The sequence below is a fragment of the Flagellimonas sp. genome (genome assembly GCF_965215805.1).
Lineage (GTDB): Bacteria > Bacteroidota > Bacteroidia > Flavobacteriales > Flavobacteriaceae > Flagellimonas.
The window spans coordinates 1,564,504-2,025,876 of record NZ_OZ244124.1 but is presented as its reverse complement, the minus strand read 5'-3'; the positions used below and the strand labels follow the sequence as shown (position 1 = coordinate 2,025,876).

The following is a 461,373-nucleotide window of genomic DNA, read 5'->3' as shown; positions in this document are numbered from 1 at the left end:
GGAGAAGATATCCATGCCTCCACGGCTTCCAGAGTTTTCAATGTCCCTATTGAAGAGGTAACCCGGGAACAGCGGGGCAATGCCAAAACTGTCAACTTCGGAATCATTTATGGGGTTTCGGCATTTGGCTTAAGCAATCAAACAGATCTCAGCCGAACCGAAGCCAAAGAGCTTATTGAGACCTATTACAAAACCTATCCGAAACTTCGGAATTACATGGGAGACCAGGTGGACTTTGCTCGCGACAACGGCTATGTCCAAACCGTGTTGGGGCGACGAAGGTATTTGAAGGACATCAACGCGGGGAACCAAGTAGTAAGGGGGGCAGCGGAACGAAACGCAGTGAACGCACCCATTCAAGGGAGCGCCGCCGACATCATCAAAATTGCCATGATCAACATCCACAAAAAACTCACCGAAGGTGGGTTTAAAACCAAGATGTTATTACAGGTTCACGATGAATTGGTTTTTGATGCCTATAACCCTGAGCTGGAAGAAGTCAAAAAATTAATCAAAACCGAAATGGAAAATGCCTATGAACTGGCCGTTCCGCTTGACGTAGAAATGGGTCTTGGGGACAACTGGCTGGAGGCGCATTAATCCAATATTTAACATGTCAAGAATCCCACAGATTGCATTATTCGTTCTAGTCACCTTTTGCTTGGTTCCAGAACTTAAAGCCCAACAGTCCGTTAAAAAACCCAACATTATCTATTTTCTGGCTGATGACTTGGGCTATGGTGAAGTTGGCGTTTATGGACAGGAAAAAATCAAAACCCCGCATATTGATGCCTTGGCCAAAGAGGGCATGCTTTTTACGCAGCACTATTCCGGAGCACCCGTATGTGCTCCTGCCCGTTACATTTTGATGACCGGCAAACATGCGGGCCATGCATACATCCGAGGAAATGATGAATGGCGGGAACGAGGAGAGGTTTGGGATTACAAAAAAGCGTTTACCAATATCAAACTGGAAGGACAACGTCCCATTCCCGGAAACACGATTACCTTGGCCAAAAAACTAAAAGAGGCTGATTATGTCACCGGGGTGTTTGGCAAATGGGGGCTTGGAGCTCCTGAAACTGAAGGGGTTCCCACCAAACAGGGGTTTGATTCCTTTTATGGATACAACTGCCAAAGACAGGCACACAACCTTTATCCCAGCCATTTATGGGAAAATGAGACAAAAGTTTATTTAAACAACGAACTTATTGCTCCCCATGCCAAGCTGGATGCTTCTGCAGACCCCAAGGACGAATCCAATTATGAAATGTATTATCAAACAGATTATGCCCCTGAATTGATCCACAAAAAGGCACTTTCATTTATAGAGCAGAACCAGGACAACAATTTCTTTCTTTATTACGCTTCTCCCCTTCCCCATCTACCTTTACAGATTCCGAAAAAATACGCTGCTCCGTACAGAGAGCAGATTGGCGATGAAGAGCCATATGTTGGGAATAAAGGCTATTTCCCCAATCCCTATCCTCGGGCAAGCTATGCGGCCATGATTACTATGTTGGACCAGCAGTTGGGAGAACTGGTTGCCAAACTGAAGGAATTAGGACTCTACGAAAACACTTTAATTATGTTTTGCAGCGACAACGGCCCTACCTATACAGGAGGTGCTGATTTTGAGTATTTCGAAAGCTCAAAACCTTTTACCAATGGCGAGGGAAGAACCAAAGGCCACGTCTATGAAGGGGGTATCCGTGTTCCGTTTGTGGCCAGCTGGCCTGGGCAGATCAAGGCAGGGAGTGTGTCCGATCATATTTCCGTTTTCTATGATGTACTGCCCACACTTTGCGACATAGTGGATGTTCCACTTCCCCAAAATGTGGATGGAGTTAGTTTTAAACCAACGCTCTTGGGTTCCAAACAGCAAGAACATGATTTTCTTTATTGGGAATTTCCTAGCTACAAAGGGCAGCAAGCTGTTAGAATGGGCAAATGGAAAGCCGTTCGGAAAAACATTTTTGAAGGCAATCTTAAAATAGAGCTCTATGATTTGGAGCACGACTTGAAAGAAGCAAACGATTTAGCGGACCAATATCCAGAGGTTGTGGAAAAAATAGCACGAATCATGGAACAGGAACATGAGCCAGCGGTTAATGATCGCTTTAAGTTCGCAGAACTGGGTGATAAATAAGCTCTAACCTGTCTCAAACTGTGTAGCAAGGTATTTAATTCATAAATCCATACAATTATGGAATCCAAAGCATTGGCAAAAGAGTGGTTTCGACTTTGGGAAACAGGTGAGTTTGAGGATTTACCTATTTCCGATGATTTTGAACACACCAGTCCCTATGGGATCATTGAGGGAAAAACGGCATATCTGGATTTGGTAAAGGCCAACAAGGACAAATTCTTGGGGCATACGTTTGAAATTCATGACATGATTTCGAATTCAAACAAAGTATGTATCCGATACACGGCCATAAAAGAAGCATTTAGGTTAGAGGTCACGGAGTGGCATTATACCAGGAACAACCTTATCTCTGAGATAGTGGCCTACTATAATATTGAGGGCGAGATCAACGAGGACAGAAAACTATCCATGCCTAAGTGAATTCAGCTGAAGAAACAAAGCCACCTTAACTACACCTCGTTGGAGTAGTAATTGTAACCAATCTGCACCAGAACCTTTAGGAAAATTTCAAAGTCCTCATTGTCCAAATCCTTGATTGCCAGTTTACGAAGGTTTACTGCATGGGGCAACACCAATTTAATGACCTTCTTTCCCTTTCTGGTGAGTTCCAATTTGAAGCGTTTTTGATCCCCATCAAATCGGGTTTTACTTATCCAACCTTTTTTCTCCAGTTTTCCAATGACTCTTGAGGTTGTAGCACGATTTCGAAAGTTGGAACGTACAATATCCCTTTGGGAAGCCGTCTTGCCCAATTCGGATATGCGGTGTAGGATTACCCACTGCTCAATGGTCAAATCCACTCCAAGTTCCTCGAACTTCTTGAGATAAGCCTCCTGAATCCTTCTCAGAACCAAGTCCAAATGAAGCCCAATACCCGATATTTCATCAATTTGATTCAGCATTCACTACGTATGTTTTCGTCCATCACCTTTTTGAAAATCACCTTACTAATGTATCCATTTTCACCCATCAGGTAAAACCCTTGTCAATTTTAACAAAAATTATGCTTCCAATCCCAAAAGATCAATTCAAATTTCATATTTTTGTTGCATTAACAACAATTTTTATCTCACATCAAAATATAACACCTATGGAAACTACTGCAATCCCTAAAATTCATGACTCTGCTCAGGATTTTATGCCTATCAACGGCACCGATTACATTGAACTTTATGTGGGCAATTCCAAACAAGCGGCCCATTTCTACAAGACCGCTTTTGGTTTTCAGTCATATGCCTATGCAGGTTTGGAAACGGGACTTACCGATCGCGAAAGTTATGTGGTAATCCAAGACAAGATTCGCTTGGTGCTTACCTCTCCCCTTAAAAGCGGAACAGATATCGGTAGACATATTGATCAACACGGAGATGGCATCAAGGTGGTTGCCCTATGGGTAGATGATGCCACTTATGCCTACAACACGGCCATGGAAAGAGGGGCCAAGTCGTATATGGAACCAGAAGTGATGGAAGATGAAACGGGCAAGATCGTACGCTCCGGAATCTACACTTACGGGGAGACCGTCCATATTTTTGTGGAGCGGAAGGATTACGAAGGCACTTTTATGCCCGGATACAAGAAATGGGAAACCCCTGACTACAATCCAGAACCCACTGGCTTAAAATTTGTTGACCATATGGTGGGCAATGTAGGATGGAACAAAATGGACTATTGGGTAGAGTTCTATGAAAAAGTAATGGGCTTTGTGAATATTCTATCCTTTGACGACAACGATATTTCCACAGAATATACTGCCTTGATGAGCAAGGTAATGAGCAACGGCAATGGACGCATCAAGTTCCCCATCAACGAGCCTGCCGAGGGTAAAAAGAAATCCCAAGTTGAGGAATACCTTGATTTTTATGAGGGCGAAGGCGTGCAGCATATTGCGGTGGCCACAGACGATATTATTACCACAGTACGTCAATTGAGAAGCCGCGGGGTCGAATTTCTTCGCGTCCCTGACACTTACTACGATGCCGTTACCGATCGCGTGGGAAAAATTGATGAGGACATTGCTCCGCTAAAAGAACTTGGCATCCTAGTAGATCGCGATGATGAGGGGTATTTGCTACAGATTTTTACCCGTCCTGTGGAGCCAAGACCTACCATGTTCTTCGAAATCATCCAAAGAAAGGGTGCACAATCGTTTGGAAAAGGTAACTTTAAGGCACTGTTCGAAGCCATTGAACGCGAACAAGAAGTAAGAGGTACTTTGCATTAATTAGGTTAAGAGTGCTGAGTTATGGGTTAAGGTACATAGTTGTTTACTTAAGCTCATAACTCGTTACTCCCAACTCAAAATTAAAATCCATGCCGATTTATCACAAACTTGGAAGAATTCCACAGAAAAGGCATACCCAATTCACCAAGCCGGACGGAAGTCTTTATTATGAGCAATTGTTTGGCACCATTGGTTTTGATGGGATGTCTTCCTTAATCTATCATGAGCATAGGCCTACACAGGTATCTGCCATTGGTGATTCTATTGATGTAAATCCAAAAATAGCCGTGAGCCACAACATTGCTTCCCGTAAACTAATTGGGTTCGATGTAAAGCCAAAAGATGATTTTTTGGATGCTCGGGAACCACTTTTGGTCAACAGCGACGTTCATATTGGATTGGCAGCTCCAAAAAAATCCCTCACCGAGTATTTCTATAAAAACTCGGATGCAGATGAAATGCTGTTTATCCACAAAGGCACTGGAACTTTGCGAACGTTTTTGGGCAATATTCCATTCGAATATGGGGACTACCTGATCATTCCCAGAGGGATGATCTATCAAATAGAATTTGATTCAGAAGACAACCGCATTTTATATGCCGAATCCTTCCACCCTATTTACACCCCAAAAAGGTATCGTAACTGGTTTGGACAACTATTGGAGCATTCCCCTTTCTGCGAACGGGATTATAAACTACCACAGGACCTGGAAACCTATGATGAAAAAGGTGAGTTTGTCATCAAGGTAAAAAAACAGGGCATGCTGCACAGTTTGGTATACAACACCCACCCTTTTGATGTAGTGGGCTGGGATGGATATAATTTCCCCTATGGGTTTTCCATTCACAATTTTGAGCCTATTACGGGGCGCGTGCACCAACCGCCACCTGTGCACCAAACTTTTGAAACAGGAGCCTTTGTCATCTGCTCGTTCTGTCCGCGATTGTACGACTATCACCCAAAAGCCATTCCAGCACCTTATAATCATTCCAACATAGACTCCGATGAAGTGCTGTACTATGTGGATGGGGATTTTATGAGTAGAACAGGGATTGGACCAGGATATATTTCCTTGCACCCAGCTGGAATTCCACATGGACCACATCCTGGCACCTATGAAGCTAGTATTGGCAAAAAGGGCACGGAAGAGCTTGCCGTGATGATAGATACTTTTAAACCACTACAAGTCACCGAGAATGCACTTAAGATTGACGATGGCAGTTATTACAAATCTTGGGTGGAGTAATTATCCTCCATTATCATTCCTGCGAAGGCAGGAATCCATAATTAATGATTAACAGATAGATTCCCGTTTTCACGGGAATGACATAAAAAGTAAAATGATCATCAACATACCTGAAAATTCAGATTTTTCAATACACAACCTACCCTTCGGAGTGTTTTCCACCGAAGATAGAAGCCCTAGAGCAGGAATTGCCATTGGCGAACACATTTTAGATTTGGCCGCGGTCGCTGAACTGGATGTTTTCGAGTTTAATACCGCAGTTCTAGAAAAGGACACCTTGAACGATTTCATCGCTTTGGGAAAATCGATCACCAAAAAAGTTAGGATTGATATTCAACATTGGTTAAAAGATGAAGGTTCCATTTTAGCTGGAAAACCAGAGCTTTTTGTCCTCCAGTCCGAAGCTCAAATGCATATGCCGGTTTACATTGGGGACTATACGGATTTCTATTCCAGCATTGAACACGCCACCAACGTGGGCATGATGTTCCGTGATCCAGAAAATGCACTTTTGCCCAATTGGAAGCACATACCCGTGGGATACCATGGTAGGGCATCTTCCATTATTTTAAGCGGCGAACCTATCCACAGGCCTAAAGGTCAAGTTTTGCCAAAGGATGCTTCGACTCCCGTGTTCCAGGCATCAGCTCGCTTGGATTTTGAGCTGGAAATGGCCTTTATCACAGGTAAAAACACAGCTCTGGGCGAGACTGTTTCCACCGCAGAGGCCGAGGACTACATATTTGGCATGGTGCTTTTCAACGATTGGTCGGCCAGGGATATTCAAAAGTGGGAGTATGTTCCCCTAGGGCCATTTTTGGCCAAGAATTTTGCCTCATCCATTTCACCTTGGATCGTGACCATGGAGGCTTTGGAGCCCTTCCGCGTTGCTGGACCTGTTCAGGAGCCCAAGGTACAGTCATATCTGGAGTTTGACGGCAACAAAAACTACGATATCAACTTGGAAGTAGCCCTTCAGCCTGATGGAACGGAAGAACAGACCATTTGCAATTCCAATTACAAATACATGTATTGGAACATGGCACAGCAATTGGCTCACCATACGGTGAACGGCTGTAACATCAATGTTGGGGACTTGTACGGTTCTGGCACTATCTCAGGGAAAGATGAAAATTCCTATGGATCTATGCTGGAACTGGCCTGGATGGGGACCAAACCCCTTCAAATGAAGGATGGTACCGAACGCAAGTTTGTGCAGGACGGTGATACCGTGATCATGCGTGGGTTTGCCAAAAAAGATGAAGTTCGTGTTGGCTTTGGAGAGGTTTCCACCAAGGTGCTTCCAGCAAAATAGATTTATCTTAGCACTACATAAATCCAATCCATGTCCAGCATAAAGACCATTGATCCCAATTCCATTTCCCAACCTGAATTGCATTCGTACTTACTTACCGCCGTAGCCCCAAGGCCAATCGGGTTTGTAAGCACCATTGATTCAGATGGAAATGTGAATTTAAGTCCATTCAGCTTTTTCAATGTTTTTAGCTCCAATCCCCCAATCATGATATTTTCTCCAGCCAGGGGTAGGAACAACATGCCCAAGCATTCGCTTCAAAATGTTCAGGAAGTTCCGGAGGCAGTCATCAATATTGTGGATTTTCCAATTGTGGAGCAAATGTCCCTCTCCAGCACGGCCTATGATAAGGACGTCAATGAATTTGTCAAATCCGGATTGACCCAAGTGCCCAGCGAAAAAGTAAAACCTCCAAGAGTGGGGGAATCTCCGGTTTCGTTTGAGTGCACAATAGATCGAATCATTGAATTGGGTGATGGCCAGGGAGCTGGCAACCTCATCATGGCGAAGGTTGAATTGATACATATTCAGGATCAATTTTTGGATGAGGAGGGCAAACTGGATCCCTTAAAATTGGACTTGGTAGGAAGAATGGGCGGAAGTTGGTATACCCGAGCCAGCAACGCTTCACTTTTTGAAATTCCCAAACCCATTAGAACCAAAGGTATGGGTGTGGACGGTTTGCCTTCGGGAATCAGAAACAGTTCTGTTTTAACGGGTAACAATTTAGGGAGGCTGGGCAATTTGGAACAATTACCCACTGCGAATGAAGTTGACAAGGTGGGCAAAGATGACGAAATCCGAATGATGCAAAAGAAATTGAATGGAAATCCACAGAAATTGAAAAAAGAACTGCACTGGTTATCACAACGTATTTTGATGGAAGAACAAACAGAAAAGGCATTGGCGGTTCTAATGTATGCTGAAAAACTTGAAGCATGAGCAAAGGAATCGAGTCCATTTTTAAACCGTATCTGCAGCCCAAAAAAGCTTACGAAGGTGGAAAAGGCATTCCTCCTTCCAAGGACAAAAAAATTTACAAGCTTTCTTCCAACGAGAATCCGTTGGGACAATCTCCCAAAGCAACGGAGGCTCTGCTCAAGGCTGCACAAAATGTACATATTTACCCCGATCAAACGGATATAAGACTGCGGGAAGCCTTGGTAAAGGATTTTGACCACCAACTGGATGCAGATCAGTTCATCTGCGGCAACAGCGGTTCCGAGATTATCGATATGATCTTAAGGGCATTTATCAATGAGGGGGATGAAGTTATTTTTTCCAATCCCTGTTTTCTGCCCTATTCCGTTTTTTCTAGATGGTATGGTGCCGTGCAGGTAGATATCCCACTTTTGGAACCCGATTACACTTTAGATCTTGGAGGTATTTTAAATGCCATTGGCCCAAAAACAAAAATTGTCTTTTTGACCAGCCCCAATAACCCTACGGGCACCTATATTCCCAGGTCGGTTCTTGATGACTTTTTCCATCGAATCCCAAATAACATTTTAGTGGTTTTTGATGAGGTCTACCGACATTTTGCTGACGCCTCGGATTATGTAACCGCTTTACCATATGTTCAAAAGGGTTTGAACATCATTGGCATCAACAGTTTTTCCAAGACCTATGGACTGGCCGGGCAGCGTATTGGCTATGGATATACCACCGAAAAAATTGCAAAATACCTTAGGCAGATTCACAAACCCTTTCTGTTGCCACTTACTTCCCTTGAGGCGGGTATTGGCGCATTGGAAGACCGGGATTTCATCCAAAAGACAGTGGAAACAGTTCACGAGGGCCGTAAATTTCTTTCCGAAGCTTTTGATCAACTCGGTATTGTTTACTGGCCTTCCCAAGCCAACTTTTTTCTGATAGACCCTCCATTACCTGAATTCGAGTTTACCGAGATTTTGATGGAGCAAGGTATAATGGTTAGACCTGTATCACAGTTTGGTGCACCTGGAAAAGTTAGGATTACAATAGGTGATCAAGAGGCCAATGAAGCTCTGGTCAACGCATTGCAAAAAATAAAGCCCCAAGGATAAACCAAGGGACCTTTTATATCTGCTTAAAAGTTTCTTACTCTTCTACTACTTGTTTGATAAAGACAGCCTCTGCACCATCATAGTTGTTTTCATCCACATCAGCGCCATCTATGATCAAGGTATTTTCATCCTCCATGACAATGGTAATGGTTCTTTCCTCCATGGCTTCATCGGTTAAGGTAAGTTGATCGTCTTCCAGCGCCCAAGTTGCTGCTTCTTCATCCACCTCAACAGGACAAGGAATCTCCAATCCACCGACTCCCGCATTAATAGACAAGTGATCTACCTTGCTTTCAGAAACAGAAGATCCGTCATCGTTAAAGGTCAAAGTGATAAGGTCACATTCGTTTTCTGTCAAGTACTCCAAAATTTGTTTGGCAAAATTCAACTGATCATCATTCAGGGTTTCATCAAAACGCAAGTCGGACAAAAGCCATTCACCAACCAGATTATCATAGGAGACTACATTTTCACCGTTATCATCCATGGTATCATCCGTATCGGAATCATCATTGATATCATCAGAGTCATCATCCGTTCCTTCTCCGGAATCATCGTCTGAACCTTGTTCCATATTGGGATCCAAATCGGCATCATCCGTACTGTCGGTAGAGCAGGAAAACACCAAGGCCAATGCCAAGAAAAGTAAAAGGTAAGTTCTTTTCATTGTATTTAGTTTGTGGGGTTTACATTGCTGATAACGCAAAATCCAACTAAATAGTACTGAAAAACCCTATGGAATCAGAGTACAAACCTATACGTTGCCTTTAACAAAAAGATGTTTTGCGGTTTCTGACCAAAGATATTGTCTCCCAAACTCGGTAACAGGCCCGCAGTTGGATCTCCATTTTGTGATACATCTTGGGACCAGACCAGAAATATCTCAGAACCTGGGATATATTCCCATCTGACCACAAGGTTGGAGCGGAATTGCACAAAAGAAAAATCGGGGTCATCAAAGGTAAAATCCACATCCCCGTCCAAATCATCATCCACCGAGAACACATCCTCTGAAAAGCTTATTTGTTCTGGGGCGTAAGCCGTGAATCGGTCTTCAAAGGTCTTGGCTCCAGCATTGGAGATATGCTTAAAGTTGGAATAGCGACCTCTGGAAATAAAGGGTTGCCCCCAATATTGAATGGTCAAATTAGGACTGATGTTATAATTTAAACGTAGGGACATGCTCAAAGTACGCTGATTGACCTCCCCGTTCAGGTATCGAGGCGAGCCATTGACTTCGTCAAAATTGTCAATATACTGGAGTTTGTTATGGTTGATGCTCAATGAAGGGAAGGCCGAAACACGCAGCGCATTGATGGGTTGATAGGCAAAGCCCGCCTCTATCAAATAGAACTTCAAGGAGTTGTCCACTGTCTTTGTCCCTCTGTGAAAAGCACTAAAGCGAAGCTTTTTTCTATTGTCCGTGTTAATACTGTTCCAGAAACTTATCCAAGGGGATGATCTTAGTCTTGGGCCGCCACGTAAGGCAAAATTATCATACTCAATGGGCGCATAATTGAACCCGACATTGGTGAACCAATTGTTTTTCCAATTTTGCCAACTGTTGGTATTGAACTGCAAGTAATTGTGGTTCCCTCCAAAATCCCAAGCTGTCCAATGGTTATAATTGATGCCCACCCTTCTGAAAGTACTATCAGGTTTAAGGGTCTGGTATCCAATCCAAGTGTAGTGCCTGATATCATCGGATTGCCGCTGAAATCCAAGGTCATTTATTTCCAATTCAGGAGATCGCCAGGTACCTCCGGATTCAAACTTCCAGTGGCCATTTCCAACTTTACCTATTTGAACATTCCCACCAGTTCCAGACAATGAAGTTCTTTCAGTGTCCAACTCCACATGATCTGCCCCTACTCGTTGAAACAAATGTGTTATGGATTCCTGTGTGTTTTGTATGGCTTCCTGACTTCCTTTTACATGGCTGAATATGACATTCCCTTCCACATACCAATCCCGATTGGCCCACTGATGCTTAAAATCCAATCCCCCCGAAAAGGCAGATTTATGCAGAAAATCAAGCGCTTGGTTAAGATTATCCCTATTTGTGGCAGTAAATATCCCTCCGATATAGGAGTTTCTGTCATTAAAATCCTTTTGCAATCGGCCTACAAAGTAATTGGTAAGCGGTTCTACCATTTCCCTACGTTCATCTCCATTTTCATTTCTGATGGCAGCATATCGCTTTGCCGTAACGCTTTCCAGAACCCCTATGGCCCAACCATCTTTGGTTTTACCACTGAATTTTGCAGCCCCAATAATGGGTGTTTTATCAGGTTGGTTCACAAATTCATTATCCCCGGCATCCACAGAGCCTTGGGGGCTTCTGCCTATCCTCCGTGAATAAAAAAGGTTATCAAATCCAAAGGTGTTCCCTGCCTCCGATTCCGAAAGCCTGAAATCGAATATGTTTTTGTTCTCCACAAAAAATGGCCGCTGCTCCCTAAAGAAAATTTGGAATCCGTCCAAGGCAATGGCAGATGGGTCGGCCTCTACCTGCCCAAAGTCGGGATTTACCGTTACATCCATGGTCAAGTCATTGGTCACTCCAATCTTGGCATCCAAACCAAGGGTAAAATCGCTTTCGTTTCCATCCCTAAAGGGATTCCCATCCTCCGCCTCATAGGTTTCGCCGCTGGTAACGGTGTAGGGTTGGATTTCCAACTGTTTTTGAGGCTCAATATTCTTTAATCCATGTAATTCACCAAACTCACTGACCCAACCTGGCTGGTCGATGGGTTTTCGCTGCCAAACTGACCGTTCTTCCGCCCTAAATATTCTTCGTGTGGATTGCAGCCCCCAAACTTGGTTTTCGGAAGAACCAAACTTAAGTTGGCTCAATGGGATTTTGAACTCAGCAGTCCAACCTTCTTCATCAATATTGGTTTTGGTATACCAGATGGGGTTCCAACTTTCATCCCAATTATTGCCATTGTTAGAAACAAACTCGTCCCCCTTAACCCCAGATACACTTGTGGTAAATGAGAACGCGGTGCGCTTATCGTGGTAACTATCAATATTGAATTCGATAAAATCGCCTTCAAAACCATCCCTTCGGGACATTCGTTTTACAATTTTATCTGGTTCAGAATCATAGCAGCGCACACCTATATATAGGTTCTTGTTGTCATATACAATTTTGAACTTTGTCTGATGGGTTGGTGGCGTATTTTCATCGGGTTGCAATTCAATATAATCTCCAGCCCATTCCACGAGGTTCCAAACGGAATCATCCAAACGACCGTCTATGGCAGGAGGCTGTTCTCCTCCTATGGATGTGGTAACATAAATCTTCTTGGGAACTACTGCTGTTGAGTCCTGTGCTTTTAGATGAAAACCAAGGAAAAGCAAAGGCACTAGGATGATTAGTCTGGACACTTTGGATGTTTTTTGATTGATTTGCTACCTTAAAGACCAGCAAATTTTGGAACAGTTACAGTAGGCTTCAACATTTGCTTAATTTTAACAGAAGAATGGGGTAGATTTGACCCTTCCAAAGCAAGCTTTTCTTCATCGAAACAAAAAGTCAAAAATATTCCCAATCAACCATTTGTAATTCAATCTAATAATTGTACATTTGCAGCCCGTAATTCGGGATAGGTTTTTAAATCACTAATATTCTAGAAGTGGACACATTAAGTTATAAGACTATTTCTGCCAATAAATCTACCGTTGACAAGCAATGGTTATTGGTTGATGCTGAGGGAGAGACATTAGGTAGATTGTCATCTGTAGTAGCCAAGTTGCTAAGAGGAAAACACAAGCCAAACTTTACCCCCCATGTAGATTGTGGCGATAACATCGTTGTTATCAATGCTGAAAAAATTAACTTGAGCGGAAACAAATGGGCCGACAAAGAGTATCAAAGATACACTGGATACCCAGGAGGACAGCGTTCCACTACTGCACAAGAAATATTGGAAAAGCATCCTGAAAGACTTATTGAAAAATCTGTTAAGGGAATGTTGCCCAAAAACAGATTGGGAGCTGATTTGTTCAGAAACCTTAAAGTATATGCCGGTGCAGAGCACGGTCAAGAAGCACAAAAGCCAAAAGCAATAAACTTAAACGACTACAAATAATGGAAGTGGTTCATAAGATTGGTAGAAGAAAAACTGCTGTAGCAAGAGTATATGTTTCTGAAGGAAAAGGAAACATCACCATAAACAAAAAGGAATTAAAGGATTACTTTACCACTGCTCCATTGCAATACAAGGTAAAACAACCTTTTGCCTTGACCGAAACTGAAGACACTTATGATGTTAAGGTAAATGTTTACGGTGGAGGAATCACTGGACAGGCGGAAGCTGTTCGTTTGGCATTGTCCAGAGCTTTGTGCGAAATAAATGAAGAGAACAGAACCGTTCTTAAGCCCGAAGGTTTGTTGACCAGGGATCCAAGAATGGTGGAAAGAAAGAAATTCGGTCAGAAGAAAGCCCGTAAGAAATTCCAGTTCTCCAAACGTTAGGATTTTCGGTGCATTTGCACCACATATTATAAGTTCATTGAAAACCCTGATGCATTTCAGGGTTATATTTTTAACCAAGTTGTCGTTGTTCCAAAAAGGAAAAAACGAACTTTTTGGAATTTAGTTTAGCATCTAAATGGACTGGGCGCGCAGTTTTGCAACCACCAATCCATTGCTACTACAACGGAACGTAAACTAAGTACAAAAAAATGGCAAGTAACGTCGAAGTTAAAGACTTATTGGAAGCAGGTGTGCACTTTGGACACCTAACCAGAAAGTGGAACCCAAACATGTCTCCTTACATCTATATGGAGCGTAACGGGATTCACGTGATCAATCTCTACAAAACAGTAGCGAAACTTGATGAGGCCAACGAAGCCCTCAAGAAAATTGCTGCTTCCGGTAGAAAAATTCTTTTTGTAGCCACAAAAAAACAAGCAAAGGATATTGTCGCAGACAAAGTATCCAAAATCAACATGCCCTACATCACCGAAAGATGGCCTGGTGGTATGTTGACCAATTTCGTAACCATCCGTAAGGCGGTTAAGAAAATGGCGGCCATTGACCGAATGAAAAAAGACGGAACGTTCAACACGCTTTCCAAAAAAGAAAGATTGCAAGTAGACCGTCTAAGAGCAAAATTGGAAAAAAACTTGGGCTCCATTGCTGATATGACCCGATTGCCAGGTGCCATTTTCATCGTGGATACCATGAGAGAGCACATTGCAGTTAAAGAGGCCCAAAAGTTGAACATCCCAATCTTTGCGATAGTGGATACCAACTCAGACCCAAGACCAATTGACTATGTAATTCCTGCCAATGATGATGCTGGAAAATCCATAGAAGTGATCATGGGACAGGTAACGGAAGCTGTTGCCCAAGGTCTGGCAGAACGCAAAAACGACAAAGAGGAAAAAGAAGCACCTGCCAAGGAAGCGCCAGCTAAAGAGGAAGCTCCAGCTAAAGCAGAGAAAGTAGCTGAGCCAGTGAAAGAGGAAAAACCTGCTGTTGAGGCTAAAAAAGAAGAGCCTAAAGTAGAGAAAGTTGCCAAAGAGGAAACCAAGGAGGAGCCAAAACCAGCTAAAGCCAAAGCAGCTAAAGCTGATGACTTGACCAAAATTGAAGGTGCCGGGCCCAAAGCAGCAGAAGCCCTTGTAAATAGCGGAATCGACACCTATGCAAAATTGGCGAAAGCGGATCCTGAGAAAATCAAGGAGATTCTAACGGAGGCCAGCTCAAGAATGGCACATTTGGATCCAACTTCTTGGCCAAAACAAGCTCAAATGGCTGCTGATGACAAGTGGGATGAGCTTAAGGAATGGCAAGAGAACGCCAAAGGAGGCGTAGAATAATCAATTGATAACATTAGCCTAAAACAAAACACTGCCAACAGTGTTTATTTTACATAAATTTTAAAAAAAGAAAAAATGGCAAAGATTACCGCCGCAGAAGTAAATAAACTAAGAAAGACCACCGGAGCTGGGATGATGGATTGCAAGAACGCTTTGGTTGAAGCTGATGGTGATTTTGATAAAGCAATTGAAATCCTTCGTAAAAAAGGACAAAAAGTAGCTGCCAAAAGAGCAGACAGAGATTCCGCTGAAGGAGCTGCTATCGCAAAAGTAAATGCAGATAGCTCTACTGGTGTGATCATCTCCTTGAACTGCGAGACAGATTTTGTGGCCAAAAACGAAACCTTTGTTACCCTTGCCAACGATCTAGCCGATCTAGCCCTTGGTTTTGACAACAAAGATGCCTTCTTGGCCGCTCCTTTTAACGGGATGACCGTTGCTGAAAAATTGACTGAGCAAACTGGTGTGATCGGTGAGAAAATCGAAATTGGAAGCTTTGAGAAATTGGATGCCCCATTCGTTGGATCCTACATCCACGCTGGTAACAAAATTGCTACTTTGGTAGGTTTGTCCGCATCTGTTGACGGTGCCGCAGCAGCTGCCAAAGATGTTGCCATGCAAGCCGCAGCGATGAACCCTGTTGCCCTTAACGAGGAAGGTGTAGATCAATCCGTTATTGACAAGGAAATTGAGATTGCCAAAGATCAATTGCGTCAAGAAGGGAAGCCTGAAGCTATGTTGGAAAACATTGCCAAAGGAAAATTGAAGCGTTTCTTCAAAGACAACACTTTGGTTAACCAAGCCTTTATCAAGGACAGCAAACAAAGCGTAGCACAATATGTAAAATCTGTTGACTCCGATTTGGAGGTAACCGGATTCCAAAGAGTAGCTTTAGGATAAACATCCTAAACCCATAAAAGAAAAACGCTCCCAATTGGGAGCGTTTTTTGTTTGTGCACTGGGCTATCTTATTTCGATTTTATCAAAATATCCCCATTAAAGGTTTTGAACAGCATTTCAGGGCCTCCTCCATTTATGGTACCCCTTACCCATTGTTCAATCTTTACTTTATACGTTCCAGAAGAAGAATTCTGGTTCACCTCAGGTTGGTTGGCAGTGACCTTCATATCAAAATCCGTATAAATATCCCCCATATCCGTTTTAGCCTTCACGTTGGCCTTAAGACTGCTGGGAAAGGTAATATCCAAATCTCCATTTAGGCTACTAAAAGCCATATTGGCATCTTGGGTAATGCTCTGAAAATCCACCTTAACATCCCCGTTTACCGTATCAGCGGTGGCAGAACCACTGACACTTTCCAAGACAATTTCCCCATTGACATTGGTTATTTCCATTTCACCGCTGATTCCTTTCACGCTAATATCACCATCATTGACCGTGGAGAGTTTAACCGAAAATGCCTTTGGCACCTTTACATGAAGGTGGGTTGCCTTGTTCCATTGCTCGTTGATCACATGCACCACATTATCTTTTTCTTCGGCACCAATGTTCAATGATGAACTATTGATTCTTTTCAAGCCATTCTTTTCCCTGTGCCCATCATCATGGTCATGCTCCCCTCCAAAAGAAGCCTTGATCACCACTTCTTTACCGTCATAAGCTTCAACAGTAATGGAACCCGATATTTGGTCAATAACCAATTTTCCAGGGTTTTGTGGATTGCTCAATGGCACAGAGAACAAATCAATACTCTTTTCTTGTGCTCTACCCTCAACCATACATATGGCAATGGCCAGAATTACTAATGCTTTTATATTTTTCATGACTTATATTTTTTTGATGAATACGTTTCCATTTAAAGTTTCAAAATCGTGATCTACCAGCCCAGAGCCTATTTGCACCACGGGTTTGGCCTCGAATCTGTATTTGGGCTTATCTCCCTTTTCCGTGGTCTTATCCGTTTTCATGAACTGCTTGTTCACATCAAAATCGGTATATAGCTCCCCATTCATGCTTTTAAATGAGATGGAGGCGGACAATGCCTTTTGATACTTAATGGTTATATCCCCATTTAAGGAATAATATGTTGAGGCATTCTTGGGGTTGGCGGCATAGGATATGTTAACATCCCCGTTAATACAATGAACTTTTGTAGTTCCAGTAATATCCGTAAGGGTAATACCTCCGTTGATATTCTCTGCACTTACAACATCTCCCCGTGTGTTCTTAACGGTCACCTCTCCATCATTGACGGTACTTACATTGACATGAATTTTGTTGGGCACTTTTATTTTAAAATTCAAGATATGTCCATAAGAAGGTTCATCGTGGTTGTTGCACCAATTGAATCTTAAGTTTTCCCCATCAAAATCCGCATAGGGAGCATCTGGATATAGAATTATTTGATTGGCCTTTTCAATAATCCCAAGATTCAACTCTTGCTTTCCTAAGTCCAAATCTGCTTGGTTTTTTGCTGAAATGATTTTCTCCACTTCCACAACAACTTGGGTGCCATTATAACCTTCAACAGTAATATCCCCAAAGACATTCTTTACAATCAGGCTATGATCGGATTGGTTGGAAAAGGCAATTTCCTTCTTGATCATTTCCCTAAACTCCTTCTTTTGGGCATGTAACCCGGGCAAGGCCACCAAAAGGCTCAGACTTGCCATAAAAATTAATTGTTTCATCATTTTTTAATTTGACTGTTCGTGATTTGATTATGCCACAAGGGCGATTGATAAATAAACTAGATTATTGATTCTATTGAATTTTTGATTTTCTTCTGCACCGTTGTATCCAACTTTCTTTCTTGGAGCAATTGCCTAAAAGGTTCAATGGATGCTTTCTCCTGTAGGGCCACCATTAAGTTGGCCAGGGTAATCTGAAGAATTGGTGATTCCTGATTGGGGATGGACTGCACCAACCCTTGGCGCACGATCGGATGGTCAACATAATTGGTCAGGGATTCTATGGCTGCCAAGCGAACATTTACGTTGGAATCCTGGTTAAGGGTTTGAAGCAATGCCTTGATCACAATCTCATCAGCATCTTCAAATTTGTTGGCTTCGCTTACCCCTTGCAACCGCTGATTGGCAGAAGGTTGTTCCAATAAGGTCAAGACCAATTTTTGCCTAACACTTTCTGTTTCCTCATTGACCACAACATTGTCAACAGGAATCTCGTCACCCTCCGAATTCAAAAAATACCCCATTGCTATTCCCAGACCCAAAAGAAAAAGTCCAAATACCCATTGTGCCTTAGGGAATGGCCAAAGCCAAAGGGGAAACTTTTTGTTTGCCATTTTTTGGTTCTGCTTGTCCATTTCTTTGGAAAGCATGTCAAAAAAAGCAGTATCCATGGCTTCGGATGGTTCGGGTGTTTTTAGATTTCCAACCATATCCCAAGTATCCATCAGCGCTTGCATTTCTGATTGTAACCCTGGGGAATCTTGCAACAGTTTTTCAAACTCCTTCATCTCGTCTTCATGCATACTGCCTGACAGATAATCCATCATTTGTATTTTCAATTGTTCCTTATCCATGTCTTTAAACCGTTTCTAGTTGTAAAAAAATATTCCTTAACTCTTTCAAGGCCCTATGCACCCTTACCTTGGCTGCACCTTCGGAACATCCAATGGTTTCTCCAATTTCCTTGAATTTCATTTCCCTGTATTTACTAAGCACCAACAGTTCCCTTTTTTCATCCGGCAGTTGCGCCATAGCCCTTTTTATTTGATAGGCCTTATCCTCCATATCCACCTTATCCGAAAACGTATCAGTTACAACATGGACATCCTCGGGATTGGTACCCACTGCTATTTTGTTTTTCGCAGCTTTTTTGTGGTAATCATAATTGACATTCCTCGCCATTCTGAACATCCAAGCTGCAAACGACCCATTTCCGGCATACGAACTTCTGTATTTGAGCATGCGTACGAATACATTCTGAACCAAATCCTCACTAACTGATGGATTGTTGCCCAAGTTGTAAAAGAACCCAAAGAGCCTTTTTTTATGTCGCTCATACAGCAAACCCAACTTGTCCAAATCCCCGGATTTTACTTTGAGCATGAGCATGTCGTCGGTTAGGTTTTGCAATTTGATGGTGTTTTTTTGGCTTGTTGAATGATATACTGCCCATTTTTTAGATGGTTACAGAATCTATGATTTTTTTTGTTCAATTTGATGGAAAACCATCCTTAGTTCCACCAATTCCCATAAATATTTTTGATTATTTTTGTCCGGACTTCAAGATATCCTCAATGCAATACAAAAGAGTTTTACTAAAACTTAGTGGAGAAGCCCTAATGGGCGAACAACAATATGGAATAGATGCGAAACGGCTTGCAGAATATGCGGAAGATATAAAGGCCGTTGTGGAAAAAGGCATTGAGGTTGCCATTGTCATTGGTGGTGGCAATATATTCAGAGGTCTGTCGGGCGCAAGCCAAGGCATGGATCGTGTTCAAGGTGATCATATGGGCATGCTGGCAACGGTAATCAATGGTCTGGCCTTACAAAGTGCCCTGGAATTGCAGGGCGTGGAAACCCGATTGCAATCTGCAATCAAAATCAACGAGGTAGCGGAACCGTTTATCAGACGTAGGGCCATGCGTCATTTGGAAAAAGGAAGAGTGGTTATTTTTGGAGGTGGAACTGGAAATCCATATTTCACCACAGATTCTGCCGCGGTACTTAGAGCCATTGAAATAAAGGCCGATGTAATTCTCAAAGGCACCCGTGTAGATGGCATCTACACTTCAGATCCGGAGAAAGACAAAACCGCTACCAAATTTGATTCCATTTCCTTTAATGATGTCCTTTCCAAAGGATTGAAAGTAATGGACACCACCGCCTTTACACTAAGCCAAGAAAACGAGCTGCCCATTGTGGTCTTTGATATGAACACAAGAGGCAACCTTATGCGAATAGTCTCTGGGGAAAACATTGGAACCGTGGTCAATATCTAAAATTGGTACGAGCTTTGATGCCAGAAGTAAAAATTTAGGATTATGAACGAAGAAGTAACTTTTATTCTAGACACTACCAAGGAAAGCATGGAAGGGAGCATTTCCCATTTGGAAAAGGCCTTGGTTAAAATCCGTGCGGGTAAAGCCAGCCCTGTAATGCTTTCAACCGTTATGGTGGAATATTACGGCTCGCCCACGCCACTTTCCCAGGTCTCGAACATCAATACTCCAGATGCACGTACCATATCCGTACAACCTTGGGAAAAGTCACTTCTTCAAGAAATAGAAACCGCCATTATGAATGCCAACCTTGGCTTTAATCCCATGAACAATGGCGAGATGGTCATCATTAATGTCCCGCCTTTGACTGAGGAGCGTAGGATTCAATTGGTGAAACAGGCTAAATCAGAAGCTGAAGATGCCAAAGTGAGCATTAGAAACGCTAGGCAAGATGCCAACAAGGAGCTCAAGAAGCTTGAAATCTCAGAAGATTTGTTGAGCAATGCGGAGGTCGATGTTCAGGATCTAACCGACACTTTCAGCAAAAAAGTGGATGATATCCTTTCTGTCAAAGAGACGGAAATCATGAAGGTTTAGCCCCCAGAAACAACCCTTGGTTATCTTTAGGAACACAAACAATCATTTTCTACCTTTGCGCCCAATAAAAATCGTATGGTAGCAAAGCTTACAAGAGGATTTTGGCCCACGGTCGCACGTCTAATTCTGCGCAATAGAATTTTGATCCTTCTTGGAGTTGCCGCCTTTACGGTCTTCTTGGCCATGCAGTGGAAGAACATGCAGTTCTCCAATACGGAAGCCAACATTCTACCTGATGACCACCCAGCCACTGTACAATACAATGCCTTCAAGAGCATTTTTGGGGAAGAAGGCAATGCCATAGTACTGGCCATTAGGGATTCCGCCTTGTTTACCCCCAGTAACTTCAATCGGTGGAACAAATTGAGCAAACAATTGGATGCTTTCCCCGAGATTGATTACGTTATTTCCACTGATAATCTCAAAGTTCTAAAGAAGGACAATGAACAGCAGGTGTTTGTTATGGAGCCCCTGATTCAGGAAGTGCCCCAGACCGAGGAGGAAATAAATGCCATAAGAACCCATCTTTTCAAGGAACTTCCTTTCTACGACAATCTAATCTATAACGCTGAAAGTGAAACCATCCAAACCATCATATACTTGGATAAGGATATTATGAACACTGCCGTTCGGAATGAATTTATCCTGAATGATTTGGGTGATTTGGTCAAGATTTTTGAAGAAGAAACCAACTTGGACGTCCGTGTTTCCGGAATGCCATATATCCGTACCTGGAATACCAAATCCATTGTGGATGAGATTGGCATCTTTATCGTGGCCGCCCTTCTCGTAACATCCCTTATTTTCTTTTTCTTCTTTAGGAGTTTTAGGGCAACTTTTATCTCCATGTTTGTGGTAATTATTGGTGTGATGTGGGCCTTCGGAATCTTGGGCCTTTTCCAATATGAAATAACCATACTTACAGCGCTTATTCCGCCGTTGATCATTGTGATTGGAATTCCCAATTGCATCTTCTTGATCAACAAATACCAGCAAGAGGTCAAAAAACATGGGAATCAGGCCCTATCGCTACAAAGGGTCATTTCCAAAATTGGGAATGCCACTTTGATGACCAATATCACCACAGCTTCCGGATTTGCCACTTTTATCATTCTTGACAGCGATCTGCTAAAGGAGTTTGGCATTGTAGCTTCCATCAATATTGTTGGGATTTTCATCCTTTCGCTATTGATTATCCCAATTCTGTACAGTTTTATGCCGCTTCCCAAGACCAAGCACTTAAAACACTTGAACAAAAAGTGGATTGATATGTTCGTAAACTGGATGGAACATATCGTTAGAAATCATCGTATTGGTGTCTACATTACCTCTGTCATTGTGTTGGTATTGAGTATTATCGGCATATACCAAATTGAAATTACGGGGAGTCGAATTGAAGATCTGCCCAAAAACACCCACTACTTTAAGGACATCCGCTTTTTTGAGGAAGAGTTTGATGGTATCATGCCCATGGAAATAGTGGTGGACACCAAGCGAAAAAACGGGGTTACCAAACCAGCCACGCTAAGACGTATGGATCAATTGGGAACCGTTATTGAGGAGATACCCGAATTGTCTAAGCCAGTGTCCGTGGTCAACCTGGTAAAATATTCCAAGCAGGCCTTTTACAACGGTATCCCTAAATATTATCAGCTCCCTACCTCCCAGGAAAACACCTTTATCATGGATGTGGTGAGGAAATCGTCAAGCGACGGTGACCTACTTGAAAGTTTTGTGGACAGCACTGGACAGACCGCAAGGTTGACCACTTATATGCGTGATGTGAAAATTGACCGCATGGAGGAAATCGAGAAGGATGTGCAGGAATCCATCACCAAGTTCTTTCCTTCGGAACGATTTAATGTATACATGACAGGAAAGGCCTTGTTGTTCCTTAAAGGAACAAGATACCTAGTCAAGAATTTACTATTATCACTGGCGCTGGCCATTGGACTTATTTCATTGTTTATGGCCTATTTGTTCCGTTCGTTCCGAATGATTGTCATTTCATTGGTGCCCAACTTACTCCCGCTGGTCATTACCGCTGGGGTTATGGGTTATCTAGGCGTGCCCATCAAACCTTCCACCATTTTGGTATTTAGCATCGCATTTGGAATTTCGGTGGACGATACCATCCACTTCTTGGCCAAATACCGACAGGAACTGGCCACCCATAAATGGCATATCAAAAGGTCTGTATATGCTGCCTTACGTGAAACTGGGGTAAGTATGTTCTATACCTCTATTGTCTTGTTCTTTGGGTTTTCCGTATTCATTATTTCAAGCTTTGGAGGCACCAAGGCCCTGGGAGGATTGGTATCCGCCACTTTGCTCTTTGCCATGCTCGCCAACTTGATTTTGCTTCCTTCCCTACTCCTATCATTGGAACGAAGCATTGCCAACAAACAAGTACTCAAAAAACCACAGATAGATATCCTTCCGCAGGAAGAAGTCAATATCAAGGACAAATAGCCAAAAGGACTGTTTTAATTGCAGTTTACGTGTTATCCTTTTTGACCAAAAAGCTATCTTTACCGCTTAATTTACCATAGATTATAATGAAGTCTTATTCTGTAAAAGAACTGCTTGCAAAGCAACCGATTGGAGAAAGTGTAGAAGTGAACGGATGGGTAAAAACCTTTAGGAGTAACCGATTTGTAGCTCTGAATGATGGATCTACGATTCACAACCTTCAATGTGTTGTTGACTTTGAAAATTTTGATGAGGAATTGCTCAAGCAGATATCTACAGGTGCTGCCTTAAAGGTAACTGGCACCCTTGTTGAAAGCCAAGGAAGGGGTCAGAGTGTTGAAATCCAGGCAACAGACGTCTTTGTCCATGGTACTGCAGACCCGGAGACATATCCAATTCAACCTAAAAAGCATTCTTTGGAATTTCTACGGGAGAAAGCGCATTTAAGGGTACGCACCAATACGTTTTCTGCGGTAATGCGGGTACGATCGGCCTTGGCTTTTGCCGTTCACCAATACTTCCAGCAGAATGGCTTCTATTATATGCATCCCCCAATAATTACAGGCTCTGATGCCGAGGGAGCTGGGGAAATGTTCAGGGTAAGTACCTTGGAACCACAAAACACTCCCTTAACAGAAGACGGTGCCGTTGATTATTCCCAAGACTTCTTTGGAAAGGAGACCAACTTGACCGTTTCCGGACAGTTGGAAGCAGAAACCTACGCCATGGGATTGGGCAAGGTGTACACCTTTGGCCCCACGTTTAGGGCGGAAAACTCCAATACGTCCAGACACTTGGCAGAGTTCTGGATGATAGAACCGGAAATGGCTTTCTATGACCTGGACGCCAACATGGACTTGGCAGAGGATTTTATTCAATCCATCCTTAAATATGTATTGGAGAACTGCAAGGATGACCTGGAGTTTTTGGAAAAGCGTCTTTTGGATGAAGAAAAATCCAAACCCCAAAACGAAAGGTCGGAGATGGCGCTTATCGAAAAGCTTAAGTTTATTGTGGATAACAACTTTAAACGTGTAAGTTATACGGAAGCCATCGACATTTTAAGGAACAGCAAGCCCAACAAGAAAAAGAAATTCCAGTTTCCCATTAACGAGTGGGGTGCCGATCTTCAGAGCGAACATGAGCGGTTCTTGGTGGAAAAACACTTTAAGTGCCCTGTAATCCTGTTTGATTATCCAGCCAATATCAAAGCGTTCTATATGCGATTGAACGAAGATGGCAAAACAGTCCGGGCCATGGATGTTTTGTTTCCTGGGATTGGAGAAATTGTGGGGGGTTCACAAAGAGAGGAACGCTTGGAAGTACTCCAACAAAAAATCAAAGCGCTTGATATTGATGAGAAGGAATTGTGGTGGTACCTTGATCTTAGACGATTTGGAACCGCTGTCCACAGTGGATTTGGGCTTGGGTTTGAACGCATGGTCCAATTTGCCACGGGAATGGGAAATATCCGCGATGTCATCCCCTACCCCAGGTTCCCTCAAAATGCGGAATTTTAATAGGATTGCGTAATTTTATCAGAAAGCAATACGGTAGTTTTTTATGCTAAAACAACATCTTCAATTCAAGCTTTCCCAGAAACTGTCCCCGCAGCAGATTCAGCTTATGAAGTTGATTCAATTGCCCACTCAGGCCTTTGAACAACGATTAAAGCAAGAATTGGAGGAAAACCCTGCCTTGGAGAGCGGAAAAGAGGAAAAGGAAGGCATGGATGATGCGTATGAGGATGCCTTTGACGATTCAGCCGACAGCGAAACCATATCCGCTGACGAAATCAATATAGACGACTATCTCAGTGATGATGAGATTCCCGATTATAGGACTCAGACCAGCAACTATAGTGCGGATGACGACGAAAAGAGCATACCCTATGCTTCGGGCATTTCGTTTAACCAATATCTGATCAACCAACTCAACACCATTTATTTGGATGACCAGGAATGGGCCATTGCCGAGTTTTTGGTGGGAAGCGTGGATGAAAGTGGTTATATCCGCAGACCTCTTTCTGATATTATGGATGATTTGGCCTTTACCCAGAACATTTATGTGGAGGAAACCGACATTGAAGCAGTCCTAAGAACCGTCCAGGAATTGGATCCCCCTGGTGTGGGAGCACGGTCATTGGGAGAGTGCTTGATCATCCAGCTCAAAAGAAAGGAAAGAACCCCGGCAGTGGAATTGGCCATAACCATTTTGGAAAAATCCTTTGACCAGTTTACAAAGAAACACTATTCCAAACTACTGCAAAAGCATCATATTGGCGAGGAGGAGCTCAAAGAAGCCATTGCGGAAATCGAGAAGTTGAATCCAAAACCTGGTGGCTCCTATGCCGGTAGCACTCGAATCATTGAACATATTGTTCCTGATTTTTCCATCAAAATTGTTGAAGGAGAATTGGAGCTGACCTTGAACGGTAGAAATGCACCCGAGCTGCACGTTAGCCGTGATTACAGCAATATGCTGGAGGGCTACAAAAATTCCAAGGAAAAATCCAAGGCCCAGAAAGATACCGTGCTTTTTATTAAGCAAAAGCTGGATGCGGCCAAGTGGTTTATTGATGCGATCAAACAAAGGCAGCAAACCTTGTATGTTACCATGAGCTCCATTATGAATTACCAACGGGATTATTTCCTAAGTGGGGACGAGCGTAAATTGCGCCCGATGATTCTCAAGGACATTGCAGATCAAATTGGAATGGATGTTTCCACGGTTTCAAGAGTTGCAAACAGTAAATATGTTGACACTCCCTATGGCACCAAACTAATAAAGGAATATTTCTCAGAAGCCATGAAAAATGAGCAGGGAGAAGATGTTTCCACCAAGGAAATCAAAAAAATATTGGAAACCGTCATTGGTGAGGAAGAAAAGAAAAAGCCGTTAACTGACGATAAATTAGCCAAAATACTAAAGGAAAGAGGGTATCCCATAGCAAGGAGAACTGTCGCCAAATACCGAGAGCAGCTAGGAATACCTGTGGCGAGGTTAAGAAAGCAAATCTAATGCATCATTTCCTCAACATTATCTCATACATTTTTCACCCTTTATTTGTCCCCATAGGAGGAACATTGCTCTTCTTCAGGTTAACCCCATACAGTACCTTAGAGGTGCAAAGCGGTAACATTCTTCCCATTTTTATTCTAACAGTAATTATCCCGATTATTTTCTTTCTTATCCTGAAAAATCTAGGGGTCATTAAGTCCATTTTTCTGCCCACCCTCCAAGAACGCAAATATCCCTTATATATCAGCTGTGTGCTACTTCTTATGATTTTGTACAAGGTAATCCCCAACAACTATGTGAATGAGCTTTTCTTCTTTTTCACTGGTTTGTTGACCGCAACGGGGGCTGCCCTGATATTACTGTTTCTCAAATTCAAGACCAGCATGCATTTACTGGGTATGGGAAGCTTGTTGATGTTCATGATTGGACTCAGCATCCACTTTGAACAAAACATCACCCTTGGAATAAGTTTGTTTACCCTGTTGACGGGGCTTGTTGCAACTTCCAGACTATATCTCAAAGCCCACAATAAAGCCGAATTGTTGATAGGATTTGTTGTTGGAGTGGGATCCCAACTGCTTATATTAAAGTACTGGCTATAAAATGTAAAAAATCAAGCCGATACGCAGCACACGCATATCTATGGGTTCCCCGCCTTCAATTTGGGTTCCATCTCCCAGCAAGGGATTAAGGGCATAATAGGCATGAATATTCCAAGTATTATAACCAAAACTCAAGGTCAATCCGTAATGCAGTTTTTCGATATCGCCATTCGAAAATCCCTCAGCCCCTGTTTCATCCATGACCAACCTTGACCTTCCAGAAAAGACATAGCCCAACCTGCCTCCTGCATAAATTCTCCAAAACTTATATTCCTCTGCAGTTGACGTGCGCCATCTTATTTCCAACGGAACTTCAACAGTATGGGTTTCCAATTTGCTTCGAACTATGTCGTCCGTACTCACCACTTCATAAGTGATGGCATCCCCAACTTGGGTAGCTTTAATATTGGTATAGTAGGAATTGACAGCATATCCCAATCCAAGTCCCAATCCAACATTTCTTCTGCGTGATAGTGGAATATCTTTGATAAATCCCGTCTGTAGATTGTACGAAAGACTTCTTTGAACCACATCCGTTGGCCTATCCAGTAAAAAATTAAATCCCAAACCAACATAGAACTGATCTTCCAAGTATCTGTCATCCACCGGTTGCGGAGTTTGGGCGGAAATTCCCTGGATGGCAAACCAGCCCAAAAGCAATGTCATTAAAGAAGTCCAATTCCTCATAGGTAAAAGCAGTAAAAACAATCCAAAATACACATTTGGATTGTTTTTTAGCAAAAATTATCGGGCTTATTGTCCAGAAAGACTGTTGCCCTTGTAAGTGGTATAATTCACCTTTAGCAAATTTACTTTTCGCAGTTCTTCCTTGATATCGGAAACGATGCCCATACCCACCTTTTTGTCCACTTTTAAGGAAACCGTCACCAGATTTCTTATCGCATCCGGTTTTTTGGCAAGCTCCGAAAGCACATAAGGGGCAACCTCGTTCACATTGGCCAATCTTTTGTCCAATTGAATTTTAGGTTCTGTACCCAAAACCTTGGCCAAATCCTCGGTGGGCTTCCCAACATATATCTCAATGACCCGATCCTTTTTTTCCAATTTTTTGACTTGATCTGCCTTTGGAAGTTCATTATCCACCAACATTGGATAATCCTTGATGGTAGTCACCGTCATAAAAAAGAAGAGGAGCATAAATACAATATCCGGTAAGGATGCGGTTGAAATTGCCGGCATTCCTTTTTTGCTTTTTTTAAAATTTCCCATGATCTTTCTTATTTAATTTGATTGGTCTGTGCTTCGGACAACTGCATGGGAAACAAGTCCCTAATTGCCAAAATATGCTCCTTCAACTCCCTTTTGATTTCAGATGGGGTCTCAACATCGAAATAACGTTTCTCCATTTCCACAAAATCCATGTTGAACAAACGTTGGGACTCCCTATTCCTCAATTCGTTGTATGCCGCTGTCAATTCATTTTGCACGGTAACATAAGTACCATAGGTAGCCTCCCTATCACTGTTCAAAGAAATAATAGCTTCCTTGGGATGGTCTGAAGAATTTGGATTTCGGGCTCCCATGCAATAGTTGCAATGGTTTTTATCTCCCTGGATCTCTCCACCATTGTCCAGAAATGCAATTGCTGCATTTCGAAGGTCTTTGAGTTGCATTACCTTGCTTTCCACCATAAGTTCATCATTCTTGTTCAGAACAATCCTGAACACGTTTCGCTCATTAAATGTAATTGGTGGTGTTGGTTCTTTTGAAGGTAACTTTCTATCCAGTCCCATATCGGTTTGGATAGTCGCCGTGACCAAGAAAAAGATAAGTAACAGAAAGGCAATATCTGCCATAGATCCGGCATTCACTTCCGGAATTTCGTTGTTTCTAGCCATAATGAAAATATTTAGTTGGACGTAATGATTAATTAACCCGAATGGGCTATCCAAATCATCACAACAACTATTCCAAAACACTGGAGACCAACACTATCCGGAAGATTTAAAGAAAGTGCATAAAAAAACGCTCCAAATCAAAAACTTGGAGCGTTTTCCACTAAATCTAAGTTATTGTCTACTGCAGATTGTTGAAAGCATTACCTTCATAAGTCGTATAGTTGACCTTAAGGGCATTTACTTCTCTCAATTGTTGTTTAATATCGGCAATAAGACCCATATTGGCATTCTTATCCACCTTCAATGCGGTAGTCAATACATTTTGTAATTCTTGTGGTTTTTTGGCACGCTCTGCCAAAATATAAGATCCAACCTCATCTACATTTGCAAACTTATCGTTCAACTGGATTTTTGGCTCAGTACCAAAAACCTTTTGATATTCTTGCGTAGGCTTCCCTACATAAATATAGATAACTCGGTCTTTTTTCTCCAACTTCTTGATTTCAGTTGCATTTGGAAGCGTATTTTCCACCAACAAAGAACTATCTTTCATCGTAGTTACTGTCATAAAAAAGAACAGTAGCATAAATACGATGTCTGGCAACGATGCGGTTGATACCGCAGGCAAATCGCCATCTTTCTTTTTTGCAAACTTTGCCATACGTTAATTTCTTTAGTTACTTGTTGTTTCAGCTTCCGATAGTTTCTGTGGAAACATATCTTGAATCCTCTTTACATCATCCTTCAGTTTTTCCAACTGGGACGCTGACAATAAATCTTTGTTTTTAGGATCCAAATATTCGGCTTCCATTTCAACAAAAGATCTACCAAAGATTCTTTCGGCTTCTCTGTTTCTAAGGTCGTTGTAAGCTCCTACCAACTCATTCTGAACTGTGATATAGGTACTGTATTTGGTTTCCCTATCGTTCTTCAGAGAGATAATCGCTTTGGATGGGTTATCCGATGAAGCAGGATCTTTACGTCCCTTGCAGTAATTGCAGGAACCATCCGCTCCATTTTCAAGAAAGTCCATAGCGGCCTTTCTCAAACCTTTCAGGTCCATCAACTCATCCTCAACCAGCAATTGTCCATTTTTATTGATGTTAACCGTAAAAATGTTCTTTTGCTTGATTACCACATCCTCCTCTGGCGGTTCCATTGGTGGCAACATACGATCTAATCCTGCATCTGTTTCAATGGTCGTGGTAACCAGGAAAAAGATAAGCAATAGGAAAGCGATGTCTGCCATAGAACCGGCATTCACTTCTGGTGCTCCTTTTCTTCTAGGCATAACTTTGAGTTTTTACTTAACAAACATTTTTTTCAACCCTGGAAAAACCATTAGAGCTACGGCTACGGCAGTTAGGATAAAGAAAACATTCAATCCCATGCCTATGTTTTTTACCGTTCCTTCTGTTGTGTCAATGTTTGGATTGCCAGCAAACGAGTCTGCTACCACTTTAGCTTCTTCAGAAGAAGAAAGTCCGTAAGAAATGGCTACCACAATGGCCAAACCTCCAAGCGCAAACAAGGTCTTTTTTAAGCTTCCCGGTGTAGAGAGCAATTTTTTCAACCCAAAAAACACGGAGGCCACAACAGCTATTGCCAATAATATGTACATGATAACGAACATAAAGTTCATTGATCCGCTATTAATGGCGTCTGGGTCATCAGCGGATGGTAGAGAGAACCAAAGTACGGCTGCTACCAACCCGATGACAATCAATACTATTTTAATTATTTTATTCATGATTCCCGATAGTTTAAATTTCGTAATTACTTTTTATGTGCTGCCAACATATCTATTAAAGATATGGAGGAGTCTTCCATGTCATTTACGATACTATCGATTTTTGCAATGATATAGTTGTAGAAAATTTGAAGGATAATCGCAGTGATCAAACCAAATACGGTTGTCAATAACGCCACCTGAATATCACCAGCAATCAAAGAGGCACTCAAGTTACCTACAGCTGCAATTTTCTGGAAGGCCGCGATCATACCAATTACCGTTCCCATGAACCCAAGCATGGGCGCAATAGCGATAAACAATGATAGCCAAGAAACGTTTTTCTCCAATTGACCCATTTGAACCCCACCGTAAGCCACAACAGCTTTTTCAGCGGATTCCAAACCTTCACCAGCTCTATCCAAACCTTGGTAGAAAATGGAAGCAACAGGTCCTTTGGTGTTTCTGCAGACCTCTTTAGCAGCTTCAACACCACCGGAAGCCAAAGCGTCTTCCACTTGTTGCTTAAGTTTGGCAGAATTGGTACTGGCCAAATTCAAATAAATTATTCTCTCAATGGCAACCGCCAATCCCAAGATTAAACATAAAAGTACGATTCCCATGAAAGCAGGACCCCCTTGGATAAACTGTTCTTTCAAAACCTGGGTGAAACCTTTGCTGGCTTCGGCCGCGGCTTCATCTTGAAACATAGCTGCAGATGCAGATGTAGTTCCCATAACAAACATTCCGGCAGCAGCCAGAGTAAAGGATAATTTTTTCATTTTTCTAAAACTTAAATTTAGTTAGTTAATAATGTTAAAGATATAAAAATTTTAATACCAAAAAATTTTAATACCTAGCAGAGAGGAAGGGATTCGAACCCTCGATACACTTTTGGTGTATACACACTTTCCAGGCGTGCGCCTTCGACCACTCGGCCACCTCTCTAATTAATCTCAGTATAGGCCGAGCAATAAACGAAAAAATAATTATTTAACGAAATTTAAGGAGTTAATTTTAGTGCATTTCGCCGCGCTGGGAAGTCTCGAAAATAATGCCCGACGACCTCCTAGGTAATTCAAAAAGAGTATCTTAAAAACTATTAAATATGTTTATGCAAATTCGAAAAAAATCTTTCTGCATTCCGTTTGTTTTTCCCCCAGGCATATAACTGGAACGGAAATACACATTTCGATTTAAATACTACTCTGCTCCCCTCCGCGCTCCTTTGAATGACCACCTTTACTATTTCTGACCATGAAAACAGGCTCGGTACCACAAGCGCAGTAAAACTGCACCCAGTACTCTCGGCTTTAATAAAGTAAAAATGTGATTCCTGCATGGACACCCTCACCTTCTCCACAAAATCTTCTGGCGCATTAGTTATAATTCTTACCTCCTTGTAATAATCAGCAATTGTACTATCTTTTTTTACAATCAATTTATAGGCCACGACCAAAAAAGGTATTCCTAACAATAGTATTGGCCACAGAACACTTGCTTTCATCAAACCAAACAATCAAATGCAGTTTAAACCACTGTTTTGAAGAGCGTAAATAGCAAAGGAGTATCCTACCGCACCAAGGCCTCCCCAAATTGTGCCAAATGCATCAGCCAGGTATTGCTGCGCAGCAGGTTCACAATCCCCCTTGGATATTGGAATTCTTATTGACTTACCCTGCCAAAGTTCTTTTGAAGCAACAAGCGTAACTTTAAACTTAGCTATCTGCTCTCTTTCAATAAAAGAGAGATCATGTTCCATTTCAAATGAATCCACAATCTTTAGAATCTCTTTGTAAGAGTAGCTACCATGAAGTATATCTAAAAAAAGAGCCCCTATTCTTTTAGAAGTTTTAAGCTTAAAAAGTCTTTCTGTAATCCGATAATAATCAAATTCTGGGTTTTTGTCCTCGAAACTCCCGAAAACCTCATCTATATTTTCCAACGTCTCCCTGTAGTCCTGTTCGTTGATCAACGTTGGATTCTTTCCATCGACTGTCTCCTTAATTTGGATGATCAATTCTCTAAAGTTGATTGAATTTCCCTTTAGCGAATGGCTTTTGTCTTTATCAACTACTTCCAAAAAAACAGACAACACCTCATTATGATACTCGCCATAATTTTCCAAATCAATGGCATCTGATACTTTTATTTCTCTATTGGCTTCCTTTAAATTCGTGTTGGGTTCCGTAGCATTGTATTCGCTACAGGAAATCGATAATAAAATAAAAAAAGTCCCTGTCAAAAAGGACTTTCTGAAACTTACAAACAACTTCATAATACTAGCTTAAGTAGATTAATAATAGATTTAAAAAAGAATTATGTGAAAAGGAAGGGTGAGGTAAGTTCCAATTTATAATTTGCCTAAATCCTAAGACCAAACACAATTATAAACCTCTTCTGAGAATAGAGGTTGAGATTCAAATGTAAGAAAAATAATTTAATCTTGAAGCGTTACTTTTACACCATTTCACCACGTAGCGAAGTCTCAAAAATTGTCTTGAAAAGCTTATTGGAAACTTTATTTCCCAACAAGTACATCGCCTTGGTAATTGCCGCCTCCGTCGTAATATCCTTTCCACTAATCAATTGCATCTGCTTGAGCTTTTCACTGGACTCATAAAGCCCCATGGCAACACTTCCTCCAGAACACTGGGTTACATTAATTATATGTAGCCCTTTACGAACGGCTTTTCCAACTTCAGACAAAAACCAATCGTCCATTGGGGCATTTCCAGCACCATAGGTTTCCAGAATCAAGACTTTTAATCCCGATACTTGCAAAGCTGATTTTAGCACTTCTTGATTCAATCCCGGAAAAAGTTTAAGCACCATGACATTGTCATCCAAAGTCTTGTGCACTTGTAAGGGTTTGGATTTTGAAGGCCGTTTCAACAAATAGGAATGATGCACATTAAGGTGTACCCCGGATTCTACCAAGGGCGGATGATTTAGCGAAGCGAATGCCTCAAAATGCTCTGCATTGATTTTGGTTGTCCTATTGGCCCTGTACAACTTATATTCAAAGTACAGCCCCACCTCCTGAATGACGGGTTTGCCCTTCTTCTGTAAGGCAGCAATCTGAATGGAGGTAATCAAATTTTCCTTGGCATCCGTACGCAAATCCCCAATGGGTAACTGCGACCCGGTAAAGATGACAGGTTTGGCCAAATTCTCCAACATAAAACTTAGGGCCGATGCTGAATAGCTCATGGTGTCACTCCCATGCAGCACCACAAAACCGTCATAGGCTTTGTAGTTTTCCTCAATCATAGTAGCAATGGTTCCCCAGTATTTGGGATTCATATTTGAAGAATCAATGGGATCCTCCAATGAAAGTCCTTGAATTTCACAATCCAGTTGGTTCAGTTCAGGAATGTTGTTGACCAGCTCTTCAAAATTGAACGCTTTTAGAGCTCCAGTTTCATAATCCTTGACCATTCCAATGGTACCTCCCGTATAGATCAACAAAATGTTTGTCTTCATTTCTTCAGATTAAATTCCAAAAACCTGTTTTGAATTTTCCGTGGTGATGTTGGCAATCGCTTCTTTGTCCATGCCATAGATCTCAGATAACTTTTCCAACACCTTAATTATATAGGAACTCTCATTTCGCTTTCCCCTAAATGGCACTGGTGCTAGATAAGGGGAGTCCGTTTCAAGAACAATATGCTCCAGGTCCACTTCATTCAAGAATTGATCTATTTTTCCATTTTTGAAGGTTGCCACCCCTCCTATTCCCAATTTCATATTGAACGATATAGCTCGGCGCGCCTGCTCCAAGGTTCCGGTAAAGCAATGGAATATCCCAAACAGATCTTCGCTTTTTTCCTGCTCCAATACTTCAAATATCTCATCAAAGGACTCCCTGGAATGGATCACAATGGGAAGTTGGTATTTCTTCGCCAATCCAATCTGATGGACAAAAGCTTCTTGCTGCTGCTTTAAAAAGGATTTATCCCAATACAAATCAATACCGATTTCCCCCACCGCATAGAACTTTCTTTTGGCCAACATCTCCTCCACATGCTGCAATTCTTCCCTGAAATTTTCCTTCACATGGGTAGGATGCAATCCCATCATCAAAAAAACATTGTTGGGAAAGTCAGATTCCAAATCCAACATGGATTGGGTATAGGTGGAATCAATTGCTGGGATGAAGAATCGTTCCACTCCCAAATTCATAGCTGATTGTATGATTTGGGCCCGATCTTCATCAAAGGCTTCGCTATACAAATGGGTATGTGTATCTGTTATAACCATAAAGCAAAAATAGGTTTATCTTTAATAAAAATTGTGGATGAAAACCCTCAAAAAATTCTTGAAATCCAAAAATTATGCGCGGATACCCTTAGTGTTGACCGCCACCAATCATTTTGAAATTTCAGCTATGATCAATGGGGTCTCAGGTCGATTCATTCTGGACACGGGTGCCTCCAATACCTGTGTGGGCATGGATAAAATAGACTACTTCAAAATGATTTCTGAAGTATCTGATATCAAGGCCGCAGGAGCGGGTGCAACCGAGATGGAAACTTTGGTCTCTGCAAAAAATAAGATTCAGATTGGCTCTTGGTCCAAGAAAAAACAGAAAATCGTGCTGTTCGATTTAGTCCATGTCAATCAGGCCTTAACCTCACATAACTCCCTACCTGTTGATGGTATTATAGGGGCGGATATCCTTAAAAAAGGAAAGGCTGTTATCGACTATGATAAAAGGTGCTTATTTTTGAAAACGTCTTGATCAATTACCTGAAAACCTTCATCGTATTGGTTATTGGTTATTGGTTAAACGTAAAAAATGGCCAAAGGTGAGAGAATTAATGCAATTTTTCCATTTTCAAATTCAAGCATTTTCACATTTTTAGCTTGCAGTAGACCTTAGAAAGCTACCTTCTCAAAAAGAGTGTCCGAAACACAATCGAACCTAACCTATAACTCCAGAGCCTTCTTTACATTGCCGTCCATCAGTAATTCTTCAGGACTCTCCAATGCTTCCTTCACGGCAACCAAGAATCCTACGGATTCTTTTCCATCAATGATTCTATGGTCATAAGACAAAGCCACATACATAATAGGTGCTATGACTACCTGTCCATCCTTGGCAATAGGTCTTTCCACAATGTTGTGCATTCCAAGTATGGCACTTTGCGGAGGGTTAATGATAGGTGTGGACAACATGGAGCCAAACACCCCTCCGTTTGTTATGGTAAAGGTACCACCGGTCATTTCGTCCACAGTAATTTCACCTTCCCTTGCCCTGATCGCCAATCTTTTTACCTCTGATTCAACGCCTCTAAAAGTCAGATTCTCTGCATTTCGAATTACGGGCACCATAAGTCCTTTGGGCCCAGACACCGCTATACTGATATCACAAAAATCAAAAGACAACATTTCTTTGCCATCGATCATGGAATTTACCGCGGGATACATTTCCAAAGCACGGACTACGGCCTTTGTGAAGAAAGACATAAACCCAAGGCTTACCCCGTGTTTTTCTTTAAAGGTTTCCTTGTATTCTTTTCGTAGCGCAAAAATGGGAGACATATCCACTTCGTTGAAGGTGGTCAACATGGCCGTTTCATTCTTGGCAGAAACCAATCGTTCGGCCACTTTTCTTCGTAGCATTGAAAGTTTGGAACGGGACTCTCCTCTGTTTCCACCTGTTGGAGTTCCCATGGATGGAACTGCTTTTACAGCATCATCTTTGGTGATTCGTCCATCCCTTCCTGTTCCAGAAACGGAGGCAGCATCAATTCCCTTCTCATCCAAGATTTTCTTCGCCGCAGGAGAAGGTGTTCCAGAAGCATAGGTTTCCTTTTTCGCTTCAGCCGCTTTTGGGGCTTCCACTTTTGCTGGTTCTTCCTTAGGTTCGGATTTGGCCTCTGCCGCAGGAGCTGCATCTCCCTCGGGCTTGGTGGCACTTGTATCAATCAAACATACCACCTCACCTACGGCAACGGCATCACCTTCTTCAGCCTTTAAAGTTATGATTCCACTTTCTTCCGCTGGAAGTTCCAAAGTAGCTTTATCCGAATCGACCTCGGCAATGGCCTGATCTTTTTCCACATAATCCCCATCTTGCACCAACCACTCTGCTATTTCTACCTCGGTTATGGATTCCCCTGGCGAGGGAACTTTCATTTCTAAAACCATGTTATTTTAGTTTATGCTTTTTAATTATCGTCTAACCATATTATCCTTGGTCTTGTCAAAGACATACTCCAAGACCTGTGCATGTCTTCTTTGGGACCGTACTGCACTACCTGCAGCCGGAGCTCCATAAAATCTTCGCGAAGCCACCCTAAAGGTTTTGGCTTCTTCAAAATGCATCAACAAATGCCCCCAAGCCCCCATATTCCTGGGTTCTTCCTGGGCCCACACCACATCATTCGCATTCTTATATTTCTTTAGCACACTTCGCATTTCCGTGGAAGGAAGCGGGAACAATTGTTCCAATCTTACCAAGGCCACATCGTCTCGTTGCAATTCTTCTTTTTTGTCGAGCAAATCATAGTAGAATTTCCCCGTACAGAAAACCAGGGTTTTCACCTTGGATGCAGATGCATGTGCATCATCAATTAGCGGTTGGAAACTTCCCTTGGCCATTTCTTCCTTGGTGGATAAAACCTTTGGATGTCTCAACAAACTTTTCGGCGTAAAGACTACCAAGGGTTTTCTAAACCCAGCCTTCATTTGTCTTCGCAGCAAATGGAACATATTGGCTGGGGTTGTAACGTCCGCTACATACATATTGTCCTTGGCACAAAGCTGAAGGTACCTTTCCATTCTTGCCGAAGAGTGCTCCGCACCCTGACCTTCATATCCATGGGGCAGCAATAGCACCAACCCGTTCTGCAATTTCCATTTATCCTCCGCGGAAGACAGGTATTGATCAATAATGATTTGTGCTCCATTACTGAAATCCCCAAACTGCGCTTCCCAAATGGTCAAGGTTTTTGGACTTGCCATGGCGTAGCCATAATCAAATCCCATTACCGCATATTCTGATAGTAGGGAGTTGTAGATATGGAATTTCCCATTTTGGTTTGCTCCCAATTCATTGAGCAAGGTAACTTCCTCTTCATGCATTTCGGTCTTGATAACGGCATGTCTGTGGGAGAAGGTTCCGCGTTCCACATCCTGACCGGTCATACGCACATCATAGCCCTCCTCTATCAAAGATCCATAGGCCAAAAGTTCGCCCATGGCCCAATCCAGTTGGTTGTCTTCGAAATACATTTTGTTCCGGGCACCTACCAATCGTTCCAACTTTCGCAGGAATTTCTTCCCTTCAGGCAACGCTGTGATACTTTTGGCAATGGCATCAAGTTTTTTCTGTGGATATGAGGTTTTGATATCCCCCAACATGGCATCCTCCGTTACCTGTCCAAAACCTTCCCACTCATCTTGCATGAAAGGCGTAATCACAGTCTTTTCCACCTTACGGGAATCCAATAAATCCTCTTCCAGATTTTTCTTGTATTCGGCTTCCAAGCCTTTGACATAATCCTTGTCAATGATTCCTTCCGCAATCAATTTTTCCGCATAGATATCCCGTGGATTTTTGTGCTTGGAAATGGACTTGTACAATAAAGGCTGGGTAAACTTGGGTTCGTCCCCTTCATTGTGCCCGTACTTTCTGTATCCCAACAAATCCAAGAAAATATCGCGTTTGTAACGCATTCTATATTCCAGTGCAAAAGTAGCCGCGTGCACTACTGCCTCTGCGTCATCGGCATTTATGTGCAATACCGGGGACAAAGTCACTTTGCCCACGTCCGTACAATAGGTAGACGATCGCGCGTCCAAATAATTGGTGGTAAATCCTATTTGGTTATTTACCACAATGTGAATGGTTCCCCCGGTATGGTAGCCATCCAAGCGGGCCATTTGTATAATTTCATAAACCACTCCCTGTCCTGCAAATGCGGCATCGCCATGCACTAAAATTGGCAGTACCTCAGATACATTTTCTTGGTGATTTCGATCTTGTTTTGCCCTTGCAATCCCCTCAACAATTCCGTTTACCGTTTCTAGGTGCGAAGGGTTTGGGGCAATATTCATATTGACCACTTTTCCCGAGTCCGTTTCCCGTCTGGACGTCCATCCCAGATGGTATTTTACGTCCCCATCAAAGATGGTCTCTTCGTAATCCTTACCATCAAATTCGCTAAAGATATCCTTAGGCGATTTACCAAAAATATTGGTCAGCACATTCAATCGGCCACGGTGGGCCATTCCCATTACAAATTGCTTTACCCCTGCATCCGCCGCCTTTTCTATTATAACATCCAAAGCGGGAATCAAAGACTCCCCTCCTTCTAAGGAAAAGCGTTTTTGCCCTACATATTTGGTGTGCAAGAATCCTTCAAACGAAACGGCCTCGTTAAGTTTTCTTAGGATGTTTTTCTTTTGTTCCGGAGAAAAATTGGGATGGTTATCATTTACGTTCAACCAATCCTGTATCCACTGAATCCGTTCCGGGGTTCGGATATACATATACTCCACCCCGATGGCATCACAATAAATCCGCTCTAGGTGGGCTACTATATTTTTAAGACTGCTTGGCCCTATTCCAATAATCTTACCTGCGTCAAAAACAGTATCCAAATCGGCATCAGAAAGATCAAAATTGGAAAGTTCCAATGATGGCTCATACTTCCTTCGCTCCCTCACTGGATTGGTCTGGGTAAACAAATGCCCTCTGGAACGGTACCCGTTGATCAGCTTGATTACCTGAAACTCCTTTTGCAAGGATTGTGGAAGGGCCACTTCCTCTCCATTGGGAGTAATCACCATTCCATTGGAGGAGGTCAGATCCAATTCATCCAAGGAGCTTTCCAATCCAAAATCAAAACCTTGGAAAAAAGCCCTCCAACTGGGTTCAAGACTATCTGGGCTTGTTAGATATTTATCGTATAGCTCCGCAAAAAATGAGGTGTGCGCAGCATTTAAAAAGGAATATTTATCCATTGATAGTTTCTAGCAAAAGCTATGCAAAAATTTAGTCAAAAATACAACAAATACCATAGGTACATCAACAAACTTAACCTAATTTGACAAAATCCATCTAGGAGTTATATTTATGTCTGAACCAAACTTTCTGCCACTCCCTTTTAAGGATCAAAAAGCAAACTACAGAAGAGGCATCCACAGCATCCAGAACTGTTAATTTTTTGATTTCCCTTTCAGGAATATCCACCACATAAAGCAAGTTTAAATAGTTCTGGAATTTTTCCAAAATCAGAAAATAGATTTTCTCATGCAATAGGGACTTTAAGTCTTTTGCATCAATGTCCTTGGCAAAGTCCAAAGGGGCACTGGCCAACGCAAAGTCTTTTTTCAATTGCAAAAGCAAATCCCCATAAAGACCCTCCTTTTTCGCCTCTTGCAAAACCTCCAAGCTGTTGTTGTATTGGGGAAGCATGCGATATATACGCTTGGAGAATGAAAAAGGTTTATAGCGACTTATGAACTTGACCTTCTTTCATAACAAAGGCCACATCCATGAGGGTTTCCACATTGTCTTTTGGGTTATCATTCACAGCGATGATATCCGCCAAAAAACCCTCTTTTAGTTGACCGAGACTATCTCCCATTCCCAACAATTCCGCGTTGGTTACCGTTGCGGATTTAATGGCATCCATAATCGGCATTCCCGCTTCGGCCATGTAGATAAATTCCCTCGCATTTTCACCATGGGGGAACACGCCTGCATCCGTACCAAAGGCTATAGGGACACCTTTTTTAACTGCTCTTTGGAACATCCCTTGAATTTTTGGACCTATTTCGCTGGCTTTTTTAGCCACTACGGCTGGAAAATAGCCCTGAATCTTAGCTTTTTCGGTCACCTGTTTGCCCGCTGTGATCGTGGGAACCAAGAAGGCATTGTGCTTCACCATCAAGTCCATGGTTTCATCGCTCATCAAGGTTCCATGCTCAATGGTCTTGATTCCACCCAAAACAGCCCTTTGCATTCCCTCATCCCCATGGGCATGGGCAGCAGTCAACATTCCGTAGTCTTTGGCAGTCTCCGTGATCGCTTTGATTTCTTCTATGGTAAATTGTGGATTCTGTCCACTTTTGGCTACGCTCAGCACACCTCCTGTTGCCGTAATTTTAATAACATCAGCCCCATCTTTGTATCGTTGCCTTACCGCCTTCTTTCCGTCCTCTGGCGAATTCACCACTCCTTCCTTAGGGCCTGGGTCACCCATGAGTTCTTTTTTCATACCATTGGTAGGGTCCGCATGACCACCTGTCGTACCGATGGCCTTTCCTGCCGTAAATATCCTTGGCCCTACAACGGAACCTTTGGCAATGGCTTTGCGCAAAGCAATATTTACGCCACTGCCTCCCAAATCCCTGACTGTGGTAAAACCAGCCATTAGGGTATTCTTGGCATAAACCGTGGATTGAAAGGCCACATCAGCTTCGTTCAGGGTAAACCGTTGGATATAGGATTGGGGACTGGATTGCCCTTCAATATGTACATGCATATCAATAAAACCGGGCATCACTGTCTTATCCTTTAAATCGATAACGATATCCTCCGCACCGCCAGCCTGATACCCATTTTGAATGGATTTAATGGATTTACCAGAAACCACTATGGTTTTCTCCGAAAGTGTTTTGCCCGATTGGACGTCCACAATTTTACCACAATGAAGATAGGTGTCTTGTGCCATTAGGATTGAACCCACAAGCAATGCTGGAAGTAATAGAAAGTTTTTCATATCTGAGTTAGCTAAAAGATTATCCTTTAAATGTAAGCATTGATTCCGTTAAAGCCATGGAACCTTGTCCAGTTGAGCCAAAAAAAGCCCGTCATGTGACGGGCTTTTTAATTTTCTTTGTTACAGGTATCAACCTCTTACCTTGCGCTCCCAATCCCAAGCCGATTTCATGGAATCATCTAAAGTAGATCCCGCTTTCCAGCCCAAAACTTCGTTTGCATTGGTAGTATCGGCATAGGCTTTGATCACATCGCCAGGTCGTCTATCCACTATCCTGTAGTTCAATTTTTCACCGGAAACACGTTCAAAACTGTGAATAACCTCTAAGACTGAACTTCCAGTGCCGGTCCCAAGATTAAATACCTCGTAGTTTCCTTCATTTTTTTGATTCAATAACCTTTGCAACGCCACAACGTGAGCTTTTGCTACATCTACTACATGGATGTAATCCCGGATACAGGTTCCATCTTCTGTGGGATAGTCATCTCCAAAAACAGAAAGTTGTTCCCTTAGCCCTACCGCAGTCTGGGTGATAAAGGGCACCAAATTTTGTGGCACTCCTAGGGGCAGTTCCCCTATTTCCACAGAAGGATGCGCCCCAATTGGATTAAAATATCGTAGTGCAATGGCCGCCAACTGCGGGCTAATTTTACAGGTATCCCGAATAATTTCCTCGCCAATTTGTTTGGTATTTCCATACGGGGATTCCGCAGGTTTTACCGGGGCGTCCTCGGTAATGGGCAATTCGTCCGCCTGTCCATAAACCGTACAGGAAGAACTAAAAATGAAATTGGCTTTGTCCATTTTTGTGAGTTCTTGAAGCATGTACACCAAAACCCCTAGGTTGTTTTCATAATACAGGAGCGGTTTATCCACACTCTCACCCACCGCTTTTGACGCGGCAAAATGAATAACCCCTTCCAAGTCCCCATGCCTTTTAAAGAAATCCTGAACATCGGATTTATCCCGGAGGTCAAATTTTTCAAAAATGGGCCGTATTCCGGTAATGGCTTCTATACCATCCAGAACATCTTCAGATGAATTGGATAAATTATCAATGATGACCACCTCAAAACCTTCATTCTGAAGTTCAACAACGGTATGGGACCCTATAAATCCAAGCCCCCCTGTTACAAGTATTTTCATGGTTGATTGTTTACAAAATCCAAGACCAAGTTGGTGATAAAGGCAATTTGTTCATCATCCAATTCCGTATGCATTGGAAGGGAAATGACTTCTTTCACCAATTGGTTGGTGACTGGAAAATCCGCCTCATCATAACGATCATCAGCATAGGCTTTCTGCAGATGGAGCGGAACTGGATAGTACACCCCACATGGAACGCCGTTATCATTCAAATGTTGCACCAAATTATCTCTTTTTTCGTTCAAAATACGAAGTGTATACTGATGAAAAACATGGCAATCACAATCATCACAAATACCTTCACAATTCCGTACCATTTTTGGGATTACAATGTTTGGCTGTCCTTCAAAGGCCTGATTGTACTTTTGGGCAGCTTCCCTTCTTTTTTTGTTGTAGTCGTCCAATTTAGGAAGTTTGGCCTTCAGCACCGCGGCCTGCAAGGAATCCAAACGGGAGTTCACCCCCACAACATCATGGTAATATCTTCTGTACATTCCATGGTTGACCATCCCCCGAATCGTGTGTGCCAAATCATCATCATTGGTGAAAATGGCCCCGCCATCGCCGTAGCAACCCAAGTTTTTGGATGGAAAAAAGGAGGTTGAGGCCACATGCCCCATGGTTCCCGCCTTTTTCTTGGTTCCGTCATCAAAGGAATAGCTGGCCCCAATGGCTTGCGCATTGTCCTCGATCACAAAAAGGTTGTGCTTTTCTGCCAAAGCCATAATGGCGTCCATATTGGCGCATTGCCCAAAAAGGTGTACGGGCACAATGGCCTTGGTTTTGGGAGTAATGGCTCTTTCGATGGCTTTGGGGTCAATGTTGAACGTGTCCGGTTCCACATCAACAAGAACAGGGGTTAAATTGAGCAGGGCAATAACCTCCACGGTAGCCGCAAAGGTAAAATCAGCAGTGATAACCTCATCCCCAGGTTGCAAGCCCAATCCCATCATGCAAATCTGCAAGGCATCGGTTCCGTTGGCACAGGGAATCACATGTTTTACCTCTAAATAATCTTCCAGTTCCTTTTGAAAGGAATGAACGTAAGGACCATTAATAAATGCTGAGGATTCCAGGACTTCGGTGATGGAAGAATTCACCTCTTTTTTTATCCCTTCGTATTGACCTTTCAGGTCAACCATCTGTATTTTCTTCATCAAGATAAATTGAGTTACAAAATTAAGAAATTAAGATGCCATAATGGCCTATTGATGAAAGAATGTAATTTAGCGGAAAATGAATCTCTTGCACCTCATTTACGACCTATTGCTAAGGCTGACCTGGTGGAGCCTTCACCTTGTAGCCCTGTTTAGCACAAAAATGAAATTGTTTGTTACGGGCCGAAAAAAATCCAAAAACATCATTAAGTCACTGAACGAGAACAATGACAAATGGATTTGGATGCATGTAGCCTCCTTGGGAGAGTATGAGCAAGGGGTTCCCATCTTAAAACAAATCCGACTTACATATCCTTCCCATAAATTGGTGCTCACATTTTTTTCACCCTCGGGGTATGAGGTAAAAAAGAACAGTTCTCTCGCCGACCTCATCCTGTATCTACCCATGGATACACTTTCCAATGCCAAACAATTTCTAGATAGCCTAAATCCAGATCTCGCCATTTTTATCAAATATGAGATTTGGCCCAATTATCTCAGGGAGTTGAAGCAAAGAAATATTCCAACCCTGTTGGTTTCTGCGATTTTCTCCAAAAGACAAATCTTTTTTAAGCCTTGGGGCGGTTTTATGCGAAAGAGCCTCCATGCATTTACCCATTTTTTTGTTCAGAACGAAAATTCCAAAGTGCTCTTGGAATCCCTGGGGCACCAAAATGTTGTGGTAAGTGGGGACACTCGTTTTGATCGCGTCTCAGAAATACTTGCACAGCATAACCAATTGGATTTTATGGATGGCTTTAAGCAAGACCGTCTGTGCTTTGTTGCGGGCAGTACTTGGCCTGAAGATGAGCAAATATTGACAGCATATATCAATGCCTCTTCGCACCAAGTTAAATTTGTGTTGGCCCCACATACCATAAAGCCAGCCCATATAGATAAAATCAAGGAATCCCTTAGCAAAGCAGTGATCCGCTATTCAGAAATAAAGGCGGGTGATGATCTAAGCAACTATAACGTGCTCATTGTTGACACCATTGGTTTATTGACCAAAATTTATAGCTATGCGGATGTGGCCTATGTGGGAGGTGCCTTTGCAACAGGACTGCACAACACCTTGGAACCCGCCGTTTATGGCATACCCGTAATCATTGGTCCCGATTATAGCGGATTCAAGGAGGCTGAGGACTTGGTTGATAAAAAAGGAATCTGCGTAGTGCAGAATGGGTTGGAATTCCAATCACTTCTAGATCAACTGGTGCTGGATGAAAGTTATAGAAAGCAAACTGGCGAAATCAATTCCTTATATATCAAACAAAATGTGGGCGCTACGTCCAAAGTTATGGAGTTGATTAAAAGCATTCTTTAATTTTTTCCTAGTTTTAAAAAAATCCAACCAATATGAACAACCGAGTTTTTAGAATTTCCCTTACCGCTGCCCTTGCGGGTTTTTTATTTGGTTTTGATACCGTAGTAATCAGTGGGGCCAACTTGCCAATCAAAGAACTTTGGGACACAAGCCCACTTTTCCATGGCACCTTTATTATGAGCATGGCCCTTTGGGGAACTGTGCTTGGCGCTCTACTTGGAGGTATCCCCACAAAAAATTTGGGCAGAAAAAGAACCCTGTTCTGGGTAGGAGTGCTCTTTTTTGTTTCCGCAGTGGGATGTGCCATGGCCCCGGAACCTTATTTGTTCTCTTTCTTTCGTTTTGTTGGTGGCGTTGGGGTTGGGGTTTCATCAGTTGCCGCGCCAATTTACATTTCTGAGATTACCACCAGCAGCAATAGGGGAAAATTGGGTGGTTTGTACCAATTCTGGCTTGTCTTTGGGATTTTGGTGGCTTTTATTTCAAACTGGGCCCTCAAAGGTTTTGATGGAGCCAACGACTGGCGGTGGATGTTGGGCATTGAAGCACTGCCCGCCTTGCTATACACCCTAATGGTACTAAAGATCCCGAACAGCCCAAGGTGGTTGATCTCGCAAAAAGGAGATTCCGAAGCCGCACTGGAGGTATTCAAGAGCATTTATTCTTCAGAAGAAGCTGAAAAACAAATCCAAGAGATAAAATCAAATCTAGACCTAACGACCTCCAATGAAGGTCTTTTCCAAAAAAAATACTCCAAAATTCTGTGGTTGGGATTTTTGATAGCTTTTTTCAACCAGTTGTCAGGGATCAATTTTGTGTTGTACTACGCTCCTGAAATATTGGAACAGGCAGGTTTGGGAGGCAAGGAATCGCTCTTCAATTCCATTGCCATTGGCATAGTCAACCTGGTGTTTACCATTATAGGTGTACGGCTACTGGATAAGCTGGGCCGCCGCCAATTGATCATTATAGGGTCTTTGGGCTACATTTTTAGTTTGATCATGGTGGGCATTTGTTTTCAACAGCAACTTTCCCCATCGTTCACCATCCTATTCATTTGTTTGTTCGTAGCTTCCCACGCCATAGGTCAAGGGGCTGTGATATGGGTGTTTATTTCCGAAATCTTTCCAAACCGGGTCAGAGCTTTTGGACAGTCATGGGGAACAAGTACGCATTGGGTCTTTGCTGCACTGATCACGTTGGTAACACCTATCTTTCTTGACGACCAAGAAGGCTACATGAAGGATTCAGTTTGGTATATTTATTACTTTTTTGCCGGCATGATGGTACTGCAACTCCTATGGGCCATCTTTAAGATGCCGGAAACCAAAGGAGTGTCCTTGGAGGAATTAGGTAGGAAGTTGAGCGGTAAATCCAATTAAGACAGGATTGTACCGCACATGCTTAAAAGCTGACATTTAGTCGAATATAGCGTGGACATTTGCAAAACATCTGTGAATAATTCCGTACATTGAAAGGAAATTACACTACTATGACTGATGAAATCTCTTTTGGCAACAAAATGCTGGTTGGCTTTTTACGGCTTATGGTATTTGTCCTTGTAATCATTTTGATCGCCATCCCTGTTTGCATCCTTTTGGACTTTTTAGGGCTTTTGGGATAAAAAAAAGCGGCAGATGGTTGGTCTACCGCATTGTTAAGCTCTTGAAATCACCTAGAATATCACATCCTCTTCCTGCATGGCGGTGGTCATTAGCCTGATGTATGTGTCAATGGTTTTGTTCACCTTGCTGGGTTCGGTTACCTCAAAGTCTCCCTTCCAAATTAGTTCTCGTTCCTTATCCACACAGATACAGTAGAGCGCTGTTTCGATATGGTACAAATTGAAGGTCTCGTAGTACTCGGGATCATAATACATATCCTGATGTCCAAGATAATCCGTACTAAAGCGGGTATATAGGTTATTGAACTTGTTCATACGCTCCCTAAAGGTCCGTCTGTTTTCCGTTCCCACAACTTTGGTGAAAAGAATGGCATCAAAGCCCTTGTCCAACAATTGCTGTTCTACTTCGGAAAGTTCTTCCTCCGACTTTTCGGAAGAGGTAAACTCCACATCAAAAAGATCTATACTGCGCAAGGCTTCCACTCCCGTTTGTTCCAATCTTTCTGTCAATTGGGTCTCAAACTCAATGCGCACCTCATCGTCCTGACTCATCCCCACCACCAGAACTTTATAGGCATCAAACAAGACAATATCGGGATTCTTCCAGGTTCCCACCAATTGGGTGGAAGCACAACCGGTCATTAGAATCAATGATAATAAAATCAATTTTGGTTTCATCGTCTTAATTTTTGTGGTTCACTTTGCGGTACTTCAGGAATTACCTGTCAATGTCTAATAAAGACCCCTTGTCTTTTTTCCAATTGCCTTTTTAAATCGTCCACGGTCTCGGCCATGGATTTCTCAAAATCATGAGATTTGGACTTGGCAAACAATCGGGGCCCGGGAGCACTCAATTCAATCTCACAAATATTATCTTCCCCAGCTTTGTCATGTTCAATTTTGAACAGTACGTTGGCCTTGATAACCCAACTGTACTTTTTCCCAAGACGCTCTAATTTCTTCAACAATAATTTGTTCAAGGACTCACTGGACTTCATTTTCTGATATTGAATGTTGACTACCATAATGCTAATTTTTAAAATCAGTATAAAGCTAGCTACAGGATAATCTTGAAAAAATGACAATTGTCAGGAATGGATAGCATAAGATTTGCTATCTGTATGTCCAAAGACAGGTAAAGTATGATGTTTGTCTTTGTATGGGCCTATTTTAGCAGGAAAGGTTGGCCCGTACTCTGTAATACCGAAAACCAAAATTCGCTTTCCAGATCTATTTTCTTGCGTTTTTTGGTGACTTCCTTAATAGGGATGTACACAAACTTGTTATTTACCTTGCACGCTACAAATTTGGTCTTCCCGGCCATGGCTCCATGTACGGCATGGTATGCCAAACGGCTACAGTATACACTATCGCTGGAATTGGCTGGAGCACTTCTAACGATATAACTGGGATCAATGTACTTGATGGTCACTGGAATATCTGTGAAATACTCCTTGATTTTATCCTTTAGAAAAACCCCAATGTCCGCATGCTTTACATTTCCTGATGCATCCTTGACCCTATTCTTATCCGTAAAAAGTTGTTGACCCGCACCTTCGGCCACCACAATAACTGCGTGCTTTTTTCTTTCTAGGCGTTTTCGTAAAACCCCCAGAAATCCCAATTCCCCTTCCAGTTGAAAGTCCATCTCCGGAATCAACACAAAATTTACCACAGGCATGGCCAAAGCTGCAGATGCGGCAATAAAACCACTATCCCGCCCCATGAGTTTAACTATGGAAATGCCATTATATGCTCCCGCAGCTTCATTGTGTGCGTCCCTGATGATGGGACTGGCCACGTCAAATGCCGTTTCAAATCCGAAGGACTCGTCAATCAGATCAATATCATTGTCAATGGTTTTTGGAATTCCCACTACGCTGATACTGGCGCCTCTTTTTTTGATTTCCTCACCAATGGCATCCACCCCTTTAAGGGTACCATCCCCTCCAATGGCAAACAGCATATTGATGTTGTTGGACTCCAAGGTATCCACCATTACGGACACATCTTGTCCACCTCTGGAAGAACCTAAAAAGGTGCCCCCAAACTGATGAATGTCCTTAACTTTTTCCGGTGTGAGTTCCACAAATCCGTGACCCATTTCAGGATTTAGGCCTTCATAGCCGTAGGGTATCCCCACAATGCGTTTGATTCCATAGAAGTAATGTAGGGCCATGACCACCCCACGAATCACATTGTTGATTCCCGGACAGAGACCTCCGCAGGTTACTATGGCCGCCGTGGTTTCCTTGGGATCAAAAAAGATACTTTGTCTGGGGCCCGCCTTTTCCAAACAATTGGGCTCCTCTCCGGTAGAAAGGCAATGGGCGTATTGATCCATGGAAATATCAAAGACCAACCGATCCGATTCGCTGACGAAATTAAAGATATGATCTCCCCTGACAGTACTTAGCTGCAGGGGAGATTTATAATTTGGTGCTCCAAGATGTTCTATTTGAAATCTATTTGTTTCGCTCACACTGTTTTTTATTAAAAATGATGATCCAAGCTATGGTGTGAATCAATCAAGGGGCCTCCATTAAGGATTTCCTCTGATGCTTCACTAGCAAATTTATCAAAGTTAATATGAAACGAATGCGCCAACTGAATGGATTTGCTCACGTAAGCTCCTTTTTGCAGCCAGGTGTTCATCGGATCCAATATTTCCGTAGGAACCCCAGGGCAATATTTAGGCATGTGTAATCCAAATACAGGGTGGGCATCAAACTCAACTTCATCCAATTTTCCTTCCAAAATGGCCGAAATCATGGCTCGGGTATATTTCAGTTTAATTCGGGATCCCACACCGTAAGGACCTCCACTCCATCCCGTGTTGATCAACCAAACGTTTACCCCGGCTTCCTTCATTTTTTTGCTCAACATTTCAGCATAAACCGCTGGGTGCAAAGGCATAAACGGTTCACCAAAACAAGCAGAGAAAGAAGGTACAGGTTCATTGATACCAGCCTCGGTCCCAGCCACCTTGGCGGTATAACCGGAAATAAAGTGGTATGCGGCCTGGCCAGGGCTCAACTTGGACACTGGAGGCAATACACCAAAGGCATCACAAGTCAAGAAGAATATGTTTTTTGGATTGCCGGCATAGGAAGGGGTCTGGATATTGTCAATATGATCAATAGGATAGCTCACCCTGGTGTTTTGGGTAATGCTGCTATCAAAGTAATCCACTTCCTTGGTTCCTTCCTTAAAAACTACATTTTCCAGAAGTGCTCCAGGACGAATCGCCCTGTAAATGTCCGGCTCTTTTTCCTCCGTTAAATCGATGACCTTCGCATAACAGCCTCCTTCAAAATTGAAAATCGTGTTATCCTCTGTCCAGCCATGCTCGTCATCACCGATCAGTTTTCGGTCTGGATCGGCAGAAAGTGTGGTTTTCCCAGTTCCTGAAAGTCCAAAGTAAATGGCTGTATCCCCATCTTTTCCAACATTGGCGGAACAGTGCATGGGCAATACATTTCTATCTACAGGAAGAATTAGATTCAAGGCCGTAAAAACACCTTTCTTCATCTCTCCCGGGTATTCAGAACCTCCAACAAGGGCAATTTTTCTGGTGTAGTTCAAAATAGAAAAGTTCCCTGCAATGATTCCAAACTCATTTGGGTTTGGACACTCATAGCCCGGTGCACATAGCACAAGCCAATCCTCTTCAAAACCTTCCAATTCTGCTTCGTTCAATCTCAAGAACATGTTCTTGATAAAGTAATTGGACCAAGGAAATTCTGTAATGGTGCGCACATTGGTGCGGTATTTTGGATCGGCACATACCGCTCCATCCCGAACATAGATTTCTTTATCGGAAAGGTAATTTACCACCTCATCGTAAAGCTTGTCAAAATTTTCAGGAGAAATGGGTTTGTTGATTCGGCCCCACCAAATCCTGTCCTTGGTGTACTCATCCTTTACCAAAAAACGGTCTTTTGGAGATCGTCCGGTAAACTTTCCCGTGTTGATGGACAGGGTGCCATTTTCAGACTCCACACCCATTCCTTTTTCCACAGTGATCTTTTGTAAGGTTTCAGCACTTAAATTCCAATGTGCCGTAGCGTTCTGTAAGCCATATTTGCTTAAATCTTTGGTTGTTTCCATGACTTCGTCCATAATTTCTGTTTTAAGGTTAAAAGTTCCATATCAAAGGAACCAGTACTAGTGTTGCTATAAAGAATAGGAGCAGCAGTGGCCCTCCTACTTTCACGTAATCTGTAAACTTGTATCCCCCGGAAGACAGCACCATTGCATTGGTGGTGGTCCCTACAGGAGTTAAAAATGCCGTGGAGGCGCTTATGGCCACAGCAATCATAAAAGGCTTGGGAGAAACCCCCAAGGTGGTTGACGCCATTATGGCTATAGGTGCCATCAAGACTGCAGTTGCCGAGTTATTGATGGTTTGGCTAAAGGTGGTGGTCAATAAAAATATGCCTGCCAATAATGCCGTAGGATGTATACTCCCCAGCAAATCAACCAAACTATTTGCGGCCATTTGGGCCACCCCTGTTTTCTGCAAAGCCAATCCCATGGGAATCATTGCGGCAATCATTACCACACTGGTCCAGCTAATACCTTTATAGGCCTTAGCTATGGGAACACAGCCCGTCAACATCATTATTCCAGCACAGGCTAGGGCTGCAATGGCACCGGGCAATATTTTAAACACCAAAAGGGCAATCATCAATACCAAGGTTCCCAGTGCGATATAACTTTTGGGCGTTATCACGTCCACATTTTTGGACAGGGCTTCCGGGCTTCCCGAAATGACCAAGTTGTCATACATGGAAGTCAAAGTCTCCATGTTTTCCCAGGGCCCTCGAATTACAAATGCATCCCCAGCTTCAATCTTAATTTTTCCACTTAGTGGCCTGCTGTTTCTGGAGGCAGCCAAGAGTTGAACCCCTGCTTGACTTAGATAATGCCCAAGTGGGAGGGTCTTGCCCACAAAAACGGACTTGGGGGTGATGATCATCTCTGCCATTCCAACTTCTTGGTTGATCAGCTCCTTTTTAAGCAAATCTTTTTCAGGTTTCCATGGAATTACCCCCAAACTAAATTTCAGTACCAGCTTATCCACATCCTCGGCTTCTCCCTTCACCGTGATGATGTCATGGTACCTCATCTCTGTCTGGGGGTCTGGTAATTCCACAAATTGATGTATGCCTTGCAGCGGATGGGGGTGCCTTCGTTTTAATCGCATGAGGGAGACATTATGGGCTTCTTCAAAATCCCAATCCCCAACCTTGGAGTTAATCAGTGGAGACATGGACCTAATACGCAGTCGGTATAGGTTATCCCCAATACTGTAGTTCTCAATCCATTTATGCATCTCCTCATCCAATGCCATAGGTCTATTCTTGGTTCTATGACTGGGCAACAATCTGTAACCCACATATCTGAAATAGAGAATGGATATCAAAAGCAGCGGAAGGCCGATCAATCCAAACTCAAAAAATGAAAATCCTTCCAATCCGTTTTCCACCAGGGCATTGCTGGCAATAATATTTGGAGGTGTCCCAGTAAGGGTAAGCAAGCCTCCCGTATTGGAGCCAAATGCCACTGGCATCAATAATTTGGATGGCAGTGTTCCTGCATTCCAGGCTGCGGTTACCGTTACCGGCAGCAAGGCAGCAACAGTTCCTGTGTTGCTTACAAATCCCGACAATAAACTGGATCCCAGGGTTACAATGACCAGCAGTTTGGGAACGCTGCTTTTGGCCCATTTTACAAATCGCTGTCCGGCCACGGCCGTCCATCCTGTTCTTGAAAGTCCTTCTCCAATAATGAACAAGGCCGCAATCATGATCACTGTTGAATTGCTGAACCCAGACAAGGTTTCTTGAATGTCCAGGATACCTAACAAATACAGGGACAACATGGACATTAGGGCCACCACATCCGGTGGAAACTTTCCCCAAACAAACAGAATGATCGTAATACCCAATACTACCAATAGTGTGATCATCGCTTCTATTTTGGGACAATCATCAATCCAAGGTCAAAACAGGAATCTCGGAGTGAAGGGTCAACAACTTTGTCAATCTACCTTCTGATGGGGTGCTCATTTGGGTATGGTTTCTGGGCAGAATTGCCAAAAGATCAATATTCTTTTTGTTGATGTATTCCAAAATGCCCTCTTCCACATCCTGGTTTTTACTAAAGGCGTGTTCTTCGTAAAAATGCTCCAAATAATACTCCAAAAGGTTCTCCGTGCTGTCTACAATGGATTCTTCTGCATATACCGATTCCCTGTAAATGGTCAAGGCATGTACTCTTGAGTCAAAAGTTCTTGCTACATCCAAAAGGGTCTTCAATACTTCCTTATCATCAATTTCTTCACGGCCCATCACCAGAGCAATATCTTTTGGCTCTCTGATCGGAGTTCCGAAGGGAACCGAGATTACCGGGCAATTGGCTTCCAAAACCAAACGTGAGGTGTTGGTTATGGCCTCATCCGTCACCTTGTCCCCCATGGTTCCCATCAATATTAGATCGGAGCCATTGGTATTATGCCACTCCAAGATGGATTCAATAAGATTACCCGTAACGGTACTAAATGAAGGTGGTGTTTTGATTTTGGCATTAAAGGATTTCACAACCTGACCAAAATCCAATTTCAGGGTTTTTTCCTGACCTTCCGTTATCGGCATGGCCGAAACATATAAGGCTTGAAGTTCTATATTGCGCGTTGGCCCAACAAAAACAGTGGCATATTCCAATGCATTTATGGAAGCCTCTGAGAAATCGAACGGGATTAAAATTTTCTGAATACTCATACCTATAAAATTTAAATGACTTAAAATCTTTGATTCAAAATTAGAATGCGCCACTCACCTAAAACATGACAGAAATCAGGTTTGGACTTTTATTACGTTAAGGCTACGTTAACCCGCATTTTTTGATCAAGTATTACCAGATTTTCACATAATCCATATTGAGGCTGAAATTCATCGGGAACTGACAAGTATCATATTTTGGGCTAGTTCAAAAACCCACCTTTGCACTGCAATCTCCTAAGCCAACTCCATGAGGTTTATCCGCCTTTTATACCTCCTTTCTTGTATTCTTTTCCAAAGTGTGCTTAGCTCTCAAACTTTTGATGAGCATGGTTCGGGTTCTTGGCTGGAATTTTCCGGAACTAATAAGATAGATGAGAAATGGAGTATTCCCCTGGCGGGAATTTTAAGGCATCACGAGCCATTTGAAGTTTATGATTTCTCTTTTATTAGGACAGGAGTTTCCTATCATATGAGCAATTCCATCATTCTTACAGGAGGTGTAGCCTATGTTAATTCCAAATCGTATTTGGATTCCGGTGAAGCATCCTTGACCTTCCAATATTGGTTATACGAGGAATTTACTTGGAAGAATAGATTCAGTCTGAATTCCTTGTCGCATAGATGGAGGCTTGAAAACAGGTGGATCCATAATCATGGCCAAACCCATTTTAATAATAGGTTTCGCTACCGATTGCAGTTCCAAAGACCCATTTACGGAAAGACCTTTGTAAAATCGTCCAACGAGGTTTTTGTAAATCTGGATGGGGTCTTTTTTAACCAAAATAGATTGTATATCGGTATAGGGAGGGAGTTATCCCCAGACTTGAAGATTGAATTAGGCTATTTGAAAAATCATTTTCAAACTTCACACCACAACGCTATTCTTATGGGGATTACTTTCGCCACGGATTTTACCCGTCAAGATTTGGTTGAAATTAAAAAATAACCAGAAACACCCCCTCTCAATTATCATATTTATAATTATTATGACTATTATCATGTTTTTTGACAAAGTAGCTGTCTAATTTTATTTCAGTTAAATACGTTAAGTCATGAAACCTAAAAAGAACCCTAATGCAGATATTGGCCGCAATAGTAGCCTTTATTTTATGATAGGTTTGACCTCGGTTTTGTTTGTAACATGGCAATCATTTGAGGTCAAGACCTACGACAAGGAAACGAACGTTTCGGAAGTGGTTCAAGTGATGGACGATCTTAAGGAAGATGTCCCCATTACCGAAATGGTTCGTACAACAACGCCACCCCCTCCACCATCAGCTCCTGATGTAATTGAAATTGTGGAAGACGTTGAAGACATTGAGGAAACCCTGATTGAAAGTACAGAAAGTAACCAGGATGCCTTTATTGAGGATGTGGTCATAGCCATCGAAGATGTCAACGTTGGCGAAGTGGAGGAAGAAGAAATTATCCCATTTGCCTTGATAGAACATGTACCTGTTTTCCCTGGTTGCGAAAACTTAAGCACCGAGGAAGAGCGTAAAGCGTGTTTTAACCAAAAGGTACAGGAGCATGTTAGAAATACCTTCCAATATCCCAAAACGGCGCTTGAAATGGGAATAACTGGGAAAGTATTTGTGCAGTTCGTGATTGATTCCAACGGTCGGGTTGCCCATATAAAACAACGGGGGCCGGATAGGTTATTGGAACAGGAAGCTGTAAGGATCATATCTGCTCTTCCACAGGTTAAGCCGGGTATACAAAGAGGCAAGCCCACCAAGGTTACCTACGCTATTCCGATTACTTTTAAAATGTTATAGACACCTAACTTGAAAAACTCCTGTTTAAAACAGGAGTTTTTTTTTAGTACCACCCTGAACCTTTATACTCCAAATTTCTAGATGCCATTTCCCTACTTTTCACCACCAAATGGGTCCTGTCCAATTGGCGGGTGCGGTATCCCAATAAATGGAAAAAGGACTTGGCCAAAAACTTGGCAATACGTTGATCTACCAACAGACCATCTTTTTGCTTGGAACTCCATTGGATTCCTGGAAGGCAAACCAACAAGTGATCCATTTTGAACTTCCTCAATCCCTTGGAAATCAATAGTAACACCAGAGGTATGGATTTAATATAATAGAATCCTTCACTGCCCAACTTTTGGTATAAGGGCATAAAAATCTGTCGTTTCCGCTGGGTCATGATCTTGTTGCCATTGTCCATGGCAATAGCAGTTCCCCTAGGAATCTTTTGGAAATTCTTGAACCCAGGCCGCATCTCAAATCCACCACTGTGTTGGATTTCATGCTGGTAATAAATCTCATAAAACTTGCTTGAAACCATACTGGAGTCGGCTATCTCCATCCTCAATTTTGCCAGCTCCGCTGGAGCATATGCAACCAGCTCGGTAATTCCTAAAGTATAGTGGATAAAATGGGTACAATTCCGAATGGAAACAACATCGTCATGTTGACCGCTTTCATATCCAAGGGATACATAACCCAACTCATTGATATAGCTTAACAAAGCGCCTACCAAATACTCCTCTATCCCCAAAATAGTGGGCAAGGGATATTGGGAAGCAAATTTTCGGTTGAGCAAACTGTCATTCAAGACCATAAAGGGTGAGGTGTCACTGGAGGTGGTATGCAGATCAATAAAATAAAAAGGTGGTTGATTTTGCTCAAGAATTGCTTGCAACAGCTTATAAAGCTCAATCATTTCCTGTTCATCCTTGGAAATCCCATCATCATTTTGAAGTGTTTGCTGTAGGTTTTCCGTTGTCCAAATCCGGTTCAGGTCCTTTTCCACAAAACGCGCCTGTTGCTCCAAGGCTTGCAGATTACCCGCTATGGCGTAGAGTTGTCCACGAATTGGCGTTTGACGAAGTTTCAGTTCACGGATTACATGCTTTAAGGCAAAAACTCCTGCTGGTTCATTACCATGTATGCCTGCAAAAAAGACCAAAGTGGGACCGTCTTCATCCCCTTTTAAATGTCCGATTATGCGGTCAACTTCCAAGGTTTCCTGTAGCGCATTACTGTATACTTTGGCCATAGTTATAAATCAACCTTGCTTATGATTCCAACAAGATGGGAGCCCACACAAACAGGCAAGCTTCCTATTTGATACTCCTCCATTAGTTTTTTGGCGGTTTCTATTTTGGTGCGTGGCTGCACCGTGACCACTTTATGTATCATAAAATCTGAAACAAGGGCATTGTTTTCCTCTTTGTCGTGTTCCAACTCGGCAATATGGCTCCAGGTCAAAAGTCCCGAAAGTTCCCCACGACTATTTTCCACGGGAATGTGATGAATATTGTTCCATTGCATGATGGATACGGCCAAATTGGCGTAATCATTCTCATAAAGTTTGATAAGTCGCGTAGACATGATCTGTCCTACCCAGAGATAGGGCTCTGCCGCCGATTGCTTCTCATTGATCATGGCCCATTCATGAACGGGCATGTTTTTCTTTTGATTTTCATGCATGGCCTCGGTCAACTTGACCAAAACCGAATCCAGCTTCATTTCCTTTCGTAATCTCCTAAAATTCTTCACTTGCCATTCTGCTCCGGTTCCCATTTTTGTGCGGTTTTCAATCACCCCAAGTAGGCGTTCCACATCTTTGGAATCCACTCCATAATCCAATAAGCCTTTTTTTGCGATGGGAAGAAACTCCTTTACTATCAGCTTTTTTAAGGTCACGGTTTTTCCCAACCAGGAAAGCACTGTTTGCCTTCCTGTTATCGCAGATTTGATAAAATTGTGCTTGGCCTCTTTAAAGTCCATAATGGCGGACATGTTATCATACTTCTTGGGCCTTCCAACCATTAATCCTACCCAAAAGGCAAAATTGGCCATCTCGTCCATAACTGAAGGACCTGATGGAATATATCGGTTTTCAATCCGTAAATGGGGTTTTCCATTGCCCACCCCATAGCACGGCCTGTTCCAACGGTATACTGTTCCATTAAATAGATTGAGGGCTTCAAGTTTGGGAATGGCCCCATTTTCCAAAAGCTCCAAAGAATTTTGTTCGATGGGTTTGGTCAACAGGATTCGATGGGTAGAGATATCTTCCTTAAAAATCTCAGCCACGGATTCCTCCTGCCAATGATTTCCAAAACCTACCCTGGCCACTTGTTCCTTTAGGGCGTAAGACCACTTTCGGGTGTCCAAACTTTGTTGGAACAAAGCAATTCTGGTTTCTTTCCATAACTCCCTTCCCATCAATAAAGGAGAATTGCTGCACACACCCAATACAGGTCCTGCAATAGCCTGGGCCCAATTATAGCTTGGGATAAAATCCTTTTGGGGAATTTGGAGGTGCAGTTGAAAACTGGTATTGCAAGCCTCAAACAGCACAGAATCATGACGCAAGGTCAGTTCGTCCACGCCCCTAATTTTTAAGGCAAAATGATCCCCCCTACATTGGGTCAATACCTCGTTCAATTTATGATATCTCGGAATTGGGGTCATAAAATCTATCCCCAGTTCATTTTTACTGATGGTGGGTAAAATCCCCGTTAAGACGATCTTAATTCCCAGTTTCTCTGCTTTGGATTTCGCTCTTTCCAGCAAATTGGTCAATTGGGACTCCACTCTGGAGAAGCAATTGTCTTTGAGTACAAAAGGATCCAGATTGATCTCCAAATTGTAATTGGCGAGTTCCGTTGTAAAATGACCGTCATTGATCGCATCCAAAAGTCGAATGGACTCCCCGGAAGGGCGATAATCTTCATCGACCAAACACAACTCTTGCTCCGCACCAATACGGACCACATCACTCTCTATAAGATTATTGCCCAAGATTTGTTCCAAGGCCTTGAGGTCATCCAACAAATGCTTTACAAAAGCTTTGCGCTCTTCTTGATCAAACTTGCTATCTGGAATACGTTCACCCATTTAAAGTAAAATGTCTTTGATCGGTACGGTATAAAACTACAATCCCAGCTACTGTTAAAACATGATACTTGTCAGTCCCATTTGGTTTCTTACTGATATTTATCATGTTTTTTGAGCATGCCCAGGGGTAATTTTGAACTATAAATACTAAACCCCTATGTGTCATCTAGTCCAAAAATATAATGTCCCTGGCCCAAGGTATACGAGCTATCCAACGGTACCTTACTGGGACATAGAATCCTTCTCCGGAAAGCAATGGAAAAATAGCGTTCTGAGAGCGTACAAAGAATCTGAGGAAGAAGGAATAAGTCTATATATTCACCTTCCTTATTGTGAGAGCATGTGCACTTTTTGTGGCTGTCATAAACGGATTACCAAAAGGCATGAAGTAGAACTTCCGTATATACAATCCGTTCTCAAGGAATGGCAATTATACTGTGATATATTGGGTTCCAAGCCTATCATCAAAGAAATTCATCTGGGTGGAGGCACCCCAACTTTTTTCTCCCCTGAACACTTAAAGATGTTGGTCAAGGGAATTCTACGGTTGGGAAGTAAGGCGGAACATCCAGAATTTAGTTTTGAAGGACATCCAAATAATACAACCAAAGCACACTTACAGGCTCTTTTTGATGTGGGGTTTAGAAGAGTCTGTTTAGGTGTGCAAGACTACAATTTAACGGTGCAAAAAGCCATCAACAGGATTCAACCTTTTGAGAATGTGAAGAAGGTTACCGAATGGGCCCGAGAAATTGGATACACTTCTGTTGGGCACGATATTATATACGGCTTACCATTTCAAACGCTGAAGGATGTTAAGCAGACCGTGACCATGACCAATGCACTGAAACCAGACCGTATTGCTTTCTATAGTTATGCCCATGTTCCTTGGATGAAGGGCAACGGGCAACGCGGATACAAGGAAAGTGACCTTCCTACTTCGGAAGTAAAAAAACAGCAGTACGAGCTTGGCAAAAATATGTTGACCGAATTCGGGTATAAAGATGTGGGAATGGACCACTTTGCATTGCCTACAGACAGTTTATTCCAAGCGATGGAAAATGGCACGCTCCACAGGAACTTTATGGGCTACACCCCGTCCAAAACCCAACTGATGATTGGGCTGGGGGTCTCCAGTATTAGCGATAGCTGGTATGGATTTGCCCAAAACGTGAAGAGCATTGAAGAATACCAACATCTGGTAACCCATGGGGTAATTCCCATTTTTAGGGGCCATGTGTTGAACGAGGAAGACGAAATTATACGAAGACATATCCTAAATCTCATGTGCCAGTTTGAGACCGCTTGGGAACTGGGAGAAACACAAACCATAGATTTTGAAAGAATCATTGAGAACCTTACCGAATTGGAGTTGGACGGATTGGTGGATATTGGAACCAACCAGATAAAAGTAACTCCTAAAGGAAGACCATTTATTCGGAATATCAGTATGGCCTTTGACTTAAAACTACATCGCAAAAAGCCAGAGACCCGACTGTTTTCCATGACCGTTTAACCATTAAAATAAAATCAGATGAAAAGTATTATTGTACCTGTAGATTTTTCGAAGCAAAGCGAACAAGCTCTAAAAGTAGCGGCCGGTCTTGCCAAAACACATGGATCTGAACTTTTGGTACTCCATATGTTGGAACTCTCACCAGCTATCATGGCCGATTCTGGATATGTGTCCCAAGAACAAATTGTTCATCTGATCAAAATTGGTGAAAAACGCTTTAATGACTTTTTGGACAAACCTTATTTAAAAGGTGTCAACATCATACCCGTAATTAAGCACTATAAAGTATTTAGTGAGATAAGTGACGTTGCCGAGAAGCACAATGCTGAGCTTATAGTTATGGGATCACATGGAACGGATGGTTTACAAGAAATCTTTTTTGGTTCCAATACCGAACGTGTGGTCAGAACTTCGGATATACCCGTTTTGGTCATAAAAGGGGATATTGAAAAATTTAGGCCTGAACGATTTGTCTTTGCCTGCGATTTTAAGGAGGAAAGTGTTCCTGCCCTCCAAAAAGCAATGGAAATGGCCAAACTCTTAAAATCCCAACTGTATCCGGTGTATATCAATACCCCTGGAGATGAATTCTTGAGTACGGAAGATGCTTATAACCGGGTATCCAAATTCCTGAATCTAGCAAAGGTTGGACTGGAGGTTCAAATTTACAATGACTATACTGTAGAAAAAGGGGTATTAAATTATAGTGAGTCAGTAGCCGCTGACCTCATAGGAATACCAACCCATGGTAGAAAAGGATTGTCCCACTTCTTTATGGGAAGTATAGGTGAAAATATTGCCAATCATTCCAATACGGCTGTTGTAACCTTTAAAATTTGATTGATTGGTATTTGATTGGGTTTTACATGATGGAAAAAGGGGAGTTTTTAACTCCCCTTTTTTTATTCTATATGTTTTAAAGCCAGCTACTGATGGAACCTTTCATAAGCCGCTGCTTCCAACGCTTCCCTATGATCAGGATGCGCAATGGAAGTCAAAGCCTTTGCCCTTTGTTGTAGATTTTTTCCATAAAGATTGACCACACCATATTCCGTGGCCACATAATGAACGTGTGCCCTGGTAGTGGTGACACCCGCGCCTTCCCTTAGAAAAGGCACAATCTTGGAAACACCCTTTTTGGTCGCTGCAGACATGGCAAAAATGGGCTTACCTCCTTCTGAAAGGGAAGCCCCTCGGATGAAATCCATCTGGCCACCAACCCCTGAAAACTGGTAGCTTCCAATGGTATCCGCACAGACCTGACCGGTAAGGTCAATTTCGATGGCGCTGTTTATGGCCGTCACCTTGGGGTTACGTCGAATTCTTGCCGTATCGTTCGTATAACCCGAATCCCTAAAATCACAAATGGGGTTATCATCAATGAAGTCATATAACTTTCGGGAACCCACGGCAAAGCAGCTAACAATTTTGCCCCGTTTTACGGCCTTGTCCTCCCCGGTTATTACCCCTTGCTCAATCAAGGGCAGTACCCCATCAGAAAACATCTCGGTATGGATGCCCAGACGTTTGTGGTTTTTTAGGTTGTCCAAAACCGCATTGGGGATGTTGCCAATACCCATTTGGAGGGTGGCTCCATCTTCTATCAAGGAAGCCACATTGGCCCCAATTTCATGCTCCAAATCCGAAATTATTCCTGGATTGTGTTCATGGATGGGTCGATTTACCTCAATGGCGAATTCAATTTCATCAATATGCACAATTCCCGTTCCATGCGTGCGCGGCACATACGGGTTGATCTGTGCTATGATTTTCTTTGCGGTCCTTACAGCAGGTAAGGCCACATCCACAGAAACACCCAGGGAACAATATCCATGTTTGTCCGGTTGGGAAACCTGCACAATGGCAACATCCAAAGGCAAAATATTGCGTTTGAACAACCAAGGTATCTCACTTAAAAAAATCGGGATATAACCCGCATTTGGGGTGTTCACACTTTTTCGAACATTCCCACCCACAAAACAGGAATTAAGATGGAAGGAATTGCAATAAGGTTCTTCCGTGTATTGAGCGCTTCCCTCTGTATGAATGGATACAATCTCCACGTTCTCAACCTCTTTATGGCGTTCACAAAGGGCGTCCACAAGTTCATTTGGGGTCATAGCCGCACCTTGAACAAAAACACGATCTCCTGATTTTATTAAGCCAACGGCTTCTTCTGCTGATGTTATTTTCACTTATTTTTTATTTCTAAGGTTGATGACATTCTATACTTGTTGATTCCATGTGGGCATTCATGGGTTTTGGGGAGACATAGGGAATTCCCAGTCCCATTCCCCTGATAATGAAAAGTGCCCCGATCAATACCACAAAAACCGGAATCAATCTGCGAATTTTGGATTTCATGGGAGTGCTTAAAATAGAACTTGAATATGCCGCCGTGGTCATTAAGGGTATGGTTCCCACCCCAAACAACATCATGTACAGTCCACCCTGCCATGCGTTGCCCAAAGCTATGGCGCCCAATAAGGCCATATACACCAATCCGCAAGGTAGGAACCCATTCAAAAAGCCAATGGTTAAAAAAGCATCTGGGGTCTTTTTTTGAAGTTCCTTACCCAATTTCGATTTTATTTTTCCCAAAAGGGTATAAATAGGTCTGGACAGTTTGTGGGCATCAAAAATCTTAGTGGGTACCAAGACCAAAAGAATCATCAAAACGCCCATTCCTATGGATAGTTTTTGCTGCATCCCAAAAAGGGAAAGTCCCTTGCCCAAAAATCCAAACAGCACCCCAATACTGGCATAAGCCAGTAATCTTCCCGAATGATATATAAAAAGCTGGCCTATTTTTTTGGTATTGCTTTCCCTATCCAACGGCAGCATAAAGGCAATGGGGCCACACATGCCCAAGCAGTGCAAGCTTCCCAAAAATCCCAATGCCAACGCCGATACCAACATGATCTAATAGGTCAATTTTTCTTTGTGCAAAAAGGTATTACCTTCATACGACCATTTTATGGCTATATCCCAGCGACCGCCCACCAAGCTATTGTCAGGTATGAGCAAATGTGTATTGGACAAACTTAAAGGAAAGTCAATATCCAAATGCTTGTTGGACGGTCTGTAAAGGGACACAGTGCCTTTAATTTTTTTATAGTCGAACTTTTCCGGGAAGCTAATTTTTAAACCTTCCCCAGTTTTTTCAATTTTCAATTGGGCGTTCATTTTGGCCGCGGAGTTGGATGCATCAATCTCTTTCTGATAGGCCAGTTCCTGTTTGTAATAATCATCAGTAACCAAATCGTGGTTGGCCCTATCATCTGTGCTCATCCGAACCACGAAATATAGAATAAAGGCAATGAATGCCACAAAACTCAATACGATTCCTGTTCCCCAATTGATTTTCATTTTTCTCGCTTTTAACCTTATGCCTAATTATAACTTCTTGGCGCCAAAAATTGAGCTACCGTGGTTTCTATAAGTTTATCCCCACTATAAACCCCTATTTTGAGCTTGTCTTTGTCCCCTGTCAATGCCGATGCATTGATCTCTATAAACAATGTTCCCTCTGCAAGCTCCTCGGCAGGGACCACAAATTGATCTTGGGAGACCATTTTTATTTCGCCTTTATGGGACAATAATTTAAAACTAACATTCTCAACATCCTTGGTGGTCTTATTGACCAACTTATAGGTATATACATTGCTGATGATGTTGTTTTCCTTTCTTTCATACAACTGCCCAGGCAGTCTGAGGACATTGGCCTCCAACTCATTTCTAAGGAACAGCATTCCGATCAAGATTCCGGTCAAGATGAACAAAACGGCCGTATAACCCTTCATTCTGGAGGTGAACTTGAACTTTTCCTTTTTGTTGATTTCATCCTCGCTCGCATACCGAATCAAGCCTTTGGGTTTGTTGATGCTTTCCATGATATGGTCACACTCATCAATACAAGCCGTACAGTTCACGCATTCCAGTTGGGTCCCATTTCTGATATCAATTCCAGTTGGGCATACATTCACACACTGAAAACAATCTATACAATCGCCGTGACCCAAGGCATCACGATTCTCATTCTTTCGGAATTTTTTGCGTCCTGCTTCTCCTTCTCCCCGCTTATGATCATAGGCCACAATAATGGATTTATCATCCAACAGAACACCTTGAAGTCTTCCATAAGGGCAGGCTATAATACATACCTGTTCCCTGAACCAGGCAAAAACGAAATAGAAAACTCCCGTAAAAATGAGCAAGGGCACCATGGTTCCCAAATGCGCCATTGGTCCATCCGTGATATAAGCAATCAATTTATCGCTCCCAATCAAATAGGCCAGAAATACATTGGCTATCAAAAAGGAAATGACAAAAAAGATGAACCATTTTAAAGAACGTTTCCAGATTTTTTTTGCATTCCATGGAGCTTTCTCCAAGCGGGTCTGGGCACCCCTATCTCCATCAATCCAGTATTCAATCCTACGGAAGACCATCTCCATAAAAATGGTCTGGGGGCATATCCATCCGCAAAAAATCCGACCATAAGCCACCGTAAAAAGGGCAATAAATATGACCCCAATGATCATGGAGATTACCACCAAATGAAAATCCTGTGGCCAGAATGGAAATCCAAAAATATTGAACCTCCGATCTAGTACATTGAACAACAGAAACTGGTGTCCCTGTATTTTGATGAAAGGAGAGGCAAACAAAAACAGCAATAGACCGTAGCTCACATATTTGCGATAATCATAAAAACGGCCACTCGGTTTTTTGGGATAGATCCATGCCCTTTTTCCTTCTTTGGTAATGGTTCCTATGGAATCCCTGAAATTTTCTTCCATTGCAATTTTGGTTATACCCCTTTGTCCTTAGGACATCTCCCCTTAAAAGACGAGTTTAGTATTCAACTATTCATTCATGGCTACATCCGTGGAATCCGAAACCTGCTCATTTGGAGCTTCTTCGGTTTCTACAGGTGCCAGAGCATCCGGATCTATCCAGATATCCCCTTCCGGAGCCTTGGGATTGGCCGGTGTGGTTCCGCCCATAGTCAATACATAACTGGCTACCTGGGCCATTTCAGCTGGCTTTAAGCTTTGCTTCCATGCCACCATTCCTTTACCATCACGACCACCTTCGGATATGGTGTTGAAGACATTTTTGATACCTCCACCCAAAATCCAGTATTCGTCCGTAAGGTTGGGTCCAATACCTCCTCCTCCATCAGCCATGTGGCATACCACACAGTTGTCTGTGAATATTTGCTTTCCAGCACTCAAATCAGCAGCGTCGGATAGAAATTCCACCGTATTGACATCCACCAAATCCTTTGCTGTTTTCTTGTATTCCTCAATGGCAATTTTGGCAGCAGCCACTTCCTGTTCGTACTCCATGGCCTGGTCGTAGTCGCCAATGATGTGGAAGCGAACCAAATACACAACACTAAAAATAATGGTGGCGTAAAACAAATATACCCACCAAGGAGGCAAAACATTGTCCAATTCACGGATGCCGTCGTAATTGTGGTCCATGATAATTTCACTTTCCCTTTCAATCTCACGGCTCTTGGTCAAACGTTTGTATATATTTTTGGCCCATGTCCATTCCGTCTTTTTGTTTTTGGAAGCCAAGTAATTGGCCTTCGCTTCTTCGGAAAGGGTTTGGAACATTACATTTTCAATGGACTTCAATATTAGCTCAATCGCAATCAAAATCATCAGGACCAACAACAGGAAAAACTGAGTGATCGGATATTCGATAATTGCGGGCTTGTCTCCTGAATCTATGAAGTATTCCATCAATCCGAAGATTAGAAAGAAGATTACTGGAATACGGATCCACCACGGTGTTCTTGTGCTCATAATATTATAGTTTGTTAGGTTGATCGTTATCTAAAGGCAATTCGCCCATCTCTTTGATATGTTCCTTGGTAGCGGTAAACACCCACCAAAACAAGGCAACAAAGAACACAAAGAAGATCATTAGCGATATCATGGGATAACTGGCTACCCCGTCTATGGTTTCCATGTGGTTTTTTACGAATTTCAACATAGCTTTTATAGATTTTTAGATGCTAGATGTCAGATGTCAGACGTAGGTCATTACTTGACAAGCATCCTGATTCTTTATTCTTTGTTCTGTGATAACAGTTCTTCAGTGTCTTGCATCTTTATGTCTGTGCCCAATCGCTGCAGATAGGCAATCAGAGCCACAATTTCACGATCTCGCATCTCTACAAAATCCTCTCCGTTGTCCGCCGCGTACTGCTTATCAGCTTCATAAGTTTTGGCAAATTCCGGGTCGGTGTAGAGATTTTTTTCAATGGCTTCGGCCTGCTCCGCCATGGATTGAGGTGCATTGGCTATATCCTCTTCCGTATACGGAACTCCAAGTTTGACCATGACCTCCATCTTGCTCTGCACTTGGCTTCGATCATGTTCATTTCTTACCAACCATTGATACGCTGGCATTATAGACCCTGATGAAGTACTTTGTGGATCGTACATATGGTTCAAATGCCAGTTGTCTGAGTATTTTCCTCCTATCCGAAGCAAATCGGGTCCAGTACGCTTACTACCCCATAAGAATGGGTGGTCGTAAACAAATTCCCCAGCCTTGGCATATTCACCGTAACGCTCCACTTCGCTTCTAAAAGGTCTGATCATTTGGGAGTGACATCCCACACAGCCTTCGCGGATATAGAGATCACGTCCTTCCAATTCCAAAGGGGTATATGGTTTTACACTGGTTATGGTCGGGATGTTGGATTTCACCAAAATTGTTGGTACAATTTGTATGATTCCCCCTATCAATATGGCAATTGTGGCCAAAATGGTCAACTGTACGGGTCTTCTTTCCAACCAGTTGTGGAAGGTTTCGCCAGCCACACGTCTTTTGGAAACCCTTGCCAAGGCAGGTGCTTCGGCCAATTCGTCTTCAACGCTGCTTCCTTTTCTTATGGTTACGACCACGTTGTATATCATGATCAACATACCCACAATAAACATGGTTCCCCCAATAGCTCTCATCCAGTACATGGGGATAATCTGGGTAACGGTCTCCAAGAAGTTACCGTATACCAAGCTACCATCCGGGTTAAATTCTTTCCACATCAAGGCTTGGGTAAACCCAGCCACATACATGGGCAATGCATATAGGATGATTCCCAAGGTGCCAATCCAGAAATGGAGATTGGCCAAGCCCTTGGAATGCAAGGTGGTCTTGAACATTTTGGGAACCAACCAATAGATCATCCCGAAGGTCAAGAATCCGTTCCAGGCCAAGGCCCCTACGTGTACATGGGCAATGATCCAATCACTAAAGTGGGCGATGGCATTTACGTTTTTCAAGGACAGCATGGGTCCTTCAAAAGTGGCCATACCGTAACCCGTGATGGCTACCACCATGAATTTCAGGGTGGCATCACTTCTTACTTTATCCCATACACCACGGAGGGTCAACAATCCATTGATCATACCACCCCAAGAAGGTGCAATCAGCATCACGGAGAAAACCACCCCAAGATTCTGTGCCCAATCAGGCAACGAGGAGTACAACAAGTGGTGCGGACCAGCCCAGATATAGATGAAAATCAAGGACCAAAAGTGAACGATGGAAAGCCTATAGGAATAAATAGGCCTGTTCGCTGCCTTTGGAACAAAATAATACATCAGCCCCAAGAAAGGCGTGGTCAGGAAGAATGCTACCGCATTATGTCCATACCACCACTGCACCAAGGCATCCTGAACCCCAGCATAAACCGAGTAGCTTTTTAAGGCGGACACGGGCAACTCCAAGCTATTGAAGATATGCAATACCGCTACCGTTACAAAAGTGGCCAGATAAAACCAAATAGCCACATACAAGTGACGCTGTCTACGCTTTAGGATGGTGGCAATCAAGTTCCAACCAAAGACTACCCAGATGACCGCAATGGCCAAATCTATGGGCCACTCAAGTTCTGCATATTCCTTGGAGGTGGTGTACCCCAATGGTAGTGTTATGGCTGCTGCCACAATGATCAATTGCCATCCCCAGAAGTTGATGTTACTCAGCGCATCACTGAACATTCTGGCTTTTAACAGCCGCTGGGTGGAATAATACACCCCGGCAAAAATGGCGTTCCCCACAAAAGCGAAAATTACCGCGTTGGTATGCAGGGGACGAATACGTCCAAAGCTCAACCATGAAATGCCGTCGGTGATGTTAGGGAACAAAAACATAAATGCCAGCAGGAGGCCCACCAACATTCCAACAACACCCCATAACATGGTGGCGTATAAAAACTTTTGTACGATTTTGTTGTCGTAATGAAATTGTTGTATTTCCATATTTATTGGTTTGTTCTTTTAGTTTGTGTGATTTCTGCTTTGTCTTTATCCAAATCGGATTCTTGATCCAAAAGTTCGTCTTCAAAAAGCATTCGGACAGAGGGAGTGTAGGCGTCATCGTACTGCCCACTCCTGACGGACAATACAAATGCGGCAAAGAAGACCAGCGCAACCGTAATGCTAATGGCCAACAACACATAAATAACACTCATACCTACCTGAATTTGGCTGTAAAACTACTGTCAGGCCCATTGGCAAAAAATGACATATATCAGTTTTTACAGCGATTTATATATTTCTTTTTTTTGGGCTTGCCGCCATAGCGTAACAAGCGCCGCAACTATGATCAAGTTCTTTCCAATATATTGTCCCAAAAGGGTCGGAATCCAAGGGGGATTTTGAAAAGAATCCATAGGAAACAGCAATAATGGAGTAAAGGTCAATATCATATGAACCATGGTGATGATCACTGCGCCCTTTCTCCACAGATTGAATACCAACAGAATGCCAATGGACACTTCCCAAAATGCCAATAAATTGATGGCAATACCATCTGAAAGTTGTCCAAACGTCAATTGATGAATGGTGTTCTTTGCCAAATCTTCGGCAGGACTCGTATCTGGAAAGAATTTTAAGGTCCCAAACCACAAATACACAATTCCAATACTGATAGCCAATACATTTGGCCCTATTCGCTCCCTTAGTTGGTTAATAAGTTTCTTGCTCATGACTTAGTTAGTTGGTTGGTTTAGTTTCCGTCCCAGAGCATTGGTCATTAAGGTAGTGAACAAAACAATGCTAATGGAACTCAAGGGCATTAAAATAGCAGCAATAACAGGTTGTAATTGACCTGTTACGGCAAAATAAAGCCCCACCACGTTATAGCAGAGGGACAGTACAAAGCTCATTTTAATCACTTGAATGGATTTTTTTGAAAGCTCCATAAAAGTGGACAGCTTGTTAAATTGGGAAGCGTCCAAAATCCCGTCACAGGCTGGTGAAAACACATTGATATCTTCCGAGACCGCAATGCCCACATCGCTTTGGGCCAAGGCCCCGGCATCATTGAGTCCGTCCCCCACCATCAATACTTTATGTTCTTTCTGTAGATGCTCTATATGCTGTAGCTTATCTTCAGGTTTCTGGTTAAAGTGCATCTGGGTCCTTACGGGAAGTATTTTTTGCAGCTGTTTGCGCTCCCCATCGTTATCACCCGATAAAACTCCTATTTGCATGGAACTCCCTAGTGACTGAAACACCTTGGAAACACCATCACGGTAACTGTTCTTGAAAACGAAACGCCCTTTAAAATCGTCATCCGTGCTTACGTAAACGGCCGTATCCGCTGTGGTGTGAACGGAATCCCTGCCCACGTAGCCCGCAGACCCAATTTTGATGGAATGTTGGTTGGCCCTACCTTCAATCCCCTTGCCCGTATGTTCTTGGAACTCATCCAACGTCATAATCGCGTTGGATTGCAAAATCCCATATAATGACCGACTCAACGGATGGTTGGATGCTCTCAGCGTGGTCTTGAGCAAAGCGATTTCTTCCGAGCTAAGTTCAACACCCTCATATAAGATGGCATCTTTTTTTGTTGTGGTAAGTGTTCCGGTTTTATCAAAAATAGCCGTATCAATCTTTGCCAAGCGCTCTATTACGTTGGTATTTTTCAGATACAATTTTTGCCGCCCAAATATGCGCAACATATTCCCCAAGGTAAAGGGGGCCGCCAAGGCAATGGCGCAAGGACAGGCAATAATCAGTACCGCGGTAAAAACGTTTAGTGCCATGCTAGGCTCGTATATCAACCAAAACAGGGTTGCTAAAGTGGCAATGGTCAATACACCTGCAGTAAACCGTTTCCCTATACTATCCGTTAAGGTTTGGAAGGCACTCGCCTTATCTTTGGAGAACACCGAATTGCCCCAAAGCTGGGTCAGATAGCTTTGGGATACGGATTTGAGCACCTCCACTTCCAAAAGTCCTGAGAGTTGCTTCCCCCCTGCAAAGAGTTTTTCTCCTGATTCCTTGAACACCGCTTGGGATTCCCCTGTTACAAAACTATAGTCAATTTGTGCAGATCCCTTCATCAAAATGCAATCCACGGGAATGATCTCATTGCTTCTGATCAAGAGCCTATCCCCCACCTTAACTTTATAGATTTGGATATTTTCTTCAGATTTGTCCTGATTCAGACGGGTAACGGCTATTGGAAAATAGGACTTATAGTCCCTCTCAAAAGAAAGAAAGGAGTAGGTTCTTTGTTGAAAGAATTTACCAAGGAGCAAAAAGAAAATCAATCCGGTCAGGCTATCAAAAAAACCGGAACCCAAATCAAAAATGATATCTACCGTACTTCTCAAGAACAAAGTGAGAACACCCAGGGCAATAGGCACATCAATGTTCAAAAGTTTGGAGCGCAAGCCCTTGTAGGCCGATATAAAATAATCTTGCGAAGCATAAAACACTACAGGTAAGGAAAAGGCAAACATCAACCAACGAAATACAGGTTTGTACTGCTCCAGCCAGAATTCCTCAACTTCAAAGTATTCAGGAAAAGACAAAAGCATCACATTGCCAAAGGCAAAACCTGCCACCCCCAACTTGTAGATCAAGGAACGGTCTTTCTTCTTTTCCTTTTTATCATACTCGTCCAGGGAAATATAAGGTTCATAACCAATGCTGCTCAGCATCAGCACCAAACCTTTTAGGGAAAACTCTTGTGAGGAATACGTAACTCGTAGCGTTTTCTTGGGAAAATCCACCTGGGAATTGGTGATAGCGGGATGAAGTCTATTTAAATTCTCCAGCACCCAAATACAGGAACTGCAATGAATGGACGGAATGCTCAGATTGATCACTTGGATGGCTTCCTCATTGAACTCCAACAGCTTTTCCACGATCTCTTGATTATCCAGAAAATCGTACTTGCTCCTTACTTCCTTTGGAGTGTTCCCAGCCTTGGCCTCAATTTCGTAGAAGTTGGAAAGGCCGTTTGAAGTAAAAATTTCATACACTGTTTTACAACCATGACAGCAGAAATCCCTCTCATCAAAACGCACCTTGTCCCTGCCACAGTCATCACCGCAATGATAACATGTCATATTTGCCATTTACATTTGCTTTACCTTTTGCAAATTTGGGACGCTAGTCTTATTAAAAATATGACATTTATCAGTTCTTGATCAATTGTTTAGCAGTAATTTTGTGCTATCAGGTAAAGCATCATAATATGGAAAGCAGGTGTGAAAATTGCATCATCAGACAGTTCAACGCGCTTAGGGCCATGAGCAAAGAGGAGTTGAAGAAAGTTTCCGATACCAAAACCACCAAAAAAATCAAGAAGGGCGAACCCTTATTTGAGGAAGGTGATAAACTCAATGGTGTTTTTTGCGTTCGAGATGGAGTATCCAAACTTTCCAAACTCAGCGCCAACGGAAAGGATCAAATTGTGAAATTGGCTACCAAAGGTGAGGTGATTGGACAACGATCCGTAATTGCCGAGGAAACCACCAATCTTTCTGCTGTTGCTGTCAACGATATGGAAGTTTGCTTTATCCCCAAGGAGAGCATTACACACACCCTACACAAAAACCCTGATTTTACCCTGGAAGTGCTCCGACACATGGCCCACGACTTAAAAGAGGCTGATGATGTAATCGTGAACATGTCCCAAAAAACAGTGAAGCAGCGTATTGCCGAAGCCTTTCTATACTTGAAAAACAATTTTGGTGAGGATGAAGAAGGATTTTTGGCCTTAACCCTTTCTCGAGAAGATATTTCCAATGTAGTTGGCACCGCCACGGAATCGGCCATCCGAATTATCTCCGAATTCAAGAAAAAAGGGTTGATCCACACCTCAGGTAAAAGAATCGGCATTAAGAACGAACGCAAGCTCGTAGAGCTTGTAGAAGGCTTCTAGACTACCCTTATTCCAAAAACTGACAATTGTCATAGTATCCCTTTTGGCGTTACGGTAATTTTACGCTATCGTTATTTTTATCCGAATGCAGAAAATATTAATACCCACAGATTTTTCAGATAATGCATGGAATGCCATTGATTATGCCATGCAATTGTTCAGAAACAGGAACTGCACCTTTTATCTACTGAATACCTACACCCCGGTTATTCCAAGTGGCCGATTCATGGCCAAAATGGTCAATGGGGTACGCATTGTGGATGCGGTTAGGGACGCTTCGGAAGAAGGGCTGCAAAAGACCGTGGATCGGATAAAGAGCAAATACCGAAATTCCAAACACAGCTTTGAGACCATTTCTTCCTTTAACCTGTTGACTGAGGAAATCAAGGATTTGGTGGATACCTTTGGGATACAATTGATCATAACCGGTACCAAAGGAGCCTCTGGTATAGAGGAGGTGTTTATGGGGAGCAATACGGTGCGCATCATCAAGAGCACCAAAAAATGTCCAGTTTTAGCCATTCCCCAACATTTTGATTTTATCACACCCACCGAAATAGCTTTTGCCACGGATTTTAACCGATTTTATTCCACCTCGGAACTGAATCCTTTGCTGGAATTAGCCCAAATGTTCCAGGCCACCATCCGAATCGTTCACGTGCAATACGGCATTAAGGCACTTTCAGAGCTACAGCAATTTAATCTGAACATGCTGCGCAGATATTTGAATGGAATGGAACATTATGTGCATACGGTTTCGGAACTGAACTCCGTATCCAAGACCCTGGAGCTATTCTCGCAGGAACTTAACATTCACCTGCTGGCCATGCTCAATTACCAACATAGCTACTTGGAGCAAATGACCCGCGAGCCCATTGTTAAGCGCACCGCTTTCCATACGCAGACCCCATTATTGGTTATACCTGAGCTAGGTATGGAGGGAATTGCCAAGGACAATCCGCGAAAGATGGATGAAGTTGTTGAAAATTAGGAATCACAAGTTTCATTTATTGTTGGAATAGACTTTCATCCGTTACATTGATTCCTTCCAGGTTTTCCAAAAAGTATGTGGCCAGGATTTTGTAAAGTTCCAAATGGTCTTCCACCCCATCCCAATTCCATTGGTCTGTAATTTCATCTTGCGGGGTGTGGATTCCCCCAAACTGAATGGGTTTGGCCTGTCCTCCACCCTTTAACTGGTTCCCTATCCATAAAGTAAGCGCAGGAATACCTTCTCGTAAGAACGAGACCGTATCAAATCTGGTGTTCATGCCATCCACCCAATCCGGACTGTTGTAATACCAACCATGGTGCTTCAGAACAGTTTCGATTTGATTTACAAAGTTCACGCCCTGTCTGGGAAAAATGTAGTAATCCTCCCGAGGCCCACTAACGTTAAACCCGTCAATGTTTAGACAGATGATGGTGTCCTCTTTGGAAAAAAGTGGGTTTTCCACATAATATTTGCTTCCGTGCATCCCCAATTCCTCCCCTGCGGTGGCCACAAAGACCAAATTGTATGTTGGCGGATCTGCCTTTTTGAAGCTGTTGGCCAATTCAATTAATGCTGCAACACCTACGGCATTGTCCAACGCACCATTGCATATGGAATCCAATTGACCCTCCTTTTTCTGGATGCCCAAAGCATCATAATGTGCCATAAAAACTATGGACTTGGTGCTTGGTTTTGCTGCTTGGATGTAACCCACCACATTGGATTCCTTTTCTTCAAGCCCTGGAAAAGGGAACTTTTGAAGGTAGCGACCTTCATAGGGCGCTTGCAACCCAATTTGCCCAAATTGTTGGGAGATATAGGCGGCGGCCTTTTGAATTCCCTTACTTCCAGTACCACGGCCCTCCAGCTCATCCGATGCCAAATAGGTGGTATGTTCCTTTACCCTATCCTGAACTTGGGCTGTGGTTACTACTGGCAGCCATAGCAGCACTAGAATTTTAACTAAGTTTTGGGGAAAATTGATCATAATTTCCAGATTTTGTCCCCTTAAAGACCAAGGATTTGCAGATAGGTTACATCCACATTCCAAAATCATCAAAAAACACAATCAAATGAAGCATAAAACATTTTTTACCATGGCCCTTTTTGCCCTAAGTATAGGCTACCTCGGCGCCCAAACTCCACAGGATTCCTTGGAAATCAAACAAGCGGCTTTGGACTATATCGAGTCACAACACCAAGTAAAACCTGAACAGTTTGAACGTTCCGCTCACCCCAGAATGGTAAAACGCACCTTTTGGACGGACAAATTCGCCAAAAAAGAGTACTTGCGGGAAACCTTCACCGATGCCATGGTTCTACTGGCGGAAACCTATAACCAAAATGGCGACAAATTTCCAGAAAATCCCAAGAAAGAGGTGGTGATCCTGGATGTGTTTGACAAAACGGCCTCGGTAAAACTCATTGCTGATGACTGGATTGATTATATGCACATTGTTAAGCTCAATGGCAAATGGCAGATCGTAAACGTACTTTGGCAGTTTAAGGACTCCAGCTTGCATTAAAAGGAGCTCCATTGTAATTCAATGCAGCAAATTCTTTTGCTAACTTGCTCCTGTGGATCACTATAAATTACAAATCAAACAAGTATTTGGACGGTATCATCCCATTTCGGAGGTATCTTTTGAGGCTCTTTACTCCCTAGGGGAATATCAGGAATTGAAGAAGGGTACCCGCCTTTTGGATATTGGTAAAACATCGCGACATATCCATATTTTATTGGAAGGGTACATTGTTTCCCATTATCTAAGTCCAGATGGTGTTGAATACCACAAAAATATTTTTCTGGAAGGAGATTTTGTAGGTTCCACGGTTTCTGCATTGAAAAAAGAGCCCTCCCATTTTGCGCTCACCGTCATCGAAGACAGTTTGGTCTTCACTTTTGAACATGCCCAATATCAATCCCTGATCAAACAACATACAGACTTAAAGGACTTTTACATTGCCTATCTGGAAAAAAACTGGGTGGTGGACAAAGAGCAGCGAGAAATTGAAATTGTGATGAAGGAGGCCTCGGAACGCTATGCAGACTTTATAACCATGTATCCTCGCATTGAAGAGCGGGTTCCCCTGCATTATATCGCTTCGCACTTGGGCATTACTCCCACCCAATTGAGCAGAATCCGAAAAAAATTCAAAGAAAAAGACCCTCCTCAACATATGTAAAGGAAAAGCATCTTTTTTCACCTCAACTTTGCTGCATGAAACTTATAGGATTATACATGTTGGCATTGTTGGGAGGCGTATTTTTGGCCGTTCAGGCGGGGTTCAGTTCCCAGTTGGGGTCTCTTTTAAAGCAACCTGTACTTGCGGTTATCTTCACTTCTTTGACCAGTGCCCTTCTAGGAGTATTGTTTGTCCTTTTTTGGGGCAAACCCTCTTTCCAAATGTTTTCCATTCCTGAAATTCCATGGTATTTATGGTGGATCGGAGGGCTATTTAGCATGGCAGGTATCAGCCTATATTTCTATGCAATCCCAAAAGTGGGGATTTCCAAGATCATTGCTTTGGGCTTATGTGGACAACTGCTTTTTTCCTTGATTGCAGGGAACTTTGGTTGGCTCAACTTACCGATTGAACCCATAACCCCTAAACGTCTTATTGGTGCCCTGGCCATGACCCTAGGTATTCTTTTAATCAATACAAAATGAAAAAAATTACGACAAACATTCAGAATTTAACCGGACTTTGGAAACTGGCAGGAGAACAGTTCCAAGGCTATAAACAGGAAGGGCAAATTTCCAGGTCCTTTATTCCCGAATCGGAATGGCCCAATAAAATTTGGACGGAAGCTCCCTTGACCGAAAACCTTATCGCTCTGCTCAAGGATACCTTGGAACAACATCCCGAATTGACCTTCTCCTATTTTAATCCAGATGCAACGAACAATCCCCTATTGACCCAACACAATTTTGAACTCCAGTTTAACCAAACAGGGATGAGCATGCCTTTAAAGTCCAAGTTTTCAACCCAAAAAAAATTGGATTTTAAACGGGTGGAGACTGCTGTACAAGCTGCCCTATGGAGTACGGCCTTTATGTCGGCCTTTGGTTATGATTTTGGTGCCAGAACGTTGGAAAAGACCCTGGACAAAGTTCCTTACTATCTGGTTTACCACAATAAGGAATTGGTAGGTACTATCATTGTATACAAGACTGGGAAAATTGCCGGAGTGCACGCCCTGGGCATTATCCCTGAAAAGCGAAAACAGGGGTACGCTACCGAAATCATGTACAACATTCTGAACAAAGCCATCGAAGATGGCTCGGAACGGGCTACGCTACAGGCTTCGGACATGGCCAAAAACATGTACTTGAAAATGGGCTTCACTGTGGATTTTTTAATGCAGAACTATAAACTAAAAAAAGATTGAAAATGGAATTTATAAATCATCAAAATTGGCGCTACGCCACCAAAAAATTCAATCCCAACAGAAAGGTATCCCAAAGGGATTTGGAACTGTTGAAAGAGGCCATCCAACTTTCGGTTTCCTCCTATGGGCTGCAACCCTATAAGGTGCTGATCATTGAAGACCAATCGCTGCGTGAACAACTTCGAAGCGTGTCTTGGAACCAATCGCAAATCACGGATGCTTCGCATTTGTTTGTCTTTTGCAATGAGGACCAAGTGGATCCAGAAGGTATAGATGGCTTTATTAAACTCACAGCCAACACAAGAGGTTTGGGTGTAGCCCAGCTCTCGGGCTATGGGGATTTTATGAAGGCCAAACTGGGAGAGAAATCCAAAGAAGACCAGTTCCATTGGTCCAAGAATCAGACCTATATTGCCATGGCCAATTTGTTGGCCGCTTGTGCCGAACTGGGCATTGATGCTTGCCCCATGGAAGGTTTTGAAGCGGACCAATACAACGCTATTTTGGGACTGGACCAAAAAGGCCTGAACGCATCCGTGGTAGTGCCCGTTGGTTATAGAAGTCTGGACGACGACTCGCAACACCTGGCCAAGGTGCGAAAACCCGTTGACCAACTTTTTGAATATAAATGAATCGATTTTTCCTATGGTTTAGGAGCAACATGTGTAAGGAAAAGGGCTAACTTGAGGGTTGTAGAACTATTGACCACATGACCTCTCAAACCAAAGTTATCGCCATATCCATAAGTAGCATTCTATTATTGTCCTATCTTATTTGGACGGGTTTATCACCCAAAAGTCCCGAATTTGACACTTTGGTGTGGTCCGATGAATTTGAGGGCGAGGGTCCCATTGATACCGATAAATGGTTTCATCAGACCCAATTGCCTCCAGGCGGTAGTTGGTGGGGCGGAATCATCCAACATTACACAGATCGGGAGGCCAATACTTATCAAAAAGACGGACATCTGTATTTGATGGCCAAAAAAGAAACCTTTGAAGATCAGGGCGAGACCAAAGAGTATACCTCGGCCCGGCTGAATTCCAAGTTTGCCTTTACCTACGGGAAGGTAGAAGTGAGGGCGAAAGTCCCTAAAGGTGTGGGCACCTGGCCGGCCATTTGGATGCTGAACAAGAACATCAACGAGGCAGGCGCCTATTGGGAAAAACAAGGATTTGGAACCACTAATTGGCCCCATTGTGGCGAAATTGATATTATGGAGCACTGGGGCAAGAACCAGGATTTTGTGCAAAGTGCGGTGCACAACGGATCAAGTTTTGGCCATACGGTGGAAAATTTGGGAGGACAACACATAGCGTCAGCTTCCGACCAATTTCATGTGTATGTGCTGGAGTGGACGGATGAAAAAATGACCTTCAGTGTGGATGGGAAGGTGCACTACACCTATAACCCAGCCGTGAAAAATGGGGATACCTGGCCCTATGATATGGACTATTACATTTTGTTCAATATTGCCATAGAACCTGATATTGACCCCAACTTTACCGAAAGTCCCATGGTGGTGGATTATATTCGGATTTACCAATAATAAAATTACAGGGAACTGAGTTACAGTTTTGCTTCCAATTATTAATGCTGAATTTTTAATTCTGAATGGTAATGGTTACGACTTCCGAAAATCACACAAATAAGAAAGTTGTTAACCTGACCAAGAAGCATATCATTATTACCGCCTTTTGGGACAACAGACAAGACCCTAGGAAACTTTGGGAAATATTGCGAAAACCCTCCTGACATAGGGCTGTCATCCCCTGCCATTACTTTCGTCCCACAAAAAGTAAACAAGATGAAAATTACCAAAATTATGGCCTTGACAGGCCTTTGCATGGCATTACAGTTGGTGTCATGTACCACCAAAGCGCAATCGTCCAAAACCGCTAAGGCAGCTATGACAAACACCAAGGTACAGGTGCCCAATCCCAGCAAGTATGTTTCAAGTCCTGTGCGTAACCGTATTAAGCTAAACTTGAACGCCAGCCTCCCCGAAGTTTGGGAAATGGTGGGCAAACCAGAACATATGCCCCACTATAGCGCGGGATTGGAAAAGGTGGATGCTCTATACACCGCTGGCAAATGCACCAAGTTTACCAGCCATTTTGTGCCCATGCAAGGGCAGACCGAAGGTCTGAAACACACCGAAAAGGTGGTCTGGTACGAAAACCAGCTGGGGTACATCTCCCGATCGGAAGAACCCAACAACTATGGGTACACGGAAGGCTTGGCCCTGGTACAGGTTTCCAAAACCGAGCAGGGAACCCTGTTTTCTTGGGACATCCATTACAATGCCCCAGATGATGCCACCCTGCACATGAACATTGAGGCCTACCAGATGGCCTTGGACAACATTGCCGCCAATCTGATAAAAAAGTTTGGGGGCCAGGTGGTGGAAAGCTATGCCTTTAAAAAATAGCCTTTGCACTAGTTGGGTAAAGGGAGGCCACGCCTCCCTTTTTTTTAACCTTTTTGAAAGGTATCCTCGATCAGGTCCCAAAGTACCTTAACTTGGTAGAGGGCGCGTTTTTCTTCCCCGTCCAAGATTTCCTCGGAGTGGTAGACCACAATATCGTGCACCAATTTTAGGGCCTTTACCCTGTCTGGGCCATCCAATGGGCTTACATACTCCAGGAGTGCTAGTTGTGCTGGGGAGGGTTGGGAAAATGGGGTTACGCCTTTGGGCGCAAGTGCCGCATTGCAAAGCGGGCAATGGTTTTGTTCATTCTGATTTGCCATAGGTTATGTGTTTTGGTTACGTGACCAAACTGGCGTTGCTTATGCTCAGAATGCGTTGACGTGCTAAATATACGTTATTAAATAAAATGGTGGGAAATATCTGAATATAGGGGAAGGATTTTAGGGTAAATGGGGTAAATTGGGGAGGTAAACCAGTTAGCTACAAGTAAAACATAATGAACATAGATGAACTTGCAATAAAAGAACAGAGTCTTTATTCAAGTGTGACAGAGCTTGAGGGCACTATTGAAGAAAAGTCCGATAAAGTTGTCTATTTCGGAATTTCTAAAGAGTATCGAGAAATCCATTATGAATATGCAAGATTAGCAAAGAACGATTTAGAAGCACTTAAGCGTGGATTATTTCTTATTTGGCACTCAATGTCTGAACCAACTTGGCTGACAGGAATAGGAGAACTTGAAAAGGAATCTGAAGAAAGAATAATCAAAATTCTCGATAGAAGACTTAAAAGAGGAATAACTGACTATGAACTCGATTGGATGTTGGATTACTATTCAGGTTGGGATCACGTTTTTGAACGATTTAAAGATTTCGAAAACTTTCAGAATAGATTAAAAAGTGAATCAAAGACCGAATTCCCTGATGAAATAGACAGAGAGCAAATGAAGCAAAGAGGTCAAATGGGACTCTATTGGAATTCACTAACAATATTTAATAAAGAAACCAGTAGCTAACAAGGTGTATAGTGCATACCCTCTGGGATACGTGCCATACACAGCACGTTGGAACATATTTAACCAAAACATAAAATTTGAGTGAATTAAGAAAGCTTATAGACCAAATCACCGAATTCGGTATCAATCCAAAAGTAGAATTGGCCGAGAAAATTGATGTGTTGAGAGAACTTTTGGTCGGAATCTACTCTGAATATTTAAAAGTGGAATTTGAATTTGACCAAACGGACTATGACGACGAGCCTGATTTTGACTACCATGAGCTAAAAGAAAACGTCACATCAAATTTCCCAGATTTTGGGTGGTATATTATGGTGTTGGACTTAAATAAGATGGAACCGAATGTGGAAATCGGAATTGGAGATGCAATAGATGACCTAACAGACATTATCAAAGACTTGTTAGTTGTGAAATGGAAAATGGACAACACAAGTCAAATGGATGCTCTTTGGGAATTTGAGCTTTCTATGCGAACTCATTCGGAACAACATCTAATTGATCTTTTAAAGTTCATAAAAGAAAAAGAATAAAAATGTTGCCTAACCACCGTAATAATTCATCTGGATTAATTTGTTGTGGGCAGAGACATAACCAAGTCTATCCCAGCCCATAAATAGCTTAAAATGCAAAAAAGATTTTTATTACTACTGTCATTCCTAATCTTGTTGGGTTGTTCCGATCAACCCAAACAGGGTGGAGACCCATCAAAAATATTGGAAACAGCGTATAGCAAAAGTGAATTGAGCGTACCTTATTTAACCTTTAGCAAGGGATATGAGAGTTTGAATTCAGAACTGATAAGTAGTGCCTATACCACAGATGCCATTTTAATAAATGTTTACAATGATTCCGAACCTGAATCTTATAAAAGCAGAAAAAATATCGGAGCCTTTTTTGCGGAGAATTTGGAACGAGCAAAAAACGAAAATGTAGCCCTTAAAATCATTTTTAAAATTTCAAAACGAAAGGTACTAAAAGAGACGGTACTGGATAATGGCTTCTACAAACTGGAATTGGTTGGACGGAACCAAGTCACCACTGAGCGATATGGCAAATTTTCCATTGTGTTAAAAAAGGAGTCGAATGATTGGAAGTTTTTTGTAGATACAAATGCATCATCCACTAAAGAAGAATATCAAAATGCAAAATCAATTTGAAAAAATAACAGCCAGAAAACCAGCAGTTTTAAACTGGTGGTAGCATTGGGGCGGTAAATGAGTTGAGTTTAATTAGATAATTGAATGAGAAAATTAATTTACATTTTTCTTTTGACTAATGTTATTTCAAGCTGTGATTCAGAATCTTGTAGAATTGACTTTAAAAAGAATTCCGACTTATTTCATAGAGCAGTGAAAGAGATTCACTCTTTAAACCTGATGATGAGCAGTAACGAACCTTATTATAGAGTCGTCAAATCATTTACTGAATCAACAAGTCCGATTGAGACTAATATTTTTGACCAAATTGAGTTTATAGAATGTCACGAAGACGGAACAATAATTTTTCAAGCACCAAACTGTGATAAAGAATCTGACTTTCGAGATATAATATATTTTGTTGCTTATTTACCGTTGGGCGAAACTCATATTGAAAGGAAAAGGAATATCGGAAAATTAATAAAATTGGAAGAGCATTGGTTTTTAGGAACGCATAATTCAACATTGGCCGATTAAAAACTACCTATGACAATGGCTATAATTCATCCAGTCGATAAAAGTATGGCGGAAGGATAGCCAAGACAGTTGACAACGATTTAAACAAAACATAGATGAAAAGAATTCTGATAGTCTTAATTATTTTTATTTCTACTAATGTTTTTAGTCAAAAGAACATGTTAGATACACTTACTATTGATTCTGCAACAAAAATTATTGGAAGATACCCACAATACGATAAAACAAAGACTTATGAAAAATATAATTTCATCATAGAAGATTCATTAGAAATATCAAACTTTATCAAAAAAATTAATCTCGGAGACGAAGTTCTTAATTCAAGTGAAAGACCATCTTTTAGAATAACAATCGTGAAAGATTTTAAAGAGGAAGGAACTTGGACTATTAATCCAACACAAAAAAGTGTTATGACCCACGATGGTCATACTTACAAGTTTGATATTGGTCAGATAACAGAATTGAATAAAAAATTTCCTTTTAAATATAACTACGAGAAAATTGTATTTAAAAGTCCAGAAGAATATCTGGCATACCTGACTGAACAAAAAAAGAATCCAAATTTTCTTTTTGACTATAAACCACAATTTAAATATGAAGGTAGTTTTGAGATAGAATTTAAAAAATCAAATAAATTTTCAAGTCCTAAAGCAATAAGTGAGTTTTTATATCCTTACATAGATAAAATAGTCGATAGAAGTAAATATAGAGTGAGTTATATTCTTAATAAAAAGAATATGAAAAACAACGGTAAGTCCTACACGATGACAATTACAGGACCAAAGAAAATATATCAAAATTTAGAGCTCAAAAAACTCAAAAACGAAAATTGGGAACCAACAGTTGAAGACGGTTGGTTCTTTTATCGTGAATAAAAACAGTTGCTAACAATGGCTATAAGTAATTGCTAACCATGCAACCATTACCAGCCAAAACAGCCGTCAATCACTCATAAAAAATGAAACCAAAAAAACTTTTTATACTAATTCCAATTGCTACCTTGATCATCATGTTCGCTTCCTGCGATAAAAAACCCTATGTGCTTACCGAGGGTTATATGTATGTTCAAAAAGAAGAACGGCGGAACGATGCCACCGAATGGGAACTGGTATGGGAAGACAACTTTGACCTGGACACCTTGGATACCGATACCTGGAGCCGTATAGGTCTTTTTACCTCTTCAAAATGGAAAGTGCCGGTGGAGGAATGGAGGGAAGTGACCAACTGTTTCCGATATATTACAGCCACAGACCCAAGGGTGGTTACTCTTGGCGATAGCAATATCCACCTTAAGGGCATCATTAATCCCGATTCCCTTACGGGAGATCCTCGTCCCTACCTAACTGGGGGAATCTATTCTTGGGAGAAATTTGCCTTTCAGTATGGGCGAATAGAAATCAAGGCCAAACTGGATCAGGCCTATGGTATGTGGCCTGCCATATGGATGCTGTCCGAAAAGGAAATATACCCAGACCAACATAACGGGGAAATGGACATTATGGAAACCCTAAACCATGATGACTTTGCGTACCAGACCACACATAACCATTATACCATTACGCTAAAACAGGAGGAGCCAAAAAAGTTCGCCACGGCCAAAATAGATACCACAGGTTACAACATCTACAGCGTAAGCTGGTATCCTGATAAGTTGGTTTATGCCGTTAATGAGGTAACGTCCTACGAATATCCCAAGGTTGCTGGGGCAGGAACCTACCAATGGCCGTTTGATCAACCATTTTATCTTCTCATTGACCAGCAAATGGAACACGAATGGCCCGGTATGATCACACATCCGGAGGAACTCCCCATCAGTATGACAGTGGATTGGGTACGATTATATCAATAAAGGAAATACCACAAAATGGAATTCATCAAACGTTCTTCACTAGCACAATCTGAAAAAGTTCAGCTTATGGCCTTGTGGAACAATGAATATCCAGAAAAACTAGCCTACAAATCAATGGCAGCATTTGACACCTACCTTGAAAATCTAAAGGATCCATCCCATATACTTTTAATTGATGAAGACAAAAAAATAAAAGGCTGGTATTTTGACTTTATACGTGATAACGAGAAATGGTTTGCCATAATTTTGGACTCCCAAATCCATGGAAAAGGGATTGGCTCCAAAATGCTGGAGCTTGCCAAAGAAAAAGAGAACGAATTAAATGGTTGGGTCATAGACCATAGCACGGATAAAAAGAAAAATGGCGAAATTTATAGCTCTCCTTTGCCTTTTTATCTTAAAAATGGGTTTAAAAAAATAACAGGCAACCGATTGGAATTGGATAAAATATCCGCCGTAAAAATAAAATGGGCCAAATAGAATAAGTTGCCAACAATGGTCATTTTTAGTCTCCACGAAAAATATTGGGGAGATAGCATGGCAGGGACCACTGATCGCAACCAGAACACACTACTTCGAATAATTTTCAACAACAAAATCGCCCCAATCTGCAATGGATTGGATTATGGGAATTAAAGTTTTACCAAAATCGGTTAAAGAATATTCCACCTTTAACGGTGGCTTTGAAGTGTAAACTTTACGCTTAATCAATCCGTCTTCCTCCAAAGCTTTTAATTGTAGGCTCAATGTTCTTTCGGTTACGGTAGGCATTGATTTTCTTAATTCATTATATCTTAATTTATTGTTCATTAAATGAAAAAGAATGACTGTTTTCCATTTGCCACCAATGATTCCCATCGTTAAACTTGTGCAACAAGGATAGTCATTCCCCCTGAATTTGAGCATTTTACGTTCTGCTGTTTCCATGAATTTTATACTATCATTTTTGACCGTTATTGCAAAGGTATAATACTATATTTAGTTTTGCAACTATACTTATTATAGCATCTGGCAAACAAAGAAAATGAAGTACTAAAAAGTCCCGCTGGATATTAAAACGGTAAGCGAAACGGAATTGGACAGCATCAAGAAATCCATAAGAAAGGCTGCCCTTAAAGATTAAAAAAGAATGTGGATTCTTTCCACCCTTAGTCTCGTGTTTGTACTTTTAGTGTTGCTTGGTCTGTTTTGGCTGCTGCAATAAACAAACCCTGGCCACACAAAATCCAAAAAATAAAAGCCCTTTCTTCCGAACACAATATCTTGGAAGAAAAACAACCAAAGACCTAAATTTCCTCTATGGAACTCAGCACCCAACGATTACAACTAATTCCCCTATCAGGGGAGGACACCAAGATTTTTCATGAAACCAATATCAATCCCCATGTAAAAAAGTATTTATGGGACAATGAAGAGATCCCGGCCGCGGTTTCCGAAGGGATCATCCAAGAAGTGGGCGCCAAATTTGAGAAAGAAAAATGGGGCCTTTGGAAAATACTGGATGCTTCTAGCCAAACTTATATGGGCTACATCGGGTTCTGGTTCTTTTTTGAAGAAGCACTTCCCCAATTGGTGTATGCACTACTACCGGAATTTACAGGCAAGGGCTATGCAACGGAAGCCTCACAGGAAATTATCCGATATGCCTTTGAGGACTTGCAGTTTGATTATATCAAAGCTTCCATGGACACCCCCAATCAAGACTCCGTTAAAGTTTGCCATAGACTGCAAATGCAATTGGTGGAGGATAAAGAGATAGAAGGTAAGCCCACGCTTTTTTATAAATTGGACAACAACCGTTAGCTGTGGATGTACCCTTCTTTGATCAAACAGATTTAGTGGGTCAATGAAAATGTAATCCTATAATTAAGAACATTATGAAACGCCGATTTTTTTTCAATAAAGTTTCTGTTGGCTTTTTAGGGCTTGGACTTGCCACCAGTTCGTTTACAAAATCAACCAAAAAGAAAGGCAAGAAGGCCAAGGTATGCGCTACCGTAGACCAGGAAGAGGTGTTCTTTTACGCCAATGTAATTCATGAGTCGGTTAGGGTGGTCCATATAGCCGATACCCATTTGTTCAAAGATGACGAAAGGGGAATGCCATTTCAGGAGTACAGCAATCGAATGGCAAGGGCCTATAATCAAACCACACATTTTAAAACAGGGGCAAAAACGCATCCGGAGGAAGCTTTTGAACGAACACTGGAGTTTGCAAAAGAGGTGAATGCCGATGTAATCACCTTGGTGGGGGATCTATTTAGTTTTCCTTCCGAAGCTGCAATAGAGTGGGTACTATCCAAATTGAAAGAAACCGGAATTCCGTACATCTACATTGCCGGTAACCACGATTGGCATTATGAAGGTATGCAAGGCACTCTGGAGACTTTGCGGGATAGGTGGATCGAAAAACGGTTAAAACCATTGTACCAAGGCAACCATCCGTTGATGGCGGCTTATGATATTAAGGGCATACGTTTCTTGGCCATTGATAATTCCACCTATCAAATTAATGAGGAGCAATTGGCCTTCTTTAACGAACAAGTTGCTAGTGGCATTCCACTGGTTCTCCTGGTTCATATTCCACTATATGCACCTGGAAAGAGCATTTGGTTTGGCTGCGGAAATCCGAATTGGGGCGCTGCCACGGATAGCAATCATGAACTGGAGAGGCGTCCCAAATGGCCAGCAAGTGGACACACCCAAACAACAATTAGTTTTCATAAACAGGTTTTTAATGCCCCAAACCTACTAGGGATTTTTGCAGGACATATCCATAGAAATTCTATTGAAATGGTTAAAGGGAAACCTCAAATAGTGTCTGATGACAACGCTAGTGGGGGCTATTTGGACATCAGCTTTTTACCCATGGATCAAAAAGATAAAAAACTGATCTTATAAGTGTTGATGCATATCAAATGAGCAACTAAGAATTGGCGGTAGATTGTGGAATCAATTGAATAGCTAAATCTCTAACAAGATGGTAAAATTTATAACTTATTTATTATTAGCGTTGATTTCCGGGAACTGTTTGGGACAAGAACCCAAAAAATCGGAAACTATAAAAGTAAATGGTATTGAAATCCACTATGAAGTTTACGGTAGCGGGGAACCCCTTTTACTATTGCACGGTTGGACACAATCTTCAAAGTTTTGGTCCGATTACATTTCAAGCTATGCCGAGCATTTTGAAGTGTATGCCCTGGATCTTCGCGGTCATGGCAAATCATCCCAAATCACTTCCGATTTTACTATAAAAAAGGCTTCCGAGGACGTTTTGGCACTTTTGGATGCGCTGAAACTGCAAAAAGTTCATGCCATTGGGTTGAGCTATGGAGGGTTGACACTTTTGGAAATGGCCAATGCCAGACCGGATAAATTGGCATCCATGATTTTGGTTGGGGCATCCCATAATTTTGACGGACGTAAAAACAATCCGAATAACGCATTCTCCTATGAAAACCTGCCACCTGCATTCATTGAAGAACTGAATAAGACCCATTTCCGAGGGGAAAATCAGATTAGGGCTTTGTTTGACTCCAATCTCAATTACAACATAGCATTGAGCGAAGAAGCATTGCAAGCAATCAACATCCGTACGCTGGTTGTTCAGGGAGATCGTGACAAAATTCTAGGCTTAGAACCGGCCATAGCTTTGTATCAAAACTTGCCTCAGTCCCAACTGTGGGTCGTTCCAAATACAGGACATATTGCCATTAACGGTACCTATCAGCAAGATTTTATAAAGAAGAGCCTTCAATTTCTTACCCAAGCTGAAAAAAAAGCCGTCGAGCCAAAGATTCCAGAGTTTCAGAACTTGTTCGATGCCAAAAACGAAACCGAAATAGCCTGCTACCGGATACCTGCATTGATTACCGCACCCAACGGGGATTTGATCGCCGCCATTGACGAAAGAGTGCCGTCTTGTGGCGATTTGAAATGGAGCAAGGATATCAATATTGTTATCCGTCGCAGTGTTGACAATGGTGACTCTTGGACGGAAATAGAAAGGGTGGTTGATTATCCCGAGGGTCAATCCGCGTCGGATCCATCCATGATCATGGACAAAGCGACCGGTACAATTTTCATGTTCTTCAATTTTATGGATCTGGACAAAGAAAAGGACATATACTATTTAAAGTACATCAAGAGTGCCGATAATGGTAAAACCTGGAGCCGTCCCATAGACATTACTTCGCAAATCACAAAACGGGAATGGCATCACGATTTTAAGTTTATCACATCTGGCCGCGGTATTCAAACCCGTGATGGTAAACTCTTGCATACTTTGGTGAACTTGGAAAAAGGCCTTTATCTATTTGGAAGTGACGACCATGGAAAGAGTTGGTATTTGATGGACAATCCAATATCCCCTGGAGACGAATCCAAGGTAATGGAACTGGTTGATGGTAGCTGGATGATCAATAGCCGAGTTAATGGCCTAGGTACAAGGTTTGTCCATACTTCGACTAACGAAGGGAAAACCTGGACCTCTGTGCCAGACGAGACCTTGGTGGATCCAGGTTGTAATGCAAGTATCGTAAGATATAGTTCCAAAAAGGATGGAGGCGACAAAAAACGGCTGTTGTTTGCCCATGCTAACAATAAGGATGAGCGTAAAAATCTGACGGTACACATCAGTTATGATGAAGGAAAAAGTTGGTCCAAAGGGAAAACCATTTATGCCGGTGGTTCGGCCTATTCCTCCATGACCGTTTTGGACAATGGGGATATTGGCCTATTCTTTGAAAAGGACGACTATTCGGAAAATGTCTTTACTCGTTTCACCTTGTCTTGGCTGACAGATGGGGAGGATAGTAATTAATACATCCCAACCAAAATGTAGCATATTTCTTAAAATGCAAGGATTGCCCTAATCCTCAACATAGCCAAGTTTAGTACCTTTAGACAGAAACACCTTAAATGAAGTTGCTGCACACATTTCTCTTACTTTTGCCCTTTTCTGTTTGGGGTCAATCCATAGCAACTGATTCGTTGGATGCGTATATATCCAAACTGGTTTCTGATCAGGAGTATAATATTCCAGGGCTGGCCATCGGTGTGATACACAAAGATTCGGTTGTTTTTAAAAAGGGGTATGGTCTTACAAGTTTGGAGCAGGGTCATCCCATCAATACCCAAACTGTTTTTCCTATTCTTTCCTGTACCAAAGCGTTCACCGCGACAGGAATAGGAATACTTGTCGACGAGGGAAAATTGAATTGGAACGATAAAGTAATAGAGCATTTACCAGACTTTGAACTCAGTGACCCTTGGATCACAAAGGAAATTATGATAAGCGACCTGTTGGCCCATAGGTCAGGGTTAAGAGCATTTGATGGGGATTTGCTATGGTACGGCTCCAACCACACAACACAAGAAGTCATTGAAAAAATAAGGCATTATCCCATTAAAGGTTCATTCCGACTCGATTTTAATTACAACAATGTCATGTATTTGGTGGCGGGAAAAATTATAGAGCAAGTAAGCGGAATGCCTTGGGAGGAGTTTATGCAAACCAAAATCTTTGATGTGCTTGGAATGCAAGGCAGTTCTGCCAAGTTCTCAGAATTGACCAAAAGTCCAAAATACGTCCGACCTCATATTGCGAATAAACCCATTATTCCAGTGAGTTTGGACAACGCCGTAGCAGCGGGGGGTATTAATTCCTCCATTGATGATATGTTGTTGTGGATTCAAATGTGTCTTAATAAGGGGACATTAAACAAGAAACAAGTACTCTCCCGAAATAACTTTGAGACGATGACAAGTCCAAAAATACCTTTGGACAATCGAGGTTCTGGAAGCTATGGGTTTGGATGGTATATAGATTATGAGGATTCAAAAAAGGTGCTCTACCATGGAGGTGGAATGCCAGGGTACAAGTCCATTGTGGCCCTATATCCCGAAGAAAAAATCGGCATCGTAGTTCTGACAAATAAGATTACCATGATCAATGAGGGGTTGATGAATATGATTTCCAGTTATATCATAAATCCAGAACTTACGGATTGGTCGCAAAATAGAAAGTACTTCACTTACTTTAGTTATTCTTGGGATAGAGAGGAGAACATTCAAATTTCTCCCAATATTCCAAGTAGCTTTGCTAAATATTGCGGGGTGTTTGAAGACAAAGTCTATGGGCAGGCCCAAGTCAAAATGGTGAACTCAGATGCCATCTTGGAGTTAGTGCCCAGTAAGGACAAGCTGTCTGGAAGGCTTTTTTTCTTGGACAACCAAAGGTTAAGGTAAAATTCAAGGATACATTTTTACCTTCAGGAGAAGTGGTGTTTGAAATGGATAAAAATCAAAATATTATGGGGTTTAAGTTGGTGGTTCCTAATGATGATTTCAATTTTGATAATTTGCACTTTAGGAAAAAGGAGCAAGTCAATCCACATAAATGACTTAAAAGGCTGTACCATTGGAAGGCAATTATCTTTAAGTTGGTTATTGTACCTTTAAAACCAAGCTTAGTCATAAAGTTGAGCGGCTATATACTCCGAAATCTTTGATACATGAATAATGACAGCTCTACTTGGTTGGATTATATAAAAAACAAGATTCAACGAAGAATTCAGAAAATTCGATTGCTATTTGGCGGTATCTATTTCTCTCTTTTCACCAAGACCTACAAAAATGCCGGGGTAGTACTCCATATTCCTTTTGACCTTACTGATTTTAAATTCCGAGGCCGCTTCGCCTTGGATTTATATGAGGAAGAGGAAGCCAAATATCTTTCAAAATACCTGTCGCCCAACGCCAAAGTATTGGAATTGGGTTCCTGTTTGGGATACGTTTCTTGCCTCGTCAACAATATTCTTGCTGAAAAAGACCAACATGTGGCTCTTGAGGCCAATCCCAATCTAATTCCCTGGATAGAAAAAAATAGGGAAGCCAATGATTGTCATTTTCATTTGGAAAATTCCATCGTCTCCCCTACCGAGAGCAATATCTTTTACATCCATAAGCTTATTGTGGGTGGAAGCACCAAACGGGAAACTCCGGTAAAAACCGAAATCAAGGGCCTTACCATTACTGACCTCAAGGAAAAGTACAACATCGACTTTGACACCTTGGTCATGGATATTGAAGGTGGGGAATTGAGTTTGCTCCGCAATTTTAAACAGGAGATTTCAGCCTTTAAGCATATCTTTTTTGAGATCCATCCTTTTGCTGGAATCCTAACGGAAGAAGAAGCCCAGGAATGTGAGGAAATTTTAAAAGAAATTGGCTTTAATCTGAAGATTCGGGATGGGCATTATCAGATTTGGGAAAAATAATCTGCATTGAGCTTTTATTACCCAAGGTGTTCTAAGATAACATGACGCTCTTTCGGCTTGAAAACCAAGCTGTTTCTGCATTTTTTTTGAAAGTCTTTGACAGGATGCTGTGCAGGATAGTTATATTTATATATTTTTGTGTAATCGATTACATTATCATTATTTTGGTGTTATCCTAAAAGCATATGCAATACATAGTTTGTGAAAAACCTGGCCAATTTGCCCTAAAGGAAAAAGGCGTACCTGTACGGAAGAAAAACGAAGCCCTGCTTAAGATTAAAAGTGTTGGGATTTGCGGTACCGATCTGCATGCATATGCCGGGAATCAGGCATTTTTTACCTATCCAAGAATATTGGGACATGAACTATGTGCAGAGGTGCTGGAAATTGGCGTGAATTCCAAGAACATAAAAGTTGGCGATACAGTTGGGGTAATGCCCTATCTCAGTTGCGGAAAGTGCATTGCCTGTATTAATGGCAAGAGCAACTGCTGTACCAGCATTAATGTTTTGGGAGTGCATACCGATGGCGGAATGCAGGAACAAATTGTTGTTCCTTCAGATATTCTTCTACCAGTTGGGGGTTTAACAGATGACGAAGTAACTATCATTGAACCCCTGGCCATTGCCGCACATGCCCTAAGACGGGCACAGATTAGAAGCGGCGAAACCATCGCAGTCATGGGATGTGGCCCTATAGGTATTGGAATTCTAAAGCAGGCGCAGATCATGGGTGCAAAAGTGATTGCAATGGATATTAATGAAGGGCGGCTGCAATACGTAAAGAACACCATTGGCTGCGATTACACCATCAATGCCTCCCAATATCCCTTGGCAAAAATTGAGGCCATCACAAATGGAAATCTATGCACCGCAGTTTTTGATGCAACAGGTGCCAAATTCCCCTTGGAAAAAGGGCCGGAGTATATGGCCCACGGAGGAAGGTTTGTCCTCGTGGGATTATCCAAAGGGGACCTTACCTACAATCATCCCAAGATTCATGCTAAGGAAGCTACCATTATGTGTAGCCGTAATGCCACCTTGGAGGATTTTAAGCAAGTAATCAACATTATGAACCAATTCCCTACGGCATCTTTCATAACCCATAAAGTTCCATATACTGAGATGATAGCCAACTTTGACCATTGGCTAGACCCCAAATATGGCACCATTAAAGCTGTGGTGCATTTTAACAATGAATGATTTTCAATTAGGAATAGAAGGACATTTCAAATAGAATAAAAATTATGGCAAAAGATTATGTGCAGATTGACCCACGTGACAACATTGTTGTCGCCATAAATGACCTGCCCCATGGAATGTCCATAAACTTGGATGGTAGTACCACCGTACTCCAGGAAAACATCAAGAGCAAACATAAGTTTGCCTCACAGGATTTTAATGTGGGGGATGAGATCCATATGTACGGAGTGCTGATTGGAAAAGCAGTTGTTCCCATCAAGGCTGGGGAGGCCATAACAACACAAAATGTGGTACACGCTTCAGCCAAATATGGAACTCCAACAAAGAAAGTCGCATGGAGCCCACCAGATGTTTCCAAGTTTAAACAACGGTCTTTCCTGGGATATCCAAGAACGGATGGGAGCTATGGTACGGCCAATTATTGGTTAGTTATTCCCTTGACTTTTTGCGAAAACCGTAATGTTGACATTTTGGAGGCCGCTTTGCTAGAAAAACTGGGCTATCAGACCAAACAAGATTATAGTGTAGATACGGATGCTTTAATCTCGAAGTACAAAAAAGGGGCAACTACCCAAGAAATTCTGGATACTCCTGTTGTTTTATCCAAGGAAGAAGCATCAAAAAACAGATTATTCCCCCATGTGGATGGGGTTAAGTTTTTGAGACACGATGGCGGTTGTGGGGGAACCCGTGAAGATGCCCAGGTACTTTGCAACCTGCTTGCCGGTTATATCAGCAACCCCAACGTTGCAGGCGCAACCGTGCTGAGTTTGGGATGCCAAAATGCCCAGATCGAGATGCTGCAAAAAGCCATTGCGGCCATAAACCCCAAAGGCACAAAACCAGTCTCCTATTTGGAACAACAACAAAGCAAAAGTGAACGTGATTTTATTGCAGAAGCCGTTAAATTGACTTTTGTTGGACTTATGGAAGCCAACAAAATAGAACGTGAGCCAGCTCCCTTGAGCCAAATAACCCTCGGTTTGGAATGTGGTGGTTCGGATGGATTCTCAGGCATATCTGCCAACCCCGCTCTAGGCTATGCATCGGATTTGTTGACCGCTTTAGGCGGCTCCCCAGTCCTCGCCGAATTCCCAGAATTGAACGGGGTTGAGCAAAATCTTATAGATCGATGTCAAAATGAAAAGGATGCTAAAAAATTTGCGTCCCTAATGAAAGCGTATTCGGAATCTGCCATCGCCGTAGGTTCTGGTTTTGAAAGCAATCCTTCCCCAGGAAACATCAAGGATGGCCTTATTACAGATGCGATGAAATCTGCAGGAGCAGCCAAAAAAGGCGGAACCTCTCCTGTAGTAGAAGTCTTGGATTATGCGGAAAAAATTACCAAACCAGGATTAAATCTGCTCTGCACCCCCGGAAACGATGTGGAAAGTACAACAGGCCTTGCCGGGTCTGGATGCAATATAATTGTGTTTACGACGGGCTTGGGAACACCAACGGGAAACCCAGTTGCTCCCGTTCTAAAGCTTTCCAGCAATACCAAGCTGTACCAAAAAATGAACGACATAATTGACATGAATGCCGGAACGGTAATTACCGGCGAAGACACTATTGAATCCATGGGAGAGAAAATATTGGATTACATAATCCAAGTGGCCAGCGGCTTGGTTGAAGCTAAATCGGTACTAAAAGGCCACAATGATTTCATCCCTTGGAAAAGAGGGATTTCTTTATAAGAAACATTCATGAAACAACTAAATAGAAACACGGTATCCGTACCAACCTATACCGAAAGAGTGCTGCAATTTGGAGAAGGCAACTTTTTAAGGGCCTTTGCCAATTGGATGCTGCATGAGATGAACAAAAAATCCGATTTTGATGCTGGCGTAGTTGTGGTGCAACCTATTCAACAAGGATTGGTCCATCTGTTAGACCAACAAGATGGTTTATATACACTTTACCTCAACGGGATTAAAAACGGAAAAGTCTTAAGCGAGCATAAGATCATTGACTGCATACAAAGGAGCATAGATCCATACCTGGACTTCCAGGGGTATTTGGCCAATGCCGAAAATCCAGATTTACGATTCATCATATCCAATACTACAGAAGCTGGAATCTCATTCGACCCCAATGATCAGTTGGAAGATACCCCACAAAACAGTTTTCCAGGGAAGTTAACCGCCTTACTGTTTAAGCGATTTGAAACTTTCAATGGGGATGCGGAAAAAGGTTTGATCGTGATTCCCTGCGAACTCATTGATAGGAACGGGGACAATCTTAAGCGCATAGTCCATAAATATGCAGAGCAATGGGAACTGGGTTCAGATTTTAAAGTTTGGATTGACGATCATTGTGTTTTCTGCAACACCCTTGTAGATCGAATTGTGCCTGGGTATCCCAAAGACAGAATGGAAACCATTACCCAAGAACTGGGGTATACGGACAATTTGGTCGTGGAAGGTGAACAATTTCATCTGTGGGTCATTGAAGGGCCTGAATTTCTCGAAAACCTCATTCCAGCAAAGGAAAGCGGATTGAATATTGTTTTTACGGACAACATGGAACCTTATCGAACCCGAAAAGTGAGAATTCTGAACGGAGCACACACCAGCTTGGTTCCAGTGGGCTATTTATACGGGATTGAGCATGTCAGGGAATCAGTGGAGGATCCCGTGGTCGGGAATTTTTTGCAAACGGTCATTTTCGAGTGCATATACCCCACGTTGGATTTACCACAAGATGAAGTGCAGCAGTTTGCCAATGATGTACTTGATCGATTTAGAAATCCGTATTTGCAACATGCCCTGATCAGCATTTCACTCAATTCCATTTCTAAATTTAAAACAAGGGTGTTGCCTTCGCTCTTGGAATACATCAAGAGAAAACGAGAACTGCCCCTCCCCTTATTGTTTTCGCTTGCTTCCCTGATGGCCTTTTACAAAGGAGAAAGGGACGGGGAACCAATTCCATTGAGGGACGACCCAAAAATTCTCGAATTTTTCAAGCACCATTGGGCTTCGGACAATTTGGAAAACATTGTTCAAAATACGCTCTCCAAGCAAGAGTTTTGGGGACAGGACTTAACCCAAATACAAGGTGTTCAAGAGACGGTGTCAAGCTATTTAAAAAGTATCATCAATAACAGTATGAAGGACGCCTTGGCCAACTTCCTGCGTATTCAAAAACCAGTCAAATCATGAAACTAGCATTACCAAAAATCCTGGTTCTTACCATTTTACTATCAATCACATCCTGCAAGGAAGTAGCAAATGAGAGCCACTCTTCTGAACCAGAGATGCCAAAAACCCAAGAAAGTTATAGTGAAGATTGGTCCTCCTTAGGTGGTCATAACGAGGCTCCTGACTGGTTTAAGGAAGCCAAATTGGGGATTTATTTCCATTGGGGGCTTTATTCCGTTCCTGCATTTGACAACGAGTGGTATCCCAGACATATGCATTTCGAGGATCACCCTGTGTACAAGTATCATTTGGAAAACTATGGTCACCCTTCAGAATTCGGCTATCACGATTTTGCCCCACTCTTCAAGGCAGAAAAGTTTGACGCGGATAAATGGGCACAGTTGTTTGTGGATGCGGGTGCCAAGTTTGCGGGACCTGTTGCGGAACACCATGATGGCTACGCCATGTGGAACAGTAAAATCACCCCTTGGAATACCATGGACACAGGACCCAATAGGGACATAACGGGAGAATTGGAGAAATCAATCAAGGGCAAGGGACTGAAATTTATAACCGCTTTTCATCATGCCAAAAACCTGCAGCGGGCCACCGCCATTGGACAAGATATTAGCATAAGCCATTTCCCATATTTTGAAGGCATGCCGCCCACATCAAGTGACCCAGACCTACAATTAATGTATGGAAATATAGCGCATGAGAAATGGTACAAAGAGATTTGGTTAGGAAAATTAAAGGAGGTCATTGATAACTATAGCCCTGATATTGTCTGGTTTGATTATGTGCTTGGCGACATTCCGGAAGCGTATAGAAAGGACTTTGCTGCCTACTACCTAAACGAGGCCCATAAAAAAGACCAAGAAGCCGTAATTGTAAGAAAACAGCACGATCTACCGCTGAACATGAGCGTTGAAGATCTTGAGCAATCTAGAAAGAACACCATAGGAACCAAAACATGGATGACGGATGCCACCATAAGCGATGGCAGCTGGTGTTATACCAAAGATCTTGGTGTCAAAAGATCCCAGGATATCCTTCATATGCTCATAGACATTGTCAGTAAAAATGGTGTGCTCCTTTTGAACATCTCCCCCAAAGCCGATGGCACCATTCCAAACAATCAGGTGGAAGGCCTCCTGGAAATGGGAGATTGGTTAAAAAAATATGGAGAAGCAATTTATAGTACGGAAGCTTGGTACACCTTTGGCGAAGGACCTACTAAAGAACCCACGGGCCATTTTGAAAATCATGATCTCTTTCACAAAATAAAATACTCCAGCGAAGATATTCGGTACACTACCAAGGATTATACTATTTACGCCATCGTAATGGGAGCGACCACCCCTGACCAGCAAATCATGTTGGAATCTTTTGCCAAAGAAAAAATTCTCGATGTACCCGCCATAGAATCTGTGACCGTGTTGGGGAGTGATAGCAAGATTGCATGGGAACAATCGGAAAATGGGCTTTTCCTGACAATGCCCTCGACTACAATCGACGATATGGCAACAGTAATTAAAATAACCATATCCCAGTAATAGGATTAAAATCACAGCTGTCATTTAAGAGGGCGAATTGAGTCGAATTCCCCTATTTAATTGGGCTTTAATTTGGATTTGTCCAACACCGCTGCACCAATCTTGTAATTGATGGTCACCCTAGTGCCCTCTCCAGGAATGGAGTTTATAAATAACCGTCCATTGATATAGCTGATACGCTCTTTCATAAAGAAGACCCCCATGCCTCCTTCACTATTCTTTTTCGCCACCTTATCCAAAACCGAGGGATCAAACCCCTTCCCATCATCGTCAATGACCACACTCAAAAGTCCATCAACATAGTTGATGGTTACCAGGATATAATTGGCCTCCGCATATTTAATGGCATTATTGACCGCCTCCTGGGTCACCCGATAGATATTTGTTTCGGCCAGGGAATCAAAGCGGATGTTCTGCTCCGTTTTGTTCTCGTATAAAATATTTTTTCCTGTGAGCTTGCTCAATTCCACGGTCATTTTTTGAAGTGCCGGGAAGATTCCATGATCCTCCAATTCCGGTGGGGTTAGGTTGAAAGTGGCTGTTCGCACCCCCTTGATCAAATCGGAAGCCAGTGTTTTTAAATAGGCAATTTTCTCTTTGCTTTTTTCCTTCTGATTCAGGTTAATGGATTCAATGTTAAACTTTAATGCGGTCAACATTTGACCAATTCCGTCATGTATGTCCTTCGCTATCCGCTTTCGTTCCTCTTCCTGTCCCTCCACAATTTGACTGGCCTGCATCTGTTTTTGTTGCATCCGCTCCTCATAGTTCTGTTTGGTGAGTTCCTCAATCTTTAATTGGTTCCTTTTCCGTTCCGTAATGTCCGAACACAGAATCAAGACGCTTTGCTCCAAACTGGACTGGTGCATTGGGATTATTGACATGTCCAACCATAAAAATGTACCCTTTTTGGTTTTGATTTCAATTTCCTCGGTTCGGATGCTTTTGCGTTTACTGGTTAAAATTTCCCGTAGGTATTGTTGCTGTCCTTCATCTTCGGTCAAGATTTCCGCCAAGGGAAGCTTCACCTGGGTTTCAGTGCGTTCCAACAACCCCAAAAACTTTTTACTGATGAAAACCACAGTTCCGTCCCTCCGTGTACTGGCAAAAAGCGCCGCATTATCAATCACAAAATTGAGCTCTTGCAATTGCTGTAGGGAACGTTCCTTTTCTGCAAATAGGCGTTTGACTTCTGAAGCTGTATTGTCGGATTTTATCTGACTCCGAATCAATTTTGAAATGGTTTCCCGTATCTGAATGGAAAGTGGTCGAAAGATAAAAACCACCTCTAAAAACAAAATCAACAAGGAAACTGCAAGCAGCGCATATTCCTTTAATTTGAGCTTTTGCAGTTTTTCTTTGCTTTGGGCATCATACTCATTTACAATAGCGTCCATTTTGCCCAAAAAGACTTGCTCGTTACTCAAAAGTACCTGTAATTGCCCATCATAGGATGGTGAAATAAGATTAAGATTCCCACTTTCCCCCAGTATGTTTTCAGCAGCTGTGACCATAGCTTCATGATGGGGATTCAAATCCTCAAAAAGTTTCAGAATAATCTCATTGCTTTCCTTTGGTAGCCCAATACTGTCATTGCCATTTTGGAGTCCGTCATGAGACGTTTTCCAAACGAAAAGTGTATGCTCCAAATCATTTCGGATGCTTTGATATTCAGTCTCATTGCCGCTGGCATTCTTCAAAAGCATGGCCTCCTTAACCAATTTTTGACTGAATGCTCTCTGCCGTCCCGCCACGTTTATAACCCGCGAATCGTTTAATTGGGAATTTAGGTGCTGCTGAATCAGAATTTGCGCCACGATAATAGTCAAGGCTATGGTTGCCAAAGCCAACAAGTACCACTTTCTGACCCTTAAAAAAGTAGCAGTGTCCAGCGCTTGTTGTTGCTTTTGGTTTTCCATGTCCGAAGGTATGAATCTGTTTTTGGCGATTAGCCAGATACCGCTTTAGTTACCAATGCGTGTGCTGTTTTGGAAAACGGCAATTGAAGGGCCGCTTGTTGGCCTTTTTCAGACATTTTTCGCCAGGTTTTTTGCAGGATGTCCACCAGTTTTGCTTCCTCATGCTTTTCTGCAAAAGGCTCAAAATAGTGTTTGAGGAATACCAAACACACTACATCTTCAAGCGTTTGGGTTTCCTCATTTCTTTTTAGCTGTTTCTTCAGAAGTAAAAATTCAACTTGTCCGATGGTCTCCTGATCATAACCTACCTCTTCCAAGATTTCTTTTGCCTTGGCTGCATGGAATTTCTTTAATTCCTGCCGCCATCTCAAATATCCTGCACGGTTCATTTCGTATTGATCTCGAGGAATTTCCCATCGGCAAATATGTTGGCATCGGGCTGTAAGCTGCAATGCCTCAGAGGCATCTGGTGCAAAGGTAGTCAGGGTCTCTGTCATTCTAAGTGCATAAAGCACTTCCTTGGGGTAGGTTTCTCCCCTGGCTATTTCCGTATTGGGGTCATGGCTGTTCGCCTCATCAAAAAGCCGAAAGGCTTCCTCCAATTTCTCTGTATTTCCCATGTATGCCCTTTATATTTCATTCGGAGAAACCAATATACACAAAGTTCTCCTCAATCTTGATGGGATAGGTGGCAATGGCATTCAGATTGCCATTAAGATGCTCTCCAGTTTTCAACGAAAAAGTGTTTTTATGCAAGGGGCAGGCTACTTTAGGTTGTTCCCCTTCCACGCCCACCATTCCCCGGGACAATACCATCTCCATTTTATGGGGACATAGGTTTTGGCAGGCATACCATTCCCCTTTCCGGGTAAAATTGAACACCGCTATCTGCTTGTCCTTATATTTTACGCAGGCACCCCCATTTTTTGGGAATTTCGATGTTTCGGCTGCTTTGAACCAAACGGTTACTTCCTCAAGTTTGGTTGCCTCGTATGTACTCAATTCTGATATCATAATTCAATAATTTGCAGTTGTCCAAAAGGAAATATACTCCTAAAACTAGGTCCAGGCTTTGGGCATTTTCTGTCCTCGCATGGGTACATATTCAATATTACTGTCCTCTTCTTCCGAATTCACAAAATGGGTATACCGTGAACGAATTTCTGGTGTTTCCACCGCCTCTTTCCACTCGCATTTGTAGGTGTCGGCATAGTGCTGCATTTCCATATCCAACTCTTCCACAATACCCAAAGCGTCGTTAATGACCACGTTTTTCAGATAGGTAATTCCCCCTTCCAATTTTTCCAACCAGGCCGCGGTTCGGGTTAACGGTGGAGCAGTTTTGATATAGAACATTAAGAAGCGGTCCACATATTTAACGGCAGTTTCCTTGTCCACTTTTTCCGCCAACAATTCAGCGTGTTTTGGATTTGCGCCTCCATTCCCGCAGACGTAAACGTTCCATCCGCCTTCGACCGCGATAAATCCAAAATCCTTACATCTGGCCTCGGCACATTCCCGTATACATCCTGAGACCCCTCCTTTCATCTTATGGGGAGAGCGGATTCCCTTATAGCGGTTTTCAATTTCTATGGCGAAGCTGACACTTTCATCCATACCATATCGGCACCAAGTGGAACCCACACAACTTTTTACGGTTCGAAGGGCTTTCCCGTAGGCGTGTCCACTCTCAAAACCTTCCTTGATCAATTCCTCCCAAATCAAAGGAAGTTCATGCAACTGGGCACCGAACATATCGATCCGTTGTCCTCCTGTGATTTTGGTGTACAGGTCATATTTCATTCCGATACGCCCGAGGGCCATAAGCTGTTGTGGCGTAATTTCCCCGCCTGCTACCCGCGGAACTACCGAGTATGTGCCATTGCGCTGGATATTGGCCAAATAACGATCATTGGAATCTTGAATGGTTTCTTGCCTATTGGCCGTCTCATTATATACGCTGGCAAAAATGGCTGCAATTGCTGGCTTACACACTTCGCAACCATCTCCATGGCCCACCGTATCAAGAAGCTCATCATAATCTTGAATGTTCCGAAGTTTTACAATATCATAGAGCTCTTGTCTGGAATAATCAAAGTGCTCACAAATACGAACCTTTACGGTTTTACCCAGGGCTTTCAAGCTCTCAGTTACCAAATCCGCCACCATGGGCTTGCAACCTCCACAACCTGTAGTGGCTTTTGTAGCTTTTGCCACACTTTTGACACTTTCATGTCCGCCTTCGGTAACGGCACAACAAATACCTCCCTTGGTAACGGACTCGCAGGAACAAACCACGGCCTCATCCGGTAGATCCATCACGTTGCCCATCACGGCTTCTTCTCCCCCCCGGGCTCCCAAAATCAAATCCTCCGGGTTTTCGGGCAAAGGCATTTCATTTTGTTGGAGCTGGAGGAGCATATTGTAATCCGAAGCATCGCCTACCAAAATACCCCCCAACAGTTTTTTCCCATCTTTGGAAACATTGATTCGCTTATAAAGTCCTTGAAGTTTGTTTTCAAAGACAATGGCATGTGCCTCTTCTTCGGTTGTAAAAGGATTCCCAAAACTGGCCACATCAACTCCAATCAGTTTCAATTTGGTGGACATGTCAATGTGCTCCGCCATAAAGGTTTCACCTCCCACAATCTGGTCCACAGCCACCTGAGCCATTTCATAACCAGGAGCTACCAAACCATAGATCATTTCCTTATACAGCGCCACTTCCCCTATAGCAAAAATATTGGGGTCCGAAGTACGCATGGTATTATCCACCACAATTCCGCCTCGTACGCCTGTCTTCAAATCGCAGGTTTTGGCAAGTTCATCACGGGGTCTAATCCCCGCCGAAATAATAAGCATATCGACATTCAACAAGTCTCCTTCGGAGAATTCCATACCTTGGATACTGCCATTGCCCAAAATTTGCTGCGTTGCTTTGTTCAAATGTACTCTAATACCCAATTCGTTCATTTTGGATTCCAGGGCTTTGCTTCCCTCGTCATCCAATTGTCTAGGCATTAATCTTGGAGCAAACTCAACCACATGGGGCTCAAGTCCCATATCCTTAACAGCTTTTGCCGCCTCCAGTCCTAAAAGACCTCCACCAAGAACCGCCGCTTTACTTCCTTTGATCCCAGCGGCATAGTTCATGGTCTCTTCCAAATCCTCAATGGTTCGGTATACAAAAACCCCTTTTTTATCCACCCCTTTAATTGGCGGCACAAAAGGAACAGACCCAGTGGCCAATACCAGATAATCATAAGTGAACATACTGTTGCTCAAGGTCGTCACGGTTTTGGTTTCCCTGTCAATATCCACAACGCGTTCATTGGTGTAGAGTTCTATATCATGTTCCTCATACCAAGATCTCGGGGCCAAGGTCAATTGTTCGGCATCCCCATTTTCAAAAAACTCGCTGAGGTGGACACGATCATAGGCCACTCTAGGTTCCTCTCCGAAAACAATGAGTTTAAAATCCTTGCTATCCTCATGAGCTACAAACTTCTCACAAAACTTGTATCCCACCATTCCGTTTCCAATGACCAATATGCTTTTCATGTTTGTTTGCTTCAATTAAAATGGAATACAATATTACGTATTATTACGTATTTATCTGATTGATATTTGAGAATAATTACGTATTCTTGTTGTCAAATTGATAAAAGTACCCACTTCATAATCACAATGACACAATACACAAATACCCCAATAATTTCCCTAGTCGGCGCGGGGCCTGGAGCCAAAGACCTCATAACCATTAGGGGTTTGAGAGCCATACGCAAAGCCGATGCCATTTTGTATGATGCCCTTATCGATAAGAGCTTGCTGGATGAGGCTCCACCCAACATTCCGAAAATATACGTAGGAAAACGTTGCGGAAAACACTATGCAAAACAGGAAGAAATAAATCGACTGCTGGTCGATTATGCACTTAATTATGGTCATGTGGTTCGCTTAAAGGGGGGCGACCCATTTGTTTTTGGAAGGGCTTCTGAAGAAATCGCCCATGTGGAATCCTTTGGCATTCCAGTAAGCGTGATCCCAGGAGTTTCCAGTGCCATTGCAGTCCCAGCCAATCAAGGCATTCCATTGACCCAGAGAGGAACGGCCAGTAGTTTTTGGGTGATGACCGCTACAAAAAGGGATGGTTCTTTTTCCGAGGATTTGATTTTGGCCTCCAAATCTTCCGCCACCATGGTCATCCTTATGGGAGTTCGGAAATTCCTTGCCATTGCCAATGAAATCAGCAAATACAGAGGGGGTTTGACCCCAGTAGCCCTTATTCAAAACGGCACATTGCATCACGAAAGTTGCTCCGTTGGTACCCTTGCCAATGCAGAATCCCTTGTTAAATCCGTAGATATTTCGCAACCTGGTATTATAGTGGTCGGACATGTGGTTTCTGAGCACCCCTCCTTTTTTGAAGACGAAATTCAACGTGTCTTGCACTCCGCCATCTAGTATCTATATATTAAGGAATATATATTCTCCTTTCCCATCCTCCCGCGTATTTGAATGCATCCTGAAATTTCAAATTCAATAATTACGGGTCGCTTTTTTTGACAACTTCCAATTTTTGGAATCCAGGAATTTCCATCCGTATAAAAATACCCCATCTACGTAATATTTAATAAAAAACTAAGTATTAATACGTAAATAATACAGTAAGTTTGTTTCAAGAATTAAGTAACACAATTTAAAACATACGTATTATGAAGTCAATCACAGTAAAAGCGCTTAGCACATTTCTCTTGCTGGCCGTTATGGCCTGCGGAGGAAAGGCTGAGAAGAAATCTAACGAAACTGCCCAAGCCGACATTCCGGCCAACACATTGGAGATAGAAAAGCCCCAATTGACTTTTGGGTTTATCAAGCTGACAGATATGGCCCCACTAGCCATTGCCAAAGAAAAAGGATTTTTTGAGGATGAAGGCCTGTTTGTCTCCGTGGAGGCCCAATCAAACTGGAAAAATGTATTGGACAGGGTCATCGATGGCCAATTGGACGGGTCGCATATGTTGTCAGGTCAACCCATAGCAGCAGGCGCTGGCTTTGGCAGGCAAGCTGAGTTGGTAACCCCCTTTTCCATGGATTTGAATGGAAATGGCATCACCGTTTCCAATGATGTTTGGTCCAAGATGAAACCAAACGTTCCCAAAAGCGCTGATGGAAAACCCGAGCACCCTATTAAGGCAGATGCATTAAAACCAGTGATTTCAGAATATAAAAACAGTGGGAAGCCCTTCAAAATGGGAATGGTATTTCCCGTTTCCACACACAATTACGAAATCCGTTATTGGTTGGCGGCAGCTGGCATCCACCCAGGTATGTATACTGCCGATAATGTACAAGGGCAAATTGATGCGGAAGTTCTACTTTCCGTTACCCCTCCCCCACAAATGCCAGCCACTTTGGAAGCTGGAACCATTTATGGCTATTGCGTTGGGGAGCCATGGAACCAACAAGCGGTTTTTAAAGGCATTGGTGTTCCGGTAACCACCAACTACGACATCTGGAAAAACAATCCCGAAAAAGTATTTGTGATGACAAAGAAATTTGTGGAAGAGAATCCAAATACGGCTGTCGCCGTCACAAAAGCCCTCATTCGCGCAGGAAAATGGCTGGACGTACCTGAAAATCGAGCCGAAGCCGTAAAAATTCTTTCTATGCCACAATATGTAGGTGCTGACGAAGTGGTTTTGGCTAATTCCATGACTGGGACCTTTGAATTTGAAAAAGGTGACAAACGTTCCATGCCAGACTTCAACGTATTCTATAAGTACAATGCCACCTATCCCTTCTATTCTGACGGCATCTGGTTTTTGACCCAAATGCGAAGATGGGGCCAGATTCCTGAAGCGAAGCCAGCAGCTTGGTATGAGGAAACCATTAAGGACATCTACAGACCCGACATCTGGAAACAAGCAGCCGAACTCTTGGTTACCGAAGGCCATATTCCAGCTTCTGATATACCAGCCACTGATGGATACAAACCAGCCACTGCCGATTTCATTGATGGCAATACCTATGACGCAAAAGACCCTATAGGCTACATCAACAGTTTTGAGATTGGAAACAAGGACGATTCCTCGCTATAAAAAACGGCAAAATTTACAACTATGAAGCAAAGTGTGACCGTAAGCAAAACCCAGGAAATGAAATTGGCCAGCGCTGCAAAAGCGGTGCTGTCCAAATTCAAGATCAAGACCCCCAAGTTCGAGGTGAAGACGATTTTGAAAAAGGTGATTGTGCCCCTAGCCTCCATCCTATTATTTATAGGGCTGTGGCATATGGGTGCCAAGGCCCTGTTCAACGTGGAGGCCGATTTCAAGATTCAAAAAGCATTGACCGATCAAGGCCAGGAAGCTGCAGACGCCATGGCTGCATGTATCGCCTCTGGGGATATCAGCTGCCAACCCAACACCCTACCATCCCCGGCACAGGTTTGGGAATCGTTTAATACGTTAATAGCCGATCACAAAGTGATCAGCGCAGATAAATTGGCATTCAAGGAAAAAACAGCAGCTTTAAATGAAAAGCGTATTGCTGAAGGAAAAGAACCGATTACCTATACAGGTAGGCCTTCATTTGTAGATCAAATCTTTACCAGTTTGAAAACTGTTTTTGCCGGATTTGTGTTGGCATTCCTGATTGCCGTTCCCATAGGCATCGTAATCGGCTTAAGTGAGACGCTACGCAACTCCTTTAACTGGTTGATTCAGGTATTCAAGCCTGTATCCCCCGTGGTGTGGCTGCTTTTGGTATTTATGATCGTAAAAACCATGACGAAAGACTCCAATTCGGATAGTGCTTTTATCATCTCCTTTATTAGTGTTGGGCTCTGCGCCATGTGGGCCACTTTAGTAAATACAGCGATGGGGGTTTCATCCGTGGACAAGGATTACATCAACGTAGCCAAGGTGCTAAAATTGGGCCCCTTACAAAAGGTATTCAAAGTGATTTTACCCTCTTCCCTGCCGTTGATTTTTACCGGATTACGCATAACCCTTTCCGTGGCATGGATGGTATTGATAGCCATTGAACTGCTGGCACAAAGTCCAGGCCTGGGATCCTTTGTTTGGGAAGAATTCCAGAACGGCGCCAACGATTCCAATTCCAAGATAATCGTAGCGATGTTCATTATCGGTATCATTGGTTTCCTATTGGATCGTATCATGTTGACCATTCAGAATATGGTATCCTTCAATAAAAATGCAACCGCTTAACCCATGAAGTTATGGCCTATTTGGAACTAAAAAATGTGAACAAAACCTACGGGGAAGGAAAAAATGCCACTGCGGTGTTGACCGATATCAACCTGACCATCGAAGAAGGAGAGTTTGTGGCCATTGTAGGGTTTACAGGAAGTGGTAAAACGACTTTGGTGAATCTCATCAACGGCTTGTTGAAACCAACCAGCGGTCAAGTGCTTTTTAAAGGAGCACCGGTGATGGACACCAGTCATGAGCGCGGGGTGATTTTTCAAAATTATTCGCTTTTACCTTGGTTGAGTGTGGGGCAAAATGTGGCCATGGCCGTAAAAGAAGCGTTTCCCAACGAGAAAAAGGAATTTATCAAAGAGCGCGTAGCGCGGTATGTGGAAATGGTAAACCTGTCTCCCGCTATCAATAAAAGACCAAAGGAATTGTCCGGAGGTATGCGGCAACGGGTAGCCGTTGCTCGAGCCTTGGCCATGAATCCTGAGATGATCATTATGGATGAACCTTTAGGTGCTTTGGATGCTTTAACGCGGGGCAATCTTCAAGATGAAATCCTAAAAATTTGGAGTAAGGACAAACGTACCGCCTTGCTCATCACCAACGATGTGGATGAGGGCATTTATATGGCGGACCGCATCATTCCTTTGCGCCCAGGGCCAAAAGCGACCTTAGGGCCCGAATTCAAAATTAACATTGATCGCCCAAGGGATAAAACCGAATTGAATGACAATCCGATCTATAAAAAAACCCGCAACGCCATTATTGAATATTTGATGGGGATTGGGGAAGAACGAAAGGCAACAGCGAAAGAAATCTATGAATTGCCCGAGCTGGCTCCCAAAAGCTTTGTGGCATAAAAACAATGAGTATGGTAGTTGAAGAAATCAAGGCAAAAGAATCTCACGAAAACGGCATTGCATTTCCCTCGGATAAAATCATGCTGGACTTGATGGACCTGAAAAAAGTCTATCCCACGCCAAAAGGAGACTCTGTGGTATTGGAACATCTCAATCTCCAGATTCTCAAAGAAGAGTTTGTAACCATTATAGGCCATTCCGGGTGTGGAAAAACCACAATGCTCTCGATGATTGCGGGGCTCAATCCAATATCAGGCGGTAATATTGCGGTTTTGGGAAATCCCATTAAAGGACCAGGTCCAGACAGGGGCGTCATCTTTCAGGCACCTAGTTTGATGCCTTGGATGACCGCATTGCAAAATGTACTGCTAGGTGTTAATCGGGTTTTTCCCCATGCCACCAAAGCACAGCGCAAGGAAATCGCAAAATACTACCTACATAAAGTAGGACTCAATGGAGCTTTTAATAAGAAGGCCAACGAACTTTCACAGGGAATGCAGCAACGCGTTGGTATCGCACGTGCCTTTGCCATAAAACCCAAAGTACTGTTGTTGGATGAACCCTTTGGCATGTTGGATTCACTGACCAGGGGTGAGCTCCAGGATATTCTTATCGAAATCTGGAACAAGGAAAAAATTACTGCAGTTATGATTACGCACGATGTTGACGAAGCCATTTTTTTGGCCGATCGCGTGGTAATGATGACCAGTGGCCCTAGGGCCAAAATTGGGGATGTTCTCAACATAGATTTTGAGCGCCCCAGAACTCGAAAAGCGGTATTGGAGCATGAAGATTACTACAAATACCGCAAACACTTAATTGATTTTTTAGAACACTAAATCGAATAACCCGCTAAAACTTAAAACTATGAAAAGAGGTTACATTGCATTTATCCTAGTTATCCTATCGATTCAATTTGTTACAGCTCAATTCACGCTGGACGGACAATTCAGACCCCGGGCCGAATATAGAAACGGATTCCAGACTTTAATCCCTGATGCCGCTGACGCGGGTTTTGCCATAAACACCCGTTCCAGATTGAACGCAGCTTATACCACGGAAACCTTTAAGGTTTTTCTAAGCCTGCAAGATGTGTCTGTATGGGGTGAAAATGCACAGATCATTCCAGTAGATTCCAATGATTCATTTTCCATTTTTGAAGCCTGGGCTTCTTTGAAATTAGGTGGTGATTGGTCCACAAAGCTGGGTCGGCAGGTTATATCCTATGACGACCAGCGTTTCTTTGGAGGTTTGGACTGGGCGCAGCAGGGCCGTAATCACGACTTGGCCAAATTGAGCTACAAAGGTGAAAAGTTTGTATTTGATCTAGGTTTGGCATTCAATCAAGATTTGGACGGAAATGGAGGGCCATTGTTCGGTTTCCAAAATCAGGGCACAGCCTATCCCGCCAACAACCCTTTTCAGTACAAAACCATGCAATTTGTTTATCTAAGACAACAGTGGGAGCATTTCTCAGGGAGTTTCTTGGCCGTTAATACGGGATTTCAAAATTTTGATGATGCAGATGTAGCTGATGGCGTGAATAACACCTTTACTTTGGGCACACACCTCAACTATAAAAAAGGAAGTTTTGGTGCGGCTGCAAACGCTTTTATACAAGGAGGGAAGTTTTTCACAGGACTGGATATCATTGGTGCATACCTTTTAGGTCTTGACCTAAGCTACAAGGCGAGCAGCACAGTTGGTCTGGGATTGGGTGTTGAGCTCATAAGCGGGGACGACACCTCCACAGCGGGCGAAACAGAGGCATTTTTGCCCACTTTCGGAACCAATCACAAGTTCAATGGATTCATGGATTACTTCTACGTTGGAAACCATGTGAATTCTGTAGGACTGTTTGATATCCACGCCAGCGCCAACTTCAAGCTGGGCGAAAAATCGAGTTTGTTGGCCAAGGTTCTCAATTTTTCAGGTGATCAAGACCTTCCCAGTGGGGAAACTGCCCTCGGTACGGAAATCGACTTGGTATTTTCCCAACAGTTTAAAGGCTACGCACTAAAAATTGGGTATTCCCATTTGTTTCCTGCTGATGGAATGTATGAGCTTAAAGGGGTGGCCGAAGCGGACGCAGCTGATTCCCAAAATTGGGCATGGGCCATGCTGATCATCAAACCAAAACTCTTTAGCACAGAAAAAAAAGAAAAATAATACAAATACGAACACTTTGCTTCGAAGGGGTTGTTCCAATGGAATTGGGGCAGCCCTTCGCTTGGTTTAAGGGGTTGATTTTCATGGATGTTTCCTTATCTCGAAATCATGTATTTTTGTGACATGGGGGATACCGTACTTCAAAACACCATTAGCATTGTTTTGGCTGATGACCATTTACTGGTTCGTGATGGGATCAGAGCATTGTTGGAGGAGGAATCCAATCTGGAGGTCATCGGAGAAGTGTCCAATGGATTTGAAGCTCTTGAAATGGTGAAGAGTCATACCCCAGATGTGCTTATTATTGATATCCGTATGCCTCAAATGGGCGGAATCGAAGCCGTGGAACAGCTAAACGCAACCATGGCAACAAAGACCAAGTGCATTATTTTATCCATGCATGATTCCGAAGAGTACATCCTAAAATCAGTTCAGGCTGGAGCAGCAGGTTACTTGCTCAAGGATACGGATAAAAATGAATTTATTAAGGCCATACATACCGTGCATGAAGGGGGCAAGTACTTTAGTGGGGATATCTCAAATGTCCTTGTAAACAACCTACTTCATCCCAATTCCCCAGAAAAAAGTCAATCCAAAAAAAGTAAAGAGACTCCCTTTGATTTAACCAACAAAGAGTTAAAAGTGTTGCAGCTGGTTCTGCAGGGATTTACCAATAAAGAGATCTCAGAGAAACTTCAGAACAGCAAGCGCACCATTGAGACGCATCGGTTTAACCTTATGAAAAAAATGGAGGTCAAGAACTTGATAGACCTATCCAAAAAGGCCGCAAAATACAACTTGGTTTAGATTCCAATTCCTCAGTTTTCCCTTCCAATTATTATTGAATTCTGGATTAACCAGCCTCACTTTTATGGTTTTGTTACTACGTATTTATACGTAAATATCTAATTTGCTATGGTCAAAAAACAACATAAGATTTTTGGTTTTCCATGCAAGCGAAAGAGTCCCATAACACGATATGTTCCTACTGCGGAGTGGGTTGTGGCATTACGGTAACCAAGGATGCAAAAGGGACCTTATCGGTTGAAGGCAACGAGGCCTATCCCGTTAACAAAGGGATGCTTTGTTCAAAGGGAAAGAACCTTAACTACGTGGCACAGGATACTAGCGATCGTATTCTGCACCCCCAAATGCGATGGAGCAGAAACCATCCCCTACAGCAGATTACTTGGGGCACCGCATTCAAAAGAGCCGCCGCAGTGTTCAGGAGCATCATTGCCAAACATGGCCCAGATAGTGTTGGGTTTTATGTGTCCGGACAGTGCCTTACTGAGGAATACTACCTGGCCAACAAACTGACCAAAGGTTTTATAGGGACCAACAATATAGATACCAATTCACGCCTTTGTATGAGTTCTGCCGTGGTTGGCTACAAAAAAACGGTCGGTGAAGATGCCGTTCCCATTGCTTATGCGGACATAGAGCTTGCAGACTGTTTTTTGATTGCAGGAGCTAACCCAGCTTGGTGCCATCCCATATTGTTCAGAAGGTTGGAAAAACACAAGGAAGAGAATCCCAACGTGAAAATCATTGTGGTAGATCCTCGAAAAACACAGACTTGTGCATTAGCGGACCTCCATCTACAAATCCTTCCAGGTACCGATGTCATCCTTTTCAATGCCATAGCCCGATGGTTGATTGAAAAAAGGAAAGTCAATACAGCATTTATCAAAAAGTACACATCCAATTTTGAGGCTTGCAAGCAAAAGGCTTTTGAATTGAGCCTGAATGATGCAGCTAAAAAATGTGACATCCCTGTTGATAATATCAAAAAGGCGGCTAAACTCATAGCCAATGCCAAAGGTTTCATCACCATGTGGACTATGGGGCTCAATCAAAGTGTCATAGGAGTGGATAAAAATGTGTCCTTGCTCAATCTTTCATTATTGACCGGACATATTGGAAAACCAGGTTCCGGTCCTTTTTCACTCACAGGGCAGCCCAATGCCATGGGTGGTCGGGAAGTGGGTGGCATGGCCAGTCTTTTGGCAGCGCATCGGGATTTGGGCAATGAAAAGCACCGACAGGAGGTGCAAGAATTTTGGGGTGGGAAGCCCATCAAAAAAGAACCTGGCCTTACGGCCACTGAAATGTTCAATGCGCTTGAAAATGGCTCCTTAAAGGCCATTTGGGTCATCTGCACAAACCCTGTGGTGAGCATGCCCAATGCCCATAAAGTGGAGGAAGCGCTCAAAAAAGCCAACTTCGTTGTGGTTCAGGATATTTCCCATAATTCTGAAACCACAAAATATGCCGATTTACTGTTGCCTGCGGCGGGATGGCTGGAAAAGGAAGGCACCATGACCAATTCGGAGCGCCGTATCAGCTATTTACCCCAAGTCATAGACCCCCCAGGCGAAGCCCTACCAGATACTGAAATTCTATGGCGGTTTGGTCAGGAAATGGGATATCCAGGTTTCGATTACGCTAATGCAAGCGAAGTATATGACGAATACTGCCTAATGACGAAGGGAACCAATATTGATATTTCCGGACTTTCCTATGAAAGGCTCAAAACGGAAGGTAGTTTTCAATGGCCCGTACCGCATAAGACCCATAAGGGCACACCAAGGTTGTTTGACAATCATGAATACTACACTGCAAACCAAAAGGCGCATTTTAATGCCCCAAGACATCTTTTCAACCAGTCCGAACAGACGAACGTTGAATTTCCTCTGATCTTGAATACAGGCAGGGTCCGTGACCAATGGCATACCAGAACCAAGACTGGCAAGGTAAAGCGCCTACTCACCCATATCCCAACACCGTATCTTGAAATGAATAAGGTTGATGCGTATCTATTGGGATTAAAAGAAGACGATATTGCCGTGGTTAAAAGCCGAAGGGGGAGCGTGCAGGTTAAGGTGAAAGTTAATTTCGACATTCGGGAAAAGGTGGTCTTTCTACCCATGCATTGGGGCAAAATTCTCAACAGCGATTTCAGCAGGGCCAACAACCTCACCAACGACCTTGTTGATCCCATTTCAAAGGAACCTGATTTCAAATACTGCGCCGTTAGGGTGGAGAAGTATGAAAAACCAAAGCAAAAGATAGTCGTTATTGGAGCTGGAGCGGCGGCCTATCGATTTATACAGTCTTACCGGGAAAAGAACACCGTGGACGAGGTCCATGTTTTCTCCAAGGAAGCCTACCCCTTTTACAATCGGGTTTTGTTGCCTGAATATGTTAATGAGGAATTGGAATGGGAGGCCTTACAAAAATTAAAACAGGGGGAATTGGATAAACTCCGCGTCCAACTTTATCCCAGCAATGGCATATCCAAGATTGAAACGAAACAAAAACAGGTGTGGGACGAACTAGGAAACCAGCACGAATATGATCTGTTAGTGATGGCTACAGGTAGTAGGGCCTTTGTGCCCAGTGAAGTGCGGATGGACTTGCCTGGGAGATTTACCATGCGGGAACGCAATGATGCGGATAAGCTTAAACGCTATTTAATGGAAACGGGATTACCTGCTGCTGAACAGCATGTGGTCATTGTTGGTGGCGGACTACTGGGATTGGAGCTGGCGGCATCCCTAAAAAAGATTGACATCAATATCAGTATCATCCAACGCGCACCGCGACTTATGGAGCGTCAGTTGGATCCTGTGGCCAGTCGATTATTGGCAGAAGATGTCAACGAGCGTGGGATCAACCTCTATTTTGACAATGAAGTCAGTACGGTTTTTGAAGATGCCTCTGGCAACCATGCTTTACTGGTGAATCTCAAAACGGGCAGAACCATAAACTGCAATGCCATCGTTTATGCCATTGGAACGCGCCCCAACATAGAACTGGCGAAGCAGGCCCGGTTGGAAACCCGTAGGGGTGTATTGGTGGATGCATATCTGAAGACAAGCCATCCCGATGTTTTTGCCCTGGGCGAAATTGCCGAATTTGAGAACTCTCTTTTTGGAATCACCTCAGCTGCAGAGCAACAGGCAGATATAGCAGCCAATTACATTTTAGGGGATTTGGGAAGTATCTATACGGGATCTGTACTGATGAATATCCTAAAGTTTGAAAACCTTGACCTGTGCAGTATTGGCATGGTCAATACACCTACCAACGATGACACTTTTGAAGAAATCATTCTAATGGATGTTCGCAAGCGCTTCTACAAAAAATGTATTGTTAAAGATGACACCCTTAAAGGGGCCATTTTAATGGGGGATAAAAATGAATTTGCCGAATTCAAGAGATTGATTGAAGAGGAAATTGAGCTTTCCGAAAAACGGGATGAACTTTTAAGAGGTGCACCGAACACCAGCCCATTAAAGGGAAAGTTGGTTTGCTCGTGCAGTCAAGTAGGTGAAGGAAATATTCAAGAAGCGATTCGCAATGGTTGTACTGAATTCACAAAACTCTGCACCGAAACTGGGGCAGGTCTTGGTTGCGGTAGCTGTAAACCGGAAGTAAAAGCTTTAATGGAGGATGAATTACAAACTGTAAGTTGAGCCTATGAACGACGATTTACACCGCATATTGATCAAAGGAGGTGTTACTTCTCCAGGAGAACTTAAGGATAGCATTGCCATGTTGGAGGCAGCCGGGCTAAGTGAGGTGCATTTTGGTTCGCGCCAAGACCTCCTATTTCCATTGGATGCCAGGGATGAGACCACCATAGAAAGTGTCTCCAAATACAATACGGATGTTATAGGCCACCGAAGCTATCAGAACATTGTTTCCTCCTACGTTTCTGCGGATATTTTTGAAATGACCTATTGGCTTAAGGGTTCCACTTATCTCTATATTTTGGAGGCCTTTGATTATTTACCCAAGCTCAAAATCAATATAACGGACCCAAAGCAACGTTTGGTGCCCCTATTTAGCGGAAATCTCAATTTCATTGCTTCCGAACAGGAAGATTATTGGTATTTGCACCTTAATCTCCCTGGTTGGACCGATGTTGATTTCTATCCCGTATTGATTTACAGTTGGGATATCGTGACCGTTTCAAAAGCTATAGAAAAGATGTATGTCCAAGCGGAAGATGTCACCTCACTTTTTGACTTGTTGAGCAACAGCCTGGAGACCAATAACAAAACGGTTCAGAAAAAACTGGATGCGCCCTACCTCACCTTTCCCTATTACGAAGGGATGAATCGCATGGGACTGGACCAATATTGGTTAGGCTTGTACTGGCGAAACAATAGATACGATTTGAAGTTTTTAAAGGATTTTTGCGGATTTTGTCTTGATAATAGCATTGGTAAAATCTGTATCACCCCCTGGAAATCCTTTATTGTTAAGGGCATCAAGCAAAAACATCGGCCAGAACTGGAGCGTTTCATTGGCCAACGGGGAATCAATGTTCGCCATTCCCAATTGGAAATGAACTGGCATTTGCCCGTTGATGACCAGGAAGCTTTTGAGCTTAAAAAGTTCTTGGTGCGCAATTTTGACGAGAACGACATCAGCACCTATGGTCTTACCTTCGGTATAAGCAATGATGTGGGTAAGCGATCACACTTTGCTTCTGTGATCATTGAAAAAAACCAATCCCCCTCCATTATTAAGGATTTCAAAGTGAGGCCCACTTACAACGTATTGCATTTCAAGAATTTTGACCCCAATACGTTGACCTATGTCTCCTATGCGCAAGATGTTGACAAGCTGGAACTGCCTGGCCTTTTGATGGAACTCAGCAAAAAATACTTCGGGCAGCTGGGAAGTTCCCGAGAATCTTCACAAGACACGGAAAGACCAACCATTAATGAACTAACCGTTTATCAGTGCTCTTCCTGCTTAACCATTTACGATGAGGCAATGGGAGATGAAAAAAATGGAATTGCCGTGGGCACTTCTTTTGAAAAACTTCCTGATTCCTATGTATGTCCAGTTTGCGAGTCCAATAAAGCCAATTTCCAACCATCTACCATACAGGTAGAACAAACATATGGTCAGACCTAATTTTGAATGTTTTGAGCGCATTTTCAATGGTTCACTAGACCAAGACGCCTTTGGATTTGGGGATAAGTTCTAGGCAATTATGGCTTTGCATGGCCCAAGGTCGTATCTTATGACGGTATTATGTATGCTAAAGGCATGTTCTTAACTGAAAAATTTCGGTAGCCATGAAGACCAAATCCCTGGTTTGCATTTTAATCTGGTCCCTAGGCACATTCTTGTTATGCGGACAGGATTCCTCGGAAATAGAAAAGGATACCCTGGAAAGAAGAAACCTTTCCAGTAATCAGCCATCACTGGTCAAAAAAATGATTATCCCGATGGCACTAACGGGAACAGCTTTGCTAATTAACAAAAGCACCTATGAAAAAGAACTTCAACCTAGAGTAAATAAAAACCTATCCACGAATATTGATGACTATACCAGGTTTGCTCCAATTGCAGCAATGTACTTGGCCGATGGTTTGGGTGTACAAGCTGAAAACCATTGGTTTGACCAGACAAAAAATGCAGCATTCTCCTTACTGCTTACCCAACTCATTACTACAGGGTTAAAAGTCAATATAGATAAGGAACGTCCAAATGGGGCCAACAATGAAGCCCTTCCTTCTGGGCATACTTCTTTGGCTTTTGCAAGTGCCACGGTATTCTATGAAGAATTTAAAAACACGGAGCCGCTACTGGCCTATTCCGGATATACGTTTGCATTGGCCACAGCTTATCTTCGGATGGCCAAGAACAAACATTGGTTCTCGGATGTTATATTGGGTTCGGCCGTTGGAATGGCAGTTACCAGGCTCGTATATCATTTTGACCATCTTTTTGCTTGGAACCCCTTTATGAAATCGGAAAAATTTGTACTCACCCCCAGCTTCGGTAATGGAAGAAGCGGTTTCTACTTGGCGGTGAGGTTTTGATATCAATCCACAAACCCTATTCATATGCTAAAATTGTTGAAATGATGCACGTAATTTGCATCCAATGGATTTGGGAAAAGTTGGTAAATAAAAAAGCTCTCAAAATTTTGAGGCAAGGCATAAAAAAACCCCACTATAAAATAGAGAGGTTGTTTCGTGCGGGTGAAGGGAGTCGAACCCCCACGCCTCGCGGCACTAGATCCTAAGTCTAGCGTGTCTACCAATTCCACCACACCCGCAAAAGGAGTGCAAATATAAATCAATTTTCCGATTAGTAAATACTCTCTTTTTAAAAACTTGTTTTTTGTACATTTAGTACCCTTATAAAATGCTAAATGGAACAAATAAAAAACTACATTGAAACCCATAAAGACCGCTTCATAAGTGAATTGGTCGAACTACTTAAAATTCCCTCAATAAGCGCTGATACCGCTTTTTCCCAAGATGTTTTGGAGACCGCCAAAGTTGTGGAAAAATCCTTGATTGAAGCGGGTTGCGACCAAACCGAAATTTGTGACACCAAAGGATACCCTGTGGTTTATGGGGAAAAAATAATAGATCCAAATCTCCCCACCGTGCTGGTCTATGGCCATTACGATGTGCAACCTCCAGATCCACTGGAACTTTGGACCTCTCCCCCGTTTGAGCCGGTCATAAAGAAAACCGAATTGCACCCTGAGGGGGCAATTTTTGCAAGGGGAGCTTGCGATGATAAAGGTCAGATGTACATGCATGTAAAGGCCGTGGAATTTATGATCAAAAACGACCAATTGCCCTGCAATGTCAAGTTTATGATTGAGGGTGAAGAAGAGGTGGGAAGCGATAGCTTGGCCGACTTTTTGGAATCCAACAGAGAAAAACTGTCCAATGACATCATTCTTATTTCAGATACGGGCATGATGGCCAATGATGTTCCCTCCATCACCACGGGTCTACGCGGATTGAGTTATGTAGAGGTAGAGGTCACTGGCCCAAATCGGGATTTGCACTCCGGTATTTATGGGGGAGCCGTGCCCAACCCCATTAATGTGCTGAACAAAATGATAGCATCCTTGCACGATGAAAACAACCATATTACCATTCCCGGATTTTATGACAAGGTGGAAGAAGTATCAGCCGAAGAACGTGCAGAAATGGCCAAAGCTCCTTTTAGTTTGGATGCCTACAAACAAGCTTTGGACATTGCCGATGTGCATGGGGAAAAGGGCTATACCACTTCGGAACGTTATTCCATCCGTCCCACCTTGGATGTGAACGGTATTTGGGGTGGATACACAGGTGAAGGAGCCAAAACTGTGATTGCCAGTAAAGCCTACGCCAAAATATCCATGCGCTTGGTCCCAGATCAAGATCCAGATGAAATTACGGAACTGTTTACCAAACACTTTGAATCCATTGCCCCTGCAAGTGTGAAAGTTAAGGTTACGCCCCACCACGGTGGTCTTGCCTATGTGACAAAGACCGATAGTATTGGATATAAGGCCGCGGCCAAAGCATACGAAACCACTTTTGGCAAGACTCCCATACCCGAGCGTACTGGGGGCAGCATTCCCATTGTAGCTCTTTTTGAGCAGGTTTTGGAAAGCAAAACCATTTTAATGGGCTTTGGTTTGGACAGTGATGCCATTCATTCCCCCAATGAGCATTTTGGAGTTTGGAATTACTTAAAAGGGATTGAGACCATCCCCTATTTTTACAAATACTATACAGAACTTATGTCAACCTAAGATTTGGTCGCATATTTCATAACAAGCAAGGGGCAACTTAAAAAGTTGCCCCTTGTTGAACTACAACCAACCTAGGGTAATTGAGAATACCCATTTCTTGTTTTCCAAAGGAAATATTTCTCAAAAAGTACTTTGGAAAAATCATACAGTACATTGGGAATCATTATTGCAAAATTTCTGGGTTTAAAAAGATGATCGCTGATAATGATCACTTCCTTTTTCCCAGCATCCATTACACAGATTCCTGGAATTTTTCCCCAAGCTTTTTTCTTTAGTTTGGTTTTACCTTGGGTTACCCTTATAATATTTTCAGCCACAATCTTTCCCGTTTCATCTGATGGATACCCTGTTTTGGGTCCAGAGAAAGGAACCTTGCCCGGTTTAAAAGGAAGTTTTACATCCACCGCAATCCCTGCGGCCCAAATATTGGAAAATTTAGGGTGACGGTAATCCTCACCAACAGGTAAATATCCTGTTTGGGTAGGTTCAAGCTCTGGTGAGTTTTGGACAAAATCAACCCCTATAAAAGGTGGCATAAGCATGGTAAAGCTACTATTGATCGTTTCCCCAGAGGTTAAGGTGACCGAATCCTTCGAAACCTCTTTAATCCCTACCTCTGTCCTGTAATGAATATGGAATATTTTCATAAAGGTTTTCAGCATGGTTTCTCCCCCCGTCATTCCATCTATTCCAAAATGTCCCAAAAAAGTTTCTGGCGTAACCCAATACAAGTCCACTTTTTTCCTGATTTTCTGCTCCCGTAACCACTTTTCAATATTAAAGAGGAATTCATAAGCCGCTCCCATACATCCTGCATTCTGCGTTGCCCCAATAACTACCGGCCCTGGGTTCTTCTTGAATTCCTCAAGTGCCTTTCGGGTTTTCATTGCTCCATTGGGAGTACCTATGTAATGTGCATACTCGCCAACTCCCGGAGCCACATCGTACTTGACCTTTGGTCCAGTGGCAATCACCAAATGATCATAGGTAAAATCACCCTTGGTCGTCATCACCGTTTGCAATTGTGGATCTACCTTTAATGCCTCGGCTTGGATAAACTCTACTCCTTTTTTCCTAAGAATAGAATCTTTCCTAAAGGATATATCCCTTATCTCCCTTCTACCAAAAGGTACCCAAATCAGTGATGGTATAAACAAAAACAGCGGGGATTTGTCAATTACCATTACCCTGTGGTCCTTTTTTCCCTTTCTTTTGATTTCCAAAGCGGCGGTCATACCTGCGAAGTTTCCGCCAATTACTACCGTTGTTTTCATGACCTCTGTTTTAGTACCCCAAAATTACCTTGTTCCCCCACCAAATACAGTAACACAAGTCACACAACATCAAATTTTAGAGGTAATGGCTAACAGCAAGTCATTCAGGTTCAACAGATAATGAATGATAAGCGTATTTTACCCTTTATTTTCACTTAGAAAATAGTTTTGAATCTGCATTCCATGTGATTTGTGTAACAAATTGTTCAAAACTGCGTTCTAATTACATCGCTTTTAAATTTCAAAAGGCCAAATTCCTTCCAAACCAACCTTCCGTGGGAGTATTTGACCCAAAAGCGGTATGCAGTCAAGTACAAACCTAAACGAGCACTATCATGTTACAAGGCTTTTTTATTTTCTGTTCAGGAGCGGACACCCAAATTTTAGAAACTTGTTCCAATGGGGAACGCAATAAGTATGCTGGCATTGGAGCCACAGTATTCTTTACCGCTGTGATGGCCTTTATTGCCAGTGGCTATGCACTTTATACTGTTTTCGACAACATTTACACAGCCATTTTCTTTGGATTTATATGGGGTCTGCTGATTTTCAATTTGGACCGATACATTGTGTCCACCATCAAGAAGAGAGACAGCTTTAGAAGTGAATTGCTCCAAGCCACACCCCGAATTATTTTGGCCATGATCATTGCGGTGGTGATTTCCAAACCGCTTGAAATGAAAATTTTTGAAAAGGAAATCAATCAGGTTTTATTAGAGGAGAAAAACGCCATGACTTTGGCCAATCAAGAACAAATTGCTTTGCAATACACTCCGAAAGTGGAGGCGCTCAATCAAGAAATTGGGACCCTAAAAGCGGAAATAGCCGCCAAAGAAGCGGAAACCAATACCCTGTATGACATCTATATTTCCGAAGCCGAAGGTACAGCGGGAACCAAATTGCTGGGCAAAGGTCCAGTATACAAGGAAAAACGGGAAAAACATGATGCCTATTTGGCGGAATTGGTCCAACTTAAAGAAACCAATGGACAAAAAATTCAGGCTTTGGAAAGCCAAATTGCAAGCTTGGGTGTGGACTACAACACTGCAGTAACCGACTCACAACCCATCATTGATGGTTTTGACGGGCTCATGGCGCGAATCAATGCCCTTGGAAAACTTCCATGGTTTCCATCCTTCTTCATCTTTTTATTGTTCCTGGCCATAGAAACCGCCCCCATAATTGCCAAACTACTGGCTCCCAAGGGTGAATATGACTATAAGTTTGAAGAACAGGAAAGTGTAGTGGCCACCTGGGTAACCCAAAAAGTGGCACAACGCAAGTTGTTATTTTCAACAGACGGTGAGCTTAACCAAAAAATCTATGAGGACATCAAAGGAGAAGAAGAGTTGTATCGTTACAAAAAGGAAAAGGCGGAGGAATTACTTCGCTTGCAAGCGGATGCCTTCCATAATGTACAAGTCAAGGGACTCTAGATTCATATTGGACCTAACCGTCGATTTGAATTGAAACAGTTAGATATTTATCTTGGAATATGCCTTTAAGGCAACTGAAAGGCTATCCCTCCAGTGCGGAATTTGCAAGCCAAAGGTTGTTTTGATCTTGGATTTATCCAACACACTGAATTTGGGTCTTTCTGCGGGTGTAGGATATTCTTCAGAACGAATGGGTTTTAAATCCACATCAATCTTGTACCCGTCAAAAATAGCTTTGGCAAAATCGTACCAACTGGCCACCCCTTCATTACTATAATTGTACACGCCATACTCTATACTATGGGCGTTGATGATATGAAGCACAACTTCTGCCAAATCCAAGGCATAGGTAGGTGTGCCCACTTGATCATATACAACCGAAAGTTCATCCCGATCTGTTCCCAACCGAATCATGGTCTTCATAAAATTATGGCCAAATTCTGAGTACAGCCAAGAAGTTCGGAGAATAAAATGCTCTTCCAAATTATTGATAATGGCCCGCTCCCCTTTGTACTTGGTATCGCCATAAAACCCAATGGGTCGGGCAATATCTTCTTCTAAGTACGGGGTTGTCATAAAGCCGTCAAACACAAAATCTGTGGAAATATGAATAAGTACTGTATTACTTTCATTGCAATTGAGGGCCAGATTTCTAGCTCCGCTGACGTTTACCCGATAGGCCAATTCTTTTTCCGCCTCGGCTTTATCCACATTGGTAAATGCTGCACAGTTAATGCAATACGCATAGTCTGACGAAATCAGCTCTTCGTTTACCGCATCAAAATCAGTGATATCCAGCTCGGACGAGGACTTGAACACAAAGTCCAAACCTTGTACTTTGCCTTCGTCTACCAATGCCTTAAAAGTGCTTCCTAATTGTCCGGATGCGCCTGTGACCAATATTTTCATAGTTTACTTTTCATTTAATGTGGAACCGCTTCCTTGAAAACTGGGAGAACCTTGTCTTTATCCGATATGATCAAATCCTCTTTGTTCAAAATCCAGTCAATATTAAAGGTTGGATCGTTATAGATGATACCCCCTTCCGACTCGGCATTATAGAAATTATCGCATTTATAAGAGAATTTGGCCGTGTCACTTAAAGTTACAAAACCATGCGCACATCCTCTGGGAATAAACATTTGTTTTTTGTTTTGGGAGGAAAGCAAAGTGGAGACCACCTTGCCAAAAGTTTTGGAGTTGGGTCTTATATCAACGGCTACATCCAGTACCTCACCTTCAAGTACACGGACCAGTTTGGCCTGTGCATGCTCCCCTTTCTGAAAGTGGAGTCCACGGAGCACCCCTTTCACCGAAAAGGACTCATTGTCCTGCACAAAATAGGGTTTGGCGCCTGTCAACAATTCAAACTTCTCCTGATTATAACTTTCCAAAAAGTAGCCTCTTTTGTCTTCAAAGACCTTGGGCTCTATGATAAAACAACCTTCTATTTTGGTTTGATGTACTTCCATGGGCTAGGCTAAAACTTCCAATAATTTGGCACTGTAACCGCTCTTTAAAAAAGGCTCGGTTAATTTCTTAAACTGACTTTTGGTAATGAAGCCCATCTTATAGGCCGAGGATTCTATGGCGCCAATTTTTAGTCCTTGTCTTTCCTCAATGACTTGCACAAACTGCGAGGCCTGCATCAAGGACTTGAAGGTACCTGTGTCTAACCAGGCCGTTCCGCGGTCCATTATGCTTACTTTAAGTTTACCTCTTCTCAGATATTCTTGGTTGATGTCGGTTATTTCCAATTCACCTCGAGCACTGGGCTCAATGTTCTTGGCTATTTCCACCACATCATTATCATAAAAGTAAATGCCAGGAACCGCATAATTCGATTTTGGCTCTTTAGGTTTTTCCTCTATCGAAATTACATTGCCTTCCTCATCAAACTCTACTACCCCATACCTTTCAGGATCGTTCACGTGGTACGCATAGATAATACCTCCATCTGGGTCGTTATTGGATTGCAACAGGGTTTCCAATCCGGTTCCATAGAAGATGTTGTCGCCCAAAATCAGGGCCACTTTGTCGTCCCCAATAAACTTTTCCCCAATGATAAAGGCTTCAGCCAAACCGTTGGGCTCATCCTGAACGGCATACTCAAATTTACAGCCATATTTTCTCCCATCGCCCAACAAACGCTGGAACATAGGTAAGTCATGGGGAGTGGAAATAATCAATATTTCCCAAATTCCCGACTCGATCAGCGTGGAAAGCGGATAGTAGATCATGGGTTTGTCATAGATGGGCATCAGCTGTTTGCTCACCGCCAAGGTAATGGGGTGCAAACGAGTTCCTGAGCCACCTGCTAATATTATTCCTTTCATGTCTTCGGGGTTAATTGTCCTAAGCCAGACTTTTTGTTTTGTTTTGGATAAACTTGTTTAAATACCAATCTATGGTTTTGTCTATACCACTTTCAAAATTTTCATCTGCCTTCCATTTTAGGTTGTTTTCTATTTTGGAAGCATCAATGGCATATCTAAAATCATGACCTGCCCTATCCTTAACATAGGTAATCAATTCCTTGTAAGAAGTTCCATCGGCCTTAGGATGTTTTTGATCCAACAATTGGCAAACGGTCTGGGCAATGTATAAATTGTTCCGTTCATTCCGTCCACCAATGTTGTACGTTTCCCCAGAAACACCATTTTCATAAGCCAGGGCAATTCCTTTACAATGATCCAGCACGTACAACCAGTCCCTAATGTTGGAGCCATCGCCATAAATGGGAACGGCCTCACCAGATAATGCTTTTCTTATGATGGTAGGAATTAATTTCTCATCGTGTTGTTTGGGCCCATAATTGTTGGAACAATTGGTGGTCACCACGTTCATACCATAGGTATGATGGTAGCTTCTGACAATGAAATCGGAAGAAGCTTTTGACGCACTATATGGACTGTTGGGTGCATACGGAGTAGTCTCCATAAACAAACCTTCCTTGCCCAAAGTACCATATACCTCATCAGTGGATACATGGTGAAATCTTGAATTCTTATAGGCTTCCTTATAAACCCCTGGACTTACCATCCAACGATTTTTGGCAACATCAATCAGATTAAATGTCCCCAAAATATTGGTTTGCATAAAAGCATCCGGGTTGGAAATGGAATTGTCCACATGGGATTCCGCAGCAAAATGGATTACCCCTGTTATATCATATTTTTCAAAAATCTCCTCAATGAGTTTTCGGTCACAGATGTCCCCTTTAACAAAGGTATATCGGTCATGGCCTTCCACTTCCTTAAGATTGTCCAAGTTTCCTGCATACGTTAGGAGGTCTATATTGACCAAATGGATATCGGGATTTGCTTCCAAGAAATAGGGGACAAAGTTGGAACCGATAAATCCTGCCCCTCCGGTTACCAAGATATGAGTCATGAAGATTTTATTTAATTACTTGTTTTGTAAATATAATCCTACTTTTTAACCGCGTTCAATTTATGTTGTGAACAGCCGGTTTTTGTTGGTGGAACACTTTAATATAGGTTTAAACGCCATTTGAACCTATTTATGGGTCTTATTCTATGGGCTTTGAAAGGTATTCCTATCAATCCTAAAATCTTTTTCCTACTTTCGTATAGGTCTTTATATCTTAAATGGAAAACCAAGTTACGGAAAAACCCTATATCCTTGCCGTTGACGACGAACAGTTGAACCTGGAACTGCTTCGGTTTATCTTAGAGCGATACAACTTTGAGTTTGAAGGCACTAGTGACGATGACTATTTCTTTGAACTTTTAGAGACCCGAAAACCAGATCTCATTCTTCTTGATGTGATCATGCCACGTATTGAAGGCTTTGAACTCTGCGAAAAGGTAAAGGAGTTTGAAACGTATCGTGATATTCCCATTATTTTTCTCACGGGCAAAGTCAATGTGAAGGACAAAATCAAAGGTTTTGAAGTTGGAGGGGTGGATTATGTAACCAAACCTTTTAATGAACAGGAACTGGTAGCCCGAATACAAACCCACGTAGAACTGGTTCGCGCCAAAAACCAAATTGAAAAGCAAGCCAAAAACCTGCAGCAATCCAATGATTTGAAGGATCGAATGTTTTCCATTATAGGTCATGATCTAAGATCTCCCTTGAGTGCAGCAAAATTGAAAATGGATTTTATCATGCGAGGTATTATTGACCCCAAAGCCGATAATTTTCTGGATGAAACGGTTTACGATCTTCTCAAGACCATGGATGAGGCCTTGAACTTGCTTCAAAATTTATTGGGTTGGGCCAAATCTGAAAGTGACCAAATCCAAATGATTCCTGAAAAATTGGATCTTAATGATCTAGGGGAGCAAACTTTTAGGCTTCTCAAACTGGGTAGTGATCACAAGCATATTGAAATGCAGAACAATATTCCTGCAGAGACTTTTGCCTTCGCGGACAACAACATGATCAAGACCGTATTGCGAAATATTGTGTCCAATGCGATTAAGTTTACCCCTGTGGATGGTCTCATCAAGTTAAATGGTAAAACCAGCAAAGACAACATTGTTATTGAGATTGTTGATAATGGAAATGGCATCCCCAAGGAGGATATCAAGAAAATTCTGAATCCCAACGAACACTTTAGCAAACTGGGAACCGAGAAAGAACCTGGCACTGGATTAGGTCTTATTCTTTGTCAGAACTTTGTTCAGAAAAATGGAGGTGCCCTAAAGATCAAAAGTGAAGTGGGCAAAGGCAGTACTTTTTATTTTGATTTACCCATCTATTCGGAACAAGATTAAGCTACAACTTCAGACTGCACACCTCGTTTTGCACGTTCCCATTTCACAGACTGATTTCCCTTCAAGTATCTTCCAAAGCCTAAAAACACGGAAAGGTTCATGACAAAAAAGTAGTACGGGATAAAAAGAACCTTCAATCGAATTTGTCGGTTTTCCAAAAACCAGCCCAACAAGGCGGCTGCATAAAACAATACTTGTCCCCAGAACAGCAAGCTGAACAAACCAAAGTCAAACAAGCCTTCGTGTTGGGCTAGCATGAAGTTCATGGGTATAATCAGCAACAACAACAATGGGGTCAACGTCCAACGTAAAACACGATGGGAAATGTATTGGAAAGATAAGGTTCCATACTTGAAGAAATTCAGCAATGGACGCAACCTCACCACGGATTGAATTCCGCCTGCTGATATCCGAATTTTTCGTTTTAATTCTTCCTTTACATTGGCCGAAGCGGTTTCAATGGCATAGGCCTCTGGATTGTATTGGATGGTATAACCGGACATGGCCACCCGTAAGGAAATCATAAAATCGTCCAGCAGCGTATCTTTTTCAACTTCCTGCCAAAGGTCTGTGCGAATAGCAAACAATTCCCCTGCGGCCCCAACTACGGAGTACAATTCCGCATCCCATTTTTTAAGCTGGGATTCGTATTTCCAATACATTCCCTCTCCAGCACCGGCCGCATTATCCGATTCCTTGGCATAGATTCGTTTTTCTCCTGAAACACAACCTACTTTAGGGTTACGGAACAAACGCACAATCTCCTTGATGGAATTCTTCCCTAAATCCGTATTTGCATCGGAAAAAATAATAATAGGGGTTTTCACAAAGTGCATTCCCCGGTTCATGGCAGCAATTTTTCCAGCTCTTTCATCTTTATGGTATACCTCAACTCCATCGTACTTGCGAAGCAGTTCCGGTGTACCATCATCCGAACCATCGGTTACCCAGATTTGTGTCACTTTATCCTGTGGATAATCCAAACTCTTGGAGTTTTTCACCTTTTGATCTAGAAAATCCTTTTCATTGAAGGCGGTTATAAACAACGTGACCTCAGGTTGATAACCCTCGTTTCCAGTAAAAGGTTTACCCAAACCCAATAAACGCCTAAGTTTTATTATGGCAAACAACAAAATGCCGTATCCCAAATAGGAATAGAAAATTATAAATAATGAAATCCAGAATACTACTTTTAAAACCTCCATTACTTTTCTTTTATTTCAGGATTTGCTCCTGAATGTTATTAAGTCATTCCCTTAGTCTTTTGTTCATTTTGTCTTGATACAAAACGAACCAAAAAATCAAGATGATTTCAAGGAAATTTTTGTTCCCTTGTCACAAAACCGTTGATAGATTTTTCGCTACATGCTTTTTTTCGCCCAAGCGAAACGCACTTCCGCTCCATCTCCAACTATTTCTGTGAAATCCCTTTGTTGCATTTTCCCATTGTTATACAGCAACCAAACTTTTTTTAGCAACTTTTTCCCATTCCCCTGTGCCGTGATTATAGCTCTTTACCACTCTGGCCGGATTACCTACGGCTACTGAATAAGGCGGAATATCCTTGGTAACCACACTCCCACCTGCTATAATGCAATGCTTCCCTATGGTCACTCCAGCCACTACCACACAATTGGCCCCAATCCAGGTTTCCTCCTCTACAACAATGGTTGCGGTGGATACCCCTTGGGCATGTATGGGTTGGGTCACATCCTCGTAGTTGTGGTTTAGTCCCGATAAGACTATGTTTTGTGCCAATCGCACATCGTCACCAATGGTTACAGGACCAATAATGGTATTGCCCAAACCAATTCGGGTACGATTTCCAATTTTTACTGCTCCCACACCATTATTGATAGTAGAAAAATCCTCAATGGTGGAATTGGACCCCAGCTCAAAAGTATTCCACGGAAGAACATCCATTCGGGTTCTTCTGCATATTGTGGCACCCTTCCCCTTTTTATGATAAAAGGGATTGACAAACCACCGTACCCAACGTCTGGGCCTAGCCTGATTTTTGGGAACCAACATCCAGTGTACCAATCCTTTGATCTTTGCACTGTTCTTTATTTTGTCTTTTAGTCCCATAACACCTGTTTTAAGCTGATTTTTTTATGGCCTCATAAATGGCCTTCACATTGTTTTCCCAAGTATGACTTTGGGCAAAAGCAATTCGTTTGTTCCGCAGTTCTTCGCTGTTTTCTTCCAAAGCTTTTTCAGCCAGTTGGATATATTCTTCTTTGGTACTTCCCAAGTACACATGCTCTTGGAACATTTCCATAGCCTTGGTCTTGGTGGCCAAAGTGGGCTTCCCCATGGCCAAATACTCATCAATTTTCCTTGGATAGTTTCCAATGGTCCAATCGTTGACCACCTGGGGATTCATGGCAATATCAAAACCCTTTACATAGGCTGGAAGCTCGGAAGCATCTTTACTCCCGAGAAAGAACACATTATCTAGTTGGTGCAAATCAGAATTTTTAAAATCTTCATCTTCGGGACCTACCAAAACGATACTCCATTCCTTTTTGGTCTTGGCCATATACTCCAGTAGTTCAATGTCCAAACGCATACTGGTCAAATACCCAACATAACCCAAAACGGGTCCTGGAATATCTTTGAATTCCTTGGGAATTTCTATGGTATTGTCTTCATCATTGAACAAGGAAACATCACAACCCTGCCCCACCATATAGCTGTTCGCGTTATACTTGGCTCCATATTCAGCATACAACGTAGAGTTGTTTACCACGGTATCCGCAAGTTCAATAACCTGGGGTTCAATGCGCTCCCCATGCCTTCTCCAATAGGGTACCTTTATCAGGTAATCCCGCATGTAATAGGTATAGCTCTGTGGTTTCAAAAGTTTTTTAAGGTGCAATCCCAAAAACATGGAGCTATCATTGAATAGCAACACATTTTGGAATTTTAGTTGCTCCATCGCCTCCAAAATATCATTGGAAAAAAGCCTGGCATTTCTCTTGTTGAGTTTTTTAAACAGGAAATGGGAGGGAATCCAGTTGATGGATTCCGTCAAGGATTTAGGATATAGGTTCCAAAGATTATCCGAAATGGGAACCAAGCCCGTGTCTTCACCTTTGGCGATCCGCAACCTTTTTTGGACTTTTTCCGAATTTCTATCCCTTCTTAGGGTAGCTCGATCCAAAGGTGGATTCACATAGAGTACCCTATTGTGTTTTGCAAATTCAGTTGCAATGTTTTTACAATTGCTTCCAATTTCAATATCCCAGGCCTGAATACCTACCACAATGATGTCCTGTCCTTTGATCATTTTAATTTTTGTTAAGTTCCCCATATACCTCCTCGTACAATTTGAGCACATTCTTGGCCATGGTATCCCAGGAAAATTCCTTGGCTCTTTCAATTCCCTTTTCAGACAGCAATTTGGCTAGCATCTTGTCCTCCACCAAGCGCCTCATGGCTTCGGTGATTTCCAAAGGTCGCGTTGGGTCCACAATCAATGCAGCTTCATCTCCCGCTACTTCGGGCATGGATGACGTATTGGATGTGATTACCGGAACACCACAGGCCATCCCCTCCAAAATGGGAATCCCAAAGCTTTCGCGAAGCGAAGGATACAGGAAAATGATCGCCTGATTGATTAATGCGGGTAAATCAGAATTTGGAACATATCCAGTAAGATGAATGAGCTCCCTTATTTCGGCAGCGTCAATGGCATTCAACAGTTTTTGCAGTTCTTCCTCATCATAATCCAGCATTACCAAACGGTATTTGTTTGGATAGATCTTGTTGAAATCTGAAAAGGCCTTCAGTACCCCTTTAGTATTCTTTTTTGGGTCGGTATTTCCCAAAAAGAAAAAGAAATTATTCGGTAGTTGATATTGTTCTTTTATCCGGTTCAATCGTACCGGATTGGCCACTTTTTTAAAGTGCGCCCCTACTCCGTTATATATGGCTGTTAATCTATCGTCCTTAAACCCAAAGTGTTTTTTGATACGCTCTTTCTCGTAATTGGATACGGTTATGACCTTCCTACTTCTTCGAATGACAGGTGGCACAAAATATCTACGGTACATATTGCCCAATCTTTGGTACCATGTACCTTCTTTGTTGAACAGGCTAATGCTCTCCAGATAGATAATATCGTGAAGTGTGGTTATCAACGGTACGCTTGAAAAAAGAGGTCCTGTATTACTCGTGCAATGCAGCACGTCACAGCCTTCTTTTTTGGCTGCCCTTGGCAAAACCAGTTGTTCCCATCCTGGATACCCCCACCTGGATTCCAATTCCACAATCTTGAAATTATCGGCCTTGGGAATACAACCATCATCAAAATCGGGTCTAACAAAAATCACGTATTCATTGATCGGGTCAATGTCCTGTAAGCTCTTGATCAATTCCAAGGCCACCATGTCCATTCCGTGCTTCTTTTTCCTAAAAAGTCGCTGTCCTTCTATTCCGATTTTCATCTCTGATTATTGGGGGTTAATGGTTCCATGCTGGGTATGGATAAACTTTTTATTGGCCCCTTTGAGTTTGAAAAGCGAAAGGAACATTAAGAAAAATGCTTTGGGTAAGGTGAGCACGGCCCGCAATGTGCTCGCACTGTAGTATTTTTTAGGTATGGCAAAAACAAATGCCAACATGGTAAGTCCAAAACTTATATACCAATACATGGCCGGCACCACCAATAGGTTATTGGGTAAAACCAGATTGATCACGAGGTAAAGTCCACTGAACATGGTCACCAATCCCAACAATAAAACTCTGGGAGGCGATACCATCTGATACACCTTATCAAAGAAATCGATGTTCCCTTTGGTAAAAAGTTCCCTTAGACCAGGAACAAAATATCTGCCAAAGTATATAAACTGGGCAGACAGCCAACGTTTCCTTTGGTTGGCAAACACCTCCGATTTTTGAACTTTTTCGTCCAAAACCAGGGCATCGTTCAAATATTCGATCTTGGTTCGGTTCTTCAGCAATTTCAACTCCAATTCCTTGTCAAATCCACCTACGGCATTTACATGGGCCATGGTATGCTTGAAGAAATAGTAGTCAAACGCCATTCCTGATCCAATCAAGGCCGATGAAAGCCCCAATACCCGATGTCCTTTTCTAAAGATGTGGTTATTGACTTCTTCACTGATGGCGTCCAAAATGGCAAAAGAGGTATTGGTGTTTTTGGCAATTCGATGTCCTTGAACAACCCTATACCCTTGATTGAATGCCTCATTGACTTTAGCAATGAAATCCCGTTCCATAATATTGTCCGCATCCAAGATCAAGGCCACATGATATTCATCACCAATAACCTCCATGGCTTTGTTCAGTGCCTTGGACTTGGTACTTTTCTCAAAGGAGACCTCAACCAATCTAATGGGAAGCTTTTTTAGTTCTTCCAAGGTCGACGCCTGAAATGAATCGGCAATGACCACCACCTCATAGAGATGGGAAGGATAGGATTGCTCCAGGGCCTTTTGGGCCACTTCCACAATTACACTGTCCTCTTTGTACCCGGGAATCAGCACCGCAAATTTTCGCTGTTTTACGGATAAGGTATCACGGGTTTTGGCCTTAAAAAGTCCAGCCACTGAAAAAACAACGACATATATGGATGCAAATCCAAAATATCCCAACAACAGGATTTCCAAACCGTTGATTATGATTTTTAGTACATCCATTGGGTTCTTTTATCCGGCTACCAATTCCTTTATCGACTGCTCTTTTAGCAGATTGTCAAAATACTCGATGGTTTTACCAAGACCTTCACGAAGATCAACAGACGGGCTCCAATCAGTTAACTTTTCTTGAGCCAGTGAAATATCCGGCTTGCGTTGCATTGGGTCATCCGAAGGTAACGGCAGATGTACAATCTTGGATTTAGATCCTGTAATGTCGATTATATTCTCAGCCAATTCCAACATGGTAAATTCACCTGGATTGCCAATATTGATTGGCCCGATAAAATCGTCTTCCGTACCCATCATCTTAATCATCCCGTCAACTAAATCGCTTACATATTGAAAGCTTCGTGTCTGGGTTCCGTCTCCAAAAACCGTGATGTCCTTACCTTGCAAGGCCTGCATGATAAAATTGGATACCACCCTACCATCATCCGGCTCCATGCGGGGTCCGTAGGTATTAAAAATCCGAACGATCTTCACCAAAACGTCATTGGAATTGTGGTAGTTCACAAATAGGGATTCGGCACATCGTTTCCCTTCGTCATAACAGGAACGGATTCCTATTGGGTTCACATGCCCCCAATATCCTTCAGGTTGTGGATGCAGTTCTGGATCCCCATAAACCTCACTGGTTGATGCTTGCAATATTTTGGCTTTGATCCGTTTGGCCAATCCCAACATATTTATCGCCCCCAAAACAGATGTCTTAATTGTTTTGATGGGATTATGTTGGTAATGCACTGGTGATGCCGGACAAGCCAAATTGTAGATTTCATCCACTTCCAAAAAGTAGGGAAGGGTAACATCATGACGGACCACCTCAAAATAGGGGTTGTCCATTAAATGTACGATCTTGCTTTTTCTTCCTGTGAAGTAATTGTCCATGCTAATGACCTCGTTTCCTTCGTTCAAAAGCCTTTCACAGAGATGGGAACCTACAAAACCTGCTCCCCCGGTTACTAATATTCGTTTCATCTTGCCCCTTTTTAAATTTTTACGGTCTCTTCCTTATCGCTTACAACGGCATCCCTACCAATACTGTAATAGGTAAAGTCCAGTTCTTCCATTTCCTCGGGATCGTAGACGTTACGGCCATCAAAAATGGTCTTGTTGATCATCAGTTTTTCCAAGATCCTAAAGTTGGGCATCCTGAATTCTGACCATTCCGTTACCACAATCAATGCATCTGCATCAATGATGGCATCGTACTCGTCTTTGGCATATTCAATCTTGTTGCCCAAAATGCGTTCAGCTTCCTCCATGGCCACAGGGTCATACGCCCTAATGTTGGCGCCCAACGCTTTTAACTCGTCAATGATTACCAAGGAAGGTGCTTCTCTCATATCATCGGTTTTTGGCTTAAAGGCCAATCCCCAAAGACCAAACTGTTTTCCTTTTAGGTTTTTCCCAAAATGTCGCTTGATTTTCTCTATCAACACGGATTTCTGTCTGTAGTTAACACTCTCCACAGCTTTTAAAACCTCCAAAGAGTGCCCATATTCATCTGCAGTTCTAACCAAGGCTTGTACATCCTTGGGAAAACAACTACCGCCATATCCTGTTCCAGGGTAGATGAACTTGTTGCCTATTCTGGAATCTGAACCAATTCCTTTTCGAACCAAATCTACATTGGCCCCAACCAATTCACATAGGTTGGCGATATCGTTCATGAAACTGATCTTGGTCGCAAGCATGGAATTGGCCGCATACTTGGTCATTTCCGAAGAGAAAATATCCATAAACAACAGTGGGTGACCGTTCATCAAAAAGGGCTTGTACAAGCGTTTCATAACCTTTTCGGCTCGTTTGCTTTCCACTCCAACCACAATACGGTCTGGCTTTAGGAAATCATCAACGGCACTTCCTTCCTTTAAAAATTCAGGATTGGATGCCACATCAAAAGGGATACGTACATCCCTGTTGACCAACTCTTCTTCAACGGCTGCTTTTACTTTAAATGACGTTCCAACGGGAACGGTACTTTTGGTAATGATTACTTTGTAATCTTCCATGTGTTGACCTATTTCCCGAGCCACTCCAAGAACATACTTAAGGTCTGCGCTCCCATCTTCATCAGGTGGGGTTCCCACGGCAATAAAAATGGCATCACTATTCTTGATTCCCTTTTGTAAACTTGTGGTAAAGGAGATTCTTCCCTTATCCATGTTACGTTCCAAAAGGACATCCAGGCCAGGTTCATAAATGGGAATCTCGCCATTGCGCAATTTTTCCACCTTTTTTTCATCAATGTCCACACAGACCACATTTATACCGGATTCTGCGAAACAAGTACCTGTCACTAATCCTACGTAACCTGTACCAATAACTGTTATGTTCATAATTTGAAGTGTATTTATGGTTTGTTATATCTTTTTTCTCTATCTCACGTACCAATCCAAATCTTGAGTGCCTCCTGAGTTCGCCCAATTGACAAACTTGGGATACGCAATGGTTATGGGAATGAACTCTTGCGGAGGAACAAAATCATCCGAAATGTTCAATGCCCAAGGCAGGTTGGTATCTGTTTTATAAAATCGATTTTCATTGGCGTCGCTATCATCTGCCGATGTACCCAAAAAGCCAGCTTTGCTGGTAGGGGTGTGATCTGGCAAATGAACCTCTTTAGTCCTATCGGCCCCTGCAATCAAAAAAGGATTGAACGGTACCATCCCCAGGTCTGAATAGCTCACTGGGGTGTTAAAATCTATTCCCAATTCAATGGTTTCACCTTCCATCAGTATCACGTTGCCAGCTACAAAAACTACCGTCTCATTAACCGCTGTGCCCGATTCTGTTCCGTTGGCATTTAGATTGATGTAATCGGCATTGATCACTTGGCCTTGAACATCTTCTACCAGAGAAGGGTCAATAGGGAAAACCAATCCAAATCCATTCTGAAGGGATCCCCCAATATTATCAATGGTGTAGCTTGCCTCAATCCGTGTAATGAGGTTGGAAGCATTGGTTATTAAATTGTAGTTATAGGTAACCACCAGGTCGTTAAAATCATAATCCCCTTGGCTGGGCCATAAATCCTCATAGGCCAAGACACCCGTTAAGTTGGCGGTTGTGGAAAAATTATTGAACGCCTTGTTCACGTCAAACGGAAACTCGTCCAGCTCGTCGTTTACCCCGTCCCCGTCCTCATCATTGGCAGGAATCAAAGCAACCACGTTGGTCAATTCTATAGATTCCACGGGATTTGCGCGGGCGTAGAAGACTGCGTCATTAAAGTCATCATCTGAACCTTGGTCTCTCCTCAAATCCTCAAAGGCCAAGAAATTGATTCCCCTGGCGTTGTCATATAACTGCACCATATGGGTGTTTAAATTCGTATTTTCTGGATTGAAGCTTGGTTCGGAATAATAAATGCCATTCCCGTCACCGACTCCTGAGCCTGTCCACCCATTGGCCACCACAAACCAAGAAATTACCGTATTGGGCTGAAAACGTCCAAGATAAACTCGGTCTCCAGGCACCAATCCTCCAGACGACCCAACCATGGATACGTTTGGAAAAATAATATGGTGTGCTGTAATATCGTCAACAGTGGCCGGGGCTTCTCCGACGGGATAGGAGTAATAGCCCAAGGCGTTTCTGTATCCTGCTCCTTCGGACACAAAGGTTACCCATACATCTGCCAAATCTGTGAGAACCATACTGGTCTCGCTGGTATTGGCCAAAAATTGTGGGTTGGCAATGGGCACCCTACTGTACTCAGGCAGGGAAGCGTTGATATCATCCAAAAGATTTTGTTGGATCACATCGGGTAGTTCCATTTCTGTGGGCACCCCTTGATTGTCAAAACCCCCTAGAAAAGTGTAGGGTACTTTACCAGTCAAATTGGAAATAACCTTGTTGCTTAAGATGGAAGGAGCACTCTTATTGCTTGTTGACCTTTCATATAAGGGTCTATAGTCAAAAGCGACAGATCCATTTTGGATCTTCAACCGCACGTCCTTCGTCAGTCCGATATAGTCTGAGTATAACAAAATGCTATCGGCTTGTGCCTGAACCACAAAGTCTTGCTCATAATGTCCGTTAGTATCAAAAATGGCCCTACCAAACGGAATGCTGTCCTGAGAACCTATCTTACTATACAATGAAAAAACTGCCTTGCTCAAAAAGGAAGGAACATCCAAAGTAACCCGAACCTCCTGACTGGTAGAATAGTCAAAATCCGCTGAAACTTGAAAAACCGCCAAAGGATCTTCCTCTTCCGGTTCCTCTCCTGTTGTTGGATTATCCACTGGGGGATCCAAATCCTTCTCGCTTACACAGCCAAGATTCAACACAAAAATGGAAAGCAGCATTGCAAAGCCGAAATTTCTAAATACCATTGTAAATTTCTTTTTTGTAAATATTATCCTACATTTTAATAAAGAAAAGTATTTGTTGCGTACAGCCTGTTTCGTGTTGTAAATAAGAGGCTGGCATACATATATCAGGTAGTTACTTCTCTTACGCTAGACCTGATTTACTGTTTTCCTGTGCGTTAGGTTCCAAGTGACGGCTCGCCAAAATGCTTTTAAATGTTCAAACTCTCTTTTGACCAAAAACTTTAGACTGTTTTTAGGAATGGAAATAAAGCCTTGGAACATTAGGCTGATAAATAACTGGAATGGTTTAAAGTTCCTTCGCGCAAAGAGGATCCTATTCCGCGAAATGTAGTATGTTTTGAGGGGACTGAATTTCCCAGTTGAAACGGATTCTTTATGTAAAATATACGATTGGGGTTGGTAGTAGATTTTATAGCCAGCACGTTTCACCATTTCGGCCCAGTCGTGCTCCTCATAGTACAGAAAGTAGATTTCTGTCATCATTCCCACCTTTTCCACAACCGTTTTTGGAACCATCATGGCAGCCCCATGTATGGATTGGGTCTCCCCTGGTTGGTCAAAGGAACCATCATCCTTTTGATGGTATCCAATACTATTATTTCTTATAGTCCAATGACTCATGGGCGTATAGCCTGCATATTGGATCAAAGTGGGATCCCAATGAAATTTGATCTTGGGACTCACCATTCCAATGTTGGTATCCGCTTGCAACGTTTGCACCAGCGGTTCAATAAAATTCGGAGGGACAATGGTGTCGTTGTTGATGAACAACAAATATTCTCCCGTGGCTTGTTTTACCCCCAAATTGTTGCCTCCCGCAAATCCCAGGTTTTCTGGACTTTTGATTAAAGTAATCTCTGGAAATTTTTCCTTGATTGCATCTGGCGTATCATTTGGAGATGCATTATCCACCACAATGACCTCAATATTTGGGTAGGTGAGTTTCCTTATCGATTGTAATAAATCCAGTGTCACCTCGGATTCATTGTAGTTAATGGTTATGATTGAAACAAGTGGTTCCATGATTTGTGTTTTATGCTGCTTGTAGTTGTAATTCGGCTTCTTTCCCATCCAAAATTTCCTTATCCAATTTGGGCGAAATGAAGATGAACACCATTCCCGTATACATTAAAATACAGGTGGGAAATTGTCCAAAAACCCCATTTCCGTAGGAAGCCAACATGATTCCTGCCATACCGCAAACCAGCGCGGTAATCTGCCCCTTCAACCAGTCGTCCCGTATTTTGAACATGCAGTTATAGGCTCCTGTAATCAGGATAAAAAACAAGATAAAAAGGTGTAGATACAGCCCAACGATTCCCGTATCGGCCCAAACCGCCACAAACCAACTGTCCGTTGCCGTATTGGCCAAAAAAGTGTTGGGCGAAAACCGTTTTCCCCAGTTCCCTGTTGAGCCAATACCTCCGCCCAGAGGTCTGGTTGCCAAATATCCCCTTAATCGTTCTTGGTTGATTTTTCGCATCTGAAGGGAGGCGTCATTCGGGTCAAATGCTGTACGCATGCGCCTGATTTGATCATTATCGTTCCCAATAGTGGTGTATTTGAAGAAAACGAAGACCCCAATCCCCATGATCACTCCCAGTACAATGCTTGGAATGTGTTTACGAATCAAAATAAACATGACCCCGCCCATGGCCGGTACCGCAATGGCCCCACGGGTTCCAGAAATCATCATCCCCAAAAGACCCGCCATGGCCACAATACCACAAAAAATTTGAAATTTTCGGTTTTTGGCGAACAAGGCCAAAACCCCGAACACCACTCCGGTGTGTCCTTGTGAAGCTCCAAATTGACCTGCATCGGAATAGAAAGAGAAAATCCGAAGTTTGCCAAACAATATATGCGTTACATCCCCTCCTGCATCCAGCCAGGCTTGCTCGTAGGAATCAACTCCAAAGATCAATTGCTGCATGCCCTTCATGGTAGCCAAAACGGACAGGGTTCCCCAAATCAAAAAGAAGAGATGGAGGTCGGTTCGCTTGTTGAACAAGATAAAGACCAATGGCACAAACAGCCATTGGTACAAGGCCAAGCCCCTCATGGCGTAGAACCATGCAGCCACACTTACCGCTTCGGGATTGGCAATTTGCAAAACGGCATAGCCAAACCATATCGTAACCAAAAGAGTCAATTGTGAATTAGCCTTTTCCCAAGGTATTTTTATTCGGAAAGCTTTAAAGAACAAAGCCAGATACATCAGTACCATTAAACCGTCCATGAGCAATCCCCAGGTCATGGGAATATATCTTCCAATCCCTAGCACAAAAAAATTAAAAATGAGAATGGTGATAATTCCTATCCGTGGATTAATGAACAAAGCGCCCATATAGGTTATGGCAAAAGGAAGCACCATGATTCCGATGCCCGCCACCAAACCTTTGGTTGCCGTTAAATGGGCCGTAGTAACAACAACGGACAACAACAGCAATATGGGAAGTGGTTTCCTTAGATAATCTGAGCCCTGTGTTGTTTCAAAAGGATTCATTACCCCAAATGTGTTTTTAGGTTTTTGATGAAATCCACACTTTCGGAAACAATCTGGCGGCTTTGGATTTGAATTTCCTTTTTGAGGTAATGGAATCCGAGGAAAATCCCCATCAAGGTGAATAATACGGTCCCAACTGCCACTGCCACCAAACTTTTGAAGACAAATACGGCCAGGATGTTCAGGACAATATTGGCAATAGTCATGACCAAAACCTTATACAAATTGAGCTTTGGTTTGTTGATGCTATCCAGAAGTACTCCCGTAAATCTGTCAATGGGCAACAACATAATGTAAACGGTGAAGACCCTAAAAATCAAAGTCAGCAAGGGTAGAGCATCTTTGTACTCATTGCCCCCCAAAAAGAGCACCAAATGCTCGGCAAAGACAAAACTCACCAAGGCAACGGGAAAGAACAAAAGGGTAATGATTCCCACATAGGAATAGAAAATACTTTTGGTTCCGTTTAAATCCCCATCAATAGCTTTTTTGGACATTCTGGGATAGGCAGTCATAGCAAAGCTATGCAACGGGATTCCGAGCAAATCAGTCAGTTTTAGTGGAATAGCATACATGGCTATCCCAGCCGAACCCAAAAAGGGGCTCATCCCTATGATAAAAGTATCGGAACTTTTGAGCAAACTGGAACTGATCAGCGTTCCCATGGAATACTTCCCAAAGTTCACGAGCTCCTTTTCTGTTTTTTTACGGGCAAACCTCAGGTAGAACAGTCCATCCCAATTTTTGAGCATACACCAAATACCCGAAATCGCATTTACGGCAATGTTAACCCAGATGATTTCTATAAGACCCCATTGGAGCCACCATTGGTTCAATAGTAAAAACAGACAAAAAAGACCCACATTGGAAATCCGTACCACCATCATTCTTCTAAAATTCTGTTCTGCTTGAAATAAGGACATGGCGTTGTTCCAACTTAAGTTGGAAAGTGCCAAAAATGGATAGTAGAACAAGAACAATCGATATCCGTTGTTGATTTCAATACTGGAAAAGAGTAGGATTACATGGCAACCCCAACACAATAAGGTTAAAATACCCAAAAGTGACAGGTTAATACGAAATGCTGTCCCGAGAATAGTCTTCTGACTCTTTTCATTCGCTCCCGACAACAATCGAACGGAAGAGGTCCGCGTCAAGCCAAATCGTAAAAGATCAACAAAAGTGGCCAGGGTGATAAACAAAACCCATTCTCCAAAAAGTTCCTTGTCCAATTGCCTGGTCAATAGCATAAAACTCACCAATCCCATAAAGGCCACACTTACATTGGCCGTTAGGGAGGACAAGTTTTTTTCCTTGCTTATATTTTTGAGTTTCCCCAACATTTAGGCGACTGTTTTCTTAGTAAAAAAATTGAATTGGACAATCTGCTTGATCCATTTACGAATCAACGATCGTTTCTTGGGAAGATCACCCACTACCGTCTCCATTTCCAAGACCTTGACACCATTCAAAATAATGGTAGGCTCGGGTCCGGTTGTAGCTTCATTAAAGAGAGACAAGGCATTTTTATCCGCATCTCCCCATGCCCTGTTGGCCCGTGTAACCAAAAAGGTATAGTCCATAGTGGACGCCAACTTTACGGGGAACGGGTTTTTGATAATACTGGGTATTTCCAGAATTACAAAATGGTACGTATTGAAGTCCGCAATGGTTTTATTGCGATCAAACTCCTTGATATGGGAAATCGTGTACAGTTGGTCGCTTATTTCGTAGATCAACTTGCTGTAATGGTCCCCTGCCAATCCTAAATCTTCTTCGTCGTAAGTGATATGGAGCACATTGTAGTCCAACTCACAAAGTTTGGCGATCAAATGCTTGCAGATAAATGTTTTTCCTTCACTTTCCTGGGTGGAAAAGAGCATGTTCACCACGGGTTCTTCTTCCTTTTCCTTTTTATACTGATTAAGGATGATATTACGGGATATGGCATTAACCGCCTTGTTCTGCAGGTAGCTATAATCTATTTTTCCTTGTTTGGCACTGATCACAGGAAATATGGAAGATACTTTCAAATCAATTTTATCTTCCGCCCTTTTTGCCGTGTTCAGATTTCCGTCCAAAAATTCCAGAATCAAAATGGTTGCTGCCACCAAAATAAAACCAACCATACCCGCCACTATAACCAGAAGCATACGCTTGCTAGGTTTTGGGTTGATTGGAAAGAAAGGAACCTCAGTAAGTTTAATATTGGACTTCAGCTCCACATTCTGCTGTCTTAACTTGGCAAGACCCAAACTATGCAGCAAGCTCAGGTACTCCCTTTCCGCAATGTCAATTTTCCTTTCCAAGCGTTTCATGGTCGCCCCTAAAGGAGAAAACTTTTGATACAATTTTTCAAACTCCAGCCTTTTTTTCTCCATCACCTTCAACTGGGCGCCATATCCTTCATATTCAATGGTGTTTTGCAGCCAATCGGCCAAAACACTGGTGGATGCCACACTTTTTGTGCTATAGTCAGTAGTATAAAGCGTATCGATATGTGAGGCGAGCCGGTTTTCCAGGACTTTTATACGTTCCATTTTCCGGGCCACCTCTTTGGCATCCTGCTGTCTTTGTAGTGAATCTTTTTCCAGGCCCAATGTTTTCATGGACACCTCAAAGTTCAAGGTGGAAAGCTCTTTCCGAATTTCCATGATACTTTGACTGGATATTCGTTTTCTTTCATGGGTTTCAAGCTTGGATTCCAAAGCCGTCAAAACCGCCTTGGAAGCATGAAATTTTCGTTGCACCTCGAAAAATTTGATTTCAAACTCTTCTTTCTCCCCTGCTATGTGTTTGGTCTGTTCGTAGTAGTTGATGATGTTGTGGGTCCGATTAAAATTGAGCAATTCGTCCTCCGCATCGTGAAGATCATTTGTGGATTTGTTCAACTGCCCCTGAAAATACTTGACCACCGCATCAGACTGATTTACTTTAATGTCCGCATTCAATTGAACAAACACCTCGCACAGAATCAACAAGGTGTTTTGGCAAATGGCCGGATCTTCAGATTCGAAGGCGATATCAACAAAATCACTATTGGAAATTCTCCTTAGACCGATACGACCCGAAATCTTTTCAATACTGTAATCTGGATGATCTAGGTTTATGAGCTGATAGAGATAATTGGTATGGTTGGATTCTTTAAGCTTTACAAAGTTTTCATAGGTTTTTTGCATATCCCCTTTAACAACCAACTTTTTCACCTCATCCGGTACTTCCTTCATCAGCTTTTGATACTTCTCGCGGGATATGATCTTGATGTCCGCACTGTCCAGAACCATGTGCTGGGTGAATAGTTTCAGCCCTACGATCTCAATGGTGGTTCTGGCCTTAATAAGATTGAGTAAGTTGTCGTAAGCCGTATTGGTTGCCCTAAAGTCTATTTTGGTGTTTTCCAGTTCAATATTGGATCCCGTGGCAATACCAGTATATACCCTAGCTTTGGAATTATAGATTTTGGGTTCGTCCCTGGTCATATAAAACACCAAAGCGGCCAAAATAATGGGCATGGCCACAAGAAGACTTATATGTCTTACTAAAAGACGGACAAAAAATAAAAGATTAAACTTCATTCCTATATATTCAATTCTGCTCCAATAATGCCCTCCAAGGCCATTACCGAGGAAATAAATTCCGACCGTTGCAATTCAAATCCCATGGTCGCCTGGTTCATCATCTGTTGCAATCGGGTGTATTCAGCAATATTGATTACCCCGTTGGCAAAATCCTTTTCAGCCCTGATGGACTGTACTCTAAAATTGTCCACTATGGATCCAGAGATAAAGAAGAGTCTATGCGACTTAAGGAGGTTGTTGTAGAGTTCAACCACTTTCTGCTCCAGTTCCAATTCCGCAACCTGGGTTTCAAAACGTGCTTTTTCAGCCTCGCCCTTGGCGCTCTTAATTTTGGCCCTTCTATTTATGATTGCTGAAATCGGTAATCGCAAGGAAACCCCAACATTGTACCTACTTTGTTCACTGGAAAACAAGGCCTGGCTTTGTGGATCACCCGCAATCTGGGAGTTGCTCAGGTTATCAAAAATGCCGTAGTTATAACCAGCCTCTAAATTGACGTACTCCAACCAAGCGCGTTGTTCTGCAGACACCACCCCATCCCTATATTGTTGTTCGGAGACTGTGACCTTTACAAAGGGCGAATACTCCTTGGCCATGGCCACTAGGGAATCAATGGGCGGCAGCTTTTTGGCAATGTCGTTCTCTTTTAGACTTTTTTCTATAAAATCATTTATGGATTGACCCCATGCGAGATTGCACAACAGCAACAGAAGTAGCACACAAAGCTGGTTTTTCTTCATTATACATTCTCTTTTTGAAAAACGGCTTTGAAAGTTCTTAGCACAATCCACATATCAATTAAAAAGGCATACTTGCTGTTGGCGTATTCCACATATTTTATATCCAATGATTTACGCTCTTCCGGAGACATTTTTGAGCTTCTCCCCCGGGCCTCAACCTGCCACAATCCCGTAATCCCGGCGGGGCCGTTAAAACGGTCCGTCCATTCATCCGTGGTCAGCACTTCGGCTTCGTACAAAGGAAGGGGGCGGTTGCCCACAATGGACATGTCGCCTTTAAGCACATTGATCAATTGTGGAAGTTCATCTATGCTCAATTTCCTGATGATCTTGCCCACTTTGGTGATTCTGGGATCATTATCAAATTTTACAAAAGCGCTTTTGGCGCTTTCTTTTTTCTGGGTGTTGTGCTGAAGCTCGTCCACTTCCGTATCGTCACCAATTAGCACGGTTCCTGTTGTTTTAATGGCTTGTTCCTCCTGTTGTTCCACTTCTGGATTTTCATCATCATGCACATACTGGTTCAGATGCTGAAATTCCTTTAGGCGCTTGTCCGCATCCGGATACATGGATCGGAGTTTGTAGAAATCAAAGATTTTGTAGCTGGTCCCTACCCTTTTGGAGATGTAATAGACCTTGCCTTTGGATTCCAATCGGATGGCAATGATGAACAGAAGCAGAAACGGAGCCGCGCACAAGAGTGCCAAGCCCGCAACCGTGATATCAAATGTTCGTTTCCAAAACCCGATTTTGTATTCCTTTTGCACCCCCTCGGGAGCACCTATCCGTTCTCTTTTGAGATTGGCCTTAAGTTCTTTTAGGAACTGTACCCTTTCCAATATCCGATCGGTGGACAAGGGTTGTACATAGAAGTCATCTATGCCGTTTTTTACGGCCTCGGACAAATCGTTTTTATCTCGGTTTTTGGCCACTAATATGAAAGGGATGTCATCTTTATTGGTAAACCGTTCCCTAACAACATTGTGAAACTCAATGCCTGTTTGTCCTGGAATCTGTTTCTCACAGATAATGGCATCCACATGCTGGTTTTGTTCCAACCACTTTATGGCCAAAACCGAATTTTTTGCCATATGGAAATCCACTTTTTCAGGAAGGGCCTCAAATTGATTTACCACAACTTGATCTACCCCTACATACAGGAGACATACTTTTTGATCCGATAATACTTCCATGGTTATGCTCGTATCAATAATTTTTCAACCCGAATAAGCAGCTCTTCCGGATTAAACGGTTTTACCAGGTAATCATCGGCTCCCAATTTCAAGCATTCAATCCTATCGGAACTGCTATCCCTGCAACTGAGTACAATAATGGGGATGTTGGCAAAGTATCCGCTTTCCTTAATTTTCCGAATCAATTCAAAACCGTCCATTTTGGGCATTTCCAAATCTGTTATCACCAAATCAGGGATATTTCCTTCCTGCATCCACGTTAAGGCGGCCAATCCATCTTCCATGGTGGTTACCTTGTAGGACTGTCCCAAAAACTGGGATACCAGCTCACTTAGGGATTGCTTGTCGTCAACAACTAAAATTTTCATAATATCGATTTTAAGATTTGTAGTACTAAACACAATGGAAAAGTAGGATTTATATTACTTTTTAATAATTCTATGTTGTAAAACCAAGGGATGCTGTTGTAAGCGACGAATTATCGGAGGTTAGGCCATTAGCCAGCTTATCGGCGAATGGTCCAGGGTCAAATAACAGATATGGAAACTATGGGCGCTCTACTAATATGTAGGCGTCGTTCCTATCCAAGCGGATGTTGTAAAGTACGTGTTTTAGTTGGATGCCTATGTTATATCAAGGGCTTCAAATGTGGCTTCCAAGGAATTCTTTGGAGTTCGGAACCGCTCGTTACAGAAGGGAAATGGTTTTCCCGGTTCCCGCTCCGGTGGAAGTGCTGTAAATACCTCAACATTAATGTATTTGAAGGTTCCCAAATTATGCAAGTGGATGGCCAGCATACCGTCATCGCAGCCCGATACTACCCTAAGGTCCGTGTCATAGCCTATGGGAAGCAGTACCTCCCTACGCATGGCCATGGAAACTGCCCTTATGTGCTTGATTTTGGTGGTAAACTTTTGGGAGAGTTTCCATCTAAAATAGGCCAATTTAAGCTTGTTTCTAAGTCGCATTTTTGGCGAGAGCTGGAAGTCATTTTCATAGCTCTGCGAGACCGAATAACAGAGAACCAAATCTTTATCGACAAAAAAAGGAAGAGCCATCTTATCTATGTAATAGGGATCGTAGATGGAATCTGGATCCATGGTACATATAATTTGCCCCTTGGCTTCTTCCAGTCCTTTTTGCCGTGCATAGGTAATGCCTTGTTTTGGTTCACTGACCACTTTGGCCCCAAGCTGTTTCAATATGGACAAGGTCGCTTCATCCGCATTGTTTTCCACAAAAATGACCTCGTATGGTATGATGGTCTTTAAATTGGAAAGCGAAAGTATATGGGCCACCAAGGTGTCCATGGCTCTGTACACAGGGGTAACCAAGCTTACCACAGGTTTCTGGACATCGTCCAACAATTCAAAATAGGTAATCAAACGGTTTAAATCCTCATTACCCAGGTTTTGCGGTGTTGCTTTGTAGTAGGGCTGGTAGTCGGTGACTTTCATATCGAACCTTTTTAAAATGTTCCTTTGTTAAATACGATCAGGGCTTAGAATATAATTGGTCTTGGTAGAATTGAAGACTTCCATCAGCGTACTGTTCTGTCTTCCAATCAAGGAAACCACTTTGTTCTGACGAGCAGAATTTTGATATAATTTTTCGAAAAAACGGGCCGCTGTTGAATCAAAATGGGTTACTTTTTCCAGGCTGACCACTATATTGTCTTCCTGCTCCAAAACGGCATTGAAGTAAGAGTTCAAAGCCCCTATTTGCTGGGTTGAAACCCGGCCTAAAATTTCGAAAATCCCTCGATTTTCACGTATTTCCAAAGACATATTCTAAAAGATTTAATTAAGTGATTTCAATCTCTTTAACATTTTCAAAAAGGGTCTAACTATACTAACGCAAAACAAACTAAATATTATAGTTTTTTTCCTACTTTTTATAATAAATTCAATCGTTGCATGAGCTCGGGACGATTAGATCTGCTAATGGGAATAACATTGCGTTCTATGAGCACGCTATTGTCCTGAATGTCCACGATCTGCGAAAAGTTGATAATATATGATCGATGTATTTGCAAAAATTTTGAATCCGGTAGCTTCTCTTTGATTTTCTTAAGTGTTGAATGTACTCGGTACCTCTTGTCTCGGGTCTGAATCTCAATGTAATCCCCTTGCGCCTCTATCAACTGTATATCATGGAACTTCAATTTGATCAATCGCCTGTCTATATTGATATACAGGTGGTCTTCTTCATTTAAAGCCCCTTCCTTTTCCAGGTTGATATCTGCTTTCTGAAATTCATTATGTATTCTTTTTGCGCATTTATGAAATCTTTCTGCAGATATTGGTTTTACCAAATAATCTAAAATAAAGTCATAGCCGTAGGCTTCAATAGCAAAGTCCTTATCGGAGGTGGTAAAAACAATCTTGGGCGGATTGGCCACGGTTTCCACAAAATCCACGCCTGTAAGCTTGGGCATATGGATATCCAAAAAGATAAGATCCACTTGGTTATTTTTAAGGAATTTGAGCGCCTCCAAAGCATTGGGGAATTCCGCAACCACCTCCATTTCCGGAATGGTGTTGCAGAGCTCCTTTATGATGGCTCTAGCGCTACCTTCGTCATCTACTATGATACATTTCATTTTATGCAATTTTTAAAATGAAGCCTTCAACCGATTCCAAAATCTCATGAAATTGATTCTTGAGATTGGTATTTCCATCTTTAAGATCCTCTTCATATTGCACGGCCAATTTGTAGCCGCCAGTAAGTCCAAGAATGCCCAATTTGTGCTTGATCTTATGCACCACTTTTGCCGATTCTTCCAAATCGTCACTTTCCAAAAAGGAGAAATAATCCTGCTTTTCCTTGGGAAATTCGGTCTGGATAATGTTCAGGAATTTTTTCTCAAAATCCTCATTGCCTCCTGATATTTCCTTTATGTAGTCCAGATTTGGTATTTCAGACATCGTGCTTGTTTTTTATTGTGAAAAAGAAGGTGGTCCCCTTACCCTCTTCGGAGGACAACCAGATATCTCCCTTGTAGAAATTGATTATTTTCTTGACCAGTGCTAGTCCAATTCCTGTTGCTCCGGAATTGTTCTCCAACTTTTTGAACATTCCAAAAATGCCGTCCTGAAGATGTTTCGGAATTCCCTTACCATTATCAGAAACACTGAACATCCACCCGTCATCCTCCTCCATCACATCGATCATGATCATCCCCTGTGGATTGTGTTCCGTTGCCGTAATGGCATTGGTCATCAAATTCTTGAACAACTGCTCCAATCGGTATTTTCCTGTATAGAGTTGGGGCAGGTGCTTGCTCTTTTTAATGGTTATGTTGTCCGGAACGTAAATGGTCCTTTCAATTTCTTCAATGAGCAGACCCAGATCTAGAACCCCTGCACTTTCTTGAATGGAGTCTATGGTGGAATGGCGCAAAATACCATCTATAAGACTGTCCATTTTGGCAAGGTTCTGAAAAATGAGCTGGACATTTTCCCTACTATGCTCCTTGAATTCTTCCTGTCCGTCCTCAAAAACCCAACTCACCAAGGAATGAACGTTTCGTATAGGGGATTTCAAATCGTGCGAAACCATATGGGCATAGTTGTTCAACGACTCGTTTTGCTGTTCCAAATTTTTGAGGAGCATATCTTTTTCCGCAGTCATCTGTACCAATTTAAGTGCCTGCCTTTCAATATCCTCCACCAATTGCTGTGGATTAAAGTCCAACGAACCATTGATCCTATCATTGGTTTTATCCTGCATGGAAACCACGGCCTTTCTTAAAGACTCCAGCACTTTACGCTGGCTTTCTGCCTCCTTGTTCAGCCGTAGATTCGCTGCATACAGTTCTTCCGAGCTTAAAGACGTGGCCCTTTGGATCATCTTCAGCTTTTGGTCAAAATCTGAATATGACTTATCCACAGAATCAAGGAACGTCTCCATTTCTGGATGCTCCGCCAATTCCTTGGGCAAAAATTTCTTTAATTGTCTTTTAAGCAGGGAGTGCATTTATTCGCTCAATAGAGTTAAGGTCATGGTTTGGTTGTGCAACTGGCACTCATTTTTTCCAGCAAATGGGGCCATTTCCCCATAAGAATAAAATCCAGTGATACTGGCTTGCTCACCAATCACATCGGCTACCTCCTCAATTTCGTCCTCGGTACGTTGGTCCAGCACCAATTTGCGGCCCACACAGCTGACCAAAATGGCCAACTCCGGTTTGTTCTCCCTATCCCGCATGGCCAATTCCGCTGCATTACATGCACCTTCTGCAATGTCGTCCATAGTGGACATCATTAATTGCACCTTGGAATTCAAGGGCACATCTCCTGCCAAAATCATCGAATTTGCCTCCTCATCAATATTGAGAATCGTACGAACCAAAGGTTCGGAATCCTCACTCTGTTGTACCGTAAGTGGATACAGCAATGCGGCTTGGGGAAGCTCCGCAGCTTTCTCTCCTAGATATTTTTTATACAAATCCAAAGCGGGTTTTCCATCAATCTCAAAGAGCACGTTACCTTCAGATTTGGTAATGGTCCGCTCAGGTCCAAAAGGGGTCCAACCTCCAAAGTTGGCATAGCTCACTTCTAGGGCTTCACCATAAAGGCCGATAGCAACCACTTCCCCTTGTTTAGGATTTTCATTATAGGACGTCAAAGTTTTTTCAAATCGGGCACCATCACCACAAAGTCCACCAGTAATGGAAGCCTTAAAACCTTCAACAGATTCCAGACCTTCAATAAGACCACTTCCATTCACAAAACTACCGTCAGAAACAATAAACAAATGATTTAACTCGCCCATATTGAACTGCTCTGAAATGCTGGCCCCCATTTTTTCAATGTCCACAAAATCCTTGATGTTCTTGCTTACAATTTCAAATCGGGTTTTTTCAAACTCAATGGCAGTAATGGTAATACTTTCTTCGTATACACTGGTCTCCATAATCTCTCCTGAGGTAGATCCAAAAACCAGATGTCCATCTGGATATAAATCCCTTATCTCTTGATATATATCTTTGGATTCCAATAAGAATCGATCTCCGAAAACCAGAACCAATGGCTCCTTTAACGGTTGGTTTTGTGTAAACTCCCAAGTTCCTCCTTTTAACTTTTTAGCTTGATTTACTTTCATAATTACTTGTTTTTAATTTCTTTTTTTAGCGTGAAGAAAAAGGTGGTTCCTTTGCCTATTTCACTTTGCAACCATACTTTTCCTTTATATCGGTCAATAATTTTTTTAACTATGGACAGTCCTATTCCAGTGGAACGTTCCTTATTCCCTATGGACTGGAAAATCTGGAAGATTTTTTCGTGATACTCTTCCGGAATGCCCACCCCATTGTCCTTGATACTAAATTCCCAATGTGTGGAATGCTCCTTATAATCTATTTCCACCAGTCCATCCTCTTTGTCAATGTTCACCACCGCATTGCTCAAGAAATTCTGGAACAATTGATGGATTTTGGTTTTATCGGCCTTAATGGTGGGTAAAGTTTGCTTGGCCTTGATGCTTACATGCTCTGGGATATAGATGATTTCCTTTATTTCTTGAATCACTTCATTCACATCTACTGTGGTACTGTCCAGAACATCGTTGTTGACCGTTGAATATTTTAATATTCCACTGATCAACTTATCCATGCCTTCAATTTTTTCCTGCATCATTTTAAGGTTGTACCTCCCGTTTTCATCCAGGGTGTCCTTATAGTCGTCATAAAGCCAAGTGGCCAAGGCGCTGATACTACGCAATGGGGACTTAAGGTCATGCGAAACTATATGGGCGTATTCTTGCAAGCCTTTGTTACTTGCCTCCAGTTCATGTAGCAGATTTTCCTTTTGAAGTTCCAGGTGCTTTTGATCAGTAATATCCAAATGGATTCCGATGGATCCCACAACATTTCCAGCATCATCATATCTTGGGGCTCCACTGAGCAACCAGAATCGTTTTTCTCCGTTGGCAACCTTAACGGCAACTTCATAGGAATCCGAAATTCCTTTCTTTCTTTTTTTATTATGCTGTTTGAGCTTTTCACGATCTTCTTCGTACAAGTGAATGACATCTTCGGTGTTTTTGCCGATCAGTTCATCTGTGGATAGCCCGATCATATCACTAAAACTGTGGTTTACCATGAGGATGTTCTCATCGTTGTCCACTTCAACCAGTCCTAAGTTCATATTTGCAATGATGCTTCCGTATTTTTCTTTTTGAATCTCTAGATTTTTTCTATAATTCTTGCGTAGGGTAATGTCATTATAGCTCCACAAATGACCTTTGTACTCCCCGTTGTTAAAAAGTGGGATATAGTCCCGTTCAAAGGTTCGCCCATCCAACAATTCCATTTCATCTGCCGTCGCAACTTCCTTCTTGCGGACCACTTGATCAATTTGTTTTAATACGACGTCCGGATCCAAGAACATGTTCTTGTATTTATGAATGGACTTTTCCCCATTTACTCCCTTAATGGCATCCGGAGAAACAGGAATTCCAAAAAGATCACAGAATTTTTGGTTGGCCAGCACCACTTTGCGATTCTGATCTTCCAACAAAATTCCGGTTTGCAGATTTTTGATCAAGGTGGCCATTCGCTCTTCGGAAGCCCTAATTTTTTCCTCAGCCTCTTTTTCCCGAGTGATGTCCTCGATCATTGCTACACTGTACTCTATATTTCCTTTGGAATCCAATACGGTACTCATGGAGGTTTTGCCGTATAGGGTCTCCCCGTTCTTTTTGTAAAACTTTCGAACAATGGAGAATTTTTTGGTATCGTTCTCCAAGCTCTTCTTCAATAGGTCATCATATAGGTTGCTGTCCTCAAGGGAAGAAATATCATCTATGGACCGTTTTTTCAAAGCTGCCTCTGAATACCCCAAAAGTTCAACAAAGGATTTATTGGCTTTTATAATCTTGTCGTCCACAATCAACAAGATGCCCAAGGAGGAGTTTTCCACAATAATGTCCTGCTGCTTTTTTTGATCCTCCAAAAGCTTTCGTATTTCCACTTCCTTTGTGATGTCCCGTATTACTCCCTGGGCAGCAATGGGTTGGCCATTTTCATTATAGATAAGGCTTGCATTGATGTTCACAAATTTTTCCTCGGAGTTTTTGGTAATGATCTTTGCAGAGTAATTCTTTAGGATTCCTACCTGCAACAAAGTTTGGAACGACTCTGCTGTATATTCAATATAATCTGGGTGGACAATGGATGACAATTGAATTTCTTCTTTGGTATGATCAAACCCTAAAAATTCTTTTGCGGATGTATTCATATTGATGACGTTGGTCATCATATCCATGACCACATAAGGGTCTATGATATTGACAAAGGCACTATCTATACGATCCCCTTTTTTGTTGATCAAGGCCTCCAATTTTCCATTAGCCTCCTTAAGGTGCAGGGAGGCATCATAAAGCTCTTTAGCCTTTGTTTCCAAAAGACTTTCGGCAGTTTTTCGGGCTTTTTTCTCCCGTTCCAGTGCCCGCTTTAGTATGGAAATTTCGGAATTAGCCATTTTGGACAATCGTAAACTTTACTTCCGTGCCGTTTTCATTTAAGAGTTTATAATCTACCTGCACGTTTTTTCCAAAATGTTCAAAGGTCTTTTCAATCAATCCATGCGCTAAGGCATACAAGCCTCTTGAAGAAATGTAAATCATTTCCAAACTGTTTTCCGTCTTGGACAGTATTTTAAATCGAGGAAGTTCTGCGTCCGGGTACAGTTTTAGTACATGCACATGAATATGGTCCTCTATACCATATAAAAGACCCATAGGGTTTCTATAACTGGCTACTACCTCAGGGTGGGCAGAGGTCAATCCGCCAAACAAATAATGCCCAAAGGAATACAGTAATTTTTCCTGGGCAACTTCTGTTTGTTTACTTAGTTCTGCAATGAGACTTACCATCTCATTAAAATCATATGTCCCTACGGATGTATACGCCCCTCCAGAAGGGAGGTCGCAATTTTCTATAATGGAATCAACGATCTCCAGTCCATAGTTGGACTCGACCATTTCCAAAAACTCAGTGAATACAATTCCTTTCACAATAAAGAATATTATGAACTAAATGTAGGAATAGTACTACCGAATTATAAAAATAATGTTGTGAAAACGGGTTTTTTGTTAGCCTTTGATCAATTCACTGATTTCCCAGTAATCAAAAACCTTCTTTAATTTGGATTCGTAATCCTCATATTTTAGTGGCTTTATGATGTAACCGGCAATTCCAATCTCGAAACATTTTAATAGATCTACTCGATTTTCGGATGTGGTCAAAATGATGACTGGCAAGTATTTAAGTTTATCGTCCGATTTTATTTTGGTGAGAAACTCAATACCACTCATTCGAGGCATGTTCAAATCCAAAAGGATGATATCGGGCAAGCTCTCACCTTTTAGAATTTCGAAAGCCTCTTCTCCATTTTTGGCCTCGATAATCTTATGCTTGGATTGAAACTTAGAAATTGCCCGTTGCAATTTCATGGTCTCTATCATATCGTCTTCTATGAACAGCACATTCATGATCTTATTCGATTTAGTACACAAATTTGGGGAATCGCAATCAGAAAAAGACTACAAAATGGTTAAATACAAAAAAACTATCGATGAACTGTAGTTTTGTTTCGATGAACCAAACACCCTTTCTGCAAACCTACCCCATGGAAGCCAGCTCGTCTTTTAGCTTTTTGGTCAGTCCAGAAACCACCAGATCGTAGGAGTGGTCAACCAACTCTCCAATAAGATTTGGAGGAAGTTGTTCCAACATTAGGGTATTCCAGTGCTTCTTACTCATATGGTAGCCAGGGATAATATCCCCATCGTATTCCTCCCGTAACTCCACCGCCCGATCTGGATCACACTTGAGGTTGCATTGCGGGGGCAAACGCTCCAAGGCTATAAGGGCAAACATTTTACCCATGACCTTGAAAACCAAAGTTTGTTCATCAAAAGGAAATTCCTCTGTTACCCCTTTTTTGCGTATGCACAGCTCCCTGAGTTGTTCAACATTCATCCCTATAAGCCTAACGAATCATACACAATGACCTTTTTCCATAAATGTTTGCATTCATCAATGAACGTCAAGTGCGGCTGCTCCTTTTGGTATCCTTCCTGAGCTTCTGCCGATTCAAAAGTAACTATCAAGGAATAGGTAAACGATCCGTCCACCACTTCTCTGGTTGCCTTGGGAGGTGTGCCAATAAAGTTGGTCTTGGCAAACTTGGAATTGTCCAGGAACTTCTTAAGCGAAGCTTCAAACAGGTCACGATCGGCCTGATTGTCCGGATTATTGAACCAAAAGTACACCGTGTGGGCAAAAGCGGGATCAAAAGTATTCATATTGTCTTGGGTTTGTGCAAGGGACATATTAACAATGCCCAATAAAAATAAAGTTATAAATGTAGTTCTCATACGTTTCTATTCTTCTAAAAAGTGTTTATCGCGATTTGTTATTTCCAGAGCGGAGTAATCCAAGGTCCATCCAATGGTCTCCACAATCTTTTCCACCAAAAAAACAGCTTGCAGTGCTTCTTTGCGCGCAGTGTCCATAAGCCCACTTTCTGGGATTTTTTGTTTGATATGGTCTTTGGCTTCTTGGTTAACATTGGTGAGGTCGTCAGGAGAAAAGCTATTGAACAATCCATTTTTAATATCATAGAACTGAAGCTCCGGTTCTATGGAAAGTACTTCAGGTTGTGGAAAATTATCCAGGATTATCCTTTTGCGTTTATCGTCGGCCTTTAGATTCAATTTGGTAAGGTCATACCCTATTTGTGCCTTGGCCTTAACGATGATCAAGGCCTTTTTTTTGCTGCTCAATAAACTGAACAGTCCTTCTTTGGTGTTTTCGTAATTATAGATCTCCGCAAAATCCCCTTCCACCGAAACCAGCTTGCACACACTCCTGATCTTGTCGAGCAACACAGTTGACTGCTGTTTGGTCAAATCCTTGTTTTTCTTTTTTCGAAACAAAGAGAACAGCCAGTACATGAGTATGGCTCCCAGAATCAGACCGAGTATAACTTCTAGAATATCATCCATTTCCCTTCCCCACTTCACCTAAATGGGTAAACTTAAATCCTTTGTAATATTTTAATCCATAGCCAAATATCCTATCCATGGAGGCATGTGAAAACAAAATCACCCCGATTAGCTGAACCAAGGGCATGGACCAAAACACACCAGCTAAATAAATGAAAATAGCCAATCCTTTATGATGAAATATGTTATAAATATTTGCCCCAGTCCTGTTTCCCAGCAAATACCCCAGCATTCCAATGTCGGGCGCAAGAATCAATACCAAAAACAACCACCATGGAAAGTCCAACAAGCTATAAAGATACAGCCCTAACACAAACATGGCTACCTCTTCAATTTTTAGTACACTTTTCATAGGTTCTCTATTTGATACAAAACTGGCCTACTAGGGCTGGCGTCGTTTTCAAACGGGGCCACTTGTAGATTTAAGAAATATGGACCGTCCATGATCTCATTGTCCACATAGACCAACTCGGTAATGGTGGCGTCCACTCTAGGAACCTCCGCAGTGTTCCAGAACTGGTGGTGACCTGCAAGTGCACCTCCATCCTTTTCCTTATCCACGGATGGAAGATCCACCAATAAATGCAAGATTCCTTTGTTCACCAAAAATTCCAAGGCTTCCTGTAGTAAATAAGGCGGATTGGTGTTGGAATAGTTTTGTGCACACTTACTTTTTAGGTTTGGAATGGTTCGGATTATTACAGCTTCCCTTTTTTTGGTGCCAAGAGCATAGCGAAGCTGCTTTTCCGAAATCACAAAATCCTTGCCTTGTCTTTCGGGAGCCACAGTAATCACTTCAGCCCAAAAGAAATAACGTTTTAATTTTTGATTGACCGAATGAAACGCCTTGGTAATATGACCCAGACATTCCGTATGGGTCACATGGGAATGCGGGTTGAACCAGATGTCATTAAAGTTGGTGGAAGCACCCTCAGATACCTTCCCAATGAACTTCCCTTCTTGATGCGGTTCTATTCGGGGCGGATCCAAATACCAGGCGTTGACATTGTCTTTATCTCCCCGTAAAGGGATGGAAATGTCCAAGGGTTTGGACAAATCTATTTTATAGTTCTTGGAATTGTACTTAATGGTGGTGATCATTAATGCTGAACTTGTTTCAGTATTTAGTAAAAATTGTCTAGTAAATCTAACAATTCTGGATTTTTAGATTTTACAAGATTCCATTTCCAATCTTTCTTCCAGTTTTTAAGTTGCTTTTCTCTTTTAAAAGCTAGTCCAATATCATCAAATATTTCATAATAAATCAGGATCCGTAAGTGATATTTCTTTGTGAATACGGCACCAGTGCCATCTATATGTTTTCTTATCCTTTTCTTTATGTTTTTTGTTGCTCCAATATAAAGTATAGATCTTGAGACATTAGTCAACATATAAACATATCCTTTTTGTAATTCCATATAAGTTAACAAATCCTGAATCTAGTTCAGGATAAATAAATCGGACGCCATCCCGTCCACCAAAAATTTTCCTTTTTGCGTAGCCGTCAGTTTGCCATCATTTAGCATGAGCAATCCCGAATCAAGAAATTTTTTACTGTATTGATTTAAATGGTTCAAAAAGTTTACGCCATATTCGGCCTCCACCTTTTCCAGGGAAACACCCCAAATGGTACGCAAGCCGGTCATGACATATTCATTATATCTATCCGTCAAAGTCAGTTTTTCTTTCTCAGACGGCAACTCTCCAGCTTGAATGGCTTTTATATACTTATTGTTGTTCCGCACATTCCAACTGCGGTTAGTCCCATCAAAAGAATGCGCTGATGGCCCTATACCAATATATTTCTTGCCTTGCCAATATGAAGTATTGTTCTTGGAAAAGAAACCCGGTTTTCCAAAATTGGAAATCTCGTAGTTTACAAAACCATTTGCCTCCAGAATTTCAACCAGCAGAAGGAACTGCTCTTGGGCATGGGCATCGTCAACATCCGCCACCTTGCCTTGCTCTATAAATTTCTTTAGCGCTGTTCGGGGTTCTACCGTAAGGGCATAACTGGAGATATGGGGTAGGCCAAAAGCAAGGGCTTTTTCAATATTGGATTTCCAACGATCATGATCCATCCCTGGAATACCATAAATCAAATCGATGGAAATATTTTCAAAGTACTTTGTGGCCTCGGTTATGCAACTAGCCGCCTCGTCTGAACGATGCGCACGGTTCATCAACTCCAAGTCCTCATCATAAAAGGATTGGATTCCTATGCTCAATCGGTTTACTGGACTTTTGGATAATTGGACGATTCGATTTTTGGATAAGTCATCGGGGTTGGCTTCTAGGGTAATTTCCGGATTTGGAGCGACCTTGAAATTAGTATAGACCTCATCAATGAGTATTTCAATTTCTGCATTTTCCAGAATTGATGGTGTTCCTCCCCCAAAATAAATAGTTTCCACTTCCGCATCTCCCAATTCGGCATTGCGCAGCCTTATTTCTCCGCAAAGTGCTTGCAGCATCAGCTCCTTTTTTCCCAATTGGGTGGAAAAATGAAAATCGCAATAGTAACAAGCTTGTTTGCAAAACGGGATGTGGATGTAAATACTGGACATTACAGTTTACAATTATCAATAAACAATTTACAATGAATCATTTACCAATCCTTGTGCTTTTTAATATTGAAAACATAATTCGCGATAATTCATCAGCATCTGAAATTAGACTATCGGCTTCCTCCGTTTTCAAATAATTGGAATCCTTTAATATTAAAAGCCAATATTTCACCTCTAAACTTTCCTTATATGAAATTGAAATTTTGGCTGAAAAATCGGCTGTTGATATTGCTCCATTGGCCTCGGCAATGTTTGCCCCAATTGAGGTCCCTGAACGAAGCAGTTGTTTGGACAAAATATACTCGCGATTTTCTTTGCTTATTCGTTGGTATAAGCGAACTATTTTTAAGGCAAAAGCATAGGACTTGGTAAACAATGGGTTTTCTTTTGACATATCAGTAGGTTTTTAGATTTAGGACTATTATTGCTGGCTCACTGTCAATTGTTTATTGTTAATTGTTTATTGTCATCCAATTTTCTTCGGATTTTGCTTTACAAAAGCTTCCCAACCCGTATAGCTTTTTCCTATATCCACTCTACCTTCATTGTAAAAATGGCAAACCGCGGCGGCCAGTCCATCCGTGCTATCCAAATTTTTGGGGAGGGATTTTAATTGAAGTACGCTCTGGAGCATTTTGGCCACTTGTTCCTTGCTGGCATTCCCGTTTCCGGTAATGGCCATCTTTATTTTTTTGGGCATGTACTCCGTAATAGGAATTTGTCGAGAAAGTCCGGCAGCCATGGCCACCCCTTGTGCCCTACCTAATTTCAACATGGACTGGACATTTTTTCCATAGAATGGGGCTTCAATGGCAATTTCATCCGGATGATATGTATCTATTAATTCCAAGGTACGGTCAAAGATGAGTTTTAGCTTGGTATAGGGATCGTCGTATTTTCGGAGGAGCAATTCATTCATTTGGACAAATTGCATTTGTTTCCTTACCACCTTAATGATTCCAAACCCCATTACGGTAGTCCCTGGATCTATTCCTAAAATAATCTTTTCTGTTGCCAAACTATGGTTGTGTATTGAGAACTATCGGAAGACGAAAACGCATGCTCACTTTTTTGGCTCTTTTTACAGCCGGAGCCACCGTTAAATCCTTCAATTGGTTCCTGATCTGCTCATTAAAATCCTGGATTTCTGCCAAAATACTCTGGCTAACCTCCATTTCCGTAATAGAGATAAAGCCATCCTCGTCTACCTTAAAATCAATAAGGACGGTATCGTTCAAATCGTTTTTGACCTCCCACTGCAAGCTGTCCAAAGCTTCGGATACCAATCTTGTCATTTCTGTTCTAAAGCACTCTCGTTGCGTTGCTTTAGGCGCCATTTCATCACAATTGTCGAACAAGGGGTATTGGTCCACTTCGTTCCAATCAATTTCCTGTAGCTTGTCATGTACCATTTTATCGGTCTTTTCTTCCCTGGACATGAACAGCTGGCACGAGGATAAAACAAACAAAAACAACACTGCTAAACACTTGCGCATACGGCCCAATGAATTTGGCTGAAATTACGATTTTTTGACCATACCCTTAAACCAAAAAAGGCCCGAAAAACTTCGGGCCCTTTATTTTGGATTGTCAACATCATTGAAGTTTAAAGGATATGGGAATACTAAACGGGACACCGACCGGTTTTCCTTTCTGCTTTCCTGGAATCATTTTTGGCAATTTGGAAATTATCCGAACTGCTTCGTCTTCCAACAACTTGTGGGGGCCTCGTTGTCGAATCCCAACAACTTCTCCCTCGGTATTGATCCGGAAAATAATGCTCACCCTACCTTGAATTCCTTTTTCTTGAGCTTCCTCGGGATATTTAAAATGCATTCGGATATGTTCCGTAATGCTTTCCATAAAACAAGCTCTTTTATCCAAGCTATTTTCACAGCCGGGGTAAATCGGCACCTCCTCAATAACCGCAAAAGGCACTTGAACCCCATTGGCGTCCTCACCATAAACGGTTCCAGCATTTATATCTGACGAAAACATACCAGCATTAATTTCTGATGAAACAATGGTCATGGTCGCTTTGATGGCCTTCTCTCTATTTTTAAACCGGATAATTGATCCGTTGGTCGCGCTCTGATAAAGTATAAATGAATCCTCATCCTTTAATTTAAATTGCCAGTCATCACCGCTATCTGAAAGGGCTTCAAGTTTATAGTAAAGTGCATCTAACTGTTCCAAGGAGAGATTGTCCACATCCTCAACAACCATCTCCTGATCATCATCCTGAAATTTTTCTTCACTTTCACAGGAAGTATAGACTAGCATCCCAAAAACCAAAGGAAGAAGCATTCCATATTTCAACTGATAGATTGCTTTTGACTTTTTTCTTGTTAACATGACGATTCGCTTTTTGATTAATGATTTTTTATAAAACTGATTGACTAGACTGAAATTCTGACTGTGAAAAACCTCTGAAAGCAACAATTCGCACTGCTCCTTTTTACTTGTTTTGGATGCCTTGGCATCTGCAATAAACTCATGTAGCTCAGAAATACGTGATTGATACAGGTAGACCAGTGGATTAAACCAGAATGTAATCCTCAGCAACTCAAAAAAGATGAGATCCAGGGAATGCCGCTGCTTTACATGCACCAGTTCATGCTGTACTATGCGTTCCTGCTTATCCTCGGGTATTTCTTCTCCCAAAAAAACATTTTTAAGAAACGAGAAGGCCGCCGAACTTTTGGGGATTTTAATTTCGGTGTACTCCTTATAATATTTGGTTTTCCCTATCGCTTTTAAGTGGTACAATCGGAAGAGTTTCGCAACAAACCAAACAGCCATGATCAAGGCGCCAATGGCAAACACCACATACTCCCAGGAATTGGGTTCAAAAATTGAAGTTTCCATTCCAGATGGCAATAGCACGGCCTCATCCAGTTGCAGAAAGAACGTCTGATATTCGATCAGGTTTTCCGGAACATTGGTTTGTAGCGCCTCAATTTTTATCCAGGGAAGTATCAAGGACAGTACAAAGCTTGCCAAAAGATAAAAACGGTTCCATTGAAGGAAGGTTTCCTTTTTCAAAAGTAGGTCGTATACAAGTAAAAAGACCAATTGAATGGTCACACTTTCTAACAGATAGGTAATCATTTCGAGTCCTTTTTAATGGTTTGCATAATCTCTTCCAGTTCGCTTAGGCTTATATCGTTCTTTTTCATGAAAAAGGACACCATACTTTTGAACGAGCCTTGAAAGTAACCGTCCACCAATTTGGATATGGACTGATTACTATATTCTTCTTTTCTCACCAAAGGAAAATAGAGGTGCCCCTTTCCCACTTTTTCATGACTCACAAATCCTTTGTCCTCCAAAATTCGAATAATGGTGGACACCGTATTGTAGGCGGGTTTGGGCTCTGGCAATTCATCAATAATGGCAGCCACATTGGCCTTTTCCAATTTCCATAAAAACTGCATTACCTCCTCTTCCGCTTTTGTCAACTGTTTCATTTTTCAACTAAGTTTTTAGTTTATACTCAAAACAAATATAACTAAATTTTTAGTTTAAACTAATTTTATAGTTGTAAATGTTCTTTTTACACCTCAAGCTGTAACATTTGATGTTTAAATTTGTCTCATAGTCAAACACCCAATATGGATATAGCACTTCTTGTTTTAGGTTTTATTCTGATGCTGATTGGAATTTTGGGCAGTTTTCTCCCTGTATTACCTGGTCCACCGATCAGTTGGGTGGGCTTATTACTGCTATACTTGACCAAAGCCGTTCCAGATAATTGGTGGATTTTGGGCGGCACTTTGATCCTTGCCCTGGCAATTACCATTATGGATTATGTAATTCCCGCTGCGGGAACCAAGAAATTTGGTGGCAGCAAAGCAGGGATGTGGGGTACCATTATTGGTTTATTGGTGGCCATTATTTTCCCCGTTTTTGGCCCATTCGGAATTATTATCTGGCCCTTTATTGGTGCTTTGGTGGGGGAATTGATGAACAAAGCTGATCAGAAAACGGCCATGAAAGCCGCATTTGGATCATTTTTAGGGTTTTTGACAGGCACCTTTATGAAATTTGTCCTTACTACAGCTTATCTCATATTTTTTGTGATTGTTGCCATTAAACACATTTCAGAAATCTTCACTTTTTCTTAAAACTATTTCATGAACAAGTTGTTCCCAAAATCCCAATCAGGAAACGAGTTCTTCAAAATGATACTTCTCGCATTTTTTCTAGTAAGCTCTTTGGGTCACACCCAAACATTCAATGAATCTAAACTTGACAGTGTTTTTGATGTTCTTGAAGCTCATGATAAATTCATGGGAAGTATCGCAATTTCCAAAAATGGCAACTCCATCTATTCCAGAACCTTGGGCTATGCCGTTGTGGAAAACCGCAAAAGACCTGATTCAACCACCAAATACCGCATAGGTTCCATTTCCAAAACCTTCACGGCAACACTTATTCTGATGGCCTTTGAAGAAGGGAAAATCGGCTTGGACGATACCCTTTCCAAATTTTTTCCTGAAATAGAAAATGCGGAAGACATAACCATCACTAATCTCCTACAACACCAAAGTGGCATCTTTAATTTTACCAATGCCCCGGATTATCTTACCTGGAATACCCAGGCCAAAACCAGGGAAAACATGCTGGAAATCATTAAAAAACATGCCAATGTTTTTAAACCTGGTTCCCAAACGGCATATAGTAATTCCAACTATGTGCTGCTGGCCTTCATTTTGGAGGACATTTTCAAAAAACCGTATTCCCAAATAATCGCAGAAAAAATTGCAATCCCCCTCAAGCTTCAAAACACCTATGTTGGCGGCCCTATTGCTGTAACAAACAATGAAAGTTATTCTTATCGATTTTCCGGTAAATGGATGAAACAAAATGAAACTGATATGAGTATTCCGATTGGTGCTGGATCAATAGTTTCAACACCTTCGGATTTGAACACTTTCATCATTGCCCTTTTCAATAAAAAATTGATTTCTGCCGAAAATCTCGAAAAGATGACCACCACTAAAAATGGTATGGGGTTAGGTCTTATACAATTCCCTTTTCGTAACCAGATGGGATACGGCCATAACGGGGGCATTGATGGGTTTAGTTCCTTTTTGGGATATCTTGAAAATTCAAAAATTGCAATAGCCCTTACTTCAAATGGAACCGTATACAACAACAACGATATTTTGATTCATGCCTTAAGTGCAGTGGAAGGTTACACTTTTGATATTCCAGACTTTACCGAGAAAGAGGTAAATCTTAAAGTACTGAATACGTACATCGGGATTTATTCCAGTGAGCAATTTCCATTAAAAATTACCGTAAGCGTCAACAATGGTACCTTAACTGCACAAGCTACGGGCCAATCTTCTTTTCCACTGACCGCAACCAGCGACACGGTTTTTCGCTTTGATGGAGCTGGAATTGTTATGGAGTTTGTTCCAGATACCAATAAAATGATATTAAAACAGGGCGGTGCTGTTTTTAACTATGTTAAAGAGTAGGTTCCAGGGTCAGTCCAACCATTCAATCTTATCTTCAATAGGCTTACGGCCCACCAAAGGTGGTTCTTCGTCATAATATCCCATATAGAAAAAGCCCAAGCACTTTTCACCTTGTTCCAAATCTAAAAATTCACCCATGTATTTGATCAAGCCTGGGGAGCTCCAGTAGCATCCAATACCTAATTCCGTACAGCACAGCCACATATTTTGGACTGCCATGGCAGTAGCCGCCAACTCCTCCCACTCGGGCAAACTTTCTTCAGGATCCCGTTGCATGCAAATGGCGATCACAGCTCCGGAACGCTCGGGATTTTCCTTTAGTTTGTTTATTTTGACTTGTTTGGGTTTGGGATCCACTTCCTGATACTTGTCCGAAAGAAATTGCCCCAATTCCCGCTGTTTCCCATTCATAAAAACCTTAAACCGCCAAGGCTCGGTTTTCTTGTGGGTAGGTGCCCAGTTGGCAGCTTCCAATATTTTTTCAATGATTTCCCTGGCAATGGGTTGGCTATTGTATTGGGCTGGAAAAACACTTCTCCGGTTCTGGATCAATTCAAAAATCATAGACAATTGTTTAGAGTTCCAAAGATAAGGCCTGTTCCGTTCCCTATTAATGTTTCATCAACAAATCCATACAATTTTGCAATGCCGGATTCCTATTGTCCTCCTTCCATACCATGGAAAGTACTGCCCGCTGTTTAATTCGTTTCAATTCAATAAACTTTACCTTCATCTGAAAGCCGTATTGCAAGGCTGTGGGCACAATGGCAATTCCCAATTTGTTTTCCACCAACTTAAAAATAGTTTGCGCATGCACCGATTTATGCGAAACCTTCGGCGTAAACCCGGCATCCTCACAAATGCTCAAAACCGTATCATAATATAGGGGGCTATAGTCTTGGGAAAACAGGATAAAATCATCTTCGGATACCTGTTTCATCCCTTTAAATTTTTTGGAATCCATGGGATGGTCCTCGGGAAGAACCAGCGAAAAAGTGTCCTCAAACACGGGTCGCAATTTTAATCCCTTGGGTACCCTGGCCAAACGGACGAAGCCTAAATCAAGTCGGTCGTGTAAAATGGCATTGACCTGTGCCCTATTGGAAAGTTCCTCCAAACTGGTATGTATCAAGGGGAACTGTTTCTTTAAATCCAAAAGCAGGTTGGGCACCACATTTTGCATGGCGGACCCCAAAAATCCTATCCTGATTTCCCCCAAATGCCCCTCACCTATCAATTTTAATTGTTTTTTGGTCTGTTCCAAGTGATTCAGTACAAACTCTACCTCCCCTTTTAAAAATGCTCCCGCAGGGGTCAACCGTACCTTTTTCTTATCCCGAATAAACAATTGGGTCTCCAGGATTTCTTCCATTTGCTTGATTTGCGTACTTAATCCTGGTTGGGAAATGAACAGTTTTTCAGCCGCTTTTCTATAATGAAGTTCTTCAGCTACAGCCAAAAAATAAATGAAATGTCGAAGCTCTATTTGATAATTCATACTTATTAATTATTACAATAATAAGTATTAATAATTATTAAACATAACTTTTACCTTTATCTTATAAAATTGAACACATGCAACTACCCAAAACATTTCATTTTGGTGAAGATCATTTAACCGCCAGCATTGCCTTGGGCATAGCAGATGGTTCCATTAAAGGAGTGGTAACCGATCAATGCTTCGAAAAAATAAAAGCAAGCAGTCTGCGCGTACAAAACATAGTGGCTAAGGGTGACACCGTTTACGGAATAAACACGGGTTTTGGCCCTTTGTGCAATACCAAGATTTCCAAGGAGGATACCAGAATCCTTCAATCCAATATCTTGCAAAGTCACAGTGTGGGTGTTGGGCAACCCATTGCCCAGAAGTTGTCCAAACTAATGCTCATTCTAAAAATCCACGCCCTTTCCAAGGGATTTTCGGGAATTGCCGTGGCTACCATACAAAGAATGCTCTGGCATTTGAAAAACGATGCCATTCCCGTGGTTCCATCCCAAGGTTCTGTGGGAGCTTCAGGAGATTTGGCGCCACTTTCCCATCTTTTTCTTCCTTTGATCGGGCTGGGTAAAGTAGACTTTGAAGGCAAAACCATTACCACGGACGAGCTCTTCAAAAAAACAGGATTAAAGCCTTTGGAACTTGGCCCAAAAGAAGGACTGGCATTGATTAATGGCACCCAATTTATAGCGGCCCATGCGGTATTGGTCGTTCAAAAATTACAATATGCTTTGCGCCATGCGGATATTATTGGGGCCATGATGTTGGAAGGGCTTCAAGGTTCCATGAAACCTTTTCACGAAAAACTCCATGAGGTTCGTCCCTTTAAAGGAAATCAGCATGTCGCGGGCAGAATCCGAACGTTGCTTCAAGGTTCTGAAATTCTGGAAGATCATATCGATTGTGAAAGGGTTCAAGACCCCTACTCTCTGCGCTGCATTCCACAAGTGCATGGGGCATCACGAAATGCTTGGTTACATTTAAAAGAGTTATTGGAAGTGGAGTTGAATGCCGTGACAGACAACCCAGTAATCATAGATGACGAACTTACCATAAGCGGAGGCAACTTCCACGGACAACCTCTGGCCATGGCCCTGGATTATGCAGCTTTAGCCGCATCTGAATTGGGAAATATTTCTGACCGACGAGTGTATTTGGCCCTTGAGGGAAACAGCCCCGGCGTTCCCAAATTGCTGATGGAAGATACGGGAATCAACTCGGGATATATGATCCTGCAGTACACCTCAGCAGCCTTGGCAAGTGAAAACAAGAGTCTGTGCTTTCCTGCCAGCGCTGATAGCATTCCAACCTCATTGGGGCAAGAAGACCATGTGAGTATGGGCTCCATAAGTGGTAGAAAAGCGCTCAACATCATTGAAAATGTGGAAAAAATATTGGCCATCGAATTGTTGACTGCGGCGCAGGCCTTCGAATACAGAAAACCATTAAAATCTGGCATATTGCTGGATGAAATCCATAAGTTCGTAAGAACCAAGGTCTCATTTGCTGAAAGCGACCGTGTCTTTGCCGACGACATTGAACAGGGCATCCAGATGATTCAAGAGGGTGAAATTATTGCCCTTGTGGAGCATGTTATGGATTCCAAAAAATTAAAGTGGAATACCCCCCACCAGCACGAATTTGAAATTTATTGATCCCATGGACAAACCTTTATTGATAGGCCCATTTAGCCAGTTGCTCCCCATGACCAATCTGCCCGTAAAAGGTAGTTTGAAGGATGTTGATTTACTCATTATTGAAAATGGGGGCATTTTGGTTTCCGAAGGAAAAATCAAAGAGATTGGCGTTTATGAAGATTTGAAATCACAGGACGTGGATGTGCACCATATTGAAGGGCAATATGTCTGTCTCCCAGGGTTTGTGGACTCCCACACCCATATCTGCTTCGGGGGCTCCCGTGCCCGGGATTATGCGCTACGAAATGCCGGGGCATCCTATTTGGAGATTGCCAAGGCCGGAGGTGGCATTTGGGATACCGTGACCCAAACCCGCAAAGCTTCCCAAGAACAATTGGAAGTCGGCATTATGGATAGAAGCAAGATTCATCTGCAAAACGGAACCACTACCATAGAAGTAAAAAGTGGTTATGGCCTTTCTGTGGATGAGGAACTAAAAATGCTTCGAGCTATCAAAAATGCCAATACAAAGACCTCGGCTGATTTAGTGGCCACCTGTTTGGCCGCCCATATGAAGCCCAAGGATTGGAATGGGGACGTTGCCTATCTGGATGAAATCATTGCAAAATTATTTCCCGCAATTAAAGCTGAAAATCTATCCCAACGAGTGGATGCCTTTATTGAGGAAAGTGCTTTTACCCAGAATGAAATTGAAAGCTATTTTGGAAAAGCCCAAGAAATGGGCTTTGATATTACCGTTCATGCCGACCAATTTACCACGGGCGGTAGTGAAGTTGCCATAAAGTTTGGTGCCATTAGTGCCGACCATTTAGAGGCCAGTACGGAACGAGAAGTTCAACTGTTGGCAAAGAGCAATGTGATTGCAACCGCCTTGCCCGGGGCTTCCCTGGGACTGGGATGTGCCTATACCCCAGCTCGTAAAATTTTGGATGCCGGCGGGGCCTTGGCCATTGCCAGTGATCACAATCCAGGTTCGGCCCCCATGGGAGATTTACTTACCCAGGCCAGCATTCTGGGCACTTTTGAAAAGTTGTCCAATACAGAGGTCTTGGCAGGAATCACCTTTAGGGCTGCAGCAGCCTTAAACCTATCCGACAGGGGAACTTTGGAATCTGGAAATCTTGCCGATTTTGTAGTCTTCCCAACAGATAATTATCAAGAAATAACCTATCATCAGGGGGGACTAAAACCAACTATGGTATTTAAAAATGGAATTTACGTTTGCGAATAACATTGTCATTCCGCACTTGATGCGGAATCCACCAACCTCTCTTGGATCCCTGCTTTCGTAGGAATGACACATCATTCTTAATCAATAATGAAAAAAGAACATTTCAAATCACAAATCCTTCAAGGAATCCCAAAGCAACTTCCCGCGCCAAAACCATATCCCAAAGGAGGGAACCCGGCTCCCAAAAGGAAAGATATTCTGACCGTGGAAGAGAAAAAATTGGCGGTTCAAAATGCCCTGCGTTATTTTCCTAAGGTGTGGCACCAAGAATTGTCCAAAGAATTTGCCGAGGAGCTCAGAACTTATGGCCGAATCTATATGCACCGCTTCAAACCAGAATATGAGCTGTATGCCAGACCTATTTCTGAATACCCGGCCAAATCCCGACAAGCTGCTGCCATCATGCTCATGATCCAGAACAATTTGGATCCAGCCGTGGCACAACATCCAGAAGAATTGATTACCTATGGAGGGAATGGGGCCGTATTCCAAAACTGGGCACAATATCTGTTGACGATGCAATACTTGGCGGAGATGACCGAAGAACAAACCCTGCATATGTATTCAGGGCACCCTATGGGACTGTTCCCTTCTTCCAAGGAAGCACCAAGGGTTGTAGTCACCAATGGTATGATGATTCCCAACTATTCCCAACCCGATGATTGGGAGAAATTCAATGCGCTGGGTGTTACCCAATACGGACAGATGACAGCAGGTTCCTATATGTATATTGGCCCGCAAGGCATTGTACATGGCACCGCCATTACGGTGATGAACGCCTTTAGGAAGGTATTGAACAAGGCAGAATCTCCAGAAGGAAAGGTGTTTTTAACTGCTGGGTTGGGAGGCATGAGTGGGGCACAACCCAAAGCAGGAAACATAGCTGGATGCATCACCGTCTGTGCCGAAGTAAATCCAGAAGCGGCCAAAAAAAGACACGAACAGGGCTGGGTGGATGAACTTTGGACCGATATTTCAGGGCTTATCCAAAGAACCCAAAAGGCCATTACCAACAAAGAGGTGGTCTCCTTGGCCTATATTGGAAATATAGTTGAAGTCTGGGAACAATTCTTGGAGGCCGATATATTTGTGCACTTGGGATCGGACCAAACTTCCCTTCATAACCCATGGGCAGGGGGATATTATCCAATCGGATTGTCTTTTGAGGAAGCCAACACGCTAATGGCCGAAAATCCATCAGCATTCAAAGATCAAGTCCAGGAATCCCTGCGTAGACAGATCAATGCTATAAACAAGCACACAGCCAAAGGCACTTACTTCTTTGACTATGGAAATGCCTTTTTATTGGAAGTATCCCGTGCTGGTGGGGATGTGATGGCAGCAAACAACATTGACTTTAGGTATCCCTCCTATGTTCAGGATATCTTGGGGCCCATGTGTTTTGACTATGGTTTTGGGCCATTCCGATGGGTCTGTACTTCGGGAAATCCAAAGGATTTGCAAAAAACGGATGCTATTGCCTTGGAAGTAATGAAATCCATAAAGTCCGAGGCACCGGAAGAAATCCAACAGCAAATGCAGGATAACATTAAATGGATCGAGGAAGCGGAGCAGAACAATTTGGTGGTAGGTTCGCAGGCCCGAATCCTATATGCTGATGCCGAAGGTAGGGCCAAAATAGCGGAAGCTTTCAACCAGGCCATTTCCAATGGGGATATCTCCGCTCCTGTGGTTCTGGGAAGGGACCATCACGATGTGAGTGGTACGGACTCCCCTTTTAGGGAAACCAGTAACATTTACGACGGCAGTAAATTCACTGCTGATATGGCCATACACAACGTAATTGGCGACAGTTTTCGAGGAGCCACATGGGTTTCTATCCACAATGGCGGTGGTGTAGGTTGGGGAGAGGTAATGAACGGAGGATTTGGAATGGTATTGGACGGCTCCAAAGAAGCTTCAAGACGACTCAAAAACATGCTCTTCTACGATGTGAACAATGGCATATCCCGTAGGAGTTGGGCCAGAAACAAAGAAGCGCTTTTTGCCATCAAACGGGAAATGGAAAGAACCCCGAATTTGAAAGTAACTTTGCCCAATTTGGTAGAAACTGATATTTTGGACCATCTTTTCTAAGGTCATGAAAAATTATTCCAAACCCAAAACTGATAATTGGCAGGGACGCGAGAGCACCAAAAACCTCTACCTGCATGAAAAAGTGAAGTGCGTTCCCTTGGATGAGATTCCTGAGCCGCCCAAAAAATCAATAACCCTATTGGGTTATGCTTGTGATGAAGGGGTGAGCCGCAATCAAGGTCGGGTTGGAGCTGTGGACGGGCCAGATGTCATCAAAAACAGCCTGGGACGTTTTCCTAACCATTTGCCCAGTACCGTGCAATTATACGATGCCGGAAACATTACTTGCACCAAAGGTGACATGGAGGCTGCCCAAGCCAAATTGACATCTTCAGTTTGTTCGCTGTTGGACAAAAAGCAGTTTCCCATTATTTTGGGCGGAGGCCATGATGTAGCTTATGGACATTATCACGGAATCAAAAAACATTTGGATTCCAAAAAGGATGGAAAGAGCATTGGCATTGTAAATTTTGATGCCCATTTTGATCTTCGTCAAAATACCCAGAACAACAATTCGGGCACGCCATTTTATCAAATTGCCCAGGAGTGCAAGGAGGAACATATCAGTTTTAATTATCTCTGCCTGGGCATTCGAAAAGATGCCAATGACCGCTCCCTATTTCAAACCGCCAAGGAACTGGACGTTACTTACGTGCTCACGGACACTTTCCAAATTCAATTTTTGGATGAAATCAATACCTGGATCAATGCGTTTATCAAAACGGTGGACAAGGTTTATGTGACTATTGATCTGGATGGGTTTTCGTCTGCCTATGCTCCAGGGGTGAGCGCCCCCTCCCCCATGGGTTTTACCCCACATATTGTCTTGGAATGCCTGAAGACCATCATTGCTTCGGGAAAATTGATCAGTGTGGATCTTGCCGAGATGAATCCCAAATATGATATTGATGGGCAAACGGCCAAATTAGCGGCTTCATTGATCCATCATATTATGGATTTGCAATTTCCTTAACGGGGTATTTTCTTTTCGGATTAATGGATTCCGCCTTCTCGACGGAATTAGCTTAGCTATAATTTGCTATGCTTCCAATACGATTAAAGGGATTCCGCCTTCTCGGCGGAATTAGCTTAGCTCTAGATTACTGTGCTCCCAATAGGATTAAATGGATTCCGCCTTCTCGGCGGAATTAGTTCAGCTATCAATTTCGGATACGGCACAAGGCCTTTCCAAAATTGAGCTTCACTAACAAAAAAAGCCTTCCAAATGGAAAGCCTTTCATTGGCGAGCATTGTTTTAATGCTACAACCTGATTCCAATCCTATTACAGATTGAAATCCAACACAACGCGGTAAAGATAGGAATGATTTTTGAAAAACAACACAGAATTATATAACCCTAATGATATATCGCGTATGCAAAGCAGAAAACAGGTGGATTATATTGAATATACTTTTTATCAATATTATATCATTTGTATATCATATTGATATACATTAGATTTGCGATATACCTCAATCCAAAATAAAATGAAAACAAAACAGGTTGCCCTCCGCTTTGACGAGGAATTGATTGAGCTTGTTAGAGCAAAAGCAAAAGCACAAAGAAGAAGTCTCAATAATTATATTGAGTTTTTATTGTACAACGATGTTGGGAATATTCCCAATGAAGAAACCAAATCTGCCATTGAAGAGGCTAGGAACAGTGACAACCTAGATCCTATTGACGATTTGGACAAGTTCTTGGACGAGCTTTAACCACTATACCCATGTACCAATTAGTGCCTACGACCCGATTTAAAAAGGATTTAAAAAAGGTAAAGAACAACGATAAGGATTTTAAGCTGACCACAGCAGTACTCAAAGTACTACAATTAAAGGGAGTCAAAGGGATTCCCGCAAAAATGAAACCCCACAAGCTTTCTGGCAGATATAGCGATAATTGGGAATGCCATATTAAACCTGATTTACTGATTATCTGGATACAAATAGAATCTCCCAACATTATTAAGTTGATTCGAATAGGTAGCCATTCAGACCTGTTCAAATAAAATAATTCTCAAAATTTCGAATTTCCTTTCCCTTTATTTTTGAATTGAATTATTTGGATTTATTCCATTTTTTAGGATTTATTCCATAAATTAGCTGTCCCTCTAAACTAAACAATGAAAAAGACCATTTTGCACATGGACTTAGATACCTTCTATGTCTCTGTGGAGCGCATTATCAATTCCGAGCTTAAAAATAAGCCCTTGCTGGTAGGTGGCACCAGTGACCGAGGCGTGGTGGCCGCATGCAGTTATGAAACCCGGGGATTTGGGGTGCACTCCGGCATGCCCATGAAAATGGCCAAGGAGCTTTGCCCAGAAGCAGTTGTAATTCGTGGTAATGCAGGAACCTATAGCAAATTCTCCGATGTAGTAACGGAAATCATCAAAGAACATGTTCCGCTTTTTGAAAAATCGAGCATTGATGAGTTCTACGCCGACCTCTCAGGCATGGATCGCTTTTTTGGTTGCTATAAATACGCTTCGGAAATGCGAAAAAAAATCATAAAAGAAACTGGATTACCTATTTCGTTTGGACTTTCCGTAAACAAAGTGGTTTCCAAAGTAGCCACCAATGAGGCCAAACCCAACAATCAGCTCAAAATAGATTTCGGCTTGGAAAAACCTTTTTTGGCTCCGCTGTCCATCAAAAAAATACCCATGGTGGGCGATAAAACCTATCAAACCCTTCGGAATTTGGGCATTCGGAAGGTAAAGACGGTACAGGAAATGCCCATGGACATTATGCAGCGGGTGTTGGGCGCCAATGGCAGGGTTATTTGGAAACGGGCCAATGGCATGGACAACACTCCCGTTATTCCTTTTCACGATCGTAAATCGATTTCTACTGAACGTACTTTTGACCGAGATACCATTGATGTTGCCAAACTCAAGGGCATTTTACTTGCCATGACGGAGAATCTGGCCTATCAATTACGGCGAGGCGATAAATTGACCGCCTGTATTGCCGTAAAAATCCGCTATTCCGATTTCAACACCTATTCCAAACAATTACGGATTCCGTATACCAGTGCCGACCATATCCTTATCCCAAAAATCTTGGAGCTGTTCAACACCCTGTACAGCAAAAGAATGTTGGTTCGACTGATCGGGATTCGGTTTAGCCATTTGGTCTCGGGCAATTACCAAATCAATCTTTTTGAGGACACCGAAGAAGCCCTGAACCTATATCAAGCTATGGATTATGTGCGAAACAGATTTGGCGGTCGTAGTGTTATACGGGCCTCTGCCATGGGCGCAAAAACCATAGGCAGCATGCACAACCCTTTTAATGGAGAACCTCCAGTAGTATTGGCTCATAGAAAACAGTAAGCAATGAGCAATGAGCAATGAGCAATGAGCAATGAGCAATGAAAATGAAAAATTGAAAATTGATAACTGATAACTGATAATTGATAATTGATAATTGATAATTGATAATTGAACATTGTACCTAAACTGCCACACATATTACAGCATGCGTTACGGCACCTTCTCGGAGTTGGAACTTCTGGAACTTGCCCAACAGAACCATGTTACCCGCTTGGTGTTGACGGATATCAACAATACTTCTGCAGGGCTTAATTTTGTAAGGAAAGCTCCGGAATATGGAGTTACCCCCCTTTTGGGCATCGATTTCAGGAATGGCGCACAGCCATGTTTTTTGGGAATTGCCCAGAATAATGAAGGCTATTTGGAACTAAACAATTTTTTGTCCCACCATCTTCACAACGAATTGGAGATCCCAGCTAGAGCCCCAGTTTTTGAAAACGCCTTTGTCATCTATCCGTTTGAACAGGTCTTGCTCAACGAGCTGGAAAATTTTAAAGAACATGAATTCGTTGGGGTTTCCATTCAGGATTTAAGACGATTACCTTTTTCCAGATTGATCAAGCTCAAAAAAAAGTTGGTGGTACAGCAACCCGTTACTTTTCGTAACAAGGCCGATTTTAATGCCCACCGTTTACTCAGGGCCATTGACAATAATGTGCTTTTGAGCAAACTCCCCAAAGAGGAAGAGGCAAATGAAGAGGAAAAGATGTTTGCCGTTCAAAACCTGGCAGCCGCTTTTTCCGAATATCCCTTTGTTTTAGAGAACACTGAAAAACTGCTTAATCGCTGCAGCATCCATTTTGATTTTTCCAAAGGCCGAAAACCCCAAAACCTCAACAGCTATTTGGGCAGTGTGGAAGACGATGAAAAATTGATTGAAAAACTGTGTTATGAAGGCCTTCCTTATCGCTACAAAGAAGTAGATGCCTCCATCCAAAATCGATTGGACAAAGAGCTCAACCTTATTAAAAAAATGGGCTTTGTCTCTTACTTTTTAATCAATTGGGATATTGTTTCCGAGGCGCGTCGTAGAGGGTTCTATTATGTAGGTCGGGGTAGCGGGGCAAATAGTATTGTGGCTTACCTTCTCCGGATCACCGATGTTGACCCCATGGAACTGGATCTTTACTTTGAGCGCTTCATCAACCTATATAGGGCCAACCCGCCCGATTTTGACATCGATTTTTCTTGGCGGGACAGACCGGCCATGACCCAATATATTTTTGATCGCTTTGACCATGTGGCCCTCTTGGGAACCTATGTCACCTTTAAGGAACGAGGCGTTATTCGGGAATTGGGCAAAGTCTTTGGACTGCCCAAACAGGAAATCGATTTTTTGGCCACAGGAAGGTATAACCTCAACCAATTGGACAGTATGTCCAAACTCGTTCTCAAATATGGAAAACTCCTCAAGGACAAACCCAACTATTTGAGCATTCACGCTGGCGGAATCTTGATCAGCGAAAAGCCATTACATTGGTTTTCGGCCACCCATTTACCCCCCAAGGGATTTCCCACTACCCAGTACGATATGGTGATTGCCGAAGATGTGGGTCTGTACAAATTTGATATTCTGGGACAACGTGGCTTGGGAAAAATCAAAGAAGCCCTGGAAATTGTGGCCTACAACCAGCCAGAAAAGCATCAGGAGATCGACATTCATGATATCCAGGGTTTTAAAACCGATGATACCATAAACAATCTCATCAAAACCGCGCAGTGCATGGGTTGTTTTTATGTGGAATCGCCCGCCATGCGGATGCTGCTGCGAAAACTGGAAGTGGACAATTATTTGGGCTTGGTGGCTGCCAGTTCCATTATCCGCCCCGGGGTGGCCAAGAGTGGGATGATGCGGGAGTATATTTTGCGACACAGGAACGAGGGTCGTGCAGAGGAAAAAGCCCATCCGGTGATGTTGGACATTATGCCCGACACCTACGGGGTAATGGTCTATCAAGAGGACGTAATCAAGGTGGCCCACTATTTTGCCGATTTAAATTTGGGTGAAGCCGACGTGCTCCGAAGAGGGATGAGCGGAAAATTCCGCTCGCGGGAAGAGTTCCAAAAAGTGAAGGATAAATTCATTTCCAACTGCAGAAAAAAAGGCTATACGGACACCCTCATTTTTGAAATATGGAACCAAGTGGCCAGTTTTGCCGGCTATGCCTTTGCCAAGGGACATTCAGCTTCCTATGCCGTAGAGAGTTATCAAAGCCTTTTTCTACGAGCCTACTTCCCTCTCGAATATATGGTGGCCGTACTCAATAATGGCGGTGGATTTTACCGTTCCGAATTTTACATTCACGATGCCCGTATGCTTGGAGCTACCATTCATGCTCCTTGCGTAAACAATAGCAATGCGGCCAACCGTATTCACGGCAGCCATATTTACCTGGGGATGATGTACTTGCGGGATTTGGAAAGCCGGGTTATGGAACGCATCATTAAAGAAAGAAGCTTAACCGGCCCTTTTGTTTCCCTCGAAGACTTTTTGGATCGGGTCATTATTTCAGTGGAACAGCTTTCCATTCTCATTCGGATTGATGCCTTTCGGTTTACGGGCATCAACAAGCATAAACTGCTTTGGAAGGCCCATTTGATGCTTTCCAAGAACGATCGCTTGGAACATCCCAAGCTATTCCCTCCACGACATCAAAAATTTAAGATTCCCAAACTGTACACCACAAACTTGGAAACGGCCTTTGATCAATTGGAACTCTTGGGGTTTTGTCTATGTAGTCCGTTTGAGTTATTGGCCGAGCCTCCCAAAAACAACAATGGTCAACGGGATTTGCATCGATATTTAAACAAACACATTGATATTTATGGGTATTTGGTCACCGTAAAAAACACCAACACCCACAGCGGTAAGCGGATGCATTTTGCCACGCTTGTAGACCAACACGGAGAGGTTTTTGACACCGTACTCTTCCCTCCTGTTGCCGCCAAATACCATTTCAGAGGCAAAGGGATTTATCGCTTTTACGGAAAAGTGGTAAGTGAGTTTGGCTTTTTAAGTATTGAGGTCGTGAAAATGCAAAAACAGGATTACATCCCAGATCCTCGCTATGCAGATATGAAGACAAGTAAGAAACTATTACGGCCAGTTAAAACAAATTCCACCTAACCTACATATCGACTACATTTATTGTTTTATTGTAACTTTGAGATATACTACTTATTCGATTTGGAATGAAGGTGTCATTTAGAACAAAAACAGAAAGCAACCGTGAACAAGAAAGAGAATTTTTGTCCCTCTCTCCTTCCGAGCGTATTTATTCCTACCTAAAATTGATGATGCTCCAGAATAACTTTCCAACCAAACATACATCCAAAAAGAACAGCTTTACTATAAACATTGTTAGCAAGGCCTATTGAATCAGTGGAAAGAAGATATTGACTCTTTTATAAGGTTATCCAACACCTTCGGAGTTAAAATGATAATGGTTGGAGGTGGGGCGGTTAATTTTCATGGCTATCAACGGCATTCCGCTGACGTAGACTTTTGGATTGATGCAACCGAAGTCAACTTTAAAGCACTTGTACAGGTATTCAATGGGATGGGATACGAAATTCAAGATTTACCCGAATCCGTAAAAAAACAGGAACAAAATATATCGGTCAAGTTCTCACCAACCGACTTAAATCTGGAATTGATCACCAGTTTCCCAATTGGTTTATCCTTTGAAGAAGCCTACCAGCAAGCAGAAACCGTCATTTTAGATAAAGAAAAAAAACTAATTTGGAAGGTTCTTTCCTTAAATCATCTTATTGACAGCAAGTTAAAATCAGGAAGACCCAAAGATTTGTTGGATATCCAAGAGCTTAAACGAATCAATAATATAGACTAAGAAAGTTATTTAAAAGCTGGGTACCCTGTGATATCAGCTCCCGTAATCAACAAGTGAATATCGTGGGTACCTTCATAGGTAATCACACTTTCCAGGTTCATCATGTGGCGCATAATACTGTATTCCCCAGTAATACCCATTCCCCCTAAAACCTGTCGCGCTTCACGAGCTATCTTAATGGCCATTTCCACATTGTTCCGTTTGGCCATGGAGATCTGAGCTGTGGTAGCCCTACCCTCATTCTTTAGTTGACCCAATCGGAAGGCCAATAATTGCGCCTTGGTAATCTCCGTAATCATTTCAGCCAGCTTCTTCTGCTGCAGCTGTGTGGCTGCAATTGGCTTTCCAAACTGGACACGCTCCTTAGCATAGCGGAGTGCGGTATCATAGCAGTCCATGGCAGCACCAATGGCACCCCATGCAATGCCATACCTAGCAGAGTCCAAACAACCCAGCGGGGCTCCCAGACCATTCTTGCCTGGCAGCAGATTCTCTTTTGGAACTTTGACGTTATCAAAAATCAACTCTCCTGTTGCAGAAGCACGTAACGACCATTTGTTATGCGTTTCCGGAGTGGAGAAACCTTCCATTCCCCTTTCCACAATAAGCCCATGAATTCTTCCCTCTTCATTTTTGGCCCATACCACGGCAACATCTGCAAATGGCGAATTGGAAATCCAAAGCTTGGCACCGTTTAATAGGTAATGGTCGCCCATATCTTTGAACTTGGTCTCCATTCCACTGGGATTGGATCCATGATTGGGTTCTGTAAGTCCAAAACAGCCCATCCACTCACCTGTAGCAAGTTTGGGAAGGTATTTTTTTCTTTGCTCTTCGCTACCGTACGCAAAAATGGGGTACATCACCAAAGAAGATTGCACAGAAGCCGTAGACCGAACTCCACTATCCCCTCTTTCTATTTCCTGCATGATCAGTCCATAACTGATTTGATCCAAACCAGCCCCTCCATATTCCTCGGGGATATAAGGCCCGAAAGCACCAATCTCTGCCAAGCCTCCAATAATTTCCTTCGGAAATTCGGCTTTTTGGGCGTACTCCTCAATAATAGGCGAGATATCTCTTTTTACCCACTGACGGGCCGCGTCGCGAACCAATAGGTGTTCTTCAGAAAATAGATCATCTAAATTGTAGTAATCCGGGGCTTCAAACAAATCAGGTTTCATTTAATATGATTTAGTGTTACAGGCTTGCCTAAAAACATATATAAGCTACCTGGTCAAATGGATTCCGCAATAAATGCGGAATGACAAAGATTCTTAAAAGAATCTTGTCAAATGTACTAACGAAATATAACTTTATACCATCCCATTGTTACATTTTTAGGTAAAAAGCTCTGGTCAATGCAACATACTCTTCGGTGTATTCATGCCGTCCCTGCTCAATGGTCAATTCTTCCATCCTAAGTTGGGTCTCTCCAAGACCAAATTCCAGCAAACTTCGTTTGAAAGGAGCATTTGGATTTCCCCTTACGTGCAACGACCGCCTTGGATGTAACCCCAATGCGCCAGCCATATCCACAAACTGTTTTTCTTCCTTGAATGGGATCACCACAGAAAAAATACCGTGGGGAGACAATAATCGGGATACACCTTCCAAGAGTTCATCAAAGGGCAATGAAGTATTTTGCCTTGCCATATCCCTTGCCTCTGCTCCGCTGGTCACTTCTTCAGAATAAAATGGTGGATTGGATACAATCAAATCATACGTATCCTCAATTTCATCCACAAGCTCATCCAGACCGGCATGGTAACAAAAAAGTCTATCTGCCCAGGAAGACGCCTCAAAATTTTCCACACATTGTTCATAGGCATCCTCATCCAATTCAATGGCATCTATTACCTCCGCATTTGAACGTTGGGCCATTTGAAGGGCAATCAAACCCGTGCCAGCGCCAATATCCAAAATGGAATCGGGTCGGGTTTCCAAACTTGTCCAAGCTCCAAGCAATACCCCATCGGTGCCCACTTTCATGGCACAGCGGTCTTGATGGATGGTAAACTGTTTAAATTGAAATGGCTTCATTGCTTTGCACTAACTGACAAATCACAAGCACCAAACTCCATAAGCCTAGTATTTGTATATATGGGATTTGGAATTTTAATATTGGAGTTTTCAATTCAACCTTCCCGGTTCCCGAGTTTCTGAACCCTCAAGTCCAAGCAATGCATCCCCAAGTTTTTGGCGCATCCCATTGGCCATGAACTTGATTTCCGAAACGATTTCGGGATGCTCATCTGCCACGTTCTTGGTCTCACTCACATCGTTAACGACGTCGTACAATTCAATTTCCTCCATATCGATCATCCGGTAATCCCCAGGTTGACCATCTTTCCCAGGTTCTTGTCCATCCATGGTACGGTAACGGTGTGGGAAATAAAGCTTCCATTTGCCATAGCGCACCCCAAACATTTCATTCACCCTATAATAAAAGAAATAGGCTTTTTGCGGGCTGTCTTCACTTTCCCCAGTCAATAACTTTACGGCACTTTTGCCATCAATGGTTTTGGTAGGCAAATCTGCCCCGGTAAATTCAGCAATGGTAGGCAGAATATCGATAGCCATCATAGGAGCCTCTATGACTTTTCCCGCTTTCAATTTTTCTGGATATTTCATGATAAAAGGTTCGCGCTGCCCTCCTTCCCAGGCAGTCCCCTTTCCCTCACGAAGCGGCAAGGCGCTTCCCGCATGGTTACCATAAGAAAGCCAAGGCCCATTATCCGAGGTAAATATGACAATTGTATTGTCCTCCAAGTCGTTTTCTTTAAGTGCTTTGTTGATTTCCCCAACAGACCAATCAATCTCCATGATCACATCTCCGTACAGTCCCCGTTCTGATTTTCCTTTGAACTTTTCAGAAACAAACAAAGGAACATGGGGTTGCGGATGGGGCACATACAAAAAGAAAGGTGTATCCTTATTTCTTTTGATGAAATCCACGCTCCGCTCCGTAATTTGGGTGGTCAGTTGGGATTGTTCTGTGAGTGTATCGATTACTTTTTCATTTTCATACAAATGAAGGTCAGGGAAGTTAAAAATAGGCCCTTGTTGTGGATGATAAGGCCACATATCGTTGGAATAAGGTATGCCAAACCACTCATCAAAACCATGCCTAGTAGGCAGGAACATTGGATGGTGACCCAGATGCCATTTCCCAAAAATGCCTGTTGCATATCCTTGTTCCTTGAGCATTTCCGCCAAAGTGGTTTCGGAGGCATTGATACCATGTGTATTGTCGGGCCCTAGGGCATTATGTATTCCAATTCGGTTGGGGTAGCAACCCGTCAAAATTCCAGCCCTAGAGGCGGAGCATACGGCTTGGGCAGCATAGTAATGGGTCAGTTGCAATCCCCCTGCCGCCATCTTATCTAGGTTAGGAGTTTCAATATCCGGCGAACCAAAAACTCCTACATCTTGATATCCTTGATCATCGGTAAAAATGAGGACTACATTGGGTGGAACTTTCTCTTTTAGTTCTTTGGATGGTTTTTCGGCACAGGAAACAAGGCACAATAGTGCAATGAGGAAACAGTATCTGAACATGGTTTTGGTTGTTTGAGGTATAAATATAACTAAAACCAAATCCCTTTTAAACCCGATTAAAGAGTCCCATATCTTCTGGTCCCTTTATACAACCAACATTTGATTCCCAATAAACGTATTGGACAAGATAATCCATTAATTGGAGAATAAATTATTGCCCTTCAACCCTCCTATTTAATCGATTCGTGACAAGACTTTTCCCTAGATGTATAAACCTTGATTCTATTAAATAGTAAACAAGCAGACTTAGAATCAACGTTATTAAGCTGCTCATTAAAAAGAATTTTACCGGCTCTTCCCCTTTCTGCAAAAATCGATTGAGATACCAGAAAACAATAGGATGTATTAGATAAATCGAATATGAAATATGACCCAAAACTTTTAAAATTGAGCTAAGGAATTTTATCTTTCTATTCGGAATAATCAAAAATGAAATGGTAAATAAGATGGTTACCGTTGAAAACACCAATCTATTATATTGGGTAATCAATGCTATTCTGTTCCCTGAAGCAGGCCAAATAACAAAAATCAAAATCGCCAGCAAAAACAAACTCCATCCCAACTTTACATTCTTATATCCATTATAAAAAAAAGCGACGAACATTCCTCCTACAAAAAGGAACAATTGATTAAATGGATTAATATACTCATCCCATTGGTCTCCTAATGGTATTTCTGGATCCAATATGTGGAACGCAAAGTAATACCCAACTAAAACCGAAACACCAAAGCACAGCCAAATTCCGTACTTAAATCTTCGGCTCAAAAGTATAATTAGAGGAAAAAAAACGTAAAAAACCAACTCATTCCCAATAGACCATGCCCCCGTGGATATATATTCCCTTGGAGCTACAAAACCAAATGCCCCAGTAAAGTTTAGCCATAGCTTTTCAGTTGGATAGGTTCTATTTAGCAGAAAGATATTGAGTAAAATGGAAATCCATAAAAGTGGATAAATCCTAAAAATCCTTTTAAGAAAGTAAGAGGGTAAATTCCTAACAACCAACCTCTCCGAATAAACCAAAAAAAGGGTCAACCCGCTTAATACGTAGAAAGCTGAAACTCCATAAATTCCCAATCTACTTAATGTTGAATCGCTCGGCAAAGCCCCATAAAGCCATGCATTATAATGGTATATCATTATGACTATGGCCATTAGCCCTCTTAAATAATCAAGGTTGTCAATTCTTTTATCCATTAAGCATATATTAACTTGAAATATACAAGTTTACCAATCCTTCAGGGGTTTTTACGTGAATAATTTTTGATTCCCGATCAACTTTTATAATGATATCATCGCTAATGGGAATCAGCAGTTCTTTCCCATCCTTTTCGGCTTCAAAAAGTTCTTGGGATGCACTATCATTTACCGCTTTTATTACCCCGATATCCCCATGCACCTTATCTACAAGATTAAAGCCAATGACTTCATGAAAATAAAACTTGTTTCCGGATAGCGGAGGTAACATGGTTAAGGGTAGATACAATTCAGAACCCATGATTTTATCGGCAGAAACCTCATCCTTCACCTCCTCAAAATCGATACGCAGTAGAGCCGACTTATGCAATCGGCAGCGGTCAATAAAAAATGGAACCAGATTGTTTCCCAATGAAACAAAAACTGATTCCATGTTTTCGTAGTTTTCAGGTTCGTCGGTATCGAGCTTCACCAATACCTCCCCCTTAAAACTGTATTTTGAGACGATTTTGCCCAAGTAGAAGCAATCTTCCTTGCGCATCGTCGGAACTTTTACTCTTCTTCCTTGGCAGCTTCAGCCTCAGCAGCAGGAGCTTCTTCGGTTTCGGCAGCTGGCTCTTCAACTGCAGGAGCTTCCTCTGTGGCAGCCTCGGCAGCAACCTCTTCGCCTTCAGCAACTGCTTCTTCCTCTACTTCAGGAAGTGCAGCAGCAGCACGCTTCTCATTGGCTTCTTTCTCAGCTTCCAATGCTTTGGCCTTTGCTTCTGCCTGAGCTTTGCTCAAACCATCTCTTTTGGCTTGAACCGCCTTTTCCTTCTCTTCCAACCAAGCGTTGAATTTCTCCTCAACTTGCTCTTCGGTCAATGCGCCTTTACGAACCCCACCCAACAAGTGGTGCTTCAACAAAACACCTTTGTAAGAAAGAATGGCTCTTGCAGTATCTGTAGGTTGTGCACCATTCTGCAACCACTTTACAGAATTGTCCACATTAACATCAATGGTAGCTGGATTGGTATTGGGGTTATAGGTTCCCAATTTTTCCAAAAACTTACCGTCTCTTTTTGCTCTTGAATCTGCGGCCACAACCCAGTAGAAGGGTTTTCCTTTTTTACCGTGTCTCTGAAGTCTAATCTTTACTGGCATATCACATTAATTTGTAGGGTGCCCGACCCTGGTTATTAATCCTAATTTTAGTTCGCTTTCACTTTAAGCGGGTGCAAATATACTTGATTTCTTTTAATGCACAATGACTTACGCGACTTTCTATTCCCTTTCTGCCAATTGATCTTTACCAGGTACCAAGTTGGCTTTGTGCCCTTCCACCAACTCCTGGATTTGAGTCAAAATCTCTCCATTACCATCTGCAATATCAAACTGTTCCGAAGCATCATGATTCAAATGGTACAATACGGGAGGATCATGCTCTTCCCGATCTCCAAATTGACCATACACCCCTTGGGTAATAAAATGCGCTTTATAATCCCCCAAACGGGCGGCATAAAGTTCCGTTCCCCTATAGTACATGATATGATTCCGTGGGCTAGGTTTCAGTTCCATCAAAGTAGGGCCAAGATCATAGCTATCCATAATCCGATCTTGGGGAAGTTCTGCCTTGGCCATGGCGCTGAAGGTCGCGAAAAGGTCCAGGGTAGAACCCAAATCTGTAATAACCCCAGGTTTAACATGTCCTGGACCCCAAAAAATGCCAGGTTCCCGCATACCGCCTTCCCAAGTAGAGCCTTTCCCTGCTCTTAAAAGACCTGCACTTCCACCATTATTCTTAAAGGGGAGCCATGGCCCATTATCAGAGGTAAAGACCACAATGGTATTTTCGGCCAAGCCTTCCGTCTCAAGTGCCTCCAGAATTTGCCCTACCCCATGGTCAATCTCTTGCACCACATCACCATAGAGTCCGCGTTTGCTCTTGCCCGTTGCTTCTTCTGAGGCAAACAATGGTATATGGGGAAGGTTATGCGCCAAGTAAATGAAGAAAGGTTTATCCTTATTCTTTTTAATGTAGGAAACGGTCTCTTCTGAATATCTTTTTGTTATAGTATTTTGATTCGCTGGTCTTTCAATAATCTCAGTGCCACGAATCAAGGGCACATTAAAATGTTCGGTTTTGATATCTTCATCTTGTTGGCTCCAATAGTCCCCGTTTGGGTATTCGGCCACTCGATCCATATCATTGGAGTAAGGAATCCCAAAGTAATAATCGAATCCATTGTTGGTGGGCAAATACTGTTCCTTATGACCCAAATGCCATTTGCCGATGGCCGCGGTAGCATATCCTACCTTCTTCAGTTGTTCAGCTAGGGTTATCTCATTGGCAGGTAAGCCATTTTTGGAATCAGGGAAGAGAACCCGACTTTTATTACTGGCCATACCACTTCTCACCGGAAGTCTTCCTGTTAGCAAAGCCGCTCTACTCGGTGTACAAACACTGGCTCCCACATAAAAATTGGTCCACTTCTGTCCTTCATGGGCCATACGGTCCAAATTAGGGGTGAGAATAGTGGGATTCCCATAGCAGCTCAAATCCCCGTACCCCAAATCGTCGGCAAAAATGACAATGAAATTAGGAGGGGCACTTTCTTGTTCTGGTTCGGGTTTAGGTTCTTCCTTGCAAGAAGTAAGGATCAAAAAAATTGATAATAAAAGACAAAAAGAGTTTCTCATTTTTTTAGGTTGGTTTGAAATGCTAAAGATAGCGAATGTACATTACAAGCATAAAAATCAAAGCTTATGAAGGAAGTTAATAACTCCTAAAAACTACATTTTAAAATAGCTTTGTGTTTATCTATTTTTAATCATTTATTTTTTGCTAGCACAGCCCATTTATGTACTTAATATTTGACACCGAAACCACAGGATTACCAAAGCGCTGGGATGCTCCGATTACGGACACGGATAACTGGCCCAGATGCGTTCAGATTGCTTGGCAACTGCATGATGAAATGGGAAATCTTGTGGAGCATCAGGACATGTTGGTGAAACCTGATGGATTCAATATCCCCTATGAATCAGAACAGGTGCATGGGATTTCCACTGCTTTGGCAGAACAGGAAGGCGTGTCCTTACAACAAACCTTGGAAGCTTTCAACCAAGCCCTTTCCAAGGCCAAATTTGTGGTGGGTCAAAATGTAGATTTCGATGTCAACATTATGGGATGTGAGTTCCATCGGATGGGGGTAGCAAACAAGCTAACGTCTCTTCCCGTACTGGACACTTGTACAGAGGACACGGCAGAACTCTGTAAAATTCCTGGGGGTCGGGGTGGAAAATTCAAGTTGCCTACCTTGACCGAACTGCACCAACATCTCTTTGGGGAACCTTTTGCCGAAGCACATAATGCCACCGCAGATGTTGAGGCCACAACACGTTGTTTCTTGGAACTGGTCAGACAAAAGCACTACTCCATCGAGCAACTGGATGTTCAACCAGATTATTTTGAACATTTCTCCGAAGCCAATCCGCAAGAAATACAACTGATTGGCCTTAAACACATCAATCTTAAAAAGGCTTCCAAGAAAATTGCGGATGCCCTTTGGGCCAAGGACACCGATGAAATTTCGGAGGATGAAATCAATGAAAATGTTCAGAGTCTGGCGGATGCGCCCTTTGCACATTTACATAACCACTCCCAATTTTCGGTGCTACAATCCACCATCAACATCAAGAGTTTGGTGAAGGCCACTGCTGAAAACTCCATGCATGCTGTTGCCTTGACCGATCATGCCAATATGATGGGAGCTTTTCACTTTGTAAAGGAGGTAAAAGCACATAACAAAGGCGTCAAAGAGCGGAATGCTGAACTGGAGGAAAATGGCGAAACACCCTCTGACAAAGAAATTACCCCAATCATAGGTTGCGAGTTCCATGTTTGTGAAGAGCATACCAATAAAAATATCAAGGATCACGGATATCAGATTGTGTTGTTGGCCAAAAACAAAAATGGTTATCACAACTTGGCAAAAATGTCCTCTATTGCCTATACAGATGGCTTTTACTACGTACCGCGAATAGACCGTAAGGTGGTTGAGCAGTACAAAGAAGATGTTATCGCCCTAACAGGAAACCTCTACGGGGAAGTTCCTAATAAAATCCTGAATGTTGGCGAAAAGCAAGCTGAAGAAGCTTTGCTGTGGTGGAAGGAGCAGTTTGGGGAAGATCTTTATGTTGAAATGATGCGCCATGGACAGGAAGATGAAGATCGTGTGAACCAAGTTTTGGTGCAACTGGCCAAAAAACATGAAGTAAAATTGGTAGCCACAAACAACACCTATTACTGCGACAAAACGGATGCTGAAGCGCACGATATTTTACTTTGTGTAAAGGACGGTGAAAAACAGGCCACCCCTATTGGACGAGGTCGGGGATATAGATACGGATTGCCCAATCAGGAATACTATTTCAAGTCTTCGGACGAAATGAAAGCCCTGTTCAAGGATATACCACAGGCCATCCTCAACACGCAGGAAATCGTGGACAAAGTGGAGCCTTTTGACCTGGCCAGGGATGTACTCCTTCCAAAATTTGACATCCCGGAAGAATTCAAGGTAGCCGAAGACCTTGAAGATGGCGGAAAACGAGGGGAAAATGCATACTTGAGACATATTACCTACAATGGCGCCAAGAACAGATATGGTGAGATTACCGATGAGATTACCGAGCGGGTGGATTTTGAATTGAGCACCATTCAAAATTCTGGCTATCCAGGGTACTTCCTGATTGTTGAAGATTTTATTAGGGAAGCCCGAAATATGGGAGTTTCTGTGGGACCTGGACGTGGCTCAGCGGCTGGTTCCGTAGTGGCCTACTGTTTGGGCATCACAAACATCGACCCCTTAAAATACGACTTGCTTTTTGAGCGGTTCCTGAACCCAGATCGAGTGTCCATGCCAGATATTGATATTGATTTTGATGATGAAGGGCGTGGCAAGGTCATGGATTATGTGATCAACAAATATGGGGCGAACCAGGTGGCCCAGATCATCACCTATGGTACCATGGCGGCCAAATCCTCTATTCGGGATACCGCTAGGGTTTTGGATCTTCCGTTAAACGATGCGGACCGTATTGCCAAGTTGATTCCCAACATGTCCAAACTCAACAAAATCTTTGGGGTTGAGGAAGCAGATCTTAAGAAAAAATTCCGTTCCGATGAGTTGGAAAAGGTGCATGAATTGCTGAATATCTCTGAAGGAGATGATTTGGAAGGCCAGACGGTGAACATGGCCCGTGTGCTGGAAGGTTCACTCAGAAACACAGGGATCCATGCCTGTGGCGTCATCATCACCCCAGACGACATTACCAATTTTGTTCCTGTGGCCACGGCCAAGGATTCAGACTTGTACGTTACCCAGTTTGACAACTCCGTAGTAGAAAGTGCCGGTCTTCTAAAAATGGACTTTTTGGGATTGAAGACCTTGACCTTGATTAAAGACACGGTTAAAATTGTGAAAGCAAGAACCGGTATGGAACTGATTCCAGACGAGTTCCCTTTGGATGACGAAAAAACCTATGAACTCTTTCAACGCGGAGATACGGTTGGGATATTCCAATACGAATCCCCAGGAATGCAAAAGCACATGAAGCATCTGAAACCTACGGTTTTTGATGATCTTATCGCTATGAACGCGCTTTATAGGCCCGGCCCTATGGAATACATTCCGAGTTTTATCGCCAGAAAACATGGAGATGAGGAGATTACCTACGACCTTCCAGATATGGAAGAATATCTTAAGGAAACCTATGGGATTACAGTATACCAAGAGCAGGTGATGTTGTTGTCCCAAAAATTGGCCGGTTTCTCCAAGGGTGATGCGGATGTTTTGCGGAAAGCAATGGGGAAAAAGATTTTTGCCCTGCTACAAAAGCTCAAACCCCAATTCTTGGATGGCGGGGAAAAGAATGGGCACCCTAGGGACATTCTTGAAAAAATTTGGAAAGACTGGGAAGCTTTTGCCTCCTATGCTTTTAACAAGAGCCACTCTACTTGTTACGCTTATATAGCCTATCAGACTGCTTATTTAAAGGCGCACTATCCTGCAGAGTATATGGCAGCGGTACTGTCCAATAATATGAATGATATCAAGCAGGTGACCTTCTTCATGGAGGAGTGCAAGCGTATGGGGCTTGAGGTGCTTGGGCCGGATGTCAATGAATCCTATTACAAGTTTGCGGTAAACAAGGACAATGCGGTTCGGTTTGGAATGGGAGCCATTAAGGGAGTGGGCCGCTCAGCCGTGGAAACCATAGTGGAAAACAGGAAGGAAGACGGCCACTATAAGTCCGTTTTTGACCTGGCCAAACGTGTCGAACTTCGTTCCGCCAACAAAAAGGCTTTTGAAAATTTGGCCTTGGCCGGTGGTTTTGATTCATTTGGCGACACCCATAGGGCCCAATATTTTCATCATGAGGGTGATGGCGTGACTTTCTTGGAAAAGGCCATTAAGTATGGAGCCAAGTTTCAAGAAAACGAGAACTCTTCACAAGTAAGCCTATTTGGGGAGTCCAGTGAAGTACAGATTCCTGAACCAGTTGTACCGCCCTGCGAAGATTGGGGCACTATGGAAAAACTGCGTCGGGAAAAAGAGGTGGTTGGCATCTACATCTCGGGCCATCCTTTGGACGATTTCAAAAAGGAAATAACGGCATTCTGCAATAGCCATGTCTCTGCCTTTTCGGATTTGGAACCTTATGTCAATCGGGAGTTGACCGTAGCCGGTGTCATTACAGATGTGCAACATCGTATTTCAAAAAATGGGAAGGGATGGGGTCTTTTCACCCTTGAGGACTATACTGATTCGCATGAATTCCGAATTTTTGGAGAGGAGTACCTCAAGTTTCGTCACTTTTTAATGATCAATTCCTTTGTGCATGTAAAAACCTTTGTCCGTGAAGGTTGGGTAAACCGTGATACTGGAAAGAAAGGGGACCCCAGACTCCAGTTTAACGACTTTAAACAACTCCAGGATGTCATGGAGGCCTATGCCAAAAAGTTGACCATCAAACTGGATATAGATCGTTTACAGGAAAAAAGGATTCAGGCGCTAAAAGATACGTTGCGGTCCTACAAAGGAGATCATCCGCTCAACTTTGTGGTTTACGAAATGCAGGACGAAATCAAGCTCAACCTTTCCAGCAGAAAACAAAAGGTAAAAATCAACAGTGAACTGCTCTCTGCATTGGAAGAGAACGAGATACATTACAAGCTGAATTGAGGTGACAATAATTTATGTCAATGGCACAATAATGAAAACGAATGCATTCGCGGTAAGGAAAGTGGACAATATTTGACTAAATTTGCGAATATTAAAATAAATAAAATGGCACTAGAAATAACAGATGCAACCTTTGATGAAGTAGTACTAAAAAGTGACAAGCCCGTTGTTGTGGATTTTTGGGCGGCTTGGTGCGGACCTTGTAGAATGGTTGGACCTATCATCGAGGAAGTAAGTCAGGAATACGAAGGCAAGGCCGTTGTTGGAAAGGTAGATGTTGATGCCAATCAGCAATTTGCCGCTAAATACGGTGTTCGAAATATTCCAACGGTATTGGTCTTCAAAAATGGTGAAATTGTAAATCGCCAAGTTGGGGTTTCCCCAAAGAAGGTTTACACCGACGCTATTGAGGCTGTATTATAAGATAATCCGAAACTGGATTTTAAAAAAGGTTTGGCAAATGCCAAACCTTTTTTGTTTTATATTGATCCCATAATCTGGAAATGGATATACGATCAGAACTACATAAGGCCCAACTTTTCCAAAACTTGGAGCTTTTGGCCAATCAGATTGTGGAAGGATTTATCAGCGGTATCCACAAAAGTCCTTTTCACGGGTTTTCCGCGGAGTTTGCAGAACACAAAATCTACAATCCAGGGGAAAGTACCAAACACATTGATTGGAAGCTTTTTGCCAAGACGGACAGACTCTACACCAAACGGTATGAGGACGAGACCAATTTAAGATGTCATATGATCTTGGACAATTCGGGCTCTATGTACTATCCGGAAATTGGCAATTTGAGCTTGGAAAATCTGAACAAGGTTGGATTTGGAGTCTTGGCCATTGCCGCTTTGATGCAGATGCTCAAAAGACAGCGGGATGCAGTTGGTCTGAGCATCTATTCCAACAGTTATAATTTTTATACTTCGGAAAAAAGTAGCGAACGACATTTTCAGATGTTGTACTCCAAATTGAACGAGGTTGTTGGAACCAAAGAGACTTCGGACAGTACCAGAACATACACTTATTTACACCAGATTGCGGAAAAAATCCATAGACGTAGTCTAATATTCTTGTTTTCGGACATGTTCCAGACCGAAACGGAAGAGGCCCAACTGTTTGAAGCCTTGCGTCATTTAAAATATAACAAGCACGCCGTAGTCTTGTTTCATCTTATGGATTACAAACATGAATTGAATTTTGATTTTGACAATACTCCCAAGCGCTTTGTAGATGTTGAAACGGGTTCACATATTGATTTGTATGCGGACAACATCAAAGATGCCTATCAGCAAAAAGTGAAGGATTACCAGCAAGAGTTAAAGCTGAAATGTGCCCAATATCAAATTAAATATGTAGCGGTTGATGTGGGTTCCAGCTTTGCACAAGTACTTAATACTTTTATGATCGAGCGACAAAAATTTGTTTAGTTTCTTTTTTCAAAAAAATGTTTTGTTGAATCAAATTTGAGAATGTATATTTGCACTCGCTTTGCAAAAAGCATGAACAAGATTTGAACCTGGCTGTTGTTAGGGTCTGAAAAGATAAAATCATTGGTCTGGTAGTTCAGTTGGTTAGAATACCTGCCTGTCACGCAGGGGGTCGCGGGTTCGAGTCCCGTCCAGACCGCAAAGAAAAGCTTCACATATGTGGAGCTTTTTTAATTTCCCTCCTTTACTTACTTTCCAGACGTTGCCTAATTTTCTCATTTCATCGAGAACTATGAGATTTAGGAGGTTTTGTTATTGAAATGAAACTAAAATTTCTAAATTTCCGTTGGACATATATTCGAAACCCAACGTGCTTTTATGTTTAAAAAACTACTTCTTTCCTTAATTTGCTCGATTACAGTCGCATCTTCTTACTCCCAGATTTATTTCCAAGATTACTTGGTTGCTACTAAACTGGACAATCCTTATGTTGTTTTTCCAGCTGATTTAGATGGAGACGGAGATATGGACCTGATCTACGCGACCAATTCTTCCGATGATGAAATTTTCTGGTTTAAAAATATTGATGGCCAGGGCAACTTTGAACCTCAACAAAGCATTGTTACAAATGCCGGGAGTTTCAATTCCATATTTGCCGCAGACTTGGATGGCGACGGCGATATGGATGTGCTATCTGCTTCTACGAGAGATTCTAAAATAGCCTGGTATGAAAATCTGGACGGTCTAGGTGCGTTTGGCCAACAACAAACTATTGGTACTCCAGGTGGCGGTCATTCCGTACATGCCGGCGATATAGATGGGGATGGAGACATGGATGTTGTGGCAGGCTCCTATGGCAAGATAACTTGGTATGAAAACACAGATAGTCAAGGAGACTTTATTCTTAAACAATCGAGAGATTATCAGGAAACCGATACAGTAATTCTCCATGACATGGATAATGATTCTGATCTTGACATCTTATTTGGAACCGCGGCCATTTTTCTATCCGACAAAATCGCTTGGTTGGAAAACACAGATGGCAAAGGAGCATTTGATGTTGAACATGCTATTTCCAATGCCAATGATATCATTTCGCTGGATATTGCCGACCTCAATAACGATGGTAATTCCGATCTAATTTTTGCCTCTCCATATGGTGATAAAGTGGCGTGGCACGAAGGAATCGACGGATTGGGAAATTTTGGGCCTGAACAGGTAATTACCACAGAGTTTAAAGACCCAAGGACTGTTAGGGCTGCGGACATAGACGGTGATGGAGACATGGATATTTTTTCCTGTTCCTATGATGACTCAAATAGGTTTGATGTATTTAACCAGTACCGTATTGTATGGTATGAAAATCTTGATGGAAACGGAAATTTCTCAAGTCCCATTCCAATAAGCACTAGTAGACCAAAAGCAGATGACATTTATCCAACCGACCTTGATAACGATGGAGATGTAGATCTTGTTCATACCGGCAAGGGTGCAGGAGCGAACTTACATTGGTTTGAGAACACAAACGGGGATGGGCTTTTTGACACCGAACATACTATCGAAAACCAATGGAACTTATGCTTATCAAAAAAAGGAGCCGCCACAGCAGATATTGATGGAGATGGGGATAATGACATTGTATCAACATTTTGCGGTACGAATTCCGAAAGCAGCAGTATACTTTGGTTCGAAAACAAAGATGGACTAGGAGATTTTGGACCAAAACAAACGATTGCCACAAATACGGATTACTATAGTACCACCTTCAGCTTAAATGATATTGACCAGGATGGAGATATAGACATCGTGGCATCCTTTGAGGGATTGGATAAAGTGGTTTGGTATGAAAATTTGGATGGTTTAGGCAGTTTTGGAACCGAGCAGCTGATATCCAATCTAATGACTGCACCACGGTCAATGCACGCCGCAGATATGGATGGTGATTTGGACATAGATATCCTCATTGCCGATCAAGGTGAAGCTAAGGTGGTCTGGTTTGAAAATACAGATGGTGCTGGCAGTTTCAGTACTGAAAATGTCATTGGCAGTGACTTACAAGCTTCTTTTGTTTATGTTGCAGATTTGAATGGTGACGGAGAGCCTGATGTGATATGTGCTTCAGAGAACGAAGACAAAATTGTGTGGTATGAAAACTTGGATGGCAATGGTACTTATGGTACGGAAGCAATAATTACAGATATTTCAGAAAGAGTACTTACAGCCTTCGCAGATGATTTTGATGGTGATGGGGATTTAGATGTACTGTCGGCATCAATAGACAATACCAAAATTGCTTGGTACGAGAACTTGGATGGTGCAGGGAGTTTTGGAACGGAAAAAGTAGTTGCTTCCAGTTCTGGCAGTAGTTTCACCTCGGCACTTTCATCTGATCTGGACAACGACGGGGATATCGACATTGTATATTCTTTAAGGGACAGCAATGACGGCTATGTGAATAAAGTGGCCTGGTTGGAAAATTTGGATGGAGTAGGCAACTTTAGCGAAGAACGGCTAATAGAAATTGCTGATTTGTTCCTGATATACGAAATTACAGATCTCGACAATGATGGTAACATGGACTTGCTTTCTTCTGAGCTAGGATGGTACAAAAACTTAGGTACAGTTAGTTTACAAGGAATAGAAATAGATGTCCAAATTGAACAAATCTCGTGTAATGGTGCAAGTGATGCTGCTATTCAGGTAAATGCTGGTGGTGGGGAAGAACCTTACATGTATGAACTACTTGATGAAAATTCATCCGTATTGGTTGCTTTGCAATCAGATAACACTTTTTCTGACCTGCCCGGTGGAAACTATATCATCAAAGTGGTAGACGCTGGAAATCGTGAAGCCCTTAGCAATATTACCACGGTAGAAGACCCACTTGCCTTATCAATACAAAACAACATCATAAATATCGACTGTAAAGGAGCCAATAATGGAAGTATTGAAGTTGTCGCAATGGGAGGAACACCTCCTTATCAGTATCAATTAAATGGGAATGGATTTGGAAATTCAAATCTATTTGGAAACCTGGCACCAAACAATTACACCATTGACATAGTTGACTCCAACGGCTGCACAATATCCATAAATGAATCTATTATCGAGCCCGCAATGGAATTTACAGTGTCCAATATTATGGTAACGGATGTACTTTGCAATAGTCAACAGGAAGGAGCCATAGAAATAATTGTAACAGGAGGTGTCGCACCTTATCAATACCAAATCAACAACAGTACTCTTGTCGATTCTAACGTATTTAGCAATTTAAATGCGGGGCAATATGAAATCAAGGCCCGGGATAGTCTAGGCTGTGAGCTTTCGGCTATAGTTGATGTCACTGGACCAGAGTTATTGACCTTTACATCAGTTATTGTAGAACCAACTTCCTGCGACAACCTGAATACAGCAAATGTTTCAATCAATGTAGCAGGTGGCACCCCACCATATGAATACAGCTTGGACGGGGTAAGCTATGTCTCCGATAATGATTTTGCAAATGTAGAATCAGGCCTATACACCATTTACGCACTCGATACCAACGGATGCGAAATAATGGATCAATTTTTGGTTGACCTTGCATCCGGACCAGATTTTGACCAAGATGGTGTTGCGGATGTGTGCGATGAAGATATAGATGGGGATGGTGTATTAAATGAGGACGATCAATGCCCCTCAACTCTTTTGGGAAGTACAGTGGATATTACTGGCTGCAAAATATTTACCCTACCAACCAACAACTATACAATACAGACCATTGCAGAGTCCTGCATCTCGAGCAATAATGGGAGAATAAATATATCAGTAATCGAAAATAGAGATTATACGGCAACACTTTCATCAAAAGGCAACACCATAACATCTCAAAACTTTACAGAAAATACCGAGTTTTCAGATTTACAGGCCGGTGATTATATGGTCTGCATCACAATTCCCAGCGAACCTGGCTATGAAAAGTGTTTTACGTTGCAAATATTAGAACCTGAACCTTTGCTTGTCAATTCCATTGTTGATCCATTTGGTAAAACAGTAACATTAAAATTGAACGGTGGGACTAATTATATCATTAACCTTAATGGGGAGGTTCAAACCACAACTGAAAGTGAAATCACAATTGCGGTCACCAACCATTCCAACACCTTATCTGTTAAAACCAATAAGGAATGCCAAGGAGTCTATGAAGAATCTTTCCTTTTGGGACTTAATTCCACCGTTTATCCCAATCCTGTCTCAAATGGTGAAATAACAATATCCTTAAGTAGTAATTCAGAGGAGGAAACATTGCTGTCTTTGTTTGGAAGTGACGGCAGGCACCTGCTAAGCAAAACCTACGGCAACCAAAAGTTGAATCTCGCTCTTAATGTTGGTAGTCTACCATCTGGAATGTACGTTTTAAGAGTTAACCGAGGCCCAGAAGTATACTACCATAAAATAATATTAAGATAAAAGTCATGCATACCAAATCAACCCTTTTGCTAAGTGCTTTTGCATATATAATCATATCCTGTAGTAGTTCAATCGAACCTGTAGACCAATCTCTAGCGCCAGATGCTTCGGACTTGGTTTATCCAGAAAACAATAAAGAGTGTACAACTGGTATTGAAGTCGATGTTGAAAGAAGTACCGTGAACTTTCAATGGAATTCTTCTGCCAATACCGACTATTATGAAATAATCATCAAGGAATTGGGCACCAACGTTGAAATTAAAGAAAATTCCAACACCACTGAGCTAGAGGTAACAATAAAAAAGGGTGCCGCTTTTCAATGGCAAGTAGTATCAAAATCCAATATAAGCTCCGAAACTGCCACGAGCGAAGTTTGGAAGTTTTATAATGCGGGCGATGGTATAGTGAACCATGTTCCCTTTCCAGCTGATGTAATCACACCTTCGGTGGGAGGCAATTTAGATTCCAGCACCGCTAATGTCATATTGGAATGGTCCGCTAGTGATATTGATAATGATATTACTGGTTACGAAGTTTTTTTTGGAACACAAAATCCCCCTATAAACAGTATGGGTCAAACGGCAGATTCCAACATTGAAGTAAGTGTGGGTTCCGGTAATACTTACTACTGGATTATTAACACCACCGACTCAGCCAATAATATGTCAGTATCTGATGTATTCTGGTTTGAGGTGAACTGAATTGATCAATCGAGTTCCGTCCAGACCTCAAAAAAAAGCTCCACATATGTGGAGCTTTTTTTGTTTTGCTCCTTCCGCCTGTGATATACGACAACCCATATCTAAAATGCCTGAATATTGACTAGAATAAAACAGTTGGCAGAAATGTCCAGTTCCCTGCTCATTCCTTTTCAAGTACACATTCTCCAATCATTTTCAGTTGTACAAGCACGATATGGCTTTATGGCATATTCTAAATATTTGTTAAAAGCTTGTGGGTAATGCAAATCAAACATACTTTTATAATGTAAGAAAGTAAATTAAATTGTAATTTGAACCCAATTTTGGATTACACCCAACCATCTTAATAATTTATATGTATTCCCGCCCTACCTTCCAATTCCTTTCATGGACAAATAAATCTTCTGTCCATATATCGAAATCAGCCATCCAATGCTTGGCCATTATGGCACTCTGCCTTCTTCTGTTCAGTAGCTGCTCCAACCAAAGTATCGAGGGTTCTTGGGCCTATCAAGCTTCGATACCCGAAGAACCGGAATACCAGTTGATTGATGGGGTCATGAAAATTGAACTGAAGGATTCCCAATATCAGGTATCGCTGATTTCATATCAAATGGAACGCATTGATTTGGACAGCATAAGCCTTTCCAATAATGAAACCTTAACCGGTTTTTGGATGGCCGAGGACGAATTCGAAGAAGAGGAAGAGGAAGACGAAGATGATGATGAGGAGGAAGAAGAAGAGGAGGAAGAAAATGAAAACGAAGCAGACGAGGACGATGATATTGATGAAGAAAATGGTATTGTACTTTCTGGAAAATTCAATGGTTCCACTTTTACGGGTTATTTCCGATATGAAGGTGAAAAGATTCCTTTCACCGCCACACGCCTTTCTGATGAACCCGTCTCAATTGACAGGTCCGATGTCACCTACATATTAACGGATAATGATCTAAGCGAAACCGAATTTGATTTAGACCATCGTGGTATTATCGAACAAATGGATGGTGAGGGTTATTCCGAAGGTGCCAAAATTTACAATTCCAATTGCATTAACTGTCACGGCACACCTGATTTGGAAGGCTCATTGCCCACAGCATCCAAATTCTGGCAACAGTCCTTAAAAGCAGGGAACGACCCCTATTCCATGTACCAAACCATCTCCAAAGGATTTGGGGCTATGCCACCTCAATTGAGCTTGACGCCAAAACAGAAATACAACGTACTCACCTACATCAGGGAGCAGTATATCCGAAAAGGAAATCCGGAAGATTATTTTACCATAACCCCGGGGTATTTAAGCACGCTGCCCGAAGGGAGTTTAAAAGGCCCCGACTCGGAGCAGAACCAGCCCTGGTCAGAACAGGATTATGGCAACTTCTTTTCCAACACTATAGAACTTGTAGACTCGGAAACTGGACCTGAACGATATCATTCCCCAGGACCAGTACCCTATGCTGACGAAGACTATTCAAAAAACAATTTTGCCTACAAGGGAATAGCTGTGCGATTGGATGAAGGTGAAGGAGGTGTTGCCAAGGGCAATTCATGGATGATTTTTGATCATGATGTGCTTCGCGTGGCCGGGGGTTGGACAGGGGAAGGTTTTATAGATTGGAATGCCATTCTGCTGAATGAGCAGCACGAAACCTATCCACGAACCGTAGGCAAACTTCATTTTGAGACCCCTGTGGGTCCGGGATGGGCCAATCCCATAAACGGTTCTTTTGATGATCCGCGGTTTACCGCCAGGGATGGACGTAAATTTGGGCCGTTGCCCAGGGAATGGGCAGATTACAAAGGGCTGTACCACCATGAAGAACACATTGTTTTTTCTTATTCCGTTGGCAAAGCCAACATTTTGGAAGAGTTGGGCAGGGAACACAAAAATGGGCAAACTATTTTTACCCGAACCCTGAATATTAGTCCCACTTCAGGAATCTTAAAAATGAGAGTGGCTCCAGCCCAAAACCAGGTTCGAATTAAGGGAAAAGGGGCCTCCCTCTCCACCGAAAATGGCTTTGTAATCATGACCGTTGCCAAGTCGCAAAAAGCCAATATAAAATTGTTCATTGCCGATGCGGACAATTCGGTCATAGACGATGTGGTCAAGGCAGATAAGGAACCTGAATCGCTACGCAAATACACTAGTGGTGGTAAGGCCCATTATCCGCAAACATTGACCACCTCCATTATCAAGGGGGCGGAAGATAAACTATTGGCCATAGATCAACTTACTCCTCCTTTTGACAATCCATGGAACTGCCAGATGAAATTTAGCGGCATAGATTTCATGCCAGGGGGCGATGAAGCCGTACTCTGCACAACAGATGGCGATATTTGGTCAGTCAAGGGTCTTGCCGAAGGCAATATGTCCTTGAAATGGAGGCGCATTGGAGCTGGATTATTTCAGCCACTTGGAATCAAGGTTATTGATGGGTTAATCTATGTCAGTTGCCGGGACCAGATTGTCCGCCTACAAGATTTAAATGGTGATGGGGAAACCGACTTCTATGAAAGTTTCAATCATGATCACCAAGTTACGGACCACTTCCATGAATTTGCCATGGGACTGCAAACCGATTCCCAAGGCAATCTCTACTATGCCAAAAGCGGAAGACACGCCAGGGAAGCACTTATTCCGCAACATGGCACATTAATCAAAGTCAGCAAAGACGGTCAGGAATCCAAGGTTATCGCTTCAGGATTTCGCGCTGCCAATGGAGTATGCATTAATCCTGACGGTAGCTTTTTGGTCACCGATCAAGAAGGATATTGGAATCCCGCCAACCGTATCAATTGGGTGCAGGCTGATGCTGAGGACAAATTTTATGGCAATATGTGGAGCTACAACCCTCCCAAGGATACCACCCGATTGGCTATGGAAAAACCCATGGTATGGGTAGATATGGAATTTGACCGTTCCCCCTCGGAGTTGTTATGGGTGGACAGTGAAAAATGGGGAGCTATGAATGGCAGCCTATTGAGCTTTTCCTATGGATATGGCAAAATTCAATTGGTACTGCATGAACAGCTCAATGGTCAAGCGCAAGGTGGTGTGATAGATATTCCCGGCACCAAATTTTATACCGGGGTAATGCGCGGAAGATTCCATCCTGCGGATGAACATTTGTACTTATGTGGCATGGCTGCATGGAGCACTTCCAGCAATGTAAGACCTGGAGACCTGTATCGAGTTCGATATACTGGGAATCCCATACCAATGCCTATTGAGATGCATGCGACGGACAAGGGAATGACCTTAAAGTTTGCTGAGAAACTTGATCCAAAATCTGCTGCGGAAATTACCAACTATGAGGTCAACACCTGGAACTTTATCCGAAGCAGCGACTATGGATCTGAGCGCTATGACGTTACCAAGCGCGAGGTATCAAAAGCATCATTACAAGCCGATGGTATGACGGTGGATTTGGTTATTGAAGGTATCCAACCCGTAGATGCCATGACCATTGCATACAGTTTGAATTCGACAGCTGGGGTAGCTCTACAAGGTACTGTTCAAAGTACATTGCACACCTTGGCCAATTCAAATTAATGGAATTAACCCATAGAGAATTTTGTTACTTTAGTTTCTTTCTTAACTTTAATTAGTATATTGTGTGCTTAAAATAATATCGCAGCCAAACCTAAATACAAACCATATTTAACCAAAGATGAATCAGCAAAACCAAAATAGACTTTTTTACGGCAGTTGCTTTGCCTTGATCACAACCGCCTTTTCCTTTAGTATTAGGGCCGGGGTGCTCCCGCAATTGGGTGAAACCTTTGAGCTGTCCGCCAAACAATTGGGCTTCATCAACCAAATGTGGTTCTTGGGATTTCCAATATCCATGGTTCTGGGAGGTATCTTTTATAACGCCATTGGGCCTAAGAAAATAATGCAGTTCGCATTTTTAACCCATACATTGGGTATTTTACTTACCATATATTCAGGAGGATATGTGGGACTTCTTATTTCCACCTTGCTCATTGGAATCGGAAACGGTTGTACAGAGGCCGCTTGTAATCCCATGATTGCCGACAGTTACTCGGGCAAGACCATGAATACGCTGTTGAATCGATTCCATATGTGGTTTCCAGGGGGTATTGTTTTAGGAAGTTTGATCTCATTGCTAATGACCAAATTAAACTTGGGTTGGGAGGCCCAAATTTGGATCATATTATTGCCGACAGTCATTTATGCCTATTTATTCTATGGGCAAAAATTTCCGGCACCGAAGAATCTGGAAACCAAGTCCCTAAAAACCAATTTATCCGCAATACGCTCTCCTCTATTTCTCTTTATCTGTCTTTGCATGACCTTGACCGCAATATCAGAGTTCGGGCCCACGCAATGGGCGCAGCTCATTTTATCCAAAAGCGGTGCTGAACCCATGTTCATCTTGGCTTTAATAACCGGCGTAATGGCCATTGGAAGATATTTTGGAGGCGATTTTGTACATAAGTTTGACCAAACCGGGGTACTTTTAGGTTCATCGATCCTAACAACTATTGGAATATTCCTGTTCAGCATTTCTGCTGGGCCAATGGCCTATGTAGCAGCTATATGCTTTGCCCTTGGCGTCTGCTATTTTTGGCCAAATATGATTGGACTTGTAGCGGAAAAAGTACCTCTGAGCGGAGCCTTTGGAATGTCAATTGTTGGTGCTTTTGGAATGTTCTCCACTTCCATTTTCCAACCAGTTATTGGGAATTGGATTGATAAAGCTGGCGAAAAAGCAGCATCCATGGGATTAACAGGTGATGCCATGGAATTGGCCGCAGGTCAGGCAACATTGCAGAAAATGATTTCTTTTCCAGGTATATTGATCGTCTTGTTCATTGTCTTGTTTTTTTGGGTAAAGAAGATAAAATCAGAAACGCAAGAAGCGTAGCTTCGGAAGATAGGGTTAAGCAAAATCATTGAAAACACAAATACTAAAAAAGAATAGCCAGATATGAAAATCGGCATGAACATGCTACTGTGGACGGATTATGTCACCTTAGAACTTCAACCCATCTTTGAAGAGCTTAAGGAAACAGGCTATGACGGGGTAGAAATCCCATTGGGCGAGGGAAGTGTTGCACATTATACTGCACTAGGGGAACAGCTTGCGAACATGGGAATGGGAACCACCTGTGTGACATCCTTAACCAAAGAGGCAAACATCGCAAGTATCAATCCCTATATCAGGCAAAAAGGAATAGATAGATTAAAGTGGGCCATAGATCGGGCCCATGCCCTCAAAGCCGATGTGCTGTGTGGCCCCATACATTCCGCTTTTGCCCATTTTGAAGGAAGGCCACCAGAACTGGAAGAAAAAAAATGGAGTGCCGAACTTTTGCGTGAAGCCGGGGACTATGCCAAGCAAGCCGAACTTATCTTGGCTCCCGAAGCCTTAAACCGTTTTGAATGCTATTTGGTGAACACGGCGGCAGATTTAAAACAATTGCTGAAAGCGGTAAACCATTCAAACGTTAAGGCCATTTACGACACACATCACGCCAATATTGAGGAAAAAAGCCATCAAGAAGCCATAGCCCATTTGGGCAGCGATCTACAACATGTCCATATCAGTGGTAGTGATCGTGGCACCCCAGGAAAAGGTCAAATAAATTGGGATGAAGTCTTCGAAGCTTTAAAAGCTATCGATTACCAAGGCTGGTTAACCATTGAGGCATTTAGTGCCGCCATTCCACGATTTGCAAATTCCATCAACGTGTGGAGGGACTTTTCGCCTACGGAAGAAATTTACAAGGAAGGGATTCAATTAATTCGTTCTAAATGGTTCGATTAAACAGAGTAAACGTATGAAAAGACCTAAATTTTCTCTAGGCAGCTGGGCGTTTTCCTTTGGCCCTTTTGAAAAGAACCCCTGGTCCTTTCCAGATTTCTTGTCCTATGCGGCCGAAGCTGGGTACGATGGAGTGGAGATCAATGGTTTCCGTCCACACCCCCACCCTGATGTATACAATACAGAGGAAAAGTGCAGCGAACTTCGCAAACAAATTGACGGTTATGGATTGGGCATTTCAGGTTACGCTCCTGATTTTACCGCTGTGCCCCCTGCAGAAGTGCACCCAAAGGAATATCTCTTGGAAATTGAAAAATCCCTGAGCTTTTGCAATGCCATGGGAATTAAAACCCTACGCGTAGACACCGTTAGTCCTCCCAATTATTTGGAGTTGGAGACCTATTTGCAAAGGTTTGATAACCTGGCCAAGGCTTGGCATAGCGCTGCTGAATTATGCAAAAAGTATGGTGTGACCATGGTTTGGGAGTTTGAACCCGGATTTTGGCTGAACAAGCCCAGCGAGATAAAATCCATAGTGGAAGCTGTTGACCATCCAAATTTTAAGCTGCTGTTTGACACCAGTCATGCCCATATGTGTTCGGTCATTGGCGCCAGACATAACGGGTCCAAAGAGATACTTGCCAATGGGATTGTGGAGCTTGCTGAGCACTTGAAAAGACACATTGGTCATTTTCATTTAATTGACAGTGATGGCACCTTACATGATAATGAAACCAGCACCCATACTCCTTTTGGGAACGGAAATATTGATTTTGAACGGGCACTAATGGCCTTAAGAAAGGACGTGGAACCTTTGGAATGGTGGTGCTTCGATTTTTGTTTTTGCCCCACTACGGAGGTGGATGCAAAAAAGGCCATTCCCTTTGTGGAAAATGTAATCAAAAAAATAGGATGAGTTACTTCGCGGATTCCAATGGAATAAAAATTCGATATCAAATAAAGGGCGAAGGAGAGCCGCTGGTACTGCTCATGGGATTTGGGGCCGATGGAGATACATGGGAAAAGCATGTGGCCGAATACCAGCATCATTTTAAATGCTATTTAATTGACAACAGAGGTGTTGGCGGTTCTGACCAGCCCAAAGGACCATATTCCACCAAAATGATGGCAGAAGACACCATAGCGGTGATGGACCATGCGGGTATTGACACGGCAAAAGTGGCCGGTATCTCCATGGGGGGAGCCATTGCGCAAGAACTGGCGCTGAACTTTCCCCAAAGAGTAACGAAACTGGCCTTGATCAGTACTTGGCCCAGATTCAATACCTACGCCAAAACCGTTTATGAAAATCTGAAGAAAATACGGGTTACCAGCAATCCAGAAGATTTTATGGAGCTATTGCAACTCTGGATATTTGCGCCACCTTACTATGAAGAAGGTTTGCAAAGTCTAAAAGAAGGACAACGTTCCGCCGCGTCCAATTCCAATCCCCAGTCCAGATTTGGTTTTGAAGGTCAATTGGATGCATGCATACAACACGATACTGTAGCTCGACTTGCCAATATCAAGGTGCCTACCTTGATCACCGTTGGCGAAAAAGACATTTTTACTCCTCCAGAATTTTCCAAAGTGCTTCATGAAGGAATCAAAGATTCCCGTTATGAGTCTTTTCCTGACGGAGGACATGTGCACCATTGGGAGGATCTGGAACGGTTTAACCAACTGACAACACAATTTTTAATCAATGACTAAAACCATGGACAGCATAAAGATTGGCTGCGAAACCTATACTTGGCAAATGACCGGAGAGTCCTACAAGGGCAAATTAGATCACATCATGGGAATTGCTTCCAAAGCCGGATTTTCAGGAATAGAACCTGAAACCAGTTTTTTTGGGACCTTGGAAGACCCCATCAAAATGAAAGATGCCCTGGACAAGTTCGATCTTGAATTGGCCGTTTTATGCCATGTGGAAGATTGGCGGTATAACAAAGAAACAGAGGCCGAACGACAAAGAGCTGACCAATGGATGGATTTTCTATCCCATTTTCCAAATACGACCTATCTCCTGGTCCAGATGCCAGGTTCAGATCGCCGGGATTTGATCAATCGACAACGGAATTTGGTCTCCTGTTTAAATACAATTGCTGAACGTGCCTTTGATAGAGGAATAGTTTGTTCCCATCACCCCAATTCCCCAGAAGGATCCATTTGTCGGGTAGAGGAAGATTACGACATCATCATCAATGCCCTCAATGCTGAACACATTGGATATTGCCCAGATGTGGGTCATATTGCCAAGGGCGGCATGGAACCTTTGAAAATCATTAAAGAGTATAGGGAATTGGTCAATTTGGTCCACTACAAGGACATGTACGCTGATGGCAGGTGGGCACCCACTGGAGAAGGCATCATCGATTTCAAAAACATCACCCAATATTTGGTGGATACGGACTACAAAGGCTGGATCATTTTTGAGGATGAATGTGATCGGGCCATCACGGATCCAGATGGGGTAACCCTCTTGGATGGTAAGTACACGCAAACACAAATACAGCCGCTGCTCTAAAGCAGCTATAACTAAAGACGAATACAATGAAATCACTTTATTATTTTTTCTTCGCCTGCGTATTTATATGGAGTTGCAAAGAGAAAAGCGCGGACCAAAAAGCTGAAGGAGAAACTGCACAACCAGAGGCGCAACAATGGATCAGTTACAAGGGCGATGCAAACCAACCCCATATTGTTTTGGTTTCAGGAGATGAGGAATACCGCTCTGAAGAGGCACTTCCCCAAATGGCCAAGATTTTGACGGAAAGACATGGTTTTAACTGTACCGTGCTCTTCGCCCAAGATCCCAAAAAACCAGGTATTTTGAATCCGAACAATGTGAACAACATCCCAGGTCTAGAGCAGCTCGAGTCTGCGGATTTGATGATTTTATTTACCCGATTTAGAGCTTTACCTGATGATCAGATGCAGCATATTGACAACTACCTCAAAGCTGGGAAGCCTGTAATTGGGATACGCACAGCCACCCACGCTTTTAATTTTGAAGACGGGGGAATTGAGTCGAGTTACAAGCACTACGGGAATTTTTATGAAGGTGACGATGCTTGGAAAGATGGTTTTGGCCGACTCGTATTGGGCGAAAAATGGATTTCGCACCATGGCGTACACCGTCATCAAAGCACCAGGGGAATTCCCGCGCAGGGGATGGAAGACCACTCCTTGCTTAATGGCATTGAAGCCGGTGACATTTGGGGACCCTCAGATGTTTATGGTGTTAGATTGCCCCTGCCAGGTGATGCCCAACCCATTGTTTTGGGGCAAGTGATAGATCGCGAAGCAGCTTATGACGAAAATGACAACCTTTACGGAATGCGTATTTCCGATAATAAACTGGCTACAACCAATTTAATTGAAATTGAAGAGGAGGAGGACGAGGAAGAAGAAATGGATGAGGAAGAAGAAATGGAAGAGGATGAGGATGAGGATGAGGACGAAGAAGAAGAGGATTGGGAAGAGGAGGATGAAGAGTACAATCCAAACAGCCCTTTAATGCCCATTGCTTGGACAAAAAGTTACCAATTGCCTGGAGGAAAACAAGGAAAAGCCTTTGCCACTACCATAGGGGCATCCACAGATCTTGTGGCCGAAGGAACAAGACGAATGTTCATCAATGCCACATACTGGTGTTTGGATTTGGAGGTACCGGAAAAGGCTAATGTGGACCTTATTGGAGAGTATACCCCAACTCCTTTCGCATTTTTGGAAGATGAGCATTGGGAGAACTTAAATAAAAGTATTTCATCAATAAAGTAATCAGTATTCCATTGTTCAATGTTAGCAGTAATTGATGTTGGCATCCTTTTAACCCGACCTAAAAAGTTGAAGTTGGGTATTGTTTCATTTACGATTATGGTTTTGTGCGCCGTCTCTGGAGTTTTTGGGCAACACTTGTATCAACAACCAAAGACTCCAATGAAGAAATCCCATCTTGATAAGATTATCGGGGAACTTCAGGTAGAAGAACCCAAAGAGGAATTAAAAGTTGTTTGGGTATATGGTTATGACGAACATCATATTGCCGGTGCTCATGACTATGTTAAGGTAAAGGATCTTATGGTTGATCTTTTATCTAAGTCCCCCAAGACCAAAGTTGAGGAATCCTTTGGATTTCCTACCGAACAACAACTTCAAAATGCTGATCTAGTAGTAATGTATCTGCATTTGCCACAGCTGAAAAAAAAGCAATTTAGGGCACTCAAAGCATTTGTTGAAAAAGGGGGTGGCTTGGTCTCTTTGCATGAAACTGTAATCATGAGGCCGAGAATTAAAGGAAAAAAACTAGCAGAATGTCTTGGGTTTGCCTGGAAAGAGGGAACCTCTAAATGGGGTGCCATTTTTGACTCTATATCCATTGATAACAAACACCCAATATTTATGGGTTTTCAAAATAAAATGACCATTCCGGATGAATTCTACTGGGATTTATACCAAGAGGACAATGTAAACATACTAGGTTCGGTTAGAACGGGTCCAGAGGAAGATAGCTCCGGACCCATACCGCCGAGCCAACTTTCTGAAAAGGCATCACCTCTCTTTTGGACCTATGGGATTGGGAATGGCAAAGTTTTCGGGACAAGTACAGGTCACCATACATTTACGTATTACGATCCTGAATTTCGAATTGTTCTTTTCAGAGCTATGGCGTGGGTCGCAAACCAACATCCAAATCGCTTTGTACCTTTAGTATTTGAGGGCATTACAAATAATGGAATGGTAGGCATTACAGAGGATTTAAGGGGATGGGATGGAAAGATTCGGGAGTAATTGAACAGGGGACCAATTCCCATACCCACATAAAATAATAAATAGTTTTTCTGCGAACTGAGGCTCGAATTTCTATTCAGCCGTTCCAACTAAAAGTTGGGCTATAGCCAACAATAAATTTATTGCGAATATAGAATGAACATGGATTTTAAAAACAAAGTTGTATTGATTACCGGCACAAGTTCGGGAATTGGAAAAGGAGCCGCCTTGGAATTTGCCCAAAAAGGAGCTAAAGTGGTGCTGGCTTCCAGAAATAAGGAACGGAATTTGGAACTGTTGCGAGAAATAGAATCCTTGGGCGCCGAAGCCATTTTTGTACCTACCGATATGTCCAAATCCAAGGATATCCAGGACCTGGTAAACGAAACAATGAAAGCCTTTGGGAGATTGGATATCGCCATCAACAACGCTGGAGTGGAAGGAACTCCAGGCGTTAGGGCCATGGATTATGAAGAAGAGGTATGGGACCATGTACTGGATGTCAATCTAAAAAGCGTTTGGCTATGCATGAAACATCAGTTAAGGGCCATGTTGTCCAATGAAGGAGGAAACATCATCAACATTTCATCCTTGGCTGGCTTAAAAGGTGGGGGAGCGGGGGTAGCATACCATGCCAGCAAATTTGGTGTGGTAGGCATAACGCAAGCCGTTGCCTTGGAATATGCTGAAGATAACATTCGAGTAAACGCAATTTGCCCTGCCGTAATAGAAACACCTATGGCGCAAAGAGCATTTGATGAGCCCGAAAAAAGAAAAGCTGCCATCGCCATGCATCCTGTTGGCAGGTTTGGTAAGGTACAGGAAGTGGTAAGTGCTATTTTATGGCTGGCCTCGCCTAGTTCCGGCTTTGTTACGGGAACATCAATTCCCGTTGACGGGGGAGCAAGTTTGTAATCAAGATTAAAAGGAATTTCCGCCCATCATTTTTGGCCGTAATACGCATTGGAACCATGCTTTCTTTGAAAGTGTTTGGCAATCAATGACGCTTTGAGCCTTTCCGCTTGCGGACTAATTTGCAGGGTTAAATAGGCCATTTTGGCAAGCTCCTCCAACACATTGGCATTGTAAACGGCAGAATCGGCATTTTTCCCCCAGGTAAATGGTCCATGACTACCCACCAATACCATTTCTACCTCCAACGGATCAAGTGCATTTTCCGAAAACCATTCCACAATCTGAATCCCGGTATTGTGTTCATAATCGCCTTTGATTAACTCATCCCTCATGGGAGGTACACAGGGTATATCCTGCACCAAATGATCCGCATGGGTGGTTCCCAGTATAGGAATGCACATTTGGGCCTGCGCCCAAGCCACGGCATGGGAAGAGTGGGTATGCACAATGGAGCCGATGGTATTCCATTTAGTGTATAAATAAGCATGGGTTTTGGTGTCCGATGATGGGTTCATATCGCCATCAATGACCTGGTTGTTAAAATCTACAATAACAATATCCTCCACTTTTAGCTCTGGATAAGGAACTCCACTTGGCTTGATCGCAAAGCAACTATTTTCTCTATCCACTACGCTCACATTGCCAAAGGTTTGAATGACCAAATCTAATTGTGGCAATTGCAAATTGGCTTCAAAACAACGTTCCTTCAAGTGATGATACTTACTCTTCATCTTATTCCTGTGATTCTACAAACGATGCCAGAATCTCATATTCGGCAAACATTTTCTTATAGGTGTTTACTTCTTTTTCCCTGGGCATATAGGTTGTTCTGAAACCTTGTCCCATGGTTTGAATGGCTTCTGGAACCGAACTGTGGATTCCAGCTGCCACGGATGCATACATAGCCGCACCTAAGGCCGGGGTTTGTTGGGAAGCCGAAATCTTAATCGGCATATTCAATACATTGGCCAAAGTCTGCATGACAAAACTGGATTTCTGGGCCACCCCGCCAATTCCAATAACGGAGTCTATAGCTATACCTTCCTCTTCAAATCGGTTGATGATTTTCTTGGATCCAAAACATATAGCTTCCACAAGGGATTTAAAAATATGGGCTGCACTGGTCCCCAGACTTAAATTGACAATGGCTGATTTCAACAATTGGTTGGCATCTGGCGTACGTCTTCCATTGATCCAATCCAAGGCTACAGGTGCGGTATCTTCAGGAGCCAGGGCTGCAGCTTGTTCGGACAGATTTTTGATCATATCATCTTCTAATTTTTTGATCAATTTTTCCTTTTGCGCCACATCAATATCCTCGCTCTGCTGGATGATATCCCGAGTCGGCTCCATCAACACATCCTTAAACCACGCCAGCACATCGCCAAATGCAGATTGTCCCGCTTCCAGACCAATCATCCCAGGAATTACAGAGCCGTTGACTTGGCCACAAATGCCCTTGACAGCCTTGCTACCTATAACATGCTCATCGCACACGGTTATATCGCAAGTAGAGGTCCCCATAACGCGGACCAAGGTATTCGCACTTACCTCCGCCCCTACCGCTCCTGCATGGGCATCAAAAGTACCAACGGATACAACGGTAGATGTGGCGAGCCCAAGTTTATTGGCCCATTCTTCACATAAGTTACCCGCTTTCTGATTGGAGGTATAGGTATGGGCATACAGGCGATCTCTGACTTGGCCCAGATAGGGGTCCAAGGTAGACAGAAAAGAACTATCAGGTAGACCATCCCAGTTGGCATGCCACATGGCTTTATGACCTGCGGCACATCGGCTATACTTAAAGGAATCTAGCGGCGGACTCCCAATTAGTATGTAAGTCATCAAATCACAATGCTCCATCCAGGTATATGCTTCGGATTTCACGGCATGATCTGTACGACAAATGTGCAGCATCTTTGCCCAAAACCATTCAGAGGAATAGATACCGCCAACAAATTCCGTATAGTTCGTAGCCCATCGGCTGGCAACTGCATTTATTTCCTTGGCTTCATGGATGGCGGTGTGATCTTTCCATAAAATCATCATAGCATTGGGATTATCCTTAAATCCATCCTTCAGACATAAGGGAGTACCTTGTTTGTCCATTGCTTGAGGTGATGATCCCGTGGTATCTATACAAATACCTTGGACCGTCTGTGGGTCGACTCCCGCATTCTTTACCACTTCACGAATAACCCGTTCCATTCCTTCCAAATGATCCAAAGTATGTTGTCGATACTGGTTCTTTGAAGAATCGCAATAGTATCCTTCCTTCCATCTGGCATACCAATGCACTTCTGTTCCCAATGTTTGACCATTTTTGGCGTTCACCAAGAGCGAACGAACTGAATCGGTCCCAAAATCCACTCCAATTACATATTGATCAGGCATAGTCTATTTTGTAGTGTCCAAATTTACATAATTTAAATTAGTTTCTAACTTTTAAGAAATAAGTTGAATTAGCATCAAGAACCAAAAGGCATTCCTATTATACCACCCCTCCTTGAAACCCGACTGCACACAGCATTTATATAAGGGCCATAACCCTTTACCCATAGGAGCCTTTCCTATTTCGTCATCCAGAAACAATGTATTTTCCTGAACATAAGTCACCTAAAAGATTAAACTGAACCAAATCAACAATCAATGACCAAAAAACAAAAGCCCTCCAAACCTGCTCAAACAGGGTGCAAATGGGGAACTTTTGGTATTTTGACAATTAAAAATCACATTTACTTATTTAATGTTAGAAAATAAGTTGTAATTTTAGCTACTCTACATTTTTAACTAAAAACTTTAATCAATTAACAAACTCATGAATTTAATCAAACTTTTACCTAAATCGGGATTCGCATTATGGTGCGCCCTGATTTTTGGTGGTACCAGTTTATTTGGGCAACAAATAACTGGAACGGTTACGGATATTGGAGGGGTACCGCTCCTCGGAGTAAATGTTGTTGTGACGGGCAGCCAAGTGGGCACTGTCACCGATTTTGATGGAAATTACTCTATTGCAGCCCCTGAAGGTTCGCAAAGTCTAACATTTTCCATGATAGGTTTTGAGACCCAAACGGTCGCAATTGACGGTAGGACCCAAATTGATATGGTGCTGGGTCAAAATATCCGAGCTTTGGATGAAGTCATAATTACCGGATATAGTTCCCAACAACGTAGGGATGTTACCGCGTCCATAGTTTCAGCAGATGTGGAAAGTCTGCAAAAAAGAGGGGTGACCAATGCCGCACAGGCCCTTCAAGGTACAGCGGCAGGGGTTCATATTATATCCAATAATGGAAATCCAGGTTCCGATGTGAACATTACCATTAGAGGTGTTTCCTCTTTTGGAGGGAACAATGCCCCGCTCATTATTGTGGATGGTGTACAAACTGAAAGCGGGATGAACAATATCAATCAAAACGATATTGAATCCGTTCAGATACTTAAAGACGCTTCTGCAGCGGCGATCTACGGGTCCCGAGGAGCCAACGGGGTTATTCTCATCAAGACCAAAACGGGAACAAGAGGAAAAACCACAGTCACCTACTCCAACTATTTAGGGACACAAATTCCAAGAAAACCCCTGGATTTAGTTAACTCCAGCGAGTACATCCAAATTTTACAGCGGATGTACGGAACCAATCTGGACAACAACCCGGATGCCCTAATACCACAAGCGGCTATTGACTACCTGGCCAATCCAGCCGGTTTTGGGGATTATGACTGGCAAGATATTATTTACAGCTTGGCACCTATGCAGTTCCATGACCTTTCTATTTCTGGCGGGTCGGAATCTGCCATTTTCAGGGTCTCGGCGAGTTATCTGGACCAAGAAGGTATTACTGTGGGCACTGCTTTTAACAGAGCCAATATTAGGGCCAATGGATTGTTCAATATCAATGACCACATAAGGTTGGGGGCCAATGTTGCCTTATACCGCTCCAAGCAAGATCCCGAAGCCGATGCCTTTAGTAGATCTATTTACCAACAGGCCATCAAGCTCAAGCCCTATTTTGCGCCAACATTTGAAGGTTCCGGAGTAGCGAATCCCGCCTTCCCGGATACGAATCCCGATGGAGACATTCAAACGTCATCATTCTATTTTGGTGGAGGTGACAATCCAGAAGCATTGATCAGGAACCCACTACATTACTTAACCATTTGGGACACTGACATTATAGAAGATGAAGTCTCTGTGAACTTGTACACCGAGATCGATATCGTGAAAGGGCTTACCTATAAATTAAGTGGGGCCTATTCGCAGCTCACCAACGAGAACCGTTATTTGTTCGGATTTAAAGGTGTTAACCAAGACGAGTACTTTAACGACAATAACGCCATTAACATTTCCACCTCCCGGGACTGGAACTGGAATGTGGACAACACCCTAAGATATTCAGGAACTATCGGGGAGAAGCACGATATAGATGTCTTGGCCGGGTTTGTAGCACAAAAATTCTCCTCCACAGCTAGATTTTTTGGAAAAAACAATTTCCTCGCCGATGTAGCCACAGGGATTAACACCTTAGGAGCTCCTGGGGGTGCCAACCCATCTGTATCAGGCCAAAGGTTTATAAGCACCTTGGCGTCCATTGTGGCCCAGGCCTCTTATTCTTTTGATGACAGGTATCTACTGAGTGCGAATTTTAGGAGGGATGGTTCCTCCCGATTCTCAAGCGATGTGCGCTGGGGAAATTTTGCAGGGGGATCACTTGGATGGAAAATTTCCAATGAAGAATTCTGGGACAAAGCCGGATTGTCCGATATCAATTTCCTTAAACTTAGGGCAGGTTACGGTATTCTTGGAAGACAAAATGTACCCGAATTTGCATTTATTCCAACCTTGCAATTTGAACCAGTGGTATTTGGAGCAGGTGTTGCCAATGGGTTGATTACCGGAACTGCCATCAATCCAAATGTGACCTGGGAAAAACTGGAATCTACCAATATTGGGGTCGACTTTGAGCTTTTTGATTCCTGGAGTGGTTCATTTGAATACTACAACAACATTACCACGGATATGATCATTGCCGCACCCATTGCACCATCAGCAGGGGGTGGTACCATCAACCAAAACAATGGAAAAATCACCAATAACGGGATTGAACTTTCCTTGAATTATGAGGGAAGTGCAGGAGATGATTTTACCTATAATGTCGGGTTTAATGTGGGGACACAAAATCCAAAGCTTGACAACATTGGCACTGACTTGATCATTTATGGGGATGCCGGTCCTGAATGGGATGTACCTCATGTGATGGAGGTCCACCAAGGTGGAGGCCTTTCTGAGTTTTGGGTGATAAAAACCGATGGTATTTTCAGAACCGCTGAGGAAGTAAGCGCCCACAGAAGCTCAAATGGTACTATCATCCAACCCGATGCACAACCTGGGGATATCCGCTTTGTGGATGCAAACGACGATGGAGCAATTACCTCCGAAGGTGATAGGCAATTGGCTGGTAGCGGTGTACCCAACGTCAATGCAGGATTCAACTTCTCTGCTAAGTACAAAAACTTCGATTTCAACTTGATCTTGACGGGTGCTTTTGGACATCAGATCTACAACTCGCACCTATACTTGGTATCCAAAACCGATGAGTTTGGTAACTATGGCCGTCACTTGTTAAATGCATTTGACCCAGTGGACAATCCAAATTCCAACATTCCAAGACTCAATCCCAATGACATCGATGAAAATTGGAACTCCAGACCACAATCGGACCGATTTATTGAAAATGGGGATTATGTGAAACTAAGAAACTTTGAAATAGGCTACACTTTGCCCAAGGCACTGGCCAATAAACTTTATATGGGCAATGCCAGAGTCTTTGTTCGGGGTCAGAATCTTTGGACCATCACTGGTTTTGGAGGCTTAGATCCAGAAGTAGGGTCATCTCCCATTTTGGCAGGATTTACACCTTTTACCGCCGGTTTAGACCGAGATACAGCACCGCAAGCTGCATCTATCCAAGCCGGAGTGAGCATTACTTTTTAAAAGAAATAAATATAAAAGCATAAAATAATGAAAAGCAATAGTAACAGGATAGCGATTTTGGTTTTGCTTGCTCTTTTAACGATATCATGTGAGAAGGATTTCTTGGAGGTAAAAAACCCCAATGAAATCACTGCGGACGTTTTCTTTGAAGATGCCACCCAGGTAGAGCAGGCCGTAAACACATTGTACAATAGTATCGCTGGCGCTTTGAGGGGTGATGGAGACCAGTCCATCTTTACCCAGAATGCCAGGGGAGGTGGATCGGTGGTCACTGCCGGAGCCTTTCAAACGCAGGTGAACTACTTTAATTTTGGTAGTTCTCCGCAGGATAATGACAGCGATAGTTTTTGGAATGGGGCCTATACAACTATTTTTAGGGCCAATACCATTTTGGAAAACATTGAAGGGGCCGACTTTGGTAGTGATGAAGCAACCAAGCAACGTTTGTTGGCAGAAACGTATTTCTTTAGGGGTGTGAGCTACTTTCAGTTGGCACATCTGTACGGAGCGGTTCCCATCGTATTGAATACTCCAGTAACGGATGCGGATTTTAACCCGCCCGTTGCTGCTTCCTTTGGAGAAGTTTGGGATCAGGCCATTGCCGATTTGCAATTGGCCAAGGCTGGACTTCCTACTGCAGACAGTGCACCTGAAGGCCGAGTCACATGGGGCAGTGCAACCGGATTTTTAGGTAAAACCTACCTATATCGTGCTGGCTACTTGAATGAAGCTGCCAGCTATGCCTTGGCAGCCGCAGAGTTTCAACAGATCATTGATTCCGGAGCATATGGGCTTGTTGCCAATTTCAGGGATAATTTTACCTCTGAGAATGAAAACAACACCGAATCCTTATATGAATTCCAGTACTTTTTCTCCAACCAGGAAACAGCCACCCAGTCCAGACCTTTTAATAGTGTTCCAGGAATTGGTTTTGAGATTTTTCTTAGACCCTCTCCATGGTTGATGAACGAGATGTCCCTGGAAAGAACGGTGGCCGATGAGTTTGATCCTAGATATTTGGAGGCCGTTTATTTTAATGAAGGACTTCCCCTGTTTGGTGTTCCTTATAATGAATTGGGAGAAGGCCTAAGCTGTGACGGTGGTGGTGCTCCTGATGGTTCCAGCGACACGGAAGGTGGCTGGTGGAGAAAGTACCTCAACGTACATTTAGCCTGTCCACCAGAATTGGAGGGTTCTTCGGATCCAGATAACAATGAGCGTATTTTAAGATATGCCGATATTTTGCTGATGCACGCTGAAGCCTTGGTCGCGTCCGGAGGGGATTTGACCGCTGCATTGGAATCGGTAAACGTGGTACGCCGCAGAGCCAACTTATCTGACTATGCCGATACCGCCACATTACTTGACGAAATCAAACACCAAAGAGCTATAGAGTTTGCTTATGAAAACTTGAGGTACTTCGACCTTATTCGTTGGGGCGAGTTGGAATCTTTTGTAGCCTCCAATGGAACGGCCACACAGCAAGCCAATATTGGTGCAAAGCACAAATATTTTCCCATACCTGTGGATGAGGTGACCAATAACTCCAACTTGGAACAAAGTGAGCCATGGAGATAATCGGATATTCAGTCCTTGAACCAAGGATTGAATGAGGCAAGTTTTAATAAGAACTAGCATGAATTAGTCCAGCGGGCAGACCATAAGGTTTGTCCGCTTTTTTATTTTAGGTATATAAGCCCTGGCCAATATAAGATTTGCCCGGATTTCCATTACAGATTATGGAAAAATCACACCTGAAACATCCTTGTATTGTAATTAAAAGTTAATATTTTTCAATACTTTCTTACTGTATTTAACTAAGTTGTATATTTGTTGTCAATAACCAAAATAATAGACCTATGTCCAGAAACACTATTTGGGTGGTTCTTTTTGCCATGGCGAGCCTGATATCCTGCAAAGATGACGGCAAACCTGAACCGAGCAATGAATTATTTGCTTATCACACCAGCCTGAGAAATTCAGACAAAGCCCATCAACGCTATGAAGACCTTATTGTAAAGCTCGATGCAGGTCAATTGGAGTTTAGATTGGAAAATGCGTATGCCCCGGTTTGGACAGTAGGAGATTACAGTTATCCCATACAAGACTTATTTCCCGATCGTGAGGTGGATCAAAATTCCAGATACTCCTATGTCCGGTTAATGGAACAAAGTGATGACAAGATTGTGGTGCACTATACACATCGTCCCAAACTTTCTGGGCTTTTTGCCAGTATAGATGAAGACCCATTGTATACTGGCGGCCTTACCAATGTTATCCATGAAATTTTCATTATCGGAAAAGATTACAGCATAACCCGACATGTTAAAAATGCCGAAGGCACCCGATATGAGGATTGGATCCATCCAGATTTTGGGTCCATCCAAAAAATTCATTTGGAGCAAAGCGGCATTACCCATGGTGAATTGCAACATGGAAAATCAGCTCCCATTTACCCCAGAACACCTTTTGATGGAAATGCCGTGTTGGGAATCACCGCTCCCACTCCCCTTTTGAGCTGGACCTTTGACGATGGGATGCAACCACATGAAGATTTTGTTGTGGAAGCAGTTACCCAAACCAACTGTCCAATTAAAGGCCTTTCCACTCACTACGAAAAAGGGATTTCCGGGACCGCATTGGCCTTTGACGGCTATTACACCTCAGTTTCCCTAGAAAAAGACAAGGCCCCAAAGTTGGATAACACCTTTTCCATTAGTAGTTGGATAGCTCCAGATGCCTATCCCTACAACAAGGCACCCATCATCCATCAATCCAAAGGTTTTGGAAAAGAAGGATTCTACCTTGGTCTGGACCCTTATGGACACATTATTTTTACCGTCAATGGGGAAGAAACCAAATCCAAATCCAAAGTGGATTTTGGAAAATGGTCATTTATAGGTGTTTCTGTTAACAACGCTAGTGTTGAATTGTCCATAAATGGAAAAGTTGAAGTCTCGAAAACCTTGAAAAATCCCATTGATTTTATTGATCCTCCCATTCAAATAGGAATGAACAATGAATTGGACAGAGGTTCGGACTTTGTCAGAACCAATGCTGAAAACATTGATTACTTCATTGGATTTCAGGGGTTAATTGACGAGTTGGCAATTTTTGATTCCGCATTGGACGCCGATACCTTTACTAAACTATTCGACCAAACCAAACCGGAAGATTTTACCTCCAGCTTAGCTTTGAGTGTTTTGCCGGGACAGAGTGAAACAGGAAAATTTGGTGCATACTATACCGATTTGACCCTTAACAATGCGCTTTGGGACAACCTCTGGAGAAACGTTGAAAATCCGGATATCGCAGTGGAGTTTGACGATGTTAAAGGGTCGGTTAAGTTTTGGCGCGGAACCAACTACGCCTCCAACTGGATCAGCGACAACAATATCTGGATGGCGGATCAAAGCACGGAGACCTGGGGACCTCATGGGTGTTCGGAACATATGGCCGACAAACAGAATCGACAAAGTTATGCGCGAATTATTGAGAACAATCCAGCACGAGCCATTATCCATTGGAAATATCCCTGCGTTGACGTGGGCTATATCAACAACAATGATGAGACCAACTGGTCTGATGAGTATTATTACATCTACCCTGATGGTACTGCCGTTCGAAAGGTAAACTTTAATGGTAGGGGATTACCTGAAACGGACGATGAAGATACCTTTGCCGTGGACGAAGATGAGGAAGAGGGAGAAGAGGAAGAAGAACTTTCTGAGTTTTCACTTGCCACTATGGCTTGGGGAGAAACCATGGCGGAATATCGGGACACCTATTACCACCCAGAAAACGACACCTGGACAGAAGAAAACATAGGCGCAGCAGGACCTGGATTTCAAGATGTTCAGATCCTTCTTTCACCAGGAGTCAAAGCACTTGATTTGGTAGGTTTAAATGCCATGGATGTGGCCAATCTTAATGGCGATGTACAAAAACTACAGTGGGAATTGCCCAACAAAACCCCATTTGTCCAAATTCATGATGCATCCATAGAGCTTGTCAAGACCAAATCCGAATACAAAACGTTTGAGGTTTTCCAAGGTGGGTATATTACCCCATGGGGACTTGCGGAGAATTCCAACTATACAGATGACCCATTTGCCGGTCCTTGGAACCATTGGCCAGTTAATTTGTTGCCCTCTGATGGCAGGTACGCCATCGGCAATGACCGTATCGGGCATTTTGCACTTGGAGCCAATGATTTTATTCCTTCGGTTGGGGCCATGGTATTGCATGGGATGACCAACCAAAGTGTTGAGTCCCTCATTCCGTTGGCACGATCCTGGAAGCTTCCTCCTTCAGTTAAGCAAGTGCAAGGAGCTACATTCGTAGCGTATTCCAAGGAACAAAAGGCATTTTTGATAGATTCCTCAGCAAAAGAAATTAGTTTTACCATCAATGCCTCGGAAGAACAACCCATAGTGAACCCGGCATTTGTCATCTCCAATTGGAGTGGTGAAGCCAAATTTTCAATTAATGGCCAGCCTGCTTCCGAAGATATCAGAACAGGGATTGAAAGAGATGCCAATGGTAAAAAAAGGTTGGTGATTTGGTTGAAACATACAACTAGTACCGAAGTTAACGTAAGCATAACAGCCCTGTAGAACCAAAACAGCATTTGAAAATGCCATAACCCGATGACAGAAAAGCAAAAATTGTACATACTGTTTTTCTTGACCATAATTTTTGGATGTACTACCTCCAAAAGCCAGGTGACCATTCAGGATGTGAACGAAGCCCATCAGTTGGCACCAAATCAAATATGGTTATCCCACGAACATATCTTGGTTGATTTTATAGGGGCTAAAAAAATTCAACCAGCCAATTGGGACCATGATTCAATAATGGCGGCCGTACTACCATATCTTAAAGTACTTAAAGATCACCATGTAACATATTTTGTAGATGCCACACCCAATTACTTGGGAAGAGATGTAGTTCTTCTAGAAAAAATTGCAACTAAAACCGGTCTAAAAATCCTTACCAATACAGGCCTATATGGCGCACAAAAAGATAAATTTCTCCCAGATTACGTCAAAGAAAGTTCGGCTGAAGGCCTTGCCAAAATGTGGACCAAGGAGTATAGGCATGGCATAGATGCGACTTCGATAAAACCTGGCTTCATAAAAATTAGCATTGATAACTCCCAAAGCCTGAGCCCATCGCATCAAAAATTAGTTGAGGCCGCAGCGCTTACCCATTTAAAAACAGGATTAACCATAGCTTCCCATACGGGAAAAGCAAAAGGATTATGGCCACAATTAAAGATTCTAAAGGAAAAGGGCGTCTCTCCAGAAGCCTTTATTTGGGTACATGCCCAAGAGGAAAACAATAACAACAGCTATCTCAAAGCAGCAAAAATGGGATGCTGGATAAGTCTGGATGGCTTAGGCTGGGAACTGGAAAATCATGTTGATAAAATTCTATTCGCAAAATCAAATGGTATTCTGGATAAAATTTTAATTTCCCATGACGCTGGCTGGTACGATCCACAAAAAGAAGAACAATCCATTCAACCCTATACCGCCATATTTGAAAAGCTCTACCCGGCACTTAAATCGCGGGGCTTCACGGATGAAGAGTTTAATGTATTGATGTCTGTCAATCCTTCGCGAGCATTCGCAATCAAAATCAGAAACCGCCCATTGGATTAGGCTGATCAAAGGGTATCTCTTTTTTATTTAGACAGCACCAACTTTGTCTTCTTGTCAAGAGCCAAATCAAACCATAGGATAAGGTCTCTGGAATCCAGCGTATTTCGTATGGCATACCTGAACTTTTCAGACGGGAGCACTTCTTCATCCAAGCTTATACTAGGTGCGGTATCTCCCCAATTATGAACTATAAAAACCGGATTTACAAGCGGAGCTTGTGCATCAGCAGCAATTTCCATTTGGACCATCTCAGCCGTTCGGGAATTACGGGTCATATGATATGCTCGATCATTTCGGCTAAAGCCATCATAATTAAAGGAATCATCCGATAGAGCAATTTCTGGAGTATTCAACCAGAATTTTGCGAACTGAACCAAATCTTCCATCGAGCCATCATTGAGGCCTAAGACAAAACGCCCTTCCAAGGCCCCTCCCTCATTTTCTCGTCGCATACCAGCCAGGGGCGATGTAATTGCAGAACTGGTCACACGGTCATTTGCAAGCACAAATCTACCATCACTGGGAATTTGGCTTACGGGCCAATGGTTTCTCCAGTGGAATTTGGAAAGACGATAGTCAATTTCCTTACGCCCCCCACCATAGGGACCAATACCTCCAGGTTCCTCATAAATGAAAAAGGGCTTTGTGTTCGACTTAACATTTATAACCGAAAGAACCTCATCATCAACCGAATTCTTGAATCTTCCTCCCTGTAATTGATCAGAAGGCCAGGTCTCAAAAGAATGGCTGCTCGTTTCTCCGTTGACATTGGCCAAGGTTACGGCTACCATATCAATATTATCCTCTGGTCGTTCGCCAGGATTTGAGAGCAAAGCTGGTTCTGTTATGCTATAGCCATCGTCCATACCGTGAATACGATAGTGCCTTATGGCGTATCCATCCGGATAAATGTAGTAATACTCATCGGCCCAATCTCCCCAGTTGGTCACTGGATCTGTATTGGCAATGGTATAGTTGATGTCCGCAAGGGCGTAGCGCCAGTGAACCACCACACGGGCCTTGTTGTTTTCAATGACCCGTACATGGCTGTATCGATTCTGCTTGTCGGACATATGTTCCATACAACCAAATTCACCAAAGGTTTCAGCACTCTGATCGGCAATCCATTTCCCATTTTCAGTAACCAGGTTCATATTGTAATTGGTCCCTTTCCAAAACACCATGGAATGCTTTTTTTTGTCAAAAGTCACTACTATGTCCGGGTACTGGTCGTCCCGCCATAGGTGATCCCAATCTTCATCGTACTTTAGTTTAGTATAGAAAGCTCCAAATGCTGCATCATCCAACTGTATCTTTGGGAGCTTTCTCCATGTTAACTGAGGAGCATCCGAAGGTTTGAATTTTTGGTAATTCCCGTTCAGTTGATCTCCCGTCAAAACCTTGTTCCAAATTTTCAGCTCATCAATGATACCATCAAAAGAGAATTTTGCCGGAACGTTTACAAAGCCTGCCCGGTTAAGTGAAGAGGGTGGCGAAGGTTGGTGGTTTCTTGCAATTTGCATTGGAAATTCCCGATCGTATAGCAAATCTCCTTGTACTTTTAAATAACCAGAGAGCTCCCCATTGATATACACTTTCATACCATCCTCTGGATCAAATGTGGCAGCGATATGGGACCATTCCATAAAAGGTATGGTTGCTGTGCTGATGCATTCCCGCCATTGACGAGCCACCGCTGCATGCAGTCCAACACGGCCTTCACCATCGATTCCAAAGAAAATACCTCTTTGCTTTTTATATTCCTGATTATAAATAGCGGACCAATTCCACGGATAGGCCTGGGGTGCGACCCATGCCTCTATGGTAAAGGGTCCTGATATGATAGGCGCCTCCTCCTCATCCCGAACAATGGATGTGGTAAATCCGTCACATTTAATGGCCTTACCCACCACCCCAGCAACGGATTTGTAATGGCCGTCAATTTGATCCAAATGACCCAAAACCATGTCCTTGGTCCCTGGGGTGTCCAAATCATCAAACGCCCAATAGGCAATACCTTCATTTTGGATATTTTGTGCCATAAGTGATAAACAATTGGACAGTACAAGCATGGCAACAAACAACAGCGTACTTACTTTCATAAAACTTAGTTTAATTGGGTTTAAAAGATTGTATACTTTGGATGGCAACAATTTGCTTGATTCCATAATGGTACTAAAGCAATTTCAACCATCTATTCCATAATATTTACATTTTGGGATTCGACCAACTTGCGAAGATTGATAAGCGCATATCGCATTCTTCCCAGGGCTGTGTTGATTCCAACACCAGTATTTTCCGAAATTTCGGTATAGCTCATTCCCCGAAAAATTCGCATCATTAGAACTTCCTTCTGATCATGATGGAGCTGTTCCACCAGTGTAATCAGGTTTTTGTCCAATTGCTGCTTTATTAGATTACTTTCCGCGTTTGGTTCGTCGTCTTCAATTACTGAAAAGATGTCAAAGTCATCCTTGCTCTCAAATATGGCCAGTCGCCTTCTTTTCCTGAAATAATCCACAATAAGATTATGGGCGATCTGCATTACCCATGGTAAAAATTTGCCTTGCTCCCTGTAATCTCCTCTTTTTAGCGTTTTAATAACCTTGACAAAAGTGTCCTGAAAAATATCCTCAGTAATCTCCCTATCCTTTACTTTGGAAAAAATATACCCCGAAATGCGACGATTGTGTTTATTGATCAATTGACCAAGAACCGCTTCATTTCCTTCCATATACTTTTTAACCAATACTTCATCCTTAATTTCCATAATCAAATAGCCGTCATTGTTTGGGCCATTGAATATTTATTTACTTTCTTATATTTTAAAAGTATACAATAAATTATTATTCAACGAACCTAATATTAATAATTTTACTCTTAAACTCTTTATTATTAAACTTTAACATTGTTATTATAAATAATAAAACTTTTTTTCATACATTTACTATGTTATAAAAAGTCAATTATAACAGTGCAATTCTAGAGTCTTAAATTCTACAGAGACTTTAAGTTTAGTTAGTCAATTCTGATTGAGTTAGTGGTAAAAAGGGCATCGCAAATTGCGATGCCCTTTTCCATGAACAACGATTGGGAATATATATTCCCAAGAAAGCCACCGAACTAGTTTTTAAACAGTTCAAATAGCCTTTCACCCAACCTTGATTTTGTTAATTGTTCAAAAAAAGTGAGGTAAGTCTTCCCTCCCCATATTTCCACTTTGGAAACATTGGGAATGAAGGATTAATGAAGAAATGGCTACCCCTACCCGCTACTTTTCCGCCCGTACAACGGAGTAATGAAGTGTTTTAGGTTGATTGATCTGGTAAATTTCGTCAATCATTTTTTTTGATGTAGATTCCAATTCCTGGATAACCTTAGCAAATTCATCTTGGACATACCGTTCGTACCCCATCTCCCTAAGCCGCAAATATCGCTGATACTCGGGATCCCCGGAAAGGTCTTCCTCTTCCTCCTCTTCTTCCATCACCTCAGGATTAGCCAGTCCCTTTCTCAATAACCATTCGTCCCTGACTTTCTCGATTACCTCCTCATTTCGTTTCTTATTGAGCTCAGCCACCGCCAATGCCTGCCGGTATTGAGGAGTTCTTGGATTGTTTTGCAATTCCACTCCCTTGGCAAGGTCCATATGGGAATAGGCCCCAACAGTTATATTGTCGATGATGACATGGTAATTCCCGTATTCCAATCCGACCACACGGATGATCTCTGCACCCAATCTGGATCCTGCATCCGTCAAATCAAATGCATACTGGGCATCTACTGGCACCACCCATGGTAAGGCGTTTGCTTTAAAATCAAACTCAATGGCTTCAGATTTTTCATTGCTCAAAGTCCCATTTTTGGAGGCATAATTCCAATTTCCATCCCTTTTGTCCACTTCTATCTCCGTTACCTTGGCATTCACCCCCATGCCTTCCAGTAAGGCAACGGCCATTACCAATTGGCCATCAAACTCTGGGTGCACCGCATCAGGGATAAATGTAAAATCCGCATCCTTTTTTCTTGCTTCTCTGGTGTAATGGGTAAGATAGCCATGTAAATCTGCGTACCCATAACCCTGTAAGTTGGCCTGCTCCAAACACCAAGCGCCAAAATACGCAAGTACAGCATCATAATGTAGGTCGGGTATTTGTTCCTTATCCACCCAATTTTCCCCAAGCAAAGCTTGATGGGTATCAAAAATAGTCGGGGTAAGCAGCAATGGTTTAACCTGGGCATTCACCAACTTTTGGGTGAGTTCCAGCATATCTTTTTTGTAGGTATTGAAAATAGTATCGTTCCATCGCGCATATTCCCCATCATTCATTCCAATAAGAATACTTGCATATTTGGGCTGATGTTTTAACACATCTTCTTCCAAACGCTTAAGCACATCGCCAGCGAAGTCCCCTGAAACCCCCGCATTCACAATATTGAGCTTTTTATCAGGATACCTGGTATAGAAAAAATCTTCTACATACTGGGTATAAGCGCATTGGTGGGTTATACTATTTCCGATAAAAACAAAAGTATCCCCATCTTCCAATTGAACTTTCTCTTGGGTGTTTTTAAAATTCTGTGCGCCCAATTGCGTAGAAATAAGGGCAAGGGTAAAAAATAAGGTGCTAATGCATTTTTTGCTGTATTTCATTTTACAAAGGCCTCAAGTGAATTTTGTTTTATCAATATTAATCCAATGTCAATGCCCTGGATTCCCCCTTTTCGATTTGCACATCCCAAGTTTGGTCTCCATACATGATTTGCGTTGCATTTCCCGTTTTTGAGCTAATGTTCAAATGGGTAGGTTTTCCATTTTGCCATTCCATATCCACAACAAATCCTCCTCGGGCAGGTAATCCCTTTACCTTACCGTTGGGCCATTCCTTGGGTAACGCAGGAAGCAATATAATCTCCTCGGTAGTGGATTGAAGCAACATATAGGAGACCACGGCGGGCATACCTCCGCTAATATCGAGATTGAAAATCTCTTGTGGATCGTGATAGCTCACAAAAGACGGAGTCCAATAGGAGTTTACCAGCCAACGGATACATTCGTAGGCCAGTTCGGAATCTTTGAGATGGGACGCGGCCATTCCCAACTGCACCAGACCAAAGGCCATTTCTCCTCCTTCCCTGCCCCGTCTATATTCCATTCGGGCCTCTATGGCTTTTTTGGCGGCATCGAATAACTCTGGATTATTCTTGAAATCTTCATCCACACCATCATAGAGTGGATACAAATGCGAGGCATGTCTATGCTCATTGTTGTTATCATAGGATGCCCAAATCCATTCCTTCAACTCCCCATGGTCGTCTATGGCATAGTCCGGTAAATTATCCAATATACTTTGATATTCATTTACGTTTTGTATTGGAATATATCCCTGATTGGCCAAAGTGATCAGATTCCTCAAAAGTTGCTTCATGGACGCCACATCCATGGTGGCATTTATGGCGACTGGGTGTTTCTCCAATGGCCCAACTTCGGGCGAATACGAAGGAACAAACATGTATTGACCATCTGCCGACCGATACAAAATCTGACTTAAGAATTTGTAAGCTTTGAGCATAAATGGCAATGCCTGCTCCTTTAGGTAGTTCTCATCCATGGTGTACAACCATTTGTCATAATGAAAATGCGCCGCCCAAGCCGTGCCAGCATACCAATAGATATGGGGAAAATATTCTGAATAATGGTATACACTACCAAATTCACTTGCCCTGGAAGGCACATAGATGCCGTCCAATCCGTAAAGGCCTTTCGCATTTTTCTCAAAATCCGCCAACATATCATCCATCATTTGCAAATACGAATCCGTGAGTTCCTGTAAGTTGGTATTTAGTCCGGATGCGATCACAGATGGGACGTTCCCGTTCAGGGTAAAATCCCCCGACCAAGCTGGTCGCCAAGTACCACCCCAGATACCCTGTAAGGCCGGAGGGGTTTCCCCAGTACTGCAAATCACATTATATCTGGAAGCTTCCACGGTTTGCACTACCAATTCTGAATTAGTGAATTCAAATGTGGATGAGCCCAAAAGCGCTTCGGAAGTGATATTCCTTCTGTCAGTCTCACCCAACTGAAAACTAAAGCGATTGAACATTGCTCCATGGACTTTGGCATGCGGCTCTAAAAGGGCCTCATAAGAGGCGCCTAAAGCGTCCAGTTTTTTCCTCAAAACATCAGTTTGCGAATCCGACGGCTTAACATAGTTCAATTTGACCATGGACAACACCAGAATTTCATCAGCATCAAGTACCTGGATGCTGTTACCATCCACCTCTAGCGAACCATTCCGAGGGATAATTTTGGATACCACGGTATATGACTTTAAAGACCCCTCCCATTCCCTTTCAAAGGTTGTTTCATAAGATAAATAATCACTTTGGGCCTTAATGTCCAGTTTGGAAACAAATTCCGAAGGATCAAAAGCATCTTCCTCTTCTTCTGCTTCGGGTAAGGGCAGTTGGTTCAGGTTGAACTTGTAATTGAGTTTGCCTGCAGTAAGACTTTGGATGTGCAAAACGGCAACACTGTCCGGACGGGAAACAAAAGCTCTTCGAGAAATTACTTCGTTTTCTAACCCGTAGTTGATGGTTATTTCTCCTGTTTCGTAGTTCACCTTTCTGGCATATAGGTCATCCTTAGTTGGATTTAGATTCTCCAATTCCAGTTGGCAGGCCGGGATATGGGGATTGGTCCAAATAAATTCGTCTTCTATTCCAATTTTTACCCCCTCTTCCACAGCAATCATGGAAGCTTCCTGCTCCTTGCCTTCTAAAACAAGTTCTCGGATTTCATTCAACCGACCCCCCAAATTTGGTGCATCATAAGGAGGATATTCCGGCATAAACAATTTCTCATGGCTAATGACCATTCTATCTTTATGAGGATTGCCAGGGATAAGAATCCCTAGGGTCCCATTTCCGCTAATGGCGGATTCCTCCCATTTGGAAGCTGGTTTATGGCTTACAAAGCCATGTTCCGGGCTTTGGTCAAAAACGGAAGCAATGTCCAATTGCTTTTCTGAATTGCAAGACACAAGAGCCGCTCCCACTATAATGGCCATAAATCTCATTTCGTTCATTTTGTACTGTATCTATTTGGTTAACTATTGACTTTAAAAGGCTGATTCATTTGTTCCTGGTATGAAGAAAAGCACCACGCCACTTAATTTTAAATGGCATGGTGCAACGTTGCTTCAACATGGTTTTCCCCAAACAATCCATAAAAGGGAAAACAAAATCCAAGGAACTATTTTTTAATTGGCCTGGTTAGGTCTTAGATTGGCATTGGTATCCAGTTCACTCTGCGGAATCCCCGCAACCTCATCCTGACCATCTGTAAAAGTGGCAAAATTGGCGTCCTCTACCTGTTGCGCATTGTTATACTTGCCGTATCTTTTCAAATCAAAGAACCTCCAATTCTCGCCTGACAATTCCAGAATACGTTCTTGCTCCAGTTGATCCCTAAAGGCACTCTGGCTGTCAGCCGCTCCAGGGTAGGCATCCAACAAAGCCGGTCTTTCCGATCTGGCCCTTACCTGATCCACATAAGTAATCGCTTGAGCTGTATTTCCACCAGCATTTAGGGCCTCGGCATACATCAACAAAACATCTGCATAACGTATTACGATATAGTCCGTACCTCCATCGGCCAAAATGGTCATAAAGGTTGGAAGTCCAGAACTCGGATCCACATTGTTGGCTGTGTGTTCTTGTTCCGAATATTTATAGAACCCTGTAAGCAAATTCTGGTCGGGTGCCTCATCCGCCCATGCTTGCCCACTCAAACCATAATAGGTCAATTCCGAACCTGGGTAAATTATCGTTTGGTCCATTCTTGAGTCCTTACTTCCCGTGGCATCTTCTTCCCTATTGAAAGCATTGAAAATCATATTGGAACATTGGATATCCCCAAAGGCACCTCCTTGTTCAGAAACACTGAAAATTTGGTGACGTCTATTCGAATCTGTCTCGTTGGTAGGACCGTCCTCAATAAAGTTAACCAAAAACACGGCTTCTGGGTTCACGGTCCCGGTTTCCCTAAAATTGTCCGCATAATTCGCCAACAAACTATATTGCCCCGAATCAATAACGGCTTTTAACAAAGGCGCAGCCTCGGCAAAACGTTGCTGCTGAAAATAGGTCTTTGCCAATAGCGCCTGTGCGGCTCCTTTGGTGGCACGTCCATAATCATTTTCTGACCAGCTTAAGGGGAGCTTATCGATTGCAGAAAGCAACATGGATTCGATCAAGGCATAAATCTGCCCATCCTCAGCTGTGGAGGGTCTGTCCCCAGGATTTTGTACACGGTCCACATACGCTACATTCTCTCCAAAATACCCTACCAAATTAAAGTAGGCCAATGCAATCAAAAATTCGGCTTGTCCAGCAATGGCGGGTTTATTAAATCTTGGCTCGTTTTCCAATACTTGATAGGCTCTACTGATCATGGTATAATTACTTCCCCAGTGAGGACCTCCAAAGGCATCGGTATCCGAAAGGGTAAACCTTACCAAGGCGTTAAATTCGAATGGATGCTCATTGGTACCTTCATCGGAAAGCCCGGAATAGATGATATGAAGGTTCTGTCCGTACATGGTATCAAACTGCAATACATCATACGCTGCGATGACACCCTGGTCCAGTTGCGATTCCGTTTGCCAGAAAGTGGATTCCGACACTTGGTTTGGATCTACTTGGTCCAACTCGGAACAACCAACCAATGAGAAGGTCAAAGCAAATGCGTAAACTAATTTTATCTTATTTTTCATCATCATTTTTTTATAAAGAAACATTTAAACCTAACGCTATAGATCGAACCACTGGATATCCCAGGTCAGCTTCACCTGCAGTAAAGAAACCACCTTCAAACTCTGGTTCTATGCTTGTGAAATCGGTCCACGTGAACAAGTTCTGTCCTGAAATAAACAATCTCAAATTATCTACATCTTTCCAAGGAACCGTATAACCAATCTGCAGGTTTCTCAGTTTTACAAAACTGCCATCCTCTACATATAAGGTACTTGCTGCGTAATTCCCGTGATCGCCTGCAGTCTGTGGCCTTGGATAGGTTCCAACCCCATTGATGTATGGATCATAATTGGCCGGATAATTGCTCGCGATATCCGCATGCAATCCTTGAATAGGCCCATTCAGTACATCTCTTCCAAACAAGCCTGAAAAGAATGCCGTGAAATCCCAATTTTTATAAGCTGCTGTGAGATTTAATCCAAAGTTGACAGTCGGCAAAGTATTCCCCACGGCTACCCTATCATTCTGATCGATAATGTTGTCTCCGTTCACGTCCCTGTATTTGGCATCTCCTACAATGGGTTCAAACTCACCCACCGTAAATCCAGCTGGTAGGGCAGCAATATCCTCTGCGGTGTACAATCCTTGGTAGTCCCAAACAAATAACCTTGCTCTTGGAGAACCTACCGATGTAATAGAACTTCCAACAATACCTGTAAAGCCGGCAGGAACACTTTTTACCGAGGTCTCCGTTGCAAATGCATTGGCACTGATGCTATAGGTGAAATCTCCTTCAAGTTTTCTAAACGTTAGTGCAGTTTCCCAACCTTTACGTTCATTGGTCACGGCATTTAATCTTATAGTACTGCCAAACCCAATACCGGCTGACGCAGGAACAGGAACATCGGCCAACAAGTTTTCGACCTCACCAAAGTAATAGTTTCCTTCAAAGGCCAACTTTCCATTAAACATTTCCAAGTCCACACCAAAGTTATACTCACTCACCCTGGCCCAGGTCAAATCGGGGTTCCCCAATGCGGAATCTCTTGTGGCACCTGATGCTGCCGTTCCTGTTGGACCTAGGTTATAGTTGGGTCCTCCAGCACCTTGGGAAATTCCCGTGGTTCCGATATAGGGATTGCCCCCTGCATCATTGTTCCCAACCTCTCCATAGGCGGCCCGGAGTTTTAGCTGGGAAATGGCGTCAACGTTAAAGAAGGCTTCGTTGTGCACATTCCATCCTAAATCAAATGAAGGAAACACGCCATCCCTGTTCTCCCCAAGAAATACAGAATAACTATCGCGACGAACAGATGCCTTCAACAAATATCGATCATCATAATCATAGGTAAATCTCGATAGTAATGAGTGTGTCGCCACTGTTGACCTGCTGCTTCCCACGGTTGGGATTCCAGTTCCTTGAGGTGTCGCTGCCGAGACTTCAAACAAACCTGCTTCGAATGCATTGAGGGAATTATCAAATGAGATGGAAGTGCCAAAAGAGGTTTCCTCCAAATCATTGAATGCCCCCATAAGTGAAAAGGTATGCTTGCCAAAAGTTTTCTCATAGGTAAGCCTATGTTCAATATAGGTAGTCTGGTCCTCTGAATCAGCGACAGATAAAGCTGAACCTACTAAGGTGGTTCGACGAATCTGATTACGCGGGTTAAAGAGCTTGTTATAGCTTGTTCCCCGTTCTATTCCCAAACTAAAGTGGTAATTCAAACCATCAAAAATCGTCAAGTCTGCATAGACATTTCCTAAAATATTATGTGTCTCCGTGGTGTTTTTGTACAGGGCCGCAAACCCAATAGGGTTGACCATAAAGCTCAAATTATTGGTATCTCCATGACCATAGCCACTAATTTTGGTAGGGTCAAATACGGGAATAACAGGAAGAGCATCTATGGCAGTAGGAACGGCAAGACCCGCTGCAGCTGCATTGTCCTCTTCCGCTCCGCCGCTTAAGCGAACTCTATTAAAGGCTACATTCTGCCCCACTGTTAGTCGATTCTTGATAACTTCAAAGGAAGAATTCAATCGAATCCCCGATCTATCAAACTTTGGTCCCGGAACGGTTCCATCCTGATAGGTGTGGTTAACCCCGAACAACACAGTAAAACGATCACCTCCACCAGATACGTTGGCATTAAAATCCTGAAGGGTGGCTGTTCTAAACACTTCGCTTTGCCAATCTGTATCAATCCCAGGTAGATTAAAGGCGTGGGCAGGCTGAAGTCCGCTAGCATTGGGCGAATCAAAGGCTGCCCTTACAATTCTGGCCCAACCTTCGGCATTGGTCACATCCAGTTTTTCCGCGATTTGCTGAAAGCCGGTGGTTACATTGGCACTAACACGAAGCTTTCCTTTCTGCCCTTTTTTAGTAGTAATCACGATCACCCCATTACCCGCACGTGAACCGTAAATGGCAGCGGAAGAAGCATCTTTTAGAATTTGGATGTTTTCCACATCATTGGGATTGATGGTAGGCGCTCCGGAAAGAATAACTCCATCCACCACATACAGCGGGTTGTTGTCATCAAAGAAGGCCGAACCCCTAATCCTAATATCTCCAATGGATCCCGGTTCACCATTGGCCACAACGGTCACCCCCGCAGCTCTACCCTGTAGTCGGTCGGTAATATTGGTGTATTGACTTTTTTCTGTTTCTCCTACATCGATAATGGAAACAGCGCCTGTCAATGAGCTTTTCTTTTGCTTACCATAACCGATCACCACTACTTCATCCAAAACATTTTGATCCGCTTGAAGACTAACATTGATTGTGGTTCTTGCCCCTACAGGTATGTCTTGGGTGACAAATCCCACAAAGCTAAAGGTTAAAACTGCATTGGAATCGGCTACTACGATGCTGTAGTTTCCATCAAAGTCGGCCACCACACCATTGGTTGTGGATTGCTCAACAACCGTGGCGCCAGCAAGTGGCTGTCCATCAGCATCGGTAATTGTACCCGAAATTGTATTTTGGGCGATTGCACTTGACTGCAGCCCAACTATCAGCCCTAGAAACAATAGGGCACTCTTAAATCTTATAATATATTTCATTTTAATCTCTTTGTTATGCATGAATTATTCCTTGATACCCAATCTTACATCGTCAACGTTGAATGAATTTCCTGAAGCCGTATTAAATCCAATGGCGAATACGGCGGACAAATCAGCTTCAATGTCCAAGTCGTCAAAAACGGCCTGCAAGTCTTCCACCACTATAGTGTTAAAGCCAGGGTTGCCCAGAACGACGTCTTCACCCAAATCTGCCATGGTAATGGAGAATTCCTCCCCAGCACCAAAGAATATGTTCACGTTTGTAGCATCGTTCACGTTCGCATAACTAAACTCGAATCTCGGTTGGTTAGAAATATCAAGTTCTTCGGTAAACATTTCAATACCGGACCAATCATCAGGCCCAGGACCAATCACTGCAGAACCACCACTTATGGAACTGTCTTCAGAATAAATACCATTTACTTCAGGAACAACACCTTCCATTTGCGCTGAGAATTCCCCATCTGGAACGTCAAAATTGATTTCCAGCACATATTCAAGGTCCACACCTTCCTCTACCGATACGTCTATAGTGGTACTCACCGCATTCCCGTTGGAATCTGTTACGTCAACGCTAATAACCGCAGTTCCGATCGAAACAGACTGTAAGGTTAATATAGAACCGTTAATACTGGCTTCTACAACACCCGGGTTACTAGAATTAACAACAAAGGACAAGGCATCGTTTTCCTGATCGTTTACATTGGTAGATAGATCAAACGTTTTTGGTCCGCTTATTTCTTTTAGAGTTTTGCTACTAATCGGGGTCACTTTGGGAGCCTGATTAATAATAAGTACTTCTGGAAATTCAACCTCAATTGGGTTCTCACACGAAGAAAAGCCCAAAATCAGAATCAGACCCATCAAAGTAATTTTTCCAATAATTTGTTTCATGAGTTATTTAGTTAATTGTTGTAAAGTTCGGATAAATGTATAAAATTTATTTTTACTTTTTAAATTTTAGTAAGTAAGTTTTGTTAAGTTGACAATCCACACTTCGTCCATTTTGGTTTTCCATCGGCCCAACCCCTATGTTTTATAGGGCAATCCCCAATTATCAAACCGATTATGGATTCAGTATTTTTTTATACTATATTTTACACATTTAACAAATCAATCGACAAAATTTAAGCTAATTCCTACTTTACCACATGGTTTGTAAAATCTCAATCGCAACTTATTTTAAACCTTTCAATGTTACCCTAAGCGCAAAAACAACACCTATTATCATTCTGTTCGTTGTTTAGTTTATGTTGACCTCTCCTAAATATCTGTTTCAGCTTAAAAATCATATAAATAAAATAACTTACTTTTGCACTTTTACTAAGTTGTATCCTTCTAATAGAGATCAATAAGAATTCCAAAAGACAAACCTATGAGATTAGTACGCAATACAGCCCTACTTTTGGCGACCTTTATTCTTTATAGTTGTAATGAAAACCGAAGTAATGAAGTGGTCCAAATCCAATATTATGAACCCACTTGGGAGTCGCTCTCCCAACATCAAACGCCAGAATGGTTAAAAGATGGCAAGTTTGGCATTTACACCCATTGGGGCATCTACTGTTATTCCGGAATCAATGGAAATGTTACCTGGAACTCCAGTGTGGCGTATATGAATCCTGAAAGTGAATGGGGACAAGATTTTGAACGGGTGCACGGCAAGCTTACCCCTGAATTTGGCTATAAGGACCTAATTCCCAAATTTACCGGTGAGAAATTTGATGCGGATGAATGGGCGGATTTATTTGCCAAGTCAGGCGCCAAATTCGCCGGGCCTGTGGCAGAACATCACGATGGCTTTGCCATGTGGGATAGCCAATACTCTCAATGGAACGCCGCACAAATGGGACCCAAAAGAGATGTGGTGGGTGAGCTCGGTAAAGCCATCAAAGCCAAAGGAATGAAATTCGTCACCGCTTTTCATCACTCGGCCAATTGGTACTTTTTCCCTACTTGGGACAAAACCAAGGATTCAAGCAATCCCGAATTTTCCGGCCTTTATGGCCCTATACATGAAGAAGGCGATGTGCCCACCAAGGAATATATGGAGGAGTGGAAAGGGAAGTTGATCGAGGTGGTGGATAATTACCAGCCAGATTTTGTATGGTTCGATTTTGCCCTGGACATTATCCGAGAAGATTATGTGAAAGACTTCGTGACCCATTATTACAACTCTGGATTGGACCGCAACGAAGAGGTAATCATTTCGTACAAGCACCATGACCTACCTCCAGGGGTAGGACTCTTTGATTTGGAATTGGGCGCAGCTTCCAAATTGACCCACTACGATTGGATTACGGATACCACTATTGACAACGGTCCATCCTGGGGCTACAGACCCAATTTGGAATATGAACCCGTAAACAACCTCATCGATAATTTGGTATATCGGGTTAGCAACAACGGATACCTATTATTAAATATAGGACCAAAATGGGATGGAACTATTCCCGAAGAAGCCAAAAATGCCCTATTGGGCATGGGGAATTGGCTAAAAATCAATGGTGAGGCCATCTATGGCACAAGGGCTTGGACCAAATCGGGAGAAGGACCTGAAAGCGAAGAAACCGAAGAAGAATATGAAGTGATGGACGACCTAAAAGACCTGAATCCAGATGAAGAGGACGAGGACGAAGGCATGGATTTTGGAAAAGAGGACATCCGATTCACCACCAAAGGTAATGTGCTGTATGCAACCATACTGGGTTGGCCAGGGGATTCGGTGACCATTAAATCATTAGTACGGCATTCAGGCTATACGAAAGGTAAAAAAGCCTGGGGCTATGTTGATTTGGACGAGGATGCACAAAATCACATTTCGGGCTATTACCTTTACCCAGATGAAATTGAATCCATAACCATGTTGGGCGACGGAAATGCACTGGACTGGGAACTCATTCCTGCCGTGGGACTCAAAGTGCAAATGCCCAAGTCGCGCCCCTGTGAACACGCCTATGTGCTTAAAATAGTTCGCAAATAGAGCATAAATGTAAAGGTGGGTTCAGAAACTATATGTTAATATTTATTAGTTTCTAACTTTAATTTAGTAAGTTTGGAGACAGCGGATTCCGCACAACTTAATTTGGTAAGGAAAGCGCTGAAAGAATACAACTATATGTAATTGGAAAAATAAAAAAGATGAGAACTAAATCCTATGCGATAGCCATTGCGCTATTTCTAATTTCCTTGACCTACTCCTGGAGCCAGGTCAACCCAATCCAGCACTTCGACTTTGACAAGATCAGGGTGGAACGGCAAAAGGCCAATTTGGAAAGAGGAGAAACCTATGTGCCCAAGGAGGTATTTGCTTATGTTACCGAAGCAAGTGGAAAAGAACACAATCTAAATGGAAAATATTACAAAAGCGTTCCCGGTGTAAAGGGAAATGCTGTTTTGTTGGACGGATACACTGCTTACGTAAACATTGAGGAGGAATTTGATGAGGAAGCTGACGCAGCAATTCGCGATGAACTTACAGAATTTACTGTTGAAAGCTGGGTGGCTCTTGGTGCCTATCCTAAAAATTTCTGTTCCATATTCAATCACCGAAGACCCTTATCCGATGGCTCCACTGAAGGTTACAGTCTAGAATTGGATTCCTGGGGAAGACCTGTTCTAAAGTTGGGAACTTATGAGGGGAAAATGGAAACGGTGATGAGCGATAAACAGGTGGAGCTAAATGTATGGACCCACGTTGCAGGAACCTATTCGCCGGCAGGTGGAATGACCCTCTATATCAACGGGGAACAAGTTGCCAATAGAAAGTTTGAAGGCACCTTCTCCACTATCAATTACCATGGTGATGTAGAAAAGCTAATAGGTAGAAGCAGGGTAGCCGCCAGACCTACTGGAACCATTCGGCCCGAAGGAACCGAAAAGTCATTGACCTATTTGGACGGGATTCTCGATGAACTCAAATTATATAATAAAGCTTTGGACGCAAAAACCATTGCTACGGCCTACAAAAAGGAATCAAAATCATTGAGCGCACCTGCCCTCCCGAAAAGAAAATTCCCATCCGGGCCACAATCTCCCGGTGTTTTTAGAGCAGTAAATACTACCTTGGAATATTACCCTGGATGGGATGCCCCATGGGCCGTGGACAAACATGCGGATGTTGTGGTACAATTTGATGAAACGGATTGCAAGTTCGTATTCTGGAGAGGCACAGGTTATATCCCCAGCTGGGTAAGTGAAAATGGTATTTTCTTCAACAATGGTTTTAATGAAGGCTGGAATGACCATGGAAGTTGCGAGCCGATGTCGGACAAAAAAACCAAATACTCCAGCGTAAAGATCATTGAGAGTACTCCCGCCCGGGTGGTGGTACAATGGCGCTACGGATTGGTTGATGTGGTTGGAAACTTCGCTTTTGAAGATCCACAGACTGGATGGGGCGACTGGACCAATGAGACCTATACCATTTATCCTGACATGTCCGCGGTCCGTGAAGATGTTCTCCTTAGTAATGCTCCCAACGCCGCCCATGAATGGCAGGAGAGCATGGTGGTCATGGAACCTGGCCAAAGGCCTGAAAGTGTATTGGAATTTGAAGCCCTTACCGTATCCAACATTGATGGTGACAGCAAAACCTATTCTTGGGAGCACCAAGCACCCCCTTTATGGCCTCCGTATCCGCAAAACATCACCAATCAGATTGTAAACACAAAGTCAAAATACAAACCTTTTTCATCCCTTCGCCCACAAGATATTGCAGGTGGGATCAATGGTGGCCAACCCGCCAGTATGGATGTTTATGCAGGAGAGTTACGAAGAAACATCAGTGTATTCCCATGGTGGAATCACTGGCCTGTGGCAACAAGGCCCACGGACGGTAGATTCGCCATGGTAGCCGATCGTGGTTCCCATGCCTCCCTGTCCCATTATTTCTGGAATGCCTATAAAACAACAGATCGTTCCATGACCAAGATCATGCTATGCGGAATGACAGACCAAAATATTGAGACCGTGGTCAAACAAAATAAAAGTTGGTCCAATCCCGCTGACATTTCATTGGGGGACAATGCCTCCAAGGCCTATTATAAACCGGAGGAAAAGGCCTATACCATAGCACTCGATGAGCAAGTTCCTTCCTTGTCCATCACTCTGGACGCTTCAAAGGAATCCCCTGTATTGAACCCAGCTTTTGTGGTAGAGAATTGGGGACAGCGAAATCTCTCATCCATAGAGGTAAATGGAGAGGCTTTAAATGCTAAAGATGGTAGATACGGATTCAAGAATTCCCTTAACAGCGTTGACCTCATCGTATGGGTAAAAGCAGAATCAGATGCTGCGATAACTATTGATATAGCAGCTCAAAACTAGGTCCAAGGCAAAATTTGAACCAGTATTTTCAACCCCGTTGAGCTTTTCATTTTGGAAAGTATGTTAACGGGGTTGTTTCATTTCCCAGATGAATTTTGACCAAAACTGAATGGGAGTGCAAAAAGCCAAAAAAGTTTCAACATCAGGTTGGGTAAACACCAAAATAGCGGTTCTAATTATGAAGCAAACAACCCAGGTAAATCAAGTTGAACAAATACTTAAACCTATGAAAATAAAATACACATTAACCCTTATACTATTATCTATTGGCCTATCCAGTTGGGGCCAATCCAGTTTTACCGCTTATTACACCAAAGTAACTAAAGGTGAAAGTTGGGAGGCTGCTTCCAGAACTGGTAAATATGCTGACCTGATCGTTAGGTTGGATGAAAACACCAGGCTAGTATTTTGGCGCGGGAATAGTTACCTCCCTTATTTGGAAACCAACAGCGGTTCCTATGACGTTCCTGAAGTTGTACCTCGCTCCGGTGACGGCACTGGCAGTATGCCAGATAAGGTCAACACATTCTCCCATGTCAGGCTCATTAGTGTGGATGATACCAAGGCCGTTGTGCATTGGCGTTACCTTCCCAACTTTGGGGCTGGAAACCCAAAGACCAACGAAGACCACAGAACCGTAGTGGACGAGCTCTTCACCATACTCCCCAATGGTAGCGTAACACGTACCATCAAACAAGGGGATGCCAGTTATGACAACTGGGAGGACCCCAACAACATCACAACACAGACTTTTGAACTTACTCCTAGCGGCATAGTCAATGTCAACACTACAACAGGAAGCCCGACAGGTTCCCCAGGACCTGTGGCAGGCAATCCAATTATTGGCGCTAATGTGGTCAGTCCATCCGCGTGGTGGAAATTCGATGAGGCACAAAACAATATCATCACTGAAACTATTTCAGGATACAACCATACTCTTGAAGGAAACAAAATGAACTGGAAAACAGGTGTTTCGGGAACCGCCTTGGCACTTGATGGTTATAATAATTATATCACGTTGCCAGTCGGTAATGCTCCAACCATTACCAATCAGCTCACTATTGAAGGTTGGATTGCTTTAGGTGCGCTTCCATGGATTGATCAAGCAATCGTACACAAGGGAAATGCGACCGTCAATGATGAAGTGGCGGATGATTCTTATGGCCTTTATGTGGATGAATTTGGGGATATTTTTGGCAGAATAGTACAAGGTAGTTCAGTCACCTATATTTTTGGAGGTCCTACCTTGCCCTTGCAAAAATGGGTCCACGTTGCCATGGTCATAAATACCACGGCTGGAAGTGCAAAAACCTATATCAATGGAGCTGTGGTAGGAAACGAGACCATCTCCAACACCCCCTTGGCATCAACTTCCGATGCGTTAAGTGTTGGATCGGGAATTGCCGATGCAGGATGGCATTTTACCTTGGACGCCCTTATGGATGAGTTCAAAATCTATAATTCTGCGCTTACGGATGCCCAAATTCAACAAACCTATAACAGCTTTAATCCAGGGAGTACTATCGTAGACAATGTGGATATGGAAACCAGAGTAGTGCCTGAAGGTACAACCTCAGGTAGCTTTGGGGCTCGATATGAAAATTTGAAGTTCTATGATACTTGGGATCAACTTTTCAGGGATGGTCCTTATTCGGATATTGTTGTTGAATATGACAACTCTCCGGTTAAGACCGTATTTTGGAAAGGTGCCAGCTACTCCCCCTATCATTCCAATGGCGCAAAAACAAGATTTAATTCTGAGTTCAATGAAAATTTTGGCGCCAATGATGAATGCTGTTATGAGCCCATGTCGGACAAACAGCATATGTACAGTCATGCTAGGATTGTTGAAAATACACCTGCCAGGGTAGTGGTTCACTGGAGATACCCCCAAATTTTTCCTGATAAGTCCATTAACCATTTTAATGCTGCAAGTGGTTGGGGGGATTGGTCAGATTGGTATATGTACTGTTACCCTGATGGCATTAACGCCTATGAAATGATTTGGTGGGCTACTGACAATACACAAAGAGTGGAATGGGCCGAACCCATGCTCTTACTAGGACCAGGGGAAATGCCTTTGGATATTCTTCCGAATGACCTTAAAAAAGTGGTGACAAATTACACCCAGTCTTCCAAAATAGATTGGGATTGGTCCTTTGACTGGAACACCTTAGATCTTCTTCACAACTCAGGACCCAAACCAGAAGTTCAGACCATTAATATAACCGGCAGTGACTATAAACCCACCATGGTCTACGATACACCAAATTTGGAATTTTTTGGGCCTTATAACGATTTTAATCGCTATAACCACTGGCCTGTGGGTCAGAAACCAACAGCTGGATCCGACGATTATAGTGCAGGTGGATCCCGGACCGGTCATACAGCAATGCTAAAGCCCATTCCAGATGAAGATGGTTATCAAATGGGGAGCATAGCCGGCGGGGGATGGAAAAAGAACATCAGACTTGAAGGAATGTCCAATCGTGATGGTATTTCATTGAGGAGGCTTTACCGATCTTGGCAAAATGCTCCAACCCTAAGTAATACAAATAACGTAACCGGATCTTATTCTTTGGAACAAAGGGCGTACCAACTTACTGCATCCAACGATATTCTATCGTTTACTTTGGATGCCACAAGTGAACGTCCGCTGGATAATCCATGTTTTGTAATTAAAAATTGGTCCGGCAAAAACCCTGTTACAGTGTTGGCAAATGGTACCGTACTTCCCAACTTAAAGCAGGGAACATTTACGGATACCGATGGCACAACTTCCTTGGTAATTTATATCAATATGACTGCCAGTAGTTCCACTAACTTTACTATTAGCATTTCTTCTGATATAGCCAACAACTATAAAATAGAGACCACAGGGGAAAGCTGTTCCGGAAAAAACAATGGAATCATTGCCATTACCAGCCCTCAACCTGGCAATTATATAGCCAAAATAGAGGGCTCTGAACTTAGTTTCTCCTCCGCTCTGGACATCCCTGACCTAGCACCAAAAACCTATACCTTATGTATTGTCAATACAGATGATGCAAATAGTGAGCGCTGCTATGAAGTCATCATTAGTGCCGGGGTGAACTTAACGGGAAAATCAAATGTCAGTTCCAGGTCTTTAAATAAAATGAACATTGATATAAACGAAGGAACCGCGCCATATAATGTAAAGGTCAACAATAAAGCAATCGGTACGTTTCAATCGTCTTCCTTTTCCATAAATGTTTCCGACAATGACCAGGTTGAAGTAACATCCAAAAATACATGTGAGGGGAAACTATCCTTTACGGCCAATCTGTCCAGTGCAATCATGCTGTATCCCAATCCCGTAAAAAATAATTTCTCTATCAGCGTCACAACGCCTGGAGTGGAAAAGGTAGCTGTTGAGGTTTATGATGTTATTGGACAAAAAGTTATGGAGGAAGAATATATGTTGGCCGGCAACCACACAAATATCCCTACAAACAACTTAAAGGAAGGCCTGTACTTTGTGAAAGTAATCACTGGAAAAAACAATAAGGTCTTCAAAGTAATCAAGCAATAATACTTAAACATTAGAATACATGAAACCTATAATAGCACCTCTAATTGCAATACATCTTTTCACCTTTGCTTCTTGCAGTAAAAGTGACAACACCCCAACAGATCCCAATCCAACACCTACCAATTTGGTCGCCGCCACATTGAGTTTTCCAACCAATAATTTGGTCTGTACCAACTACCAATTGGAATTTAAGTGGTCTTTGGCCACTGAAAACTCTGGGGATGACGTACAAAATGTTATTGAAGTTTCCAAAGATGAGAGCTTTGCAACTACCTTGTTTCAAGAAGTGGTATCTGGTACGACCAAATCTTTTACCGTGGAAAAAAACAGTACGTACTATTGGAGAATCACCTCTAAACGTTTGGGGAGCCAAAATACGGTAAGCTCTGAGGTTTGGCAGTTTGAAACAGAACCCGAACCGCCAACCAATAACGTTCCGTATGCCGCTGTTCTGGTTGGTCCTTCGGATGGAGAGACCATTACCGGAAACACGGTAACCCTATCATGGAGCGGTATTGATATTGATAACGACCCTTTAACTTATGATGTGTTTTTTGGCACGACCAATCCACCCACATCTTTGGTTTCCGGGATTACTGAGACCACAAGAAATGTTGACCTCCCAGGTGCGGGCACATACTACTGGCGTATTGTGGTAAAAGATGATAAACAATCTGCCGCCATCGGAAATATATGGAGCTTTATGGTCAATTGATTATTCGAATAAAAAAAGACCTCTTCCGGCAAAAATGTAGCCATAGCGGTCTTTCAATTTTATACGAATGGAACATCAAATTAATGACCCCATAATCAGCTTGTTGTATTGATTTCCTGTTATAACGGTCTCAGATAGATATCCCTTAAATAAACCTTATACCTAGATTCTGGATGGATTTGAAAGCCAATAAATCCAGATTTTTGTATGGAAGCGTCTTCTTCATACCAATCAACGGTTTTTATCCCATTTAACCAATGTTGAATGTGGTTTCCTTGAACACGGATGCGGACATGGTTCCACCCTTTTTTGTTATACAATTGTTTAATAGCTGATTTATCCAGGTCACTTACACTAAGTTGCCTGCCATAGGGATCGTGCAGTTCTCCCCACCAAAGTTCCTTCTCTCCTGCCCATCCCCCAAGATCAAACTCATATCCTAACACTTGTTTTTCGGCATTCCATTTTCCACGATAGTACACTCCTGAATTTCGGTTACCATCCCCTTCAAGCTTGCACCATAAAGTCATCTCAAAATTTTCAAAGGCCTTCTCGGTGATCAGCCAGGATGGGTCCTCTGGATTTCGCTTGGATATGGTTGCGCCGACCAACATGCCATCTTCTACCTTCCACCACTGTTTATCTCCCTTCCATCCAATTATCTCTTTCCCATTAAACAATGAAACTGCAGCTCCATTTTGGTCAGACCTAAGCTCTTGGGCGACACCCATAAAACTGGATACCATCAACACTGCCAAAAAACCTAATAAAATTGAATTTCTTGCTGACTTTCCCATCCGGTTAAATTTTAAGTTGTGCATCTCTATTTTCCAAATTCCGAGAATACTTTCCGGACGTTGGATAGACTAATCTTCATAGCTTCCATAGGAGCCAAGGTATGCGGGGTTTCATCATCCACCGCCTGCTCCAAGACCAATGCAGGTCGTTGTCCGTTTTGAAGTAGTAGATCGGCAATATGACCATAATCAATGTCCCCCTGCCCGAATGTTTCTGCCCATACCCCATCAACGGTTTGTCTCAAGTGAAGCTCCCCAATCCTGTCCACATAGGTCCCAACTAGGTCGTACAGGGTCTGCAGCGAACCTGTGCCTTTGTAGATCCAATCGGCATCTACACAAAGCCCCATATTTTCAGGTTGGGTACCATTTAAGGCATGTAGAAACTCCTTGGCATCGTTTTGCATTTCAATCTCATGATTGTGGAATAACATACGTATCCCCATTTTGCGAAATCCTGCCCCCAAAACATCAAGGGCCTTGGTTTGGATAGTCAATTCGTTATCAGTTTTATGTTCCACGGGACCGTCTTCCTTGGCTTCGGGATTCACCACAATAACATTTACTCCCATTTGCTTTAGCCGTTTTCCAATTTTTAGCAATTTGGCAATATGGCGTTCGGCCATGTCTTCCAAATGCAAGGTTGGACTGGCAAACATGGAAATCGGTTTTAATTGTGCTTTTTGAATTTGGGAAAAGGTCTTCGGAAAACCCTGATGCATTTCCATAAGAACTTCCATGCCATGCAAGGTGTTTGGCGCCAGCTTGTCCAGCGATTTGGCCAAATCCTTGTGCCACTCCTTCCCTTCCCTATCAAAATACGTAAGCCAGGTAAATTCCTGGCAATATACTGGAAGTGTGCTGTCATTTAAATTGTTGGATATCGCATCCCAAGGAGCCATTAGGCCAAAGGCCGACACCATTGTTGCATTCTGGATAAATCTTCTTCTTTCCATGATTATTATGTTGCTTCCAATTGCAGTTTTATACTATTGTACGGTTCGATTATTTCTGTAGAATTGCATCCGCAAAACGCTGGGCCATCTTCTCACTTCCTTGCACATTTGGGTGCCAGGCATCTTCGAGGTCCACAGCTGAAAATCCGGTATTGCAATCGACCAATACGATTGGTGATTGGCTTGTATTCAGCTCGCTGGCCAAATTGGACCATCGTCCATTAATTTGGGCCACCAAATTATTTTGCGTTGGAAATTCGGTGTTCAAAGGAATAATCTGCGCCAAAAGTATTTTTACATTGGAATTCTTGTTTCGAAGCGCTTGAATTATGGTACGCATACTTTGTTCCACATCTTCCAAGGTTGCGGCTTCTTCAAAAATTACCTCAGCATCATTGGTGCCTAAATGCACCAATACCACATCTGGTGCAACAGCCAAATCGTTCATCCAAGCATCAATCTGGTTATTGGCAATATCAATAGCGGAGATTCCGCTTACCGCTTGGTGTTTGTTATTAAATCCTTGCCCTTTATATCCAGGTAATCCATGGTCTTCATCACCGCGGTTCCCAATAAAAACGTGTTGATATTCGGCATCTACCAATTTCTTCCAAAGCGGATATCTATAATATTCCCCTTCTGTAATGGAGTTGCCCAAGGGAAGGATTTTAACCATTGTTGTCGTAGGCCCCAGTTCTTCGGGTTTGACTTCCTTATCCGTGGAACAATTCAGCAACATGAACAAAGACAAAATGTAAACCAACTTTTCCATATAGATTTTCGGTTTTCGCATAATGGTTATTTCGGTCTGGTGCTTCCCTTTCTATTCACATCCCAAAACAGCTTGGATAGCTCCTGGACAATTTCCGGATGCTGATTCATTAGGTTATTGGTTTCCGCTAAATCATCCGCAAGATTATAAAGGGCGGTCGGCACAAAATGTTCTTCCGTAGCCTCTTCTATAGATTCTTCCAAATCGAAAATGAGTTTCCAATCCCCTTTTCGTGTCGCGTACCCCAAATGAATGTAAGAATCGCGAACAGGGCCATTCGATTGCTCACCATATAAAACAGGGGCAAAATCAAAACTGTCCGGCGCATCATCATCGCCCAAAGGCGATTCCAGAACACTTGCCAAGGTGGCGTACAAATCAACCTGACTGATGAGTTCATGGCTTGTTGAGCCAGATCTTATCTTACTGGGCCACTTCACAATAAATGGCACACGGTGTCCCCCTTCCTCGATCCAACCTTTATATCCTTTTAGATTTCCTGCAGATCTATGTCCGTCGAAAGATTCTCGGGGTCCATTGTCACTGGTAAATATGACCATGGTGTTGTCTTCCACGCCCAGTTCTTTGATGGTTTTGGTAATCTGGCCAACGCAATAGTCAGTAAGAACCACCAAATCCCCTCTGGGACCAGCATCGGATTTTCCTTTTACAAATTCCGCGGGTGACCAGGGTATATGAGGCAACGAAAGTGGCAAATACACAAAGAACGGCTTGTCTTGTGCCACCGTTCGCTTCATAAACTGAATGGCTCGATTGGTAAATGTAGTATCCGCTTTTTCATGTTCCCAATCATGTGCAGCAAGCACATCCTTATAATGGGTTTCCTTGGTCTGCCAATTAAAATCCCCTGGGACATTAATGTCCTTTAGTGCTTTTAGGGGCCATCCCTGCAATTTATTCCGATCAATAAAGGCGAATGGTGAATCATCGCTGGTACAACCCGATGTACCAAAGAAATAATCAAATCCTTGATCCATGGGAGTCGAAATCAGGGGTGCTTCAAAATCTACATTGGATTCCTCCGGCTCTGCGTTTGGATCTTTAAATGTCCAATCCATCCCCACGTGCCATTTCCCTATAGCTGCGGTCTTGTAACCGTTATCCTGAAATAAATTCCCCAACGTATTTTCATCTTTTGCTATGATGGGAGCTCCATAACCCTCTTGCAGGTCCACAGTGTTCGTAGACCGCCAACAATAGTTCCCTGTCAAAATACTGTATCTGGAGGGGGTACAATAGGATGCTGGGCTATGAGCATCGGTAAATTTCATCCCCTCCGCGGCCAACTGATCTATATGAGGGGTATTTATCTTTGATTCCGCATAATAGCTACTTACATCCCCGTAGCCCAAATCGTCTGTATAGATAATGATCACATTGGGTTTGTTTGGGGCCAACCCAGATGTTTCCGGAGCCTTTTTGGTCTGACATGAAGCCGTGATCATAAAAACCATTCCCAATGCGACGCTGTAATTCAGTCCTTTAAAATTTCCCATTTAAAAACACATTTAATTAGTTCTACCAAGAATATTCAAATCGGTCTTGTTCGCCCTTTTCTTTGGGCTTCAAGAAAAATCGAAATCAATTCGGAAACAATTTCCGGATGATCTTCGATTACATTATTTTGTTCTGTAAGATCCTCGCTCAAATTATAGAGTTCAAGAGGCTCAATTGCCTCCTTCGAAGCTTTTTCGATATTTTCTGCATCAAAGATGAGCTTCCAATCCCCTAGTCTAACACCAAAACCGTGATGTATGTAGGAAGTCCTTATCGGATCATTCAATTTCTCTCCGAACAGAACGGAGGAGAAGTCCATACTATCAGGGGCGTCTTTTTCTCGTAACGGAGAACCCAGTATGCTGGCCAATGTTGCATACAAATCAACCTGACCTATCAATTCATTACTTTCGGAAGCTTTAGCAATTTTTCCTGGCCATTTTACAATAAACGGCACTCTGTGGCCCCCTTCCGCCAAGGACCCCTTGAAGCCTTTGAACTCTCCAGCTGATCTATGCCCCAATTCCCCTTCTCTTGGTCCATTATCACTGGTAAAGACAATCAATGTATTATCGCTTACACCCAAACGTTCAAGTGTACTGGTGATCTCTCCCACACAATGATCCAGAAGGGCTACCAAGTCTCCCCGAGGCCCTGCACCTGTGGACCCCTTAACGAATTTGGCCGGTTCCCATGGAATATGGGGAAGGGAAAACGGTAGGTATACAAAAAATGGTTTGTTCTTTTTTGTCTGCTCTTCCATAAATCCAATGGCCTTATCTGTAAAAGCAATATCCGTGGTCTCGTGCGAATAGCCTTGACCGGTTAAAATATCATCCCAGACGGAAGTTTCCCCACCGTTATGGGTTACCATTTCATATGTTTTTCTTTCCAAGGGAAGTCCAACAACATTTCTGTTTTCTATATGAAGAAAAGGAGGGTCGTCCGTTGGGCAACCGGAAGTACCAAAAAAATAATCAAATCCTTGGTCAACAGGACTAAACGGAAGTGGAGATTCAAAGTCAACATTTTCTTCATCGTACTCATCTTCAATTTCTAGGTTGGTGTTAAAAACTGACCAATGCATCCCAACATGCCATTTACCACTAGCAGCGGTTTTATAACCATTTTGTTGAAACAGGTTCCCCAAAGTCCTTTCATCTTTTTGTATGATGGGAGTACCGTAACCTCCTTGAAGTCGAAATGTTTTCTTGGACCGCCAGCAATAGTTTCCTGTTAAGATGCTATATCTGGAAGGTGTGCAATAGGACGCCGCACTATGCGCATCCTTAAATTTCATCCCCTCTACAGCTAACTTGTCAATATGGGGTGTTTTGATTTTTGAATCTTTATTATAGCAGCTTACATCACCATAACCCAAGTCGTCCGCATAAATGATGACAACATTGGGCCTGGTTTCCGAAGTGGAGGTTATTTCAAAGGCTTGATTGGATTGTGATTCTTTCTTTTTATCCAATTGGCATTGTACAAAAAAAGTCAATGCAATTATGCCCCCTAGCAGCCTTTTTCCTTGGATTTTGATATGCATCATTTCAATCGTGGTTGTTCCCAATCTTTAGATTGAGCACTTTATTTAAAATCAGGGAAAAGGCACCCATCAGGGCCGCATTCTCACCAAATGTGGATTCCAAAATCTGGATTTCCCTATTCAATTTCCCCATGGCATGTTTCTCCAATTCAACTTTTAGTTTATCCGTCAAAAACTCTTTGGCCCCAGTAAGTCCACCAGACAACACGATGCATTCCGGATTGAACAGTTTAATCATGGTATCAACTCCAATCCCTAGATAGGATACAGCCTTATCGTAAATTTCCAAAGCAATAGGATCGCCCGCCATGGCCGCCTCGGTCACAATCTTCGCATCTACCTCCCCGGCATTGGACTTTACCATTTTTGCCAATAATCCAGTTTTGGTAGCGTCCTTAAGTCTTTCGCTGGCCATTTGGGCAATTCCATAACCCGAGGATAAGGCCTCCAATGTACCGGAAAGTCCTGAACGCCCTTCCGACGCTATATTTTGATCCACGATGATATGCCCCAACTCCCCAGCATAACCGTCCACGCCGGAAAAAGGTTTTCCCTTGGCAATAATTCCTGCCCCAATACCATAACCCAAGTTTACGGTTATAAAGTTTTGGCAGTCCTTGCCAATCCCGTACCATAACTCTCCAAGAGCTGTTAAACGTGAGACGTTATCATAGAAAACCGGCAAATTGGTAAGTTCCTTGAGCGATTCCCTAACATTGACATTTTTCCATTTAAAAACTGGGGAATATTCCACTATCCCCGAGTTTTTATTGACCAATCCAGCAACCGCAAGTCCCACGCCCAATACATCTTTTCCTTTGGCGAGTTCACGGGACGTTAAACTATCTATGAGCCCGCCAATCTGCTCCATGACCTTATCAAAACCTTTATGTATCTTGGTAGGAATTTCCCGCTCCATGATAAATTCACCGTCCAAATTGGAAAGAACACCTCGTATAAAAGTGGTTCCCAAATCGATACCTACTACATAGTTCTCCTTGGAATTAAACTGCAGGATCTTTGGTCTTCTACCGCCGCTTGATTCTCCTTTTCCAATAATGGAAACCAGTTTTTCCTTGTTGATCAGATCATCGGAAATCCTGGTAACGGTCGGTGCGCTTAGCCCAGTTCGTTTAACAATTTCCGCCCTACTTATTTTCCCTTCATTCCTGATAAGATGTAGGATCCTGATTTTGTTTAATCTATTGATATATATGGAATTACCGACCGGTAATTTTTTATCACTCATATGCTACAGTTTTATTTACTCTTGAAACCTGAATCAAAAGCTTGGTCAAAAACCCTTTTCCCAATTCAGTTACTAACAGCAAGTGAGGTTGTATTTCATGGGGTTTTGAACGTGCGACAATATTTAATAAGAGGCTTTTACCAGCTCAATCATTTCAGCTTTAGTGGCCACTTTTGGATTGGATTCGTAATCGGGCAATACCATACATTGTTCTGCCAAAGCTTCAATTTCAGCTTCCGGCACGTTTACATCGCTCAATTTTTTATAGAGCCCGATCTTTTTCAAAAACTTGATTACTGCACTTTCGGCATGTTTTGAAGCCTCTTCCATACTTAGTCCTTTAAGCTCTGGGTCAAAAAGTTGGGCCATCCGTCCATACTGTTCAGGAGCAGCATCAGCAGTAAACCGAGTACAGGCAGGATAAACGATTGCCAAGGATTCCCCATGGGCCACATGCGGATACATTCCCCCAATGGCCATTCCCATTCCGTGCGGCAAGGTCACCCCAGCACTGGCAATACATAAACCCGCCAAGGTATCCGCCCAAGCCATTTTTTCTCGATACGCCACATTTTTAGGCTCGTCCAACACCTTTGGTAAAAATTCAGCAACATACTCAATGGCCTCCCAAGCCAGCAAGTCCACATAGGCCCCGCGGTTGGGATGGATTGCACTTTCAAAGGCATGACAGAACACATCAAAACCAGTGGTTGCAGTCACAAATCTGGGCAAAGTGGTCATCAACTCCGGATCCACGATGCAAGCATCAGGGAAAATCAATGGATGGTACAAAGCGCTTTTGTCCCTTTCCTCGGTGTTGGTGATTACGGAAACCTGGGTTACCTGTGAGCCTGTACCCGAGGTACTGCTAATGCTCACAATGGGTAGTGTTTTTTCCGTGGGCGGTTTTTTATAGAACAGATAATCCCAGGCACTCCCTTCGTGTGAAGCCTCTACCGCTATGGCTTTGGCCGCATCCATACTGGATCCCCCGCCAAGACCCAAAATTACATCCGCCCTGTGTTCAATGGCCATTTTGGCCCCTTCGGCACTAACTTCCGTAGTTGGGTTGGGAATGACCTGATCATAATGGGCCACCGAAATCCCCGCATCTTCTAGAAGCTGTTTTACCTTATTGTACATGGGCAAAGTAGCCTCCACCGCAGGGGTAGTAACCACAAGACATCTTGTTCCATATTTCTTGACAACCTCACCAACTTCGTTCACTTTTCCTGAACCAAATATGATTTCCGTAGGTTGATGGTATGTAAATGATTTCATCATAAATTGAATGATTTGAATGTGTTTATTGTATTGTTATAAATCGATGATCACTTTGAGCGTTTCATCTCCTTGTTTGTCAATGTATTTATAGGCTTCCAAATAGGATTCGAAGGGGAAATTTTTCGTAATCAAGGGTGCGGTACTTATTTCACCACTTTCAATGTATTTTACCGCTTCCTCATAGTCGGAATGTTTGTACATCAAGGTTCCTATGAGCGATAGCTCCCTATCTCCTAATATGGAGACATCCACCCTAGGTTTGTCCCCATACACGGCAACAGCAACCACATCGCCTCCTTTGTTGATGTTTTGGATAAGTTGATCTAAGGCGATTTCCACCCCTGCACATTCAAATCCCACATCAAAACCGTCGGAACCAAATGCACGATCAACGCCCTTGGCCAAGCTTTCCGTTTTGGGATTGCTGACATGTTCAATTCCGCAATCCTTGGCCTTGTCCAACCTATAGTCACTTAAATCCGTGATCAAGACATTGGCACCTCTGATCTGTGCAAACTGCGCCACTAAATTTCCAATAGGTCCAGCACCGGTCACAACCACATTTTTTCCTTTTAAATCCCTGGCTTTTAGCGTGCAATGGGCTGCAACGGCGGTAGGTTCCACCAAGGCTCCCATTTCAAAGGACATACCATCTGCCAGTTTGATCAAACGATCTTCTGGAAGGATAAAAAAGTCCTGGGCGACCCCTGGGGCTTGAAAACCTTCCACTTTCAGCACATCACAGATATTGTAATCCCCCCTTAAGCACGGGCCACAAACACCGCAGACCAATTGAGGTCTAGCAGTGACCTTATCCCCTTTTTTGACCTTGTTGACCTTGGCCCCCACTTGAACCACCTCACCACTATATTCATGTCCTTGGATCACAGGGTAGGGCGTAAATGGATGCTTTCCATGATACACGTGAATATCACTCCCGCATACCCCAATTTTCTTCACTTCGATCAAAACTTCCGTATCATTGGACAATACAGGCTTTTCCACTTCATGTATATCTATCGCGCCAGGTTTTGGCATCACCGCTTGTCTCATTATTTCTTTTTTATAGTTAGTAAGTTACTTTTATGTTCTTATTTCAACACCTAATGTTCTATCCTATTCAAAAATGGCGTAGAGTATAATTATGACCAATAAAAGCAGACCGGCTAGAACCCTAACATCTTTCCAACTTTCCACTTTTCCGCTAATAACCTCCCGTGGGTTCCTGAAGGTCGTTTCGGCTATTTGGGCTTCATCTGGTTTCGGTGTGATCCAGCTCAGCACCACAAACAAAATACAGCACAGACAGAACATCCACCATGTACGCATCAAGAATGCCACTCCCAAACCGTCCGTGATGTATCTATAGCCACTTACTGGAGCGAAATCCAATAAGAACAAAACCACCCCCAAAACAAAACCGATCAACAGTGTATAAAATGCAGCATCCCTGCTCCCTCTTCGGTAAAAGGCCCCTAAAAGAAACACTGCTGAAATTGGTGGAGCCAAGGCACCTGCCATATCATTTATCGCTTGAAATATGCTTCCAAACTTGCCTCCTTGGGTAGACCATAAAATAGCAACAAGCATGACCACCACGGCGGTGATCCTACCAATGCGCACTTGTTTTTTATCCGAAACCTCGGGATTGATCCGTTTAACAATATCCAAAGCCACCAGCGAAGAACAGCTATTAAGTGCTGCCGCAATGGTGCTCATCAAAGCTGCCAATAAGGCCGCAGCAAAAACTCCTTTAAGCCCTACCGGCAGCAAACGGTCAATCAGTACCGGGAGCGTTTCTATAGGGGCAGCAATATGGTCTTTGAACAGCACATAGGCCAGTGCCCCTGGCAATACCAGAATAAAAGCCGGAAGTATCTTTAGAAGACCGGCGAACAATGGACCGTATTGCGCGTCGTTCTGGGTTTTGGCCCCCAAGACCCTTTGCACTATGGTCTGATCAGTACACCAATACCAAATCCCCAAGACGGGATACCCCAAGAAAAATGCATACCATGAATATCCCTTGGTTCGTGCAATTTCTGTGTCAGGAGTATGCAACATTTCCAATTGTCCCGGTTTCATTGCCGCCTTAAGCTCCTCAAAACTTGAAATACCGGTATCCCCTACCGCATAAATTGCTAAAACTGTCAAAATTATGGACCCCAGCAACAAAATAATCGTTTGAATATTCTCCGTCACCACCACCGCTTTCAGTCCCCCTGCCACGGTATAAATTGCCGTTATGGCCGAAATGACAATGATGGAAACATACATGTTTACCCCATAAAACTTTTCAAAAACACTTGCCCCAGCATACAAGCTCATTCCGATATGAATGAACAAGGCCCCAATAATGGCCATAAAAGCCAACAAGGTTCGTGATCTGGAATCGAAACGTCTCTCTAGAAATTCCGGTAACGTGGAAATCTTGGTCTTAAAATAAAAGGGGGCAAAGACCAATCCTAGCAGAATCAAGGTAAATGCGGCCATCCATTCATAATTCCCGGCAACCAGCCCGATATCAAATCCGTCTGCTGCCAGACCCGTTAAGTGAATGGTTGAAATATTGGAAGCAAACAAAGCCGCCCCAATGGTGGCCCAGCCCAGTCCCCGGCCTGCCAAAAAGTAGCCTTCCCCCGTCATTTTCATTTTTCGGGTCGCGAAAAGCCCCACCAAAACGATTCCAACTAAATAGGCTACGATTATTGCCGAATCCAAAAAAGAAATTTCCATGTATTTTATTTGGTTTAGTATTTCTTAATTCACAAGTAAGATCCAGATAATTGGTTAAACATTCCCAATTAACACCCAAGAAAACAGCATAAGCTTGTTCTTGTGAATAAATATAGTTAAAATTATATTCTTTCTAAATTATCAAAAGTATTAATCTTTAATATCTCAAAGCCCTAAAAACAAGACTTTGCAGAACTTCCAATTTAGAAAACTTGGCGATTTTCACAAAATCAACCCTACAAATATAACTTTTTTACATACCTTTACAATGTTTTTGGAAAAATAATGGGAAATGAAGGTGTTATTGCACCTCATCCCTTTGATCAAACGGATAAAACTTCGTACAACCATACTTAAATTTAAACTCTGGAGACCAACCGGTCGCCCGCTTGTCAATGCTATCTAAATCCATGGAAAAAATAAAAGTTATCTGTTTTGGTGAGGTTCTGTTTGACAAATTTCCGAACGCAACCAAAATAGGGGGTGCTCCCTTAAATGTAGGACTGCGCATGCAGTCCTTGGGATGCAACATCAATTTTATAAGTGCTGTAGGGAACGATCAGGATGGATCAAGGGCTTTGAAATTTCTTCAAGATCTAGGGCTTTCCACCAAACACTTTCAAATCACCAATAATTACCCCACCGGGGAGGCCATAGTAACTTTGGACGAACAGCAAAATGCCACCTACGAGATCCGATATCCCGTTGCATGGGACAACATTGCCTTAGACGAAAATGCCATACGAGCAACCTCAAAAGCTGATGTTTTCATTTACGGAACGCTTGCCGCTAGGGATTTGACCTCGAGAAGTACGTTAATGGCTTTGCTCACCTATGCCAAATATCGGGTTTTGGACCTAAATTTAAGGCCCCCACATTATCATAACGGCACTTTGCACAGCTTTATGGAAAAGGCCAATTTCATTAAAATGAGTGAAGAGGAATTTCATATTGTTTCCGTCATATATGATTTTCAAACAAGCTCTGCCGAGGATGCCATTATTGAAATCTGCAAACAAACCAATACCCAAAGTATGTGTGTTACCAAAGGATCAAAGGGCGCGCTTTTATATCATGAAAATGCATTTTATTATAACCCAGGATATCCTGTGGCTGTGGTAGACACTGTGGGCGCCGGTGATTCCTTTCTAGCGGGTTTGATCACCAAACTGATCACAGAAAACAATCCTCAAGAGGCCTTGGATTTTGCCTGCGCCGTAGGAGCTTTAGTCGCACAAAGTTCAGGCTCCAACCCCATTCTAAAACCGAAAGCCATCCATCAACTTATGACAACCTAAACCATACATCCAGTACTAAACAAAATCGAATTCAAAATGAAAAATCACATCCCGAAAGTTCTTATTTTAATCATTGTAATAATTATGTCTTCCTGCAGTACAACTTCCAAAGTCAATGCCAAATCAGAGGTAAAAAGAGTAGGCATGGTTATCAAGCTCAAGCCTGAATTTATTGACGAATACAAGGCCCTTCATGCCGATTCGAATCCTGGAGTGAGAGACCTGCTTACCAAATATGGAATTCGGAACTTTTCCATCTTTTTACATGAATTGGAACCTGGGGAATTTTACGAATTTGGTTATTATGAATATGTGGGTGAAGATTTTGAGGGAGACATGGAAAAAATGGCTCATGAAAAAAGGACCATTGAATGGTTAAAAGTTTGCGACCCCATGCAAATACCCTTGGAAGGTGCCACCAGTTGGACTACTATGGAACAGGTTTACTTCAATCAATAACGGTAGAACTAAACCGAACAAAAACCACCTTATCAGAGGCAGGTAAACAGAAATGGTTGGGCATTTTTCATACTAGTTTGACCAAATCACAAGATTAAATTAAGTTCCATTCCAAAACTTGTGTAATTCATCCAGGAGGACCAAGCAGGACTTCTCACTCTCTTAGGCTTTCATTTTTATTTAAATACCGTTAAAAAGTATCTAGATTGTTTATATTAGCGAAAGTTAAATTCGGAATAACTTATGAACAGGCTTTCACTGGGGAAGGATGCTTCTTATATCAACAAGCTTAACAAAATTGAGATCCTCAAAATAATCAGGGATACCGAATTGGTATCAAGGGCAGAAATTGTAAAACTTACCAAACTTAGTGCCCCTACGGTTACCCGAATAGTTGACGATTTGGTGGAAAGTGGTCTTGCCGTAGTCGTTGGTGAAGGAGACTCCACTGGAGGAAGACCTCCTAAAATGCTAAAATTTGACGGTAGCGAAGAGTATGTGATTGGCATTGACCTTGGATCGACCAGCATACGTGGAGCCATATCAAATCTTAAAGGAAATATCATCATTGAGGTGGAAACACCCACCGATCTCAGCGGAGGAGTTGAAAAAATATGCAATCAAATTGCACAATTGGTCGATAAACTAAAGAAGCGATCCAATCTGGATGTTTCCAAAATTTTGGGAATGGGCCTTGCCGTTGCCGGACTTATCGATTTTAAAAGTGGCATTATTGAATACTCACCAGTATTCAATTGGAAAAAGGTGGATCTTAAGGCTGAATTAGGTAAACATTTGGATCTCCCCATTTTTTACGACAACGTTTCACGAGTTACTGCTTTTGGGGAACTGCTTCATGGCGAAGGCAAAAAATATGACAATTTCATCTTTGTCAACGCAGGTTACGGAATTGGCTCTGGGGTTATTATTGATGGCAAACCGCTTTATGGCAATAAGGGGTTTTCTGGAGAATTGGGCCATATCATTGTGGATACCGAAAGTAATTTTGTGGGCAAGGATGGACTTCGGGGAAGTTTGGAATCCTTGTCTTCCGGATATGGAATCGCTGAAATTGCCAAGGCAAAAGTAGCCAATCATCCAAAAAGCAGCATCTTGTCCAAAGTCAATGGAAAAAAGGAAGATATTACGGCTAAAATTGTGGTTGATTGCGCCAAAGAGGAAGATTCCCTGGCCGTGGAAATCTTCGATACCGCCATGGCACATTTGGGAATTGGTTTGGACATGCTTATCAAAATGTTTGATCCCCAAGCTATTGTTATCACTGGAGGTCTCACCAAAAATGGCGATATCTTTTTTGAAAAAATCAAAGAGCAAATTGCAAAAAACCGTTTCCAACAGTTGGAGCAAGAAGTGCATATTCTGCCCTCCTCTTTTGGTGACGATGCCTCATTACTCGGTGCGCTTTCCATAATTCTGCACCGTATTTTCCAGTTTGACCTATAATCAAAATGCTATTCGAAGTTGATCCGCAGCGATAGGTTAGGGGTCAATCCTTGAGACAATTGCTCTATCAATGTAACTTGTTGTTCATCTGTAACCGGATCATCGTCCACGCGGTATGAAACGAACAATGGTACTTGCCTATCATATATATTCAATACAGATAAGCCAATGGCTCCCTTGGTTTTGGAAGATGATGAAAAATTAAATCCATAACGGAGAGATGCATCCAGCCTATGATAACTTGGCAATCGAAGGCTGTTGATAGCGCCAAATCCAATCTCATTCTCATCATCTAGACCAGTTGAAGGTGTATAAGGAGTGCCAGATCTGATGGTCCATCCCAAGGCGAATTCCCAATTGTCCTTTTCAAAAATGTTTGATATGCTAAAATTGGAGGGCACATCATTATTGCCTGGAAATGAGCCATCCTGAAGCTCCTCAAATGTATATTCCACATCATTAAAAGTATATCCCAAAACCAGACTGTAATTCTTGAATTTTCTTTGGAGGAACATATCAATTCCCATAATGGTGCTCTCCCCTTCCGAATAATCTTCAACCAAATTGGTAAAACCATTGGTAAAGGAGGTCAAGCCGTCGAGCTGCTTACGATAACCATCCAATTCAAAAGTCCAACCCCCATTGTTCAACAGCAATCCCGCAGAGAACTGTGTGCTTTTGAGCAATGGAAAATCCTCCCCGTTGGAAACGGTCCATACTTTATTTTCCAAACGGGTTTGACTATCCTCAAACTCAATGAGCTGACTTATGGGTTGATACCGATTTTCAAACGTGATCTTAAATCTCAGGTTCTGATCAAAAATGGGTAGTTCCAAATTTAACCGAGGCTCCCAAAAAATACCATCCAAAATTGAATATTTGGAAACACGCATTCCGGCATTGAAAATCGCCTTGGAATCTGGTTTATATTGATATTCCAAATAAGCTGCATGGGTAGAAAACTCACCGTTGCGTTCCGTTGCGCTATTTTCGGGAATTTCATTATCATCGTTGCTTTCTGTTCGTGTAAACTGAAAGGAAGCAGTGGTATTTGACCATTGAAATCCACTATTAAGCCAATGATGTCCGCTAAGTCCGAAGGCCAGATCCAATCCAAGTCCATAGTCTTCCACGGTGTTGGACCTAAAACTTTCTTCTTCCAAAACCGCTTCTTCGGAAATTTCGTTTTTATAACTGCTATCCAAAGAGGAATAATAGGCAGATAGGGAGTGGTTGAACCATTTCGTTCTGGTACCTTCCCAAGAAAACCCCACCCCTTGATTTTCAATAATCAACCTATCTGATACCAAATCTTCATCCGATTGAACTACAAAATCAAGGTCATTTTTGGTGATAATTCCACTTACGGAAATCGTATCCTGTTTCCCTGGTTGAAAAAGAAGTTTAGCATGACTATCATAGAAGAAAAAATCATCCTTTATAGCTCTGTCCTCTGATTGCTCAAAGATGCCGCCTGCCGCATCCGTCACTAAAGTTTCATTCTGAAAAACTTTATTGGAAAGCACGTTGAACGTAGGGGTTTGGAATATGTTGGAATACGAATGCCTACCGGAAACCAACAACCCTACATGTTTGCCCAATGGTGTTTTTAAAAATGCATCCCCATGGGTTCCGTTAATGCCCAGACCCCCTGTAGTTTTTTGTGGTACCGCCCTATCCGAATATATGTCGATCACTCCCGAGACCCGATCGCCATACTTTGGGCTTGCCCCTCCCTTGTATATTCTAGCACCTTCAATGAGATAGGGGTTTATAGCAGAGATCAAATCAAAAAAATGGCCTGTATTGTACATTTTAATATTGTCCACAATAACCAAATTCTGGTCTGGGGAACCACCTCTAATTTGGATTCCCGCCGCTGATTCATCCAAGCTGGTGATACCGGGCAGGTTTTGTATATTCTGGAAAACATCTGGCTCAACCAATCCAGCAGATACCCCTAATCGATTGTTGGTCAAACTGAATGACCCATCACTGTTTTTGTCCAGCCCCTTGGTCAAATAGCTGGTTACCACTACCTCGTTCAAGGTTTCCAAACCAGGCTCCAAAAACAAAATGGGGCAATCCGATAGGGAAACATCCCCAACCACAATAACCAAATCCCTATACCCCAAATGAGCCAACCTAATTTCAGAGCCTATGGTAACCGCTTTAAACTCAAAATAACCATTGCTATTACTAATACTTCCTCGCGCATTGCCGTTTATGGCCACAGTGACTCCTACCAAAGGTTTCCCAGTGGGACGTTCGTGGATATACCCGCAGAGATCCATGGTCAAGGTTGGCAAGGTTATAATGATATCGGTTGCTGAGACTTTTTCAAAAACAAGACCTGATTCCGTGGCCAGCAACGCCAAAATTTGGTCTGTGTACAAATTTTCAAAGCGAAGTGAAACCGTTTTATCTGCAATTACATCTTCGGAATAGGAAAAATAAAGGTCACTTTTGCTTTCCAAATCCTTGATGATTTCCTTGAGGGGCACTGCTGAATAATCCGCTGAGATTTTGTCCTGGGCAAGACCCCAATAGCAGCTGCTAAAAAAAAGAAATAAAATAAAGGGAAGGTTGCGCATACGGGACCTTATTGTCCTAAAATTACCACTTTTTTATCTGGATCGAGTTGATATGGGATACCCATGGGAACCAATACCGTTTGCAAAGCAATGTCAACATTTTCGTGGGTAAAACTGCCTGTAAATCTTTGCGAAATATCTGCACCATTGACTTCAAATCTTATTCCGAATTGGGCTTCCATCTCAACCAATACCTCGCCTAGCGAAATACTGTTGAAAACACTTCTTCCCTGCATCCAGTCCGGACTATCCTTGCTAAAAGTTCCTTCTTCAAATTGGTCTCCCTCCAATCTAACCCGCATTCCTTTGGTCAAATACGATTCGTGCTGACCGTCTCTCGATTTGAACCTTACCTTTCCTTCAAAACAAGCTACCTCCATCGCAGTTCCCCTATCCTTTACATTAAACTCTGTTCCAAGTACTCCCACTATCCCAGAATTGGCCTGGACCGTGAATCCGTCTCCTTTTTGGATTTTAAAGTAAGCTTCCCCCTCAAGGGCAACTTCCTTGGAGGAATTCCATAAAAATCTTTTTCTGCTCAGACTACTGTTCGAATTCAATTGTACCTGGGACCCGTCCGGTAGTTCCACTACAAGTGTTTCGCCAGGTGCCGTACTATATTCAACCTCGACAAACAATACACCAAATAGCAATGCAATTACCGCTGCGGCGGCTCCTACATAACCCCACCATTTTAGCGATACTACTTTGGGTGATTTTGGCTTGGGATGGACCTTTGCACCCCTGTGTTGTATAATTTTTGCCCTAAGGGCTTCTTTGTCAAATGCAGGTTTCTGGAATCTTTCCATTCCCTGAATGATACGACGGTGCTCCTCAAACTCCGGATGTTGTTCCAGCGATGATAGCTCTTCCGGTGATAGTTCACCGGCCATCCATTTTGCCCATATGGTTTCTTTATCCGCCATGATTTACATTCTCATCTATGGAACCGCTCAAACGCCATTTACCCAACCCCGTTATATTTCTTTAATTATGGCCCTCAATTTTAACAGGGCCTTTTGCATTCTTTTTTCAATTGCCGTTTCTGAAACACCCAGCATTTGAGCCATTTCCTTATAGGTTTTTTTATCGATACGGTTCAGAAGGAATACTTCACGTTGTCCATCCGGTAATGCGTCTATGGCAGACTGCAGCTTTTTCATGAATTCATCTTCTTCCAAAAGAAATTCCGGGGATTCGTGATCTGCCGTCTTGTGGGGTTTGGAATTCGCATAGTCCAACACCACCTTTTTATGGGCCACTTGGTTGTAAAATTTATTCTTGGCCACTGTGAACAGAAAAGCCTTTGCTTTTTCGAACAGCACTTTGGCACAATGCTGCCATAATTTGATAAAGGCTTCTTGGGTCAAATCCTCGGCCTGATCCAAATCCTTGCATTGATAATACAGATAGTTGCGAAGGGACTCTGAATATCTTTCGAATATAGTGTTATAAACTTTTTCGTCGCAAACAGACTGTTCAGGGGTGTTCATGAAGAGGAAAATTTCCCTGGGGTTGGGTAAAGTTCGATTGACCGGTTTTAGTAAAAAAGTAAAGATATAGTATTATGCACACACCCCAAAACTTAAAGATGGCCTTACTGGTCATTAGTTTCCTCACCGGACTGTCACTTTTATATAAGGTGATTCCGGTTTCTAAAAATCTGGACGATTTTTATGCTGAGGAAATGTACTTGGTAACCTACCGCTATTATTTTAAGAACAATGATGGCAACACCACCATTAAAACCTATTTGCCAAAAAATAATAGTAGACAACGCATCAGTGCGGAAGAAACAGGGGCAAAAAAGGGCATTCAATTTGAACGGGTTGCCCAAGACGGAAACCTGATGGGCGTTTGGACCGCCAACAAGCCCAATTTATTCCAAAATGTGGACTATCAGTTCATGTACGAGGGCAAGGCAAAACAGTTCCATATTCCCCAAAACTTCAAAAGTACCTTAGAGGCCGCACACCCCTATCTGAATGAAACTGAACATATCCAGGCTTTTCATCCAAAAATTTCCCAAAAAGCAAAGGAGCTGGTCTTGGGCTCCAAAAGTGATTTGGAATCAGTACAACGCTTGTTCAACTTTGTTCATTCCATTCCTTCCGCTCCCATCATTAGCTTTACCGATGCCCTAACCACGTTGGAACAAAATAGGGCCTCTTGCAATGGCAAAAGTAGATTGTTGGTGGCGCTGGCACGAAATCTAGGGTATCCTGCCAGAATTAAGGGCGGAATCTTGTTGGAACATACCCGAAAAAGGACCTCGCACGCATGGGTCGAAATATTGATCGATGACCAATGGGTTCCTTTTGATGCCCTCAATGGACACTTTGCCTACATGCCTTCCAATTTTCTGGAATTGTATGCTGGTGACGAATTCCTATTGGTTCATACGGCAGGGGTGCAATTGGACTATACCTATGAAATAAAAGAATTGGACAAGATTCCCTTTCTGAGCATGAACTCAGAACAATTCAGTAACATCTCCCCTTTTTCGCTTTGGGGACTAGTAGAACAAAAGGTTTTGCCAAAAAAGGGCCTCCATCTGTTATTGTTACTCCCCATAGGTGGCTTGATCGTGGCCTTTCTAAGAAATGTGGTTGGCCTGAAGACCTTTGGGGTGTTTTTACCGGTACTCATTGCCATGGCGTTGATAGAAACTGGTTTTGCACAAGGCATTTTCATTTTTTTGGGATTGATACTATTTGTTGGATTGGTTGCACACCCGTTCAACCGGATGGGACTGTTGCAAACTCCCAAAATGGTCATTTCCCTCACTTTGATGGTCATGGTCATGGCACTGGGTTCCTATTTGGGTGTCAAAACCGAGATTGTATGGCTAACCTCACTTACGATTTTCCCAACCATTATTCTTACCATTTCTGCGGAACGTTTTTCCACCTTAATCCAAGAAGATGGTTTTCAAAAAGCTTCGAGCACCTTGCTCCAGACCTTGATGGCCGTATCCGTATGTTACTATGTGATAGCCAATGAATGGCTTCCCACTGTACTGATCCTTTTTCCGGAAATCCTAATCTGGGTAATCATGTTGTCCATTGTCCTTGGAAAATACATAGGGTTACGTTGGACCGAGGTTCTTCGCTTTAATCCTTTACTAACCCCAAAATCAGTTTGAATATGTTAGGCAGATTTTTCAACATTGGTCCCAATTCAGAAGTTGTGGGGCTCAACGACAGGAATTTGAATCTTATTTATCCGAACAATCCCAGAAAGCATTATGCCCTTGCGGACGATAAGGTTAAATCCAAAGAAATCTTACATAAAAACCATATTGCCTGTGCAGAAACTTACGCTGTCATCAACCGTGTAAGTGAGATAAAACGTATCTGGACCTCATGCAAAAAATATGACACCTTGGCCATTAAACCTGCCAATGGTTGTGGGGGCAATGGCATCAAAATTTTACGTAAAAGGCTACATAATAATTGGATCAGTGGCGGTAAAATAATCCATGATCAGCAGGTGGTCCATCATATCATGAGCATTATCTCTGGGGTATATTCCATGGGGTCCACAGACAGTTGCCTTATTGAGGAATGCATTGTTCCCCATCCCTTTTTTGGTGAAATATACGGCACCGGAGTTCCCGATTTTAGGATCATTACCCTTAAACATAAACCTGTTTTGGCCATGCTCCGAATGCCCACCTCCAAATCGGATGGTAAGGCAAACCTGCACCAGAAGGGCGTAGGTATCGGGATTGACATCAACAAAGGGACCTTGACCCAGGTCTTTGACGGGAAGCGTTATTTGGACCATCATCCTGACAACCCCCAAACCATAACCGGGAAGCCCATTCCTTACTGGAATGAGCTTATCGAAATATCAAAAGCGACGGCCAAAGCATTTCCGTTGGATTACTTGGGCATTGACTTGGTCATTGACAAAACAAAGGGGCCACAAGTAATGGAAGTAAACGTAAGACCAGGCTTGGGCATCCAATTGGTCAACAAAATGGGGTTGCGCAAGGCCATTGCGCTTGTTGAAGAACAACAAAGCAAGTATGTCCCCATCCGAAAATTATCTCAATACAAAGAATCACCAATTCTTAAACCTATTGGCGAACAACTAGTAGGCTAAAACATAATCCAGTCATGAAAAAAATATATATCAGCATTTGTATAAGCTTGGTTTCCTTTGTCCTTGTTGGACAGGAAAGGCATCAATTGGAAATTGCCACATTGGGTGGTTATGAGTACAACTATTTTAAAAGTCCTACCATGATCAGCACTGATGATGGCCTTTTAACCGAGGAAGATTTGATTTCCAGCAGTTTCTATCAAGACGTCAGCGCTGACTACGGTTTTCGCTATAAATGGGGCGCGGATCGTATTCGGTTCTACGCCCTCCCCTATGCCCGAATTTTTCAAGAGAACATGGACGACAGTTATTGGAGCATCGATTCCAAAGTCAAATATGATCATAAGTTCAATAGAAAAACGCGATTCTTTGCAGGTTTGAACTTCAAAAGAATGAACCGTGAAGGGTTGGATGGAGCCCAGGATGTATTGGTGAACCCATTGGGGTATACCCTCTTGGGTTCTGAACTTGAACTGAAGCGAACCAACACCAAGGATGTAACCGGTCGTATTCGACTTTTCCATAATTTCAAGAATTTTGATGCCTTTGGGACCCGAGATTTGGAATACCACGAATTTGGTAGTCAGCTTAAATTGGAAAAGGAATTTGAGAAACAGGATTTAGAACACACCCTAGGGTTTCTTGCCTATTACAAAGTGCGGTTGTACAACACCTTCAATGCATCCGAAATATCCAGTGAAGGTAATCGGGATTGGCGCTATATCAGAGCTACTGCGTATTACGAGTATCCCATTAGCAAATCCATACGATTAAAACCCAGCGTCACCTACTATCAGCGTATGGACCCATTGGCCAATCGTTCTGGATTTCGGCAATATGGCCCCTCTTTGGGTCTCTATGTAAAAACCAAAAGAACCAGAATACGATCTCAAATTGAATACCTGAAAAGGGATTATACCGATATACTAGCGAGAGACAATGAAGGCCCATTGGAAGAGAACATTGCGTATAATTACACCGACTTTTCCCTGCGCTTTGAGCACCAGTTAAGTCACAGCAGTTTTTCGCTTACGGGCAATCTATACAGTAGGTTGAGAACCACGAATTATTCAGATTTGGCGGCCCGATCTTTTAGGGGGTACCGAAATCAATATGCCGGGATTGGGATAAAATGGGAACTATGAAAATCTAGTGCATCCATAGTTCCCTCTCTAGCTAGTTGGACTTTTCCACCTGTATTTCGATGGATTGGTCAGATTCCATATCCAACCAAAGTATAAGGTCGTTTCCATGTAGGGTCTTGCTGATTCCAACTCGGTAGTCTTTCCCTTTTTGGAGTCGATTGCCGTTCATGGACAATCTCAGATCTTCCCCACCTTTCCAATTCCCAACAACAATGGCGGGGTCGATTATGGGGGAGTCAATGTTTCCCTCTATGGTAAAGGTCAATGTGCTAAATATATCCTGCCCATTTTGTAATTGATATGCCATTTGGGTAGGATCATATCCATTGTTTGTATATCCACCCGTTCCCTTGACGTTCAATTTAGCGGGATTGTCCCAACTTTTGGCAAATGGGACCAAAGCTTGTACTTCACCTTTTGTCATTCCATGCAGCATCAACTTGGTCACCTTCTTTTCGGATTTCGCATAAGGCTCCCATTGGGCCTTATCCGGCAGGTTTAAGGATTCAATCATGGTACCATCAGGTTCATTAAAATCCAAGGAATACACAAACCCGTTCTTTTTAGAAGCCAATTTTAGATTATCCAATGCAAAGGTTCTAGGTGTTTCCGAACCTTGAATCTCCAGATAAATTTCATACATCCTGCTTAAATCGGCCTCGTCTTTAAAGTCCTCCAATTGTATCTCTGCAGTATAGGTATTGAAGTTTTTGTCGTTCAAGGTAAATCCCGTCCCCAATTTGGCAAGATCAATATCCTCGGTGATTTCTGAGGAACGGTCATACATGATCAATTTTACATCCGAAGTCCATAAATTGGCATAGTCGAATGAAAAGTGAATCCCATTCCTTAAATCTTCCGGCTTATCGAACATCAGATCTATAGCTCCCCACTCTGTTGCCGTCCATTGAAGGGCTTGGTTTTGAATCACGGTTTTATAACCATAGCTTCCCCAACTGTCCACAGGTGGATCTATGGCCAATGCAATATGGCCCAAGGAAGAATGTGAGGGTTTTTCCGCACTTTCCGCCCCCCTACCATCGCTGGCATCTTGGGAAACAGGCCAATGGTCCCACCAGTTGAAAAAGGAGTTCTTTCCAGTTCCGCGGTAAGGGGTAATCAAATTGTCAAACTCCTTTGGTGGTGACACCAAGGCAAAAGGATGCCACTCGCTTTTAAGGTTTACCTTAAAAATATTGGCCTTGGATGGGTTTTTGTCGAAAAGCGGCGCTCCATTTTCATCCCAAACATAGGTGATATGTTCCCCCTCCATATTTGCAACGGAAATGGCCCCGTTTTGAATATTTTCGTGAGGCAGGGTGCCTGGTTGGTTGATTACGATCGCTTCCTGAAATTCCATCCATTTGTGCAATCCACTGCTATGCGCAGTGATTTTGCGCACACCTTTGGCATTGGGATAAATGGTATAATACTCATCCACCCAATCAAACCAACCTGTTTCTTGGTCTATAAATGGATGCTCATAACTCACATCAACAGGGGCGTATCGCCAATGGACCACTACGCGTGCATCATTACTTTCAATGATCCGTACTTGGGAATAGCGACATTGTTTATCGCTCATGGGCTCCACAATGCTAGTAGTATTTGAGCTGTGCACATCTCTGCGCTCCACAAATTCGTTGGTATACCAAACGCCATTTTCCGACACCCATGCCGGAATGTAACTAGTACCTCTCCAGAACACAAACTTATGTCCCCCATCTTCAAATTGTACCACCACATCCGGATGATCACCAATGCGCCAATCCTTGTCCCAAATGGGATCATATTCCAATTTCGCATAATAGGCCCCAAACGCTCCCGGTCCATCTGGACCTGAAGGGAGTTTGTAGAGATTGCCCTCCTGGGCCAAAGTTCCCACAACACAAAATATCCCCAGTACAAGTGCGGAGAGGACACGGTTAATTTCCAAGATTTCTTTTTTGATTGAATTTTTCATTGTTCAAATAGTTTTCGTTTGACCTAGATTTATTTCTTGATGATTTTATAGGATCCATTTTTGCCTTCACATCCTACTTTGACCACATATGTTCCTGGGACCAGACTATCGGTAGGAATCCTGGCCTTTCGGGCTTCAATCTGGTAGTCCTCTTGTTGGATCAATGTCCCACCCATAGAGAATATTCCAACGTCTATGGTCTTGATTCTTTTTGATGGAACACTTATGGTAAAATAATCACTGACCGGGTTTGGGTAGAGTTCGATAAGCTCGTACAGTTCCGCCTTGTACTCCATATGCCCTTCACATGCCTTATCCGAAGTCACCGTTATTTTATCGCCATGCTCTACAGGGACTTTAAATTCCTTGCTATTAAAACGACCTACGACATCCTTGTTCACCCGAACCGTGAAGGGTGCGGTCCCATTGACAATTTCCACGGACAATTGATGGTCCTGTCCCGTTTTTGCAACAAGGGAGGTGCTCCCTGAAATTTCATTTCCTGCCGCTATGGCCACCTCAAAGCAACGCTGGCAATCACTCGCTGCACCAATATAGCTGATGCACAATTCGTAATTTCCCGGAGTCAGCCCATCAATTTGGGTTTCTTCAGTAAACGGATAATCTACTCCATTGACATTCGCATTATATACCCCGGACTGGGCACTACTGATGTGGATGTTACCATTGTTCTTTCCCAAACAGGTTTCTCCTACGGTTTTGATCTCAAAATTATTCTGCACTAAATCATCCAAAGGACAACCTTCCACACTTATGCCCAAAACCTTGCCTCCAACAACCAAAGGATGTGGGACGGCTGTTATAGGAGTAATAGCTCCCGCAAAGGACTGCCCATTGTTTTGTGCACTTAGCTGTTGGTTGGTCTTTCCAACATATCGGTTATCGATACACTCATCGCCATTTTCAAGAGTGCATCTGGCTTCATTGGTGATGGGAACATAATTAGCATCTTGGGCATTGTAATAGACTTGGGAATCCTTGAAAGGACCAAAATCAAATGAAATGTTCTGTGGAGTAAAGAACCAATTCTCTTCTTTGGCATCCGCCAATAGAGCAAATCCATCCTGGTCAAAATTATGGTTGTGAAGTTGTGGCAAGAGCACAATATTCTTGTTCGCATTCAAAAAATTGATAGGACCTGCAGACTCCTTTATCACGACTCTTGGATATCCCCCATCAAATACCATTGGAAAATCTTCATTGGGTTGTTGGGTCGGATTTTTAATCTCAATATCGGTCCCTGAATTATTGAAAGTTCCCCCATCAATGGTTACGTTGGCATTTAATGCCGTTGTAAGCCCAACGGCATTCCCCGAAAAACCTTCAATGGTATTGTTGATCAAGTTCCAGTTATAGGTATTGTGGTAAAAATCGAGGTCAATCCCGATCGCAACCGGTTCCTCGGCCACTACTCCAGGAAGCGGGTTGGTTCCATAATTCTCAAATTCTTGGGAAGAATTATAGCCGACAACCCTAGAATTTTGGATGGTAACGTTGGAGGTATGGTTATGTCCAAATCCCCTTCTTCGAATATTCCACAATATCGTATGGTCAAAAACAAGGTTAAGCTGTTGGCGATAAATATCTGGAGTAAGGTTCATCCATTCTTCTGGATCATTACTTTCCTCTCTGCTCAAGTGAAACTCCGTATGCACATAATAGGTATGCACGCCCCTAGCCAAGGTGTAGGCAGTATTGTTGCGAAACGGACGGGGCTGTAGGTACCAAATATCCAGTACAAACCCTGGATATTGCGCTTTCCAATCCTTCAGGGCCTGGTTCAGAACAGGAAATTCCGCAGCCGGTACATGGGTATCAATATCACCCCGGGCCATTCCCAAACCTTTTTCAATAAGTCCGTCTACCCAGTATACATAAGCATGGCCAGTAGATCCTGCCACCACGTTCCCTTCAACGGTCACACCAGTTCCATGGAACCAAAAACCATCCCCTTGCCAGGCAAAATCCTGCCTTCCTTCCCTAATATCGGCCAAAGCCTGGGTTGGTCCACCCTCAAAATATGAATTCCTAGGCCTTGGAATCGCGGTCATAGGCTCAGTGGGGTTATACGTCCGTATTGCAATGTTTTCTATAAAGGAACCTGTTTCGTTCCCCGATTCGGTACAAAATGCACTCCCTACCACATCATAGCTTACATTCCTGACAAAGTTGACACGGGACGAATGGTTCACAAAGCCCCACCCGGGATCATTATTGACCACACAGCCTTCCACATGGGCCGGGTCTGGCAAAAAGGCCTTGGCCGGGTACACACTGGTATCCACAGCACCTCTATGGAAGTGAAAAGAATAACGCCCCCTGGGATTCCTTCCTCCGTTGGGCACAGGCGAACCTGTGTCCTGACCTCTTTCCAAATCTTCAAAATCCCAATCATCCAAAATGATGGATTTGTCTGTCCTTCCCGTATTGTTGGCTTCTACATATCGCAAATCCACATCTTGATTGTGCATAAACATCATATGCCCTCTTGGCTTTCGAAATTCCCCACTGATGGAAGTCACACTTGGATTTTCTGAAGTAACAATGATGTTTCTGGTCAAATTGGCCAAGTGAACATCAAGATCAGCTGCTTGCGATGGCGCTTTGTGGTCTAGGACCAATGGGCTTTGTATGCTAATCACATTTCCTGCAATCCCCGATATCTCCACTACCTCATCGCTGGTAAAGCTGTTGATATCCGTCCCTGCCAACGCCAACTTGTCCCCAGTATTCCAACCTGAGGGTACGGAATTGAGAACCAACTGGGTTGCCCCGGCATTCGGTTGGTTGGCATTATCAAAGCCCAACCAATTGGTCTTGTCCGCTCCGTGCATCCGAACCGGGCCCATCAGCACAGCCCCTGGAGCAAATCTTTGCGGGTCAAACGCTTGTGTAGTCCCTCCTCTTTCCGCAAAAACCAGTTTTGCGGTAACTGAGGCATCCACTTTGTTAGCAGCTGTGCCAATCTCAAAGGAGCCGCCCATTTCGCTGACCAAGTATTCTGTACGTAATTCAGTGTTTACATTTGTTGCATATTGTAATTTCCCTCCTTGTGCAATGCGAACCGATTTGAACTCTTGGGCAATAAGTCCATCCACCGTGACCGTAATGCCATTGGGGATCAAAACCCTATCATCATCCGATGGAAGAAGGCCTCCCCATGTTGCCGAAGCACTCCAGTTACCACTTTGGGCGGCTGTGATTGTAGCTGTGCCGGCAACGTCCACTGCCGACTGTCCAAATCCAACGCACTGCACAAATACGGTGCAAATTGCTATTGCCACAAGATGTGCGCAATTCTTAACTCTTTTTGAAATATTGCTGTAATAATTGACCATTCGTTATACTTGATTTTACTTTTATTTATGTTTTGATAAAAAAGACCGCCGACTTTGGGTAGAAAAAGCCGACGGTCCACACCATCCAAATCAATCTATCTTAAAATTCCAGACCGGACCTACTGCTGCCGACTGTTTATCATCGCTGACCACAATCCGCCAATAATAGGTGCCAGCACCTTGAAGATCAACAGTCCTATTTGTTTCTGAAACACCCGAAACCAACAAGGCAGGTGGATTGGAAGTCCCGAAATAAACATCATAGGTGAGTGAATCGTTATCAGGATCTTCCCCAGACCATGTCAAATCCGCAGTAGCTCCTACCACCGATCCCTCATTTGCCGGAGCGACCAAGGCTGGTTGGTACGGGACACTATTGGCTGTTGCCTCTGGTTCCGTTACAAACTTCCACACCTCAGAAGTAGCGTTCTCCTCCGATCCCGATCTTTTGGTGATGATTCGCCAATAGTAGGTCGTATTCCGCTCTAGGGTATAGACCTTTGTATTCCCACTAACCGCTTCTTGGAACACTGGAGTTGAAAATCCATTGTCCTTGGACACCTCAATTTCTTGGGTGATCGTACCTGTATTACTGTCTGACCATCTGAATTCCAAATTGAAGTTGGTACAGATAAGATCGTTGGTCGGAAACTCCAATTTTGCCGCTTTAAGGGGCACTTCATTACCAGGACCAGGACCTCCACCAGGTTCGTCGTCTCCCTTTGAGCACGAGGCATTGAACATCATCGCTGAAAAAGCCATCAGGGCAAGAATCACCCTACTTTTATTTATTGTTTTCATTTTTATATTTTGATTATTTTAAAGTTTCGTTCATGTCCTTCACAGCCCACCTTGAGCATGTACAGACCTTTTTTTAATCCATCTGACTTTACTGTAGCCTCACGATTTTGAATCGTATATTCCTTTTGTTGGAGCAATGTTCCATTCATCGTATATATTCCGACAGAAAGGCTATCCATTTCGTCTGAAGGAACCCGGATATTGAAATGGTCTAGAACGGGATTGGGGTAAATCTCAATCAATTCATATAACTCGGCCAGGAAGTCCAATTGCCCTTCACAGTGCTTGTCCGAAGTAATTGTTACGCGGTCTCGGTGTTCCACGGGAATGGAAAAATCTTTGGAGGTATATCGCCCGACCACCTTGTCGTTCACACGAACTGTATACGGTGCCGTCCCTGCAGCCATTTTTACCGCTACTTCGTTACCAAATCCAGATTTGGTTTTAAGGGAAGAAGTCCCTGAAAGCGCAATCCCGCCACCAATGACTAATTCGAAACAGCGTTCACATTCCACCGTCGTCCCTATGTAGGAGACACAGACGGAATAGGTATTTGGAGCTAGGTTATTGAAGTCCACGTTGGTGGTAAACGACTGCTCCACCCCATTGATCTTGGCCAGATATGAACCTGATTGCTGGCTTGTGATGGATATGCTTCCATTGTTTTTTCCTGCACAGGTCTCGTCCACCGCATTAATGGTAAAGTTGTTGGACGGCAGATCATCAATGGGGCATCCCTCAACAGCATAAATCACTTTTCCTCCAGTGATCATCGGGTGGGTGTTCGCCGTTACAGGTAATATTTCACCACCTAAAGAGGTTCCATACAGTGATTGTAATTCCTGATTGCTTTTTCCTAGAAATACATTTGGCGTACGACGTTCGGGAAAGATGTTTTCCGCATCATACCTAAGCGGATCTAATAGGTTGGCCGAGGGAACCGGCACAAAATCCGCAGCCTGTTCATCAAAATAAACTTTGGTATTGTTGAAAGGGCCAAAATTTAAAGTGATGTTATCAGGGAGTAAAAAGTACCCCGTCATTTTCACACCAGATCCATCAGGGTGAAGCAAAGCAAAGGAATCCCCTGCATTATTTACGAGGTGCATCTGGGCATCCAGCACAATATTTTTATCTGGATTATTAAAAACGATATTGCCTTGGATGAGGATATTCCTCCAAGGTGTGGTTTTATCCACAGGTGTGGGGTCAGCGATGATCATTCTACTATTGTTCCCAGGATCATTAACCTCCTCATTATTTACCACTCTATCTTGCCAGCCCCTGGCCCAGTTCACTTCCCGAATAAAAATGTCCGTTCCTGAATTATCAAAAGTTCCTCCGTTCACCAACACCTCTGCATTCATGGGCAAAGTCAATGCTTGTGATTCACCGTCCCACCCTACTATAGTATTATTCTCAAGGGTCCAGCTACGCGTATTGTGATATTGATCCAAGTCCACACCAATGGAGTGCGGCTCCACTTCCAAAAGTCCGGGATAAGGGTTGGGTTGGGGTCGCCAAGGTGCTAAAGCTGTGGAAGCACCATACCCAAATATCTTGTTGTTCCTTAAGGTGATCTGGGCACAGTTCTCAAATTGCATTCCGGTTCTCCGGATACCCCATAACAAGGTGTTCTCAATCACCAAGTTCATCGTATTGCGATAATTGGGAGGCATTACATTGAATTCAATGCTTTCCGGGTCATTGGTTTCATGGAACTCTGTCATGATGTAGTCTCCACGGAATCCTTGGGCCGAAGTATATCCGATATTATCCTTAAAAGGTTTGGGGAGAATGTACCACACATCAAAGATCCAATTGGGGTATTGTTGTGCCCTGGCTTTTACTTCTGCATTTAAAGCGGGAAACTCCACAGGGTCCACATACAGGTCAATCCTGTTTTGCATCTGGGGTCGACCTTTAAGACTTTCCCAAAGTCCTTCGGTCCAATAGATATAGGCATGACCACTGCAGCCGGAGACCACATTGCCCTCAATGGTAACTCCCGTTCCGTGAACCCAGAATCCATCTCCTTGGTGGGCAAAATCTGAAATTTGTTCGCGGCCATCAGTAAGACCATCGGTACGGCCACCTTCAATTCCCAATTCGCCACCCGCTGGGCGACCTAGGTTTAGGGGTTCTGAGGGATTATAGGTCCTAATGGCAATATTCCTGAGAAAAGAACCCAGTTCGTCACCTGCTTCCGTGCAGTAGGCGGAGCCGACCACTTCATAACTTACATTATTGATAAAATCAACATTGGAAGAGTGGTTTGTGTAGCCCCATCCCGGGTCATTGTTGACCACACATCCCTCCACAAGTGCTTTGTTGGAATTGTTGTCCAAAGTCCTATGAAAATGAATGGAATATCTACCTCTTGGATTCTTACCTTCCCCAGCGGGATAAGGAACGGTTGTGCTCCATCTTGGATCGGGCTGTCCTTCCTCGCCTTCCTCCGGTACGGACCAATCATCCAGTTCAATAGCTTTATCCGTTCTACCGGTGTTTTCAGTTTCAATGTATTTCAAAACAACATCGGGGTTGTGCATGAACATCATATGGCCCCTGGGTTTTCCATAGCCATTGGTTCCACTAAGCGCAGCAACACCGGGGTTTTCTGAGGAAACGATGACGTTTCTTGTATTGTTGGACACATGCACATCAACCATACCGGCCAATTGCGAAGGTGGTTGGTGGTTTTTGGTCAATGCGTTAGTCAAGGTTACCGTGCTTCCATCAATACCGCTTATGGTGACCTTTTCATCACTCTGATAATCGTTGATGTCAGTTCCCGCCACAACCAATTCATCACCCACTCTCCATCCCGCAGGTGTTGTACCCAATGACAATTGAGTAGCCCCCGCTGTTGGATGGACGGCCAATGTGGTCCAGCTGGTCTTGTCTGCACCATGCATACGAACCGGTCCCATGAAGACCGCACCCGGAGCGAAACGGTTGGGGTCTTCCGCTTGTGTGGTACCACCCCGCCAAGCGAATACCAATTTGGCGGTTACCGTAGCATCTACTTTATTTGCTTCCGTGCCGATCTCAAAAGAGCCTCCCATTTCGCTGACCAAAAACTCTGTTCTGAGTTCGGTATTCACATTTGTGGCATATTGTAGTTTTCCACCACTGGCAATACGAATGGATTTGAAATTTTGGGCAATTAAAGCGTCGACAGTGACGGTGACATTGTTTGGAATCAAAACCCTGGCATCATTCCCTGGAACATTCCCTCCCCAAGTTGAAGCTGCACTCCAATTACCGCTTTGGGTGGCAGTGACTGTAGCCGTACCCGCAACTTGGACGGCAGACTGCCCTTGTAGGTTCCAAACGGAGGCCATCAAGACCAATATGGCTAACAGGAACTTTAAATGATTTCTTCGAAATAGTCGTTTTCTCATATCTTATTTAATATTTATAACTAACCTTATAAACAGTGCAAATCAAGTTTACCCAACCCCATTACCTCTAAAAAGTGAAACAAAGCGCTAAGTTACTTATTAATCTTTAGTAAGTAACATGAATTATGTTAAGAAGTAAGTTTTTGAAATCGTCTTTTCCGGAATATCATGATAGATACATCCTATTGACTGGATTCCAGTCCGTAGCCCAATCGGTTAAGGTTCAACTCCAAATTTGTAAATGGTGGCACTCTCAAACTGCTCTCCAGGATTCAAAATTGTGGATGGGAAATTGTCATGGTTCGGGGCATCAGGAAAATGTTGCGTCTCCAAACAAAGCCCAGACCTAAACTTATAGGCCACACCATTTTTGCCAACAATATCGCCTTTTAGGAAGTTTCCAGAATAAAATTGAATACCAGGCTCGGTAGTCAACACATCTAATAATCTACCTGAAATAGGCTCATAAACACTTGCAATCAATTCGCAAGCCCCATCTTCCTTGTCCAATACAAAATTATGGTCGTACCCACCTCCATTCTTAAGTTGGACATGACCCGTTTCAATATGCTCGCCTATGGTTTTGAATTCCCTAAAATCAAAAGGCGTATCATTCACCGAATCAATGGTGCCATGAGGTATCAATTTGGCATCCACAGGGGTAAAGCAGGATGCTTTGATCTTTAAATCATGATTAAGAATTGTGGTCTCGCCACCATCCTTTAAATTAAAATAGGTGTGATTGGTCAAATTCACAATCGTGGTTTTATCGGTTTCCGCGCGGTATTCGATTTTTAATTGGTTGCTATTGTCCAAGGTGTAGGTAACCCAACATTTCATGTTGCCTGGATAATCTTCTTCGCCATCTTCACTGAGATAAAACAAGGAAACTCCAACCTCATCCCCACTATGGAAGGTTTGGGCTTTCCAAATCTGTTTATCAAAACCTTTGATGCCCCCATGCAGACTATTGCCATTGCTGTTTTGCGGTAACTGAAACTGCGTTCCATTGATGCGAAATCTGCCTTGGTTTATCCTGTTCGCAAAACGACCAGCTATACATCCAAAATAATCGCTTTTCTCTTCATAGTCAGTGATATTATCATGCCCCAGGACTACATCTTCCACCTTTCCATACCGATCAGGAACGCAAATATTTTTTATAATGCCTCCATAATTAAGAATTTCCACTGTCATTCCAGCTCCATTGCCCAGCTTAAAAAGCGACACCCGTTGGTTCTCCTTGGTATAACCAAAAGTAGATTCTTCTATAGTCATATAACTTTATCAATTAGGCTTGTTTACCGATTCCTTGCAATAAAATGTCTTGGCTACAAACGCCTAAGCACATTCAAACAAGACAAATCTTGAGCGAACCATTCTTTGCAGGATGAGCAAATATAATCTTTGTAATGTTATATTAGTAAGATTTGATTAAATATTCTCAAATTCTGTCCAATGTGTCCTTTGCTTAAACAGCGGAGCTAAATAACTTTTCCAAGAATCTCGGGATACTTTAATGAAATTAAGTTGTTTTTGATATTATGGTGTACAAGATTGAGAATGGGCATACTAAGAATCCATCTAATAATACCTGTTGGGTAGAAACTGTGGAAATTGATGAAAATACATTTCTTCGGCTACATATGGACCTTTGCCAAAAACCAGGTGTGATTTTAAAAAAGAACACTTAATGGTTTCAGAATTAATCAAATATTTAGTTCTGCCTGAAAAAGGCCAATTGAATTATTAGGATTATACGATGTGCAGAGTTTTGTTAATCATTAGTCGCAAAATCCCATATTGGACCTATGGACACCCCCCCTCTTCCATCCTTGGAAACAACTCTCCAATAATACACTTTACCTGGTTCTACCGAAATAGAATATGTGTCACTTTCTAACCCTTCGTCAAATAAAGGGGGATTTTCATCCGTGCCAAAATAAAGATCGTAGCTTAATGTATCACCATCTTCATCTGTCGTATTCCAAATTAAATCTATTGAGGATTCATCAACCAAGGTGCCAATATTTGGGTTTGCCAAAGTAGGTTGTGTTGGCAATCTATTAGGTTCAGTCTCTGCTTCGGTGTAAAACTTCCAAGTATCACTATAACCACTATAATTGTTGTTGTTATCCGAAGCTCTGACCCTCCAAAATAGAGTTTCTCCCTTTTCTAAAACCATCACAGAAGATAAATCCGATGTTGAAGTCTCATTGACCATATTCTCAAAATTCCCATCATAAGCAACATCCACAAAATACGTAATGGGATCTCCATCAGAATCGGCAGCTGCGTTCCACTCAAACTCCAACTCGTTCTCAATACATACCAGATTATCACTTGGATAAATCAATAAAGGTATCGAAGGGGCTTCGTTCGTCCCAACTGGTTTTTTATCCGGTTCTTCAGCGTTGCCATTTCCACCATCACTACTACAACCGATTAGAAACACAAACAGCAATACTGAACATTTTAATCTTATCATCAAATTCATCTTTTAAGTATTTTATGGGTTCGTTCAGATAAGCCTAGCAACTTAATAAAGTATACTCCACTTGGGTAGTTTTTAAAATCAACCGATATACTATTGTTCTGCACTTTAGCCTTGAATGACTCCAATAACATCCCCTGAACGTTTAACAATTGGACACTAATCATTTCATTGTTTTCATGAATAAAAAATACCGCCTCAGTTTCAATAGGATTAACATAACTATCCTGTACTAATTCTCCCCCAACATCAATGGTATATGATCCCTCACAATCATACTTAGACGAAATCTTCACTTTATCTCCGTTGTTCGCATGGAAAGAGAAACTATTCGTATTGAATTCTCCAAGCTTTTCGTCATTTACCGCAACGGTAAAAGGAAAGCTACCTTTATCAACCAGTACATTGATTCTTTTTCCGGTTCCCTCAACAATTGTTGTGGTCTTCGCTTCCAAACCTTTCGATTGAAGAATAGTAAACTCATACAAGTATGTGCTGCTGCCACCGACTTCCAAAATACGTATTGAATATGTCCCAGCTTGCATATTTTCAAGCATAAAATCCTTGCTGAATGTGTACAATTCATCTTCCAAGTATAAATTGTATTCAGAAGTTATTAGGGCTTCAATTAGCAATGTTCCATTAGCTTTGTCAGGACATGTCTCATCAGTTGATGTAATTCGAAAATTGTTTGCGGGTAAAGGTTCTAGAGTAGTAAACGAGCTAACTTCTGAATAGTGATCGATTCCATTGGAATCTGTACCTTTTAGCCTGTAATTGTATTGTGTTTCGGATAACAAGCCCGTCAGCAATCCTTCAATTGCTATTGTACTTCCAGAGCCTGAAGCACTTGGTGTGGCAAAAGTACTATGGTCAAATTGATTATCAACACCATATTCTATTTGTATATTTCTCAAAATACCTGTATTGGAAAAAACCCTACCAGTAACCAACACTGATTCTCTTCCTATTTCTTTAATTTGATCATTCAGTAAAACCGTGTTCTCGGAAAGGCTAAAGATTGCTTCGGGGCCATTTACGACCTTCTCTCCCAATTTTGCTTTAATACGATAGTAATAGATGTTGTCGGGGGTCAAACCTTCAATAGTAGTTGAAACGTAGCCTGTTCTATTGATCTCAATTATATTTGGGGTTCCTTCTTGTTGATTTAAAAAATTCTCAGGGCCATACTCAAAAACAATTTCGGTTAAATTATCCTTATACGCACTGATGTTGGCCCGTAAGGTAACATCAGAACCCGAAATATTGGGAATAAAATAATTGACGTTAAATTCTGGCCTAGTAGTAAAATTGGTTATTCCAGAGTAAACTACTTCACCATTATATTCAGCTCTCGCTCTAACAAAATATTGGGATTCAGCATTCAAACTTTCCAGGGTAGCCTGGACATTCACGGTTCCATCGTTAATGGTTACAGTAGATGGGCTGGCCGGTACACTTTCTTCCAAAGAGTTCTCATCCATACCATATTCAAAGCTAATCTGGGACAAAGGCTCATTATTGGTCAATGTTTGTACAGATACCACTGCACTTTCCGCACTATAATTATATACCGGACTGATTGTTAATCTAAAGTTTTCGGGTGTTGTAAAAGTTTTCAATTCACTATAGTATACTTCACCTTGTTTTACTGCCACAGCTCTATAATCATAGGTAGTTGCGGCTTCCAGCCCATTGATTGACGCTATAAAATCTTCATTTCTGCCCGATTGGACAGTTCCATTAAATTCAATTACATTATCAAGAGAGCCGTTCTCACCATATTCCAACCTTAAATTGGTAAGCGCTTCTGAATTAGAGGCAAAAACACATGGAATATTTACGGAAATTGCCGTAATATCCGTTGGCGCCCCAACAGTAACTCCCACTTCTTGATAGGTTACTTGGCTTTTTAGTATTTTTCCATAGCTTCCGGTTATAAAAACTTCTTCTTGGTTGTTTATGTTTATATCATTTAGACCAGACAACGAGAATATCCATTCCCACGTGCGGCCACCGTTTTCCGTTTTATATAGAGCTCCGTAGTCATCGGCAATATAACCTATGTTGTAATTGAAAAATTTAACAAACTCAAAATCTCGATAAGGCAACTCGAGTGTTTCCCAGCTATCCCCACCATTTACAGTTTTAATTCCAAAACCATCATCTCCCACAGCATAGCCAGTTTGGGCATCGAGAAAATAAAAATCCCCTATTTCCTCTTCAATCACAAAATTCTGGCTCCAATTTTCACCGCCATCCGTGGTTTTGAATATTACATTTGGGATTGCGCTGCCAACTCGTCTACCATAACCAATACTTTCATTTAAAAATTGAATTTGACCAAGTGATTCCAAAAGAACCACACGCCATATTTCTCCTCCATCCGTCGTTTTATAGGTTCTTCTGGTGTTAAAACCTCCGCTGGCAAAACCCAAATTTTCATTCACGAAATCAAAAGAATAAGCTCCGTAATCAAAGTAAAGTCCAACATTTTCAGGTTTAACCCATGTTTTTCCACCATCCACAGTTTTGTATACTTCATCCGCCCCTGTAGAAACATCAACAATGCAAAAACCAACATTATCTCCAATAAAATCGAATTCTCCCAAATAATTGCCAACACTTGGGGTTCCCAAATATTCCCAATCCTGACCGTTGTTTGAGGATTCAAAAAATTCGGTGCCAACAGATATGATTCCGTTATTATTAGGTAAGAACTCAATTTGTCCAACCCCGTTGATAGGAGCATATAATTCCCAATTTTCACCAGAATCCTCGGTCATTGCAATCCGTCCTCTTTGACCAACTGCAAAACCTCTGTTTTCATCAAAAAAATATACCCCATACATATCTGTATATTCGATGCGTGCCAAATCAACTCCTATTCTACTCCAATTATCCCCACCATCGGTAGTTTTGAGAACCCCATATTCACCTGCCCCAAATCCAATGTTATCGTCAATAAATTGAAATTCGAGAATAGGCTCCGTTAGTCTATTCATTTCCTGCCATGTTTCCCCACCGTCAATAGTTTTATACAACTGACTGTGCTCTCTTGTTGCATAACCAATGCTTTCACTTTTAAAATGGACTGTAAAAAAAGAATTGGGTGCAACATTGGTGAAGTCCGCCGTAATGTACCAATTGTCACCACCATCCACGGTCTTAAAGATTTGACCATTGTCGGAAACAGCATGGCCTACTGTAGCATTCACAAAAAATGTTTTGTTGATCCTACCATCTGGGATATTTTTTTGAATCCAGGTATCTCCTCCATTGGATGAAAGGAAGATTGAATTGTTACTGGAAGCGATCAGGTTATCTGGATCCAAAATAGTAATTGTGTTCAGAGGTTCAGCAATTCCGATATTCTTTGTGGACCATGTAGAACCTGAATCCTCCGTCTTTAACACATACCCTGAGTTTCCAACAATAGCTCCAGTTGCTCCATTGAACGCCATATCGGTAGCGCCAGATAGCTGTGCTTTAAGTTCCCATTTTTCTCCAGAATTTATGGTATGAAACAGCTCATTACTTGTGATATAGAATCCTTCAGTATCCGATACAAAATGAATATCCCAACCAGGTAAAAAACTTGGTTTGGGATTTAAGGTTTCCCAACTTTGCTGTGCGTTGGAAAAAAGACATAAAAGTGTGCTAAACAAGCAGAAGTGTAGTTTTTTAAGCATAAGTTGGTAAGAGTTAGTTTATAGCATACAATGCAAATTGTTATGGTGATTGCGTATTAAGTTCAATAAAAGTTAGCTTTAATCGTTCGACCTGTTCTTCTTTCAGCATCCAATATGTATATGGTGGTTTCCCTTTCCGGATCAAGGTAGTACGAAGGAAATAGTTGCCGAATATCCAAGACCACCCGTAATTCCGTTTTTTCTTCATTCACTTGAATCTGCGAACCTCTTGGGTCCATGAGATATGTAGAACCGTTTGGGGCAGGAATAGCAATGTAGGTGGTTAAGTTTTCACCTAACATGACCAACTCATCATTATATCCATACTGGTTTTTGTCAACCGACAAAGGCAGGGGTGCATTCTCTTGCTTGATGTCCACTGTAAATTCAGAAACCACTTCAATACCATTTGCTTCATATACTACCTTATAGTTTTCATTGGTGGGCGTGAGTTCAGGAATTGACCCTCTAACATTAAAAACACGCATCAATCCATTCTCATAGTTAGTGGTCTCCAAAATTTCTATCGGAAATTTATTGGACCCGTCATATAGATAAATCTGAGCATCGGGGGCATCAGCATCCATAAATGCACCCTGGATATTGAAAGTTGCTCCTACAAAAAACTTGGCAGGGTTGCTGAAAGCACCTATCCTTTCAACCCGAGGGAAGTTGGCGATGACCCTATATTCTTTTTTTTCTCCATTTTCAGCAGTAACTTCATACGTTACCGGATTACTGAAATCCTGGATATCTCCAATTTCAGGGGAAATTGTAGCATATTCCGGTATGGTTATTTCTGTGGTCAAATGTGACCTATCCAAATCCCCGAAATCAAACCAAATTATCCCAGATTGCTCATCAATTTTGGCTTCGGAAACTGTATCGCCATTCCTTACGGAAAAGAAAGTAATATTGTTTTTAGTACTTAACGGTCTATTGTTTATAATAACCCTATAAACTGCAGGGGAACCATTTGAGGCTAGGATGGTATAGGATACAATTTCATTAAAATTTTGAGCTTCCCCAGGACCGGGGTTTACAGTGGCATGCTCCGATATTTCGAAAGTAGGTGTTAAATTGTTCAAATCAGCGCCGGCAACATTGAAGGTTACCGTTTTTTCTTCCTCGTCTATGAGGCCAATTATTTCTTCACCATTAATGTTCAATTTGAATGATAACAACTTGTTCTCATCAGTTAATATTACCGTTTCATCATTTACAATCACCTCATAGTTTCTTTCTTCTCCGTTTTCGGCAGTTACAGTATAGAAAATCGGCGAGCTGAAGTCTTGTACAGAGGACTCTGAAGGACTGATTTTGGATTTTGATGATATGGTTATATGTGGAGTTAAATTAGCCAATTCAGCATTTTGGGTGTTGAACATTATTTTCTTTGAAGCATCAATTATATCTCCTTGAATCAATTCCCCATTTATGGGCAATTCAAAATTTAGAATATAATTTTCACTGCTCAAGGGCACTTCAACGACTCCTTCATCTTTCGAACAGCCCAAAAAGAAAATGAAGGCCCAACAATACATAATTGTTTTTTTCATTTAGTAAAACCTAATACTTTTGGATAAACAACTAATTCCCCATTCCCTTTGACAAAAGTGGGAGAAGTATCCACGTAATCTCCAATTCTTATTTGCCAAAGCAAGTTTCCATCTTTTGTGTTTAGACAATACAATAAGCCTTCACGGTCGCACACATACAATTTTTCACCATATACCACGGGGGATGCAGATACAGAGCCAGAAACATCTCTTTTCCATATTTCATCTCCATTTTTTGCATTTATAGCTATAATAGAGCCGACGCCATTGCCAATTATGCCCATATACAAAGTTTCATTTTCCAGAAACGGGGTCGAAACAGTTCCCCAAGTTGTTGTTTTGCTCCATATTATTGATCCATTCAGAGGGTTTATGCCATATATACCCTCTAAGGCAACAATAATTAATTGTTCCCCAAACTGACTAAAAGATGAGGGGTTGTTAATATTTATCACCCAATTTTCTTCTCCAGTATTTTTGTTAAGTGAGTACACCCTACCATCACCTCCAAAGAATATTGAAATGCCAGTCACAATTGGATTTCGCCTGTATGACGGAACTCCTTGATTGGAAGAACTTATTAAATCATACTGCCATTGAATTTCACCACTTAGCTTATCTATGCAAAATAGGACGTCATCCCTACCACTAATTGTATATATATTACTTTCTGAAATTGTAGTAGGTGTATGCGTAGAAAAAGTATTGCCCAGGTAGGTTGCCCAATTCTCGCCTCCTCCATTGGAATCAACCGAATAGATCTTTCCGTCTCCGTGCTTAAAGTAAACTGAATTGAAATCTTTGTCGATTACAATGTCTTGGTATTTAGAGTATCTAGTAGATGTTATACTATCATATACCTGCACTTCTTCTCCTGTCAACAAGTCTAGTCCAGTCAATTTTCTATCCCAAGAGGTAAGCACTTGATTTTTATTTAAAGGCGGGGCAAAAAAACGGTCGGCTGACTTGCCCACCCAAAGGATATCTTGAACTTTTGTATCAATTGCATACATCACCCCAGAGGAGTTTGTTACAAAAATAAGCTCACTTTCAGGTGCTTCTATATCAAACTCCAATTTGCTGGTTCCTCCTTTTTGGTCAGTAGCAAAAATGGTGATCTTCTCGTTTTGGTTGTACGTAAACGCCATTGTAGCAACTGACTCCTCATATTCCCCAATTTTTACTGAATTTTTGTACACATGGTAGGTTATAGGGTCAGTATCTTCAGCATCAGTCCAATCTATAGTAAATTCCCGCTTATTAAACTCCACACCTACAAACTCCATAGCACCAGGCAGGGTATTCTCTGTGGCAGTAGTTGATCTTTCAATCACAATAGTATAGGCCTTTTCCATTCCATTTTCAGCCGTCACGGTATATCTGGTAACATTGTTGAAATTTTGGGCGGAACCTGCAGATGGACTAATAAACGCTGTTGAAGGAAACTTTATGATAGGAGTCAATGAAACGGGAAGCTCCTCTGCAAATTCGAAAGTAATTCTACCCGTTTGCTGATTAATCAAACCTTCGTGTAGGCTGTTGTTAATGTTCAGTTGGAATGATGTAATGTTATTCTCTGCACTTTTGGGTTCTTCCTTACTACAGGATGATTGAAAAAGAATAATCAAAGCAACAAAAGGAAAATGAAAAATACTGGGGAAATTCCAAATCAAATTAGGACTTGGGCATGGAAATTTGGTCATTTCGGTTAAGTCATGTAAAAATGTGAATGCTAAAGTAGCTATTCAGATAAATAAGACAAAGACTTGATCGATTAAACTTAATTTTTTTAGTCCAAAAACAAATAAGTAGTTAAAAAAATATTGATAAAGTATTAGGATTTTTTCATCATTTAACAATGAATTTTCTGATAATTGGAGAAGGGACAAAAGTTCTAAATCAAAGGGTGAAAAATGACAAATACCCAAACGTAACTCGTATTCGAGATTTCAACATATAAAGTTCAACTATGTTAATAGGTGAGCATTGCTTTGTGCATAAAAAAGATCCATTGGTAAACTTTGAAAACAAGACATTAAGTTCGGAACAGATTGCAAAAACCACTAAAGCTTTCTGAAAAAATTACGCATGCAATCCCGTAGTTTTTAGACCATCATACTTTGCGATTTTCAAGGATGGCAAAAAAAGTATCGACAGAAGCATAATTTCTAGAAGCTAACCCTGGTCAAGGCCGCTATTTTTACAACTTGCTACAACATCTACTCCAATAATTCCAAAGAACTGGACTAAAACATCGATATGAACAGCTCAAAAAAACTAACTGTCCTTATACTCTTTTGTTTATTTAGCATGGCGCTAATACATGCCCAAAAACCTTATGAACCCACATGGGAATCTCTGGATTCCAGACCAGTTCCCGATTGGTTCCAAGATGCCAAATTTGGGATCTTTATCCATTGGGGACCCTACTCCGTACCGGCATGGTCGCCCAAAGGAACCTATTCTGAGTGGTATCAATATTGGTTACAAAGCTCTGCCCTTTTTGGTAATGGGGATTTTAAAGGAGACGAGGTCACCCAATACCATAACAAGAAATATGGAGCGGATTTTAGCTATTACCAATTTGGTGATCTTTTTAAAGCCGATTTATTTGAGCCCGACGAATGGGCACAGCTCTTTGAGAAAGCTGGAGCCAAATATATTGTTCTAACCTCCAAACATCATGATGGATTTACCTTATGGCCCAACGAGCAAGCCAACGACCGAGGTTTTGCCTGGAACAGTATGGAAATTGGACCCGAAAGGGATTTGGTTGGCGAACTTTCTACGGCTATCAAAAAAACACCCATTAAAATGGGGCTTTACTATTCTTTATACGAATGGTACCATCCATGGTGGCAAAAAGACAAGCCTCGTTTTGTGGATGAGCACTTCCTTCCCCAAATAAAAGATTTGGTGCAAAAATATGAACCGGATGTGCTGTGGGCAGACGGAGAATGGGACATGGAAGATGACAAATGGAAGTCCAAGGAATTTCTTGCCTGGCTCTTCAATGAATCCACTGTCAAGAACTCCATTGTGATCAATGACCGTTGGGGCAAAGGGATTCGAAAAATACACGGGGGCTATTTTACCACGGAATACGAGTCCGAAGCTCCTGAATTTACCAAACCCTGGGAGGAATGCAGGGGCATGGGTTTCTCCTTTGGATATAACCAAAATGAAGATGCCCAAGATTACAACTCTCCCAAAGCCTTGGTCTTGATGCTTGTCAACATTGTTAGTACGGGTGGGAATTTGTTGTTGGACATTGGACCGGATGGGCGCGGTTCCATTCCACCCATCATGCAGGAACGTCTCTTGAACATTGGACAATGGTTGAAAACCAATGGGGAGGCCATCTACGGCACTAGACCTTGGAAGCACTCTTTTCAATGGTCTGAAGGCATTCAAAATTACAAACCCGAACAGCATTATCTGGGCGGGGATTTTATCTTGAAGCAAACCGTTGACCCAGAAGAAGGGTATGCAGTCAAGGAAGCATTTTTCACACAAAACCAAGAAGCCTATTTTGCCATAGTCCCAAAATGGCCTGGCAAAGAGCTGACCATACGTGATTTTAACCCTAAAAAAGGAACCAAAGTGGTACTACTTGCCACTGGTAAAGAAGTAACTTGGAAACAAGCTGGTAACGACATGGTTTTGGTAATGCCAGAATATGATCCCAACAAGATTAAGCCTACAGATCTATATGCTTATACCTTTAGAATAACAAAATAAGGGTAAGCAATTTTGAGGTATTAGCGGATCAAGGGACAAAATCCTTTATGACCAACTTCCTATAATACGACAGTGGATGAGATGAAAACACTTAAGATATTAGTATTCATTTTGATGGGTGTACCCATGATCTATGCCCAATCCCATGTTGATGTTGGTGACTTGGAAATTACCCTGGCCCAACAAAGCTATAGCGCTCCTGTAAAAAATAAATCCGTTGCGGGCGAACCATTATCAATAGCCGGTGAAGGGTTTGACAAAGGAATTGGTGTGCATGCCCGTTCCTCCCTCAAAATCAAAATGTATGATGGATCTAATTTTTCGGCCAAGGTCGGCATCAACGATTCCAAGATAGACTATTCGGCAAGCTCCATCAAGAGCATTCCGTTGACTGATGGTAAACGCATGTTTTATCAGGTAACAGATACCCGTAAACAGTTTGTGGGTCTAGAAGGGGCCAACGGAAATGTTGATGAAGGCAGTGCCATTTTTAAAGTGCTTCATAATGGCAAGGAGGTCTTTAACAGTGGTTTGATGCGCAAGGGCGATACGGCCAAAAATGTGGATCTACAGGTAAAAGGAGGTATTTTGGAATTGATTGTGGAAGATGGCGATGATGGAGCCAGTGGTGACCACGCGGTTTGGATAAATCCAAGCATCGAATATTTTGAGATTGCCCCAATCATTGTGGAAGCTGAGTACATTGGTGAAGCTCCAACAATGGACAAGGCCCTAGAGGAGCGGTTGATGGCGAAGATAAGCGCCTTACCAAAGACAGAAACGCCTTTGGCCCAGCCCAAATACGATTGGCTTCTGGACAATTCCCAAGCCAAGGCAAACATTTATCGTACCAACACCAACAAAGATATTGTCCTCTCCAACGGACTTGTAACTCGAGTTTTTCGCCTATCCCCCAATCTGGCAACCATTGATTATATCAATCAAATGACAGGTGAAAGCTTGCTTCGTGCAGTTTCCAATGAAGGAGTATTGACCATAGATGGCAAACCTTATACTATCGGCGGACTCAGCAAACAACCCGAATATGCATATACCCTAATGACATGGGTAGATCAGTTGGCTGCCACTCCAAATGCCTTTCTGATTCAAAATTTTGAGATAAAGGATATCGAAGATCGCTTAGCATGGAAACACGTCCGATGGGCTTCAAATCCGAATATGCCCAAGGGAAAGGAATTGGTGTTCACTTTGGTTAAGGACGAAATCAAAGTCAAAGTCCACTATGCTTTATACGATGGATTGCCCACTTTGAGCAAGTGGATAGAGGTCATCAATGAAGGGGATTTGTTGGTGCAGTTGAATCATTTTAAGTTGGAACAACTGGCGATGGTTGAAGGTGAAAGTTTGGTGGACGTTCCAGAGCATTTTGAAAAACCGAACATTCACATTGAAACGGATTATGCCTTTGGGGCCATGCAGCAAAAAACATCGGATAAAACCACCTATTGGGAAGTAGATTCAAGGTACACCTCCCAAACCAACTACCCGCTGCAATTGCCATGTATCTTGGAGGTACGACCGCCGCTGGGACCAGACACAGGTATTCCACCTGGGGATACCCTGACCACTTTCAGGGTATGGGAAACCCCGTTTGATAGTTTTGACAAGGAACGCAAGGGGCTTTTCTTAAGAAAAATGTATCGGACCATTTCACCATGGACCACGGAAAATCCCATTTTTTTACATCTCACCTCAACGGATCCACAAAAGATAAAAACCGCCGTGGACCAATGTGCTGAAGTGGGCTACGAAATGATTATCTTAAGCTTCGGAAGCGGATTGGATATGGAAAAAGAGTCCGAGGCCTATTACCAAAAATTCAGGGATTTGGTAGCCTATGCCAATTCCAAGGGAGTGGAACTCGGAGGTTATTCCCTCCTCTCCAGTAGATGGATCAGTGATGAGGTGGATGTCATCAACCCTAAAACCGGAAAACGAGGAGGTATGATCTTCGGTTCATCACCTTGTTTGAGTAGCGACTGGGGCTACGATTATTTTAGAAAAATCAAAAAGTTCTTTACCAAAACGGGGATGCAGGTCTTTGAAAATGACGGATCCTATCCAGGAAACGTTTGCGCTTCAACCCGTCATGCGCATCACAATGGATTGGAAGATTCCCAATGGAAACAGTATGCCCAAATCCAAGGATTATACAAGTGGATGCGTGCCCAGGGAATTTATATGAACGTTCCCGATTTTTATCTCAATTCAGGAACCAACAAAACGGGTATCGGCTATAGGGAAGTCAATTGGTCCTTGCCCAGAAACAGACAATTGGTATTGGGGCGCAGCAACATTTATGACGGGCTTTGGAAAAGCATTCCCAGTATGTGCTGGACATTTGTTCCCTTGACGGAATATCATGGTGGTGGCGCTGCGGCGACACTTGAACCTTTAAATGAGCACTTGGATGCCTACGAAAGCCATATGATGCAGAATTACGGTTCTGGGGTTCAGGCTTGTTATCGCGGGCCTAGGTTGTACGATACCCCAAAAACCAAAACGGTAGTCAAAAAGGTCATTGATTGGTACAAGAATTATCGGGAGATTTTGAATAGCGATATCATCCATTTAAGGCGTCCTTCGGGAAAGGATTGGGATGGTTTTATGCACGTGAATCCAAGATTAAAGGAGAAAGGCTTGCTTATGGTATTCAATCCCACAGACAAGGATATGCTTAGAAAAATTGACCTTCCATTATACTATACAGGGCTAACGGAAACAGCCAAGGTTAAGGAAAAGGAAGGGTCGTTCAAAACGTATCAGCTAACTAGGGATTATAAAATCAATATTGAGGTAAATATTCCAGCAAACGGATACACCTGGCTTGTAATCGAATAAGAAAAAACAAATGGGAACAACGGACAAAACAATCAAGAGTCATAAAAGCAGAAGGGATTTTATTAAACTCTCCGCCATGGCGGGCACGGCCATGATTTTGCCTTTAGAGGTGTTTCCCCATAGCTTCAAAAAGGAATCCCTTGAGATTGGACTAATTGCAGATGTCCATCAGGATATAATGCATGATGCAGAAGCCCGATTGCAAGCATTTATGGATGAGGCCAACCAACGTCAGCTCGATTTCATTATCCAACTAGGGGATTTTTGCATTCCTCGGGATCAAAATCAAGATTTCATGTCCATTTGGAACAGCTATGCGGGTCCAAAATACCATGTACTTGGTAATCACGATACCGATCTAGGGTTTACCAAAGAGCAAACCAGAACGTTTTGGGACATGCCTTCCAATTATTATTCCTTTGACAAAAAAGGCATCCACTTTGTGGTCTTGGATGGCAATGATCCCAATCCAAAACCTTGGGAAGGCTATAATCGTTACATAGGCCAGGAACAGCAAAGGTGGCTCAAGGACGATTTGGATAAAACAGACAAACCCACAATTATCTTCAGTCATCAAACCTTGGAATTGGAGGATGGAGGGGTCGCCAACCTAAAGGAAATTCAAAAGATTTTGGAAGAGGCCAATGCATCTGCTGGATATCAAAAAGTACTCTGCTGCCTGAGCGGTCATCACCACACTGACTTTATGACCAAGATCAATGGGATTTATTATTTACAGGTCAACAGTGCATCCTATCGCTGGGTGGGCGGTGACTACCAAACTATCCGATATAGTAAGGAAATTGACGCGCAGCATAAGTGGATCAAATACACCATTCCCTATAAGGAATCTTTGTTCACCTTCATGAAAATCGATAAAGACAAAATCACCTTGGAGCCCAGAAAAACTGAATTTGTTGGTCCTGGCCCCAAGGAAATGGGAATGCCTGAACCTGCTCCACATGACCCCATTGTTCCAACAATCACAGGATTCCAAATGAAGTTGAAGTCATGAGGCATTTTTTGTGTTTGCTGACCCTGCTTGCAGTACTGCTATCATCATGTCAGGACACAAACACGCTTGACAAGGCTCCTATCAAAATTGCCTGTGTGGGGAATAGCATTACCTATGGTTCAGGAATGGCCAATAGGGAAATGAATGCCTACCCTAAACAACTACAGCACCTCTTGGGCGATGCATATCAGGTTGAAAATTTTGGGGTAAGCGGTAATACGCTTTTGCAAAAGGGAGATCATCCTTATTGGGAATCCGATGCCTACCAAAAAGCGCTGGCTTTTGCTCCAGATATTGTTTTTATAAAACTGGGCACCAATGATTCCAAACAACAAAATAGAGTCTATCTGGACACAGATTTTGAAAAGGATTATGCGCAACTAATTCAATCCTTCAAAACCCAAAATGAGGATACAAGAGTTGTACTTCTTTTACCAGTACCTTCTTTTCTAGAGGACTCCACCAGTATTTGGAATCCCATTATCCAGGATAAAATCATCCCACTTACCCAAAAAGTGGCCTATGAAACAGGAAGTGAAGTTGTGGACCTAAATCAAATATTTGCTGGGGACGAATCCATGTTCCCTGATAAGATTCACCCATCATCATTGGGAGCAACTAAAATGGCGCAGCGGGTTTATGAACAGCTGGTGCAAAAGACCATATCGACTTACAACATCTTGGAAAATCAGGGTGTTCAAATTGAAAGCAAGGAAAATTTTCATGGGTTTCAACAGACCAATTTCAAATACAAGGACCTGAATTGTAAAGTTGTTCAACCCAAACGGACGGTAAAAGGAAAACCATGGGTGCTTCGTGCCCGATTTTGGGGCCATGAACCCCAAACAGATATTGCCTTGTTGGAAAGAGGTTTTCATATTGCCTATTGCGATGTGTCCAATCTGTTTGGAAACAAAGAAGCTGTGAGCCGCTGGAACGACTTTTATGATTTTATGACAGGGGCAGGACTTTCGGAAAAAGTAGTTTTGGAAGGCATGAGTCGTGGCGGATTGATTATCTATAACTGGGCAGCCGCCAATCCTGAAAAAGTGGTCTGCGTATACGCCGATGCGCCTGTTTTGGATGGTACAAGTTGGCCCGGAGGTAAAGGGAATGGTAAAGGGAGTCCCTCGGATTGGGAACGGTTTAAACAGGTATACGGTCTTTCCTCAGAATCGAATCTTGCTAATTTTGATGGAAATCCAATCCATAAAACCACCACCCTCGCCCAGGCTGGGTTTCCCATGCTTCATGTTTGTGGAGAAGCGGATAAGGTAGTTCCAGTTGAAGAGAATACGGTGGTTTTCGAGCAGGAAATTCAAGCTGCAGGTGGAAATATAAAGACCATATACAAACCCGATGTGGGTCATCATCCCCATAGTTTGGAAAATCCAACACCGATTGTGGATTTTATCTTGAGGACCTCCAGCCGAAAAGTCAATTTTGCGTCCATACCCTCGCCTGGTTCCGAATACCGATCCGCTGCTGGATGGAAAGAGGGTAAAGGTTGGTGGTACCAAATGCAGGACATTGACTCTTTAAGTCGATTTTCGGGTGACTTAGATCTGTTATTAATTGGCAATTCCATAACCCAAGGCTGGGGTGGAAACCGTACGCTGACCACCTATAAACCAGGGCTCCCAGCAGCCGAAAAGCACCTTAAAAACTTAAATTGGGTCTGTGCAGGTATTTCGGGTGACCGAACACAGCATACCGCCTGGAGAATTAAAAATGGTCATTACGATGAAGGAAGCCCAAAGTTTGTCACTCTGGCCATAGGGGTGAACAATTTTCCATATAACTCCGCAGAGGAAATTGCCGAAGGCATTCGCTTGAACGTTGAATTATTGAGGGAGAAATTACCCAACTCCAACATCCTACTTTTTGGCCCACTCCCCACTGGTTTGGACAAAAACTCGGAAAGAAGAAAGAAGTATGAGAAGGTTCATAAGCTCATTAGTTCATTCGGAGATGAAAAGTCCGTTCATTATTTCAATTTGATTGAAAGTTTCATTGATGAAGAAGGCAAGTTGGACAGCAATTATTATAGTGCTGACGGCATTCATTTGCAACCTGCGGGCTATGAGGTTTGGGGAGCATTTATTGCCGAACAAATCGAAAGATTGGAAGCCAATAACTAGAAAATAAAAGTGAATAGAATACTATAAAATGAAAAAAATAATTGTCGCCATAGCCTTACTGGTTTTCCTACCCATGAACTCCCAAACGCAGGATTCTGTTGCACGTAAGGAGAAAAAAATGCAATGGTTCAAAGATGCCAAACTTGGGATTTTTATTCACTGGGGGCTCTATGCCGTGGATGGAATAGACGAGTCATGGTCATTTTTCAATGGGTACATTTCCCATAAAGATTACTTGAAACAAACCAAGGGATTCTCTGCAAAAAAATACGACCCAAAAGCTTGGGTACAACTAATTAAAGAAAGCGGTGCACGCTACTCGGTTATTACCTCCAAGCATCATGATGGTTTTGCTTTGTGGGATACCAAATTTGGCCAGTTGAATGCCATCAAGGGTTCCGCAGCCAAAAAAGATGTATTGACCCCCTTTGTTAACGAGTTGAGAGAGAACCAACTTAAAGTTGGAATTTATTACTCCTTGCCAGACTGGTCCTATGGGGATTATACCCATTTTACGCGGGACTCCATTCGCTATACAATTGAAGAACAGCCTAATCGCTGGAAAAAATTCCTAAACTATTACCAAGGACAGTTGAAAGAGCTATCCGAGAATTACAATCCCGATCTTTATTGGTTTGATGGGGACTGGGAGCATAACTCCGAGGAATGGGAAGCTCCCAAGGTGAGACAGATGCTCTTGGACAAAAATCCAAATACCATTTTAAATTCCCGATTGCGGGATCAAGGCGATTATGCAACCCCGGAACAGGGAATGCCCATTACCAAACCTAAAAGCAAATTTTGGGAACTGTGCATGACCATGAACAACTCTTGGGGTTTTCAAAAAAACGACCATGACTATAAGACTACAGGACAAATCATAGGAATCTTCTCTGATGTAATTGCCAACGGAGGCAACCTATTGCTGGATATTGGCCCCAAAGCCGATGGAACTATCCCCAAAGAACAGGTAGGCATCTTAAAGGGCTTGGGAAGATGGACCAACAAACATCAAGAGGCCATCTATGGAACGGTTGCCGGTATCCCTAAAGAACATTTTTATGGTCCAACCACTTTATCCAAAGACCGGAGCATTCTTTACCTTTTTGTAAAAGGCAATCCCCAGGGAGAAGTTGTGGTCCGTGGGCTTAAAAACAAAATCAACCGTATTTGGGTGGTAGGCCAAGGGTCAAAACTGTCCCATAAGGTTGTTGGAAAAGTGTACTGGAGCCATTATCCTGGAATCACCTATATCAACGTCCCCGATCATGTGCTGGATGAAGAAATGACTGTACTAGCCCTACTTTTGGATGGAAAAGTAGCCCTATACCGTGAAGATGGAGCAGTTATAGAAAGTAACTAAAACAAGCTATTTCAAGTTGTAAAATGCCATGGCATTGGCTCCCATTATTTTGTCCTTTTCGGACTGGCTCAAGCCTGCAATGGCGTTGGTGACCAATTGCTTTACTTGTTGGTAATTGGCCGCCACCAGACAAACAGGCCAATCTGAACCGAACATGATCCGATCCGGACCGAAAGCCTCCAAAACCAAATTGATATACGAATCAAACTGATCGGGGACCCAATGTTTATAGTCGGCTTCGGTAACCATTCCTGAGAGCTTACAATGCACGTTTCCATGCTCTGCAATCTTTTGCATGAGTACGGCCCAGCCATCATAAAAGCCATCTTTGATATAGGGTTTTGCAATGTGGTCAATAACAAATTGCTGGTTGGGAAATTGTTTTACAAATTCCAAAACCGCTCCCAACTGATGGGGAAAAACCAAGATGTCATAGGTATAACCATACTTCTCTAAGAGGGATATTCCCCTGGTAAAACTGCGGCGTAACAAGAAATTATGGTCAGGCTCCCCCTGTACCACATGCCTCCACCCTTTTAGGAAAGGGTTGGATTGATATTTCTCCAATTCCTTTTCAACGGAAACACTTCGTAAATCCACCCAACCTACAACTCCTTTTACAAATTCATGGGTAGCAGCCAAATCCAGCAAAAAACCTGTCTCTTCCAAACTTTGGTCCGCTTGCACTGCTACACAGCCGTTGATGTCGTTCTCTGCATAGACCTTTTTTAATTGTTCTGGAAGAAAATCACGGCGGATAACGGCCATTTCATCATCAATCCATGCGTGTTTCTCTGGGTTGTAATTCCAAAAATGTTGGTGGGAATCAATGGTCATTTTAGCACTGGTTTTATAGGGTTGGATGTATCAAATCTAATGTTTTTCTTTGGGCAAAGACCTCTATTTTCGAGGGAATTTTGTGATATGAAGCTTATCCATTCCCAGATTGGATAACTGGAAAATCAGAGGTGAAAAGCGGTGAATTGTGACTTTGTAAATATTGCTGTGTCTAATTAGCATAGTTTTAAGAAAAAACTTAGTTTTATTACAATTAAAAAATACTACCATGGGTAAATTCGAAATTAAAACAGACAAATCAGGGCAATTTAGGTTCAACTTAAAAGCAGGCAACGGACAAGTAATTCTAAGTAGTGAAGCATACACTACCAAAGCTGCCTGCGAAAATGGGATTGAATCCGTTAAAACAAATTCCCAAGATGACAATCGATACGATAGAAAAACGGCCAAGGATGGAAGTCCTTATTTTAACTTAAAAGCTTCCAACGGTCAGGTCATTGGAGCAAGTGAAATGTATTCCAGCTCTTCCGCCATGGAAAATGGAATTGCATCAGTGAAAAGTAATGCTCCCGGTGCTGATGTAGAGGACAATTCGTAAGGTCTACCAAGGAAATCCTTTTTACATCCAAAAGTTAAAACAGCCCAATTGGGCTGTTTTTTTGTTGCCATCATTTCTTCTGCAAGGCCTACACAACACAAATCCAAGGGCATATTTCAACAAGTTTCAAATGGAAAATCACAAAATGGGTTTTCTTTTTGAGAATAAATCAATGCCCGATATCAAAAAAAATAGGAAATTAGACGCGCAAAAATCACCCTGGAGAATTACGATAAAATCCTGTCCATACCATGTCGGATTACAAAAACTTTGAAGCTGAAATACGTGTTGAATCCCCTGGAAGAATCAATCTTATTGGGGAACATTTGGATTATAATGGCGGCCAAGTGCTACCGGCAGCCATCAATCTGAAAGTCAGACTTCATTTTAGAAAAAACAATAGCTCCAAATGCAATTGCTACTCCAAAAATTATGATGATCATTTTGAGTTTGACCTAAACCAAATCAAAATCAGTGAAAAGGAATGGCATAACTATTTCTTGGGTGTGGTCCACTTTATTGATCAAGCGCATCCCAACAAAATTGGTGGGTTTGATTGTATTGTGGAAAGCGAACTGCCCATTGGTTCCGGGGTTAGTTCTTCCGCTGCCCTGGAATGTGGTATTGCGAAAGGACTTGACCAGCTGTTTTCCATTGGGCTTACGGATGACGAAATCATAACCATGGCCAGGGATGCCGAGCACCATTTTGTAGGTACCAAATGCGGTATCATGGATCAGTTTGCTGTGGTCCGTGGCAAAAGAGGAAATCTAATTCGTTTGGATTGCAACGATCAATCCTATCAATACGTTCCTGCAGATTTCAACTCCTATTCCATTGTGCTGCTAAACACCAATGTATCGCATAATTTGGCCACGAGCGAGTACAACCTCAGACGTCAGGAGTGTGAATCAGGACTTAAGTCCATACAGGCCAAATATCCTGAGCAAAAAGTATTGGCGCAGGTTCCAGAGGAAATTATAAATGAGATAGGGTCGGGTCTAGCTTCCAAGACTTTTGATAGAATTCGATATGTAGTTCAAGAAAATGCTAGGACGATAGCGGCTAGTGAAGCTTTGGTAAATGGTGACTTAATGACTTTTGGTCAAAAGCTATTTGAATCCCATTCCGGCTTGAGCCAACTCTATGAAGTAAGCTGTCCAGAGCTTGATTTTCTTGTGGATCTGGCAAAAGGCTTCGAGGGCGTCATTGGATCCAGAATGATGGGAGGTGGTTTTGGAGGCTGTACTATCAACTTGGTTCAGCAAGATCAAGTGGAATCATTTATCGCAACGGCGTCCCAAGCCTATTCCGAAAAATTCAATATTCAACTAAGTCCGTTCACCGTTGCCATCGGGGATGGGGTAAAACTGGTAAGCTAAGTATGTCAAAGATGTTGACCGAACAACCGCACAGGAGGTATAATATTCTCACAGGGGAATGGATTCTGGTATCACCACACCGAACCAAACGACCTTGGCAGGGCAAGACCGAAAAATCAGCTACAGACCAGCGACCCCAATACGATCCCAACTGTTACTTATGCCCCACCAACACTAGGGCCAATGGAGAGGTCAATCCAGATTACAAAAGCACTTTTTCCTTTATAAATGATTTTGGTGCCATTGTAATGGACGGGGAACAAACCGAGTACAACGAGGGCCTTTTCAAAGCTATATCGGAACAAGGGATATGTAAGGTGATTTGTTTTTCCCCTGACCACAGCCTCACTTTGCCTCTTATGTCGGTGGATGGAATTACCAATGTGGTCAAACTTTGGAAACGGGAATACGCTGAACTGGGCGCAATGGAAGCCATCAACCATGTCCAGATATTTGAGAACAAGGGAGACATTATGGGATGCAGTAATCCCCATCCCCACGGACAAATATGGGCGCAATCCTCCATTCCGGAAGAACCACGCAAAAAAACGGCGACACAGTTAGCATATTTTCAAAATCATGGAAGAAGCCTTTTGGGCGATTATCTAAAACAAGAGCTGGAGGCTAAAGAAAGAATTGTTGCTGAAAACGAGGATTTCGTAGCCCTGGTTCCTTTCTGGGCCATATGGCCCTATGAAGCCATGATCATTCCAAGAAAACACTATTCCAACATTGGGCAATTAAGCGCTTCTGAGGAACGATCTTTTGCTGCTATTATAAAGGCATTGACCATAAAGTTTGACAATCTTTTTGAGGTATCCTTTCCATATTCAGGTGGGATTCACCAAGCCCCAACTGATGGCAAAGAGCATCCCGAATGGCATTTCCATATGTCCTTTTACCCTCCCCTATTACGATCCGCCACGGTAAAGAAGTTTATGGTAGGATATGAAATGTTTGGAAACCCTCAGCGCGATATTACCGCAGAAATGGCGGCCAAAAGCTTGAGGGAATTATCCGAAGTACATTACAGCCAATCTTAAAAAACCCAAGTATGAACAAAGAAAATTTAATCCGATTCTCGTTTAACTTTCTCCTAATAGTGGGGGTTTTATTTATGGGCTGCAAGGAAAAAACTGCCCCGAAAGGCGTTGAAGCTACCCAACCCCCCATAAAAAAAGAAACACCAATATCGGTAGTTACAAAAATCCCAGAAGGAATTGAGGTGCCAAAAGGTATGGTATGGATTCCCGGGGGAAATTTCTATCAAGGTGCGGTTGCCAATGATCCCATGGCCATGGGCCACGAAAAACCAAGCCACCCCGTGGCAGTTGATGGGTTTTTTATTGATGTTTCCGAAGTAACGAATGCCCAATACGCCAAATTCACCAAGGAAACAGGCTATATCACTTTAGCGGAACGGAAAATTGACTGGGAAGAAATGAAAAAGCAACTTCCAGCGGGAACACCCAAGCCTCATGATTCCATTTTGCAACCAGGCTCCTTGGTCTTTCGAGAAGGGATGGTCACCAACCTGCAAGATTATTCCCAATGGTGGAAATGGACCATTGGCGCCAACTGGAAACAACCCAACGGCCCTGGAAGTTCCATAAAAGGCAAGGATAACGAGCCTGTGGTTCATATTGCCTATGAAGATGCCATTGCCTATTGTGAATGGGCCGGTAGAAGATTGCCCACGGAAGCCGAATGGGAATATGCTGCCAGAGGTGGCAACGCCAATGGGATTCATTTTTGGGGCGATGATGTGGATTCCCTTTATAAAAATGCCAATACCTGGACAGGTGAATTCCCCAGTACCAATGATCAAAGTGATGGGTATGTACGCAGAGCTCCCGTAATGTCCTATCCCCCTAACGGTTATGGTCTGCATGATATGGCAGGAAACGTATGGGAATGGACCAGCGATTGGTACAATACCAATTATTACAAAGAACAGGCCGCAACTGGAAAAACCCAGCACAATCCCCAAGGAGCAAGCAGGGCATTTAATAGCATCAATCCATATGCAGTTGAAAAGGTGATAAAAGGAGGATCCTTCCTTTGCAGTGCTTCTTATTGTGCCAGTTATCGGATTTCCTCCCGGATGGCCACAAGCTTGGATTCAGGACTGGAACATCTAGGATTCCGAACGGTTCTGGATGCCCGACCGAAGAAAAAGGATTCTAGTTAAACACCAATTCATCCAAGAAAATAAAACTTTTCCCACCAGGCACTGGATGCCAATCCGGGTTTTTAAGGGGACTTTTCACCAATAGTTTGACTTTTTTCAGCTGGGTGGGTGGGATTTCAATATCATATATCAACCGTTCTATATTGATTGAAGGTTGTCCAAGGGGAAGGTCTATGGATTTTAGTTGGGTGTAGCTGCTCCCATCCTTGGAACCCCAAACGGTATAACCGACTGGTCTAAAAATCCAATTTGTGGGTATGGAAAGGCTCCCAACAGCAATATGGGATATGGTGGTTGGTTCTTTAAATTCCACGGTAGCGGTCATATGCTTTGCTTCAAACCCCAACCATTTGCCATCCACAAAATTTGAGGTGCCGCGCGAAAAGTCCACCAAGGTGTTGCCTCCTTTGGAAACGTATTTTGGATGCGGTTCGGATGCCAGACTAATTCGATTCACTTTCACCCCGGATTTCAAAAAATCCATGGAGCTTTCCAAGCTAGGTTCCCAACCGTCCAAAGTGGCAAACGTTCTTAACTTGCCAGTCTCGTTGATGAAAAATGGTTCCACATACTCTTTGGGCAAGGTATCGTTTTGAGCCGTTTCCAAGACGTAGAAAATTTTGGCTCCATCAAAAAATTGCTCCAAGGAAACTTGGATTGAATCCTTAAAAACTTCATGTTCCGCAATAATTGTAGGCGGACCTAGAGTACTGGCCGCAAAAACGCTATCCGCAATCTGCCCCTGTATTTCCACCTGCCTTTGTTTCTCTTGAAAAGCGAGCAGACCTTCCGGGGTCATTGGGGTTTGCCAAACAAACAACTTCTTTAGATTGGATAATTTGGACAGCTGATCCAGTCCTGTATCATCCACGGCAGTTCCAAATAGATTAAGGGATTCCAACAGTTTAAACCGCTTGATTTCCTTGAGACCTTCGTTGGTTATCTGGGTGTTCTGCAGCTGTAACTTGATCAAGTTTTTGAAGGGCTTCAACAGCTCGATCATTTCATTGTCCATGTTGGTATAGCCCAAATTTAACTGCACCACATTGTCCTTATAAGTCTCCAATAATTCAAAATCAGCTTCGGATAGATTTTTACGCTGTAAAAAGTTAACCAAGAGCAAGGGCTTTTCCTCCGAAATCAGTTGAGCAGAAATATTGTTCTGTGCCAAAAGATCCATGAAATCTTGGGGAACCTCATCCACTTTTTCTGCCAACAGTGCCTCAGCAGAGGTGTCTTTTTCCAGGGCCTCCAAGGCCGTCGTCAGCTTTCCTTCGTGATGTAAATCCTCCACCAAACAATCAAAGCAATGCTCGTTTTCCATCCACCATTCCATAAGCATAACCTCCTCTGTTGTAAGCTGCACTTTCCCTTTGGGCGGCATATGCTCTTCATCTTCCAGAGGTAAATGAAGGCGATGCATCAGCAGGCTCATTCCCTCTTGTTCCAAAGAATCCAACAAGGCACCTGAATCTCCCCCCGCAACCAAACTGCTTTCCGAAGTCAGCAACAAACCTCCCTTGGTTTTGCCGCTGTTATGGCAACTCACACACTTTCGCTGCAAAATAGGTTGAACAATATCAGCATATACAGCGGCCTTTTCCACATTTTCAATAACTGGGTCTTCGTACTTTTCTGCAAATAAAAAGTCCTCTCCATGTGTGAGGCTTCCCCCATAATGGCCTGTTGCCGTAAGCAAAATCAACACCACCACAAATACGGGCATATAAGACTTTTGAGCTTGTTTATTGCTGGATTTCTTCAGAAAGAACAGGACTGCTGCCCCCACCGAAAATGCTATGGCTATCCATCTATGCAAATCCAATAATTGCTCATCATAACCTCCATTTCCACCCAAAAACCATCCTGTGACCACCGATATTAATGCACTGATGGCGCCAATTGCCAAGGCAAACAAAATAGTTCCGTTGTCCTTTGGTAGAGGTTTTTTGCGATAATACAACTCCATAAGGAAAGCCAACAGCAATATTCCTATGGGTAAATGAACAAATAAAGGGTGTAAATTTCCTGGTGGCATTTGGTGCGGTTATTCTATTATAATCTCATCGATAAAAGTCCAGGGAAGGGTGCCTTTGCCAGGGTGCCAATCCGGGATTTTTTGTAATGGATGTATGCTTATTGTAAATTCTTGATTGTTCTCCTGTGAAACAGGTATTTCTATGTATTGAAGTTGTTTTTCGCCTGAAATCGTGCTGTTTGTTATTTCCTTGGATCCCACAATCTTTCCGTTGGAATGTACTTGGACAGCCTGCGGTAAAAATATCCATGATCCTTGATCCTGAAGCATGCTCAATATGATCTTCCCAGGGTTAAAATCGGCATCCAATTTCATTTTCACCCCAATTTCATTTTCCTGAAAGCCCAACCAATATCCCCCTTGCCTAAAGTTCACACTTCCTTTTTGCCCATCAGTCAATGATGCTGTCCCATTGCCAGGGTATGAAGCATTGGGTTGTGTTTCCAGTTCAACAGATGCTTGGGAAATATCATGCTTTAGCTTTCTAACCCGCATGGTTCGTTCCTCACTTGCGGTAAATTGGGGATGGTACGCTCTTACCCTCACCTCAGCAGAATTTAGCAGCTCAATGGGTTGTGCATACACGGATGCGCTTTCATTTACAGGACTGCCATCCAGGCTATATCGTAATACCGAGCCATTTTCTGCCAGCTGCACTTGTACCAAAGCGGAATGAATAAAGAGCGCGGAATCCACCTTGATACTAGGAGGAGCCAATTGAACCTCATCCGTGCTTAAAAAGGTAGTTTTTTCCGATTGACAGGAAGCAATCCCCGTATACAGCAAAGCCATTAAAAGTAAGTTAAGGCTATTTGATTTGGTCAGAGACTGCTTTAACGCAACCCATATTTGCTTTGTCATACGCGGAACAATTTAATGGGATAGGTTCCCCAAGAATTCCACTGGGCCACATATATATTTTCATCAGCATCAATACACACATCATGGGGATGTCTAAAGATTTTTAGGGTTTGATGCATGTGGTTCAAGGTTCCATTTTCGTAGGTGGGAATACTTCCACCAGGGGCTGAAATTAACTTGTTGTCTTCATCCAAAATAGAAATAAAGCCCGTACCTTCTGAGCCATCTCCTGACCAAATGGTAGCCAAGTACACATGTTTGTTGTGAATAACCGGTCTGCAGATATAAGCTCCTGGGAGGTCAATGGTATCCAAGTGTTCCCCATCCATGGAGAACCGTTTCAATTTATTTTGTTGTCGGGCGGTAATCAGTAAAGTAGGGTTATTGGAGTCCCTATCGTCTATGCAAATACCATGGGCATTGTTAAACAACTGCGGCTCATCTCCCCTTCCCCCAAAGATATTTTTGATGTTGCCGTTGGCATCGTAATGGGTAATATACTGGGATCCATAGCCATCGGCCACATAAATATCTCCGTTGCCAGCTATAGCCGTTTCAGTGGGAATATATTCTTCCTTTTTCTGATACTTACCACTTTCTTTCGGAAATGGGAACACTTGAATCACCTTTCCATCCAAGCTTGTTTTGATTACTTCATGCCTATTGTTGTCACAGATGTACAAGAACTCTGTGCCATTTTCATCATGTAGGGTAAGCCCATGTCCTCCAGGGTATTCAGTCCCCCAGGAATCCAAAAGTTTTCCTGATCGATCATAGATCAGAATATTGTTCTTGGTATGGTTGGTCAATAAAATAATGCGGCCTTTGGCATCCTGTACCATTTCATGACAATCCTTAACGGGGAACTTATCGCTATTAAGCTTCCCCCAATTTAGATCCACCTTGTATTGATGAGAGCCATGACCAATAACGGCGTCCTTCCAAAAGTCATCCGTGAAGGAAAGGGAACCCAGGGAAGCCAATCCCAAACCGGCCAAGCCGCTCTTGCCAATAAACTGTCTTCGTTTCATCATGCCAATATATCTTTGACGACATGCCCTTCAACATCGGTTAACCTAAATCTTCTTCCTTGATACTTATATGTCAACCGTTCGTGATCTATTCCTAACAGGTGCAGCAATGTTGCCTGGAAATCATGGACGTGTACCGGGTTTTCGGTGATGTTATATCCAAAGTCATCGGTTTCCCCGTAGACAATCCCCGGTTTTATGCCGCCTCCAGCCATCCACATGGAAAAACATCTTGGGTGATGATCCCGGCCGTAATTCGTGTCTGTCAACAAACCTTGGGAGTAATTGGTCCTTCCAAATTCCCCTCCCCAAATCACCAAGGTATCATCCAACATTCCGCGTTGTTTAAGGTCCGCCACAAGAGCTGCTGAGGCTTGATCCACATCTTTAGCCTGTTTGGCTATGGCATCTGGCAAATTCTCATGCTGATCCCAACCCATGTGGTACAATTGGATGAAGCGTACATCCTGCTCGGCCAACCTTCTTGCCAACAAGCAATTGGCTGCATAGGTACCTGGTATTTTGGCATCCGCCCCATACATTTTGTAGATATAATCAGGTTCTTTTTCCGTGTTCATCACCTCAGGTACAGAGGTCTGCATACGATAAGCCATTTCATATTGCGCAATCCTACTTTGGATCTCATTATCGCCAAATTCCTGATATTGCTTTTCGTTCAATTCGGCTAGATTATCCAAGATAGCTCGCTTGGTTTCTTTCGAAATCCCTTTGGGATCGTTTAGGTATAGTACGGGATCTTTGGCGGCTCTAAATTGAACTCCCTGGTGCAAGGAGTGCAAAAAGCCATTGCCCCATAAGCGGGTGTATAAGGGTTGACCATTGGGTCTGCCACTTCCTCTTGAAAGCAGAACAGTAAAGGCAGGCAAATTTTTGTTTTCACTCCCCAAGCCATAGCTTAACCATGAACCTATACTGGGTCTTCCCGGCTGTTGGGACCCCGTTTGAAAAAATGTAACCGCAGGGTCATGGTTAATGGCCTCGGTATACATGGATTTTACAATGCATATGTCATCCACCATCTTGGCTGTATAGGGCAACAGATCACTAATCCAAATCCCATTTTTCCCATGCTGTTGAAATCCAAATTGGGAACCTACCAAGGGAAAACTGTCCTGCCCAGAGGTCATTCCTGTCAGGCGTTGCCCGTTGCGGATGGATTCCGGTAAATCTTCTCCCCTGCGCTGATTAAGTACAGGTTTGTAATCAAAAAGCTCCAACTGCGATGGCCCTCCACTTTGGAACAAATAGATAACCCGTTTTATTTTGGCGGAATGATGTGGGGAATGGAGAATTCCCTTAATGCCCATTGGGTTATCCGCTTTGGCCAGCAATTCGCCATCCTTTCTGTAAAAATTACAACCCAAAAGCGATCCTAGCGCCACACCTCCTATACCTAGGGCCGATTTCCCTAGAAACGCCCTTCTGTTAAGGTTTAGAGCACTATCCGCTAATATTTTCTTTTCGCTCATAATTAGCCTCTTGTTATCGTTTCATCCAAATTCAATATGGTCTGTGTGGTCAGCGCCAAGGCTGTTAGGGTCTCTGGAGAAATATCATCACTAGGTTTGAATTCTCCAATGGACAAATATTCCTCAGGAATAATCTCGCCCGAATTGATTTTTTCCAAGGTATTTGCATAAAACTTTTGCAAAACTTCCATTTCTTCCTGCGCAGGAGTTCTTGATGTGGCGTTTTGGAAAATATAGTTGATTTGATCCTTAAGCTCGCCAACGTTCATAGCTTTGGATGCCATGGCCCTGGCAGCTTCTATCAATTGTGGATCGTTCAACAAAACCAATGCCTGTAAAGGGGTATTGGTTTCCTGTCTTTTTACACTGCACAAATCCCTGGATGCCGCATCAAAGGTCATCATGCTGGGCGGTGGGACGGTTCGCTTCCAAAAAGTATACAGGCTTTTGCGATAAAGATCTTTGCCTTCACTCTGTACATAGCTTGCGGTACTTCCCCCACCACCTCCTGTGGTTTCTTCCCAAATTCCTTCTGGTTGATAAGGTTTAACACTAGGGCCTCCTACCTCAGCACTTAATAATCCGCTTATTTTCAATGCTTGATCTCGAATCATTTCTGCACCCAATCTAAGTCGAGTTGCCCTTGCCAAATAGGTATTCTCTGGATCTCTTTCCTGCATTTCAGGAGAAATCTCACTGCTTTGCTGAAAAGTGGCCGACATGGCCATGTATTTTATCATTTGTTTGATGTCCCAACCCTCCGTTCTGAATTTGATTGCCAAATAGTCCAACAATTCTGGATGCGAGGGTAGCGCGCCCTGATTTCCAAAATCATAGGAGCTTTCCACTAAACCTTTACCAAACATCCGTTGCCAGATACGGTTGACGGCCACACGGGCGGTCAAAGGGTTATCCTCATGGAACAACCATTGGGCCAATCCCAGTCTGTTTTTGGGCAAGTCTTCGGGAAATGGAAAAATGGCCTCTGGGGTAGCAGGGAAAACCTGATCCGTAGGTTGATCGTAAGCCCCCCTATTCAACACAAAGGCATCCCTTGGTTCTGACATATCCTCCATAACCATAACCTTGACTTCCGAATTGGAATGGGTCATGTTCACGAAATCCAAGACACCATTGGCCTCATCAGGGCTTATGGAAATATAGGGTTTGGGGATTACTTGCGCGTTTGCCATAAGTCCATCCTCATCCACATTGTTAAAGAAACTGAAGAGCTGGAAATGTTCTTCTTGGCTCACCGGATCGTATTTATGATCATGGCAACGGGAGCACTCTAAGGTAAGCCCCAAAAATGCCGTACCAAAGGTGTTGGTGCGATCCTCTACATATTCCACCCGATACTCCTCTGGAATTACCCCGCCCTCAGCGGTAATCTTATGATTTCTATTGAAACCGGTTGCCAATATGGATTCCTTGCTAGCATTGGGAAGCATGTCACCTGCCAACTGATAGGTAACAAATTCGTCATAGGGCATATTTTTACCAAATGCATGAATGACCCAATCTCTCCAGGGCCACATGATTCGCTCAAAATCGTCTTGATAGCCATGGGTGTCCGCGTAACGGGCCACATCCATCCAGTCAGCCGCCATGTTTTCTGCATAGTCCTTGGTTTCAAGCAAAGAATCCACTATTTTCTCGAAAGCATCAGCTGTGTTGTCTTTCAGAAAAGCATTTACTTGTTCTGCATTGGGGGGCAATCCCGTTATGCTAAAAAAGGTTCTTCTGATCAATTGCTCCTTTGCTGCTTTTTTGGAGGGCTGAAAGCCTTGCTCCTCCATTTTTTTCAACACAAATTGGTCAATTTCATTCTGGCTCCAATTATCATTTTCCAATTTGGGCACCTGCTGATTCTCCGGTGCGACAAATGCCCAATGTTTTTTAAATTCCGCCCCTTGTGCTATCCACTTTTTGAGCAATTCCTTTTCATAATCGGACAGCGTAAGGTTGGATTCGGGCGGTGGCATCATCAAATTGGGATCCTCACTGAAAATTCTGTGGACCAATTCACTCTTTTCCAAATCACCAGGTACAATGGCATAGCGATCCTTGTTTTCTCCAATTGGGGCAAAAGCGTCTTCAGCTTTATTTAGGGAAAGTCCCCCTTCAACGGCATTTTTATCAGGGCCATGACACGCAAAACAGCGGTCGGATAAAATGGGTTTAATATGGAACGAAAAATCTATTGAGTCTGGAATCTGCTTGTTGGAATCTCCAATAGTTACTGATGCATATTCCCCTTTTTTGGTTTGACAACCAATTAGAAATATGGTTCCAGCCAATACTGCGGCAACCCACAAAATTCTTCTTTTCGTCTTTGAAGCGTCGGACATGTCCCAATAATTTTAAATCCGTTTTGACTTGAAACTACCCAGATAACCCGACTTACCTAAAAAAATTCGACCAATAACAGAAGCGAAAAGATCAATGAAGTAAATCTTCAGAAGCAACTGTTATCCAGCGTGGTACAGCTCTAGGTTATGGAATCGTTGAGAATTCGGCTTTTGGCCTCGTTCAAATAGCTACGTCCAATGGTATATCTGATACCATCCACTTCCAAGCTATTTCCTTCGATGGATTCCACTTTGTCAATAGCTATGGTATAGGATCTATGTATCCTAAGAAACTTGTCTGAGGGCAGTTCATCGGTAAAACTCCCCAGTGTCTTGTGAATAATGTATTTTGCGGAAGTGGTCTTGATTCGAATGTAATCCTTCAAGCTTTCCACAACAACAATTTCATCAATGAAAATCTTTTGAAGTTTCTTCTTATCCACTTTTACAAAAATGCTGGGTTTTTCATTGGCGGAATGCCCCGAATTTGCAGCTCCCTGCTTTAAGCTGATGATGCGGTTGACCGCTTTTAAAAATCTTGGAAAAGGAATAGGTTTCACCAAATAATCTATAACCTCCAATTCAAAACTTTTTAGGGCATATTCTTCATGGGCAGTGGTGATCACAATCATAGGTGCCACATGCAAGGACTGCAGAAAATTGAGTCCGTCCAGAATGGGCATGTTGATGTCCAAAAATATGATGTCCACTTCATTTTCCTGCAAGAACAAATTGGCGTCTATGGCATTGGAAAAGGTCTGCACCAATTCCAATTGGCTAACCTGCTCCACATAATTTTTCAGCACATTGATCGCCAACGGTTCATCATCAATAATTATCACTCTCAAAGCCGTCATACTTTTAGTTTTAAATCCACATGAAACATTTTTTCCTTCTCAAAGATAGAAAGCTCATAATCATTTTGATCATAACCCAATTCCAACCTTTTCTTCACATTGGAAAGCCCAATTCCACCACCTCTAGTGGCCACCTTGCTGTTGGTGTCACTTTTTGGGATGGTATTGGATACTTTAAAATACAAAAAATCATCATCGACATTGACATCAATGGTGATATTCATATCGCCAATATTTTTGCTTGCCCCGTGCTTAAAGCAATTTTCTATCAACGGAACCAGCAACATTGGGGCAATTTCCTTGTTTTCCAAATCCCCGGAGATTCCAATATCTATTTCAAGGGTATCATTGAATCGTATGCGCTCCAAATCAATATAATTTTGGATACAGTCAATCTCACTTTTTAAATCCTGTTTGCGTTTTCTGGTAGCATAGAGCAAATACCTCATTAAACCGGAAAGTTTAAGAATAACTTCAGGTGCCTTATCCGATTTTTCCAAGGTGAGGGAATAAATATTGTTTAAGGTATTGAAGAAAAAATGGGGGGAAACCTGGGAACGTAAAAACTTCAACTCCGTTGTCAACTGTCTTTTTTCCAAATCGTGCAGTTTGCTATGCTCCCTGAGCCAATCCACGGTCACCTTTATGGCAGTGGCAAAGGCTACTACATACAGTTCCCCAAACATGGTAATAATGGCATAATTCAGGGTAAGGCTGTCCACGTATTCCGGCCCTTCCGGCATTACATTGGTACTTACCAAATAGTAGGTAAGATTGAACTTAACCAAAAGCATGATGAACAAGCAGGTTACAACCAATAAAGCATAGGTGAAGTACTTTCTGGTGTACACAAATTTCGGCATCAAAAAGTAGATGTTGAAATAGGATAGCGCAATGTGAATGGGAAAACCTATTAAGTTGGTTTTCAACGATAAAGCAAAATCATTGTGGATACTTCCCCATCGTAAGGTATTGAGCAAAAAATAGATGCCCCAAAAAATGATATGGTGCTTATATGTGATTTTGTACTGCTGCGGTGATTCAACCTTCAACAGCTCCTCCAACTTGTCATTTATATACATGAATCGCAGCGTTTTTTTTGATTATCGGTTTTTCTGTTGTTTAGCTTTTGGGGCTTGTTGTTGGTCTAATTTTATTCGACCAGCGAATAAAATTATAAATATTTAGGATTACATTTTTCTAACCTAACACGACCAACGGATTCAGCTAATCCAACCAAACACTATAAGAAAATCAAAAATATTTTGGGGAAAAGTATTAAAAAACTCAATATTAATCCAAATGACCAATGAGCAAGGGCGCAATATTTCCGGTTGTAGCTGTGCTCGTTTTGAGCTTGTCTTGCGCAGATACCAATAAGTCTTCGGCATCCACAGAAACACTTACTGATTTTGTAGACCCCTTTATTGGCACAGGTGGACATGGACATACCTTTCCAGGTGCCACGGCTCCCTTTGGGATGGTCCAACCCAGTCCAGATAATGGAACTGCTGGCTGGGACTGGTGCTCAGGTTACCATATTTCCGATTCCATAATATCCGGATTTGGGCAATTGCACTTGAGCGGTACAGGTATTGGAGATTTGGCCGATTTGCTCTTGATGCCCACCCATAAAAAAGTGGACTTGTCCCTTTTTGGCAAATCAAGGGATAGTTTGCCTTATACCTCAACATTTTCACACCACAATGAGGTGGCCAAACCCGGTTATTACAAAGTGAAACTGGATGACCCTGGGATTCAGGTTGAACTTACCGCCAATGAATATGTTGCATTTCATAAATACACTTATGGGGAGGGCGATGAACCCTCTTTCATTTTGGATTTAGGGTATGCTGTCAACTGGGATGCCCCGTTAGACTGTTCCCTTCGGCTAGAAGATGAAAAAACCTTGGTTGGATATAGGCATAGCACGGGCTGGGCTAAAAACCAAAAGCTTTTTTTTGTGGTTAAGTCCTCCTTGCCCATCACCGCCTCCGAACTTGTTACAGACAGCACCATTTCTGCCAGTAACACAGAAGCCCAAGGAAAAAAAGTGGGTGGCCAGTTTTTTATTGGTACTGATGCTGGAAATGTGGTTGAGCTCCAGATAGCGGTTTCTTCGGTGAGCATAGACAATGCCAAGGCCAATTTGGAAACCCATGGCACCAACCGCACATTTGATGAGGTAAAGAACAATACCCATGGCAATTGGGAGGGGTTACTTTCCAAAATCAAAGTAGAAACCCCACAAGACTCGCTAAAGACCATGTTCTACTCAGCTTTATACCATACGCAAATTGCCCCTGTCCGTTTCAGCGACACCAATGGGGAATTTAGGTTACAAAACGATAGTATTGCCAAAGCAACTGGATGGGACGCCTACTCTACCCTATCGCTTTGGGACACTTTTAGAGCCCAAAACCCCTTGTTGAACATCTTGCAACCCGAACGTGCAAGTGATATAGTCCAGTCCATGTTGGTCTACTATGATGAACAAGGAAGACTTCCTGTATGGACCTTATATGCCAACGAAACCAATACCATGACTGGGAATCACGGGGTTTCCATGATAGCCGAAGCTTTTCTGAAAGGTATTCGAGGGTATGATACCGAAAAAGCCTATCAAGCTGTAAAAAATACGATGATGGGAGATATCAGGGGGCTTGCTCCTTATAAGGAATTTGGATACATCCCGTATACGTCTCTGGATGAATCGGTTACCATAAGTTTGGAATTTGCCTATAACGATTGGTGTGTGGCCCAAATGGCAAAGGCTTTGGGCAAGGATGAAGATTACACCTATTTTCTAAATCGTTCCAATGCCTACAAACATCTTTTTGATGCAGATACAGGGTTCATGCGCGGTAAATCTAAGGATGGGCAAAGCTGGAACGAACCTTTTGACCCCAAGCACTCCAACCATAGGGAGCACACGGACTATACCGAAGGTAATGCCTGGCAGCACAGCTGGTTTGTATTACACGATGTTCCTGGTTTTATTGAACTTCATGGCGGGCCTGAACCCTTTACCACCAAGTTGGAACAACTTTTTACGGAAAGCTCCGAAATTTCCGGTGACAATGTTTCTGTAGACATCTCTGGTTTAATCGGGCAGTATGCCCATGGGAATGAACCCAGTCATCATATTGCCTATCTTTTCAATAAGGCCAAAAAGCCATGGAAAACCCAAGAATGGGTTAGGGAAATTTTAGATACCCAGTACAGCACGCAACCTGATGGACTCAGCGGAAATGAGGATTGTGGGCAAATGTCTGCATGGTACGTTTTCAGTGCTATGGGATTTTACCCCATGAACCCTGCTTCTGGACAGTATGAATTGGGAAGTCCCATTTTTGAAAAAGTGACCCTTTCGGTAGGACAAGACAAAGAATTTATAATAACAGCCAAGCATACCTCCCCCACCAATAAGTATATCCAAACAGCAACGCTTAATGGAGAATTGCTCCAGCGAAGCTACATCACCCATGAAGAACTTGTAGCGGGAGGAACCCTGGAAATTGAAATGGGATCCGAACCCAACAAAAGTTGGGGTGTATAACCAAGGACCAGAAAAAACTATATGGAAATAATCGACCTGTCAATAATAATCATCTATGTGGTGTTGACCCTATTCATTGGAATTTGGGTCTCCAAAAAAGCCTCCCAAGGGCTTGACTCCTATTTTTTAGGGGGAAACAACATCAAATGGTACTATTTGGGACTTAGCAACGGCTCCGGTATGTTTGACGTATCCGGAACTGCGTGGATGGTTGGGATTTTGTTCCTCTATGGAGCCAAGAGTTTTATGTTTATGTGGCTCTGGCCTGTATGGAACCAGATTTTTGTAATGATGTTTTTGGCCGTCTGGATTCGTCGGTCAAATATTATGACCGGCTCCGAATGGATATTGACCCGTTTTGGGGATGGAAGGGCAGGTAGGGCTTCGCATTTTATCATTGCTGTCTTTGCCATTATATCCACGGTTGGTTTTATTGCCTATTTTTTTGAAGGTGCAGGCAAGTTCATGACCATTATATTGCCTTGGGACCTCAGTTGGTTCATTGGCGAAACGCTTCTGCTGAGTTCGGAACAGTCCTATGCCTTGATCATTATTGTGCTAACCACCATCTATACTATAAAAGGGGGAATGTTTTCCGTGGTGGCCACGGAAGTGTTACAATATTTGATCATGGTCATAGCCGGATTACTGGTAGCGGGCTACACCTTTGTCACCGTCGCGGATGTTGACATCAATGCTGTATTGTCCCCAGAATGGCGCAGTATCTTTTTCAATAACGAATTAGGACCGCATTGGAGTGATAAATTCCAGGCTTTCAATGACCTAATAGATTCTGAGGGTTACAAAATGTTTGGTGCCTTTATAGGCATGACCTTGTTTAAAGGATTCTTTGCCAGTGTTGCGGGACCTGTCCCTGGTTTTGATTTCCAACGAATCCTATCGACGCGTACCGTAAAGGAGTCGGCATACATGAGCGGATTCACTGGCTTGGTTCTGTATATTCCACGCTATCTCTTGATTGCGGGTATTGTTGTAATTGCTTTGGTGACCCTTGTTCCTGAAATGAGCTCAAATCCTGGTTTAAATGGTGGGGATTTGGAAGTCATCCTTCCCAAAGTCATCAACAATCATATCCCTGTTGGAGTTAAGGGGCTGCTATTAGCGGGGCTTCTTGCAGCCTTTATGTCCACCTTTTCAGCTTTTGTCAACTCTGGGCCTGCCTATATCGTCAACGATATTTATAAAAAATATTTTAAGCCCGAAGCTTCCAACAAACACTATATCAAAGCCAGCCATATTGCTTCCTTTGCTGTTGTGGGACTTGGGGTGTGCATGGGCTTCTTTGCAGATTCAATCAACTCCTTGACCCTTTGGATTACCAGTGCCCTATATGGCGGATATGTTGCTGCCAATTTCCTCAAATGGATCTGGTGGCGCTTTAATGGTTGGGGTTATTTTTGGGGCATGGTCGCTGGCCTTGTGGTAGCTACCCTACAGTATTTCCTAGATCAGAACAAAGGCAATTTTGCTGAAGACACCTTCTTGTATGAAGTGTCCCATGTGCATGCCATTTATCTGTTCCCGATAATTTTTGGAGTTTCCTTACTGGGCTCCTATCTGGGCACTTATCTCACAAAACCCACAGATACGGAAATCTTGAAGTCCTTTTACAAGAATGTAAAACCTTGGGGTTGGTGGAAGCCTATTTATACCCAGCTCAAGAACGAGGACAGCTCCTTTGAAAAGAACAACGATTTTTGGATGGACATGTTCAATTGTGCCATTGGGATCATTTGGCAATCCAGTATGATTCTCCTCCCCATTTATTTGCTGATTCGAGACTACCCCAAAATGCTGCTGGCACTCGTGGTATTTTTAATAACTTCAATAATTCTAAAATTTACTTGGTTGAACAGGGTTCAAAAAATTCCAAATTAGAACCCCTACAACTACTTGGTTAATCAATTTATGGCATATCAAACATTGGAAAAAGTGAATACAATTCCTTGGCAAGAAAGACCGGAAGGCAATACAGATGTAATTTGGCGGTACAGCAATAACCCCATTATTGAAAGGAATGCAATTCCTTCCTCAAACAGCATCTTCAACAGTGCGGTAGTTCCATTTGAAGACGGTTATGCCGGGGTTTTTAGATGTGACAACAAAGCGGTGCAAATGAACATTTTTGCCGGTTTTAGTAAGGATGGCCTAAACTGGGATATCAATCACAGTCCTATTTCGTTTCAGGAAGGCAACACTTCCATGATAGATTCTGATTACAAATACGACCCCAGGGTTACCTTTATCGAAGATCGGTACTGGATCACTTGGTGCAATGGATACCATGGTCCAACCATAGGGATTGGATATACGTTTGATTTTAAGGAGTTTTTCCAGTGCGAAAACGCGTTTTTGCCCTTCAACCGAAACGGGGTATTGTTCCCAGAAAAAATAGATGGTAAATATGCCATGTTAAGCAGACCCAGTGATAATGGCCATACGCCATTTGGGGATATTTACATTAGTTATAGCCCCGACATGAAATACTGGGGCGAGCACCGTTGTGTTATGAAGGCCTCTCCATTTGAGGACAGTGCATGGCAGTGCACCAAAATTGGGGCCGGTTCGGTTCCCATTTTAGTGGATGAAGGATGGCTCATGTTTTATCACGGGGTGATCAACACCTGTAATGGTTTCCGATATTCCATGGGTGCGGCCATTTTGGACAAAGACCAACCTGACCAGGTCAAATATAGAACCCAACCTTATCTTATTTCTCCCCAGACTTCATACGAATGTGTTGGAGACGTACCCAATGTGGTATTCCCGTGTGCAAGCTTGCATAGCATTGAAGAAGACAAGGTGGCCATCTATTATGGCGCCGCCGATACCGTTACCGCCCTAGCGTTTGGGCGGATATCCGAAATAGTACAATTTACCAAAGAAAACAGTTTGTAAGTTCGCCATGAAAGATTTTGCGGAAAAACACAAAAAGCTAATCAGTTTCATTCTTTTCTCCTTGTATATAGGGTGCATATTGCTATCTGCACAAGAAACTCCCAGAAAATATATTGCCTATAAGGCAGCTGAAACCATAAAAATTGATGGGCAGGCTAACGAAGCTTCATGGAAAAATGCACCTTGGTCCGAATTGTTTATCGACATTGAAGGTGTTAAGAAACCTACCTACGACACCCAAGTCAAGATGCTTTGGGACGAAAACAATATCTACTTCTTTGCCCTAATGAAGGAACCACATGTTTGGGGGGATATTACCGAACATGATGCAGTGATTTTCCACAATAATGATTTCGAGGTTTTCCTAGATCCTGAAGGAGACGTGCATGGGTATTATGAACTGGAGTGGAACGTATTGAACACGGTTTGGGATCAATACCTTACGGCACCCTATCGCGCTGGCAACGAAACTTTGAATGGATGGGAAGCTTTGGGAATGCAATCTGCGGTCGCTGTTCAGGGAACACTTAATGATCCTTCCGACATTGATGAGGGTTGGACCTTGGAAATAGCCATTCCGTTTCAGGATTTGCGTACCGGTTATTACCAAGACAATGTTCCCAAAGGCAAATTCTGGAGGATTGGATTTTCCAGGGTGAATTGGGATCATGATATCACGGATGGGAAATATTCGAGAAAAAAAGACCCAAAAACAGGGAAACATTTACCAGAATACAACTGGGTCTGGTCTCCGCAGTATGTCATCAATATGCATGAACCGGAAAGATGGGGTTATGTATATTTTTCTGAAAACGAAGTAGGCAGTACCCAGGAAAAATTTGAAATCCCGAAGGATGATCACATTAAATGGCACCTATATGAGCTATATCGCGATTTGATTCAGCAAAAAGGAAAGTTCAAATGGAAGATAGCAGATGGGCAAAAGTTCACCGAACCAAAAATAATTCAAGGAAAGAAAGTAATTGCGGAACTGGAAAACCACAAAACAGGATTCACCATTTGGACGAAAAGCCCTTTTACTAAAAAAATCCTGGCCGTAAGTTCAGACGGCCGGTTCAGGATCCTCAGCAAGTAACGTAGTTCAAAAAATAAGGCCATGAAGTTGGGTCAGTTTTATATAGGGTTGTTCATTTTAGTGTTCGCTTGCAGCCCAACACCCGAAAAAGACAACTCTACCGAACGTTTGATTGACTTTGTCAATCCTTTTATCGGAACGGATGGTCCCGGAAATACCTATCCTGGTGCCACCACCCCATTCGGTATGGTACAACTGAGCCCCGATATTGGTATTCCAGGCTGGGACAGAATAGCAGGCTATTATTATCAGGATTCCATCATCACTGGTTTTTCGCATACCCATTTGACCGGGACAGGTGCAGGAGATCTTTATGACATTTTGGTAATGCCCACCAACAGCAGATTTTCGGGTCGCATACAGGAAAACAATTTCAAACCCTACTCCAGCTTTGACCATGCCAGGGAAGGCGCATCTCCCGGTTATTATTGGGTGGATCTATTGGACTATGGTATAAAAGCCGAAATGACCGCAACCGCCAGGGTGGGCGTTCATCGCTATACATTTCCCAAGGATGAGCAAACCCAAGTCCATGTGGATTTAGGGTACAGTCTAAATTGGGACAGCCCCACGGACACCTTCATCGAAGTTGTCAATGACTCAACCTTACAAGGACATCGCATGTCCAATGGCTGGGCCCGCAATCAAAAACTGTATTTTGAAATGCAGTTTTCCAAACCCTTTGCATCTTACGAAATCAGCGGAGATCAGACGTCATCTAAAATAAGCTTGGACTATGAGCTCGAAGATGGGGCGCAAATCGTGGTTAAAACAGGCTTATCCTCGGTAAGCAGTGAAGCAGCTGGAAAGGCCATTCAAATTGAGGCGAATAAGGATTTCGACGCCATTCGTTACCATACAGAAGCAAGCTGGGAAAATGAACTACAGAAGATACAAATCAGGACAGCGAACGAGGATCAAAAGGCCATTTTTTATACCATGATTTACCAGTCCATGCTAGCCCCTACCCTCTATAGTGATATTAATGGGGAATACAAGGCAGCCAATGACACCCAAGGGAAGCATCTCCCTCAAACGGATACCGTGGCCAAAGCTTCCGGATTCAACAGATATGATACGTTCTCGCTCTGGGACACCTTTAGAGCGGCGCACCCCTTGTACACTCTTCTGCAACAGGAACGGGTTCTGGATATGGTCAAATCCCTTCTGGCCCATTACCAAGAAACGGGAGTGTTGCCAGTTTGGTCCATGCAAGGGAGTGAGACCCATATGATGATTGGTTATCACGCAGTTCCAGTAATCGTAGATGCCTATTTTAAAGGATTCGAATTTGATTCGGAGTTGGCTTACCAAGCTTGCCGCGAAAGCGCCATGGTCAACGACAGGCAAATCGACATCTATAAGGAATTGGGCTATATTCCCGTGGATGACCAGCATGAAAATTGGTCGGTTTCCAAAACCATGGAATATGCCTTTGATGATTGGTGCATTGCCATGTTTGCCAAAGATTTGGGAAAAATGGAAGACTACCGACTCTTTTTGAGGCGTTCCCAAAATTGGAAGAACCTCTACAACGAAAAAAGATCCTGGCTGCAACCCAAAGACACTAATGGGAAATTTATAGAACCTTTTGTTCCCAAAGAATACACCCCCTATTTCTGTGAAAGCAACGCGTGGCACTATTACTGGTTTGTACCCCAAGATATAGATGGCCTAATTTCCAAAACTGGGGGAAGTGGGCGCTTCACGCAAAAACTGGATTCCATGTTCAGCTACGCCCCAGAACCTGATGACAAACTCCCTTTGTTCAGCACGGGAATGATTGGCCAGTATGCCCACGGGAATGAACCCAGTCATCATGTTGCGTATCTTTACAACTATATTGACCAACCTGCCAAGGCCCAAAAATTGGTTCGGGAAATATTGGCAAATCAATACAAAAACGAACCCAACGGGCATTGTGGAAATGAGGACTGTGGGCAAATGTCCTCCTGGTATATATTCAGCTCCTTAGGATTTTATCCGGTTAATCCGGCCCAAGGAACTTATGATCTCGGAGTCCCTTTGTTTGAAGAAGCAACTCTTGCCCTTCCAAACGACAAATCCTTTACTATCAAAGCTAAATGTGCGCCTGAGCAGAAATATGTGGAACACATCTCCCTGAATGGGGCAGTTTTGGATAGAAATTACATTACCCATAAAGAAATTATTTCTGGAGGTACCTTGGAATTCAAATTGACCAACGACCCAAAGTTGGCCAATGAAAAAAACAGAACCTCCCCAGAAACCAATAAAATTTATAGATGACATGAAGCTGATAATGACAAACTACTTGGCAAAAGGAATTGCACTAGCATTGATGGCATTGCTGTTCGTTTCCTGCGGAAATCAAACAACCACTGACTCCAATGATACGCCAAAGACAAAAAAAGAACTTCTTTCCTATGTGAACCCATTAATGGGTACAGATTCGGATTTTAGCTTGTCCAACGGGAATACCTATCCAGCTATTGCTACACCTTGGGGCATGAACTTTTGGACACCAATGACCTCCAAAATGGGAGATGGTTGGACGTACAAATATGATGAAAAGACCATTCGTGGCATCAAACAAACGCACCAACCCAGTCCTTGGATCAACGATTATGCTGCCTTTTCCTTAATGGCAGTGACCGGTGACTTGAAATACAAGGAAGAGGAACGTGCTTCCCATTTTTCTCACAAGGCCGAAACGGTTCGCCCAGATTATTATAGTGTTTATTTGGCCGATTATGATGTGGTGGCTGAAGTTACCCCTACGGAAAGAGCTGCCCATTTTCGTTTCACTTTTCCCAAAACTGATCAAGCTTTTATCCTTTTGGATGGCTTTTTCAAAGGCTCCATGGTCAAGGTGCTGCCGGAAGAACGAAAAATTATAGGTTATTGCCGTAACAACAGCGGTGGAGTACCAGACAATTTTCACAACTATTTTGTAGCTGAATTTGATAAGGATTTTGAAATCACCCATACTTGGGGCGATGACTGGTCATTACAAGAAAACACCACGGAAAGTAAGGGAGAACACGTGGGAGCCATTATTGGATTCAAGACAAAAAGAGGCGAAGCCGTTCATGTAAAGGTGGCTTCTTCATTTATCGGTCCTGAGCAAGCCCAACTCAATCTGGATAGGGAAATTGGCACCAAAACTTTTAAGGAAACCAGGGATGAGGCTACCAAGGCATGGGAGGAAGAATTGGGCCGTATCGAGGTCAAAACCGATAATATTGACCATTTACGCACCTTTTACTCCTGCTTGTATCGTGTGTTATTGTTCCCCAGAAAATTCTACGAGTTCGATAGCAATAATCAAATTGTACATTACAGCCCATATAACGGCCAAGTCCTACCTGGTTACATGTTCACGGACAATGGCTTTTGGGATACTTTCAGGGCAGTGTTTCCTTTTTTCAATATGATGTACCCTGAGCTGAACAGCAACATCATGGAAGGCTTGGTCAATACCTACAAAGAATCAGGTTGGCTACCGGAATGGGCCAGTCCTGGACATCGGGATTGTATGATCGGCTCCAACTCGGCACCTATCATAGCTGATGCCCACTTAAGTGGTATTGAAGGCTTTGACAAAGAGGTTTTGCTGGATGCCATCATCAAAAATGCAACCGTGCCGGATGGAAGACCAGTCAACAGTGTAGGTCGTGCCGGTTTGGATTACTACAACGAATTGGGCTATGTTCCTTACGATGTGGGCATTCATGAAAATGCCGCTAGAACCCTGGAGTATGCCTATGCCGATTTCACCATTGCCCAAATGGCCAAATCTTTGGGACAAGATGATTTGGCTGAAACCTACTATCAAAAATCTTTGAACTATAAAAAACTGTTCGACCCGTCCACCAAATTGATGCGCGGCAAAAACAAAGATGGTTCCTTCCAATCGCCCTTTAACCCTCTTAAGTGGGGAGATGCATTTACGGAAGGAAATAGTCTTCATTATACTTGGAGTGTTTTCCACGATGTTCAAGGGCTTATTGATCTTATGGGAGGAGATCAAGAGTTTACCGGCATGCTGGATGGGGTTTTTAACATGCCCCCAGAATATGATGATTCCTATTACGGATTTACCATTCATGAAATACGGGAAATGCAGATCATGAACATGGGCAATTACGCCCATGGCAATCAACCCATACAGCACATGATCTATCTGTACAACTATGCCGGACAACCTTGGAAATCGCAACAAAAGGTACGGGAAGTGCTGACCAAATTGTACACCCCAGCTCCAGATGGGTACTGTGGGGATGAGGATAATGGACAGACATCCGCTTGGTATGTATTTAGCGCATTGGGTTTCTATCCAGTAGCACCGGCAACCAACCAATATGTAATTGGATCACCCCTGTTTGATGAAGCCACACTGCACCTTCAAAACGGCAATACCTTTAAGGTAGTTGCAGCCCAAAATGGCGAGGGTCAACATTTTGTTCAGAATGCCACATTGAACGGAAAAAGATTTGATCAAACTTGGCTTTCCACCGAAATGGTACAGAACGGTGGAACATTACAATTTAGCATGGGAAGTGAGCCCAATGAATCTTGGGCGACCTCTGAAAATTCCGAACCATATTCCCTATCCAACTCCAAAGAAAGATGAAAAAAAACTTGCTAGGGTATTTCCTAATTCTTTTTAGCTGTGCAACCATCGCTCAAAACCAAGCCATTGAATACGTGAACCCATTCATTGGCACCTCCAACTTTGGCACAACTAATCCAGGACCCATAGCTGTAAGGGGAATGGCCAATGTCTCCCCCTTTAATGTAGCAGGGCCTCAAAATCTTCCGCTGGAAAAGGACAGTCGCTGGTTCTCCACTCCTTACGTTCATGAAAACAAATTCCTAACAGGTTTCAGTCATGTAAACTTGAGCGGAGTGGGTTGCCCAGAGCTCGGTGTGATTCTTGCCATGCCAACCATGGGAGAAGTGGAAACCGATCATGAGAAGTACGGCTCAACCTATTCCAATGAGATTGCCAAAGTGGGGTATTACTCTTCTCATCTGGACAAATATGACATCAAGGTGGAGGCCACAGCCACAACGAGGACGGGGGTCAGTAAATATTCCTTCCCTGCAGGCCGGGCCAACATTCTTCTAAATCTTGGTCTGGGTCTAACCAATGAACAGGGAGCCCAGGTAAAGGTTGTTTCCCCTACGGAGATTGAAGGGGTCAGGAGTGTTGGGTCTTTCTGCTATTACAAGCCCGAAGAGGCTTACCCCGTTTATTTCGTTGCCAAATTCTCGGAACCAGCCTCCTCCTTTGGAACCTGGAAAAAGCCAACAACTTATAAAGGGGTAGAATCACAATGGATGGGTTACAACGGAAAAACCCGACTCATGGAAGGCTTTACCAAAACGGTCGTTGGTGATAGCATTGGTGCCTATATGAAATATGACTTCAAAATCCCTACCCGGGTGGAAATGAAGATTGGGGTATCGTACGTTAGCATTGAAAATGCTCGGGAAAATCTTGAAAAAGAAACTGCAGGTAAATCCTTTGATGACATAAAGAGAGCGACCCAACAAGAATGGAACCAATATCTTTCCAGGATTGAAGTTGAAGGCGGAAGTCAGGACGATAAAACGATTTTTTACACCGGTCTTTACCATACCTTGATTCACCCTAGCACCCTGAACGACTTTAACGGGGAATATCCCAAAATGCGCACCCGGGAAACCCTGAAGACGGACGGTACCAGATATACGGTATTTTCCTTTTGGGATACGTATCGCAATTTGCACCAACTTATGAGCTTGGTATATCCCAAGCAGCAATCCAATATGGTGAAGAGCATCCTACAAATTTATGACGAGTCAGGTTGGTTGCCCAAATGGGAATTGAATGCCACTGAGACAACCACCATGGTTGGCGACCCAGCCGGTATTGTCCTTGCCGACACCTATCTCAAAGGCATCCAGGATTTTGATGTGGAGCAAGCCTATGAGGCTATGGTAAAAAGTGCAGATCAGTTGGAAAACAATCCCTTGCGGCCAGGTATCAAAGATTATATTGAAAAAGGCTACTTGACCACAAAAACAACCAATAGTGGTTCCGTTTCAACAACCCAGGAATATAACATTAGTGATTTTGCCATTGCGCAGTTGGCCAAAGCACTGGGAAAGAATGAGGATTTTAAACGTTTTTCCAAGCGCAGCCTGTCCTATCGAAAGCTGTTTGACAATGAATTTAATTTACTGAGACCCAAAAATGATGATGGCAGTTGGTTGACTCCCTACAATCCGGAAACTGGTGCCAATTTTGTAAAGAACCTTGGATTTATTGAAGGCAATGCATGGCAATACACCTTCATGGTCTCCCATGATGCCAAGGGGTTAATGAAACTTATGGGTGGCGGCAAAGCGTATTCCAGACAACTGCAAAACGTTTTTGACAAGAACCAATTTGATATGGCCAACGAACCTGACATTGCCTATCCGTATCTTTTCAATTATGTAAAAGGGGAAGAATGGCGGACTCCGCAAACGGTCTCAGATTTACTTCAAAAATATTTTAAGAACAGCTCCGACGGACTCCCAGGAAATGACGATACCGGAACCATGAGTGCATGGGCCGTGTTTTCCATGATGGGGATTTATCCTGTAAATCCGGCCCAACCCATTTATGCGTTGACCCAACCCAAATTTGATAAAATTACGGTTCACTTGGATGCCGAGTATTATCCCAACCAAAAGGTGGTGATAAGCGCTAAATCAAAAGATGGTCAAAAAGGTATAGGCAGCATTTATATCGATGGCAAAAAGCACAACAGCTATTTTCTATCCCATCAAAAACTTACAAATTCCAAAACTGTGGAATTCAGGTAAAGCTAATCCTTTGAAATCCAAAGGAAACCCGAGCTTTATTACCTATTAAATTCCCCAAAACTTTGGGGAAAACCTTATTTCAAACGTTTTCGTTATGATGTTCTTTAGCCTGTGAGCGTCGTTATTAGTCGAAATTTTTTCCAATATATATAAGGAATTCGAACTTTTATCATTGCGAACTTAGAGCTTGTTTTAAGCTTTAGAAACTAATAACCTAACTCATTTAGTATGAACAGAAAAATTCATTACTTTCTACTACTTGTGTCATTTTTATGCCTTACGGCAACGATGGCGCAGGAAAAAAGAATTTCAGGTAACGTTACGGACGCGGGCACGGGAGAACCTGTACCGGGGATTAACGTTGTGGAAAAAGGTACTAGAAATGGTACTTCCACGGACTTTGATGGTAATTACACCATCACTGTTTCAAATGATGCCGCCATTTTGGTGTTTTCTGCCATCGGTTATACCGAGCAGGAGGTTGCCGTTGGCCAACAAACAACCATCAATGTCTCTTTAGGAGAAGATGTTGAGTCTTTGGACGAGGTTGTTGTGACCGCTTTAGGTCTGAGCAGGGAAAAGAAATCCCTGGGATACTCGGTTACCGAATTGGATGGCGACCAAGTTTCGTTGATCAAAGACTCCAACGTTGCCAGTACTTTGGCAGGTAAAGTTGCTGGGGTAGTTGTTTCCAAGTCCACTTCCGGTGTTGGTGGAGGTACACGTGTTATTATTCGTGGTAACAACTCCCTGAACGGAAACAACCAACCTTTATATGTTGTGGATGGTATTCCAATTGACAACGGAACAAATGCTACAGCAGGAGCTGGAGAGTTTAATGTTCCGGATTTAGGAAACGGTATTTCTGATATTAACTCAGATGATATTGAATCCATTTCTGTACTGAAAGGACCCAACGCAGCCGCCCTTTATGGTTCTAGGGCTGCTAATGGTGCCATCATCATAACCACCAAAAAAGGAACTTTGAACAGAGGTTTGGGCGTTAACTATACCGCCAGTATCACTTTTGAAGATCCATTGGTGATTCCAGAATACCAAAATGAATATGGCCGTGGTACCGATGGAAACTTTGTAACTATAAATCCATCTGACCCATTGGCGACTCAAGTAAATGCGGTTAGAGGAGCTGGTTCTTGGGGACCAAGATTTGATGGTTCACAACAATTGGCATTTAACGGAGAGCAAAGAGCCTACAATGCACAGCCAAACAATGTAAAGGATTTCTTTAGAACTGGTACCAGTCTAGTAAATACCATAGCCTTAAGCGGTGGAAGTGAGACGGCATCTGTGCGATTTTCATATACCAATTCTGATTTGGAGTCTATGCTTCCAAATTCCAATGTAAAGCGTAACAACTTTAACATTCGTGGATTTACGAAATTAGGAGATAGACTTACCTTGGATGCTAAAGCGACTTACTTCATTCAAGAAGCTAAAAATAGACCTAATCAGGGTACTGAAGGGGTTATGGCTTACCTGTGGCCAATTGCACGAAATGTAAGCAATGCAGATATGCGGGTATTTCAAAATACTGAAAATCCAATTGATCCCGACAATCCATTTGCGGTTATTGGACCTACAGGTTTAGGTGCAAACCCATATTGGATTTTGCAAAACGATTTCAACGGAGATAAAAGAAAACGTTTCATAGGTTTGGTGAAGTTGGATTATCAATTCACCGATTGGCTATCCGCTTTAGTAAGAGTTGGTACTGACCAAGTTACTCAAGATACAGAAGCGTATACCGCAGTAGGACACCACTTTTTCCCTAGAGGACGAATTTCGTTTGGCAAAAATGACGATACGGAGACCAACTACGATTTCCTATTTATGTTCAATAAAGATGTTACGGATAAGTTGAACATAACTGCCAATGCAGGTGGTAACATGAGACATTCAACTGGTATAAATTCACGTACCAGTGGTGAAGATTTCAAAATTCCAGGTCGTTATTTCTTGAATAATACCGATGGTAGTCTAATTACTGCTAGTCAAAGTGATTTGGTGGAAAAAAGAGTGAACTCCCTATACGGTCAAGTTTCATTTGGATACGACGATGCTGTTTATTTAGACCTTACCGCAAGAAATGACTGGTCTTCTGCATTAGCAAAAGAAAATAGATCATTCTTCTATAGCTCGGCAAACATTAGTGTTTTGTTAGATCAAGTTTTTAATCTTCAAGGTACTGCGGTCGATATGCTTAAATTAAGAGCAAGTATTGCTGGTGTGGGTAACGATACCGATCCAAGGCAAATTGTTAACTTATTTACTGTTGCTGGAAACGGATACTTGGGAAATACCCAAATTAACAGACCAAATATTCGATTTAGCGAAAGTTTGCGTCCTGAAGATATCACGACAACTACAATTGGTGCCGAATTCAGACTATTTGGAAACAGGCTTTATGGTGATGTGTCTTACTATGACATTTCAACCAAAGATTTGATTTTCGATGTACCGGTTGACCCAGGGACAGGTTTTAGCGCCTTCAGGGAAAACGTTGGTGAAATCTCAAACAAAGGTATTGAGATATTACTAGGAGGTACTCCAATCCAAACCGACAATTTCACATGGGACATTTCCGCCAATATTTCCAAAAACGAGAACAAGTTGGTTAGTCTTATAGAAGGACAAGATAACTTCCGTTTTAGTAGTAGTAATGGAGGTATAGTAGATGTTCGTGCCCAAGTAGGGGAAGGATATGGAGATATCTATACAACCACCTGGGCAAGAAATGATGCAGGTGAGCTTCTCGTTTCTGCTGAAGGTCGTCCAAGAGCCACTACAGAGCGAGAAAAATTTGGGAACTATCAACCAGATTACTCTGGTGGTATTACCAACACATTTACATACAAAAATTTCACCGTGAACACTTTGGTCGATTTTAGAGTGGGTGGTGAAGTATTTTCATTCACAGATTCGCAATTAGATGCCTCAGGAGTTTCCGAAAGATCATTGGAGTTCCGTGATGGTGGCGTTTTGGTAGAAGGAGTTATTGACAATGGCGATGGCACCTTTACTCCAAATACAACTACTATCAGTGCACAGGATTACTGGGGCTCTGTAAGTGGTATTGGTTCTGAGTATGTTTATGACCAGACCAACTTCAGACTCAGGGAGTTAAGCGTAAGTTACCAATTTCCTAATAAATTGTTAAAAGACACATTTATCCAAAATGCATCTCTTAGCTTTATTGGAAGGAACCTGTTCTTTATTTACAAAAAAGCCGATAACTTTGACCCAGAGTCAAGTTATTCTACATCAAACTTTGGCCAAGGAGTTCTGTTCTATGCTTTGCCAACATCCAGAAGTTTAGGCTTGAGTTTAAATGTTAACTTCTAAAAAAAATTGCAATCATGAAAAACAACACATTAAAACTATTGGGTCTTGCCGTACTCATGTTCGTTGCGAACAGTTGTACCAAAGACTTTGATGACATCAATACCGATTCGCAGGGTTTTACTACGGATGAGGTTAGTGCCAAGTTCTTTTTGACCAGTTCTCAAGTAGGACTTTATGCTCCGAACAGATTTGTTTATTGGAGAGCTCAATTGATCAATGCGGACAGATTTGCTGGGCATTTTACTTTCGGACACACCGCTTCTTGGTGGAGTGATGGTTTAGGTTATACTCAAAACGGAGGTTATACCGATGCCACTTATAATTGGATAGCTGGTTATTTTGGTAACATTAAATCCTTTGCCGATCTTACTGTAGAGGGTGGAGAATTCGAAAACCAGTATATGTATGCCATGTCCTTGATCATGAAGGGGCTGTATTACCAAATGTATACTGATATTTATGGGATGGTTCCATTTACCGAGGCAGGTGTTGATGGAATTTTAACGCCAAATTATGATGATCAGGCGACCATTTATCAGGGGATTATTGCCGATTTGGATGAAGCAATGGCCATTATTGGAGACACAGAAAAAACTGGAATTGGAGTAGATGATGTTGGTTCCAATGATGTATACTGTGGAGGAGATCTTCAACAGTGGAAACGAATGGCCAACACTTTAAAGCTAAGAATCGCTATGCGAGCTTATGGTGCTCCTGGCGAGAACTTTGCTGCAGCTGCTATAAGTTCGGCACTAAACGCACCATTATTGGATGATGCTTCTGGTAGTGTGACCATGCGCAAAGATTTTGAGATAAGCAAATGGAATTCTGCAGCTTATGGAGATCCATGGAATGATTTTGGAGATGCATCAAACTGGACTATTTCAAGTGTATTGATCAATACCCTAAAAGATAACAACGATCCGAGGTTAACAGCATATGTAAACCCGGTAAAGGGTGGAATCTTTAAAATGGTAAATGCAACAGATCCTGATACTGGAGATTATGTTGACCCTAATTTCCAAGATCGCATTGATTTGGTAACCAACAACCTAGATGCAGCAGGTGCCGACTATACCACGTCTGTAGAGGTAGATACCGTAACAGTTGAAGTAAATGGAGGACAATTTATTGGCCAACCTATTCGAACTAACGGAGACACCAAATCATTTATGGCCTATGACATGTTCTGTACGCCATCAGATGCCATTACCCAAACAAGAGGTAAGGAAGCAGATGGATATCCAGAAATAATTATGACCAGCGCAGAAGCTTATTTTTTACAAGCTGAAGCTATCGTAAGAGGTCTTGCCGCTGGTGATGCCCAAGCCATGATGAATGCAGGAATTGTTGAGGCAATGAAGATCTGGGGTATTTCCGCAGGTGAAGCCACAACATATGCAACCACACAAGCTATTGCAGATATTTCTGCGGGAACCGAAGAAGAAAAATTGGAAAAAATAGCTACACAACGTTGGTTGCTTGGATATACTGATGGTTTTGAAGCATGGGCTGTTGTACGTGATATGGGCTACCCAGCTGAATTGGCTGCCGGTGTAACCGATGCAGTATTATACGAGCTTGGTGATGATTTGAATGGAGTCTATCCACAGCGTATGAGCTACGGTTCAGGAGCACAAGAAAATCCAAATTTTGATGCCGCACTTAGCGCACAAGGACCAAATGAGCAAAGAGTTGTTCTGTGGTACGCGCAATAATAAACTTACTGTAAAGTAATCCATTAAGTAGATTAATTTTATAGTTTGAGTTAGTTTGATTCATAATTAATTTTAAGTAAAGGAAGAGCAATCTTCCTTTACTTTTTTACAACTTCTTTTAAGTTAGCCACAATCATCCCAAGATGATTTTTTAACCTCAACTAATGAAAAAGAAAACAACCTCGAGATTGTTGGGCTTTGTGCTCATTTTAATACTTGCTTTAAACAATTCATGTAAAGTGGAGAATGAAGATTCCTCATTTCTATTTCAAGCCATGGATAGCGGTCACACCAATATTCACTTTGTGAACGTTAATGTGGAAAACGAGCTTACCAATTCCTTCCTATACGAGTATGTGTATAATGGAGCCGGTGTTGCTGTGGGCGATGTTAACAATGATGGCTTGGAGGATATCTATTTCACCTCCAATTTAGAGAGTAATCGACTTTACCTCAATGAAGGTGATTTGGAGTTCGAGGACATCACCAAAATATCTAACACCGCCGGCAAAAGAGGTTGGACCACCGGCACCAATATGGTGGATATCAATAATGATGGGTTACTGGACATTTATGTATGCAAATCAGGACCCTATGAAAAAAAATCATTGCTCCAAAATGAGCTATTAATAAATAAAGGCCCCAACAAAAATGGAATCCCTGTTTTTGAGGAATCAGCAGAGCAATTTGGTTTGGCCGATACGGGCAACTCTATTCAATCTGCATTTATCGATTATGATCTGGATGGCGATTTGGACATGTACCTCATGAACCACAATCCCCAAACCTTTACATTGGGCAATACCGAAACTTTTTCACCCTTGGGTGACCGTTTTTATGAGAATCGAAATGGGAAGTTTGTCAATGTGACCAAACAAGTGGGCATTTACTCCAACGGTGTTTCCTATGGGCTTGGAGTGGGCGTAAGCGATTTAAACAATGATGGCTGGCCCGATCTTTACATTTCCAATGACTACGATGAACCTGATTACCTCTACATCAACCAACAGAATGGCACTTTTAAGGAAGTGGTCAAAGAAGCCACCAACCACATTTCCAATTTTGCCATGGGTAATGACATTGCCGACTTTGATAATGACGGTTTTGTTGATATTATCACCTTGGACATGGTTTCCGAGGACAACTACGGGATGAAAACCAGCATGGCCAGCATGAATCCCCAAAAGTTCAATACCAATGTTGCCGCTGGAAAGCATTACCAATACATGTACAACACCCTGCAAAAAAACAGTGGTCATATTGACTCCTCAGGTACGCCGTTTTTCTCAGATATTGGTCAAATGGCCGGAATTTCCAATACCGATTGGAGCTGGGCTCCCTTGATGGTGGATTTTGACAATGATGGCCTAAAGGACATATTCATTTCCAATGGCATCAAAAGGGACTTTAGAAATAAGGACTACTTCAACAATCTTCAAAAATACCTCAGTGAAAATCCTGATGCACTTAGCAATCCCGAAAAAATAAACCACCTGATAGAAACAACCCCAAATCGTCCCCACATCAACTACTTTTATAAAAATACCGGGGGACTTACTTTCCAAAACACTTCCAAAGAATGGGTAGACAACCCAGAGAGTACCTACTCCAATGGGGCTGCCTATGCAGATTTGGACAACGATGGGGATTTGGACATTGTGATCAACAACGTTGATTCCAAAGCAACCATATTAAGAAACAACGCCAACCTTCAAGGCAAAAATTATTTAAAACTGGCTTTCAAAGGCCCAGCACAAAATTCCATGGGAATAGGCGCCAGGGTAAAAATCTATGCTCAGGGCAAGGAGCAGGTTTACGAGAACTATAGTGTAAGGGGATATCAGTCCTCTGTACCTCCAAAAATTGTGGCAGGTCTTGCCGCAGAGAACTCGGTGGACTCATTACTGATTATTTGGCCAGGTGAAAAGGTACAAAGAGTTTTAAATCCCGATGTCAATACCACAGTAACCATTGCCTATCAACCCGAAGGCAATCAAACTCAAGAAAATTTGGATTTAGGGGATAAAACGTTCAAATCCGTAGCTCTCAATCCAGAACTTGCCCATACCGAAAATGAATTTGATGATTATCTCATGCAAGTATTGTTGCCACATAAGATGTCGACTTTTGGCCCGGCTTTGGCCGTGGGGGATATCAACGGGGATAAAAGAGATGATTTGTTTTTGGGTCAAAGTGCAGGAAATCCTTCTGTGTTGTACACCCAAAAATCCGACGGTTCTTTTGCGCTTGCGCAAACCTTTGAAAAAGATGCAGATTTCGAAGATGTGGATGCACAGTTCTTTGATTACGACAATGATGGGGACAACGATTTGTTGGTTGCATCAGGGGGTAATGAGTATCAGGCCAAAACGCCCAATTACATTGACCGTTTATATGAAAACCGAAACGGCCGATTTGTGCTTCGTAAGGATTTATTCCCTCAAATTTCTGTCAGCAGCTCTAAAATTCGCGTAGCGGATTATGATAATGATGGCTATATGGATGTATTTATCGGAGGGAGATTTATTCCCCATGATTATCCTTCCCCAGCCAGTAGCTATCTCTTCAAAAATACTGGGGGCAAGTTTATGGATGTTACAGAAAGTTCGGCTCCTGACCTCATCAACTTGGGACTTGTAACTGATGCCACTTGGACGGATTATGATCAGGATGGGGATTTAGACTTAAGTATTGTTGGTGAATGGATGGAACCCACTTTTTTGACCAACGATAATGGGACTTTTTCCAAAGCGGATACAAGCTCCCTTAACGGCCTTTCGGGCTGGTATTTTTCCATAAAAGCACTGGATCTGGACAATGATGGGGATGAGGATTATGTATTGGGCAATCTTGGACAGAATTACAAATACAAGGCAGATAAGGAAAACCCCTTTGAAGTCTATTACCATGACTTTGACGATAATGGGAAAAAGGATTTGGTATTGGGCTATTATAATTTTGGGGAACTGTATCCTGTAAGAGGTCGTGAATGCTCTTCGCAACAAATGCCCTCAATCAAAAAAATCACTCCATCCTATGACCTATTTGGTAAATCGACAATTGCGGATATCTACGGAAGTGAAAAACTTTCAGAAGCGCTACATCTGCTTTCCTACAACTTTAAAAGTGGAGTTTTGATGAACAATGGCAACGGGAATTTTGATTTTGTTGCCTTCCCGGAACTGGCCCAAATCTCCTCCATAAATGCCATTTTGAGCCAGGATCTGGACAATGATGGCATTCAAGATTTGATTTTGGCTGGAAACTTATTTGCATCAGAAATTGAAACCCCGAGAAACGATGCAGGTTATGGAATGGTTCTTAAAAATATGGGACAAGGGCAGTTTGAGGCCGTTAATGCAGATAAAACGGGCTTGTTTCTTTCAGAGGATGTCAAAAACCTAAATTTCATTGACATTTTGGGACAAAGGCACATCCTTGCCGGGCAGAACAATAAAAATTTGGAATTGATTTCCGTACCTACGAAACCCATCCTCTAATGTACAGATCAACTACAATCCCTCAATTAAGCCCATCCCTATCCAATGGCCCAATTCTTCATAATATGAATCTTTAAATTCCTGCTAGCCCATGTCTTTTTTCCCAAAAACCGATTCAAACACCTCCAATACCAGCGTAGCTACCAAGAATGGGGCATACGTAATAGGAGTGGATATTGGGGGCACCCACATCTCTTCTGCAGTGGTTGATGTAGAACAGAAAAAAATTTTGGAGGAAACCTATGCCACCAGTCATGTTGCCAACCTAGAGCCCTATGAAGTGATAATGGAAATCTGGGCAAGTACGCTGAATAAGACCATAAATGCCTCACATAATTTAGCTTTGCAGGGAATTGGCTTTGCCATCCCCGGCCCCTTTAATTATAAGAAGGGCATTGCTTTGTACCCCGAAGGGTTTAAGTATGGAGCCTTAAATGAGGTCAGAATAGATCATGACCTAAAACCCTTACTGATTACGTCCAAGTCGCTGCCCATACGTTTTTTGAACGATGCCACCTCTTTCGCCGTTGGAGAGGCCTGGCTGGCAGAAGACGCAGGGTTCAAAAGACAAGTGTGCATTACATTGGGAACTGGGTTTGGCGCTGGGTTTATCGAAAATGGAATCCCTATGGTAAACGGTTGCAACGTGCCGCCCAATGGTTGTCTTTGGAATCTTCCATACAAAGATGGCATGGCCGATGACTATTTCTCAACCCGGGGCTGCATCAACGCTTACGAAGAACTCAGTGATATAGAAGTATCTGGGGTTTGGGAACTGGCAAAGCGCTTTGCGTTTGACCCGCTTGCCCAGAAAGTGTTTGAGGATTTTGGAAAGGACTTAGGGGACTTTCTAGCCCCGTGGCTAAAAAAATTCAATGCCGATGCCTTGGTCATGGGTGGCAACATTTCCAAATCGTATGCTTGTTTTGGGCAATCCTTGCAGGCAAGTCTCAATGAAAATGGTATTCCTATTCCTATCCGAATATCCAACCATATGGAAAAAGGGGCCATCATTGGATGCACTCGGGTATTTGACAGCCATTTTTGGAAAAATGTCAAAAACAACCTGCCGGAACTATAAGCTGTTCATTCCATTTTTAAAAGCTTAAAACCGCAACCGTTAATTGAAAACGGGTATCCGTGAACTCAAAAGCCCCATCCGTTAATTGGGAGAAGCATAAACCAAAGCCTCGTCTTAAGTTTGACACGTATTAAGTAGTTAACTTTTAAGTTTGACATTTCAATTCAATTGTTTTTTGACTACTGTACATAGCGATGCACTTTTCGGCTATTGGTCACAAAGTGTTTAGTTTAGTTGAGGTTTCCATTGCGCCAAGGAATTCAACAATTCCTTGGTTGTAATGGATAATTTGTTTCCGGGCGTTTCAGTTTTCAAGAACCTTTTTTGGGTTCTTTTTTGTTTCTTCTTCCCAACCAGCTCCAAACCCAAATCTTTGAAGAAAGAAAGGTAAAACCGCTTTCATATAAGGTATTCAAAGATTATAATTTTTCAGTGGATATTGACTCCATTTTAACTACGGATGGATTGTTTAAAACCCCTGATGAGATTGGTAAATTTATGGGGCCGGATGAGTCCTTTTGGATTCAGGTGGATTTTAAGGACGAAGTGGACACCTTATCCACAGAAACGCTTTGGCGGTTGAGAACACCCACCTTTGGCTATGCCGACCTTTTTTACCAAGACAAGGACTCCGTGTCGCAAGCCACCTTTGGCACCTTTAATATGTCCGAAGACTTCAGTTCCATGTTGTACCATCCTGGGGTATCCTTTACCAAAGACAACCTTATTAATGGCAGGTACCTCTATCTAAGAACCTGTATATTCAATTATTACTCCAATATTCGCAACTGGAAACTGGGATATTTATCTGATGCCTCCAACAAGTATTATACCCATTATTACACCAAGCAAGACGTACAAATCCTTTCCAATGACTATTTGTATCTTGGAGCTTGCCTAATCCTGTTCCTCGCATTTTTTGCCATTTTCTTGTATACCCGTAAACTGCAATTCCTGTTCTATGCCCTGTACATTATCACCTCGGTAACCTATTTGACCTACCCCTATATTAACAGTGCGGAGGCTGCAAGAATTACAAGTACATTTCTGGGTCATTGGCTTACAAGCATCTGTCAGGTGCTGATCAATCTTTTCTATGTCTGTTTTGTGGTCTACTACCTTAACACTAAGAAAGAGTACCCCATTTTACATAAATCCATTTTGGTGATTGTAGCCCTATTGGTAGGTGTATTTGTTGTTGATGGCTATGTATTCCTTAAGGGATACTACCCTCTGCACATGGATGTACTCAGTTTTCAACGCCTGTTAATGACGGTATGGGGACTTTTGGCCATGATCTATTTACTTTATAAAGCCAAGGACAAGCTTGCCTACTTTGTTGTGGCCGGCTCTTTCCTTTATATGTCCGGCGCACTGGCATATCTGTTTCTGGACAACCGCTTTTATATGATTGTCGGTTCCATTTTAGAGATTTTGGTCTTTACCTTGGGATTGGCCTATAAGATCAAGCAAGAATTTGAAGAGAAGATTGTGCTTCAGAATGAAGTTTCCATCAAAGAGGTGAGTGCTTTACGCGCGCAAATGAATCCTCATTTTATTTTTAATTCCCTCAATTCAATCCAGCATCTTATCCTGAACAACGATAGGGTGATGGCCTTAAAGTATCTCTCCAAATTTGGAAAACTCACCCGAAATGTGCTTGAAAGTTCCATAGAGACCCAATCTGTTTTGCGCAAAGAAATTGAATTGCTCAAGTCCTATCTGGAACTGGAATCGCTCCGGTTTGAAGGGGTTTTTAAGTACGAAATACATGTGGACGAGGATTTGGACACCAACAATGTGGAAATTCCCTTGCTCTTGGTACAGCCCTATGTTGAAAACGCAATTTTGCACGGTCTTTTACCCAAGGAAAAGGACGAAAAGTTACTCACAATTAGTTTTGAAAGAGAAAAAAACAACATAATTTGTAGCATCGAAGATAATGGGGTTGGAAGAGCAGCTGCCCAGCGGACAAGTACCTATTCCAAGAGGGAAAAGAAATCCAGGGGCATGGAAATTACCGGCAAAAGATTGGAGCTTTTGGGCCAGTCAGAACTGGGCAGGAACTCCGTAGAAATCACAGACAAATTTGACTCTAAAGGCCATCCCTCAGGGACCAAGGTGGTAATACGAATTTTTGACGCATTAAAAACAGCAGTATGATCCTAAAAGTTGTAATTGTAGAAGACGAAAAGAAAAGTAGAGAAACCCTAAAAGCCATGCTGGAGGAGTTTTGCAAGGATGTAAAGGTCATTGCCACCGCCAGTAATGTTTCTGAAGCAGTGAAGGTACTGTCCGTAGTAAGTCCGGATGTGGTTTTTTTGGATATTGAACTGCAGACCGGGCAGGGTTTTGATGTACTCAACCAAATCAAAGACCCCAACTTTGAAGTGATATTTACCACTGCTTTTGAAAAGTATGCCATTAAGGCCATAAAATTCAGCTCTTTGGACTATTTGCTCAAACCCATCGATCTGGACGAGCTGAAGCAGGCAGTTGAAAAAGCCAGGAATCGCATGGATACCAATGTGTATCGAGAGCAGATAGACACCTTGATGCAAAACCTGTCCAAAGAAACCTATCGGCAGGAAAAAATTTGTTTGGCCACCACCATTGGCATGGAGTTTATAAAAATTGAGGACATCGTGCTCTGCAAAGCCGATGGATCTTATACCTCCTTTGTCTTAAAAAACAAGAGCAAGCTCATGGTGAGTAAACACCTAAAGGAGTATGAGCATCTTTTGGCCGAGCATCAGTTTATGCGGGTACACAACAGTTTTGTAATCAACCTGAGGGAAGTAAAAAAGTACATCAAGGCAGATGGGGGTTATATCATCATGAGCAACGATATGCATGTGAGTTTATCCCCTAGAAAAAAAGACGAGCTGATCGATGCTTTGAAAAAGCTATAGCCCACTTTTACTTAATCTGGATTTTCGTTACCAGATTTTTTTACCAAGCCCTTGGTGAATTCGTTCAGGGCTTCCACTTTTTGCTCAAAATCCCCTTTTAAGGTGTTCCTATAGGCATTCAGATTTTTGACCAAATCATCGATATTATCAGGAATCACATCCTCAAAAAATTGTCGGAGTCTTTTAGCGGTTGTCGGGGATTTCCCGTTGGTGGAAATGGCCACTTTTACATTGCCCTTGGTCACAATGCCGCCCATATAAAAATCACAGAAAGGTGGATTATCGGCCACGTTTACCAAAATGCTTCGTTCACGGCAATCATGGTATACCTGCTCGTTCACTTCGGGCTTGTCCGTGCAGGCCACAACCATGTGTTTCCCGTTCAAGAACTTTACATCATAAGCTTCCTGGGTCAGCTCCACTTTGTGTTTTTCTGCCAACTGTCGTGTGGCATCCAAGAATTCAGGTGCCACCATTTGCACCTGGGCATTAGGGCTTGACTTTAGCAGGAATGTAAGCTTTTCCAAAGCCACATTACCACCCCCAACAACGAGTACATTAAGGTTGTTTACCTTTAAAAAAATGGGATAGAGTTCATTCCGCTCCATGGTTCAAGTCTTTGTTGACAGTTTATTATATCTTATCTTACAAAGGTATGCCTAAACCAAATCCCCCATTCATCAATACCCTACTTTTTTATCACCCTACCATCACTGGAAAGCACTTGACGGATAATTTCGGCATCCCCTTTATAGAACAAACGGCTATCGGAATTAGCTTCCACATCTATAGTATTGTTTACTGTGAGGTAGGCATCACTATCGGAAGAGAGGGAAATCTCAAGATCGTCCACCACAAGACCGTAGTCTTCAAACCTACTGTCAGAACTTAGGGTAGCCTCTAAATCCTCGACATTTCCAAACAAATCCACCTGACTGTCTGAAGAAAGTCTGGCATTTACTTCGTTAACCTGAAATTCCCCAACAATTTTTGCGCTGGACGAAAGATTTAAATGGGCTCTATTGGCATCCACAAACACATCTGCATTGGCATCCGAAGAGGCCTCAAAATCGAACCTTTCAGTGGTAATATCGCCTTCAAAATAAGCATCAGAACTTAAATCAACGGAAACATTGGGCGTATCCAGCGGGCTATCCAAATAAATAGCAGCATCAGAAGAAGCCCTAAAATCCCTGATCTGGGTGGTAGTTATAAAAAGTTGTAGGGTTTCCTTTCCCTTGATGTTGATGTTGTTCTTGAGTTTTACCGTAAGTCTTCCACCATCTTGGTAGATATCTATTTTTCCAAACAAATTGTCATTGGCCTTGATCCGAACTTCTTCCTCGGTTTCTGAAAAATTCACGTAAGCCTTAAAATCGGTGGCCACTGTGAGCGCCGTAATGTTGTCAAAATCGTATTCCCTAGTTGATACTTCATCCGAAACCCGAATGGTTTCATAGCTACAGGAGCTGATAAAACTGGCCATACCTATGGCTAGCAAAGTTGTTTTGATTGTTCTCATAATGTTCGTTTTTGATTAAAATTCTATACGATAATTCAGCAGGGGCAATAGCTCCAGTTGATACTCCGGAACCATGGTCCGGGTACGCGTGCTGAAAAACATTTCGTCAATATTCTTTCGGTTGGTCAAATTCTGGATATCCAAAGAAATTATATGCGCCACTTTGGGTCTGTTTATCCGATAAGAGAAGCTGGTATCCAGTCTCCAGTAGTCGTCAAACTCCAAAGTATTTCTTTGGTCTTGAAGGATTCGTACGTTTCCTGTTTGGTCAAAATAATCCAAGTCCACCGGGGTTCCCCTTTTGCCCCCGTTCCATAGCAATTTGGCATTTACCCCAAAGATGTTATTGCTGTTTCTTCCTGCTTTAAATTCCTTGCCCCCAACCACATTAAAAGTGTATTGCGCATTATAGCGACTGTCGTACCAATTGCCGTCAGCTGCACGATACTGGGAATCGAAAAGGGAACTGGTCACCAAGAAATAATACTGGTTGGAAAAGAATTTTTCCAAAGTGAGCTCCAAACCATAGTTTCTGGCCTTTCCGGAATCTACCAATCCTGCACTTATAAATTGTCCATTTAAAAAAGAGTCCGTGATGTTTGGATCGGCCGAAACCGCCACCTTATTCAAATCTTGATAGTACACTTCCACCTTTAAATGTCCATTTTTAATCACTCTCCAGTCATAACCCAACACATAATGGGTGGCTCGCATCAAATCCAATTCTTTATTGGGGGTGGCAACATTCCCCTGTGTATCTTCCACTTCGATAAAATACTGATTCAATGGCATTCGTCTGGAGTGCAATCCTATCCCGGCACTAAGGGTATGCTTGGGAGCAACGCGGTACTCAAAGCCGCCCCTGGGTTCCAATACAAAATCATCATTTACAGAAAATGTTGAGGCATGTAGACCAAAGGTGGTTGAAAATTTCTCGGTAAATCGGTATTTGGCCTGGGAGAAAAATTGCAAGAAGGTGCCGTTGCCATCTGCATTTACCAAAGTTTCTGTTGCTGTATCAATTGTTTCATCCGAAAGCACATCATAATCCAAGCGACTATAGACAATCCCGGTTTTTAAGGTGGTTTTAGCGTTGAATTTTTGATTGAGGTTGGCACTCAACCTTAAAGCGCTGTTCCTGAGAATATCCCTTTCCCTGAAAAAACGATTGTTGTTTCTATTGTCCACTGAAAAATCATAATCACTTCGATTTCCGGAGTAGGAAAGCACCCCATCCAAGGAGGTGTTGGGGCTAAAAAAATGTTTTATGTTGATTCCGCCCATATAAGTTTTGGAATCGAACTGCTCGTCTTCAAAAACATCCGGAACCACCTGTTCCTCATTGTCCTGATTGTCCTCGCTTACCCCGCCTATTCCCCATGCAGATAAATTGGTTTTGTCTCCCAACGGCAAATTCACCTTAAAGGAAAGATCTTGAAAGGTAGGCACCGACCCTTCGGAAACTTCAATGATGTTATTGAGGATGGTAAGGGTTGAATACCTATAATTGACAAGGTAGGACCCTTTGTAATTTTTGGAGAAAGGCCCCTCAATGGCCAAGTCGGTCCCCAACACTCCAAATTGAAAGGCATATTCTGTGTTCTCGGCATTCCCATTGCGCAATCGGATATCAAAAACCCCTGAAGTGGCATTGCCATATTCCGCTGGAAACGCCCCAGTGAAAAAATCGGAGTTACCAAGCATATTGGTACTCAACAAGCTAACCGCTCCTGGGGAGTACCCCTCTTCCGAAAAGTGATTGGGTTCTGGCACTTCCGCCCCTTCAATCTTCCATAACAACTGGTTGGGGGCATTCCCTCGGATCACAATTTCATTGGTGGTGTCGTCCGTATTGGTAACCCCGGCAAAGGACAAGGCCATCCGTCCTGGGTCACTGATACTTGCCGGAAAGCGCTTGGTCTCCTCCACCCCAAAGGAACGGGCACTGACCGTGGCCAATTTATTGTTGGGTTTTATCTGATCTTTGCGGGCAGATATCACTACCTCGTCCAATTGGTTCAACGATTCCGTGAGCCTAATGGTCAAATTGATTTCCTTGGCGGATCCCACTAAAACTTCCGAAATCAATGCATCCTCATAACCTAGATAACTACAACTGAAAGATTGTCTCCCCACAGGAACATTCTCCATGGAAAAGAACCCTTGCATATCGGTTACCACCCCGAGTTGCGGTTCCACATTGAGAAGTACAATGGTGGCGCCCATCAGGGGACTTCCAGTAACAATGTCCGTTACCCTTCCTTTTACAGTTTGTCTTAAATCTTGCCCGAAACCTAAAAATATGGATGCAAAAACCAACCCCAGGGTAATGGAGATACGTAATTTTAGTGTTTTCATGATTTTAATTGGTTGATTCTAACGCAATTCCTTTTCCAGATTTAAAACTGGCATCCAGAAGAAGTTGATGACGGACCATTCATCCTTTTCCAGGTTTTGTGAACTTCTTACAAAGACCGATCCGTTTTCTGAAAATACGTGTTTGGCCACCAAGCCTTGATTGATTGACTGTTCGTTTTTTGATTTGTTATTGTTCATCGTCCAAATGTTTTTTGTATCGATTTCTACCCATATTGAAAACCCCAATTTTGACCCCAATACCTCCAGAAAAACCATTGATCCTATCCAAGGGATTCAAATCCAAATCCAGTTTGTTGGAAAAGCGATATTTGATCCCCGCCTCCAACTGCACATATCTGGATACATTGAACAAAACGCTCATTCCCGGTTCCAGCACAAAAATTGCATCGATTTCATCCTCATCTATGTGGTCGTCAATGGGGTCATCAAAGTTGTTGCCAAAATAGCCCACCCCGCCTGCGCCAATGAGCACGGGAAATGAAAGATTAACCATGGATTCACTAAATAATATAGGCTCTATATGCAAGCCTCCATAAGCGGCAATCAAATCTTCGTTGATCGTTCTGGGATTATCTTGTTCTGAATACAGGAAGTTGCCCACAAAGCCTACTTCAAACTTTCTGTTGGCCACATAGGCCACTTTAATTCCTCCTATATAAGTGTCCTTGCCGTCTATTTCCCCAAAATAGGTGGTGAGACCAAGGTACACCCCATGTACCACGTTTTTGCGATCATTGAATTCAATGTAATCGGCATCATCTTGATCCTGCGCCCAAGAAAGAGAACTTACCAATAAGAATGCGAGTAGCAATATTCGCTGAGTCATGATTTTGGTAATGGTTGTCTCTCTAAGGACAATGCTTTTTTTGGAAGGTTGCATGTTTTTTGATTTTTTTTTGAATTATTTTTTGATTGTTGAATTGATGGTCTTAATCGGTAATCACTATGGCGCCTTTAATTCCGTTGATGGTAAAGTCCCCAGCAGTCCCTGTGCCATATTTGGCGGTAATCTCCCTGGTTTTCTTCCCGGCATTGGTCACATTGGTCTTTATGTTGGTGAATGTCTTGGGAACACGCAACAAACCTTGTTCCAAAGTGGCCCTAAAATCAAATGAAAGTCCTGATACGTCCAATTTTATCTCTGAAGATTCCTGTACTATGTCAATTTCCGGACTTGGGGAAAGGATCTGACGGACTTCCACCTCCGCTATTCTAAGGGTCAAGAACATTTCCGAATCCACACTGGCAATATCCACATTCGAGAATTTGAAATCGCCCCGGAGCGTTCCAATAGCCTCTAGTATCACCTCATCTTTGCTGGAATACAGTTCTAGGTTTGAGATATTGTCCAAATTAAGATCGCTCCCGCTACTGATTATTTTTAGTTTTTGCCCATTTTCAACATCTATGGCTCCATTGCTCATTTTAATGCTCCCGTAATCGATTTCCCCTAAATTGAGCTTGCCAAATTTCATGTCAATTTTGGCCGTGGATATCCCATCGTTTACCCAGATATCCCCATGTTGTACGTTGGCATCCAAATCGCCATGCCAAGCTCCGATCACCAAATCCCCAAATTTGTTGATTACGTTTAGTTCTGCGTTCTGGGGCATGTATATCTCAAAATCAATTTGAATATTGGATTTATCAAAGTCGAAGGGATTGGCTTTGTTGAAATATCTACTGAACAGACTGGAGCTCCTGTCCACAATTTCTGAGGTAATGCGAATAAAATCCCCGGCCTGGGTCACCTTGGGTTGGATTCGGTCTATCAACTTCTTGGCATTCTCATCCTTTCGGTGTACCACCTTGATGTCTATGGACACTTTTAACTCCTCTTGATCCCAGCCATTGACCACCACATTGCCGTATTTGTTCTCAATCTGAACCGATCCCGTAGCTGGAAGGTCATAACTTTTTGACCATGCCTTAGTCCGCTCACTTTGAGCCGTTGCCCCAGTAGCAATTAAACAGCAAAAAGCGGTAAGTACAATATGTTTATAAAATATACCCTTCATAATCCATTTCATTTTTAGATGCATTGATTTGTTTCAGCAAATTCTCAATCAGTTCAATGCGCTTTTTATAGTTGTTGACAATGGCTTCCAAAACCCGCTCATTGTCCAGGTTGTTCTTCATTTCCAGTTTCAGCTGTTCGTATTCCACGTCCAGTTCATCCATAAAGGATAGAAACTCATCTTTGTCCGCAGCTGATAGCTTTGGATGGTTTTTGACCAATTGCACTTGCTGATACACCAGATTTTTATAGTGCAGGTCTATTTCAAAAAGCTCCTCGCTCGCATAGCCATCCATTTCCTGTGCATTAGGATTGCCCAGCATAAGGAAGGCCACTAATGACAGGCCAACCAAAAAGACAACGGATGCCGCTATCCTGAATTTGCCGGATTTCCACAGCGGAATGACTTTTGGAGTTTCTTTTTCGTCCAAGGCGCGGGCTATACCCTGCCACAATTTGTCCTTGTCCACTTTGTGGACATTGAACGCCTCTTTGTTTTCCTTGATATACTTTTCAAAATTGTCCATCACAGTTCATTTACAATTTGAATCAATTTCTTTTTTGCCCTATGGTATTGCGATTTGGAGGTTGAGGTGGATATCCCCAAGATTTCTCCAATTTCCACATGATCGTACCCTTCGATGAGATAAAGGGTTATTATTTGCCGATACCCTTCCGGCAACTGACTTAGTCCTGTTTTCACCTTATCAATCTCCAGTTGGTCCACCTCTTGGAATTCATCCTCTTCAAGCGGTTCCCCTTCATTTTCCAAAGATGACAACAACAAGCGCTTGGATTTGAGATGGTTGATACTCCTATTGATCACAATGCGTTTCAACCAGGCACCAAAAGTGCTTTCAAACCTAAACGTGTCCATTTTTCTGAAAGCTTCCACAAAACTTTCCTGCAATACGTCCTCAGCATCTTCCCTGATGGTCAACAAGCGCATGGCTACATTGAACATGGCATCAACGTACAGCCCATACAACTGATATTGGGCGTTCCGATCTCCTGCCTTGCTCTGTTCCACCAATGCCTGGTGCGTAAAACGTACGTTTGCTTCCAAAAATCCTGGACGATTATTCAATGACGGCTAAAAATAATCCTTATTCATCTAACCCAAAGACAAAACAAAACTCCAAGGGTTGCACCAATCCTTATTTAAATAAAAAAACCTTCAACTTAAATTGAAGGTTTCAGGGTAGTGTTTATTGATGGTTGGGTTAATTTAGGTTTACAATAATAAATTCCGATCTACGGTTCACATCATGTTCCTCATTGCTGCATCTTACGCCATTGCTACATTGATTGAGCAGTTGTTTTTCTCCATATCCAATGGCACTTTTAATTCGGTTGGCCTCAATGCCCTGTGAAACTATATAGTTTCCTGTTGACTTGGCCCGTTTATCGGAAAGCTGTTCGTTATAGCGGTCGCTTCCCCTAGAATCGGTGTGCGCCTCAATTTTAATGACCATTTTAGGGTATTCCTTCATCACTTCTACGATCTTATTTAATTCCTGAGCAGCATCTTCTCGAATTTCCGCTTTGTTCAAATCGAAATAAATATTGTCAATCTTAATCTTGAGCACCCCATTCTCACGAACGATCAACTTGTTGAGCTCTTTGGTAATTTCCAAGGGCACATCGTTTACAAAGTCCTTTTGTTTGGTGGTACTAAAGGCGGCATCATTGGGTAAAAAGCCTTGCTTGCTGATTTTGATTTCATACCCTGCTTCGCACTCCAGCACATTTTCAAACTCAAAAGCGCCATAAGGGTCTGTGGCCGTTCTTCCCAAGGAATTTCCTTCGGCATCCAGCAATTCCACCACTACATTTACTATGGGCTGGGCATTGGATTTTCGAATGACGCTACCTTTTACGGTCTGCTCGCAAGTCTCTTCCATACGTTGGAACGAATAGATATCATCATCTCCCTTGCCCCCTTCTCTATTGGAAGAAAAGTAACCGCGTTGAGAAGTTTCCTTCACAATATATCCAAAGTCGTCGCGATTGCTGTTCAAAGGCCTGCCAAGATTATTCGGAGTTTCGAATCCAGTATTGCCCCATTCGCTTTCAAACACATCCAGGCCACCAAGGCCCAAATGGCCGTCCGAGGCAAAGTAGAGCTTCCCTTCGGTTACAAAAGGGAACATTTCCCGCCCGCTTGTATTGATCGTTGGGCCCAAGTTTCTAGGTTCGGAAAATCCGCCATTCTGCAAAACATCGACCACAAAAATATCCGTTTCCCCAATGCTTCCCGGCATATCGGAAACAAAGTACAACTTACGGCCGTCAGGACTTAGGGCGGGTTGCCCAACTGAATAATCCTCACTGTTGAAGGGTACTTCCTCGGCTTCCGTCCATTCCCCTCCCCTTAATTCGGAGGTATATATTTTTAGGTGGTTGGTACCTTCACCGTCCCTTCCCAAAGTTTGATGGGTGTAGTTGTTTCGGGTGAAATAAATCACGTTCCCTTCGGGAATAAAGGTAGCTGCCGCTTCATGGTATCGGGTATTCAAAATAGAAGAAAAGGACCTCACATTGGCTAAATCGGAACCTGACCCCGTTGTATCCGCCATAAAAAAGTCCAAATACGGCTGTCGGTTCCATTCATATACCCGAGTCTCAAACCGTAAGGAATCACGGCTGGAAGAAAACACAATTTTGTCCTTGTAGTACATGGGTCCAAAATCGGCTACGGGCGTATTTATTCCCAAGTTGCTTACGTAGTACTGTGGCTGTCTGTTCAACAATTCATCCAAGGCATCATCATTATTTTGCATTTGTGCCACCTTAAACTCGGATACATCCAATTTTTCGGTATAAATCTTCATAATGCCCTTGGCCATTTTATAATTTCCAACACCCTTTAGGGCATGTACATATTTAAAGGCATATTCTGGCTCCAGTACCTTTTCGTATTTGGAAAACAGCACCCCGTACCATTTTACGGCATTTTCCATATCGGTATTGTAGAAATAGGCATCTCCCAAACGTTGAAGTACGCGTTGGGAGTCCTCACCTTTCCTAACCAAGGTTTCGTATTGTTTGGCTGCTTTTACATACAGCAAATTATCAAAATTGATGTCGGCGTCGTTATACTTTAGTTGAGCGTGCAAGCAACCGCCCACCAATAAAAAAAGAACGGATATGTTGGTTTTAATACTCATCATTTAATAAAATCTAGGGGATTTTAGGCGTTTTTCCACGGTCTTGAACTCATACCGAAGAAAGACTTCGTGAGTTCCACTCGTGTAACTTCTCAAATCAGAAGTGGTCAGATCATAGGAATAACCCATGCTTAGGTCTGGGGAAATTTGCAATCCCAATAAAGCTGAAAAGGAATCGTCCCAGCGGTATGCCAAGCCTGCTGTGAAGGTTTCCATAAGCATGGCATTGGCAGAAATATCCGCTATGACGGGCGCTCCAGGAACCCACTTTACAAAAAAGGCCGGTTTGAACTTGATATCAGGGGTAAGATCCATAATCTTACCTCCTATCAGATAATAATGTAAGCGTTCGGCCGCTATTTCCTGTTCTTCGCCATCATAGTGGTCCTGGGCAAAGAAATTAGGTACAGCCAAACCTAAATAACTCTTTTTATTGTGATAGTAAATCCCAGCACCTACGGTTGGGAAAAACTTGTTTTTAATGTTATTCTGAAATGCCACATCCGGATTTTCAACCAATCCTTTGGAGAAATCCACATTGAACATCCTTCCTCCTCCCTTTAATCCAAACGAAAGCAGTTTGTCCTTGTCATCCAGTTTAACCGTATAGGAAAAATTGGCATCCACAAAAACCTCTGAAGCGGGTCCCAATGCATCATGTGAAAGTACCAATCCAAGTCCCACATTGTTCCCCATAGGCCCATCCACGGCCAAAACCTGGGTGGTCGGAGCACCATTTACCCCTACCCATTGCGACCGATGCAGCAACAAGGCGGTCAAATGTCCCCTGGAGCCTGCATAGGCTGGATTCACGTTGAGCGTGTTGTACATATATTGGGTGAACTGCGGGTCTTGCTGTGCGGATGTGGATAAGACACCCATCAGCAGGGCTACAAAACAGCAGGTTCGGACTTGCCTTTTCATTCGTTGCGCTTTTCTATTTATTCTGATACCCATCTTCCTATCTGTTTATGTATAGCCAATCTGTTCGAGGTTCCGAGCCATCGCCCAGATCTAAGACATAATAATATGTGCCCACGGGCAATTGATTTCCTTTTTGCACTGTGGCCCTTCCGTTGGAAGTACCATCCCAGTCATTGTTATAGGAGCGTTGTTCATACACAATATTGCCCCATCGATTATAGACCTGAAGCACATTGTTAGGGTATCTGGAAATACAGTCAATCTTAAAGAATTCGTTTACACCGTCACCATTGGGCGAAAACTCGTTGTACACCGTTAAGCAAGATGGGGTTACTTCTGCTTGATCCGAATCGTTGGAACTATCGGTATCCAATTGATCCACATAGGCCAAACTTGCGGTATTCAAATAATCATTTACATCCAGTATCTCTACAGTAAGTTGTAGGTTGGCTGTTCCAAGGGCTGCCAATTGATCCAATTCCCAGAATCCAGAAACCTCATCATAGGTTCCTTCTGATGCTTGGACCGTGATCAAGCGATATCCAGAAGGCAGTATTTCTTCAATGCCAATGTTGGTTGCTTCCACACTTCCTTGATTGGAAACTGTAATGGCAAAGACCACCTGATCTCCAATATTGGGAGAGGTATTATCCACAGTCTTACTGATACTTATATCGGTAGTCTGTGGGGTAACAGATGCAATGGCCTCGTCATCGTCCACATTACCATCTGAAAGATCATCTTCGGAAATTCCTTGATTTGGGTTGCTATCCGGATCATTAAAATCACTGGCGGTAATTTCGGCAACGTTCAAATATTCGTCCATCGTTCCGGTTGGGGTATTCACCGTGGCCAGAATCACCAAGGTCTCCGTGCTTTGATTGAAAACTGGTCCATTCAGGGTCCATAATCCACTTGATTCATTATAAATACCTGCTGTTGTAATATGGGATTGATAGGTATATCCCGATGCAAGTAGATCGGTTACCACCACCCCAGTGGCATCACTAAATCCATTGTTGGTCAAATTCAAGGTAAACTCAACCACATCTCCCACATTGGGCGTAGCATTATCCACTGTTTTGGTCAGCTCCAAATCCGCTTGCCCATTAGGTATCGCCTCTATGGTGTCCTGATCATCTTCCGTAGCTAAATTGTTATTTGGAGTTGAATCTGGATCAAAGGTGTCCAGGGCAATCAACTCTGCGGTGTTTCTATAATCCCCGCTAGCCTGAACTTGAGCGGTAATCTGCAAGGTAGCCGTAGCACCATTGGCCAGATCTCCAATATCCCAAGAACCGGTAAGTCCATAATAAATTCCTGTGGACGGCAATACCGAAACCAAGCTATAACCAGAAGCCAACAAGTCCTCTACTACGATTCCCGTAGCATCATTGGGTCCTGCATTATTTACTGTGATGGTAAATACAATTTCCTCACCCACGGATGGGCTAAGGGTATCGGCCGTTTTGGTGACGGAAATATCCGTTACCGTTCTTGGCGCAATGGATTGTTCCGCTTGATCATCCTCATTGGGATCGTTATTACCTGGTGTTGAATCAGGATCCAATTGAATTGCCGCGACCACTTCTGCCACATTGTTATAATCCCCAGTGGCGTTAACTTGGGTCGTAATATTTAAATCGATGCTTGATCCTGAGGCCAGCGTGCCAACACTCCATAATCCACTGGCATCGCTATATGTCCCACCAGAATCATCGGAAACATAGGAATATCCAGAGGGTAAAGCATCTGACACCACTACTCCTGTGGCATCGCTTGGTCCATCGTTGGTCAAAGTAAGGGTGAATACAACATTTGATCCTACATCAGGACTTGGATTGTCTATTATCTTGGTCAGACTTAGGTCCGAACTTGGAATAGGTGTGGTTCCAGCACTGTCTTGGTCATTTTCAAAAACGTTGCCGTTATTTGGTGTGGAATTTGGATCCAAATTATCGGAAGCTATCACCTCCGTAACATTGAAGTAATCCCCCGAAGCATTAACCGTCGCAACAATGTTTAATGTTTCCGTGGTCCCATTTGGAATGATACCGTTCAAGTCCCAAATTCCGGTTGCTGGAGTATACACTCCCGCTGTCCTATTATTGGAAATATAGGTGTACCCAGAGGGTAAAAGGTCCATAACCTGAACTCCTGTTACATCACTTGGTCCAAGATTGGAAATGCTGATATTGAATATCACTTCTTCTCCCACCAACGGACTTAGAATATCAACGGATTTACGAAGAATCAAATCGGAAACCAATACCGGAACAGGCTCTACGGTCTGCTGATCATCTTCCGTATCATCATTATTGGCCGGAACCGAATCCACATCAGTCTCATCCAAGCCCGTAAGTTCTGCAATATTGGTATAATCACCAGTGGCCAAAACATTGGCGGTGATTACCAAAGTTTCCGTAACTGCATTGGCCAAATTTCCAATAGTCCAAGAACCATTCAAAGGTTCGTATGCTCCAGTCGAAGGCACAGCGCTGACAAATTCATAACCCGACGCCAAGAAATCGGTTACCACCACATTGGTTGCATCATTGGGTCCATCATTGAAAACGGATATGGTGAAAACAATCTGATCGCCCACGTTGGGTGTAAGGTCATCCGCGGTTTTAGTCACGGAAATATCCACCAGAGGATTGGGGTTTGTCACAGCATCATCCTGATCGTCTTCTGCAGCAAGCGCATTGTTCGGTGTTGAATCGCTATCGGGTTGATCTACCGCCGTAATCTCAGCAATATTGGTGTAAACTCCTGTAGGGTTTACCGTTGCAGTAATATTCAAAGAAGATGTTCCACCGTTGGCAATGGGTCCCACATTCCAGATTCCAGTTCCGCTTGTATATGCCCCAGACGCATCATCCGAAACATAGGTATAACCCGAAGGCAATAGATCTGTTACTACAATATTGGTAGCATCGCTAGGTCCTGAATTGGAAACGGTTATGGTAAATACGACATTGGTATTTACATCCGGGTTGGCGTTATCCACATCCTTGGTCAAGGATAAATCTGCTACGGCGACAGGAGCTATGGTCACCTCATCCTGATCGTCCTCTGCACCCACTCCATTACTAGGAGTGGAATCAATATCAAAACCATCAGAGGCAGTAATTTGAGCCACATTGGTATAATTGCCAGTAGTATTTACCAACACATCTATAATCAAAGTCTCATTGGCTCCATTGGCCAACGTGCCCACTTGCCAAAGTCCTGTGGTATCATCGTAAGTTCCAGCGGTAGCGCTGTAAAGCACATAGTTGAAGCCTGTAGGCAACAGATCCTGTACCACTACATTTGTGGCATCATCGGGACCACTATTGGAAACGGTTATCTCAAAACTAATCTCCTCGCCCACGTTGGGGTTTATGTCATTGTCCACTACAATTTTGGTCAAAGAAAGATCAGATTGTATTGGGGCAGCGGCTATGGAAGTTTCATCATCTTCACTTTGATCTCCGTCATCATTGTTAGGGGTACTATCGGAATCATATTGGTCGGCGAAAGTGACCTCTGCCATATGGGTAAATTCCCCAACAGCTCCAGTAGGATTTTGAACAGTTGCATTAAATGTCAAGGACAAAGTATTGGTTCCAATGGGAACATTCAGTCCTGTCCAGGTAATAATATCGGTTATGAAACTAAATGTGCCACCATTGCTGATTCCTGTGATAGTTGCATATCCAGGTGGCACCAGATTTTCTAGGGATACTCCCGTTGCTGCCGATGTTCCTTGGTTGCTAACATTAATGGTAAAAGTCACCACTTCCCCAACATCCGGAGTTGGATTGCTCGCCTGCATCGATATTTCCAAATCCGCTACTTGAGGTGTAATGACATAAAAGGCTTCGTCATCCTCACTTTGATCTCCATCATCATTCCCTGGATCACTATCTGAATCATATTGATCGGAAGCGGTTATCTCTGCCGTGTTTCGGTATTCATCGGTAGCTCCAGTAGGAGCGTTAACCGTAGTCTCATAGCTTAGGGTAGTGGAGCCAACAGCTAGGTTCGCAATTGTCCACGCAATGGTACCTGAAGTATTTATGCCTCCATCGTTTATGGTTACTATGGTCAAACCAGATGGAGCAACATCCTCTACACTCACATTGGTGGCCGCATCAGGTCCAGCGTTGGTCACCGTGAGTTCAAAAACAACAGTATCTCCAACATTGGGTGTAGCACTGGAAGCAGCACTAACATCCTTTGTCAGGCTTAAATCAGATGCAAGGATAGTAACTTGGGCTGAATCTTGATCATCTTCCCCTGCTATACCATTGCCTTCTGTGGAATCGATATCAAAAAGGTCGTTGGCTGTAATTTCTGCAGTATTCTGATAAGAACCTGTAGCATTTACAGTCGCATCAAAGGTCAAACTTAAAGTGGCACCATTGCTTATGGATAAATTGGACCATGTGATGGAAAAATCGCCAATGTTATAGACCCCTCCATTGCTTACTGTTCCTGGCACCAAAGTATATCCCGACGGAATTACATCACGTACAGAAACCCCAGTAGCGTCTGAAGCACTGGATGCATCATCATTAAAGACGTCCAAGGTAAAAGTTACCGTATCCCCGGGATTTGCGATAGTTGGGGAAACGGATTTGGTCAATTCCAAGTCCACTCCCAACAAGGACACTTCAACGGTATCTGATACGGGAGTACAGCTGCCATTACTAATGGTCCATTCAAATACATAAGTGCCCGAAGTGGCTCCAAAAACTTCCGTAGCTGGGTCATTTTCGTTGACAAATCCAACTGTAGTAGGCCCAGAAACCTGCGTCCAAATACCTGTCCCAACGGTAGGTGCATCAGCAGCCAAAACAATTGAAGAAAATTGGTCCAATGATTGGTCCGGACCTGCATTGGCACTTACGGGGTCGGCATAAATAACCACTTCAAGGGTGTCATCAAAAGTACATCCTCCATTTACTACCGTCCAGGTAAATTCGTAAGTACCCGGTTCCAAGGTGTCGATCAATGTTGTTTCACTGTTTGGAGCAACAATATTAGCTGGTGTTCCAGGAGTTCCTCCCACACCTGGCCCGGCGGTTTGGGTCCAAGTTCCTGTTCCAATAACCAAAGCTGTGGCGGCCATATTAGTTTGGGTAGCCGCACAAAATTCTTGATCTGGACCTGCATCTGCTGTTGACGGAGCATCATCAGGGAAGGTAATGTCCACAGTATCGGAAGAAGGGTCACAAGCCGAAGGGCTGTCCACAAAAGTTACCCCGTTGTGGGCCACTGTCCAGGTTAATGTATAGGTGCCAGTAGTCGTAATATTGGAAATGGTGGAAGTGGATGAATTGGGATTATCGATAACGGCCGCTCCCCCAGATGGATCAGCGGTAAACGTCCATGTTCCCGTGCCCACTGTTGGCGGAACCGCATTCAATTGGGCACTTAACTGACAGGCATTAACTTGATCAGGACCTGCATCCGCAGTAGACGGAGTTTCATATACTTCAATCCGAACCACATCCGAGGTATTAAAACAAAATCCGGCCTCAAAATTCCATTCCAAAATATAAATGCCTGGAACAGTCAATCCTGTAAGCGTGGATGTTGGGTCATTGGGGTTTGTTATCACTGCTGTGCTTCCAGCAGGCTGTTCTGTAAAGCTCCATGTAGCCTCATCTACATCGTCAGGTGGCATGTTCCCTGCCAAGGTTGTCTGATTAGGTACGACCAAATCTCCCAAACACAGTAGTTGATCTGGGCCAGCATCCGGTAAAACCGATGGCAAGCCACTGGATTCCACCTGAACTTGATCGGACGTATTTCCGCATCCGGTTGCTCCAGGGTAATTTGTGGTAAATTCAAAGATGTAAAAACTCCCAAGAACTATATCACTTACTTCAGCAACATTACTGCCCGCAGGATTTTGGGTAATGGTCGCGGGAGTTCCAGGTGCACCACCTACGCCCGGACCAAAGGTCTGGGTCCAGGTTCCTGTAGAACCAAAAGTAGCTTCCAGCAAAAAGTTTTGTACGTTACAGAGTTCCATATCCGGGCCAGCATTGGCAGGGACATAAACATCCACGGTCTTATCTGCAAAACTACTGGGACAATTACTATCCCCAGCAATGGTCCATCTAAAGGTATAAGAGCCTGACACCATTCCGGTTACCGTAGCATTTGGATCATTTACATCTGAAAAAGTGGGTGTATTTGGTGCTCCGGACAATAGGGTCCAAAAACCGTTTTCAATGTTGGGGTCAAATGCGTTGCCATCCAGGATTACCGTAGTGGATGAACAAATGGTTTCGGCAGGAGTGGTCACTACCGCCGTGGTCGGAGGGATTCCTACATTGAGGGTAACTTGATCAGTATCTGAAGAACAACTACCGTTGGTAGCTGTCCATTCAAAAACATATTGTCCTGAAAATGAAAATGTAAGTTGTGCTGTTGGGCTCGTTGAGTCATCGATGACATAGCCTCCCGGCCCTGAAATCTGGGTCCAAAACCCACCACTTCCCACAGAACCTGTAGCATCCATGGTAAACACGGATTGGCATTCGGTTTGATCGGGGCCAGCGTCCGCAACGGCATCCGGTCCTATCGTCAGTTCCATTTCATCCGAAGTATCTTGACAACCTGGAGCAATTTTCGAAATGGTCCAAGTCAAAATGTAGCTCTGCTCAACGGAAATAGTGACATCCGTATCAAATTGATTGGCATCGTCAAAAGCAATGCCAACAGCAGGAGAAGCAGTCCAGATTCCTATCTCGTCAATAGCAGGCTGATTCCCCGCTAAAGTTGTGGTCGTTACACCAGTTCCCAAACATTGGTCAGTACCTGCCGCGGCCAAAGTAGGGCCTTGGGTTGCACCTGTTGTTATTGTAACCGTGTCCGTTCCAGGGGTTGGACAGGTAGCATCATTGGGATTGGCTATCGTCCATCGGAAAATATAGGTTTCATTTGCATCGTCCAAACCGGACACCAAAGTGTTCGGGTCATTTACGTCAGCGAAAACAATGCTAGCTCCACCCGGGGCAGAATCCACTGTCCATGTTCCAACCAAGTTTGTGGTTGGAGGGGCATTCCCCGCCAATTGTGTTGGCGCCCCAAAGCAGATGGATTGGTCCAATCCAGCATCCGTTGGTACTGCTGTATCCGAGGACACAACTATTTGGACTGTATCTTCCTCAGAGGGTGCACAAGCATTTCCTCCGGAAATGGCATATTGAAACACATAGGTTCCAGGAACCAAATTGGAAACGTTTGTTGTTTGCGCATAGGGAGATGCAATAGTAGCTGTATTGGGCCCGCTGATCTGCGACCAAAGGGAATTTCCAACGGCAGCTGCGTTTCCTGTTATATCCGTATCGGTGACATTACAGGCCAAGGTCTGGTCTGTTCCAGCGTTGGCCGCAGTTGGTGTCAAAGCCACATTGACATTGATAGTACTGGTACCCACATCACATCCGGTTTGGATGGAACCACTCAGAGCTCTTCTAAAAAGGACGGTATATGTTCCTTCAGCATCAAAGTTTATCGTTAAAGGTGTGCCCCCCGCATTGGAAAAAGTGGAAGGATCCACCAAAGTAGAACTGCTTGGCCCGCTAATAATACTATAGGTATTGGTACCATTTCCTGTGGTGGTAAATGGAATGTCAACGCTTGTTACACCGCAAACCGCAGTTAGGTCGCTACCCCCATTTGCCAAGATTGTGACCGGGGTTGTGGAATAATTAATGGTAGCAGTATCTGAATCACTGCAAAGCGTTGTTCCATTTTCAATCGTATAGGTAAACTGATAGGTACTACTCCCATCCAATCCTGTGATCTGTGTAGTACTGGAATTTGGGCTGATGATATTAACACCTGCTACAGGGCCGCTCGTCTGGGTCCAAGTTGCAGTTTCATTAGTGAATAAGGGCAATGAGCCCACAAGTGTCACCGTTGTAATACTGGCATCACAAAAGCGAATATCATTATTTTGAATGGTTGCCGTGGATATATCCTGGGTTGCCCCAGCTACCGTTATGGTCATGGTGTCCTGACCACTGGCACATGGCCCATTTACAGACCAACGAAACGTATAGACCCCTGCTACGAGGTTGGATACATTGGAATTGTTACTATTTGGGTTTGCAATGACTGGCGTATTTGGTCCGCTTACAAAACTCCAGGTACCTACTTGACCATTGATGTTGTTTCCGCCAAAACTACCTGCAAAGTTGGTCGACTGGGTCAGTGAATAGCAGTTATCCAAACTTTGATTTGGTCCTGCATCCACCACACTTTCACCACCGTAATTGGTTACGGTAATCGTAGAACTGGATTCGCAAGCTTGTCCTGGAGCAAAATCAGGACCTGATATCGTCCATTGTAAAGTTGTGATTCCAGCACTGGTCTCGGCTAGTGTTAAGGTTGTTGTGGGGGAGCTGGGAGCATTAATGGTTACTCCTGCATTATTAGCCCCAACAATACTCCATAGTCCAGTTTCACCGGCATTCAATGGGGTGTTTGCGTTTGTACTCACACTCCCGGTATTATCTGGACATGAGGCAATATCGCTTCCCGCATTTGACACGGTAATAGGTTGTACCGTTATATCTACATCTTGAAATTGTGGTGTTCCGTCCGTACAAACCGCACTCAATCTAAAAGTGTAGGTGTTTCCACCAACAAGACCGGAAATGGAAGTGGTTGGGTTGGAAGGATCGTTGATAATAACGGATGGCCCACCTACTTGCGACCATGTTGGACCACTTTGTACCAATCCTGAAGTGGAACCCGAAAGGTTGTACGTTCCGATGTTCTCACATATGGTTTCAGGAATCCCCGCATTTACTGAACAATTTTGTGCATAACTCCACTGCAATGAAGCGAGCAAAAACAAAAAAAAGAAATAAGAAGCTCCTTTTTTTTGGGGGGTTAGCGGTCTTTTCATAATCAAAAAAATGAGGTTTTTCTTAGCATGTAAGAATATTCAAACATATCTACTAGCATCGGTTAAATAGAATATATGTTGTATTTCATCGATCATTTGTTGTGAAACATCGGATAATCGATGGGTGTTTTGGCTGAACTCTAAAGCAGGTTGTAGGATTATACGTGCTAATTGTGTTTTTGTAGGATAAAAAATGCCCCAGTAGCTATTGAATACTAGTGTTTTAGCACTAATTTGAAGGACAATCGAAATAAGGGTTTGGAATTATAAAATTGCGAAGAAAATGTAGTATCAAAACCTTCAATTCAAAAAGGTGGGCGTTTTAAAACAAGTGCTTGATTTTTTTCACAATTCCCTTGGGGAGTTTATACGGTGGATAGCGCAAGGGGATATCCAACCAATTGGCCTTTTTGATGATTCCTTTTGCATTGGAAAAAATCTCGAATGAAGCCTTACCGTGATAACCTCCAAGTCCGCTAGCCCCAACACCCCCGAAAGGAAGTTTTTTATTAGTAATTTGGATAACGGTATCATTGATGGCACCACCTCCAAAGCTATATTTCTTCAATATCTTCTTCTGAAAAGATTTTTTATTGGAAAACACATAGGTAGCTAAAGGTTTTTCGTAGCGTTCCAAAACCTCAGCTAAATCATCATCCGTTTCATAACTAATGATAGGTAAAATAGGGCCAAAAATTTCGTCCTGCATGACGGAGCTATCCAGACCGGGTTCATTTATCAAAGTTGGAGATAGATAATTATCTCCATCCTTATAAACCCCGCCAAAAATTACTTCTTGCTCGTGTAGCAAGTTTTTTAATCTAGTGTAATTTTTTTCGTTGACTATCCTGGCTAAATCATCTGAAGGATGTTCAAGATTTCCAAACCCCTGCTCAATGCTTTTTTGCAAAGCGGTTATAAGTTTGGCCTTCACACTTTGATGAACCAACACATAATCCGGTGCGATACAGGTCTGCCCGGCATTCAGGAATTTGCCCCAAGCTATGCGTTTAGCTGCCAGTTTAATGGAAGCCAAATTATCCACAATACAAGGGTTTTTGCCTCCTAGCTCCAAAGTCACAGGTGTTAAATGTTTGGCCGCACTTTCATATACAAATCGTCCAACCTTGGTGCTTCCGGTGAAAAAAATGTAATCCCATTTTTGAGTTAACAATTTCTGTGAGATTTCCACCCCACCTTCAACCACGGAAACATGGCCGGGTTCAAACACTGCAGCAACAATTTCAGCACAAATTTTGGATGTATTGGGCGTTAATTCAGAAGGTTTTATTACTACCGTATTTCCAGCTGCCACTGCACCGACCAAGGGAGCAAAAACCAGCTGGAATGGGTAATTCCAAGGGGCTATGAGCAATACGGTGCCATAGGGTTCCCGATATAGATAATCGGCTGAAGGCCAATTGGCCAGAATGGACGAAACCCGTTCCGGGCGTGCCCACAGTTCCAAGTTGTTTAACGCTGTTTTTATTTCAGCCAACACAAACTGGGTCTCCGCAACCAAAGTTTCAAACCTGGGTTTTTTGAAATCCGTGTAAAGGGCTTCACAAATCTCATCTTCCCGCTTAACGATTTCCTTTTGCAAGCGTTTCAAGGCCTTCTTTCTAAAGGAGACATCCTTACTTTTTTGGGTTGAAAAGAATTCGCGGTGTAGGTTTAGTATGTCCATAGATTCATAAACAGAGGTGACCCATATTTGGGAAAATCGAGGGGAATTGACTTCGTTCAAATACCCAACCCTAAATATAGAACAAACTTGAAGAAACCACTCAGGTTATGCTATAGAAGCAAGCTTAGGTCTGGATAGACATTTGGAAGTGACCAACCCTAATGTCCTGCAGAATTTTCTTTTATCTGCTTTCTGAGCCCTTCTATTTGCTGCTCCAAATCTTGGATATAGTCCTCCCGTTGCTTATTTAGTTTTGAGATGTCCTCAAATGTATATCGTTGGGTAATATGCTGCGGGCAGTTCCAGTCAAAGGCCTTGATATGGAAAAGAAAAATGCGCTCTGCCTTGTAATCGTAATCCAATTCCAATTTTTCAACGAGTTCAGGGTTTTCTTCCAAAGACACTATTTCAGCTTCCGCATAAATTTTTAAGCGGGCTCGATTGACATAATCCATAAGGATAAGGGAAACTTTTTTATGTGTTTTGACATTTCCTGTTGAGATGTATTGCTTGTTTCCTGTAAAATCCAGAAAGGCCAAGGTTTTCACATCTATCATCTTCAAAAAGCCTTTTGGGCCTCCCCTATGTTGTATGTACGGGAAACCATTTTCGCCAAAAGAAGCCATATAAAAACTATCGCGATCCTTGATAAAACTCATCTCCCTAAAAGAGAGCCCATCCGGCAATTCCATGCGCTCCATGCGTTCATAGGCATGCCTGCTTCCCTGCTCCTTCTGAATCTCCTTAATCGTGTCCGTAAATGCTAATCTTGAATAGTTCATCTTAATTTTGTTCCAATTGAATACAATGGACAGGAGGTCCCCATCCTTCCGGCACCTTTTCAGTGGTAAGCACATCAAACGTCCCGTTGGCTCCACCCATCTCCCCCGATTTCTCTTTATATATTACTGTTCCAATACGATGTACCCGTATGGCATAACTGCACATTACGCAAGGCTCCTTGTTGGAGTATAGGATAGCGCTGGACATATCCTTACCAAGAATGGCCCTAGCCCTTCTTATCGCCTCCATCTCCGCATGACAGCTCACATCTTGTTGGATGCTTGCAGTTTCTTCGGCCTCCACAATAATCTTATTGTCGACAACAATCAAACTTCCAACAGCGCTGTTGCCCTTTGTGGCGGCCTGACTGGCCAATACTTCACATCGTTCCATAAAATAGGCAGCGTTCTTCATCACCCCCTTAGCCATAAAAACGACCAAAACCTTACAGTGCACAAACCACAGTAGATTCTTTGCTAACCAAAAAAGCCGAGACAAAAATCCCGGCTCTCCAAAATTCAACCAAATAATTGGCAGCTCAAAAACGGTTATACCAAAGAAATGTGATCACAAATGGCCTTGACGTGTGAGGCATCCGTTCCGCAGCAACCGCCAAAAACCTCCAAATTGGGCAATAGCTGTTGCAGTTCTCTGTGCAATTGACCCAATTCTATTTTATTACCAACATCCAACTCGGTTGATTCGTCCAATTCTGCATGACTTTTACATGAAGCATTGGCCCTAAGTCCTTGAATTCGGTTTTTCCAGCTTTTTGCTCCTTCAAGTAGGTGCATAAAATGCGTAGGATGGGCACAGTTGATCATGTAATATTTTGGATAATTCTCAGTGGCCTTGTCAATTGCCGTAATCGCTTGCTCCAAAGTTTCCCCACTGGGCAAACTACCATCCAATTCCACTGTAAAGGATATCACTACAGGAATCTTATGGTTCTTTGCGGATTCCACTATGCCTAGGGCTTCATCAATATAGGTCATGGTAATGGCCGTGACCATGTCAACTTTGGCTGTCTCAAATGCCCCGACCTGAAGGTTATGGTAAGCTTGGGCCTCAGCAGGATTCATAGCGGTGTCTACCTTGTAGCCATCGCCCCTCGGACCAATTTGCCCACTCACCATTACATTTTCAATACACGTTTTGTACTCTTGTTTTAGCTGCTTCATTTTTTGAATGGCCAGTTTATTGACACGCTTGAGGTTCTGTTCATCATAGCCCAATGCCTTGCCCCAATCCAAATTGGCTCTCCAGGTTGGGCTTTCTAAAATGAACCCGGTTCCATTCAGTTTTGCCAGTTCCAAATAGTCTCGATAGTAATTTTCCAGTATTTGTAAATGGTTCCTATTTTCCAGCAGTGGAAAAGCGGCAAAGTGTTCCAGTTCAATTCGATGGTTGAAAATCAAATCGGTTTCCAACCCACCATCTGTTAGTATCGTATTTTTTGTTTTTTGTTTCATTGTATTTATTTTATCAAAACTATTTCAACACTAATCCGGAATGTTGTAAAATGCTTTTACGGCTTCATAATCGCTGTGGTCCAAAGAGGATTTCCCTTGCACGTGTACACTCGGAGGAATAATGACATACCTGAATCTATTGCCTCGAGAAGGCGATATTTGAAACTCCGTTAAATCCCCAGATAGTGCCTTTGCCTTAATTAAAATATCACCAACCGTTACAGTACCGCTCCCATAACCATAGGTGAATTGGGCTCCCCTAAAATCCAGTACAGGCAATAGGTAAGTACTCCCATCTCCAAAGCCATTAAAAAACACAAGGATGGTATGGGTACTTTTTATGCTAAAAGCGGGAGGTAATTCTGAAGGAAAATCTATATTCATATACTTTACCGAGGCAGACGAGCCTGTAAAATTTGCAGGAATCCATGAACTATAGATTACCTCTGCATTACCATCTTGACCGTCTTCACCATCCTGACCCGGTTCTCCTTTTTCCCCCTGTTCGCCCCGTGGTCCTTGTTCACCCACTGGTCCTATTGGCCCTTCGATTTCTTCTTTGCTGCAACCTATTAGCGCAAGCACCAATAGGGTCGACAAACCGACTTTTATTACTAAATTTTTCATTTTTTTTGATTAAAATCATTGCAATGACCATCGTCAGCTCCGATGTTTCCATTCCCCGTAACTGTGCTTACTGTGACAATTTGCTCTGGTTCCTGTGTTTCAATTACTGTTTCTGAATTATCGCTGCTACATCCAAAGATTGATAACCCTATAATTACAATAGTTGCCGATTTTGAAATAACCTTCGACACATCTTTGTTTGTGCCTTTTGATTTTTTGTTCAAATCCTTAAATGTGAGCATTTGCCATACCTTGGCCGAAGCCCCATGATAAAATCCTGTTTCGTGCTGATAACTTTTTGGGTTCTTGAACGTCCCGAAAAGAATATCAAAAACGGGTAGATCGGAATAATTATGCCGGTGGATACCCTTGGCATGATGAACCGTGTGGCTCTCTGGACGTTGTACAATGTATCCCAACCAAGTTGGGGTTTTAATATTGGCATGCTGGAACATCCCCAAAAAGTTGGTCGCCAACAAGGTAAAGGTGATGGCCTGCGGATTGAGTCCCACCAAAAGGGTAAAACAGATACTCCCCAAAACAGTCCATCCGATCATATCCATGGGACTGAAATAGAAGGCCCCATAGGTGTCCAAACGTTCAGCACTATGGTGCATCTGGTGAAAAGCGCGCCACAGAAAATCGGAGCTATGTAGTGCCCTATGCCATACATATACACCAAATTCATATAAAACCACCCCTACAAGTCCTCCTATAACGGTCGTCAGGTTTGTTAAGTCCAGTAATCGGTATGGTTCCAGATAAGGATCAATAAACAATGGTAAGTAGGATGATAAATAAAAGAAGAATGCAAAAGCACCCAACCCTCTCAATTTCCAAAATTTTACTTTTGGTAGTTCTCTTGCGGGAAACAATCCTTCCCAAATCATAAGTATCGCATAGATGGCCAAAACTGCCAGTGATACCGGGTCCAATAAAATTTCCAATGGTGTTGGCATGATATATATTTTTTTGTTTAACAACTATTTTTAATGAATTTCAGCAGGCAGTTGGCGGCTTAAGACCCGCCAACTTGCACCTGAATTAAAAGGTTGGCTTAAAGCAGAAGTCCGCTGTCCGTTACCTTTAAATGCTTTGTATTATTGCCTTTTTCAAGTTTTACCTTAAGCGTTTTTGTGGTTTTTCTCCCATCTCTATAGGTAACCAAATACAGATTCTCTACGGGCTTCCACTGCGGATATTTTTCCTTGATCATTTGCTGGATATGCGCTGGCATTTTCACATTTTTGAACTTCTCAGTGGCCAGTTTAATTTTACCCTCTCCATCAAAAGCCACGTTTATTTGACCTTTATTGGATTTAAAAACTACCCTAAAGAGCTCACTACGTCCATCAAATTGTGACACTTTGCTCACGTCCCAATCCGCAGCGATTCCTTCCAGAAATCTTACCTGATCGGGCGTTGTCTTGCCTTGTACCCCATCCAGATAGTCAAGATTTGCAAATAGAAAATCGAATCCGTTATTCTCGATGTTACCGTTCATCGGGTCATATTGTGAATAACCCATACTTGTCATACCTATAAATAATAGGCCCATTAATACATTTTTCATGATTTTACTTTTTGTTTGTTACTAATTCGTTATCTACTGAAACACTGTTTTCTTTTCTTTCAAGTATTTCAAAATCATGGGACAAATGTATCTGTGGAGCATCCCTGAGGACAACCTGGGATGTGCCAAAATCAATTAAAAATGTTGAATGTAATTCGCTGAAATTCTATTTGTTACAGCAAATCGAAGAAATGTTGCATAGTCTGCAACAAATGTTGCAAAGTGTTAAATTGAGTCTAGGAACACAGTGCAAAAATCAGAGTACCTCAAAGGTGTTTAACGCCGGGAAACAGCACTCGGAGACATTCCAAATTGTTCTTGAAAACATTTGGAGAAATAGGAGGGATTTTGGAAGCCAACACTGTACGCAATTTCTGCCACCGTACCGCTTTGCTGTTGCAACATGTCCATAGCCCTATGTAAACGGAAAGACCTAATAAATTCTATAGGGGTTTGATCGGTAATCGCCTTAATTTTACGGAATAGTTGCGATCGGCTAAGTGCGACGGCATCTGCCAGTTCCACTACCCCAAAATTTTCATTGTCTATTTCGAGTTCCAATATTTCGGTAACCTTCTTTATAAAATCTTGATCAATGGAACTGAGTTTGAGTTTTTTAGGTTTAAGTATATCCCCGGTGGAAAAATACTCTTGCATTTTTTTCCTTGTGGCTATCAAATTTTCCACCCTTACCAGCAGTTCCTCATTGTCAAACGGCTTGGTAAGATAGTCATCTGCCAGACTTTTTAAACCTTCTATCCTATCCTCTTTGGATGACCTTGCCGTCAGCAAAACAATGGGAATATGACTGGTCCGAACGTCCTCTTTTAAGGTTTTGCACACCTCCAATCCATCCACCTTGGGCATCATCAAATCGCTGACTATGATATCCGGGATATGTTCCAAGGCCTGTTGTATGCCAACTTCCCCATCTTTGGCTTCCAGTATATCATATTGGCCTTTTAGCACCTCTCTGATGTAATCCCTAAGGTCTTCATTGTCCTCAATAAGCAAGAGCAGTGGTAATTCCCCGCCGCCAACTTCCGTTTGGGCCACCTCAGGAGAGTCGGAATCCCCAACCGGGATATCCATAGGGATAGCATGAGGAGCAGCAGGTATCATCTGAACTTCTTCTTCGGAAAGGTGTTCTTTCCCGAAGGGAAGCTGCACATCAAAAGTACTCCCTACCCCAAGTTCACTCTTCACCGAAATGGATCCCTTATGCAAATCCACCAACTCTTTAATGAGGGAAAGCCCAATACCCGTTCCAACCACATTGTCTGCATCGGCATTGGCCGCTTGATAAAAGCGATCAAAGATATAGGGTTGTTCTTCCTTGGCAATTCCCTTGCCCGTATCTGAAACCTTAATGGATAACGCATCATTGCCATCCTTATGTATCTGATGTAAGCTTACCGTAACATTACCTCCGGAAGGGGTATACTTTAGGGCGTTGGACAATAGATTGATCAGTACCTCTTCCATCTTGCCCTTATCGATATAGAGAAAATAGGACTCTTTTTCAGTTTGGACAGACAAATCAACATCCTTCATTTCTGCCATGGATTGAAAAGATAAAACCCAGCCCTTGAGCAAAGGAACTACATCCACAAATGATGTTTTTAAAGAAGTCTTTCCCGCCTCGATTTTGGACAATTCCAATAGCTGATTGATCAACTTCAACAACCTTTTGCCATTGCGGTCAATGATGTCGATGGTGGGACGCAAAGTGTTATCCACCCCCTTTCTCAATTTGTCCAAGGGGCCCAATATGAGGGTAAGTGGTGTTCGAAATTCATGGGAAATATTGTTGAAAAAACGGGATTTTAAACGGTCAATCTCTTCCAGCTGCTGGCGTTGCTGGGCTTCAACGGCCAAAAGCTCCTTGTTCTTTTTGTTTTTATACTTGAAGAATTGAAAAACAAATCCCACGGCAATTAAGGCCAGGAGTGCACCAATGGCATAAATGTTCTGCCATAAGCGCTGGGTTTTATTCTTTTGCTGCAATTGGTCAATTTCTTTTTCCTGCCGTACGTTGTCGTACCTCGCTTGCATTTCTGCCAATTCCCTGGTCTTAGTCTTTCTAAAAAGACTGTCCTGAACTTCTTTGTACAGCTTAAAATAGGCCAAGGCTTCTTCCATATCCCCTTGCTTTTCTTTCAACTCTGAAAGATCCTTGTAAGTTTGGCGAAGCGTTAAGTAATTATCCTGTTGTTTTTTGATTTTTAGGGAGCGATTCAAGTAAATACTGGCACTGTCCAAACGCCCGGCGGCTAAATGTACCTGGCCTATATTATTGGTGACCCACCCCATCATGATTTTCCTTTCGGTAGTTTCGCTTATTTTTCTAGCGGCCCAATGGTTTTTAAGCGCTTCTGGGTACTCCTCCTTTAGATAGTGCACCTCTCCAAGATTGGACAATGCCCTAATCATTCCCAGCGGAGATTTGAGTTCGTTGTGAAGTTTCACCGACCTTTCGTGATAAACTTGGGCACTATCGTATTTTTGCCAATCCACATAGGCCACACCAATGTTATTGTAAGTCTTGGCTAAATTGGCCTTATCCCCTATACGTCCATAACCCTTTAAACTTTGCGCATAGTAATCCAAAGCGGTTTCAAAAAGTCCTTTCTCTTCATGCAAAACGCCCAGTGATAAATTAAAATTTGCCAAGCCCCTTTCATCTTTGATCTCTTCCTTGATTGCCCTTCCATCCTGAAAATACTGCAACGCTTTTTCTTCATTGTTCTTATCCAGATATAGCACAGCAATGCGATAGTAAACATCAGAGATTCCCTTTTTATGATCCAGTTGTTTATTGATTTGGATACTTCTTTCGTAATGATTCAAGGCAGCATCAAGATTGTCCTCAATATTCTCCAACCTCCCAAAGAGCAAATGAATATTGGCAAGAGTATTGTTGACTTCATCAGTTTGATAGAGAGCCAGCCCATTTTCAAGATTTGTTCGGGCATCTATGTAATCTCCCATCCTGATAAGGAGGCCTCCCATTCCCGAATACGCTTGGGCCAAGAAGCCTACATTTTCACCATTTTGTAAAATGGTGATGGAATGATTCAATACCGAACGCCCTTCCTCGTAGTTACCTTGCAAGGTGAGCAATTTCCCTTTTAAGATTAAGTATCTGGCATGTTGCAGGGGGAATTCCTGTATCCCTGCTTCCAACCCTTGCTCTTCCATAAAATCCTGAGCCTGAGTTGTGGAGTTTGCGTAATAGGTTTCGGCAATATCATTGGCTTTTGAGAAATAAGCTTCCCCTGTCAATGACTTTAATTGTTTTTCCAATTCTGCACTTCTTTCAGATTGGGCAAAGCCCATCGTGGAACTCCAAAAGAGTACAAAGCACAGCAGTAGCCCAAACACTCTATTTGTGGTAAAAACGCTTCCCATAGTCAAGAACAAGATAGTAAAATTACCCTTGGGTTATAGCGGTAGACCAGTGCTTAGATTCTGTTTGCTAGCGAATTAGTGGATTACTTTTGAAGAATATTGAACCTTTTAACAATTGGCACAAGTTCCTCTAATTATAGTCTGAATATTTTTGGCCTTAAACCCACTGGGGACCTTCATTTGAATTTCCGTCATTCCTTTTACACAATAGACGGTTTCACAAGATTCACACACAAAATGGGCATGTTCCTGACCAGCCGAAGGTGAAGCTCCCAAAGCATATTTAGTGATTCCTGAATGGTCATTAATACCATGAATCAGTCCCACTTCTTCAAACGCTGATAAATTGCGATATAGGGTGGATTTATCCACGCCTTCGCCCATTATCTGTTTCAAGTCACTATAAGACTGGGCGTGCTTGGCATCCTTGAAATGCTTTACAAGCTCCAACCGCAATTTGGTTTTCTTTAGCCCTTTCTGATCCAGAAGTGCTTCATTGCTTTGGTCGATAGTATTTACTTTTGATTGCTCCAAGATTTTATAGACTTAAGGCTATCGCTTTTTCAATTCGATAATAGCATTGATTGGGATTGTCCGCATTGAGTCGCAATAGACCACTTACGGAAAGTAAATCATCCATTACGAAAGGGGGCTTTTCGTTAAATTCAAGTTCCATTATGGTTTCCGGGCCGCCATTTCCACAAAAAAAACAGGAAGCCATAGGGTTTTTGGAAAGTAAGTAAACGGATTGGGTTCCATCCAAAACCAAAAAATAACCTGTTACTATAACTTCTTTTCCTTCCAAGGCCAGAAGTTCCGGTGCAAACACCGCCTGCCTGAACATTGGAATGTCGGCATTGGATTCCCATGAAATGCCGGCTTGGAGGTCAGCCCACTCCAAGACCGTTTGTGCCTGTACCCAAGTTCCCAAACAGCACAACATCAACCCACAAAACAAACTCCGGTTTTTCAATTTAACAATTGGCCCGTGGCCCTATTTAAAATATAATTGCAACGATCCACGTTATCTGGATTAAGTTCCAGTATACCGGTAACCTCAACAATCTGATCGGTTCTAAAGGGTGGTTTTTCCTTGAAATCCACTTCTATAATGGTCTCAGGTCCGGCCGCCCCACAAAAAAAGCAGGAAGCCATTGGGTTTGCAGAGACCAAAAAGATGTCCCCATTCCCGGAAATGTCCAAGAAAAAGCCCTTAATCTTCACCTCCTGGCCTTGGAAGGATTTTATCCTTGGGCCAAACGTGGGCATCAAAAAATTGACATCATAGGTAGCATTATACTTAGGTTCAAAATCGACATCGGCAAAGTCTTGCCATGTTAGCTGTATTTGTGCTGATAATCCTTGGATCACAAAAATCAACACACATGAAAAAAGCAACGGATTACGCATCTGATAATGTTTTTGAAATATTCAAGTTAAAAATAGATATTGAAGCAAGCAAGGTGGCGACCAAAGTTATTAGCAATGCCACGCCAAGAAAAGCTAATTCAGTAGCATCAAATCCTGTTAATTGCAAGTTATATCCATAGGACGCTTCTGTAATAAAAGAAGTAATCCATATGCCTATTCTACCCAATAGCCAACCAAGGAAAAATCCTGTAATTGTTAAAAAAAGACCTTCCAAAAAAACCACCCACAACAATTGAACGGTCCCAAGACCGTAGATTCGCAACAAGGCCAATTCCTGCCTACGCTCCCTAATGGTCTTTAAAAGGCTGATAAAAATACTAAGGCCGGACACCAACAAGATGGCCAAGGCAATTCCATTGATTGTTTTGATCCCCGAGCCAAGCAGACCCAATAGATGTTGAACTTCAAAGCCAGGCAAGGCCGCCTGCATGTTGGTATTTTCGTTGATAAACCTAGGTAATTGCACCATGGCCATCGGATTCTTGAATTTCACCAAAAAGGAAGTAACCTCCCGATCTTCGTGGTGGTGTTCTTCCCCTGCATGCTCATCTTCATGGTCATGGTCGTGTTCGTGTTCCTCCCCATGCTCATGATCATGGCCATCTTCATGATCGTGGTCGTCATGCCCGTCATGGTCGTGAGCTTCATCATGGTCATGGTCTCCTTCGTGATCGTGTTCATCTTCATGGTCATGCTCGTGTTCTTCCTCGTGCTCTTCGGCATGCTCCTCCCCATGTTCATGGGCTTCCCAAACACTTTCCAAATTTGAAATCAGTAACCTGTCCACAACAGTTCCTGTAGGATTTAGTAATCCTTTGACCACATAAGGATGGTCTTCATGGGCTTCAACACCGGAGGCAGCCAACCCATGGGAACTGGTAAATGTATCTCCCAGCTTCAACTCCAATTTTTGGGCGGCACTACTTCCAACAACTACTTCAAAAGATTTGGAATACATTTCGCCTTCCAGCAAGGTAGCTCCATACTTATCCAAATACTCATGGGTAGTTCCCAAAATCCGATATCCTTTATAGTTATCCCCATATGAAATTGGAATCGCCGATCCAACCATGGGGTTTTTGGTCAAAAACTCTGCTTCTTCCAGCTTAATGTTTCCTGTGGGAACGTCAATATGTAAAACTGAGGATAAAACTAGTTGCAGTGGACTTCCTTTTGCGCCCACTACCATATCAAAAGGGGCTATATTCTTATCCAATTTACCACTCAATTGTTTGCTAAGTTGCAGTACAAATGTGACCAAGAATACACTCAAAACCAGCAGTAATAGACTTAATAGTAAGTTGAGCGGTTTGGACACCATATTCCGAAATGCCAAAAATCCAAGTCTCATAGAGTCAATTGGTTTTTAAAATGTGACTTTATTCGGTGGTCGTGCGTAATGATCACCAAACTGCTTTGGCAGATTTTAGCTTCCTCCTTCAACAGTTCTATAACCGCATTGCAGTTTGCATCATCCAGATTGGAAGTGGGCTCATCGGCAAAGATCACATCAGGTTTATGGATCAGGCCCAAGGCAATAGAAAGTCGCTGTTGTTGCCCCTGGCTAAGCTGTGTTACTTTTTTGTGTAGCACTTCAGACAGTCCCAAACGAGAAGCAAGTTCCTTTATCCGAGCCTTGTCCACAGCTTTTTTGGGAAAACTTTGTCTTAGTACCAAGTTTTCGTAAACACTAAGGGATCCAATAAAATGATACTGTTGAAATATCAATCCAATATGGCTTCCCCTGAAACGGTCCATCTCCTTGCGGTTTAAGGATTGAAACTCGGTCCCAGCCACGGTAATTTTGCCACTGGCAGCAGGTAATATCCCCGCCAATAAATGAAGCAAAGTGGTTTTGCCAATCCCGGATGGACCAAGAATTAAAAGGTGTTCGCCAGATTTTAAATGGACATCAGGAAAGGAAAATTCCGATCCATTTTCATAGGTAAACTGAAGTGCATCTGTATTAATCAAGTGAATACTTTTAGCAAAAATAGAAATTATTGTAAATGCAACTAAGTTGCGTTTGCATTTTTACACTATTTTTGTTCCTCAAAATCCAAAACTTGAAGATTGGTTCCAAAACTACTTAAATATGAAAACTATTAATATTACATCAAAATCCGATGTTATCGGTGCAGCTGCCAGTGCACTTTGCCTTGTACATTGCGTGGCAACCCCGTTTCTTTTTGTAGTTCAGGCTGGGGTCGTGTCCGCAGGTGAGGGGCGTCCGGCATGGTGGGGAATCCTTGACTTGGTTTTTCTGGTAATTTCCTTTTTCGCCATTGTCTGGACCAATAAGGTTACTACAAGGCGGTGGGTAGGTCTTGCTTTATGGGCATGCTGGGTACTTTTGGCTTTCATAGTTCTTAACGAAAAACTTTCCCTGATCCCCCTTGCGGAGGAAGCAGTATATATTCCGGCATTGGGCCTCATATTTTTCCACCTATACAATCGCAAATATTGTAAATGCTGACAGGAAAGCTGTTGCGCAGAAAACTAATTCCCATTTTAATCTCCCAACTATCAAAATGGACATCGAAAAAATTGAAATCATAGGAGATCAACATCTTCCTACTTCCTTGGAGACGCCATTGCATCCCAACGCTTTTGATCAAACCGATGATGAAAAGATTGAAACCATTCAATACCATTTTCAAAAAATCATGGAAGCACTTGGTTTGGATTTATCCGATGATAGTCTCTCCGGCACCCCATACCGATTCGCCAAGATGTATGTAAAAGAGTTGTTCTATGGGCTTAATCCCAAGAATCGACCCAAAATATCTACCTTCAGTAATAAATACGGGTATAAAAAAATGTTGGTTGAAAAGGACATAACCATTGACTCTTCCTGTGAACACCATTTTCTTCCAATAATTGGGAAGGCCCACATCGGTTATATTCCAAAGGGGAAGGTTGTTGGACTTTCCAAAATAAACAGACTGGTGGATTACTATTCCCACCGCCCCCAAGTCCAGGAACGCCTTTGTTTGCAGATCATGAAGGATTTACAGCAGACCTTGGGCACCGAAGACGTCATTGTGGTGGTGAACGCGGAACATCTTTGCGTTTCCTCCCGTGGAATCAAGGACAAAAACAGCACCACCACTACCATGGAATACGGAGGTGTTTTTGAGGATTCGGTCTATCGGAATGAATTTCTAGCCCTGGTTGCGGATGAGGTGAAGCGGTAATTGTACCCTATACCGACTCCTTACCGAATCTTTCCCATGGCCCTGTAATGGCCACTGTGTCACCGTTCTCCTGAACATTTACGAAGAGGGTTTTTCCCGACGGAGAAAACACCAAGCCCGTAAGTTCAGATTTGGAACTTCGATTACAAGCCATGGTATAAATGTTTCCATCTTTGTCTATCCCCCGAATATGGTTCAACTCTCCATTATCCTCACAGAGCAGTACGTCTCCCCAAGGCGCAATGGTAAGGTTGTCACACATATGCAAAACGGTTTTGTCATTGGATTCTGCATAAAGTTCCAGCATAGCCGGTTGTTCATTTTCCCCTTCCATACCTTCCTTTGGGGACAGGCTGTATTTAAAAACCTGTCCGAAATTATGCGGTCCTCCGTTGGTGCAGGCAAAAAACAGCTCTCCTTCACCCATCCATATACCTTCGCCCCGGGCAAACCGAGCCGCCCCGGCATCAAATCCCCTAAATCTTAGGTCGTCTTCAGGAGCTTCCACATTGTCCAAATCTATCCAAAACACCTCCATGGAGGTATTCCTTGGTACCTCTTGCGATTCCCAGTTTCTCGTATCCAGACTTTTTTTATCTCGTATGGCCAAAGCCTGCAACAATCCTCCGGCCAAAAGGTTTTCCTTCTCGTTCGGAATAAACCTGTAGATAAGGCCATCATGCCTGTCTTCGGTTAAATAAATACAACCCGATTTAGGGTCTACTGCTACGGCCTCATGGTTAAATCGCCCCATGGCTTTTATGGGCGTAGGCGGAACCATTTCTTTGGCATCCATTGGCACCTCAAATACATAACCATGGTCTTCAAGGATTTGCTTCCCATCTGCTTTGGTAACATCTTCCTCGCAGGTAATCCAGCTTCCCCAAGGCGAAACCCCACCTGCACAGTTTCTATAAGTCCCCGCCAAACTCAGATATTGATCCACGACTATCCCCTTTTCTTCATCATATATCAAGGTAGTGGTACCGCCCAATCCTGGATTAATTCCACTTCCTGAATCGAAGAGCTTGTCCAAATCCACACCTGACAATAGCTCGTTGGCTGGCCCAAAAGGACTATGTTCCAACGTGGTAGGGCTGTTCTCATGGTTACAAATAATGACCGTTCGCCCTGCGTCATCGAGGAAAGCTCCCATTCCATCAGGTCTACCGGGCACCAACAGCCCATCAGACATTTTTTGGCCAGACTTTGAAATAACTTTATACGAAAACCCTTCGGGAAGATCTAGATAACCGTTGGCATCCGGTTTTAAATCCAAACTGACCGCCTCCTCGTTTACTGAGTTTTCTCCTTTCTTTTTCCTGTTGGTGCAATTGACCAATGATATCAACGCCAAGGAGGTAAGTGTTGATTGTTTAATAAAATGTCTTCGGGTGTAGTCTTTCTGGTTATTGCTCATGGTTTGTGATTGTTTTATTGCCAGTTAGTGTCGCATTTCATCAAAGTTATGCATTGCAATAGAAAAAGTGGTCTATTGCGAATTTTAAAACAATTTGCTAACCTATTCTAAACACTGTCACAGGAATGGGGATTAGATAATGGGCGAAGAAGCAAGATTCAGCGGCTTAACTCAAATAAAAAAGCCGAGATCAAAATCTCGGCTTTTAAAGTACCTTGGGTGGGAATCGAACCCACACTCCCGAAAGAACTGGATTTTGAATCCAGTTCAAAATGGTTCAAAAAAACTCTTATCAACTTATAATCAACTGTTTATCAATATTTTTATTTTTTATGAATTCATTTATAATTAATAAAAATCAAAAAATGTTGTACCTATGTTGTACCAAATTTAAACTATATTTATCCAACAAAATTGTCAAAAATGGCCAGTAGTACGAAAATTGTTCTTCGAAAAAAGCCGAATAAAAATGGTGAATTCCCCTTAGCGCTAAGAATATCCAAGGAACGAAAAACCAGCTATATTTATTTGGGTCACTATGTCCAAGCTAAAGATTGGGACAATAAAAAAATACGAATCAAAAAATCACATCCCAATCATGCCCAATTAAATAGCTTTTTACAAACTAAGCTCGCCGATATTGGTAGAATCATTTTGGGTTTACAAACCGACAATAAGGATGTAACCACTGCACAACTTAAAGACGAAATAGAATCGACTATTAACAAAAAAGACTTTTTCCAAGTCGCACAAGAATATTTAAATGACCTTGAGTCCAATAGCAAGTTAAACCAGCTCTCCTCAGACAGACCCAGGGTCAATCACCTAAAAAAATATACCAAGTCTGTGCACCTCCCTTTTAAGGAAATCAATGTAAAATTTCTAAAAGGATTTATAGCTTACCTCAGGACGGAAAGAAAAGTTTCCCAAAGATCAGTCATTAATAATCTTATTGTTATTAGAACCATTTTTAACAGAGCCATCAAGTCTGGGCTGGTAGATAGAAAACTGTATCCTTTTGGACATGGAAAAATTGTGATACGGTTTCCGGAAACCGAGAAAATAGGATTAAACACTGATGAAATTTCAAAGATCGAACATTTAGAACATCTTACCAATGATGAAAAGGATGCCAAAAATATTTGGCTTTTCAGTTTTTACCTTGCTGGAATTAGGGCCGCAGATGTGTTACAATTGAAGTGGGGTGACATTCATAATGACAGGTTGTATTATCATATGAACAAAAATTCCAAAATTCTCTCGCTGGTCATTCCGCATAAGGCGTTACATATTCTTGAATACTACAAACAAACAAAACAAGGCCAAAACGATTTTATCTTTCCTCATCTTAAATGGATAAATGGCGATAACGATAAAATTCTATGGAACAAGACCAAACTGGCTATAAGAAAAATTAATACTCATTTAAATTCGATAGCTCAAAATGCGGGTATAAGTAAAAAAGTAACCATGCATATAGCTAGGCATAGTTTTGGAAATATAGCAGGTGACAAAATACCAGTTCAATTACTGCAACAGCTTTACAGACATTCGTCAATAACTACCACCATGATGTACCAATCCAACTTTATGAATAAAAAAACAGATGAAGCACTTCAAAGTATAGTTAATTTCTGAAACGCTTAAAAAGTCCCATTTCTTACCCTTAAACTTTGCGCATGGATCCTGTTTTGATTTTATAGTGTTTGGAAAGATAAGCGTAAAATAAAATCGAAATAGGGCGCACCCACCATATCCCAAATGTCCTTTACCCATCAAAAAAAGGAACTTTCAAACTACCCCAAACCATGTCAAATTTGATTTGATGAAAACAGTCTACCAAACGGGTACAAACTGAGGCACCAAATATTTTTTAATGTAAAAATTTCCAATGTTTACTGGGACTACCAAGGTTTTTACAGTAAAAACTTTTTTTGGTCAAATTTTAGTTTCACGTAATTGATTGAAATTCAATCAAATAAAAAACGTAACATCGCGTTAGCGTGTTACCCTCTTGCTTTACATTGTTAGTCCTGCTGGCAGGACAAAAAATGCAAACACAAGGTGCTTTTCCTATCTTTCATTTTTAGCTAAAACACCTTAAATTCTATTGATTCTAAAATTCTTAGAAAACTACACCTATAAATACAATATTTGAAACTATTTAAAGGCAATTGAAATCAAAAATATTGAAGTATCACTCTCTGGAAAAATTAGACCAATTGGAATCGAATATCAGCCTAAAAGACTATAACCGTAGAATCCAACAACCCCCACTCCCTTTTCCTTACGAGATTAATTCCTGCAATTAATATAAGGTCTGGAAAATTTTATTACATTTGAATTGTATCACAGTATATCATAGTTGTATATTAATTCAGATCTTCCAACCATGACTTTTCAATTAAACAAAGTAAAACCCTTAGTCCTTGCATGCTTACTTTCATGGGCTTTATGCGCACAAGACCGGCAAGTCTATAAACTTGCAGGGCAAGAAGTCCACCTAGAGGGCGACCTTGGTTCCTTCGTATCAAATGTATCTATTGAGCAAATTAGTAAGGGATTGGAAGTTATTACAATTAATTTGACCCAAGATCAAGCTGTTTCACCACCAACGTTTTCTCTAAAATGGAAAATGGCTTCCAGCAATGTGGCCGGGTTTTGGAGCAGTGGTGCATTCAATGATAAGACCATTGGTCCAGATTGGGGTCCTTCTTCCGTCAAATCCATGCTGGCCAAACAAGCTCCCGTTGTAACACTTTTTGGTCATGATGACACCAACCGACTAACCTATGCTGTATCCGAGGCTTTAAATACCGTGGTCTTAAGTGCTGGCATCAAGGAGGAAGATGGATTTGTCTATAATAAGATTAATTTCTTTTCAGAAAAACATAGACCCCTAAAAAATTATCAGGTTAAAATTCGGTTTGATGCAAGACAGCATCAATATTCAACCGCTCTTAGAGAAGTGGCTGATTGGTGGGCTTCCTTTAACTTTCTCAACCCTGTTTTTGTACCTGAAGTGGCCCGAACTCCGGTGTACTCAAGCTGGTACAGCTATCACCAAAATGTTAGCATGAAAGAGTTATTGGCGGAGTGTAGACTTGCCAAAAAAATGGGGTTTGAATCCATCATTGTGGATGACGGGTGGCAAACATTGGATAGTAATCGTGGGTACGCTTATACTGGAGATTGGAAACCTGAACGCATCCCTGAAATGAAGGAGTTTGTTAAAGCTGTTCATGACCTTGGAATGAAATTTATATTATGGTATGGGGTTCCCTTTGTAGGTGAAAAATCCGAAGCCTTTGATAAAATGAAGGGGAAATATCTGAGATATTGGAATGGCCAGGGCACCTATGTTTTGGACCCAAGATATCCTGAGGTACGTAAGTTTATCATAGACACTTACGTCAATGCCATACACGATTGGGATCTTGATGGGTTTAAGCTGGATTTTATTGGAAGATTTACAGCGGATGATAATACAGAGTTCACTCTGGAAAATGGAAGGGACTTTGCCTCTGTGAATGAGGCCACTGATGTTTTGATGACGAACTTGATAAAGTCCCTCCAAGAGGTAAAACCGGATATAATGATTGAATTCAGGCAGCCTTATGTAGGGCCAGCTATGCGCAAATATGGCAATATGTTTCGGGCAACTGATTGTCCCAATCTTTCATCAGTGAACAGAATTAGAACATCAGACCTAAGGCTTTTAAGTGGAACTACCGCCGTGCATTCAGATATGTTGATGTGGCATTATGATGAACCCGTTGAAGTCGCAGCGCTGCAAATGCTCAACGTGATGTATTCAGTACCGCAGATTTCTGTTAGACTAGAGGACATTCCCGAGGATCATTTTAAGATGATCAAGTTCTACACGAACTATTGGCTGCAAAACCGAGATGTTCTATTAGATGGTGATTTTCATCCGTCCAGTCCTTTGACCAATTATCCCATATTGGAAGGTACGAGCACTCAAAAAAAGATAATAACTGTGTTTAACGACAATCTTGTCAATTTCCAGACTGGACGCCATAAAGAATTGGATATCATCAATGCAAAAACGTCAACTCAAGTGGTTATGGTAGTTACCGGAAAAACAGAAAAATTCAAGTACGCAACCAAGGATTGTCTTGGGAACGAAACCGAAAAGTGGGTTGTTGAGCTTTCAGAAGGCACCCATACCTTTAAGGTTCCCAAATCTGGGTTAATATCTTTTACCAAAATCGACTAAACATAATTCCATGAGACCTTATAAACTATATCTCTCAGTGGTACTTGCAACCACATTCCAATATTCCTGCAATGTTAAAGAGAAAGTTGAAAAGGTGCCACAGAGTCCCAATATTTTATGGATCTTTCTTGAGGACACAGCACCTCTTTTAAGTTCCTATGGCACCACGCTAATCTCAACCCCAAATATTGACAGTTTGGCGAGCCAAGGAGTTCTATATAGAAACGTCTTCATGCCCGCACCAGTCTGTTCTGCCAGCCGTTCCAGTATAATAACCGGGATCATGTCCACAACCACAGGAACCCACAATCATCATAGCTCAAGAACCAAGGAATCTGGAATATACCTAGCCGATAGTTTGGAAACTATTCCTGAAATTTTCAAAAGGGAAGGTTATTTCACATTCAATAATGGGAAGGACGATTATAACTTTATATACAATAGGAAAGACCTGTATTCACAAGATTATAGAATGCATCCGCTATATGGTAAAAATGGAATTCATTTGAATCTAGCCAGCTTACAGCACAAACAGCCTTTCTTTGGACAGATTCAATTATATGGTGGAAAAGAAATTTTTTCCAAGAACTTCAAGGATAAGGTAGCTACGCCTGTGGATCGATCGGCCATTGAACTCCCTCCGTACCTACCCCAACATCCAGCCATAATTGAAGAATATGCAAATCACTTGGATGCCATTCAAATTACTGATCAAAAGGTTGGTAAGATCATAAAGGAGCTACGGGATAATGATTTGCTGGAAAATACTATTGTTTTCTTCTTTTCCGATCATGGAATGCGTATAACCCGGAACAAGCAATTTTTGTATGATGGAGGTCTACATGTACCTTTGATCATTGCCGACTTTACCAAAACTTCCGAAATGCTCCCTCAGGGTTCCAAAAACAATGACCTCATCAGTGGGCTTGATTTGGGTACCAGTGCTTTGGCCTTGGCAGATATTGATATCCCAAGTTATATGGAAGGGCAAAACATTTTTAGTAAATCCTTTAAACGGGAATATGTCATCTCTACACGGGATCGCTGCGATTTTACCATTGATAGAATACGTTCTGTACGTTCCAAGGAATTCAAGTATATACGCAACTTTAAAACGGACAGACCCTATACCCAACCCACATACATGGATTTTGATGGTGTGGAGTTTGTTAAGGTTATGCACCAACTGAACAAGGAAAATAAGCTGGATTCGCTACAAGAAATTTTTATGTCCGATGTACGTCCATCAGAAGAACTTTATGATTTGAAAAATGATCCTTTTGAGCTCAATAATTTAGCTTATGACCTCAAATATGTAGGGGTTCGAGATAAATATGCCCGCATTTTAGAAGACTGGATCTCTGAAACGGATGATAAAGGGCAATATCCAGAAGACGAAGAAAACTTAAAGCTGATGCTGGGCATTTGGGGAGAATATGCCAGTAATCCAGAATACGATACACTTAGGGAAAAGTATCCAACCCTTTCAGGTACCTTGGTTCACTTGAAGACGGCGTCCTCAGTAGTAATTGATTCCACTTTCTTGGAAGAACCTACTATGGAGCTTAAAGACTATTTGGAAAAGCCAGATGTTGACCCGGGTACCGAATAAGGCCTAAAATCAGGAATTCATTAGTTTATGAAAACCCATGTTGTCCAGCGGGTATAGATACCCCTATCAATTTGTAAACTTGGTTTTGTTCAAAACGTGTTGGCCCACATGTTTACCTTGAGACACACCCAATTCAATGGCAGGTTTGTAATGTATCCCCCCATAAAGTCTGCTAATAGCAGCTTCCTGCGCTGCATGTTCAAAAGAATTATAACTTCTAACAGGAAGTCCATAAGGGACTTCCGTGGCATCGTCAAAGGCATAATTATCTCCAAAAATGTTGGTCAAAACGGTGGCTGCAGCCGCAGATGCCACACTATGTCCCGATGTATGTTCCGGAAATGCTGGAGTTTGCAGGATAGGTTCCCAATCAGAATCGATATAATTATTGATATAAGTTTCTGGACGTGTGAGGCTGCTCCTATATTTTTGGTCCCAACAGCTGATGAAAGCGTCCGCAATCGCCACAGTTACTTGGGCCAAAGCTGCGGCAGAATCTTCCATGCTGGCCTTCTCCTCATCCAATACCTGAGCTGTAATATGCACCCAGTGTCCACCAGGAGAAATTTGCTGTTGAAAATACATCACATGTCCCTTGGTAGTGGAAATGTTTGGGTTACAGTCCCAAAACTTGGCAATCTCCAAGCGCTCGGAATCCAAGTTGTTTACCGTATGGTATACCTCGGTGGCTTCCTTGTAAAATTGTGAGGATTCAGCGATGTCAAATTCGGTGGGTAACCCTGGGTCAAATTGGGATGCAGAATCCAGCACAAAGGGTTTTATCGTGTTCCAATGTGGCTCAATGGCTTCCATATAATCCGGTGGGGTTGGCCTCCAACGTCCTGGATCATCATTTACACTGAATCTAGGCAGTGCAGTTCGCCTTAGGTAACCGTCATCCCCTGCTCTTTTAAGTACATCCTGTGCTATTTTTTTTCCCAAATCAACTGAATTATTGTAGATGGTTTCATCGATGCCAATTTTCCGCACATCCTGTAAAAGGTCCTTTTGAAGGGTATCAACCCGTTCCAGGTCATAAACCAGTTTCTTGGCCACTTCAGTAAAGGCCACCAACGAGGTTATGGGGTGATAATAGGCCTTGTCCACTTCAGGTTGGGTCAAAGTCGGTAAATGATTCAATTGACCACCTAACGAAGGACGATTATCTGGGTTTTCCAACCTTATACCTTCATAGGCGGCAATATTACTATATGCATAAATCCTACTGGCAACTGGTGGGGTAAAAATATCAGCCACGATAACATCGGTTAAATGTCTGTTGTATTCGGCAAGACTTCCTTCAAAATACGCATCCAAACCTTCCCGATTATGTTCAGGTTCGCAAGATGCAAGTAATAAGATTAATAAAGTAAATATGCTAATTGACTTTTTCATTCCTGTAGCTAGTTTCTGTTATTCCATTTACATTGGTAATCTGCACACTTTTGATGGCTTCGCCAACAAACAATATCCTTGAACTTTGGGACAGGTAGCCGGATCCCCAATAAAACTCCTTTCGATACCTTCTACCATCTTTCAGCTCTATCGCGGCATATACAGCTTGTGGCCCCACATCGATTACATAGGCGTTTTCATCAGGTCTGTTAGACTTAAATACCTTTAAGGGTCCATTATTGTTTGCTACCATAATCTGATTTTCCTTTTTTGCATTTTTCAGAATGGTTAACCCACTTGCATCAAAATTGTTCAAAAAACCACTTTGGCCCAATTCCAAAATTTCAAAACTTCCATCTCCATTGGATATCATTACCACGCCCAACAGCGCATCATAGCGTCCTGTTGCCACCTCCGTAGCATAGGAGTTGCCAGTTAGAAGTACATCTTCCAGCCCATCTTGGTCAAAATCTTCAACAATAATACCCTCAACGGGGGCCGTTTGAGCTAAAACGGGTAGTGCCCTTAAATTAAAAGTTCCGTCTCCTAAATTCTCAAGGTAACTACTTACAAACCGATGACTCTTTACTACATAAGCCTCTTCTAGCTCTTCTGGCAAAAAAGACTTTTCGAAGGTAGCACCTGCAAAGGATTTGTAGGTCTTAAATCTGGAACGCATTGCACTGATCTGATTTATCAATTCATCCCTTGAGTGTGCAATGTAGTTTTCTCCATCATTATAGTAGCACATAATTGGGTCTATATTGCCATCCTTATCATAATCATTTGCATATATGCAAAGTGGTTCTTCATCTGTTGCATGGTACTTATGGTTCAGCCCCAAATTGCCCAAAATGTAGTCCGTGTCCCCATCGTTGTCGAAATCCCCACCTGATATGCTGTTCCACCAGCCTTGGGTCTTATCCAGCCCTGTAGTTTCTGTTGCCCGAACCAGTTTACCTTCTTGATTATGAAAAAATTCCAAGGACATAAATTCTCCAACCACGATTAAATCTGTCCAACCATCATTGTCATAATCTGTCCATAAAGCAGCGGTTACCATGTGCAGATTTTCCCAACCTTCAATCTGATTGCCCATATCCCTGAACTTAGCACCATTTCCCTTTTCCGATACGTTTTCAAGTAGGTAACTTTTCGCTGGCATTGGGTACCTTCCTGGATCTACGCGTCCGCCTACAAACAGATCTAAATCCCCATCCTTATCAAAATCCGCAGCGTTTACTGTTGATCCACTTTCCGTGATCTTTGGAATCCCATCTGATTTATAGAAGCCTCCACTTCCGTCGTTAAGGTACAACCGGTCTTCATAAATGGAATCGTCCGTAAGCTGAACGCCGCCACTAACTACATACAGATCATTATGTCCATCCCCATTTGCATCAAAAATAAGACTGCCCATATCTTCATATTTCCTATCGGCTGACCAGTCTGAAAGCGTAAAAGCGGCATCCTTATTTTGAATCCAGAGTTGTCCAGACTGGCCTGCCGCGCCTCCCACGTAAAAATCCTCCAGACCATCGGAATTTATATCTGAAACCGATATTCCCGGTCCGTTTTTGGATTGCATGTGAGGAATAATGGGTTGCAGTTTAAAATCGACGACGTCATCTTCAATATGCAAAAATGGGATACCAAGGGAATCCGTATGATCAGCAAATAAGGGGGCTGTAGATATCATTTTGTTTTCAGTACCTTCAAAATTGGATTCAGCCTGGTTAATTTCAATAGTCTGATTCGCCAAAACGTTTTCAAGAATTTGATAGTCATTGTTGGGCCACCAAACTTCAATTTTTTGGATACATTCTTCAACTCCTAGGCCAAAATGCATTATGGGATCCACACTGGATTCATATCCTCTACTCAAAAAATACTGGTCATATTGGGTAGCAGTATTGGTTGTTATTTTCACTTTGGCCCCTATCCCATCAATATTCCCGGCTTTGCCCTTTAATTTCAGTTTTATAAAATTTCCGCTGGGTTGTTCTCCTCCCATGTTTTCATAAACAAATGCAGTCTGATTCATGTTATTGACCAATATATCCAGGTCACCGTCATTGTCCAAGTCAGCATACGCCGCCCCATTGGAGCAACTTGGTTTTTCAATGCCCCAAACTTCCGAAACATCCTCAAATCTTAAATCACCTCCATTCTTGTACGCATAGTTGACCAATTTGGCAGGCGGCAGCTCCTTAATAGAATTCAATTTTTGTTTAATCTTTGTCTCTGGATCTCCCAAGGGATTGTCATAAATGCCTTGATAGTGGATGTAGTCCAAATCACCTAAATCACGTAGAAACCCATTGGTCACGTAGAGGTCTTTATGGCCATCATTGTCATAGTCGGCTATCAAGGAACTCCAGCTCCAATCGGTACTGCTAACCCCGGCCATATTTCCAATTTCACTAAACTTACCTTCTCCCAAGTTTAGCTGAAGGGTGTTTCTACTGTATTGGTGTTGATACCCTGCACCAAGCATGAGTTGAAAGCGGTCATATCCTGTAGACGAAATAATGGTCTTTTGACGTTGGTTGTCTTCTGGGCGCATATCCAGTACCATAATATCTGGTTTACCATTATTGTCAATATCTGATATATCATTCCCCATTCCGGCATAGGAAGTGTGGTTAATATAGTCTGTAATTTCATCCTTAAAGGAACCATCACCTTGGTTGATGTATAAAATATCATTACCAATAAAATCGTTGGAAATGTAAATATCTGGCCAGGAATCATTGTTGATGTCGGATATGCCCACACCAAGACCGTAACCTTCAATCAAGATTCCCGCTTCCTCGGATACATCAGTGAACTTCCCATTGCCATCGTTACGATACAGGCGATCATTACTAACCGATTCTCCGTTAAGTTTTCTAGGTTTACTGGTGTTTACCATATGGGAATAAGCCGCTGGATTTACCAAGAGGTACATGTCCAAATCCTGGTCTTTATCATAATCAAAAAAAGCAGCCTGCATGGAATGCCGAATATCTGCCAAGCCAAAGTCCTTGGCCTTTTCTGTAAAGGTGATTTCTCCATCGCCATTGATAGGCCCGTTGTTGATGTATAACAAATTACCTTTTTGGGCTCCTTCACCTGCTCCAGAAACAGACACATAGATATCCAAAAGACCGTCTTGATTAATATCAACCATGGTTACGCCTGTCCCCCATCGATCATTTAGCAATCCAGCTGATTGGGTGATATCCTTAAATTTTAGGTTACCCTGGTTCAGATAAAGTCTGCCGGAAACCATATTTCCACTAAAATAAACATCGGTAAGACCATCATTGTTCACATCACCTACCGCGACCCCCGCCCCGGTGTAAATGTTCATGTATTGAAAAACGTTGATGGTATCATTTTCAATGATTTCGTTGTTGAAGTCAATTCCAGTTTGGGCAGCATCAAGAAGACGGAATTGACCATTTTTTTTGGTTTCGCAAGATTCCAAAAACAAAAGAAGAGTAAAAAAAACACCCAGATATCTCATGGTACCAATTGGATTTCAGATTCATTTCCATTTGAATTCAAAATACGAACAGATTCTGCATCTTTTGGAAGAATTAGGCTTCTGGATTTTTGCGAAAGATAACTGGAGCCATAGTGGAGTTCCACTTTTTGAATTTCACCACTTGGATATTGAATAATGGCCGCAACATCTTCAGGCTTTGCCCTATAAATTTGTAGATCCTTTCGTGACATAGTATAGGTTATATTATTTCCATTGTTTATAGACGCTACCACCACTTCGGTATCACCCAAGAAAAGATTGGTCAGGCTTTTGGCGTCCCCAGGAACAAAAAAACCGGTTTCCCGCACATCCTGTGGACTAAAATTTCCGGTGCCGTCACCGGCCAAAAACCAACCTATAGAGGCATCATACCTACCTCCAAAAACTTCCCCGTTGTAAAAATTGCCCACTGCTAGAATATCCAATTTATTGTCTTGGTTATAGTCGCCCACCAAGGTGCCGTACATAGGAGCAATCTGTGCAATACTGGGTAATGGGGTAAGCTTAAACTTGCCTCCCCCTAGGTTCTCCATATAGCTGCTGGCAAAAGTTTCACTCTTAAGCACCAAAGCGTTTGCTATTTCTTCTTTAGTAAAGGATTCAGAAAAGGTTGCGTTGGCATAATCTGAATAATTCCTGAAACGTCCACGCATGGCATTGATCTGATCAATAAGATCACTTCTTGAATGGGCTATTTGTCTTTCTCCGTCAACAAAATGGCATAGAACAGGATCAACCTGTCCATTTTTATCGTAATCACTGGCGTAAACGCATAGAGGTTCAGTGTCCGTAGCTTTGAAGCGACTATTCAAGCCCAAATTTCCCAGTACATAATCAGAATCGCCATCATTGTCAAAATCCCCAGAAGTAATACTGTTCCACCATCCCCCAGAATTTGTAAGGCCACTTTCTTCCGATATTTCTTCCAGAATGCCTTGGTTATTTTGAAAAATCTTAATGGGCATAAATTCACCTACCACTATTAAATCCGGCCATGAATCATTGTTGATATCCGTCCATAAGGCACTAGTGACCATCCCAAGTTCCTTGATAACAGTTTCAAATTGGGAATCCTCCTCAAACAAAATCTTACCTGGCACGCTTTTGTTGTTCAGAATAAAACTACTCGGAGCCAAGGGGTACTCTCCAGGACGAACCCTTCCGCCTATAAACAAATCCAAATCGCCATCTTTATCATAATCGGCAGCGGTAACCATTGAGGAACTACTCAAGTTATTAGGGAGAGCATTTACTCTAGAAAAGTTTCCCAAGCCATCATTTTCATACAATCTATCTTCGTAGTGTAGATGATGGGGCTTATTTGAAGACCCACCGCTGGACACGTATAAATCTTGATCACCATCCGCATCTGCATCAAAAAACAACATACCCATATCTTCTTGTGCTGCATCAGGAAATGGTACTGCTGAGAAGCTAAGGTCAGGTTGCTGGATTCGTAAACTGCCCGATTGGCCAGATGCTCCCCCTATGTAGATATCCTCAAGTCCATCCCCATTGACATCGGATACTGCCATCCCTGGACCATTTTTGGAATGCATATGTGGCAATAGTGGTTGGATTTTGTAATCCACGAACTCATTTTCAACATGGGTGAATTCCAATCCTATACTATCTACTTTTTTGAACCATGTTTTGTTAATGTGAGCCTTACGGATATTAACAGTTTCTGCTTCCTTTTGATGCAAAACAATACGTTGGTTCACATCAACGTTTTTTAGAACTTGCTGCAAGCCATTGGGCCAAGTAATTTTCACGCTATCCAACGTGGTCACCTTTCCCAATCCAAAATGAACGGTGTTTTCCATGGTTGAGAGATAGCCCCGAAACGGTGTGAAGAACTGCTTTTGCAATTGCCCTTGGTAAAAGACCTCAACTTGGCTGCCAATTCCTTCTAAGTTTGGCGACTCGCCTTTGAACCTAAAACTTATATAGTTATGATTGCCATCCTGCTGGGTAGTATTTTCGTATACCCCTGCGGGGTCATCAATGTTGTTGACTATCAAATCCAAATCTCCATCATTGTCCAAATCTGCATAGGCCGCCCCATTGGAATAGGTGGGTTTGGAGAAACCGGCTTCCTTGGTAATATCTTCGAATTGTAATCCGTTTCTATTACTGAACATAAAATTGTTCAATTTTATCCCCGGCAATTTGTTCAAGGCCTCCAACCGTTCCTTTTTATTAGCTTCTTCGGTCCCCATACTATTGATGGTATTTCCATATACCATAAAATCAAGGTTGGTGATGTCTTGCCTGTATCCGTTTGTTATAAAAAGGTCCTTGGTACCGTTTTGGTCATAATCGGCAAACAACGGACTCCAGCTCCATTCCGTTGCAGAAATCCCTGAAAATTGACCCACTTCACTAAAAGATCCGTTGCCATTGTTCAATTGCAAGGTGTTTCTTATATACTGATGCTGATATCCACCGGAAACCCTGGTATTGAAGGAATCGTAATTATTACCCGTCATGGTAAGTTTCCATCTTTGATTATCCGGAGGAAGCATGTCAAGAACAACCACATCCATCAAGCCATCATTATTGATATCCGCAATATCGTTCCCCATCCCATTGAAAGTAAGATGCTTCAGGTACTTGGCAATCTCGTTCTTGAATGTACCATTTCCTTGATTGATATAGAGAATGTCATCCGTCAAGAAGTCGTTGGACACATAAACATCTGGCCAGCCATCAGCGTTCATGTCGCAGATTTCAACCCCAAGACCAAAACCCTCAATCTGTATGTTGGCTTCTAGGGAAACATCGGTAAAGGTTTGATCACCATTATTACGGAAAAGTTTATCTGTGGAGGGTGCATTGCCCGATAACTCTTTGGGGCGTGGCGTATTTCTGTTGTAATCCACTAAAGCATTGTTCAGAAGATACATGTCCAAATCCCCATCCAAATCATAGTCAAAAAAATTGGCTTGCGTCGAGTAGCTTGGGTCCGCCAGACCCCATTGTTTGGCCTGTTCGGTAAAGGTCAATTTCCCGTTTTGTACTCCGTTGTTTATATACAGCAAATTGGACATTTCCTTAGGTGTGGATTTCCGGTCACCTCCTCGACACACATAGATATCGGGAAGCCCATCCTGATTAATATCGGTAACAGCAATACCATTGGACCAGCCGCTTATACCAACATTGGCAGACTCTGTTATATCTCCAAATTTCCATTCTCCCAAGTTTTTATACAATCTATCCCTAACCATGTTTCCGGTGAAGTAAATGTCCACCAGCCCGTCATTGTCAAAATCTGCGACAGCTACTCCGGCACCATTGTACATGTATTCAAAATCAAGAACATTGATCTCCCCTCCAATCTCTAACTGATTATTGAAAGTAATCCCTGTATTTTTTTCATTGTGTTCCAGGAACAATGTATTTCCTTGTTGATCGCAGCCTTCAAAACCGAAACCAATGAGTAGAGAAAACAGATATTTTATTGACCTTTTATACATTGACTTAATATGAAAACCTAAAAACCAAGAAAGGAATCCAATCAAAAAGACTGGATTCCCAAATTGGTATTCTTAAAATTCTGGTCGATTAATTAATAGCCAGCATTTTGAACCAATAATCCATCAGACCTATCAACCTCGGCCAATGGAAATGGAAATACTTCCAGTCTAGGGTCCCAATCCCCTCCAAAAATTGTGGGGCCTAAGTCCCATCTTACAATGTCGAACCATCGATGAGGCTCCATTGCCAATTCCACTCTTTTTTCTTGCATCATGGCAGCTAAAAGATCAGCTCCTGGAGCCAAATCGGCCAAACCGGCCCTATTCCTGATATCATTTATTTGCTGTTCCGCTTCCACAAGGTCGCCTCCTCCACGAATAAGTGCTTCGGCATATAGTAATTTAAGTTCAGCAAAACGATACCAACGTTCGTTGTTAAATGTTGATCCCAGATTGGGAGAGTAATTGGATGGATTTGCATTTTCCGGTCCATAGTACTTCCGTGGGGTAGCACCAGTCTCGGACCAGCCTGCATCAAAAGGGGCTTGAACCTGGGCTCCTCCATTAACAGCAAAATAATCCTCTCCTGTCAAGGTAACAGTAGCCGCCAATCTAACATCTCCTGGCTCAAAGGCATCAATCAAATCCTGCGTTGGCGAATACCACCCTTGTCCCCTTCGTCCAGGGGCACCCAAGCTAACACTGGCCTCCCAATAATAGGCTCTACCAGTTCCTTGACTTGCCTTGAAATTCTCCGAATGTGTGTCATCAAAAACCCAGATGTTGTCATCAGAAAATGGTCCGCCAAATTGAATCTCAAAAATGGACTCCGTATTGTTTTCGGCCAAAAATGAAAAATTGTCCTCAAAATTGGGCATTAAGGCATAAGGGCCATTGTTTACTACATTTCCTAGGTCGGTAATGGCTCCAGCCCAATCTTCTTGAAAAACCTTGACCTTACCCATTACAGATCTGGCCGCCCAAGCGGTAACCCTACCTGTGTTTCCACTATCCCAAGCATCGGGAAGTCCGTTGGATGCATCGGCCAAATCGCCCAAGATGGCAGTGTATAGGTCGGCTTGAGTAGCATTGGGAAGCGCCTGACTGTTGATGTCCGTAACAATTTCCATAGCCAACGGAGGAGTTCCGAACAATTTTAAAGCTTGGAAATGAAACCAAGCTCTTAAAAATTTGGCTTCCGCCCCTAAAACCGTTTTGTCATCATCGGTTAGTTCATTTTCTCCGTCCAAATTGGCCAAAACCAAGTTTGCTCTGTAGATACCTTCATAAATTTGGGTATAAATGGATGCATATGGTTTATCCGAAGATCTTACGATCAAAGCATCGGCATCACGTGCGGCCTGATCCACATTTGAAAACAGATTTGCCGACAAGTCATCGGTAATCATAGTGGTTATTTTCCAGAACTCACCTCTTTCAGACAAGGTCTCGGTACTGGTCCCCCAAAAGTCCTGAATTGATGAATATGAGGCAAAAATAGCACCATCAAAATCCGAACGGGTATTGTAAAATGTATCTGCAGTCAATCTATCCAAAGGCTGTAGATCCAATTGATCACTACAGGCTGCAAGACAGAGGACAGAAATACATATGATTAAAAATTTATTTTTTTTCATAACTACGGTATTACTTTTCATTAATTAGTTTAAGGTGATTGATAAACCTAATTGCACTATCCTTGGAAGTGGCGAAGCCCCTGCGTCTTGACCTGTCGCCAAAGTAAAGTCTCCTTTTTGAAAACTGTGAGCTCTACCAACCTCTGGATCGTATCCTGAGTAGTTGGTGAAAGTGGCCAAATTTTGGGCTCCTAGATAGATCCTAAAGTTGGAAACAAAGTCATTGGTCCACTTTTTCAATGTTTCATCGGACAAGCTATAGCCCACTTGAATATTCTGGATTCTTAGATAGCCAGAATCTTCCACCCATCTATCGGATATACGATTGTTCCCATTTGGATCATTGATGGCCAATCTTGGGTTGGAACTTGAGTTGGTTGAACCCTCTCCATTCCAGCGTCCTAGAACCTGTGTACTAAAGTTATTTGATCCTGTCATACCTTCCAATGAAATCCTAGATGAATTATAAATTTGTTTATCCCCTACACCTCTAAGGTTCACAGAGAAATCCCAACCTTTGTATTCAGCATTGAAATTCATTCCGTAGAAGAACCCGGGAAAAGGACTTCCCAGTATTGTCCTGTCATCTGCGTTGACTTGGCCATCTCCATTAACATCAACAAACCGAATATCTCCAGGTGATGGGGTTCCATTTGCATCCGGTATGGCAGCTGCCACCTCAGCATCATTTTGATATAGACCATCTGTTTTATATCCGAAGAAATGTCCTAAACTCTCTCCCACAATAGTCCTGTGTGTTTGAGCTCCACCTACACCGGTAATGATCTGGGTAACAGGCCCCAAATCGGTAACCTCGTTCTTCACTGTGGTTAAATTGGCTCCAAACCCGTATTTGAAATCTCCAATTTCATCGGCATAATTAAAAGAAAACTCAATACCGGAGTTTTTAATCTGCCCAACATTGGCATCCGCGGGTAAGAAAAACCCTGATACGAATGGAAGTGGAAGACCTAGAAGCACATCATTGGTCGTCTTGTTGTAATAATCCGCCGTAACATCAAGCTTCCCTCCTAAAAGTCTGGCATCCACACCAATATCCAATTGATCACTCGTCTCCCATTTTAAGGCTTGGTTTGCGAACGAGGTCGGCGCAGGAGCAACAACTGTTGACTGATCGTCACCAATAACATATCTTATGTTATTGTTAATAGCACTTAAGAACGCAAAATTAAGACCGGAAAACTGATTTCCAGATTGTCCCCATCCTGCCCTAATCTTGAGGTCGTCAACAAAGCTCCCTTTGTTAAAAAATTCCTCGTCGGAGATTCTCCAACCCAAGGATACAGATGGGAATATTTGATCTCTATTGCCTTCAGCAAACCTTGATGTTGCATCTCTACGCACATTAAAGGTGGCCAAATATCTTCCTTTGTAATTATAGGTCAAACGCCCAAGGATACCTTGAATGGTCCAAAGATCTGCTTCATTGGCAGACGCGACCGAGGTCCCTGAGGATGCGAAATTTTCATTGAACAGGTTTCGCCCTTGAAGTCTAACCTTATCAAATCTAAATTTGGTTTGTTCAAATCCGAAGAGCGCTCCTATATTGTGATCCCCAAAGGTTTTGTCGTATTGTAAAGTAGCGGAACTTGTTAAGGTAAGCTCTACTGGTCTGGAAGATACTAAAAGAGACTGTCTAGCTCCTCCCCCAAAATCGGCCGCTCTTTGTAAAAATTCACCGCGACCTACGTTGTAATCTATCCCTAAAGATGTTCTCGCTCTTAATCCATTTGCTATCTCCAATTCTGCGTAAAAGTTACCCAGTACTTTTCTGTTTCTGACATCAACAGAAGTTAACCTTCTATCATTGATGAACAGGAAATTGGTAGCAGATCCTCCTGGACCAACTGTAGAACCATTAACCAAATTGTATCCAAACTGCCCATCTCCAAAAGGTTGGAAATAAGGTGCGTTTCGGGCTGATCTATTTCCCGAAAACCTTGCGCCTTCATCTTGTATTATCCTATCAGTTTGACTGATCAGAAGGGATTCACCAATGGTAAAGCGCCCGGACTTGATTTCGGAGTTGGCTTTAAAGGAATATCGTTCAAATCCTTGAGAAAGCTCAATACCTTCTTGATCCAAATATCCTCCAGAAATAAAATAAGTAGCTTTTTCATTACCCCCACTTATGGACAGGTTATGATTTTGAACAAAACCATTCTTGAACACCAAGTCTTGCCAATCCACAAAAGGAGATCCGGCAAAAGCTGAAAAGTCTCGGCCCAGTTCATTTTGTATGGCGATATACTGATCTACATTAAGCACATCAATCTTGTCCCTTACACTAGCGGAAGACACATAACCATCATAAGTTACCCTAGCATCTCCGCTCCTACCTCGCTTGGTAGTTACAATGATAACACCATTTGCGGCCCGTGCACCATAGATTGCAGTAGATGCCGCATCCTTTAATACATCTATGGACTCAATATCATTGGAGTTCAATCCCGCCAAGGGATTGGAATCTGTTGTAGAGGATGTGTTTACAGTAATGTTTGTAGTTTGAACAATTGGAACCCCATCAATTACCCATAGCGGATCATTTACACCTGGAGTACCAACACCTCGAATCCTTACGGCGATGGGTGCTCCGGGATCACCACTTCTGTTTGTAATATTTACCCCAGAGATTGTCCCTGCCAATGCTTGGTCGGGGCTAGTCAAAGGTTTGGTAACAATTTCATTAGATCCGATAGACCCAACGGCTCCAGTTAAATCAGCTTTCCGCTGCGTACCGTAACCTACAACAACAACTTCTCTTAAGGCCTCCGCATCTTCTTGCAGAATGACATCAATTGTAGTTCTGCCATTGATTGCAATTTCTTGGGAAGCATAGCCAACATAGGAAAATTCCAATGTGTTTGAACCCTCTGGAACCGTAATTGTGTAATTACCGTCAAAATCGGCAACCGCACCTACCGCTGTCCCCTTGACCACGACACTGGCACCAGAAAGAGGTCCCTGTGCATCACTTATATTACCAGTTACGGTAGTTTGGGCAAAGACGGACTGCCCCACTAATAGCAAGAATGCTACCAGTTTTAAGCCGAAAGAGTTAAGTTGATGGCTCTTTTTCGAGTTTTGATCCATAATTCATTTGGTTTAAGTTATTTTAATAGTTAGCGATCCTGTATCTCTCGATTACATACAGATTAAAGTGGTTATCTATCCCATTCAGTGAAGAGATAAACGACCATGTTTCAGTATCATATATCAACTATGATATACTGTGATACTTTCCAAATGTAATATATTATTCTGAAATTAAAAACAGAAAGTGTTAAAAATTGACTTTTTATTAGGGTTTCAACAAAATTCTTATAAGATCAACAACAGTCACTTCAGCTATAATAGCAGTAATTATCCAACGTGACCTTAGTTATTGCGGGAAATAAATTGGGGTAAATATTATAAACATAATATTCGTACATTCACCCAAATTTCAATTCAAAATTACTATCACAGATAATTACTGTTCGTATATTGCCACCCTTCCAAGCCTTTTTTTATCACCTTTGTTCTCAAACCATTGTTGGAACAAATGCGATTGAAATACAGTATTTTGGAATTTTTGGGAATTGAAGAATAAACATATTTTAGTGCAACTGATAATTGGAGTCGAATCAGATGACCATAATTGATAAAATAAAAGCGTTTAAACAGAAAAGTAATTTAACCAAACACGAACATCTGGTTCTTGGCACCATTGAAGCTATAGATGACGGTATACTACGTAGGGACGATAAGATGCCGTCAATAAATTTGATGATAAAGGAATCCGGTTACTCAAGGAAGACCATTTATGATGCATACGAGGAACTGAAAAACCGTGGGCTGATCGAATCAAAAATGGGGAAGGGCTACTTCGTTTCCAGTGACCAAACAACCATTATCCGCAATGTGGCCCTCTTACTTTTCACCTTTCAACGCTTTCAACAAGAATTCTACAATGCCTTTAGGAAGGAATTAGGTGACAAGTTCAGAATCGATGTTTATTTCCATCATAATAATATGGATGTTTTCCAAAGTATCCTTGCCAATATCAAGTCCAGATACGGATATTATGTCATCGCTCCCATTCAGGATAAAACATTGGTTCCTATTCTTGAACAATTTGACCACAAACGGATGCTCATAGTGGACAGGTATCTACCTCTAGACCAAAAATATTCGTTCATCTCCCAAGAGTTTGAAGATTCCATTTACTCCAAGTTGATTGACTTGATTCCGTTTATCAAAAAATATAAGGCATTCATCATGTACTTTAAACCCAATTCAATCCTACCGGCTGAAATCTTGCATGCTTTCAAAAGATTTTCGGACAAATATGAGGTGAATGGAATTGTGGAAGAAGCATATCCTCTTGGAAGCGTTCAAAAGGAAAATCTTTACTTTTGTGTTGATGACAATACCCTTTGGGACCTCCTTAGGGACGCCTCCCAAAAGGAGTATGAAATAGGAAAAGATGTGGGGGTACTGTCATTGGATGACCATATTGTAAAAGAAATGATTCATGGAGGTATCACCACAATTTCCTCTGACTTTAAGGAGATGGGGAGAAAAGCCGCCAAACAAATTAAGTCCGGAACGGTTACCCGTGAATTTATGTCCTTGAGTCTTCTCCAGCGAAATTCACTTTGAAGGTTCCATAAAGGGCATAAACCTTAGATTGTCAACTATTTCCAAGCTCATTCGTTTTCAACTTTTTCAGCATTCCGTTTTGATATTCGAATTTTTGTGTTACTTTTGAAAAGTATCACAGTGTATCATAGTTAAGATGACATTGCAATTTTCAAGCAAAGAGTTAGGTGTCTTAAAAATTGATTGTCTCTTGCTAGCTAAGTTTAGTTGATTAGTTTTGAGTTAGTTAAGTTTAAGTTGAAGCCAGGCATCCTCTTGTCTGGCTTTGTTATAAACCTCTTAAGTCTGAATGAACCAAATTGCTGTTCAACTCCTATTACTGGGATACCTTTCTAAAAAACCATAAAGGTCTAGGGATATTGGATCACTTTAAGATCTACGCAATCCCTAGAGCGTATTAAATAATAAACCAAATAGACACAGATTATTGTATGGCAAACCTTACGATCAAAGGATGGAATTATATTGAACGTGTTGGTTCCGACATTTTACCGTATATGGGTATTGGCATTTTTTCCAAGGATATGGTGCTCAATCATTCCATAACTAATCAAATCGAACAAGTAGAAGATGGGTTATTTGTAATCTCTATCAAATTTTGCTCAGAAACGCCTACCAATTCAGCCCCCGTAAAGTTAGTTTGGAAAATACCCGCGATAAATTTGAAGGGAACTTGGTTAACAGACTATTCAAGTGACAGAAGGGTTGTTTCCGAATTTGATAACGAGAGAATGTTGACATCACGGGCGGCCTACCAAGCCCCCGTTGTTTGCCTCTTCGGTCATGACGATTCCAACGTTCACACTTTTGCCTGTTCCGATGCCATCAATACGCTTTCCCTTGGAACTGGATTGTATGAAGCTGAAGGATGGTCACAATGCAACGTTATATTGTTCAAAGAATCGGTGCCAGATTTTAATGAATATGAGATTAAACTCCATTTGGACTATAGAAACCTTCGCTATGAAGCAGCATTGAACACTGTATCCAATTGGTGGGCTTCCATGGATTCCTATAAACCAATGCATGTGCCAAATACGGCAAGAATGCCCATGTATTCTACCTGGTATTCCTATAATCAGGAAATGACAACGAATGGCCTTTTGGAGGAATGCAGAGCCGCAAAGAAACTCGGATACGAGACCATTATTGTAGATGATGGCTGGCAAACCAAAAGTTCGGAAGGACTCTATTCCTATACCGGGGATTGGCGCCCTGAGAGATTTCCAAACATGGAAGAATTCGTTAAGGACGTGCATGATTTGGACATGAAGGCAATGCTTTGGTACGCGGTTCCATTTTTTGGCCTAAAATCTAAAGCCTATAAAAGGTTTTATGGCAAATTCCTCTATATCTCAGATACCTACGAGACCGCCATTGTAGACCCAAGGTATCCTGATGTGAGGGATTATTTGATCAATCTTTATGTACAGGCATTAAGGGAGTGGAAGTTAGATGGTTTTAAACTGGATTTTATAGATTGGTTTATCCCCAATGAAAAGACAGCCCTGACCTTGGAAAATGGCAGGGACTATGCCTCAGTTGGCCCTGCTGTAGATAGACTTATGACAGATATCACTCGTGCTCTAACAGCCATCAATCCCGAGATTCTGATAGAATTTAGACAGCATTACATTGGTCCAACCTTAAGAAAATGTGGCAATATGTTCAGGGCCCACGACTGTGCCAACGATTCAGTTTCCAACAGAAGACGTATCATAGATTTAAGATTGTTAACAGGGAACACGGCAGTACACTCTGATATGTTCATGTGGAACTATGATGAACCAGTTGAATTGGCCGCCTTGCAATTTGCAAACATTCTCTTTTCCGTTCCGCAATTATCAGTAAGACAGAGCCAGATTCCAGAGTCACATAGAAAAATGGTTGCATTTTATTCAGAATATTGGATCAACAACAGGGAAGTGTTTTTGGATGGGAATTTAAAAGCCATAGGGCCCGCAGAGAACTTCCCGTTGATAAGGGCAAATAGCTCCAAAAAAGAAATCTTAAGCATTCACACCGACAGAATTATGGATCTGAATGGCGATTTTGAGGCTTATGATATCATCAATGCGAAAACATCCACATCAGTGGTAGTTAGTATTTTAAAAGGCATTGGTAGCTGCAGAATAAGTATATTGAACTGCCTTGGGGAAGTTGAGCGGGTCGAATCCAGGGTTTTACATAAAGGGCTTGTGCAATTTGAAGTACCGGTCTGTGGACTTTTAAACGTTTCCATAAATTAGAGTAATTGGCGTAATGCGTTCAATGGGAAAACGGATATGAATGCAATTCAAAGGAAGGACAAACTGATACACAGTGCATTGCCTGTGCTCTTTTTGTTGACTTTAATTATTTACGGCTTGGTTCTAAGGCCTTATGCCTTCGATCAACCCACAATTCCTTTGGAGATTATTTTTTTATGCTCTGCGTTCTTCGGCACTTGTCATTTGTACTATTTGGGGTACACTTGGGAAGTTATCCTAGACAACGCCATAAAAAAACTGACCAGGGGCCTTCCTACCATTTTGATTTTGTTTGCAATAGGTATAGTAATAGGAAGTTGGATCGTTTCCGGCACCATACCCATGTTTGTTTACTACGGCATTAAATTGGTCAATCCAAAATATATCTATGTACTGGCATTTGTGGTTCCCATTTTCTTCTCCATGTTCACAGGAACATCCTATGGTTCTGTTGGGACCATTGGTGTGGTCATTTTTGGAGTTGCGACCGCCATTGATGCCAATTTGCACATAGTCGCAGGTGCTGTGATTGGCGGTGCTTTTTTTGGTGATAAAATGTCTCCATTGTCAGATACCACCAACATTGCCGCCCTTGCCACGGACATTGAGTTGTTTGATCATATTAATTCCATGATGTATACCACCTTGCCCTCTGCAATCATTGCGGCATCTATTTATATTGCCATGGGTTTTATTTATCCCGTGGATTCCTTGGTTGGAAACTTCATGGAAGTAGAGGCTACCCTAAATGGTGTAGCATCAATCTTTAACTTTAATGTACTGTTGTTACTTCCTGTTTTGATTGTGCTTTTGGGCTCTTTTAAAAAATTACCCACGATTCCAGTCTTACTGACTTCATCATTGGTCGCGTGCATCCTAGGGATAATAATCCAAGATTATACTTTTGACGATGTGGCACAATCCGTATATAAGGGTTTTGATACGAGCATGGCCGTTTGGCAGGAAACTGTACCGGAAAACATTAGTGTATTGTTTAACCGCGGAGGTATGTATGCACTCAATGATGCCATAATCATTGCCTTATTTGTTTTCTTGTTTATTGGGATTTTGGACACCAACAAAGCAATTCCCAGGATTGTGGATAAAGTATTTTCATATGCAAAAACGAAAACCTCGGTGATCCTGTCCTCTCTTTTTGCCGCAGGCGTAACCAACAGCATGACTGGAAATCAATATGCGACTAGCTTTATAGTTGGAGAGGCATTTAAATTCAAGTATGATAAATTAGGGATAAATCGTAAGGTGTTAAGTCGATCCTTGGAGGATTATGGAACAATGATCGAGAGTTTGATACCTTGGCACCCTACAGCGTTATTCATGGTTTCAGTAATGGGAATAACTGTTGGGGATTATTGGAATTGGCAATTACTTAGTTTGATAAACATTATTATTGCTCCATTAATAGCAATCCTCGGTATAGGATGTTTTTATAACAGCAAAAAGGCATTGGATGAAAAAGAAGAAGCGACAGATAGAAACTGATCTTGCCCATTTTGGCGAAGAAAGGGAAGCTTATAGTGGTGCCGTGGTGTCTCCAATTTTTCAAACATCCCTTTTCACCTTCAAGGATTGGGATGCTATAAGTGATGCTTTTGACAATAGGACCACTAGCTTCATATATTCCAGGGGAAACAACCCTACGGTGGACATCGCTCAAAAAAAATTGGCAAAGCTAGCTGGAGGGGAAAGGGCCCTACTGTTTGGTTCAGGAATGGCAGCTATCTCTGCTGCAGTGCTCCATTGCGCTAAAAATGGAGGTCATGTTGTATCCGTTAAGAACATTTATGGTCCGGCGAACAACCTGTTCTATACCTATCTTAAAGATAAAATGGATCTTTCGGTAAGCTTTGTATCCGGAGTGGACATTAAAGAGTTTGAAGATGCCATTACAGATGCTACAAGCTTAATCTATTTGGAGAGTCCCTCCTCCGGTATTTTTTCATTGCAGGATATAGCTGCTGTGGCAAAATTGGCCAAAAGTAGGGGAGTCAAAACCATAATTGACAATACATGGGCCACACCCTGTTTTCAAAAACCACTGAAAATGGGCATTGACCTTGAAGTCCATTCTTGTACAAAATATATTGGTGGACATAGCGATTTGGTTGCAGGGGTCATTATCGGAAGTAATGATCTTTTGGATGCAATCTATGTGCGCGAGTATGAATGGTTAGGAGGCAAGATTTCCCCCATGGAATCTTGGTTGATCACTAGAAGTTTACAGACGCTGCCTGCTCGAATGAAAATTCATGAAACCAATGCACTTCAAATAGCCTCTTTTCTAGATGAACACCCAAAAATTGAGAAGGTCAACCATCCCGGTCTAAAAAGTTTTGATCAGTATGAGCTGGGTAAAAAACAAATGAGCGGGTACTCTGGACTACTCTCATTTCGCCTCAAAACAAACGATTTAAAAAAAATTAAAACCTTCTTCAATAGTCTGGAAATTTTTCAAATTGGTGTTAGCTGGGGAGGTCATGAAAGCCTGATTTATGCCCTGGCCATAAGTTATGGCAAAGAACTGAATCAGCAGCAATTTGCAGGTACAGGACTAACCTACGGAGATATAAGAATATCTGTTGGCTTGGAGAATGTGGATGACCTGATCGAAGACCTAAAACAAGCTTTAGAACTGATTTAGTTAAAGCCAAACTGACCCAATGAAACCTACCACAATAAAGGAACTTGCCGAGCTTTTAAATCTATCACCTTCCAGCGTTTCCAAAGCGATAAGCGATAGCCACGAAATCAGCGAGCAAACCAAAGCAAAAGTGAAGGAAATGGCTAAAGTTTGTGGTTATGTCCCCAATCAAATGGCCAGAAATCTGAAATTGGGTAAAACAAAGTCCATTGGCGTGGTAATCCCAAATGTAAGGGACGAATTTTTTGGGATGGTACTTCATGGCATCGAAAAAGAAGCGTCCAAAAGAAAATACAATCTGGTTATCCATATTTCAAATGACCAATCCAAAAAAGAAAAAGCTGGGTTGGAAGCCTTGTCAAAAGGCACGGCAGATGGCATTCTGATATCTTTGGCCAGAGAAACCCAATGCAATGCCAAGTTCCAACATCTGTATCAAATTATTGACAATGGAATTCCTGTAGTTCAGTTTGATCGGATCCATGAAGATTTGAACTGTGACAAAGTTTCTGTTGATGATTTTGATGGAGCCTACCAAGCCACCAAACACCTACTTGAAACTGGATGTGAACGCATTGCATTTTTATCTCCTATCTCGGAAACCAGTGTAGGGAAGCTCAGAAAGGAAGGCTACTTGCAGGCACTGGCTTTGGAACAGGAAATGGTGTCTAATCCAATCCTGATAAATGCTTCTAAACATGAAGATTGTATCGCGGCTGTGACCAATGCTTTTAGAAGTAACCAAATTGATGGAATATTGGCAGCAGATGAATTATCCGCAATTTGTGCTCTAAATTCAGTTCACTCCATGGGGCTTCAAGTACCTGATGATGTAGCTGTTGTTGGTTTCACCAATGGTCTTTTAGCCAAATGCTCCATCCCCTCACTGACTACGGTTTCCCAGCATGCAAGCCTTTTGGGGCAAACTGCCGTTGCAACTTTAATTAACCGAATAGAGGGTAAAAAAAAGGGTGAGGAGCCCATACACAAGGTTATTAAAACAGAGTTATTGGTGCGGGATACCACTTCACGAATATCCAGGCTTGTCACCAACTAATCTGGGGCACTATCTGAGGCCCATTTCTCCAAAAGATATGTACAGGCCCTAACATCAAAAGCCCTCGGATTATCCTTACCATTGTTATAAATCTTACACGTTTCTTTTTGCACCTCCAGATTGTTTTCATCCACGCAATCAATAATATTCAATGCCCTTACCCGAGCAAATGTTTGGTCACTTTTTAAAGCATCCAATAAAAGTTTTCTTCCTTTTTCTGGCTCCCCCATCCTATATAGCGTTTCAGCAATCACCAACGATACACTTTTGGAAGAATCATTACCCGCTCTTTCCAGCTCATAAAACGCTTCACTTGCATCATTCCCCAATTGTAAAAAACCAGTTGCCGCCCAATATCGAATTGGGTTATTTTCTGAATGTATTAGTGATGTAAGTTCTTGAATATCATCCTTGGTGGAGCCCAATACAAAATCCGCAACTGATATCAAGGAATCAATTCTAACGCCATTGTAATCCATACGAAAGGTGTCATAAAGCGGGCTTTGCTTTTGGATAGCGACATATTCTTCCTCTGGAATAAAACCCATATCCTTAATTTCTGACATCCAATCCCGGTTGGCTTTACGCAATCGTTCCAATACTGGAAGATAGGAACTGTCCAGGGCCAAGTTCTTCACCTCCCACGGATCGTTCTCGGTATCGTAAAGTTCTTCCACTGGTTTTTCCCTCCAAAAAGCACTCTGGATTTCATTACATTTCCCATTTTTATATGCCCTTTCCCAAGAAAGGGTCGAAGGAGCATTCCACAGATAATTTAAATGCTGGCCATACACTCTATACGGCATATAGTTCCGGATGTAACGGAATTTTTTATCCCTAACGGAACGACTCATATCGTAACGCTCATCCATGCGATCCCGAAACATATAGGCATAAGTTGGGTCAGGAGTTCTCTCTTCTCCCAAAAAAGCATTGCCCTGCATGAAGGTTGGAATTGGAATTTTGCACAAACTTAAAACCGTAGGAGCCAAATCCACTATACTAACAAGTCTATTTACCTTATCTCCAGCTCTCGAACTGGGATAGAGGTGTCGGTACTTTTCCGGTATGTGGACCAACATTGGTATTCTGGTTCCTGTATCATATAGATAACGTTTGCTTCGAGCTAAAATCCCACCATGATCACTATAGTAAAAGATGATGGTATTTTCGTATTCCCCGCTACGTTTGAGCTCCTCAATTAAATCTCCCACTTGGGAGTCCATATCCTCGATTTTGTCATAGAATTGTGCCCAATCATGCCTAATTTCTGGGGTATCTGGATGATAGGGGGGCAAAATCATATCTTCTGGACGATGCCGAAGCTCATCCTTTGCAATAGTTTTATGAATAGAGCTCTCATGCGAAACGCCTATATTGAACACCGAGAAAAAAGGTTGGCTCTCATCTCTGTTTTTGTAATGTGCCTTGGCACTTGATTCATCCCAAATATCTTTGGTCTGATCAGGATTTATATTGTAATCTTCCTTGCGATTATTGGTACAATAGTATCCGGCTTGGCGTAAGAAGTTTGGAAAAAAGTCAATCTTTTCAGACATGTTATACTTGCTCCTCATATGCTGATGACCATTGCTATTGGCATAAACCCCGGTTATGATAGTATTACGGGTAGGTGCGCATACCGGAGCATTGGCGTAGGCATGGGTATACAGAAATCCTGATTGAGCCAATTTATCCAAGTTGGGGGTTGTTGCGAGGTTATCTCCATAGCACCTTAAATAGGGGCTATTGTCTTCACTCACAATCCATAAAATGTTTGGCCTTTTTTCATCTGTACATGAAACCAATGAAAAGATCAAAGCGATATTAAATATTGCTTTCCTTAAAAAACCCATAATTCCAAAATTACCATTGCATGACTATGAAATTCAAATATGATCCTGGGATTCCCTTGCCTTTTCCAGCTCTAGATTGACCTTCTCCATAAAGGTGTCATCCAACTTATAAAAAAGCATACAAATAGCTGAAATTAAAGCTCCGATCGCAGGAAAAACACTCAACATCATCTTAATTCCAGCTGTTGAATCCTCGGTTTGCTCTGCATTGGCTTCAAAGCCATAGGAAGCCAAAATCCAGCCCGCAATGGCACCACCCAACGTCCAGCCCATTTTTTGCGACATGGAGGATGATGAGAATATCAACCCTGTGGCCCTTCTGCCATTTTTCCATTCAGAAAAGTCAGCTATATCGGCGTACATAGACCAAATTAAGGGTAGTACAATACCAGCCGATATCCCTATCAACACATTAAGTCCATATAGCAGCAGAACCTGGTCAGGGTTCACCCAAAACAATATAAAGCTCAGAACAGCAGCCAAGAGCATTGCCACAATGAAGGTTTGCTTTTTTCCTATTTTATTTGCAACAGGGGTGGCCAGGACCACCCCAATAATATTGGAAACCAGCCACATGGTCATATAGGTTGCGGCCAATTTTTCCCATCCAACAACTCCAAAGCCTGCAATGTTTTGGTCTTTTACAATGTATTTGAAGTAATACATCATGGAACCGTCTCGTAACGAATTAAAAATCAGGGTAGAAATTCCAGCCCCAATCATAATGAACCAAGCCATGTTTTTGGAAAGATCTTTAAGATCATCCTTTAAGGATGATTGTTCTTTTTTAGTGGGCACAACGCGTTCCTTGGTCCATTTAAAAGTTAGGAAAAAGAGTATGGCTGCCAATACGGCATATATGGATACGGTATATATATATCCTTGGGCCTCGTTGGCTCCCGTTTCCTTAAATAGGCCTATAAAATAAGCTGCTGTTGAGGTGACGAAAATACCTCCAGCAAAGGCGCCAATAAATCTAAAAGTGGCCAGAGAGTTACGTTCTTCAGCTGTAGAGGACATTACCCCAAGCAGGGATGAATAGGGAACGTTAACCGCAGTGTAAACCATCATCATGAGAGTATAGGTGATATAGGCATAAATGAGTCTACCCGCATCACCCAAATCCGGACCCAAAAAGGTTAAAATACCAATAGCGGCAAAGGGTATCGCCATCCATTTTAAATAGGGCCTAAATTTTCCGTACTTTGTATTTGTACGGTCACAAATGATTCCCATTAAGGGGTCGTTAATACTGTCCCAAATCCGAGTCAGTAAAAACATAAGTCCAACCGATGCAGGGGTTAGCCCAAATACATCGGTATAGTAGATCATAAGAAACATGGAAAACAATTTCCAGAACATGGAAGATGCAAAATCCCCCAATCCGTAACCAATTTTTTCCTGTATCCTGATTTTCTGGCCCATACTGTTTTAATTATTGGTCATGACCGGTTATTGATAAAATAGTTCTACCCGACTGATTTGGGTTTCCTTGGCAAACTTGATTTTCAGATAACTTGCCTCACCTTCAATCTTTAAATCATAGAGGGATGGTATCCAATATCCATAATCTCCCTTTCCATTGGTGAACTCGGTGGGCTGCACGTCTTGATTATTGTACTTGATGTTATTTTGTGACACGGACATTTTAATACTTTGTCCTGAATCTTTAGCGAAGGAAAAGATCTTGACCTTTTTAAGTTTGCCTGGCACATAATATATGATCTCATCACCGGAATTCCCCTTAAATCGATACATATCCTCCTTAAAGATTCGATCATTGTCAGATTCCAAGGTCACCTTTTCACTAGAGTAGAAAACTTTCCCAAAATTGTCCATGTTATCGATCAAAGCAAAGGTCTCAGCAAAGACAGGTCCAACCGTATTTGAAAAATTAGAATTCCCATATTTGTTTATAGCCTTGATTTTGTAGAAGTAGGATTTTCCAAGTTGAATGGTGTTGTCCACAAAAAGTGGCACATACTGATTTTCAGCATCGGAAATATTAAAGCCAATCTGTTCAAATGGACCCTCTTCACTTTCTGCCCGATAAATATCATACCCAGAGGCGCCTGTTGAGCCTTTCCAAGTAATCGCGGAGGAATGTTCTATCGGCAAAAGCACAGGTGCGGACGGCTGCATTAACTTTGGGGGTTCCAAGCCGGATATTTCAGAAGCTTTACTTCGCATCATCGCAAAGAGGTTTTTTTCATCATATTCACTTCCACTATCAAATCCAGGCCAGTGATAAGACTTGTACCTACCATACCCTAGAGGTTCTGAATGCCAATAAAAACCTCCTTCTGATCGGTGGCCCCGTAATCCCCAAACCAAAAGTCCTACCACATCAGATTCAATAACATCATTGATACATTTCTCCATGGCACTGGTACTAACAAAGCCATATTCACCAATGATATACGGTTTTTGGCCATCCACAATTTCAATATTCCTTTTTACATGCCTGTTAAAATCTTTTGCATCCAATTCGTAATGGTGGGAGCTTATGATATCGATGTTGGGATCCTTAATCGAACTTTTCCTAACAGGTACATCATCAAAGGCAAAGAAGCCATCCATGATCAAATGGTTTTTGTCCAATTTCTTGATATACTTGGAAATCTGTGCCGTCCATTTGGGTGTGGACTCCAGTTCGTTCCCAGTTTCCCAACACAAGATTGCCTTGTCATCCTTGTAGGCCACCCCGGTAAGCGTGTTTACCCGGTTAATAACATGTTCCAAGGTCTTCTTGTAATCTTTGATCAATTGTTTATCCGTATAAAAATCCTTAACGGTTTTCCCTCTAAATCCAGCATATTGCGGAGCGCCCCCCATCCATCTAAAATTATTCAGGGTGGAGAAAATGATTCTGATGTTATACTCGTTGGCCAATTTGAGGACCAAATCCATGGTCTGGAAAGATTCTTCAACAAACTCGCCCGGACCCTTAACGTAAGTTGGGGTGTCTGGAGATTCGTTTTCCAATTGCACCGGAATGGTGTACATTCTTATTACCCTACCCCCCAACTGATTGATAGTTTCAAATACATCCCTAATTTCGTATTCATCCGGAAGGCTATAAGGTTGGATCTCGCTAAAAGCAAATTCGTCCTCGTTATAATTCAATGTGGGGACGTTAAAAGAAACAAACCTAAACTCTTTGTCTCCATCCATCAGCTTGTTTCCGGTAACCGTGATGAAATTTTCAAAACCATTTTGGGCCCAGGTCCAATGTGTCAATATCAAGGTTGTAATTAGTAAAATTCTATTTTTTCCCATGTCGTTTTATTGATTGTCAGTTATTTTCAAGTTGCGTCAGATTCAATGCGTCAATCCTATCCATCATTTCAAAGCAGGCCCTGGAATTGTGATAGGGACATTTCCAAAATCCAATTTTTTCCAGCGGTTCTGAGGATGCGTTCTCTGATTTAGCCATCCAAAACCATTCACCGTGTTTATGGTCTATTAGATGTTTTTTAATGAAATTCCATATATTGAAAATAGGAGGGATGAAGTTTTGATCTTGTGAAATTTTATACGCGTTCAGCAGTCCTACCAAGGCTTCTGCATGTTGCCACCAATGTTTTTCGGTATCCACATGGCCATTCTCAGAATCCCGTTCGTTTATAATTCCCCCATCATGGTCTATGGCTTCCGCAATAAATTTCTGTGCCATCCTAACGGAAACCTCTTCCGTCAATTTTATCAGTTCGCCATTACCTATAATTTCCGCCGCTTCGGTAAGCAACCAAGCTCCTTCAATGTCATGGCCATATGAAATAATGGAACTTTGATTTTCCCAAGTATTGGTAAAAAACAAGTTGAAGTGGTCATCTTTATTTATAAACTTTTCCAAAAACAGGCGGATCAGATTTTCCTGTTGCTCCTTTAAAAAATCATCAGGCCATACCCGATACAAATTGGTATAAGCTTCCAATATATGGAGATGTGTGTTCATGGTTTTCTCTTGGTTGGCATCTTTGGTACTCAAACGCATATCTTTAAGACCCGACCAATCTTCTGAGAAAGCTTCAATGTATCCATTGTTGACCTGGTCAAAACTGTATTTTTCTATAAGATGGAACAGTTCCTTGGCTTGCTCCAGCACCATATTACTTTTGGAAATTTTGTAATACTCCGTTAATGCGTAAATGGTAAATGCCTGAGCGTATATTTGCTTTTTCTTGTTTATAGCTTCACCCAGATAATCCAATTCCCAGAATACCCCGCCATGTTCTGTATCGAAAAAATTACGGCTGATGTAATCATATACCCTATCGGCCAGAACATGATAAATCTCCTTGTTCAGTTTTTTATAGGCCAGGGAAAACGTCCATAATATCCTTGAATTAAGCACAATTCCTTTATTGGATGATGTGTTCTTAATATTCTGGGAATCCACCTGCCCTACAAACCCACCATATTTGACGTCAATGGCATTATTTACCCAATATTCCAGGATATTATGTTGGACCGTAAAATCCAGTTCTCTTCTAAGATATTTGAACTGCTCGATCATTGATTTAGGTTGGCGTTCTTCAAAATCAAAGTATTGACGGATTCAACGGATTTTTGCGAACTAAAACCATCCGGAGGTGTATTCATGACATAGTCCAGCAGTTGTTCCAAAGAGGAGGTTGCCACGTGCATACGTGTATCTGAGGATGCATAATAAATATAAACCGTCCCGTCGTTATCGAGAATCCAACCGTTGGAGAACAATACATTGGAAACATCTCCTATTCGTTCCTCACCTTCGGGAGCCATGAAATATCCGCCTGGTAGGTGGGTTACTTTTGAAATATCGTCCAAACTGGTCATGAACATGTACAATGTGTAGCGCAAGCCAGCCGCTGTGTTTCGCACCCCATGAGCCAAATGCAACCAACCTTTGCTTGTTTTTAAAGGGGAGGGTCCCAGGCCGTTTTTCAATTCATAAACCGTATGATATTCTTTATTATTTATGATGATCTCTTCTTCAATTACAGGATTTTCTATTGCATCAACAAGGCCAAGACCAATGCCTCCGCCGCCACCTACTTCAATAAATCCCTCTTGAGGCCTGGTATAAAAAGCATATTTTCCTTTCACAAACTCTGGATGCAATACCACGTTACGCTGTTGTCCGGCAGTTGAAACCAAATCGGGCAGTCGCTCCCATTCAACCAAATCCTTTGTTCTTGCAATTCCAGCCTTTGCAATAGCGGCACTTGTATCTCCCAATGGTGCATCGGGATCCTTCCTTTCCGTGCAAAAAACACCATAAATCCATCCATCTTCATGAGAGGTCAATCGCATGTCGTACACATTAACATCAGGCTTATCGGTTTGTGGCAGATTAATAGGTCTCTCCCAAAATCTGAAATTGTCTATCCCGTTTGGACTCTCGGCAACAGCAAAGTAAGATTTCCTGTCCCAGCCCTCCACCCGAGCTACCAGCACATATTTGTCATTCCATTTTATGGCACCAGCATTAAATACGGCGTTTACTCCAAGACGCTGCATCATATGTGCATTCGAAGTCACATCCAAATCATATCTCCATTCCAAAGGGACGTGGTCAGGAGTAAGTATCGGATTTTGATATCTTTCATATATCCCATTTGAAAACACTTCCTTGCGATTATTTTGTTGGATTAAATTTGTGTGAATGGCTTTTAAAGTATGTAATCGTTTATTACCCATTGATTTTATTTTCTCTTCTGCTATTTGATTCAAAATTGATTTGTTTTTTGCTAGAATTTCGGTCACTAAATATTGGCCGGAACTTTTCTTTCCTTTTTTATTTTATTTTTCCACAATTCGAATATCAAGAAGCAGAAAATTGTAATACAGGTTCCAATGGCAACTGAAATATTATAAGGGACGGAAAATCCTTCCGGAGCAAAGAATATATAGGTTGAGACAACCATGGTCATAAACAAGGTTGGGATCAGTGATATTACGTATGGTTTGGAATTTTTAACAAGATATACCGTGATGGTCCATAGCACAACCGTTGCCAAAGTTTGATTGGCCCAAGCGAAGTATCGCCAGATAACCCCAAATTTTAAGTGCACTAGAGCATAACCGATAACGAAAAGTGGAATACTAATTACAAGCCTATTCTCAATAAACTTTTGATCGCTGTTCAAGAAATCAGCGATGATCAACCTTGCACTTCTAAACGATGTATCCCCTGAAGTAATTGGAGCTGCAACAACGCCCAAAATGGCCAGGATTGCCCCAAAGCCTCCAATGGAATTACAGATTTGATGCACTATAAGGGCAACATTATCATTGTTGCCAGCCATTTCCATATTAAGCCCCTCTAATCCTCCAAAAAACGCCATGCTAATTGCGGCCCAAATAAGTGCCACAATTCCTTCGGTGACCATAGTGCCATAAAATATTCTTTTACCCTGCTTTTCGTTGGACATACACCTTGCCATAAGCGGGGATTGGGTGGCGTGGAATCCAGATACCGCACCACATGCAATGGTGATAAACAACATTGGGAAAATTGGAAAATCCTGGGCATTATAATGGGTATTGACCAAATTGGAGATAGTAAGCTCCGGAACCACCAAAGGTTGAAAGAACAAAACGCCTAAAAGTGTTAATGACATTAAGATCAACGCCACTCCAAACAATGGATATATCCTTCCAATTATCTTGTCTATGGGTAAAACAGTGGACAGTATGTAATACAATAGGATTATGAGTATCCATAACTCCAAACCTATGCTGTCCGCGGTCGATTCTGCTAAAATCTTTGCAGGTCCAACCAAGAAAACCGCACCTACCATGATCAAGAGGAAAACTGTAAAGAATCCCATAAACTGTTTCACCCGGTTGCCCAAATAGTACCCGGATATCTCTGAAATACTCCTCCCTTCATGCCTAACGGACAGCATGCCAGAAAAATAGTCGTGTACCCCTCCGGCAAAAAGACTTCCAAGAACAATCCATATAAAAGCAACTGGTCCCCAAAGTGCACCGGCCACTGCCCCAAAAATGGGTCCTAGACCCGCTATATTAAGAAATTGAATCAGAAAAATTTTCCACTGGGGAAGCGGTACATAATCCACTCCATCCACTCTGGAAACCGCAGGAGCAGGGTTATTGGAATCAACTCCAAAAACGCGCTCCACGACTTTCCCATACAGCATATAGCCAATTACAAGGGTACATATGGAAAGTATTAGTGATATCATCAATCTACCAGTTGTTGTTTATTGAATTCATCTTCATATTCCATAAATCGCTTTAATCTATCCAAAGTAGATTTATAATAAGGGACTTCTGCGAGATTGAAATTTTCTTGACTATCTATCCGGTGATCATACAGTTCATATTCAGTAAAATTGTGTCCTGGTGCAGTCCATTTTACCAGACGAAATGTATCTGTAACCATGGAATACCCCATGACGGCACCAATTCCGGGAATGTTACGGGGATATATACTGAATGCTTCTTTTTTCCATCTCAAATTGGGGTCAGATTCAATAATTGGGCGCAGGCTCATTCCTTCCAACTTGTACTGGGGTTTGTTCAGATTGCAATAATCCACAAGTGTGGGATAGATATCCAATAGTTCCACCAATTTATTTGATGATTTGCCATTCATTGGAGCATTGGGCACTCGAATAAACAAGGGGACCCTGGTTGAAGATTCATAATTGGAATGCTTTGTACCCCATGCATTATGCTCGCCTATTTGGTATCCATGATCTCCATAAACCACAACAATCGTGTTGTCATATAGGTTTTGATTTTTAAGTTCTTGAATTACCTTTTGAAACTGGGCATCCACATAACTGATGCACGCAAGATATCCGTGTAGTGCATTGATCGCTTGCTTTTGGGAAGGTTGAATTCCCTTCATAGGTCCATTCTCATATTTGTAGATTCCAATATCCTTCAACAATGTATACTCCGGTACTCCTAAAGGGTGAAACCTATTCGGAGGGAGTTTCAAGCTATCCGAATTGTATAGATCCCAGTATTTTTTTGGTGCAACAAAAGGCAAGTGCGGCTTAACAAAACCAAGGGCTAAAAAGAAGTTTTGATTATTCTTCTTGCATTCCCTGATAACCTCAACAGCTTTATTGGCCATTGCACCATCCGGGAGTTGATCATCCGGTACATTTGGAGCTTCAATATAGGTTACCCTAGGAATAGATGATATTTTTCGCATGTCCTCACCAGCGCTTGCTAAGGAGTCATACTTTTCCTGAAACCTTTGCATCCCTTTTGGCCCATAAGCCCCTACCTTGGGATTCCAGGCTGGAACAGACCAAGCATCTGTAACATTATCGGAACCAATTGATGTGGCTCCCATCTGATGGAACACCTTACCAATACTAAAGGAAAAATAATCCGAATCCTTGAAACTTTCCGGTAAAGTATAAGATGCAGGATATTGTTCATCCAAGGGTTTGCCTTTCAAATACATTCCAGTATTCCCTGTGGTCTCTGGTCGTAATCCTGTAAGAATTGAAGCTCTGGAAGCTGAACAAAGTGCTTGTTGGCAATATGCCCTGGTGAATATTGCAGCATCCTTAGCAAATGCATCCAAATAAGGAGATTTTACAACATTGTCACCATAACAACCCAATTGTGGTCTCAAATCATCTATGGAAACAAACAACACATTGAATTTGTCCGGTGCTTCTTGATCAACATCTTTGTCCCTTTTGCACCCAACTACCAACATTATTATGATGCACAACAGAAGCAATCCCCAATTCCTATATTTTGAGGAGTGATTGAGTTTGCCATTACTAAATTGTGTTGATTTCATGAATGTCTTTGGATCTTTATGCTATTTCAAAAAAATGACAGTTTTCAATAATCAAAATTTCAGGTCGGCCATTTCTACTTCTGAAAGTGCACGGTCGTAAACTGCCAACTTTGCAATTCCGCCTACAAAGAAATTTCCAATTTCCCCTAGCCTGTCCACAGCACCAACTGTAAAATCGGAACCATCATCACCTCCATCGAAAATTTGACGTTCAAATTTGTATGGATTTAAGTCATTCCTAACATCTAATTTTCCATTTAAGTAGGACTTTGCGTATTTACCATCAAAACTGAATGCAACAGTAACCCACTCATCATATTCAACGGGTGTTTTCCCAATTGAGGCGTCCCTTGCCCACCTATGTCCGGGAGTAGGCCCCCCAACATCAGAAACGTGACCACATACCTGATCACCACTTTCCTTTTGCAAAAGATTTAGAAAGAGATAATACTGTCTTTTCTTACGAGTTTCGTTCCACATTCCAGCAATGGCTTCACATTGTTCATATGACTTTTCCCGTCTTTTAATTTTAGCGGCAATGGTAAATTTGGAATTTTCCCCATGGAAATTCAGGGCAGGGCAATTTTTTCTTGGTATATACAGATACCCTCCTTCCTCGATATTAAGGTAAGCGGTTGCTTCGTCCTTTTGAAATGACACCAATTCATTACCCTTTGTCAATTCATAATTTACTTCTCCGCTGCTTACCAATGATTTATCCTTGCTAAAATCCCACAGCGCCAATGGCTGGGAACTATTGTTGTTGGTTGTACATGCGAACATGCACATAATGGCAAATATTGCTGTTGATATGCGTTTCATATGGGTCATTTTCCTAATATTCTACTCTTCCTTTATCCGTCACCGCCCTCATTTTTGATAAGGAGATGTTGTCACCATATTCCTTTTGAAGGGATTTCAACCTTCTTTTTAATTTCTTCACTATTGTTTTGGAACTTGGGCTATCATAAATATTTGTCATTTCGTTGGGGTCATTTTCCAAATCGTATAGTTCCCAAACATCAATATTGTAATAGAAATGGATCAACTTGTACCTCTTGGTTCTAATTCCATAGTGGGGTTGTACATTATGCCATTTGGGGTACTCGTAATAGTGATAGTACATTTCATTTCTAAAATCTTCATCGGCTTCACCCATCAATAATGGCACAAAACTCTTTCCCTGGATTTCTTTCGCAGGATTTAGACCTGCCATATCCAAAATGGTAGGGGCAAAATCCACATTTAGAATGGTATTGTCATTTTTCTGACCTGGTGTTATTCGTTTCGGATATCGTATAATGAATGGCATTCTTAACGATTGTTCGTACATGAACCGTTTGTCATACCATCCATGATCTCCCAAATAGAAACCTTGATCAGCAGTATATATGACGATAGTGTTGTCTGATAATCCGGTTTCTTCCAAATATTTTAAAAGCCTTCCAATGTTGTCGTCCACAGATCGGATGCAGGCCAAATAATCTTTAATGTAACGCTGGTACTTCCATTGCTTCAATTCTATCCCTGTTAAGGTATCAGAAGGAGAAACGTGTTCACCCTTATCTCCCAATCGCTCCCATTTTTTAAACTCTCCATCCGACATTCCCGAAGGTCGGGGTAGTTTTAAATCCTTGTTGGTCAGGTGATTTTCTATGGTCATCATGGTCTTGCCCGCCGTGAGTTCCCTGGTTACATAGTCATCATTGAAAGTGTCCGGATAGGGCATTTCCACTCCATCAAACAATGTCTCATATTTGCTATCTGGACGCCAGGGTCTATGGGGAGCCTTAAACTGGAACATGAGCATAAAAGGCTTGGATATATCCCGTTTGTTTTGAAGCCAATCCAAAGCAAAATCCCCGGTTAGATTGGTGGCGTATCCCTCTTCCTGTACATGGCTGCCGTTATCGTTGTAAACGGGATTCCAATAGCTTCCTTGTTCCCCATTAAGTGTATGGTATTTAAAATAATCAAAGCCTGTTGGCTCACTCCATAGATGCCACTTGCCAATGACCGCGGTGGTATAACCTTCCTTTTGCAATGTTTTTGGGAACGTTTCCTGACTTCCATCAAAGGGATCTCCCCCTTCATTTTTGTAAAACCCATTTTGGTGGCTGTACTTACCTGTAAGAATGGAAGCTCTGCTTGGACCACATATACTGTTGGTACAAAAGGCATTATTGAAAAGCATGCCTTCTTTTGCCAATCTATCTATGTTGGGCGTCGGAGCCACATCTTTATAAATACCGCCGTAAGCGCTAATGGCATGTGAAGCATGGTCATCAGACATTATAAAAATGATATTGGGCTTGTCTTTTTCCTGCCCAAATAGACCACTTACCACTGCAACGCTTGCAATAAAAAGGTTTACTACCGTATGTTTTTTCATTTCGTCTATCGTGTTAAGTTCTTAATTAATCAGAATCAATATTCAAGATAAAAGAACTTCAGGTCTTATGGAATTAACCCCCCAAATTCAATTTGAGTCCAAGAAAGCAGAAAAACAACCCAGTTTTGATCCTGGGTCGTTTTCAATTGAAACTAAACTAACTCAAAATTAATTTTTAATACCCTGGGTTTTGATCTGCATTGGTCAACCCATCGTTGTTGTCAATTTCTTGCTGTGGAATTGGATAAAGCCAATCTGTGTCACTAAAAAACTCACCTAGATTTGCTCCATTTATCAATTCAACCGCCTTGGTCGTAGGCATAAGCTTTAGATCATACCAACGTTTGCCCTCCAGGATAAATTCCCAGGCTCTTTCATTCCAAACTGCATCTATAAAATCGTCTAGGCTCAATCCAGCATAGTCTATGCCAGCATTCGGAGTAGCAATATCTACACCATATCCTCTTCTTCGAACTTGGTTCAATGCCTCATAGGCATCTGTCGATGGCCCTCCATTGGCCATTGCATCTGCCCAAGCAAACATGGTTAATACATCAGCATAGCGATAAATGGATTGGTTGTTTCCATGCGCATTCTGACCTGCACCATTCCTATCAATGTACTTTTTAAAGAGCATTGGAATACTTGAATCCAAAACAGCTACTTCCTCCGGAGTGTTATATAGGCTGAAATTTTTTCTCAAATCTGCATCGTCCCACTGGGAAGTGATTATCGGGGCGTCCAAATTTCCCAACAAAACCCTCCATCCAGCAGATGAGTAGCCTAAACTAGAATTATGCATAAAGCTCAAAAGCCGCATACCACTACTTCCTTCCCTTACCCAAACAACGGATAACAATTCACCAGAATGCGTGGCTCCGTCTTCAGGAGAAAATACGGTAGCCAAATCCGGTTCAAGTTGAAACAAACCAGAATCGATAACTTCCTTGGAAATTGCAGCGCTTTGGGCATAATTACCAAGTGTTAAATGCACATGTGCCAAAATAGCATTGGCTGCATGCAAGCCCAACCTACCTTGATCACTTCCAGAAAATGTTTCAGGTAAAGCACCGGAATTGATAGCATCGGTAAGGTCGGTGATCACTTGCTCATAAATTTCAGTTTCGCTGGACTTACCCAAGGCAATATTGTCCAAGCTTTCCAAGGGCTCCAAACGCAACGGTAAAGCCCCCCAAGATCGCACCATGTTAAAGTAATGGAGTCCCCTAAGTGCTTTGGCCTCGGCCATATATTGCTCCTTTAGAGCTTCATCGATTTCCAAGTTCGGAAGGGCCGTAATCACTGTATTTGCTCGGTTTACCGCGTTGTACATATCATCCCAAGCGTCGTCAATCCTACTTCTACTTCGTGCTACCAAATCATAACGTCCAACATCCGCCCAACTTCCGCGTGCCATCATATATTCACTTCTCACTTCAGCTTGCATTAAAAAGTCTTGCTGATAATAACTACGTAACTGCAGTCCTGCATACGCTCCTTTGAGCAGCGCAAGTGCCCCACCTTCTGAATTCAAATCATCCGGAGCTAAAAATGCCGAAGGCTCTTCCGTATAAACATCCTCGCAAGAAGCCAGAATCAAGGAAAGTCCCAGAAAAGTTAAAATAAATTTTGCTTTCATTTTTCTATTTTTTTTTCGTTAAATACCTACTCTCAATCCCATAGAGATTACCTTGGTGCTAGGATACACGTTGTTATCCACACCTAATCTTAAATCTCCATCTCCAAAAGCCTGAACTTCTGGATCATACCCTGAGTAATTTGTAAAGGTGAACAAGTTCTGTCCATTGATATAAACCTGGGCATTGTTCAACCAAGGAATGCTCTCCGTTGGAATATTATACGACAGATTTATGGTCCGTATCTTGATGTAGGATCCATCTTCCACAAATTCTGAAGATCCCCTGAAATCGTTGTTTTGCGATATTATGGGACTTGAAGCATTCGTGGCATTTGTCGGTGTCCATCTATCCAATACTTCGGTCAACTGATTGGCCCCTCTCTGAAAAGAGTTTCTCAGCAAGAACTTGGTTCCCCAAACAATGTCAAATCCTTGTGCTCCTTCCAGAAACACATTCAAAGAAAAGTTCTTATACGTAAAAGTATTGCCCAGACCAAAGGTAAAGTCGGGATGTGGCGAACCAATCACCCTTCTATCGTTCTCGTTGATTTCCCCATCAGGTTGTGGCACAAAATTACCTTCGGAGTCAACTCCCCCAATATCCAAAAACTGGTTTCTTCCCTCACTGTCATAACCATCATTCACATAACCGTAGAACATAGAAATTGGGAGACCCTCTCTTATGATATGAAACCCTGAAATAAGATTGGTGACCCGGTCAGGAAATACATCGGCACCCCTACTGAGTTTCAATACTTTGTTTCTGTTTCTAGATAGTTGGAATGAGGAATCCCAAGAAAAATTGTCATTGTTCACTAAATTGGCGTCAATACTAAATTCCAAACCTTTGTTTTCCATTTCCCCAATGTTCTGGGTAATGGAGGTAAATCCAACCGAGGATGGCAAGTTTACTTGAGCCAACAAATCAGAAGTTTTCTTATAATAGTAGTCAACCGTGAAACGCAACCTATTGTCCAAAATCCCAAAATCCAGACCGAAATCATATTGCTCGGTTGTTTCCCATTTTAAATCGGGATTGGCCGGAGCACCTGGTACAAACCCTACACCCAATGTGCCACCAAGCACCACCGGAGCCGATTCAACACTGGACCAGGTTTGAAAAGGACTTACAGCTTGGTTACCCGTTACACCCCAACTTACCCTTGCCTTAAGATTTGAAATCCAATCCACACCATCCATAAAATCCTCATTGGAAACCTTCCAAGCGAATGCTGCAGATGGAAAAGTAGCTCTTTGCTTTCCCTCCGCAAAACGGGAAGACCAATCGGAACGGGCAGTCAAAGTCAGCAAGTACTTATCCATATAGGAATAATTAACCCTTCCCAAAAGAGATGCGAGACCCCATTGCGTGTTGCCGGATCTTGGGACCTGTGGAGAAGCCCCGTCCTGCAAAACCTCTGCCCCAAGTAAATCGGTTACAAAATCGAATGAAGAGGCTGAGATAAAAGTACTATTGAATTTTTGCCAGTTATAACCAAGAATGGCATCCACCCTATGGTTGCCAAACTCCTTGTTATAATTTAGAATATTCTCATTCAACAAGGAATAACTTTCTGTAGAACCCCTAAATGCCTTTCCGGCAGGAGCGCCATCTAATAGCTCCCTCCCCAAATATCTCTTGGTCTGGGTTGTGGTATAGTCAACACCAATGGAAGACTTAAACGTCAAACCCGGAGCCAATGTGATGAGCCCATAAAAGTTATCAAATATTCTGGTGGTCAGAATCTCATCATCATATTCATTTATCCATTTCATAGGATTGTCTAATGCACCAGGAGCATAGTGCAAATCAGAATAATCGTTTATAGTCACATCATTGTAAGTGCCATCTGTATTATAAATAGGTTCCGTGGGCGACACAAGGTGCGCCTCTATCACCGCCCTATTTCCCCCATCACCACTAAACTGCCTATCAGACCGAGACAAAATCAAACTGTTGGCAACTGTCAACCAATCACTCAACTTGGCCTCTGTATTGTTTCGAAATGTAGCCCGTTCAAAACTGCTGCTCTTCAAAATACCATCTTGGTTAAAATAATTGAAAGACTGCGAGGTTTTTATCCTCTCATTCCCGGCAGTCAGGGTTATCGTATGACTTTGAACAGGAGAAGCATCGAACAATTCATCCAACCAATCTGTATTGGAAACCGCCGAGGCATTGGGAAAATACAGGCTGGACTCACCATCATTCACCGCTCTTTCATTAGCAATTTCAACGAATTGCTGAGCGTTTAGCATATCTAATTTTTTGGACTGCTCCTGTATGCCATAGTAACTATCCACATCAATGGCAAACTTTCCTTCTTTCCCCTTTTTAGTGGTGACCAGGATAACACCATTTGTACCTCTGGCTCCGTAAATAGCTGTTGCAGATGCATCCTTTAGGATTTCTATACCTTCTATATCGGCGGGGTTTATTCCATCCAGACCGCCTACAACTGGAAATCCATCTACAATAACCAAAGGCCTGTTCCCTCCTTGAATGGAGTTGGTCCCCCTAATCCTAATAGTTGTCTGGGCTCCCGGAATTCCACTGTTCTGAATCACACTTACACCACTGGCCCTACCTTGCAAAGCCTGGTCTATGGAACTTACGGGAATTGCATTTAGGTCTTCTGCATCAACCGAAGCCACAGAGCCGGTCAGGTCGCTTTTTTTAACAGAACCATAACCCACAAGCACAACTTCGTCCAGGTTGGACGTGTTTTGCGCTAGATTTATAACCAATTGACTTTGTCCATTTACTGGAACTTCTTGTGTGGTAAAACCTATATAAGAAATTACCAGAGTCGCATTGGAATCCGCATTAATCGTAAAATTTCCGTCAAAGTCGGTCTGTACTCCATTGGTTGTTCCTTTAACCACAACATTGGCTCCTGGCAATGGATCCTTCAGATCGTCCATAACGGAGCCGCTCACTGTAATTTCCTGCCCAAAGGCCAAGCAACCTATGGCCAGGAGAATGATTGTTAAAACATATCTAAGATTTTTCTTCATAATTCATGTTTGATTAGTATTCTTGATTAATTGACAATGCCGTTTGAAGCAATTTTGATTTGAGCCCTACTGTTCTGGGCTTACTATTTGTTAACAAAAAAAACATGTGACCAAAACTATTGGCAAAAGGACATAAGCTTGAATATTTTTGCATCATTTAATGATACTATTTTATCATTTCAATGAGCAATAGTTAAATTCGCATGAAACGTCCTACAATGGATTAATTTTTAAACGTTTGATTAACAGTGATTTTTAATCACACATAATTCACAATCCATATATCTCTGATTGAAATTTTATATATACTTTTACATCAATACAATGATGTTTTCTTATGGAAATACACAGAGAAATTACACCGTTAAGGGAGAACGACTGTTTTTTGGTCTTTGATAGGGAAAGGAACAATTTTGATTTTCCAGTGCATTTTCACCCAGAATTTGAAATCAATTTTATTAGAAATGCCAAAGGAGCACGAAGAGTTGTTGGGGATCACATTGGGGAGATCGAAGAATACGAACTTGTGATGATCGGTCCTAATGTACACCACGCCTGGGAAGACCATAAAAATGATCCTTCAGAGACCTTACATGAAATAACTATTCAATTTCCGAGGTACTTGTTTGATGAACAAATGTTGAACAAAAACATATTCAAACCCATAAGGGATCTGTTCAATCAAGCAAACCATGGTATTCTTTTTTCGCCGGAGACTGCAAGAGGTGTGGAAGAAAAACTTTCCTTGATCAGCAAAAAAAGTGGTTTTGATAACTTCCTGGATTTTCAATCCCTCTTGTATGATCTAGCCATCTCTAGAAATAAAAAACTGTTGACCACCATTTCTTATGAAAATCAAAACGATTTCCACAACAGTAAAAGAATTGAAAAGGTCTACAAGTTCATCAAGGCCAACTACTCAAAAAAAATTAAAATCAACGAAGCGGCAGATGTAGTAAACATGACCGTAGTCTCCTTTAGCAGACTGATAAAACAACGAACAGGGAAAACCTTTACAGAGTTTGTGAACGATCTAAGGTTAGGATATGCACTGCGAAGATTAATAGAAACCAATGAGAGTATTTCAGAAATATGTTTTAAATGCGGTTTCAACAATATATCGAACTTTAATCGCATCTTTAAAAAGAAACAGGGCTGCACTCCCAAAGAGTTTAGGGAAAATTTTACAGGAACCAAGAATATTTATTGACCAAAGAATCACCTATTTTCAATCCTTATGAACCGATTAGACAATACGGATTTAACCATCTTAAGAATTCTTCAGGGCAATGCTAAAAAAACGGCAAAGGAAATAGCAATGTATTTGAATCTGACGATTTCACCAGTATATGAAAGGATAAAAAGGCTGGAAAAACTTGGATACATCAAAAAATATGTGGTCCTTCTGGACAAATCCATGCTCAATTTACCAGTTACCGCCATCTGCCAAGTCTCAATGCGTTATCACGAAGAGTCATTCATAGACAATTTTGAGCGTCAAATTCAGGATTTAAAGGAAGTTCAAGAATGCCTTCACATGGCAGGCAAAGTAGATTTCATTCTAAAAATAAATGTTGAAAGTTTGGATGCTTATCATGATTTTGTGCGGTACAAACTTTCAAAAATTGAGAATATCGGAGAACTGAATAGCTCCTTTGTACTTAAGGAAATCAAGGATACAACTGAATTTCAAATTTCAAATTCGATTGCCCAAAAGGTTTGAAAGAGGCATTCTTACAACCATTATTTAACCGCAATCAAGTCTTTATATGCATCTACATCCATCAGGGCATTTACTTGGACAGAATCCGCTAGTTTAACTCTGACCAACCAACCTTTGTCATAAGGGCTGGTGTTAACCAATTCCGGGTCCTCCTCCAGTTCTTCATTGATTTCCAAAACCGTTCCAGCAACAGGCATAAAAACATCCGAAACGGTTTTAACTGCTTCTATGGATCCAAAAACATCCCCCTCATTCAATTCCTCATCCAAACTTTCCAGTTCAACATAGACTATATCCCCTAGCTCCCCTTGGGCAAAATCGGTAATACCAATTTGGGCAATATCCCCTTCAACCCTAATCCATTCATGATCCGCTGTATACATTAGTTCTTTTGGCAAATTCATTTTGGTTTACTTTATAGAATTATACATTGATTATAGTCATTATACCACTCCCAGTTCCTGACCTACTTTAACAAAGGCTTCAACGGCCTCATCGATATCCGATCTACTGTGGGCCGCGGACAGTTGCACCCTAATTCTAGCCTTGTCTTTTGGCACAACTGGATAAAATAATCCAATTACATAGATGCCTTCATCCAGGAGCTTGGCAGCAAATTCTTGGGCCAAGCTGGCAGACCCTAGCATAATGGGAACTATAGGATGTTCTCCGGGAACAAGGTCAAATCCGACACTTTTCATTTGGTTTCTAAAATATTTTGTATTCGCTTCCAAGGTATCCCTTAGGTGCGTTGAGCCCCCCAAAAGGTCCAGAACTTTTAGGGTAGCCACAACAATGGATGGTGCCAGGGTATTGGAGAAAAGATAGGGTCTAGAGCGTTGCCTCAACAACTCCACAATTTCCTTTCTAGCTGCGGTAAACCCTCCCGAAGCACCTCCTAGAGCTTTTCCAAAAGTTCCTGTTATAATATCAATCCTGTCCATAACGTTTCTGTACTCATGGGTTCCCCTCCCCGTTTTACCCAAGAATCCGGTTGAGTGACATTCATCTATCATGACCATGGCTCCATACTTTTCGGCTAAATCACAAATCTTGTCCAACTGGGCAATTGTTCCGTCCATAGAGAAAGATCCATCTGTAACAATTAACTTTCTACGAGAGCCTTCCGTATTCTTGAGCTGATGCTCCAAATCAGACATATCATTGTGGGCATACCTAAATCTTTTGGCTTTACATAAACGAATTCCGTCAATTATTGAAGCATGATTAAGAGCATCTGAGATAATAGCATCCTCGGAATTGAGCAGCGGCTCAAAAACACCTCCATTGGCATCAAAGGCGGCTGCGTATAGAATGCAATCCTCCATTCCCAAAAAACTAGCCGTTTTTTTCTCCAGCTGTTTGTGAATATCCTGGGTGCCACAGATAAAGCGCACAGAAGACAAACCAAATCCGTGGGAGTCTATACCTTTTTTGCCCGCTTCCACAACCTCAGAGTGAGCCGATAACCCCAAATAGTTGTTGGAACAAAAGTTCAGAACCTTTGTGGATGTAAGGGTATTTATTTTAGGACCTTGAGCTGAGGTAATTACCCTCTCAGATTTGTAAAGCCCTGAAGATATTAATGCCTCTATTTCCTGTTCAAATTGTTCTTTGACCTGTGAATACATATTGTTGCTTTATTAGGGAAGTTTTAAACCCGAGCATATTGCTCTTTCAACTTTGAAATCATGGTCGCAACCATTTTTTCCAAATCGTACGCATGGTTCCATTTCCAATCCATTCTAGCTTGACTGTCATCAATGGAGCGTGGCCAATTATCGGCAATATCCTGTCTAAAATCCGGTTCATATCCCATGCTGAAATCAGGAAGGTGCTTTTTGATTTCTGTGGCGATTTCTTTTGGTGAGAAACTAACGGCTCCAAGATTATAAGAAGTCCTAATCCGGACATCTTCTTTTGGAGCTTCCATAATTTCAAGAGTCGCCCTGATTGCATCATCCATGAAAATCATGGGAAGCCTGGTGTCCCCTTTTAAAAAACAGCTATACGAATTTGATCTAAGCGCGCTATGAAAAATATCGATAGCATAATCCGTAGTACCTCCTCCGGGCAATGATTGGTATCCAATTACTCCCGGATACCTTAAGGACCTTATGTCCAATCCGTATTTCTGATAATAATAATTGCACCAATTCTCTCCTGCTGCCTTGCTTATTCCGTATACCGTTGCGGGGTTTAGATAGGATTTGTTCCCAGTACGATCCAAAGGGGCCTGATCTCCAAACACAGCTATTGAGCTCGGAAAGAACACTTTTTGAACGCCAGTATTTCTGGAAACTTCCAAAACGTTCAGCAGTGATTTCATGTTGATATCCCATGTGGCCATGGGATTCCTTTCTCCATTGGCAGAAAGTACCGCTGCCAGATGATATATTTGAGAAATATTGTTGGCTTTGACCACCTTGCGAACAGATTCAATTTCAGTAGCATCAACAAGTTCAAAATTTCCGTTAAATCCATCAACGAATCTAATATCTGAAGCAATTACGTTCTCAACACCATATTTATTTCTTAATCCCTCAACCAAAACGGACCCCAACTGTCCACTCGAACCTGTAACTAATATTTTTGACACTTTATTTAGTTTAAATCATGGTCAAAATTAATCAGAGAAGATATTTTATTTGTTATTTCACAAATTTTAAGTGATTTATACTGATATAGTTCGGGATTAAAGATTTATTTATCGAAATGTAATGGGAATTGAATGAGCTACAGTAATTTTTTGGGTATTTGGTAAGTACCATAACCAAGACGCGTGCGCTTTCTACACCAAAAAGTCCCATGATATCAAGCGTTCAGCCCTTCGTTTAGCAAGTTAACCCTTTTTGGGCTCGAACCATGGGTCATCCAATTATTTGAGCGGCTAATTTCAAAACAATCCAAACAAGATTAATTAAAATGTCTTAATCAAAAAGTTATCGATTGTTGTACCTATGTTGTACCCAAATAAAAAAGGCCGAGATTAAAATCTCGGCCTTTGCCTTAAGTACCTTGGGTGGGAATCGAACCCACACTCCCGAAAGAACTGGATTTTGAATCCAGCGCGTCTACCAATTCCGCCACCAAGGCTTAATTTGTATCCCCTTTTTGAAATGGGACTGCAAAGCTAAAAAATAATTTCATTTACAACCAAAAATACCTTGAAATATCCTTTAGCAACCCGAATTAATTTATAAATTTGCACCTCTTTTGAAAAAAAGAAGATTTAATAATCTAGTCGACAACAGATTACAATGCCGTACCAAGTTCCAGAACCCAAAATTTTTGCCTGTACCCAAAGTACAGCGCTTGGTGAGAAAATTGCTGCATCCTATGGAACAAACCTTGGAAAGGTACTTTTTTCAAGATATAGCGACGGGGAATTTCAGCCATCATTTGAAGAATCCATCCGTGGAGCAAGGATTTTTATCATTGGATCTACCAATCCCAGTTCAGAAAATCTGATGGAGATGTTGCTTATGCTTGATGCGGCCAAAAGAGCTTCGGCAAGGCATATCACTGCAGTAATGCCCTACTTTGGTTGGGCCAGACAGGACAGAAAGGACAAACCCAGGGTTCCCATTGCCGCAAAATTGATTGCCAAAATGTTGGAAACTGCGGGGGCCACGCGAATCATCACCATGGATCTACATGCCGATCAAATTCAAGGGTTCTTTGAAAAGCCAGTGGACCATCTGTTTGCCTCTACCCTGTTCTTACCCTATCTAAAAGGTTTGAAATTGGACAACTTGTGCATCGCTTCTCCTGACATGGGAGGTTCCAAACGTGCCTATGCATACTCCAAAGCCCTTGAAAGCGATGTTGTTATCTGTTACAAGCAGCGTGCTAAAGCCAATGTAATTTCCCATATGGAACTTATTGGCGAGGTGAAAGGAAAGAATGTTGTTTTGGTGGATGATATGGTAGACACTGCCGGAACCCTTACCAAAGCAGCGGACCTTATGATGGAAAGAGGGGCCTTGAGTGTACGTGCCATTACCACACATGGTCTGTTGTCAGGTAATGCATATGAAAAAATAGAAAAGTCCACTTTGTCGGAATTGATCGTAACCGATTCGATTCCCATAAAAGAGGACAAGGATAAAATAAAGGTATTGAGCTGTGCGGACCTCTTTGCGGATGTTATGCATCGGGTTCACCATAACACCTCAATATCCTCAAAATTCTTAATGTAGCCTTCGACTACGCTCAGGCCGATATGTCTGACAATTCGAAAATGAATAAGAATAAATTAAATGTTTTATAGATAACAGAAGTTATGAAATCAATTACTATCAAAGGATCCCAAAGAGAAAGCGTGGGCAAGGTATCTACCAAGGCCTTACGTAATGCTGGAAAGGTCCCTTGCGTGCTGTACGGAGGGGATAAGCCATTGCACTTTTCAGCAGATGAGCTAGCGTTCAGACATTTAGTGTACACCCCCAACGCGCACACGGCTGTGATTGAGTTGGAAGACGGACAAAAGTTTGATGCTGTATTACAGGATATCCAATTTCATCCTGTAACCGACAAAATCTTGCACATCGATTTTTATCAGTTGTTCGAGGACAAGCCAGTGACCATGAACATCCCCGTTCGTTTGGAAGGAAACTCCCCTGGAGTTCGAAATGGTGGACGTTTGTTGTTCAGGAAAAGAAAGCTTTCCATTAAGTCATTGCCAAATCTACTTCCTGATTTTATTACCGTGGATATCTCCAAATTGAGAATTGGCGGTACCATTGCGGTAGAAACCTTGTTGAGCGATGATTATACCATTCTACACCCAGATAGTACTGCGGTTGTACAGGTAAAAGCCTCTAGAACATCTGTTGATGATGAGGAAGAAGAGGAAGAAACTGAAGGAGCAGAAGGCGGTGCTGAAGGAGCTGAAGGAGCAGCAGAAGGTGCTGAAGCTCCAGCTGCAGAAGCTACCGAGTAGGTTTCATATCACCAAAATAATAGCATCCCCGTTTTACACTAAAGTAAAGTTTGGGGATGCTTTCTTATTTTTGGGCAAAACCCATCTAAAGGATGCTGCAGTTGCTAAAATCCCTTTTCGGCATTACAAAACCCTTGATTGAAGAACTTGATCCCATGAAAAAATTTCTGATTGTTGGCCTTGGTAACATTGGATTGGAATATGAGGGAACCCGACACAACATTGGTTTCCAAATCTTGGACTTTTTGGCCGATCAAGAAAGTTTTGCCTTTGAAAGTGGCAAATTGGGTGCAGTGGGTACCTTCAAACATAAGGGAAGAAGCATCTTATGCATAAAACCTTCAACCTACATGAATCTCAGCGGTAAAGCTGTGAAATACTGGATGGAGAAGGAAAAAATTCCATTGGAAAATGTCCTCATCATCACGGATGACATCAATCTCACTTTTGGGACACTACGCCTTAAGACCAAGGGAAGCGATGGCGGGCACAATGGACTAAAACACATCCAAAACACCTTGCAGACCTCGCAATATACCCGATTTAGATTTGGGGTTGGAGCTGAATTTAGCAAAGGCAGGCAGGTGGAATATGTTTTGGGAAAATGGAATGAGGACGAACGGGCGGCTTTGCCAGAGCGACTTAAAAAATCGGCAGACCTTGTGCGTTCCTATGTTTTTACCGGCACCAAAAACACCATGAACCAATTTAACGGGACCTAGTACTTCTTAGAATACCCTAAAATCGAAAATCCCGGAGTCTGAAGTATTGCCCTGCGCATCCGTTGTGGTAATCCTCCAATAATATACAGTATCTGACAAAACCCCCACATCAATAGTGTTGGTTGTAGCATCCAAGGTTCCCAAGGAAGTTGCAGGAGGGTTTTGATCGGAGAAAAAGACTTCAAAAGACTCAATGTCATCTTCCACATCAGAACCGGACCACTCCAAGGTAACCTCATTGGACAAACTTTTCTGAACCGTAGATCCCGAAACGGGGCTCACCACTTGAGCGGGGAAAGGAGCATAGTTGGTTTGGGAACCTGCATTGTAAAACAACCAGGTGTCACTTGTTGCTGTTTGATCCGTATTGGAATTTCGTGAAGTCACCGTCCAGGAAAAAGGGGTCCCCTTTTCTATGGACAAACTGGCCGAAGTTGCAGCGGTGGAAATGGTCTGCGGAATATTGGTATCCAGGTTTACCACACTCAAGGTATACGTATCGGTATTGGCAGAAGCGCTCCACTCAAAAGTAACCTGACTCAGTGCATTGTTTATACTTACCCCAGTGGTGCATTCCGAATTTTCATTGGGAAAAATCAGATTGGCTCCTTCGGGTGCGGGAGGTGTATCATCACTTTTGCTGCAGGAATACAACAAAACAAAAATGCCTAAAATTGCTAAAAACCGCTTCATTCCTTAATCATTTTAAATACTTGCTTGCTATCCAAGGTTTCAATCCTCATGTAATAAGTTCCCTTGGGCAACAGGGAAACTCCAAGCTCCAAATCGTTTCCGTTCAACGTTTCATCCTTGGTCAGTACCAATTGACCATTGGAAGCAAACACCTGAACCTTGACCAAGCCATTATATCCACTTAAAAATACCTTAGCAGTATGGTTCACCGCATTGGGGTACAATATGGGTTTGGAAGATACAAAAAAGGACTCCTCATAAATTCCTTGGCAATCCAACCCAGTCGAAACCTTTAGCGTGTTCCTTCCTTCCTTCAGTTCCAATTGAATTCCATTATCCAATGTCTGGGTGACCAAACCATTGAGTTCAATAGTATATAAACTGCCCCCAGACATGGAAAGCGCCAAGGCTTGACCTTCCACTTCCGCAAAAACCGAAAGCAGCTCCGGTTGGGTCAGTTCCAGATTGAAACAAACCTCCCTAAAGGTTACCGTACCATTGGTTCCTGTAATGCATAGCGAATAAGATCCAGCTTCCAGGTTCCCAAAGGAATGGGAATTGGTAAAGTCCATATTGGAGGTTGTCCCGCCTCCATCCAAAACGGCTGTATAGGTCATTGAATTGTCAACCGCTGTAATGCTGATTGTTCCATCGTTGTTGTTTCTGCAACTCTCGCTCTGAACTTCCACCGTAAAATTATCTGTTGGGAAGCGGTTGATCGGGCAACCGTTTGTATCCACTTCGGTCCCTTTTGGTGTACCTAAGCAGAGGTCATCACCGTCATCAAACACCCCATCCTCGTCCTCATCAGGTCTAAATGCTCCTTCGGCACAAACCTCCAGCGTGAATCCAATTAGCGAACCTCCATCACCTGTTGCCGTATCCAAAATTTCCAAAGTCCATTCCCCAAGCGCAGATTCACCAATAAATGAACTTAACGCTCCCAAAGGCTTTACTGTGCCAGATATGGCGGGATTGATTGCACAAACTATGGTTGACCCGTCATCATCAAAAGTGGCATTGATATTATTGGCATCCCCGCAGGTATTTGAGATCAAGGTGACCTTTGTCCCCAAGGGGGAAGTCAAATTAATGATCAAATCCTCCAGGTAGGTATGGTTCAATTCCAAACTTACATTGACATCTGAGACAGAAAGATCTTCAAATATGTTTACCGTGCTGCTTACAGCGGATGTTCCTACAGGCGAAATTTCCAAGGGTAAGCCAGCAGGTTCCAAAGTTTTGCAATCCACCTGGATGGTTGTAAAACTAAAAGGTGTTCCAAAAGTCCCTGCTCCACACGCATTGTTGGGTCTTACACGCCAAAAATATTCCGTTTGGGCGGCCAAGCTTGTAGTTTGATAGAAATTAAAAGGTACTGTAGCTGACTCCACAATATTGGTAAATCCAACATCTGTGGCCACCTCCACATCGTAGCTGGAATAGAGTACGTTGTCTTCCCAATTCAATTGGGTGCGAATGGAAACATTCCCCTCTAAATCCGTAGGGGATTGAAGGACCACATCTGAAAAGCCATTATCCTTCACAATCAGGGTCAAGGGTACATTTTTGGTTACTGAAGCCGCAGTAGAGGTAACGGTAATATTGTATTCCCCAGCAGCCACCCCATTTGTATTGGAAATAGTCAGTTGTACGGAAGTATCATCTGCGCTTGCCTGGGTTGGGGCGAAAACACCAGTAAGACCTACTGGTAGATTGGCAGAAAAGGTGGATGTTTCACCAAAACCACCAAAGGTTTGGTAGGTGAATGGGATGATCAAATCATCGGGTTGGCAAACCTCATAAACCAAATCCTGAAAGCTCAATACCACCTGGGACTCTTGTATTGTAAAATCCGAAGCATTTACCGCAAAGAACACATTATCACTTGCCTTGATCATGATTCTTGCCGTTGTGGTGGCATCCCCAGGAATTAATATGTCCTCCTCGCCATCATTTAAGGTATCATCCGCCAGGGTTATGGGAAACGTCACGCCTCCATCCAAAGAAAGCATAATGTCAACGGTTTGGGCATTAACAGGTAGAATGTTGGTATTGGATACATCCCAAGTTACTTGTTGGGTAGAACCCCCTTCGTATACTTCATTGGTGCCTTGCGAAGTGATCGTGAAAGGTCCGGCAGAACTTACCACTTCCACATTTAGTACATCTGAAACAACTTGACCTCCACCAGCAGCATTATCCCGAACCGTAAATGCAAATTCAAAATTTCTGGCCACGTTGGAAACGGTTTCCCAAGCATCGTTAATCTCGGGTTCGGTTTGGGTGAGCTCGCCTTGAATTACACTGGATAATTTTGGAAAATATCTAGCGGGATCCGTGGTCGGCGGTAAAGACCTAAAGTTGGCACCGCTTGGGTTATCCGGACCAAAAGTCGCCGTGGTCACTACCCCATTATCAATCTGTTCCCAAGTATAGGTAAGTACATCCCCTACATCACTATCCGTTGCTATTCCCTCCAAGACAAATGCGGTCCCCATAGGGATTACATAGTCTCCTACCGGGGTTAGCACGGGTGGGTTGTTGGTAAGTCCTGTTTCCTCTGCACAGGAAACGGACTGCAAATATGTGGATATCTGCTGTATGCTGTAGAAATGAAAGTAATCACTTCCATTGGGAGCCACATCATTCCCGGGAACTATCCCAGCATAACCCATAATGGTTGTTCCACTGGCAGGCTCTGCTTGTACACCAGTTCCTTCGCTCTCAAAAGACCAGGTATGGTTGGCTCCAAATTGATGTCCAAGTTCATGGGACACAAAATCCAAATCAAAAACATCTCCCTGGGGATTGAACGCTGCAGAAAATGCACTTCCCTTTCTATTATCTGAACATACGGCCCCAATAAAACCTGCATTACCATTGTCCTGCCCTTGATCTACCTTGTGAAACAAATGTCCAACATCATAATTCTCCTCTCCTATGGTTGATGTCAAAGTGTTCTGTACCTCAGAATTAAGATTCCCATTATAGGGATCCGTACCGGAATTTGTAAAAATTATCAGGTCGTTATTGGGAATCAATTCCAAGGTCACTCCCAAATCGGTTTCAAAAACTTCATTGACCCTGGTCAAGGTTGTATTTATGGCCGCAAGGGCATCTGCAACCGTCCCACCATGATGTTGGGTATATTCCCCAGAGGCGGAAACCGCAATCCGATATTTGCGCAACAATTGATCATCCACCAAAGGTGTGATTGTTTTGGCCACCAGCTTTTGAATGTCTCCCGTTTTACAAACAAAGCTGCCTTTTCCGGAAGATTCCGCTCCCTTTTCGTATACCACATAGGTATCCGCTTCATTGGACAGTTGTTCTATGAAGGTTGTCTGTTGGTTCTTCAGGTTTACCAGCATCCCGTCCATCCCTTTATGGGAATTGCTCAACTTCACCTTGTACTGTCCATTTTGACTTACCCCAGTAAATGATTTAATCCCTGGATATTTCTTGGCCAGGTCTGGATGTAGAACTGAGGTCTCCTTTAAATCAAAGCCGATAACCTCTCCATGCCCATTTGGAAGATACACCGTGCGTCTGTCGCTATTAGTCTTGTTGGCAGGAAGCAAATCTTGCAATATTTGCCCTTTGTCCAAAGTATAGACTGCATTGGCCTTGTCCATATTGTTTTTCAGGGATGCACTTTTGAAAGAGCTCTTTACTGGTATCGATTTCCAATAAGAACGTTGACCGTAGATCGAAAATGAGATAAAAAATATGGTAATTGATAAAACAAGATGTAATTTAGCTTTCATACTAAAGGGGCGTCGGTCAATTTCAAAAATAAGCCTTTTTTATTTCTTGTTTAGGTGGAAACAATCCAAGGCATTTCTCAGTTTACAGATACATCATTCAATACCGCGGTAACCATTGGAACCTTTGACGGGGTACACATTGGACACGGCAAGATACTGGAACGCCTCATAAATAATGCCAAAAATGCAGGATTAAAATCAGTAGTACTTACTTTTTTCCCGCATCCCAGGATGGTACTTCAAAAGGACACGGACATTAAATTGTTGAATACCTTGGAGGAGAAAACCAAGATTTTGGAGGCCATGGGGCTGGATTACCTGATTGTCCATCCCTTTACCAAAGAGTTTTCCAGACTTTCGGCGACCGAGTTTGTTCGGGACATCTTGGTGAACAGCATCAAAACCAAAAAGATAATCATTGGGTACGACCACCGCTTTGGACGCAACAGAAATGCCAACATCCAGGATCTAATCTCCTTTGGAAATGCACTGGATTTTGAGGTGGAAGAAATTCCCGCCCAAGAGATCAACGATGTTTCTGTGAGTTCCACCAAGATTAGAAATGCACTTCAGGAGGGGGATATCGTTACGGCCAACAACTACCTTAGCTATCCCTACATGCTTACGGGCACTGTAAAAAAGGGCAAGGGTCTTGGTAAACAATTTGGCTTTCCTACGGCCAATTTGGACATTGCCGAAAAATACAAACTGATTCCCAAAAATGGGGTATATGTGGTAAAGAGCCATTGGGACGACAAGGATTATTTTGGAATGATGAACATTGGCTACAATCCCACCGTATCAGGCAAAAAAAAGAGTATCGAAATCAACTTCTTTGAATTTGATGGGAATCTCTATGACAAAAAAATCCAAGTGGACCTACTTCATCGCATCCGGGATGAACACAAGTTTGATTCCGTACAGGAGCTTCAAGAGCAGCTCAAAAAGGACAGGCAAACCTCGTTGGACCTAATTTCGAGCTAAAGTGAACCTGTTTCTTTTTAAAAAAATAGATAATGCACAGCTTATAGTTTTCAGGGTATTCTATGGCTTGCTGGTCAGCGCGGAATGTTATGGTGCCATTGCAACCGGTTGGGTGCGCCGAACCTTGGTGGAGCCCAAATTTACATTCAGTTTCATTGGGTTTGAATGGTTGCAACCCCTTCCCGGCAGTGGAATGTATATCTACTTTGCCATCATGGGCACCCTTGGGGTATTGATCACTTTGGGCTATCGGTATAGATTCAGTGCCTTTGCCTTTGCCATCCTATGGACCGGGGTCTACCTCATGCAAAAAACATCCTACAATAACCATTATTATTTATTGATGTTGTTGTCCTATATCATGGCATTTTTTCCGGCAAACCGTGATTTTTCATTGGACGCCAAACAAAGTCCCAGTATCCGCTCCACTACCATGTACAATTGGATACGCTGGACCATAATTCTACAACTTTTCATTGTCTACACATATGCCTCGGTGGCCAAACTCTACGGAGACTGGTTGGATTTCAGCATTATTGAGATTTTAATGAAGTCCAAAGCCGATTATTACCTTATTGGGGATTTTCTTCAGCAAAAATGGGTGCACAAAATTGTAGCGTTTTTCGGGATTTTTTATGATCTACTGGTGGTTCCCGCTTTGCTTTGGAAACCCACCCGTAAGATGGCCTTTGCGTTTTCCATCTTCTTCCACTTGTTCAACAGTATTGTATTCCAAATTGGGATTTTTCCATACCTCTCCTTGGCATTTATTGTGTTCTTTTTCCCTCCGGAAACCATTAGGAACATATTCTTAAAACGAAAAAGTGCAGAAACCGATAATACCCCGGCCATTCCCAAAAGCAGGAATTTGATCGTATCCGTATTAAGCATCTATTTCATCACGCAATTATTGCTTCCCTTGCGCCACCATACCTTTCAGGATGATGTGCTTTGGACAGAGGAAGGACATCGCTTGAGCTGGCGGATGATGTTGCGGAGCCGTGCCGGATCTATTCGGGTCAAAGCGGTGAACAAGGAAACTGGCAAAATGGAGGTCATAAAATTGGGCGATCATCTTACCAAAAAGCAACGCCGCAAAGTATCTTGCTATCCTGATTTTACCTGGCAGTTTGCGCAATACCTTAAAAAGGAATATGCCAAAAAGGGAGAGGACATTCAAGTCTTTGTGGAAAACAAGGTAAAAGTAAATCAGGGGAAATTTCAAAAATTTATTGATCCCGAAGTGGACCTGGCCAGTGTACCGTGGAAACATTTTGGCCATAATGAATGGATTTTGCCGTCACAAGCTGAAGAATAGTTGGGCATCTTGCCTAGATTGAATTAAATTTGCGGCTCAAAACAAGGCCATGCTTCAATTACAGACTATTAGGGAGAACAAGGAAGGGATCATCACCGCACTAAAAAAGAGGAACTTGGATATTGAGCCTATCCTTTCCGCTGTGCTTGATTTAGATGAAAAACGACGTTCCATTCAAACCGAATTGGACGCAACATTGGCCGAATCCAACAAGCTTTCCAAAGAAATTGGCATACTTTTTAAATCAGGAAAAGCAGAAGAGGCGAACACCTTAAAAGAGCAGACTGCAGGTTTGAAAGAAGCCTCCAAACAATTGGGTGAAGAACTCAATGCTACTGCGGAAGCGCTACAGGAACAGTTGTATCTGATTCCCAATATACCCCACGAATCCGTTCCCGCAGGTAACACAGATGAAGACAACGAGGAAATTTTTCGTCAAGGAGATATCCCAGTGCTGGCGGAAGGTGCTTTACCGCATTGGGAGTTGGCCAAAAAGTATGACATTATCGATTTTGAATCCGGGGTAAAGATTACGGGAGCTGGGTTTCCGGTATACAAGGGCAAAGGAGCACGACTTCAACGTGCACTGATTTCCTATTTTTTGGATAAGAATACAGCAGCGGGTTATACGGAGTTGCAAGTACCACACATGATCAATGAAGCTTCTGGTTACGGCACAGGTCAATTACCGGATAAAGAGGGCCAGATGTACCATGTTCAAGCGGATGATCTATATCTGATTCCAACCGCCGAAGTTCCAATAACCAATCTGCATAGGGACGATATGCTTACCGCTTCGGATTTACCCATCAAGTACACGGGCTACACTCCCTGTTTTAGAAGGGAGGCCGGAAGTTATGGAGCTCATGTCCGTGGACTTAATCGATTGCATCAATTTGACAAAGTAGAAGTGGTTCGTATTGAACGCCCAGATGCCTCTTACCAGGCGCTGGATGAAATGGTAGAACATGTTAAGGAGATTCTTGTTGAGTTAAAACTTCCTTATAGAATTCTTCGTCTTTGTGGTGGGGATTTGGGCTTTACCTCTGCCCTAACCTTTGATTTTGAAGTCTTCTCCACGGCACAGGATCGTTGGTTGGAAATAAGCTCCGTGTCAAATTTTGAGACCTTCCAGGCCAACCGATTAAAACTTCGTTTTAAGGATGAAAATGGGAAAAAGCAATTGGCCCATACTTTAAATGGAAGCTCCCTGGCCTTGCCTAGGGTTTTGGCAGGCATCTTGGAAAACTACCAAACCAGGGATGGAATTAAAGTCCCCGAAGTATTGGTTCCCTACTGCGGATTTGATATGATCAATTAAAATTTGTTGCCTCTAATTTAGATTCACTTAACAGGAATTGGGGTTTTTCTACGTTATATTTGAAATAAAACGAGCCATTGCGATACTTTTTATTTCTTATAGCGTGTGTTACCATTAGTATTTCCTCATATGGCCAAGAGGACTTTTTGGCCAAGCAATATTTCAATGATGGGGATTACGACAAGGCCTTGGTGTTTTATGAAAAATTGGTGAAAAAAAATCCAAGGCGCACAGACTATTCCGAAGGTTTGGTTGCCTGCTATCAACAATTGGAACGCTATGCTGATGCAGAGCAGTTTTTACTGAAAAAAGTTGAGGATGCTTATGCATTTCCCACTTTCTTCATAGAATTGGGATATAACTACACCTTGCAAAACCACGCCGACAAGGCTGCCGAGTATTATCAAAGGGCCATCCAGAAAATAGAGGAAAACCCCAATTTTGGGTATAGTGTAGGGTACCGTTTTCAAAAGTATGCCTTGTTGGACGAAGCCATCCAAGCCTATCAAAAGGCCATGGTACTTAAGCCCGAATTGAACTATGATTTTCAATTGGCTAGGATTTATGGGGAACAGGGACAGGTGGAAAAAATGTACCAGAGCTACCTCAATCTCATCAAGGAAGGCCGTACTTCGCGCTCCAATATTTTAAGGAATATAGACGATTTTATTTCGGAAGATCCCACCAACGAGAACAATGTGCTCCTTAGAAAGGTACTCTTAAAAAATGCCCAGAAGAATCCAGATATCTTATGGAACGAATTGCTAAGCTGGCTTTTCATACAACAAAAACAGTACAGTAGTGCATTCAGTCAAGAAAAGGCCATTTATAAGCGTACGGATGAAGTTTCTTTAGATCGGTTGGAAAACCTAGGCCAGATTGCGCTGGAAGACAAGGATTTTTCCAATGCCAGCAAGATTTTTGAATACATCGTGGACCATAGCGGCAATCCTGTTTCCAAACTCAATGCGCAATTGCACCTAATCGATATTAATTTGGAGACGCCTGACAAAAGCACCTTGAATGCTGTGGAAAAAAAGTTTGAAGCCTTGGTGCTGGAGTATGGAAACCAAAGCCAAACCTTGCAACTTCAAATTGCCTACGCCAATTTCCTAACCTTCAAAAGGGAGCGGCCAGCCCCAGCCATTGGCATGCTAAAAGAGAGTTTGGAACTCCCTTTGAGCAATAGGGGTACGGCCTATGTAAAAATGGCCCTAGGTGATATTTTGGTGTACAATCAACAATTTAACCAGGCCTTGATTTACTTTACCCAAGTGCAAAAGCGATTAAAAAATGATGTGCTGGGTCAAGATGCGCGCTTTAAGGTAGCACAGACCAGTTTTTATAAAGGGGATTTTGATTGGGCGCTTACCCAACTTAAAGTGTTAAGGGGTTCCACCTCGCAGCTCATTGCCAATGACGCCATGCAATTGAGCTTGTTGATATCGGATAATTCCTTGGAAGATTCCACCCAAACAGCGCTTAAAAAATTTGCTAGGGCCGATCTACTGGCTTATCAGAATAAGAACATCCAGGCCATTGAAGCCTTGGAGGATATTTTACAGAACCACAAAGGTGAAAAAATCGAGGATGAGGCATTGCTAAAGCAGGGACAGCTTTTGGAGGGTCAAAAAAGATATAAGGATGCTGAGTTCAATTACCAGAAAATAGCAGAATTCTATGCCCACGATATTTTGGCGGATGATGCGCTCTTTGCCCTAGGGGAGTTGTATAGAACTGTACTGGACGAACCTGAAAAGGCCATGGCACAATACGAGAAAATTATTTATAACCATCAGGACAGCTATTACTTTCCCAAGGCCAGAAAGCAATTTAGGCGTTTGCGGGGCGATGCCATTAATTGATTCTTCCCTACTTTTGAGCCAATCAAAAGTTGGACTATGCTGATTTACAATGTAACCATCAATATAGATGAAACCGTGCATGATGAATGGTTGACCTGGATGCGCGATAAACACGTTCCGGACATGTTGGCCACTGGAAAGTTTTCCCATGCCAAGATGGCCAAGGTATTGGTGGAAGAAGAAATGGGCGGTGTCACATATTCCGTTCAATACACCACAAAAGACCGAAAAACACTGGAGGCTTATTATAAGGAAGATGCAGAACGCCTTAGGTCCGATGGGCAAAAACTATTTCCAAACAAGTTTGTTGCCTTTAGAACAGAGCTGGAAATCATCAGTCAACAAATTCCGTAACCTTTGGAACACCTTTTCACCTACGGAACACTGCAGGACTTGCAGGTGCAACAGTATATATTTGGTCGGATCCTAACAGGTAAATCCGATTTTTTACCGGGTTTTAAAAAAATGGAAAATGCGGTCTATGATCGCTATCCCCTCGTAATACAAAGTGGAAATCCCAAGGACACCGTTCAAGGTATGGTATATGAGGTAACCTCATTGGATTTGGCCAAGTCCGACATCTACGAAACCAGTGCTTACAAACGTGAAAAAGTGATGTTGGAATCGGGCATTGAAGCCTGGTTATATGTCAAAAATTCAAACTAACTTGCAAAAAAACGTCCCGTGTCCAAAAAAAATAAAAAGAAACTTGGCAATGGCAAGCCAAAGCAGCGTAGGAATGGACACAATGAAAGTGCGGTAAAGGCCAAAAAACATTTAGGGCAACACTTTTTAAGAGATGAAAGCATAGCAGAAAAAATTGCCCAAACCCTCTCCCTTGATGCATACTCCAATGTCCTGGAAATAGGTCCTGGAATGGGCGTACTTACCAAGTATTTGCTGCAACGTGATTTGGAGTTGGTGGCCATGGATCTTGATGAGGAATCCATCGTTTATCTAAACCACAGTTTTAGGTTGGAACACCCGGAAGTGTTTCAAAAAAATAATCGCCTCAATATCTTGGAGGCCGACTTCCTCAAATTCGACCTAAAACAGTTGTATGGGAACGAGCAGTTTGCCATTACCGGTAATTTCCCTTACAATATTTCTAGCCAAATCATTTTTAAAATGTTGGAAATGCGGCAACAGATACCCGAGTTCTCTGGAATGTTCCAAAAAGAGGTTGCCCAGCGTATTTGCGAAAAACCTGGTAGTAAAACGTATGGTATTCTCTCCGTTTTAGTGCAGGCTTTTTATGAGGCAGAATACCTGTTTAGTGTCCCACCTCAGGTGTTTGACCCCCCTCCCAAGGTACATTCGGGAGTACTAAGGCTGACCCGTAGGGAAAATCTAAATCTCCCTTGTGACGAACATCTGTTTTTTAAAGTGGTCAAGACCGCATTCAACCAACGGCGAAAGACCATTCGCAACAGCCTTAAATCCTTTAACCTCTCTGATAATCTAAAAGAAGACACTATATTTGACCAGCGCCCTGAGCAGCTTAGTGTTGCTGATTTTATTGGGTTAACACAGAAGATTGCCAATGACCCCGTTTAAACTCACAGACGAGCTAATTGCTGAAATTCAACAACTGATTACGGATAAGAAAAACGCCGCACTCAGATTGATGATGAAGGAATTCCACTATGCGGATATTGCCGAGATTGCAGAGGAGCTTAAAGTGGATGAGGCAACCTATCTGATCAAACTTTTGGATAGTGAAAAGACCTCGGATATTCTGGCCGAGATGGATGAGGACATTCGGGAGTCGGTTCTGAACAATCTTTCTGTAAAGGAAATTGCGGGAGAGCTGGAAGAACTGGATACGGATGACGCTGCCGACATTGTAGGTGAACTTCCGAAAGAAATTATCCAGGATGTAATCTCTGAAATTGAGGATAAGGAGCATGCTGCAGACATTGTTGACCTGCTTCGCTATGATGAGGATTCCGCAGGCGGTCTTATGGCCAAGGAATTGGTGAAAGTCAATGAAAATTGGAACGTACTTACCTGTGTAAAGGAAATGAGGGCACAAGCTGAAAATGTAACACGGGTACATTCCATCTATGTGATTGATGATGAGGAAAAACTGAAGGGTCGACTTTCATTGAAAGATTTGTTGACCACTTCCACCAAAACCCACATCAAAGATGTGTATATCCCCAAAGTGGATTATGTTACTGTGAGTGAGAAGTCCGATGAAGTTGCCAAGATCATGTCCAAATATGATTTGGAGGCCATACCTGTGGTGGATGAGATTGGAAGATTGGTGGGGCGTATTACCATTGATGATATTGTGGATGTGATCAAGGAAGAAGCGGACAAGGATTATCAATTGGCTGCTGGTATATCACAGGACGTGGAGGCCGATGACAGCATTTGGGAACTTACCCGTGCTCGCTTACCTTGGTTGATTCTTGGGTTATTGGGGGGATTGGGAGCTGCGGGAATCATGGGCGGTTTTGAGGAAATGTTGGCGAAGCATGCCATTCTCTTCTTTTTTACCCCACTTATTGCGGCTATGGCCGGAAATGTTGGGGTGCAGTCCAGCGCAATTATTGTTCAAGGTCTTGCCAATAACGACCTCAAGGGAAGCATCAGCAACAGGCTGGTCAAAGAAATGCTCTTGGCCCTTTTGAATGGACTTATTCTGGCCGCTTTGCTTTTGATTTTTACATGGATCTGGCAAGGTGATTTCGCAACAGCCTTGGCCATCTCTGTATCATTGATAGCGGTCATCATGGTCGCTGGATTTATAGGAACTTTTACACCCTTATTTTTAGATCAGCGCGGAATTGATCCAGCCATTGCCACTGGCCCATTTATAACCACAAGCAACGATATCTTTGGCATCCTGATCTATTTTTGGATTGCCAAACTAATTCTTGGAATCTAAGCCAATAGCTATGAAACCCATTAATCTTAGAGAAAAACATGCAGAGTTTACCAAGCAGTGGCATCCGCATCAAATTGCGGTGGTGGACGACATGCAGGTACTCTTGGCCAAATTGCAGGGTGAGTTTGTTTGGCACGCCCATGAACATGAAGATGAATTGTTCCAAGTGATAAAGGGTACTTTGTACATGCAGTTTAGGGATCGAACCGAGATTGTGCAGGAGGGGGAGATTATTGTGGTTCCCAAAGGAGTGGAACACAATCCCAAAACCAAGGATGGTGAAGAAGTCCAAGTACTCCTTTTTGAAAAATTGAGTACTGCACATACAGGAAGTGTGCAACACGAAAAAACCCAAACTGTTTATCCAAAAATTTAGGAAACCATAATCTACTGATGAAAGTTCTTCACCTTGATACCAACCATCCCTTGTTATTAGAGCAATTTTCCGAATTGGGTTTTGAAAATGACGAGGACTACCAATCCACCAAGGAACAAGTTGAAAAGAAAATCCATTTATATGACGGTATTGTTATCCGCAGCAGATTCACCATAGACCAACAATTTTTGGACAAGGCAACCAACCTAAAGTTCATTGGTCGTGTGGGTGCCGGACTGGAAAATATTGATACGGCTTACGCCAAACAAAAGGGTGTTTTTTTAGCCTCTGCTCCAGAGGGAAACCGCAATGCAGTTGGCGAGCATGCACTTGGAATGCTCTTATCCCTAATGAACAAGATGAACAAGGCCAATAGGCAGGTGAAGAAAGGCAAATGGGACCGTGAGGGCAACCGGGGTGTGGAGTTGGAAGGCAAGACAGTAGGAATCATAGGATACGGAAATATGGGGAAGGCCTTTGCCAAAAAGCTTAAAGGTTTTGATGTAGAGGTTATTTGCTACGACATAATTGGGGGAGTTGGTGATGAAAATGCGAGACAAGTCGGCATTATGGAGTTTCAACAAAAATCAGATGTGGTAAGCCTGCACATTCCCCAGACCGAACTTACCGTAGGCATGGTCAATTCCGAATTTATTGAAGGTTTTCACAATCCCTTTTGGCTGATCAATACGGCCCGAGGGAAATGCGTGGTGACGAAGGATTTGGTGGAAGGACTGAAATCTGGAAAAGTGTTGGGTGCCGGATTGGACGTTTTGGAGTACGAAAAAAAATCCTTCGAGAACATGTTTGCCCAAAAGCCCAAGGCCCTGAAATATCTCCGTAAAGCCAAAAATGTACTCTTGACTCCACATGTTGCCGGTTGGACGGTGGAAAGCAAAATAAAATTGGCACAGACCATCGTTGACAAAGTCCAAGAGAGATTTTGCTAAATTTAGTAGGTGAAGAAGACCGTTTTTGTTTTTTCCGCCTTGATCGTTGCCTTGCTAATCCTTTTTCAGTTGGGCAAATACTCTTACATCTCCGGAAACCTCTCTATAGAAATTGGAATCGCCGTTGTGGCCGTGGTTTTTTTTATTATTGGAATTTACATTAACAAAAAGACCTTGAACCAAGAAAGGCAGACCGCCAATCCAATTGATTCCGAGAAGATAGAAAAGTTGGGGATAAGCAAAAGGGAGTACCAGGTGTTGGTTTGTATTTCCAAAGGGTTGTCCAACAAGGAAATTGCCGACCAACTTTTTGTTTCCGAAAGTACCATCAAAACGCATGTCTCCAACCTCTTGGTAAAGCTCGATGCCAAACGGAGAACACAGGCAATTCAAAATGCCAAGAATCTAAAGATTTTGGCCGCCTAGTTGACTTTTTCATCCAATTATCAGCTTTTTGGTACTTTAGTATGAGCACCTTATTGGCCTCCTTACCTACTTTTAGCTCAACCAATTAAAACAACATCTATGAAAAAAACAGTATTCCGCTATGGATTTTATGGAGCACTAACCATTTGTCTGCTCTTCTTGATCAGTTGGTACGGATTGCGTGATTTGTCCTTTTCCGCACAGGAAGTAATTGGATATGCTTCCATGGTCATTTCCCTGGGCTTTGTCTATTTTGGGATCAAGCACTTTAGGGATAAGGAGAACCATGGAAAGGTGAATTTTAAAAAGGCCCTGACCGTGGGTGTATTGATCAGTTTGATCACGGCCGTGGCCTTTGGCTTATTGGACGTTTTGTTCACCGAAGTGTTGGAACCTGAATTTATGGAAGAATACTACGAAGCCACAGTCAAAAGCATGAGGGATTCACTCTCGCCTGATGAATTTGAAGTACAACTTGCAGCAATCGAATCGCAAAAGGAAATGTTTTCAAATCCCATATTTTCCTTTGGACTCATGGCCATGACCGTTTTTGTGATCGGGTTTATTATTTCATTGATATCTGCCCTGATCTTGCAACGAAAATAAGATGAGAGAGGAGGTGCTTGGTGCCTAAAATTTACCGAATCCAGCGAATTGATACTTGCTAATTGTGAACTGTTAAATTAAAAAAATATGACTATAGATGCCAAAACCCCTGATGAATACATCAGTAAACTCCCGGAAGAACGAAAAGCGGCAGTATCCAAATTAAGGGAAACTGTAAGGGACAACCTCCCCAAAGGATTTGAAGAGTGCATAAGCTATAAAATGATTGGCTATGTGGTTCCGCATTCGCTATATCCTGGTGGATACCATTGCGACCCAAAATTGCCATTGCCCTTTATCAATATTGCATCGCAAAAACACTTTGTTGCGCTTTATCATTCCGGGATTTATGCCGATAAAGCATTGCTGGATTGGTTTGTGGGGGAATATCCAAAATATGTGAAGACCAAATTGGACATGGGCAAGAGCTGTATCCGATTCAAAAAAATGGAAACCATTCCCTATGATTTGATTAAGGAATTATGTCAAAAAATGAGTCCCGAAGCTTGGATTCAATTGTATGAAAAAAACGTAAAAAGGTAATATGAAAAACAGAGTTACAGGCATTGGGGGCTTTTTCTTTAAGACCAAGGATCCCAATCAAATAAAGGAATGGTACAAAACCCATTTAGGATTGAACACCGACCAATATGGGTGCACTTTTTGGTGGAAGGACAAAGAGGGCAAGGACTGCTCCACCCAATGGGGTCCATTCAAAGAAGACACCACCTACTTTCAACCCAGTGAAAAGCAGTTTATGATGAATTTTAGGGTGGAGAATCTAGTGGAATTGCTGGCGGCTTTGAAAGAGGAAGGGGTAACCATTGTAGGTGAGGTAGAAGAGTACGACTATGGTAAATTTGGATGGATTCTGGATCCAGAGGGCAACAAATTGGAACTCTGGGAGCCTGTTGATAAAGCTTTTCTATAGATATTGATTTATTTGTTACATTTAAAACACAATTAACCAACACATTAAAACAATGTCTGAAGAAAACAAAGATTTGGGAGATAAAGCTGAAGAAGCTTTTGACAACGCAAAGGAAGCAGCCAAAGAAGCTGCAGAGGATGTAAAGGAAGCCGCTCAAGAATTCAAGGAAGATGTCAAAGAGGCCTTTGATGCGAACAATCCGGAAAGCGGAAAGACGGTAGCCATTCTTGCCCACATTACCTTCTTGGGATGGATTATTGCCATTATCATGAACAGCAGTAATAAATCGGAACTGGGTTCATTCTATATTAGACAGACCCTGGGAATTTTCTTAATTGGAATTTTATCCGTCATCCCCCTTCTCGGTATTTTGATCGGACTTTTCTGCTTTGTGCTTTGGATTGTTAGTTTGATAAATGCCATAAATGGATCTCAAAAGCCCATATTTCTTGTTGGAGATTTGTTTCAGAACTGGTTCAAAGGATTATAAAAAGGTTATCAAAAAGCTAGGAAAATATTTCTTAGCTTTTTTATTTAAAGGTTTTATCGTAATATTGCAATATAAAATTATAATTGTCGTTTCATTAAATATATGGGAGTTTCCAAAACACACATATTTTCAGTTTCGCAAAATGAATTGGCCCAGGCAGCCAAGGTGTTGGCACATCCGGCCCGAATTGCCATTTTAGAATACATCAGCCAACAAGAAAATTGCATCTGCAATGATTTGGTGGATGTAATTGGACTTGCGCAACCCACTATTTCGCAACACCTTAACGAAATCAAGAAAATTGGACTCCTTAAAGGAACTTTTGAGGGGAAAAACCTTTGTTATTGCATTAATCAGGAACGCTGGGAGGAACTGCAACAGTCCTTCAATGCGTTTTTTTCAAATATTAACCAAAACTGTTGTCAGATATGAATACATCAGAATTTATTTCATTATTAAAACAGCATCAAGACAAAAGCTTGTTGTTCGAGTATACCCCTGGAAAATTGGTTGGAGCCAATTACCATATCACCGAGGTCAAGAACATAACCATAGACTCAGTGGATTGCGGAGCAGGTACTGATTTCTGGAAAGAGACCATTGTGCAACTTTGGGAAAGCCCAAAGGAAAAAGACAAAAGAGACTTTATGTCTGTCTATAAAGCCTTATCCATCCTTAACAAGGTAGACCGCATCAAACCCATGGTTCAAGATGCCGAAGTCAAGATTGAATACAGCAATGAAACTTTTAACACCGCCCAACTTTTTGTGGAGGATTATACGCTTGACCAAAAAACTTTGACTTTGAAACTTTCTGTTGAAAAAACAGATTGCAAGGCCAAAGAAACCTGTGGGGTTGAGGTAAAAGGAGAGAATACGGTGCTGGAAGCCTCTGCCGGTTGCGCTCCTGAAAGTGGTTGCTGTTAACCAACCTACCCCATGCACATACGCAAAATGAAACCATCGGACTGGGAGCAAGTTTCCCAAATTTATTTGGAAGGCATTGCTACCGGTTTTGCCACATTTGAGCAAAAAATCCCAAGCTACGAGGCTTGGGATAATGCTCATGTGGAACAATGCCGATTGGTTGCGGAGGTCGATGGTGAAATCCAGGGCTGGGCGGCTCTGTCCCCAGTATCCAGTAGATGTGTTTATGGTGGGGTTGGAGAAGTCAGCGTGTATGTAAGCGCAAAAAGCAGGGGAACAGGCGTGGGCCAATTATTGATGGAAAGTCTCATAACGGCAAGCGAAGCAGCAGGTTATTGGACCATCCAATCCGGAATTTTCCCAGAAAACGAAGCCAGTATCAACTTGCATAAAAAGGTGGGTTTTCGATATATTGGGAAAAGGGAACGCGTAGGCAAAATAGATGGCGTCTGGAAAGACAACCTCTTGTTCGAGAAAAGAAGTAAAACCATAGGAATAGATTAATCAATGCCAATGTCACATTGAGTGCAGTCGAAATGGCATTGGTAGAACAAACGTAAACTGTCCACCTCTCGACTGCGCTCGAGGGGACAAATCAAAGAAAATGAAAAACGTATTGGTCCTTTGTACCGGAAATTCGTGCCGAAGTCAAATGGCACATGGTTACCTGAACTATTTTCAAGATTCCCTGGCAAATGTGTACAGTGCAGGAATCGAAACCCATGGACTTAATCCTGGGGCAGTGTCCATTATGAAGGAAGATGACATTGATATTACCCATCATACTTCAAATCATGTGGACGAATATGAGGGAATTGCCTGGGACTATATCATTACAGTGTGCGATCACGCAAAGGAAAATTGCCCCTTTATCCCTGCCCCCAATGCAGAGCGCATCCACCACAACTTTTTTGACCCCTCCAAGGCAGAGGGGACACCAGAGGTTAAACATGCAGCCTTCCTAAAGGCCAGGAACGAAATAAAAGAGTTCTGTAGCAATTTTGTAAAGGAAGAATTACTAAACTAGACTTAGATACGTATAGTTTGTTTAAATGGCGGTTGGGATATGCCTTTCTGCCATTTTCCGTTTTTAAAGGCCGTAGTCAATGGGTAGCATATCCCCAATTCTGGAATCTGCCATGTATCCTCCAAAAACCAATTCCTTAAAGGGGGCACAACCGCCATACCGATCCAAGGAAAACACAGTTTCGGGTTTCTGGATGTTCAAGGTGGAACGATGGTATCCTTTTTTCTTGTGATAAATCACAAACTGCTCCCCCAAAAATTGGATGTTCCTAAAATCTTCCAGGGAATCGTTTTTGACCTCGTATAGTTCAGAGGTGGGAATGTTCTTGAACTTTTTCCGTATCTCAAAATTCTGACGATGGAGATTCCCTTTCCAACAGGAACGCATAAAGTGCATTCTGGAACCTTCATAGGCATTTTTCCTTCGCTTTTGTGCCCTATAATTTCTTGAAGCAATATCAAAAAATTGGGCAGACCCCTCATAGACCGTATGGAAGATGTTATCAATGCGCTTAAGACTGGTGCTCTTAAAATAAATTTTGAACTGTTCAATCTCAAAGGATATCCGATAGCCCAAATAGTCATTCTGAACAATTAATGGCCGATCACTGTGGGCCGTTAAGGTGTTGTTATAGGTATTAAAAAACAGGCGGATATCCTCTTCGTTGACAATGCTGCTATTCTTGCCTCCCCTAGTATCGCCCAAAAATTCAAGCCGGAAAACCTTCAACTTCTGCTTTCGGGAAAAAGGGTCAGCGGTTACAATAATTTCATCCAAGCTTTCAGCCTCCTCGGTCAAGACGATACGAAGAAGTGCGGTGCCCTGTGGCTGAACCAACTTTTTGGTTTTATAGCCCAAATGTCTGATCACCAGGACTGCATTGCTACCGGAAAGGGCAGGAATCTGAAACTTCCCTTCAAGGTCGGTAATGGTGCCAACAGCACTGCCATCATAATACACGGAGGCTCCTGTGATGGGTTCCTTGGTCTTGGAATCCAACACCAGGCCGGAAATTTCTTGGGCCGCACCACTCAAAGATCCCAACAGAAGTACAATGAAAAGAAGGAAATTCAGCTTAACCATTGCCCAGTTTCCTTTCCAATTCGGCCTGGAACTCCTCCATTACAGGTTTCACGGTGCTTTCCGGTAAGTCCGCAATTCGAATATACATGAGTCCGTCCACCGAGTTGTTGAACAAGGGATCCACATTAAAGGCCACCACCTTTGCATTTTGTTTGATGTACTTCTTGATCAACACAGGTAACCTAAGACTTCCAGGCTCTACCTCACTGATCAATTTGTCAAACTTATTTAGGTCCGCTTGGGTTTCATCAAACACAAACTCCTTATCTGCATCCTTCAACTGAACCTTAAACTCCTTTTTGGGCCTAACGTATTGGGCCACATAGGGATCCCAATAGTTGGACTTCATAAATTCTATCATCAGGGATTTGGAAAAATTGGAGAATTGATTGCTAATACTAACTCCGCCAATCAAATATTTGTGTTCGGGATGTCTCAATGTGGTATGCACAATTCCCTTCCATAGCAAGAACAAGGGCATGGGTTTTTGCTGATACTCCTTTACGATATAAGCTCTTCCCATTTCGATGGATTGCTCCATCATGCCGTAAAGCTCCGGCTCAAATCGGAATAAATCCTGAAGGTAAAATCCATCAATCCCAAACTCTTTGAAGATTTCCTTGCCCAATCCCATTCGGTAGGCCCCAACAATGCACTTGTCCTCATCGTCCCAAAGAAATAAATGATGATAGTATGAATCAAAGCCGTCCAGATCTATGGCATTATTGGTTCCCTCTCCTACTTCCCGAAATGTAATTTCCCGTTGTCTTCCTATTTCATTCAGGATAAATGGCATGTCCTTCTCTTGGGCCAAATACACCTCGTAGTTTTTGCTTTGCAATAAACGACAATCCTTTTCCCGTAATTTTTCTATCTCTCCCTGTAGTACTTCCACGCCAACCTGGTTGGCAATTTTCTTGGGAGGTTTGGGAATCTTCAATGTTGTGGGCACCTTGTCAATGAGGCGTTCCTTTTCAAAAACATTGGCCAATAAATAGGTCTTTTTCCTAAGCAATTCCGTAAAAGATTCCAAAGTAGGTTCTTCGTTCTGCGTTTTTACAGAGATGGGTTGACCAATCCGAACCTTAATGGGACGCCTACTTTGCGAGGTTAATTCCGAAGGCAATTTAGCCGTGCGGAATACGTCGTTCATTTTGGACAGCTTGTAAAAAAGCCGACTGTTCCGTGCATGGAAATAAATGGGAACCACAGGTACCTCAGCTTTGCGAATCAATTTGAGTGCCGCCTCTTCCCAGGGTTTGTCCACAACCAGTTTTCCATCCTTATAAGTCGAAACTTCCCCAGCGGGAAAAATCCCCAAAGGATGACCTGCCTGCAAATGCAAAAGTGCGTTTTTGAACCCCATAATACTGCTCTTGGCATCCTTGTGATTTTCAAAAGGATTGACGGGCATGATGAAGGGCTTTAAAGGCTCTATGCGGTGCAAAAGAAAATTGGCAATGATTCGGAAATCGGCACGCTGTTGCAACATTAGCTTTAACAACAATACACCATCAATTCCACCCAACGGGTGATTGCTTATGGTAATATAAGGTCCAGTCTTGGGTAGTCGCTTAAGGTCTTCTTCGGGAATCTCAAAGTCAATTTCGTAATGCTCTAAAATGGCATCCAAAAACTCCGTTCCCTGCAACGATTTGTTCTTGTTGTAAAATCTATTTATGCTGGTAATCTTGGTGGCCACCATCAGCAACCAACCTATGAAGGTTCCTAAAAAGCCATATTTGTCCAGATTGATGACCTTTGCAACCTCTTTCGCAGAAACCAGCCCCATAAGCTAAATATTAGGTAAGCATAAAGATAGAAAAATACCAATATTGGTACGGCCGTACCCTATCATTTGGGAAACATTATTTTACAACGAGCTGAACTGTCTCTTTTCCACGTTGTTCCACTAAAACTGACCGTCCATTTTCCAGGGATTTCACCGCGTTATCATCAAAATGGCGGATCGTATAAAGGGAAACATCTTCATGACAAACCACTTTAAACTTTCTTTTCAATTCGTCCAACATGGGTTGAAGCCCGTTAAACTTGTTGTCCAAACAAACTGAAAAACTAATCGCGGAATTCTGGATCAAATCCACTTTCATCCGATGGTCATGGAGCAATTTGAATATTTCGCTGATATTGTTCTCCACAATGAAAGAGAAATCCAGTGAGGAAAGTTTGATCAGTACCTGGTTCTTCTTCACAATAAAACAGGGCACCTTTGGAGATATCCCTACCCCTTTGCCTACGGTGGTACCATCGTTTGTTGGGTTAACAAAGGATTTGACATGTAAAGGAATCTCTTTGCGTTGCAACGGCTGAAGCGTTTTGGGGTGGATTACGGAAGCTCCATAAAATGCCAGTTCTATAGCTTCGCGGTACGAGATTTCGTCCAACAATTGGGTCTCATCAAAATTCCGAGGGTCGGCATTCAGCACTCCTGGTACATCCTTCCAAATGGTCACGGAATCCGCATTGAGGCAATAGGCCAAAATAGCTCCCGTGTAATCCGAACCCTCCCTTCCAAGGGTAGTGGTAAAATTATTATCATCGCTACCTAAAAAACCTTGGGTAATATAGAGCTTTGAGGTGTCCAGTTTGGATACCTGCTCTTGGGTCCGTTCCCAATTTACCTTCGCATCCCTATAGCTATTATCCGTCTTGATCAAGTTGCGCACGTCTTGCCAGATATTGGGCAATCCAACTTCATTTAGGTACTCACTAATGATGGTGGTAGAGACCAATTCGCCATAGCCCACCACTTGATCATAAACAAAGGCATTTTTGGGAGACTTGTTCCAAGCAAGAAAGCCTTTAACTTCCTCAAAAAGCGTTTTTACCTTCCCATAAACTGGATGATTTTTATTTTCGAACAGCTCTGAAAGGATGGTTTCATGATATTCCCAAACCTCTTGTATACTGGAAGATACTTGACTCTTATTGTTAAAATAGGCGGCCACCACCTTTTCCATGGCATTGGTGGTTTTTCCCATGGCAGAAATTACGACCAAGGTGTCTTCATGACCAACTTCTTTTAGAACTTTGACGACATTTTTCACCGCCTCGGCGTCTTTGACCGATGCCCCTCCAAACTTAAATACTCTCATTAATTATTTAGCTATGGTTATATGGAAGATTCTTCCAGTTTTTCTACATATGTTTTAATGCCATTTTCATTCAGATGGACCACATCCCAGTCCCTTTTTACGTCGGCGCCCTTGTTCTCATAAAATGCTATGGCTGGGTCATTCCAGTCCAACACTTCCCAAGATATTCTTTTGACGCCCAAACGGTGTCCGTATTTCACCACCTCGTCCAAAAGGGCAGTCCCCAGACCACTTCCGCGCATTTCTTTGGACACAATTAAATCCTCCAAATGCACTATAGGTCCCTTCCATGTTGAATATCTAGGATATATAAGCGCAATCCCTACAACTTTGTCCGCTTTCTCCGCCACAAAGCAATGGAACATTTTTTTATCTCCAAATCCATCCCTTACCAATTGTTCCACGGTAACCTCAACCGCTTCAGGTTCTTTTTCAAATAATGCCAACTCTTGGATCAGTTCCAAAACTTGCACCATATCTTCTTGCCGAGCATCTCGAATTGAAAATCCCATATTGTTACAAATAAAACTCAAAGTTATAAATTTCTAAATCTTTATAGTAGCGAAAACGATATAGTTTCACAAAATGCACGATATTTGCGCTCAAATAAAACAGTGCTGCATATATGTCCAGTAAGAACAAAACCCTAGGTGAATTTATCATTGAAAACCAGACAGAGTTTAGGTATTCCACTGGGGAACTTTCCAAACTGATCAACGCCATTAGATTGGCTGCAAAAGTTGTAAATCACGAAGTTAACAAGGCTGGATTGGTTGACATTCTAGGAACTGCCGGTGACACCAATATTCAGGGGGAAAATCAACAAAAATTAGATGTTCTTGCCAATGAAAAGTTTATCCAGACTTTAAAAAACAGGGAGATTGTTTGCGGTATTGCTTCGGAGGAGGAAGATGATTTTATAAGCATCAATAGCCAGGATGAAAACCATCAGAACAAATATGTGGTGCTCATTGATCCCTTGGACGGGTCTTCCAATATTGACGTCAATGTTTCCGTAGGAACCATATTTTCCATTTATAGAAGAGTAACCCCAGTGGGAACACCGGTTACCCTTGAGGATTTTCTTCAACCTGGCAAAAATCAGGTGGCTGCAGGATATATCATCTACGGAACTTCCACCATGTTGGTCTATACCACAGGGCACGGGGTCAATGGTTTCACGCTAAACCCGGCCATTGGCACTTTTTACCTGTCACACCCCAATATGCAGTTCCCGGAAACAGGAAAAATCTACTCCGTAAATGAAGGGAACTACATCCACTTTCCGCAGGGTGTAAAAGACTATATCAAGTATTGCCAAAAAGAAGAGGGAGATAGACCCTATACCAGCCGATATATTGGTTCCTTAGTCTCTGATTTTCATCGGAACATGATCAAAGGCGGAATTTATATGTATCCCAAGAGTAGCAAAGCGCACAAAGGTAAGTTGCGTTTGTTGTACGAATGTAACCCCATGGCATTTTTGGCCGAGCAAGCCAATGGAAAAGCCAGCGATGGTTTCCAACGAATTATGGAAATTCAGCCAACGGAATTACATGAAAGGGTTCCGTTTTTCTGTGGTAGTAGAAAAATGGTGGAAACGGCCGAGGAGTTTATGGCCAATTCCTAGTTTATTTTTCCATGAGGAACATATAATCCTCAAAAGAAATTTTTCCTGTAAAGATAGCTACCGATTTATCCACTAAAGCCTCAGCTTTTTCAGGTGAATATCCCAATCCCACAGCGTACTTAACGATAAGTTCCTTTTGGGCTTCATCGATTTTTTGGTCAGCAAGGGCCATCCCAAAAAAGTCAAAAAGTCGTGTCAATCTTCTTTCAGAACTGTGGGGAGTCTCAATAGGGTATTTGTTCTCCTTCTTCATCACTTCCTTGTATTCGGCATCTGTGATGTTTAATCGGAACGCAAACTTGTCCAAAACCGCTTTTTCCTGCGCATTGATTTCACCATCAACGGCGGCCAAACTGGCCAAAGTGGCAAAATGGGCCAAATTTCTTCGTTGTTCTCCGTGTTCGTAAAGATCTAAAATGGGCATATCCTAAAATTTGTTCGGCAAATATAAATCTTAAACCAAGGACGGTAAAATTATCCCCGAAAGAAATTGTAATTTTCTTTCCGCTAGTCAATTTCACATCCTAATCCACTGAAAAAATCCGAGCTTTTTCATATTGCCCAAGAATGGTTCCATCAACAAGGATGGAAACCTTTTGCTTTCCAGAAACAATCTTGGGAAGCTTTTTTGAATGGGAAGCACGGACTGCTGAACGCCCCTACAGGCAGTGGAAAAACCTACGCCCTTTGGTTTCCGATTGTCTTGGACTACATCCGAAAAAATCCTGATTATAAAACCAAACACAACAAAGGACTAAAGGCCATTTGGATCACCCCATTGCGAGCACTTTCGCAAGAAATTAAACAATCCGCAGAACGCATCACACAGGACTTGGGCGCCCAGATGACCGTGGGCATACGAACCGGTGACACCTCCACTGCAGAAAGGGCCCGACAGAAAAAGAGCATGCCGGACCTGTTGATCACCACCCCAGAAAGTCTTCAACTCTTGCTTTCGGCCAAAGGCTACGACAAAGTGTTTAAAAATTGTGCCGCCGTTGTTGTGGATGAATGGCACGAGCTTTTAGGTTCCAAAAGAGGAGTCCAAATGGAATTGGGGCTTTCCCGTTTAAAAACCATTTGCACGGATTTACGCATTTGGGGTATTTCAGCAACCATTGGTAACTTGGAACAGGCTAGGGAAGTTTTACTGGGACCCACTAGTGAGGCCCTGTCTAATTCCGTATTGATCAAGGCCAACCTCAACAAAAAAATCACCGTAAAAAGTATCATCCCCAAAAAGATGGAAACTTTCCCTTGGCGCGGCCACTTGGGTCTTCATCTTTTGGAAGAGGTGGTCCCCATAATCAACAAAAGCAAAACCACATTGTTGTTCACCAATACCCGAGGGCAGTGCGAAATTTGGTTTCAGAAAATTTTGGAAAAGCATCCAGAATATGCCGGGGAGATTGCCATGCATCACGGAAGCATTAACAAGGACACCCGACTATGGGTGGAACAGGCCATCCGAAATGAAAGTTTGAAAGCCGTGGTCTGTACTTCCAGTTTGGATTTGGGTGTGGACTTTGCCCCTGTGGAAACCGTAATCCAAATTGGTGGCCCAAAAGGCGTGGCCCGATTTCTCCAACGCGCAGGACGGAGCGGCCACCGTCCAGGTAAGGAAAGTGTTATCTATTTTTTGCCCACCCATGCCATTGAACTCATTGAGGCATCCGCTATGCAAAAGGCTGTTTTAAATGCTGCAGTGGAAGATCGGATTCCCTACTTGAACAGTTACGATGTATTGATACAATACCTAACCACCTTGGCGGTTTCTGACGGTTTTTATCCTGATGAGATTTATAGGGAGGTGAAGCAAACCTTTTGTTACCAAACCCTGACCGAAGAAATTTGGCAGTGGTTATTGAACTTTTTAGTGTTGGGAAGCCAGAGCCTAAAAAGTTATGACGAATACAAAAAGGTAGAGGTAGATACTGATGGGAGGTTTAAGGTAAACAGTTTGGCCATAGCGCGAAGGCATAGATTCCAAATAGGAACCATAGTGGGGGATGCAAGTTTGTCCGTTCGCTACCAAAAAGGCGGTTACATTGGCACCATTGAAGAATCTTTTATCTCCAAAATGACTTCAGGGGATGTCTTTACGTTCGCAGGTCGGAATCTGGAGTTCATAAGAATTAAAGGCATGACCGCGCAAGTGCGAAATTCCTCCAAGCGTAGCAATAAGATCCCGTCCTGGATGGGAGGTCGTCTGAGTTTTTCAGCTAAAATGTCCGAGTTGCTGCGGCAAGAATTGTACTCCGCAGAACTCCCACTCGCCGAGCAAGCTATAGAAATTAAATCGCTGGCATCCATGTTTGCCAAACAACGGGAAGAAAGTATAGTTCCTCAACCTCATCAACTATTAATAGAGACGTTTAAGACCAATGATGGATACCATCACATCTTCTATCCTTTTGAAGGCAGGGCCATCCACGAGGGGATGAGCAGTTTGCTAGCCTATAGGATTAGTCTACTCTCCCCTATTACCTGCTCCTTGGCCTTCAACGATTACGGTTTTGAATTACTCTCGGACAAGCCCATAGACATCCAGGCGGTTTTGGACAACGATCTGTTCACCTCGAAATACATGCTTTCGGACCTTCAAAAGAGTTTAAATTCCAACGAAATGGCACGACGGAAGTTCCGGGATATTGCCGTCATCAGCGGAATGGTGTTCACGGGTTATCCTGAGAAAGGCGTAAAAATGAAGCACCTGCAAAGCAGCTCCCAATTGCTGTTTGATGTCTTCAAGGATTTTGAAGATGACAACCTACTCTACCAACAGGCGTTTACCGAGACCTTTGAACATCAGTTGGAAGAAGGTAGATTGCGATTGGCCTTAGAGCGAATTGCCCAACAAGAGGTGGTTTGGAAGCAGTGCAACAACCCAACTCCCTTTTCATTTCCAATCATTACGGATCGTCTCAGGGAAAAACTATCCAATGAAAAACTGGCAGACCGCATCAAACGGATGACCAGAATTCTGACTAAATGAAATACCTTTATCCAAACTAATTTCTATGATTCTCCAAAAAGCCAAATTTTACATTTTCTTCATGCTATTGCTTTCTCTTTTTTCTTGTAAAAATGACGATTCTGGGAGTGGTCAATTTATATGTTGTACCAACGAAATTGATGGGAATGTCAACAATTTAGATGACATTCCAGAGTTGGCAGAATTGGATGACATTGAAGTATTTAACTGGTTTACCCCAAACGGAGACCGTGTCAATGATGCCTTTGCTATCGCGAATATCCAACTTTACGAAAATCACAAGGTTCAAATCTTTAGATTGAATGGTGATATGGTGTTCGAATCCGAAAACTACTCTGGCGGAGATAATTCAACTTGGTTTACGGGTAATAATCTTCCTCAAGGGAGCTATGAGTATAAAATTGTGATAGAAAACGAATCTGTTTTTCTTCTTCGAGGATATCTCTGTCTAATTAAGAACCCACAAGAAAACTTTACTTTCGAACCTGGATGCAGACCACTCTTGGACCCGGTAATTAATTAACAAAGGCCTAGGGTTGTTAAAATGAAAAATTAACCTACTAGCGTCATCTCGTGCAAAGCAAAATCCTCAACTGCACCTTCGGTAGCTTTCATATAAGCCGCAATATGCGGATTGTCCATATGCTTTTGCCATAGTTCCCTTGTTGTCCAATTCTCATAAAACAAGAACAAATTTTCATTTTCATTGTCTTGGTGCAGGTCATAGTTGATGCACCCCTCTTCTTCCCTGGTAGGGGCAATGAGTTTTATTAATTCCGATTTTACCAATTCCCGTTTTTCAGGTTTTGCCAAAATTCGGGCTACGATGGTTAATTGTTGATTTGCCATGCTATTTTTAGTTTATGGTTGTTACTACATCAGCTAGTGCTCTTCTGGATTTTGGATTCTTAGATGGCTGATTGAAATCATCCTCATCCCTATATCCGATGGCTACGCCCACCAAGGCGTGATGGTGTTCCGCACCTAAAATCCGGTTGTATTTTTCGGGCTCAATTCCCTCCATGGGTGTGGCGTCTATCCCCATGGACGCGCAAGCCGAGAGAAATACACCCAATGCCAAATAGGTTTGGCTGTCAAACCAGGCCTTGATCTGTGTTTCCGGTTGCGGCTTTAAAAACTGCTTGTAATATCCCACAGCAGGTTCCGGCAAGGTTTCTTCAATTTGTTTCTCAAACAAGGGAATGGAATCGATTCTACTGAATACAACCAAGGTGTCGCAATCCAAGATTTTTTGTTCGTTAAAATAAGACGCCTGGGCCAATTTGGCTTTAACGGCCTCATCCCGTACAAAGGTAAACCTCCAGGGTTGACTGTTAATGGAAGAAGGGCTTAATCTTACAATTTCTTTCAGCTCCTCAAGTTTGGCGGAATCTATTTTACGTGTTGCGTTATACTTTTTTGTGGTATAGCGCTCCTGCATGGCATTGATAAAATTCATATTTTATACTATATTTTTTATAGTTACAAAACTAACTATAGTTAATAGTTTACACAATAACGGTCAAAAAGGATAGTAGCAAATTTATAGATTAAACCATGTTTACCGTAAAAGACATAAGCTACGGTTGCTATATTCAATAGTTGAATCGGACGATTTTGTGGCGGAAAACCATGCGAACTGGGATAAGCACGTATCTTAGCTCATTGTGAAGAACGTTTCGGTAAAAATCCAAAATCAAACTTTTCTATTACATCCATTGGGAGGTATGTTCTGGGAAGAAAAATCCATGTTGCTTATCAGCGATGTGCATTTGGGAAAGGTAGCCCATTTTAGAAAATTCGGTGCCGCGGTTCCCCGAAAGGCCATTCATAAAAACTACGTGCTACTAGATCAAATTGTATCGGATTTTGAACCCTTTCAAATTTGCTTTTTGGGTGATTTGTTTCACTCCACCTTGAACAAGGAATGGGAACTCTTTGAAAATTGGGTGGCCAAAACACCTTCAGAGATTTTGCTGGTTGCAGGAAACCACGATATTATCTCACCCCATAAATTTGAGAACCTTGGCATTCCCATTTTCCAAGAACTGATTATGGATGATTTCCTTTTGACCCATCACCCTGAGGAACGCGAGGGTTATTTCAATTTTTGTGGGCACATCCATCCAGCCGTCAAACTTAAAGGGGGTGGTAGACAAACGCTACGTTTGGCTTGCTATTTCAAAACCAAAAATCAACTTGTTTTTCCTGCTTTTGGCGCATTTACGGGCACCCATACCTTGAAACCCAAAAGAGGGGACGAAGTGTTTGTCATTGTGGAGGACGAAGTAGTGAAAATTTAGGTTTCTTATCTCCCCCCACTAGAAAATTATCGCATAGGGCAACGTCCTTCGGAACACCACTGAGAAATACTCTTGAACCATTGTACACAAACTTCCATCCCATTATATTTGCAGCAAATTTGTTGGATTGACCAAATCGTCCATTTCCCAACTCTTTGAACAGTCTCCCCAACTAGGGAAACTGCGGGATGCTATTGCCCCAAACCAAGATGCAACTGAACCCATAGCCGTTAAAGGTCTTACCGGCTCCGCCCTTTCCTTTGTCATTTCCTCCACCTTCCAAGAAGCGGAGGTTCCTTTTCTGGTTTTGTTGAACGACAAGGAGGAAGCGGCCTATTACCTTAATGATTTGGAACAGTTGGTAGGTGAAAAAAATGTCCTCTTTTATCCGGGCAGTTATCGCAGACCTTATCAAATTGAGGAAACGGACAATGCCAATGTGTTGCTTCGTGCTGAAGTGCTCAACCGAATCAACTCGCGCAAAAAACCAGCAATAATCGTCACCTATCCCGATGCCCTTTTCGAGAAGGTGGTCACCAGAAAAGAGTTGGACAAAAACACTTTAAAAATCAAGTTGGAGGATACGCTGTCTCTTGATTTTTTAAACGAGGTGCTGTTTGAATACCAGTTTCAACGGGTTGATTTTGTCACGGAGCCTGGTGAGTTTTCGGTACGCGGCGGAATCGTGGACGTGTTTTCCTTTTCGCATGACGAGCCCTACCGTATTGAGTTTTTTGGGGACGAAGTGGACAGCATCCGAACTTTTGATGTGGAAACACAGCTGTCTACGGATAAAGTGAAACGAATTACCATTATTCCCAATGTTGAGAACAAATTTTTGCAAGAGACACGGGAGAGCTTCCTAAAATATATTTCGCCCAAAACCGTCATCTTTTCCAAGAATTTGGATTTGGTCTACTCCCGAATCGATGCTTTTTTTGAAAAAGCAGAGGACAGCTTCAAGCAATTGAGTGAGGAGATCAAACATGCCCAACCGGAAGAGCTGTTTGTGACTTCGGATTTGTTGAGAGGGCAACTACAGGACTTTAAACTAATATCTCTTGATGGTGTCTCATCGAGCGCCGTGTCTACCGACAGGCAGGCAGTCGAGATGGATCGGGCTATGTCTGTCCAATTTCTCGACTCCGCTCGAAAGGACAAACATATAATAACCTTCAATACCAAACCACAACCAGCTTTCAATAAAAAGTTTGACCTGTTGATTGCAAACCTTAATGAAAATCATCAGGCAGGTTTTACCAACTACATTTTCTGTTCCACGGAGCAGCAAGCCAAGCGATTCCATGATATTTTCCAGGATATTGAGGAAGAGGTTCACTACAAAACTCTAGTTTTCCCAATTTATCAGGGTTTTGTGGATTCCGACCTTAAACTGGCATGTTATACCGATCACCAAATATTTGAACGATACCACAAGTTCCAGCTCAAAAATGGCTATGCCAAAAAACAGGCTATCACCCTAAAAGAGCTTAACAAACTGGAAATTGGGGATTACGTAACCCATATAGATCATGGTATCGGAAAATTTGGCGGGCTTCAAAAGATTGATGTTGAGGGCAAAAAACAAGAGGCCATAAAATTGGTCTATGGAGACCGAGATATCTTATATGTAAGTATTCATTCGCTGCACAAAATATCCAAGTTTAATGGAAAGGACGGCGCGATACCGAAAATTTACAAACTGGGCTCAGCGGCCTGGAAAAAATTAAAGCAAAAGACCAAAAGCAGGGTCAAGAAAATTGCTTTTGACCTTATCAAGGTCTATGCAAAACGCCGTTTGGAAAAAGGGTTTCAGTATGCACCTGACAGTTATTTGCAGCATGAACTGGAAGCCTCATTTATTTATGAGGACACCCCTGATCAGGAAAAGTCCACCCAAGATGTAAAAAGGGATATGGAAAGCGAGCGCCCCATGGATCGATTGATCTGTGGTGATGTGGGCTTTGGAAAAACCGAAGTGGCCATACGGGCGGCCTTTAAGGCGGTGGACAATGGAAAGCAGGTTGCGGTTTTGGTCCCCACCACCATTTTGGCCTTCCAGCACAACAATACATTTAAAAAGCGATTTGGAGAACTTCCAGTGACTGTTGACTACCTGAATCGCTTTAGAACGGCCAAGGAAAAACGGGAAATCTTGGAGCGCTTGGCTCAAGGTAAAATCGATATCATCATAGGCACCCACCAGTTGGTGAACAAAAATGTGCAGTTCAAGGATTTGGGTCTTTTGATCGTGGATGAGGAACAGAAATTTGGGGTAGCCGTAAAGGACAAGCTCAAATCCATTAAAGAAAATGTGGATGTGCTTACCCTTACCGCAACGCCTATTCCTCGAACCTTACAATTCAGTTTGATGGCGGCTCGGGATCTGTCCGTGATCAATACACCTCCTCCCAACCGCTATCCCATTGAAAGCCGCGTCATCCGATTTAGCGAAGAGATTATTCGGGATGCCGTTTCTTACGAAATCCAACGGGGAGGACAGGTGTTTTTTATCCATAACCGCATTGAAAACATTAAAGAAGTCGCTGGGATGATCCAACGTTTGGTCCCTGATGCCAAAATCGGTATTGGACATGGGCAAATGGAAGGAAAAAAGTTGGAGCAACTGATGATGGCCTTTATGAATGGGGATTTTGATGTGCTGGTATCCACCACCATTGTGGAAAGTGGTTTGGACGTGACCAATGCCAATACCATTTTTATCCATAATGCCAATAATTTTGGTTTGAGTGACCTTCATCAAATGCGAGGCCGAGTGGGAAGAAGCAATAAAAAGGCCTTCTGCTTTTTCATTACCCCGCCTTACGAGGTCATGACCCCAGATGCCCGAAAACGTATTGAGGCCCTGGAGCAGTTTACGGAATTGGGCAGTGGTTTCAACATTGCCATGAAGGATTTGGAGATTCGTGGAGCAGGAGATTTGTTGGGCGGCGAGCAAAGCGGATTTATCAACGAGATAGGTTTTGAGACCTATCAAAAAATATTGACCGAAGCCATTGAGGAGTTGAAGGAAAACGAATTCAAGGAATTGTACGAAGAGGTGGAAGGTGAAAAGCCCAAGACCTATGTGAAGGACACCCAATTGGACACTGATTTTGAACTCCTCTATCCAGATGATTATATCAATAATATCACTGAACGCTTGAACTTGTACACCCAACTGAACGAAGTTCAGGATGAGGAGGGGCTTCAAAAGTATGAAGCGGAGCTGGTAGACCGTTTTGGGGAACTGCCCTCTCAAGCAGTAGATCTTTTGAACTCCGTTAGAATCAAGTGGATCGCCAATACAATTGGACTTGAAAAAGTGGTGTTGAAGAAGGGCAAATTCTTAGGTTATTTTATTGCCGACCAACAATCCGATTTTTACCAAAGTCCTGCTTTTACCCAAGTGCTGCAGTATGTACAGTCCAACCCAAGAAGTTGCCAACTCAAGGAAAAACAAACCCGTAATGGTCTGAGGTTGTTGTTGGTTTTTGACGGCATCAATTCTGTGGAAAAAGCTCTTGGAGCATTAGAGCCTTTTCGCTTTCAAGAATCAGTAGCGTAATTCAAATTATCTCTGTGTTCGGAATTAAAGTGCAATAACCTTCAATCCAAATTTGATTGAATTAATCTCCAGTAACATAGTTATTTTTCCTACTTTTTTATTTAATTCGCTACTGTTTATCGTTCACTTTTAAACCAACCTCTTAATGATCAAAAAAATCTGTTTTCTCGTTTTCCTAAATCTTTCACTACTCGCAACTTCCCAAAGCACCTATTTCAACATTACCGAAACCCCTGGTTATCAAGACACAAATAAAGCATCCGCCGTAAAAGCAGTTCATACCACTTCGGATGGGGAAATTGCCATTGCCAGCGTGGGCAAAAAAAAGTTGATGTTTGACGTTTATGACAACAAGGCAAATCGGGTTTTCAACCAGTTTACCTTGCTGGAAAAAAAGGAAAGCGTTGTAGATCATATAGCGCATGACAATCTTTTGAAAGTCTTTACCATTTACAAACCCACTAAAACGGAACGGGAAATCCGATGCCATATCTTGGATGTTGAGAACAAGACCTTGGAGCAAGTGGAGCTTTTTAAAGCAGTGGTCGAAAAAAAACAAGCCCTATTTTCAGGTCAGAATAAAAGACAGACCCATTTTGCAGTTTCACCCAATGGAAATTATTTTGCAATAGCCACAGACAATGTTAAAAAGACCGCCAATTCCTATAATGTTCGGGTTTATGATTCACATAACATGAAATTGGTTTACACCAAAGCCTTTTTTGAGAATCCAGAGAAGTTCTTTAAGTCTTTTGATATGACCCTGAGTGATGAGGGGAGCGTATTTACCGTTGGAAAGGAATATAAAGATGGACGTGCGGAAAGGCAGGGTGAAAATCCCAATTACGACATCGTTCTTCATAAAATATCTGAAGAAAATAGCATCTCCAGTCGGATTGGGTTGGATTCCAACCAACACATTGCCGACTTGAAAATAGTGAACAAGACGTCGCATCTGGATCTCTACGGATTCTACTCCGAAACCAGGGCTGGAAGAATTACAGGCCTTAGCAAAATTACCGTGGATACCAAGAACATTGACAAGACTGATATTAAACTATCCAAACTACCCGAATCTGTACTAACCGACCTGTATTCCGCTAAAAGAGTAGAAGCCAAAAAAGACAAGGACCTTGCCCAATATCTGCTGGATTATGTAATTGAAGATGATGAGGGGAATACGACCTTATTGGCGGAGCAGTTTTATGTTACCCAAACCTATGTGAGCAACGGACAGTACGGAGGCTACATGATGACCATATTGCATTACGACAACATACTGGTTCTAAGACTGGACAACAATGGTGATGTTCAATGGGGAAGAAGTATTTTTAAGGTGGCCAGTGCACCCTCCTATAATGCCTTTATGGTCAAGGATAAATTGCATGTAATGTTCAATACGGGGAAAGTTAAAAAGAAAACCGATGGAAGGGTCAAGGCCAAAACGGGAATATTTCAAAAAACTGCCTTGTACGACTATGTATATAGTATGGACGGGGAGGTAGTACAAGAAAAAATAAGGGACAATAGTGGAATCAATGATATATACCATCCTTATAATGGTTCGTATCAGGATGAGAAATTCATCATGCTCAATGCCTCCAACGAAAACAAAAAAGTGATGCTCCTGGAACCTAAATAATGGATTGATCGTTGCACCATGTCCAATGCCCACAAGACATTTTTCAACTGGAGTTCGGGAAAGGATTCGGCCCTAGCCTTATACCATTTACAACAGCAAGCAGAATATAAGGTAGATCGGTTGTTGACCACCGTCAATTCGCATTACAATAGAGTTTCCATGCATGGTTTGCCCCGTCCTGTTTTGGAGGCTCAAACCGCTGCTATTAGCATTCCATTGGATGTTGTTGAGGTTCCGGAAAAGCCCTCCATGGAAACCTACAATGAGCTTATGACCCAAAAAATGCAACAAATGGTTGCTGATGGGTATACCCATGCAGCCTTTGGGGATATCTTTTTGGAGGATTTAAAAGTCTATCGAGAAAAAATGTTGGCCACCCAGGGCATTCAAGCTGTGTTTCCCATTTGGAAAAGGGACACACGGGAACTATACATGGAATTTCTGGAAAAGGGTTTTAAAACCGTGATTGTCTGCATCAACAACGACTTGCTGGATGAATCCTTTTTGGGAGCCGAACTGTCTTTGGATTTACTGGAGCAGTTCCCCAAGGATGTGGATCCCTGCGGAGAGAATGGGGAGTTCCATACCTTTTGTTTTGATGGCCCCATCTTTAATCATCCCATTTCGTTCGAAATTGGGGAAAAGGTGTTTCGAACCTATGACAACCCTTCCAATAAATCCAATCCTATACAGTTTGGGTTCTGTGATATCCTACTCCAGTGATTCGTAGACCAACTTTACAAATTCCCCTATTTTTTGAGGCTCCAACCACCGAGTTACCATTAAAAGCCCATTTTGCTCATCTATCACGATAAAATTACCCCCAAATCCAGCAGCGTAGAAGACATGTTCCGGTACTCCCTCCCAATGTCTGGCTCCCTTTTGGTTTAGCCACCACATATAGCCATAGTTCACATTGGGAACTGAAGGACGGGTTGCCATTTTTATCCAGTCCTGGCTGACCAGTTGTTCATTCTTCCATTTACCTTGGTTCTGGAATACCAATCCAAATCGGGCCATGTCCTCTGCACTAATAAATATTCCCGCTCCTGAATGTCCTCCCCCGGTCACCGATTGCATTTTAATCCCATCTATCGTGGTCCACGCATGGTCATAACCATACCACCTCCAAGTGGTACTTGCACCGATTTTGTCCATCAGATTTTCCTTTAGGACCATGGGCATGGGTTTGCGCCAAACCTGGGTCAAGGAATATGCCAGTACATTTACGCGCACATCGTTATACTCCATCACGGTACCGGGCTCATTCAATTTTCTTAACCTCCAATCGTCCAAACCACCCTCTTTTGGAGGTCTGTCCGCCCAGTCCTTTAGTCCCCACAGCTCGCCGGACCAATCAGAATTTTGCTGCAGCAGATGCTCCCAATTGACCTTACCATTGTGCTCGCCATCAAAGGTACCGTCCCAAACATAGCTTCCTACCTTATCGGTGACCTTCGAAATCAGTCCTTGATCCACAGCCAAACCTGCCATGGTAGACAAAAAACTCTTGGTAACACTAAAGGTCATGTCTACACGCTTGGTATCTCCCCAAGCGGCCAACAGATATCCATCTTTTAAGATCATTCCCGCTGGGCCACCCCGCTCCTTGGTCGGGCCCAAAATATCATGGAAAGGTTCCCGTTCAAAGCCCTTAAGAATGGCTTGCTTTAAATCTCTGGAACCTGAGTATTCATTGTTTTCTGCAAATTCAACCGCGGTTTCCAACTTAGCCTGATCAATTTTAAACTGATTTTCTGTTGCTCCTTTCCAAGTTGCATTACGATCGGGAAAATAAATTTCCTGTCCATGGGAGGTAAACGATAAAACTAAAAGAAGGGCGGTCAGTAAGGTAAATGTTCTTTTCATTTTCACTAGTCGATTTTGGGAAATCAAGTTAGTGAATGCAATGCTAATCCAGAAGTCCAGCGGGAGAAATTAAAAGCGCTTTTTTAGCAGTAGTTCGCCATCCATTCCAAAATACTTCCAAGTGCCCACCTGCTGGTCCTTTCTATACCTACCTGTGATTTTTTCCGTTCCATCGGAATAAAACGCCTTGTATTGTCCATGTTTCATTCCGTCCTTAAGGTCTACTTCAAACCTAATTTGACCGTTACTATATGTTTTGGAGAAGGTTTTTGCGTTTAGATCGGAAGGATATATGGGTTTTAAATCGAAGGCCGCTTCAGTGATTTTCTGATCAACAGGGATTTGAATCTTGGGTTTGGGTTTTTCGGTTTTTGGAAGTGCTTCAATATCTTGATAATCGACCACCAACCTGCTTTCAAAGAGATCGTCTTCTGGCTTTAATTGGAATCCTGCTTTTGGAAAACACAGGATAAAATTCTTGTTTTTGCGCAGACTGTTTTTGGTATTGGTATCTGCCATAATCTTCATATTCTCATAAAGCAGTGAGACATCGCTATAGATAAACAAACTGGAAGCCCTCTCAAATTTTTTATTGAATTTTTGGAATTCCTCCGAGTTGTTCAACGTGCTCCCATCCTTAAAATCATCTATCAATACCTTTAAGGTGTTGGGGCTGTTGCTAAAGACCACATAGTCATCCACCTGGACGAAATAGGGTTTATCAAATTCCTTGAATCTATTCCCTAATAAAATCTTGAAGAATCCCTTAATGGACAGGAACTTTATCTCATAACCTTTGTATTCAATGGTCTTGAATTTTACGGGAGTCTTCTTTTTGATTTGTTTGAGCACAAAATCCAAATGGGTTTTGGCCATCCCGGCATCCGTTGTCTTTAGCACCAAAGCCATTTCATTTTCTACCTTGGAAATTCTTGATTTGATCTGAAGCAGAGCAATCTCCTCCCCAATCCAACTTACAAAGTTTTCCTTGACATCAATTTTCAGGAACTTTTCCACTTTTTGAATCCCTTCCCTATAGGACTCAAACTGTTCTGGATCATCTTGCTGAACGGCTTCAAAATTTTTGTAGAATTCGCCAAAACTGTCAAAGCCATAACTAATGTAAAGTGCCGTTCTTTTTGGTGCGATGTTGGGTATAGTTCGCTCTGCGGTTCCAGATTGTTGCAGGGCAGTCAAATAGTTTAAATGGGTAGGACTTATGTTGGTAAAGCCGTTTGCGGTTATGGTTCCTCCTGTGTCCAAATCAAAATGGAAGCCTGAAAACAACAAATTCTTACTGGCCCGTGTGATCCAATCATTGGTCTTGTCCGAGAACCGTCCGTAGTAGTCATCCAAAAAATCGTATTGCAGGTACAGGCGAAAAAGGTCCTCATATCCCACCCTTGTGTTGACCTCCAAAAAATCCAGATTACGTCCCAGAAACGGTTCTTGGTATTGATCTATGGAAGCCTCTACCAAAATATGGGTATACGACGCCACCAACTGATTTTTAATAAAGGACAGATACATGGTCTCCTTGTTCTTGCGATCATATATCTCCAAGATCTCATGATCATGGTATACCCGCTTGCTCATGGTGTAGTTTTCATTGAGCAAGGTGTTTAGGTAGGTCTTTAGCAGTTTGAGTTTGGCGATACGCTTCAAATCCAGGACATAAAAAATACCATAGTCCTTTTTGCTGATCATGTGAATGGAGATAAAAAGGGATCTCCCATCAAAAAACTCAAACAACCTATGGTTGTCATTGAAAACCGTATCTACTTTTTGGATGTTTTCGGTAAGCTGGGCAAAGTAATCGTTCTTTTGAAGATGCCTCCACGTTTTACTTTCACTGACCTTGGCCCAACTCTCAACTGGTTTGTCAGATTCAATGACGAATACGGCATCCTTGGGAATCAAATAAATAGACTGTAGGTTGGTCTTGGGGGAAAGTATAAAAATGTAGGCGAGATAACAGAGGTAGATGACCAAGAGGGTCAACAAACCGAAAAGAATCCTTTTTTTGCCCATACTTCCAGAAGTGTCTTTCCTAAAAACGGGAGAACCAAGAATTTAGTTTACAACGCACTTTCAATTTGCTCCTTGATTCCTAAATCATTTATTTTTGAGGCCAAATTGCAGAATCCAATGAAGCTACTCAAAAAACTGCTCAAGGGAATAGGTATTGTTTTGATCCTGTTTATTGTGTTTATCCTGATTTCCCTATTGGTTGATAGTCGTAGGACTTCGTATCTCAAGATAAGCGCACATCCAGATTTGGAAACCAATAGCTATCTGATCAAAAATGTCAATGTGGTTCCAATGACCAAGGACACCGTGTTGAAGGGGAAAAGTGTGCTTATAGAAAACGGACGGATTAAACAAATAGGTGATCAAATCCCTTCCAACGGATTGGAAGAAATTGATGCAGAAAACGGTTTTCTATCCCCCGGATTGGTGGATATGCATGTGCACATTTGGGACCGATATGATTTAGGGGTATATCTGGCCAATGGAGTAACCACCGTTAGGAACTTAAGGGGCTTTCCCATGCACCTGCGAATTAAGGAGGATATAGCAGAAGGCAAAATTGTATCGCCCCAACTTTTCACTTCAGGGCCCATTTTAACAGGCCCCTATGACCTAGGGGATGAAAAAATACAAGTGCTCGATGAGCAAATGGCCAGGGAATTGGTAAGAGAACACAAAGCCAAGGGGTACGATTGCATTAAGACCTATGCTGGCATGCCCTTGAACATTTTTAATGCGGTTTTGGAACAGGCGGAAGCTTCCCAAATAGAGGTTGTGGTGCATCCCAGTTTTGAGGTGCCTTATGGCAACAATTTCCAACCACAAATAGCCGCGGTGGAACATGCCGAGGATATTGTTCAACAAGCTTTGTCCTATAAATTGGACACTACCATTCTAAAAAGTGTGATTGCGCAATACGGGGCAGGTCGACAAACGCTAAGTCCAACCCTTACAGGGTATTCCAAAATTCTGGAGATGCTTCAGGATGATGATGTATTGAATTCGGAGCAAGCGGCTTATATCAATCCTTTGGTAAAAAAGGTGGATAGTGAAGCGCAGCTGGAACGATGGACTTCAGAAAAAGAGACCGATCCCGATATTGTTGAACGCATTCAAGAACAGCATGATTTTCATTTACACATTGTGAATGAGCTTAACCGAATAGGTGTCAATATTGTTAGTGGTACCGACGCTGGGATTGGCATAACGGCACCAGGATTTTCCATCCATGAGGAGCTGGCTTTTTATTTGGAGGCAGGAATGACCAACTATGGTGCCTTGAAGACAGCTACCATCAACCCCTCCAAAGTTCATGATAAACTGCATGACATTGGAACCATTCAAGAAGGCAAAAAGGCCAACTTCATACTCACCGACCAAAATCCGTTGGACAATCTGACAGTCCTAAAAAATCCGAAATGGGTGATGGTGGACGGTCGCAAGTTAGAACCTGAACTCATGGAACAATTTAAGAGCAAGGCCAAAAACCGAAAAGGGTTGGTGGCTAGCGCGCTTCGTTGGGTTGAGTATCTAGTGGTAGAAAAATAGCCCTAAAGACTCTTCAGGTCCTTAATAGTTTTAAAGGCCACATCTACTTGTTCTTCATTGACCAAAATGGTAAACTCGTTGGTTGTGGAAATTACTTCGTAAAGGACAATCCCCTCCCATGCCAAACGCTGAAAAATGAAATAGTAGATTCCAGGGACCGAAACGTTCTCAGCCGGAAGTTTAACGGTAATGGAGGATAAGTTCTCTGCCTTTTGGGTGCAGCGTTCGTGCTTAAAATACTTTTCCACAATACCATCCATCAGGCTACTGATCACAATATTGATCTCGTTAACTCCCCTAGAAGACGTATAAAAAACGTCTTGGTTGGCATGGACTTCTTCCAAGAGTTTGGCCTGTTGTCCAAGTATGGTTTCAGATGCCAGAAAAGTATAATCCGTCAATGACGACCTAACCGTAATCTCGCCAATATTTTTTAGCACTTTTACAATACGGTGCGTGGCCCTAAACTCCAAATCGTCGGATAGCCGTTTAAGTGCCATGACTATGGCCCCATCCTTTACATCCTTGCCTAGGGCATCAGATATTTCGGGTTTAATTTGTCGTGATAAAGAAGTTAGGTTGATAATACCCTGTGCCAAGGCACTTTGTAAAAAGGGCTTTTTTTTGATGTAGTGCTCAACTACTGCGGAGATGGTTTTCATTTTGCCTGGTTTGAGACAAAACTAACATATTGTTACAAATAAAACAAATGGTTAGAAAAAATAGAAAGCATTTTTAACATGTTTTAAATTTATACCCCCTTTTTTTTGGATTATGGTGATCAAATCAAATCTAACCTCCTCGTTTATGTCATTTTTCTGAACATAGTAATCCGCAGCCATTGTTAACAAAGCAATCTTTTTTTTACTTAGAGTTTGGGAAATTTCTTCGATAAAACCTTCCGTTCTGGACTTCACTTCAACAATGACCAGAAAATCATCCTTTTTGGCAATGATATCAACCTCAGCCTTCAGATACCGATAGTTTTTTTCGCAAATTTCATAGCCTTGATCAAGCAAATAATCCACGGCTAATTGCTCTCCACGCCTCCCAAATTCATTGTGTTTTGCCATCAATTTTGAAAAATATTAAAAAATATGTGCAGTTCATCGAAAAATTTGGTAGTTCACGGTGAAAACAGCGTTTAGATTGTAATTTGTTGGCTCAACTGAACCACACCCAACGTTAGCTAAACATATAGTTGCCCCAAAAACTATGGACCTATTTAACGCCGAACATTGCTATGGAGTACTTTATCAATTGTAATTCCTCAACTTTGGCGCCGTACACTACTCCATTGGATGAGTTACGTGCGGCCCATTTGTATCGAAGACTGGGATTTAGCGCCTCGGTACAAACGATCAACGCTGCTGTTGGCCAAACTGCAGACGCTCTGGTAGACACCTTAGTGGATCAAGCACTGGCCATGCCACCAATTGCTCCGCCCACTTGGGCTGACTGGACCAATGCCGACTATCCGGAGGATGATGATCTTGCTGGTCAAATGCGAAGGGCACAGCGGGAAGAATTTGCCACCGCGTATGGAAACGCGATGTTGGACAACAATCTCAGGGATAGACTCAGTTTCTTTTGGCACAATCACTTTGTCACGGAGATTGACGTTTACAACTGTAATTCCTTCCTATATTATTATATAGAAAATTTACAGCGAAATGCCCTGGGTAACTTTAGGACATTCGTGAGCGAAATTGGACTTACCTCAGCTATGCTGTATTACCTCGATGGTGTACGCAACAGAGGTAACAACCCCAACGAAAACTATGCAAGGGAACTCTACGAGTTGTTTACCCTAGGGGAGGGAAACAACTATACGGAAGAGGATATCATTGAAACCTCCAAGGCTATTTCCGGATATACCAATGACGGTGAGGTAGGATGTACCCAAGTGACTTTTGATCCCGCGGAATTTAATACAGAGAATAAAACCATTTTTGGCCAGACAGGTAATTGGAATTATGATGATGTCATCAATATTCTATTTACTGAAAGACCCAACGAAATTGCCTGGTTTATCTGTAAAAAGCTGTATGAGTTCTTTGTCCATCCAGATTCGGATGACGATGCGGGTAATGCCCAGGCCATTATTAATGGTATGGCAGCCACATTTACCGCCAACAATTTTGAAATAGCCCCAGTGCTCAGACAATTGTTCAAAAGTCAGCACTTTTTTGATGAAGATGCGATAGGGGTCATCATCAAAAGTCCGTTTGACCTTTACATGCACTTGGTCAAGGAAACTGGATTTACCTATGACGACAGTACGGTAATCAATATTGTTGATGCAGCTGGCTTGATTGGTCAAACCATGTTTGATCCCTTTGATGTTGCCGGATGGCAGCGTGACAGGCAGTGGATCAACACCAATTTTATTATTGGCCGTTGGTTGACCACCGAGGTTTTCTTGGAGCGATTCTTCCAGGACAATCCAGAACAATTCAGGGATTTTGCCTTGGCGCTGACTGGAAATGACGGGCTAACCAGCAATAACCCAGATGTTATTGCCAGGCCCATTATTGACAAACTGTTGCCCAAAGGATTGCTTACCGATGGTGAATATGAAAAAGCTCTCATTGCCTTTAGGAGCGATGTGGATGAAACCTATTATGAAGGTGGAGCCACCCCAAGTTGGACATTGGCCGTATGGCCTTCTGCTCCATCTCAGGTATACCTCCTGTTAAGACATTTGTCAAGAGAACCCGAATTTCAACTAAAATAACCCCTACCCCATGTGCGATAATCATCACAATCACGATACATCACCCTATAAAGGCCTGGAACATGATGGCCACGATCAAGAACACAAAACATGGAGCAGGCGTTCCTTTATCCAAGCTTTGGGTATTGCCGGTTCAGGATCCATGTTTTTGGGAAGTAACCTCGTATCCGCTTCTGCACCTTCTCCATTTACATCAGCCATTGCTGATGCAGAAACCGACAACATCTTAATTTTAATAAGATTGTCTGGAGGTAATGATGGACTAAGTACGGTTATTCCCATCCAACAATATGATACTTATGCTAACGCAAGACCTAACATTTACATCCCAGAAAGTAAGGTCCTAAAACTTACCGATGACTTTGGTGTACCCACCTACATGAACTCACTGGAACCCATGTGGGGCGACGGCCAGTTCAAGGCCGTTCACGGCGTAGGTTACGAAAATCAAAGTCTGTCCCATTTTACAGGTTCCGATATTTATGCAAACACCGATTTGACCACCACTGGATTCTCTGGATTGAATACAGGTTGGATGGGTAGGCATTTTGAGGAATGTTATCCCAACTATCTGATTGATCCGCCACCAGCTCCAGCTGCAATTCAAATTGGAAACTTGTCCAATTTGGTGTTCCAGGGAGAAGAGACCAACTACGCTTTTGTGACCAACAACATTGATCAGTTAGAAGAAATTGCAGAAACTGGTTTGTTCTACGATTTGGAAACTGCGCCTTTTGGTGACTGTATGTACGGGGATCAGTTAAGGTTCCTCAGAGGTGTGGCCAACACTACCTACGAATATGCAGGTAAGATCCACGAAGCCTACGAAAGAGGTCAGAATCAGGTTGAATATCAGGACAACGGTTTTGCCAGACAATTGGCATTATTGGCCCGATTGATCAAAGGAAATTTGGGAACCAAGGTGTATATGATCTCCATGGGAGGTTTTGATACCCATGGTAACCAACCTTTGGCCCATGAGCGATTGATGACGAATCTTTCCATAGCCGTCAACAATTTCTATGAAGATTTGGCCTTTACTGAGCAAGATGACAAGGTACTGAGTATGACCTTCTCCGAATTTGGTCGTAGGATCTTTGAAAATGGTTCCAATGGAACCGACCACGGTAAGGCCGCCCCAACCCTTTTCTTTGGTTCAGGATTAAATGGAAGCGCCTTTGTGGGTGACCATCCAGCTTTGGATAGCCCAAATAGCCGAGGTAATTTGGAATACACCATGGATTTCAGGGATTTATACGCCACTGTTTTGGCAGAATGGCTCTGTGTCCCCATCCCATTGGTGGAACAACATTTATTGGATCACCCATACAATCCCATTAACCTTGGGTTCAATTGTAGTGGGGTTGATTTCCCAGACATTGTTTACAATGATGATCCGCCAACGCTTCCGGATACTCCCCCAAGCCCAGATGGTTCGGATCCAGATCCAGACGCCCTAGCACGTATTGTACATAAACCATATTATCCAACAGACCGCACGCCGCATATCCATTTGGAAATGCCCGTTGCCGCGCACGTGGATATTCAGTTGTACAACATCCTGGGTCAAAACGTGGGAACGGTTTTCAATGAAATGATGTTGGAAGGCTCAGCCGAAATCAACATCCGAGAGCGTATGCGCGATAGCCTGGCCACAGGAAAATACATTTACCAAATTAGGGTAGGTGAAGAAAAATTAAGTAAGTCTGTAATGATCATGTAAGACTGGTTGTAACATTTAATTTCCAGAATCCTCCGATAGTGTAACCCTCACCCCAATTAGGTTGCACAATTCGGAGGTTTCCTTTTTTACGGCAATCCTATTGCATCTTTTCCTAAATCAGTATTTTTGGGGCTTAATTGAATTTTTGAATGCCGAACGAAGGAACACCCTCAAGATATACCATTACCGCAGCCTTACCCTATACCAATGGCCCCATCCATATTGGACACTTGGCAGGAGTCTATGTGCCTGCGGATATTTATTCCCGCTACCTGAGATTGCAAGGACATGACGTAGCTTTTATTTGTGGTAGTGATGAACATGGAGTGGCTATCCCAATGAAGGCCAAAAAGGAAGGAGTTTCTCCCAAGGAAATTATAGACAAATACCACGGAATCATCAAAAAGTCCTTTGCCGATTTTGGGATTTCCTTTGATAATTATTCCCGCACCTCTGCTGAAGTTCATCATAGAACTGCTTCTAATTTTTTTGAGAAACTGCACAATCAAGGGGATTTTATAGAAGAGGTCACCGAGCAATTGTATGACGAGGAGGCGAACCAGTTTTTGGCGGATCGTTTCGTGACCGGAACCTGTCCTGTGTGCGGCAATACCGAAGCTTATGGTGATCAATGCGAAAACTGCGGTTCTTCCTTGAACGCCACAGATTTGATCAATCCCAAATCAACCATAACAGGTGGGGTTCCAACATTGAAGAAAACCAAACATTGGTTTCTGCCCTTGGATAGATATGAAGACTTCCTGAAACAATGGATTTTGGAAGACCATAAAAGTGACTGGAAACCCAACGTTTATGGACAATGCAAATCTTGGATTGATGATGGCTTAAAACCCCGAGCGGTAACCCGTGATTTGGACTGGGGGATTCCCGTTCCCGTTGAAGGTGGGGAAGGCAAGGTTTTATATGTCTGGTTCGATGCTCCCATTGGTTACATTTCCTCTACCAAGGAATGGGCTGAACGCGAAGGGAAGGATTGGGAACCCTATTGGAAAGACAAGAACACCAAATTGCTTCATTTTATTGGCAAGGACAATATTGTTTTTCACTGTATCATCTTCCCAAGCATGCTTAAGGCACATGGGGATTTTGTGTTGCCTGAAAATGTACCTGCCAATGAGTTTCTAAATCTGGAGGGCAATAAGCTATCCACTTCTAAAAATTGGGCCGTATGGCTGCATGAATATTTGGAGGAGTTCCCGAATATGCAGGATGTGCTCCGCTACGCATTGACTGCCAATGCGCCGGAAACCAAGGACAACGATTTCACCTGGAAGGATTTTCAAGCTCGAAATAACAACGAACTGGTTGCCATTTTTGGAAACTTTGTCAACCGCGTCACAGTGCTTACCCATAAATACTACAACGGAGTGGTTCCTGATCCAGCGGAACTGTTGGAGATTGACAAACAGACCTTGGAATCCCTAAGAAGTTTTCCAAAAACAATTACAGATTCCCTAGACCGATACCGATTTAGGGAAGCCAGTCAAGAGTTAATGAACCTGGCCCGTTTAGGGAACAAATACTTGGCAGACGAAGAACCTTGGAAACTCATTAAAACGGATGAGGAACGCGTAAAAACCATCATGTTTGTGGCCCTTCAAATTGCCACGGGTCTTGCTATTCTCAGTGAACCCTTTTTGCCCTTCACGTCTGCAAAACTTAAAAATATTCTGAATGTCAGGTCGAGCCCAGTCCTGAGCGAAGTCGAAGGAGCTGGAGAGACCTCTTGGAAAAGTGTGGACAATCAAGAATCCTTACTCCCATCAGGTCACCAAATCAATAAAAGCGAATTGCTCTTTCGCAAAGTGGAAGACAAGGAGATTGATGCACAATTGGCCAAACTGGAAGCCACCAAAAAATCCAATGAACAAATGGATAAAGAACTTACACCCCAAAAAGAGACCATCACCTTTGACGACTTTACCAAATTGGATATGAGGGTGGGAACTATCGTTGAGGCCGAAAAAATGCCCAAGGCCAATAAGCTTTTGGTTCTAAAAGTAGACACAGGACTGGATACTCGAACCATCGTCTCTGGAATTGCGGAAAGCTTTTCTGCGGAAGAAATTGTAGGCAAAAAAGTGACCGTATTGGTCAACCTGGCACCCAGAAAATTACGTGGTGTGGAAAGCGAGGGTATGATTCTGATGACAGAAAACCAAGAGGGCAAACTCGTATTTCTAAATCCGGATGAGGATGGTGTTGGCAATGGGGAAAGCATCAGCTAATGCTAAAAATAGCATACCATCCCATTTACAAACATCCATTACCAAAGGGGCATCGATTTCCCATGATCAAATATGAGTTGTTGCCCCAGCAATTACTGCATGAAGGCACCTGTACCGCCGAGAATTTCTTTGAACCGGGTTTTCCCAAGGAAGAAGATCTATTATTGACACATGATGCCAGCTAT

General features: G+C 42.4%; 363 protein-coding genes and 4 tRNA genes (2 of these 367 cut by a window edge). 171 read left to right on the top strand and 196 right to left on the bottom strand.

The window, feature by feature from the left end; genetic code table 11:
- The 3 genes in view from polA to ACOOE0_RS08945 are tightly spaced (at most 57 nt apart) and all read left to right on the top strand, a layout consistent with a single transcriptional unit that may run on beyond the window.
- On the top strand, positions 1 to 600 hold the 3' end of the coding sequence (polA, locus tag ACOOE0_RS08955; protein WP_420402127.1) for a DNA polymerase I. The gene continues 2,241 nt to the left of window position 1, outside the view; the window shows 600 of its 2,841 coding nt (coding positions 2,242-2,841); its start codon lies beyond the left edge, outside the window; the stop codon is at positions 598 to 600.
- A gap of 13 nt (positions 601 to 613) precedes the next feature.
- The gene (locus ACOOE0_RS08950) at positions 614 to 2,149 is read left to right on the top strand and encodes an arylsulfatase (protein WP_420402126.1); all 1,536 of its coding nucleotides are present in this window, start codon (positions 614 to 616) and stop codon (positions 2,147 to 2,149) included.
- 57 nt (positions 2,150 to 2,206) lie between these two features.
- Positions 2,207 to 2,569: a nuclear transport factor 2 family protein gene (locus tag ACOOE0_RS08945; protein WP_420402125.1), complete on the top strand. Its 363-nt coding sequence runs from the start codon at positions 2,207 to 2,209 to the stop codon at positions 2,567 to 2,569.
- 29 nt (positions 2,570 to 2,598) lie between these two features.
- On the opposite strand, the gene ACOOE0_RS08940 is transcribed toward ACOOE0_RS08945, so the two are convergent.
- A complete protein-coding gene (locus ACOOE0_RS08940; RefSeq protein WP_420402124.1) occupies positions 2,599 to 3,051 on the bottom strand; it encodes a MarR family winged helix-turn-helix transcriptional regulator in 453 nt (150 codons plus the stop codon).
- Positions 3,052 to 3,239: 188 nt separating this feature from the next.
- On the opposite strand from ACOOE0_RS08940, the gene hppD reads away from it, so the two are divergent.
- The 5 genes from hppD (at position 3,240) to ACOOE0_RS08915 (ending at position 8,980) form a co-directional block, all read left to right on the top strand.
- Complete coding sequence (hppD, locus tag ACOOE0_RS08935) at positions 3,240 to 4,373, top strand: 4-hydroxyphenylpyruvate dioxygenase (RefSeq protein WP_420402123.1); 1,134 nt, start codon at positions 3,240 to 3,242, stop codon at positions 4,371 to 4,373.
- An 89-nt stretch (positions 4,374 to 4,462) separates the two neighbouring features.
- The gene (locus tag ACOOE0_RS08930; RefSeq protein WP_420402122.1) at positions 4,463 to 5,620 is read left to right on the top strand and encodes a homogentisate 1,2-dioxygenase; all 1,158 of its coding nucleotides are present in this window, start codon (positions 4,463 to 4,465) and stop codon (positions 5,618 to 5,620) included.
- A 94-nt stretch (positions 5,621 to 5,714) separates the two neighbouring features.
- Positions 5,715 to 6,935 (top strand): fumarylacetoacetase, encoded by a 1,221-nt coding sequence (gene fahA / locus ACOOE0_RS08925; protein WP_420402121.1) that lies wholly within the window; start codon positions 5,715 to 5,717, stop codon positions 6,933 to 6,935.
- A 30-nt stretch (positions 6,936 to 6,965) separates the two neighbouring features.
- Positions 6,966 to 7,877: a flavin reductase family protein gene (locus ACOOE0_RS08920; protein ID WP_420402120.1), complete on the top strand. Its 912-nt coding sequence runs from the start codon at positions 6,966 to 6,968 to the stop codon at positions 7,875 to 7,877.
- On the top strand, positions 7,874 to 8,980 hold the full coding sequence (locus tag ACOOE0_RS08915; protein WP_420402119.1) for a pyridoxal phosphate-dependent aminotransferase: 1,107 nt from the start codon (positions 7,874 to 7,876) through the stop codon (positions 8,978 to 8,980). The genes ACOOE0_RS08920 and ACOOE0_RS08915 overlap by 4 nt, the downstream gene beginning before the upstream one ends.
- Positions 8,981 to 9,014: 34 nt before the next feature.
- Here the strand turns inward: ACOOE0_RS08915 and ACOOE0_RS08910 are convergent, their stop codons facing one another.
- Positions 9,015 to 9,647 carry a hypothetical protein gene (locus tag ACOOE0_RS08910; protein WP_420402118.1) on the bottom strand — a complete coding sequence of 211 codons (633 nt, stop codon included), beginning with the start codon at positions 9,645 to 9,647 and terminating at the stop codon, positions 9,015 to 9,017.
- Positions 9,648 to 9,721: 74 nt separating this feature from the next.
- On the bottom strand, positions 9,722 to 12,373 hold the full coding sequence (locus ACOOE0_RS08905) for a DUF5916 domain-containing protein (RefSeq protein ID WP_420402117.1): 2,652 nt from the start codon (positions 12,371 to 12,373) through the stop codon (positions 9,722 to 9,724).
- 248 nt (positions 12,374 to 12,621) lie between these two features.
- Between ACOOE0_RS08905 and rplM the strand changes: the two genes are divergently transcribed.
- From rplM to tsf, 4 genes are all read left to right on the top strand, one after another.
- Positions 12,622 to 13,077: a 50S ribosomal protein L13 gene (gene rplM / locus ACOOE0_RS08900; RefSeq protein WP_138835580.1), complete on the top strand. Its 456-nt coding sequence runs from the start codon at positions 12,622 to 12,624 to the stop codon at positions 13,075 to 13,077.
- The gene (gene rpsI, locus ACOOE0_RS08895) at positions 13,077 to 13,463 is read left to right on the top strand and encodes a 30S ribosomal protein S9 (protein WP_138835582.1); all 387 of its coding nucleotides are present in this window, start codon (positions 13,077 to 13,079) and stop codon (positions 13,461 to 13,463) included. The genes rplM and rpsI overlap by 1 nt, the downstream gene beginning before the upstream one ends.
- 209 nt (positions 13,464 to 13,672) lie before the next feature.
- Positions 13,673 to 14,815 carry a 30S ribosomal protein S2 gene (gene rpsB / locus ACOOE0_RS08890; protein WP_420402116.1) on the top strand — a complete coding sequence of 381 codons (1,143 nt, stop codon included), beginning with the start codon at positions 13,673 to 13,675 and terminating at the stop codon, positions 14,813 to 14,815.
- A gap of 75 nt (positions 14,816 to 14,890) precedes the next feature.
- Complete coding sequence (gene tsf / locus ACOOE0_RS08885; RefSeq protein WP_420402115.1) at positions 14,891 to 15,715, top strand: translation elongation factor Ts; 825 nt, start codon at positions 14,891 to 14,893, stop codon at positions 15,713 to 15,715.
- 68 nt (positions 15,716 to 15,783) lie between these two features.
- Here tsf and ACOOE0_RS08880 read toward each other — a convergent pair whose 3' ends face one another.
- Genes ACOOE0_RS08880 through ACOOE0_RS08865 form a run of 4 tightly spaced genes read right to left on the bottom strand, consistent with a single transcriptional unit; the run spans position 15,784 to position 18,876 of the window.
- On the bottom strand, positions 15,784 to 16,599 hold the full coding sequence (locus tag ACOOE0_RS08880; RefSeq protein ID WP_420402114.1) for a DUF4097 family beta strand repeat-containing protein: 816 nt from the start codon (positions 16,597 to 16,599) through the stop codon (positions 15,784 to 15,786).
- Positions 16,600 to 16,602: 3 nt separating this feature from the next.
- Entirely contained in the window at positions 16,603 to 17,469 is an 867-nt protein-coding gene (locus ACOOE0_RS08875; RefSeq protein ID WP_420402113.1) for a DUF4097 family beta strand repeat-containing protein, read from the bottom strand.
- A gap of 56 nt (positions 17,470 to 17,525) precedes the next feature.
- Positions 17,526 to 18,320 carry a hypothetical protein gene (locus ACOOE0_RS08870; protein ID WP_420402112.1) on the bottom strand — a complete coding sequence of 265 codons (795 nt, stop codon included), beginning with the start codon at positions 18,318 to 18,320 and terminating at the stop codon, positions 17,526 to 17,528.
- 4 nt (positions 18,321 to 18,324) lie between these two features.
- Positions 18,325 to 18,876, bottom strand: coding sequence for an RNA polymerase sigma factor (locus ACOOE0_RS08865; RefSeq protein ID WP_420402111.1), 552 nt, complete (start codon positions 18,874 to 18,876; stop codon positions 18,325 to 18,327).
- Positions 18,877 to 19,040: 164 nt separating this feature from the next.
- Here ACOOE0_RS08865 and pyrH point away from each other — a divergent pair, with 164 nt between their 5' ends.
- From pyrH to ACOOE0_RS08835, 6 genes are all read left to right on the top strand, one after another.
- Entirely contained in the window at positions 19,041 to 19,748 is a 708-nt protein-coding gene (gene pyrH / locus ACOOE0_RS08860) for a UMP kinase (RefSeq protein ID WP_420402110.1), read from the top strand.
- 42 nt (positions 19,749 to 19,790) lie between these two features.
- Positions 19,791 to 20,345 carry a ribosome recycling factor gene (frr, locus tag ACOOE0_RS08855; protein ID WP_420402109.1) on the top strand — a complete coding sequence of 185 codons (555 nt, stop codon included), beginning with the start codon at positions 19,791 to 19,793 and terminating at the stop codon, positions 20,343 to 20,345.
- 75 nt (positions 20,346 to 20,420) lie between these two features.
- Positions 20,421 to 22,817 carry an efflux RND transporter permease subunit gene (locus tag ACOOE0_RS08850; protein WP_420402108.1) on the top strand — a complete coding sequence of 799 codons (2,397 nt, stop codon included), beginning with the start codon at positions 20,421 to 20,423 and terminating at the stop codon, positions 22,815 to 22,817.
- Between the two features lie 86 nt (positions 22,818 to 22,903).
- Positions 22,904 to 24,337, top strand: coding sequence for an asparagine--tRNA ligase (asnS, locus tag ACOOE0_RS08845; protein ID WP_420402107.1), 1,434 nt, complete (start codon positions 22,904 to 22,906; stop codon positions 24,335 to 24,337).
- 43 nt (positions 24,338 to 24,380) lie between these two features.
- Entirely contained in the window at positions 24,381 to 25,838 is a 1,458-nt protein-coding gene (gene rpoN, locus ACOOE0_RS08840) for an RNA polymerase factor sigma-54 (protein ID WP_420402106.1), read from the top strand.
- Positions 25,838 to 26,440 (top strand): hypothetical protein, encoded by a 603-nt coding sequence (locus tag ACOOE0_RS08835; protein ID WP_420402105.1) that lies wholly within the window; start codon positions 25,838 to 25,840, stop codon positions 26,438 to 26,440. The genes rpoN and ACOOE0_RS08835 overlap by 1 nt, the downstream gene beginning before the upstream one ends.
- Here the strand turns inward: ACOOE0_RS08835 and ACOOE0_RS08830 are convergent.
- From ACOOE0_RS08830 to ACOOE0_RS08780, 11 genes are all read right to left on the bottom strand, one after another.
- Complete coding sequence (locus ACOOE0_RS08830; RefSeq protein ID WP_420402104.1) at positions 26,435 to 27,127, bottom strand: porin family protein; 693 nt, start codon at positions 27,125 to 27,127, stop codon at positions 26,435 to 26,437. The genes ACOOE0_RS08835 and ACOOE0_RS08830 overlap by 6 nt on opposite strands.
- Positions 27,128 to 27,193: 66 nt before the next feature.
- The gene (locus ACOOE0_RS08825) at positions 27,194 to 27,670 is read right to left on the bottom strand and encodes an ExbD/TolR family protein (protein WP_420402103.1); all 477 of its coding nucleotides are present in this window, start codon (positions 27,668 to 27,670) and stop codon (positions 27,194 to 27,196) included.
- Between the two features lie 8 nt (positions 27,671 to 27,678).
- Positions 27,679 to 28,299 carry an ExbD/TolR family protein gene (locus ACOOE0_RS08820; protein WP_420402102.1) on the bottom strand — a complete coding sequence of 207 codons (621 nt, stop codon included), beginning with the start codon at positions 28,297 to 28,299 and terminating at the stop codon, positions 27,679 to 27,681.
- A 178-nt stretch (positions 28,300 to 28,477) separates the two neighbouring features.
- Positions 28,478 to 28,960, bottom strand: a complete 483-nt coding sequence (locus ACOOE0_RS08815) for an ExbD/TolR family protein (protein WP_249970193.1) — start codon at positions 28,958 to 28,960, stop codon at positions 28,478 to 28,480.
- Between the two features lie 12 nt (positions 28,961 to 28,972).
- Positions 28,973 to 29,590, bottom strand: a complete 618-nt coding sequence (locus ACOOE0_RS08810; protein ID WP_420402101.1) for an ExbD/TolR family protein — start codon at positions 29,588 to 29,590, stop codon at positions 28,973 to 28,975.
- A gap of 12 nt (positions 29,591 to 29,602) precedes the next feature.
- A complete protein-coding gene (locus tag ACOOE0_RS08805) occupies positions 29,603 to 30,049 on the bottom strand; it encodes a hypothetical protein (protein WP_420402100.1) in 447 nt (148 codons plus the stop codon).
- Positions 30,050 to 30,075: 26 nt separating this feature from the next.
- Positions 30,076 to 30,810 carry a MotA/TolQ/ExbB proton channel family protein gene (locus tag ACOOE0_RS08800; RefSeq protein WP_138835615.1) on the bottom strand — a complete coding sequence of 245 codons (735 nt, stop codon included), beginning with the start codon at positions 30,808 to 30,810 and terminating at the stop codon, positions 30,076 to 30,078.
- A 78-nt stretch (positions 30,811 to 30,888) separates the two neighbouring features.
- Positions 30,889 to 30,976 (bottom strand) — tRNA-Ser (locus tag ACOOE0_RS08795).
- 571 nt (positions 30,977 to 31,547) lie between these two features.
- Positions 31,548 to 32,306, bottom strand: coding sequence for a hypothetical protein (locus tag ACOOE0_RS08790; protein WP_420402099.1), 759 nt, complete (start codon positions 32,304 to 32,306; stop codon positions 31,548 to 31,550).
- Positions 32,307 to 32,488: 182 nt separating this feature from the next.
- Positions 32,489 to 33,514, bottom strand: a complete 1,026-nt coding sequence (locus ACOOE0_RS08785; RefSeq protein WP_420402098.1) for an asparaginase — start codon at positions 33,512 to 33,514, stop codon at positions 32,489 to 32,491.
- A 9-nt stretch (positions 33,515 to 33,523) separates the two neighbouring features.
- On the bottom strand, positions 33,524 to 34,291 hold the full coding sequence (locus ACOOE0_RS08780) for a TatD family hydrolase (protein ID WP_420402097.1): 768 nt from the start codon (positions 34,289 to 34,291) through the stop codon (positions 33,524 to 33,526).
- 37 nt (positions 34,292 to 34,328) lie between these two features.
- Between ACOOE0_RS08780 and ACOOE0_RS08775 the strand changes: the two genes are divergently transcribed.
- The gene (locus ACOOE0_RS08775) at positions 34,329 to 34,772 is read left to right on the top strand and encodes a retropepsin-like aspartic protease (protein WP_420402096.1); all 444 of its coding nucleotides are present in this window, start codon (positions 34,329 to 34,331) and stop codon (positions 34,770 to 34,772) included.
- A gap of 188 nt (positions 34,773 to 34,960) precedes the next feature.
- Here the strand turns inward: ACOOE0_RS08775 and odhB are convergent, their stop codons facing one another.
- The 6 genes from odhB to ACOOE0_RS08745 all read right to left on the bottom strand — a co-directional run bounded on the left by odhB (position 34,961) and on the right by ACOOE0_RS08745 (position 43,070).
- Entirely contained in the window at positions 34,961 to 36,184 is a 1,224-nt protein-coding gene (gene odhB / locus ACOOE0_RS08770; protein WP_420402095.1) for a 2-oxoglutarate dehydrogenase complex dihydrolipoyllysine-residue succinyltransferase, read from the bottom strand.
- Between the two features lie 24 nt (positions 36,185 to 36,208).
- On the bottom strand, positions 36,209 to 39,004 hold the full coding sequence (locus ACOOE0_RS08765; RefSeq protein WP_420402094.1) for a 2-oxoglutarate dehydrogenase E1 component: 2,796 nt from the start codon (positions 39,002 to 39,004) through the stop codon (positions 36,209 to 36,211).
- Between the two features lie 97 nt (positions 39,005 to 39,101).
- A complete protein-coding gene (locus ACOOE0_RS08760; protein WP_420402093.1) occupies positions 39,102 to 39,458 on the bottom strand; it encodes a hypothetical protein in 357 nt (118 codons plus the stop codon).
- 31 nt (positions 39,459 to 39,489) lie between these two features.
- Positions 39,490 to 40,767: an amidohydrolase family protein gene (locus ACOOE0_RS08755; protein ID WP_420402092.1), complete on the bottom strand. Its 1,278-nt coding sequence runs from the start codon at positions 40,765 to 40,767 to the stop codon at positions 39,490 to 39,492.
- A gap of 129 nt (positions 40,768 to 40,896) precedes the next feature.
- Positions 40,897 to 41,913 carry a UDP-glucose 4-epimerase GalE gene (galE, locus tag ACOOE0_RS08750; RefSeq protein WP_420402091.1) on the bottom strand — a complete coding sequence of 339 codons (1,017 nt, stop codon included), beginning with the start codon at positions 41,911 to 41,913 and terminating at the stop codon, positions 40,897 to 40,899.
- On the bottom strand, positions 41,910 to 43,070 hold the full coding sequence (locus ACOOE0_RS08745; protein WP_420402090.1) for a DegT/DnrJ/EryC1/StrS family aminotransferase: 1,161 nt from the start codon (positions 43,068 to 43,070) through the stop codon (positions 41,910 to 41,912). Before ACOOE0_RS08745 ends, galE begins: the two co-directional genes overlap by 4 nt.
- 79 nt (positions 43,071 to 43,149) lie before the next feature.
- Here ACOOE0_RS08745 and ACOOE0_RS08740 point away from each other — a divergent pair, with 79 nt between their 5' ends.
- Positions 43,150 to 44,397 carry a 3-deoxy-D-manno-octulosonic acid transferase gene (locus ACOOE0_RS08740; protein ID WP_420402089.1) on the top strand — a complete coding sequence of 416 codons (1,248 nt, stop codon included), beginning with the start codon at positions 43,150 to 43,152 and terminating at the stop codon, positions 44,395 to 44,397.
- A 32-nt stretch (positions 44,398 to 44,429) separates the two neighbouring features.
- On the top strand, positions 44,430 to 45,779 hold the full coding sequence (locus ACOOE0_RS08735) for a sugar porter family MFS transporter (RefSeq protein WP_420402088.1): 1,350 nt from the start codon (positions 44,430 to 44,432) through the stop codon (positions 45,777 to 45,779).
- Positions 45,780 to 46,072: 293 nt separating this feature from the next.
- On the opposite strand, the gene ACOOE0_RS08730 is transcribed toward ACOOE0_RS08735, so the two are convergent.
- From ACOOE0_RS08730 to ACOOE0_RS08705, 6 genes are all read right to left on the bottom strand, one after another.
- Positions 46,073 to 46,699, bottom strand: a complete 627-nt coding sequence (locus ACOOE0_RS08730; RefSeq protein ID WP_420402087.1) for a hypothetical protein — start codon at positions 46,697 to 46,699, stop codon at positions 46,073 to 46,075.
- Positions 46,700 to 46,746: 47 nt separating this feature from the next.
- Positions 46,747 to 47,046: an HPF/RaiA family ribosome-associated protein gene (locus tag ACOOE0_RS08725; RefSeq protein WP_420402086.1), complete on the bottom strand. Its 300-nt coding sequence runs from the start codon at positions 47,044 to 47,046 to the stop codon at positions 46,747 to 46,749.
- A 140-nt stretch (positions 47,047 to 47,186) separates the two neighbouring features.
- On the bottom strand, positions 47,187 to 48,503 hold the full coding sequence (locus ACOOE0_RS08720) for an ATP-dependent 6-phosphofructokinase (RefSeq protein WP_420402085.1): 1,317 nt from the start codon (positions 48,501 to 48,503) through the stop codon (positions 47,187 to 47,189).
- 11 nt (positions 48,504 to 48,514) lie between these two features.
- Positions 48,515 to 50,143: a phosphoenolpyruvate carboxykinase (ATP) gene (gene pckA / locus ACOOE0_RS08715; protein WP_420402084.1), complete on the bottom strand. Its 1,629-nt coding sequence runs from the start codon at positions 50,141 to 50,143 to the stop codon at positions 48,515 to 48,517.
- A 16-nt stretch (positions 50,144 to 50,159) separates the two neighbouring features.
- Positions 50,160 to 51,995 (bottom strand): SLC13 family permease, encoded by a 1,836-nt coding sequence (locus ACOOE0_RS08710; RefSeq protein WP_420402083.1) that lies wholly within the window; start codon positions 51,993 to 51,995, stop codon positions 50,160 to 50,162.
- A gap of 22 nt (positions 51,996 to 52,017) precedes the next feature.
- A complete protein-coding gene (locus ACOOE0_RS08705) occupies positions 52,018 to 52,806 on the bottom strand; it encodes a universal stress protein (RefSeq protein WP_420402082.1) in 789 nt (262 codons plus the stop codon).
- Positions 52,807 to 53,056: 250 nt separating this feature from the next.
- On the opposite strand from ACOOE0_RS08705, the gene ACOOE0_RS08700 reads away from it, so the two are divergent.
- Both ACOOE0_RS08700 and ACOOE0_RS08695 read left to right on the top strand, forming a co-directional pair.
- Entirely contained in the window at positions 53,057 to 53,755 is a 699-nt protein-coding gene (locus tag ACOOE0_RS08700; protein ID WP_420402081.1) for a DUF2490 domain-containing protein, read from the top strand.
- Between the two features lie 106 nt (positions 53,756 to 53,861).
- Entirely contained in the window at positions 53,862 to 54,587 is a 726-nt protein-coding gene (locus tag ACOOE0_RS08695; protein WP_420402080.1) for an energy transducer TonB, read from the top strand.
- 43 nt (positions 54,588 to 54,630) lie between these two features.
- On the opposite strand, the gene ACOOE0_RS08690 is transcribed toward ACOOE0_RS08695, so the two are convergent.
- Entirely contained in the window at positions 54,631 to 55,827 is a 1,197-nt protein-coding gene (locus tag ACOOE0_RS08690) for a succinylglutamate desuccinylase/aspartoacylase family protein (RefSeq protein WP_420402079.1), read from the bottom strand.
- Between the two features lie 2 nt (positions 55,828 to 55,829).
- Positions 55,830 to 57,677 (bottom strand): CBS domain-containing protein, encoded by a 1,848-nt coding sequence (locus ACOOE0_RS08685; RefSeq protein WP_420402078.1) that lies wholly within the window; start codon positions 57,675 to 57,677, stop codon positions 55,830 to 55,832.
- Between the two features lie 157 nt (positions 57,678 to 57,834).
- Here ACOOE0_RS08685 and hemN point away from each other — a divergent pair, with 157 nt between their 5' ends.
- Entirely contained in the window at positions 57,835 to 59,193 is a 1,359-nt protein-coding gene (gene hemN, locus ACOOE0_RS08680; protein WP_420402077.1) for an oxygen-independent coproporphyrinogen III oxidase, read from the top strand.
- An 18-nt stretch (positions 59,194 to 59,211) separates the two neighbouring features.
- Positions 59,212 to 60,033 (top strand): universal stress protein, encoded by an 822-nt coding sequence (locus tag ACOOE0_RS08675; protein ID WP_420402076.1) that lies wholly within the window; start codon positions 59,212 to 59,214, stop codon positions 60,031 to 60,033.
- Positions 60,034 to 60,119: 86 nt separating this feature from the next.
- On the opposite strand, the gene ACOOE0_RS08670 is transcribed toward ACOOE0_RS08675, so the two are convergent.
- The 10 genes from ACOOE0_RS08670 to ACOOE0_RS08625 all read right to left on the bottom strand — a co-directional run bounded on the left by ACOOE0_RS08670 (position 60,120) and on the right by ACOOE0_RS08625 (position 70,600).
- Positions 60,120 to 61,388: an acetyl-CoA hydrolase/transferase family protein gene (locus ACOOE0_RS08670; RefSeq protein ID WP_420402075.1), complete on the bottom strand. Its 1,269-nt coding sequence runs from the start codon at positions 61,386 to 61,388 to the stop codon at positions 60,120 to 60,122.
- Between the two features lie 13 nt (positions 61,389 to 61,401).
- Complete coding sequence (locus ACOOE0_RS08665; protein ID WP_420402074.1) at positions 61,402 to 62,112, bottom strand: sulfite exporter TauE/SafE family protein; 711 nt, start codon at positions 62,110 to 62,112, stop codon at positions 61,402 to 61,404.
- Between the two features lie 3 nt (positions 62,113 to 62,115).
- The gene (locus ACOOE0_RS08660; protein ID WP_420402073.1) at positions 62,116 to 62,562 is read right to left on the bottom strand and encodes a FixH family protein; all 447 of its coding nucleotides are present in this window, start codon (positions 62,560 to 62,562) and stop codon (positions 62,116 to 62,118) included.
- Positions 62,563 to 62,585: 23 nt separating this feature from the next.
- A complete protein-coding gene (gene ccoG / locus ACOOE0_RS08655; RefSeq protein ID WP_420402072.1) occupies positions 62,586 to 63,995 on the bottom strand; it encodes a cytochrome c oxidase accessory protein CcoG in 1,410 nt (469 codons plus the stop codon).
- Positions 63,996 to 64,061: 66 nt separating this feature from the next.
- Positions 64,062 to 65,015 (bottom strand): cbb3-type cytochrome c oxidase N-terminal domain-containing protein, encoded by a 954-nt coding sequence (locus ACOOE0_RS08650; protein WP_420402071.1) that lies wholly within the window; start codon positions 65,013 to 65,015, stop codon positions 64,062 to 64,064.
- Positions 65,016 to 65,019: 4 nt separating this feature from the next.
- Positions 65,020 to 65,205, bottom strand: a complete 186-nt coding sequence (locus tag ACOOE0_RS08645; protein WP_138835662.1) for a CcoQ/FixQ family Cbb3-type cytochrome c oxidase assembly chaperone — start codon at positions 65,203 to 65,205, stop codon at positions 65,020 to 65,022.
- A 74-nt stretch (positions 65,206 to 65,279) separates the two neighbouring features.
- Positions 65,280 to 67,484, bottom strand: a complete 2,205-nt coding sequence (ccoN, locus tag ACOOE0_RS08640; protein WP_420402070.1) for a cytochrome-c oxidase, cbb3-type subunit I — start codon at positions 67,482 to 67,484, stop codon at positions 65,280 to 65,282.
- 2 nt (positions 67,485 to 67,486) lie between these two features.
- A complete protein-coding gene (ccoS, locus tag ACOOE0_RS08635; protein ID WP_420402069.1) occupies positions 67,487 to 67,696 on the bottom strand; it encodes a cbb3-type cytochrome oxidase assembly protein CcoS in 210 nt (69 codons plus the stop codon).
- A 66-nt stretch (positions 67,697 to 67,762) separates the two neighbouring features.
- Positions 67,763 to 68,212 (bottom strand): hypothetical protein, encoded by a 450-nt coding sequence (locus ACOOE0_RS08630; RefSeq protein ID WP_420402068.1) that lies wholly within the window; start codon positions 68,210 to 68,212, stop codon positions 67,763 to 67,765.
- A 3-nt stretch (positions 68,213 to 68,215) separates the two neighbouring features.
- Entirely contained in the window at positions 68,216 to 70,600 is a 2,385-nt protein-coding gene (locus ACOOE0_RS08625) for a heavy metal translocating P-type ATPase (RefSeq protein ID WP_420402067.1), read from the bottom strand.
- Positions 70,601 to 70,719: 119 nt separating this feature from the next.
- Between ACOOE0_RS08625 and ACOOE0_RS08620 the strand changes: the two genes are divergently transcribed.
- Together ACOOE0_RS08620 and ACOOE0_RS08615 are read left to right on the top strand one after the other, a co-directional pair.
- On the top strand, positions 70,720 to 71,409 hold the full coding sequence (locus ACOOE0_RS08620) for a Crp/Fnr family transcriptional regulator (protein ID WP_420402066.1): 690 nt from the start codon (positions 70,720 to 70,722) through the stop codon (positions 71,407 to 71,409).
- Positions 71,410 to 71,494: 85 nt separating this feature from the next.
- On the top strand, positions 71,495 to 72,400 hold the full coding sequence (locus ACOOE0_RS08615) for a universal stress protein (protein ID WP_420402065.1): 906 nt from the start codon (positions 71,495 to 71,497) through the stop codon (positions 72,398 to 72,400).
- A gap of 16 nt (positions 72,401 to 72,416) precedes the next feature.
- Here the strand turns inward: ACOOE0_RS08615 and ACOOE0_RS08610 are convergent, their stop codons facing one another.
- Positions 72,417 to 73,391, bottom strand: a complete 975-nt coding sequence (locus tag ACOOE0_RS08610) for a M20/M25/M40 family metallo-hydrolase (protein ID WP_420402064.1) — start codon at positions 73,389 to 73,391, stop codon at positions 72,417 to 72,419.
- Positions 73,392 to 73,476: 85 nt separating this feature from the next.
- Here ACOOE0_RS08610 and ACOOE0_RS08605 point away from each other — a divergent pair, with 85 nt between their 5' ends.
- The 7 genes from ACOOE0_RS08605 to ACOOE0_RS08575 all read left to right on the top strand — a co-directional run bounded on the left by ACOOE0_RS08605 (position 73,477) and on the right by ACOOE0_RS08575 (position 78,228).
- Positions 73,477 to 73,929: a nuclear transport factor 2 family protein gene (locus ACOOE0_RS08605; protein WP_420402063.1), complete on the top strand. Its 453-nt coding sequence runs from the start codon at positions 73,477 to 73,479 to the stop codon at positions 73,927 to 73,929.
- A 52-nt stretch (positions 73,930 to 73,981) separates the two neighbouring features.
- Positions 73,982 to 74,590, top strand: a complete 609-nt coding sequence (locus tag ACOOE0_RS08600; RefSeq protein ID WP_420402062.1) for a Crp/Fnr family transcriptional regulator — start codon at positions 73,982 to 73,984, stop codon at positions 74,588 to 74,590.
- 35 nt (positions 74,591 to 74,625) lie between these two features.
- Positions 74,626 to 75,075, top strand: a complete 450-nt coding sequence (locus ACOOE0_RS08595) for a DMT family transporter (protein ID WP_420402061.1) — start codon at positions 74,626 to 74,628, stop codon at positions 75,073 to 75,075.
- A complete protein-coding gene (locus tag ACOOE0_RS08590; protein WP_420402060.1) occupies positions 75,072 to 75,797 on the top strand; it encodes a GNAT family N-acetyltransferase in 726 nt (241 codons plus the stop codon). The genes ACOOE0_RS08595 and ACOOE0_RS08590 overlap by 4 nt, the downstream gene beginning before the upstream one ends.
- A gap of 2 nt (positions 75,798 to 75,799) precedes the next feature.
- On the top strand, positions 75,800 to 76,429 hold the full coding sequence (locus ACOOE0_RS08585; RefSeq protein ID WP_420402059.1) for an NAD(P)H-dependent oxidoreductase: 630 nt from the start codon (positions 75,800 to 75,802) through the stop codon (positions 76,427 to 76,429).
- A 77-nt stretch (positions 76,430 to 76,506) separates the two neighbouring features.
- Complete coding sequence (locus tag ACOOE0_RS08580) at positions 76,507 to 77,346, top strand: glycoside hydrolase family 16 protein (protein ID WP_420402058.1); 840 nt, start codon at positions 76,507 to 76,509, stop codon at positions 77,344 to 77,346.
- Between the two features lie 258 nt (positions 77,347 to 77,604).
- Entirely contained in the window at positions 77,605 to 78,228 is a 624-nt protein-coding gene (locus ACOOE0_RS08575) for a hypothetical protein (RefSeq protein WP_420402057.1), read from the top strand.
- Between the two features lie 44 nt (positions 78,229 to 78,272).
- On the opposite strand, the gene ACOOE0_RS08570 is transcribed toward ACOOE0_RS08575, so the two are convergent.
- On the bottom strand, positions 78,273 to 78,548 hold the full coding sequence (locus tag ACOOE0_RS08570) for a hypothetical protein (RefSeq protein WP_420402056.1): 276 nt from the start codon (positions 78,546 to 78,548) through the stop codon (positions 78,273 to 78,275).
- 176 nt (positions 78,549 to 78,724) lie between these two features.
- On the opposite strand from ACOOE0_RS08570, the gene ACOOE0_RS08565 reads away from it, so the two are divergent.
- The 7 genes from ACOOE0_RS08565 (at position 78,725) to ACOOE0_RS08535 (ending at position 83,245) form a co-directional block, all read left to right on the top strand.
- Complete coding sequence (locus ACOOE0_RS08565; RefSeq protein ID WP_420402055.1) at positions 78,725 to 79,243, top strand: hypothetical protein; 519 nt, start codon at positions 78,725 to 78,727, stop codon at positions 79,241 to 79,243.
- A gap of 77 nt (positions 79,244 to 79,320) precedes the next feature.
- On the top strand, positions 79,321 to 79,773 hold the full coding sequence (locus ACOOE0_RS08560) for a DUF5063 domain-containing protein (RefSeq protein ID WP_420402054.1): 453 nt from the start codon (positions 79,321 to 79,323) through the stop codon (positions 79,771 to 79,773).
- A 93-nt stretch (positions 79,774 to 79,866) separates the two neighbouring features.
- Positions 79,867 to 80,400, top strand: coding sequence for a hypothetical protein (locus ACOOE0_RS08555; protein WP_420402053.1), 534 nt, complete (start codon positions 79,867 to 79,869; stop codon positions 80,398 to 80,400).
- Between the two features lie 84 nt (positions 80,401 to 80,484).
- Entirely contained in the window at positions 80,485 to 80,916 is a 432-nt protein-coding gene (locus ACOOE0_RS08550; protein ID WP_420402052.1) for a hypothetical protein, read from the top strand.
- 95 nt (positions 80,917 to 81,011) lie between these two features.
- Entirely contained in the window at positions 81,012 to 81,791 is a 780-nt protein-coding gene (locus ACOOE0_RS08545; protein WP_420402051.1) for a hypothetical protein, read from the top strand.
- A gap of 83 nt (positions 81,792 to 81,874) precedes the next feature.
- Complete coding sequence (locus ACOOE0_RS08540; protein ID WP_420402050.1) at positions 81,875 to 82,765, top strand: glycoside hydrolase family 16 protein; 891 nt, start codon at positions 81,875 to 81,877, stop codon at positions 82,763 to 82,765.
- Between the two features lie 15 nt (positions 82,766 to 82,780).
- On the top strand, positions 82,781 to 83,245 hold the full coding sequence (locus tag ACOOE0_RS08535) for a GNAT family N-acetyltransferase (RefSeq protein WP_420402049.1): 465 nt from the start codon (positions 82,781 to 82,783) through the stop codon (positions 83,243 to 83,245).
- Positions 83,246 to 83,335: 90 nt separating this feature from the next.
- On the opposite strand, the gene ACOOE0_RS08530 is transcribed toward ACOOE0_RS08535, so the two are convergent.
- Positions 83,336 to 83,692, bottom strand: coding sequence for a winged helix-turn-helix transcriptional regulator (locus ACOOE0_RS08530; protein WP_420402048.1), 357 nt, complete (start codon positions 83,690 to 83,692; stop codon positions 83,336 to 83,338).
- A gap of 372 nt (positions 83,693 to 84,064) precedes the next feature.
- On the opposite strand from ACOOE0_RS08530, the gene ACOOE0_RS08525 reads away from it, so the two are divergent.
- The 9 genes from ACOOE0_RS08525 to ACOOE0_RS08485 all read left to right on the top strand — a co-directional run bounded on the left by ACOOE0_RS08525 (position 84,065) and on the right by ACOOE0_RS08485 (position 95,948).
- Positions 84,065 to 84,568 carry a GNAT family N-acetyltransferase gene (locus ACOOE0_RS08525; protein ID WP_420402047.1) on the top strand — a complete coding sequence of 168 codons (504 nt, stop codon included), beginning with the start codon at positions 84,065 to 84,067 and terminating at the stop codon, positions 84,566 to 84,568.
- Positions 84,569 to 84,642: 74 nt separating this feature from the next.
- A complete protein-coding gene (locus ACOOE0_RS08520) occupies positions 84,643 to 85,665 on the top strand; it encodes a metallophosphoesterase family protein (RefSeq protein WP_420402046.1) in 1,023 nt (340 codons plus the stop codon).
- A gap of 79 nt (positions 85,666 to 85,744) precedes the next feature.
- Positions 85,745 to 87,589 (top strand): alpha/beta fold hydrolase, encoded by a 1,845-nt coding sequence (locus ACOOE0_RS08515; protein ID WP_420402045.1) that lies wholly within the window; start codon positions 85,745 to 85,747, stop codon positions 87,587 to 87,589.
- Positions 87,590 to 87,687: 98 nt separating this feature from the next.
- A complete protein-coding gene (locus ACOOE0_RS08510) occupies positions 87,688 to 89,016 on the top strand; it encodes a serine hydrolase domain-containing protein (protein WP_420402044.1) in 1,329 nt (442 codons plus the stop codon).
- 266 nt (positions 89,017 to 89,282) lie between these two features.
- Positions 89,283 to 90,047 carry an FkbM family methyltransferase gene (locus tag ACOOE0_RS08505; RefSeq protein ID WP_420402043.1) on the top strand — a complete coding sequence of 255 codons (765 nt, stop codon included), beginning with the start codon at positions 89,283 to 89,285 and terminating at the stop codon, positions 90,045 to 90,047.
- A 185-nt stretch (positions 90,048 to 90,232) separates the two neighbouring features.
- Complete coding sequence (locus tag ACOOE0_RS08500; RefSeq protein ID WP_420402042.1) at positions 90,233 to 91,249, top strand: zinc-binding alcohol dehydrogenase family protein; 1,017 nt, start codon at positions 90,233 to 90,235, stop codon at positions 91,247 to 91,249.
- A 44-nt stretch (positions 91,250 to 91,293) separates the two neighbouring features.
- A complete protein-coding gene (locus tag ACOOE0_RS08495; protein ID WP_420402041.1) occupies positions 91,294 to 92,946 on the top strand; it encodes a UxaA family hydrolase in 1,653 nt (550 codons plus the stop codon).
- A gap of 9 nt (positions 92,947 to 92,955) precedes the next feature.
- Positions 92,956 to 94,413 carry a tagaturonate reductase gene (locus ACOOE0_RS08490; protein WP_420402040.1) on the top strand — a complete coding sequence of 486 codons (1,458 nt, stop codon included), beginning with the start codon at positions 92,956 to 92,958 and terminating at the stop codon, positions 94,411 to 94,413.
- A complete protein-coding gene (locus ACOOE0_RS08485) occupies positions 94,410 to 95,948 on the top strand; it encodes an alpha-L-fucosidase (RefSeq protein ID WP_420402039.1) in 1,539 nt (512 codons plus the stop codon). Before ACOOE0_RS08490 ends, ACOOE0_RS08485 begins: the two co-directional genes overlap by 4 nt.
- Positions 95,949 to 96,004: 56 nt before the next feature.
- On the opposite strand, the gene ACOOE0_RS08480 is transcribed toward ACOOE0_RS08485, so the two are convergent.
- Genes ACOOE0_RS08480 through nirB form a run of 4 tightly spaced genes read right to left on the bottom strand, consistent with a single transcriptional unit; the run spans position 96,005 to position 101,428 of the window.
- Positions 96,005 to 97,867: a type IV pili methyl-accepting chemotaxis transducer N-terminal domain-containing protein gene (locus ACOOE0_RS08480; RefSeq protein WP_420402038.1), complete on the bottom strand. Its 1,863-nt coding sequence runs from the start codon at positions 97,865 to 97,867 to the stop codon at positions 96,005 to 96,007.
- Between the two features lie 29 nt (positions 97,868 to 97,896).
- Positions 97,897 to 98,487 (bottom strand): DUF4202 domain-containing protein, encoded by a 591-nt coding sequence (locus ACOOE0_RS08475; protein ID WP_420402037.1) that lies wholly within the window; start codon positions 98,485 to 98,487, stop codon positions 97,897 to 97,899.
- A gap of 16 nt (positions 98,488 to 98,503) precedes the next feature.
- Complete coding sequence (gene nirD, locus ACOOE0_RS08470) at positions 98,504 to 98,881, bottom strand: nitrite reductase small subunit NirD (protein ID WP_420402036.1); 378 nt, start codon at positions 98,879 to 98,881, stop codon at positions 98,504 to 98,506.
- Between the two features lie 45 nt (positions 98,882 to 98,926).
- Positions 98,927 to 101,428 carry a nitrite reductase large subunit NirB gene (gene nirB, locus ACOOE0_RS08465; protein ID WP_420402035.1) on the bottom strand — a complete coding sequence of 834 codons (2,502 nt, stop codon included), beginning with the start codon at positions 101,426 to 101,428 and terminating at the stop codon, positions 98,927 to 98,929.
- A 126-nt stretch (positions 101,429 to 101,554) separates the two neighbouring features.
- Between nirB and cobA the strand changes: the two genes are divergently transcribed.
- From cobA to ACOOE0_RS08415, 10 genes are all read left to right on the top strand, one after another.
- Positions 101,555 to 102,331 (top strand): uroporphyrinogen-III C-methyltransferase, encoded by a 777-nt coding sequence (gene cobA, locus ACOOE0_RS08460; RefSeq protein ID WP_420402034.1) that lies wholly within the window; start codon positions 101,555 to 101,557, stop codon positions 102,329 to 102,331.
- Between the two features lie 251 nt (positions 102,332 to 102,582).
- Positions 102,583 to 103,968: a CmpA/NrtA family ABC transporter substrate-binding protein gene (locus ACOOE0_RS08455; RefSeq protein WP_420402033.1), complete on the top strand. Its 1,386-nt coding sequence runs from the start codon at positions 102,583 to 102,585 to the stop codon at positions 103,966 to 103,968.
- A 21-nt stretch (positions 103,969 to 103,989) separates the two neighbouring features.
- On the top strand, positions 103,990 to 105,096 hold the full coding sequence (locus ACOOE0_RS08450) for an ABC transporter permease (protein WP_420402032.1): 1,107 nt from the start codon (positions 103,990 to 103,992) through the stop codon (positions 105,094 to 105,096).
- An 11-nt stretch (positions 105,097 to 105,107) separates the two neighbouring features.
- Positions 105,108 to 105,947 (top strand): ABC transporter ATP-binding protein, encoded by an 840-nt coding sequence (locus ACOOE0_RS08445; protein ID WP_420402031.1) that lies wholly within the window; start codon positions 105,108 to 105,110, stop codon positions 105,945 to 105,947.
- An 11-nt stretch (positions 105,948 to 105,958) separates the two neighbouring features.
- Positions 105,959 to 106,786 carry an ABC transporter ATP-binding protein gene (locus tag ACOOE0_RS08440; protein WP_420402030.1) on the top strand — a complete coding sequence of 276 codons (828 nt, stop codon included), beginning with the start codon at positions 105,959 to 105,961 and terminating at the stop codon, positions 106,784 to 106,786.
- A 28-nt stretch (positions 106,787 to 106,814) separates the two neighbouring features.
- The gene (locus ACOOE0_RS08435) at positions 106,815 to 108,116 is read left to right on the top strand and encodes an alginate export family protein (RefSeq protein WP_420402029.1); all 1,302 of its coding nucleotides are present in this window, start codon (positions 106,815 to 106,817) and stop codon (positions 108,114 to 108,116) included.
- Positions 108,117 to 108,203: 87 nt separating this feature from the next.
- Positions 108,204 to 108,923 carry a response regulator transcription factor gene (locus ACOOE0_RS08430; RefSeq protein WP_420402028.1) on the top strand — a complete coding sequence of 240 codons (720 nt, stop codon included), beginning with the start codon at positions 108,204 to 108,206 and terminating at the stop codon, positions 108,921 to 108,923.
- A 143-nt stretch (positions 108,924 to 109,066) separates the two neighbouring features.
- Positions 109,067 to 112,597, top strand: a complete 3,531-nt coding sequence (locus ACOOE0_RS08425; RefSeq protein WP_420402027.1) for a molybdopterin-dependent oxidoreductase — start codon at positions 109,067 to 109,069, stop codon at positions 112,595 to 112,597.
- Positions 112,598 to 112,601: 4 nt separating this feature from the next.
- A complete protein-coding gene (locus tag ACOOE0_RS08420; RefSeq protein ID WP_420402026.1) occupies positions 112,602 to 114,053 on the top strand; it encodes a rubredoxin in 1,452 nt (483 codons plus the stop codon).
- A 164-nt stretch (positions 114,054 to 114,217) separates the two neighbouring features.
- Complete coding sequence (locus tag ACOOE0_RS08415) at positions 114,218 to 114,967, top strand: phosphatase PAP2 family protein (protein WP_420402025.1); 750 nt, start codon at positions 114,218 to 114,220, stop codon at positions 114,965 to 114,967.
- Between the two features lie 157 nt (positions 114,968 to 115,124).
- Here ACOOE0_RS08415 and ACOOE0_RS08410 read toward each other — a convergent pair.
- Positions 115,125 to 115,206 (bottom strand) — tRNA-Leu (locus tag ACOOE0_RS08410).
- A gap of 96 nt (positions 115,207 to 115,302) precedes the next feature.
- Here ACOOE0_RS08410 and ACOOE0_RS08405 point away from each other — a divergent pair.
- Positions 115,303 to 116,694 (top strand): dipeptidase, encoded by a 1,392-nt coding sequence (locus ACOOE0_RS08405; RefSeq protein ID WP_420402024.1) that lies wholly within the window; start codon positions 115,303 to 115,305, stop codon positions 116,692 to 116,694.
- A 71-nt stretch (positions 116,695 to 116,765) separates the two neighbouring features.
- Here the strand turns inward: ACOOE0_RS08405 and ACOOE0_RS08400 are convergent, their stop codons facing one another.
- Positions 116,766 to 117,968 (bottom strand): NAD(P)/FAD-dependent oxidoreductase, encoded by a 1,203-nt coding sequence (locus ACOOE0_RS08400; protein WP_420402023.1) that lies wholly within the window; start codon positions 117,966 to 117,968, stop codon positions 116,766 to 116,768.
- A gap of 335 nt (positions 117,969 to 118,303) precedes the next feature.
- Here ACOOE0_RS08400 and ACOOE0_RS08395 point away from each other — a divergent pair, with 335 nt between their 5' ends.
- On the top strand, positions 118,304 to 119,404 hold the full coding sequence (locus ACOOE0_RS08395; RefSeq protein ID WP_420402022.1) for a DUF4407 domain-containing protein: 1,101 nt from the start codon (positions 118,304 to 118,306) through the stop codon (positions 119,402 to 119,404).
- A gap of 39 nt (positions 119,405 to 119,443) precedes the next feature.
- Here ACOOE0_RS08395 and rfbD read toward each other — a convergent pair whose 3' ends face one another.
- The 4 genes from rfbD to rfbB are packed head-to-tail and all read right to left on the bottom strand — an operon-like array spanning position 119,444 to position 122,797.
- Positions 119,444 to 120,313 (bottom strand): dTDP-4-dehydrorhamnose reductase, encoded by an 870-nt coding sequence (rfbD, locus tag ACOOE0_RS08390; RefSeq protein ID WP_420402021.1) that lies wholly within the window; start codon positions 120,311 to 120,313, stop codon positions 119,444 to 119,446.
- Positions 120,314 to 120,327: 14 nt separating this feature from the next.
- A complete protein-coding gene (gene rfbC / locus ACOOE0_RS08385) occupies positions 120,328 to 120,876 on the bottom strand; it encodes a dTDP-4-dehydrorhamnose 3,5-epimerase (RefSeq protein ID WP_420402020.1) in 549 nt (182 codons plus the stop codon).
- Between the two features lie 3 nt (positions 120,877 to 120,879).
- Positions 120,880 to 121,740 carry a glucose-1-phosphate thymidylyltransferase RfbA gene (rfbA, locus tag ACOOE0_RS08380; RefSeq protein ID WP_420402019.1) on the bottom strand — a complete coding sequence of 287 codons (861 nt, stop codon included), beginning with the start codon at positions 121,738 to 121,740 and terminating at the stop codon, positions 120,880 to 120,882.
- Positions 121,741 to 121,759: 19 nt separating this feature from the next.
- Positions 121,760 to 122,797 carry a dTDP-glucose 4,6-dehydratase gene (gene rfbB / locus ACOOE0_RS08375; protein WP_420402018.1) on the bottom strand — a complete coding sequence of 346 codons (1,038 nt, stop codon included), beginning with the start codon at positions 122,795 to 122,797 and terminating at the stop codon, positions 121,760 to 121,762.
- A 218-nt stretch (positions 122,798 to 123,015) separates the two neighbouring features.
- Between rfbB and ACOOE0_RS08370 the strand changes: the two genes are divergently transcribed.
- Entirely contained in the window at positions 123,016 to 124,149 is a 1,134-nt protein-coding gene (locus ACOOE0_RS08370) for a hybrid sensor histidine kinase/response regulator (protein WP_420402017.1), read from the top strand.
- Here the strand turns inward: ACOOE0_RS08370 and ACOOE0_RS08365 are convergent.
- The 36 genes from ACOOE0_RS08365 to ACOOE0_RS08190 form a co-directional block, all read right to left on the bottom strand.
- Positions 124,146 to 125,354 (bottom strand): glycosyltransferase family 2 protein, encoded by a 1,209-nt coding sequence (locus ACOOE0_RS08365; protein WP_420402016.1) that lies wholly within the window; start codon positions 125,352 to 125,354, stop codon positions 124,146 to 124,148. The two genes, ACOOE0_RS08370 and ACOOE0_RS08365, sit on opposite strands and share 4 nt — an antisense overlap.
- Before the next feature lie 244 nt (positions 125,355 to 125,598).
- Positions 125,599 to 126,237, bottom strand: a complete 639-nt coding sequence (locus tag ACOOE0_RS08360) for an acyltransferase (RefSeq protein WP_420402015.1) — start codon at positions 126,235 to 126,237, stop codon at positions 125,599 to 125,601.
- Between the two features lie 10 nt (positions 126,238 to 126,247).
- Positions 126,248 to 127,441, bottom strand: a complete 1,194-nt coding sequence (locus ACOOE0_RS08355) for a glycosyltransferase (protein ID WP_420402014.1) — start codon at positions 127,439 to 127,441, stop codon at positions 126,248 to 126,250.
- Position 127,442: 1 nt separating this feature from the next.
- Positions 127,443 to 128,600 (bottom strand): glycosyltransferase family 4 protein, encoded by a 1,158-nt coding sequence (locus tag ACOOE0_RS08350; RefSeq protein WP_420402013.1) that lies wholly within the window; start codon positions 128,598 to 128,600, stop codon positions 127,443 to 127,445.
- Positions 128,601 to 128,606: 6 nt separating this feature from the next.
- Complete coding sequence (locus ACOOE0_RS08345) at positions 128,607 to 129,815, bottom strand: glycosyltransferase (protein ID WP_420402012.1); 1,209 nt, start codon at positions 129,813 to 129,815, stop codon at positions 128,607 to 128,609.
- Positions 129,816 to 129,824: 9 nt separating this feature from the next.
- Entirely contained in the window at positions 129,825 to 130,793 is a 969-nt protein-coding gene (locus tag ACOOE0_RS08340; RefSeq protein WP_420402011.1) for a UDP-glucuronic acid decarboxylase family protein, read from the bottom strand.
- An 11-nt stretch (positions 130,794 to 130,804) separates the two neighbouring features.
- Positions 130,805 to 132,157, bottom strand: a complete 1,353-nt coding sequence (locus ACOOE0_RS08335; protein WP_420402010.1) for a UDP-glucose dehydrogenase family protein — start codon at positions 132,155 to 132,157, stop codon at positions 130,805 to 130,807.
- 39 nt (positions 132,158 to 132,196) lie between these two features.
- Positions 132,197 to 134,158, bottom strand: a complete 1,962-nt coding sequence (locus tag ACOOE0_RS08330; RefSeq protein ID WP_420402009.1) for an LruC domain-containing protein — start codon at positions 134,156 to 134,158, stop codon at positions 132,197 to 132,199.
- 126 nt (positions 134,159 to 134,284) lie between these two features.
- Entirely contained in the window at positions 134,285 to 135,181 is an 897-nt protein-coding gene (locus ACOOE0_RS08325; RefSeq protein ID WP_420402008.1) for a glycosyltransferase family 2 protein, read from the bottom strand.
- Positions 135,182 to 135,191: 10 nt separating this feature from the next.
- A complete protein-coding gene (locus ACOOE0_RS08320; protein ID WP_420402007.1) occupies positions 135,192 to 136,664 on the bottom strand; it encodes a hypothetical protein in 1,473 nt (490 codons plus the stop codon).
- Entirely contained in the window at positions 136,664 to 138,007 is a 1,344-nt protein-coding gene (locus ACOOE0_RS08315) for an oligosaccharide flippase family protein (RefSeq protein WP_420402006.1), read from the bottom strand. The genes ACOOE0_RS08320 and ACOOE0_RS08315 overlap by 1 nt, the downstream gene beginning before the upstream one ends.
- Entirely contained in the window at positions 138,008 to 140,239 is a 2,232-nt protein-coding gene (locus tag ACOOE0_RS08310; RefSeq protein ID WP_420402005.1) for a GumC family protein, read from the bottom strand. It lies immediately after the preceding gene.
- A 2-nt stretch (positions 140,240 to 140,241) separates the two neighbouring features.
- Complete coding sequence (locus tag ACOOE0_RS08305) at positions 140,242 to 140,982, bottom strand: TolC family protein (RefSeq protein WP_420402004.1); 741 nt, start codon at positions 140,980 to 140,982, stop codon at positions 140,242 to 140,244.
- Entirely contained in the window at positions 140,982 to 142,175 is a 1,194-nt protein-coding gene (locus ACOOE0_RS08300) for a sugar transferase (RefSeq protein ID WP_420402003.1), read from the bottom strand. The genes ACOOE0_RS08305 and ACOOE0_RS08300 overlap by 1 nt, the downstream gene beginning before the upstream one ends.
- 2 nt (positions 142,176 to 142,177) lie before the next feature.
- Positions 142,178 to 142,543: a response regulator transcription factor gene (locus ACOOE0_RS08295; protein ID WP_420402002.1), complete on the bottom strand. Its 366-nt coding sequence runs from the start codon at positions 142,541 to 142,543 to the stop codon at positions 142,178 to 142,180.
- A gap of 255 nt (positions 142,544 to 142,798) precedes the next feature.
- Complete coding sequence (locus ACOOE0_RS08290; RefSeq protein WP_420402001.1) at positions 142,799 to 143,632, bottom strand: glycosyltransferase family 2 protein; 834 nt, start codon at positions 143,630 to 143,632, stop codon at positions 142,799 to 142,801.
- A 27-nt stretch (positions 143,633 to 143,659) separates the two neighbouring features.
- Positions 143,660 to 143,962: an STAS domain-containing protein gene (locus tag ACOOE0_RS08285; RefSeq protein ID WP_420402000.1), complete on the bottom strand. Its 303-nt coding sequence runs from the start codon at positions 143,960 to 143,962 to the stop codon at positions 143,660 to 143,662.
- Between the two features lie 107 nt (positions 143,963 to 144,069).
- A complete protein-coding gene (locus ACOOE0_RS08280) occupies positions 144,070 to 144,777 on the bottom strand; it encodes a LytR/AlgR family response regulator transcription factor (RefSeq protein WP_420401999.1) in 708 nt (235 codons plus the stop codon).
- Position 144,778: 1 nt separating this feature from the next.
- Positions 144,779 to 145,102 (bottom strand): Hpt domain-containing protein, encoded by a 324-nt coding sequence (locus ACOOE0_RS08275; RefSeq protein ID WP_420401998.1) that lies wholly within the window; start codon positions 145,100 to 145,102, stop codon positions 144,779 to 144,781.
- A complete protein-coding gene (locus tag ACOOE0_RS08270) occupies positions 145,095 to 146,153 on the bottom strand; it encodes a sensor histidine kinase (RefSeq protein ID WP_420401997.1) in 1,059 nt (352 codons plus the stop codon). Before ACOOE0_RS08270 ends, ACOOE0_RS08275 begins: the two co-directional genes overlap by 8 nt.
- On the bottom strand, positions 146,154 to 147,281 hold the full coding sequence (locus tag ACOOE0_RS08265) for an FIST signal transduction protein (protein ID WP_420401996.1): 1,128 nt from the start codon (positions 147,279 to 147,281) through the stop codon (positions 146,154 to 146,156). It abuts the gene before it with no gap.
- A 2-nt stretch (positions 147,282 to 147,283) separates the two neighbouring features.
- The gene (locus tag ACOOE0_RS08260; protein WP_420401995.1) at positions 147,284 to 149,659 is read right to left on the bottom strand and encodes a PAS domain S-box protein; all 2,376 of its coding nucleotides are present in this window, start codon (positions 149,657 to 149,659) and stop codon (positions 147,284 to 147,286) included.
- The gene (locus ACOOE0_RS08255; RefSeq protein WP_420401994.1) at positions 149,652 to 150,194 is read right to left on the bottom strand and encodes a heme NO-binding domain-containing protein; all 543 of its coding nucleotides are present in this window, start codon (positions 150,192 to 150,194) and stop codon (positions 149,652 to 149,654) included. Before ACOOE0_RS08255 ends, ACOOE0_RS08260 begins: the two co-directional genes overlap by 8 nt.
- Positions 150,195 to 150,272: 78 nt before the next feature.
- Complete coding sequence (locus tag ACOOE0_RS08250; protein WP_420401993.1) at positions 150,273 to 150,671, bottom strand: response regulator; 399 nt, start codon at positions 150,669 to 150,671, stop codon at positions 150,273 to 150,275.
- Between the two features lie 130 nt (positions 150,672 to 150,801).
- The gene (locus ACOOE0_RS08245; RefSeq protein WP_420401992.1) at positions 150,802 to 151,161 is read right to left on the bottom strand and encodes an MmcQ/YjbR family DNA-binding protein; all 360 of its coding nucleotides are present in this window, start codon (positions 151,159 to 151,161) and stop codon (positions 150,802 to 150,804) included.
- Positions 151,162 to 151,163: 2 nt separating this feature from the next.
- Positions 151,164 to 151,487, bottom strand: coding sequence for a Dabb family protein (locus tag ACOOE0_RS08240; protein ID WP_420401991.1), 324 nt, complete (start codon positions 151,485 to 151,487; stop codon positions 151,164 to 151,166).
- A 78-nt stretch (positions 151,488 to 151,565) separates the two neighbouring features.
- The gene (locus ACOOE0_RS08235; protein WP_420402207.1) at positions 151,566 to 152,189 is read right to left on the bottom strand and encodes a DUF4230 domain-containing protein; all 624 of its coding nucleotides are present in this window, start codon (positions 152,187 to 152,189) and stop codon (positions 151,566 to 151,568) included.
- The gene (locus tag ACOOE0_RS08230; RefSeq protein WP_420401990.1) at positions 152,182 to 152,541 is read right to left on the bottom strand and encodes a DUF4260 domain-containing protein; all 360 of its coding nucleotides are present in this window, start codon (positions 152,539 to 152,541) and stop codon (positions 152,182 to 152,184) included. Before ACOOE0_RS08230 ends, ACOOE0_RS08235 begins: the two co-directional genes overlap by 8 nt.
- On the bottom strand, positions 152,538 to 153,290 hold the full coding sequence (locus tag ACOOE0_RS08225) for a cyclase family protein (RefSeq protein WP_420401989.1): 753 nt from the start codon (positions 153,288 to 153,290) through the stop codon (positions 152,538 to 152,540). Before ACOOE0_RS08225 ends, ACOOE0_RS08230 begins: the two co-directional genes overlap by 4 nt.
- Positions 153,291 to 153,313: 23 nt before the next feature.
- Positions 153,314 to 153,607, bottom strand: a complete 294-nt coding sequence (locus ACOOE0_RS08220; protein WP_420401988.1) for a GIY-YIG nuclease family protein — start codon at positions 153,605 to 153,607, stop codon at positions 153,314 to 153,316.
- Between the two features lie 21 nt (positions 153,608 to 153,628).
- Positions 153,629 to 154,756 carry a radical SAM family heme chaperone HemW gene (gene hemW / locus ACOOE0_RS08215; RefSeq protein ID WP_420401987.1) on the bottom strand — a complete coding sequence of 376 codons (1,128 nt, stop codon included), beginning with the start codon at positions 154,754 to 154,756 and terminating at the stop codon, positions 153,629 to 153,631.
- 37 nt (positions 154,757 to 154,793) lie between these two features.
- On the bottom strand, positions 154,794 to 155,150 hold the full coding sequence (locus ACOOE0_RS08210; RefSeq protein ID WP_420401986.1) for a four helix bundle protein: 357 nt from the start codon (positions 155,148 to 155,150) through the stop codon (positions 154,794 to 154,796).
- A 72-nt stretch (positions 155,151 to 155,222) separates the two neighbouring features.
- Entirely contained in the window at positions 155,223 to 155,774 is a 552-nt protein-coding gene (ruvC, locus tag ACOOE0_RS08205; RefSeq protein ID WP_420401985.1) for a crossover junction endodeoxyribonuclease RuvC, read from the bottom strand.
- Between the two features lies 1 nt (position 155,775).
- Positions 155,776 to 156,252 carry a hypothetical protein gene (locus ACOOE0_RS08200; RefSeq protein WP_420401984.1) on the bottom strand — a complete coding sequence of 159 codons (477 nt, stop codon included), beginning with the start codon at positions 156,250 to 156,252 and terminating at the stop codon, positions 155,776 to 155,778.
- A 100-nt stretch (positions 156,253 to 156,352) separates the two neighbouring features.
- Positions 156,353 to 157,867 carry a TonB family protein gene (locus tag ACOOE0_RS08195; protein ID WP_420401983.1) on the bottom strand — a complete coding sequence of 505 codons (1,515 nt, stop codon included), beginning with the start codon at positions 157,865 to 157,867 and terminating at the stop codon, positions 156,353 to 156,355.
- Positions 157,864 to 158,226, bottom strand: coding sequence for a BlaI/MecI/CopY family transcriptional regulator (locus ACOOE0_RS08190; RefSeq protein ID WP_420401982.1), 363 nt, complete (start codon positions 158,224 to 158,226; stop codon positions 157,864 to 157,866). Before ACOOE0_RS08190 ends, ACOOE0_RS08195 begins: the two co-directional genes overlap by 4 nt.
- A 144-nt stretch (positions 158,227 to 158,370) precedes the next feature.
- Here ACOOE0_RS08190 and ACOOE0_RS08185 point away from each other — a divergent pair, with 144 nt between their 5' ends.
- Positions 158,371 to 158,883 (top strand): DUF456 domain-containing protein, encoded by a 513-nt coding sequence (locus tag ACOOE0_RS08185; RefSeq protein ID WP_420401981.1) that lies wholly within the window; start codon positions 158,371 to 158,373, stop codon positions 158,881 to 158,883.
- 9 nt (positions 158,884 to 158,892) lie between these two features.
- Positions 158,893 to 160,245 (top strand): serine hydrolase domain-containing protein, encoded by a 1,353-nt coding sequence (locus ACOOE0_RS08180; protein ID WP_420401980.1) that lies wholly within the window; start codon positions 158,893 to 158,895, stop codon positions 160,243 to 160,245.
- 9 nt (positions 160,246 to 160,254) lie between these two features.
- Here ACOOE0_RS08180 and ACOOE0_RS08175 read toward each other — a convergent pair whose 3' ends face one another.
- A complete protein-coding gene (locus tag ACOOE0_RS08175; RefSeq protein WP_420401979.1) occupies positions 160,255 to 160,809 on the bottom strand; it encodes a nitroreductase family protein in 555 nt (184 codons plus the stop codon).
- A 46-nt stretch (positions 160,810 to 160,855) separates the two neighbouring features.
- Positions 160,856 to 161,743 (bottom strand): LysR family transcriptional regulator, encoded by an 888-nt coding sequence (locus tag ACOOE0_RS08170; RefSeq protein WP_420401978.1) that lies wholly within the window; start codon positions 161,741 to 161,743, stop codon positions 160,856 to 160,858.
- A 77-nt stretch (positions 161,744 to 161,820) separates the two neighbouring features.
- Here ACOOE0_RS08170 and hutH point away from each other — a divergent pair, with 77 nt between their 5' ends.
- The 9 genes from hutH to ACOOE0_RS08125 all read left to right on the top strand — a co-directional run bounded on the left by hutH (position 161,821) and on the right by ACOOE0_RS08125 (position 173,918).
- On the top strand, positions 161,821 to 163,398 hold the full coding sequence (gene hutH / locus ACOOE0_RS08165; protein ID WP_420401977.1) for a histidine ammonia-lyase: 1,578 nt from the start codon (positions 161,821 to 161,823) through the stop codon (positions 163,396 to 163,398).
- Between the two features lie 4 nt (positions 163,399 to 163,402).
- Positions 163,403 to 164,632, top strand: coding sequence for an imidazolonepropionase (hutI, locus tag ACOOE0_RS08160; RefSeq protein ID WP_420401976.1), 1,230 nt, complete (start codon positions 163,403 to 163,405; stop codon positions 164,630 to 164,632).
- 87 nt (positions 164,633 to 164,719) lie between these two features.
- Entirely contained in the window at positions 164,720 to 166,729 is a 2,010-nt protein-coding gene (locus tag ACOOE0_RS08155) for a urocanate hydratase (protein ID WP_420401975.1), read from the top strand.
- Between the two features lie 4 nt (positions 166,730 to 166,733).
- Positions 166,734 to 167,702 (top strand): formimidoylglutamase, encoded by a 969-nt coding sequence (gene hutG / locus ACOOE0_RS08150; RefSeq protein WP_420401974.1) that lies wholly within the window; start codon positions 166,734 to 166,736, stop codon positions 167,700 to 167,702.
- Positions 167,703 to 168,217: 515 nt separating this feature from the next.
- Entirely contained in the window at positions 168,218 to 168,445 is a 228-nt protein-coding gene (locus ACOOE0_RS08145; RefSeq protein ID WP_420401973.1) for a hypothetical protein, read from the top strand.
- Positions 168,446 to 168,456: 11 nt separating this feature from the next.
- Positions 168,457 to 168,738, top strand: coding sequence for a type II toxin-antitoxin system YafQ family toxin (locus tag ACOOE0_RS08140; RefSeq protein WP_420401972.1), 282 nt, complete (start codon positions 168,457 to 168,459; stop codon positions 168,736 to 168,738).
- A 114-nt stretch (positions 168,739 to 168,852) separates the two neighbouring features.
- Complete coding sequence (gene dinB, locus ACOOE0_RS08135; protein ID WP_420401971.1) at positions 168,853 to 170,067, top strand: DNA polymerase IV; 1,215 nt, start codon at positions 168,853 to 168,855, stop codon at positions 170,065 to 170,067.
- Between the two features lie 145 nt (positions 170,068 to 170,212).
- Positions 170,213 to 173,194, top strand: coding sequence for a DNA polymerase III subunit alpha (locus ACOOE0_RS08130; RefSeq protein ID WP_420401970.1), 2,982 nt, complete (start codon positions 170,213 to 170,215; stop codon positions 173,192 to 173,194).
- 310 nt (positions 173,195 to 173,504) lie between these two features.
- The gene (locus ACOOE0_RS08125) at positions 173,505 to 173,918 is read left to right on the top strand and encodes a hypothetical protein (RefSeq protein WP_420401969.1); all 414 of its coding nucleotides are present in this window, start codon (positions 173,505 to 173,507) and stop codon (positions 173,916 to 173,918) included.
- Positions 173,919 to 173,923: 5 nt separating this feature from the next.
- Here ACOOE0_RS08125 and ACOOE0_RS08120 read toward each other — a convergent pair whose 3' ends face one another.
- From ACOOE0_RS08120 to ACOOE0_RS08090, 7 genes are all read right to left on the bottom strand, one after another.
- Positions 173,924 to 175,102, bottom strand: a complete 1,179-nt coding sequence (locus ACOOE0_RS08120) for an acyl-CoA dehydrogenase family protein (RefSeq protein WP_420401968.1) — start codon at positions 175,100 to 175,102, stop codon at positions 173,924 to 173,926.
- Positions 175,103 to 175,250: 148 nt separating this feature from the next.
- Positions 175,251 to 175,961: a tRNA1(Val) (adenine(37)-N6)-methyltransferase gene (locus ACOOE0_RS08115; RefSeq protein ID WP_420401967.1), complete on the bottom strand. Its 711-nt coding sequence runs from the start codon at positions 175,959 to 175,961 to the stop codon at positions 175,251 to 175,253.
- Positions 175,962 to 176,051: 90 nt separating this feature from the next.
- Positions 176,052 to 177,479: a sulfatase gene (locus ACOOE0_RS08110; protein WP_420401966.1), complete on the bottom strand. Its 1,428-nt coding sequence runs from the start codon at positions 177,477 to 177,479 to the stop codon at positions 176,052 to 176,054.
- A gap of 151 nt (positions 177,480 to 177,630) precedes the next feature.
- Positions 177,631 to 178,620 (bottom strand): acyltransferase family protein, encoded by a 990-nt coding sequence (locus ACOOE0_RS08105; protein ID WP_420402206.1) that lies wholly within the window; start codon positions 178,618 to 178,620, stop codon positions 177,631 to 177,633.
- Between the two features lie 67 nt (positions 178,621 to 178,687).
- Entirely contained in the window at positions 178,688 to 179,218 is a 531-nt protein-coding gene (gene rimM / locus ACOOE0_RS08100; RefSeq protein ID WP_420401965.1) for a ribosome maturation factor RimM, read from the bottom strand.
- An 11-nt stretch (positions 179,219 to 179,229) separates the two neighbouring features.
- Positions 179,230 to 179,820, bottom strand: a complete 591-nt coding sequence (locus ACOOE0_RS08095) for a 30S ribosomal protein S16 (RefSeq protein ID WP_420401964.1) — start codon at positions 179,818 to 179,820, stop codon at positions 179,230 to 179,232.
- Positions 179,821 to 179,940: 120 nt separating this feature from the next.
- Positions 179,941 to 181,356 carry a sulfatase gene (locus ACOOE0_RS08090; protein ID WP_420401963.1) on the bottom strand — a complete coding sequence of 472 codons (1,416 nt, stop codon included), beginning with the start codon at positions 181,354 to 181,356 and terminating at the stop codon, positions 179,941 to 179,943.
- A 161-nt stretch (positions 181,357 to 181,517) separates the two neighbouring features.
- On the opposite strand from ACOOE0_RS08090, the gene dnaE reads away from it, so the two are divergent.
- From dnaE to ACOOE0_RS08015, 15 genes are all read left to right on the top strand, one after another.
- Positions 181,518 to 185,903: a DNA polymerase III subunit alpha gene (gene dnaE, locus ACOOE0_RS08085; RefSeq protein WP_420401962.1), complete on the top strand. Its 4,386-nt coding sequence runs from the start codon at positions 181,518 to 181,520 to the stop codon at positions 185,901 to 185,903.
- Positions 185,904 to 186,008: 105 nt separating this feature from the next.
- Positions 186,009 to 186,326, top strand: coding sequence for a thioredoxin (trxA, locus tag ACOOE0_RS08080; RefSeq protein WP_138835863.1), 318 nt, complete (start codon positions 186,009 to 186,011; stop codon positions 186,324 to 186,326).
- A gap of 80 nt (positions 186,327 to 186,406) precedes the next feature.
- Positions 186,407 to 187,336 carry a DUF58 domain-containing protein gene (locus ACOOE0_RS08075; protein ID WP_420401961.1) on the top strand — a complete coding sequence of 310 codons (930 nt, stop codon included), beginning with the start codon at positions 186,407 to 186,409 and terminating at the stop codon, positions 187,334 to 187,336.
- 125 nt (positions 187,337 to 187,461) lie between these two features.
- Positions 187,462 to 187,535: transfer RNA gene (locus ACOOE0_RS08070), tRNA-Asp, on the top strand.
- Between the two features lie 179 nt (positions 187,536 to 187,714).
- Positions 187,715 to 191,785 (top strand): FG-GAP-like repeat-containing protein, encoded by a 4,071-nt coding sequence (locus ACOOE0_RS08065; protein WP_420401960.1) that lies wholly within the window; start codon positions 187,715 to 187,717, stop codon positions 191,783 to 191,785.
- A gap of 5 nt (positions 191,786 to 191,790) precedes the next feature.
- Positions 191,791 to 192,486: a hypothetical protein gene (locus ACOOE0_RS08060; protein WP_420401959.1), complete on the top strand. Its 696-nt coding sequence runs from the start codon at positions 191,791 to 191,793 to the stop codon at positions 192,484 to 192,486.
- 445 nt (positions 192,487 to 192,931) lie between these two features.
- Entirely contained in the window at positions 192,932 to 196,042 is a 3,111-nt protein-coding gene (locus ACOOE0_RS08055; RefSeq protein WP_420401958.1) for a DUF6797 domain-containing protein, read from the top strand.
- A gap of 118 nt (positions 196,043 to 196,160) precedes the next feature.
- Positions 196,161 to 197,381, top strand: coding sequence for an MFS transporter (locus ACOOE0_RS08050; RefSeq protein ID WP_420401957.1), 1,221 nt, complete (start codon positions 196,161 to 196,163; stop codon positions 197,379 to 197,381).
- A 63-nt stretch (positions 197,382 to 197,444) separates the two neighbouring features.
- Positions 197,445 to 198,284, top strand: a complete 840-nt coding sequence (locus ACOOE0_RS08045; protein WP_420401956.1) for a sugar phosphate isomerase/epimerase family protein — start codon at positions 197,445 to 197,447, stop codon at positions 198,282 to 198,284.
- Between the two features lie 13 nt (positions 198,285 to 198,297).
- Positions 198,298 to 199,197 carry a sugar phosphate isomerase/epimerase family protein gene (locus ACOOE0_RS08040; RefSeq protein WP_420401955.1) on the top strand — a complete coding sequence of 300 codons (900 nt, stop codon included), beginning with the start codon at positions 198,298 to 198,300 and terminating at the stop codon, positions 199,195 to 199,197.
- Entirely contained in the window at positions 199,194 to 199,994 is an 801-nt protein-coding gene (locus ACOOE0_RS08035; protein ID WP_420401954.1) for an alpha/beta fold hydrolase, read from the top strand. The genes ACOOE0_RS08040 and ACOOE0_RS08035 overlap by 4 nt, the downstream gene beginning before the upstream one ends.
- A 4-nt stretch (positions 199,995 to 199,998) precedes the next feature.
- A complete protein-coding gene (locus tag ACOOE0_RS08030) occupies positions 199,999 to 200,811 on the top strand; it encodes a sugar phosphate isomerase/epimerase family protein (RefSeq protein WP_420401953.1) in 813 nt (270 codons plus the stop codon).
- Positions 200,812 to 200,837: 26 nt separating this feature from the next.
- On the top strand, positions 200,838 to 202,067 hold the full coding sequence (locus ACOOE0_RS08025) for a hypothetical protein (RefSeq protein WP_420401952.1): 1,230 nt from the start codon (positions 200,838 to 200,840) through the stop codon (positions 202,065 to 202,067).
- Between the two features lie 159 nt (positions 202,068 to 202,226).
- Positions 202,227 to 203,078, top strand: coding sequence for a ThuA domain-containing protein (locus ACOOE0_RS08020; RefSeq protein ID WP_420401951.1), 852 nt, complete (start codon positions 202,227 to 202,229; stop codon positions 203,076 to 203,078).
- A 141-nt stretch (positions 203,079 to 203,219) separates the two neighbouring features.
- A complete protein-coding gene (locus ACOOE0_RS08015; RefSeq protein WP_420401950.1) occupies positions 203,220 to 203,972 on the top strand; it encodes an SDR family NAD(P)-dependent oxidoreductase in 753 nt (250 codons plus the stop codon).
- 26 nt (positions 203,973 to 203,998) lie between these two features.
- Here the strand turns inward: ACOOE0_RS08015 and ACOOE0_RS08010 are convergent, their stop codons facing one another.
- Both ACOOE0_RS08010 and ACOOE0_RS08005 read right to left on the bottom strand, forming a co-directional pair.
- Positions 203,999 to 204,703, bottom strand: coding sequence for an L-ribulose-5-phosphate 4-epimerase (locus tag ACOOE0_RS08010; protein WP_420401949.1), 705 nt, complete (start codon positions 204,701 to 204,703; stop codon positions 203,999 to 204,001).
- Position 204,704: 1 nt separating this feature from the next.
- Entirely contained in the window at positions 204,705 to 206,369 is a 1,665-nt protein-coding gene (locus tag ACOOE0_RS08005; protein ID WP_420401948.1) for a ribulokinase, read from the bottom strand.
- Positions 206,370 to 206,793: 424 nt separating this feature from the next.
- Between ACOOE0_RS08005 and ACOOE0_RS08000 the strand changes: the two genes are divergently transcribed.
- The 4 genes from ACOOE0_RS08000 (at position 206,794) to ACOOE0_RS07985 (ending at position 215,636) form a co-directional block, all read left to right on the top strand.
- The gene (locus tag ACOOE0_RS08000) at positions 206,794 to 209,970 is read left to right on the top strand and encodes a SusC/RagA family TonB-linked outer membrane protein (RefSeq protein WP_420401947.1); all 3,177 of its coding nucleotides are present in this window, start codon (positions 206,794 to 206,796) and stop codon (positions 209,968 to 209,970) included.
- 27 nt (positions 209,971 to 209,997) lie between these two features.
- A complete protein-coding gene (locus tag ACOOE0_RS07995) occupies positions 209,998 to 211,548 on the top strand; it encodes a RagB/SusD family nutrient uptake outer membrane protein (RefSeq protein WP_420401946.1) in 1,551 nt (516 codons plus the stop codon).
- A 281-nt stretch (positions 211,549 to 211,829) separates the two neighbouring features.
- Complete coding sequence (locus ACOOE0_RS07990; protein WP_420401945.1) at positions 211,830 to 214,586, top strand: LamG domain-containing protein; 2,757 nt, start codon at positions 211,830 to 211,832, stop codon at positions 214,584 to 214,586.
- A 33-nt stretch (positions 214,587 to 214,619) separates the two neighbouring features.
- Entirely contained in the window at positions 214,620 to 215,636 is a 1,017-nt protein-coding gene (locus tag ACOOE0_RS07985) for a phosphotriesterase family protein (protein ID WP_420401944.1), read from the top strand.
- A 23-nt stretch (positions 215,637 to 215,659) separates the two neighbouring features.
- Here ACOOE0_RS07985 and ACOOE0_RS07980 read toward each other — a convergent pair whose 3' ends face one another.
- The 7 genes from ACOOE0_RS07980 to ACOOE0_RS07950 form a co-directional block, all read right to left on the bottom strand.
- Entirely contained in the window at positions 215,660 to 217,738 is a 2,079-nt protein-coding gene (locus tag ACOOE0_RS07980; protein ID WP_420401943.1) for a LamG domain-containing protein, read from the bottom strand.
- Positions 217,739 to 217,830: 92 nt separating this feature from the next.
- On the bottom strand, positions 217,831 to 218,406 hold the full coding sequence (locus ACOOE0_RS07975) for a sigma-70 family RNA polymerase sigma factor (protein ID WP_420401942.1): 576 nt from the start codon (positions 218,404 to 218,406) through the stop codon (positions 217,831 to 217,833).
- Positions 218,407 to 218,907: 501 nt separating this feature from the next.
- Positions 218,908 to 220,290: an SGNH/GDSL hydrolase family protein gene (locus ACOOE0_RS07970; RefSeq protein ID WP_420401941.1), complete on the bottom strand. Its 1,383-nt coding sequence runs from the start codon at positions 220,288 to 220,290 to the stop codon at positions 218,908 to 218,910.
- Positions 220,291 to 220,327: 37 nt separating this feature from the next.
- Positions 220,328 to 222,727 carry a glycosyl hydrolase family 95 catalytic domain-containing protein gene (locus tag ACOOE0_RS07965; protein ID WP_420401940.1) on the bottom strand — a complete coding sequence of 800 codons (2,400 nt, stop codon included), beginning with the start codon at positions 222,725 to 222,727 and terminating at the stop codon, positions 220,328 to 220,330.
- Positions 222,728 to 222,901: 174 nt separating this feature from the next.
- Positions 222,902 to 224,416, bottom strand: coding sequence for a RagB/SusD family nutrient uptake outer membrane protein (locus ACOOE0_RS07960; protein WP_420401939.1), 1,515 nt, complete (start codon positions 224,414 to 224,416; stop codon positions 222,902 to 222,904).
- A gap of 10 nt (positions 224,417 to 224,426) precedes the next feature.
- Positions 224,427 to 227,462 (bottom strand): SusC/RagA family TonB-linked outer membrane protein, encoded by a 3,036-nt coding sequence (locus tag ACOOE0_RS07955; protein ID WP_420401938.1) that lies wholly within the window; start codon positions 227,460 to 227,462, stop codon positions 224,427 to 224,429.
- A gap of 24 nt (positions 227,463 to 227,486) precedes the next feature.
- Positions 227,487 to 228,356, bottom strand: a complete 870-nt coding sequence (locus ACOOE0_RS07950; RefSeq protein WP_420401937.1) for a hypothetical protein — start codon at positions 228,354 to 228,356, stop codon at positions 227,487 to 227,489.
- A 481-nt stretch (positions 228,357 to 228,837) separates the two neighbouring features.
- Between ACOOE0_RS07950 and ACOOE0_RS07945 the strand changes: the two genes are divergently transcribed.
- The 4 genes from ACOOE0_RS07945 to ACOOE0_RS07930 all read left to right on the top strand — a co-directional run bounded on the left by ACOOE0_RS07945 (position 228,838) and on the right by ACOOE0_RS07930 (position 237,058).
- Complete coding sequence (locus ACOOE0_RS07945) at positions 228,838 to 230,445, top strand: alpha-L-fucosidase (RefSeq protein ID WP_420401936.1); 1,608 nt, start codon at positions 228,838 to 228,840, stop codon at positions 230,443 to 230,445.
- A 158-nt stretch (positions 230,446 to 230,603) separates the two neighbouring features.
- Positions 230,604 to 232,790 (top strand): LamG domain-containing protein, encoded by a 2,187-nt coding sequence (locus tag ACOOE0_RS07940; protein ID WP_420401935.1) that lies wholly within the window; start codon positions 230,604 to 230,606, stop codon positions 232,788 to 232,790.
- 226 nt (positions 232,791 to 233,016) lie between these two features.
- Complete coding sequence (locus tag ACOOE0_RS07935) at positions 233,017 to 236,343, top strand: LamG-like jellyroll fold domain-containing protein (RefSeq protein ID WP_420401934.1); 3,327 nt, start codon at positions 233,017 to 233,019, stop codon at positions 236,341 to 236,343.
- A gap of 19 nt (positions 236,344 to 236,362) precedes the next feature.
- Positions 236,363 to 237,058 carry a hypothetical protein gene (locus ACOOE0_RS07930; protein WP_420401933.1) on the top strand — a complete coding sequence of 232 codons (696 nt, stop codon included), beginning with the start codon at positions 236,363 to 236,365 and terminating at the stop codon, positions 237,056 to 237,058.
- A gap of 119 nt (positions 237,059 to 237,177) precedes the next feature.
- Here the strand turns inward: ACOOE0_RS07930 and ACOOE0_RS07925 are convergent, their stop codons facing one another.
- The 9 genes from ACOOE0_RS07925 to ACOOE0_RS07885 all read right to left on the bottom strand — a co-directional run bounded on the left by ACOOE0_RS07925 (position 237,178) and on the right by ACOOE0_RS07885 (position 247,919).
- Entirely contained in the window at positions 237,178 to 237,855 is a 678-nt protein-coding gene (locus tag ACOOE0_RS07925; RefSeq protein WP_420401932.1) for a 3-keto-disaccharide hydrolase, read from the bottom strand.
- 26 nt (positions 237,856 to 237,881) lie between these two features.
- Positions 237,882 to 238,811, bottom strand: a complete 930-nt coding sequence (locus ACOOE0_RS07920) for a sugar phosphate isomerase/epimerase family protein (RefSeq protein ID WP_420401931.1) — start codon at positions 238,809 to 238,811, stop codon at positions 237,882 to 237,884.
- Positions 238,812 to 238,860: 49 nt separating this feature from the next.
- On the bottom strand, positions 238,861 to 239,583 hold the full coding sequence (locus tag ACOOE0_RS07915; RefSeq protein WP_420401930.1) for a GDSL-type esterase/lipase family protein: 723 nt from the start codon (positions 239,581 to 239,583) through the stop codon (positions 238,861 to 238,863).
- A gap of 26 nt (positions 239,584 to 239,609) precedes the next feature.
- On the bottom strand, positions 239,610 to 241,100 hold the full coding sequence (locus ACOOE0_RS07910; protein ID WP_420401929.1) for a sulfatase family protein: 1,491 nt from the start codon (positions 241,098 to 241,100) through the stop codon (positions 239,610 to 239,612).
- A gap of 35 nt (positions 241,101 to 241,135) precedes the next feature.
- The gene (locus tag ACOOE0_RS07905) at positions 241,136 to 242,653 is read right to left on the bottom strand and encodes a sulfatase family protein (protein WP_420401928.1); all 1,518 of its coding nucleotides are present in this window, start codon (positions 242,651 to 242,653) and stop codon (positions 241,136 to 241,138) included.
- 1 nt (position 242,654) lies between these two features.
- A complete protein-coding gene (locus tag ACOOE0_RS07900; RefSeq protein WP_420401927.1) occupies positions 242,655 to 243,899 on the bottom strand; it encodes an ROK family transcriptional regulator in 1,245 nt (414 codons plus the stop codon).
- A 123-nt stretch (positions 243,900 to 244,022) separates the two neighbouring features.
- Positions 244,023 to 245,183, bottom strand: a complete 1,161-nt coding sequence (locus ACOOE0_RS07895; RefSeq protein WP_420401926.1) for an iron-containing alcohol dehydrogenase — start codon at positions 245,181 to 245,183, stop codon at positions 244,023 to 244,025.
- Between the two features lie 33 nt (positions 245,184 to 245,216).
- Positions 245,217 to 246,236 (bottom strand): zinc-dependent alcohol dehydrogenase, encoded by a 1,020-nt coding sequence (locus ACOOE0_RS07890; protein WP_420401925.1) that lies wholly within the window; start codon positions 246,234 to 246,236, stop codon positions 245,217 to 245,219.
- Between the two features lie 63 nt (positions 246,237 to 246,299).
- The gene (locus ACOOE0_RS07885; RefSeq protein WP_420401924.1) at positions 246,300 to 247,919 is read right to left on the bottom strand and encodes a sodium:solute symporter; all 1,620 of its coding nucleotides are present in this window, start codon (positions 247,917 to 247,919) and stop codon (positions 246,300 to 246,302) included.
- A gap of 410 nt (positions 247,920 to 248,329) precedes the next feature.
- On the opposite strand from ACOOE0_RS07885, the gene ACOOE0_RS07880 reads away from it, so the two are divergent.
- The 3 genes from ACOOE0_RS07880 (at position 248,330) to ACOOE0_RS07870 (ending at position 251,140) form a co-directional block, all read left to right on the top strand.
- Positions 248,330 to 249,217: a carbohydrate kinase family protein gene (locus ACOOE0_RS07880; RefSeq protein ID WP_420401923.1), complete on the top strand. Its 888-nt coding sequence runs from the start codon at positions 248,330 to 248,332 to the stop codon at positions 249,215 to 249,217.
- 36 nt (positions 249,218 to 249,253) lie between these two features.
- Positions 249,254 to 249,676 carry an L-rhamnose mutarotase gene (locus ACOOE0_RS07875; RefSeq protein WP_420401922.1) on the top strand — a complete coding sequence of 141 codons (423 nt, stop codon included), beginning with the start codon at positions 249,254 to 249,256 and terminating at the stop codon, positions 249,674 to 249,676.
- Positions 249,677 to 249,919: 243 nt separating this feature from the next.
- The gene (locus tag ACOOE0_RS07870) at positions 249,920 to 251,140 is read left to right on the top strand and encodes an ROK family transcriptional regulator (protein ID WP_420401921.1); all 1,221 of its coding nucleotides are present in this window, start codon (positions 249,920 to 249,922) and stop codon (positions 251,138 to 251,140) included.
- A gap of 8 nt (positions 251,141 to 251,148) precedes the next feature.
- On the opposite strand, the gene ACOOE0_RS07865 is transcribed toward ACOOE0_RS07870, so the two are convergent.
- From ACOOE0_RS07865 to ACOOE0_RS07855, 3 genes are read right to left on the bottom strand one after another with little or no spacing between them, the layout of a single operon-like run.
- Positions 251,149 to 253,734, bottom strand: coding sequence for a TonB-dependent receptor (locus tag ACOOE0_RS07865; protein WP_420401920.1), 2,586 nt, complete (start codon positions 253,732 to 253,734; stop codon positions 251,149 to 251,151).
- Between the two features lie 8 nt (positions 253,735 to 253,742).
- Positions 253,743 to 254,660 (bottom strand): FecR domain-containing protein, encoded by a 918-nt coding sequence (locus ACOOE0_RS07860; protein WP_420401919.1) that lies wholly within the window; start codon positions 254,658 to 254,660, stop codon positions 253,743 to 253,745.
- A 51-nt stretch (positions 254,661 to 254,711) separates the two neighbouring features.
- Entirely contained in the window at positions 254,712 to 255,227 is a 516-nt protein-coding gene (locus ACOOE0_RS07855) for an RNA polymerase sigma factor (protein WP_299382881.1), read from the bottom strand.
- 74 nt (positions 255,228 to 255,301) lie between these two features.
- Between ACOOE0_RS07855 and ACOOE0_RS07850 the strand changes: the two genes are divergently transcribed.
- The 3 genes from ACOOE0_RS07850 to ACOOE0_RS07840 are packed head-to-tail and all read left to right on the top strand — an operon-like array spanning position 255,302 to position 258,989.
- Complete coding sequence (locus ACOOE0_RS07850; RefSeq protein WP_420401918.1) at positions 255,302 to 256,879, top strand: 7TM domain-containing protein; 1,578 nt, start codon at positions 255,302 to 255,304, stop codon at positions 256,877 to 256,879.
- Positions 256,880 to 256,881: 2 nt separating this feature from the next.
- Positions 256,882 to 257,844, top strand: a complete 963-nt coding sequence (locus ACOOE0_RS07845) for a sugar-transfer associated ATP-grasp domain-containing protein (protein WP_420401917.1) — start codon at positions 256,882 to 256,884, stop codon at positions 257,842 to 257,844.
- 14 nt (positions 257,845 to 257,858) lie between these two features.
- Complete coding sequence (locus ACOOE0_RS07840; RefSeq protein WP_420401916.1) at positions 257,859 to 258,989, top strand: hypothetical protein; 1,131 nt, start codon at positions 257,859 to 257,861, stop codon at positions 258,987 to 258,989.
- Positions 258,990 to 259,020: 31 nt separating this feature from the next.
- On the opposite strand, the gene ACOOE0_RS07835 is transcribed toward ACOOE0_RS07840, so the two are convergent.
- From ACOOE0_RS07835 to ACOOE0_RS07795, 9 genes are all read right to left on the bottom strand, one after another.
- Positions 259,021 to 260,952 (bottom strand): hypothetical protein, encoded by a 1,932-nt coding sequence (locus ACOOE0_RS07835; protein WP_420401915.1) that lies wholly within the window; start codon positions 260,950 to 260,952, stop codon positions 259,021 to 259,023.
- Positions 260,953 to 260,981: 29 nt separating this feature from the next.
- On the bottom strand, positions 260,982 to 264,257 hold the full coding sequence (locus ACOOE0_RS07830) for a T9SS type A sorting domain-containing protein (protein WP_420401914.1): 3,276 nt from the start codon (positions 264,255 to 264,257) through the stop codon (positions 260,982 to 260,984).
- A 144-nt stretch (positions 264,258 to 264,401) separates the two neighbouring features.
- Entirely contained in the window at positions 264,402 to 265,112 is a 711-nt protein-coding gene (locus tag ACOOE0_RS07825) for a hypothetical protein (RefSeq protein WP_420401913.1), read from the bottom strand.
- Positions 265,113 to 265,114: 2 nt separating this feature from the next.
- Positions 265,115 to 268,519, bottom strand: coding sequence for a G8 domain-containing protein (locus ACOOE0_RS07820; RefSeq protein ID WP_420401912.1), 3,405 nt, complete (start codon positions 268,517 to 268,519; stop codon positions 265,115 to 265,117).
- Positions 268,520 to 268,735: 216 nt separating this feature from the next.
- Complete coding sequence (locus tag ACOOE0_RS07815; protein WP_420401911.1) at positions 268,736 to 269,797, bottom strand: aldose epimerase family protein; 1,062 nt, start codon at positions 269,795 to 269,797, stop codon at positions 268,736 to 268,738.
- 499 nt (positions 269,798 to 270,296) lie between these two features.
- On the bottom strand, positions 270,297 to 271,007 hold the full coding sequence (locus ACOOE0_RS07810) for a hypothetical protein (RefSeq protein ID WP_420401910.1): 711 nt from the start codon (positions 271,005 to 271,007) through the stop codon (positions 270,297 to 270,299).
- A 5-nt stretch (positions 271,008 to 271,012) separates the two neighbouring features.
- The gene (locus ACOOE0_RS07805; RefSeq protein ID WP_420401909.1) at positions 271,013 to 274,705 is read right to left on the bottom strand and encodes a YCF48-related protein; all 3,693 of its coding nucleotides are present in this window, start codon (positions 274,703 to 274,705) and stop codon (positions 271,013 to 271,015) included.
- Between the two features lie 62 nt (positions 274,706 to 274,767).
- The gene (locus ACOOE0_RS07800) at positions 274,768 to 276,264 is read right to left on the bottom strand and encodes a DUF5018 domain-containing protein (protein WP_420401908.1); all 1,497 of its coding nucleotides are present in this window, start codon (positions 276,262 to 276,264) and stop codon (positions 274,768 to 274,770) included.
- Positions 276,261 to 277,937, bottom strand: coding sequence for a PQQ-binding-like beta-propeller repeat protein (locus ACOOE0_RS07795; protein ID WP_420401907.1), 1,677 nt, complete (start codon positions 277,935 to 277,937; stop codon positions 276,261 to 276,263). The genes ACOOE0_RS07800 and ACOOE0_RS07795 overlap by 4 nt, the downstream gene beginning before the upstream one ends.
- A gap of 637 nt (positions 277,938 to 278,574) precedes the next feature.
- Between ACOOE0_RS07795 and ACOOE0_RS07790 the strand changes: the two genes are divergently transcribed.
- The 5 genes from ACOOE0_RS07790 (at position 278,575) to ACOOE0_RS07770 (ending at position 287,386) form a co-directional block, all read left to right on the top strand.
- Positions 278,575 to 280,005 (top strand): alpha-L-fucosidase, encoded by a 1,431-nt coding sequence (locus ACOOE0_RS07790; RefSeq protein WP_420401906.1) that lies wholly within the window; start codon positions 278,575 to 278,577, stop codon positions 280,003 to 280,005.
- Between the two features lie 81 nt (positions 280,006 to 280,086).
- Positions 280,087 to 282,867, top strand: coding sequence for an NPCBM/NEW2 domain-containing protein (locus tag ACOOE0_RS07785; protein WP_420401905.1), 2,781 nt, complete (start codon positions 280,087 to 280,089; stop codon positions 282,865 to 282,867).
- 10 nt (positions 282,868 to 282,877) lie between these two features.
- Positions 282,878 to 283,882, top strand: a complete 1,005-nt coding sequence (locus tag ACOOE0_RS07780) for a metallophosphoesterase family protein (RefSeq protein ID WP_420401904.1) — start codon at positions 282,878 to 282,880, stop codon at positions 283,880 to 283,882.
- Positions 283,879 to 286,023, top strand: a complete 2,145-nt coding sequence (locus ACOOE0_RS07775) for a GDSL-type esterase/lipase family protein (protein WP_420401903.1) — start codon at positions 283,879 to 283,881, stop codon at positions 286,021 to 286,023. Before ACOOE0_RS07780 ends, ACOOE0_RS07775 begins: the two co-directional genes overlap by 4 nt.
- A gap of 28 nt (positions 286,024 to 286,051) precedes the next feature.
- The gene (locus ACOOE0_RS07770) at positions 286,052 to 287,386 is read left to right on the top strand and encodes an alpha-L-fucosidase (RefSeq protein ID WP_420401902.1); all 1,335 of its coding nucleotides are present in this window, start codon (positions 286,052 to 286,054) and stop codon (positions 287,384 to 287,386) included.
- A 6-nt stretch (positions 287,387 to 287,392) separates the two neighbouring features.
- Here ACOOE0_RS07770 and ACOOE0_RS07765 read toward each other — a convergent pair whose 3' ends face one another.
- On the bottom strand, positions 287,393 to 288,223 hold the full coding sequence (locus ACOOE0_RS07765; protein WP_420401901.1) for an amidohydrolase family protein: 831 nt from the start codon (positions 288,221 to 288,223) through the stop codon (positions 287,393 to 287,395).
- A gap of 229 nt (positions 288,224 to 288,452) precedes the next feature.
- On the opposite strand from ACOOE0_RS07765, the gene ACOOE0_RS07760 reads away from it, so the two are divergent.
- The 4 genes from ACOOE0_RS07760 (at position 288,453) to ACOOE0_RS07745 (ending at position 292,355) form a co-directional block, all read left to right on the top strand.
- Positions 288,453 to 288,782, top strand: a complete 330-nt coding sequence (locus ACOOE0_RS07760; RefSeq protein WP_420401900.1) for a YegP family protein — start codon at positions 288,453 to 288,455, stop codon at positions 288,780 to 288,782.
- 251 nt (positions 288,783 to 289,033) lie between these two features.
- A complete protein-coding gene (galK, locus tag ACOOE0_RS07755; protein ID WP_420401899.1) occupies positions 289,034 to 290,164 on the top strand; it encodes a galactokinase in 1,131 nt (376 codons plus the stop codon).
- Positions 290,165 to 290,166: 2 nt separating this feature from the next.
- On the top strand, positions 290,167 to 291,207 hold the full coding sequence (locus ACOOE0_RS07750; RefSeq protein WP_420401898.1) for a UDP-glucose--hexose-1-phosphate uridylyltransferase: 1,041 nt from the start codon (positions 290,167 to 290,169) through the stop codon (positions 291,205 to 291,207).
- 11 nt (positions 291,208 to 291,218) lie between these two features.
- The gene (locus ACOOE0_RS07745; RefSeq protein WP_420401897.1) at positions 291,219 to 292,355 is read left to right on the top strand and encodes a formylglycine-generating enzyme family protein; all 1,137 of its coding nucleotides are present in this window, start codon (positions 291,219 to 291,221) and stop codon (positions 292,353 to 292,355) included.
- Here the strand turns inward: ACOOE0_RS07745 and ACOOE0_RS07740 are convergent.
- The 7 genes from ACOOE0_RS07740 to ACOOE0_RS07710 all read right to left on the bottom strand — a co-directional run bounded on the left by ACOOE0_RS07740 (position 292,348) and on the right by ACOOE0_RS07710 (position 302,065).
- Positions 292,348 to 294,393: a DUF2231 domain-containing protein gene (locus ACOOE0_RS07740; RefSeq protein ID WP_420401896.1), complete on the bottom strand. Its 2,046-nt coding sequence runs from the start codon at positions 294,391 to 294,393 to the stop codon at positions 292,348 to 292,350. The two genes, ACOOE0_RS07745 and ACOOE0_RS07740, sit on opposite strands and share 8 nt — an antisense overlap.
- A gap of 9 nt (positions 294,394 to 294,402) precedes the next feature.
- On the bottom strand, positions 294,403 to 295,254 hold the full coding sequence (locus tag ACOOE0_RS07735; protein WP_420401895.1) for a chitobiase/beta-hexosaminidase C-terminal domain-containing protein: 852 nt from the start codon (positions 295,252 to 295,254) through the stop codon (positions 294,403 to 294,405).
- On the bottom strand, positions 295,251 to 296,288 hold the full coding sequence (locus ACOOE0_RS07730; RefSeq protein ID WP_420401894.1) for a 6-bladed beta-propeller: 1,038 nt from the start codon (positions 296,286 to 296,288) through the stop codon (positions 295,251 to 295,253). The genes ACOOE0_RS07735 and ACOOE0_RS07730 overlap by 4 nt, the downstream gene beginning before the upstream one ends.
- Positions 296,285 to 297,775 carry a DUF1501 domain-containing protein gene (locus ACOOE0_RS07725; protein ID WP_420401893.1) on the bottom strand — a complete coding sequence of 497 codons (1,491 nt, stop codon included), beginning with the start codon at positions 297,773 to 297,775 and terminating at the stop codon, positions 296,285 to 296,287. The genes ACOOE0_RS07730 and ACOOE0_RS07725 overlap by 4 nt, the downstream gene beginning before the upstream one ends.
- Before the next feature lie 2 nt (positions 297,776 to 297,777).
- Complete coding sequence (locus ACOOE0_RS07720) at positions 297,778 to 300,126, bottom strand: PSD1 and planctomycete cytochrome C domain-containing protein (protein ID WP_420401892.1); 2,349 nt, start codon at positions 300,124 to 300,126, stop codon at positions 297,778 to 297,780.
- 140 nt (positions 300,127 to 300,266) lie between these two features.
- Positions 300,267 to 300,983, bottom strand: a complete 717-nt coding sequence (locus ACOOE0_RS07715; protein WP_420401891.1) for a LytR/AlgR family response regulator transcription factor — start codon at positions 300,981 to 300,983, stop codon at positions 300,267 to 300,269.
- A complete protein-coding gene (locus ACOOE0_RS07710; protein WP_420401890.1) occupies positions 300,980 to 302,065 on the bottom strand; it encodes a sensor histidine kinase in 1,086 nt (361 codons plus the stop codon). The genes ACOOE0_RS07715 and ACOOE0_RS07710 overlap by 4 nt, the downstream gene beginning before the upstream one ends.
- 227 nt (positions 302,066 to 302,292) lie before the next feature.
- Here ACOOE0_RS07710 and ACOOE0_RS07705 point away from each other — a divergent pair, with 227 nt between their 5' ends.
- The 13 genes from ACOOE0_RS07705 to ACOOE0_RS07645 all read left to right on the top strand — a co-directional run bounded on the left by ACOOE0_RS07705 (position 302,293) and on the right by ACOOE0_RS07645 (position 327,971).
- Positions 302,293 to 304,542, top strand: a complete 2,250-nt coding sequence (locus ACOOE0_RS07705) for a GH92 family glycosyl hydrolase (protein WP_420401889.1) — start codon at positions 302,293 to 302,295, stop codon at positions 304,540 to 304,542.
- Positions 304,543 to 304,563: 21 nt separating this feature from the next.
- The gene (locus ACOOE0_RS07700) at positions 304,564 to 306,441 is read left to right on the top strand and encodes a sodium:solute symporter family protein (RefSeq protein ID WP_420401888.1); all 1,878 of its coding nucleotides are present in this window, start codon (positions 304,564 to 304,566) and stop codon (positions 306,439 to 306,441) included.
- A gap of 30 nt (positions 306,442 to 306,471) precedes the next feature.
- Positions 306,472 to 307,461, top strand: coding sequence for a glycosidase (locus ACOOE0_RS07695; RefSeq protein ID WP_420401887.1), 990 nt, complete (start codon positions 306,472 to 306,474; stop codon positions 307,459 to 307,461).
- Positions 307,462 to 307,468: 7 nt separating this feature from the next.
- Positions 307,469 to 308,557, top strand: a complete 1,089-nt coding sequence (locus ACOOE0_RS07690) for a carbohydrate-binding family 9-like protein (protein ID WP_420401886.1) — start codon at positions 307,469 to 307,471, stop codon at positions 308,555 to 308,557.
- A gap of 21 nt (positions 308,558 to 308,578) precedes the next feature.
- Positions 308,579 to 310,825 (top strand): GH92 family glycosyl hydrolase, encoded by a 2,247-nt coding sequence (locus tag ACOOE0_RS07685; RefSeq protein ID WP_420401885.1) that lies wholly within the window; start codon positions 308,579 to 308,581, stop codon positions 310,823 to 310,825.
- Position 310,826: 1 nt separating this feature from the next.
- A complete protein-coding gene (locus tag ACOOE0_RS07680) occupies positions 310,827 to 313,172 on the top strand; it encodes a GH92 family glycosyl hydrolase (RefSeq protein WP_420402205.1) in 2,346 nt (781 codons plus the stop codon).
- A complete protein-coding gene (locus ACOOE0_RS07675; protein ID WP_420401884.1) occupies positions 313,169 to 315,397 on the top strand; it encodes a GH92 family glycosyl hydrolase in 2,229 nt (742 codons plus the stop codon). Before ACOOE0_RS07680 ends, ACOOE0_RS07675 begins: the two co-directional genes overlap by 4 nt.
- Positions 315,398 to 315,625: 228 nt before the next feature.
- A complete protein-coding gene (locus tag ACOOE0_RS07670) occupies positions 315,626 to 318,760 on the top strand; it encodes a SusC/RagA family TonB-linked outer membrane protein (protein WP_420401883.1) in 3,135 nt (1,044 codons plus the stop codon).
- A gap of 14 nt (positions 318,761 to 318,774) precedes the next feature.
- Positions 318,775 to 320,478, top strand: a complete 1,704-nt coding sequence (locus ACOOE0_RS07665; protein ID WP_420401882.1) for a SusD/RagB family nutrient-binding outer membrane lipoprotein — start codon at positions 318,775 to 318,777, stop codon at positions 320,476 to 320,478.
- 164 nt (positions 320,479 to 320,642) lie between these two features.
- Complete coding sequence (locus tag ACOOE0_RS07660; RefSeq protein WP_420401881.1) at positions 320,643 to 323,978, top strand: VCBS repeat-containing protein; 3,336 nt, start codon at positions 320,643 to 320,645, stop codon at positions 323,976 to 323,978.
- Positions 323,979 to 324,069: 91 nt separating this feature from the next.
- On the top strand, positions 324,070 to 325,059 hold the full coding sequence (locus ACOOE0_RS07655) for an ROK family protein (protein WP_420401880.1): 990 nt from the start codon (positions 324,070 to 324,072) through the stop codon (positions 325,057 to 325,059).
- A 324-nt stretch (positions 325,060 to 325,383) separates the two neighbouring features.
- Positions 325,384 to 327,222 carry a sensor histidine kinase gene (locus ACOOE0_RS07650; protein ID WP_420401879.1) on the top strand — a complete coding sequence of 613 codons (1,839 nt, stop codon included), beginning with the start codon at positions 325,384 to 325,386 and terminating at the stop codon, positions 327,220 to 327,222.
- Entirely contained in the window at positions 327,219 to 327,971 is a 753-nt protein-coding gene (locus ACOOE0_RS07645; protein ID WP_420401878.1) for a LytR/AlgR family response regulator transcription factor, read from the top strand. The genes ACOOE0_RS07650 and ACOOE0_RS07645 overlap by 4 nt, the downstream gene beginning before the upstream one ends.
- Before the next feature lie 11 nt (positions 327,972 to 327,982).
- Here the strand turns inward: ACOOE0_RS07645 and ACOOE0_RS07640 are convergent, their stop codons facing one another.
- From ACOOE0_RS07640 to ACOOE0_RS07525, 24 genes are all read right to left on the bottom strand, one after another.
- A complete protein-coding gene (locus ACOOE0_RS07640) occupies positions 327,983 to 328,579 on the bottom strand; it encodes a precorrin-2 dehydrogenase/sirohydrochlorin ferrochelatase family protein (protein WP_420401877.1) in 597 nt (198 codons plus the stop codon).
- A gap of 80 nt (positions 328,580 to 328,659) precedes the next feature.
- Complete coding sequence (locus ACOOE0_RS07635; protein ID WP_420401876.1) at positions 328,660 to 329,493, bottom strand: GIN domain-containing protein; 834 nt, start codon at positions 329,491 to 329,493, stop codon at positions 328,660 to 328,662.
- A gap of 15 nt (positions 329,494 to 329,508) precedes the next feature.
- Positions 329,509 to 331,851 carry a TonB-dependent receptor gene (locus ACOOE0_RS07630; RefSeq protein ID WP_420401875.1) on the bottom strand — a complete coding sequence of 781 codons (2,343 nt, stop codon included), beginning with the start codon at positions 331,849 to 331,851 and terminating at the stop codon, positions 329,509 to 329,511.
- Positions 331,852 to 331,869: 18 nt separating this feature from the next.
- Positions 331,870 to 332,049 carry a hypothetical protein gene (locus ACOOE0_RS07625; RefSeq protein ID WP_420401874.1) on the bottom strand — a complete coding sequence of 60 codons (180 nt, stop codon included), beginning with the start codon at positions 332,047 to 332,049 and terminating at the stop codon, positions 331,870 to 331,872.
- Positions 332,039 to 332,752: a hypothetical protein gene (locus ACOOE0_RS07620; protein WP_420401873.1), complete on the bottom strand. Its 714-nt coding sequence runs from the start codon at positions 332,750 to 332,752 to the stop codon at positions 332,039 to 332,041. Before ACOOE0_RS07620 ends, ACOOE0_RS07625 begins: the two co-directional genes overlap by 11 nt.
- Before the next feature lie 49 nt (positions 332,753 to 332,801).
- The gene (locus ACOOE0_RS07615) at positions 332,802 to 333,890 is read right to left on the bottom strand and encodes a hypothetical protein (protein WP_420401872.1); all 1,089 of its coding nucleotides are present in this window, start codon (positions 333,888 to 333,890) and stop codon (positions 332,802 to 332,804) included.
- Positions 333,871 to 334,416, bottom strand: a complete 546-nt coding sequence (locus ACOOE0_RS07610; RefSeq protein WP_420401871.1) for a hypothetical protein — start codon at positions 334,414 to 334,416, stop codon at positions 333,871 to 333,873. The genes ACOOE0_RS07615 and ACOOE0_RS07610 overlap by 20 nt, the downstream gene beginning before the upstream one ends.
- Positions 334,416 to 334,955 (bottom strand): RNA polymerase sigma factor, encoded by a 540-nt coding sequence (locus ACOOE0_RS07605; protein ID WP_420401870.1) that lies wholly within the window; start codon positions 334,953 to 334,955, stop codon positions 334,416 to 334,418. Before ACOOE0_RS07605 ends, ACOOE0_RS07610 begins: the two co-directional genes overlap by 1 nt.
- A 157-nt stretch (positions 334,956 to 335,112) precedes the next feature.
- Positions 335,113 to 337,062 carry an OmpA family protein gene (locus ACOOE0_RS07600; protein ID WP_420401869.1) on the bottom strand — a complete coding sequence of 650 codons (1,950 nt, stop codon included), beginning with the start codon at positions 337,060 to 337,062 and terminating at the stop codon, positions 335,113 to 335,115.
- Positions 337,063 to 337,983 (bottom strand): type IX secretion system membrane protein PorP/SprF, encoded by a 921-nt coding sequence (locus tag ACOOE0_RS07595; protein WP_420401868.1) that lies wholly within the window; start codon positions 337,981 to 337,983, stop codon positions 337,063 to 337,065.
- A gap of 37 nt (positions 337,984 to 338,020) precedes the next feature.
- A complete protein-coding gene (locus ACOOE0_RS07590; protein WP_420401867.1) occupies positions 338,021 to 346,903 on the bottom strand; it encodes a PKD domain-containing protein in 8,883 nt (2,960 codons plus the stop codon).
- A 322-nt stretch (positions 346,904 to 347,225) separates the two neighbouring features.
- Entirely contained in the window at positions 347,226 to 348,590 is a 1,365-nt protein-coding gene (locus ACOOE0_RS07585; RefSeq protein ID WP_420401866.1) for an aldehyde dehydrogenase, read from the bottom strand.
- Between the two features lie 158 nt (positions 348,591 to 348,748).
- Positions 348,749 to 349,372, bottom strand: coding sequence for a pyridoxamine 5'-phosphate oxidase family protein (locus ACOOE0_RS07580; protein ID WP_420401865.1), 624 nt, complete (start codon positions 349,370 to 349,372; stop codon positions 348,749 to 348,751).
- A 1-nt stretch (position 349,373) separates the two neighbouring features.
- Positions 349,374 to 349,829, bottom strand: a complete 456-nt coding sequence (locus tag ACOOE0_RS07575) for a deaminase (RefSeq protein ID WP_420401864.1) — start codon at positions 349,827 to 349,829, stop codon at positions 349,374 to 349,376.
- Between the two features lie 92 nt (positions 349,830 to 349,921).
- Positions 349,922 to 350,845: a homocysteine S-methyltransferase family protein gene (locus ACOOE0_RS07570; protein WP_420401863.1), complete on the bottom strand. Its 924-nt coding sequence runs from the start codon at positions 350,843 to 350,845 to the stop codon at positions 349,922 to 349,924.
- 30 nt (positions 350,846 to 350,875) lie between these two features.
- On the bottom strand, positions 350,876 to 351,472 hold the full coding sequence (locus ACOOE0_RS07565; RefSeq protein WP_420401862.1) for a hypothetical protein: 597 nt from the start codon (positions 351,470 to 351,472) through the stop codon (positions 350,876 to 350,878).
- A complete protein-coding gene (locus ACOOE0_RS07560; RefSeq protein ID WP_420401861.1) occupies positions 351,469 to 352,431 on the bottom strand; it encodes a sterol desaturase family protein in 963 nt (320 codons plus the stop codon). Before ACOOE0_RS07560 ends, ACOOE0_RS07565 begins: the two co-directional genes overlap by 4 nt.
- Before the next feature lie 98 nt (positions 352,432 to 352,529).
- Positions 352,530 to 353,045 (bottom strand): hypothetical protein, encoded by a 516-nt coding sequence (locus ACOOE0_RS07555; protein ID WP_420401860.1) that lies wholly within the window; start codon positions 353,043 to 353,045, stop codon positions 352,530 to 352,532.
- A gap of 276 nt (positions 353,046 to 353,321) precedes the next feature.
- Positions 353,322 to 356,456, bottom strand: coding sequence for a tetratricopeptide repeat protein (locus ACOOE0_RS07550; protein WP_420401859.1), 3,135 nt, complete (start codon positions 356,454 to 356,456; stop codon positions 353,322 to 353,324).
- A 108-nt stretch (positions 356,457 to 356,564) separates the two neighbouring features.
- Positions 356,565 to 356,990: a Fur family transcriptional regulator gene (locus tag ACOOE0_RS07545; protein ID WP_420401858.1), complete on the bottom strand. Its 426-nt coding sequence runs from the start codon at positions 356,988 to 356,990 to the stop codon at positions 356,565 to 356,567.
- A 4-nt stretch (positions 356,991 to 356,994) separates the two neighbouring features.
- The gene (locus tag ACOOE0_RS07540) at positions 356,995 to 357,429 is read right to left on the bottom strand and encodes a hypothetical protein (protein WP_420401857.1); all 435 of its coding nucleotides are present in this window, start codon (positions 357,427 to 357,429) and stop codon (positions 356,995 to 356,997) included.
- Positions 357,426 to 357,866: a hypothetical protein gene (locus tag ACOOE0_RS07535; RefSeq protein WP_420401856.1), complete on the bottom strand. Its 441-nt coding sequence runs from the start codon at positions 357,864 to 357,866 to the stop codon at positions 357,426 to 357,428. Before ACOOE0_RS07535 ends, ACOOE0_RS07540 begins: the two co-directional genes overlap by 4 nt.
- On the bottom strand, positions 357,859 to 359,238 hold the full coding sequence (locus ACOOE0_RS07530) for an ABC transporter permease (protein ID WP_420401855.1): 1,380 nt from the start codon (positions 359,236 to 359,238) through the stop codon (positions 357,859 to 357,861). The genes ACOOE0_RS07535 and ACOOE0_RS07530 overlap by 8 nt, the downstream gene beginning before the upstream one ends.
- Positions 359,235 to 359,861, bottom strand: coding sequence for an ABC transporter ATP-binding protein (locus ACOOE0_RS07525; protein WP_420401854.1), 627 nt, complete (start codon positions 359,859 to 359,861; stop codon positions 359,235 to 359,237). The genes ACOOE0_RS07530 and ACOOE0_RS07525 overlap by 4 nt, the downstream gene beginning before the upstream one ends.
- Before the next feature lie 121 nt (positions 359,862 to 359,982).
- On the opposite strand from ACOOE0_RS07525, the gene ACOOE0_RS07520 reads away from it, so the two are divergent.
- Positions 359,983 to 360,363, top strand: coding sequence for a MerC domain-containing protein (locus ACOOE0_RS07520; protein ID WP_420401853.1), 381 nt, complete (start codon positions 359,983 to 359,985; stop codon positions 360,361 to 360,363).
- Positions 360,364 to 360,418: 55 nt separating this feature from the next.
- On the top strand, positions 360,419 to 361,084 hold the full coding sequence (folE, locus tag ACOOE0_RS07515) for a GTP cyclohydrolase I FolE (protein ID WP_420401852.1): 666 nt from the start codon (positions 360,419 to 360,421) through the stop codon (positions 361,082 to 361,084).
- Positions 361,085 to 361,091: 7 nt separating this feature from the next.
- On the opposite strand, the gene ACOOE0_RS07510 is transcribed toward folE, so the two are convergent.
- Entirely contained in the window at positions 361,092 to 362,504 is a 1,413-nt protein-coding gene (locus tag ACOOE0_RS07510) for an alkaline phosphatase PhoX (RefSeq protein WP_420401851.1), read from the bottom strand.
- Positions 362,505 to 362,927: 423 nt separating this feature from the next.
- Here ACOOE0_RS07510 and ACOOE0_RS07505 point away from each other — a divergent pair, with 423 nt between their 5' ends.
- From ACOOE0_RS07505 to ACOOE0_RS07495, 3 genes are all read left to right on the top strand, one after another.
- Positions 362,928 to 364,142 carry a phage integrase SAM-like domain-containing protein gene (locus ACOOE0_RS07505; RefSeq protein ID WP_420402204.1) on the top strand — a complete coding sequence of 405 codons (1,215 nt, stop codon included), beginning with the start codon at positions 362,928 to 362,930 and terminating at the stop codon, positions 364,140 to 364,142.
- Between the two features lie 997 nt (positions 364,143 to 365,139).
- Positions 365,140 to 366,744, top strand: a complete 1,605-nt coding sequence (locus tag ACOOE0_RS07500) for a glycoside hydrolase family 36 protein (protein WP_420401850.1) — start codon at positions 365,140 to 365,142, stop codon at positions 366,742 to 366,744.
- Positions 366,745 to 366,754: 10 nt separating this feature from the next.
- Positions 366,755 to 368,356 carry a sulfatase gene (locus ACOOE0_RS07495; protein WP_420401849.1) on the top strand — a complete coding sequence of 534 codons (1,602 nt, stop codon included), beginning with the start codon at positions 366,755 to 366,757 and terminating at the stop codon, positions 368,354 to 368,356.
- A 66-nt stretch (positions 368,357 to 368,422) separates the two neighbouring features.
- Here the strand turns inward: ACOOE0_RS07495 and ACOOE0_RS07490 are convergent, their stop codons facing one another.
- From ACOOE0_RS07490 to ACOOE0_RS07470, 5 genes are all read right to left on the bottom strand, one after another.
- Positions 368,423 to 369,751 carry a vanadium-dependent haloperoxidase gene (locus tag ACOOE0_RS07490; RefSeq protein ID WP_420401848.1) on the bottom strand — a complete coding sequence of 443 codons (1,329 nt, stop codon included), beginning with the start codon at positions 369,749 to 369,751 and terminating at the stop codon, positions 368,423 to 368,425.
- Positions 369,735 to 373,262, bottom strand: a complete 3,528-nt coding sequence (locus ACOOE0_RS07485) for an FG-GAP-like repeat-containing protein (protein WP_420401847.1) — start codon at positions 373,260 to 373,262, stop codon at positions 369,735 to 369,737. Before ACOOE0_RS07485 ends, ACOOE0_RS07490 begins: the two co-directional genes overlap by 17 nt.
- Complete coding sequence (locus ACOOE0_RS07480; protein ID WP_420401846.1) at positions 373,259 to 376,765, bottom strand: VCBS repeat-containing protein; 3,507 nt, start codon at positions 376,763 to 376,765, stop codon at positions 373,259 to 373,261. Before ACOOE0_RS07480 ends, ACOOE0_RS07485 begins: the two co-directional genes overlap by 4 nt.
- Positions 376,766 to 376,857: 92 nt before the next feature.
- Positions 376,858 to 378,402: a RagB/SusD family nutrient uptake outer membrane protein gene (locus ACOOE0_RS07475; RefSeq protein WP_420401845.1), complete on the bottom strand. Its 1,545-nt coding sequence runs from the start codon at positions 378,400 to 378,402 to the stop codon at positions 376,858 to 376,860.
- A 24-nt stretch (positions 378,403 to 378,426) separates the two neighbouring features.
- A complete protein-coding gene (locus ACOOE0_RS07470; protein ID WP_420401844.1) occupies positions 378,427 to 381,516 on the bottom strand; it encodes a SusC/RagA family TonB-linked outer membrane protein in 3,090 nt (1,029 codons plus the stop codon).
- A 537-nt stretch (positions 381,517 to 382,053) separates the two neighbouring features.
- Here ACOOE0_RS07470 and ACOOE0_RS07465 point away from each other — a divergent pair.
- The 5 genes from ACOOE0_RS07465 to ACOOE0_RS07445 all read left to right on the top strand — a co-directional run bounded on the left by ACOOE0_RS07465 (position 382,054) and on the right by ACOOE0_RS07445 (position 389,035).
- Positions 382,054 to 383,067 (top strand): substrate-binding domain-containing protein, encoded by a 1,014-nt coding sequence (locus tag ACOOE0_RS07465; RefSeq protein ID WP_420401843.1) that lies wholly within the window; start codon positions 382,054 to 382,056, stop codon positions 383,065 to 383,067.
- Between the two features lie 431 nt (positions 383,068 to 383,498).
- A complete protein-coding gene (locus tag ACOOE0_RS07460) occupies positions 383,499 to 385,316 on the top strand; it encodes a glycoside hydrolase family 36 protein (RefSeq protein ID WP_420401842.1) in 1,818 nt (605 codons plus the stop codon).
- A gap of 36 nt (positions 385,317 to 385,352) precedes the next feature.
- A complete protein-coding gene (gene nhaC / locus ACOOE0_RS07455) occupies positions 385,353 to 386,819 on the top strand; it encodes a Na+/H+ antiporter NhaC (RefSeq protein WP_420401841.1) in 1,467 nt (488 codons plus the stop codon).
- Complete coding sequence (locus ACOOE0_RS07450) at positions 386,788 to 387,978, top strand: trans-sulfuration enzyme family protein (RefSeq protein WP_420401840.1); 1,191 nt, start codon at positions 386,788 to 386,790, stop codon at positions 387,976 to 387,978. The genes nhaC and ACOOE0_RS07450 overlap by 32 nt, the downstream gene beginning before the upstream one ends.
- A 19-nt stretch (positions 387,979 to 387,997) precedes the next feature.
- Positions 387,998 to 389,035 (top strand): LacI family DNA-binding transcriptional regulator, encoded by a 1,038-nt coding sequence (locus ACOOE0_RS07445; RefSeq protein ID WP_420401839.1) that lies wholly within the window; start codon positions 387,998 to 388,000, stop codon positions 389,033 to 389,035.
- Here the strand turns inward: ACOOE0_RS07445 and ACOOE0_RS07440 are convergent.
- From ACOOE0_RS07440 to ACOOE0_RS07390, 11 genes are all read right to left on the bottom strand, one after another.
- A complete protein-coding gene (locus ACOOE0_RS07440) occupies positions 389,032 to 390,798 on the bottom strand; it encodes a sulfatase-like hydrolase/transferase (protein WP_420401838.1) in 1,767 nt (588 codons plus the stop codon). The genes ACOOE0_RS07445 and ACOOE0_RS07440 overlap by 4 nt on opposite strands.
- A 126-nt stretch (positions 390,799 to 390,924) precedes the next feature.
- Positions 390,925 to 392,316 carry an MFS transporter gene (locus ACOOE0_RS07435; RefSeq protein ID WP_420401837.1) on the bottom strand — a complete coding sequence of 464 codons (1,392 nt, stop codon included), beginning with the start codon at positions 392,314 to 392,316 and terminating at the stop codon, positions 390,925 to 390,927.
- Positions 392,317 to 392,343: 27 nt separating this feature from the next.
- Positions 392,344 to 394,170, bottom strand: coding sequence for a hypothetical protein (locus tag ACOOE0_RS07430; protein ID WP_420401836.1), 1,827 nt, complete (start codon positions 394,168 to 394,170; stop codon positions 392,344 to 392,346).
- A 16-nt stretch (positions 394,171 to 394,186) separates the two neighbouring features.
- Positions 394,187 to 395,410 (bottom strand): AGE family epimerase/isomerase, encoded by a 1,224-nt coding sequence (locus ACOOE0_RS07425; RefSeq protein ID WP_420401835.1) that lies wholly within the window; start codon positions 395,408 to 395,410, stop codon positions 394,187 to 394,189.
- Positions 395,407 to 396,576: a glycosidase gene (locus ACOOE0_RS07420; protein ID WP_420401834.1), complete on the bottom strand. Its 1,170-nt coding sequence runs from the start codon at positions 396,574 to 396,576 to the stop codon at positions 395,407 to 395,409. Before ACOOE0_RS07420 ends, ACOOE0_RS07425 begins: the two co-directional genes overlap by 4 nt.
- Positions 396,577 to 396,641: 65 nt before the next feature.
- Positions 396,642 to 398,087: a carbon starvation protein A gene (locus ACOOE0_RS07415; protein ID WP_420401833.1), complete on the bottom strand. Its 1,446-nt coding sequence runs from the start codon at positions 398,085 to 398,087 to the stop codon at positions 396,642 to 396,644.
- Entirely contained in the window at positions 398,087 to 399,676 is a 1,590-nt protein-coding gene (locus ACOOE0_RS07410; protein ID WP_420401832.1) for a sulfatase, read from the bottom strand. Before ACOOE0_RS07410 ends, ACOOE0_RS07415 begins: the two co-directional genes overlap by 1 nt.
- A 51-nt stretch (positions 399,677 to 399,727) precedes the next feature.
- Entirely contained in the window at positions 399,728 to 400,498 is a 771-nt protein-coding gene (locus tag ACOOE0_RS07405) for a LamG-like jellyroll fold domain-containing protein (RefSeq protein WP_420401831.1), read from the bottom strand.
- Positions 400,499 to 400,511: 13 nt separating this feature from the next.
- A complete protein-coding gene (locus ACOOE0_RS07400; RefSeq protein WP_420401830.1) occupies positions 400,512 to 402,068 on the bottom strand; it encodes a sulfatase in 1,557 nt (518 codons plus the stop codon).
- A gap of 175 nt (positions 402,069 to 402,243) precedes the next feature.
- On the bottom strand, positions 402,244 to 403,707 hold the full coding sequence (locus ACOOE0_RS07395) for a RagB/SusD family nutrient uptake outer membrane protein (protein WP_420401829.1): 1,464 nt from the start codon (positions 403,705 to 403,707) through the stop codon (positions 402,244 to 402,246).
- Between the two features lie 18 nt (positions 403,708 to 403,725).
- Positions 403,726 to 406,725 (bottom strand): SusC/RagA family TonB-linked outer membrane protein, encoded by a 3,000-nt coding sequence (locus tag ACOOE0_RS07390; RefSeq protein WP_420401828.1) that lies wholly within the window; start codon positions 406,723 to 406,725, stop codon positions 403,726 to 403,728.
- Positions 406,726 to 407,062: 337 nt separating this feature from the next.
- On the opposite strand from ACOOE0_RS07390, the gene ACOOE0_RS07385 reads away from it, so the two are divergent.
- Both ACOOE0_RS07385 and ACOOE0_RS07380 read left to right on the top strand, forming a co-directional pair.
- Positions 407,063 to 407,935: an AraC family transcriptional regulator gene (locus ACOOE0_RS07385; RefSeq protein WP_420401827.1), complete on the top strand. Its 873-nt coding sequence runs from the start codon at positions 407,063 to 407,065 to the stop codon at positions 407,933 to 407,935.
- Between the two features lie 27 nt (positions 407,936 to 407,962).
- Positions 407,963 to 408,448 carry an Lrp/AsnC family transcriptional regulator gene (locus ACOOE0_RS07380; RefSeq protein WP_420401826.1) on the top strand — a complete coding sequence of 162 codons (486 nt, stop codon included), beginning with the start codon at positions 407,963 to 407,965 and terminating at the stop codon, positions 408,446 to 408,448.
- 20 nt (positions 408,449 to 408,468) lie between these two features.
- On the opposite strand, the gene gcvH is transcribed toward ACOOE0_RS07380, so the two are convergent.
- From gcvH to ACOOE0_RS07360, 4 genes are all read right to left on the bottom strand, one after another.
- A complete protein-coding gene (gene gcvH / locus ACOOE0_RS07375; RefSeq protein ID WP_420401825.1) occupies positions 408,469 to 408,852 on the bottom strand; it encodes a glycine cleavage system protein GcvH in 384 nt (127 codons plus the stop codon).
- Between the two features lie 39 nt (positions 408,853 to 408,891).
- Entirely contained in the window at positions 408,892 to 410,079 is a 1,188-nt protein-coding gene (gene kbl / locus ACOOE0_RS07370) for a glycine C-acetyltransferase (protein WP_420401824.1), read from the bottom strand.
- A gap of 23 nt (positions 410,080 to 410,102) precedes the next feature.
- A complete protein-coding gene (locus ACOOE0_RS07365; protein ID WP_420401823.1) occupies positions 410,103 to 411,047 on the bottom strand; it encodes an NAD-dependent epimerase/dehydratase family protein in 945 nt (314 codons plus the stop codon).
- 415 nt (positions 411,048 to 411,462) lie between these two features.
- Positions 411,463 to 411,544 (bottom strand) — tRNA-Leu (locus ACOOE0_RS07360).
- Between the two features lie 164 nt (positions 411,545 to 411,708).
- On the opposite strand from ACOOE0_RS07360, the gene ACOOE0_RS07355 reads away from it, so the two are divergent.
- From ACOOE0_RS07355 to pth, 3 genes are all read left to right on the top strand, one after another.
- Positions 411,709 to 412,650 carry a ribose-phosphate pyrophosphokinase gene (locus ACOOE0_RS07355; RefSeq protein WP_420401822.1) on the top strand — a complete coding sequence of 314 codons (942 nt, stop codon included), beginning with the start codon at positions 411,709 to 411,711 and terminating at the stop codon, positions 412,648 to 412,650.
- 83 nt (positions 412,651 to 412,733) lie between these two features.
- Positions 412,734 to 413,393: a 50S ribosomal protein L25/general stress protein Ctc gene (locus tag ACOOE0_RS07350; protein WP_420401821.1), complete on the top strand. Its 660-nt coding sequence runs from the start codon at positions 412,734 to 412,736 to the stop codon at positions 413,391 to 413,393.
- A 92-nt stretch (positions 413,394 to 413,485) separates the two neighbouring features.
- Positions 413,486 to 414,115 carry an aminoacyl-tRNA hydrolase gene (gene pth / locus ACOOE0_RS07345; RefSeq protein ID WP_420401820.1) on the top strand — a complete coding sequence of 210 codons (630 nt, stop codon included), beginning with the start codon at positions 413,486 to 413,488 and terminating at the stop codon, positions 414,113 to 414,115.
- A 6-nt stretch (positions 414,116 to 414,121) separates the two neighbouring features.
- Here the strand turns inward: pth and ACOOE0_RS07340 are convergent, their stop codons facing one another.
- Both ACOOE0_RS07340 and ACOOE0_RS07335 read right to left on the bottom strand, forming a co-directional pair.
- Positions 414,122 to 414,808 (bottom strand): hypothetical protein, encoded by a 687-nt coding sequence (locus ACOOE0_RS07340; protein WP_420401819.1) that lies wholly within the window; start codon positions 414,806 to 414,808, stop codon positions 414,122 to 414,124.
- Positions 414,805 to 418,446, bottom strand: coding sequence for a reprolysin-like metallopeptidase (locus ACOOE0_RS07335; RefSeq protein WP_420401818.1), 3,642 nt, complete (start codon positions 418,444 to 418,446; stop codon positions 414,805 to 414,807). The genes ACOOE0_RS07340 and ACOOE0_RS07335 overlap by 4 nt, the downstream gene beginning before the upstream one ends.
- A gap of 186 nt (positions 418,447 to 418,632) precedes the next feature.
- Here ACOOE0_RS07335 and ACOOE0_RS07330 point away from each other — a divergent pair, with 186 nt between their 5' ends.
- The 19 genes from ACOOE0_RS07330 (at position 418,633) to ACOOE0_RS07240 (ending at position 432,694) form a co-directional block, all read left to right on the top strand.
- The gene (locus ACOOE0_RS07330; RefSeq protein ID WP_420401817.1) at positions 418,633 to 419,562 is read left to right on the top strand and encodes a bifunctional riboflavin kinase/FAD synthetase; all 930 of its coding nucleotides are present in this window, start codon (positions 418,633 to 418,635) and stop codon (positions 419,560 to 419,562) included.
- 1 nt (position 419,563) lies between these two features.
- The gene (locus ACOOE0_RS07325; protein WP_420401816.1) at positions 419,564 to 420,880 is read left to right on the top strand and encodes an HTTM domain-containing protein; all 1,317 of its coding nucleotides are present in this window, start codon (positions 419,564 to 419,566) and stop codon (positions 420,878 to 420,880) included.
- Positions 420,881 to 420,929: 49 nt separating this feature from the next.
- Positions 420,930 to 422,201 (top strand): serine--tRNA ligase, encoded by a 1,272-nt coding sequence (serS, locus tag ACOOE0_RS07320; RefSeq protein WP_420401815.1) that lies wholly within the window; start codon positions 420,930 to 420,932, stop codon positions 422,199 to 422,201.
- 77 nt (positions 422,202 to 422,278) lie between these two features.
- A complete protein-coding gene (locus ACOOE0_RS07315; protein WP_420401814.1) occupies positions 422,279 to 424,066 on the top strand; it encodes a tetratricopeptide repeat protein in 1,788 nt (595 codons plus the stop codon).
- A 36-nt stretch (positions 424,067 to 424,102) separates the two neighbouring features.
- The gene (locus ACOOE0_RS07310) at positions 424,103 to 424,420 is read left to right on the top strand and encodes a DUF4286 family protein (RefSeq protein ID WP_420401813.1); all 318 of its coding nucleotides are present in this window, start codon (positions 424,103 to 424,105) and stop codon (positions 424,418 to 424,420) included.
- Between the two features lie 3 nt (positions 424,421 to 424,423).
- Positions 424,424 to 424,732: a gamma-glutamylcyclotransferase family protein gene (locus tag ACOOE0_RS07305; RefSeq protein ID WP_420401812.1), complete on the top strand. Its 309-nt coding sequence runs from the start codon at positions 424,424 to 424,426 to the stop codon at positions 424,730 to 424,732.
- Positions 424,733 to 424,750: 18 nt separating this feature from the next.
- Positions 424,751 to 425,623 (top strand): 16S rRNA (adenine(1518)-N(6)/adenine(1519)-N(6))-dimethyltransferase RsmA, encoded by an 873-nt coding sequence (rsmA, locus tag ACOOE0_RS07300; RefSeq protein ID WP_420401811.1) that lies wholly within the window; start codon positions 424,751 to 424,753, stop codon positions 425,621 to 425,623.
- The gene (mgtE, locus tag ACOOE0_RS07295; RefSeq protein WP_420401810.1) at positions 425,610 to 426,962 is read left to right on the top strand and encodes a magnesium transporter; all 1,353 of its coding nucleotides are present in this window, start codon (positions 425,610 to 425,612) and stop codon (positions 426,960 to 426,962) included. The genes rsmA and mgtE overlap by 14 nt, the downstream gene beginning before the upstream one ends.
- Positions 426,963 to 426,972: 10 nt before the next feature.
- A complete protein-coding gene (locus tag ACOOE0_RS07290) occupies positions 426,973 to 427,338 on the top strand; it encodes a cupin domain-containing protein (RefSeq protein WP_420401809.1) in 366 nt (121 codons plus the stop codon).
- Between the two features lie 17 nt (positions 427,339 to 427,355).
- A complete protein-coding gene (locus ACOOE0_RS07285; protein ID WP_420401808.1) occupies positions 427,356 to 428,288 on the top strand; it encodes a 2-hydroxyacid dehydrogenase in 933 nt (310 codons plus the stop codon).
- A 9-nt stretch (positions 428,289 to 428,297) separates the two neighbouring features.
- Entirely contained in the window at positions 428,298 to 428,714 is a 417-nt protein-coding gene (locus ACOOE0_RS07280; RefSeq protein ID WP_420401807.1) for a response regulator transcription factor, read from the top strand.
- Positions 428,715 to 428,813: 99 nt separating this feature from the next.
- Positions 428,814 to 429,320: a DUF4199 domain-containing protein gene (locus ACOOE0_RS07275; RefSeq protein ID WP_420401806.1), complete on the top strand. Its 507-nt coding sequence runs from the start codon at positions 428,814 to 428,816 to the stop codon at positions 429,318 to 429,320.
- Positions 429,321 to 429,407: 87 nt separating this feature from the next.
- Positions 429,408 to 429,863 (top strand): DUF1801 domain-containing protein, encoded by a 456-nt coding sequence (locus ACOOE0_RS07270; RefSeq protein ID WP_420401805.1) that lies wholly within the window; start codon positions 429,408 to 429,410, stop codon positions 429,861 to 429,863.
- A gap of 1 nt (position 429,864) precedes the next feature.
- Positions 429,865 to 430,251: a VOC family protein gene (locus ACOOE0_RS07265; RefSeq protein ID WP_420401804.1), complete on the top strand. Its 387-nt coding sequence runs from the start codon at positions 429,865 to 429,867 to the stop codon at positions 430,249 to 430,251.
- Between the two features lie 52 nt (positions 430,252 to 430,303).
- Positions 430,304 to 430,741, top strand: coding sequence for a DUF4870 domain-containing protein (locus ACOOE0_RS07260; RefSeq protein WP_420401803.1), 438 nt, complete (start codon positions 430,304 to 430,306; stop codon positions 430,739 to 430,741).
- A gap of 102 nt (positions 430,742 to 430,843) precedes the next feature.
- Positions 430,844 to 431,173, top strand: coding sequence for an ArsR/SmtB family transcription factor (locus tag ACOOE0_RS07255; RefSeq protein WP_420401802.1), 330 nt, complete (start codon positions 430,844 to 430,846; stop codon positions 431,171 to 431,173).
- Entirely contained in the window at positions 431,170 to 431,667 is a 498-nt protein-coding gene (locus ACOOE0_RS07250) for a DUF6428 family protein (RefSeq protein ID WP_420401801.1), read from the top strand. Before ACOOE0_RS07255 ends, ACOOE0_RS07250 begins: the two co-directional genes overlap by 4 nt.
- 12 nt (positions 431,668 to 431,679) lie before the next feature.
- Positions 431,680 to 432,171: a GNAT family N-acetyltransferase gene (locus tag ACOOE0_RS07245; protein WP_420401800.1), complete on the top strand. Its 492-nt coding sequence runs from the start codon at positions 431,680 to 431,682 to the stop codon at positions 432,169 to 432,171.
- 100 nt (positions 432,172 to 432,271) lie between these two features.
- Entirely contained in the window at positions 432,272 to 432,694 is a 423-nt protein-coding gene (locus ACOOE0_RS07240; protein WP_420401799.1) for an arsenate reductase ArsC, read from the top strand.
- Between the two features lie 63 nt (positions 432,695 to 432,757).
- Here the strand turns inward: ACOOE0_RS07240 and ACOOE0_RS07235 are convergent, their stop codons facing one another.
- The 4 genes from ACOOE0_RS07235 to ACOOE0_RS07220 form a co-directional block, all read right to left on the bottom strand.
- Entirely contained in the window at positions 432,758 to 433,777 is a 1,020-nt protein-coding gene (locus ACOOE0_RS07235) for a carboxypeptidase-like regulatory domain-containing protein (RefSeq protein WP_420401798.1), read from the bottom strand.
- The gene (locus ACOOE0_RS07230; protein ID WP_420401797.1) at positions 433,770 to 435,569 is read right to left on the bottom strand and encodes a GNAT family N-acyltransferase; all 1,800 of its coding nucleotides are present in this window, start codon (positions 435,567 to 435,569) and stop codon (positions 433,770 to 433,772) included. Before ACOOE0_RS07230 ends, ACOOE0_RS07235 begins: the two co-directional genes overlap by 8 nt.
- Positions 435,570 to 435,645: 76 nt before the next feature.
- Positions 435,646 to 436,893: an aspartate kinase gene (locus ACOOE0_RS07225; RefSeq protein ID WP_420401796.1), complete on the bottom strand. Its 1,248-nt coding sequence runs from the start codon at positions 436,891 to 436,893 to the stop codon at positions 435,646 to 435,648.
- 17 nt (positions 436,894 to 436,910) lie between these two features.
- Positions 436,911 to 437,405 (bottom strand): GNAT family N-acetyltransferase, encoded by a 495-nt coding sequence (locus tag ACOOE0_RS07220; protein WP_420401795.1) that lies wholly within the window; start codon positions 437,403 to 437,405, stop codon positions 436,911 to 436,913.
- A 113-nt stretch (positions 437,406 to 437,518) separates the two neighbouring features.
- On the opposite strand from ACOOE0_RS07220, the gene fbp reads away from it, so the two are divergent.
- A complete protein-coding gene (fbp, locus tag ACOOE0_RS07215; RefSeq protein WP_420401794.1) occupies positions 437,519 to 438,523 on the top strand; it encodes a class 1 fructose-bisphosphatase in 1,005 nt (334 codons plus the stop codon).
- Position 438,524: 1 nt separating this feature from the next.
- Here fbp and ACOOE0_RS07210 read toward each other — a convergent pair whose 3' ends face one another.
- Positions 438,525 to 438,947 carry a TerB family tellurite resistance protein gene (locus tag ACOOE0_RS07210; protein ID WP_420401793.1) on the bottom strand — a complete coding sequence of 141 codons (423 nt, stop codon included), beginning with the start codon at positions 438,945 to 438,947 and terminating at the stop codon, positions 438,525 to 438,527.
- 108 nt (positions 438,948 to 439,055) lie between these two features.
- Between ACOOE0_RS07210 and ACOOE0_RS07205 the strand changes: the two genes are divergently transcribed.
- Positions 439,056 to 441,518: a ligase-associated DNA damage response DEXH box helicase gene (locus ACOOE0_RS07205; protein WP_420402203.1), complete on the top strand. Its 2,463-nt coding sequence runs from the start codon at positions 439,056 to 439,058 to the stop codon at positions 441,516 to 441,518.
- Between the two features lie 25 nt (positions 441,519 to 441,543).
- Positions 441,544 to 442,041, top strand: a complete 498-nt coding sequence (locus ACOOE0_RS07200) for a gliding motility-associated C-terminal domain-containing protein (protein WP_420401792.1) — start codon at positions 441,544 to 441,546, stop codon at positions 442,039 to 442,041.
- Positions 442,042 to 442,070: 29 nt separating this feature from the next.
- On the opposite strand, the gene ACOOE0_RS07195 is transcribed toward ACOOE0_RS07200, so the two are convergent.
- The gene (locus ACOOE0_RS07195; RefSeq protein ID WP_420401791.1) at positions 442,071 to 442,367 is read right to left on the bottom strand and encodes a putative quinol monooxygenase; all 297 of its coding nucleotides are present in this window, start codon (positions 442,365 to 442,367) and stop codon (positions 442,071 to 442,073) included.
- A 7-nt stretch (positions 442,368 to 442,374) separates the two neighbouring features.
- A complete protein-coding gene (locus tag ACOOE0_RS07190; protein WP_420401790.1) occupies positions 442,375 to 442,977 on the bottom strand; it encodes a nitroreductase family protein in 603 nt (200 codons plus the stop codon).
- Between the two features lie 268 nt (positions 442,978 to 443,245).
- Here ACOOE0_RS07190 and pdeM point away from each other — a divergent pair, with 268 nt between their 5' ends.
- From pdeM to ACOOE0_RS07170, 4 genes are all read left to right on the top strand, one after another.
- Complete coding sequence (gene pdeM / locus ACOOE0_RS07185) at positions 443,246 to 443,821, top strand: ligase-associated DNA damage response endonuclease PdeM (RefSeq protein WP_420401789.1); 576 nt, start codon at positions 443,246 to 443,248, stop codon at positions 443,819 to 443,821.
- A 127-nt stretch (positions 443,822 to 443,948) separates the two neighbouring features.
- Positions 443,949 to 447,389 (top strand): transcription-repair coupling factor, encoded by a 3,441-nt coding sequence (gene mfd / locus ACOOE0_RS07180; protein WP_420401788.1) that lies wholly within the window; start codon positions 443,949 to 443,951, stop codon positions 447,387 to 447,389.
- 145 nt (positions 447,390 to 447,534) lie between these two features.
- Complete coding sequence (locus tag ACOOE0_RS07175; RefSeq protein WP_420401787.1) at positions 447,535 to 449,031, top strand: hypothetical protein; 1,497 nt, start codon at positions 447,535 to 447,537, stop codon at positions 449,029 to 449,031.
- 18 nt (positions 449,032 to 449,049) lie between these two features.
- Positions 449,050 to 449,754, top strand: a complete 705-nt coding sequence (locus tag ACOOE0_RS07170; RefSeq protein ID WP_420401786.1) for an ATP-binding protein — start codon at positions 449,050 to 449,052, stop codon at positions 449,752 to 449,754.
- Here ACOOE0_RS07170 and ACOOE0_RS07165 read toward each other — a convergent pair.
- Together ACOOE0_RS07165 and ACOOE0_RS07160 are read right to left on the bottom strand one after the other, a co-directional pair.
- Positions 449,743 to 450,900, bottom strand: coding sequence for a serine hydrolase domain-containing protein (locus ACOOE0_RS07165; RefSeq protein ID WP_420401785.1), 1,158 nt, complete (start codon positions 450,898 to 450,900; stop codon positions 449,743 to 449,745). The genes ACOOE0_RS07170 and ACOOE0_RS07165 overlap by 12 nt on opposite strands.
- 69 nt (positions 450,901 to 450,969) lie before the next feature.
- A complete protein-coding gene (locus ACOOE0_RS07160) occupies positions 450,970 to 452,931 on the bottom strand; it encodes a DUF3352 domain-containing protein (protein WP_420401784.1) in 1,962 nt (653 codons plus the stop codon).
- Positions 452,932 to 453,048: 117 nt separating this feature from the next.
- Between ACOOE0_RS07160 and ACOOE0_RS07155 the strand changes: the two genes are divergently transcribed.
- Positions 453,049 to 454,479 carry an amidohydrolase family protein gene (locus ACOOE0_RS07155; RefSeq protein WP_420401783.1) on the top strand — a complete coding sequence of 477 codons (1,431 nt, stop codon included), beginning with the start codon at positions 453,049 to 453,051 and terminating at the stop codon, positions 454,477 to 454,479.
- Positions 454,480 to 454,481: 2 nt separating this feature from the next.
- On the opposite strand, the gene ACOOE0_RS07150 is transcribed toward ACOOE0_RS07155, so the two are convergent.
- Together ACOOE0_RS07150 and ACOOE0_RS07145 are read right to left on the bottom strand one after the other, a co-directional pair.
- A complete protein-coding gene (locus ACOOE0_RS07150) occupies positions 454,482 to 455,141 on the bottom strand; it encodes an aspartate kinase (RefSeq protein WP_249969961.1) in 660 nt (219 codons plus the stop codon).
- Positions 455,142 to 455,192: 51 nt separating this feature from the next.
- Complete coding sequence (locus ACOOE0_RS07145) at positions 455,193 to 455,552, bottom strand: YraN family protein (protein WP_420401782.1); 360 nt, start codon at positions 455,550 to 455,552, stop codon at positions 455,193 to 455,195.
- 128 nt (positions 455,553 to 455,680) lie between these two features.
- Between ACOOE0_RS07145 and ACOOE0_RS07140 the strand changes: the two genes are divergently transcribed.
- The 4 genes from ACOOE0_RS07140 to ACOOE0_RS07125 all read left to right on the top strand — a co-directional run.
- On the top strand, positions 455,681 to 457,216 hold the full coding sequence (locus ACOOE0_RS07140) for a DUF1800 domain-containing protein (protein WP_420401781.1): 1,536 nt from the start codon (positions 455,681 to 455,683) through the stop codon (positions 457,214 to 457,216).
- A gap of 10 nt (positions 457,217 to 457,226) precedes the next feature.
- Positions 457,227 to 458,939, top strand: a complete 1,713-nt coding sequence (locus ACOOE0_RS07135) for a DUF1501 domain-containing protein (RefSeq protein WP_420401780.1) — start codon at positions 457,227 to 457,229, stop codon at positions 458,937 to 458,939.
- A 149-nt stretch (positions 458,940 to 459,088) separates the two neighbouring features.
- Positions 459,089 to 461,188, top strand: coding sequence for a methionine--tRNA ligase (gene metG / locus ACOOE0_RS07130; protein ID WP_420401779.1), 2,100 nt, complete (start codon positions 459,089 to 459,091; stop codon positions 461,186 to 461,188).
- Positions 461,188 to 461,373, top strand: partial view of a histone deacetylase gene (locus ACOOE0_RS07125; protein ID WP_420401778.1) — the beginning only. Its footprint extends 717 nt past the window's final position; the window shows 186 of its 903 coding nt (coding positions 1-186); its start codon is at positions 461,188 to 461,190; its stop codon lies beyond the right edge, outside the window. The genes metG and ACOOE0_RS07125 overlap by 1 nt, the downstream gene beginning before the upstream one ends.

Excerpts from the sequence above, each read along its gene's own strand:
- ACOOE0_RS08950 (WP_420402126.1), top strand. The coding sequence starts at position 614 with ATGTCAAGAATCCCACAGATTGCATTATTCGTTCTAGTCACCTTTTGC.
- ACOOE0_RS08945 (WP_420402125.1), top strand. The coding sequence starts at position 2,207 with ATGGAATCCAAAGCATTGGCAAAAGAGTGGTTTCGACTTTGGGAAACA.
- ACOOE0_RS08940 (WP_420402124.1), bottom strand. The coding sequence starts at position 3,051 with ATGCTGAATCAAATTGATGAAATATCGGGTATTGGGCTTCATTTGGAC.
- hppD (WP_420402123.1), top strand. The coding sequence starts at position 3,240 with ATGGAAACTACTGCAATCCCTAAAATTCATGACTCTGCTCAGGATTTT.
- ACOOE0_RS08930 (WP_420402122.1), top strand. The coding sequence starts at position 4,463 with ATGCCGATTTATCACAAACTTGGAAGAATTCCACAGAAAAGGCATACC.
- fahA (WP_420402121.1), top strand. The coding sequence starts at position 5,715 with ATGATCATCAACATACCTGAAAATTCAGATTTTTCAATACACAACCTA.
- ACOOE0_RS08920 (WP_420402120.1), top strand. The coding sequence starts at position 6,966 with ATGTCCAGCATAAAGACCATTGATCCCAATTCCATTTCCCAACCTGAA.
- ACOOE0_RS08915 (WP_420402119.1), top strand. The coding sequence starts at position 7,874 with ATGAGCAAAGGAATCGAGTCCATTTTTAAACCGTATCTGCAGCCCAAA.
- ACOOE0_RS08910 (WP_420402118.1), bottom strand. The coding sequence starts at position 9,647 with ATGAAAAGAACTTACCTTTTACTTTTCTTGGCATTGGCCTTGGTGTTT.
- rpsI (WP_138835582.1), top strand. The coding sequence starts at position 13,077 with ATGGAAGTGGTTCATAAGATTGGTAGAAGAAAAACTGCTGTAGCAAGA.
- rpsB (WP_420402116.1), top strand. The coding sequence starts at position 13,673 with ATGGCAAGTAACGTCGAAGTTAAAGACTTATTGGAAGCAGGTGTGCAC.
- tsf (WP_420402115.1), top strand. The coding sequence starts at position 14,891 with ATGGCAAAGATTACCGCCGCAGAAGTAAATAAACTAAGAAAGACCACC.
- ACOOE0_RS08880 (WP_420402114.1), bottom strand. The coding sequence starts at position 16,599 with ATGAAAAATATAAAAGCATTAGTAATTCTGGCCATTGCCATATGTATG.
- ACOOE0_RS08875 (WP_420402113.1), bottom strand. The coding sequence starts at position 17,469 with ATGATGAAACAATTAATTTTTATGGCAAGTCTGAGCCTTTTGGTGGCC.
- ACOOE0_RS08870 (WP_420402112.1), bottom strand. The coding sequence starts at position 18,320 with ATGGATAAGGAACAATTGAAAATACAAATGATGGATTATCTGTCAGGC.
- pyrH (WP_420402110.1), top strand. The coding sequence starts at position 19,041 with ATGCAATACAAAAGAGTTTTACTAAAACTTAGTGGAGAAGCCCTAATG.
- frr (WP_420402109.1), top strand. The coding sequence starts at position 19,791 with ATGAACGAAGAAGTAACTTTTATTCTAGACACTACCAAGGAAAGCATG.
- ACOOE0_RS08850 (WP_420402108.1), top strand. The coding sequence starts at position 20,421 with ATGGTAGCAAAGCTTACAAGAGGATTTTGGCCCACGGTCGCACGTCTA.
- asnS (WP_420402107.1), top strand. The coding sequence starts at position 22,904 with ATGAAGTCTTATTCTGTAAAAGAACTGCTTGCAAAGCAACCGATTGGA.
- rpoN (WP_420402106.1), top strand. The coding sequence starts at position 24,381 with ATGCTAAAACAACATCTTCAATTCAAGCTTTCCCAGAAACTGTCCCCG.
- ACOOE0_RS08835 (WP_420402105.1), top strand. The coding sequence starts at position 25,838 with ATGCATCATTTCCTCAACATTATCTCATACATTTTTCACCCTTTATTT.
- ACOOE0_RS08830 (WP_420402104.1), bottom strand. The coding sequence starts at position 27,127 with ATGAGGAATTGGACTTCTTTAATGACATTGCTTTTGGGCTGGTTTGCC.
- ACOOE0_RS08825 (WP_420402103.1), bottom strand. The coding sequence starts at position 27,670 with ATGGGAAATTTTAAAAAAAGCAAAAAAGGAATGCCGGCAATTTCAACC.
- ACOOE0_RS08820 (WP_420402102.1), bottom strand. The coding sequence starts at position 28,299 with ATGGCTAGAAACAACGAAATTCCGGAAGTGAATGCCGGATCTATGGCA.
- ACOOE0_RS08815 (WP_249970193.1), bottom strand. The coding sequence starts at position 28,960 with ATGGCAAAGTTTGCAAAAAAGAAAGATGGCGATTTGCCTGCGGTATCA.
- ACOOE0_RS08810 (WP_420402101.1), bottom strand. The coding sequence starts at position 29,590 with ATGCCTAGAAGAAAAGGAGCACCAGAAGTGAATGCCGGTTCTATGGCA.
- ACOOE0_RS08805 (WP_420402100.1), bottom strand. The coding sequence starts at position 30,049 with ATGAATAAAATAATTAAAATAGTATTGATTGTCATCGGGTTGGTAGCA.
- ACOOE0_RS08800 (WP_138835615.1), bottom strand. The coding sequence starts at position 30,810 with ATGAAAAAATTATCCTTTACTCTGGCTGCTGCCGGAATGTTTGTTATG.
- ACOOE0_RS08790 (WP_420402099.1), bottom strand. The coding sequence starts at position 32,306 with ATGAAGTTGTTTGTAAGTTTCAGAAAGTCCTTTTTGACAGGGACTTTT.
- ACOOE0_RS08785 (WP_420402098.1), bottom strand. The coding sequence starts at position 33,514 with ATGAAGACAAACATTTTGTTGATCTATACGGGAGGTACCATTGGAATG.
- ACOOE0_RS08780 (WP_420402097.1), bottom strand. The coding sequence starts at position 34,291 with ATGGTTATAACAGATACACATACCCATTTGTATAGCGAAGCCTTTGAT.
- ACOOE0_RS08775 (WP_420402096.1), top strand. The coding sequence starts at position 34,329 with ATGAAAACCCTCAAAAAATTCTTGAAATCCAAAAATTATGCGCGGATA.
- odhB (WP_420402095.1), bottom strand. The coding sequence starts at position 36,184 with ATGGTTTTAGAAATGAAAGTTCCCTCGCCAGGGGAATCCATAACCGAG.
- ACOOE0_RS08765 (WP_420402094.1), bottom strand. The coding sequence starts at position 39,004 with ATGGATAAATATTCCTTTTTAAATGCTGCGCACACCTCATTTTTTGCG.
- ACOOE0_RS08760 (WP_420402093.1), bottom strand. The coding sequence starts at position 39,458 with ATGCTTCCCCAATACAACAACAGCTTGGAGGTTTTGCAAGAGGCGAAA.
- ACOOE0_RS08755 (WP_420402092.1), bottom strand. The coding sequence starts at position 40,767 with ATGAAAAACTTTCTATTACTTCCAGCATTGCTTGTGGGTTCAATCCTA.
- galE (WP_420402091.1), bottom strand. The coding sequence starts at position 41,913 with ATGAAAATACTTGTAACAGGGGGGCTTGGATTTATAGGGTCCCATACC.
- ACOOE0_RS08745 (WP_420402090.1), bottom strand. The coding sequence starts at position 43,070 with ATGAAGAAAATACAGATGGTTGACCTGAAAGGTCAATACGAAGGGATA.
- ACOOE0_RS08740 (WP_420402089.1), top strand. The coding sequence starts at position 43,150 with ATGAATCTCTTGCACCTCATTTACGACCTATTGCTAAGGCTGACCTGG.
- ACOOE0_RS08735 (WP_420402088.1), top strand. The coding sequence starts at position 44,430 with ATGAACAACCGAGTTTTTAGAATTTCCCTTACCGCTGCCCTTGCGGGT.
- ACOOE0_RS08730 (WP_420402087.1), bottom strand. The coding sequence starts at position 46,699 with ATGAAACCAAAATTGATTTTATTATCATTGATTCTAATGACCGGTTGT.
- ACOOE0_RS08725 (WP_420402086.1), bottom strand. The coding sequence starts at position 47,046 with ATGGTAGTCAACATTCAATATCAGAAAATGAAGTCCAGTGAGTCCTTG.
- pckA (WP_420402084.1), bottom strand. The coding sequence starts at position 50,143 with ATGGACGAAGTCATGGAAACAACCAAAGATTTAAGCAAATATGGCTTA.
- ACOOE0_RS08710 (WP_420402083.1), bottom strand. The coding sequence starts at position 51,995 with ATGATCACACTATTGGTAGTATTGGGTATTACGATCATTCTGTTTGTT.
- ACOOE0_RS08705 (WP_420402082.1), bottom strand. The coding sequence starts at position 52,806 with ATGAGTATTCAGAAAATTTTAATCCCGTTCGATTTCTCAGAGGCTTCC.
- ACOOE0_RS08700 (WP_420402081.1), top strand. The coding sequence starts at position 53,057 with ATGAGGTTTATCCGCCTTTTATACCTCCTTTCTTGTATTCTTTTCCAA.
- ACOOE0_RS08695 (WP_420402080.1), top strand. The coding sequence starts at position 53,862 with ATGAAACCTAAAAAGAACCCTAATGCAGATATTGGCCGCAATAGTAGC.
- ACOOE0_RS08690 (WP_420402079.1), bottom strand. The coding sequence starts at position 55,827 with ATGGCCAAAGTATACAGTAATGCGCTACAGGAAACCTTGGAAGTTGAC.
- ACOOE0_RS08685 (WP_420402078.1), bottom strand. The coding sequence starts at position 57,677 with ATGGGTGAACGTATTCCAGATAGCAAGTTTGATCAAGAAGAGCGCAAA.
- hemN (WP_420402077.1), top strand. The coding sequence starts at position 57,835 with ATGTGTCATCTAGTCCAAAAATATAATGTCCCTGGCCCAAGGTATACG.
- ACOOE0_RS08675 (WP_420402076.1), top strand. The coding sequence starts at position 59,212 with ATGAAAAGTATTATTGTACCTGTAGATTTTTCGAAGCAAAGCGAACAA.
- ACOOE0_RS08665 (WP_420402074.1), bottom strand. The coding sequence starts at position 62,112 with ATGTTGGTATCGGCGTTGGCATTGGGATTTTTGGGAAGCTTGCACTGC.
- ACOOE0_RS08660 (WP_420402073.1), bottom strand. The coding sequence starts at position 62,562 with ATGAAAATCAATTGGGGAACAGGAATCGTATTGAGTTTTGTGGCATTC.
- ccoG (WP_420402072.1), bottom strand. The coding sequence starts at position 63,995 with ATGGAAGAAAATTTCAGGGATTCCATAGGAACCATTACCAAAGAAGGA.
- ACOOE0_RS08650 (WP_420402071.1), bottom strand. The coding sequence starts at position 65,015 with ATGAGCACAAGAACACCGTGGTGGATCCGTATTCCAGTAATCTTCTTT.
- ACOOE0_RS08645 (WP_138835662.1), bottom strand. The coding sequence starts at position 65,205 with ATGTTGAAATTCGTAAAAAACCACATGGAAACCATAGACGGGGTAGCC.
- ccoN (WP_420402070.1), bottom strand. The coding sequence starts at position 67,484 with ATGGAAATACAACAATTTCATTACGACAACAAAATCGTACAAAAGTTT.
- ccoS (WP_420402069.1), bottom strand. The coding sequence starts at position 67,696 with ATGAGTGTTATTTATGTGTTGTTGGCCATTAGCATTACGGTTGCGCTG.
- ACOOE0_RS08630 (WP_420402068.1), bottom strand. The coding sequence starts at position 68,212 with ATGAGCAAGAAACTTATTAACCAACTAAGGGAGCGAATAGGGCCAAAT.
- ACOOE0_RS08625 (WP_420402067.1), bottom strand. The coding sequence starts at position 70,600 with ATGGCAAATATGACATGTTATCATTGCGGTGATGACTGTGGCAGGGAC.
- ACOOE0_RS08620 (WP_420402066.1), top strand. The coding sequence starts at position 70,720 with ATGGAAAGCAGGTGTGAAAATTGCATCATCAGACAGTTCAACGCGCTT.
- ACOOE0_RS08615 (WP_420402065.1), top strand. The coding sequence starts at position 71,495 with ATGCAGAAAATATTAATACCCACAGATTTTTCAGATAATGCATGGAAT.
- ACOOE0_RS08610 (WP_420402064.1), bottom strand. The coding sequence starts at position 73,391 with ATGATCAATTTTCCCCAAAACTTAGTTAAAATTCTAGTGCTGCTATGG.
- ACOOE0_RS08605 (WP_420402063.1), top strand. The coding sequence starts at position 73,477 with ATGAAGCATAAAACATTTTTTACCATGGCCCTTTTTGCCCTAAGTATA.
- ACOOE0_RS08595 (WP_420402061.1), top strand. The coding sequence starts at position 74,626 with ATGAAACTTATAGGATTATACATGTTGGCATTGTTGGGAGGCGTATTT.
- ACOOE0_RS08590 (WP_420402060.1), top strand. The coding sequence starts at position 75,072 with ATGAAAAAAATTACGACAAACATTCAGAATTTAACCGGACTTTGGAAA.
- ACOOE0_RS08585 (WP_420402059.1), top strand. The coding sequence starts at position 75,800 with ATGGAATTTATAAATCATCAAAATTGGCGCTACGCCACCAAAAAATTC.
- ACOOE0_RS08580 (WP_420402058.1), top strand. The coding sequence starts at position 76,507 with ATGACCTCTCAAACCAAAGTTATCGCCATATCCATAAGTAGCATTCTA.
- ACOOE0_RS08575 (WP_420402057.1), top strand. The coding sequence starts at position 77,605 with ATGAAAATTACCAAAATTATGGCCTTGACAGGCCTTTGCATGGCATTA.
- ACOOE0_RS08570 (WP_420402056.1), bottom strand. The coding sequence starts at position 78,548 with ATGGCAAATCAGAATGAACAAAACCATTGCCCGCTTTGCAATGCGGCA.
- ACOOE0_RS08565 (WP_420402055.1), top strand. The coding sequence starts at position 78,725 with ATGAACATAGATGAACTTGCAATAAAAGAACAGAGTCTTTATTCAAGT.
- ACOOE0_RS08555 (WP_420402053.1), top strand. The coding sequence starts at position 79,867 with ATGCAAAAAAGATTTTTATTACTACTGTCATTCCTAATCTTGTTGGGT.
- ACOOE0_RS08550 (WP_420402052.1), top strand. The coding sequence starts at position 80,485 with ATGAGAAAATTAATTTACATTTTTCTTTTGACTAATGTTATTTCAAGC.
- ACOOE0_RS08545 (WP_420402051.1), top strand. The coding sequence starts at position 81,012 with ATGAAAAGAATTCTGATAGTCTTAATTATTTTTATTTCTACTAATGTT.
- ACOOE0_RS08540 (WP_420402050.1), top strand. The coding sequence starts at position 81,875 with ATGAAACCAAAAAAACTTTTTATACTAATTCCAATTGCTACCTTGATC.
- ACOOE0_RS08535 (WP_420402049.1), top strand. The coding sequence starts at position 82,781 with ATGGAATTCATCAAACGTTCTTCACTAGCACAATCTGAAAAAGTTCAG.
- ACOOE0_RS08530 (WP_420402048.1), bottom strand. The coding sequence starts at position 83,692 with ATGGAAACAGCAGAACGTAAAATGCTCAAATTCAGGGGGAATGACTAT.
- ACOOE0_RS08525 (WP_420402047.1), top strand. The coding sequence starts at position 84,065 with ATGGAACTCAGCACCCAACGATTACAACTAATTCCCCTATCAGGGGAG.
- ACOOE0_RS08520 (WP_420402046.1), top strand. The coding sequence starts at position 84,643 with ATGAAACGCCGATTTTTTTTCAATAAAGTTTCTGTTGGCTTTTTAGGG.
- ACOOE0_RS08515 (WP_420402045.1), top strand. The coding sequence starts at position 85,745 with ATGGTAAAATTTATAACTTATTTATTATTAGCGTTGATTTCCGGGAAC.
- ACOOE0_RS08510 (WP_420402044.1), top strand. The coding sequence starts at position 87,688 with ATGAAGTTGCTGCACACATTTCTCTTACTTTTGCCCTTTTCTGTTTGG.
- ACOOE0_RS08505 (WP_420402043.1), top strand. The coding sequence starts at position 89,283 with ATGAATAATGACAGCTCTACTTGGTTGGATTATATAAAAAACAAGATT.
- ACOOE0_RS08500 (WP_420402042.1), top strand. The coding sequence starts at position 90,233 with ATGCAATACATAGTTTGTGAAAAACCTGGCCAATTTGCCCTAAAGGAA.
- ACOOE0_RS08495 (WP_420402041.1), top strand. The coding sequence starts at position 91,294 with ATGGCAAAAGATTATGTGCAGATTGACCCACGTGACAACATTGTTGTC.
- ACOOE0_RS08490 (WP_420402040.1), top strand. The coding sequence starts at position 92,956 with ATGAAACAACTAAATAGAAACACGGTATCCGTACCAACCTATACCGAA.
- ACOOE0_RS08485 (WP_420402039.1), top strand. The coding sequence starts at position 94,410 with ATGAAACTAGCATTACCAAAAATCCTGGTTCTTACCATTTTACTATCA.
- ACOOE0_RS08480 (WP_420402038.1), bottom strand. The coding sequence starts at position 97,867 with ATGGAAAACCAAAAGCAACAACAAGCGCTGGACACTGCTACTTTTTTA.
- ACOOE0_RS08475 (WP_420402037.1), bottom strand. The coding sequence starts at position 98,487 with ATGGGAAATACAGAGAAATTGGAGGAAGCCTTTCGGCTTTTTGATGAG.
- nirD (WP_420402036.1), bottom strand. The coding sequence starts at position 98,881 with ATGATATCAGAATTGAGTACATACGAGGCAACCAAACTTGAGGAAGTA.
- nirB (WP_420402035.1), bottom strand. The coding sequence starts at position 101,428 with ATGAAAAGCATATTGGTCATTGGAAACGGAATGGTGGGATACAAGTTT.
- cobA (WP_420402034.1), top strand. The coding sequence starts at position 101,555 with ATGACACAATACACAAATACCCCAATAATTTCCCTAGTCGGCGCGGGG.
- ACOOE0_RS08455 (WP_420402033.1), top strand. The coding sequence starts at position 102,583 with ATGAAGTCAATCACAGTAAAAGCGCTTAGCACATTTCTCTTGCTGGCC.
- ACOOE0_RS08450 (WP_420402032.1), top strand. The coding sequence starts at position 103,990 with ATGAAGCAAAGTGTGACCGTAAGCAAAACCCAGGAAATGAAATTGGCC.
- ACOOE0_RS08445 (WP_420402031.1), top strand. The coding sequence starts at position 105,108 with ATGGCCTATTTGGAACTAAAAAATGTGAACAAAACCTACGGGGAAGGA.
- ACOOE0_RS08440 (WP_420402030.1), top strand. The coding sequence starts at position 105,959 with ATGGTAGTTGAAGAAATCAAGGCAAAAGAATCTCACGAAAACGGCATT.
- ACOOE0_RS08435 (WP_420402029.1), top strand. The coding sequence starts at position 106,815 with ATGAAAAGAGGTTACATTGCATTTATCCTAGTTATCCTATCGATTCAA.
- ACOOE0_RS08430 (WP_420402028.1), top strand. The coding sequence starts at position 108,204 with ATGTTTCCTTATCTCGAAATCATGTATTTTTGTGACATGGGGGATACC.
- ACOOE0_RS08425 (WP_420402027.1), top strand. The coding sequence starts at position 109,067 with ATGCAAGCGAAAGAGTCCCATAACACGATATGTTCCTACTGCGGAGTG.
- ACOOE0_RS08420 (WP_420402026.1), top strand. The coding sequence starts at position 112,602 with ATGAACGACGATTTACACCGCATATTGATCAAAGGAGGTGTTACTTCT.
- ACOOE0_RS08415 (WP_420402025.1), top strand. The coding sequence starts at position 114,218 with ATGAAGACCAAATCCCTGGTTTGCATTTTAATCTGGTCCCTAGGCACA.
- ACOOE0_RS08405 (WP_420402024.1), top strand. The coding sequence starts at position 115,303 with ATGGAACAAATAAAAAACTACATTGAAACCCATAAAGACCGCTTCATA.
- ACOOE0_RS08400 (WP_420402023.1), bottom strand. The coding sequence starts at position 117,968 with ATGAAAACAACGGTAGTAATTGGCGGAAACTTCGCAGGTATGACCGCC.
- ACOOE0_RS08395 (WP_420402022.1), top strand. The coding sequence starts at position 118,304 with ATGTTACAAGGCTTTTTTATTTTCTGTTCAGGAGCGGACACCCAAATT.
- rfbD (WP_420402021.1), bottom strand. The coding sequence starts at position 120,313 with ATGAAAATATTGGTCACAGGCGCATCCGGACAATTAGGAAGCACTTTT.
- rfbC (WP_420402020.1), bottom strand. The coding sequence starts at position 120,876 with ATGGAAGTACATCAAACCAAAATAGAAGGTTGTTTTATCATAGAGCCC.
- rfbA (WP_420402019.1), bottom strand. The coding sequence starts at position 121,740 with ATGAAAGGAATAATATTAGCAGGTGGCTCAGGAACTCGTTTGCACCCC.
- rfbB (WP_420402018.1), bottom strand. The coding sequence starts at position 122,797 with ATGACTCATATCTTGGTAACCGGAGGGGCAGGATTTATCGGTTCCAAC.
- ACOOE0_RS08370 (WP_420402017.1), top strand. The coding sequence starts at position 123,016 with ATGGAAAACCAAGTTACGGAAAAACCCTATATCCTTGCCGTTGACGAC.
- ACOOE0_RS08365 (WP_420402016.1), bottom strand. The coding sequence starts at position 125,354 with ATGGAGGTTTTAAAAGTAGTATTCTGGATTTCATTATTTATAATTTTC.
- ACOOE0_RS08360 (WP_420402015.1), bottom strand. The coding sequence starts at position 126,237 with ATGGGACTAAAAGACAAAATAAAGAACAGTGCAAAGATCAAAGGATTG.
- ACOOE0_RS08355 (WP_420402014.1), bottom strand. The coding sequence starts at position 127,441 with ATGATCAAAGGACAGGACATCATTGTGGTAGGTATTCAGGCCTGGGAT.
- ACOOE0_RS08350 (WP_420402013.1), bottom strand. The coding sequence starts at position 128,600 with ATGAAAATCGGAATAGAAGGACAGCGACTTTTTAGGAAAAAGAAGCAC.
- ACOOE0_RS08345 (WP_420402012.1), bottom strand. The coding sequence starts at position 129,815 with ATGGATGTACTAAAAATCATAATCAACGGTTTGGAAATCCTGTTGTTG.
- ACOOE0_RS08340 (WP_420402011.1), bottom strand. The coding sequence starts at position 130,793 with ATGAAACGAATATTAGTAACCGGGGGAGCAGGTTTTGTAGGTTCCCAT.
- ACOOE0_RS08335 (WP_420402010.1), bottom strand. The coding sequence starts at position 132,157 with ATGAACATAACAGTTATTGGTACAGGTTACGTAGGATTAGTGACAGGT.
- ACOOE0_RS08330 (WP_420402009.1), bottom strand. The coding sequence starts at position 134,158 with ATGGTATTTAGAAATTTCGGCTTTGCAATGCTGCTTTCCATTTTTGTG.
- ACOOE0_RS08325 (WP_420402008.1), bottom strand. The coding sequence starts at position 135,181 with ATGGAACCACTTGTTTCAATCATAACCATTAACTACAATGAATCCGAG.
- ACOOE0_RS08320 (WP_420402007.1), bottom strand. The coding sequence starts at position 136,664 with ATGAATCCTTTTGAAACAACACAGGGCTCAGATTATCTAAGGAAACCA.
- ACOOE0_RS08315 (WP_420402006.1), bottom strand. The coding sequence starts at position 138,007 with ATGTTGGGGAAACTCAAAAATATAAGCAAGGAAAAAAACTTGTCCTCC.
- ACOOE0_RS08310 (WP_420402005.1), bottom strand. The coding sequence starts at position 140,239 with ATGAAGTTTAATCTTTTATTTTTTGTCCGTCTTTTAGTAAGACATATA.
- ACOOE0_RS08305 (WP_420402004.1), bottom strand. The coding sequence starts at position 140,982 with ATGAAGAAAAACCAGCTTTGTGTGCTACTTCTGTTGCTGTTGTGCAAT.
- ACOOE0_RS08300 (WP_420402003.1), bottom strand. The coding sequence starts at position 142,175 with ATGGAAGTATTATCGGATCAAAAAGTATGTCTCCTGTATGTAGGGGTA.
- ACOOE0_RS08295 (WP_420402002.1), bottom strand. The coding sequence starts at position 142,543 with ATGAAAATTTTAGTTGTTGACGACAAGCAATCCCTAAGTGAGCTGGTA.
- ACOOE0_RS08290 (WP_420402001.1), bottom strand. The coding sequence starts at position 143,632 with ATGAAAGTCACCGACTACCAGCCCTACTACAAAGCAACACCGCAAAAC.
- ACOOE0_RS08285 (WP_420402000.1), bottom strand. The coding sequence starts at position 143,962 with ATGTCTTTGGAAATACGTGAAAATCGAGGGATTTTCGAAATTTTAGGC.
- ACOOE0_RS08280 (WP_420401999.1), bottom strand. The coding sequence starts at position 144,777 with ATGAAATGTATCATAGTAGATGACGAAGGTAGCGCTAGAGCCATCATA.
- ACOOE0_RS08275 (WP_420401998.1), bottom strand. The coding sequence starts at position 145,102 with ATGTCTGAAATACCAAATCTGGACTACATAAAGGAAATATCAGGAGGC.
- ACOOE0_RS08270 (WP_420401997.1), bottom strand. The coding sequence starts at position 146,153 with ATGCACTCCCTGCTTAAAAGACAATTAAAGAAATTTTTGCCCAAGGAA.
- ACOOE0_RS08265 (WP_420401996.1), bottom strand. The coding sequence starts at position 147,281 with ATGAAAGTAAATCAAGCTAAAAAGTTAAAAGGAGGAACTTGGGAGTTT.
- ACOOE0_RS08260 (WP_420401995.1), bottom strand. The coding sequence starts at position 149,659 with ATGGCTAATTCCGAAATTTCCATACTAAAGCGGGCACTGGAACGGGAG.
- ACOOE0_RS08250 (WP_420401993.1), bottom strand. The coding sequence starts at position 150,671 with ATGAATGTGCTGTTCATAGAAGACGATATGATAGAGACCATGAAATTG.
- ACOOE0_RS08245 (WP_420401992.1), bottom strand. The coding sequence starts at position 151,161 with ATGAATGTTGAACAACTCAGGGAGCTGTGCATACGCAAAAAAGGGGTA.
- ACOOE0_RS08240 (WP_420401991.1), bottom strand. The coding sequence starts at position 151,487 with ATGAATACTTTTGATCCCGCTTTTGCCCACACGGTGTACTTTTGGTTC.
- ACOOE0_RS08235 (WP_420402207.1), bottom strand. The coding sequence starts at position 152,189 with ATGGATGATATTCTAGAAGTTATACTCGGTCTGATTCTGGGAGCCATA.
- ACOOE0_RS08230 (WP_420401990.1), bottom strand. The coding sequence starts at position 152,541 with ATGAAAAGTGTACTAAAAATTGAAGAGGTAGCCATGTTTGTGTTAGGG.
- ACOOE0_RS08225 (WP_420401989.1), bottom strand. The coding sequence starts at position 153,290 with ATGATCACCACCATTAAGTACAATTCCAAGAACTATAAAATAGATTTG.
- ACOOE0_RS08220 (WP_420401988.1), bottom strand. The coding sequence starts at position 153,607 with ATGGAATTACAAAAAGGATATGTTTATATGTTGACTAATGTCTCAAGA.
- hemW (WP_420401987.1), bottom strand. The coding sequence starts at position 154,756 with ATGTCCAGTATTTACATCCACATCCCGTTTTGCAAACAAGCTTGTTAC.
- ACOOE0_RS08210 (WP_420401986.1), bottom strand. The coding sequence starts at position 155,150 with ATGTCAAAAGAAAACCCATTGTTTACCAAGTCCTATGCTTTTGCCTTA.
- ACOOE0_RS08200 (WP_420401984.1), bottom strand. The coding sequence starts at position 156,252 with ATGCGCAAGTGTTTAGCAGTGTTGTTTTTGTTTGTTTTATCCTCGTGC.
- ACOOE0_RS08195 (WP_420401983.1), bottom strand. The coding sequence starts at position 157,867 with ATGATTACCTATCTGTTAGAAAGTGTGACCATTCAATTGGTCTTTTTA.
- ACOOE0_RS08190 (WP_420401982.1), bottom strand. The coding sequence starts at position 158,226 with ATGAAACAGTTGACAAAAGCGGAAGAGGAGGTAATGCAGTTTTTATGG.
- ACOOE0_RS08185 (WP_420401981.1), top strand. The coding sequence starts at position 158,371 with ATGGATATAGCACTTCTTGTTTTAGGTTTTATTCTGATGCTGATTGGA.
- ACOOE0_RS08180 (WP_420401980.1), top strand. The coding sequence starts at position 158,893 with ATGAACAAGTTGTTCCCAAAATCCCAATCAGGAAACGAGTTCTTCAAA.
- ACOOE0_RS08175 (WP_420401979.1), bottom strand. The coding sequence starts at position 160,809 with ATGATTTTTGAATTGATCCAGAACCGGAGAAGTGTTTTTCCAGCCCAA.
- ACOOE0_RS08170 (WP_420401978.1), bottom strand. The coding sequence starts at position 161,743 with ATGAATTATCAAATAGAGCTTCGACATTTCATTTATTTTTTGGCTGTA.
- hutH (WP_420401977.1), top strand. The coding sequence starts at position 161,821 with ATGCAACTACCCAAAACATTTCATTTTGGTGAAGATCATTTAACCGCC.
- hutI (WP_420401976.1), top strand. The coding sequence starts at position 163,403 with ATGGACAAACCTTTATTGATAGGCCCATTTAGCCAGTTGCTCCCCATG.
- ACOOE0_RS08155 (WP_420401975.1), top strand. The coding sequence starts at position 164,720 with ATGAAAAAAGAACATTTCAAATCACAAATCCTTCAAGGAATCCCAAAG.
- hutG (WP_420401974.1), top strand. The coding sequence starts at position 166,734 with ATGAAAAATTATTCCAAACCCAAAACTGATAATTGGCAGGGACGCGAG.
- ACOOE0_RS08145 (WP_420401973.1), top strand. The coding sequence starts at position 168,218 with ATGAAAACAAAACAGGTTGCCCTCCGCTTTGACGAGGAATTGATTGAG.
- ACOOE0_RS08140 (WP_420401972.1), top strand. The coding sequence starts at position 168,457 with ATGTACCAATTAGTGCCTACGACCCGATTTAAAAAGGATTTAAAAAAG.
- dinB (WP_420401971.1), top strand. The coding sequence starts at position 168,853 with ATGAAAAAGACCATTTTGCACATGGACTTAGATACCTTCTATGTCTCT.
- ACOOE0_RS08130 (WP_420401970.1), top strand. The coding sequence starts at position 170,213 with ATGCGTTACGGCACCTTCTCGGAGTTGGAACTTCTGGAACTTGCCCAA.
- ACOOE0_RS08125 (WP_420401969.1), top strand. The coding sequence starts at position 173,505 with ATGATAATGGTTGGAGGTGGGGCGGTTAATTTTCATGGCTATCAACGG.
- ACOOE0_RS08120 (WP_420401968.1), bottom strand. The coding sequence starts at position 175,102 with ATGAAACCTGATTTGTTTGAAGCCCCGGATTACTACAATTTAGATGAT.
- ACOOE0_RS08115 (WP_420401967.1), bottom strand. The coding sequence starts at position 175,961 with ATGAAGCCATTTCAATTTAAACAGTTTACCATCCATCAAGACCGCTGT.
- ACOOE0_RS08110 (WP_420401966.1), bottom strand. The coding sequence starts at position 177,479 with ATGTTCAGATACTGTTTCCTCATTGCACTATTGTGCCTTGTTTCCTGT.
- ACOOE0_RS08105 (WP_420402206.1), bottom strand. The coding sequence starts at position 178,620 with ATGATATACCATTATAATGCATGGCTTTATGGGGCTTTGCCGAGCGAT.
- rimM (WP_420401965.1), bottom strand. The coding sequence starts at position 179,218 with ATGCGCAAGGAAGATTGCTTCTACTTGGGCAAAATCGTCTCAAAATAC.
- ACOOE0_RS08095 (WP_420401964.1), bottom strand. The coding sequence starts at position 179,820 with ATGCCAGTAAAGATTAGACTTCAGAGACACGGTAAAAAAGGAAAACCC.
- ACOOE0_RS08090 (WP_420401963.1), bottom strand. The coding sequence starts at position 181,356 with ATGAGAAACTCTTTTTGTCTTTTATTATCAATTTTTTTGATCCTTACT.
- dnaE (WP_420401962.1), top strand. The coding sequence starts at position 181,518 with ATGTACTTAATATTTGACACCGAAACCACAGGATTACCAAAGCGCTGG.
- trxA (WP_138835863.1), top strand. The coding sequence starts at position 186,009 with ATGGCACTAGAAATAACAGATGCAACCTTTGATGAAGTAGTACTAAAA.
- ACOOE0_RS08075 (WP_420401961.1), top strand. The coding sequence starts at position 186,407 with ATGGATATACGATCAGAACTACATAAGGCCCAACTTTTCCAAAACTTG.
- ACOOE0_RS08065 (WP_420401960.1), top strand. The coding sequence starts at position 187,715 with ATGTTTAAAAAACTACTTCTTTCCTTAATTTGCTCGATTACAGTCGCA.
- ACOOE0_RS08060 (WP_420401959.1), top strand. The coding sequence starts at position 191,791 with ATGCATACCAAATCAACCCTTTTGCTAAGTGCTTTTGCATATATAATC.
- ACOOE0_RS08055 (WP_420401958.1), top strand. The coding sequence starts at position 192,932 with ATGGCACTCTGCCTTCTTCTGTTCAGTAGCTGCTCCAACCAAAGTATC.
- ACOOE0_RS08050 (WP_420401957.1), top strand. The coding sequence starts at position 196,161 with ATGAATCAGCAAAACCAAAATAGACTTTTTTACGGCAGTTGCTTTGCC.
- ACOOE0_RS08045 (WP_420401956.1), top strand. The coding sequence starts at position 197,445 with ATGAAAATCGGCATGAACATGCTACTGTGGACGGATTATGTCACCTTA.
- ACOOE0_RS08040 (WP_420401955.1), top strand. The coding sequence starts at position 198,298 with ATGAAAAGACCTAAATTTTCTCTAGGCAGCTGGGCGTTTTCCTTTGGC.
- ACOOE0_RS08035 (WP_420401954.1), top strand. The coding sequence starts at position 199,194 with ATGAGTTACTTCGCGGATTCCAATGGAATAAAAATTCGATATCAAATA.
- ACOOE0_RS08030 (WP_420401953.1), top strand. The coding sequence starts at position 199,999 with ATGGACAGCATAAAGATTGGCTGCGAAACCTATACTTGGCAAATGACC.
- ACOOE0_RS08025 (WP_420401952.1), top strand. The coding sequence starts at position 200,838 with ATGAAATCACTTTATTATTTTTTCTTCGCCTGCGTATTTATATGGAGT.
- ACOOE0_RS08020 (WP_420401951.1), top strand. The coding sequence starts at position 202,227 with ATGAAGAAATCCCATCTTGATAAGATTATCGGGGAACTTCAGGTAGAA.
- ACOOE0_RS08015 (WP_420401950.1), top strand. The coding sequence starts at position 203,220 with ATGGATTTTAAAAACAAAGTTGTATTGATTACCGGCACAAGTTCGGGA.
- ACOOE0_RS08010 (WP_420401949.1), bottom strand. The coding sequence starts at position 204,703 with ATGAAGAGTAAGTATCATCACTTGAAGGAACGTTGTTTTGAAGCCAAT.
- ACOOE0_RS08005 (WP_420401948.1), bottom strand. The coding sequence starts at position 206,369 with ATGCCTGATCAATATGTAATTGGAGTGGATTTTGGGACCGATTCAGTT.
- ACOOE0_RS08000 (WP_420401947.1), top strand. The coding sequence starts at position 206,794 with ATGAATTTAATCAAACTTTTACCTAAATCGGGATTCGCATTATGGTGC.
- ACOOE0_RS07995 (WP_420401946.1), top strand. The coding sequence starts at position 209,998 with ATGAAAAGCAATAGTAACAGGATAGCGATTTTGGTTTTGCTTGCTCTT.
- ACOOE0_RS07990 (WP_420401945.1), top strand. The coding sequence starts at position 211,830 with ATGTCCAGAAACACTATTTGGGTGGTTCTTTTTGCCATGGCGAGCCTG.
- ACOOE0_RS07985 (WP_420401944.1), top strand. The coding sequence starts at position 214,620 with ATGACAGAAAAGCAAAAATTGTACATACTGTTTTTCTTGACCATAATT.
- ACOOE0_RS07980 (WP_420401943.1), bottom strand. The coding sequence starts at position 217,738 with ATGAAAGTAAGTACGCTGTTGTTTGTTGCCATGCTTGTACTGTCCAAT.
- ACOOE0_RS07975 (WP_420401942.1), bottom strand. The coding sequence starts at position 218,406 with ATGGAAATTAAGGATGAAGTATTGGTTAAAAAGTATATGGAAGGAAAT.
- ACOOE0_RS07970 (WP_420401941.1), bottom strand. The coding sequence starts at position 220,290 with ATGAAATACAGCAAAAAATGCATTAGCACCTTATTTTTTACCCTTGCC.
- ACOOE0_RS07965 (WP_420401940.1), bottom strand. The coding sequence starts at position 222,727 with ATGAACGAAATGAGATTTATGGCCATTATAGTGGGAGCGGCTCTTGTG.
- ACOOE0_RS07960 (WP_420401939.1), bottom strand. The coding sequence starts at position 224,416 with ATGAAAAATAAGATAAAATTAGTTTACGCATTTGCTTTGACCTTCTCA.
- ACOOE0_RS07955 (WP_420401938.1), bottom strand. The coding sequence starts at position 227,462 with ATGAAATATATTATAAGATTTAAGAGTGCCCTATTGTTTCTAGGGCTG.
- ACOOE0_RS07950 (WP_420401937.1), bottom strand. The coding sequence starts at position 228,356 with ATGAAACAAATTATTGGAAAAATTACTTTGATGGGTCTGATTCTGATT.
- ACOOE0_RS07945 (WP_420401936.1), top strand. The coding sequence starts at position 228,838 with ATGAGATTAGTACGCAATACAGCCCTACTTTTGGCGACCTTTATTCTT.
- ACOOE0_RS07940 (WP_420401935.1), top strand. The coding sequence starts at position 230,604 with ATGAGAACTAAATCCTATGCGATAGCCATTGCGCTATTTCTAATTTCC.
- ACOOE0_RS07935 (WP_420401934.1), top strand. The coding sequence starts at position 233,017 with ATGAAAATAAAATACACATTAACCCTTATACTATTATCTATTGGCCTA.
- ACOOE0_RS07930 (WP_420401933.1), top strand. The coding sequence starts at position 236,363 with ATGAAACCTATAATAGCACCTCTAATTGCAATACATCTTTTCACCTTT.
- ACOOE0_RS07925 (WP_420401932.1), bottom strand. The coding sequence starts at position 237,855 with ATGGGAAAGTCAGCAAGAAATTCAATTTTATTAGGTTTTTTGGCAGTG.
- ACOOE0_RS07920 (WP_420401931.1), bottom strand. The coding sequence starts at position 238,811 with ATGGAAAGAAGAAGATTTATCCAGAATGCAACAATGGTGTCGGCCTTT.
- ACOOE0_RS07915 (WP_420401930.1), bottom strand. The coding sequence starts at position 239,583 with ATGGAAAAGTTGGTTTACATTTTGTCTTTGTTCATGTTGCTGAATTGT.
- ACOOE0_RS07910 (WP_420401929.1), bottom strand. The coding sequence starts at position 241,100 with ATGGGAAATTTTAAAGGACTGAATTACAGCGTCGCATTGGGAATGGTT.
- ACOOE0_RS07905 (WP_420401928.1), bottom strand. The coding sequence starts at position 242,653 with ATGATGCATATCAAAATCCAAGGAAAAAGGCTGCTAGGGGGCATAATT.
- ACOOE0_RS07900 (WP_420401927.1), bottom strand. The coding sequence starts at position 243,899 with ATGAGTGATAAAAAATTACCGGTCGGTAATTCCATATATATCAATAGA.
- ACOOE0_RS07895 (WP_420401926.1), bottom strand. The coding sequence starts at position 245,183 with ATGATGAAATCATTTACATACCATCAACCTACGGAAATCATATTTGGT.
- ACOOE0_RS07890 (WP_420401925.1), bottom strand. The coding sequence starts at position 246,236 with ATGAGACAAGCGGTGATGCCAAAACCTGGCGCGATAGATATACATGAA.
- ACOOE0_RS07885 (WP_420401924.1), bottom strand. The coding sequence starts at position 247,919 with ATGGAAATTTCTTTTTTGGATTCGGCAATAATCGTAGCCTATTTAGTT.
- ACOOE0_RS07880 (WP_420401923.1), top strand. The coding sequence starts at position 248,330 with ATGGAAAAAATAAAAGTTATCTGTTTTGGTGAGGTTCTGTTTGACAAA.
- ACOOE0_RS07875 (WP_420401922.1), top strand. The coding sequence starts at position 249,254 with ATGAAAAATCACATCCCGAAAGTTCTTATTTTAATCATTGTAATAATT.
- ACOOE0_RS07870 (WP_420401921.1), top strand. The coding sequence starts at position 249,920 with ATGAACAGGCTTTCACTGGGGAAGGATGCTTCTTATATCAACAAGCTT.
- ACOOE0_RS07865 (WP_420401920.1), bottom strand. The coding sequence starts at position 253,734 with ATGCGCAACCTTCCCTTTATTTTATTTCTTTTTTTTAGCAGCTGCTAT.
- ACOOE0_RS07860 (WP_420401919.1), bottom strand. The coding sequence starts at position 254,660 with ATGGCGGATAAAGAAACCATATGGGCAAAATGGATGGCCGGTGAACTA.
- ACOOE0_RS07855 (WP_299382881.1), bottom strand. The coding sequence starts at position 255,227 with ATGAACACCCCTGAACAGTCTGTTTGCGACGAAAAAGTTTATAACACT.
- ACOOE0_RS07850 (WP_420401918.1), top strand. The coding sequence starts at position 255,302 with ATGCACACACCCCAAAACTTAAAGATGGCCTTACTGGTCATTAGTTTC.
- ACOOE0_RS07845 (WP_420401917.1), top strand. The coding sequence starts at position 256,882 with ATGTTAGGCAGATTTTTCAACATTGGTCCCAATTCAGAAGTTGTGGGG.
- ACOOE0_RS07840 (WP_420401916.1), top strand. The coding sequence starts at position 257,859 with ATGAAAAAAATATATATCAGCATTTGTATAAGCTTGGTTTCCTTTGTC.
- ACOOE0_RS07835 (WP_420401915.1), bottom strand. The coding sequence starts at position 260,952 with ATGAAAAATTCAATCAAAAAAGAAATCTTGGAAATTAACCGTGTCCTC.
- ACOOE0_RS07825 (WP_420401913.1), bottom strand. The coding sequence starts at position 265,112 with ATGAAAACAATAAATAAAAGTAGGGTGATTCTTGCCCTGATGGCTTTT.
- ACOOE0_RS07820 (WP_420401912.1), bottom strand. The coding sequence starts at position 268,519 with ATGAGAAAACGACTATTTCGAAGAAATCATTTAAAGTTCCTGTTAGCC.
- ACOOE0_RS07815 (WP_420401911.1), bottom strand. The coding sequence starts at position 269,797 with ATGACTATAGAAGAATCTACTTTTGGTTATACCAAGGAGAACCAACGG.
- ACOOE0_RS07810 (WP_420401910.1), bottom strand. The coding sequence starts at position 271,007 with ATGATAAGATTAAAATGTTCAGTATTGCTGTTTGTGTTTCTAATCGGT.
- ACOOE0_RS07805 (WP_420401909.1), bottom strand. The coding sequence starts at position 274,705 with ATGCTTAAAAAACTACACTTCTGCTTGTTTAGCACACTTTTATGTCTT.
- ACOOE0_RS07800 (WP_420401908.1), bottom strand. The coding sequence starts at position 276,264 with ATGAAAAAAACAATTATGTATTGTTGGGCCTTCATTTTCTTTTTGGGC.
- ACOOE0_RS07790 (WP_420401906.1), top strand. The coding sequence starts at position 278,575 with ATGGCGCTAATACATGCCCAAAAACCTTATGAACCCACATGGGAATCT.
- ACOOE0_RS07785 (WP_420401905.1), top strand. The coding sequence starts at position 280,087 with ATGAAAACACTTAAGATATTAGTATTCATTTTGATGGGTGTACCCATG.
- ACOOE0_RS07780 (WP_420401904.1), top strand. The coding sequence starts at position 282,878 with ATGGGAACAACGGACAAAACAATCAAGAGTCATAAAAGCAGAAGGGAT.
- ACOOE0_RS07775 (WP_420401903.1), top strand. The coding sequence starts at position 283,879 with ATGAGGCATTTTTTGTGTTTGCTGACCCTGCTTGCAGTACTGCTATCA.
- ACOOE0_RS07770 (WP_420401902.1), top strand. The coding sequence starts at position 286,052 with ATGAAAAAAATAATTGTCGCCATAGCCTTACTGGTTTTCCTACCCATG.
- ACOOE0_RS07765 (WP_420401901.1), bottom strand. The coding sequence starts at position 288,223 with ATGACCATTGATTCCCACCAACATTTTTGGAATTACAACCCAGAGAAA.
- ACOOE0_RS07760 (WP_420401900.1), top strand. The coding sequence starts at position 288,453 with ATGGGTAAATTCGAAATTAAAACAGACAAATCAGGGCAATTTAGGTTC.
- galK (WP_420401899.1), top strand. The coding sequence starts at position 289,034 with ATGTCGGATTACAAAAACTTTGAAGCTGAAATACGTGTTGAATCCCCT.
- ACOOE0_RS07750 (WP_420401898.1), top strand. The coding sequence starts at position 290,167 with ATGTCAAAGATGTTGACCGAACAACCGCACAGGAGGTATAATATTCTC.
- ACOOE0_RS07745 (WP_420401897.1), top strand. The coding sequence starts at position 291,219 with ATGAACAAAGAAAATTTAATCCGATTCTCGTTTAACTTTCTCCTAATA.
- ACOOE0_RS07740 (WP_420401896.1), bottom strand. The coding sequence starts at position 294,393 with ATGCCACCAGGAAATTTACACCCTTTATTTGTTCATTTACCCATAGGA.
- ACOOE0_RS07735 (WP_420401895.1), bottom strand. The coding sequence starts at position 295,254 with ATGACAAAGCAAATATGGGTTGCGTTAAAGCAGTCTCTGACCAAATCA.
- ACOOE0_RS07730 (WP_420401894.1), bottom strand. The coding sequence starts at position 296,288 with ATGATGAAACGAAGACAGTTTATTGGCAAGAGCGGCTTGGCCGGTTTG.
- ACOOE0_RS07725 (WP_420401893.1), bottom strand. The coding sequence starts at position 297,775 with ATGAGCGAAAAGAAAATATTAGCGGATAGTGCTCTAAACCTTAACAGA.
- ACOOE0_RS07720 (WP_420401892.1), bottom strand. The coding sequence starts at position 300,126 with ATGTCCGACGCTTCAAAGACGAAAAGAAGAATTTTGTGGGTTGCCGCA.
- ACOOE0_RS07715 (WP_420401891.1), bottom strand. The coding sequence starts at position 300,983 with ATGACGGCTTTGAGAGTGATAATTATTGATGATGAACCGTTGGCGATC.
- ACOOE0_RS07710 (WP_420401890.1), bottom strand. The coding sequence starts at position 302,065 with ATGTATATAAATGACAAGTTGGAGGAGCTGTTGAAGGTTGAATCACCG.
- ACOOE0_RS07705 (WP_420401889.1), top strand. The coding sequence starts at position 302,293 with ATGAGCAAGGGCGCAATATTTCCGGTTGTAGCTGTGCTCGTTTTGAGC.
- ACOOE0_RS07700 (WP_420401888.1), top strand. The coding sequence starts at position 304,564 with ATGGAAATAATCGACCTGTCAATAATAATCATCTATGTGGTGTTGACC.
- ACOOE0_RS07695 (WP_420401887.1), top strand. The coding sequence starts at position 306,472 with ATGGCATATCAAACATTGGAAAAAGTGAATACAATTCCTTGGCAAGAA.
- ACOOE0_RS07690 (WP_420401886.1), top strand. The coding sequence starts at position 307,469 with ATGAAAGATTTTGCGGAAAAACACAAAAAGCTAATCAGTTTCATTCTT.
- ACOOE0_RS07685 (WP_420401885.1), top strand. The coding sequence starts at position 308,579 with ATGAAGTTGGGTCAGTTTTATATAGGGTTGTTCATTTTAGTGTTCGCT.
- ACOOE0_RS07680 (WP_420402205.1), top strand. The coding sequence starts at position 310,827 with ATGAAGCTGATAATGACAAACTACTTGGCAAAAGGAATTGCACTAGCA.
- ACOOE0_RS07675 (WP_420401884.1), top strand. The coding sequence starts at position 313,169 with ATGAAAAAAAACTTGCTAGGGTATTTCCTAATTCTTTTTAGCTGTGCA.
- ACOOE0_RS07670 (WP_420401883.1), top strand. The coding sequence starts at position 315,626 with ATGAACAGAAAAATTCATTACTTTCTACTACTTGTGTCATTTTTATGC.
- ACOOE0_RS07665 (WP_420401882.1), top strand. The coding sequence starts at position 318,775 with ATGAAAAACAACACATTAAAACTATTGGGTCTTGCCGTACTCATGTTC.
- ACOOE0_RS07660 (WP_420401881.1), top strand. The coding sequence starts at position 320,643 with ATGAAAAAGAAAACAACCTCGAGATTGTTGGGCTTTGTGCTCATTTTA.
- ACOOE0_RS07655 (WP_420401880.1), top strand. The coding sequence starts at position 324,070 with ATGTCTTTTTTCCCAAAAACCGATTCAAACACCTCCAATACCAGCGTA.
- ACOOE0_RS07645 (WP_420401878.1), top strand. The coding sequence starts at position 327,219 with ATGATCCTAAAAGTTGTAATTGTAGAAGACGAAAAGAAAAGTAGAGAA.
- ACOOE0_RS07640 (WP_420401877.1), bottom strand. The coding sequence starts at position 328,579 with ATGGAGCGGAATGAACTCTATCCCATTTTTTTAAAGGTAAACAACCTT.
- ACOOE0_RS07635 (WP_420401876.1), bottom strand. The coding sequence starts at position 329,493 with ATGAGAACAATCAAAACAACTTTGCTAGCCATAGGTATGGCCAGTTTT.
- ACOOE0_RS07630 (WP_420401875.1), bottom strand. The coding sequence starts at position 331,851 with ATGAAAACACTAAAATTACGTATCTCCATTACCCTGGGGTTGGTTTTT.
- ACOOE0_RS07625 (WP_420401874.1), bottom strand. The coding sequence starts at position 332,049 with ATGAACAATAACAAATCAAAAAACGAACAGTCAATCAATCAAGGCTTG.
- ACOOE0_RS07620 (WP_420401873.1), bottom strand. The coding sequence starts at position 332,752 with ATGCAACCTTCCAAAAAAAGCATTGTCCTTAGAGAGACAACCATTACC.
- ACOOE0_RS07615 (WP_420401872.1), bottom strand. The coding sequence starts at position 333,890 with ATGAAGGGTATATTTTATAAACATATTGTACTTACCGCTTTTTGCTGT.
- ACOOE0_RS07610 (WP_420401871.1), bottom strand. The coding sequence starts at position 334,416 with ATGGACAATTTTGAAAAGTATATCAAGGAAAACAAAGAGGCGTTCAAT.
- ACOOE0_RS07600 (WP_420401869.1), bottom strand. The coding sequence starts at position 337,062 with ATGATGAGTATTAAAACCAACATATCCGTTCTTTTTTTATTGGTGGGC.
- ACOOE0_RS07595 (WP_420401868.1), bottom strand. The coding sequence starts at position 337,983 with ATGAAAAGGCAAGTCCGAACCTGCTGTTTTGTAGCCCTGCTGATGGGT.
- ACOOE0_RS07590 (WP_420401867.1), bottom strand. The coding sequence starts at position 346,903 with ATGAAAAGACCGCTAACCCCCCAAAAAAAAGGAGCTTCTTATTTCTTT.
- ACOOE0_RS07585 (WP_420401866.1), bottom strand. The coding sequence starts at position 348,590 with ATGGACATACTAAACCTACACCGCGAATTCTTTTCAACCCAAAAAAGT.
- ACOOE0_RS07580 (WP_420401865.1), bottom strand. The coding sequence starts at position 349,372 with ATGAACTATTCAAGATTAGCATTTACGGACACGATTAAGGAGATTCAG.
- ACOOE0_RS07570 (WP_420401863.1), bottom strand. The coding sequence starts at position 350,845 with ATGAAACAAAAAACAAAAAATACGATACTAACAGATGGTGGGTTGGAA.
- ACOOE0_RS07565 (WP_420401862.1), bottom strand. The coding sequence starts at position 351,472 with ATGAAAAATTTAGTAATAAAAGTCGGTTTGTCGACCCTATTGGTGCTT.
- ACOOE0_RS07560 (WP_420401861.1), bottom strand. The coding sequence starts at position 352,431 with ATGCCAACACCATTGGAAATTTTATTGGACCCGGTATCACTGGCAGTT.
- ACOOE0_RS07555 (WP_420401860.1), bottom strand. The coding sequence starts at position 353,045 with ATGAAAAATGTATTAATGGGCCTATTATTTATAGGTATGACAAGTATG.
- ACOOE0_RS07550 (WP_420401859.1), bottom strand. The coding sequence starts at position 356,456 with ATGGGAAGCGTTTTTACCACAAATAGAGTGTTTGGGCTACTGCTGTGC.
- ACOOE0_RS07535 (WP_420401856.1), bottom strand. The coding sequence starts at position 357,866 with ATGCGTAATCCGTTGCTTTTTTCATGTGTGTTGATTTTTGTGATCCAA.
- ACOOE0_RS07530 (WP_420401855.1), bottom strand. The coding sequence starts at position 359,238 with ATGAGACTTGGATTTTTGGCATTTCGGAATATGGTGTCCAAACCGCTC.
- ACOOE0_RS07520 (WP_420401853.1), top strand. The coding sequence starts at position 359,983 with ATGAAAACTATTAATATTACATCAAAATCCGATGTTATCGGTGCAGCT.
- folE (WP_420401852.1), top strand. The coding sequence starts at position 360,419 with ATGGACATCGAAAAAATTGAAATCATAGGAGATCAACATCTTCCTACT.
- ACOOE0_RS07510 (WP_420401851.1), bottom strand. The coding sequence starts at position 362,504 with ATGAGCAATAACCAGAAAGACTACACCCGAAGACATTTTATTAAACAA.
- ACOOE0_RS07505 (WP_420402204.1), top strand. The coding sequence starts at position 362,928 with ATGGCCAGTAGTACGAAAATTGTTCTTCGAAAAAAGCCGAATAAAAAT.
- ACOOE0_RS07500 (WP_420401850.1), top strand. The coding sequence starts at position 365,140 with ATGGCTTCCAGCAATGTGGCCGGGTTTTGGAGCAGTGGTGCATTCAAT.
- ACOOE0_RS07495 (WP_420401849.1), top strand. The coding sequence starts at position 366,755 with ATGAGACCTTATAAACTATATCTCTCAGTGGTACTTGCAACCACATTC.
- ACOOE0_RS07490 (WP_420401848.1), bottom strand. The coding sequence starts at position 369,751 with ATGAAAAAGTCAATTAGCATATTTACTTTATTAATCTTATTACTTGCA.
- ACOOE0_RS07485 (WP_420401847.1), bottom strand. The coding sequence starts at position 373,262 with ATGAGATATCTGGGTGTTTTTTTTACTCTTCTTTTGTTTTTGGAATCT.
- ACOOE0_RS07480 (WP_420401846.1), bottom strand. The coding sequence starts at position 376,765 with ATGTATAAAAGGTCAATAAAATATCTGTTTTCTCTACTCATTGGTTTC.
- ACOOE0_RS07475 (WP_420401845.1), bottom strand. The coding sequence starts at position 378,402 with ATGAAAAAAAATAAATTTTTAATCATATGTATTTCTGTCCTCTGTCTT.
- ACOOE0_RS07470 (WP_420401844.1), bottom strand. The coding sequence starts at position 381,516 with ATGGATCAAAACTCGAAAAAGAGCCATCAACTTAACTCTTTCGGCTTA.
- ACOOE0_RS07465 (WP_420401843.1), top strand. The coding sequence starts at position 382,054 with ATGACCATAATTGATAAAATAAAAGCGTTTAAACAGAAAAGTAATTTA.
- ACOOE0_RS07460 (WP_420401842.1), top strand. The coding sequence starts at position 383,499 with ATGGCAAACCTTACGATCAAAGGATGGAATTATATTGAACGTGTTGGT.
- nhaC (WP_420401841.1), top strand. The coding sequence starts at position 385,353 with ATGAATGCAATTCAAAGGAAGGACAAACTGATACACAGTGCATTGCCT.
- ACOOE0_RS07450 (WP_420401840.1), top strand. The coding sequence starts at position 386,788 with ATGAAAAAGAAGAAGCGACAGATAGAAACTGATCTTGCCCATTTTGGC.
- ACOOE0_RS07445 (WP_420401839.1), top strand. The coding sequence starts at position 387,998 with ATGAAACCTACCACAATAAAGGAACTTGCCGAGCTTTTAAATCTATCA.
- ACOOE0_RS07435 (WP_420401837.1), bottom strand. The coding sequence starts at position 392,316 with ATGGGCCAGAAAATCAGGATACAGGAAAAAATTGGTTACGGATTGGGG.
- ACOOE0_RS07430 (WP_420401836.1), bottom strand. The coding sequence starts at position 394,170 with ATGGGAAAAAATAGAATTTTACTAATTACAACCTTGATATTGACACAT.
- ACOOE0_RS07425 (WP_420401835.1), bottom strand. The coding sequence starts at position 395,410 with ATGATCGAGCAGTTCAAATATCTTAGAAGAGAACTGGATTTTACGGTC.
- ACOOE0_RS07420 (WP_420401834.1), bottom strand. The coding sequence starts at position 396,576 with ATGGGTAATAAACGATTACATACTTTAAAAGCCATTCACACAAATTTA.
- ACOOE0_RS07415 (WP_420401833.1), bottom strand. The coding sequence starts at position 398,087 with ATGATATCACTAATACTTTCCATATGTACCCTTGTAATTGGCTATATG.
- ACOOE0_RS07410 (WP_420401832.1), bottom strand. The coding sequence starts at position 399,676 with ATGAAATCAACACAATTTAGTAATGGCAAACTCAATCACTCCTCAAAA.
- ACOOE0_RS07405 (WP_420401831.1), bottom strand. The coding sequence starts at position 400,498 with ATGAAACGCATATCAACAGCAATATTTGCCATTATGTGCATGTTCGCA.
- ACOOE0_RS07400 (WP_420401830.1), bottom strand. The coding sequence starts at position 402,068 with ATGAAAAAACATACGGTAGTAAACCTTTTTATTGCAAGCGTTGCAGTG.
- ACOOE0_RS07395 (WP_420401829.1), bottom strand. The coding sequence starts at position 403,707 with ATGAAAGCAAAATTTATTTTAACTTTTCTGGGACTTTCCTTGATTCTG.
- ACOOE0_RS07390 (WP_420401828.1), bottom strand. The coding sequence starts at position 406,725 with ATGAAGAAAAATCTTAGATATGTTTTAACAATCATTCTCCTGGCCATA.
- ACOOE0_RS07385 (WP_420401827.1), top strand. The coding sequence starts at position 407,063 with ATGGAAATACACAGAGAAATTACACCGTTAAGGGAGAACGACTGTTTT.
- ACOOE0_RS07380 (WP_420401826.1), top strand. The coding sequence starts at position 407,963 with ATGAACCGATTAGACAATACGGATTTAACCATCTTAAGAATTCTTCAG.
- gcvH (WP_420401825.1), bottom strand. The coding sequence starts at position 408,852 with ATGAATTTGCCAAAAGAACTAATGTATACAGCGGATCATGAATGGATT.
- kbl (WP_420401824.1), bottom strand. The coding sequence starts at position 410,079 with ATGTATTCACAGGTCAAAGAACAATTTGAACAGGAAATAGAGGCATTA.
- ACOOE0_RS07355 (WP_420401822.1), top strand. The coding sequence starts at position 411,709 with ATGCCGTACCAAGTTCCAGAACCCAAAATTTTTGCCTGTACCCAAAGT.
- ACOOE0_RS07350 (WP_420401821.1), top strand. The coding sequence starts at position 412,734 with ATGAAATCAATTACTATCAAAGGATCCCAAAGAGAAAGCGTGGGCAAG.
- pth (WP_420401820.1), top strand. The coding sequence starts at position 413,486 with ATGCTGCAGTTGCTAAAATCCCTTTTCGGCATTACAAAACCCTTGATT.
- ACOOE0_RS07340 (WP_420401819.1), bottom strand. The coding sequence starts at position 414,808 with ATGAAGCGGTTTTTAGCAATTTTAGGCATTTTTGTTTTGTTGTATTCC.
- ACOOE0_RS07335 (WP_420401818.1), bottom strand. The coding sequence starts at position 418,446 with ATGGACAAGGCCAATGCAGTCTATACTTTGGACAAAGGGCAAATATTG.
- serS (WP_420401815.1), top strand. The coding sequence starts at position 420,930 with ATGCTTCAATTACAGACTATTAGGGAGAACAAGGAAGGGATCATCACC.
- ACOOE0_RS07310 (WP_420401813.1), top strand. The coding sequence starts at position 424,103 with ATGCTGATTTACAATGTAACCATCAATATAGATGAAACCGTGCATGAT.
- mgtE (WP_420401810.1), top strand. The coding sequence starts at position 425,610 with ATGACCCCGTTTAAACTCACAGACGAGCTAATTGCTGAAATTCAACAA.
- ACOOE0_RS07290 (WP_420401809.1), top strand. The coding sequence starts at position 426,973 with ATGAAACCCATTAATCTTAGAGAAAAACATGCAGAGTTTACCAAGCAG.
- ACOOE0_RS07285 (WP_420401808.1), top strand. The coding sequence starts at position 427,356 with ATGAAAGTTCTTCACCTTGATACCAACCATCCCTTGTTATTAGAGCAA.
- ACOOE0_RS07275 (WP_420401806.1), top strand. The coding sequence starts at position 428,814 with ATGAAAAAAACAGTATTCCGCTATGGATTTTATGGAGCACTAACCATT.
- ACOOE0_RS07270 (WP_420401805.1), top strand. The coding sequence starts at position 429,408 with ATGACTATAGATGCCAAAACCCCTGATGAATACATCAGTAAACTCCCG.
- ACOOE0_RS07265 (WP_420401804.1), top strand. The coding sequence starts at position 429,865 with ATGAAAAACAGAGTTACAGGCATTGGGGGCTTTTTCTTTAAGACCAAG.
- ACOOE0_RS07260 (WP_420401803.1), top strand. The coding sequence starts at position 430,304 with ATGTCTGAAGAAAACAAAGATTTGGGAGATAAAGCTGAAGAAGCTTTT.
- ACOOE0_RS07255 (WP_420401802.1), top strand. The coding sequence starts at position 430,844 with ATGGGAGTTTCCAAAACACACATATTTTCAGTTTCGCAAAATGAATTG.
- ACOOE0_RS07250 (WP_420401801.1), top strand. The coding sequence starts at position 431,170 with ATGAATACATCAGAATTTATTTCATTATTAAAACAGCATCAAGACAAA.
- ACOOE0_RS07245 (WP_420401800.1), top strand. The coding sequence starts at position 431,680 with ATGCACATACGCAAAATGAAACCATCGGACTGGGAGCAAGTTTCCCAA.
- ACOOE0_RS07240 (WP_420401799.1), top strand. The coding sequence starts at position 432,272 with ATGAAAAACGTATTGGTCCTTTGTACCGGAAATTCGTGCCGAAGTCAA.
- ACOOE0_RS07235 (WP_420401798.1), bottom strand. The coding sequence starts at position 433,777 with ATGGTTAAGCTGAATTTCCTTCTTTTCATTGTACTTCTGTTGGGATCT.
- ACOOE0_RS07230 (WP_420401797.1), bottom strand. The coding sequence starts at position 435,569 with ATGGGGCTGGTTTCTGCGAAAGAGGTTGCAAAGGTCATCAATCTGGAC.
- ACOOE0_RS07225 (WP_420401796.1), bottom strand. The coding sequence starts at position 436,893 with ATGAGAGTATTTAAGTTTGGAGGGGCATCGGTCAAAGACGCCGAGGCG.
- ACOOE0_RS07220 (WP_420401795.1), bottom strand. The coding sequence starts at position 437,405 with ATGGGATTTTCAATTCGAGATGCTCGGCAAGAAGATATGGTGCAAGTT.
- fbp (WP_420401794.1), top strand. The coding sequence starts at position 437,519 with ATGTCCAGTAAGAACAAAACCCTAGGTGAATTTATCATTGAAAACCAG.
- ACOOE0_RS07210 (WP_420401793.1), bottom strand. The coding sequence starts at position 438,947 with ATGCCCATTTTAGATCTTTACGAACACGGAGAACAACGAAGAAATTTG.
- ACOOE0_RS07200 (WP_420401792.1), top strand. The coding sequence starts at position 441,544 with ATGATTCTCCAAAAAGCCAAATTTTACATTTTCTTCATGCTATTGCTT.
- ACOOE0_RS07195 (WP_420401791.1), bottom strand. The coding sequence starts at position 442,367 with ATGGCAAATCAACAATTAACCATCGTAGCCCGAATTTTGGCAAAACCT.
- ACOOE0_RS07190 (WP_420401790.1), bottom strand. The coding sequence starts at position 442,977 with ATGAATTTTATCAATGCCATGCAGGAGCGCTATACCACAAAAAAGTAT.
- pdeM (WP_420401789.1), top strand. The coding sequence starts at position 443,246 with ATGTTCTGGGAAGAAAAATCCATGTTGCTTATCAGCGATGTGCATTTG.
- ACOOE0_RS07175 (WP_420401787.1), top strand. The coding sequence starts at position 447,535 with ATGATCAAAAAAATCTGTTTTCTCGTTTTCCTAAATCTTTCACTACTC.
- ACOOE0_RS07170 (WP_420401786.1), top strand. The coding sequence starts at position 449,050 with ATGTCCAATGCCCACAAGACATTTTTCAACTGGAGTTCGGGAAAGGAT.
- ACOOE0_RS07165 (WP_420401785.1), bottom strand. The coding sequence starts at position 450,900 with ATGAAAAGAACATTTACCTTACTGACCGCCCTTCTTTTAGTTTTATCG.
- ACOOE0_RS07160 (WP_420401784.1), bottom strand. The coding sequence starts at position 452,931 with ATGGGCAAAAAAAGGATTCTTTTCGGTTTGTTGACCCTCTTGGTCATC.
- ACOOE0_RS07155 (WP_420401783.1), top strand. The coding sequence starts at position 453,049 with ATGAAGCTACTCAAAAAACTGCTCAAGGGAATAGGTATTGTTTTGATC.
- ACOOE0_RS07150 (WP_249969961.1), bottom strand. The coding sequence starts at position 455,141 with ATGAAAACCATCTCCGCAGTAGTTGAGCACTACATCAAAAAAAAGCCC.
- ACOOE0_RS07145 (WP_420401782.1), bottom strand. The coding sequence starts at position 455,552 with ATGGCAAAACACAATGAATTTGGGAGGCGTGGAGAGCAATTAGCCGTG.
- ACOOE0_RS07135 (WP_420401780.1), top strand. The coding sequence starts at position 457,227 with ATGTGCGATAATCATCACAATCACGATACATCACCCTATAAAGGCCTG.
- metG (WP_420401779.1), top strand. The coding sequence starts at position 459,089 with ATGCCGAACGAAGGAACACCCTCAAGATATACCATTACCGCAGCCTTA.